424 protein-coding genes, 7 tRNA genes, 1 other RNA gene, 5 pseudogenes and 1 riboswitch (2 of these 438 running past the window's edge) are annotated in these 459,059 nt (G+C 56.5%); of the genes and pseudogenes, 186 read left to right on the plus strand and 251 right to left on the minus strand.

The annotated features are described in order from the left end of the window. The 4 genes from ACQG0T_RS17460 to ACQG0T_RS17475 all read right to left on the minus strand — a co-directional run. A protein-coding gene (locus ACQG0T_RS17460; RefSeq protein ID WP_014884903.1) for a head completion/stabilization protein crosses the window boundary here: on the minus strand, positions 1–44 show its 5' end (the start). 424 nt of this gene lie to the left of the window's left edge; the window shows 44 of its 468 coding nt (coding positions 1–44); its start codon is at positions 42–44; the stop codon falls past the left edge of the window. 98 nt (positions 45–142) lie between these two features. Next, positions 143–796, minus strand: a complete 654-nt coding sequence (gene gpM / locus ACQG0T_RS17465; RefSeq protein WP_032665783.1) for a phage terminase small subunit — start codon at positions 794–796, stop codon at positions 143–145. A gap of 3 nt (positions 797–799) precedes the next feature. After that, positions 800–1,948: a phage major capsid protein, P2 family gene (locus tag ACQG0T_RS17470; RefSeq protein WP_032678728.1), complete on the minus strand. Its 1,149-nt coding sequence runs from the start codon at positions 1,946–1,948 to the stop codon at positions 800–802. A gap of 15 nt (positions 1,949–1,963) precedes the next feature. After that, positions 1,964–2,791, minus strand: a complete 828-nt coding sequence (locus ACQG0T_RS17475) for a GPO family capsid scaffolding protein (RefSeq protein ID WP_032665781.1) — start codon at positions 2,789–2,791, stop codon at positions 1,964–1,966. Positions 2,792–2,940: 149 nt separating this feature from the next. Between ACQG0T_RS17475 and ACQG0T_RS17480 the strand changes: the two genes are divergently transcribed. Together ACQG0T_RS17480 and ACQG0T_RS17485 are read left to right on the plus strand one after the other, a co-directional pair. Beyond that, entirely contained in the window at positions 2,941–4,704 is a 1,764-nt protein-coding gene (locus tag ACQG0T_RS17480; RefSeq protein WP_271040425.1) for a terminase ATPase subunit family protein, read from the plus strand. Further along, positions 4,704–5,756 (plus strand): phage portal protein, encoded by a 1,053-nt coding sequence (locus ACQG0T_RS17485; protein WP_047726025.1) that lies wholly within the window; start codon positions 4,704–4,706, stop codon positions 5,754–5,756. The genes ACQG0T_RS17480 and ACQG0T_RS17485 overlap by 1 nt, the downstream gene beginning before the upstream one ends. A gap of 44 nt (positions 5,757–5,800) precedes the next feature. Here the strand turns inward: ACQG0T_RS17485 and ACQG0T_RS17490 are convergent, their stop codons facing one another. From ACQG0T_RS17490 to ACQG0T_RS17550, 13 genes are all read right to left on the minus strand, one after another. Continuing rightward, positions 5,801–6,139 (minus strand): STAS-like domain-containing protein, encoded by a 339-nt coding sequence (locus tag ACQG0T_RS17490; RefSeq protein WP_004205801.1) that lies wholly within the window; start codon positions 6,137–6,139, stop codon positions 5,801–5,803. After that, positions 6,139–7,206: a hypothetical protein gene (locus tag ACQG0T_RS17495; protein ID WP_229692514.1), complete on the minus strand. Its 1,068-nt coding sequence runs from the start codon at positions 7,204–7,206 to the stop codon at positions 6,139–6,141. The genes ACQG0T_RS17490 and ACQG0T_RS17495 overlap by 1 nt, the downstream gene beginning before the upstream one ends. A 220-nt stretch (positions 7,207–7,426) precedes the next feature. Then, a complete protein-coding gene (locus ACQG0T_RS17500; protein WP_096147830.1) occupies positions 7,427–8,104 on the minus strand; it encodes a hypothetical protein in 678 nt (225 codons plus the stop codon). Between the two features lie 333 nt (positions 8,105–8,437). Further along, the gene (locus tag ACQG0T_RS17505) at positions 8,438–8,626 is read right to left on the minus strand and encodes a hypothetical protein (protein ID WP_047726029.1); all 189 of its coding nucleotides are present in this window, start codon (positions 8,624–8,626) and stop codon (positions 8,438–8,440) included. 153 nt (positions 8,627–8,779) lie between these two features. Next, positions 8,780–11,134: a replication endonuclease gene (locus ACQG0T_RS17510; RefSeq protein ID WP_063948439.1), complete on the minus strand. Its 2,355-nt coding sequence runs from the start codon at positions 11,132–11,134 to the stop codon at positions 8,780–8,782. Further along, positions 11,131–11,961 carry a hypothetical protein gene (locus ACQG0T_RS17515; protein ID WP_237765263.1) on the minus strand — a complete coding sequence of 277 codons (831 nt, stop codon included), beginning with the start codon at positions 11,959–11,961 and terminating at the stop codon, positions 11,131–11,133. Before ACQG0T_RS17515 ends, ACQG0T_RS17510 begins: the two co-directional genes overlap by 4 nt. Further along, entirely contained in the window at positions 11,958–12,809 is an 852-nt protein-coding gene (locus ACQG0T_RS17520; protein ID WP_063948435.1) for a DNA adenine methylase, read from the minus strand. The genes ACQG0T_RS17515 and ACQG0T_RS17520 overlap by 4 nt, the downstream gene beginning before the upstream one ends. Further along, a complete protein-coding gene (locus ACQG0T_RS17525) occupies positions 12,806–13,033 on the minus strand; it encodes a TraR/DksA family transcriptional regulator (protein ID WP_048987514.1) in 228 nt (75 codons plus the stop codon). Before ACQG0T_RS17525 ends, ACQG0T_RS17520 begins: the two co-directional genes overlap by 4 nt. Then, on the minus strand, positions 13,033–13,260 hold the full coding sequence (locus ACQG0T_RS17530) for a DUF2732 family protein (RefSeq protein ID WP_039025453.1): 228 nt from the start codon (positions 13,258–13,260) through the stop codon (positions 13,033–13,035). The genes ACQG0T_RS17525 and ACQG0T_RS17530 overlap by 1 nt, the downstream gene beginning before the upstream one ends. A 67-nt stretch (positions 13,261–13,327) precedes the next feature. After that, a complete protein-coding gene (locus ACQG0T_RS17535) occupies positions 13,328–13,669 on the minus strand; it encodes a DUF5347 domain-containing protein (protein WP_032707289.1) in 342 nt (113 codons plus the stop codon). Next, a complete protein-coding gene (locus ACQG0T_RS17540) occupies positions 13,633–13,833 on the minus strand; it encodes a phage filamentation protein Fil family protein (protein WP_048987517.1) in 201 nt (66 codons plus the stop codon). Before ACQG0T_RS17540 ends, ACQG0T_RS17535 begins: the two co-directional genes overlap by 37 nt. Positions 13,834–13,840: 7 nt before the next feature. After that, positions 13,841–14,350, minus strand: coding sequence for a phage regulatory CII family protein (locus ACQG0T_RS17545; RefSeq protein WP_048987519.1), 510 nt, complete (start codon positions 14,348–14,350; stop codon positions 13,841–13,843). Between the two features lie 32 nt (positions 14,351–14,382). Continuing rightward, the gene (locus ACQG0T_RS17550) at positions 14,383–14,625 is read right to left on the minus strand and encodes a hypothetical protein (RefSeq protein WP_029463825.1); all 243 of its coding nucleotides are present in this window, start codon (positions 14,623–14,625) and stop codon (positions 14,383–14,385) included. A 119-nt stretch (positions 14,626–14,744) separates the two neighbouring features. Here ACQG0T_RS17550 and ACQG0T_RS17555 point away from each other — a divergent pair, with 119 nt between their 5' ends. The 5 genes and pseudogenes from ACQG0T_RS17555 to ACQG0T_RS17575 all read left to right on the plus strand — a co-directional run bounded on the left by ACQG0T_RS17555 (position 14,745) and on the right by ACQG0T_RS17575 (position 20,066). Then, complete coding sequence (locus ACQG0T_RS17555; RefSeq protein ID WP_014884925.1) at positions 14,745–15,377, plus strand: phage repressor protein CI; 633 nt, start codon at positions 14,745–14,747, stop codon at positions 15,375–15,377. A gap of 1 nt (position 15,378) precedes the next feature. After that, complete coding sequence (locus tag ACQG0T_RS17560) at positions 15,379–16,398, plus strand: site-specific integrase (RefSeq protein WP_063948431.1); 1,020 nt, start codon at positions 15,379–15,381, stop codon at positions 16,396–16,398. Positions 16,399–16,400: 2 nt separating this feature from the next. Next, the gene (locus ACQG0T_RS17565; RefSeq protein ID WP_271040426.1) at positions 16,401–17,678 is read left to right on the plus strand and encodes a hypothetical protein; all 1,278 of its coding nucleotides are present in this window, start codon (positions 16,401–16,403) and stop codon (positions 17,676–17,678) included. A 247-nt stretch (positions 17,679–17,925) separates the two neighbouring features. Continuing rightward, a pseudogene (locus ACQG0T_RS17570) lies at positions 17,926–18,873 on the plus strand (integrase arm-type DNA-binding domain-containing protein); the annotation flags it as partial. 72 nt (positions 18,874–18,945) lie between these two features. Then, a protein-coding gene (locus ACQG0T_RS17575) for an IS3-like element ISSen4 family transposase (RefSeq protein WP_096147877.1) occupies positions 18,946–20,066 on the plus strand; the annotation gives its coding sequence in 2 pieces (ribosomal slippage) (positions 18,946–19,204 and positions 19,204–20,066; 1,122 coding nt in all). On the opposite strand, the gene ACQG0T_RS17580 is transcribed toward ACQG0T_RS17575, so the two are convergent. Further along, positions 20,059–20,940, minus strand: coding sequence for an ATP-dependent nuclease (locus tag ACQG0T_RS17580; protein ID WP_271040427.1), 882 nt, complete (start codon positions 20,938–20,940; stop codon positions 20,059–20,061). The genes ACQG0T_RS17575 and ACQG0T_RS17580 overlap by 8 nt on opposite strands. Positions 20,941–20,982: 42 nt before the next feature. Between ACQG0T_RS17580 and fliE the strand changes: the two genes are divergently transcribed. Genes fliE through ACQG0T_RS17620 form a run of 8 tightly spaced genes read left to right on the plus strand, consistent with a single transcriptional unit; the run spans position 20,983 to position 27,780 of the window. After that, a complete protein-coding gene (gene fliE / locus ACQG0T_RS17585; RefSeq protein ID WP_426723856.1) occupies positions 20,983–21,156 on the plus strand; it encodes a flagellar hook-basal body complex protein FliE in 174 nt (57 codons plus the stop codon). Positions 21,157–21,171: 15 nt separating this feature from the next. After that, complete coding sequence (locus ACQG0T_RS17590; RefSeq protein ID WP_015571622.1) at positions 21,172–22,026, plus strand: CheR family methyltransferase; 855 nt, start codon at positions 21,172–21,174, stop codon at positions 22,024–22,026. After that, on the plus strand, positions 22,023–23,084 hold the full coding sequence (locus ACQG0T_RS17595; RefSeq protein WP_045333242.1) for a protein-glutamate methylesterase/protein-glutamine glutaminase: 1,062 nt from the start codon (positions 22,023–22,025) through the stop codon (positions 23,082–23,084). The genes ACQG0T_RS17590 and ACQG0T_RS17595 overlap by 4 nt, the downstream gene beginning before the upstream one ends. Further along, positions 23,074–23,460 (plus strand): chemotaxis response regulator CheY, encoded by a 387-nt coding sequence (gene cheY, locus ACQG0T_RS17600; RefSeq protein WP_015571623.1) that lies wholly within the window; start codon positions 23,074–23,076, stop codon positions 23,458–23,460. The genes ACQG0T_RS17595 and cheY overlap by 11 nt, the downstream gene beginning before the upstream one ends. A gap of 5 nt (positions 23,461–23,465) precedes the next feature. Next, a complete protein-coding gene (gene cheZ / locus ACQG0T_RS17605) occupies positions 23,466–24,107 on the plus strand; it encodes a protein phosphatase CheZ (RefSeq protein ID WP_015571624.1) in 642 nt (213 codons plus the stop codon). An 18-nt stretch (positions 24,108–24,125) separates the two neighbouring features. Then, positions 24,126–25,271 carry a flagellar biosynthesis protein FlhB gene (flhB, locus tag ACQG0T_RS17610; RefSeq protein WP_032649240.1) on the plus strand — a complete coding sequence of 382 codons (1,146 nt, stop codon included), beginning with the start codon at positions 24,126–24,128 and terminating at the stop codon, positions 25,269–25,271. Then, positions 25,271–27,364, plus strand: a complete 2,094-nt coding sequence (gene flhA / locus ACQG0T_RS17615) for a flagellar biosynthesis protein FlhA (RefSeq protein ID WP_426723857.1) — start codon at positions 25,271–25,273, stop codon at positions 27,362–27,364. Before flhB ends, flhA (ACQG0T_RS17615) begins: the two co-directional genes overlap by 1 nt. Further along, on the plus strand, positions 27,361–27,780 hold the full coding sequence (locus tag ACQG0T_RS17620) for a flagellar protein FlhE (RefSeq protein ID WP_369793900.1): 420 nt from the start codon (positions 27,361–27,363) through the stop codon (positions 27,778–27,780). The genes flhA (ACQG0T_RS17615) and ACQG0T_RS17620 overlap by 4 nt, the downstream gene beginning before the upstream one ends. Here ACQG0T_RS17620 and ACQG0T_RS17625 read toward each other — a convergent pair. The 5 genes from ACQG0T_RS17625 to ACQG0T_RS17645 form a co-directional block, all read right to left on the minus strand. After that, a complete protein-coding gene (locus tag ACQG0T_RS17625) occupies positions 27,777–29,147 on the minus strand; it encodes an amidase (protein WP_032649242.1) in 1,371 nt (456 codons plus the stop codon). The two genes, ACQG0T_RS17620 and ACQG0T_RS17625, sit on opposite strands and share 4 nt — an antisense overlap. Positions 29,148–29,200: 53 nt before the next feature. Then, entirely contained in the window at positions 29,201–30,496 is a 1,296-nt protein-coding gene (gene hisD, locus ACQG0T_RS17630) for a histidinol dehydrogenase (protein WP_271040430.1), read from the minus strand. Beyond that, positions 30,497–31,639, minus strand: a complete 1,143-nt coding sequence (locus tag ACQG0T_RS17635) for an ester cyclase (protein WP_015571629.1) — start codon at positions 31,637–31,639, stop codon at positions 30,497–30,499. A gap of 105 nt (positions 31,640–31,744) precedes the next feature. Next, positions 31,745–32,716, minus strand: coding sequence for a nuclear transport factor 2 family protein (locus tag ACQG0T_RS17640; protein ID WP_015571630.1), 972 nt, complete (start codon positions 32,714–32,716; stop codon positions 31,745–31,747). Then, on the minus strand, positions 32,713–33,783 hold the full coding sequence (locus ACQG0T_RS17645; RefSeq protein ID WP_003862277.1) for a LacI family DNA-binding transcriptional regulator: 1,071 nt from the start codon (positions 33,781–33,783) through the stop codon (positions 32,713–32,715). The genes ACQG0T_RS17640 and ACQG0T_RS17645 overlap by 4 nt, the downstream gene beginning before the upstream one ends. A 308-nt stretch (positions 33,784–34,091) precedes the next feature. On the opposite strand from ACQG0T_RS17645, the gene ACQG0T_RS17650 reads away from it, so the two are divergent. The 14 genes and pseudogenes from ACQG0T_RS17650 to ACQG0T_RS17715 all read left to right on the plus strand — a co-directional run bounded on the left by ACQG0T_RS17650 (position 34,092) and on the right by ACQG0T_RS17715 (position 58,278). Further along, positions 34,092–35,330, plus strand: coding sequence for an MFS transporter (locus ACQG0T_RS17650; protein WP_023295299.1), 1,239 nt, complete (start codon positions 34,092–34,094; stop codon positions 35,328–35,330). Positions 35,331–35,405: 75 nt separating this feature from the next. Continuing rightward, positions 35,406–36,728, plus strand: a complete 1,323-nt coding sequence (gene hisD, locus ACQG0T_RS17655; RefSeq protein ID WP_017692807.1) for a histidinol dehydrogenase — start codon at positions 35,406–35,408, stop codon at positions 36,726–36,728. Between the two features lie 3 nt (positions 36,729–36,731). Continuing rightward, positions 36,732–37,496, plus strand: a complete 765-nt coding sequence (locus ACQG0T_RS17660; RefSeq protein ID WP_023304287.1) for an SDR family NAD(P)-dependent oxidoreductase — start codon at positions 36,732–36,734, stop codon at positions 37,494–37,496. An 8-nt stretch (positions 37,497–37,504) separates the two neighbouring features. Next, complete coding sequence (locus ACQG0T_RS17665) at positions 37,505–38,248, plus strand: alpha/beta fold hydrolase (RefSeq protein ID WP_180242647.1); 744 nt, start codon at positions 37,505–37,507, stop codon at positions 38,246–38,248. Beyond that, on the plus strand, positions 38,230–39,021 hold the full coding sequence (locus ACQG0T_RS17670) for an HpcH/HpaI aldolase family protein (protein WP_023295301.1): 792 nt from the start codon (positions 38,230–38,232) through the stop codon (positions 39,019–39,021). The genes ACQG0T_RS17665 and ACQG0T_RS17670 overlap by 19 nt, the downstream gene beginning before the upstream one ends. Positions 39,022–39,032: 11 nt before the next feature. Continuing rightward, positions 39,033–40,208 carry a hypothetical protein gene (locus ACQG0T_RS17675; RefSeq protein WP_023295302.1) on the plus strand — a complete coding sequence of 392 codons (1,176 nt, stop codon included), beginning with the start codon at positions 39,033–39,035 and terminating at the stop codon, positions 40,206–40,208. A gap of 864 nt (positions 40,209–41,072) precedes the next feature. Continuing rightward, the gene (locus ACQG0T_RS17680; RefSeq protein WP_426723858.1) at positions 41,073–47,111 is read left to right on the plus strand and encodes an Ig-like domain-containing protein; all 6,039 of its coding nucleotides are present in this window, start codon (positions 41,073–41,075) and stop codon (positions 47,109–47,111) included. 15 nt (positions 47,112–47,126) lie between these two features. Continuing rightward, positions 47,127–52,112 (plus strand): annotated as a pseudogene (locus tag ACQG0T_RS17685) (BapA/Bap/LapF family large adhesin); the annotation flags it as partial. Between the two features lie 147 nt (positions 52,113–52,259). Then, positions 52,260–52,496 (plus strand): annotated as a pseudogene (locus tag ACQG0T_RS17690) (type I secretion C-terminal target domain-containing protein); the annotation flags it as partial. An 82-nt stretch (positions 52,497–52,578) separates the two neighbouring features. Further along, the gene (locus ACQG0T_RS17695; RefSeq protein WP_023295304.1) at positions 52,579–53,982 is read left to right on the plus strand and encodes a TolC family outer membrane protein; all 1,404 of its coding nucleotides are present in this window, start codon (positions 52,579–52,581) and stop codon (positions 53,980–53,982) included. Beyond that, a complete protein-coding gene (locus ACQG0T_RS17700; protein ID WP_017692801.1) occupies positions 53,979–56,171 on the plus strand; it encodes a type I secretion system permease/ATPase in 2,193 nt (730 codons plus the stop codon). The genes ACQG0T_RS17695 and ACQG0T_RS17700 overlap by 4 nt, the downstream gene beginning before the upstream one ends. Continuing rightward, positions 56,152–57,351, plus strand: coding sequence for an HlyD family efflux transporter periplasmic adaptor subunit (locus tag ACQG0T_RS17705; RefSeq protein ID WP_017382757.1), 1,200 nt, complete (start codon positions 56,152–56,154; stop codon positions 57,349–57,351). Before ACQG0T_RS17700 ends, ACQG0T_RS17705 begins: the two co-directional genes overlap by 20 nt. A 250-nt stretch (positions 57,352–57,601) precedes the next feature. Then, positions 57,602–57,902, plus strand: a pseudogene (locus ACQG0T_RS17710) (type II toxin-antitoxin system RelE/ParE family toxin). Between the two features lie 10 nt (positions 57,903–57,912). Continuing rightward, positions 57,913–58,278, plus strand: coding sequence for a HigA family addiction module antitoxin (locus ACQG0T_RS17715; protein WP_015571639.1), 366 nt, complete (start codon positions 57,913–57,915; stop codon positions 58,276–58,278). 26 nt (positions 58,279–58,304) lie between these two features. Here the strand turns inward: ACQG0T_RS17715 and ACQG0T_RS17720 are convergent, their stop codons facing one another. Both ACQG0T_RS17720 and ACQG0T_RS17725 read right to left on the minus strand, forming a co-directional pair. After that, positions 58,305–59,486: a PLP-dependent aminotransferase family protein gene (locus ACQG0T_RS17720; protein WP_271040431.1), complete on the minus strand. Its 1,182-nt coding sequence runs from the start codon at positions 59,484–59,486 to the stop codon at positions 58,305–58,307. A 20-nt stretch (positions 59,487–59,506) separates the two neighbouring features. Next, on the minus strand, positions 59,507–60,394 hold the full coding sequence (locus tag ACQG0T_RS17725; protein ID WP_015571641.1) for a LysR family transcriptional regulator: 888 nt from the start codon (positions 60,392–60,394) through the stop codon (positions 59,507–59,509). Positions 60,395–60,491: 97 nt separating this feature from the next. Between ACQG0T_RS17725 and ACQG0T_RS17730 the strand changes: the two genes are divergently transcribed. Continuing rightward, positions 60,492–61,094 carry a short chain dehydrogenase gene (locus ACQG0T_RS17730; RefSeq protein ID WP_017382759.1) on the plus strand — a complete coding sequence of 201 codons (603 nt, stop codon included), beginning with the start codon at positions 60,492–60,494 and terminating at the stop codon, positions 61,092–61,094. On the opposite strand, the pseudogene ACQG0T_RS17735 reads toward ACQG0T_RS17730, so the two are convergent. From ACQG0T_RS17735 to ACQG0T_RS17765, 7 genes and pseudogenes are all read right to left on the minus strand, one after another. Continuing rightward, positions 61,091–61,703: pseudogene (locus ACQG0T_RS17735) on the minus strand (class I SAM-dependent methyltransferase). The gene ACQG0T_RS17730 and the pseudogene ACQG0T_RS17735 sit on opposite strands and share 4 nt — an antisense overlap. 125 nt (positions 61,704–61,828) lie before the next feature. Then, positions 61,829–63,208 carry an amidohydrolase family protein gene (locus tag ACQG0T_RS17740; RefSeq protein WP_017692799.1) on the minus strand — a complete coding sequence of 460 codons (1,380 nt, stop codon included), beginning with the start codon at positions 63,206–63,208 and terminating at the stop codon, positions 61,829–61,831. Position 63,209: 1 nt separating this feature from the next. Next, the gene (locus tag ACQG0T_RS17745; protein ID WP_017692798.1) at positions 63,210–64,166 is read right to left on the minus strand and encodes a carbamate kinase family protein; all 957 of its coding nucleotides are present in this window, start codon (positions 64,164–64,166) and stop codon (positions 63,210–63,212) included. Next, positions 64,163–65,740, minus strand: coding sequence for a xanthine permease (locus ACQG0T_RS17750; protein ID WP_271040432.1), 1,578 nt, complete (start codon positions 65,738–65,740; stop codon positions 64,163–64,165). The genes ACQG0T_RS17745 and ACQG0T_RS17750 overlap by 4 nt, the downstream gene beginning before the upstream one ends. Before the next feature lie 11 nt (positions 65,741–65,751). Further along, entirely contained in the window at positions 65,752–67,167 is a 1,416-nt protein-coding gene (locus ACQG0T_RS17755; protein WP_023295309.1) for a DUF1116 domain-containing protein, read from the minus strand. Continuing rightward, positions 67,167–68,708, minus strand: coding sequence for an acyl-CoA synthetase FdrA (gene fdrA / locus ACQG0T_RS17760; protein ID WP_271040433.1), 1,542 nt, complete (start codon positions 68,706–68,708; stop codon positions 67,167–67,169). The genes ACQG0T_RS17755 and fdrA overlap by 1 nt, the downstream gene beginning before the upstream one ends. Positions 68,709–68,816: 108 nt before the next feature. Continuing rightward, positions 68,817–69,422, minus strand: coding sequence for an ankyrin repeat domain-containing protein (locus ACQG0T_RS17765; protein WP_015571649.1), 606 nt, complete (start codon positions 69,420–69,422; stop codon positions 68,817–68,819). A 320-nt stretch (positions 69,423–69,742) separates the two neighbouring features. Here ACQG0T_RS17765 and ACQG0T_RS17770 point away from each other — a divergent pair, with 320 nt between their 5' ends. Beyond that, complete coding sequence (locus tag ACQG0T_RS17770; protein WP_015571650.1) at positions 69,743–70,672, plus strand: LysR substrate-binding domain-containing protein; 930 nt, start codon at positions 69,743–69,745, stop codon at positions 70,670–70,672. Here the strand turns inward: ACQG0T_RS17770 and ACQG0T_RS17775 are convergent. Continuing rightward, entirely contained in the window at positions 70,669–70,827 is a 159-nt protein-coding gene (locus ACQG0T_RS17775; RefSeq protein WP_003862203.1) for a YqaE/Pmp3 family membrane protein, read from the minus strand. The two genes, ACQG0T_RS17770 and ACQG0T_RS17775, sit on opposite strands and share 4 nt — an antisense overlap. A gap of 342 nt (positions 70,828–71,169) precedes the next feature. Here ACQG0T_RS17775 and ACQG0T_RS17780 point away from each other — a divergent pair, with 342 nt between their 5' ends. Beyond that, on the plus strand, positions 71,170–71,349 hold the full coding sequence (locus tag ACQG0T_RS17780) for a hypothetical protein (protein ID WP_032669335.1): 180 nt from the start codon (positions 71,170–71,172) through the stop codon (positions 71,347–71,349). Positions 71,350–71,386: 37 nt separating this feature from the next. Here the strand turns inward: ACQG0T_RS17780 and stpA are convergent, their stop codons facing one another. Continuing rightward, positions 71,387–71,791: a DNA-binding protein StpA gene (gene stpA / locus ACQG0T_RS17785; RefSeq protein WP_252051868.1), complete on the minus strand. Its 405-nt coding sequence runs from the start codon at positions 71,789–71,791 to the stop codon at positions 71,387–71,389. Between the two features lie 496 nt (positions 71,792–72,287). On the opposite strand from stpA, the gene alaE reads away from it, so the two are divergent. Further along, on the plus strand, positions 72,288–72,737 hold the full coding sequence (gene alaE / locus ACQG0T_RS17790; protein WP_015571653.1) for an L-alanine exporter AlaE: 450 nt from the start codon (positions 72,288–72,290) through the stop codon (positions 72,735–72,737). Between the two features lie 32 nt (positions 72,738–72,769). Here the strand turns inward: alaE and ACQG0T_RS17795 are convergent, their stop codons facing one another. Beyond that, positions 72,770–73,114: a DUF2002 family protein gene (locus ACQG0T_RS17795; RefSeq protein WP_006811693.1), complete on the minus strand. Its 345-nt coding sequence runs from the start codon at positions 73,112–73,114 to the stop codon at positions 72,770–72,772. Positions 73,115–73,272: 158 nt separating this feature from the next. Between ACQG0T_RS17795 and ACQG0T_RS17800 the strand changes: the two genes are divergently transcribed. From ACQG0T_RS17800 to leuA, 13 genes are all read left to right on the plus strand, one after another. After that, positions 73,273–73,599 carry a DUF883 domain-containing protein gene (locus ACQG0T_RS17800; protein ID WP_017382769.1) on the plus strand — a complete coding sequence of 109 codons (327 nt, stop codon included), beginning with the start codon at positions 73,273–73,275 and terminating at the stop codon, positions 73,597–73,599. A gap of 243 nt (positions 73,600–73,842) precedes the next feature. After that, the gene (nrdH, locus tag ACQG0T_RS17805; RefSeq protein ID WP_017382770.1) at positions 73,843–74,082 is read left to right on the plus strand and encodes a glutaredoxin-like protein NrdH; all 240 of its coding nucleotides are present in this window, start codon (positions 73,843–73,845) and stop codon (positions 74,080–74,082) included. Next, the gene (gene nrdI / locus ACQG0T_RS17810; protein ID WP_015571656.1) at positions 74,079–74,489 is read left to right on the plus strand and encodes a class Ib ribonucleoside-diphosphate reductase assembly flavoprotein NrdI; all 411 of its coding nucleotides are present in this window, start codon (positions 74,079–74,081) and stop codon (positions 74,487–74,489) included. The genes nrdH and nrdI overlap by 4 nt, the downstream gene beginning before the upstream one ends. Further along, the gene (gene nrdE, locus ACQG0T_RS17815) at positions 74,462–76,606 is read left to right on the plus strand and encodes a class 1b ribonucleoside-diphosphate reductase subunit alpha (RefSeq protein ID WP_426723859.1); all 2,145 of its coding nucleotides are present in this window, start codon (positions 74,462–74,464) and stop codon (positions 76,604–76,606) included. Before nrdI ends, nrdE begins: the two co-directional genes overlap by 28 nt. Positions 76,607–76,615: 9 nt before the next feature. Then, the gene (gene nrdF / locus ACQG0T_RS17820) at positions 76,616–77,575 is read left to right on the plus strand and encodes a class 1b ribonucleoside-diphosphate reductase subunit beta (protein ID WP_017382773.1); all 960 of its coding nucleotides are present in this window, start codon (positions 76,616–76,618) and stop codon (positions 77,573–77,575) included. Between the two features lie 333 nt (positions 77,576–77,908). Then, entirely contained in the window at positions 77,909–79,111 is a 1,203-nt protein-coding gene (gene proV / locus ACQG0T_RS17825; protein WP_039269954.1) for a glycine betaine/L-proline ABC transporter ATP-binding protein ProV, read from the plus strand. Next, positions 79,104–80,168 (plus strand): glycine betaine/L-proline ABC transporter permease ProW, encoded by a 1,065-nt coding sequence (proW, locus tag ACQG0T_RS17830; RefSeq protein ID WP_015571659.1) that lies wholly within the window; start codon positions 79,104–79,106, stop codon positions 80,166–80,168. Before proV ends, proW begins: the two co-directional genes overlap by 8 nt. 9 nt (positions 80,169–80,177) lie before the next feature. Continuing rightward, positions 80,178–81,173 carry a glycine betaine/L-proline ABC transporter substrate-binding protein ProX gene (gene proX / locus ACQG0T_RS17835; RefSeq protein ID WP_017382774.1) on the plus strand — a complete coding sequence of 332 codons (996 nt, stop codon included), beginning with the start codon at positions 80,178–80,180 and terminating at the stop codon, positions 81,171–81,173. A 200-nt stretch (positions 81,174–81,373) separates the two neighbouring features. Beyond that, positions 81,374–82,558, plus strand: a complete 1,185-nt coding sequence (locus ACQG0T_RS17840; protein ID WP_023304299.1) for an MFS transporter — start codon at positions 81,374–81,376, stop codon at positions 82,556–82,558. A gap of 314 nt (positions 82,559–82,872) precedes the next feature. Continuing rightward, positions 82,873–83,403: a multidrug efflux transporter EmrAB transcriptional repressor EmrR gene (gene emrR / locus ACQG0T_RS17845; RefSeq protein WP_017694792.1), complete on the plus strand. Its 531-nt coding sequence runs from the start codon at positions 82,873–82,875 to the stop codon at positions 83,401–83,403. Positions 83,404–83,533: 130 nt separating this feature from the next. Beyond that, positions 83,534–84,706 carry a multidrug efflux MFS transporter periplasmic adaptor subunit EmrA gene (gene emrA, locus ACQG0T_RS17850; RefSeq protein WP_017382776.1) on the plus strand — a complete coding sequence of 391 codons (1,173 nt, stop codon included), beginning with the start codon at positions 83,534–83,536 and terminating at the stop codon, positions 84,704–84,706. 16 nt (positions 84,707–84,722) lie between these two features. After that, entirely contained in the window at positions 84,723–86,270 is a 1,548-nt protein-coding gene (emrB, locus tag ACQG0T_RS17855; RefSeq protein WP_252051866.1) for a multidrug efflux MFS transporter permease subunit EmrB, read from the plus strand. Positions 86,271–86,455: 185 nt separating this feature from the next. Next, a complete protein-coding gene (gene leuA, locus ACQG0T_RS17860) occupies positions 86,456–88,111 on the plus strand; it encodes a 2-isopropylmalate synthase (protein ID WP_017382777.1) in 1,656 nt (551 codons plus the stop codon). Here the strand turns inward: leuA and ACQG0T_RS17865 are convergent. The 18 genes from ACQG0T_RS17865 to mltB all read right to left on the minus strand — a co-directional run bounded on the left by ACQG0T_RS17865 (position 88,098) and on the right by mltB (position 102,474). Then, positions 88,098–88,862: an AraC family transcriptional regulator gene (locus ACQG0T_RS17865; protein ID WP_003862181.1), complete on the minus strand. Its 765-nt coding sequence runs from the start codon at positions 88,860–88,862 to the stop codon at positions 88,098–88,100. The genes leuA and ACQG0T_RS17865 overlap by 14 nt on opposite strands. Positions 88,863–88,915: 53 nt before the next feature. Further along, positions 88,916–89,431: an S-ribosylhomocysteine lyase gene (gene luxS, locus ACQG0T_RS17870; RefSeq protein ID WP_017382778.1), complete on the minus strand. Its 516-nt coding sequence runs from the start codon at positions 89,429–89,431 to the stop codon at positions 88,916–88,918. A gap of 151 nt (positions 89,432–89,582) precedes the next feature. Further along, positions 89,583–91,127, minus strand: coding sequence for a glutamate--cysteine ligase (gene gshA / locus ACQG0T_RS17875; protein WP_252051864.1), 1,545 nt, complete (start codon positions 91,125–91,127; stop codon positions 89,583–89,585). Between the two features lie 83 nt (positions 91,128–91,210). Continuing rightward, positions 91,211–91,639: a YqaA family protein gene (locus tag ACQG0T_RS17880; protein ID WP_017692791.1), complete on the minus strand. Its 429-nt coding sequence runs from the start codon at positions 91,637–91,639 to the stop codon at positions 91,211–91,213. Next, entirely contained in the window at positions 91,636–92,202 is a 567-nt protein-coding gene (yqaB, locus tag ACQG0T_RS17885) for a fructose-1-phosphate/6-phosphogluconate phosphatase (protein WP_015571665.1), read from the minus strand. The genes ACQG0T_RS17880 and yqaB overlap by 4 nt, the downstream gene beginning before the upstream one ends. Before the next feature lie 126 nt (positions 92,203–92,328). Further along, positions 92,329–92,405 (minus strand) — tRNA-Arg (locus ACQG0T_RS17890). Between the two features lie 64 nt (positions 92,406–92,469). After that, positions 92,470–92,546, minus strand: a tRNA-Arg gene (locus tag ACQG0T_RS17895). A gap of 64 nt (positions 92,547–92,610) precedes the next feature. Next, positions 92,611–92,687: transfer RNA gene (locus ACQG0T_RS17900), tRNA-Arg, on the minus strand. A gap of 4 nt (positions 92,688–92,691) precedes the next feature. Next, positions 92,692–92,784 (minus strand) — tRNA-Ser (locus tag ACQG0T_RS17905). Positions 92,785–93,126: 342 nt separating this feature from the next. Next, positions 93,127–93,312 carry a carbon storage regulator CsrA gene (gene csrA, locus ACQG0T_RS17910; RefSeq protein WP_000906486.1) on the minus strand — a complete coding sequence of 62 codons (186 nt, stop codon included), beginning with the start codon at positions 93,310–93,312 and terminating at the stop codon, positions 93,127–93,129. A 241-nt stretch (positions 93,313–93,553) separates the two neighbouring features. Beyond that, positions 93,554–96,181, minus strand: a complete 2,628-nt coding sequence (gene alaS / locus ACQG0T_RS17915) for an alanine--tRNA ligase (RefSeq protein ID WP_047365802.1) — start codon at positions 96,179–96,181, stop codon at positions 93,554–93,556. 131 nt (positions 96,182–96,312) lie between these two features. Beyond that, positions 96,313–96,813 (minus strand): recombination regulator RecX, encoded by a 501-nt coding sequence (gene recX / locus ACQG0T_RS17920; protein WP_017382782.1) that lies wholly within the window; start codon positions 96,811–96,813, stop codon positions 96,313–96,315. Between the two features lie 68 nt (positions 96,814–96,881). Continuing rightward, on the minus strand, positions 96,882–97,940 hold the full coding sequence (gene recA, locus ACQG0T_RS17925) for a recombinase RecA (RefSeq protein ID WP_015571667.1): 1,059 nt from the start codon (positions 97,938–97,940) through the stop codon (positions 96,882–96,884). A gap of 89 nt (positions 97,941–98,029) precedes the next feature. Beyond that, positions 98,030–98,527, minus strand: coding sequence for a nicotinamide-nucleotide amidase (gene pncC / locus ACQG0T_RS17930; RefSeq protein WP_003862172.1), 498 nt, complete (start codon positions 98,525–98,527; stop codon positions 98,030–98,032). A 130-nt stretch (positions 98,528–98,657) separates the two neighbouring features. After that, on the minus strand, positions 98,658–99,536 hold the full coding sequence (locus tag ACQG0T_RS17935; protein ID WP_022649141.1) for a metal ABC transporter substrate-binding protein: 879 nt from the start codon (positions 99,534–99,536) through the stop codon (positions 98,658–98,660). A gap of 14 nt (positions 99,537–99,550) precedes the next feature. Then, positions 99,551–100,411: a metal ABC transporter permease gene (locus ACQG0T_RS17940; RefSeq protein WP_271040435.1), complete on the minus strand. Its 861-nt coding sequence runs from the start codon at positions 100,409–100,411 to the stop codon at positions 99,551–99,553. Then, a complete protein-coding gene (locus ACQG0T_RS17945; protein ID WP_017382783.1) occupies positions 100,408–101,061 on the minus strand; it encodes a metal ABC transporter ATP-binding protein in 654 nt (217 codons plus the stop codon). Before ACQG0T_RS17945 ends, ACQG0T_RS17940 begins: the two co-directional genes overlap by 4 nt. A gap of 312 nt (positions 101,062–101,373) precedes the next feature. Further along, positions 101,374–102,474, minus strand: a complete 1,101-nt coding sequence (gene mltB / locus ACQG0T_RS17950) for a lytic murein transglycosylase B (protein ID WP_015571672.1) — start codon at positions 102,472–102,474, stop codon at positions 101,374–101,376. Positions 102,475–102,725: 251 nt separating this feature from the next. On the opposite strand from mltB, the gene srlA reads away from it, so the two are divergent. From srlA to gutQ, 7 genes are all read left to right on the plus strand, one after another. After that, positions 102,726–103,289, plus strand: coding sequence for a PTS glucitol/sorbitol transporter subunit IIC (srlA, locus tag ACQG0T_RS17955; protein ID WP_045344506.1), 564 nt, complete (start codon positions 102,726–102,728; stop codon positions 103,287–103,289). Further along, positions 103,286–104,245: a PTS glucitol/sorbitol transporter subunit IIB gene (gene srlE / locus ACQG0T_RS17960; RefSeq protein WP_045344505.1), complete on the plus strand. Its 960-nt coding sequence runs from the start codon at positions 103,286–103,288 to the stop codon at positions 104,243–104,245. Before srlA ends, srlE begins: the two co-directional genes overlap by 4 nt. Before the next feature lie 12 nt (positions 104,246–104,257). Further along, positions 104,258–104,620 carry a PTS glucitol/sorbitol transporter subunit IIA gene (gene srlB, locus ACQG0T_RS17965; RefSeq protein WP_017692786.1) on the plus strand — a complete coding sequence of 121 codons (363 nt, stop codon included), beginning with the start codon at positions 104,258–104,260 and terminating at the stop codon, positions 104,618–104,620. A gap of 14 nt (positions 104,621–104,634) precedes the next feature. Next, positions 104,635–105,414, plus strand: a complete 780-nt coding sequence (gene srlD / locus ACQG0T_RS17970) for a sorbitol-6-phosphate dehydrogenase (RefSeq protein ID WP_017382786.1) — start codon at positions 104,635–104,637, stop codon at positions 105,412–105,414. Between the two features lie 84 nt (positions 105,415–105,498). After that, positions 105,499–105,858, plus strand: a complete 360-nt coding sequence (gene gutM / locus ACQG0T_RS17975; protein WP_015571675.1) for a transcriptional regulator GutM — start codon at positions 105,499–105,501, stop codon at positions 105,856–105,858. 63 nt (positions 105,859–105,921) lie between these two features. Then, positions 105,922–106,695, plus strand: a complete 774-nt coding sequence (srlR, locus tag ACQG0T_RS17980) for a glucitol operon DNA-binding transcriptional repressor SrlR (protein WP_015571676.1) — start codon at positions 105,922–105,924, stop codon at positions 106,693–106,695. Further along, complete coding sequence (gene gutQ / locus ACQG0T_RS17985) at positions 106,688–107,653, plus strand: arabinose-5-phosphate isomerase GutQ (RefSeq protein WP_015571677.1); 966 nt, start codon at positions 106,688–106,690, stop codon at positions 107,651–107,653. The genes srlR and gutQ overlap by 8 nt, the downstream gene beginning before the upstream one ends. On the opposite strand, the gene norR is transcribed toward gutQ, so the two are convergent. After that, a complete protein-coding gene (norR, locus tag ACQG0T_RS17990) occupies positions 107,650–109,164 on the minus strand; it encodes a nitric oxide reductase transcriptional regulator NorR (RefSeq protein ID WP_017382788.1) in 1,515 nt (504 codons plus the stop codon). The genes gutQ and norR overlap by 4 nt on opposite strands. Positions 109,165–109,351: 187 nt before the next feature. Here norR and norV point away from each other — a divergent pair, with 187 nt between their 5' ends. Beyond that, positions 109,352–110,800 carry an anaerobic nitric oxide reductase flavorubredoxin gene (gene norV / locus ACQG0T_RS17995; RefSeq protein ID WP_015571679.1) on the plus strand — a complete coding sequence of 483 codons (1,449 nt, stop codon included), beginning with the start codon at positions 109,352–109,354 and terminating at the stop codon, positions 110,798–110,800. Continuing rightward, positions 110,797–111,930: an NADH:flavorubredoxin reductase NorW gene (gene norW, locus ACQG0T_RS18000; RefSeq protein WP_015571680.1), complete on the plus strand. Its 1,134-nt coding sequence runs from the start codon at positions 110,797–110,799 to the stop codon at positions 111,928–111,930. Before norV ends, norW begins: the two co-directional genes overlap by 4 nt. A 126-nt stretch (positions 111,931–112,056) precedes the next feature. Here norW and ACQG0T_RS18005 read toward each other — a convergent pair whose 3' ends face one another. The 4 genes from ACQG0T_RS18005 to ACQG0T_RS18020 all read right to left on the minus strand — a co-directional run bounded on the left by ACQG0T_RS18005 (position 112,057) and on the right by ACQG0T_RS18020 (position 117,020). Further along, positions 112,057–113,079 carry a HoxN/HupN/NixA family nickel/cobalt transporter gene (locus ACQG0T_RS18005; protein ID WP_033487574.1) on the minus strand — a complete coding sequence of 341 codons (1,023 nt, stop codon included), beginning with the start codon at positions 113,077–113,079 and terminating at the stop codon, positions 112,057–112,059. A gap of 1 nt (position 113,080) precedes the next feature. Further along, positions 113,081–115,297 carry a carbamoyltransferase HypF gene (gene hypF, locus ACQG0T_RS18010; RefSeq protein WP_110293106.1) on the minus strand — a complete coding sequence of 739 codons (2,217 nt, stop codon included), beginning with the start codon at positions 115,295–115,297 and terminating at the stop codon, positions 113,081–113,083. Positions 115,298–115,303: 6 nt separating this feature from the next. Beyond that, a complete protein-coding gene (gene hydN / locus ACQG0T_RS18015; RefSeq protein WP_017382793.1) occupies positions 115,304–115,849 on the minus strand; it encodes an electron transport protein HydN in 546 nt (181 codons plus the stop codon). Positions 115,850–115,982: 133 nt separating this feature from the next. After that, positions 115,983–117,020 carry a LacI family DNA-binding transcriptional regulator gene (locus tag ACQG0T_RS18020; RefSeq protein WP_323132051.1) on the minus strand — a complete coding sequence of 346 codons (1,038 nt, stop codon included), beginning with the start codon at positions 117,018–117,020 and terminating at the stop codon, positions 115,983–115,985. Positions 117,021–117,209: 189 nt separating this feature from the next. Here ACQG0T_RS18020 and ascF point away from each other — a divergent pair, with 189 nt between their 5' ends. Together ascF and ACQG0T_RS18030 are read left to right on the plus strand one after the other, a co-directional pair. Further along, a complete protein-coding gene (gene ascF / locus ACQG0T_RS18025; protein WP_271040437.1) occupies positions 117,210–118,661 on the plus strand; it encodes a PTS cellobiose/arbutin/salicin transporter subunit IIBC in 1,452 nt (483 codons plus the stop codon). Positions 118,662–118,679: 18 nt separating this feature from the next. Further along, on the plus strand, positions 118,680–120,104 hold the full coding sequence (locus tag ACQG0T_RS18030; RefSeq protein ID WP_252051862.1) for a 6-phospho-beta-glucosidase: 1,425 nt from the start codon (positions 118,680–118,682) through the stop codon (positions 120,102–120,104). Between the two features lie 81 nt (positions 120,105–120,185). On the opposite strand, the gene hycI is transcribed toward ACQG0T_RS18030, so the two are convergent. From hycI to hycA, 9 genes are all read right to left on the minus strand, one after another. Continuing rightward, positions 120,186–120,641 carry a hydrogenase maturation peptidase HycI gene (hycI, locus tag ACQG0T_RS18035; protein ID WP_063404462.1) on the minus strand — a complete coding sequence of 152 codons (456 nt, stop codon included), beginning with the start codon at positions 120,639–120,641 and terminating at the stop codon, positions 120,186–120,188. Next, the gene (locus ACQG0T_RS18040) at positions 120,634–121,044 is read right to left on the minus strand and encodes a formate hydrogenlyase maturation HycH family protein (RefSeq protein WP_017382798.1); all 411 of its coding nucleotides are present in this window, start codon (positions 121,042–121,044) and stop codon (positions 120,634–120,636) included. The genes hycI and ACQG0T_RS18040 overlap by 8 nt, the downstream gene beginning before the upstream one ends. Next, positions 121,041–121,808, minus strand: coding sequence for an NADH-quinone oxidoreductase subunit B family protein (locus ACQG0T_RS18045; RefSeq protein ID WP_015571688.1), 768 nt, complete (start codon positions 121,806–121,808; stop codon positions 121,041–121,043). Before ACQG0T_RS18045 ends, ACQG0T_RS18040 begins: the two co-directional genes overlap by 4 nt. Continuing rightward, on the minus strand, positions 121,808–122,350 hold the full coding sequence (locus tag ACQG0T_RS18050) for a formate hydrogenlyase complex iron-sulfur subunit (RefSeq protein ID WP_252051860.1): 543 nt from the start codon (positions 122,348–122,350) through the stop codon (positions 121,808–121,810). The genes ACQG0T_RS18045 and ACQG0T_RS18050 overlap by 1 nt, the downstream gene beginning before the upstream one ends. Before the next feature lie 9 nt (positions 122,351–122,359). Next, a complete protein-coding gene (gene hycE, locus ACQG0T_RS18055; RefSeq protein WP_047726650.1) occupies positions 122,360–124,069 on the minus strand; it encodes a formate hydrogenlyase subunit HycE in 1,710 nt (569 codons plus the stop codon). 15 nt (positions 124,070–124,084) lie between these two features. Beyond that, positions 124,085–125,008 carry a respiratory chain complex I subunit 1 family protein gene (locus ACQG0T_RS18060; RefSeq protein WP_045911270.1) on the minus strand — a complete coding sequence of 308 codons (924 nt, stop codon included), beginning with the start codon at positions 125,006–125,008 and terminating at the stop codon, positions 124,085–124,087. 1 nt (position 125,009) lies between these two features. Next, entirely contained in the window at positions 125,010–126,824 is a 1,815-nt protein-coding gene (hycC, locus tag ACQG0T_RS18065; protein WP_017692773.1) for a formate hydrogenlyase subunit 3, read from the minus strand. Beyond that, positions 126,821–127,429: a 4Fe-4S dicluster domain-containing protein gene (locus ACQG0T_RS18070; protein ID WP_017382803.1), complete on the minus strand. Its 609-nt coding sequence runs from the start codon at positions 127,427–127,429 to the stop codon at positions 126,821–126,823. The genes hycC and ACQG0T_RS18070 overlap by 4 nt, the downstream gene beginning before the upstream one ends. Before the next feature lie 73 nt (positions 127,430–127,502). Continuing rightward, a complete protein-coding gene (gene hycA / locus ACQG0T_RS18075) occupies positions 127,503–127,967 on the minus strand; it encodes a formate hydrogenlyase regulator HycA (RefSeq protein WP_017382804.1) in 465 nt (154 codons plus the stop codon). Between the two features lie 210 nt (positions 127,968–128,177). Here hycA and hypA point away from each other — a divergent pair, with 210 nt between their 5' ends. The 6 genes from hypA to flhA (ACQG0T_RS18105) all read left to right on the plus strand — a co-directional run bounded on the left by hypA (position 128,178) and on the right by flhA (ACQG0T_RS18105) (position 133,925). Beyond that, positions 128,178–128,528 carry a hydrogenase maturation nickel metallochaperone HypA gene (gene hypA, locus ACQG0T_RS18080; RefSeq protein WP_252051856.1) on the plus strand — a complete coding sequence of 117 codons (351 nt, stop codon included), beginning with the start codon at positions 128,178–128,180 and terminating at the stop codon, positions 128,526–128,528. Positions 128,529–128,531: 3 nt separating this feature from the next. Further along, positions 128,532–129,395, plus strand: coding sequence for a hydrogenase nickel incorporation protein HypB (hypB, locus tag ACQG0T_RS18085; RefSeq protein ID WP_017382805.1), 864 nt, complete (start codon positions 128,532–128,534; stop codon positions 129,393–129,395). Further along, entirely contained in the window at positions 129,386–129,658 is a 273-nt protein-coding gene (locus ACQG0T_RS18090) for a HypC/HybG/HupF family hydrogenase formation chaperone (RefSeq protein ID WP_015571696.1), read from the plus strand. Before hypB ends, ACQG0T_RS18090 begins: the two co-directional genes overlap by 10 nt. A gap of 3 nt (positions 129,659–129,661) precedes the next feature. Next, complete coding sequence (gene hypD, locus ACQG0T_RS18095) at positions 129,662–130,783, plus strand: hydrogenase formation protein HypD (protein WP_017692769.1); 1,122 nt, start codon at positions 129,662–129,664, stop codon at positions 130,781–130,783. Next, positions 130,780–131,790, plus strand: coding sequence for a hydrogenase expression/formation protein HypE (gene hypE / locus ACQG0T_RS18100; RefSeq protein ID WP_045907394.1), 1,011 nt, complete (start codon positions 130,780–130,782; stop codon positions 131,788–131,790). The genes hypD and hypE overlap by 4 nt, the downstream gene beginning before the upstream one ends. A gap of 62 nt (positions 131,791–131,852) precedes the next feature. Then, complete coding sequence (gene flhA / locus ACQG0T_RS18105; RefSeq protein WP_271040439.1) at positions 131,853–133,925, plus strand: formate hydrogenlyase transcriptional activator FlhA; 2,073 nt, start codon at positions 131,853–131,855, stop codon at positions 133,923–133,925. 61 nt (positions 133,926–133,986) lie between these two features. Here the strand turns inward: flhA (ACQG0T_RS18105) and ACQG0T_RS18110 are convergent, their stop codons facing one another. Then, the gene (locus tag ACQG0T_RS18110) at positions 133,987–134,331 is read right to left on the minus strand and encodes a nitrous oxide-stimulated promoter family protein (RefSeq protein ID WP_022649174.1); all 345 of its coding nucleotides are present in this window, start codon (positions 134,329–134,331) and stop codon (positions 133,987–133,989) included. A 175-nt stretch (positions 134,332–134,506) separates the two neighbouring features. On the opposite strand from ACQG0T_RS18110, the gene ACQG0T_RS18115 reads away from it, so the two are divergent. From ACQG0T_RS18115 to ACQG0T_RS18125, 3 genes are all read left to right on the plus strand, one after another. Beyond that, on the plus strand, positions 134,507–134,737 hold the full coding sequence (locus tag ACQG0T_RS18115) for a SymE family type I addiction module toxin (protein ID WP_017692767.1): 231 nt from the start codon (positions 134,507–134,509) through the stop codon (positions 134,735–134,737). A 113-nt stretch (positions 134,738–134,850) separates the two neighbouring features. After that, entirely contained in the window at positions 134,851–137,412 is a 2,562-nt protein-coding gene (mutS, locus tag ACQG0T_RS18120) for a DNA mismatch repair protein MutS (RefSeq protein WP_017692766.1), read from the plus strand. Positions 137,413–137,570: 158 nt separating this feature from the next. Continuing rightward, positions 137,571–138,728 (plus strand): DDE-type integrase/transposase/recombinase, encoded by a 1,158-nt coding sequence (locus tag ACQG0T_RS18125; RefSeq protein ID WP_023295456.1) that lies wholly within the window; start codon positions 137,571–137,573, stop codon positions 138,726–138,728. 122 nt (positions 138,729–138,850) lie between these two features. On the opposite strand, the gene ACQG0T_RS18130 is transcribed toward ACQG0T_RS18125, so the two are convergent. The 3 genes from ACQG0T_RS18130 to ACQG0T_RS18140 are packed head-to-tail and all read right to left on the minus strand — an operon-like array spanning position 138,851 to position 141,102. Further along, on the minus strand, positions 138,851–139,072 hold the full coding sequence (locus ACQG0T_RS18130) for a non-oxidative hydroxyarylic acid decarboxylases subunit D (protein ID WP_003862116.1): 222 nt from the start codon (positions 139,070–139,072) through the stop codon (positions 138,851–138,853). A gap of 10 nt (positions 139,073–139,082) precedes the next feature. Then, entirely contained in the window at positions 139,083–140,510 is a 1,428-nt protein-coding gene (locus ACQG0T_RS18135) for a non-oxidative hydroxyarylic acid decarboxylases subunit C (protein ID WP_015571702.1), read from the minus strand. After that, positions 140,500–141,102 carry a non-oxidative hydroxyarylic acid decarboxylases subunit B gene (locus ACQG0T_RS18140; RefSeq protein WP_017692764.1) on the minus strand — a complete coding sequence of 201 codons (603 nt, stop codon included), beginning with the start codon at positions 141,100–141,102 and terminating at the stop codon, positions 140,500–140,502. The genes ACQG0T_RS18135 and ACQG0T_RS18140 overlap by 11 nt, the downstream gene beginning before the upstream one ends. A 173-nt stretch (positions 141,103–141,275) precedes the next feature. On the opposite strand from ACQG0T_RS18140, the gene ACQG0T_RS18145 reads away from it, so the two are divergent. Then, entirely contained in the window at positions 141,276–141,683 is a 408-nt protein-coding gene (locus ACQG0T_RS18145) for a MarR family winged helix-turn-helix transcriptional regulator (RefSeq protein WP_015571704.1), read from the plus strand. On the opposite strand, the gene ACQG0T_RS18150 is transcribed toward ACQG0T_RS18145, so the two are convergent. Further along, positions 141,680–142,567: a LysR family transcriptional regulator gene (locus tag ACQG0T_RS18150; protein ID WP_023304325.1), complete on the minus strand. Its 888-nt coding sequence runs from the start codon at positions 142,565–142,567 to the stop codon at positions 141,680–141,682. The two genes, ACQG0T_RS18145 and ACQG0T_RS18150, sit on opposite strands and share 4 nt — an antisense overlap. Positions 142,568–142,676: 109 nt before the next feature. Between ACQG0T_RS18150 and ACQG0T_RS18155 the strand changes: the two genes are divergently transcribed. Then, complete coding sequence (locus ACQG0T_RS18155) at positions 142,677–143,879, plus strand: MFS transporter (RefSeq protein ID WP_032102895.1); 1,203 nt, start codon at positions 142,677–142,679, stop codon at positions 143,877–143,879. Further along, positions 143,876–144,253: a DUF4440 domain-containing protein gene (locus ACQG0T_RS18160; protein WP_252051547.1), complete on the plus strand. Its 378-nt coding sequence runs from the start codon at positions 143,876–143,878 to the stop codon at positions 144,251–144,253. Before ACQG0T_RS18155 ends, ACQG0T_RS18160 begins: the two co-directional genes overlap by 4 nt. A 50-nt stretch (positions 144,254–144,303) precedes the next feature. Here the strand turns inward: ACQG0T_RS18160 and rpoS are convergent, their stop codons facing one another. Continuing rightward, positions 144,304–145,296 carry an RNA polymerase sigma factor RpoS gene (gene rpoS, locus ACQG0T_RS18165; protein WP_013098493.1) on the minus strand — a complete coding sequence of 331 codons (993 nt, stop codon included), beginning with the start codon at positions 145,294–145,296 and terminating at the stop codon, positions 144,304–144,306. A gap of 59 nt (positions 145,297–145,355) precedes the next feature. Continuing rightward, a complete protein-coding gene (nlpD, locus tag ACQG0T_RS18170; protein ID WP_223259309.1) occupies positions 145,356–146,429 on the minus strand; it encodes a murein hydrolase activator NlpD in 1,074 nt (357 codons plus the stop codon). Between nlpD and ACQG0T_RS18175 the strand changes: the two genes are divergently transcribed. Continuing rightward, complete coding sequence (locus tag ACQG0T_RS18175) at positions 146,362–146,502, plus strand: peptidase (RefSeq protein ID WP_223230135.1); 141 nt, start codon at positions 146,362–146,364, stop codon at positions 146,500–146,502. The two genes, nlpD and ACQG0T_RS18175, sit on opposite strands and share 68 nt — an antisense overlap. A gap of 94 nt (positions 146,503–146,596) precedes the next feature. On the opposite strand, the gene ACQG0T_RS18180 is transcribed toward ACQG0T_RS18175, so the two are convergent. The 11 genes from ACQG0T_RS18180 to cysG form a co-directional block, all read right to left on the minus strand. Then, on the minus strand, positions 146,597–147,223 hold the full coding sequence (locus ACQG0T_RS18180) for a protein-L-isoaspartate(D-aspartate) O-methyltransferase (protein ID WP_015571709.1): 627 nt from the start codon (positions 147,221–147,223) through the stop codon (positions 146,597–146,599). Further along, the gene (surE, locus tag ACQG0T_RS18185; protein WP_271040440.1) at positions 147,217–147,978 is read right to left on the minus strand and encodes a 5'/3'-nucleotidase SurE; all 762 of its coding nucleotides are present in this window, start codon (positions 147,976–147,978) and stop codon (positions 147,217–147,219) included. The genes ACQG0T_RS18180 and surE overlap by 7 nt, the downstream gene beginning before the upstream one ends. Next, positions 147,959–149,008 carry a tRNA pseudouridine(13) synthase TruD gene (truD, locus tag ACQG0T_RS18190; RefSeq protein ID WP_032102897.1) on the minus strand — a complete coding sequence of 350 codons (1,050 nt, stop codon included), beginning with the start codon at positions 149,006–149,008 and terminating at the stop codon, positions 147,959–147,961. Before truD ends, surE begins: the two co-directional genes overlap by 20 nt. Next, the gene (gene ispF / locus ACQG0T_RS18195; RefSeq protein ID WP_015571711.1) at positions 149,005–149,484 is read right to left on the minus strand and encodes a 2-C-methyl-D-erythritol 2,4-cyclodiphosphate synthase; all 480 of its coding nucleotides are present in this window, start codon (positions 149,482–149,484) and stop codon (positions 149,005–149,007) included. The genes truD and ispF overlap by 4 nt, the downstream gene beginning before the upstream one ends. Beyond that, entirely contained in the window at positions 149,484–150,194 is a 711-nt protein-coding gene (gene ispD, locus ACQG0T_RS18200; protein WP_017382818.1) for a 2-C-methyl-D-erythritol 4-phosphate cytidylyltransferase, read from the minus strand. Before ispD ends, ispF begins: the two co-directional genes overlap by 1 nt. A gap of 19 nt (positions 150,195–150,213) precedes the next feature. Further along, positions 150,214–150,525 (minus strand): cell division protein FtsB, encoded by a 312-nt coding sequence (ftsB, locus tag ACQG0T_RS18205; RefSeq protein ID WP_003862095.1) that lies wholly within the window; start codon positions 150,523–150,525, stop codon positions 150,214–150,216. A gap of 79 nt (positions 150,526–150,604) precedes the next feature. Further along, positions 150,605–150,931, minus strand: coding sequence for a DUF3561 family protein (locus ACQG0T_RS18210; protein ID WP_023304328.1), 327 nt, complete (start codon positions 150,929–150,931; stop codon positions 150,605–150,607). A 58-nt stretch (positions 150,932–150,989) separates the two neighbouring features. Then, complete coding sequence (gene cysC, locus ACQG0T_RS18215) at positions 150,990–151,595, minus strand: adenylyl-sulfate kinase (RefSeq protein ID WP_015571713.1); 606 nt, start codon at positions 151,593–151,595, stop codon at positions 150,990–150,992. Beyond that, positions 151,595–153,019, minus strand: coding sequence for a sulfate adenylyltransferase subunit CysN (cysN, locus tag ACQG0T_RS18220; RefSeq protein ID WP_015571714.1), 1,425 nt, complete (start codon positions 153,017–153,019; stop codon positions 151,595–151,597). The genes cysC and cysN overlap by 1 nt, the downstream gene beginning before the upstream one ends. Before the next feature lie 9 nt (positions 153,020–153,028). Beyond that, positions 153,029–153,937, minus strand: coding sequence for a sulfate adenylyltransferase subunit CysD (gene cysD, locus ACQG0T_RS18225; RefSeq protein ID WP_006811770.1), 909 nt, complete (start codon positions 153,935–153,937; stop codon positions 153,029–153,031). A gap of 9 nt (positions 153,938–153,946) precedes the next feature. Next, on the minus strand, positions 153,947–155,305 hold the full coding sequence (gene cysG, locus ACQG0T_RS18230) for a siroheme synthase CysG (protein ID WP_023295340.1): 1,359 nt from the start codon (positions 155,303–155,305) through the stop codon (positions 153,947–153,949). A gap of 237 nt (positions 155,306–155,542) precedes the next feature. On the opposite strand from cysG, the gene ACQG0T_RS18235 reads away from it, so the two are divergent. After that, positions 155,543–156,586, plus strand: coding sequence for an aminopeptidase (locus tag ACQG0T_RS18235; protein ID WP_015571715.1), 1,044 nt, complete (start codon positions 155,543–155,545; stop codon positions 156,584–156,586). Between the two features lie 93 nt (positions 156,587–156,679). Here the strand turns inward: ACQG0T_RS18235 and cysH are convergent, their stop codons facing one another. The 3 genes from cysH to cysJ form a co-directional block, all read right to left on the minus strand. After that, the gene (cysH, locus tag ACQG0T_RS18240) at positions 156,680–157,414 is read right to left on the minus strand and encodes a phosphoadenosine phosphosulfate reductase (protein WP_017382820.1); all 735 of its coding nucleotides are present in this window, start codon (positions 157,412–157,414) and stop codon (positions 156,680–156,682) included. A 99-nt stretch (positions 157,415–157,513) separates the two neighbouring features. Further along, complete coding sequence (gene cysI, locus ACQG0T_RS18245) at positions 157,514–159,226, minus strand: assimilatory sulfite reductase (NADPH) hemoprotein subunit (RefSeq protein ID WP_063933091.1); 1,713 nt, start codon at positions 159,224–159,226, stop codon at positions 157,514–157,516. After that, positions 159,226–161,031 carry an NADPH-dependent assimilatory sulfite reductase flavoprotein subunit gene (cysJ, locus tag ACQG0T_RS18250; RefSeq protein ID WP_032654820.1) on the minus strand — a complete coding sequence of 602 codons (1,806 nt, stop codon included), beginning with the start codon at positions 161,029–161,031 and terminating at the stop codon, positions 159,226–159,228. Before cysJ ends, cysI begins: the two co-directional genes overlap by 1 nt. A 303-nt stretch (positions 161,032–161,334) precedes the next feature. On the opposite strand from cysJ, the gene queD reads away from it, so the two are divergent. Beyond that, positions 161,335–161,700, plus strand: coding sequence for a 6-carboxytetrahydropterin synthase QueD (gene queD / locus ACQG0T_RS18255; protein WP_006811776.1), 366 nt, complete (start codon positions 161,335–161,337; stop codon positions 161,698–161,700). Here queD and ACQG0T_RS18260 read toward each other — a convergent pair. Then, a complete protein-coding gene (locus tag ACQG0T_RS18260; RefSeq protein WP_252051552.1) occupies positions 161,685–164,039 on the minus strand; it encodes a helix-turn-helix domain-containing protein in 2,355 nt (784 codons plus the stop codon). The two genes, queD and ACQG0T_RS18260, sit on opposite strands and share 16 nt — an antisense overlap. 171 nt (positions 164,040–164,210) lie before the next feature. Here ACQG0T_RS18260 and ACQG0T_RS18265 point away from each other — a divergent pair, with 171 nt between their 5' ends. Continuing rightward, positions 164,211–165,380 carry a M20 aminoacylase family protein gene (locus tag ACQG0T_RS18265; protein WP_271040441.1) on the plus strand — a complete coding sequence of 390 codons (1,170 nt, stop codon included), beginning with the start codon at positions 164,211–164,213 and terminating at the stop codon, positions 165,378–165,380. Between the two features lie 27 nt (positions 165,381–165,407). Further along, positions 165,408–166,805, plus strand: a complete 1,398-nt coding sequence (locus ACQG0T_RS18270) for an MFS transporter (protein ID WP_017382823.1) — start codon at positions 165,408–165,410, stop codon at positions 166,803–166,805. Between the two features lie 17 nt (positions 166,806–166,822). Here ACQG0T_RS18270 and queE read toward each other — a convergent pair whose 3' ends face one another. The 3 genes from queE to ACQG0T_RS18285 are packed head-to-tail and all read right to left on the minus strand — an operon-like array spanning position 166,823 to position 169,815. Further along, positions 166,823–167,494, minus strand: coding sequence for a 7-carboxy-7-deazaguanine synthase QueE (gene queE, locus ACQG0T_RS18275; RefSeq protein WP_006811780.1), 672 nt, complete (start codon positions 167,492–167,494; stop codon positions 166,823–166,825). Positions 167,495–167,548: 54 nt separating this feature from the next. Further along, on the minus strand, positions 167,549–168,256 hold the full coding sequence (locus ACQG0T_RS18280) for an N-acetylmannosamine-6-phosphate 2-epimerase (RefSeq protein ID WP_040118042.1): 708 nt from the start codon (positions 168,254–168,256) through the stop codon (positions 167,549–167,551). Further along, on the minus strand, positions 168,256–169,815 hold the full coding sequence (locus ACQG0T_RS18285) for a maltose/glucose-specific PTS transporter subunit IIC (RefSeq protein ID WP_017382825.1): 1,560 nt from the start codon (positions 169,813–169,815) through the stop codon (positions 168,256–168,258). The genes ACQG0T_RS18280 and ACQG0T_RS18285 overlap by 1 nt, the downstream gene beginning before the upstream one ends. 166 nt (positions 169,816–169,981) lie before the next feature. Here ACQG0T_RS18285 and ACQG0T_RS18290 point away from each other — a divergent pair, with 166 nt between their 5' ends. Next, positions 169,982–170,806 carry a MurR/RpiR family transcriptional regulator gene (locus ACQG0T_RS18290; RefSeq protein WP_015571725.1) on the plus strand — a complete coding sequence of 275 codons (825 nt, stop codon included), beginning with the start codon at positions 169,982–169,984 and terminating at the stop codon, positions 170,804–170,806. A 52-nt stretch (positions 170,807–170,858) separates the two neighbouring features. Here ACQG0T_RS18290 and eno read toward each other — a convergent pair whose 3' ends face one another. From eno to rlmD, 5 genes are all read right to left on the minus strand, one after another. After that, on the minus strand, positions 170,859–172,157 hold the full coding sequence (eno, locus tag ACQG0T_RS18295; RefSeq protein ID WP_006811784.1) for a phosphopyruvate hydratase: 1,299 nt from the start codon (positions 172,155–172,157) through the stop codon (positions 170,859–170,861). 82 nt (positions 172,158–172,239) lie between these two features. Further along, the gene (gene pyrG / locus ACQG0T_RS18300) at positions 172,240–173,877 is read right to left on the minus strand and encodes a glutamine hydrolyzing CTP synthase (protein ID WP_003862718.1); all 1,638 of its coding nucleotides are present in this window, start codon (positions 173,875–173,877) and stop codon (positions 172,240–172,242) included. A 223-nt stretch (positions 173,878–174,100) separates the two neighbouring features. Then, a complete protein-coding gene (gene mazG, locus ACQG0T_RS18305; protein WP_017382826.1) occupies positions 174,101–174,892 on the minus strand; it encodes a nucleoside triphosphate pyrophosphohydrolase in 792 nt (263 codons plus the stop codon). A 67-nt stretch (positions 174,893–174,959) separates the two neighbouring features. After that, on the minus strand, positions 174,960–177,191 hold the full coding sequence (gene relA / locus ACQG0T_RS18310) for a GTP diphosphokinase (RefSeq protein ID WP_003862722.1): 2,232 nt from the start codon (positions 177,189–177,191) through the stop codon (positions 174,960–174,962). Positions 177,192–177,242: 51 nt separating this feature from the next. Continuing rightward, positions 177,243–178,541 carry a 23S rRNA (uracil(1939)-C(5))-methyltransferase RlmD gene (gene rlmD, locus ACQG0T_RS18315; RefSeq protein ID WP_045141980.1) on the minus strand — a complete coding sequence of 433 codons (1,299 nt, stop codon included), beginning with the start codon at positions 178,539–178,541 and terminating at the stop codon, positions 177,243–177,245. Positions 178,542–178,598: 57 nt separating this feature from the next. Between rlmD and barA the strand changes: the two genes are divergently transcribed. Then, entirely contained in the window at positions 178,599–181,358 is a 2,760-nt protein-coding gene (gene barA, locus ACQG0T_RS18320) for a two-component sensor histidine kinase BarA (RefSeq protein WP_003862726.1), read from the plus strand. A gap of 50 nt (positions 181,359–181,408) precedes the next feature. On the opposite strand, the gene ACQG0T_RS18325 is transcribed toward barA, so the two are convergent. The 8 genes from ACQG0T_RS18325 to syd all read right to left on the minus strand — a co-directional run bounded on the left by ACQG0T_RS18325 (position 181,409) and on the right by syd (position 189,743). Continuing rightward, entirely contained in the window at positions 181,409–182,554 is a 1,146-nt protein-coding gene (locus ACQG0T_RS18325) for a glycerate kinase (RefSeq protein WP_039269892.1), read from the minus strand. Positions 182,555–182,631: 77 nt separating this feature from the next. Continuing rightward, positions 182,632–183,969 carry a glucarate dehydratase gene (gene gudD, locus ACQG0T_RS18330; RefSeq protein WP_252051557.1) on the minus strand — a complete coding sequence of 446 codons (1,338 nt, stop codon included), beginning with the start codon at positions 183,967–183,969 and terminating at the stop codon, positions 182,632–182,634. A gap of 15 nt (positions 183,970–183,984) precedes the next feature. Next, positions 183,985–185,325: an enolase C-terminal domain-like protein gene (locus ACQG0T_RS18335; RefSeq protein ID WP_045142000.1), complete on the minus strand. Its 1,341-nt coding sequence runs from the start codon at positions 185,323–185,325 to the stop codon at positions 183,985–183,987. Then, complete coding sequence (gudP, locus tag ACQG0T_RS18340; RefSeq protein WP_003862734.1) at positions 185,325–186,680, minus strand: galactarate/glucarate/glycerate transporter GudP; 1,356 nt, start codon at positions 186,678–186,680, stop codon at positions 185,325–185,327. Before gudP ends, ACQG0T_RS18335 begins: the two co-directional genes overlap by 1 nt. Positions 186,681–186,988: 308 nt before the next feature. Beyond that, a complete protein-coding gene (locus ACQG0T_RS18345; protein WP_023295346.1) occupies positions 186,989–187,438 on the minus strand; it encodes a flavodoxin in 450 nt (149 codons plus the stop codon). A 15-nt stretch (positions 187,439–187,453) separates the two neighbouring features. Next, positions 187,454–188,239: a tRNA pseudouridine(65) synthase TruC gene (gene truC, locus ACQG0T_RS18350; RefSeq protein WP_023295347.1), complete on the minus strand. Its 786-nt coding sequence runs from the start codon at positions 188,237–188,239 to the stop codon at positions 187,454–187,456. Then, the gene (locus ACQG0T_RS18355; protein ID WP_017382834.1) at positions 188,236–188,565 is read right to left on the minus strand and encodes a YqcC family protein; all 330 of its coding nucleotides are present in this window, start codon (positions 188,563–188,565) and stop codon (positions 188,236–188,238) included. Before ACQG0T_RS18355 ends, truC begins: the two co-directional genes overlap by 4 nt. A 632-nt stretch (positions 188,566–189,197) precedes the next feature. Then, positions 189,198–189,743, minus strand: a complete 546-nt coding sequence (gene syd / locus ACQG0T_RS18360) for a SecY-interacting protein (RefSeq protein WP_017382836.1) — start codon at positions 189,741–189,743, stop codon at positions 189,198–189,200. A gap of 69 nt (positions 189,744–189,812) precedes the next feature. Here syd and queF point away from each other — a divergent pair, with 69 nt between their 5' ends. The 5 genes from queF to xni all read left to right on the plus strand — a co-directional run bounded on the left by queF (position 189,813) and on the right by xni (position 196,228). Further along, positions 189,813–190,655, plus strand: a complete 843-nt coding sequence (gene queF / locus ACQG0T_RS18365) for an NADPH-dependent 7-cyano-7-deazaguanine reductase QueF (RefSeq protein WP_015571734.1) — start codon at positions 189,813–189,815, stop codon at positions 190,653–190,655. A gap of 116 nt (positions 190,656–190,771) precedes the next feature. Continuing rightward, the gene (gene ppnN, locus ACQG0T_RS18370) at positions 190,772–192,136 is read left to right on the plus strand and encodes a nucleotide 5'-monophosphate nucleosidase PpnN (RefSeq protein ID WP_003862748.1); all 1,365 of its coding nucleotides are present in this window, start codon (positions 190,772–190,774) and stop codon (positions 192,134–192,136) included. Between the two features lie 504 nt (positions 192,137–192,640). Further along, on the plus strand, positions 192,641–193,930 hold the full coding sequence (locus tag ACQG0T_RS18375) for an HAAAP family serine/threonine permease (RefSeq protein ID WP_003862749.1): 1,290 nt from the start codon (positions 192,641–192,643) through the stop codon (positions 193,928–193,930). A 62-nt stretch (positions 193,931–193,992) separates the two neighbouring features. Then, positions 193,993–195,360 (plus strand): L-serine ammonia-lyase, encoded by a 1,368-nt coding sequence (locus tag ACQG0T_RS18380; protein ID WP_015571736.1) that lies wholly within the window; start codon positions 193,993–193,995, stop codon positions 195,358–195,360. A gap of 112 nt (positions 195,361–195,472) precedes the next feature. Further along, on the plus strand, positions 195,473–196,228 hold the full coding sequence (xni, locus tag ACQG0T_RS18385; protein WP_023295348.1) for a flap endonuclease Xni: 756 nt from the start codon (positions 195,473–195,475) through the stop codon (positions 196,226–196,228). Between the two features lie 57 nt (positions 196,229–196,285). Here xni and rlmM read toward each other — a convergent pair whose 3' ends face one another. The 4 genes from rlmM to ACQG0T_RS18405 all read right to left on the minus strand — a co-directional run bounded on the left by rlmM (position 196,286) and on the right by ACQG0T_RS18405 (position 199,309). Next, entirely contained in the window at positions 196,286–197,386 is a 1,101-nt protein-coding gene (gene rlmM, locus ACQG0T_RS18390; protein ID WP_003862754.1) for a 23S rRNA (cytidine(2498)-2'-O)-methyltransferase RlmM, read from the minus strand. After that, positions 197,379–197,774, minus strand: coding sequence for a DUF423 domain-containing protein (locus ACQG0T_RS18395; RefSeq protein ID WP_003862756.1), 396 nt, complete (start codon positions 197,772–197,774; stop codon positions 197,379–197,381). The genes rlmM and ACQG0T_RS18395 overlap by 8 nt, the downstream gene beginning before the upstream one ends. A 39-nt stretch (positions 197,775–197,813) precedes the next feature. Beyond that, positions 197,814–198,731, minus strand: coding sequence for a glycine cleavage system transcriptional regulator GcvA (gcvA, locus tag ACQG0T_RS18400; RefSeq protein WP_003862758.1), 918 nt, complete (start codon positions 198,729–198,731; stop codon positions 197,814–197,816). Positions 198,732–199,081: 350 nt separating this feature from the next. Continuing rightward, positions 199,082–199,309, minus strand: a complete 228-nt coding sequence (locus ACQG0T_RS18405) for a YgdI/YgdR family lipoprotein (protein WP_015571738.1) — start codon at positions 199,307–199,309, stop codon at positions 199,082–199,084. A 191-nt stretch (positions 199,310–199,500) separates the two neighbouring features. Between ACQG0T_RS18405 and csdA the strand changes: the two genes are divergently transcribed. Next, complete coding sequence (csdA, locus tag ACQG0T_RS18410; RefSeq protein ID WP_015571739.1) at positions 199,501–200,706, plus strand: cysteine desulfurase CsdA; 1,206 nt, start codon at positions 199,501–199,503, stop codon at positions 200,704–200,706. After that, positions 200,706–201,152, plus strand: a complete 447-nt coding sequence (gene csdE / locus ACQG0T_RS18415; protein ID WP_015571740.1) for a cysteine desulfurase sulfur acceptor subunit CsdE — start codon at positions 200,706–200,708, stop codon at positions 201,150–201,152. The genes csdA and csdE overlap by 1 nt, the downstream gene beginning before the upstream one ends. Here csdE and tcdA read toward each other — a convergent pair. After that, on the minus strand, positions 201,143–201,949 hold the full coding sequence (gene tcdA, locus ACQG0T_RS18420; RefSeq protein ID WP_006811804.1) for a tRNA cyclic N6-threonylcarbamoyladenosine(37) synthase TcdA: 807 nt from the start codon (positions 201,947–201,949) through the stop codon (positions 201,143–201,145). The two genes, csdE and tcdA, sit on opposite strands and share 10 nt — an antisense overlap. A 75-nt stretch (positions 201,950–202,024) precedes the next feature. Beyond that, positions 202,025–203,122 carry a murein transglycosylase A gene (gene mltA, locus ACQG0T_RS18425; RefSeq protein ID WP_015571742.1) on the minus strand — a complete coding sequence of 366 codons (1,098 nt, stop codon included), beginning with the start codon at positions 203,120–203,122 and terminating at the stop codon, positions 202,025–202,027. Between the two features lie 208 nt (positions 203,123–203,330). On the opposite strand from mltA, the gene ACQG0T_RS18430 reads away from it, so the two are divergent. After that, a tRNA-Met gene (locus tag ACQG0T_RS18430) sits at positions 203,331–203,407 on the plus strand. An 89-nt stretch (positions 203,408–203,496) separates the two neighbouring features. Here the strand turns inward: ACQG0T_RS18430 and amiC are convergent. Beyond that, positions 203,497–204,750, minus strand: coding sequence for an N-acetylmuramoyl-L-alanine amidase AmiC (gene amiC / locus ACQG0T_RS18435; protein ID WP_017382840.1), 1,254 nt, complete (start codon positions 204,748–204,750; stop codon positions 203,497–203,499). A 227-nt stretch (positions 204,751–204,977) separates the two neighbouring features. Here amiC and argA point away from each other — a divergent pair, with 227 nt between their 5' ends. Further along, complete coding sequence (gene argA / locus ACQG0T_RS18440) at positions 204,978–206,309, plus strand: amino-acid N-acetyltransferase (protein WP_271040442.1); 1,332 nt, start codon at positions 204,978–204,980, stop codon at positions 206,307–206,309. 29 nt (positions 206,310–206,338) lie between these two features. Here argA and recD read toward each other — a convergent pair whose 3' ends face one another. From recD to rppH, 12 genes are all read right to left on the minus strand, one after another. Further along, positions 206,339–208,162 (minus strand): exodeoxyribonuclease V subunit alpha, encoded by a 1,824-nt coding sequence (recD, locus tag ACQG0T_RS18445; protein WP_271040443.1) that lies wholly within the window; start codon positions 208,160–208,162, stop codon positions 206,339–206,341. Next, positions 208,159–211,701: an exodeoxyribonuclease V subunit beta gene (recB, locus tag ACQG0T_RS18450; protein WP_271040444.1), complete on the minus strand. Its 3,543-nt coding sequence runs from the start codon at positions 211,699–211,701 to the stop codon at positions 208,159–208,161. The genes recD and recB overlap by 4 nt, the downstream gene beginning before the upstream one ends. Then, the gene (gene ptrA, locus ACQG0T_RS18455; protein WP_032102913.1) at positions 211,698–214,580 is read right to left on the minus strand and encodes a pitrilysin; all 2,883 of its coding nucleotides are present in this window, start codon (positions 214,578–214,580) and stop codon (positions 211,698–211,700) included. Before ptrA ends, recB begins: the two co-directional genes overlap by 4 nt. 139 nt (positions 214,581–214,719) lie before the next feature. Then, complete coding sequence (recC, locus tag ACQG0T_RS18460; RefSeq protein ID WP_023295355.1) at positions 214,720–218,094, minus strand: exodeoxyribonuclease V subunit gamma; 3,375 nt, start codon at positions 218,092–218,094, stop codon at positions 214,720–214,722. A gap of 12 nt (positions 218,095–218,106) precedes the next feature. Next, complete coding sequence (locus ACQG0T_RS18465) at positions 218,107–218,430, minus strand: prepilin-type N-terminal cleavage/methylation domain-containing protein (RefSeq protein WP_023295356.1); 324 nt, start codon at positions 218,428–218,430, stop codon at positions 218,107–218,109. After that, positions 218,415–218,813: a DUF2509 family protein gene (locus ACQG0T_RS18470; protein WP_023295357.1), complete on the minus strand. Its 399-nt coding sequence runs from the start codon at positions 218,811–218,813 to the stop codon at positions 218,415–218,417. The genes ACQG0T_RS18465 and ACQG0T_RS18470 overlap by 16 nt, the downstream gene beginning before the upstream one ends. Further along, positions 218,810–219,370 carry a prepilin peptidase-dependent protein gene (locus ACQG0T_RS18475; RefSeq protein ID WP_015571748.1) on the minus strand — a complete coding sequence of 187 codons (561 nt, stop codon included), beginning with the start codon at positions 219,368–219,370 and terminating at the stop codon, positions 218,810–218,812. The genes ACQG0T_RS18470 and ACQG0T_RS18475 overlap by 4 nt, the downstream gene beginning before the upstream one ends. Continuing rightward, on the minus strand, positions 219,361–219,825 hold the full coding sequence (locus ACQG0T_RS18480; protein ID WP_017692737.1) for a prepilin peptidase-dependent protein: 465 nt from the start codon (positions 219,823–219,825) through the stop codon (positions 219,361–219,363). The genes ACQG0T_RS18475 and ACQG0T_RS18480 overlap by 10 nt, the downstream gene beginning before the upstream one ends. A 184-nt stretch (positions 219,826–220,009) precedes the next feature. Beyond that, on the minus strand, positions 220,010–220,804 hold the full coding sequence (thyA, locus tag ACQG0T_RS18485; RefSeq protein ID WP_015571751.1) for a thymidylate synthase: 795 nt from the start codon (positions 220,802–220,804) through the stop codon (positions 220,010–220,012). Between the two features lie 6 nt (positions 220,805–220,810). Then, positions 220,811–221,686: a prolipoprotein diacylglyceryl transferase gene (gene lgt, locus ACQG0T_RS18490; protein ID WP_003862787.1), complete on the minus strand. Its 876-nt coding sequence runs from the start codon at positions 221,684–221,686 to the stop codon at positions 220,811–220,813. A gap of 228 nt (positions 221,687–221,914) precedes the next feature. Beyond that, on the minus strand, positions 221,915–224,161 hold the full coding sequence (gene ptsP / locus ACQG0T_RS18495; RefSeq protein WP_015571752.1) for a phosphoenolpyruvate--protein phosphotransferase: 2,247 nt from the start codon (positions 224,159–224,161) through the stop codon (positions 221,915–221,917). A gap of 12 nt (positions 224,162–224,173) precedes the next feature. After that, on the minus strand, positions 224,174–224,704 hold the full coding sequence (gene rppH / locus ACQG0T_RS18500) for an RNA pyrophosphohydrolase (RefSeq protein WP_003862791.1): 531 nt from the start codon (positions 224,702–224,704) through the stop codon (positions 224,174–224,176). Between the two features lie 682 nt (positions 224,705–225,386). On the opposite strand from rppH, the gene mutH reads away from it, so the two are divergent. The 3 genes from mutH to ACQG0T_RS18515 all read left to right on the plus strand — a co-directional run bounded on the left by mutH (position 225,387) and on the right by ACQG0T_RS18515 (position 227,599). Continuing rightward, entirely contained in the window at positions 225,387–226,079 is a 693-nt protein-coding gene (gene mutH, locus ACQG0T_RS18505) for a DNA mismatch repair endonuclease MutH (protein ID WP_033487604.1), read from the plus strand. Positions 226,080–226,207: 128 nt separating this feature from the next. After that, positions 226,208–226,426, plus strand: coding sequence for a YgdI/YgdR family lipoprotein (locus ACQG0T_RS18510; protein ID WP_003862794.1), 219 nt, complete (start codon positions 226,208–226,210; stop codon positions 226,424–226,426). 132 nt (positions 226,427–226,558) lie between these two features. Further along, entirely contained in the window at positions 226,559–227,599 is a 1,041-nt protein-coding gene (locus ACQG0T_RS18515) for an NADP(H)-dependent aldo-keto reductase (protein WP_015571754.1), read from the plus strand. A 93-nt stretch (positions 227,600–227,692) separates the two neighbouring features. On the opposite strand, the gene lplT is transcribed toward ACQG0T_RS18515, so the two are convergent. After that, complete coding sequence (gene lplT / locus ACQG0T_RS18520) at positions 227,693–228,886, minus strand: lysophospholipid transporter LplT (RefSeq protein ID WP_252051571.1); 1,194 nt, start codon at positions 228,884–228,886, stop codon at positions 227,693–227,695. Then, positions 228,879–231,038 carry a bifunctional acyl-ACP--phospholipid O-acyltransferase/long-chain-fatty-acid--ACP ligase gene (gene aas, locus ACQG0T_RS18525; protein ID WP_252051573.1) on the minus strand — a complete coding sequence of 720 codons (2,160 nt, stop codon included), beginning with the start codon at positions 231,036–231,038 and terminating at the stop codon, positions 228,879–228,881. The genes lplT and aas overlap by 8 nt, the downstream gene beginning before the upstream one ends. 617 nt (positions 231,039–231,655) lie before the next feature. On the opposite strand from aas, the gene galR reads away from it, so the two are divergent. Continuing rightward, positions 231,656–232,678 carry an HTH-type transcriptional regulator GalR gene (gene galR, locus ACQG0T_RS18530; protein ID WP_252051575.1) on the plus strand — a complete coding sequence of 341 codons (1,023 nt, stop codon included), beginning with the start codon at positions 231,656–231,658 and terminating at the stop codon, positions 232,676–232,678. Here the strand turns inward: galR and ACQG0T_RS18535 are convergent. The 4 genes from ACQG0T_RS18535 to ACQG0T_RS18550 form a co-directional block, all read right to left on the minus strand. After that, positions 232,633–233,109 carry a GNAT family N-acetyltransferase gene (locus ACQG0T_RS18535; RefSeq protein WP_023314773.1) on the minus strand — a complete coding sequence of 159 codons (477 nt, stop codon included), beginning with the start codon at positions 233,107–233,109 and terminating at the stop codon, positions 232,633–232,635. The two genes, galR and ACQG0T_RS18535, sit on opposite strands and share 46 nt — an antisense overlap. Further along, positions 233,106–233,879, minus strand: coding sequence for a GntR family transcriptional regulator (locus ACQG0T_RS18540; protein WP_271040445.1), 774 nt, complete (start codon positions 233,877–233,879; stop codon positions 233,106–233,108). The genes ACQG0T_RS18535 and ACQG0T_RS18540 overlap by 4 nt, the downstream gene beginning before the upstream one ends. Before the next feature lie 78 nt (positions 233,880–233,957). Further along, positions 233,958–235,385: a glycoside hydrolase family 1 protein gene (locus tag ACQG0T_RS18545; protein ID WP_058686056.1), complete on the minus strand. Its 1,428-nt coding sequence runs from the start codon at positions 235,383–235,385 to the stop codon at positions 233,958–233,960. A 7-nt stretch (positions 235,386–235,392) separates the two neighbouring features. Continuing rightward, on the minus strand, positions 235,393–236,718 hold the full coding sequence (locus ACQG0T_RS18550) for a PTS sugar transporter subunit IIC (RefSeq protein WP_032649375.1): 1,326 nt from the start codon (positions 236,716–236,718) through the stop codon (positions 235,393–235,395). A gap of 299 nt (positions 236,719–237,017) precedes the next feature. Here ACQG0T_RS18550 and ACQG0T_RS18555 point away from each other — a divergent pair, with 299 nt between their 5' ends. After that, entirely contained in the window at positions 237,018–238,055 is a 1,038-nt protein-coding gene (locus ACQG0T_RS18555; RefSeq protein WP_003862814.1) for a LacI family DNA-binding transcriptional regulator, read from the plus strand. Here the strand turns inward: ACQG0T_RS18555 and lysA are convergent. Then, positions 238,025–239,287 carry a diaminopimelate decarboxylase gene (gene lysA / locus ACQG0T_RS18560; RefSeq protein WP_017692727.1) on the minus strand — a complete coding sequence of 421 codons (1,263 nt, stop codon included), beginning with the start codon at positions 239,285–239,287 and terminating at the stop codon, positions 238,025–238,027. The two genes, ACQG0T_RS18555 and lysA, sit on opposite strands and share 31 nt — an antisense overlap. 120 nt (positions 239,288–239,407) lie before the next feature. On the opposite strand from lysA, the gene ACQG0T_RS18565 reads away from it, so the two are divergent. Next, positions 239,408–240,334, plus strand: a complete 927-nt coding sequence (locus ACQG0T_RS18565; protein ID WP_017382857.1) for a LysR family transcriptional regulator — start codon at positions 239,408–239,410, stop codon at positions 240,332–240,334. Here ACQG0T_RS18565 and ACQG0T_RS18570 read toward each other — a convergent pair. Further along, positions 240,329–241,021, minus strand: coding sequence for an aspartate/glutamate racemase (locus ACQG0T_RS18570; protein ID WP_017382858.1), 693 nt, complete (start codon positions 241,019–241,021; stop codon positions 240,329–240,331). The two genes, ACQG0T_RS18565 and ACQG0T_RS18570, sit on opposite strands and share 6 nt — an antisense overlap. 135 nt (positions 241,022–241,156) lie before the next feature. Here ACQG0T_RS18570 and ACQG0T_RS18575 point away from each other — a divergent pair, with 135 nt between their 5' ends. Next, the gene (locus tag ACQG0T_RS18575) at positions 241,157–241,480 is read left to right on the plus strand and encodes a cupin domain-containing protein (RefSeq protein ID WP_271040446.1); all 324 of its coding nucleotides are present in this window, start codon (positions 241,157–241,159) and stop codon (positions 241,478–241,480) included. A 32-nt stretch (positions 241,481–241,512) separates the two neighbouring features. Here ACQG0T_RS18575 and wzz(fepE) read toward each other — a convergent pair whose 3' ends face one another. After that, positions 241,513–242,649, minus strand: a complete 1,137-nt coding sequence (wzz(fepE), locus tag ACQG0T_RS18580) for an LPS O-antigen length regulator Wzz(fepE) (protein WP_271040447.1) — start codon at positions 242,647–242,649, stop codon at positions 241,513–241,515. Between the two features lie 544 nt (positions 242,650–243,193). Between wzz(fepE) and ACQG0T_RS18585 the strand changes: the two genes are divergently transcribed. From ACQG0T_RS18585 to ACQG0T_RS18600, 4 genes are read left to right on the plus strand one after another with little or no spacing between them, the layout of a single operon-like run. Further along, entirely contained in the window at positions 243,194–244,084 is an 891-nt protein-coding gene (locus ACQG0T_RS18585) for a carbohydrate ABC transporter permease (protein WP_003862825.1), read from the plus strand. Next, positions 244,077–244,979 (plus strand): carbohydrate ABC transporter permease, encoded by a 903-nt coding sequence (locus ACQG0T_RS18590; protein WP_045344634.1) that lies wholly within the window; start codon positions 244,077–244,079, stop codon positions 244,977–244,979. The genes ACQG0T_RS18585 and ACQG0T_RS18590 overlap by 8 nt, the downstream gene beginning before the upstream one ends. A 12-nt stretch (positions 244,980–244,991) precedes the next feature. Further along, the gene (locus ACQG0T_RS18595; RefSeq protein WP_023295369.1) at positions 244,992–246,119 is read left to right on the plus strand and encodes an ABC transporter ATP-binding protein; all 1,128 of its coding nucleotides are present in this window, start codon (positions 244,992–244,994) and stop codon (positions 246,117–246,119) included. Positions 246,120–246,132: 13 nt separating this feature from the next. Beyond that, positions 246,133–247,419 (plus strand): ABC transporter substrate-binding protein, encoded by a 1,287-nt coding sequence (locus ACQG0T_RS18600; RefSeq protein WP_252051577.1) that lies wholly within the window; start codon positions 246,133–246,135, stop codon positions 247,417–247,419. A gap of 84 nt (positions 247,420–247,503) precedes the next feature. On the opposite strand, the gene araE is transcribed toward ACQG0T_RS18600, so the two are convergent. The 3 genes from araE to kduI all read right to left on the minus strand — a co-directional run bounded on the left by araE (position 247,504) and on the right by kduI (position 250,893). Next, a complete protein-coding gene (gene araE / locus ACQG0T_RS18605) occupies positions 247,504–248,919 on the minus strand; it encodes an arabinose-proton symporter AraE (protein ID WP_023295370.1) in 1,416 nt (471 codons plus the stop codon). 312 nt (positions 248,920–249,231) lie between these two features. Beyond that, positions 249,232–249,993, minus strand: a complete 762-nt coding sequence (gene kduD / locus ACQG0T_RS18610; protein ID WP_003862835.1) for a 2-dehydro-3-deoxy-D-gluconate 5-dehydrogenase KduD — start codon at positions 249,991–249,993, stop codon at positions 249,232–249,234. Between the two features lie 63 nt (positions 249,994–250,056). Then, positions 250,057–250,893, minus strand: a complete 837-nt coding sequence (gene kduI / locus ACQG0T_RS18615) for a 5-dehydro-4-deoxy-D-glucuronate isomerase (RefSeq protein ID WP_023304358.1) — start codon at positions 250,891–250,893, stop codon at positions 250,057–250,059. Positions 250,894–251,193: 300 nt separating this feature from the next. On the opposite strand from kduI, the gene ACQG0T_RS18620 reads away from it, so the two are divergent. Continuing rightward, a complete protein-coding gene (locus tag ACQG0T_RS18620; protein ID WP_047745242.1) occupies positions 251,194–252,369 on the plus strand; it encodes an oligogalacturonate lyase family protein in 1,176 nt (391 codons plus the stop codon). Between the two features lie 205 nt (positions 252,370–252,574). On the opposite strand, the gene ACQG0T_RS18625 is transcribed toward ACQG0T_RS18620, so the two are convergent. The 3 genes from ACQG0T_RS18625 to ACQG0T_RS18635 form a co-directional block, all read right to left on the minus strand. Further along, positions 252,575–253,258: an oligogalacturonate-specific porin KdgM family protein gene (locus tag ACQG0T_RS18625; RefSeq protein WP_023304360.1), complete on the minus strand. Its 684-nt coding sequence runs from the start codon at positions 253,256–253,258 to the stop codon at positions 252,575–252,577. 316 nt (positions 253,259–253,574) lie between these two features. Continuing rightward, positions 253,575–254,753 carry an acetyl-CoA C-acetyltransferase gene (locus ACQG0T_RS18630; protein ID WP_017692722.1) on the minus strand — a complete coding sequence of 393 codons (1,179 nt, stop codon included), beginning with the start codon at positions 254,751–254,753 and terminating at the stop codon, positions 253,575–253,577. Between the two features lie 92 nt (positions 254,754–254,845). Then, the gene (locus tag ACQG0T_RS18635; RefSeq protein WP_032649394.1) at positions 254,846–255,712 is read right to left on the minus strand and encodes a LysR family transcriptional regulator; all 867 of its coding nucleotides are present in this window, start codon (positions 255,710–255,712) and stop codon (positions 254,846–254,848) included. 101 nt (positions 255,713–255,813) lie between these two features. On the opposite strand from ACQG0T_RS18635, the gene ACQG0T_RS18640 reads away from it, so the two are divergent. Beyond that, positions 255,814–256,278 carry a multidrug/biocide efflux PACE transporter gene (locus tag ACQG0T_RS18640; protein ID WP_045344638.1) on the plus strand — a complete coding sequence of 155 codons (465 nt, stop codon included), beginning with the start codon at positions 255,814–255,816 and terminating at the stop codon, positions 256,276–256,278. 116 nt (positions 256,279–256,394) lie between these two features. Next, entirely contained in the window at positions 256,395–257,624 is a 1,230-nt protein-coding gene (locus tag ACQG0T_RS18645; protein WP_252051579.1) for an amino acid permease, read from the plus strand. Positions 257,625–257,657: 33 nt separating this feature from the next. Here ACQG0T_RS18645 and ACQG0T_RS18650 read toward each other — a convergent pair whose 3' ends face one another. Together ACQG0T_RS18650 and yjdI are read right to left on the minus strand one after the other, a co-directional pair. Beyond that, positions 257,658–257,930: a GNAT family N-acetyltransferase gene (locus tag ACQG0T_RS18650; protein WP_271040449.1), complete on the minus strand. Its 273-nt coding sequence runs from the start codon at positions 257,928–257,930 to the stop codon at positions 257,658–257,660. Positions 257,931–257,940: 10 nt separating this feature from the next. Beyond that, on the minus strand, positions 257,941–258,171 hold the full coding sequence (gene yjdI, locus ACQG0T_RS18655; RefSeq protein WP_015571774.1) for a 4Fe-4S mono-cluster protein YjdI: 231 nt from the start codon (positions 258,169–258,171) through the stop codon (positions 257,941–257,943). A 453-nt stretch (positions 258,172–258,624) separates the two neighbouring features. Between yjdI and ACQG0T_RS18660 the strand changes: the two genes are divergently transcribed. The 7 genes from ACQG0T_RS18660 to ACQG0T_RS18690 all read left to right on the plus strand — a co-directional run bounded on the left by ACQG0T_RS18660 (position 258,625) and on the right by ACQG0T_RS18690 (position 264,977). Next, positions 258,625–258,813 (plus strand): general stress protein, encoded by a 189-nt coding sequence (locus ACQG0T_RS18660; protein WP_015571775.1) that lies wholly within the window; start codon positions 258,625–258,627, stop codon positions 258,811–258,813. A 90-nt stretch (positions 258,814–258,903) separates the two neighbouring features. Continuing rightward, positions 258,904–259,401, plus strand: coding sequence for a ferritin-like domain-containing protein (locus ACQG0T_RS18665; protein WP_003862851.1), 498 nt, complete (start codon positions 258,904–258,906; stop codon positions 259,399–259,401). A gap of 61 nt (positions 259,402–259,462) precedes the next feature. Then, positions 259,463–259,969 carry a ferritin-like domain-containing protein gene (locus ACQG0T_RS18670; protein ID WP_017382870.1) on the plus strand — a complete coding sequence of 169 codons (507 nt, stop codon included), beginning with the start codon at positions 259,463–259,465 and terminating at the stop codon, positions 259,967–259,969. Positions 259,970–259,986: 17 nt separating this feature from the next. Next, positions 259,987–260,859 carry a manganese catalase family protein gene (locus tag ACQG0T_RS18675; RefSeq protein ID WP_015571777.1) on the plus strand — a complete coding sequence of 291 codons (873 nt, stop codon included), beginning with the start codon at positions 259,987–259,989 and terminating at the stop codon, positions 260,857–260,859. A 70-nt stretch (positions 260,860–260,929) separates the two neighbouring features. Continuing rightward, entirely contained in the window at positions 260,930–262,333 is a 1,404-nt protein-coding gene (locus tag ACQG0T_RS18680) for a cytochrome ubiquinol oxidase subunit I (RefSeq protein ID WP_059295437.1), read from the plus strand. After that, positions 262,333–263,343: a cytochrome d ubiquinol oxidase subunit II gene (cydB, locus tag ACQG0T_RS18685; protein WP_015571779.1), complete on the plus strand. Its 1,011-nt coding sequence runs from the start codon at positions 262,333–262,335 to the stop codon at positions 263,341–263,343. Before ACQG0T_RS18680 ends, cydB begins: the two co-directional genes overlap by 1 nt. An 8-nt stretch (positions 263,344–263,351) precedes the next feature. After that, positions 263,352–264,977 (plus strand): alpha-amylase family protein, encoded by a 1,626-nt coding sequence (locus tag ACQG0T_RS18690; RefSeq protein WP_426723860.1) that lies wholly within the window; start codon positions 263,352–263,354, stop codon positions 264,975–264,977. Here ACQG0T_RS18690 and ACQG0T_RS18695 read toward each other — a convergent pair whose 3' ends face one another. Genes ACQG0T_RS18695 through ACQG0T_RS18710 form a run of 4 tightly spaced genes read right to left on the minus strand, consistent with a single transcriptional unit; the run spans position 264,978 to position 267,470 of the window. Further along, positions 264,978–265,964, minus strand: a complete 987-nt coding sequence (locus tag ACQG0T_RS18695; protein ID WP_015571781.1) for an SDR family oxidoreductase — start codon at positions 265,962–265,964, stop codon at positions 264,978–264,980. 16 nt (positions 265,965–265,980) lie between these two features. Then, on the minus strand, positions 265,981–266,499 hold the full coding sequence (locus tag ACQG0T_RS18700; RefSeq protein ID WP_017382875.1) for a 2-oxo-tetronate isomerase: 519 nt from the start codon (positions 266,497–266,499) through the stop codon (positions 265,981–265,983). 11 nt (positions 266,500–266,510) lie between these two features. Then, positions 266,511–266,957 (minus strand): DUF421 domain-containing protein, encoded by a 447-nt coding sequence (locus ACQG0T_RS18705; protein ID WP_006811854.1) that lies wholly within the window; start codon positions 266,955–266,957, stop codon positions 266,511–266,513. A 9-nt stretch (positions 266,958–266,966) separates the two neighbouring features. Beyond that, complete coding sequence (locus tag ACQG0T_RS18710) at positions 266,967–267,470, minus strand: hypothetical protein (RefSeq protein ID WP_015571782.1); 504 nt, start codon at positions 267,468–267,470, stop codon at positions 266,967–266,969. Between the two features lie 139 nt (positions 267,471–267,609). Between ACQG0T_RS18710 and ACQG0T_RS18715 the strand changes: the two genes are divergently transcribed. After that, entirely contained in the window at positions 267,610–267,999 is a 390-nt protein-coding gene (locus ACQG0T_RS18715) for a YdeI family stress tolerance OB fold protein (protein ID WP_003862868.1), read from the plus strand. A 61-nt stretch (positions 268,000–268,060) separates the two neighbouring features. Continuing rightward, positions 268,061–268,945 carry an SDR family oxidoreductase gene (locus tag ACQG0T_RS18720; protein WP_032649406.1) on the plus strand — a complete coding sequence of 295 codons (885 nt, stop codon included), beginning with the start codon at positions 268,061–268,063 and terminating at the stop codon, positions 268,943–268,945. A gap of 102 nt (positions 268,946–269,047) precedes the next feature. Here the strand turns inward: ACQG0T_RS18720 and ACQG0T_RS18725 are convergent, their stop codons facing one another. Beyond that, positions 269,048–271,030, minus strand: a complete 1,983-nt coding sequence (locus ACQG0T_RS18725; RefSeq protein WP_040118063.1) for an alkyl/aryl-sulfatase — start codon at positions 271,028–271,030, stop codon at positions 269,048–269,050. Between the two features lie 171 nt (positions 271,031–271,201). Between ACQG0T_RS18725 and ACQG0T_RS18730 the strand changes: the two genes are divergently transcribed. Further along, complete coding sequence (locus ACQG0T_RS18730; RefSeq protein WP_039269849.1) at positions 271,202–271,600, plus strand: hypothetical protein; 399 nt, start codon at positions 271,202–271,204, stop codon at positions 271,598–271,600. Between the two features lie 59 nt (positions 271,601–271,659). Here the strand turns inward: ACQG0T_RS18730 and ACQG0T_RS18735 are convergent, their stop codons facing one another. The 5 genes from ACQG0T_RS18735 to ACQG0T_RS18755 all read right to left on the minus strand — a co-directional run bounded on the left by ACQG0T_RS18735 (position 271,660) and on the right by ACQG0T_RS18755 (position 275,533). Beyond that, positions 271,660–272,271: an outer membrane beta-barrel protein gene (locus ACQG0T_RS18735; RefSeq protein ID WP_023295375.1), complete on the minus strand. Its 612-nt coding sequence runs from the start codon at positions 272,269–272,271 to the stop codon at positions 271,660–271,662. Between the two features lie 100 nt (positions 272,272–272,371). Next, positions 272,372–273,001, minus strand: a complete 630-nt coding sequence (locus ACQG0T_RS18740) for a winged helix-turn-helix transcriptional regulator (RefSeq protein WP_040118064.1) — start codon at positions 272,999–273,001, stop codon at positions 272,372–272,374. A gap of 63 nt (positions 273,002–273,064) precedes the next feature. Further along, positions 273,065–274,240, minus strand: a complete 1,176-nt coding sequence (locus tag ACQG0T_RS18745; RefSeq protein ID WP_040118065.1) for an OmpP1/FadL family transporter — start codon at positions 274,238–274,240, stop codon at positions 273,065–273,067. Between the two features lie 222 nt (positions 274,241–274,462). Beyond that, positions 274,463–275,131, minus strand: coding sequence for an isochorismatase family protein (locus tag ACQG0T_RS18750; RefSeq protein WP_023295377.1), 669 nt, complete (start codon positions 275,129–275,131; stop codon positions 274,463–274,465). A gap of 258 nt (positions 275,132–275,389) precedes the next feature. Beyond that, positions 275,390–275,533 carry a hypothetical protein gene (locus ACQG0T_RS18755; RefSeq protein ID WP_032654893.1) on the minus strand — a complete coding sequence of 48 codons (144 nt, stop codon included), beginning with the start codon at positions 275,531–275,533 and terminating at the stop codon, positions 275,390–275,392. Between the two features lie 374 nt (positions 275,534–275,907). Between ACQG0T_RS18755 and ACQG0T_RS18760 the strand changes: the two genes are divergently transcribed. Both ACQG0T_RS18760 and ACQG0T_RS18765 read left to right on the plus strand, forming a co-directional pair. Beyond that, positions 275,908–276,090: a hypothetical protein gene (locus tag ACQG0T_RS18760; protein WP_072134569.1), complete on the plus strand. Its 183-nt coding sequence runs from the start codon at positions 275,908–275,910 to the stop codon at positions 276,088–276,090. Further along, on the plus strand, positions 276,068–276,493 hold the full coding sequence (locus ACQG0T_RS18765; protein ID WP_017382883.1) for a hypothetical protein: 426 nt from the start codon (positions 276,068–276,070) through the stop codon (positions 276,491–276,493). Before ACQG0T_RS18760 ends, ACQG0T_RS18765 begins: the two co-directional genes overlap by 23 nt. Positions 276,494–276,744: 251 nt before the next feature. Here the strand turns inward: ACQG0T_RS18765 and ACQG0T_RS18770 are convergent. Both ACQG0T_RS18770 and actS read right to left on the minus strand, forming a co-directional pair. Continuing rightward, positions 276,745–276,818: transfer RNA gene (locus ACQG0T_RS18770), tRNA-Gly, on the minus strand. 80 nt (positions 276,819–276,898) lie between these two features. Then, positions 276,899–277,639, minus strand: coding sequence for an amidase activator ActS (actS, locus tag ACQG0T_RS18775; RefSeq protein WP_022651807.1), 741 nt, complete (start codon positions 277,637–277,639; stop codon positions 276,899–276,901). Between the two features lie 163 nt (positions 277,640–277,802). Here actS and idi point away from each other — a divergent pair, with 163 nt between their 5' ends. Then, entirely contained in the window at positions 277,803–278,345 is a 543-nt protein-coding gene (gene idi / locus ACQG0T_RS18780) for an isopentenyl-diphosphate Delta-isomerase (protein ID WP_003863454.1), read from the plus strand. A gap of 48 nt (positions 278,346–278,393) precedes the next feature. On the opposite strand, the gene lysS is transcribed toward idi, so the two are convergent. The 5 genes from lysS to xerD form a co-directional block, all read right to left on the minus strand. Then, the gene (gene lysS, locus ACQG0T_RS18785) at positions 278,394–279,911 is read right to left on the minus strand and encodes a lysine--tRNA ligase (protein ID WP_003863452.1); all 1,518 of its coding nucleotides are present in this window, start codon (positions 279,909–279,911) and stop codon (positions 278,394–278,396) included. A gap of 9 nt (positions 279,912–279,920) precedes the next feature. Next, a protein-coding gene (prfB, locus tag ACQG0T_RS18790) for a peptide chain release factor 2 (RefSeq protein ID WP_096147815.1) occupies positions 279,921–281,019 on the minus strand; the annotation gives its coding sequence in 2 pieces (ribosomal slippage) (positions 279,921–280,943 and positions 280,945–281,019; 1,098 coding nt in all). Positions 281,020–281,109: 90 nt separating this feature from the next. After that, positions 281,110–282,843 (minus strand): single-stranded-DNA-specific exonuclease RecJ, encoded by a 1,734-nt coding sequence (recJ, locus tag ACQG0T_RS18795; RefSeq protein WP_032649421.1) that lies wholly within the window; start codon positions 282,841–282,843, stop codon positions 281,110–281,112. Positions 282,844–282,848: 5 nt separating this feature from the next. Continuing rightward, a complete protein-coding gene (dsbC, locus tag ACQG0T_RS18800; RefSeq protein WP_003863443.1) occupies positions 282,849–283,562 on the minus strand; it encodes a bifunctional protein-disulfide isomerase/oxidoreductase DsbC in 714 nt (237 codons plus the stop codon). A gap of 28 nt (positions 283,563–283,590) precedes the next feature. After that, positions 283,591–284,487, minus strand: a complete 897-nt coding sequence (gene xerD / locus ACQG0T_RS18805) for a site-specific tyrosine recombinase XerD (RefSeq protein ID WP_003863442.1) — start codon at positions 284,485–284,487, stop codon at positions 283,591–283,593. A 101-nt stretch (positions 284,488–284,588) separates the two neighbouring features. On the opposite strand from xerD, the gene fldB reads away from it, so the two are divergent. Continuing rightward, positions 284,589–285,110, plus strand: a complete 522-nt coding sequence (fldB, locus tag ACQG0T_RS18810) for a flavodoxin FldB (RefSeq protein WP_015571793.1) — start codon at positions 284,589–284,591, stop codon at positions 285,108–285,110. A gap of 1 nt (position 285,111) precedes the next feature. Here fldB and ACQG0T_RS18815 read toward each other — a convergent pair whose 3' ends face one another. Both ACQG0T_RS18815 and sdhE read right to left on the minus strand, forming a co-directional pair. Beyond that, the gene (locus ACQG0T_RS18815) at positions 285,112–285,522 is read right to left on the minus strand and encodes a protein YgfX (protein WP_017382887.1); all 411 of its coding nucleotides are present in this window, start codon (positions 285,520–285,522) and stop codon (positions 285,112–285,114) included. After that, complete coding sequence (gene sdhE, locus ACQG0T_RS18820) at positions 285,503–285,769, minus strand: FAD assembly factor SdhE (protein WP_003863437.1); 267 nt, start codon at positions 285,767–285,769, stop codon at positions 285,503–285,505. The genes ACQG0T_RS18815 and sdhE overlap by 20 nt, the downstream gene beginning before the upstream one ends. A gap of 294 nt (positions 285,770–286,063) precedes the next feature. On the opposite strand from sdhE, the gene ygfZ reads away from it, so the two are divergent. Continuing rightward, complete coding sequence (ygfZ, locus tag ACQG0T_RS18825) at positions 286,064–287,044, plus strand: tRNA-modifying protein YgfZ (protein ID WP_022649306.1); 981 nt, start codon at positions 286,064–286,066, stop codon at positions 287,042–287,044. 107 nt (positions 287,045–287,151) lie between these two features. Here the strand turns inward: ygfZ and trhA are convergent, their stop codons facing one another. After that, the gene (gene trhA, locus ACQG0T_RS18830) at positions 287,152–287,811 is read right to left on the minus strand and encodes a PAQR family membrane homeostasis protein TrhA (RefSeq protein ID WP_047050804.1); all 660 of its coding nucleotides are present in this window, start codon (positions 287,809–287,811) and stop codon (positions 287,152–287,154) included. Between the two features lie 266 nt (positions 287,812–288,077). Between trhA and ACQG0T_RS18835 the strand changes: the two genes are divergently transcribed. From ACQG0T_RS18835 to ACQG0T_RS18860, 6 genes are all read left to right on the plus strand, one after another. Continuing rightward, a complete protein-coding gene (locus tag ACQG0T_RS18835; RefSeq protein WP_047050802.1) occupies positions 288,078–288,809 on the plus strand; it encodes a MurR/RpiR family transcriptional regulator in 732 nt (243 codons plus the stop codon). 116 nt (positions 288,810–288,925) lie between these two features. Continuing rightward, positions 288,926–290,359, plus strand: coding sequence for a 6-phospho-beta-glucosidase (locus tag ACQG0T_RS18840; protein ID WP_032660252.1), 1,434 nt, complete (start codon positions 288,926–288,928; stop codon positions 290,357–290,359). Between the two features lie 124 nt (positions 290,360–290,483). Continuing rightward, positions 290,484–290,843 (plus strand): hypothetical protein, encoded by a 360-nt coding sequence (locus ACQG0T_RS18845; protein WP_022649310.1) that lies wholly within the window; start codon positions 290,484–290,486, stop codon positions 290,841–290,843. A 48-nt stretch (positions 290,844–290,891) separates the two neighbouring features. Further along, positions 290,892–292,901 (plus strand): protein-disulfide reductase DsbD family protein, encoded by a 2,010-nt coding sequence (locus ACQG0T_RS18850; RefSeq protein WP_059294894.1) that lies wholly within the window; start codon positions 290,892–290,894, stop codon positions 292,899–292,901. Between the two features lies 1 nt (position 292,902). Beyond that, positions 292,903–293,505 carry a DsbA family protein gene (locus ACQG0T_RS18855; protein WP_059294893.1) on the plus strand — a complete coding sequence of 201 codons (603 nt, stop codon included), beginning with the start codon at positions 292,903–292,905 and terminating at the stop codon, positions 293,503–293,505. After that, positions 293,495–293,995, plus strand: coding sequence for a protein disulfide oxidoreductase (locus tag ACQG0T_RS18860; RefSeq protein WP_059294892.1), 501 nt, complete (start codon positions 293,495–293,497; stop codon positions 293,993–293,995). The genes ACQG0T_RS18855 and ACQG0T_RS18860 overlap by 11 nt, the downstream gene beginning before the upstream one ends. A 2-nt stretch (positions 293,996–293,997) precedes the next feature. Here ACQG0T_RS18860 and ACQG0T_RS18865 read toward each other — a convergent pair whose 3' ends face one another. The 8 genes from ACQG0T_RS18865 to ACQG0T_RS18900 form a co-directional block, all read right to left on the minus strand. Further along, the gene (locus ACQG0T_RS18865; RefSeq protein WP_045333593.1) at positions 293,998–294,741 is read right to left on the minus strand and encodes an SDR family oxidoreductase; all 744 of its coding nucleotides are present in this window, start codon (positions 294,739–294,741) and stop codon (positions 293,998–294,000) included. Positions 294,742–294,811: 70 nt separating this feature from the next. After that, positions 294,812–297,685, minus strand: a complete 2,874-nt coding sequence (gcvP, locus tag ACQG0T_RS18870) for an aminomethyl-transferring glycine dehydrogenase (RefSeq protein ID WP_059294891.1) — start codon at positions 297,683–297,685, stop codon at positions 294,812–294,814. Positions 297,686–297,812: 127 nt separating this feature from the next. Then, on the minus strand, positions 297,813–298,202 hold the full coding sequence (gene gcvH / locus ACQG0T_RS18875) for a glycine cleavage system protein GcvH (RefSeq protein WP_006811885.1): 390 nt from the start codon (positions 298,200–298,202) through the stop codon (positions 297,813–297,815). A gap of 23 nt (positions 298,203–298,225) precedes the next feature. Next, positions 298,226–299,320, minus strand: a complete 1,095-nt coding sequence (gene gcvT / locus ACQG0T_RS18880; RefSeq protein WP_003860107.1) for a glycine cleavage system aminomethyltransferase GcvT — start codon at positions 299,318–299,320, stop codon at positions 298,226–298,228. A 397-nt stretch (positions 299,321–299,717) separates the two neighbouring features. Further along, positions 299,718–300,920: an FAD-dependent 2-octaprenylphenol hydroxylase gene (gene ubiI, locus ACQG0T_RS18885; protein ID WP_059294890.1), complete on the minus strand. Its 1,203-nt coding sequence runs from the start codon at positions 300,918–300,920 to the stop codon at positions 299,718–299,720. A gap of 12 nt (positions 300,921–300,932) precedes the next feature. Next, complete coding sequence (ubiH, locus tag ACQG0T_RS18890; RefSeq protein WP_059294889.1) at positions 300,933–302,111, minus strand: 2-octaprenyl-6-methoxyphenyl hydroxylase; 1,179 nt, start codon at positions 302,109–302,111, stop codon at positions 300,933–300,935. Beyond that, complete coding sequence (gene pepP, locus ACQG0T_RS18895) at positions 302,108–303,421, minus strand: Xaa-Pro aminopeptidase (RefSeq protein WP_114079300.1); 1,314 nt, start codon at positions 303,419–303,421, stop codon at positions 302,108–302,110. Before pepP ends, ubiH begins: the two co-directional genes overlap by 4 nt. Before the next feature lie 31 nt (positions 303,422–303,452). After that, a complete protein-coding gene (locus ACQG0T_RS18900) occupies positions 303,453–304,031 on the minus strand; it encodes a YecA family protein (RefSeq protein WP_072253007.1) in 579 nt (192 codons plus the stop codon). A gap of 167 nt (positions 304,032–304,198) precedes the next feature. Between ACQG0T_RS18900 and zapA the strand changes: the two genes are divergently transcribed. The 3 genes from zapA to ACQG0T_RS18915 all read left to right on the plus strand — a co-directional run bounded on the left by zapA (position 304,199) and on the right by ACQG0T_RS18915 (position 305,374). After that, on the plus strand, positions 304,199–304,528 hold the full coding sequence (gene zapA / locus ACQG0T_RS18905; protein WP_003860096.1) for a cell division protein ZapA: 330 nt from the start codon (positions 304,199–304,201) through the stop codon (positions 304,526–304,528). A gap of 41 nt (positions 304,529–304,569) precedes the next feature. After that, positions 304,570–304,753: non-coding RNA, 6S RNA (ssrS, locus tag ACQG0T_RS18910), on the plus strand. Between the two features lie 24 nt (positions 304,754–304,777). Further along, positions 304,778–305,374, plus strand: a complete 597-nt coding sequence (locus tag ACQG0T_RS18915) for a 5-formyltetrahydrofolate cyclo-ligase (RefSeq protein WP_017692706.1) — start codon at positions 304,778–304,780, stop codon at positions 305,372–305,374. 154 nt (positions 305,375–305,528) lie between these two features. Here ACQG0T_RS18915 and serA read toward each other — a convergent pair whose 3' ends face one another. Together serA and rpiA are read right to left on the minus strand one after the other, a co-directional pair. Next, positions 305,529–306,761, minus strand: coding sequence for a phosphoglycerate dehydrogenase (gene serA, locus ACQG0T_RS18920; protein WP_252051600.1), 1,233 nt, complete (start codon positions 306,759–306,761; stop codon positions 305,529–305,531). 266 nt (positions 306,762–307,027) lie between these two features. Continuing rightward, positions 307,028–307,687, minus strand: a complete 660-nt coding sequence (gene rpiA, locus ACQG0T_RS18925) for a ribose-5-phosphate isomerase RpiA (protein WP_003860091.1) — start codon at positions 307,685–307,687, stop codon at positions 307,028–307,030. 127 nt (positions 307,688–307,814) lie between these two features. On the opposite strand from rpiA, the gene argP reads away from it, so the two are divergent. After that, entirely contained in the window at positions 307,815–308,708 is an 894-nt protein-coding gene (gene argP, locus ACQG0T_RS18930) for a DNA-binding transcriptional regulator ArgP (protein WP_003860089.1), read from the plus strand. 42 nt (positions 308,709–308,750) lie between these two features. Here argP and ACQG0T_RS18935 read toward each other — a convergent pair whose 3' ends face one another. From ACQG0T_RS18935 to tkt, 13 genes are all read right to left on the minus strand, one after another. Then, positions 308,751–309,473 (minus strand): oxidative stress defense protein, encoded by a 723-nt coding sequence (locus ACQG0T_RS18935; RefSeq protein ID WP_032654935.1) that lies wholly within the window; start codon positions 309,471–309,473, stop codon positions 308,751–308,753. Positions 309,474–309,565: 92 nt separating this feature from the next. Beyond that, positions 309,566–310,201, minus strand: a complete 636-nt coding sequence (gene argO / locus ACQG0T_RS18940) for an arginine exporter ArgO (RefSeq protein WP_032682211.1) — start codon at positions 310,199–310,201, stop codon at positions 309,566–309,568. A gap of 148 nt (positions 310,202–310,349) precedes the next feature. Next, positions 310,350–311,204, minus strand: coding sequence for a small-conductance mechanosensitive channel MscS (gene mscS / locus ACQG0T_RS18945; RefSeq protein WP_023295393.1), 855 nt, complete (start codon positions 311,202–311,204; stop codon positions 310,350–310,352). A 187-nt stretch (positions 311,205–311,391) separates the two neighbouring features. Then, positions 311,392–312,471 (minus strand): class II fructose-bisphosphate aldolase, encoded by a 1,080-nt coding sequence (gene fbaA / locus ACQG0T_RS18950; protein WP_017692704.1) that lies wholly within the window; start codon positions 312,469–312,471, stop codon positions 311,392–311,394. A gap of 92 nt (positions 312,472–312,563) precedes the next feature. Then, positions 312,564–313,727 (minus strand): phosphoglycerate kinase, encoded by a 1,164-nt coding sequence (gene pgk / locus ACQG0T_RS18955; protein WP_271040451.1) that lies wholly within the window; start codon positions 313,725–313,727, stop codon positions 312,564–312,566. A gap of 49 nt (positions 313,728–313,776) precedes the next feature. Further along, positions 313,777–314,796 (minus strand): erythrose-4-phosphate dehydrogenase, encoded by a 1,020-nt coding sequence (gene epd / locus ACQG0T_RS18960; RefSeq protein ID WP_015571810.1) that lies wholly within the window; start codon positions 314,794–314,796, stop codon positions 313,777–313,779. Positions 314,797–315,089: 293 nt separating this feature from the next. Then, positions 315,090–315,800, minus strand: coding sequence for a nucleoside/nucleotide kinase family protein (locus tag ACQG0T_RS18965; protein WP_023295395.1), 711 nt, complete (start codon positions 315,798–315,800; stop codon positions 315,090–315,092). Then, positions 315,797–316,306: an MltR family transcriptional regulator gene (locus ACQG0T_RS18970; RefSeq protein ID WP_271040452.1), complete on the minus strand. Its 510-nt coding sequence runs from the start codon at positions 316,304–316,306 to the stop codon at positions 315,797–315,799. Before ACQG0T_RS18970 ends, ACQG0T_RS18965 begins: the two co-directional genes overlap by 4 nt. 15 nt (positions 316,307–316,321) lie before the next feature. Continuing rightward, a complete protein-coding gene (gene glpX / locus ACQG0T_RS18975; protein ID WP_023295396.1) occupies positions 316,322–317,293 on the minus strand; it encodes a class II fructose-bisphosphatase in 972 nt (323 codons plus the stop codon). Beyond that, positions 317,290–318,567: a zinc-binding dehydrogenase gene (locus ACQG0T_RS18980; protein WP_023295397.1), complete on the minus strand. Its 1,278-nt coding sequence runs from the start codon at positions 318,565–318,567 to the stop codon at positions 317,290–317,292. The genes glpX and ACQG0T_RS18980 overlap by 4 nt, the downstream gene beginning before the upstream one ends. Positions 318,568–318,590: 23 nt before the next feature. Next, positions 318,591–319,970, minus strand: a complete 1,380-nt coding sequence (locus ACQG0T_RS18985; RefSeq protein WP_023295398.1) for a PTS mannitol transporter subunit IICB — start codon at positions 319,968–319,970, stop codon at positions 318,591–318,593. A 27-nt stretch (positions 319,971–319,997) separates the two neighbouring features. Then, positions 319,998–320,441: a PTS mannitol transporter subunit IIA gene (gene cmtB / locus ACQG0T_RS18990; protein WP_023295399.1), complete on the minus strand. Its 444-nt coding sequence runs from the start codon at positions 320,439–320,441 to the stop codon at positions 319,998–320,000. 312 nt (positions 320,442–320,753) lie between these two features. Then, positions 320,754–322,745: a transketolase gene (gene tkt / locus ACQG0T_RS18995; RefSeq protein WP_023295400.1), complete on the minus strand. Its 1,992-nt coding sequence runs from the start codon at positions 322,743–322,745 to the stop codon at positions 320,754–320,756. A 272-nt stretch (positions 322,746–323,017) separates the two neighbouring features. On the opposite strand from tkt, the gene ACQG0T_RS19000 reads away from it, so the two are divergent. Together ACQG0T_RS19000 and ACQG0T_RS19005 are read left to right on the plus strand one after the other, a co-directional pair. Further along, the gene (locus ACQG0T_RS19000; protein ID WP_017382909.1) at positions 323,018–323,776 is read left to right on the plus strand and encodes a M48 family metallopeptidase; all 759 of its coding nucleotides are present in this window, start codon (positions 323,018–323,020) and stop codon (positions 323,774–323,776) included. Between the two features lie 210 nt (positions 323,777–323,986). Continuing rightward, positions 323,987–325,255, plus strand: a complete 1,269-nt coding sequence (locus tag ACQG0T_RS19005) for an OprD family outer membrane porin (protein WP_058689569.1) — start codon at positions 323,987–323,989, stop codon at positions 325,253–325,255. Between the two features lie 102 nt (positions 325,256–325,357). Here the strand turns inward: ACQG0T_RS19005 and ACQG0T_RS19010 are convergent, their stop codons facing one another. From ACQG0T_RS19010 to ACQG0T_RS19075, 14 genes are all read right to left on the minus strand, one after another. After that, the gene (locus tag ACQG0T_RS19010; RefSeq protein ID WP_271040453.1) at positions 325,358–326,998 is read right to left on the minus strand and encodes a thiamine pyrophosphate-binding protein; all 1,641 of its coding nucleotides are present in this window, start codon (positions 326,996–326,998) and stop codon (positions 325,358–325,360) included. 13 nt (positions 326,999–327,011) lie between these two features. Further along, positions 327,012–328,481: an aldehyde dehydrogenase gene (locus ACQG0T_RS19015; RefSeq protein ID WP_252051604.1), complete on the minus strand. Its 1,470-nt coding sequence runs from the start codon at positions 328,479–328,481 to the stop codon at positions 327,012–327,014. A gap of 9 nt (positions 328,482–328,490) precedes the next feature. Further along, positions 328,491–329,261, minus strand: coding sequence for an aspartate dehydrogenase (locus ACQG0T_RS19020; RefSeq protein ID WP_017692699.1), 771 nt, complete (start codon positions 329,259–329,261; stop codon positions 328,491–328,493). A gap of 9 nt (positions 329,262–329,270) precedes the next feature. Beyond that, positions 329,271–330,065, minus strand: coding sequence for an SDR family oxidoreductase (locus ACQG0T_RS19025; RefSeq protein ID WP_015571822.1), 795 nt, complete (start codon positions 330,063–330,065; stop codon positions 329,271–329,273). After that, positions 330,049–330,819 (minus strand): alpha/beta fold hydrolase, encoded by a 771-nt coding sequence (locus tag ACQG0T_RS19030; RefSeq protein WP_193127266.1) that lies wholly within the window; start codon positions 330,817–330,819, stop codon positions 330,049–330,051. The genes ACQG0T_RS19025 and ACQG0T_RS19030 overlap by 17 nt, the downstream gene beginning before the upstream one ends. A 10-nt stretch (positions 330,820–330,829) precedes the next feature. Beyond that, the gene (locus tag ACQG0T_RS19035; RefSeq protein WP_017382915.1) at positions 330,830–331,360 is read right to left on the minus strand and encodes a cupin domain-containing protein; all 531 of its coding nucleotides are present in this window, start codon (positions 331,358–331,360) and stop codon (positions 330,830–330,832) included. A 10-nt stretch (positions 331,361–331,370) separates the two neighbouring features. Further along, complete coding sequence (locus ACQG0T_RS19040) at positions 331,371–332,627, minus strand: MFS transporter (RefSeq protein WP_023314815.1); 1,257 nt, start codon at positions 332,625–332,627, stop codon at positions 331,371–331,373. 25 nt (positions 332,628–332,652) lie between these two features. Beyond that, the gene (locus ACQG0T_RS19045; RefSeq protein ID WP_271040454.1) at positions 332,653–333,840 is read right to left on the minus strand and encodes an NAD(P)/FAD-dependent oxidoreductase; all 1,188 of its coding nucleotides are present in this window, start codon (positions 333,838–333,840) and stop codon (positions 332,653–332,655) included. After that, complete coding sequence (locus ACQG0T_RS19050) at positions 333,837–334,763, minus strand: VOC family protein (protein ID WP_015571827.1); 927 nt, start codon at positions 334,761–334,763, stop codon at positions 333,837–333,839. Before ACQG0T_RS19050 ends, ACQG0T_RS19045 begins: the two co-directional genes overlap by 4 nt. A gap of 78 nt (positions 334,764–334,841) precedes the next feature. Further along, the gene (locus ACQG0T_RS19055) at positions 334,842–335,630 is read right to left on the minus strand and encodes an IclR family transcriptional regulator (protein WP_032103879.1); all 789 of its coding nucleotides are present in this window, start codon (positions 335,628–335,630) and stop codon (positions 334,842–334,844) included. Positions 335,631–335,642: 12 nt separating this feature from the next. Further along, on the minus strand, positions 335,643–336,392 hold the full coding sequence (locus ACQG0T_RS19060; protein WP_017382918.1) for an SDR family oxidoreductase: 750 nt from the start codon (positions 336,390–336,392) through the stop codon (positions 335,643–335,645). Next, positions 336,392–337,414: an aromatic ring-hydroxylating oxygenase subunit alpha gene (locus ACQG0T_RS19065; protein ID WP_017692695.1), complete on the minus strand. Its 1,023-nt coding sequence runs from the start codon at positions 337,412–337,414 to the stop codon at positions 336,392–336,394. The genes ACQG0T_RS19060 and ACQG0T_RS19065 overlap by 1 nt, the downstream gene beginning before the upstream one ends. Positions 337,415–337,424: 10 nt before the next feature. Next, positions 337,425–337,733, minus strand: coding sequence for a recombinase-like helix-turn-helix domain-containing protein (locus tag ACQG0T_RS19070; RefSeq protein ID WP_017382919.1), 309 nt, complete (start codon positions 337,731–337,733; stop codon positions 337,425–337,427). Beyond that, positions 337,730–338,053 (minus strand): Rieske (2Fe-2S) protein, encoded by a 324-nt coding sequence (locus ACQG0T_RS19075; protein WP_003860044.1) that lies wholly within the window; start codon positions 338,051–338,053, stop codon positions 337,730–337,732. Before ACQG0T_RS19075 ends, ACQG0T_RS19070 begins: the two co-directional genes overlap by 4 nt. A gap of 415 nt (positions 338,054–338,468) precedes the next feature. Here ACQG0T_RS19075 and ACQG0T_RS19080 point away from each other — a divergent pair, with 415 nt between their 5' ends. Next, a complete protein-coding gene (locus ACQG0T_RS19080; RefSeq protein WP_023295408.1) occupies positions 338,469–339,680 on the plus strand; it encodes an MFS transporter in 1,212 nt (403 codons plus the stop codon). Positions 339,681–339,683: 3 nt separating this feature from the next. Here the strand turns inward: ACQG0T_RS19080 and speB are convergent, their stop codons facing one another. The 4 genes from speB to ACQG0T_RS19100 all read right to left on the minus strand — a co-directional run bounded on the left by speB (position 339,684) and on the right by ACQG0T_RS19100 (position 343,242). After that, positions 339,684–340,604, minus strand: a complete 921-nt coding sequence (speB, locus tag ACQG0T_RS19085; protein ID WP_017382921.1) for an agmatinase — start codon at positions 340,602–340,604, stop codon at positions 339,684–339,686. 286 nt (positions 340,605–340,890) lie between these two features. Next, on the minus strand, positions 340,891–342,867 hold the full coding sequence (gene speA, locus ACQG0T_RS19090; RefSeq protein WP_017382922.1) for a biosynthetic arginine decarboxylase: 1,977 nt from the start codon (positions 342,865–342,867) through the stop codon (positions 340,891–340,893). 8 nt (positions 342,868–342,875) lie between these two features. Further along, positions 342,876–343,007, minus strand: coding sequence for an acid stress response protein YqgB (gene yqgB / locus ACQG0T_RS19095; RefSeq protein WP_057979949.1), 132 nt, complete (start codon positions 343,005–343,007; stop codon positions 342,876–342,878). Positions 343,008–343,101: 94 nt separating this feature from the next. Further along, positions 343,102–343,242: a hypothetical protein gene (locus tag ACQG0T_RS19100; RefSeq protein WP_418235904.1), complete on the minus strand. Its 141-nt coding sequence runs from the start codon at positions 343,240–343,242 to the stop codon at positions 343,102–343,104. 425 nt (positions 343,243–343,667) lie between these two features. Here ACQG0T_RS19100 and metK point away from each other — a divergent pair, with 425 nt between their 5' ends. The 8 genes from metK to ruvX all read left to right on the plus strand — a co-directional run bounded on the left by metK (position 343,668) and on the right by ruvX (position 350,807). Then, complete coding sequence (gene metK, locus ACQG0T_RS19105) at positions 343,668–344,822, plus strand: methionine adenosyltransferase (RefSeq protein ID WP_003860037.1); 1,155 nt, start codon at positions 343,668–343,670, stop codon at positions 344,820–344,822. A gap of 416 nt (positions 344,823–345,238) precedes the next feature. Continuing rightward, entirely contained in the window at positions 345,239–346,636 is a 1,398-nt protein-coding gene (gene galP, locus ACQG0T_RS19110) for a galactose/proton symporter (protein ID WP_015571832.1), read from the plus strand. Between the two features lie 58 nt (positions 346,637–346,694). Continuing rightward, a complete protein-coding gene (locus ACQG0T_RS19115; RefSeq protein ID WP_015571833.1) occupies positions 346,695–347,192 on the plus strand; it encodes a SprT family zinc-dependent metalloprotease in 498 nt (165 codons plus the stop codon). Positions 347,193–347,286: 94 nt separating this feature from the next. Continuing rightward, entirely contained in the window at positions 347,287–347,994 is a 708-nt protein-coding gene (gene endA / locus ACQG0T_RS19120; protein WP_003860034.1) for a deoxyribonuclease I, read from the plus strand. Between the two features lie 51 nt (positions 347,995–348,045). Next, positions 348,046–348,777, plus strand: a complete 732-nt coding sequence (rsmE, locus tag ACQG0T_RS19125) for a 16S rRNA (uracil(1498)-N(3))-methyltransferase (RefSeq protein WP_271040455.1) — start codon at positions 348,046–348,048, stop codon at positions 348,775–348,777. 31 nt (positions 348,778–348,808) lie between these two features. Continuing rightward, a complete protein-coding gene (gshB, locus tag ACQG0T_RS19130) occupies positions 348,809–349,756 on the plus strand; it encodes a glutathione synthase (protein ID WP_023295410.1) in 948 nt (315 codons plus the stop codon). Positions 349,757–349,830: 74 nt separating this feature from the next. Continuing rightward, positions 349,831–350,391 (plus strand): YqgE/AlgH family protein, encoded by a 561-nt coding sequence (locus ACQG0T_RS19135; RefSeq protein WP_006811924.1) that lies wholly within the window; start codon positions 349,831–349,833, stop codon positions 350,389–350,391. Further along, entirely contained in the window at positions 350,391–350,807 is a 417-nt protein-coding gene (gene ruvX / locus ACQG0T_RS19140) for a Holliday junction resolvase RuvX (protein ID WP_006811925.1), read from the plus strand. Before ACQG0T_RS19135 ends, ruvX begins: the two co-directional genes overlap by 1 nt. Before the next feature lie 9 nt (positions 350,808–350,816). Here ruvX and ACQG0T_RS19145 read toward each other — a convergent pair whose 3' ends face one another. Then, entirely contained in the window at positions 350,817–351,797 is a 981-nt protein-coding gene (locus ACQG0T_RS19145) for a type IV pilus twitching motility protein PilT (protein ID WP_023295411.1), read from the minus strand. A gap of 17 nt (positions 351,798–351,814) precedes the next feature. Between ACQG0T_RS19145 and ACQG0T_RS19150 the strand changes: the two genes are divergently transcribed. Genes ACQG0T_RS19150 through ACQG0T_RS19175 form a run of 6 tightly spaced genes read left to right on the plus strand, consistent with a single transcriptional unit; the run spans position 351,815 to position 355,554 of the window. After that, the gene (locus ACQG0T_RS19150; protein ID WP_015571837.1) at positions 351,815–352,516 is read left to right on the plus strand and encodes a YggS family pyridoxal phosphate-dependent enzyme; all 702 of its coding nucleotides are present in this window, start codon (positions 351,815–351,817) and stop codon (positions 352,514–352,516) included. A gap of 21 nt (positions 352,517–352,537) precedes the next feature. Continuing rightward, positions 352,538–353,104 carry a YggT family protein gene (locus tag ACQG0T_RS19155; protein ID WP_015571838.1) on the plus strand — a complete coding sequence of 189 codons (567 nt, stop codon included), beginning with the start codon at positions 352,538–352,540 and terminating at the stop codon, positions 353,102–353,104. Continuing rightward, positions 353,101–353,397 carry a DUF167 family protein YggU gene (gene yggU, locus ACQG0T_RS19160; RefSeq protein ID WP_003860023.1) on the plus strand — a complete coding sequence of 99 codons (297 nt, stop codon included), beginning with the start codon at positions 353,101–353,103 and terminating at the stop codon, positions 353,395–353,397. Before ACQG0T_RS19155 ends, yggU begins: the two co-directional genes overlap by 4 nt. 3 nt (positions 353,398–353,400) lie before the next feature. After that, entirely contained in the window at positions 353,401–353,994 is a 594-nt protein-coding gene (locus ACQG0T_RS19165) for an XTP/dITP diphosphatase (protein ID WP_023295413.1), read from the plus strand. Then, positions 353,987–355,135, plus strand: coding sequence for a radical SAM family heme chaperone HemW (gene hemW, locus ACQG0T_RS19170; RefSeq protein ID WP_017382926.1), 1,149 nt, complete (start codon positions 353,987–353,989; stop codon positions 355,133–355,135). Before ACQG0T_RS19165 ends, hemW begins: the two co-directional genes overlap by 8 nt. Before the next feature lie 56 nt (positions 355,136–355,191). Beyond that, positions 355,192–355,554, plus strand: coding sequence for an endonuclease domain-containing protein (locus ACQG0T_RS19175; RefSeq protein WP_023295414.1), 363 nt, complete (start codon positions 355,192–355,194; stop codon positions 355,552–355,554). Between the two features lie 159 nt (positions 355,555–355,713). Here ACQG0T_RS19175 and ACQG0T_RS19180 read toward each other — a convergent pair whose 3' ends face one another. The 3 genes from ACQG0T_RS19180 to trmB are packed head-to-tail and all read right to left on the minus strand — an operon-like array spanning position 355,714 to position 357,533. After that, positions 355,714–356,430, minus strand: a complete 717-nt coding sequence (locus tag ACQG0T_RS19180) for a DUF2884 domain-containing protein (protein WP_015571842.1) — start codon at positions 356,428–356,430, stop codon at positions 355,714–355,716. A gap of 57 nt (positions 356,431–356,487) precedes the next feature. Further along, a complete protein-coding gene (locus tag ACQG0T_RS19185) occupies positions 356,488–356,814 on the minus strand; it encodes a YggL family protein (RefSeq protein WP_003862421.1) in 327 nt (108 codons plus the stop codon). After that, the gene (gene trmB / locus ACQG0T_RS19190; RefSeq protein WP_015571843.1) at positions 356,814–357,533 is read right to left on the minus strand and encodes a tRNA (guanosine(46)-N7)-methyltransferase TrmB; all 720 of its coding nucleotides are present in this window, start codon (positions 357,531–357,533) and stop codon (positions 356,814–356,816) included. The genes ACQG0T_RS19185 and trmB overlap by 1 nt, the downstream gene beginning before the upstream one ends. Positions 357,534–357,677: 144 nt before the next feature. Here trmB and mutY point away from each other — a divergent pair, with 144 nt between their 5' ends. The 3 genes from mutY (at position 357,678) to mltC (ending at position 360,230) form a co-directional block, all read left to right on the plus strand. Then, positions 357,678–358,730: an A/G-specific adenine glycosylase gene (mutY, locus tag ACQG0T_RS19195; protein ID WP_169802915.1), complete on the plus strand. Its 1,053-nt coding sequence runs from the start codon at positions 357,678–357,680 to the stop codon at positions 358,728–358,730. A gap of 26 nt (positions 358,731–358,756) precedes the next feature. Next, positions 358,757–359,029, plus strand: coding sequence for an oxidative damage protection protein (locus ACQG0T_RS19200; protein WP_003862425.1), 273 nt, complete (start codon positions 358,757–358,759; stop codon positions 359,027–359,029). A gap of 124 nt (positions 359,030–359,153) precedes the next feature. Beyond that, entirely contained in the window at positions 359,154–360,230 is a 1,077-nt protein-coding gene (gene mltC / locus ACQG0T_RS19205) for a membrane-bound lytic murein transglycosylase MltC (protein ID WP_017382930.1), read from the plus strand. A 276-nt stretch (positions 360,231–360,506) separates the two neighbouring features. Here mltC and ACQG0T_RS19210 read toward each other — a convergent pair. Continuing rightward, positions 360,507–361,714, minus strand: a protein-coding gene (locus ACQG0T_RS19210) for an IS3 family transposase (RefSeq protein ID WP_087776199.1) whose coding sequence is annotated in 2 segments (ribosomal slippage) — positions 360,507–361,393 and positions 361,393–361,714 — 1,209 coding nt in all. Because the reading frame shifts where the segments join, the coding sequence is not laid out codon by codon here. Positions 361,715–361,864: 150 nt separating this feature from the next. Between ACQG0T_RS19210 and ACQG0T_RS19215 the strand changes: the two genes are divergently transcribed. After that, positions 361,865–363,121 (plus strand): nucleoside permease, encoded by a 1,257-nt coding sequence (locus ACQG0T_RS19215; protein WP_015571846.1) that lies wholly within the window; start codon positions 361,865–361,867, stop codon positions 363,119–363,121. 79 nt (positions 363,122–363,200) lie between these two features. On the opposite strand, the gene citG is transcribed toward ACQG0T_RS19215, so the two are convergent. Genes citG through ACQG0T_RS19255 form a run of 8 tightly spaced genes read right to left on the minus strand, consistent with a single transcriptional unit; the run spans position 363,201 to position 370,512 of the window. Further along, on the minus strand, positions 363,201–364,004 hold the full coding sequence (gene citG / locus ACQG0T_RS19220) for a triphosphoribosyl-dephospho-CoA synthase CitG (RefSeq protein ID WP_017382931.1): 804 nt from the start codon (positions 364,002–364,004) through the stop codon (positions 363,201–363,203). Continuing rightward, the gene (gene citX, locus ACQG0T_RS19225) at positions 363,982–364,521 is read right to left on the minus strand and encodes a citrate lyase holo-[acyl-carrier protein] synthase (protein ID WP_022651835.1); all 540 of its coding nucleotides are present in this window, start codon (positions 364,519–364,521) and stop codon (positions 363,982–363,984) included. Before citX ends, citG begins: the two co-directional genes overlap by 23 nt. Then, on the minus strand, positions 364,518–366,041 hold the full coding sequence (citF, locus tag ACQG0T_RS19230; protein WP_023295416.1) for a citrate lyase subunit alpha: 1,524 nt from the start codon (positions 366,039–366,041) through the stop codon (positions 364,518–364,520). Before citF ends, citX begins: the two co-directional genes overlap by 4 nt. A gap of 10 nt (positions 366,042–366,051) precedes the next feature. Next, the gene (gene citE, locus ACQG0T_RS19235; RefSeq protein WP_023295417.1) at positions 366,052–366,927 is read right to left on the minus strand and encodes a citrate (pro-3S)-lyase subunit beta; all 876 of its coding nucleotides are present in this window, start codon (positions 366,925–366,927) and stop codon (positions 366,052–366,054) included. Further along, on the minus strand, positions 366,924–367,217 hold the full coding sequence (gene citD, locus ACQG0T_RS19240; protein ID WP_023295418.1) for a citrate lyase acyl carrier protein: 294 nt from the start codon (positions 367,215–367,217) through the stop codon (positions 366,924–366,926). The genes citE and citD overlap by 4 nt, the downstream gene beginning before the upstream one ends. A gap of 16 nt (positions 367,218–367,233) precedes the next feature. Next, positions 367,234–368,256 (minus strand): [citrate (pro-3S)-lyase] ligase, encoded by a 1,023-nt coding sequence (gene citC / locus ACQG0T_RS19245; protein WP_023295419.1) that lies wholly within the window; start codon positions 368,254–368,256, stop codon positions 367,234–367,236. 13 nt (positions 368,257–368,269) lie between these two features. Then, a complete protein-coding gene (locus tag ACQG0T_RS19250) occupies positions 368,270–369,133 on the minus strand; it encodes a fumarylacetoacetate hydrolase family protein (protein ID WP_062938538.1) in 864 nt (287 codons plus the stop codon). Positions 369,134–369,150: 17 nt separating this feature from the next. Further along, the gene (locus ACQG0T_RS19255) at positions 369,151–370,512 is read right to left on the minus strand and encodes a 2-hydroxycarboxylate transporter family protein (RefSeq protein ID WP_015571852.1); all 1,362 of its coding nucleotides are present in this window, start codon (positions 370,510–370,512) and stop codon (positions 369,151–369,153) included. A 345-nt stretch (positions 370,513–370,857) separates the two neighbouring features. Here ACQG0T_RS19255 and ACQG0T_RS19260 point away from each other — a divergent pair, with 345 nt between their 5' ends. Together ACQG0T_RS19260 and ACQG0T_RS19265 are read left to right on the plus strand one after the other, a co-directional pair. Beyond that, on the plus strand, positions 370,858–372,495 hold the full coding sequence (locus tag ACQG0T_RS19260; RefSeq protein ID WP_015571853.1) for an ATP-binding protein: 1,638 nt from the start codon (positions 370,858–370,860) through the stop codon (positions 372,493–372,495). Then, positions 372,485–373,177 carry a response regulator gene (locus ACQG0T_RS19265; RefSeq protein ID WP_015571854.1) on the plus strand — a complete coding sequence of 231 codons (693 nt, stop codon included), beginning with the start codon at positions 372,485–372,487 and terminating at the stop codon, positions 373,175–373,177. Before ACQG0T_RS19260 ends, ACQG0T_RS19265 begins: the two co-directional genes overlap by 11 nt. Positions 373,178–373,253: 76 nt before the next feature. Here the strand turns inward: ACQG0T_RS19265 and ACQG0T_RS19270 are convergent, their stop codons facing one another. Beyond that, complete coding sequence (locus ACQG0T_RS19270; protein WP_196358999.1) at positions 373,254–375,392, minus strand: ornithine decarboxylase; 2,139 nt, start codon at positions 375,390–375,392, stop codon at positions 373,254–373,256. Between the two features lie 181 nt (positions 375,393–375,573). Between ACQG0T_RS19270 and ACQG0T_RS19275 the strand changes: the two genes are divergently transcribed. Both ACQG0T_RS19275 and ACQG0T_RS19280 read left to right on the plus strand, forming a co-directional pair. After that, entirely contained in the window at positions 375,574–376,287 is a 714-nt protein-coding gene (locus ACQG0T_RS19275; protein ID WP_271040456.1) for a DUF554 domain-containing protein, read from the plus strand. A gap of 95 nt (positions 376,288–376,382) precedes the next feature. After that, a tRNA-Phe gene (locus ACQG0T_RS19280) sits at positions 376,383–376,458 on the plus strand. Between the two features lie 76 nt (positions 376,459–376,534). On the opposite strand, the gene ACQG0T_RS19285 is transcribed toward ACQG0T_RS19280, so the two are convergent. Beyond that, a complete protein-coding gene (locus ACQG0T_RS19285) occupies positions 376,535–378,319 on the minus strand; it encodes a hybrid sensor histidine kinase/response regulator (protein WP_017382735.1) in 1,785 nt (594 codons plus the stop codon). Further along, positions 378,316–378,948: a LuxR C-terminal-related transcriptional regulator gene (locus tag ACQG0T_RS19290; RefSeq protein WP_271040457.1), complete on the minus strand. Its 633-nt coding sequence runs from the start codon at positions 378,946–378,948 to the stop codon at positions 378,316–378,318. Before ACQG0T_RS19290 ends, ACQG0T_RS19285 begins: the two co-directional genes overlap by 4 nt. Positions 378,949–379,123: 175 nt before the next feature. Between ACQG0T_RS19290 and ACQG0T_RS19295 the strand changes: the two genes are divergently transcribed. Both ACQG0T_RS19295 and ACQG0T_RS19300 read left to right on the plus strand, forming a co-directional pair. Further along, positions 379,124–379,438: a lipoprotein gene (locus tag ACQG0T_RS19295; RefSeq protein ID WP_251996688.1), complete on the plus strand. Its 315-nt coding sequence runs from the start codon at positions 379,124–379,126 to the stop codon at positions 379,436–379,438. 116 nt (positions 379,439–379,554) lie between these two features. Next, positions 379,555–382,572, plus strand: coding sequence for an autotransporter outer membrane beta-barrel domain-containing protein (locus ACQG0T_RS19300; RefSeq protein ID WP_252051613.1), 3,018 nt, complete (start codon positions 379,555–379,557; stop codon positions 382,570–382,572). Between the two features lie 61 nt (positions 382,573–382,633). Here ACQG0T_RS19300 and ACQG0T_RS19305 read toward each other — a convergent pair whose 3' ends face one another. Next, complete coding sequence (locus ACQG0T_RS19305; RefSeq protein WP_003862459.1) at positions 382,634–383,161, minus strand: helix-turn-helix transcriptional regulator; 528 nt, start codon at positions 383,159–383,161, stop codon at positions 382,634–382,636. Between the two features lie 668 nt (positions 383,162–383,829). Between ACQG0T_RS19305 and pgaA the strand changes: the two genes are divergently transcribed. The 4 genes from pgaA to pgaD are packed head-to-tail and all read left to right on the plus strand — an operon-like array spanning position 383,830 to position 389,969. Continuing rightward, entirely contained in the window at positions 383,830–386,268 is a 2,439-nt protein-coding gene (gene pgaA / locus ACQG0T_RS19310; RefSeq protein WP_252051615.1) for a poly-beta-1,6 N-acetyl-D-glucosamine export porin PgaA, read from the plus strand. Between the two features lie 8 nt (positions 386,269–386,276). Then, positions 386,277–388,214 (plus strand): poly-beta-1,6-N-acetyl-D-glucosamine N-deacetylase PgaB, encoded by a 1,938-nt coding sequence (pgaB, locus tag ACQG0T_RS19315; protein WP_252051617.1) that lies wholly within the window; start codon positions 386,277–386,279, stop codon positions 388,212–388,214. Next, positions 388,207–389,538 (plus strand): poly-beta-1,6-N-acetyl-D-glucosamine synthase, encoded by a 1,332-nt coding sequence (gene pgaC, locus ACQG0T_RS19320; RefSeq protein WP_015571860.1) that lies wholly within the window; start codon positions 388,207–388,209, stop codon positions 389,536–389,538. Before pgaB ends, pgaC begins: the two co-directional genes overlap by 8 nt. Further along, positions 389,535–389,969: a poly-beta-1,6-N-acetyl-D-glucosamine biosynthesis protein PgaD gene (gene pgaD, locus ACQG0T_RS19325; protein WP_271040458.1), complete on the plus strand. Its 435-nt coding sequence runs from the start codon at positions 389,535–389,537 to the stop codon at positions 389,967–389,969. The genes pgaC and pgaD overlap by 4 nt, the downstream gene beginning before the upstream one ends. Positions 389,970–390,021: 52 nt before the next feature. Here the strand turns inward: pgaD and gss are convergent, their stop codons facing one another. Next, positions 390,022–391,884 (minus strand): bifunctional glutathionylspermidine amidase/synthase, encoded by a 1,863-nt coding sequence (gss, locus tag ACQG0T_RS19330; protein ID WP_271040459.1) that lies wholly within the window; start codon positions 391,882–391,884, stop codon positions 390,022–390,024. Positions 391,885–392,067: 183 nt separating this feature from the next. Between gss and yghU the strand changes: the two genes are divergently transcribed. Both yghU and fucR read left to right on the plus strand, forming a co-directional pair. Beyond that, the gene (yghU, locus tag ACQG0T_RS19335; protein WP_003862465.1) at positions 392,068–392,934 is read left to right on the plus strand and encodes a glutathione-dependent disulfide-bond oxidoreductase; all 867 of its coding nucleotides are present in this window, start codon (positions 392,068–392,070) and stop codon (positions 392,932–392,934) included. Positions 392,935–393,010: 76 nt separating this feature from the next. Further along, positions 393,011–393,772, plus strand: a complete 762-nt coding sequence (fucR, locus tag ACQG0T_RS19340; protein WP_023304417.1) for an L-fucose operon activator — start codon at positions 393,011–393,013, stop codon at positions 393,770–393,772. Here the strand turns inward: fucR and ACQG0T_RS19345 are convergent. Beyond that, positions 393,762–395,309 carry a methyl-accepting chemotaxis protein gene (locus ACQG0T_RS19345; protein WP_015571864.1) on the minus strand — a complete coding sequence of 516 codons (1,548 nt, stop codon included), beginning with the start codon at positions 395,307–395,309 and terminating at the stop codon, positions 393,762–393,764. The two genes, fucR and ACQG0T_RS19345, sit on opposite strands and share 11 nt — an antisense overlap. 151 nt (positions 395,310–395,460) lie before the next feature. On the opposite strand from ACQG0T_RS19345, the gene ACQG0T_RS19350 reads away from it, so the two are divergent. Then, positions 395,461–396,501 carry an aldo/keto reductase gene (locus ACQG0T_RS19350; RefSeq protein WP_045343997.1) on the plus strand — a complete coding sequence of 347 codons (1,041 nt, stop codon included), beginning with the start codon at positions 395,461–395,463 and terminating at the stop codon, positions 396,499–396,501. 110 nt (positions 396,502–396,611) lie between these two features. Here ACQG0T_RS19350 and ACQG0T_RS19355 read toward each other — a convergent pair whose 3' ends face one another. Both ACQG0T_RS19355 and ACQG0T_RS19360 read right to left on the minus strand, forming a co-directional pair. Further along, positions 396,612–397,100 carry a TIGR00645 family protein gene (locus ACQG0T_RS19355; protein WP_006811956.1) on the minus strand — a complete coding sequence of 163 codons (489 nt, stop codon included), beginning with the start codon at positions 397,098–397,100 and terminating at the stop codon, positions 396,612–396,614. 43 nt (positions 397,101–397,143) lie between these two features. Continuing rightward, on the minus strand, positions 397,144–397,647 hold the full coding sequence (locus ACQG0T_RS19360) for an ESA_00282 family adhesion-associated protein (RefSeq protein WP_023295431.1): 504 nt from the start codon (positions 397,645–397,647) through the stop codon (positions 397,144–397,146). Positions 397,648–397,750: 103 nt separating this feature from the next. Between ACQG0T_RS19360 and ACQG0T_RS19365 the strand changes: the two genes are divergently transcribed. After that, positions 397,751–398,155, plus strand: a complete 405-nt coding sequence (locus ACQG0T_RS19365) for a hypothetical protein (protein ID WP_023304418.1) — start codon at positions 397,751–397,753, stop codon at positions 398,153–398,155. Further along, positions 398,136–398,582, plus strand: coding sequence for a hypothetical protein (locus ACQG0T_RS19370; protein WP_023304419.1), 447 nt, complete (start codon positions 398,136–398,138; stop codon positions 398,580–398,582). Before ACQG0T_RS19365 ends, ACQG0T_RS19370 begins: the two co-directional genes overlap by 20 nt. Positions 398,583–398,662: 80 nt before the next feature. Here the strand turns inward: ACQG0T_RS19370 and exbD are convergent, their stop codons facing one another. Next, positions 398,663–399,088 carry a TonB system transport protein ExbD gene (gene exbD, locus ACQG0T_RS19375; RefSeq protein ID WP_001251472.1) on the minus strand — a complete coding sequence of 142 codons (426 nt, stop codon included), beginning with the start codon at positions 399,086–399,088 and terminating at the stop codon, positions 398,663–398,665. Between the two features lie 4 nt (positions 399,089–399,092). Beyond that, complete coding sequence (exbB, locus tag ACQG0T_RS19380; RefSeq protein ID WP_003862482.1) at positions 399,093–399,824, minus strand: tol-pal system-associated acyl-CoA thioesterase; 732 nt, start codon at positions 399,822–399,824, stop codon at positions 399,093–399,095. Between the two features lie 251 nt (positions 399,825–400,075). Here exbB and metC point away from each other — a divergent pair, with 251 nt between their 5' ends. Both metC and yghB read left to right on the plus strand, forming a co-directional pair. Further along, complete coding sequence (gene metC / locus ACQG0T_RS19385) at positions 400,076–401,263, plus strand: cystathionine beta-lyase (protein ID WP_032655033.1); 1,188 nt, start codon at positions 400,076–400,078, stop codon at positions 401,261–401,263. Positions 401,264–401,405: 142 nt separating this feature from the next. Beyond that, the gene (gene yghB / locus ACQG0T_RS19390) at positions 401,406–402,065 is read left to right on the plus strand and encodes a DedA family general envelope maintenance protein YghB (protein WP_015571869.1); all 660 of its coding nucleotides are present in this window, start codon (positions 401,406–401,408) and stop codon (positions 402,063–402,065) included. A 45-nt stretch (positions 402,066–402,110) separates the two neighbouring features. Here the strand turns inward: yghB and ACQG0T_RS19395 are convergent, their stop codons facing one another. After that, positions 402,111–403,010 carry an AraC family transcriptional regulator gene (locus tag ACQG0T_RS19395; RefSeq protein WP_017382749.1) on the minus strand — a complete coding sequence of 300 codons (900 nt, stop codon included), beginning with the start codon at positions 403,008–403,010 and terminating at the stop codon, positions 402,111–402,113. A 195-nt stretch (positions 403,011–403,205) separates the two neighbouring features. Between ACQG0T_RS19395 and yqhD the strand changes: the two genes are divergently transcribed. Then, entirely contained in the window at positions 403,206–404,369 is a 1,164-nt protein-coding gene (gene yqhD / locus ACQG0T_RS19400; RefSeq protein WP_017692667.1) for an alcohol dehydrogenase, read from the plus strand. A 105-nt stretch (positions 404,370–404,474) separates the two neighbouring features. Next, positions 404,475–405,302: a 2,5-didehydrogluconate reductase DkgA gene (gene dkgA, locus ACQG0T_RS19405; protein ID WP_252051619.1), complete on the plus strand. Its 828-nt coding sequence runs from the start codon at positions 404,475–404,477 to the stop codon at positions 405,300–405,302. 86 nt (positions 405,303–405,388) lie between these two features. Here dkgA and ACQG0T_RS19410 read toward each other — a convergent pair whose 3' ends face one another. The 5 genes from ACQG0T_RS19410 to ACQG0T_RS19430 all read right to left on the minus strand — a co-directional run bounded on the left by ACQG0T_RS19410 (position 405,389) and on the right by ACQG0T_RS19430 (position 412,847). Continuing rightward, on the minus strand, positions 405,389–407,563 hold the full coding sequence (locus ACQG0T_RS19410; protein ID WP_017692666.1) for a YgiQ family radical SAM protein: 2,175 nt from the start codon (positions 407,561–407,563) through the stop codon (positions 405,389–405,391). A 130-nt stretch (positions 407,564–407,693) separates the two neighbouring features. Beyond that, complete coding sequence (gene ftsP, locus ACQG0T_RS19415; RefSeq protein WP_017692665.1) at positions 407,694–409,106, minus strand: cell division protein FtsP; 1,413 nt, start codon at positions 409,104–409,106, stop codon at positions 407,694–407,696. Positions 409,107–409,167: 61 nt separating this feature from the next. After that, positions 409,168–409,905, minus strand: a complete 738-nt coding sequence (gene plsC / locus ACQG0T_RS19420; protein WP_003862497.1) for a 1-acylglycerol-3-phosphate O-acyltransferase — start codon at positions 409,903–409,905, stop codon at positions 409,168–409,170. Between the two features lie 163 nt (positions 409,906–410,068). Beyond that, positions 410,069–412,327, minus strand: coding sequence for a DNA topoisomerase IV subunit A (gene parC / locus ACQG0T_RS19425; protein ID WP_015571873.1), 2,259 nt, complete (start codon positions 412,325–412,327; stop codon positions 410,069–410,071). Positions 412,328–412,445: 118 nt separating this feature from the next. Beyond that, positions 412,446–412,847 carry a YgiW/YdeI family stress tolerance OB fold protein gene (locus ACQG0T_RS19430; RefSeq protein WP_032103340.1) on the minus strand — a complete coding sequence of 134 codons (402 nt, stop codon included), beginning with the start codon at positions 412,845–412,847 and terminating at the stop codon, positions 412,446–412,448. A gap of 139 nt (positions 412,848–412,986) precedes the next feature. Between ACQG0T_RS19430 and qseB the strand changes: the two genes are divergently transcribed. The 5 genes from qseB (at position 412,987) to lysM (ending at position 416,617) form a co-directional block, all read left to right on the plus strand. Then, positions 412,987–413,646, plus strand: coding sequence for a quorum sensing response regulator transcription factor QseB (qseB, locus tag ACQG0T_RS19435; RefSeq protein WP_032103342.1), 660 nt, complete (start codon positions 412,987–412,989; stop codon positions 413,644–413,646). Next, positions 413,643–414,992, plus strand: coding sequence for a quorum sensing histidine kinase QseC (gene qseC / locus ACQG0T_RS19440; RefSeq protein WP_032103343.1), 1,350 nt, complete (start codon positions 413,643–413,645; stop codon positions 414,990–414,992). Before qseB ends, qseC begins: the two co-directional genes overlap by 4 nt. A gap of 104 nt (positions 414,993–415,096) precedes the next feature. Further along, positions 415,097–415,678 (plus strand): NAD(P)H-dependent oxidoreductase, encoded by a 582-nt coding sequence (locus tag ACQG0T_RS19445; RefSeq protein ID WP_015571876.1) that lies wholly within the window; start codon positions 415,097–415,099, stop codon positions 415,676–415,678. A 30-nt stretch (positions 415,679–415,708) separates the two neighbouring features. Beyond that, a complete protein-coding gene (locus ACQG0T_RS19450; RefSeq protein WP_015571877.1) occupies positions 415,709–416,023 on the plus strand; it encodes a putative quinol monooxygenase in 315 nt (104 codons plus the stop codon). Between the two features lie 153 nt (positions 416,024–416,176). Further along, a complete protein-coding gene (gene lysM, locus ACQG0T_RS19455) occupies positions 416,177–416,617 on the plus strand; it encodes a peptidoglycan-binding protein LysM (protein WP_014885249.1) in 441 nt (146 codons plus the stop codon). Positions 416,618–416,649: 32 nt separating this feature from the next. Here lysM and ACQG0T_RS19460 read toward each other — a convergent pair whose 3' ends face one another. The 3 genes from ACQG0T_RS19460 to ACQG0T_RS19470 are packed head-to-tail and all read right to left on the minus strand — an operon-like array spanning position 416,650 to position 420,977. After that, on the minus strand, positions 416,650–417,837 hold the full coding sequence (locus tag ACQG0T_RS19460; RefSeq protein WP_032103344.1) for a glycoside hydrolase family 88 protein: 1,188 nt from the start codon (positions 417,835–417,837) through the stop codon (positions 416,650–416,652). Between the two features lie 28 nt (positions 417,838–417,865). After that, positions 417,866–419,131 carry an oligosaccharide MFS transporter gene (locus tag ACQG0T_RS19465; protein ID WP_015571880.1) on the minus strand — a complete coding sequence of 422 codons (1,266 nt, stop codon included), beginning with the start codon at positions 419,129–419,131 and terminating at the stop codon, positions 417,866–417,868. Positions 419,132–419,162: 31 nt separating this feature from the next. After that, complete coding sequence (locus ACQG0T_RS19470) at positions 419,163–420,977, minus strand: DUF2264 domain-containing protein (RefSeq protein WP_426723861.1); 1,815 nt, start codon at positions 420,975–420,977, stop codon at positions 419,163–419,165. Between the two features lie 166 nt (positions 420,978–421,143). Between ACQG0T_RS19470 and ACQG0T_RS19475 the strand changes: the two genes are divergently transcribed. Next, positions 421,144–421,983 carry an AraC family transcriptional regulator gene (locus ACQG0T_RS19475; protein ID WP_023295450.1) on the plus strand — a complete coding sequence of 280 codons (840 nt, stop codon included), beginning with the start codon at positions 421,144–421,146 and terminating at the stop codon, positions 421,981–421,983. A gap of 41 nt (positions 421,984–422,024) precedes the next feature. Here ACQG0T_RS19475 and ACQG0T_RS19480 read toward each other — a convergent pair whose 3' ends face one another. The 5 genes from ACQG0T_RS19480 to ACQG0T_RS19500 are packed head-to-tail and all read right to left on the minus strand — an operon-like array spanning position 422,025 to position 426,686. Further along, positions 422,025–422,900 carry a MurR/RpiR family transcriptional regulator gene (locus ACQG0T_RS19480; RefSeq protein ID WP_015571883.1) on the minus strand — a complete coding sequence of 292 codons (876 nt, stop codon included), beginning with the start codon at positions 422,898–422,900 and terminating at the stop codon, positions 422,025–422,027. Then, the gene (locus tag ACQG0T_RS19485) at positions 422,897–423,847 is read right to left on the minus strand and encodes an iron-siderophore ABC transporter substrate-binding protein (protein ID WP_015571884.1); all 951 of its coding nucleotides are present in this window, start codon (positions 423,845–423,847) and stop codon (positions 422,897–422,899) included. The genes ACQG0T_RS19480 and ACQG0T_RS19485 overlap by 4 nt, the downstream gene beginning before the upstream one ends. Before the next feature lie 9 nt (positions 423,848–423,856). Continuing rightward, on the minus strand, positions 423,857–424,897 hold the full coding sequence (locus ACQG0T_RS19490; RefSeq protein WP_017692658.1) for a FecCD family ABC transporter permease: 1,041 nt from the start codon (positions 424,895–424,897) through the stop codon (positions 423,857–423,859). After that, complete coding sequence (locus ACQG0T_RS19495) at positions 424,894–425,877, minus strand: FecCD family ABC transporter permease (protein WP_040118116.1); 984 nt, start codon at positions 425,875–425,877, stop codon at positions 424,894–424,896. Before ACQG0T_RS19495 ends, ACQG0T_RS19490 begins: the two co-directional genes overlap by 4 nt. Further along, entirely contained in the window at positions 425,874–426,686 is an 813-nt protein-coding gene (locus ACQG0T_RS19500) for an ABC transporter ATP-binding protein (RefSeq protein ID WP_017384046.1), read from the minus strand. The genes ACQG0T_RS19495 and ACQG0T_RS19500 overlap by 4 nt, the downstream gene beginning before the upstream one ends. 385 nt (positions 426,687–427,071) lie before the next feature. Here ACQG0T_RS19500 and ACQG0T_RS19505 point away from each other — a divergent pair, with 385 nt between their 5' ends. Then, a complete protein-coding gene (locus ACQG0T_RS19505; RefSeq protein WP_252051625.1) occupies positions 427,072–429,201 on the plus strand; it encodes a TonB-dependent siderophore receptor in 2,130 nt (709 codons plus the stop codon). 85 nt (positions 429,202–429,286) lie between these two features. Here the strand turns inward: ACQG0T_RS19505 and parE are convergent, their stop codons facing one another. Genes parE through nudF form a run of 5 tightly spaced genes read right to left on the minus strand, consistent with a single transcriptional unit; the run spans position 429,287 to position 433,695 of the window. After that, the gene (parE, locus tag ACQG0T_RS19510) at positions 429,287–431,179 is read right to left on the minus strand and encodes a DNA topoisomerase IV subunit B (protein ID WP_017384044.1); all 1,893 of its coding nucleotides are present in this window, start codon (positions 431,177–431,179) and stop codon (positions 429,287–429,289) included. 28 nt (positions 431,180–431,207) lie between these two features. Then, on the minus strand, positions 431,208–431,789 hold the full coding sequence (gene yqiA / locus ACQG0T_RS19515) for an esterase YqiA (RefSeq protein WP_015571888.1): 582 nt from the start codon (positions 431,787–431,789) through the stop codon (positions 431,208–431,210). Continuing rightward, positions 431,789–432,616, minus strand: coding sequence for a 3',5'-cyclic-AMP phosphodiesterase (gene cpdA, locus ACQG0T_RS19520; protein ID WP_017384043.1), 828 nt, complete (start codon positions 432,614–432,616; stop codon positions 431,789–431,791). Before cpdA ends, yqiA begins: the two co-directional genes overlap by 1 nt. A 27-nt stretch (positions 432,617–432,643) precedes the next feature. Beyond that, positions 432,644–433,066 (minus strand): DUF1249 family protein, encoded by a 423-nt coding sequence (locus ACQG0T_RS19525; RefSeq protein WP_003862516.1) that lies wholly within the window; start codon positions 433,064–433,066, stop codon positions 432,644–432,646. Beyond that, positions 433,063–433,695: an ADP-ribose diphosphatase gene (gene nudF / locus ACQG0T_RS19530; RefSeq protein WP_017384042.1), complete on the minus strand. Its 633-nt coding sequence runs from the start codon at positions 433,693–433,695 to the stop codon at positions 433,063–433,065. Before nudF ends, ACQG0T_RS19525 begins: the two co-directional genes overlap by 4 nt. Positions 433,696–433,898: 203 nt before the next feature. On the opposite strand from nudF, the gene tolC reads away from it, so the two are divergent. The 4 genes from tolC (at position 433,899) to ACQG0T_RS19550 (ending at position 438,660) form a co-directional block, all read left to right on the plus strand. Continuing rightward, positions 433,899–435,377, plus strand: a complete 1,479-nt coding sequence (gene tolC / locus ACQG0T_RS19535; protein ID WP_017384041.1) for an outer membrane channel protein TolC — start codon at positions 433,899–433,901, stop codon at positions 435,375–435,377. A 194-nt stretch (positions 435,378–435,571) separates the two neighbouring features. Further along, positions 435,572–436,237, plus strand: a complete 666-nt coding sequence (locus ACQG0T_RS19540; RefSeq protein WP_003862522.1) for a DUF1190 family protein — start codon at positions 435,572–435,574, stop codon at positions 436,235–436,237. 2 nt (positions 436,238–436,239) lie between these two features. Next, complete coding sequence (locus ACQG0T_RS19545) at positions 436,240–437,400, plus strand: glutathionylspermidine synthase family protein (RefSeq protein WP_017384039.1); 1,161 nt, start codon at positions 436,240–436,242, stop codon at positions 437,398–437,400. Between the two features lie 102 nt (positions 437,401–437,502). Next, positions 437,503–438,660, plus strand: a complete 1,158-nt coding sequence (locus tag ACQG0T_RS19550; protein ID WP_271040396.1) for a DDE-type integrase/transposase/recombinase — start codon at positions 437,503–437,505, stop codon at positions 438,658–438,660. Positions 438,661–438,780: 120 nt separating this feature from the next. On the opposite strand, the gene ygiD is transcribed toward ACQG0T_RS19550, so the two are convergent. Beyond that, positions 438,781–439,569 (minus strand): 4,5-DOPA dioxygenase extradiol, encoded by a 789-nt coding sequence (ygiD, locus tag ACQG0T_RS19555; protein WP_017692656.1) that lies wholly within the window; start codon positions 439,567–439,569, stop codon positions 438,781–438,783. A 130-nt stretch (positions 439,570–439,699) separates the two neighbouring features. Between ygiD and zupT the strand changes: the two genes are divergently transcribed. The 5 genes from zupT (at position 439,700) to ACQG0T_RS19580 (ending at position 445,637) form a co-directional block, all read left to right on the plus strand. Further along, positions 439,700–440,473: a zinc transporter ZupT gene (gene zupT / locus ACQG0T_RS19560; protein ID WP_015571892.1), complete on the plus strand. Its 774-nt coding sequence runs from the start codon at positions 439,700–439,702 to the stop codon at positions 440,471–440,473. Positions 440,474–440,739: 266 nt separating this feature from the next. Beyond that, positions 440,740–441,300, plus strand: coding sequence for a fimbrial protein (locus ACQG0T_RS19565; protein WP_015571893.1), 561 nt, complete (start codon positions 440,740–440,742; stop codon positions 441,298–441,300). A 76-nt stretch (positions 441,301–441,376) separates the two neighbouring features. Beyond that, on the plus strand, positions 441,377–443,821 hold the full coding sequence (locus tag ACQG0T_RS19570) for a fimbria/pilus outer membrane usher protein (RefSeq protein WP_032103349.1): 2,445 nt from the start codon (positions 441,377–441,379) through the stop codon (positions 443,819–443,821). A 9-nt stretch (positions 443,822–443,830) separates the two neighbouring features. After that, entirely contained in the window at positions 443,831–444,592 is a 762-nt protein-coding gene (locus ACQG0T_RS19575; protein ID WP_023295458.1) for a fimbrial biogenesis chaperone, read from the plus strand. Then, positions 444,576–445,637, plus strand: a complete 1,062-nt coding sequence (locus tag ACQG0T_RS19580; RefSeq protein WP_017384036.1) for a fimbrial protein — start codon at positions 444,576–444,578, stop codon at positions 445,635–445,637. Before ACQG0T_RS19575 ends, ACQG0T_RS19580 begins: the two co-directional genes overlap by 17 nt. Positions 445,638–445,681: 44 nt before the next feature. Here the strand turns inward: ACQG0T_RS19580 and ribB are convergent, their stop codons facing one another. Next, on the minus strand, positions 445,682–446,335 hold the full coding sequence (ribB, locus tag ACQG0T_RS19585) for a 3,4-dihydroxy-2-butanone-4-phosphate synthase (protein WP_015571897.1): 654 nt from the start codon (positions 446,333–446,335) through the stop codon (positions 445,682–445,684). A gap of 105 nt (positions 446,336–446,440) precedes the next feature. Next, a riboswitch (FMN riboswitch) is annotated at positions 446,441–446,591 on the minus strand. Between the two features lie 120 nt (positions 446,592–446,711). Here ribB and ubiK point away from each other — a divergent pair. Further along, positions 446,712–447,008 carry a ubiquinone biosynthesis accessory factor UbiK gene (gene ubiK, locus ACQG0T_RS19590; protein WP_000566823.1) on the plus strand — a complete coding sequence of 99 codons (297 nt, stop codon included), beginning with the start codon at positions 446,712–446,714 and terminating at the stop codon, positions 447,006–447,008. A gap of 99 nt (positions 447,009–447,107) precedes the next feature. On the opposite strand, the gene hldE is transcribed toward ubiK, so the two are convergent. The 3 genes from hldE to ACQG0T_RS19605 are packed head-to-tail and all read right to left on the minus strand — an operon-like array spanning position 447,108 to position 452,757. After that, entirely contained in the window at positions 447,108–448,538 is a 1,431-nt protein-coding gene (gene hldE, locus ACQG0T_RS19595; RefSeq protein ID WP_015571898.1) for a bifunctional D-glycero-beta-D-manno-heptose-7-phosphate kinase/D-glycero-beta-D-manno-heptose 1-phosphate adenylyltransferase HldE, read from the minus strand. A 40-nt stretch (positions 448,539–448,578) separates the two neighbouring features. Further along, positions 448,579–451,434, minus strand: a complete 2,856-nt coding sequence (glnE, locus tag ACQG0T_RS19600; protein WP_023295459.1) for a bifunctional [glutamate--ammonia ligase]-adenylyl-L-tyrosine phosphorylase/[glutamate--ammonia-ligase] adenylyltransferase — start codon at positions 451,432–451,434, stop codon at positions 448,579–448,581. A 21-nt stretch (positions 451,435–451,455) separates the two neighbouring features. Further along, positions 451,456–452,757, minus strand: a complete 1,302-nt coding sequence (locus ACQG0T_RS19605; protein WP_271040461.1) for an inorganic triphosphatase — start codon at positions 452,755–452,757, stop codon at positions 451,456–451,458. A 237-nt stretch (positions 452,758–452,994) separates the two neighbouring features. Between ACQG0T_RS19605 and ACQG0T_RS19610 the strand changes: the two genes are divergently transcribed. Both ACQG0T_RS19610 and ACQG0T_RS19615 read left to right on the plus strand, forming a co-directional pair. Further along, complete coding sequence (locus ACQG0T_RS19610) at positions 452,995–453,615, plus strand: TIGR04211 family SH3 domain-containing protein (protein ID WP_001303390.1); 621 nt, start codon at positions 452,995–452,997, stop codon at positions 453,613–453,615. Positions 453,616–453,675: 60 nt separating this feature from the next. After that, positions 453,676–454,917, plus strand: coding sequence for a multifunctional CCA addition/repair protein (locus tag ACQG0T_RS19615; RefSeq protein ID WP_017384033.1), 1,242 nt, complete (start codon positions 453,676–453,678; stop codon positions 454,915–454,917). A 13-nt stretch (positions 454,918–454,930) separates the two neighbouring features. Here ACQG0T_RS19615 and bacA read toward each other — a convergent pair whose 3' ends face one another. Both bacA and folB read right to left on the minus strand, forming a co-directional pair. Then, the gene (gene bacA / locus ACQG0T_RS19620) at positions 454,931–455,752 is read right to left on the minus strand and encodes an undecaprenyl-diphosphate phosphatase (protein ID WP_003862545.1); all 822 of its coding nucleotides are present in this window, start codon (positions 455,750–455,752) and stop codon (positions 454,931–454,933) included. 106 nt (positions 455,753–455,858) lie between these two features. Next, the gene (gene folB / locus ACQG0T_RS19625) at positions 455,859–456,227 is read right to left on the minus strand and encodes a bifunctional dihydroneopterin aldolase/7,8-dihydroneopterin epimerase (RefSeq protein ID WP_015571902.1); all 369 of its coding nucleotides are present in this window, start codon (positions 456,225–456,227) and stop codon (positions 455,859–455,861) included. Positions 456,228–456,334: 107 nt separating this feature from the next. On the opposite strand from folB, the gene plsY reads away from it, so the two are divergent. The 3 genes from plsY to ACQG0T_RS19640 form a co-directional block, all read left to right on the plus strand. Then, a complete protein-coding gene (gene plsY, locus ACQG0T_RS19630; RefSeq protein ID WP_017384031.1) occupies positions 456,335–456,949 on the plus strand; it encodes a glycerol-3-phosphate 1-O-acyltransferase PlsY in 615 nt (204 codons plus the stop codon). Positions 456,950–457,041: 92 nt separating this feature from the next. Beyond that, on the plus strand, positions 457,042–458,508 hold the full coding sequence (locus ACQG0T_RS19635; RefSeq protein WP_040118127.1) for an MFS transporter: 1,467 nt from the start codon (positions 457,042–457,044) through the stop codon (positions 458,506–458,508). A 155-nt stretch (positions 458,509–458,663) separates the two neighbouring features. Then, on the plus strand, positions 458,664–459,059 hold the start of the coding sequence (locus tag ACQG0T_RS19640; RefSeq protein WP_015571905.1) for an urease accessory protein UreD. The gene runs 432 nt beyond the window's last position; only the first 396 of its 828 coding nucleotides appear in the window; it begins with the start codon at positions 458,664–458,666; its stop codon lies beyond the right edge, outside the window.

The following is a 459,059-nucleotide window of genomic DNA, read 5'->3' on the forward strand; positions in this document are numbered from 1 at the left end:
TCCTGGGTACTTTCCCCGGCCTGTTCCGGCGAAACGAATTGCATATTTCTGGCACTCCCAAATAGTTGGGCGGTGGACGGGGTTTTGACGCGGCATAAAGCCTGTCGCCACCCCGTGCCGCCCCGCGCGTTGGCACGATTCGTTAAGCCGACATTGCCTGTCGCAATCGGCTTTCAAGCTTGTTGATTTCGGTTTTGACGCCAGAACTGTTATCCAGCTGCAGGGCACGCTTCAGATGGTTAAGTGCTGCCACTGCCTGATCGTTATCCCGCAGCGCGTAGCCCATCGCCTTATGAAGTCGGGCGCGGGACTGATCCGGCATATCCTGACCTTCAACGATATCGAGCACCTGGGTAAGAATGGCGGCATTGAATGATTCACCGGCAGAAAAAGCGCGCATTGCCGCGTCGGCAAACTCTTCGGCAACAGCGGTCCCGCAGGTCCGGTTGAAGCGCTGCGGCAGGACCCATCCGTGTTTAATGGCATGACGGGCAATGTCCAGCGCGCCGGTATAGTCTCCGGCATCAATGCGCCAGATCATGACGTACATCGCCACGTCGTCCTGGCCTGACGCGTCAGCATCCAGCAAACCGGCAATCCATGAGGCATAAGCGGGAAGAAACTCACGTTTGAGCTGAGCCTTGCGCTCATTTGACTGGACGGTTTTAAGGCGCCTGCGGTGTTCTGTCAGCTGTAACAGCATCTGGTTATAACCCGTCATACTGGCTTTACTGCCGCCCTGCCGGGCGGCATCCTGTGCCTGTACATACTGAGTGTGAGCACGGAACGGATTCATTTATCACGCTCCGGCGCCAGTGCCGCCCGTATTCTGAGCATCAAGCGCGCCCTGCACTGCTGCAGCAACGATGGTCTGAATATTTTCAGCCGTCAGCGCCGCGCCCGGATTGCCGTCTGCCTGCGCTGGTAACATCTCGATGTTCTCAACCAGACAAACGCCATCGTAATCTTCGACAACATACGCCTCGTTAACGGATTCGTAGTTCTCCACGCGGTCACGCTTCGGATTGTCGATAACTGAACGACGACGGGTACCGGCTTGCCAGTAAATAGACAGGTTATCCAGACGGGTGATCAGCATGGCATTAGCCGGGAAGAACGGCGCGCGAACGGCCGGGAGGTTGCCGATACGCTTCTGGCTGATGATGAGATCGGCCGCCATCGCTTCGCTGTTTGGCTGGTCGCGGTTGACGATCGGGAAATATTTATCCGCCAGCAACTGGCGCCCGACGATAACCACAAGCTCCGTATCTTCCTGATACCACGGCGCGATTTTCTCATTCACGGCGCCCATAACCAGCGCGTCCAGATTCAGGAAATCGCCGCCTTTACCGACACGGATAGTCTGAGAAACCACCTCGCCCTCGGACACGATTTTGTCCAGAACCTGAACGGGTTTCTCCTGGCGGATTTTCTCCAGCCAGCCGATATTCACATCCTGCAGCAGCGGATAGGTCTTGCGGTCTGACGTTTTTTCACGTTTCACACCGTTGAAGCCGATCATGATGCGGTCAAGTGCCTGGCGAATAATGATGGCGTCACGGATGCGCGTCTGGAAGTCTTGGAATTTAGCCCACAAATCCAGTTTTGCATAAGGCAGCGCAGTATCAGAGTTAGTCTGGGTACACTTGTACCCTTCACCGTCGATGTAAGTCGGATCAACGGGTTCACGGTCTTTCTGGGTGGTATCAGTATTACCGGCGATACTGGCGCCAATCCCCAGCCCCAGACGCTCGCCGGACTGCTCATCAACCGGGATAATGTTGATTTTCTGAAGGAACGAGGAAGACTCCTGGATTTTCGTTTCCAGCGTCTGCGCAACGGACGGCTCTGCCGTATATTTTGAGGTGATACCGCTCACAGGCACGCCATTAAGTGTGGCGAGCTGCGTCAGATAGCCGTTGAATTTAAAACGCGTCTCTTTTTTCATTGTGCTTTTGCTCCATCAGCAATCGGTGGTTTGTTCTGCGCCGTTATTGCCGGTCGCATTAGGGCGGCGTTCGCTGCGGCTGTCCTGAGTGGAAAGCTGCTCACGCAGGGTGGAGAGTGCGTTGGTTGTCTCATCAACAACCTTCTGCATATCGCTCAGCTTGTTGCTGAAATCGGTTTGATGGGTGCTGACCTGCTCCGCCAGCGTCTGATGCTCACGCGCGATGGTTTCAACAGCCTGATTCACATCAGCAAAGCGGGCGTTATCATCGGCGCCTTTGCGGGACAGCAGCTCTTTCACGCGGGTAAACAGGCTGGTTTTTTCCGGCACGTCCTCAAACTCGATCAGCGTTTCAACAGCAGCGGTAAACAGGTTGTCTTTGTCCAGCTTGCGGCGCGCCAGGGGGTTATGTTCTGCGCTGGCACTGAACTGCAGCATTTCAGTGCCGAGGCTTGCCGGATCGTCAGTAATCGCCAGGCCAACCAGATAAGCGGAGCCGGTATCGGCAAAGCTGGTGTTAACTTCCATTGAGGTGAAAAGCTTCTGCCAGTTGCTGGTCATCGTGACCAGATCGTCAGTCGGGGCAATCCAGCCATACAGCGCCATTTTCCCGGATAATGCCCCTTCGGTGATTTCTTCCGCTTCCAGCTTTTCCACCATGCCAAAACGACGGAAAGGCCCATCAGGGGTGAAGCCCTTGATGTGTTCCATATTGATCAGCGCGGTGTATACCTGCGGGTTATAGCTCGCCGCCATCTGGGTGAGCCATTCACGCTCAATAACGCGCCCGTCAGTAGTGGCCCCTTCGACCCCAATACGAAAACGCTTAGATTTTTTTGCCATCGGTCCGGCTCCGGTTAGTTAGTTCGTAACACGTTCAGAGCCTTATGTTTGCGGTGATGGGCGCGTGTAAACAACGCGTTGGGCTTGTGCGAACTCCCACACAATGCGAAGCCGGGGAAAGTGCTGATTTGAGGCCGTATGTTTGTGCCATGACAACACTGACCCCCGCAGACCTCGATCCCCGTCGTCAGGCAATGCTGATGTACTTTCAGGGATACCGCGTAGCCCGCATTGCTGAAATGCTGGGCGAGAAAGTTGCAACCGTTCACAGCTGGAAAAAACGCGATAAGTGGGGCGAATATGGCCCACTGGATCAGATGCAGCTCACCACCGCCGCACGTTACTGCCAGCTCGTCATGAAGGAGCAGAAGGAAGGAAAGGATTTTAAAGAAATTGACCTGCTGGCGCGTCAGTCCGAACGACAGGCCAGGATCGGCAAATTTAACAATGGCGGGAATGAAGCAGACCTGAATCCGAACGTGGCGAACCGCAATAAAGGTCCGCGCAAGCCGCCGGAAAAAAACCTGTTTACCGACGAACAGATCGAAAAGCTGGAAGAGATTTTCCGCGCCGGTATGTTCGAGTACCAGCGCCACTGGTGGGACGCTGGTATCAAGCACCGTATCCGCAACCTCTTAAAGTCACGCCAGATCGGTGCAACCTACTATTTCGCCCGTGAAGCGTTGATAGACGCCCTGACCACGGGCCGAAATCAAATCTTTCTGTCAGCGAGTAAAGCTCAGGCACACGTTTTTAAACAGTACATCATCGACTTCGCAAAAGAGGTGGATGTTGAGCTGAAAGGCGATCCGATGGTGCTGCCTAACGGCGCCTGTCTTTACTTCCTCGGTACAAATGCCCGTACCGCGCAGAGCTATCACGGCAATCTGTATCTTGATGAGTATTTCTGGATACCGAAATTCCAGGAGCTGCGCAAGGTGGCCTCCGGTATGGCGCTGCACAAAAAATGGCGCCAGACCTATTTCTCTACCCCTTCCAGCCTAACGCACAGCGCCTACCCGTTCTGGTCTGGCGCCCTGTTCAATAAAGGGCGCCCGAAAGCCGACAGGGTAGAATTTGACCTTTCTCACAGTAGCCTGGCGCACGGCGTTTTATGCCCTGACGGCCAGTACCGCCAGATAGTCACCATTGAAGATGCCGTAAATGGCGGCTGTAACCTTTTCGACCTGGACCAGCTGCGCCTGGAGTACAGCCCGGACGAATACAACAACCTGCTGATGTGTCAGTTTGTTGACGACCTGGCGTCCGTGTTCCCGCTGGCGTTGCTGCAGTCCTGCATGGTTGACAGCTGGGATGTGTGGGACGATTTCGAACCGCTTTTACTGCGTCCGTTTGCATACCACCCTGTCTGGATCGGCTATGACCCGGCAAAAGGAACGCAGAACGGTGACAGCGCCGGTTGCGTTGTCATTGCGCCTCCCGTCGTCCCCGGCGGTAAATTCCGCATCCTTGAGCGTCACCAGTGGCGCGGGATGGACTTTCGCGCCCAGGCCTCAGCGATTGAGGAAATCACCAGACGCTACAGCGTGACCTACATCGGCATTGACTCGACCGGCGTTGGCGATGGTGTTTACAGAACGGTTAAGCAGTTCTTCCCTGCCGCGCGTGAGTTTGTCTACAACCCGACCGTAAAAAATGCTCTGGTGCTTAAAGCCTACGACATCATCAGCGGTCGCCGTCTGGAGTTTGACGCGGGGATGCTGGATATCGCGCAGTCCTTTATGTCCATTCGCCGTTCAACCACCGCCAGCGGCAACCGGCCAACCTACGAAGCAGCCCGCACAGAGGAAGCCAGCCACGCGGATTTAGCCTGGGCAACCATGCACGCACTTTATAACGAACCACTGGCAGGAGCTTCCGCCAGTACCAGCAACATCGTGGAGATTTTTTAATGGCTAACCGCAAAAACCGCAGCAAGTCACCGCGCGGCAAGACCGCCGCCGATACGGCCAACATGGTCAGCAATGCACATGCGGAGGCGTTTACGTTTGGCGATCCGATCCCCGTGATGGACCGCCGGGAGTTATTTGATTACCTGGAGTGCGTGCAGGTGGACCGCTGGTATGAACCACCGATCAGCATGGATGGCCTGGCGCGAACTTACCGCGCCGCCGTACATCACTCCAGCGCCATTCAGGTAAAACGCAATATTCTTACCAGTACCTTCATCCCTCACCGCTGGCTGTCTAAACAAGCCTTTTCCCGGTTCGCCCAGGACTTTCTGGTATTTGGTAACGCGTATCTTGAAAAACGCTTAAACCGGTTAGGCCAGATCATGGAGCTGCGTGCCTCGCTTGCCAAATACACCCGCCGTGGCATTGACCCGGACACTTACTGGTTTGCACAGTATGGCCACAACTCACAGCCATATCAGTTCGATGAGGGAAGCGTATTTCATCTGATGGAACCCGACGTTAACCAGGAGCTTTACGGGATGCCGGAATACCTATCTGCCATTCCTTCCGCCCTGCTGAATGAATCGGCCACACTCTTTCGCCGTAAGTATTACCTTAACGGTAGCCATGCTGGTTTCATCATGTACATGAGCGACCCTGCCGCCGATCAGAAAGACGTGGACAACATACGCGAAGCACTTAAAAAATCGAAAGGGCCGGGCAACTTCCGTAACCTGTTTATGTACAGCCCGAACGGTAAGAAAGACGGCATTCAGATCATCCCGCTGTCAGAAGTCGCAGCGAAAGATGAGTTTCTTAACATCAAGAATGTGAGCCGTGATGACATGCTGGCAGCTCACCGCGTACCGCCCCAACTGATGGGGATCATTCCGACGAATACTGGCGGATTTGGTGATGTCGAAAAAGCTGCGCGCGTGTTCGTACGCAATGAGCTGATGTCTTTACAGAAACGAATGATGGAAGTTAACGACTGGCTGGACGATGAAGTGATTAGTTTCGAACCATATATCTTAGATGCACGAGATTAGAACAAAAAAAGGCGCTCTTAAGAGCGCCTTTTTACATCTTTGCGTTAGCAAACAGCATACGCGCCATCAAATCCAACAGAATGCACCTTCTTTGATGCAACCTCATTACTACGACGTTGGATTACCTTTGCAATGCTTTTTAGAATTGAGGGGGATGCGTTTCTAACCTTTACCTGCTTCAGGACTTTGGTAGCACCAAATTTTACAACCAGCACACCAAAGATTTCATCAGAGTAAGATTCGGAAATTGAATAAACGCCGCTCAAATCCAGATCTACTGAGTTCCCCTCTTTGATAAAAACTTCAATCTTGTGTCGCTGGGGGATAGCCTGATTGCGCGAAGCCAGGTCACCCTCGGGTAACTTGTATGCGATTTTGTTCATTACTCTCCTCCTAACGCCCGCATGATTTCCATAAGCTGAGGGTCATTTTCTTCGTTATCGTTATCTACTGCCAGTTGATGAATCTTAAAGCGGCATGAAATCGCAACACCCAGCCAATCATTACGTAACTCAGTGTAGCTCACTTCATCACCAATTGCCTCTAAGCATACATTTCCTGTAGCCAGTTGCAATTCCCCATTGTATGTTTTTACCAATTTCATCAAGTGGTACAACCCAAGCCCTTGATGGTTATTCTCTTTTTCTTTTACAGCAACCCCATTACCAAACATACTTCCCCCCATAAAATCCTGAGGAAGCTGTTGCGCCCAATCATCCTGTAGATCGGCATGTTTTGAAGAATGCCCTTCCTGGATACACCATGCGATAGCATCACGATGAGTTTCAATACCCTGAATGCCTGCTCGCCGTAGCTCCCTCAGAAAGCCCAACCCGCAATCGGCTAAAGAAAACTCTAAGTAATGCTCTTGTCTATTCGTATGAGGGACTGCCGAGCGTTGTGCAAAGGAGAAGCCTGTCGATTTACCATGTGACCAGACGTTATCATGAAGCTCGCCTATCACATGAGTCAGGTCCGTAAGCCCCTTTGGGTAGTCTCGCGGATCACGCTCGGGGAAAGTTAACTGCCTTACGCAACTGTTAATGCTACTGGTTGCGGTATCAACAGCCTCAACATTCGTTAGAGCTGTAACTAAACTGTAATTTTTTCCAACATTAACACGCTCTTGCTGATACTGGTCCTGTCCCCATAACGCTCCCTGCAAATTTATGGCTCTCATGTAGTCAGGGCTGGATAAGGTACAGTTTTCCTCAGCAATCCGATGATGGTTTACGTAAGCGGCTAATACGGTAATAAATCCGGGGTGCCAGTGGTTGTTTGGCAAAAGTAACTTGTTCTCATCTTTCTGATGAAATGCAGCTGTGTGAACAATAGCGTCTTTTAATCCTAAACCCATTAGCCGAGCCTTTTTTGTCGATTTTTGCTCATCATATAACTTAGGTGTTTTCAGAGCAAAGCCAACTCTGAAACTAAGGTTAAAATCGCTCACATCCGACCATATCACCCAAAACCGCGCGCTCGTAGCCCCGCCACGCCTGCCCGCTTTATGTAGTAATTTTCATGCATCAGCATGAACAATGGAAAGGCCCGCCAGTTGTGGGGGGCCTGAGCAAAAACGATCCTTGAAAGATCATGCGATTTCATGCGGTATAGACATGCATGTTTAGAAGAGCCAACAAAAATCAGACTTACTAAACGCGCTCACCCATTCAGAAAGCAGCAGCTTTATCAAAACCAGAAATAACTGTATAAGAAATCGACGAATTGTCAGCTTTGTTTACTTTAAACTTGGCGCCTTTATAAGCAACTACATCACTACCCTTCGAATCTATCGAAAAATCAGTTGTGAATGCAGCACGAGCCATATCATTTGCAAACTCTCGATAGGTAAACTTCATGACCCCGCCAGCATTTCCATTGTATTCGATAGTTTTTACCAATGAATTACTTACCCGGCAGAGGCCATCAGGAACACGTTTGATAGATATTTCTGCGGCAGTATAAGAAGTACCATTTGGTGGCGAAACCTCGTTTTTGGCAGCGTCGTAACTAACATAATCAACATAGTTTCCAATCTGTCCATAAAGATTTTTTAACGCAACCGCCTGAGGATTGTGATAATTACGATATACGCCATTGCCAACGCTGCAATAGCTTCCAGCAGCAATTGAAGACAACGCGCCATTGCCTGCTCCAAGTTCTAGTACATCCGTTTTAAACCCTGTTGCAGACGTAATGATAGGATCGCCCATATAAGCTGTGGCACTTTGCCCAACAGGAGGCTTAACTACTTCAATAGAGGTGACATTTGGGTTAGGAGAACGTGGTACGCAGCCAGAGACTGCTAAAGCAAGAGATATTGATAACATTAAGTTATTAATTTTCATTTTTTTGCCCAATTTTTATTTTAACAAAAATAAGGTGACATCTGATTGACATCACCCTTCTCTGTTATCTAACTCTTTTTAAATTGCTAAAACAAGCCTCTACCCACATAGTCGTTGCAGCCAAATCTCCCTTACCCAGATATGCTGCATGATTATGATCACACTTTTGCCTTTATCCCTTAAAATGCCATTGGCTTTGATTTAGTGGATTCGTATGGCTGTTATGCGAAAAGGGTGAGAGTTTTGGTAATGATCGGATTTAAGTACTCTTAACAGCACCGGACAAATTTTCGTATATTTGTCGTTCATTACTTCAAGACGCACAATATTTCCCTAGTTGATTACGCCCGTTGTTCGGCTGTATTGATGATTGCGGATTTTCGCCATCAGCTCGTCGGTCAACTCAGAAACCCACTGGATTGCCAGCCGCTTTTCTTCTTCGTTGCAATCGCTTGCCGCTACCAACTTTATGAAAAAATCAATGCGCTGAAGTTTCAATGACTCCAAAAGATAATCCTGCATTTTCCCTCCTTCTATGGCCACTCACGCAAGATAACTGTATGTATAAACACTGTTTATATATACAGTATATTACCAGTTTCTAAATGTAAAATGCTTTTTGGCCTCCCAAAAGAAAGCCCTGAGATTGAACAAGCACGAAATAATCTTAAGATGTCAATAATATTGCCGCCATTTGTCATCCTCACGCAGCCGCCCGTTCTGGTAAAAGATGCGTAGCCCTCCCCCTGACGGAAGGCTGCCGCCGCGTAAAAGTAAATTCTCCTCGAACTCACTGCCATCGAATCCTCTGGACCTAAGCTCATACTCCAGTTGCAGGCGCTGCAGCTCAGAAATATCCTGCTTGTAAGTCTTTTTCGGTTTCGGTTTTACCAGCCTGAGCCTGGCGACCAGCTCCCGCCGCTCCTTTTTTCCCATTCCGTGCAGATAGTCCTGCAGCGCCTTTTCATCCAGGGGAGTAATATCCGGTACTTCCCTCCCTGAGTGGTTCAAATTTTCAACAGGGGGACAGTTATTGCCACGAGTCCAAGGGGCGCAAGCGCCCTGGTCGGCTGTCGCCTCCTGAAGGTCAACGGCTTTACGAACCATTTTCCACTTCACTGCATGAGTGCAGATCCGGCCCTCAATGATCGGGGACCAGATGCCATAAATACGAACACCGTGATCGCCGTAGGTGCTCGGTTCGTCGTTAAGCTCATAGGCAGTTCTGACAAGGTGATGTTTACGGGGAACTAGGACGCCGCCCTGTTTCATGATGTAGGTGGCAAAACAACCAGCATCCGCTGCGGCCAATACTGCATCCAGACGCGGGTTTTCCAGTACCGGCGCGCCTGCCTTCTTGTCACCCTGCGCCCTGGCAGCCTGACCGGCCAGCAGGCGCAGCTCACGGTATGCCTGGCGACCAGGAATACCAAAGAAGCGGAATTGCTGTACACGGTGCAGCGAAGCCCAGGCGTTTACGTTCTCAGCGTTATCGCGCAGCGATCTGCCCGTTTCTTTACTGATTTCCTGCGCAAGTCCGCGCCCGTCAATGTTTTTACTGATGTATTTGGCGATATAGCTGGTCGGTGTCCCCTTGCGCGGGTTAATAAGCTCAGACTTGAATCGCGGCCCGGTATTGGCGCCCAGCTCATCCCGGTCCTCACGAATGGCGAATTTACGCAGCAGCGCGGTGATGGATTTGCGGTCCTTTTTGCGCATGAAGCAAAGCAGGTGCCAGTGCACGGTGCCGTCATGGTGTGGCTCAGCAACGCGAACGCCATACCAGCGCAGCCCGGCTTTGTGCATAGCCTTACGGAAGGCGGCAAACATATTCACCAGGTAATCGCTGCTCTGGCGGACCGTGGCACTGGTCCATTTCGGGTTCGGCCTGCCGTTATTGAGCGTTGCGTGAAAGCGTGACGGACAGGTGATGGTATAGAACACGGCGCATTCACCACGCATTTCTGCGATCAGCTCCAGCCCCTTAACGCAGGCCATCATTTCGTTGCGCCGGTGCGCCGGATTGCTGCTGCTGGCGTTTACCACTTCTTCCATATCCAGCGTGTCACCTTCGGCGTTAACCAACTCATGCGAGCGGAAAAACTCCAGTGATTTGCGACGCTGTTCGCGTTTGTGGATCACAGCTTCATAGCTGACATACGGGGAAGCTTTTTTGTTAACCAGGCAGACAGCGCGCAACTGTTCTTCCCGCCATTCACACCGCATCTGCCACAGCTTGCGATACCACCAGTCCGCGCAAAGCATACGGGCAAGCGAGCCCGGAATAAGCTCGTATGGAACCGGCTTACGGCGGTGCTTTTTACGGCGTAGCTGCTCGAAAGCAGGCGGGATAACATCAAGGCGCATAGCCTCAGCGGCCACCCTTTCCCATGACCGGCGGATCTCTTCCGGCGTAACGTCTTCATCCATAAACAGCTCACCGCAGGCAGCATCCAGACACATGCTCATGTGTGCCGCCACCAGGGTTGACAACCGCTTAACCTGCTCCTGATTCATTTCGGGCAGGACCAGCAAGCCCTCCAGCCCGTCGTGGCTCGCCATAAAACGGAATGACGCAGAAATCTGGCTGGTACGCACGCGCTCGAGGCGTTCCAGGCACGGCCTGATAGTTTCACGCAGATAGCGGGAATATGCCTTCGGTTTGCCTAGGCCCTCGAAATATTTAATCCGTTCAAGAAGCGGTTTACTGATATGCGCCGGCTGGGCGCTCACGTCAGCAACGATGACCAGATCGTGATTGAATTGCTGCTGTTCGCGGGCCATTTTGGCGCGGCTTAGCCGCTGGTCCTGCTCCATTTCCCGCTGAACAGGATCACGGGATTCATTGAAGAAATAGCGATCCCAGACCTCATTACTCAGGACTTCGCGGCGCAGCTGTTCCTGCTCGTTATCCGCAGCATAGAGAGTAATCAGGTTTGAAAGCACGGATGAAGTGGCACGCTTATCTGTATCCAGATAAGGGTTAACCGCTTTCTTTTCAGCATTCCAGGAATAGCGGTAATTGCTCATGCGATCTCCAGTTCAAGCTGGAAAGGCTGCAACCCTTTTGAGGACCATTCAGAGATAGAGGGCGGCCGCACTGCCTCGATAGCGCCTTTAAGAATGGCGCAACGGTTTTTCAAAATTACGGCTTTGAGCTCTTTTTCGCTAAGGCCGCGTGAATACTCAGCCTCGCGGATAGCCCTGGTTAGTTCAGGATATTTAGAGTTGAATTTAGGAACATTGCAGGCCAGATTCGTGCTGTCAGCGGTGGCGAGTGGATAATTGCCCATCACACGCCCATCCAGCATACGCAGGCCATGAACTCTGGTTTGAAAGGTATATTTGCAGTAAATAGTTTCGAAAGCCTCCTGCATACGACGATGCCAGCGCTCTGTCCTGATAACCGCATATTCTCCAGATGACCCAAAACAAACCCGGGGCCATTCGCGGCAAAGCTCAACCAGACGATCTATAGATTCGTGCAGGTGCCAGACAGGAGCCGCCTTATCCCGAAACATGCGAGGAACCTGACGAATCAGTGCATCGTTATCACTTTCTCCCCCCTCCACAACGTCAGGGATCACGAAAAAAGCCACTTTAGGATGGTGGTAATAGCCAAGCAGCCACTCATAGAATTCGCACCAGTTAATAACCAGGCCCCGCATCCATGCTGAAAATGCTCCGTTATCAATACCCACTGCGGCGGCAAAATTGAGAGATGCTGCAATCTGGTCCGGGCGCACATATGAAACGAAAGCACCGGCTCCGCTCACCGCAATGCGATGAACATCACCGGCACTCCCCCAAACAGGCGTCCCGTGAAAATGATGGGCCCTGAGCTGCGCCCCTTTCACGCAGGCACCTTCCATACAACAGAGCAATCAGGGCCACCTGGATCGACGCTTACGCACATCTTTGGTTTAAGAACCGCAATGAGCTCGTCAGCTTTTTTCCCTTCGCCCGCGGCAACGCCAATGCTGCGTTTTGTGCTGATGCGGTGAAGGGTGAATTTTCGATAAAACGAACGAATCAGGCGGGTGTCGCTATTGGACACGATGATCGGATGGCCTTCTGATGACCGGCGCACCAGAATAGATGCCAAATCATACTGGTCATCATCAGAGAACCCGGCAGTGTGATAACCGCTAAAAGTACCGTCATAAGGCGGATCGCAGTAGACAACATCACCCGCCTGCAGCATTGCCAGCGTTTCGTCATAACTGGCGCAGATGAACGTCGCGCGCACAGCCTTTTCAGCAAATGCACGTATTTCATCGACAGGCAGATAAGGCTTTTTGTAATTACCATATGGAACATTGAAAAGACCGCGCTGGTTATAACGGCACAAACCGCGATAACAATGACGATTAAGGAAAAGGAAATAAGCTGCCTTTTCTATTGGCTCCAGGGGTACAGTGTTAAAAAACTGGCGGCATTTATAATAATCTTCTTCCGTGGTGAACTTGGAGAAAATACGCTCTGCCAAATGAATAAAGCTGTTAACGTCTTCTTTAATCACCTGATAAAGATTTATAAGGTCAGGGTTAATATCCGCAACAAGATAATAAGGATAGTCTGTTGCCATCATCACAGCGCAGGAACCTGCGAAAGGTTCAACCAGTCGAGGGCCATCTGGGAGGTGCTTTTTGAGTTCGGACATGATGGCGGTTTTGTTTCCCGCCCATTTCAGGATAGTGCTCATACAACGCCTCCGTTGTAGTGCTTGCCTTTAAGCTCTGCGATTTCCTGACAGGTCACACAGCACTGCACGCCCGGAATAGCGCGGCGGCGAGCTGGAGGGATCGGCGCATCGCATTCGATGCAAAGCACACGGGAAACGCCCGGCGCTCTGTTGCGGGCAGTGTGGATGTGGCGCTGGCGTTCTTCTTCAACGCGCTGTTGTACGAGGTCCATAGAGTCAGCCATTAGTGGAGCTCCTGAGATTCGTTTTCGTAGCGGGTTGCTTCGCAGCGCAGTAGTTCAGCTGCTTCAACACCGTTTAACCCTTTGTTGGTGATGTGGGTTGCCAGCGCCTCAAGGCGGATTGAAACTGCGAGCGCGCGGCCTTTGCGCTCCTCACGTTTGGCAATATCGATCACCGCCATAAGCGAATCGGTTTCGGCTACAAACATTTTTCGTAATTCTTTCTGCATTGTTCTCTCTCCTAAATTTGGGCAAAAGAATGCCCGGCGGGTTTACGCCATTAATTTCTGTTGTGGGTTAATTCGGCATGGTTAGCCGTTTGGGAAATAAGCTCACCACTGCACGAAAGTGATTCATTGCTTTAACCAGTTCCCGCTTTTCGTCAGTAGTCAGATCACTAATATTGACGCCGTGACGTTCTGCCGGAATTTTTGCCATAAAGAATATGGCAGCCAGTGCGCGCTCATTTTGTTTATGGTTTATATCGCGACGGTCGCGCATATCTTTAATGAACCTTTCAAGCTCTGGCTCAATATTCAGACCAAACACACTCGCCCTTAATTCAGCTATATGGTTCAGTCCTTCAAGCCGTTGACCCGGGCTTAGTGGAACAGTCGCAGAAGTACCTTCAATAGCCATGGTTTCACCTGTTTGGTAGTGGTCAGCCCTGCCAGTAGTTCTTCCTGAGAGCGGGACGGGTGCCAGCGCTTGCCATCTTTCCCGATAATCCAGCCATGGCCGCAGTGCATACCCTGGCTTTGTTTAACCAAAAGCGATGCGAATGAGGGTTCTTTATTAAGCATGAGCACCTCAGATCAGACCAAAAGACGCGCTGAGGCCCGTCACAGTATCAACAGCACTTGCCATTGCCGGGTTGTACTGCAGGCGCGCATGCATGGAAACAGCTGTAAGTGCCATTAAGCGAGTGACAGAATTGATGCTTTCGATAACCTGCCGACGTTCCGTTGTTGTCTGGTGTTCGCCAGAAACAGCGCTTGCTGCAACACGACCAATCTCTGCTGTAGCATTCAACACGTAATGAGGCATTTTCTCGCTGGCAACTTCGTTCAGCGGCACGCATGGCAAGCAATGGATTTGCGCCAGAAACCCATCAACCAGCGTGGAGTCCTCGGTGATATCCGTCAGCAGCCAAATTTCCGGCGCCGTAAGTTGATGCGGTTGTTCCGGGTTCAGTTTGTTGCGCAGTGTCTGGACATTCATGCCTGCTCGATCTGCAAGCTTCGCCATGTTGTGCCGCAGTGCGAAAGCGCGGCAGGCCTCATCAAAGTGTGGATGTTTGGAAATCTTATAATCAAACATGTGAGCCTCTTAGAAAGTTCTCATAATTGAACTTACTGACCAACAACAACGCGGAAGTTGGAATGACCAAGGGACTCACGAACCTGATCGGTTTTGTACATCAAGTAACGAAGACATACGCGCCCCTTATTTTTCTCTTTTTTGACCATGTATTTAGCCAATTGGCCATGGTGGATTTTTTGATAAACAGAGCCGCGAGAAATGCCTTCCCATTCCGCGAACTCTGCAGGTGTAGCCATCTCTTTTGGTACACGAATTGAAATATCGGTGCTCATAGTGCAGTATCTCTCAGTTAAGGTTTGGTTTATGTCGTTTTATCTTGTTTTATACGATTCAATACTTGAACAATCGAGATACTACGATCCAATATTTGATACGTCAATAGGATTAAGAAATGATACAGGTGAAAGCTGGCGAGAATACAGGGGGTAGAGAGGCTATCCATAGGTTAATGGCTGCCTATGATTTTAAATCCAGGCAGCAGCTATGCGATCACCTAGGCGCATCTAAAAGCACTATGGCTAACAGATACTTAAGAGACAGTTTCCCTGCAGAATGGGTGATCCAATGTGCTCTTGAAACGGGCGTTTCTTTACTCTGGCTTACCACAGGTCAAGGTGAACCCGGAACAAAAATTGATGATAAAAAAAGTATCAATTTCGTGAACTCCGGCAAGGTAAAACCTCTTTCTGAACTTGTATCTCCAGAGATCGACAAGGTTAATCTCATGGGAGGTTCGCTGGTTGAAGCCGGGAAGGCCATTATTGATAGCAGCCTGCTTCCATCTGATTCACGCGAGCTGCTTCTAGTAAATACCGCTGGCGATTCCTATTTAGTTGACCGTACCCAGGCACCACCAGTGAATGGGATGTGGTTGGTCGATATCGACGGGATAAAAAGCATTGTTAAGTTAACTCGTCTTCCGGGAAACAGATTAGTTGTGCATCAAGATGACTCTTCGTTTGAATGCAGCCTGGATGATATCGAGGTAGTTGGTCGCGCATTGAAAATCATTAAGAGTCTTTGATATGACGATCAGAAAGCAGCCGAATGGAAAATGGTTGTGCGAGTGCTACCCGAACGGGCGTGACGGCAAGCGTGTGCGTAAGCAATTTGCGACTAAAGGCGAGGCTGTAGCATTTGAAAACTTCACCATGGATGAAGTGAACAAAAAGCCGTGGCTGGGTGAAAAGGAAGATCGGCGGCATTTGTCAGAATTGATTGAGCAGTGGCACTCCCTTTATGGCCAGACGCTCGCAGACCCCAAGCGCCTCATGGCGAAATTGAAAATTATCTGCAATGGGCTGGGTGATCCCGTCGCTTCTGAGTTAACAGCCGGTGATTTTACCAAATATCGTGAAGCACGATTAAAAGGTGAGGTACGTAACGAAAACGGCGGGCTAATGTCGCCAGTGAAGCCCCGCACGGTTAACCTGGAACAGCGTAATTTATCATCCGTTTTTGGCACCCTGAAAAAGCTGGGCCACTGGTCAGCGCCTAACCCGCTCGCCGGGCTACCAACATTCAAAATCGCAGAAGGTGAATTGGCGTTCTTGGCCTCGGACGAAATTAAACGCCTTCTTGATGCCTGCGCTGATTCTCAAAGCCCTAGTCTATTGATGATCGCAAAGGTATGCCTAGCTACCGGTGCGCGGTGGAGTGAAGCCGAAAACCTTCAAGGCCATCAGTTATCAAAATACCGGATCACTTATACCAAAACCAAAGGCAAGAAAAACCGAACTGTACCGATATCTCAGGAACTGTATGACGAACTACCTAAAAACAGGGGGAAGCTGTTCACGCCATGCAGAAAAGCTTTTGAGCGCGCAGTGAAACGGGCGGGTATCGTTCTGCCAGAGGGACAATGTACTCATGTGCTGCGCCATACATTTGCTAGCCACTTTATGATGAACGGCGGAAACATTCTTGTCTTAAAGGATATATTGGGGCATACAGATATTAAAATGACGATGATATATGCACACTTTTCTCCAGAACACCTAGAAGATGCAGTAACAAAAAATCCATTAAATTCTTTAGGGTATTGATCATGCCATCTGAAATTCAACTATCTTTAGAACTAAATCAATTTTTTAAAAGCATCTACAGACATAGACATTTAAAACTCCCATTAACAAAAAAGGATGATCTTGTTACTGACTTCATAGCTAGATGTGATGTTTACAACTCACATTTAAGGGATTACGCCACACAAGAAAAAGATCAACTTGCAGAGTTGATCCCTGAAATTTTAGAAGTATCAATCGAAGTTCAATATTGTATTGCACTGACAATGACGTCTTTTCTTTCAGGAAACATTAAACTTGCATACGACACATTTGATAAAACCTTCTCAAACAGGAATATTTACAAACACCTTCGCAGAATCTCAATCCCGCTAAGTGACTTATGCAATGAGAAAAAACCTTTATTTAGAGTAAGAAAATCAGAGAAGCCCTTAGATAAACGTAAAGACTTATTTCACATACCATTTTCCATGAGGCACTTAGTCGGTGCACAAAGATATTCCGTGGCAGGTCTACCATGCTTATATTTGGGTACATCAATATATATTTATTGGCAGGAGATGGGTAAACCTGATTTGGGTAAGTTATTTATATCTTCATTTAAATCAAAAGATTCTAAGTCCCAGGTTTTAAATTTAGCTGCCGAATTCCTGTATCATAGAATGAGGAGCTCACCATACTCCGAAGATATATCCTTCAAGAATAATTCATTAAAGATTTCGTATTTAATACTATGGCCATTGATTGCGGCCTGCAATTATAAAAAATCTGACGAAAACTCAAACTTCATTCAAGAATATATCATTCCTAATCTACTAATGCAGTGGATTAGTACAAAAGATAGAATTCCAATCTCGGGGATCGCTTATCGTTCTACAAAATTCTCCAAATCGACTCAAAGCCCTCAAGCAGTAAATATTGTTCTTCCTCCAAAAGTTGATTACGCTCAAACTATCAAATACGACTTTTGCCCAACACTTTGTTCAATTTTTGACATTACACCTCCAGTATCATGGCAAATTCTAAAAACATTGAACTACTCTGTGGGGGGCGAAATGACGAGTGAACAATTAAAAGCCATTGATGTACTGAAGAAAAAAGAAGTGATGAGAATAAGGAATTTTGATGAAGACCTAGTAAGTCTTTACCCGCTGACAGACTTTTATAAACTTGAGATTTTCATCCATCGCTATATGAACTACGCAGAGCTACCGCCTGGAAAAGATGGCGACAAAATGGCGGCGGAACTGTCAAACAAGCTAAAACGTATAGATGACATGTCAAACCAACTCCCTGATTAACAATACAATTAATTGATATCACTGATCTTTATATAGTATGTAGAAATTTCGGACGCGGGTTCAACTCCCGCCAGCTCCACCAAATATTGATGTACTGAAGTTCAGTAAAGTCCACTAAGCCCGCACAGCATAAGCTCTGCGGGCTTTTTTACGTCTATTGTCGTCCAGTGAGAATTGCTGAGAACTATCACATATGGCACCCTGAATGGGACCCACTGAGAAGGGTCCAAAAACCGAGGGTCCCAAAATGGCAAAAATCGCTAAGAAGCTCACTGACACTGAAATCAAAAGCACCAAGCCAGCCGACAAAGAAATCAACTTGTTTGACGGAGATGGTTTGATACTACGAATCGCTCCCCTTTCGAAAGGAGGAAAGAAGAATTGGTATTTCAGGTATGCAGTGCCAGTGAGTAAAAAAAGAACCAAAATGAGCCTTGGGACCTATCCTCACCTTACACTGGCAAGAGCCAGAGCCTTACGAGATGAATACCTTTCCTTGCTTGCTAATGGCATTGATCCCCAAGTTCATAACAACGATAAAGCTAATGCCTTAAAGAATGCTACTGAACACACTCTCCAAGCCGTGGCAAGGAAATGGTTGGATGAGAAGGTTAAGACCTCTGGTATCTCACAAGACCATGCAGAAGACATCTGGCGAAGCCTGGAGAGAAATATATTTCCCGGCTTGGGTAAGGTTCCTATCAATGAGATCCGACCCAAACTCTTAAAGCAACATCTCGACCCTATTGAGCAACGAGGAGTCCTCGAAACCTTACGGCGAATCATTTCCCGATTAAATGAGATTTTTCGCTGGGCCGCGACTGAAGAACTTATCGAGTTCAATCCGGCTGACAACCTTGGGCAACGGTTCAGTAAGCCTAAAAAACAGAATATGCCAGCATTACCCCCTTCCGAGTTACCCCGCTTCCTAATGGTGTTAAACAATGCCTCAGTTCGTATGGAGACAAGATTGCTGATTGAATGGCAATTGCTGACCTGGGTTCGTCCAGGGGAAGCCGTTCGTGCGAGATGGGCCGATATAGATACTGACAACTCGATATGGAACATCCCGGCTGAGTTTATGAAAATGAAGAAGCCTCACAAAGTTCCACTAAGCAAAGAAGCTTTGCGAGTCTTGGATTCAATGAAAGCCATCAGTGGGCACAGAGAGTGGGTTTTCCCAAGTATCAAAGCTCTGACCTGCTCCCCGTTGATTAGTACACCCCGATGTTAGTAATGTCTTCATAAGCCACATGAGGACATCCCCATGAAGAAGCGTTTTTCCGACGAACAGATCATCAGTATTCTCCGCGAAGCCGAAGCTGGGGTACCCGCCCGTGAACTCTGCCGCAAGCATGCCATTTCCGATGCCACGTTTTACATCTGGCGTAAGAAGTATGGCGGTATGGAGGTGCCTGAAGTTAAGCGCCTGAAGTCGCTTGAGGAAGAGAACGCCAGACTCAAGAAGCTGCTTGCCGAAGCCATGCTGGATAAAGAGGCGCTTCAGGTGGCTCTTGGGCGAAAGTACTGACGACAGACCAGAAGCGGGAAGCCGTGATGTTGATGTGTGATGCGACCGGTCTGTCGCAACGTCGTGCCTGCAGGCTTACAGGTTTATCCCTGTCGACCTGCCGCTATGAGGCTCACCGTCCGGCTGCTGATGCGCATTTATCAGGGCGCATCACTGAGCTGGCACTGGAGCGCAGGCGTTTTGGCTACCGTCGTATTTGGCAGTTGCTGCGCCGTGAAGGGCTTCATGTTAATCATAAGCGCGTGTACCGGCTTTATCACCTCAGTGGCCTGGGCGTAAAACGCAGAAGACGTCGTAAAGGGCTGGCAACAGAACGTCTGCCGCTGCTCCGTCCGGCGGCGCCCAATCTGACCTGGTCGATGGATTTCGTCATGGACGCACTTTCCACCGGTCGCAGGATCAAGTGTCTTACCTGCGTCGATGATTTCACAAAGGAATGCCTGACGGTCACTGTTGCCTTTGGGATTTCAGGCGTTCAGGTCACGCGTATTCTGGACAGCATTGCACTGTTTCGAGGCTATCCGGCGACGATAAGAACTGACCAGGGGCCGGAGTTCACTTGCCGTGCACTGGATCAATGGGCCTTTGAGCATGGTGTTGAGTTGCGCTTAATCCAGCCGGGCAAGCCAACGCAGAACGGATTTATTGAGAGCTTTAACGGACGATTTCGCGATGAATGTTTGAATGAGCACTGGTTCAGCGATATCGTTCATGCCAGGAAAATTATTAATGACTGGCGGCAGGATTATAACGAATGCCGCCCGCACTCCACGCTGAATTATCAGACACCGTCTGAATTTGCAGCGGGCTGGAGAAAGGGTCATTCTGAGAATGAAGATTCCGACGTTACTAACTGAGTGTTGTATCTAATCGTGGGGGCAGGTCAACATCAGTAAATCCTTTTTGGCGTGATAATATATTCATTGATGATATTTTTGATACAGAACTAATTTGTGTTGAATGTGTAGAAACAAACACTTGCGTGTTTTTAAAATTGAAGTTATCGAAAAGGGTTTTTTGGATATGGTTATGAATATGTGCTTCGGGCTCTTCAATTAACAAGAAGTGAGTAATATGCTCTTCACTATCCCTTATTTCTTCATATTCATATAACTTTAAAGCAAGATAAATTAAGTTTGCTCCACCAAGACTCAGATCATCAATCTTTCCTGAGCCATTGTAATCCAGAGAATCTTCAACCACTAAGCCAAGTGATTGAATTAATTCTGTGAAATCTTCTGGGAGTTGTGAGGATACTAATATTTTAGGGGAATAAGTCGAACCTACTGTATTAAGTAACGAAGCAGATATCTTATTACTCAATCTCTCAATTTCAGGTATAGCTGAGATTTTACCATTGATCTCTTTAACATTTTCTACAATATCTTTTCTATCATCAATTTGTTTACTTTTTAAAGTAAGTAATTTATACAATGGATTCGTTTTATAATATTTAAGATCTGCAACTACATTCCTAAGTGCTTTGACATAAGTGCAAGCGACTTCGCTGCCTAAGGCAAAGTAAGGTGGCTTCTTAACCCCTAATACAGTAGCATCATCATCATTAGGATTTGAAAAGGAGTAACTATCAAAATCACCAACTACTTGTTTATAAATTTCGTCATTATTCAAATCAACCTTTGTTCTAACAAAAGCTACTGCTTCATATGTTTCTTTAGAAATAATATGGTTAGATACAAATTCTGTAAAAGAAGCGGATCTTGCTTCCACATTGTCATCTTCTAATGTTAATTCATACAACTTTTGTCGAATATGAAATTTTGGTCGATATATAAGACGCAGCAGTGGATGTCTGGCAGTAGCGATATTGGATTAAATGACGTAATGCTGGCAATGCAGAAGTCCTCAATTTCTTATAGCTTCGGTGTGCAAGCGCGCAATAAAATGCTCAGTGCCTACCAGGAAATCATGAATACCCCGGTATAAGGCCTCGCCCTGTCTATGAGTGAATTTAAAGACATTCCCGTGCGCTTATCGCCAAATAAGCTTACGTTATCCGATTCTGAATTACAGCGTATTGGGCAACTGATCTATCGCCGCGCCGGGATTGTAGTCAACGCACAAAAACGAGAGATGATTTTTAATCGTTTATCACGGCGGCTACGGGCGCTGGGGATTGACACATTTCTTGAGTACATCAGCATTCTGGAATCCCACAGCGAGCATCCGGAATGGCAGAACTTTGTCAACGCGCTGACAACCAATCTGACCTCTTTCTTTCGCGAAACCTACCACTTCCCGGTGCTCGCAGAACACGCCCGTCAGCGGCCCAACGGCTACCGCGTCTGGTGTACCGCCGCTTCCACCGGGGAAGAACCTTGCTCCATCGCCATGACGCTGGACGAGACTCTGGGGAGCGCGACGGGAGGGCCACGCGTCTGGGCCTCTGACATCGATACCGAGGTGCTGGCCAAAGCGGAGGCAGGGGTATACCGCATGTCCGACCTACACTCGCTGACCCTGGTGCAAAAACGCCACTATTTTTTGCGCGGCTCGGGTGAGAACAGCGATCGGGTGAAGGTAAAGCCAGAACTGCTGGCCGCTATTCACTATCAGCGGCTCAACTTGCTGGACAACAGCTGGCCGCTGCCCGGACCGTTTGACGCCATCTTTTGCCGCAACGTGATGATCTATTTCGATGCGCCGACGCAGAAGCGTCTGCTTGAGCGCTTTGCCCGCATGCTGAAGCCAGACGGCCTGCTGTTTGTTGGTCACTCTGAACATTTTAATCATCCGCACATTCCACTCAGGCTTCGCGGCCAGTCGGTGTATGAACTTACGGAGGCCTTACGGTGAAACGGATACGGGTGCTGACAGTTGATGATTCTGCGCTCATGCGCAACATCCTGAGCGCAGTGATCAATCAACAGCCAGATATGGAGATGGTCGGCACCGCGCCAGACCCGCTGATCGCACGCGAGATGATTAAGCAGTTGAACCCCGACGTGCTGACGCTGGATATCGACATGCCGAAAATGGATGGGCTGGAGTTTCTCTCCCGTTTGATGCGCCTTCGTCCAATGCCGGTGGTGATGATCTCCTCGATGACCACCCGAGGCTCGAAGGCGACAATGGCCGCGCTGGAACACGGCGCCGTCGATTTTTTGGCCAAACCCGATCAGCGTATCGCCGGAAATCTGGAACTGTGGGGTGTGCAGGTCGCAGAGAAGATCCGCATTGCCGCGAAGGCAAAACTGGGACGTCAGGCTGAAGTGGCCTCGCCGATACTGCGGGGCATTACCGTGGATCCGCAAAGCATTGTGGCGATTGGCTCCTCGACCGGCGGGACGGAGGCGCTGCGCCAGGTATTAACGCCGCTGCCAGCCAGCGTCCCCGGTATCGTCATCGCCCAGCATATGCCTGCTGGATTTACCCGCTCCTTCGCCCAGCGTCTTGATTCACTTTGCCAGATAAAGGTGCATGAAGCGGATGACGGCGAACCGGTACTTCCGGGTACGGCATTGATCGCCCCCGGCGATAAGCATATGGAGATCGTCCGTAACGGAAAAGGGTACGCCGTCAGGCTGACCGACGCGCCCCCCGTCAACCGTCATCGCCCGTCTGTAGACGTTCTCTTTAACTCCGTTGCACAGCTGGTGGGCGCACATGCCAGCGCCGCCATCCTTACCGGAATGGGAGCCGACGGCGCACGTGGGTTGCTGGCGTTGCGGGAGTCGGGCGCGTTTACCCTCGCTCAGAGCGAAGCGAGTTGCGTGGTGTTCGGTATGCCTCGCGAAGCGATTGCCCTTGGCGCTGCCCGAGAAATCGTCGATCTCAATAAAATTAGCCAGCGTCTGCTGGAAAGTTTCAGCCATAAACCACGACGTTCAGGAGAGAACACACATGTCGGATAAAAACCTGCGTTTTTTGGTGGTGGACGATTTTGCCACCATGAGACGTATCGTACGTAACCTGCTTCAGGATCTGGGCTATTCAAATATTGAAGAGGCGGAAGATGGCCAGGACGCGCTGAACAAGCTGCGCGCCGGTGAGTTTGATTTCGTTGTGAGCGACTGGAATATGCCCAACCTTGATGGCCTTGAGCTGCTGAAAACCATTCGCCTCGACCCGGCGATGTCAAAGCTGCCGGTACTGATGGTTACTGCGGAAGCAAAGCGCGAAAACATTATCGCCGCCGCGCAGGCGGGTGCCAACGGTTACATCGTTAAACCGTTTACTGCCGCCACGCTGGAAGAAAAGCTTGGCAAAATTTTTGAAAAACTCGGGTGAATACTATGACCACTCAGCCTGGCGAGATCGCGGAACCGCCAAAGGATCTCTTTTTGCGTATCGGTCAATTAACCCGGCTGCTGCGCGACAGTATGGCAAATCTTGGCCTGGAGCAGGCCATTAAAGAAGTCGCGGACGCGTTCCCCAACACGCGTGACCGTCTCAACTACGTTGTTGGCAAAACGTCTCAGGCCGCCGATCGCGCGCTGACGGCCGTCGAGGTGGCACGACCGCTCCAGGAAAGATTAGGTGAAAATGCCGGTAAGCTTACTGAACGGTGGGACGCCTGGTTTGAAGAGCCACAGCCGCTTGACGAGGCGCGAGAACTGGTGAAAGAGACACGTACCTTTCTGCTGGACGTGCCGGCCACCGCTCAGCAAACCAACCAACAGCTCACCGAAATAATGATGGCGCAAGACTTCCAGGATCTCACCGGCCAGGTGCTACAAAGCCTGATGCAGGTGATTCAGACCGTCGAAACCGAGCTGATCAGCGTGCTGGTTGAAAACATGCGCGAACGTGACGCGGGTATCGAACAGAGCGGTGACGCCCATCTCAAGAACGGCCCGCAGATTGATACCAGCGTCGCCGGGATTGTCGCCTCTCAGGAACAGGTGGATGACCTGCTGGAGTCGCTGGGCTTTTGATGACCCCAGGCCAACACTATGTCTGAAGAGAGCGAGAGCGACAAAACAGAAGACCCCACACCCCACCGAAAACAGAAAGCGCGGGAGGAAGGTCAGGTTCCGCGTTCGCGCGAGCTGACCACCCTTGCCATGCTTCTGGTGGGCTGGGGGCTTATCGTCGGCGCAGGTAGCCATCTGGCGACGCAGCTTGAATCTATTCTGCACAACGGGCTGACCTTTGATCGACTGCTGATCCGCGACCCGCAGAATATGTTACATCGTGCAGCCTCGCTGTTGAGCATGGCTTTTCTCGCCATTCTGCCCTTCGCCAGCGGGCTGTACGTGACCGCAATAACGGCACCGTCGATTATCGGCGGCCTGAACGCAAGCAGTAAGGCGCTAAAGGTTAATCTTAAAAAACTTAATCCCGTCACCGGTATCAAGCGTCTTTTCTCTGCCCAAATGGTATCAGAGATGATCAAAAGCATCCTCAAGGTGCTGTTGGCCGCCACGGGGGGAGGACTGTTTTTACTGCTCAATAAAAGCAGGTTCATCAATCTAATGTATGAACCGTTGGGCGGCGCGCTAAACGACATCAGCAACCTGCTGATTGGCTGCATGCTGTACGTGATTTTGTCACTGATCCCCATGGTGGCCTTCGACGTGATTTATCAGCTCTGGAGCAACTTTAAGAAGCTGAGAATGAGCCGCCAGGAGATAAAGGATGAATTTAAAAACCAGGAAGGTGACCCGCACATTAAGGGTCGCGTCAGGCAGATTCAGCGCCAGATGGCACAAAGCCGCATGATGGCCGAGGTGCCCACCGCCGATGTGGTCGTCAACAACCCGACCCACTATTCCGTGGCGCTGAAGTACCAGGAAGGCACCATGGGCGCACCGATCGTCGTCGCAAGCGGCAGTGGACTTATTGCCCTGCGCATCCGCGAGATGGCTGAAGAAAATCGGGTTCCGATGCTGGAAGCGCCACCGCTGGCGCGTGCGCTTTACCGGCACTGCGAGCCGGGTCAGCCGGTGCCCGGTGAATTATATAACGCTGTTGCCGAAGTCCTGGCCTGGGTATATAGCCTGCGCCGGTGGCGTAAAGGCTTTGGCTTGCGCCCAACAGAACCTAAAGATTTGCCGGTTCCCCCGGCGCTCGATTTTGCACAAGAGAGTAAAGAGTAATGGCTAATATCGCCACCAAATTACGTTTGCCCGGCATCAAGGAGACCCAGTGGCAGGTACTGGCCGGTCCAGTCCTGATCATGACGATCCTTGCGATGATGATCCTGCCGCTGCCAACCTTCGTGTTGGACTTGCTGTTTACCTTTAATATTGTACTGGCGATCATGATCCTTCTGGTCGCCATGTTTACCCAGAATACGCTGGAGTTTTCCGCCTTCCCGACGGTACTGCTCTTCTCAACGCTGCTTCGCCTGGCGCTAAACGTCGCCTCAACGCGCGTTATCCTGATGCACGGCCATAACGGCGCTGACGCCGCGGGCCAGGTCATCGAAGCTTTCGGCCACTTCCTGGTAGGCGGCAACTTTGCCATCGGCATCGTCGTTTTTATCATATTGATAATTATAAACTTTATGGTCATCACCAAGGGGGCCGGGCGTATTGCAGAAGTGGGTGCCCGCTTTACCCTTGACGGTATGCCCGGTAAACAAATGGCAATCGATGCCGACCTGAACGCCGGTCTGATCGGCGAGGAGGAGGCCAAACGCCGTCGAAAAGAGGTGACTCAGGAGGCAGATTTTTACGGCTCCATGGACGGTGCGAGCAAATTTGTGCGTGGCGATGCCATCGCAGGCCTGCTGATCATGGCAATAAACATTATCGGTGGCCTGATTATCGGCGTAATGCAGCATGATATGACCCTCAGCGCAGCGGGAGAAGCCTACACGCTGTTGACCATCGGTGACGGCCTGGTTGCGCAGATCCCTGGTCTTGTGATCTCCACCGCGGCAGGTGTCGTTGTAACGCGTGTGGTCAACGAGCAGGACGTAGGCGAGCAGATGGTCGGCCAGCTGTTTACCTCACCTCGCGTGCTTGCCCTCTCTGCGGCCGTAATTGGTTTGCTGGGGCTAATCCCAGGCATGCCCAATCTGGTCTTTTTACTCTTTACCTCCTCACTTTTAGGCATTGCATGGTGGCTGCGGGGCCAGGAAGGTAAGGCGAAAAAAACGGGCTCCGCCCCCTCCGCCCCTACCCGAGCTGAAGCCGACGTGGCGCAGGTTAATGAAGCGACATGGTCTGACGTGCAGATGGAAGATGTACTGGGGCTGGAGGTTGGCTATCGACTGATCCCTATGGTCGATCATGAACAGCAGGGCCAGCTGTTAACCCGCGTACGGGGTATTCGTAAGAAGTTCGCGCAGCAGATGGGCTTTCTGCCGCCAGCAGTTCATATTCGCGATAATCTCGACCTGCCGCCGACTCACTATCGTATTCTGCTAAAAGGGGTGACGATTGGTAAAGGCGAGGTCCAGCCCGATCGCTGGATGGCGATCGATCCAGGCTGTGCAGAGGGAGAAGTGCCCGGTACGCCCTGTAAAGAACCAACCTTTGGACTTCCCGCTCTATGGATCGATGAAGTCCATCGCGAGCTGGCGCAGACGCTGGGCTATACCGTAGTCGATCCATGTTCCGTCGTCGCTACGCACCTGAACCACCTTATCAGCACCCACACGGACGAACTTTTCGGTCGCCAGGAGGCGCAGCAGCTGCTTGACCAGCTCACCAAACAGTCGCCGAAGCTGATAGAGGATTTGATCCCCGGGGTAATCAGCCTGACCACGCTGCACAAAGTACTGCAAAATCTGCTCTCCGAGCGCGTGCCGATCCGCGATATGCGGACCATCATCGACACGCTGGCTGAGTATGCCACTCCTCAGTCTGACGCTGACGAGCTGACGGCCCGCGTGCGCGCTCGCCTCTCCCGGGCGATTACGCAGCAGTGGTTCCCTGGCGACGACGATATCCAAATAATCGGCCTTGATATGTCACTTGAGCAGTTGCTGGTACAGGCAACCCAGAGCGGAAGCGCTATCGAGCCGGGAATTGCCGAGAATTTAATGAAACAGACCGAGCAGGCGTTGCAGCATCAGGAAGCGCTGGGTGCGCCGCCGGCTCTGCTGGTGAACCCGGCGCTGCGTTTGATGCTGTCCCGCTATCTTCGTCGCATCTTCCCTCAGCTTGCAGTGCTCTCCAGCCAGGAGATAAACACTCAGCGCAACGTGAGAATGACGTATCTCATTGGAGGTAAATCGTGATAAGAGCCGCCTTGCTTGTTCTGCTGCTTGTGCCACCGGCGTTTGCTGCGGACGGTTCATGGAGCAGCCATAGTTTTGGCGGCACGCTGTCGCGCGGCAAGCAGGTACTGAAAAGTCGTCCAGTTCAGCCCGCCGCGCCCCTTCCGAAAGGGGTTACGCCGACGCATCTGCTGTGGAAGATTACACCGGACGGCCCCACGCCGCCGGGCTTTCGCATTCGCGTCTGTAGCAGCCTGCGCTGTCTGATGCTCAGGGAACTGGCGGGCGAAATCCCGTTGCCAGCGGGTTTCCCGGCCGCGGGCCCCTTTCGCTTTGAGTATCAGTCGGTAGCGCGCGGCGAAATGACGCCGCCGCTGACAATACTGAAAAATGAAATCACAATAAGGTATCGCGGCAAGGGGCCATCGGCGCCTTAAGAGAGGTTCTGACAAACGGTACCGCTCTGGCGATATCCTGCCTTAAACCTCAGCACCTCATTTATCCCGCCCAGCGCCCCCTCACATGCCAGCGCCAGCGTCATCAGCATCGTCTCATCCTCCTGCGCCGATAACATCTCCATCCCTACCGGCAGCCCGATACGGCTTACGCCACAGGGCAACGTAATGGCAGGCAGGCCGCTGATGGCGGCCAGTTCCGGCGCGCAGCCTGGCGGCATCTTCGCCATACTTTCTGGTAATCGTTGTACGGTGGGATACACAAATCCGTCGATGCGCTGCACCTCCGCCACCTGGCAAAGGTTCTGCCGCAACAGGCGCTGAAAGCGACGCCCCGCCAGCCAGAGCGGGGTTTTCAGCGTGTTACTCGCCAGCATCTGATGTAGAAACGGCGCAAACTCTGGCAGGAAAGCGCCGGAGTCCACAATGCTTGTCAGTCCGGAGGGAGCGCCAGGCTGTTTGCTAAGCCAGTCGTCAATCGCCACGCGAAATTCATACAGACTGAGGCAGGTGGCCTGCCTCACCTCTTCAAGGAAGGGGAGTGAAACCTCCACCAGCGTCGCTCCGGCACGGCGCAACGTGTGCAGCGCCGACTGCCAGACCTCCAGCTGTACCTCATCCTCTCCCTGTAACGCGGTCACCATGCCAAAGCGAACGCCTTTCAGCGAACGCACAGGAAGCGCAACCGGCGGCAGGCCATGGATCACCGCATGCAGCAAGGCGGCATCCTCAACGCTATGTACCATTGGCCCAACGGTATCTTTGCTGGGCGAGAGCGGCGCCACGCCGTCCAGCTGTGAACGGCGAAAGGCAGGCCGTAGCCCCACCAGCCCGGTATAGCTACAGGGAATGCGGATAGAGCCGCCGGTATCGGTACCCAATGCGCCATCCGCCATTCCAGCCGCCACCGCCGCGGCGCATCCTCCGCTGGAACCTCCGGCGGTGAGTGTCGGGCAAAGTGGATTCGCCACATCACCCCCCAGCGAGCTACGCGAGCGCACATCGAACGCGAACTCGGACATATTGGCCCTGGCAAGAATAATCGCCCCCGCTCTGCGCAATCGCTGCACGACCCGAGCATCCGCTGTCGCGTTAAGTGAGGCCAGCGCACGGCAGCCAAGGGTGATCGGCATCGGCGCGCAGGCAATATTATCTTTGACGATCAGCGGCACGCCGTGCAGGGGGCCGATCGGCTCTCCACGCCGACGCTGCTGCTGATGCTGTTCCGCCTGAGACATGGCGTCAGGGTTAACCCCGAGGATCGCGTTGAGCGCCCGGTGCTGCTGTATGACGTCGAGACGGCGGGCAATTTCCTCCGGACAGTCGTCTGGCGGTATCAGGCGCTTCATAGTCTCAGGCTCCCCGTGCTGAAAACCGGGCAGAAGGCTGCCCGGGATACGTTTTAGTCCCGCATGCCGGTAGTAATGGCATCAATGTCCTGCGGACGCAGACGAATTTCCGCCGCCCGTCGGTGCCCCTGCATCCCTTCGGTACGGCTCTGGCGGATCGCCGGTTCTGCGATTGCCGGGATACCCTGCTCGTCAATCCACTGATGGGTACAGATTTTGACGTATGCCCCTACCCACAGACCGCCGGTATAGCGTGCCGCCGCCATCGTCGGTAACGTATGGTTGGTGCCGCAGCATTTATCGGAGAACACCACGCTGGCGTTCTGGCCAATAAACAGCGAGCCATAGTTGCGGATCTTCGCTGCCGTCGCGTGCGGATCGCGGGTATGCACCTGCAAATGCTCCGTCGCCATATGGTCAGCAAACGCAATCAGCTGCGCTTCATCTTCGCAGAGCACAATCTCACCCTGCCGGCGCCACGCCTCGCCCGCCGTGGCGGCCGTTGGCAGGCTGGCAAGCTGACGCTCAACCTCCGCCAGGGTACGCTCAGCGATATCCCGGCTGGTTGTCGCCAGCCCGACGCGGGTATGAATATCGTGTTCTGCCTGCGCCAGCATATCGGCGGCCAGAATGCGCGGATCGGCGCTGTCGTCGACGATAGTGAAAATCTCGCTCGGCCCGGCGAGGGCATCAATGCCGACTCGACCAAACACCTGGCGTTTCGCTTCGTTAACGAAGGCGTTGCCTGGCCCAACGATTTTGTCCACCGACGGAATACTCTCCGTTCCCCAGGCCATAGCCGCAATGGCCTGCGCGCCGCCAACTTTGAAAATGCGGTGCGCGCCCGCCAGATGGCAAACTGCAATCATCGCCGGATGGGCGCCCGGGGGCAGACAGGCGATAATCTGTTCACAGCCCGCCACCGTCGCAGGAACAATCGACATCACGGGTGCGGAGAGAATCGGATACCGTCCGCCCGGCACGTAGCAGCCCACCGTCTGCACCGGGATGATCCGGTGACCGAGATGCACGCCAGGCAGCGTCTCTACCTCCAGCGGCAGCATGGTCGCCAGCTGCGCCTGCGCAAAACGACGCACCTGATTAATGGCAAACTCACTGTCGCGGCGCGTCTGGGCATCCATCCCCTCCAGTGCTTCGGCAATCTCCTGCTCGCTCACCTCAAACTGCGCCGGTACGACATGATCAAACTGCTGCGAAAAGGCTCTTAGCGCCGTATCGCCCTCGGCTTTCACGCGCTCGATAATGGCGCTGACCTTCTCCGTCAGGGAACGATCGGCCTGCGCATCCTGCCCCTGCGGGCGCTTAATCCAGCTCACCTGATTTAACATTTACGCGTCCTCCATCTGGCCGAGTTTGATCTGCGCCAGCAGCGCCAGATGGTCATAAACCACCCACTCATCAACAATTTTTCCGTTGACGATGTGGTAGTGCGACATGCCCATCACGAACAGTCGTTCTCCGGTCGGCTTGCCGAGTTCGCCGTAACCCAGGTGATGTCCTTCGATAATCCAGCGTACGGCCACTTTGACGCCGCCTTCATCGCACGGGTTGGAACAAATATGCTGCGGCAGCCACGCGCCGTCAGGGATCATCCCCACCAGCGCCAGCGTCTGATGGGTTACCGCCGCGGTGCCGTACAGCTCTTTCATCAGCGGACCGTGCCACTGTACGTTAGGCGCATACACTTCTTTGATCTTGCCAAACATCCGGCGGTTGTAGATCTCATGCAGCCAGCGCAGGCACTGCTCCTCCGTATCGGTGTGCGCAATGGAAACATCGCACTCCATCTCCGGCGGATATTGCCCCAGCATGCGGCCGTTTTCGCCGATGTCCATCACGCGGAAGCCTTTATCGAACTGCTCCTTTGCCATATTAAATGCGATTTGATCGGTATTCAGGCCAAGCTGTTTCATCAGTGACATATTGTCGCTGACCACCCACTCCCGATAAATTTTATTCTCGTGGATCATGCAATCCGCCACGGTACGCGTCACAAACGTACGGTTCGTCGGCTTACCTAAATGGCTGTGCTGGGTATGCCGCCCGCTTCCCGTCACCAGGTGAGAGGTATAAAAACCGTCAACATCATTTCCGTTCCAGATAACCTGGGTTGCCATTCCGCGCCGTTCCGGGAAGGCAATTAAGCGTTGCAGCGTATCCTGTACCACCTGTTCGCGGTTATAGAGTGTCCCCAGCGCGTTATACAGCACGCAGTTATGGGTATAGTGAGAATAAATTAAGCCAACATCGCGCTCGTCCCATATTTTATGGGTGCAGCGAACGATATAATCGACAATATCGGTATAGCAGTCATCAAAGCCGCGTAATGATTGCACGCGCGGTCTTTTTTCCGGTACCAGATCGACAAAATCACGACGCTCCACCTGTAATACAGGTTCCTCTTTCAGCGATTTCACGCTGCTTTTTTCGGGTACGGCTGGTGCTTTATTTGTTGCTTCGGTGGAAGACATATAAACTCCTGCTCTGTTTTCAGACAATAAGAACCCGCACCCGTAAGTGAGGGTGAATTAAACACGGTTATTTTTTGCAGCCGGAATAAGGGGGCTGCCGCCCCATTAATTAAATATTTGCGACCAAATCGCTAATTCATCGATCCCCAGATATTCACGGAAAATTAAACCATCACGTAATTCAAGCTGGCTGATACCGGTAATTGATATGGGTTTACGGGTCGGCGCACCAAATTTGCCGTAACCGTCATGCCAGGTTAACAACGACCAGCGCAATGAAAGTCGAATCGGCTCATTAGGATCTTTACGCACAATCAGGTGATGAAGCTGCGTTTCGCTGTCGGCAAATGAAGCGCGATAACCGGAAAGCTGTGCGCCAATTTCCTGTTCGCCGGTGCAGAGGCAGTGCCCCGGCGCGTACAGCGTCGCCGCCGGGTGATAGAGACCGGGCACCACGCCGCTGTTACCGCCCGCCCACATCGTTAAGTAGCGCTCAACGACCCCGGCCAGCGCCCCTTCCACGTCGTCGCCCTCAGGCCCACCCGCCCAGCGGGCGTCCAGCGTCTCAGCAGACACAGATTCCAGCCCAAGCTGCTGGCGCATGGTCGCCAGGTTAAAAGCAAAGTCGCGGACATCCAGCCCCAGTTGCGCCACAATCGCAGCACGATCCTGAAGCAGCCACTCCTGGCGTACGGCACCATCAACACAAATGCGATCGGCCCAGGTGCGGACCCAGACATTTTTCCCGGTCGGCGGGCCAAAAAATCCCTCCCCCTGGTGCTGAATGCGGGCTACGGTACGCTGCGCCGCATAGTACTCGTCCCCCGGGTTCTGGCTGCACAGAATATCCTCCGTCAGCACCGCTCGCTGCGGGAAGCTGTGCATCGCCTCAAGCGTCAGGCGCATAAACTGGGAAAGCTCATGCAGCTGTTTTTCGGGGGTAGTGAAAACCACCGGCGTGGCGTAAAAATCCGCCAGCTGGCCGATATCTTTCTGCTCCCACACCACGTGCGTCAGCGTCAAAATGAACTGCTGGATAGAGTCGAATTGAGGGCTGAAGCCCCGCAATCTGGTCATGTGCGCTCCTTAGACTGGAATAGCGTTAAACCATTGGTTTCGATAACGCCGCTGCGTGGGCGACGCGCCGAGTGGCGTATCACCAGCGTACCGGGCACCGTAATCTGTTCAGGCTCTATGGTTCCGCTGTCAATTTGCTTCATTAACAGTTCCACCGTGGCATCCACCATCGCGCCGACCGGCTGCGACGCCGAGGTCAACGCATAAGAGGGCCAGCCGGAAGGGCCGATGTCGTCATAGCCGACAACGGAGACCTCCTCCGGAATGCGCAAACCAAACTCATAGCGCGCCACATCCATTACCGTGACGGCCATATGATCGTTGGCGACAAAGACCGCATCCGGCGCTGGCGACGTCGAAAACAGGGTATAGGCTGCCCGGGTGGTTTGCTGAGCGTCGTAATTCCCGTGCACCACCCGGACATCGGTGATGCCATGTTCTTCCAGCGTGGAAATGAACCCGCGCTGGCGGGCGATATTGACCGGGGAATCGGCCACGCCGCCCACGTAGGCAAAACGCTTGTGCTCCCCCGCCAGCAGAAACTCGGCAATCTGCCGCGCGGCCGCTTCGTTATTACTGTTGACGCTGGAGGCCATGCCACTCTCTTCGCTGCGGTTAAACAGCACTACTGGGATCCCGGCGGCAAGGCACTCCTCGGATAACTCCAGCGACAGCGTCACCGAGGCCAGCACAATGCCATCCACCCGGTACTGCATAATCTGGTCAAAAATACGGTCTACGTTACCTTCCCGATCGCCAACGAACAGCAGCAGGTGATAGTTCAGCGTATCCAGCTTTTGCGCCAGCGCCTCCAGCACCTGCGAGTAAAAGGGGTTATCAAAGTAAGAAATGACGACACCGATAATGCGCGAACGAGCCGTGTTGAGCGAACGGGCGATCGCATTCGGGCGATAGCCCAGCTCGCGCGCTGCCTTCAGCACTTTTTCACGCGTTGCCGGTGAAATGCTGGCCCCCGGCGTGAACGTTCGCGACACCGCAGATTGCGATACCCCCGCCAGCTGAGCGACCTGTTGGGATGTGACTGCTGCAAAAGTCTTACGTTTCATTACCCCTGATTCCTTATCAACGTCCTGCCCATTTGCACGTGCTTCAAACGCCTCAGCAAGTGGGTGTTTTTTATACTTACACCACCTTTGCATGCGTATGCAACACAAAAAATTAAAATTCTCACAACAAGATCGAGATCACTTTACAAATGTGAAACCTTTTCGTAACTTCAAATCTTGAATACGTATGCAAAGAGTTTTCATACCGTCAATGGTACCGGAGAGAACAGGAGTCGCCCAAAGGATTGAACCGGTAAACGTCGTCCCTGACTGGTTATAACCCATTAATTCTTAAGAGGTTCAAAACCATGTTTCAAGCACTGTTACGCCGTCGGGAAGCCCGGCTCTTTTTCATCATCAGCATCCTGTTCTTTATCTGCATTCATAGCATTGATGCATTCCTGGCCCCCATGATGATCAACCAGGGCATTGAGCCACAGATCATGGGCATCATCATGGGCGCGTCCGGTCTGGCAACCCTTCTGATACGCTTCCCGTTAGGCATTATTTCCGACGTGGTTAAAAGCCGCAGGATCTTCATCCAGATTGGCCTGCTGCTGCCAATTATCGCCTGGCCGATTGCCTGGCTTGAACCCAACGCCATTACGCTGTATCTGGCGAAAGCGGCAGACGGTGTCACGGCGGCGACCTGGGTACTGTACAACATCCTGTTCATGCGTTACTTCGGTCGCAACGAAGCGCCTGCCGCCGTCGCGCTGCTGGCGCTGGCAGGGCCCATCGGCGTGTTTCTCGGTAACTGTATTGGCGCGGTGCTGATTCACTATTTCGCCAATAACATCGCCTTTTTTGTCTCCTGCATCTCCGCCCTGGTGGCGTTATTCCTGACGACCCGCATTCAGGACGTGCACGACCCGGTTCAGGCCCCCACGCTTAAAGCCTGCATTACCGGCGCGCGCCAGCAGCTGGCCGACCGTTCCGTCTGGCTGATTGGCATCCTGGCGACCGTCGTCATTCTGGTGCCCTTCGCCACCCGCGACACGCTGACGCCGGTCTATGCCGAGCAGCTTGGCGCCCGGGCGGGGATCCTCGCGCTGCTGGGTAACATTCACCTTCTTTTTTACGGGCTGGCCATCGCCCTGTGCAGCTCGGTGTTTTATCAGCGCCTTGGGCTGGTAAAAACCGCCGTGCTCGGCATCGTTTTACAGGTGATTTCCACTTTCGGCATTCCCTTTACCAGCAATATCTATGTGATTTACCTGTGGCAGGCGCTGGCGGGGTTCTCGTTCGGTATGGCCTTTGCCGCATTCATGTCGCTAAGCGTAGTGAATACCTCGTCTGATGAACAATCCACGCGAATGGGACTATTCCAGACCATTTATTCCTGCGGCATGTTTGTCGGGCCGGTAATGATGGGCGTAATGATGCAACATATTAACCTGTCGTCCGGTTATATATTGATTGCCGCCCTTTCCGTTGTGGCCGCTATTGCCACGCCGCTGTCCGCTCGATGGGTATATGCCCGTAAAACGCAAACCTCAGCCCAATTATTAAAAAACGGTGCGTACGCTGCCGCGCCGGATCAATAACCCTTTCTGAAGTAAACACCCTTTCCCGGCTCGCCGGGAGGACAACTGACATCTGAAAAAGGTAAGGAGAAGCGAGTGTCCTGGAAATTAAAAACCGGTAAATCTACCGAAGAGCGCCAGCAAGCCAACCAGCAAATAAGAGAAACGGTTGAACAAATACTTGCGGATATTGAAAAACGCGGAAATAAAGCCATTCGCGAATTATCCATTAAATTCGATCGTTATGACCGTCAGGATTATCGTCTGACGTCCGCGGAGATTGACCGCTGCATAAAACAGTTAAGCCGCCAGGATATTCAGGATATTGAATTTGCCCAACAGCAGGTGGCGAATTTTGCCCGCGCGCAGAAAGAATGTCTGCGGGACCTGGAAATTGAAACACGTCCCGGGGTGATCCTCGGGCATAAAAATATTCCGATTAACGCCGTAGGATGTTACGTGCCTGGCGGAAAATATCCCCTGCTCGCCTCCGCGCACATGTCGATCATCACTGCCAGCGTGGCGGGGTGTTCAAGAATCATCAGCTGTGCCCCGCCGTTTAACGGTCAGCCCGCCCCGGCGATTGTCGCGGCGCAAAAAATGGCTGGCGCAACGGAAATCTATGCCCTTGGCGGCATTCAGGCGATAGGCGCCATGGCGCTGGGCACGGACTCGCTGGCACCGGTCGACATGCTGGTCGGGCCCGGTAACGCCTTCGTTGCGGAGGCCAAACGCCAGCTGTTCGGCCGGGTAGGTATCGATCTGTTTGCCGGTCCGACGGAAACGCTGGTGATTGCCGATGACACTGTTGACGCGGAAATGTGCGCCACGGACCTGCTGGGCCAGGCCGAACACGGCGTCACCACCCCTGCCATCCTGCTGACGAACTCGCTTCAACTTGCCAAAGAGACGCTCAGCGAAGTGGAACGGCTGCTGGAAAAGCTCCCTACCGCCGACATTGCCCGCCAGTCGTGGCAGGACTACGGGGAAATCATCGTCTGCGACAGCCACGAAGAGATGCTGCTGGAGGCAGATCGTATCGCTTCCGAACATGTTCAGGTGATGACCGACCGGGACGACTGGTTCCTGGCTAACCTGACCAATTACGGCGCGCTGTTCCTTGGACCGCGTACTAACGTGGCCTACGGCGATAAGGTGATCGGCACCAACCACACCCTGCCCACGCAGAAAGCCGCACGTTATACCGGCGGCCTGTGGGTGGGCAAGTTCATGAAAACCTGCACCTTCCAGAAAGTCCTCAGCGACGAAGCCACTGCCGAAATCGGCAGCTATTGTTCCCGTCTGTCGCTGCTGGAAGGGTTCGCCGGACATGCCGAGCAGGCCAATATTCGCGTGCGCCGTTATGGCCAGACGGAAGTTCCCTACGCCACACCGGCCCCGGTCAGGGAAAAGGTGTAAGCCATGACGCTTTTGCAAACGCCCTCTTTCACCCTGCACGGCAAACGCGCGCTGGTGACCGGCGGGTCAAGAGGGATTGGCTTCGCCGCCGCCGTCGCCCTCGCACAGGCGGGAGCAGAGGTATGGATCGCCGCCCGGGGCCGCGAGGCGCTGGCGCATGCCACAGGTCTGGCAGCGGAACACAGTCTCGCATTTCACCCGCTGGAACTGGATATTACCGACACTCAGGAGGTGGCGCGTGTGCTGGCGACGTTGCCCACGCCCGACATTCTGGTGAACAGTGCCGGGCTGGCCCGCCACCAGCCGTTTCTTGAGGTGAACGAGGAAAATTTCGATGCGGTGATGGCGCTTAACCTGCGCGCCACCTTTTTTATCAGCCAGCATGTGGCGCGCAGAATGCGGGCGGACGGTAAGGGGGGATCAATTATTCACATCTCATCGCAAATGGGACACGTTGGTGGCCCCGAGCGTAGCGTGTACTGTGCCTCCAAATTCGCGCTTGAAGGGTTAACCCGAACGATGGCGCTGGAGCTGGGCGATGCGGGGATCCGTGTCAATACGCTGTGCCCGACCTTCATTGAAACCGACCTGACGCGTTCGTCGCTCGCCGACCCGGCATTTCGCCGCTATGTGCTGGACAACATCAAACTGCGCCGGCCAGGCAGGCTGGAGGACATTATGGGGCCGGTGGTGTTCCTCGCCTCTGAAGCCGCCGGGCTGATCACCGGCAGCGCCCTGATGGTTGACGGCGGCTGGACGGCTACGTGAGGGATGCAATGGAATATCCGCTTCTGGACAATACCGATCTGCCGCTGGTGCTGCTTGGTGGCACGCTCTGTAACGCCCGGCTCTGGCAGCCCGTCATTGAACGGCTGAACGTCTCAGCGGTGCTGTGCATCACGCTGACGGGCGCAGAGTCCGCGCCGCAGGCGTCACGGCGGTTGTTAAAGGTTCTGCCACCGCGCTTTCTGCTGGCGGGCTTTTCGCTCGGCGCGATTGTCGCGCTGCAAATGGCCGCCGACGCGCCAGAAAGAGTGAACGGGCTGACGCTGATTTCCGTTAATCCGTTGCCCGTTGCGCCAGACACCCTCGCTTCACGCCGGGAAGCGGTACACACCGCACAGGCGCGGGGCCTGGCCGACTGGCTGGTCTCCTCGCTATGGCAGAGCTATGTCGCCCCGTCACGTCTGTCCGATCGGATCCTGCAAGAGACTATTTGCCGAATGGCGCAAGAGTGCGGCATTGAGACCTTTGAGGAGCAAACGGAAATGGCCATTCACCGGCAGGACAACCGGGCTGCGTTTAACGCCCTCTCCTGCCCCACATTACTTCTAAACGGCGCGCAGGACGTTATCAGCACGCCTCATCATCATCAGCTACTGGCAGCAGGCAACGCGAACGTGACCAGGCATACGGTGGAGGCTGGCGGGCATTTTATTCCGCTGGAAACCCCGGATGAGATCGCGCCGCTGCTGCGTCAGTGGATAACGGAGTGCATACAGTGCGCAAAAACAGTTTAAAGACCGCATTTCTGGAAAATACCCCGATCGTTAACGGCTGGCTGGCGATCCCGTCCGGGTATAGCGCGGAAATTATGGGCCATCAGGGTTACGACGCCGTCACCGTCGATTTGCAGCACGGCATGATTGATTTTGCCAGCGCGTTGTCGATGCTACAGGCGCTATCGAGCACGCCTGCCGTGCCGCTGGTGAGGGTGGCAGATAACGATCCGGCGCAAATCATGCGCGTATTAGACGCCGGCGCGTATGGCGTAATCTGTCCGATGATCTCCAGCGCGGAACAGGCTCGCCGTTTTGTCGCTGCCTGTCGCTATCCACCGCTGGGTGTTCGCTCCTTTGGTCCGGCCAGAGGTCTACTCTACGGCGGCAGTGATTATCCACAGCACGCTAACGACGAGATCCTGACGCTGGCAATGATCGAAACCCGCGAAGGGCTGGCGGATCTTGACGCCATCCTTGATACCGAAGGGCTGGACGGTGTGTTTATTGGCCCCAACGATCTCTCGCTGACGCTGACCGGCAGCGCCAGCGCCGAATCCCAACATCCCGAAATGCTTGCTGCTATTGAGCGGGTGATTCACTGCTGCCGCCAGCAGCAGAAGATTGCCGGTATTTTCTGTACTTCCGGCGCGGCCGCCGCAGCGCGTATTGCGCAGGGTTTCCAGTTTGTTACCCCAGCAAACGACGTTATGCAGCTGGGTCGCGCCTCACGTGAAGCAATTGCTCTCGCCCGCGGCAACGCCATCCCTACCACCGGTGCATCCGGTTATTAAAAGGAGAAATGATGAAAACTATCCATCTTACCCAGAGCCAGGCACGAACACGGTTAATCGCCCCCGACGATATGGTTTCCTGCAATCTTGCCTTTATTGATTGCAAGCTGCCCGGTTCGCATCTCAAACAAAACTATTCCTTCATCGGCCCGGGTGTAACTCAGTCCAGCGAGCAGATTGTTAATATCCCCGAGCCGCACGGCTTTAACATTGGCGCGGCGGCTATGCCGAAAGGGGTAACCAATAACCTGCATCTGCATTTCACCGCAGAAGTGTTCCTGATCCATGAAGGGACATGGCGTTTTCGCTGGGGCGCCAACGGCGAGCATGAAGCGGAATTTAGCGCGCCCACCATCCTCTCAATACCGACCTGGATCTTCCGCGGTTTCACCAACGTCAGTAAAGAAGATACCTGCGGCATGGTATTTACCGTGCTCGGCGGGGACAACACGGGCGGCATCATCTGGCACCCGTCAGTGCTGGCGGCCGCCAGCGAGTACGGTATGTATCTCAGCAAGGATAATATGCTGATTGCGCAGGAGGCAGGTGAACCAACGCCCGATCCCGCCACGCTGCTGACGCCGCTGTCAGAGCAATATATTGCCGGTCTGCGTGACTACAGCGTTGAGGAGATGCGCCAGCGTGCGGTAACCGGCGATGATCGCTGCTGGTCAGCGCAGGGACTGCTGGACTCGGTGCTGCCGGGACACGGCGGCGAAATTGCGCCGGTTATCGGTTTCGGCATTTCACAGGATCGGGATTCCGCTCCCGCTATCCTGAGCCCGCACGGTTTTTCCGTCGAATGGCTGCGGCTTGCTGACGACCACATTGTCGGTCGCCATCTCTGCCCGGATATTCAGGTGATCATGGTCTTTAAAGGCCAGCTGGAGGTGACCTGGAACGAGGCGGGTAAGGAAGTCAGCATTATCGCCCCGGAACGTTCGGTGATCTCCATTCCGGCAAACAGCTGGCGCCGCTACCGCGCGGTTGATGGCAATGTGGAGTTTATTCTGACGACCCGGGGCGATCAGCGTAAGCGCCTGTACTGGGACGAAGCGATCCTGCACCAGGCGAGAGAACACAATCGCTGTCTCGATCCTGATGGCTACGTGGCGGATGCCGACATCCTGCCAGCCACGGCCCGTCGGGCCGGAGAAAAAGTAGAAAAAGTGCCAGCAGCTAACTGATTTTTACGGCAAAGTGGCGCAAAATAGGGGGGCAGGGATCGCCTGCACCATCATCAATAATGATGCACATAAAACGGATTGCATGATAAACATGGATGGAAAATCAAATGTACAGACCCATAGTCGTTATCCTCTTTATTCTTCTGACGCTCGCCGCACTGATTGAAATGGGGATTATCTCTTTCGGCTAAACCTCCCCCCTCAGAAAGGCCACATTTGCGGCCTTTTTATTTATGAAATATGTGAAGTCGACAGTTTATTTTTATGCGTAGCAGAATCCAAACCCAAACCGAAAATATATTTTATTAATGCGATTCTTTGAAATATATCATACAGCAGATGATTCACCCTAACTTAAATCATAATTAAGCAGTCATTAATATTCGCTGGAATTATAAATAAAGCCTGTGTATTCAGTATTATCCCCCTATCATCTCTTCCACTACCTAATCCCGACCGCCTGTACGCCAACGCCTCTGTGGCGCGGTCCGCATAGCCAACAAAATATATTCGCGCTATCAATTAATTTTCTCTGCAATCACAGTGCAGGGTTTACAGACACTTAATTTGCACATTCAGATATTTATAGCTATATCATTTTTACAGCAAAATAAATAATACCTGCACAAATAATAAGGCTTATAAAACACGAAAATATAAATAAATAACAGTTTCTCATGTAAATAATTAGCTTCGCCCTGATGTTGCCACATTGATTGCTGGCGGATCTCGGTCGCTCTAAAGAAAGCAACGGTAAATACTGTTTTATTCACAGTATTTTCGCCGGGAGCGCCCTCATCCCTTCAGAAAATATGGCCACGTCTGACACGCCGTAAACAATAACTCTGCTGGAGTAATAACTGTATGAGCCAAATATCTGTTATATCGAAACTAACTGGCGTGGAAACGACCACGGAAGGGACACAGATAACACTCGATCACTCCTCAATCGTTAAACTTAACGTGGATCGCGCCGACATCTCAGGTTACTCCCGCAGCGGAAACGATCTGGTGATTACCCTCCACTCGGGCGAAGTGATTACCCTCAAGAATTTCTACGTCACCGACGCGCAGGGCGTGAGCCAGCTGGTGCTTGAGGAGAGCGACGGTGCGCTGTGGTGGATTGAAGATCCAACCGGTGCCGCCACCTATGAATCCATCGCCTCCACGGACGCCCTACTGGCGGCGTCAGGGAGTGATACCGGCGGCGCCGCAGCGTGGCCCTGGGTGCTGGGTGGCCTGGCCGTCGCCGGTGGGATTGCCATTGCGGCAGGAACCGGCGGTGGAGGTGGCGGGGATGACGATAACAACAGCCCGAATCCCGGCAATCCGGGAAATCCTTCCGAGCCAGATACCACGCCTCCGGATGCCCCCACCAATCTACAGGTCTCACCTGACGGCAAAACCGTCACCGGTACCGCTGAGCCAGGCAGCACGATTACCCTGAAAGATGCCGATGGCAACACCATCGGAACGGGCAAAGCGGGCAGCGACGGGAAATTTACGATTGATCTGGGCACGCCGCTCACCAACGGGGAACAGATCACCGCCACCGCCACCGATCCGTCCGGCAATACCAGCCAGGGCGGTCAGGTCACGGCACCGGATCTCACCGCACCGGACGCCCCGGCCAATCTGGAGGTCTCCCCTGACGGCAAAACCGTCACCGGTACCGCTGAGCCGGGCAGCACCGTTACCCTGAAAGATGCCGATGGCAACACCATCGGAACGGGCAAAGCGGGCAGCGACGGGAAATTTACGATTGATCTCGGTACGCCGCTTACCAACGGAGAACAGATCACCGCCACCGCCACCGATCCGTCCGGCAATACCAGCCCGGGCGTTCAGGTCACGGCACCGGATTTAACCGCGCCGGATGCACCCGAGATTGTCACCGTCAATGATAACGTGGGCGCCGAAACAGGCCCGCTGAGCAACGGACAACGCACGGACGATGCGCGTCCGACGTTCAGCGGCATCAGTGAAGCCGGCACCGTCATTACCTTCTATGACAACGGGAAACCGATTGGCACCGCCACAGCCGATGCCACCGGGAAATGGAGCTTTACCCCGTCGACCAACCTGTCTGAAGGCAACCACGCCATTACCACCACCGCGACCGATGCCGCAGGCAATACCAGCCCGGCGTCCACGGCGGTAACCTTCGTGGTCGATACCGTCGCGCCTGGCGCGCCAGCGATCGTCAGCATCACCGATGATGTTGCGCCTGGCACCGGCACGCTCGGGAGTGGAAGCAGCACCAACGACCCGCGGCCACAGCTCACCGGCACGGCGGAAGCGGGCTCGACGGTCACCATCTATGATAACGGCATTGCCATTGGCACAGCGGTTGTGGGCAGTAACGGAAGCTGGAGCTTTACGCCGTCGGTGAATCTGAGCGAAGGCAGCCACCAGCTTACCGTGCGCGCCACCGACGTCGCCGGTAACACTGGCCCGGCCTCGCCGGTCTTTACCGTCACGGTAGATGTCACCGCGCCGCAAACGCCTTCCGGATTTATCATTAACGACGACACGGGCGTACTGAAAGGGGCGATCGGTGCCGGGCAATTTACCGATGCCTCAGAGCCGCGCCTGACGGGCAGAGGCGAACCGGGCAGCACGATCACGGTTTACGATAACGGCGTTGTTATCGGCACCACCACCGTTCTGCCGAACGGTACCTGGAGCATCACGCCGACGAGTCCACTGGCAGAAGGCACACACTCGATTACCCTGCGGGAAACCGATGCGGCAGGCAACCAGAGCGGTCTGTCTCAGCCGATCAACTTTACCGTCGATCTTACGCCGCCAGACATGCCGGTTGCGACGCTCAACTCCGCAGGCACCCAGATCACCGGTACCGCCGAGCCGGGCAGTAAAATCGTCATCACCAACAATGCCGGGCTGCAAATCGGGACCGCCACTGCCGACAGCAACGGCAACTATGTCGCCAACCTGAACCCTGCGCAGACCAACGGTGAGATTATCTCCGTGGTCGCCTCCGATGCCGCAGGCAACCAGAGCTCACCGGCGCTGGTTAACGCAGCGGATATCACCCCGCCTGCCGCACCGGGCAACCTGGTGGTGGCGGAAGACGGGGCCAGCGTCAGCGGAACCGCCGAGCCAAACAGCACAATCATCATTAAAGCGCCGGACGGTACGATCATCGGCCAGGCCACCGCCGGTCCGGACGGCACATTTACCATCCCGATTTCGCCAGCCCAGACCAACGGCGAAGCCCTTGAAGTGACGGCCACCGACGGCAGCGGTAACACCAGCCCGTCTGGCTTTGCCGACGCGCCAGACAGCACCCCACCGCTGGCGCCGGAAAACGTGGTGATCTCTGCCGACGGCACCACCGTAACCGGTACAGCCGAGCCGGGCAGTACCGTCACCATTCGTGAAAATGGCGTGAAGGTCGGGGAAGCGGTCGCCGACGATCAGGGGAATTTCAGCGTAGATCTGATCCCGCCGAAAGCCAACGGCGAAGCCCTGACCGCCGATGCCACTGATACCGCCGGAAACACCGGTCCGACCGCGCCGTTTGACGCGCCGGACATCACCGCGGCACAAACCCCGGTCATCACGGGCGTGGTGGATGATGCCCCCGGCGTCACCGGTCCTGTCAGCCAGAACGGTCTCACCAACGACAGCACGCCTACCATCAACGGAACGGGCGAGCCTGGCACCACCATCACCCTCTACAGCGGTACTACCGAAATTGGCACCGCAGTCGTGTCGGCGAACGGTCAGTGGTCCATCACGCTGGAAACCGCGCTACCGGACGGCGGGCACGTACTGACGGCGACGGCGGTTGACGCCAACAATAACCTCAGCGGGACATCGAATACCTGGAGCATCACGGTGGATACCGCCGCCCCGGGCGCGCCGGCCATTACGCAGGTCATTGATGACGTACCGGGCCGCACGGGTGCGCTCGACACCAATGAAACCACCAACGATACGCTCCCGACGCTGAACGGTACCGGTGAGCCGGGCTCCACCGTGACGATCCGTCTGGACGGACAGGATATTGGTACTGCCGTTGTCAACAGCGGTGGCGCATGGACCTTCACGCCTACTACCCCATTAGTGAACGGGCAGCATACGTTCACCGTCGTCGCGAGCGATGCGGCGGGCAACGCCAGCGCACCATCAGCCGGCTTTACCTTTACCGTCGATACGACTCCGCCACCGGCGGCCACCATTGACATCGTTTCCGATAACGTGGGGCCCGTGCAGCTTCCGCTTAACAGCGGGGACACCACCGACGACACGCTGCCGCAGTTGCAGGGAACCGCACCGGACGGCACCACCATCACGATCTATGACGGAACCACCCTGCTCGGCACGGCCGTGCTCGACGGCAGCGGCGGCTGGAGCTTCACGCCAACCACGCCGCTGACGGACGGCCCGCACTCGCTGACGGTCCACGCAACGGATGAGGCGGGTAACACCACCATTTCGCCGCCGTTTGAACTGGCGATCGACACCACCGCGCCTGCAACGCCGGATATTCCTGAGATCACCGTCAACCCGGACGGCGGCACGCCGGGGACGGCCCTGAATCCTGGGGAGACCACTCGGGATACCACGCCAACCCTGAGCGGCTCGGGCACGCCGGGCGATACCGTCAACATTTACGATGGCGACACCAAAATTGGTGAAGCCGAGATCGATGGCGACGGTAACTGGAGCTGGACACCCACCACTCCGCTGCCTGACGGCACCTACGATCTCTCCCTGACGGTGACCAACCAGGACAGCGCCGGGAACGAAAGCGCGCCGTCCACGCCGGTGACCATTACCATTGATACCGACGCGCCTGCCCAGCCGGGAACCCCAACGGTGACAGACAGCGTAAGCCAGATCACCGGTCCCGTGCTGGATGGCGAATCCACCAACGATCCGCGTCCGGTCCTGAGCGGCACCGGTACGCCGAATGACGTCATTACCATCTATGACCAGGTGGGTACAGGCGAGCCGCAGGCCGTGGGCAGCGTTACGGTGGACGGTAACGGTAACTGGAGCTGGCGTCCTGAGAACAACATTGGCGAAGGGACGCACGAATACACGGCGACCGCCACCGATGAAGCCGGGAACGAATCTGTGCCATCAGCCGGTATCACGATAACGGTCGATACCCTCGCCCCGGACACCCCTGTTATCAGCGACATCGCCGGCGCGCAGAACGGCGGGTCCACTAACGACACCACACCGACCCTGAGCGGAACCGGCACCACCGGCGAGACGGTGATCATCTACAACAACGGCGTGGAAGTGGATCGCGTTGAAGTCGTCAATGGCGGATGGTCCTATACCCTGCCGACGCAGACCGACGGCCCGCTGAATATCACCGTCGCCGCGGTGGACGATGCCGGTAACGTTAGCCCGGTAAGCCCGGTCTTTACGGTGGAGGTTGATACGCAGGCGCCAACCGTGCCGCAAATTGACGCCGTCTCTGACAGCCAGCTGACCAACAGCGTGCTTTACACCCGCGACGGTACGCCAACCCTCACCGGGATTGGCGAGCCGGGTTCGAGCGTCACCGTCTCCGTTGATGGTGTCGCCTCGCCGGTGGTCGTGGAGGTTCAGCCGAACGGGACATGGTCCTGGACCGCCGACCCTGCGCTGACCGAGGGGCCGCATACCTTCTCCGTGGCCGCGAGTGACGCGGCGGGAAATACCTCCGCCAGCTCCGGCGATCTCAGCGTGACGGTGGATACCCTGCCACCTGCAACGCCAACGAATATCGCCATTGCCGCGGAGGGCACCCCGCTGACCGGGACGGCAGATGACGGAACCACGGTGACGGTTCGTGACGCCAACGGCAATATCATCGGGACCGGGGTCGCGACGGGAGGCTCCTTCACCATCGCCCTATCCCCGGCCCAGTTGGATGCCGCGACGCTGACGCTCACCGCCACGGACCCCGCAGGCAATCTCAGCCCGTCAACCACCTTTGACGTGCCGGACTCTCCGCTCGAGCTGCCTGCGGTACCGGTGATTACGGCGATCAACGATGACGCCGATCCCGTCACGGGTGATGTGAAAGATAAAACCACCAATGACGTCACGCCTACCCTTACCGGCACCGCCGATCCGGGCAGCGTGATCGCCATTTATCAGGATGGGGCGCTGGTTCCGCTGACGAACGTTGTTGCGGATGATAACGGCAACTGGAGCTACACGCCGCTGTTGCCGCTGACGGAAGGGCCACACACCTTTGCCGTGACCGCCACGAATACCACCACCGGCGAGACCAGCGGGCAGTCGCCGATCGCGACCGTCACCGTCGACCTTACCGCCCCGACAGCGCCAGCCATCGGTGCGGTGACTGATGACGTAGGTCCGATAACCGGCCCAATCGCCGACGGGCAGAGTACCAACGACAACCGTCCTACCCTGACCGGGACAGGCACGGCCGGGGACACCATTACCGTGTACAATAACGGCGACCCGCTGGGCACCGTTGTTGTCGGTCCGACCGGCACCTGGAGCTACACGCCGCCTGCGCTGGACGACGGCAGCCACACCCTGACCGTGACCGCCACCGACCCGGCAGGCAATGAGAGCACCCCGTCGGCCGGGATCACCATTGTGGTCGACACCGTCTCCACCACGCCGGTGATTACCAGCGTGACGGATAACGCAGGCAATGCGGCAACGCCTGTCCCAAGCGGCGATCCAACCAACGACACCACGCCAACCCTGACCGGTACCGCCGAGCCGAACAGCGTCGTCGCCATTTTTGATGGCGCCACGCAGATTGGTACGGTGGCGGCAGACGGTACCGGCGCCTGGACATTTACCCCTGAAACCGCCCTCGGAGAAGGAACGCATGACTTTACGGTCAGAGCGACGGATCCGCAGGGCAACGTCAGCCAGCCGTCCGGCGTCTAGAGCATCAATATCGATCTGACGGCGCCACAGGTGCCGACGATCGATACGGTCAGCGACAACGCTCCGGGTGGCGTAACCGGCCCGCTTACCGCCGGGCAGGTCACCAATGACACCACGCCAACCCTGAGCGGCACCGGCCAGGCGGGTACCACCATTCACGTTCTGAATAACGGCGTGGAGATTGGTACCACTACGGTCGACGGCAACGGTAACTGGACCTTTACGCCGGACCCGGTTCTGACGGACGGGACGTATAACCTGCGCGTCAACGCCAGCGATGATGTCGGAAACGTCTCCGCCAACTCGCCAGTATTCGCCTTTACGGTGGATACCACTGGCCCTGCGGCCCCGGTGGTTACCACGGTGATAGACGATGTCAGCCCGGGAACGGGAATCATCGCCAGCAACGGTTCCACCAACGACACCCGTCCAACCTTCAACGGTACGGGGGAAGTGGGCGCAACGGTGCACGTTATTGTCGATGATGTGGAAATCGGCACGGCGGTCGTCAACGCCCAGGGTAACTGGACCTTCACGCCGACCACCGCGCTGGGTGAAGGGCCGCATACCATTACCTTCAACGCCACCGATGCCGCAGGCAATACCGGGGTCACCTCGCCACCGTTCAACCTGACGGTGGATACGTCGGTGCCCGACGCACCGGTCTTTACCCCTGCCACCGACAATGCCGGTCCCGTGCTGGGCCCGGTCGCCTCGGGACAAAGCACAGACGACACCACGCCAACGCTGAACGGCACCGCGGCAGCCAACGCGACCATCACCATCTATGAGAATGGTCAGCAGGTGGGCACCGCCGTGGCTGATGCCAACGGCGTATGGAGCTTCACCACCGGCACGCTGGCAAACGGCAGCCACACCTGGACCGCCACGGCAACCGATGCCGCGGGCAACGTCAGTCCTGCCTCACCAGGCTTTACGCTGGTTGTGGATACGACTGCGCCTGCCGCGCCGGTTATCACCCAGGCGATTGACGATGTTGGCACCATCACCGGGGCGATTGGCTCCGGCCAGACCACGAACGATCCTCTCCCGCGTCTGGTGGGAACCAGCGAACCGCTGGCCACCGTGAATATCTACGAGGGCACGACGCTGGTGGGCACCGGTACTGCCGATGCTAACGGCAACTGGACCGTGGATATCACCGTGCCGCTGGGCACCGGGTCACACACCTTTACCGCAGAAGCAACGGATCAGGCGGGGAACACCGGCGCGCCGTCCGCCGACTTCAGCCTGACCATTGACACCACGCCGCCAGCGCTACCGGTGCTGACCAGCATCACCGACGACGTCGGTAATGCTGCGACGCCTGTCGCCAACGGCGGGTTAACCAACGATGCACGTCCAACGCTCACCGATACGGCAGAAGCCGGCGCGACGGTAACCATCTATGACAATGGGGTACAGATTGGCACCGCGGTCGCCACCGGCGGCGCGTGGAGCTTTACGCCGTCCACCCCGCTGGCTGACGGGCCGCATAATCTGACCTTCTCCGCCACCGACGCCGTGGGCAACGCCAGCGCGCAAACCGGGGGTTACACCATCAATGTGGATGCCACCGCCCCTGTCGCACCGGCAATCACCTCGATTGTGGATGATGTGGGAACCGTCACCGGCCCTGTCACCGGCACCAACCCAACCAACGACACCCGTCCGACCTTAAACGGTACGGCGGAAGCCAATGCCACCGTACGTATTTACGACGGCACGACGCTGGTGGGAACCGTCACTGCCGATGCCAACGGCAACTGGACGCTGCCGCAAACCAGCACCACGCTGACCGAAGGCGCGCATAACTTCACCGCCACCGCCACCGATGCCGCGGGCAATACCAGCGCGCCATCGCCGATTATCACGATCAACGTTGACCTGACGCCGCCACCAGCCCCAACCGGGCTGGCGGTGATCACCAACGGGACGCAGGTTACCGGTACGGCGGAAGCAGGAAGTACCGTCACCATTACCAGCAGCACCGGAACCGTGCTTGGAACGGCCGTCGCGGACGGCAGCGGAAACTTCAGCGCCACCCTCACCCCTCCACAGACCGGCGGGGAGTCACTGATTGTCTTTGCTACCGATAAGGCCGGTAACGCAGGTATCACCACCTCCGTGATTGCCCCGATCACCACGATCCCGAACGCGCCGGTTATCGCTAACATCGACGATAACGTTGGCACGGTGACGGGCAACCTGACCAACGGGAAAACCACCGATGACACCACGCCAACCCTGAGCGGCACGGCGCAGCCAAACGCGACTATCACCCTCTATAACAACGGGGTGCTGATGGGCACGGTCACCGCAAATGCCAGCGGCAACTGGAGCTTCACCACGCCGGTGCTGAGCGAAGGGCCGCATGCCTTCACCGCCACGGCGAGCAACGGCTCGGGCACCAGCCCGATTTCCACCTCGACCACCGTCATTGTCGATCTCACTGCGCCAACGGCCCCGACCGGGACCTTCAACGCAGACGGCAGTGTACTGACCGGTAGCGCCGAAGCGGGCAGTACCGTCACCATCCGTCTGGCGGATAACTCAACGGTCACCGCCACGGCAGACAGCAACGGCTCCTGGAGCTACACCTTCCTCAATAAACAGACGGAAGGCCAGACGCTGCAAATCACCGCCACCGACGCGGCAGGCAACGTCTCGCTGCCCGGCTCAGCCCTTGCGCCGGTGGTGCCGCTCTCAGCCAGCACCAACGTTGAAGAGCTGGCGCTGACAACCACCGCAACGGTGACCAACTCGCAGTACAGCGACTATGGTTTCCTGCTGGTGGGCGCCGTAGGTAACGTGCTGACGCTGCTCGGCAACGACACCGCGCAGGTAGGTTTCACCGTCGGCAGCGGCGGCAGTGCGGATATTGCCGTGAACGCCAACGCCACGGGGGCCGTACTCTCCCTGCTCAATACCCTTGAGCTGATGGTACAGCGCTTTGACGCCGCCAACAACACCTGGACCACCGTGGTCGACACCGGACAGCCGCAGTTCGCTGACCTGCTGACCCTCGGTGCGACGGGGGTGTCGCTGAACCTGACCGGCCTGGCGGATGGTCAGTATCGCGTCCTGAGCTACAACACTAACCTGCTGGCAACCGGCTCTTACACCAGCCTCGATGTGGCGGTGAAAGAGACCAGCGCAGGCACCGTGTCCGGCGAGACCAGCGTTGTCGGGAACGTCATCACCGACGTGGATCCAACCGCAGGCAGCGACAACGCCCCGGCGGGCACCACCGTCACCGCGGTCACCAACGCCCAGGGCACCACCACCAGCGTCACGGCTGACGGCACGGTGATTCAGGGGCAGTACGGCACGCTGACCATCAACCTGGACGGCAGCTATACCTATAACCTGACCAACACCAGCGCCGCCGTCATTGGGCGCACGGAGAACTTTACCTACACCATCACCCACAACGGCACCAGCGCCTCGGCAAATCTGGTGCTGTCGCTGGGCGAAGGCACCAGCAGCAGCGGTATCGTGGCCGTGGACGATACCGCCTCGCTGACCTTCGATACCACCGTGGAGGCGATTAACAACGGCACCTCGTCGCAGGGCGGCTTTACCCTGGTGGGGATCAACCTTGGCAATACGCTGGGGCTGAACCTGCTGGACGATCTGGCCAACCCGATCATCTATAACGTGGAAGAAGGCACCACCCGCACCATGACCGTTCAGGCGTCCGTGGGCGGCGTGGCGCTGGCCTCGGTGTTCGACCTCTACATCTATAAGTTCAACAATGCGACGCAGACCTTCGAGCAGATGCGCGTTGAACCCGGCTGGCTGCGCGCGCCGCTGCTGGGCGGCACCTCCTCGCAGCTGACGCTGAATCTGCCCGCCGGTGAGTACCTGTTCCTGCTCAATACGGCGGCGGGGATCACCGCGCTGACGGCCTACACGCTGAACGTCTTGCAGGATCATGTCTACAGCGTGGCAAGCGTGAGCGAGAGCACCACCGGGGATGTGCTGGCGGATGATATTGCGCCAGCGGGTACCGTGGTCTCCGACGTTAACGGCGTGGCGGTGAACAGCAGCGGTCTGACGGAGATCACCGGCGAGTACGGTACGCTGCGGATCAACGCGGCCGGGGAGTACACCTACACCCTGGACAGCGGGGTCGGCGCGGACCATATCAGCACGCCGGATACCTTCGTCTACACCATCACCGCGCCTGACGGCTCGAAAGACACGGCATCGCTGAACATCACCCCAACCGCGCGCCCAATGGATGCGGTAAACGATGTCAGCACCGCGATGGACGTGACGTCGGTGCACCATACGTCAACCTATACGGATACCACCGTCGGCACCGCCAGCTGGACTACCGCCCTGTTGGGGTCAACGCAGGGCAGCGGAAGCGGGACCTTCGTGGTGGATGCAAACACCGCGCTGCATAACGCCTCGCTGCACTTTAACGTGGCCTCGCTGCTGGCACTGGGCGGGCTGACGGTGAACTGGTCAATCACTGACGGGACGAATGTGATTCGCAGCGGCTCCTTCAGCGGAGGCTCACTGCTGGGCGGCAGCATCGACGTTCCGCTGACCGGGCTGGATCTCAACGCCGGGACCTATACGCTGAACTTTACCGGCAGCGTACCGGGGCTGAGCGTGGGGAACATCACCATTACCCCAAGCGTAAACGGCACGACCTACTCCCTGTCGCAATTCGACGCGACGGGCACCCACACCGTTGACGGCAATATCTTCGACGGCACCGGCTCCGCAGGGGCAATGGACCAGCTGCACTCGGTTGATACCCGCGTGAGCATCACCGGCTTCGACGGCGTGACCACCACGCTCGATCCGTACACCGGCAGCACGATGTCCAACATCACGGGCCACTACGGGACGCTGGCGATTGCCGCTGACGGCAGTTACACCTATACCCTCAACCCGGGGATCTCGCTCTCTACCATTACCAGCAAGGAGGTCTTTAACTACACCCTGACCGACGCCAGCGGCACCACGGATACCGCGTCGCTGACCATTGACATGGCGCCGAAGTTTGTCAGTTCGGAGCATAACGATGTGATTAGCGGCACGGCCTACGGCGACACGCTGATTTATCAGGTGTTGAACAATACGGCGGGTAACGCTACCGCAGGTAACAGCACGGGCGACCACTGGACGAACTTCTCCCTCACGCAGGGAGACAAGATCGACATTGGCGATCTGCTGGTGGGCTGGAACGGTAGTGCGTCGACGCTGGGGAACTATGTGTCTGTTTCACAAAGCGGTAACAATACTGTGATCTCCATCGACCGTGACGGCACGGGAGCCGCCTACACTAAATCTGCGCTCGTTACGCTGGACAACGTTCAGACCACCTACGACGAGCTTGTAAACCAGCAACACATCATTACCTGATAGCACCTGCAAGAAATGACCCGGGCGCGCACAGCGCCCGGGCATAAACAAAAAAGCAGTACTTTTTTATTAGGGACAAGACATGGGAAAGAAGATGCCTTACTGGTGGCTCTCGTGCTGCCTGATATCTGTGCCCGCTATCGCGGCAAACCCTGCGGCGATGATTAATACCGGACAATTAAGCGAAACGCAGGAACTCCCCTCTTTAAATGGTCGCGTGGCGCCCGTAGCCAGCAAAGCCGCCCCCGGCACGCTACAGCTGAATGAAGCGGTTAACCGCGCCGTGACCTGGCATCCGGCCATCAGTGAAGCCGTCGGCAAACTTTATCAGCAGAGCGAAAATGTGGACGTCGCCAAATCGAAATATTATCCGCAAATTAACGCCGGCATGGATAACGGTTATAGCCACGACGGTGACGATAATGGCTTTACCCCTTCGCTGGTGCTTTCTCTTTCGCAAATGCTTTACGACTTCGGCAAAGTCGCAAGCCAGGTACGCGCGGAAAACGCGGGCGTCGCCCAGCAGCAGGCCAACGTGCTGGTGAGCATCGACACCATCGCCCACGATACCGCCATCGCCATGGTGCAGGTGCAGACCTGGCAGCAGATGGTCGAGACCGCCAAAGAACAGCTGGATGCCCTGTCCTCCATCGGCACCCTGACGAAACAACGTAATGATGAAGGCGCAACGTCACTCTCTGACGTGGTGCAGACCGACGCCCGCATCGAAGGGGCGCGTGCGCAGCTGATGCAGTATCAGGCCAGCCTCGACAGCTCGCGCGCCACGCTGATGAGCCTGCTGGGCTGGGACAGCCTGAACGCGGTCAGCAATGACTTTCCGCAGAGCCTGGCCCGCAGCTGCGACATCGCCGAGCCGGACGATCGTCTGGTGCCCTCGGTATTAGCGGCCTGGGCGCAGGCCAACGTCGCGCAGGCTAATCTCGACTATGCCAACGCGCAAATGACCCCTACCGTTTCGCTGGAGCCGGAAGTTCGTCACTACCTGAACGACCGCTACGCCGGCAACGAAACGCGGGACCGCACCCAGTACTCCGCGTGGGTAAAAGTGCAGATGCCGCTCTATCAGGGCGGCGGCCTCACCGCCCGGCGTAACGCTGCCGGACACGCGGTGGAATCCGCCCAGTCCACCATCCAGCGCACCCGTCTTGAGGTGCGGCAAAAACTGCTGGAAGCGCGCAGCCAGGTGATGAGCCTGATGAGCACGCTTCAGATCCAGGGCCGTCAGGAAGCGCTCAGCGCCCGCACCCGCGAGCTGTATCAGCAGCAGTATCTCGATCTTGGTTCCCGCCCGCTGCTCGACGTGCTCAACGCCGAGCAGGAGGTGTATCAGGCGCGCTTTACCCAACAGCAAACCGCCGGACAGCTGCATCAGCTTCAGCTCAACTGTCTGTACAACACCGGGCGCCTGCGTCACGCGTTCGATCTTGAAAACCGCACCATCCAGACCGTGGAGATCCAGCCATGAAGCAACGCGATATTCCGCAGGGTGAAAATATGACGGATGAGGCGCTGGAGCAGTGGGCGCAGGCGTTTGGCTATGTGGCGACGCGCTATCGCGTTGCCTGTTCGCCAGGCTCGCTGATCGCCGGCGCGCCGTGGCTGAAAGGCAAACCGATGGTGCCCGCGCTGACGCAGCTCGCCCGTGAAGCCGGGCTGACATTCCAGCTGCTGACGGCCGATCAGCACGCTATCAACAGCTGGCGTCTGCCGGTGGTGGTGGAGCTGAACGACGGTAAAATCGGCGTGATCGACAATTTCGACGGCGAGGATACGCTTGAGGTCAGCTTTTTCGACGACAGCACGCACACCAACCGCCTGTCGATGAGCGCGATGCTGCCTGCCATCCGCCACGTCATCGCCCTGCGTCCGCTGGCGGCGCTGAAGGACAGCCGCGTGGATGCCTATATCTCAAAATACCGCCCGGACTGGCTCTACCGGCTGGTGATGCGCGACCTTCGCCCTTACAGCTGGGTAATGCTGGCGGCACTGTTCATTAACGTGCTCTCCCTCTCGGGCATCGTCTTTTCCATGCAGGTGTATGACCGGGTGATCCCCGCCCAGTCCTATCCGACGCTCTATGTGCTGACCATCGGGGTGCTGATCGCCACGCTGTTTGGCTTTGTGCTGCGCGTGGCGCGCGGACACATTATGGATCTGCTGGGTAAACGCTCGGATCTGCGCGTCTCGGATCGGGTGTTCGGCCACGCGCTGCGGCTGCGCCACAGCGCCATTCCGCGATCCACCGGCAGCTTTATCTCCCAGTTGCGCGAGCTGGAGCAGATCCGCGAGATGGTCACCTCCTCCACCATCTCCACCATCGTCGATCTGCCGTTTTTTATCCTGTTTGTGATTGTGCTGGCGATCATCGCCCCGCAGCTGGCGTGGATCGCCCCGGTGGCGGCGGTGATCATGGTCCTGCCTGGCCTGCTGCTGCAAAAGAAGCTGGCGGAGCTGGCGAAGCAGTCGGCGCATGAATCGACCCTGCGCAACGCGGTGCTGGTGGAGAGCGTGCAGGGGCTGGAGGACATCAAGCTGATGCAGGCGGAGAACCGCTTTTTGCAGCAGTGGAACAGCTATATCCAGATCACCGCCGAATCCGGTCTGCGCACTCGCGAGCTGACGCAGAACCTGATCAGCTGGGGGATGACCATTCAGAGCCTGGTGTATGCCGGGGTGATCGTGGTGGGCGCGCCGATGGTGATCGACGGCACCTTAACCACCGGTTCAGTGGTGGCCGCCTCAATGCTCGCCTCACGGATGATCGCCCCGATGGCGACGCTGTGCGGCGTGCTGGCCCGCTGGCAGCAGGTAAAGGCGGCCAAAGAGGGGCTGGACAGCATTATGCAGCTGCCGACCGAGAATCAGCGCGAAGAGACGCCGATCCGTCAGGACGTGCTGCGCGGACATTACCTGTTCGAGCAGGCGCAGTTCCGCTATCACCCGGAAGATCCGCGCATGGCGCTGCGCATTAACCGTCTGGAGATCAAAGCGGGCGAGAAAGTGGCGATCCTCGGGCGCAACGGCGCGGGCAAATCAACCCTGTTGCAGGCGATGGCGGGCGGGATGGATCTGGCGGGCGGTGAACTGCGGCTCGACAACCTCAGCCTGCCGCATCTGGACGTGGCTGACGTGCGGCGAAACGTCGGCTTTATGACCCAGAACGCCCGGCTGTTTTACGGCACCCTGCGCGAGAACATCACGCTCGGCATGCCGCGCGCCACCGATAAAGAGATCTTCGAGGTGCTGGAGATGTGCGGCGCGGCCAGCTTTGTGCAGAAGCTGCCGAAGGGGCTGGATTACCCGATTATGGAGAACGGTGTCGGGCTGTCCGGCGGGCAGCGGCAGTCCATCCTGCTGGCACGGATGCTACTGCGCGATCCGAATATCGTGCTGATGGATGAACCGACCGCTTCCCTTGATGAGCATACCGAGCGGGAATTTATTCAGCGCCTCGGAGCGTGGCTTGGCAACCGCACGCTGATTGTCGCGACCCACCGCGTGCCGGTGCTGGAGCTGGTGGAGCGCGTGGTGGTACTCAAAGATGGCATGCTGGTGATGGACGCGCCAAAAGCCCAGGCGCTGAACAACAGCCGTATGCAGCAACAGCAGCAGGCAACCGGACGGGAGTGGAAAAATGAAAATCAGTCAGCGTGACGTTGCCGCAGTAGAAGATCTGGATAACGCGCTCGACTCAGAAAGCGGTTATACCGGTGCCCGGCGCATTGTTTTCTTCTCCCTGCTGATGTTTGTGGTGCTTGGCGTCTGGGCGTGGTTCGGGGTGCTGGACGAAGTCTCAACCGGGACCGGGAAAGTGATCCCCAGCTCACGCGAGCAGGTTTTGCAGTCGCTGGATGGGGGCATCCTCACCGAGCTGAACGTGCACGAAGGGGATCAGGTGCAGGCCGGACAGGTGCTGGCGCGGCTGGATCCTACCCGCTCGGAATCCAACGTCGGCGAAAGCGCGGCGCGTTACCGGGCATCGCTGGCCTCCAGCGCGCGTCTGTATGCCGAGGTGAACGATCTGCCGCTTAAATTCCCGCCGTCCCTGGCGAAATGGACCGACCTGACCGCCGCTGAAACGCGGCTCTACAACTCGCGCCGCGCCCAGCTTGAGGATACCCAGCGGGAGTTGCGCGCCGCGTTAGATCTCGCGAACAAAGAGCTGGCGATCACCCAGCGGCTGGTGAAAACCGGGGCCGCCAGCCACGTGGAAGTGCTGCGCCTGCAACGGCAGAAAAGCGACCTGGAGCTGAAGCTCACCGACGTACGTTCCCAGTATTACGTGCAGGCCCGTGAAGCGCTGTCGAAGGCCAACGCCGAGGTGGATATGGTGTCAGCGATCCTGAAAGGCCGCGAGGATTCCGTTACCCGTCTGACGGTGAAGTCTCCGGTGCGCGGGATCGTGAAAAACATCAAAGTGACAACGATTGGCGGTGTGATCCCGCCCAACGGTGAGCTGATGGAAATTGTGCCGGTGGACGATCACCTGCTGATTGAAACCCGCCTCTCGCCGCGGGATATCGCCTTTATCCACCCTAATCAGGAGGCGCTGGTGAAAATCACCGCCTACGATTACGCGATTTACGGTGGGCTACACGGGGTGGTGGAGACCATTTCGCCGGACACTATTCAGGACGAAGCGAAGCCGGAGGTGTTCTATTACCGGGTGTTTATCCGTACCAGCCAGGATTATCTGGTGAATAAGGCGGGCAGGCATTTCTCGATCGTGCCGGGGATGATAGCGACGGTGGATATTAAGACCGGGGAGAAAACGGTGCTGGATTATATGATCAAACCGTTTAACCGGGCGAAGGAGGCGCTGAGGGAGCGGTAGTCAAACGCCGGGTGGCGGCTGCGCCTTACCCGGCCTACATTCTCGCAGGCCCGCGCAAGCGCAGCGCCGCCGGGCATTAATCCGCACGCAAGACGTGGAATCCGCCTCGAAGAATTAACCTTTAGTCATGCATCACACTTCCCTTCAGCCATGACCAGGGTAATATTACTCGCAGACAAAACGCACTTGTGCACAGTGCAGGAGTGCATTACTATCCACTCAGCTTCAAGGACTGGAGCTTACCAGCATTATGATTAATCATTTTCGGGATCAATGGCTTGAGGATTTTTTTCTCTACGGGAGATCGAGCAATGTTATTCCTTTGAATCTGGAAACAGCGCTTGCAAGAAAGCTCGACATCATCAATGCGGCCATGTCGCACCTGGATTTACGATCGCCACCGGGCAATATGTATGAAGCATTGAGTCCTCCGTTGAAGGGATATTCCTCTATCCGGGTAAACAGACAATACAGGCTTGTATTTCGCTGGTCAGAGGGAAAAGCAGACGATCTCTATCCTCTCTCCACACAAGTACACGCAACACAAGTGAGGCATCACCTATGACACTTCAACAGGCACTCCGCAAACCCACCACGCCGGGCGAGGTGTTGCAGTATGAGTATCTTGAACCGCTCAATCTGAAAATCAACGATCTGGCAGAGATGCTAAATGTACACCGCAATACCGTAAGCGCGTTGGTCAATAACAATCGCAAACTTACTGCCGATATGGCGATCAAACTGGCAAAAGCCTTTAATACCACTATTGAATTTTGGCTGAACTTACAGCTAAACGTTGATATCTGGGAAGCGCAATCTAACTCCCGCACGCAGGAGGAGTTAAGCCGGATAAAAACCGTTGCGGAAGTCATGGCGAAGCGAAAATCCGGCAAGCCAGACGTTACCCTGCACGGGAACAGCGCATAACGGCATCTGCCATTATGCGCATCCTGTTACAGGGAAATTTTGAGGCGTCGAACCGCTTCTTTAAGCTGCTCATCCGTTGGGGTAACGAAAGACATGCGCAGCGTGGTATGGTCCGGCTCGTTGCAGTAGAAGAACTCACCCGGCACAAACACGACGCCGTTGCTCAACGTTTTTTCCAGCCATTTCGTCGTATTGATGCCGTTGTTCATTTTCGCCCACAGGAACATGCCGCCCTTTGGCTTGTGGAACGACATCACATCGCCCAGCTCCGCTTCCAGTTCCGTTGCAAAGGTCTGGTATTTCTGGCGATAGGCTTCGCGGATCATTTTAATCTGATTCGCCAGACGACCGGTTTTCAGATACTCGTACGTCATCAGCTGCGACAGCGTGCTGGTGTGCAGATCGGTGGTTTGCTTGAGGTTCACCACCGCGCGCTTCAGCCACTCCGGCACCAGCACCCAGCCCACGCGGGTGCCCGGCGCGAGGATTTTAGAGAAGGTGGAGGTGTACACCACGTTATCCTCATTGCCGATATCTTTGGCATGAGCAATCAGCGGGCGGAACGCTTCGTCGGTGTAGTTGATCTCGCTGTACGGGTCGTCTTCGATAATCACGAAGTCATAGCGCTTCGATAATTCCACCAGCTGTTTACGACGCGCTTCGGAGAGCGTCACGCCGCCCGGGTTACCAAAGGTTGGCACGATATAAACCGCTTTGATGGTTTTGGTGGCTACCAGCGCTTCAAGTTCATCCACTTTCATGCCGTCGCCGTCGGTGCCAACGGATTCAAAATTCGCCTGCGCCAGGCCAAAGACCTGCAACGCGGCGAGGTAGGTAGGCCGCTCCACGACGACCGTATCGCCCGGGTTAATTAACGCCCGCGCCAGCACGTCAAGCGATTGTTGCGAGCCGGAAGTAATGACCACGTCATCGGCTTTACAGGCGATGCCGCGACCTTCACAGATGCGTTGGATCTCTTCGCGCAGCCCCGGGACGCCTTCCGTCAGGCCATACTGGAACGCTTCGCCAAAATGCTGAGACAGCACGGCATCAGCAGCGATTTTTAAACCCTCATGATCGAACAGGTCCGAATTTGGAATACCGCCATCCAGCGAAATCACGCCTGCCATTTTGCTATGTTTTAATAATTCACGGATGGCAGAGGATTGCAGGCCCTGCGCGCTGCTGGCGAGTTTGTTTGCAGACATTCTTTACTTACCTTCTTTTTTTATATTGTGCCCAATCTTAGCAGAATATGGGCAATAAATTCCGTTAGCTTAGGCAGCGGCCGCAAATCCTGACGCCACAGTAAATGCACCGGCCTCGGCGCGGGCGTAAACGCTTCCAGAACCCGAACCAGCCTGCCGCTCGCCAGCTCTTCCGCCACCAGCACTTCCGGTTGCAGCAGGAGTCCCGCCCCGGCTCGCGCCGCCATGCGTAAGCCGTAGCCGTCATTGCATCGTAAGACGGCATCACGCTTCCAGCGCACTTCGCCTTCCACTCCCGGCAGCCGCCACTCGTTACGCGCCGTCCAGACCGTGTGCGACAGGCACAGGTGATCCACCAGATCGGCTGGCGTTTGCGGCGTACCGTGACGCGCCAGATAATCCGGCGCGGCGCAGATCACCATGTTGTAGGGACACAGATATTTCGCCACCAGATCCTCATTACGGATCTCACCGATACGAATGGCCAGATCGACCCCTTCCTCTACCAGATCCACCATTCGGTTGGTGAGATCCAGTTCGATGCGCACTTCCGGGTAACGCTGCAAAAACGTGGCCGTCAGAGGCGCGATAACGCAGCCGCCAAACGAGGTAGGCGCCGTCACGCGCAGGGTGCCGGCGGGCGTGGCTCGCAGACGCTCAACCGCGTTTTCAGCAATCGAGACCTGCTCCAGCACGCGCCTGGCCTCTTCGAAATAAACGCGTCCGGCATCCGTCAGGCTCTGGCGACGGGTGTTGCGCTCCAGCAGCCGCGTACCGAGCTGCGATTCCAGCTGCGCAATATACTTCCCGACCATTACCGCCGACATCTCCAGCCGGGCCGCCGCGCCGGTAAAGCTGCCGCTTTCCACCACCGCGATGAACGTCTCCATGCCGCGAAGCTTATCCATATTACGAACCTCTGGTTAGCAATCTTCTAACATCAGCCCAGTTTATCTGAATTTTTATTTATTAAAGAATGAAGGCTCACAACATAAGGAGTCTTCTATGAAAATCGTCATTATTGGTGCCAGCGGTACCGTCGGTCGTGCTGTGACAGAAGAGCTAAGCCGTCGCCACGAGGTGATCCGCGTGGGTCGCACGCAGGGCGATCATCAGGTGGATATCACCTCGCAGGCGAGCGTGCAGGCGCTGTTCAAAAAGATCGGTCCGGTGGATGCGATTGTCTCCGCCAGCGGAGGGTTGCACTTCGGCCCGCTCTCAACCATGACCGACGGCGAGTTCAACCAGGGTTTGCAGGATAAGCTGCTGGGGCAGGTTCGTCTGGCGCTGACCGGCCAGCACTACCTGAACGAAGGTGGCTCGATTACGCTGATAAGCGGGATTGTGGCGCACGAGCCGATTGCCCAGGGCGTGAATGCCACCACGGTTAACGCCGCGCTGGAAGGGTTTGTGCGCGCCGCGGCCTGTGAACTGCCGCGCGGTATTCGCATTAATCTGATCAGCCCGACGGTGCTGACCGAATCCGCCGAAGCGTACGACGGCTTCTTCCCGGGCTTTGAAAGCGTTCCCGCCGCGACCGTTGCGCAGGCTTACCGCCGCAGCGTCGAAGGGGTGCAGAGCGGGCGGGTGTATAAAGTCGGTTATTAAGCCTTACGGGCGGCGATCAGCACCAGCATCGGGCGCTCTGCCTCTTCTGCCAGCGCGGGCCAGGCGTCAATTTGCGCCTGCGTTGGTCCCCACTCATTGACTTCGCTTATTGTTAATCCGGCCTTGATCAGCGCGTTAAGCGTGGTGCCCAGCGTACGGTGGTATTTAATCACCCCTTCTGCCAGCCCTGACGGGAGGCGCAGGTGTAAATCGGGTGCTCCATTGAGAAGACCAGGCAACCGCCGGGTTTAAGCGCGCGCTGAACGTGGGCGAACAACGTGTCCAGTTCCGGCAGGTAGTGCAGCGCCAGCGAGCTGTAGACCAGATCGAGGCTGTTCTCGTTGAGCTTGAGAGACTCCAGATCGCTACGCTGATAGTGAATCTGTGGATCGGCGGTGAGCTCCACTGCGCGGGCGAGCATCTTTTCGGAGATATCCACGCCCGTGACGTCAGACGCGCCCAGCTCACGCGCCGCGCGGCAGAACCAACCATAGCCGCAGCCGAGATCGATAACCGATTTGCCGGTTAAATCCGGCAGCATCGCCCTGAGCGCGGAAGCTGAGCGTAGCCTTCGAAAAACGCCGGATTGTCGTAGATGTTTTGTGCCATGGCAGATCCCTCTTTAAGAATGTGCATAGCAGTATACTGCATTGTCGGGTGGCGGCTTCGCCTTACCCGACCTACAAAATCTCCGAACCGTAGGCCGGGTAAGCGCAGCGCCACCCGGCACCACATTAGCCCACAGAGCCCCAGACCAGATTCCCCTTGTGGAAGGTCGCGGTACGCGGAGAGATGCGTGCCACGGCCTCGGCGGAACAGGAGGCATCCACCAGCACAAAGCTGGCGTCATCCTGCGCTTTCGGCCACGCGCGCTCGCCTTTGTCGTTCAGCGGCAGCACGTCGCCGGTGGCGATGCCCAGCGCGCGCGAAAGCGTCTGCTCATTCGGGCGAATATAGAGCTGGGCGTAGAGGTTGGCTTTTTCCAGCATGTCCCCCAGACCGTACGGCGACCAGTGGTCGATCACGCTGTCGGTACCGGTCATGACAAACACGCCTTTATCACGCAGCTGCTTCAGCGGCATGTGCAGAGTGCCAATCGGCACGGTGGAGGCGATGGTCACCTGTTGTGCCGCCATGCGGGTGGCGATCTCATCCACCTCTTGCTCGTTAAGCGTCGCCAGGGCGAAGGCGTGGCTGATGGTCAGCTTCCCCTTCAGCGCCGGCGTTTTCTCCACGGTTTCGACCATGTAGTTCACCGCCGCCACGCCCGCCGGGCTGGTTTCATGCAGGTGAATGTCCACCCCTTTGTCATAATCCAGCGCAATCTGGAACATGGTGTCGAGGGATTTCTCCATCGCGCCGTCGACGTTGGTCGGGTCCAGCCCGCCCACGTAATGCGCCCCCGCCTGCATCGCCTCGCGCATCAGCTTTTCAGAATGAGACAGCAACAGGCCGTGCTGCGGGAAGGCAACGATTTCGCAGTCAAAGCCTGCGCCCCGGCGCGCCAGTACCGCCTGCAAATTTTCCAGATTTTTCAGGCCGGAAACCGGCTCTATGTTGCAGTGGCTGCGGGCGATGGTGGACCCTTTGGACTGGAGCAGGTCGATCAGCTTTTCGGCGCGTTCTTGCGTGTAGGGCTGTAACTCCGGCAGCAGCTTCTGCTCCAGGCGGATCATGTCCTGAATGGTGGTGCCCGCCGGACGGTTCAGGGAGCGCCACGGGCCGCCGTAGAAGGTTTTATCCAGATGGATGTGCATGTCGCGCATCGCCGGGAGCATCAGCTTTTTGCCCGCGTCGAAGTGCGGCAGGGTCGCGTCCGCGTGGCTGTTGTTGTCGCGCAGGGCGACGATTTTCCCGTCTTTGATTTCCAGCGTTTTCAGCTCGGTGCGGGTACTTGTCGCCACGCTGCCGTCGAAGTTAAACCCGGCTTCCAGCAGCACGTTGTCGAGATAGTAATGTTTTGCGGTGATGTTCATCGGTTTACCCGTCTCGCAGGTTGCCTTTGCTGAATCGGCAGCATACGCGACGGAACCCGTGGCGCCAAACAGCGCGCAGGCGGTAACCATTTTGCCGCTCTGGCTGATAAACTCGCGGCGGCTTTTATTCTCACTCATCTTATCTTCCTTCATTAACAATGTGGGTACCCGTTTCACCGCGCAGCGCCGCGGGCAGGCAGTCCGGCGAGGTAATGATCACCCGCCTGCCGCCATGGCGTAAAAATTCCAGCGAGGCGACGATTTTCGGCAACATGCTGCCCGCCGGAAAATGCCCTTCTTCCATGTAGCGCGTCATCTGCGCCACGTTCACAGTGCTCAGCGCCTGTTGATTCGGCTTGCCGAAGTGGATGCACACTTTCTCCACGCCGGTGGTGATCACCAGCACGTCGGCGCGGATCTCGCGCGCCAGCAGCGCGGTGGAGAGATCTTTATCTATCACCGCGTCCACGCTCTGGTAATCGCCCTGTTCACTGCGCACCACAGGAATGCCTCCGCCGCCCGCGCCGATCACCACAAATCCTTTCTGCGTCAGCGCCTTGATGGCATCCGACTCAACGATGCGCCGCGGCTGCGGTGAAGCCACCACGCGGCGATAGCCCCGGCCTGAATCCTCAACAAAATGCCAGTCCGGGTGCGCAAGTTGCAGTTCGTCGCGCTGCGCCTCGCTGAAGAACGCGCCGATGGGTTTTGTCGGGTGCGTAAAGCCAGGATCGTTTTTATCCACCTCCACCTGGGTGACGACCGTGACCGCTTTTTGTTCCCCGCGCGCCGCCAGGCGGTTGTTGAGCGCCTGCTGGATCAGGTAGCCGATCCCGCCCTGGGTATCTGCCACGCAGTTTGCCAGCGGGGTCAGCGGCAGCCCTTCCCGCTCGTGGGCGATTTCGGCGCGGCGCAGATCCAGCCCCACCTGCGGGCCATTGCCGTGGGTGAGCACGATGTCATAGTCCGAGGCCAGCATTTCGAGCACCGACTCAGCCACCGCTTTGACCGCCTGCGCCTGATGCTCAATCGACTGGCTGGCGTTGTCTTTGATAATGCTGTTGCCGCCGATGGCGACGACCATAAGCTCTTTCATTTTGTTTCCTTTAGAAGGTGCGTTCTGGTGCCCTCATCCCGGCCCTCTCCCACAGGGAGAGGGGGATTAACAGAGGTATCCAGCACATGCTTCACCACAAACATCCCGCCCATCATCAGGTAGGCCGTGACGAACATCAGGGAACTGCCCTCGGCAAAGCCCACCACCGGCGCGTGGATCACCCCAAACAGCGCCAGCAGCGCTCCACCGGCCGCCGCGACGGCCCCACGCAGCGGTTTGTTGATAATGGCGAAGATGGCGATACAGCCCCAGAGCATGCTGGCGAGCGGTGCGCCGTTGCCGAGATGCATCAGGCCTTCGTAGTAGATCCCCTTGCTGTGCAGCACGTCGGTGCCGATTTTCGCCGCGCTGGTCCCCGCCGCGCTCATCACGCTGTTCATCATGGTCAGCGCCCAGTTGGCGATCCACGGGAACAGGCAGATGAAGATGACGGGTACCTCCACTTTCGGGGTCTCCCTCACCACCTGGTTGGCGGTGACGACGCCGATAAACACCAGAATCGGCACGATGGCGGTCATCGGTATGATGGCGAGCATAAAGGCCCCCAGCCCGAACAGCGGCACGATGAACATGGTCACGCCGGACGCCAGGGTGTAGCCGATGCTGGCGCCCATCGCTTTCCAGCCAGGATGGCCGACGTAGACCGTGACCGGGAACGGATTGCCCATCAGGCAGCCGAGCATCGAGGCCAGACCGTTCGCCAGCATTACCTTGCGGGTCGGGTATTCATCCCCCGCCGCGTGGGCGCTTTCGATGTTCTCCAGGTCAAAGATGTAGTTCGCCAGCCCCAGCGGTACGGCGGACGCCAGATACGGCAGCGCGTGCGGCAGTCCTTGCATGAAGCTGTCCACGTGCACTTCTGGCGGGTTAAAGCCGAATGATGACATGGACGCTTTAATGGCATCCGGGCTTTGCAGGCCGGAGATCCACGCAAGCAGAGTACCGGCAATTAACAGCAGCAGGCCGGTCGGGATTTTGGCAAAAATCGGCTTTTTACCGAACCAGTTAATGAAGATCAGCAGCAGGACGATAAACGACACGGTCGGCGCTTCGAACGCCTGCAACATCGGGTTCATCGCCAGCAGCAGGCCAAGACCGGACAGGCACGACAGCAGCACGGTACGCGGGATCATCTTGCGGATGGTTTCCCCCAGGAAGGAACCGCCCGCGAGGATCATCGCTTCCACAAAGCACCACACCAGGCCAATCTGAATCGCGAAATCCGCATCGCCGGTTTGCTGGTAAACCGGCATTAAGACCAGGAAGGTCACGGTAAAAATCGACGGCGCGCTTGGGCCGGACGGCAGCGCGGTGACGTCCGTTCGTCCGGTGGCGCGCGCCATTTGCAGGCCAAACCACGTATAGCAAAGACTCGCCACCAGCACCGCCAGCCCGAAGGCTGGCGCGATGCGTCCATAAACAATCTCCTTCGGGATGCCGACGACAAAAATGAGCAGCCCCATCATGGTCAGCAAATTGGTCAGGTTGTTGGTCATCAACCCGAAATAAGCTGCCCAGTCACCTCTTTTCCACTCCAGTTTCATGTTTTTCATGGATGCATACCTTATAGAACGTAGCGATCGCGGAAGGTTAACAGCGCCTTTTCAAAACAGCTAAACGGCGGGTGAACAATGCCCGCCCCAATCATGCCGATCCCGGCGTCCTTGTGGGCAATGGCGGTATTAATGACCGGCAGAATGCCGCTGCCCGCGACCTTCATGATGTCGATGGCGGTCGGGATGCCCATAAACGACAGCAGCGGAATGGTGACGTTCGGGTTTTCGCCGAGGGTGATTTCGCGCATCTGGCGAGAAAAATCGATGGCTTCCTCCACCGTGCCTCCCACCAGCGCAACGATGGCCGGGGCCGTCGCCATTGCAAAGCCGCCGATGCCGTAGGTTTCGGTAATCGCGCTGTCGCCGATATCCAGCCCGGAGTCTTCCGGCTTATAGCCCGCGAACATCGGGCCGATCACCTGCTGCGCCGGGCCGGTGAACCACTGCCCCGGCAGGCCGGAAACGCGCAGGCCGAACTCGTAGCCGTTGCGCGCCATGGTGGTGACGACGGTGCTGTACTCAATGCCGTGGGCGGCATCCAGCGCGGCCTTACACATCGCCATCCACGTCGGACCGGAGAAGTAGTCGCTGCTGGCGACAAACTCGAACACTTCACGCTGCTGCGCCACCGGATAGCCCGCCTGGATCAGCCCCGGCGTCAGCGCCTGAATAAGCAGCGTGGTGCCCGCGTTGTTGCGGTTGTGGCACTCGTCGCCCATGTGCAGCGCCTGGGCCAGCATCAGGCGCAGGTCGATTTCGCCGATAATCTTCATCGCGTCGCGCAGCATCGGGCCGAGCACGTCGCGCATCCAGTTCAGGCGCTCGATCACGCTCTGGTCGTTAGCCCCCATGCGCAGGATCTTCGCCATCTGCTCGCTGAGGTTGGTGAAGGCGCGGTTGCCGTAGGTTTTGTTCTCAACGATGTGCATAAACATCGACGCGGAGGTGACGCCCGCCATCGAGCCCACGCAGTCATGCTCGTGGCAAGGCGAGAACGTAATATCTCCGGAGGCGGCGATCCTTGCCGCATCGTCCAGATCTTTCGCCAGCCCTTCAAACACCAGCGCGCCGGTAACCGCGCCTTTCATTGCCCCGCACATGTTCTCCCAGGAGACGGGCGGACCGGCGTGCAGAATGGTGGTGCGGGTCATGCCCGGCACCACGTTGATGGCCTGGTCATAGCCCACCAGCACCGGATGGGACTGAATAATCCGCTCAAGGGCAATTTTGTTCGCGGCGGCAATTTTCTCCGCCAGCGGTTTTTCCGCCAGCCGATCCAGCGCGTCCACCACCTGCATATTGCCCTGCCCCGGCGGCGTCCAGTCGAGCTGGGTCACGGGAACGTGCTGTTTTTTGAGGTCGTCGCTGAACATCGCAATCCCGACGTTAATCACGTTCAGCGGCTGGTTGAATAAAGTCGTCATTATGCTCTCTCCCCTTTGCAGACAAATTCGCGTGCCAGTAATCCGGTATTGGTGCTGCTGCTGGCCCAGATGACGCCTGCGTCAGTCAGCAGCTGGCACTGCTGCGCCAACGACTGCGGATCCTGATCGGTGCCGAGCACGTAGCCGAGAATTTCCAGCGGACGGTTGTCGGCTTTCGCGATCGCCTGTGCCTCTTTGATCGCCTCGATCATCACCCCAACCGGATCGTCATGCGCGCCAAAGCCAAGCACGAAATCCATCACGATCACCCCCACCTGCGGATCGCGCGCCTCCTGTAGCAGGCGGCTGATGCGGTTGGTCGGGTCGATCATCGGGTGTGGCTTGCCGTTGGTGAAGTCGTCGTCACCGAAATCAAGGAAGGTGTGGGCCTGGCTGACGCTGATATCTTTCAGACGCCTGGCCGGATCCGGCTGGATGTTGCTGTAAACATCGTCAAATTTCTCCAGCGCGGCAAACATCGCTTCGTCGCACAGGGTGCCGCCGCAGAACAGGCCGCGAATGTACTTCTGTTGCGGCGTCAGGCGGGCGCGTACCTCTTCGATCAGCGGCCAGTTGAGCGGATGTAAATCCAGGTCGTCTTTTTTAATGCCGGTAAGCAGCACCGCTTTCAGGGCCGCCTCCTTAGTGCCACGAGCAAACTGTAAACCGTCTTCATCGGCTGGCGGTTCGTTGCTGCCCAGGAAGCACACAACCACAGGCTTGCGGCAGGCGCGTGCCCGGGCCAGTACTTTCTCAGCCACCGCGGGTGCAGGCGGTTTGGAGATGAGCGCTATCACCCGGGTCGCGTCGTCCGCCTCCAGCATGTCGATGGCATCGAGCATCATCAGGCCGCCGATCTTCTCGCTGAGATCGCGTCCGCCGGTGCCAATCAGCTGCGACACGCCGCCGCCGAACTCGTGAATGCGCACGCTCAGCTCCTGGCTGCCGGTGCCGGAGGCACCAACGATGCCAATCTGCCCGCGACGCACCGCATTGGCGAAGCACAGCCCCGCGCCGTTGATAATGGCGGTGCCGCAGTCTGGCCCCATCATCAGCAGACCCTTTTCATGCGCCAGCTGCTTCAGCGCCAGCTCGTCGTCGAGCGATACGTTATCGGAGAACAGCATCACGTTAAGATCGTTTTCCAGCGCCTGGCGCGCTTCCCGTGCGGCGAAGGTGCCGTTGACGGAAATCACCGCAAGGTTGCTGTCCGGACGATGGGTTTTGGCGCTGGCAATCGTCGCGTAGCGTGCTTCATGGGAGCCAGTGCGCTCTTTACGCGTGAATAACGCTTCAATGGCGGCGAGGGTTTCCTCATTCGCCGCGTCGCCTTTAATAACGATCATCAGGTCGCCGTTTTTCGCGTCCGCTAATTCCGGCGTTAATAGCCCGAGGTTTTTTAATACCCCTTTGTTCATTTCCGTCGCCATCGCCACAAACGCCTGCTCGACGCCCGGCAATTTATTGGCTTTGGTGGAAACCGACATTAAGGAAACCGAATCGAAATACGTATTCTTTTTTATGACGATTTTGGTTGGCATTATTTTCACCTGTTTAAGATAAAAGGGGGCCGCCGTCGTGCTAAATGCACGTCGGTAACAATGCGTTTATTGATTAACGGCCAGCCAGGGGAAGGCTGACCGAATGCACTATGCGCCTGCCGCCAGCAGCAGGTCTGCGATCGCGTTGAAGCCTTTTTCCCGCGCCAGTTCGAGCGGGGTTTTGCCGTATTTATCGGTCATGTGCGGGTTCGCGCCGTGATCGAGCAGCAGCTTCACAATTTCCTGCTGCTTTGCGCCGCCGTCGTTTAATACGATGGCCTCCAGCAGCGGCGTCCAGCCGACAAAATTGGTGTGGTTGACGTTGATGTCGGTTTTTTCCAGCAGCTCACGCACGATTTCAACGTGCCCTTTTTCACTGGCAGGGGTAATGCCCACGCCGCCAAAGCGCGTCAGACGATCGAGATCCGGATTTGCCGGAAGGACAATGCGCAGCAGGGTTAAATCATTGGTCAGGCAGCCGATCAGGAAGGGGTTAAAACAGGTCTGGTCCTGTTTATCAATATCCGCCCCGGCGGCAATTAAAAACTCCACACAGGCGTAATGCTTTTTCAGGCTGGCAATAATAATGGCGGTTCTTTTCTGGCGGTTGGTCGCGTTAATATCAACGCCTTTCTCCAGGCAGGCTTTTAGCGCGTCGATATTGCCCTCTTCTGCCGCTAGCAGAAATTCTGTAACCAGTGCAGTTGCAGACATATTCAGACTCCCTATGTTTCACTTCTGATGACCTGAGAATAGCAACAGCCTGGTCATAAAAGAATCCGCTTAAAAATGATTCATCGACACGCAATTCATTGTTGAGTTAAATTCAACGGTCCGGGAGAAATGTGCGTCTGTGCAACCTTTTTCTTATGTTTTACCGCTTTTACGCGCTTCAGGCTGCATTATCCTTATGGCTGAAAAAGCCTTACACAGCGCGGTTCTACGTAAAAATCCAGAACTGTGATCGACATCAACTATGATGTAACGCCGCTGTTAAAATATGTTCAAAACTGATGGTCACCAGGAGCCATAATATGAATTCCATCTTTACCGAAGAGAATTTGCTGGCCTTCACCACCGCGGCACGTTTTGGCAGTTTTAGCAAAGCGGCTGCCGAGCTGGGCGTAACCACCTCCGCCATCAGTTACACCATCAAACGCATGGAGACCGGACTGGACGTGGTGCTGTTTGTACGCAACACGCGCAGCATTGAGCTGACCGAATCCGGTTTTTATTTTTATCGTAAAGCGACCGACCTGCTGAATGACTTTCATGCCATCAAGCGCGGGATTGATACCATTTCTCAGGGCATTGAGACGCGGGTGCGCATCTGCATAAACCAGCTTTTGTATACGCCACGCCATACCGCGCGTTTGCTCCAGGTGCTGAAAAAACAGTTTCCCACCTGCCAGATCACGGTGACGACCGAGGTGTATAACGGCGTCTGGGATTCCATCATTAATAATCAGGCCAATATCGCCATTGGCGCGCCGGATACGCTGCTGGACGGCGGCGGCATTGATTACACCGAGATAGGGGCGATCCGCTGGGTATTTGCCATCGCGCCCACGCATCCGCTGGCGTTCGCCCCGGAGCCCATTTCCGAAAGTCAGCTGCGTCTGTATCCCAATATCATGGTCGAGGACACCGCGCATACCATCAACAAGAAGGTGGGCTGGCTGCTTCACGGTCAGGAGGCGATTCTGGTGCCGGACTTCAACACGAAATGCCAGTGTCAGATCCTGGGGGAAGGTATTGGCTTTTTACCGGAATATATGACGCGTGAGGCGGTGGAGGACGGGCTGCTGGTAACGCGGCGGATCAATAATCCACGTCAGGATTCGCGCATGCTGCTCGCCACGCAGCATGCGGCGACCGGTCAGGTCACGCGCTGGATCAAACAGCAGTTTGGCCCGGAAGGCGTGCTGACCCGGATCTACAGTGACTTACTGTGGCGTACCTAGCTCTTCGTCTGAACCCAAAACGCGTGGATAAGACCGGGGAAGTAGCCCAGGATGGTCAGAAGGATATTCAGAATAAACGCCCAGCCCAGCCCCTTGCCAAGCAGCACGCCCAGCGGCGGGAGAATAATCGTAAAAACAACGCGCCAAAAACCCATAAAAAACTCCGTGCAAGCTAACCAATTGAAAATTATAAAAGACACTTCTCTAAGCGTAGCCAGTTTACGGTTAACTGCCATGCGTCTCTCGCGCTTTTACCTGCCTTTACCCTCTTTACACTGGCTTAAACCCCCGCCTTAAATGCTCTACTGTTCTGAAATTGACCGTAAGGAAACGCAATGTCTCTTCCTCTTATTTCGCCGCAGCAGGCAAACGCGCTGATTGTTGAAAGTGATGCCGTGGAACCGACGTACCTGATAAGGAGTATCTGAAAGATTAGGCTGTACCCCGCCCCCGGACGTGGGCTATGGTGAAGATCATGACAATGATGAGGAGGTGCTATGTTTTCTGTCGGTGATTATGTCCAACCGCGTCAGGGCGGTCCGAAACTGAAAGTGCTCGAAGTGAATGGTGAAAACATTGTGGCTGTGCAGGCCAGCAATGAGCAGGGCGAGAAATATCACCTGAAATCGGCGGACGTGGTTCTGTACTCCGAAGACGGTGACTTTGGCGTCTGCTAAGTCAATAATCGGGCGGAATACACCGCCCGAATAATCATCAGATCAGGAAATCGTCCAGCGATTTACCGTTTGCCAGTGCGGTTGCAATTGGCTTTGGCGTACGCCCCTGGCCAGTCCAGGTTTTTTCTTCACCGTTCGCGTCAATAAAACGATATTTCGCCGCACGCGCTTTACGTTTTTTCGTCGGCTGACCCGCCTGCGCCAGATCACTGCCTAACAGATCGCTCGGAGAAATACCGTCAGCTTTCATCAGTTCCAGCAGAGCATTAATTTTATCCTGCTGTTCAGCGCGTTGACGCTCTAATTCAGCCTGCTCGCTGCGTTTTTCTTCAGTGACAATCCGGAATTTTTCCAGCACTTCTTCCAGAACACCCATGGATAATTCACGTGCCAGCGCCCGGAGGGTACGAATATTATTAAGATTCTGTAACGTTAAAGCCATAATAATGAAAAACCTTTCTTCGTGTGTATAACATAAATCAAGCAACAGAATAATTGATTTTTGTTCTGATATCTACCCACCCTGACGTTTTGACATTATTGTAAATGTTTTAGAATACCCCGTTAATATAACCCCGAAATATATGTCTGTTTTAATGCGTAATATACCGCCCTTCCCCAGGCCAAAAACCCCTGTTTAAAACAGTTCAAAAAACCGCCTCCACTCTCCCACACAACAGAGGTTTCACACGCGCACTGATAAACTAATCCATTGATTTATTTTAATAAAATATGGACAAGGAGAGAAAATAACGAAGCGCGCAAAAAACGCACAACTTTAGAGAATTTTATGGCTAAAGCGCCAGTAAATAAAAATTAATCACTACTTGTTAGTTAAAAGCCAGAGAGATACGCTATACACTCATAACAAACCAACCTAAAGCACTAAAGGCCGCAGGTAAAACGCCACTTTTTTGTCCTGTTCGAGGAGTTCAGACATGTTCTCACCGCAGTCTCGCCTGCGCCATGCGGTAGCGGATACGTTCGCGATGGTCGTTTACTGTTCCGTCGTGAATATGCTGATTGAAATTTTCCTGTCGGGAATGTCCTTTGAGCAATCCCTCTCGTCGCGCCTGGTGGCCATTCCGGTGAATATCATGATTGCCTGGCCGTACGGCCTGTATCGCGATGCAGTGATGCGTTTAGCCCGGCGTATTAGCCCGGCGGGTTGGGTAAAAAACCTGGCGGACGTGCTGGCTTACGTGACGTTCCAGTCCCCGGTATATGTGGTTATTTTGCTGACGGTGGGCGCAGACTGGCATCAAATCGCCGCTGCGGTAAGTTCAAATATCGTGGTATCTATGCTGATGGGTGCGGTGTACGGTTACTTTCTTGACTACTGCCGCCGCCTGTTTAAAGTCAGTCCTTATAGCCAGGCAAAAGCGTAAGGTAAGGCGACTGGCTCAGGCCAGTCGCAGAGTTATTGTACGTCGCCAAACAGCCCTTTCAGGAACCGCTCCAGCGCCATACGCGAGCTGAAACCGTGCGGAATACCATAATGTTCATGCGTCTCGCCGCCTAAATAGAGCGGAAATTGCTGATAATGATCGCAGGTTTTAATATCCGAGGCGGGCTCAGCAAATGACAGGCTTCTGTCTTTGAGTGTCGGGTGAATAATGAGAGCAGTACGCCCCATTCTGGCTTCACGGTTGACGTAAACATAATTCTCACCACGGCGATATCCGTACGCTTTTGATGTTACCTCATCCATGGTGAACCCTTCTTTTTCAAGAACGCGCGCCACCTCATCGGGTCGTAAATACATATCTTTTCCTCATTATCATTCCTGCCCGGCAACCTTACAGTATTCAGCATTAGCAGGGCTTTCAGAATATTCCATAAACTGCCCGATAAGCCGTGACTCGCTTCAGATATTACATTTCTGGACTAAACTAAACGGGAACACAAATTATGGAGGATCGTATGTTTAACAGACCGAACCGAAACGATATTAATGACGACACACAGGATATTCGTAACGATGTCAGCCAATTAGCGGACACGCTGGAAGCCGTATTGAAATCCTGGGGCTCTGACGCGAAGGACGAAGCAGATGCCGCGAAACGTAAGGCTCAGTCTCTGCTGCGTGAAACGCGGGCAAGGATGAATGGCCGCTCACGTACCACTCAGGCGGCCTGCGACATGGCCAGCTGCGCCACCACCTTCGTACGTGAAAAACCACTTTGTACGCTGGGAACGGTCGCGGCGGTCGGGATTTTTGTCGGCGCCCTGCTTAGCCTGCGTAAGTAAGCGCGCGTTCTCAGCCCCGGTCGCCTCAGGCGCCGGGGCTTTTCTTTGCCTGACAGCCTGAAAAACCCGCACAGCCCGCCCTGCCCCGCCAGGCTCATCGTTGGGGCCTTATTAATCTGTATTTCCCATATCTTGTGTGGTTGAAACTTATCGCAACTACATCTAGTATTCCCTTTAGAAAGACACACACAACATGACGCGTTTACTCGCGCCGTTCTCTCATTCTAAATGGAAATACGAATCATGAGCATTATTATTTACACTCGTAACGATTGTGTTCAGTGCCACGCCACGAAACGGGCGATGGAGAGCCGCGGCGTGGCATTTGAGATGGTCAATATTGATCAGGTACCCGACGCGGCAGACACCCTGCGGGCGCAGGGTTTCCGTCAGCTTCCGGTTGTCGTTGCCGGCGACACCAGCTGGTCTGGCTTCCGTCCGGACATGATCAACCGCCTTGCCGCTCAGGGCGTCAGTGCATGAGCACGCTGGTCTACTTTTCCAGCAGCTCGGAAAACACGCTTCGGTTTATGGAGCGTCTCGGGCTGCCCGCGATACGCATTCCGCTGAACGAGCGGGAGCGTATTCAGGTAGACGAACCCTACATTCTGGTGGTGCCCAGCTATGGCGGTGGCGGCACCGCAGGGGCTGTGCCTCGTCAGGTGATCCGCTTTCTGAACGATCCCCATAACCGGCAGCTGATTCGCGGCGTGATCGCCGCAGGCAATCGCAACTTCGGCGAGGCCTTTGCTCGCGCCGGGGATGTCATCTCTCAAAAATGCGGCGTGCCGTATCTCTATCGTTTTGAACTGATGGGGACACAGCAGGACGTAGAGAACGTGCGTAAAGGAGTGAACGAATTTTGGCAACGACAACCGCAGAACGCGTGATTCAGGCGACGCCGGATTACCACGCATTAAACGCCATGCTAAACCTCTATGACCGCGAGGGGCGCATTCAGTTTGGCAAAGATCATGAGGCGGTGGACGCCTTTTTTGCCGCTCATGTACGCCCGAACAGCGTCGTCTTTGGCAGCCAGCAGGAACGTCTCGACTGGCTGGTAAAAGAGGGTTATTACGAAGAGCGTGTCCTCACCCGCTACGACCGCGCCTTCGTGGTGGCATTGTTCGAACGGGCGCACGCCAGCGGTTTTCGCTTCCAGACGTTTCTCGGCGCGTGGAAGTATTACACCAGCTATACCCTGAAAACCTTTGACGGCAAACGCTATTTAGAAAGCTTTGAAGATCGGGTGGTGATGGTGGCGCTGACGCTGGCGCAGGGCGATGAAGCGCTGGCTGAAAGACTCACGGAGGAGATCCTCTCCGGTCGCTTCCAGCCCGCCACGCCAACGTTCCTTAACTGTGGGAAAGCCCAGCGCGGCGAACTGGTCTCCTGCTTCCTGCTGCGTATTGAAGACAATATGGAGTCGATTGGCCGTGCGGTGAATTCGGCGCTACAGCTTTCGAAACGCGGCGGCGGCGTGGCGTTTCTGCTCTCGAACCTGCGGGAAGCGGGCGCGCCGATTAAGCGCATCGAAAACCAGTCTTCCGGCGTCATCCCGGTGATGAAGATGCTGGAAGATGCCTTCTCATACGCCAACCAGCTCGGCGCTCGTCAGGGCGCGGGCGCGGTTTATCTGCACGCGCACCACCCGGACATTCTGCGTTTTCTGGATACCAAACGTGAAAACGCCGACGAAAAGATCCGCATCAAAACCCTGTCGCTTGGCGTGGTGATCCCGGATATCACGTTTAAGCTGGCTAAAGAGAATGCCGACATGGCGCTCTTCTCACCGTATGACGTTGAGCGGATTTACGGCAAAGCCTTTGGCGACGTGGCGATAAGCGAGCTGTACGACGAGCTGGTGGCCGACGATCGCATTCGCAAAAAAACCATCAACGCCCGCGATTTCTTCCAGACGCTGGCTGAAATTCAGTTTGAGTCCGGCTATCCGTACATCATGTACGAGGACACGGTGAACCGCGCTAACCCGATTGCCGGGCGCATCAACATGAGCAATCTGTGCTCGGAGATTTTGCAGGTCAACAGCGCGTCCAGCTACGACGAAAACCTCGACTACGCGGACGTGGGCAAGGATATCTCCTGTAACCTCGGGTCGCTGAATATTGTCCATACCATGGATTCACCCGATTTTGGCCGCACGGTAGAGACCGCCATTCGCGGGCTGACGGCGGTATCGGACATGAGCCACATCCGCAGCGTACCGTCCATTGAGGCGGGCAACGCCGCGTCGCATGCCATCGGCCTTGGGCAGATGAACCTGCACGGCTATCTGGCGCGGGAGGGCATCGCCTACGGCAGCCCGGAAGGGCTGGATTTCACCAACCTTTATTTCTACACCATCACCTGGCATGCGCTGCATACCTCGATGATGCTGGCGCGCGAACGCCACCAGCGGTTCGCAGGCTTTGAGCAGTCCCGCTACGCCAGCGGAGAGTATTTCAGCCAGTATCTGGAAGGCGACTGGCAGCCGAAAACCGAAAAAGTACGCGCGCTGTTTGCCCGCGCTGGCATCACCCTGCCGACGCGTGAGATGTGGCAACAGCTGCGTGAAGAGGTGATGCGCTACGGCATTTATAACCAGAACCTTCAGGCGGTGCCGCCAACCGGCTCCATTTCCTATATCAATCACGCCACGTCGAGCATCCACCCCATCGTGTCGAAGATTGAAATCCGTAAGGAAGGCAAAACCGGGCGTGTCTACTACCCTGCCCCGTTTATGACCAACGAGAATCTGGCGCTGTACCAGGACGCCTATGAGATTGGCCCGGAAAAGATCATTGATACCTACGCCGAGGCGACTAAACATGTGGATCAGGGGCTGTCGCTGACGCTCTTCTTCCCGGACACCGCCACCACGCGGGATATCAACAAAGCGCAGATCTACGCGTGGAAGAAAGGCATCAAAACGCTGTACTACATTCGCCTGCGCCAGCTCGCGCTGGAAGGCACCGAAATTGAAGGCTGCGTGTCCTGCGCGCTGTAAGGAGAAAGGATGAAACTGTCACGCGTAAGTGCCGTTAACTGGAACAAAATTCAGGATGATAAAGACCTGGAGGTCTGGAACCGCCTGACCAGCAACTTCTGGCTGCCGGAAAAGGTCCCGCTCTCCAACGATATTCCGGCCTGGCAAACCCTGAGCCATGCCGAGCAGCAGCTGACAATCCGCGTCTTTACCGGCCTGACGCTGCTGGACACCATTCAGAATACCGTGGGTGCGCCCGCGCTGATGAGTGATGCGCTGACCCCGCACGAAGAGGCGGTAATGTCGAACATCAGCTTTATGGAGGCGGTGCATGCCCGCTCCTACAGCTCGATTTTCTCCACCCTGTGCCAGACCAGAGACGTGGACGCGGCCTACGCCTGGAGTGAAGAGAGCGCGTCATTGCAGCGCAAGGCAGATCTGGTGCTGGAATATTACCGGGCCGACGAGCCGCTGAAGAAGAAGATCGCCAGCGTGTTCCTGGAATCTTTCCTCTTCTATTCCGGCTTCTGGCTGCCTATGTACTGGTCGAGCCGGGGCAAGCTCACCAACACCGCCGATTTGATTCGCCTCATCATCCGCGATGAAGCGGTACACGGGTATTACATCGGCTATAAGTATCAGAAAGGGCTGGAGAAAGTCAGCGCGGAAAAACGCGAGGAACTCAAAGGTTTTGCCCTCGATTTACTGATGGATCTGTATGACAACGAGCTGAGCTATACCGAAGAGCTGTACGCCGGAACGGGCTGGGAAGAGGACGTAAAAGCCTTCCTCTGCTATAACGCCAACAAGGCGCTGATGAACCTGGGCTACGAAGCGTTATTCCCACCAGAAATGGCGGAGGTGAACCCGGCGATCCTCGCGGCGCTGTCGCCCAACGCCGATGAAAACCACGACTTCTTTTCCGGGTCCGGCTCGTCGTACGTGATGGGTAAAGCGGTGGAAACGCAAGACGAGGACTGGGATTTTTAATGAATGAATTAACGTTCATTAATTAACTCTGCATTTCATTATTTCCAGCCGAATATTCCACGACGTACTACACTGTAATTTCCCCGTCATATTCGCCTGAATCACACCGATTCAGGCGAAATTCTCCCATGCAACAGCAAAAAATTGAGAAAAATTCAAACCGCCCTCAGCCCTTTATTCATGGGAAATTCAGCCGTTTCGCTTGCGGCAAAATTCCGGCCTCAGGCCGGTCCAGGGTTGTCTCAGATTCTGAGTATGTTAGGGTAATGCCAGTTAACTATTTACCATGGTAATCATATCGACATAAACAAATAACAGGACACTCTCTATTGCATGGCAATTAAATTAGAAGTGAAAAATCTTTATAAAGTATTTGGCGAGCACCCGCAGCGCGCATTCAAATATATTGAGAAAGGCCTTACGAAAGAGCAAATTCTGGAAAAAACCGGGCTATCGCTTGGCGTTAAAGACGCCAGTCTGGCCATTGAAGAAGGCGAGATTTTTGTCATCATGGGATTATCCGGTTCGGGTAAATCCACTATGGTTCGCCTTCTCAATCGCCTGATTGAACCCACCCGCGGACAGGTGCTGATAGACGGCGTGGATATCGCCAGAATATCAGACGCCGAACTCCGTGAGGTGCGCAGAAAGAAAATTGCGATGGTGTTTCAGTCATTTGCACTGATGCCGCACATGACGGTACTCGATAATACCGCCTTTGGCATGGAGTTAGCCGGCACGCCCGCTCAGGAACGTCAGGAAAAAGCCCTTGATGCACTGCGTCAGGTCGGGCTGGAAAATTATGCTCATGCGTATCCGGATGAACTCTCCGGCGGTATGCGTCAGCGTGTGGGATTAGCGCGCGCATTAGCGATTAATCCGGACATCTTATTAATGGACGAAGCCTTCTCGGCGCTCGATCCCTTAATTCGCACCGAGATGCAGGATGAGCTGGTAAAATTACAGGCCAAACATCAGCGCACCATTGTTTTTATTTCTCACGATCTGGATGAAGCCATGCGTATTGGCGACCGTATCGCCATTATGCAAAATGGTGAAGTGGTGCAGGTCGGCACACCGGATGAAATTCTCAATAATCCGGCGAATGATTATGTGCGCACCTTCTTCCGCGGCGTGGATATTAGCCACGTATTCAGTGCGAAAGATATTGCCCGTCGAACACCAAACGGCATTATTCGTAAAACGCCAGGTTTTGGCCCGCGCTCCGCGCTGAAGCTGTTGCAGGACGAAGACCGTGAATACGGTTATCTGGTTGAACGCGGCAATAAATTTGTCGGCGTGGTCTCCATCGACTCTCTGAAAACCGCCCTGAGCGAAAACCAGGGAATCGATGCGGCGTTGATTGACGCTCCGCTTGCCGTGGACGCCGAAACGCCGCTCAGCGAGTTGCTCTCTCACGTGGGTCAGGCGCCGTGCGCCGTGCCGGTCGTCGGTGAAGAACAACAGTACGTTGGCATCATCTCAAAACGGATGCTGCTACAGGCTTTAGATCGCGAGGGGACAAACAATGGCTGATCAATCAAACCCATGGGGCACCACTGAAGCAGCGGACAGCGCGGCGCAATCTGCCGATGCGTGGGGGTCGACGCCTGCGCCTGCCGATGGCGGCGGCGCGGCAGACTGGCTCAACAGCGCACCAGCGCCTGCCCCAGAGCATTTCAATATTATGGATCCGTTCCACAAGACGCTGATCCCGCTGGATAGCTGGGTAACGGAGGGGATCGACTGGGTCGTTACCCACTTCCGTCCGGTGTTCCAGGGGATCCGCATCCCGGTGGATTACATCCTGAACGGCTTCCAGCAGCTGATGCTGGGCATGCCCGCGCCGGTGGCGATTATCCTGTTCTCGCTGATCGCATGGCAGTTCGGCAGCGCGGGTATGGGGATCGCCACGCTCATCTCCCTGATTGCCATCGGCGCGATTGGCGCGTGGTCTCAGGCGATGATCACCCTGGCGCTGGTGCTGACCGCCCTGCTGTTCTGCGTGGTGATCGGCCTGCCGATGGGGATCTGGCTGGCGCGCAGCCCCAGGGCCGCGAAGATTATCCGCCCGCTGCTGGATGCGATGCAGACCACGCCAGCGTTCGTTTACCTGGTGCCTATCGTGATGCTGTTCGGCATCGGTAACGTACCGGGGGTGGTCGTGACCATTATCTTCGCCCTGCCACCGATTATTCGCCTGACCATTCTGGGCATTAACCAGGTGCCTGCGGATCTGATAGAGGCATCGCGCTCGTTCGGCGCCAGCCCGCGTCAGATGCTGTTTAAGGTTCAGCTTCCGCTGGCGATGCCGACCATTATGGCAGGTGTTAACCAGACGCTGATGCTGGCGCTGTCGATGGTGGTGATCGCCTCGATGATTGCCGTTGGCGGGTTAGGTCAGATGGTACTTCGCGGCATTGGCCGTCTCGATATGGGGCTGGCGACCGTCGGCGGCGTCGGGATTGTGATCCTCGCCATCATTCTTGACCGCCTGACCCAGGCTGTCGGTCGTGATTCACGTAGTCGCGGCAACCGTCGCTGGTACACCACCGGCCCTGTCGGGTTACTCACCCGCCCATTTACAAAATAAGGAACAACGATGCGACATAACGTACTTTTTGCCACAGCGTTTGCGACCCTTGTCTCCACCAGCGCAGTTGCCGCTGACCTGCCGGGCAAAGGCATTACCGTGCAGCCGGTGCAGAGCACCATTTCGGAAGAGTCCTTCCAGACCCAGATTGTCAGCCGTGCGCTGGAGAAACTGGGCTATACGGTGAATACCGCCAGCGAAGTGGATTACAACGTGGGCTATACCTCCATTGCCTCCGGTGACGCCACCTTTACCGCCGTGAACTGGCAGCCGCTGCACGACGACATGTATGCCGCCGCAGGCGGTGACAAGAAATTCTACCGCGAAGGCACCTTTGTGACCGGCGCTGCGCAGGGATATCTGATCGACAAGAAAACCGCCGATAAATATCACATCACCAATATTGAACAGCTGAAAGATCCGAAGATCGCAAAACTGTTTGATACCAACGGTGACGGTAAAGCCGACATGATGGGCTGTTCGCCGGGCTGGGGCTGTGAAGCGGTGATTAACCACCAGAACAAAGCCTTCGATCTGGCGAAGACCGTCGACGTGAGCCACGGCAATTACTCTGCGATGATGGCCGACACCATCGCCCGCTTTAAAGAAGGCAAGCCGGTGATCTACTACACCTGGACGCCGTACTGGGTGAGCGACGTGCTGAAGCCGGGCAAAGACGTGGTGTGGTTGCAGGTGCCCTTCTCCTCCCTGCCAGGCGAGCAGAAAGATATCGATACCAAACTGCCAAACGGCATGAACTATGGCTTCCCGGTGAACACCATGCATATTGTGGCGAACAAAGCCTGGGCCGAGAAAAACCCGGCGGCGGCGAAGCTGTTCTCGGTGATGAAACTGCCGCTGGCAGACATTAACGCCCAGAACGCGATGATGCACGCGGGTAAATCATCCGAAGCTGATATCAAAGGCCACGTGGATGGCTGGATCAAAGCCCACCAGCAGCAGTTCGATGGCTGGGTGAAAGAGGCGCTTGAGGCGCAGAAGTAAAAAACACAACCCTTACCCCTCACCCTAACCCTCTCCCCAAAGGGGAGAGGGGACTTTATACATCCTCTCCCCTTTGGGGAGAGGGCCGGGGTGAGGGGCTTAACCGCACAATCCACCACGTAACAATTCCCCAACATTCACCATCATTGGTTATTATGTTTCCGGAAAAATAATCACTTAACTCACGATTCCTGAAACTAATGACAAAAACAACTCAAGGGCTTAGCCCCGCACTCATCCTTTTAATGTCCGTGGCAACGGGTCTGGCCGTCGCCAGCAACTATTACGCACAACCACTGCTCGACACCATCGCACGCGCCTTCGATCTTTCAGCCAGCTCCGCCGGGTTTATTGTCACCGCCGCACAGCTCGGCTATGCGGCCGGGCTGCTGTTCCTGGTGCCATTAGGCGATATGTTTGAGCGCCGGATGCTTATCGTCTCCATGACGCTGCTGGCGGCGGGCGGGATGTTGATCACCGCCAGCAGCCAGTCGTTAACGATGATGATTATCGGCACCGCGCTGACGGGGCTGTTCTCGGTGGTGGCGCAAATTCTGGTTCCCCTCGCCGCGACGCTGGCTTCCCCGGAAAAACGCGGCAAAGTGGTCGGCACTATCATGAGCGGCCTGCTGCTGGGCATCCTGCTGGCGCGAACCGTTGCCGGGCTGCTGGCGAGCCTCGGCGGCTGGCGCACCGTTTACTGGGTGGCGAGCGTGCTGATGGTTATCATGGCGCTGGCCCTGTGGCGCGGCCTGCCAAGGGTGAAGCAGGAAAATCACCTGAACTATCCGCAGCTCCTCGCCTCCGTTTTCAGCCTCTTTACCCGGGATAAACTCCTGCGCACGCGCGCCATTCTGGGGTGTCTCACCTTCGCTAACTTCAGCATCTTATGGACGTCGATGGCGTTTCTGCTCGCCGCGCCGCCGTTTAACTACTCAGAAGGCGTGATTGGCCTGTTCGGGCTGGCAGGCGCGGCTGGCGCACTGGGCGCGCGCCCGGCGGGTGGGCTGGCCGACAAAGGCAAATCTCATATGACCACCTCCGCAGGGCTGGTTTTACTCCTGCTCTCCTGGGCGGCCATCTGGTACGGACACGTCTCTGTGCTGGCGCTGATTGTCGGTATTCTGGTGCTCGACCTCACCGTGCAGGGTGTACATATCACCAACCAGACCGTGATTTACCGCGTGAAGCCGGATGCCCGTAACCGTCTGACGGCCGGGTACATGACCAGCTACTTTATCGGCGGCGCGGCGGGTTCGCTAATCTCAGCCTCCGCCTGGCAGCATGCGGGCTGGACGGGCGTATGCGCCATCGGCGCCATCGTCGCGGCGATAAATCTGCTGGTATGGTGGCGCGGCTATCACCGTCAGGAAGCAATTCACTAAGTTTTACATTGCTTTGGGCCCCCTGGGGTGTAAAGGGGGCCTGCATCTGTTAAGGTAACGGTAATCATTTATCCCAGAAATTTTACTGTGGGTGACATATTTACTACCGGCATGAATAGTTCAGACCCCTGTCCTCACATCCCCTCTTTCGCGGGTACACACCCCACGCTCTCTGTGCTCACCGGGTCACGGATTTACCCGGCGCTTTCTGATGGTGACATACGTTTGGCGGATATAACCGCACAAATAATTCATTTACATTATTTGTCACTGTCGTTACTATATCGGCTGTAATTAATGAGGTTATGCCCAAAATGGATAGTTCGTTTACGCCCATTGAACAAATGCTTAAGTTCCGCGCCAGTCGTCATGAGGATTTCCCGTATCAGGAAATCCTGCTGACCCGCCTGTGCATGCACATGCAGGGTAAGCTGCTGGAAAATCGTAACAAGATGCTGAAAGCGCAGGGGATTAACGAGACGTTGTTTATGGCGTTAATTACGCTGGAGTCTCAGGAAAATCACAGCATTCAGCCGTCGGAACTGAGCTGTGCGCTGGGGTCATCCCGTACCAATGCGACCCGTATCGCGGATGAACTGGAAAAGCGCGGCTGGATTGAACGCCGTGAAAGCGATAACGATCGCCGCTGCCTGCATCTGCAACTGACCGAGAAAGGTCACGAATTCTTGCGCGAAGTGCTGCCACCGCAGCACAACTGCCTGCACCAGCTCTGGTCTGCCCTCAGCACCGCCGAGCGCGACCAGCTTGAGCACATTACTCGCAAGCTGCTCACCCGTCTGGACCAGATGGATGAAGACGGCGTCATCCTTGAGGCGCTGCGCTAACGCGACGATCCGCTCAACATTCCAGATTGCTAAAAAGAAAAACTGACAGGCCAGCACGTGAAACTGCTGGCCTTTCTGACAACAGGTCGGCTCAGCCGATGTGAAAATAAAAAGATCGTGGAGAACAACAATGAGCGCAAATGCGGAGAACACCCTCCCGCAGCAACCGGCCAACAAAAAGGGCAAACGTAAGAGCGCCCTTATTCTGCTGACCTTGCTCTTTATTATTATTGCCGTGGCATATGGGATCTATTGGTTTTTAGTCTTGCGTCATGTTGAAGAGACAGACGATGCATACGTGGCAGGGAATCAGGTTCAAATCATGGCCCAGGTGTCAGGCAGCGTGACGAAAGTCTGGGCTGATAACACCGACTTTGTGAAAAAAGGCGATGTGCTGGTCACGCTCGACCCGACCGACGCCCAACAGGCGTTTGAAAAAGCACAGACGGCGCTGGCCTCCAGCGTTCGCCAGACCCGCCAGCTGATGATCAACAGCAAGCAGCTTCAGGCCAATATCGACGTGCAGAAAACGGCCCTGGCTCAGGCGCAGAGCGACCTCAATCGTCGTGTTCCTCTCGGCACCGCCAACCTGATTGGCCGTGAAGAGTTGCAGCACGCCCGCGACGCGGTGGCCAGCGCACAGGCGCAACTGGACGTGGCGATCCAACAGTACAACGCTAATCAGGCGATGGTGCTGGGTACCTCTCTGGAAAACCAGCCAGCGGTGAAACAGGCGGCGACCGAAGTGCGTAACGCATGGCTTGCCCTGCAACGTACCAAAATCGTCAGCCCGATGACCGGCTACGTTTCCCGTCGTTCCGTACAGCCAGGGGCGCAGATTAGCACCACCACGCCGCTGATGGCGGTCGTTCCGGCAAACAATCTGTGGGTCGATGCGAACTTCAAAGAGACCCAGCTGGCGCATATGCGTATCGGCCAGACCGCGACCGTGGTCAGCGATATTTACGGCGATGACGTCAAGTACACCGGAAAAGTGGTCGGTCTGGACATGGGGACCGGCAGCGCGTTCAGCCTGCTGCCTGCACAGAACGCCACCGGCAACTGGATCAAAGTGGTACAGCGCTTGCCTGTGCGTATCGAGCTGGATCCTAAGCAGCTGGCAGACCATCCGCTGCGAATTGGCCTTTCCACGCTGGTGACGGTCGATACCGCCAACCGCGACGGTCAGATCCTCGCAAGCCAGGTGCGCAGTACGCCAGCTTATGAAAGTAACGCCCGTGAAATTAGCCTCGATCCGGTCAATAAGCTGATCGATGACATCGTGAAGGCAAACGCCGGTTAAGCCGAAGGTGAGCGTTATGCAACAGCAAAAGCCGCAAAAACCGCTGGAGGGGGCGCAGCTGGTCATTATGACCATTGCGCTGTCGCTGGCGACATTCATGCAGGTGCTGGACTCCACCATCGCAAACGTGGCGATCCCTACGATCGCCGGGAACCTTGGCTCATCGCTGAGCCAGGGGACCTGGGTCATTACCTCGTTCGGGGTGGCGAACGCCATCTCCATTCCCATCACCGGCTGGCTGGCGAAGCGCGTCGGTGAAGTGAAGCTGTTCCTCTGGTCGACGATCCTGTTCGTGCTGGCCTCCTGGGCCTGCGGCATGTCCAGCAGCCTGACGATGCTGATTTTCTTCCGCGTCATCCAGGGGATTGTCGCCGGGCCGTTGATTCCGCTGTCGCAGAGTTTGCTGCTGAACAACTATCCGCCCGCCAAGCGCTCCATCGCGCTCGCGCTGTGGTCGATGACGGTGATCGTCGCCCCAATTTGCGGGCCAATCCTCGGCGGCTATATCAGCGATAACTATCACTGGGGCTGGATCTTCTTCATCAACGTGCCCATCGGTGCGCTGGTGGTGCTGATGACGCTACAGTCTCTGCGTGGTCGCGAAACGCGGACCGAACAGCGGCGGATCGACGGCATCGGGCTGGCACTGCTGGTTGTCGGCATCGGCAGCCTGCAAATCATGCTCGACCGCGGCAAAGAGCTGGACTGGTTTGCCTCTACGGAAATCATTGTGCTGACGGTGGTCGCCGTGGTGGCCATCAGCTTCCTGATTGTCTGGGAGCTGACGGACGATAATCCGATAGTCGACCTCTCGCTGTTTAAATCGCGAAACTTCACCATCGGCTGCCTCTGTATCAGTCTCGCCTATATGCTCTACTTCGGCGCGATTGTTCTGCTGCCGCAGCTGTTGCAGGAGGTGTACGGCTATACCGCAACCTGGGCGGGGCTGGCCTCCGCGCCGGTGGGGTTAATTCCGGTTCTGCTGTCGCCGATTATTGGCCGTTTCGCCCATAAGCTCGACATGCGCAGGCTGGTGACGTTCAGCTTCATCATGTACGCCGTGTGCTTCTACTGGCGCGCGTATACGTTTGAACCGGGAATGGACTTTGGCGCCTCCGCGTGGCCGCAGTTTATTCAGGGCTTCGCCGTAGCGTGCTTCTTTATGCCGCTGACCACCATTACGCTTTCCGGCTTACCGCCTGAGCGGATGGCGGCGGCATCGAGCCTGTCGAACTTCACCCGTACGCTGGCGGGCTCCATCGGGACTTCGATCACCACCACGCTGTGGACCAACCGGGAATCGATGCACCATGCTCAACTCACCGAAGCGGTGCACCCGTTCAACCCTAACGCTCAGCAGATGTATAGCCAGCTTGAGGGGATGGGGATGACGGAGCAGCAGGCGTCCGGCTGGCTTGCCCAGCAGATCACCAACCAGGGGCTGATTATCTCGGCAAACGAGATTTTCTGGATATCGGCGGGGATCTTCATCGTCCTGCTGGGGCTGGTGTGGTTTGCCAAACCACCGTTTGGGGCCGGTAGCGGGGGCGGTGGGGCGCACTAGCCCTGTGCACGGGTTGCCGGGTGGCGGCTACGCCTTACCCGGCCTACGATCGTAGGCCCGGTAAGCGCAGCGCCACCGGGCAACAATCGCCCCCCTTGTCCAAAACGCGACAGCGATTGTCAGTTCCGATAAAGCAGCGCGCCTGAAATCGATTCACGATAGTGAAAAGACAACAGGAGTGCACCATGCTGAACACACCCGCCGAAAAATACCAGCCTTACCCCACCCTTTCGTTGCCCGACCGCCGCTGGCCGGAGCAGATTATCACCCGCGCCCCGCGCTGGCTCTCGACCGACTTACGCGACGGTAACCAGGCGCTGGCCGAGCCGATGGACAGCGCGCGCAAGCTGCAATTCTGGGATCTGCTGCTGAGCTGCGGGTTTAAAGAAATCGAAGTCGCCTTCCCGTCCGCCTCGCAGACGGACTTCAATTTTGTGCGTCAGCTGATTGAGGAGAACCGCATCCCGGATGACGTCACCATTCAGGTGTTAACGCAGGCGCGGGACGATCTTATCCGTCGCACTTTCGACTCCCTGCGCGGCGCGAAGCAGGCCACCGTTCACCTGTATAACGCCACCGCCCCGCTGTTCCGCCGTCTGGTATTCGGCATGGAGAAAGCGCAAATCGTCGAGCTGGCGACGCGCGCGACGCGCCTGATTCGTCAGCTGTGTGAAGAGAACCCTGACACCCGCTGGCAGTACGAGTACTCCCCGGAAACCTTCTGCTTTACCGAACCGGAGTTTGCGCTGGAGATTTGTGAAGCCGTGGCGGAGATCTGGCAGCCGTGCGCGGCGCGTCCGATGATCGTCAACCTGCCCGCTACCGTCGAGGTGAGCACGCCGAACGTCTATGCCGACCAGATCGAGTATTTCTGCCGCCACTTCAGCCGCCGCAGTGACGTCTGTATCAGCGTGCACCCGCATAACGATCGCGGTACCGGCGTCGCCAGCGCAGAGCTGGCCGTCATGGCCGGGGCTGACCGCGTGGAGGGCTGCCTGTTTGGTAACGGTGAGCGCACGGGCAACGTCTGCCTGGTGACGCTGGCGATGAACCTCTACAGCCAGGGCATTAGCCCGAATCTGGATTTCAGTGATATGAATCGGGTGGTTGAAACGGTAGAAACCTGCAACCAGCTGCCCGTCCATCCGCGCCATCCGTGGGCGGGTCGTCTGGCTTACACCGCCTTCTCCGGCTCGCACCAGGATGCCATCAAGAAAGGTTTCGATGCCCGTAAGCCTGGCGAACGCTGGGAGATGCCCTATCTGCCCGTCGACCCGCAGGATATTGGCTGTACCTATGAAGCGGTGATCCGCGTGAACAGCCAGTCAGGAAAAAGCGGAAGCGCCTGGCTTATTGAGCAAAACCACGGCCTGAAATTGCCTCGCGCCCTGCAACAGGATTTTAGCCAGCACGTGCAGCAGGAAACGGATAACCATGGAAAAGAGATGACGCAGAATGCGCTCTGGCAGCTGTTCCGCGCCCGCTACGGCCTGGTGGCGAGCCCGCCATTAGCGCTGCAATCGTACCGCAGCGACAGCCAGCAGGACGGCCAGCTGCGGCTGACGGCAAGCGTCGCCACGCAAGGGGGCACCCGCCAGCTGGAAGGCCAGGGAAACGGTTTGCTCTCCGCCGCCGCTCACGGCTTAAGCCGCTGGATCAACGCACCGTTTGTGATCAAGGATTATCACGAACATACGTTAGGCGAACGCAGCGACAGCCGCTCGGTGGCCTATATCCGCTGCCTATTCCAGGATGGGACCAGCCGCTGGGGCGTGGGCATCGACAGCGACGTGGCACGCGCGTCGATTCAGGCGCTTTTTAACGCAGTCAGTCGTTCCTGAAGTAATCGCTGGGTGAGAGACCCATCACCCGACGAAACATTGCCGTAAAGGCGCTGTGGCTGCCATACCCCAGATCCAGCGCCACGCGTAATACCGGCTGGCCCTGCGCCAGCCGCACCAAGGCTTCCAGCAGTCGCGCCCTTCTCACCCACTCGCCGTAGCTCAGGCCTGTCTGCTGCTGAAAATGACGGTTCAGCGTGCGTTCGCTCATCCCCACAATACCTGCGGCCTGGGCGCTGCTCCAGCTTTCTCCCGGGGCCATTCGAATCTGCTGGCAGAGGTGGCGCAGCGCTTCGCTTTCCGGCTCGGGCAGGTGAAACGGCAGTACCGGCATGAGGCGAATTTCATCGAGGATCAGCTCATAAACACGTTCATCGCGGCTTCCGGGTGCGTAAGATTCAGGAAGCGTAAGGGAGGTCAGGATCAGCTCGCGCAGCAGGGGCGAGATCTGCACGATCTGGCAGGTCGCCGGGAGATCGGCGCGCGCCAGCGGGTCGATAAACAGCGTGCGGGCAGCAACGTTGCCGGTGATGCGCAAGGCGTGCTGCGTACCCGCAGGTAGCCAGACGCCGCGACCGGGCGGCACCACCCAGCAGCCGGATGCGGTATCGACCCGCACGACGCCGGTGAGGCTGTGCAGGAGCTGCGCGCAGTCGTGCTGATGCCACGGCTCGCTGTCGCCATGAGCATAATCATGCGAAAACGGCACAAGCGGGCGATGGGTAAAGGAGAAGGTGGTGGTTGTCGTCATCAGGATTGTAGGCCCGGTCAGCGAAGCGCCACCGGGCATCCACAGGCACGATACTAAATGTGCAGTTCCTGAAGTTTTTCTTTTGGCAGGGCCAGCTCGTCATTGCTGTTTACACGAACATCACGTTCGATGATATGACGGGCAATCTCCTGAGCTTCTTCCAGAGAGTGCATCTGGTAAGTGCCGCACTGGTAAACGTTCAGCTCAGGGATCTGGTTCTGCTCTTTCACCTTCAGCACGTCTTCCATCGCCGCTTTCCACGCATCCGCGACGCGTTTCTCATCAGGCTGACCAATCAGGCTCATGTAGAAACCGGTGCGGCAGCCCATCGGAGAGATATCGATGATCTCCACGCCGTTGCCGTTCAGGTGGTCGCGCATGAATCCGGCGAACAGGTGTTCCAGCGTGTGAATGCCTTTCTCTGGCATCACTTCTTTATTAGGCACGCAGAAGCGCAGGTCGAAAACGGTGATCGTGTCGCCGTGCGGCGTGTTCATGGTCTTCGCCACGCGGACTGCTGGTGCTTCCATACGGGTATGGTCGACAGTAAAGCTATCTAATAACGGCATACGTCCCCTCCGATAGTGATTTTTTTAAAATAAACTGAACTCTTCTACAGAATGCGCGTCTGAGTATATGAAAGACGCGCATTTGTTATCATCATCCCTGAATTCAGAGATGTATATTTTGGCCACAGCGATGTGGCCTTTTTCTTTTGGTTCAGGCCTGCTTCGCCAGAAACGCCTCAAACGACTCCGTATCCGCCGCTTCGACCTCTTTCTGACGCACAACGGACGCATCACGCTCTGCCACAAAATCCGCTTCGCTCAGGATCTCTAACGGCTCCTGCATCAGCATCTCACGGTACTCCGCTGAGAGTGAACGCCCTGTGCCACCAATTCCCTGCTCAATCATAGAACGCAGAATACGTGCTGAGAATGTCAGTTCCGGGTTATCAAAGCTTTCAACCAGTTCGTCGCAGACCTTCTGGTAAGCTTCGCCGCCGTACACGCTGTCCAGCGTCTGGGCTACGCGCTTCAGGTCATGGAACAGATCCTTCCCTACCTTAGACAGTGGGAACTGAGCCGTTTCACAGCCAATACCTAACGTCAGACCCGGCTTGCGCCCTTCCAGAATCACGCGATTCCAGTTGGCACGGGTACACAGCAGTTCGTCGGAACTCATTTCCGGCGCATCCGCCAGTACGCACCAGACCATAAACAGGTCAAGGAAGCGAACCTGCTGTTCGTCAACGCCAATCGGTGAGAACGGGTTGATATCCAGCGAGCGCACTTCAATGTATTCGATCCCGCCGCGCTGTAGCGCATCCGACGGTGTTTCACCGCTGCGCGTCACGCGCTTCGGACGAATCGGCGCATACAGTTCATTTTCAATCTGCAACACGTTAGTGTTAATTTGCAGGCGCTTACCGTCTTTTTCGAGGCCGATTTTTTCGTACTCTTCCGACGGGGTTTTTATCGCCCGCTTCAAGCCTGCCACATATTCGTGCAGATCGTTAAACGTAATTCCGAGATTACTTTGCGATTTATTGGTATAGCCAAGGTCGCTCAGGCGCAGGGAGGTCGCGTACGGCAGGTAATACATACCACATTCGGTCTTCTCGAACGGCAGCGTGGTCGGTTTCCCTTGCAGGAATGATGAACAGATGGCCGGGGACGCGCCGAACAGATACGGAATAACCCAGCCAAAACGGTAGTAGTTGCGGATCAGGCGGAAGTAGCCCGCGGAGATCGCTTCTTTATCCGTTTCACCGCACTTCGCCTGCCAGAACGCCATCGGCAGCGAAAAGTTGTAGTGCACGCCAGAGATCGTCTGCATCAGTGCGCCGTAGCGATTTTTCAGTCCTTCGCGATACAGCGTTTTCAGCCGACCAATATTCGAGGTGCCGTACTGCGCCAGCTCGATATCCTGCCCCTGCTCGATATAGCACGGCATGCTGAGCGGCCACATACGCTCGTCGCCGAGGTTGCGGGCGGTGAAGCGATGCACGTCGCGCATGATCGTCAGCATATGATCAATATCACCGTCTACTGGCGTGATGAACTCCAGCAGCGCTTCGGCGAAATCGGTTGTGATCCATTTATGTGTCAGCGCCGAGCCTAACGCCTTCGGGTGTCCCGTAGTCGCTAAGCTACCATCCGCATTTACGCGCAGCGTTTCGCGCTCAAGCCCACGCTGAATACCCTTCAGTGCCTGAGGGTGATTTTCCAGCCAGGCCATCGCCTGTGATACGTCCGGGATCAATTTGACCTCCCGCCTGTCAAAAAATTGTCACTCAGCATAATTGTAATGGTTGACGATTGAAGGTCGCGAATTCATTCCACCAATTAGTGCCACCACGTCATACCCTGTAGTGTTACCCATGCCAGTAAAACATAGCGTAACGCCTTGCCAAGGCACAAAAAAAAGAGCACCGGTCCCCAGGAAATGCGCATCCATCCCGCCAGCAGACACAGTAAATCGCCTATTACAGGCATCCAGCTTAATAACAGCGTGGCAGCGCCATAGCGTTTTAGCCAGCCCACTGCCTTTTCCTGCCAGCGAGATTTTTCGCGTAGCGGAAAGAAACGTCCAAGAATAACGTTAGTCAGCCCTCCAAGGCTATTACCCATTGTTGCTATTAAGACCAGCAACCAGGGCTGACTTACGCCGGACAACAGCATCGCCACCAGCACCACTTCCGAATTCCCCGGTAAGAGGGTGGAGCTTAAAAAACTGCTGGCGAATAATGAAGCGAGTGACAGCGCGTCACTCACAGTAAGCGAACGTCCACCGCCGCCATTCCGGCATCACGCGCGGCCTGAATGCCAAAATCAGCATCTTCAAACACCACGCATTTTGCAGGTGGAACACCCATTAATTCTGCACAGAGCAGGAAGGTATCCGGTGCGGGTTTGTGATGTTTAACATGATCGGCGGCAACGACGGCAGAAAAATAGTGGCGCAGGCCAAGGTGGTTGAGTAGCGCTTCAGCAATCGCGCTCTCGCTGCCCGTACCGACAGACATAGGACGACGCCCGTGCCACTCCTTGACGACGTCAATGAGTGGTAAAGGCTGCACGGTGTCTAACAGTATGGCTTTTACCGCGTCGGTTTTTTCACGCGCGAGCTGATGCGGGTCGAGATCGGCCTGATTCAGCTCAATCACGGCCTGTGCGATACGCCAGGTGGGCGATCCATTGAGGGCAATCATCGCCTGTAAATCGAAACGCATACCGTAACGGCCCAGGACTTCGGTCCAGGCCTGACGATGCGTGGGTTCGGTATCCAGGAGGGTGCCGTCCATGTCGAAGATCAAACCGTCATACTGTGCGTACATCGTGCTCTCGCTAAACGATTAACAAAGCATTACTTTATCGTAAAAGGGGATTTTTGTCGCTGATTGCGAAGTGATAACAATGAGAGTGATTAAGAACTAAACATCGAAGGGGATCACAAGAAGAGATGGTGCATCCGGGAGGATTCGAACCTCCGACCGCTCGGTTCGTAGCCGAGTACTCTATCCAGCTGAGCTACGGATGCATCGGGATTTACTGCTGTACTTCTCGATACTCATATCACTTCAAAAGCAATATGAAGTAAAAAATGGTGCATCCGGGAGGATTCGAACCTCCGACCGCTCGGTTCGTAGCCGAGTACTCTATCCAGCTGAGCTACGGATGCATCGGGATTTACTACTGTACTGCTCGATATTCATATCACTTCGAAAGCAATATGAAGTAATAGATGGTGCATCCGGGAGGATTCGAACCTCCGACCGCTCGGTTCGTAGCCGAGTACTCTATCCAGCTGAGCTACGGATGCAAAATGGCGGTGAGGCGGGGATTCGAACCCCGGATGCAGCTTTTGACCGCATACTCCCTTAGCAGGGGAGCGCCTTCAGCCTCTCGGCCACCTCACCACACAACGCCTCTTTCGAGTGCTTCGAGCAACTCGTTAAGAGCTTCTCGTCGCTGCGTGGCGCATATATTACTTTCTGGGACTTATAAGTCAAACAATTTTCCACATGCTTTTTTCGTTTGCACAATTCGCACCCAATTCGCATGTAAAAGCCGCAAAGAGAGTGTTTTATAAGCGGATTTTGCAGGCATCTTCACAGAATTGTGTTGAGAGAAGCGCGTCTTTTGGATGAGATAAGATTATGAGAGTGGTCAAAAACGAAGCGTTTGAAATAGAACGGTAACTTTATGCAGGAAAAATAGCAGGAGGGTTGCGTCTCGCCCGACAGCGAGACGCGACAATATCAGTAACTGGACTGCTGGGATTTTTCAGCCTGGATACGCTGGTAGATCTCTTCACGGTGGACAGATACTTCTTTAGGAGCGTTAACACCAATACGTACCTGGTTACCCTTTACCCCTAAAACTGTCACGGTGACCTCATCCCCAATCATGAGGGTCTCACCAACTCGACGAGTCAGAATCAGCATTCTTTGCTCCTTGAAAGATTAAAAGAGTCGGGTCTCTTGTATCCCGGCATTATCCATCATATAACGCCAAAAAGTAAGCGATGACAAACACGTAAAGTGTAAGCAGTCACGGCATCACATTCTGTTAAACGTAAGTTTAGCCGATATACACAAACTCAACCTGACTTTATCGTTATCGATAGCGCAGTGAGCAAGACGCCATAACGTTACCGCTATGGCGTCTGCTTGTGCTTTGTAGTTATTACAGTTTCGCGCTTACCCAGCTTTCAACGCTGGCTAATGCCGCGGGAAGTGCCGCCGCATCCGTACCACCGGCTTGCGCCATGTCCGGACGACCGCCACCTTTGCCACCCACCTGCTGGGCGACCATGCCAATCAGTTCCCCTGCTTTAACACGATCCGTCACATCCTTAGAGACGCCCGCAATCAGAGAAACCTTACCCTCTGCGACCGTTGCCAGCACGATAACCGTCGAACCAAGCTGGTTCTTCAGATCGTCGACCATGGTACGCAGCATCTTAGGCTCAACGCCCGCCAGATCGCTGACCAGCAGTTTGACGCCCTTAATGTCTACCGCTTTGCTGGAGAGGTTTGCGCTCTCCTGCGCCGCAGCCTGTTCTTTCAGCTGCTGGAGTTCTTTTTCCAGCTGACGGGTACGATCCAGCGCGACACGCACTTTTTCGCCCAGGTTCTGACTATCGCCTTTCAGCAACTGCGCGATCTCGTGCAGCTGGTCGCTCTGCGCATGCAGGCTGGCAATTGCGCCTTCCCCGGTCACCGCCTCAATACGGCGCACGCCTGCCGCCGTCCCCGACTCGGAAACGATGCGGAACAAGCCGATGTCACCGGTGCGGGATGCGTGAGTACCGCCACACAGTTCGGTAGAGAAGTCGCCCATGCTCAGCACGCGAACGCGGTCGTCATATTTCTCGCCAAACAGCGCCATCGCACCTTTCTTCTTCGCTGCCTCGAGATCCATGATGTGGGTTTCGATTGGCAGGTTACGACGGATCTGGGCATTCACCAGGTCTTCCACCGCACGAATTTCAGACGGCTTCATCGCTTCAAAATGCGAGAAGTCGAAACGCAGCACTTTGTCATTAACCAGAGAACCTTTCTGTGCAACGTGCGTACCCAGCACTTCGCGCAGGGCTGCGTGCATCAGGTGGGTTGCCGAGTGGTTCAGACGAATGCGCGCGCGGCGAGCTTCGTCAACGTTGGCCTGAACGCCCTCGCCCACTTTCAGAGAGCCGGAAACCAGTTTGCCCTGGTGACCAATTGCCTGACCGTATTTCTGGGTATCGCTTACGCTGAAACTGAAGCCATTGCCTTTCAGTTCGCCTTTATCGCCAACCTGGCCGCCCGATTCCGCATAGAACGGCGTTTTATCCAGGATAACAACCGCTTCCTGGCCCGCGCTAATGCTGTCTACGGCTTTACCGTCAACAAACAGCGCGGTCACGTTGCTGGTCAGGGCCAGCTCTTCGTAGCCTTTAAATTCAGACGCGCTATCAACACGGATCATCGCATTGTAGTCCGCGCCAAAACCGCTGGATTCACGCGCACGACGACGCTGCTCTTCCATTGCGGCTTCAAAGCCTGCTTCGTCAACTTTGATGTTGCGCTCGCGGCAAACGTCCGCGGTCAGGTCAACCGGGAAGCCATAGGTGTCGTACAGGCGGAAAGCGGTTTCGCCATCCAGCGTGTCGCCCTTGAGTTTCGCCAGCTCGTCGTCCAGCAGCGCCAGACCGCGCTCCAGCGTACGGGCAAACTGCTCTTCTTCGGTTTTCAGAACCTGTTCAACCTGCGCCTGCTGGCGTTTCAGCTCGTCACCGGCAGAGCCCATCACGCCAATCAGTGGCCCAACGAGTTTATAGAAGAAGGTGTCCTTCGCGCCCAGCATGTTGCCATGGCGGATCGCACGACGAATGATACGACGCAGCACATAGCCACGGTTTTCATTCGACGGGGTAACGCCGTCAGCAATCAGGAACGCACAGGAACGAATATGGTCTGCGATAACGCGCAGTGATTTGTTGCTCAGATCGGTTGCGCCCGTTACCTCAGCAACGGCTTTGATCAGGGTGCTGAACAGGTCAATCTCATAGTTGGAGTTAACGTGTTGCAGAACGGCCGCGATACGCTCAAGGCCCATACCGGTATCTACGGACGGTTTTGGCAGCGGCTCCATGGTGCCGTCGGCCTGACGGTTGAACTGCATGAAGACGATGTTCCAGATCTCAATGTAGCGATCGCCATCTTCTTCCGCGCTTCCCGGAGGGCCACCCCAGATGTGGTCGCCATGATCGTAGAAGATCTCGGTGCACGGACCGCAAGGGCCGGTGTCGCCCATCTGCCAGAAGTTATCAGACGCGTAAGGCGCGCCTTTGTTGTCACCGATACGGATGATACGTTCGCGCGGGATACCCACTTCTTTTTCCCAGATGTCGAACGCTTCGTCATCGGTCTCATACACGGTCACCCACAGACGCTCTTTCGGCAGATTGAACCAGTTTTCACCGGTCAGCAGTTCCCACGCGTATTGAATGGCGTCGTGTTTGAAATAGTCGCCGAAGCTGAAGTTACCCAGCATTTCGAAGAAGGTGTGGTGGCGCGCGGTGTAACCGACGTTTTCCAGATCGTTGTGTTTACCGCCCGCACGCACGCAACGCTGTGAGGTTGTGGCGCGGGAATAATTACGCTTGTCGAGACCAAGGAACACATCCTTGAACTGGTTCATCCCGGCGTTGGTAAACAGCAGAGTCGGGTCATTGTTCGGTACCAGGGAGCTGCTGGCAACAACCTGGTGTCCCTTACTATGGAAAAAATCGAGAAACGCCTGACGGATCTCAGCGGTGCTCTTGCTCATAATTATCCTGAAATCAAGCTAACGAAATGTCGCAGCAGATCTGTATCTGTAAACAGTTGGACGGACCAGCTACTGGAAAAAGTGGGAATAAGATAAGTTTTCTTTAGTGGGAAGTAAAATCCCGCATGCGTTCAATCGGTAAAATTACGCCAGATATCCTGAATATCTTCCATCAGGAAGCCGCGGTAGAGCAAAAAGCGCTGGATTTTAACTTTTTCTGAAAATTCACGCGGCAGCGGCTCACCGTACTTTCGTACCGCCTGCTCACGCGCCAGTTCGCACCAGTCAATTTCACTTTCGCGCATGGCTTTTTCAATCGATTCACGAGCTACCCCTTTCTGGTTCAGCTCCTGGCGGATACGCGCTGGCCCATAGCCTTTACGACCACGGCTGGCAAGAAAGCGAGCGGCAAAACGGCCGTCATCCAGATAGTGATGCTCGTAGCACCAGGCAACCACGCGGTCATAATCTTCCGCGGTGGCATCAATATCTTCCGGACCGTTTTTGCTCATGACGGGCGCTGACAGTTTCCGCCGCAGCTCCTGTTCGCTATGGTCACGCACGGCAAGAATACGCACGGCCCGATCCAGCAAGCGTGAGTAGGCTGGTCGGCGTGATGTCGGTTCACTCATAAAAAACCTGTCGATTCAGAAATGCAAAAAGGGCCGCATCAGCAGCCCTTCATTTTTATCCGAGAGGATTAAAAGTCTTCGTTGGTTTCTTCAGCATCCGCGCCGTCGACCACGAAATCAGGTTTAGAGTCCTGGTTGTTCAGCAGGAGTTCACGCACCTTCTTCTCAATCTCTTTCGCCGCCGCCGGGTTCTCTTTCAGCCAGGAGATAGCATTCGCTTTACCCTGACCAATCTTGTCACCGTTGTAGCTGTACCATGCGCCCGCTTTTTCAATCAGCTTCTCTTTCACGCCCAGGTCAACCAGCTCGCCGAGGAAGTTGATACCTTCGCCGTAGAGGATCTGGAACTCAGCCTGTTTGAACGGTGCTGCGATTTTGTTCTTCACAACCTTCACGCGGGTTTCGCTACCGACTACGTTATCCCCTTCTTTCACCGCACCGATACGGCGGATATCCAGACGGACAGAAGCGTAGAATTTCAGAGCGTTACCGCCGGTGGTGGTTTCCGGGTTACCGAACATTACACCAATTTTCATACGGATCTGGTTGATGAAGATCAGCAGCGTATTGGACTGCTTCAGGTTACCCGCCAGCTTACGCATCGCCTGGCTCATCATACGTGCCGCGAGGCCCATGTGAGAGTCACCGATTTCACCTTCAATTTCCGCTTTTGGCGTCAGCGCCGCAACGGAGTCGACGATGATCACGTCAACCGCGCCTGAGCGCGCCAGCGCGTCACAAATTTCCAGTGCCTGCTCGCCGGTGTCCGGCTGGGAGCACAGCAGGTTGTCGATATCAACGCCCAGTTTACGGGCATAGACCGGGTCCAGCGCGTGCTCGGCATCGATAAACGCACAGGTTTTACCTTCGCGCTGTGCCGCCGCAACAACCTGCAACGTCAGGGTAGTTTTACCCGAGGATTCCGGACCGTAGATTTCTACGATACGGCCCATCGGCAAACCGCCAGCGCCCAGTGCGATATCAAGAGAAAGCGAACCAGTGGAGATAGTTTCCACATCCATGGAACGGTCTTCACCCAGGCGCATGATGGAGCCTTTACCGAATTGCTTTTCGATCTGGCCCAGTGCTGCCGCCAACGCTTTCTGTTTGTTTTCGTCGATAGCCATTATTACTCCTGTCATGCCGGGAGAAGCAACTGCGCTTCACCATGGACTTCTGTTCTGTTGAGGCAATTATACTGTATAGTCATACAGTATCAAGTATTTTGTAGAAATTGTTGCCAGAGCGTTTTTAACGCGTATTCCGTTGCCTGACGACGCACGCTTTCGCGGTCGCCGCTGAAGCATTCCCGGCGGGTGATCCCTTCGCCTTTTGAGGTGGCAAAGCCAAACCAGACGGTGCCGACAGGCTTCACGTCGCTGCCGCCGTCCGGCCCCGCGATACCGCTGATGGAGATAGCGTAATCTGCGCGCGCCTCTTTCAGCGCGCCAATCGCCATCTCGATCACCACCGGCTCGCTGACCGCGCCATGCTGCTCAAGCGTGGCTTCACGCACGCCGATCATCTGCGCTTTCGCCTCGTTACTGTAGGTCACAAAGCCGCGTTCAAACCAGGCGGAACTGCCAGCAATATCGGTAATTGCTTTCGCCACCCAGCCGCCGGTGCAGGATTCTGCGGTCGTGAGAGTCGCGCCGCGCTGTTTCAGCGCCAGCCCCACCACTTCGCTTAGCTGCATCAATTCATGGTCAGTCATTCTCGCTCCAGGCCTTAGAAAAACATGCAGCACAAGATAGCACTTTCTCATCAAATATGGGGATGCGCGTCGGGTTTTACGAGGGGGCTTCAGAAAAAAGCCGATGCGGACGCATCGGCCAGAGAGACGCTTATTTCATGCTGTTAGCGAGGGTGTCCACATTGTGGCGAAACGCCTTGACGTAGGTGTCCGCCACGCCGCCCTTCGCGGACAGCGCTTCCGGGTAAAGTTCACCACCCGGCTGGGCGCCCGTGGCGGTCGCAATCTGCTTCACCAGGCGTGGGTCAAGCTGGTTTTCCATAAACCAGGTTTTCACGCCGTCAGCTTTAATCTGATTGATGATCTCCGCTACCTGCGCCGCGCTGGCTTCACTCTCAGACGACAGCCCCTGCGGCGCCATAAACGTCACGCCGTAGGCGCGGCTGAAATAGCCGAAGGCGTCGTGGCTGGTCAGCACTTTGCGCTTCGCCTGTGGGATGTCGCTGAAACGCTTTTTAGCCCAACCGTCCAGCTGAGAGAGCTGCGCAATATAGGGTTTACCGGTAGCTTCAAGCGCCGCCGTATCTTCAGGATCGGCCTTCACCAGCCCTGAGAGAATATTTTGCGCATACAGCGCGCCGTTCGCCGCGCTGTTCCACGCGTGCGGATCGGTCACGGTTTTACCGTCCTCTTCCAGCGTGTGCGTTTTCACGCCGTCCGAAGCAACCACCAGTTGGCCTTTGAATCCGGAGGCTTTCACCAGACGGTCGAGCCAGCCCTCCAGCCCCAGCCCATTGACCACCACCACGTCAGCTTTACTCAGCGCCGCGCTGTCTTTGGGCGAAGGTTCGAAAGTATGGGGATCACCGTCCGGCCCCACCAGCGTCGTCACCTTCACACGATCGCCGCCAACCTGCTGCGTGATGTCTCCCAGGATGGAAAAGCTGGTCACCACATTAAGCGTTTTCGCCATTACGCCGTGCGTCATCATGCCGAGCGCGAGCGCCACGGCTAATCCTGTACGTTTCATTGTTTCCCCTTGCGTTAAAAAAGCGCCCGCAGGCTATCCGCCAGCCTGCTGCGCGTGCCAAATAAAACTGAAATAAAGAACAATGCGCTGGCGGTCAGCACAATGGAGGGCCCGGCGGGCAGACTCACTGCCCAGGAAAGGCTTAAGCCCAGCCACGCGCAAAAAATACCGCTGATACCCGCCATCAAAAGTAACCCTGGCAATGTGCGCACCCAGCAGCGTGCCGCCACGGCGGGTAACATCATCAGCCCGACGGCCATCAGCGTGCCGAGCACCTGAAAACCGGCTACCAGGTTGAGCACCAGCAGCGCCAGAAACAGACCGTGTAACATCCCGGGCAGCCAGCGCGCGTTCACCTGCAACCACGCGGTATCAAACGCTTCGCTGACCAGCCCCCGATAAAAAATCGCCAGCGTGAGGAGCGTGAACATGCAAGCGCCCGTCACGAACAGGGCTGACGCGCTATCCACGGCGAGAATGGAGCCAAACAGAAGATGAAGCAGATCGACATTTGAACCACGCAGCGACACCAGCGTGACGCCCAGCGCCAGCGAGCCCAGGTAAAACCCCGCGAAGCTGGCATCCTCTTTAAGCGGCGTGCGGCGGCTGACCAGCCCGGCCACCAGCGCAACGGCGATCCCGGCAATAAACCCGCCAACAGTCATTGCCAGCAGCGACATCCCGCTGAGCAGATAGCCCACCGCGACACCCGGCAAAATGGCGTGAGAAAGGGCGTCCCCCATCAGGCTCATCCGACGCAGTTGAAGAAATACGCCCAGCGCAGTGGTGCTGACGGAGAGCGCCAGGCAAACCACCAGCGCGCGCCGCATAAAGCCGTACTCAATAAACGGCTGGAAGAAGAGATGCCAGATCATGCCACCCTCACCCGCTCGGTTTTCCAGTGCGGCGTATCAGCGTCCAGCCGCAGCGTTTGTGGGAAGTGGCGCGAGACGCGTTCGCTGTCGTGCAGTACCGCCAGCAGGGTCTGCCCCTGCATATACATCTCCAGCATCAGATCCATCAGCACGTTGCAGGTCGCTTCATCGACGCCGGTGAAAGGCTCATCCAGCATCACCAGCGGCGCCTGCTGCACCAAAACGCGGGCAAACAGCATGCGCTGAAACTGGCCGCCGGAAAGTTCATCTATGGTAGAGAACGCCATGGACTCCAGCCCCACGCGCTCCAGCGCGCCGGCAATGCGCATGCGGGTATCCCGACGAAAACCGGCAAACAGTGAGATTGCTGGCCAGCAGCCCATACTCACCACGTCCTGCACGGTCAGAGGAAATTGCGCCTCCAGCGCGTGACGCTGCGCCAGCCAGCCCACCACCGGACGTCTCCCCTGCCAGCGAAACGTACCGCTGACGGGCGGAATAAAGCCGGCGAGCGTTTTCAGCAGCGTGGATTTGCCGCAGCCGTTGGCCCCGACGATAGCGGTCATGCTCCCGCGTTCAATCACGCCGGACAGCGCGCGCGTAACGGGCTGGCGATCGTAACCCGCCACCAGGTCGTTCATCACGATCATGGCAACGCCACCGCCCAGCGCACGGCCAGGCCGAGAAACAGAATGATCACCAGCGCCAGCAGCAGCCGAACCGGGGATGAGAGAGAAAACAGGGACATGGAAATCTCAATTCAAAAATAATGTTATAACATAACAATAATGAAAGTCGATTAAGATGTAAACGGTGGGAGTGAAATGGGAGTGTGGCGAAATGTTTCTGCAAAATTCCCCTCTCCCGTGGGAGAGGGTCAGGGTGAGGGCATCAGGCCGCACCGTGCATGCAGCCATGCCGGGTGGCGGCGTTGCCTTACCCGGCCTACCCGTCAGGGTAACTTACTGGCTAAACGGTGACGCTGCCGGCACACGCGCCTGAGACACCGCCAGCCCCAGCTGCCACACCGCCATCGCATAGTGCGTGCTGTGGTTGTAGCGGGTAATGGTGTAGAAGTTCGGCAGCCCGAACCAGTACTGATAACCGGTTCCGACATCCAGGCGCAGCAGGCTCACCTGGTCAACATTGCCCAGCGGCTGCGACGGCGTTAAGCCTGCCGCTGCCAGCTGCGCCACGCTGTATTTGGTTTTAAATCCGTTTTCCAGACCAAACGCCTCGCCGTTCGCCTGCACCGCCACCTGGCCGCCCGGCGTCCAGCCATGCGCTTTGAAGTAATTGGCCACGCTGCCAATGGCGTCTTCGGGATCCCACAGGTTGATGTGACCATCCCCGTTAAAATCTACCGCGTACTGCTTATAGGAGGACGGCATAAACTGGCCGTAGCCCATTGCCCCGGCGAACGACCCTTTCAGATCGAGCGGATCGTCCTGTTCGTCTCGCGCCATCAGCAGGAAGGTTTCCAGCTCGGAAGAGAAATACTCGGCGCGGCGCGGGTAGTTGAAGGAGAGCGTCGCCAGCGCATCAAGGATGCGGGTTTTACCCATAATGCGTCCCCAGCGGGTCTCGACCCCAATAATACCGACGATGATCTCCGGCGGCACGCCATAGACCTGCCACGCACGGTTCAGGGCGTCTTCATACTGATTCCAGAACACCACGCCATTCTGCACGTTGTCCGGGGTAATAAACTGTTTGCGATAGCGCAGCCACGCGCCGTTTGGCCCGGTCGGCACCTGGGCTGTCGGCGCCTGCCTGTCCATCAGGCGCAGCACGTAGTCCAGACGCTTCGCCTGAGACAAAATGGCATGCAGCTGCTGGCGGTCAAAACCGTGCTTGCTCACCATTTTATCGATGAACTGTTCGGCCGCAGGGTTATTCGCGAAGTCGCCGCCCATCTGCATCATATTGTGCTGCGGCTCCAGCAGGAATCCTCCGGAAGGCGCGCCCGCCGTTGGCTGAGCGGCTTCGGTCTTGGGTTTGCTACTACAGGCGGACAGGAGAATAAGCGCAGGCAACAGCGCTGCATAACGACGCTTGAACATGTGGCATCCATTTAACGAGTTCGGTAAGAACCCAGTATGGTAAAGCATCCCCAACTCCTCAAGGAAGCGGTACGCCCCCCCTCAGCGCAAATCCGCGCTTTTTTCCACCAAAAATTATTCACCTCACCAATAAACTTTCAAAATAATACATTTTTCTTTCATTGTGAGATCTGATTAACACTTTAAAACCTTTCAAAGTGATTATTATTAGCCGCAGATAGACAAAAACAAACGCCCTACAGGAGAGAAGAATGATAGAAACCATCACCCACGGCGCCGAGTGGTTCATCGGGCTGTTTCAGAAAGGCGGCGAGGTATTCACCGGCATGGTGACCGGGATCCTGCCCCTGCTGATCAGCCTGCTGGTGATCATGAACGCCCTGATTAACTTTATCGGCCAGCAGCGTATTGAACGCTTCGCCCAGCGCTGTGCCGGCAATCCGCTGTCCCGCTACCTGATCCTGCCCTTCATCGGCACCTTTGTGTTCTGCAACCCGATGACCTTAAGCCTCGGCCGCTTTATGCCAGAGAAGTACAAGCCGAGTTATTACGCCGCCGCCTCCTACAGCTGCCATTCAATGAACGGCCTGTTCCCGCACATTAACCCCGGCGAGCTGTTTGTTTACCTCGGGATTGCCAGCGGTCTCACTACGCTGGGACTGCCGCTCGGCCCGCTGGCGGTGAGCTATCTGCTGGTCGGCCTGGTCACCAACTTCTTCCGCGGCTGGGTGACGGACCTCACCACCGCCATTTTTGAGAAAAAAATGGGCATCCAGCTTGATGAGAAAGTCCATCTTTCAGGAGCCACAGCATGAACCGGATCCGCATAGAGAAAGGCACGGGCGGCTGGGGCGGCCCGCTGGAGTTCGACGCCACCGAAGGCAAAAAGATCGTCTACATCACCGCGGGCACGCGCCCGGCGATCGTCGACAGGCTGCGCGAGCTGACCGGCTGGGAAGCGGTCGACGGCTTCAAGGAAGGCGAGCCGCCGGAAGCGGAAATCGGCGTGGCGGTAATCGACTGCGGCGGCACGCTGCGCTGCGGCATCTACCCGAAGCGCCGCATTCCGACGGTGAATATTCACTCCACGGGCAAATCAGGCCCGCTGGCGCAGTACATCCTTGAGGACATTTATGTCTCGGGCGTGAAGGAGGACAACATCACGCTGGTGAATGGCACACCCGCGCCGCAAAAAGCAGCCCCGCGCGACTACGACACCAGCAAAAAAATCACCGAGCAGAGCGACGGCCTGCTGGCGAAGGTCGGGATGGGGATGGGGTCCGCCGTGGCGGTTCTGTTTCAGTCCGGGCGCGACACCATCGACACGGTGCTGAAAACCATTCTGCCGTTTATGGCGTTCGTCTCGGCGCTGATCGGCATCATCATGGCCTCCGGCCTCGGCGACTGGATTGCCCACGGCCTCGCCCCGCTCGCCAGCCACCCGCTCGGCCTGGTGACGCTGGCGCTGATCTGCTCCTTCCCGCTGCTGTCGCCGTTTCTTGGCCCGGGCGCGGTGATTGCCCAGGTCATCGGCGTGCTGATTGGCGTGCAGATTGGTCTGGGGAATATTCCCCCGCACCTCGCCCTGCCCGCCCTGTTTGCCATTAACGCTCAGGCGGCGTGCGACTTCATCCCCGTCGGGCTGTCGCTGGCGGAAGCGCGCCAGGAGACCGTGCGCGTGGGCGTCCCCTCCGTGCTGGTGAGCCGCTTCCTGACGGGCGCGCCAACGGTGCTAATTGCCTGGTTTGTCTCCGGCTTTATTTATCAATAAGAGGTTCCTGCCATGACCGTGATTTACCAGACCACCATTACCCGCATCGGCCAGAGCGCGGCCGATGCGCTGAGCGACCAGATGCTGATCACCTTCCGCGAAGGCGCCCCGGCAGATATCGAAGAGTTTTGCTTTATCCACTGCCACGGCGAGTTAAACGGCGAGCTGAAGGCCGGTGGCCAGCTGGAGCTGGGCAAGGCGCGCTATGCCGTAACCGCCGTCGGTGACGTCGCCGAGCAAAACCTGCGCGAGCTGGGGCACATCACCTTGCGTTTCGACGGCCAGCCGCGGGCGGAGTATCCCGGCACGGTTCACGTTGAGGGGCCGGTTCCGCAGGCTGTCACCCCAGGCTGCACGTTAAAATTTATTTCGTAATAAAGGAGAGACACATGAGTCAGGTTGCCGTTGTCATTGGTGGGGGACAAACCTTAGGCGAGTTCCTCTGCCATGGGCTTGCCGCAGAGGGCTACCGCGTGGCGGTCGTGGATATTCAGAGTGAGAAAGCCGCCCGCGTAGCGGACGCCATCAACACCGAATTTGGCGAAGGGATGGCGTATGGATTTGGCGCCGACGCCACCAGCGAGCAGAGCGTGATGGCGCTGGCCCGCGGCGTGGATGAGATTTTTGGTCGCACCGATCTGCTGGTCTACAGCGCGGGGATTGCGAAAGCGGCCTTTATCAGCGATTTCGAACTGGGGGATTTTGATCGCTCGTTGCAGGTGAATCTGGTGGGCTATTTCCTCTGCGCCCGCGAATTTTCCCGTCTGATGATCCGCGACGGTATTCAGGGTCGCATCATTCAGATCAACTCAAAATCGGGGAAAGTGGGCAGCAAGCACAACTCCGGCTACAGCGCGGCGAAGTTTGGCGGCGTCGGGCTGACGCAGTCTCTGGCGCTGGATCTGGCCGAATACGGCATAACCGTGCACGCGCTGATGCTGGGTAATCTGCTGAAATCCCCGATGTTCCAGTCCCTGCTGCCGCAGTATGCCGCCAAACTTGGCATCAAAGCAGAGGACGTCGAACAGTACTACATCGACAAAGTGCCGCTGAAGCGCGGGTGCGATTATCAGGACGTGCTGAACATGCTGCTGTTTTACGCCAGCCCGAAAGCCTCGTACTGCACCGGGCAGTCGATTAACGTTACCGGTGGGCAGGTGATGTTCTGAGTTCATTCCCCGGTGGCGCTGCGCTTACCGGGGTTACAATCCCCGTAGGCCGGGTAAGACGCACCCGGCAGTTAAGGAGCCGATATGGTCACTGCACTCATCACCGTCGCCGCCCTCGCCTGGCTTTGCCAGATGGCGTTTGGCGGCTGGCAAATCCGTCAGTTTAACCGCGCCTTTGATGCCCTGTGTCAGAAGGGACGCGTGGGCGTCGGGCGTTCCGGGGGACGCTTCAAACCGCGGGTTGTCGTCGCTGTTGCGCTGGATGAAAACAATATGGTTTGCGATTCCCTCATCATGCGCGGCGTAACGGTGTTTGCCCGTCCGACCAAAATCCAGGCGATCGACGGCATTTCGCTGCATGAATTACAACCTGATGTGATCTTCCCCCATGATTCACTCTGTCAGAATGCACTATCATTAGCGCTTAATCTGAAACATGGATAATTTCGTTGTGAAAGTTATAAACTTGCGGAATTATCATTTCGCAACGTAAGGAACGAAGCGCCTATGAAACCACGTCAGCGGCAGGCGGCCATACTTGAGCATCTGCAAAAGCAGGGAAAGTGCTCGGTAGAGGATCTGGCCCACTACTTTGACACCACCGGCACGACAATACGCAAGGACCTGGTGTTGCTCGAAAACTCCGGCGCCGTCATTCGTACCTACGGCGGCGTGGTGCTCAATAAAGACGAAGCCGACCCGCCTATCGACCACAAAACGCTGATCAATACTCACCAGAAAGCGCTGATTGCCGAAGCCGCCGTCAAATTTATCCAGGACGGCGATTCCATTATCCTCGACGCAGGCAGTACCGTCCTACAGATGATCCCGCTGCTCAGCCGCTTTAATAACATCACCGTGATGACCAACAGCCTGCACATCGTCAATGCCCTGTCAGAGTTCGACAGCGAGCAGACCATCCTGATGCCCGGTGGCACCTTCCGTAAAAAATCCGCGTCGTTTCACGGGCAGCTGGCGGAGAATGCCTTCGACCACTTCAGCTTCGATAAGCTGTTTATGGGCACGGACGGCATCGACCTCAACGCGGGCGTGACCACCTTCAACGAGGTGTTCAGCGTCAGCAAAGCGATGTGCAACGCCGCGCGGGAAGTGATTTTGATGGCGGACTCGTCGAAATTTGGCCGTAAAAGCCCCAACATTGTCTGTAGCCTTGAAAGCGTCGATAAGCTGATTACCGACGCAGGTATCGATCCGGCATTTAAAAAAGCGCTGGAAGCGAAGGGCATCGACGTGATCGTAACCGGAGAGAAAAATGAGTGATTTTCTGTTAAACGCAGGCCGTCAGACCCTGCTGCTGGAGCTACAGGAAGCCAGCCGCCTGCCGGAACGTCTGGGTGAGGATTTTGTTCGTGCAGCCAACACCATTATCCACTGCGAGGGCAAAGTGATCGTGGCGGGTATCGGTAAATCCGGTCATATCGGCAAGAAGATTGCCGCGACGCTTGCCAGCACCGGCACCCCGGCGTTCTTCGTGCATCCTGCCGAAGCGCTGCACGGCGATCTGGGGATGATCGAAAGCCGCGACGTGATGCTGTTTATCTCCTACTCCGGTTCAGCCAAAGAGCTGGATCTCATCATCCCTCGCCTGCAAGAAAAATCGGTGGCCCTGTTAGCGATGACCGGCAAATCCCGTTCGCCGCTGGCGCTGGCCGCGAAAGCAACGCTGGATATTTCCGTTGAGCGCGAAGCCTGTCCGATGCACCTGGCACCGACCTCCAGCACCGTCAACACGCTGATGATGGGTGACGCCCTGGCGATGGCGGTGATGCAGGCGCGCGGTTTTAATGAGGAAGATTTCGCCCGTTCCCATCCTGCGGGCGCGCTTGGGGCTCGTCTGCTCAACAAAGTTCACCACCTGATGCGCACGGACGATGCCATTCCTCAGGTCAAACTCGACACCAGCGTGATGGACGCCATGCTGGAGCTGAGCCGCACCGGGCTGGGGCTGGTTGCGGTATGCGACAATGACCGCCAGGTGAAGGGCGTCTTCACCGACGGCGACCTGCGCCGCTGGCTGGTGGGCGGCGGCAAGCTGGAGGCGCGGGTATCCGAAGCAATGACCCAGGGCGGGCTGACGCTGAATGCCGACAGCCGCGCGATTGAAGCCAAAGAGGTGCTGATGAAGCGCAAAATCACCGCCGCGCCGGTGGTGGACGAGCACGGCAGGCTGTGCGGCGCGATCAACCTGCAAGACTTCTACCAGGCGGGGATTATTTAACCCTTCAGCCCCAGACGTTTCGCCAGCCTGTGAAGGTTGGCGACGTCCATCTCCAGCGCCCGCGCGCACGCCGCCCAGCTGCGGTTATTCTGCTCCAGCGCGCGGGCGATCATCTGACGCTGGAACGCATCCGTCGCCTCGCGCAGGTTTTCGTTCACGCTCTCAGGTATCACCGGCTTCACGGGCGGCATCGTTTCCTCATGCAGCGCGAAATGGCGCGCATGAATAACCACTTCATCCCCCGAACGCGTTGCCCGCGCCAGCACCACCGCGCGGTGGATCGCATGTTCCAGTTCACGCACGTTACCCGGCCAGCCGTAGCTCAGCAGGTGCGTCCTCGCGCCGGGACTTAGCACCACGCGGGAAAGCCCCATTTTGAGCCGACACTGTTCGCAGAAAAAGCCCGCCAGCAGAACCACATCCTCGCCCCGCTCGCGCAGCGGCGGCACCGTGAGCGGGAACACGCTCAGACGGTGGAACAGATCGGCGCGGAAATTCCCCGCCAGCACCTCTTCGCGCAGATCGCGGTTCGTCGCCGCCAGCACGCGCACATCCACGCGTAAGCTGCGATCGTCTCCCACGCGTTGAATATCGCCATACTGCAACACCCGCAGCAGTTTGGCCTGAAGCGAAAGGGAGAGTTCGCCAATTTCATCGAGGAACAGCGTGCCGTTATCAGCCATTTCGAACTTGCCGCTGCGGTTGCTGATCGCCCCGGTAAAGGCCCCTTTGACGTGTCCGAACAGCTCGCTTTCCGCCACGCTTTCCGGCAACGCCGCGCAGTTGAGATAGACCAGCGGATTCACCGCACGGGGCGAGGCTTCGTGGATCGCTTTTGCCACCAGCTCTTTACCGGTGCCGGTCTCCCCGAAGATCAGCACGTTCAAATCAGACGCGGCGACAATCTCAATCTCTTTTTTGAGCTGCGCCATGCCCGGCGAAAGGCCGATCATTTCGGTGTGCGCCACCTGCTCAAACGCCGTCGGGCTACCCGGAAGAATATTCTGGCTCTCCAGCTGTTCTATCAGCAGGGCGTTGTTCAGCGCCCCGGCCGCCAGCGCGGCAATCAGCCGTAGCTCTTCATCGCTGAAGGTATCGAACTGATCAGGCGACATGCCGTCGAGGGTTAACGCGCCAATCAGGTTCTGCCCGGCAAACAGCGGCAGGCCGATACAGGCGTGCACCTTCAGGCTCTCCTGTCCGGGGATCAGGCCGTCGTAAGGATCGGGCAGATCGCTGTCTGCCGGGAAACGCACCACGTCACCCGCACGGGCGATGGTTTCCAGACGCGGGTGGCCCTCCAGGGTAAAGCGCCGCCCGAGTACGTCCTTCGCCAGACCGTCGATAGCCAGCGGAATAAACTGCCGCCCTTCGTAACGCAGCAGCGCCGACGCATCGCAATCCAGCACGTGGCGCAACGTGGAGATCAGCCGCTGAAAGCGGTCCTGATGACCAATACCGGTTTGCAGTTCTATGGCGATCTTCGCCAGCACATCTACGGAAAAGCTCATCTCTGCCTCACTGTCATTTTGACAATGCATAGTGTCATATTGACAATTTTTAAGATAGTCAAAATGACTACCCATTAGGGAGCATCAAAATATAAATACATTATTTTCAATGAGTTAAAAAGTTGGCACGCAACTTGATATATGACAGTCATCTTATTTGAAAACGCCGTATTAAGTTGAGGTTGCTATGTCTATTCTGGTTAAAAATAACATTCATTGGGTGGGTCAACGTGACTGGGAAGTACGTGATTTTCACGGGACGGAATACAAAACGCTGCGCGGCAGCAGCTACAACAGCTATCTCATTCGTGAAGGTAAAAACGTCCTGATCGATACCGTCGATCACAAATTCAGCCGCGAGTTCGTGCAGAACCTGCGCAGCGAAATCGATCTGAATGACATCGACTACATCATCATCAACCACGCGGAAGAGGATCACGCCGGGGCGCTGACCGAGCTGATGTCCCACATTCCGGATACCCCGATCTACTGCACCACCAACGCCATTGACTCCATCAACGGCCACCACCACCATCCGGAGTGGAACTTCCACACCGTGAAAACCGGCGACACGCTGGATATCGGCAATGGCAAACAGCTGATCTTCGTGGAAACCCCAATGCTGCACTGGCCGGACAGCATGATGACCTACATGACCGGTGACGCGGTGCTGTTCAGTAACGACGCCTTCGGCCAGCACTACTGCGACGAACGTCTGTTCAACGACGAAGTGGATCAGACCGAGCTGTTCGAACAGTGCCAGCGCTACTACGCCAACATCCTGACCCCGTTCAGCCGTCTGGTCACGCCAAAAATCACCGAGATCCTCGGCTTCAACCTGCCGGTGGATATGATTGCCACCTCCCACGGCGTGGTATGGCGTGAAAATCCAACCCAGATTGTCGAATTGTACCTGAAGTGGGCGGCGGACTATCAGGAAGATCGCATCACCATCTTCTACGACACCATGTCCAACAACACCCGCATGATGGCGGACGCCATTGCCCAGGGCATCAACGAAGTTGACCCGAACGTGGCGGTGAAAATCTTCAACGTGGCGCGCAGCGATAAGAATGAGGTATTGACCAACGTCTTCCGCTCCAAAGGCGTGCTGGTGGGTACCTCCACCATGAATAACGTGATGATGCCGAAAATTGCCGGACTGGTAGAAGAGATGACCGGCCTGCGCTTTCGTAACAAACGCGCCAGCGCCTTTGGTTCACACGGCTGGAGCGGCGGCGCGGTAGACCGTCTCTCCACCCGTTTACAGGATGCTGGTTTTGAGATGTCCCTGAGCCTGAAGGCGAAATGGCGTCCGGATCTCGACGCGCTGGAAATCTGTCGTCAGCACGGTCGCGACATTGCCCGCCAGTGGGCGCTTGCGCCGCTGCCGGAAACCGCACCCGCCGCGGCGGTTACGCCGAAAGCTGTAGCAGAAGCCGCTCCTGCCGCTGCCGACCTCGGCCCTTGCATGCAGTGCAGCGTCTGCCAGTGGATTTACGATCCTGAGCTGGGCGAGCCGTTGCAGGATGTCGCGCCGGGTACGCCGTGGAGCGAGGTGCCGGACAACTTCCTCTGCCCGGAATGTTCCCTCGGGAAAGACGTCTTTGATGAACTGGCAACGGAGGCAAAATGAGCCACGGCATCGTCATTATCGGCTCGGGCTTTGCCGCCCGCCAGCTGGTGAAAAATATCCGCAAACAGGATGCTAACGTGCCGCTGACGGTGATCGCCGCCGACAGCATGGATGAGTACAACAAGCCTGATTTAAGCCACGTCATTAGCCAGAATCAGCGCGCCGACGATCTCACCCGCCAGACGGCGGGGGAGTTCGCAGAACAGTTTAACCTGCGTCTGTTTCCGTACACCTGGGTCACCGATATCGACGCCGACGCCCACGTGGTGAACGCGAAAGATAAAACCTGGCAGTACGACAAACTGGTGCTGGCGACGGGGGCATCGGCGTTTGTGCCGCCGGTTGAGGGCCGCGAGCTGATGGTCACGCTCAACAGCCAGCAGGAGTATCAGGCCAGCGAGACCCTGTTACGCGACGCCACGCGGGTGATGATTGTCGGCGGCGGGCTGATTGGCACCGAGCTGGCGATGGACTTCTGCCGGGCGGGAAAATCCGTTACCCTGGTTGACCACGCGGCCAGCATTCTGTCAGCGCTGATGCCAGCAGAAGTAAGCAGTCGCTTACAGCATCGTCTGACCGACATGGGCGTGCATCTGCTGCTGAAATCGCAGTTACAGAGCCTGAGCAAAACCGAAACCGGCATTTGTGCGACGCTCGACCGCAACCGCAGCGTTGAAGTGGATGTGGTTATTGCGGCGACGGGGTTGCGCCCGGAAACCGCGCTGGCGCACCGCGCGGGCGCAGAGATCAATCGCGGCGTGAAGGTGGACAGCTACCTGCAAACCACCCAGCCGGACATTTATGCCCTGGGCGACTGCGCGGAAATTAACGGCCAGGTGCTGCCGTTCCTGCAACCGATTCAGTTAAGCGCCATGTTCCTGGCGAAAAACCTGCTCGGCGGCAACGCCCCGGTGAAATTACCCGCCATGCTGGTGAAGGTAAAAACGCCGGAACTACCGCTGCATCTCGCAGGTGAAACGCAGCGTCAGGATCTGGACTGGGAGATTGTCCTTTCGCCTCAGGGCATGGTGGCGCGCGGCACCGATACCGACGGTCAGATGCGCGCCTTTGTCGTCAGCGAAGACAGAATGAAGGAGGCCTTCGCGCTGCTGAAATCGCTACCAGCTTAACCCTCGTCATGCCGGGTGTCGCTCCGCTTACCCGGCCTACAGTACTGCCACGCTTACTTAACCTTTGGATTTTGTTGTCCACCGCCCCGATGTCCCGGGGCTTTTTTTATCGCTACACTTTCAGCGTCAGGAGCGCACCACCAGCGCGTCATAACCGCGCCAGCGATAGTTCGCCATCGAGATCAGCCAGCAGGCGACAAACAGCCCGACCACCACAAATCCGGCGTCGCCCAGGTTATCGTTCACCGCGCCAATCAGATCCCACACGCCGCCGCTGAGGGCGAACTTGTCCATCAGCAGACCCAGCGCTTCCAGGCCGCCGATAAACAGCGCCACCACCACCGAAGTGCCGGTGATGGTCATGTTGTAGTAGAGCTTGCGCTGCGGCTTGTTAAACGCCCAGCCGTAGGCACCCACCATCAGCAGGTTATCGAGCGTATCCACCAGCGCCATGCCGCTGGCGAAGAGCGCCGGGAAGATCATGATCGACCACACCGACATCCCGCTGGAGGCGCTGGCGGCGGAGATCCCCAGCACGCCGATTTCGGTGGCGGTGTCGAACCCCAGGCCGAACAGGAAACCGACCAGGTACATCTGCCAGCTTTTATTGACGAGGCGGAAGGTTTTGCCGAACAGCCAGTTCATGACGCCGCCCTGTGCAGGCAGCGTGATGTCGCCCTGCACGGGATTGCCGTGTTTCAGCGCCTGAAAACTGCGCCAGACGCCGCGCAGGATCACCATATTCACCAGCGCCATCGCCAGCAGGAAGGTGGCGGAGACGGCGGTGCCAATCAGGCTGCCGGTTTCGTGGAACCATGCCATGTTTTTCTGAAACGCCGTGGCGGTAGCGGCGATAGCAATGGAGGCCAGCACCACGATGGTGGAGTGTCCGAGGGAAAACCATGCGCCCACGCCGGACGGGCGCTTGCCCTGCTGCATCATTTTACGCGTCACGGTATCAATCGCGGCGATATGGTCGGCATCCACCGCATGACGCAGTCCGTAACACCAGGCCAGCAGGCTGGCGGCCATCAGCGCCGTACTGCCGCTAAAGGTGTGCCACGCCAGCCCCCAGGCCAGCAGGTTAGCCATCCCGAGAGCCAGCAGCAGGCACGCTGCACGAGGTTCATTGCGTAAAAGTCGTAACATTTTAAATCCCTTGTGAACATGATCGGGCGGCAGCAACCACCGCCTGCCCGAAGGAGATCGCTCCGTCGCCTGCGGGCAGGCGCGAAGGAAAAAGAAGCGTGAAATCAGAAAGGTAATGACGAAGGCGCGCGCGCAGCAGGCGGTTGTGAAGGACGCCTCCGCTGAAACACACCGTCGTGAGCGACCGTCGGCGGGCATGCGTTGCCGCCAGTACGCTCAGCCCTTTTGCCAGCGCATCGTGAAAAGCCCAGGCGCGCTCGCCGGGCTCCGCCCGCCAGGTAAGCCACTGTTGCCAGAACAGCGCAAGGTTATCCGTCTGGAGCGTCACCGGATGATCAACCCCTGCGCAGCGTTCGGCCAGCGCCTCCAGCCGGCACGCGGCTTCGCCCTCATAGCGTTGCGTTTCAATACCCAACGCACAGGCCACAGCGTCGAACAGACGACCACAGGAGGAGGCCCGCGGCGCATTGATACCGCGCGACACAGCCGTTGCCAGCAGCGGCCAGTTTTGACGCTGTACCACCTCAGTTTCCGGGTACTGCTGCCAGTCAGGTACGAACGCCAGACAGTGGGCGAGCAAATTGCGCCACGGCTGTTTTGCCGCCAGATCGCCCCCCGGCAGCGCAACGGCTGGCAGACCGCCCAGCCGTTCGCAGTCGCGATAGTTCACCCGCAGGCACTCGCCGCCCCACAGCGCGCCGTTCTCGCCCATGCCGATCCCGTCCAGGGTCAGGGCAATAACATCCCCGCCGTCGAGCGGCCAGCCATTCTCCGCCAGACACGCTGCCGCATGCGCATGATGATGCAGCACGGTCTCAACGGGCAGCGCCTGCGCCCGGGCCCACAGTCGGGCGTGATAACCCGGATGGGCATCGCACACCACGCGCTCAGGCTGAAAGGCGTAGATGTCCTGCATCGTCGAGAGCGCACTGCGCCACTGCACCTCTACCCCCTCGTCGCTCAGATCGCCAAAATGCTGGCTCAGCACCGCCTGGTTGCCACGCACCAGGCTGAAGGTGTTTTTCATCTCCGCGCCGGTGCATAACATGGGCGGGATGTCGCGGAATCCGGCGGGCAATGTGATGGCATCCGGCACAAAACCGCGTGCGCGACGCAGCATCGTGCCCTCCTGGTCCATCACTGAATCATCCATCCGTTGCAGGATGTCGCGGTTGTGCAGCAGGAAGCCGTCAGCGATGTCACTGAGTTCTTCCAGCGCCTGCTGGTTGCTTATGGCGGGTGGATGGCCGCTGAGGTTGCCGGAGGTCATCACCAGCGGGCGCTGGCAGTCCAGCATCAGCAAATGCTGGAGCGGGTTCGCAGGCAGCATCACGCCGACCGTATCCAGCCCCGGCGCAATCTCCTCAGGAAACGCAGGAAGGCAGGCTTTTGGCGTCAGCACAATCGGCGCAACGGGTGAACGTAACAGCGTCTGGATGGCCTCCGGCAGATCGTCCGCATGCGGGATCATCACCGCCAGCGGCCTGGTCGGGCGCTGCTTGCGTGCCCGTAATTTCCGAACCGCCTGCGGGTTAAGCGCGTCGCAGACCAGGTGAAAACCGCCCAGCCCTTTGACCGCCACAATCCCGCCGCCTTCCAGCATCGCCACCGCCGCGCTTAACGCCGATTCGCGGGTGGCAGCAGCCTCCCCGGCTCGCCACTCCAGCTGCGGTCCGCAATCCGGGCAGGCCACCGGCTGGGCGTGAAAACGCCGGTCAGCCGGGTTGAGGTACTCCGTTTCACAGGGCACACAGAGCGGGAATGGCGCCATTGACGTGGCCGGGCGGTCATAGGGCATGGCGCGGATAATGGTAAACCGCGGCCCGCAGTGGGTGCAGTTGATAAACGGGTAGCGGTAGCGACGTTCGCGGGGATCGCGCATCTCCGCCAGGCATGCGGGACAGGTGGCGGCATCCGGGACGATTTGCGTGTCCATCGCCCCGCTCTCGCTGTGGCGGATGACAAACTCGTCCGGCAGCGTCGTCCAGCTGAACGGCTGCGTTTCAATGCGATCGATGCGCGCCAGCGGTGGGCAGTCCTGGCGCAGTCTCGCGGTAAAGTCACCCCCACTGCCCGCGAGACGCACCAGGACACCCTCTCCGTCGTTGCAGACGTCGCCTGCCAGCCCCAGCTGGTGCGCAAGCTGCCAGACGAAGGGACGAAATCCTACCCCCTGCACCTTGCCGCGCACCCGAAGCTGTACGCCGTTAACGCGCATCGCAATTTAAAACAGCAGCGATGACGAGGTGTCGAACGCCGCGCGGCGGCGTTTTTCGGCACTCATCTGTTCGAGCTTGTCGCGATCGACGCAGACCAGCGCATGCGTCGGACAGGCTTCCATACACGCCGGACCGGCATCGCGGTGGTAGCAGAGGTCACATTTATTGGCTTCGGCTTTCTCCGCGCGTACGCTCAGCCCGATACCGCTGTTGCGCACCACCGGGCGAACCACCACCTCCATCGCGCCATACGGACACGCCACCACACAGGTTTTGCACCCGATGCAGCGCTCCTGCATCACATGCACGAAGCCTTTCTCGCGCTTAATCGCCCCGTTCGGACAGACGTTGGCGCACGGCGCATCTTCGCACTGGCGACAGATAGCGGCGGTAGAAATATTCACGCCTTTAATGACGTGGATGCGCGGCAGGAAGGTATCAGGGGTGAGAGAGGCGCAATCCTGCTCTGCCTGATGGGACACCACGCACGCCACTTCACAGGTACGGCAACCAATGCATTTGCTGGCATCGGCCATAATAAAACGGTTCATCTGCTTCTCCGGCATAACTGTTATGCGCGAAGCTATTCATAAACCGTGCCAATATTTAATGCATTGATTTTTTAGGGAAATTTAAAAGAGAAGGATCTGTCATCGTCATTAGTGACGATGACAGATGTCGACGTCAGCGATGCGGGCCGTCAATGACGGAGTCGCGCAGGATAAGCTCGCCGGAGAAGGTTTGCTGAGGCTTAAACTCACCGCCGTCGAGCATGAAAATCATACGGCTGATGGTCTCCTGAATCATCTCCGTTACTGGAATACGCACGCTGGAGAGGGACGGCACGATATAGGGCGCGATTGCCACATCGTCAAAGCCGATGACGGACACTGCGCCCGGCGTGGCGACGCCGCTCTCGTGCAGCTGCCTGATGGCGCCAATCGCCATGTCGTCGTTACTCGCCACCAGCGCGGTAAACGTTTCGCCGCGGGTGAGCAACTGAGAGACCGCCGCCGCGCCGCTGGCCGGGTTCCACTTCCCTTCGGCGATCAGCGCGTCGCGAACTGCAATCCCGTGCTGCGCCAGCGCGTCCTTGTAGCCGGAAAGACGCTCCACCCCGGTGGGGGAATCCAGCGAACCGGTGATAAACGCAATCTCCCGGTGGCCTTTCTCAATCAGCTGCGATACCGCGTCCTGACACGACGCTTTATGATCGGACCAGACGCTGTGACTGCTGTTTTTCCGCAAACGGCGGTTGAGCACCATGATCGGCTGCTCGCATTTCTCAATGATCTCGTCCAGCGCTTCCACGCTCAGAAAACGCGGATAGATGATTACCGCGTCGCAGCGCATGTCGAGCAGGTACTGGATCGCCTCGCGCTCCTCTTCGGCGCTGTGCTTGCCGTCCGCCAGGATCAGCTGACGCCCCTTCTCTTCCGTCATCCGCGCGGCGTTAAACAGCAGCTCGCTAAAGTAGACCCCATGGTACAGGGTGTTCGTCACCACCAGCCCCAGGGTCTGGGTGCGTTTGGTCGCCAGGTTTCGCGCCAGCAGATTGGGGCGATACCCGCTCTCTTCGATGGCCTGAAACACGCGGTCTTTCGTCTCCTGGCTGACGTAACCGTTCCCCGACAGTACCCGGGAGACCGTCGCTTTTGATACGCCTGCCCGCTTCGCCACTTCCAGCATCGTGGTCATATTATTATTCCGTCTGAACCTGATGGGCGCAGTGTACTGCACCGCAGAAAAATTGTCGCAGCGGCGTTATCACGCTTTTTACGGCCACGAGTGATCGTCATCACGAAACGAAAAAATGCATAAAAAGTGGTCTTGTTTCATTAAAAGAAACTCATGATGATTGTGTGAAACCGGTTTCCTACACTTCTCACAACGATAACAGGATCACATCCGATGGCAAAAAATTACGCTGCGCTGGCGACCGACGTCGTTAGCGCGCTGGGCGGCAAAGAGAACATCGTCGCCGTCACCCACTGTATGACGCGACTGCGCTTCGTCCTGAAAGACGAAAGCCTCACCGACGCCGCACGCCTGAAAAGCATCAGCGGCGTGCTCGGCGTGGTGCGCAACGACAACCAGTGTCAGGTGATCATCGGCAACACCGTGTCCCAGGCATACCGTGAAGTGGTGAGCCTGCTGCCCGCTAACCTGCAACCTGCCGTAGCGGAAGGTCCACAGAAGCTCACGCTGCGCCGGATTGGCGCCGGGATCCTCGACGCGCTGATCGGCACCATGTCTCCGCTGATCCCGGCGATCATCGGCGGGTCGATGGTCAAGCTGCTGGCGATGATCCTTGAGATGACCGGCGTGCTGGGCAAAGGCGACCCGACGCTGACGATCCTGACCGTTATCGGCGATGGCGCGTTCTTCTTCCTGCCGCTGATGGTGGCGGCGTCCGCGGCGGTGAAGTTCAAAACCAACATGTCGCTGGCGATTGCCATCGCGGGCGTGCTGGTTCACCCGAGCTTTATCGAGCTGATGGCCAAGGCCGCGCAGGGTGAGCACGTTGAGTTCGCCTTCATTCCGGTGACGGCGGTGAAATACACCTACACCGTTATCCCGGCGCTGGTGATGACCTGGTGCCTGTCCTATATCGAACGCTGGGTGGATCGCATTACCCCGGCGGTGACCAAAAACTTCCTTAAGCCGATGCTGATCGTGCTGATTGCCGCCCCGCTCGCCATCGTACTGATTGGCCCGCTCGGGATCTGGATCGGCAGCGCCATCTCCGCGCTGGTCTACACCATTCACGGCTATCTGGGCTGGCTCTCCGTTGCCATTATAGGCGCGCTGTGGCCGCTGCTGGTGATGACCGGGATGCACCGCGTGTTTACGCCGACCATCATCCAGACCATTGCCGAAACGGGCAAAGAAGGGATGGTGATGCCGTCGGAAATCGGCGCCAACCTGTCGCTCGGCGGTTCGTCGCTGGCGGTGGCGTGGAAAACCAAAAACCCGGAGCTACGCCAGACGGCGCTGGCCGCGGCGGCCTCCGCCATCATGGCGGGGATCTCTGAACCGGCCCTGTACGGCGTGGCGGTACGCCTGAAGCGTCCGCTGATTGCGAGCCTGATCAGCGGCTTTATCTGCGGCGCGGTGGCGGGCATGGCCGGTCTTGCCAGCCACTCGATGGCGGCGCCGGGGCTGTTTACCAGCGTGCAGTTCTTCGACCCAGCCAACCCGATGACCATCGTCTGGGTGTTTGGCGTGATGGGTCTGGCGGTGGTGCTGTCGTTTGTGCTGACCCTGCTGTTAGGGTTTGAGGATATCCCGGTAGAAGACGAAGCCGAAAAAGCACGCGCCCTGCAAACCGCACCGGTACAGAACAAAGCAGCAGAAGCATAAACTGAAAGCGAGGTAAGAATGTCTGTTTTTCCACAAGGATTTTTATGGGGCGGCGCGCTTGCCGCCAACCAGAGTGAAGGTGCTTACCGTGAAGGCGGCAAAGGACTGACGACGGTCGACATGATCCCCCACGGCGCAAACCGTCTGGCGGTAAAAGTCGGCAAGGAAAAACGGTTTTCGTTGCGGGACGACGAATTCTACCCGAGCCACGAGGCGATTGATTTTTACCATCGCTACAAAGAAGACATCGCCCTGATGGCGGAGATGGGCTTTACGGTGTTCCGCACCTCGATTGCCTGGAGCCGCCTCTACCCGAACGGCGACGAACCGCTGCCGAATCAGGAGGGCATTGCCTTCTACCGCGCGGTGTTCGAGGAGTGCAAAAAGTACAACATCGAGCCGCTGGTGACGCTCTGCCACTTCGACGTGCCGATGCACCTGGTCACGGAGTACGGCTCCTGGCGCAACCGTAAGATGGTGGATTTCTTCGCCCGCTACGCCCGCACCTGCTTCGAGGCGTTTAACGGGCTGGTGAAATACTGGCTGACCTTCAACGAAATCAACATCATGCTGCACAGTCCGTTCTCCGGCGCGGGGCTGGTGTTTGAGGAAGGTGAAAACGAAGACCAGGTGAAATACCAGGCCGCGCACCACGAGCTGGTGGCGAGCGCGCTGGCGACCAAAATCGCCCACGAGGTGAACCCGGAAAACCAGGTTGGCTGCATGCTGGCGGGCGGCAATTTCTACCCGTACTCCTGCAAGCCGGAAGACGTGTGGATGGCGCTGGAGAAAGACCGCGAGAACCTGTTCTTTATCGACGTGCAGGCGCGCGGCAGCTATCCGGCCTACTCCGCCCGCGTGTTCCGCGAGAAAGGCGTGGTGATTGTCAAAGACCCCGGCGACGATGAACTGCTGAAAAACACCGTCGACTTTGTCTCGTTCAGCTATTACGCCTCGCGCTGTGCGTCGGCGGACATGAACGCGGGCAACACCAGCGCGGCGAACATCGTGAAGTCCCTGCGTAACCCGCACATTCAGGTGAGCGAATGGGGCTGGGGCATTGACCCGCTCGGCCTGCGCATCACCATGAACATGATGTACGACCGCTACCAGAAGCCGCTGTTCCTGGTGGAAAACGGCCTTGGAGCGAAGGACGTCATTGATGAAAACGGCGAGATCAACGACGACTACCGCATCAGCTACCTGCGCGAGCACATCCGCGCGATGGGCGACGCGATTGAGGACGGCGTACCGCTGCTGGGCTACACCACCTGGGGCTGCATTGACCTTGTCTCGGCCTCAACGGGGGAAATGAGCAAGCGCTACGGGTTTGTGTACGTCGACCGGGACGACGCCGGGAACGGCACGCTGGACCGCAAGCGCAAGAAATCGTTCTGGTGGTATAAGAAGGTGATTGCGAGTAACGGGGGGGATCTGGCGTAGCCTGTTTTGCCGGGTGGCGGCTTCGCCTTACCCGGCCTACGGTTTTGTAGGCCCGGTAAGCGCAGCGCCACCGGGCGCTGCTCAGAGCTGAGGAAATCCTCCATCCCCAACCCACCCGGCTAGCCGTGAATAGACCACGTCCACCGCCTCTTTCACCGGCTGCGTCATCGGGTAATAGAACCCGACAATGTCCGGCTGAATCCCCAGAAACAGCACCTCACCCACGTCGTCTTTAATCTGATCGACCAGGTAGTTCAGCGGCATATTGTGCGTCGTCATCATAAACATTTCGGCGATGTCGTCCGGGTCAATCAGGCGGATCTCACCGGGGTTGAGCCCCATATCGGTGGCATCAACGATTAACAGCCTGTCCGGGCGCAGCTCGCGAATGGCCACCACGTCGTTTTCCGGCGCGCTGCCGCCGTCAATCACCACCCAGCTGCCCGGCGGGTTTGCGGCGCACAGTTCCGCCAGCAGCGGACCCGCGCCGTCGTCGCCCATCATGCTGTTGCCGACACACAGTAAAACGTCAGTCACGTAATCTCCTCACCATCAGGTAGATGGCGCTCTCCTGATGAATATCGTGCAGCATGCTAAGCAGCGTTTTGCTCCACGCCTGCTGCTCGGGGGTTTGCCTGCTCAGCGCCTCGTCAAAGGCGTTGGCGAGCATCGCAATGTGGTTGGCGTCGATCACGATCTCGCCGTATTTCGGCACGCCCTCCATCTTGCGCCGCGCCGTGCTGCCCTCCTCCAGCGTGGCGATCCACGCCAGGTAATCGGCCCACGGGCAGCTCAGCGCCGCCTCCAGGCAGTCGATCACCCCGAGGTGATGCCCAATCGCCAGGCTGTAATAGACCACCTGCTGCGCCGCAGCCGGCGTGGCATCGTTCTCATCAATAAACTTACGGCTCAGCTGGCTGAACACCACCGTTTCACTCATCGGATACGCGCCTCATCCACGATGCTGTTCAGGTTCGCCACGATCTCATTGAGTCGCGGATCGTTTTCCGCCTCCAGCCAGCGCGCCACCTGATGGTCGCCCTGGCTCAGCAGGCGCAGATAATCGTCGGCAATCTGGCGGCCATAGCGATAGCCCGCCAGTTTCCGCGCCTTGCGGTCAACCTTCACCCGCAGCGGCTGCACCATATCCGGGTGCAGGATAGTGGCTGGCTGGTTGTCCAGCTCGCCCGGCTCGCGGGCGTGGATTTTCTGCTCCAGCAGGCCGAGCGCCATGGCAAAACCGTACAGCGTCGCGGCGGGCGTCGGCGGGCAGCCCGGAATGTAGACGTCCACCGGTACGATTTTGTCGGTGCCGCCCCAGACGCAGTACAGGTCGTGGAAGATGCCGCCGCTGTTGCCGCAGGCACCGTACGAGATGCAGATTTTCGGGTCCGGCGCGGACTGCCAGGCGCGCAGCGCGGGGGATCGCATGGCGCGGGTGACGGCCCCGGTAAACAGCAGAATGTCCGCATGGCGCGGAGACGGCACCACTTTGATGCCGAAGCGCTCGGCGTCAAACAGCGGTGACAGCGTGGCGAAGATCTCGATCTCGCAGCCGTTGCAGCCGCCGCAGTCCACGCGGTAGACGTAGGCCGAGCGTTTGATTTTTTTCAGCAGCGATGCCTTCATGCTGGCGATGGATTCGTCCACCGTCATCGGCACAGGAATGCCGTTAGCATCGCGCGGGCCGAGTAAGTTTTCCATCAGCTGGCCTCTCTCATATGGCGGGTGATATCAATACGGTCGGACGGCAGCAGGCACTTCTGACGCTTGCACTCCGGGCAGGTTTCGAAGTTTTCGCGGTGATGCTCCGCGCGGACGTCGCCGTTGTGCTTCAGCAGCGCGATGGCGTAGTCGATCTCTTTTTGTACGGCGAAGGGACGATTGCAGACGCGGCAGTTGCACAGCGCAAAGCGCGACTGCTGGAGGAAGTCCTCTTTTTTCCACACCGCCAGCTCGTACTCCTGAGACAGGCGAATGGCGACCGTCGGGCAGACCTCCTCGCAGCGGCCGCAGAAGATGCAGCGCCCGAGGTTAAACTGCCAGGCCAGCTCGCCGGTTTTCAGGTCCGTTTCCACCGTTAAGGCATTCGACGGGCAGGCGTTGACGCAGGCCGCGCAGCCGATGCACTGCTGTGGGTTGTGCTCCGGCTTGCCGCGAAAGTTTTTATCCACCGGGATCGGCTCCAGCGGATAACTGCTGGTCTGCGCGCCGGTTTTGATCACTTTTTTGATAAAGGTAAACATGGCGAATCCTTATTTCAGCGGCGAGTTCTTACGCTCGATGCTGTAGCGCTCAAGCTCTTTGTACGGCACCACCTGGCTTTTCTTCTTGCGCACGTCCACGACGGTCATGCGATCGGTGCAGGAGTAGCACGGGTCGAGGCTGCCGATGATCAGCGGCGCGTCAGAGACGGTGTTGCCGCGCAGCATGTAGCGCAGGGTTGGCCAGTTGGCGTAGGTCGCCGCACGACAGCGCCAGCGGTAGAGCTTCTGGTTGTCGCCGGTCATGCTCCAGTGGATGTCGTCCCCGCGCGGCGCTTCGGCAAAGCCGAGGGCAAAGCGGTTTGGAATGTAGGTGAAGCCCTCCACCATCAGCGGGCCGCCCGGCAGGTTATCGAGGCCAAAGTCGATCATGTTCAGCGCAGTGAATACCTCGTTGATGCGCACCTTCAGGCGGGAGATGACGTCGCAGCCCTGCTCGCTGTGCACGGTCATCGGCAGCAGGCCGTAGCCGACGAACGGGTGATCGGCGCGGGTATCGCGGGCGTGGCCGCTGGCGCGCACCATCGGACCAACGTTACTGAAGTCGCGGGCGATTTCCGGGTCAAGACGACCGATGCCGACGGTGCGCTGCTCGATGTTGGGCGTGCTGAGCAGCATATCCACCAGCTCCTGCACGTCCCGACGCATCTGCTGCGCCAGCTGGCGGGTCTGGATCATGTCGTCCTTCAGCAGGTCGCGGCGGATCCCGCCGATCAGGTTCAGACCGTAGGTTTTACGCGCCCCGGTGAGGATCTCCGCCATCTTCATTGATGCCTCGCGCACGCGGAAGAACTGCATAAACCCGGAGTCAAAGCCGACGAAGTGGCAGGCCAGGCCGAGGTTGAGCAGGTGTGAGTGCAGGCGCTCTACCTCAAGCAGAATGGCGCGGATCATCTGCGCGCGTTCCGGCACCACGATCCCCATGCCGTTTTCCACCGAGGTGGTGTAGGCGGTGCTGTGGGCAAAGCCGCAGATGCCGCACACGCGGTCAGAGAGGAACGTGACTTCGTTGTAGCCCATGCGGGTCTCCGCCAGCTTCTCCATGCCGCGGTGGACATAGAACAGGCGGTAGTCGGCGTCGATAATGTTCTCGCCGTCGACGAACAGGCGGAAGTGGCCCGGTTCGTCGGAGGTGACGTGCAGCGGGCCAATCGGCACTACGTTATTCTTCTTGCTGCCCAGCTCGTTGATGAACTCGTAGGTTTCGCTGTCGGTGGTCGGGGCCGGGCGCTGGCGGTAGTCCATGCTGTCCTTGCGCAGCGGATAGAGTTCGTCCGGCCAGTCGTCCGGCAGCACCAGACGGCGCTCGTCAGGCAGGCCAACCGGCACCAGACCATACATATCGCGCACTTCGCGCTCGCCCCAGACCGCGGCAGGCACGCGCGGCGTGACGGAGGGGTATTCCGGTTTAGCCGGATCGACCTCTACGCGCACGGTGAGCCAGCACTTCTCCCCCTGCTCCATCGACATCACGTAGTACACCGCATAGTTGCCACACAGCTGACGCTCGTCGTTGCCGAACAGCACTGACAGCCAGCCGCCCTGCTGGTAGTAGAGAAACTCCACCACTTCCGGCAGATAGTTCACCTTAATGGTGACGGTGATCTGGTCTTTGGTTTGCCAGGACTCCTCGAGCACCACGCCCGGGAAAGCCTGATGCAATGCGGCGAGATACTGCTGACCTTTCTTTTCTTCAGACATAAACACTCTCTTTAATCACGCCACCAGCAAGGAGACGAACGCTAAAAATGCAAAACCAAAACCGGCCCAGGTGATGCGTGACGTTTCGACAAAACGCAGGCGCGCCATGCTGTTTTCAAACAGGGCAATCACCAGCACGCCGATAAGCAGCTTGAGCACAGCCACCACCACGGCCAGCAGCAGGCCGCCCGCAGAGAAGTGCGTCATCTGCCCCCACGGGAAGAAAACGCCGACGAACATCTGCAACACCACTAGTTGCTTGAGGCTGATGCCCCACTTCAGCACCGCAAAGCCATAGCCGCTGTACTCGGTGAGCGGCCCCTCCTGTAATTCCTGCTCCGCTTCCGCGAGATCGAACGGCAGCTTGCCCATCTCGATAAAGGTGGCGAACGCGCAGGCGCAGAGCGCCAGCACCAGCGGGAGCGAACGTGAAACCGGCCAGTGGTAAACGGTGTCGGTGATGAAACTGATGTGGGTCGAGCCTGCAACCTGCGCGGCGACCCACAGCCCCAGCAGCAGAATTGGCTCAACCAGCACGCCGAGCATCGCTTCGCGGCTGGCGCCGATACCCGTAAACGGGCTGCCGGTATCCAGACCCGCAATCGCAAAGAAGAAACGCGCGATGGCGAAGAGGTAGATCAGCGTAATCAGATCGCCCAGCACCGGCAGCGGCGAAGCCACCGTCACCACCGGCAGCGCGGTGGCGATGGTCAGCATCACGCCGACCATCACGAACGGCGTCAGGCGGAACACCCAGCCTGCGGCATCCGGCGCGACGCTCTGACGGGAGAGCAGTTTGAAGAGATCGCGGTACTCCTGGAGCACGCCAGGTCCGCGACGATTGTGCAGCCGGGCGCGCGCCACGCGCGTGATGCCCGACAGCAGCGGCGCGACGGCGAACAGCACCAGCGCCTGAAGAATTGCCAGTAACAGACTCATGTCAGGCTCCTCGTGAAATGACAATCACCACCAGCACCGCCAGCTCGATCAGCGCCAGGCGGCGGAACAGCACGGGCACGGCGGCACCCTGCCAGCCCGGCACCCAGCCCACCGGGTTCAGCCAGTGGCGCAGCTTCAGCACGGCGGCAAAGTTTTCCTTCACCGGCATGGCGAAACCGTGGGCGGTGATGACCATCGACTGCTCGTGTTCGTAGCCGCAGGCCCACGCCGCGCCGCGCGAGCGGGAGGCGAGACGGTCGCGTCTGAAGAACAGCATCAGCACGAACGGCAGGAGCGGCGCGGCAATCAGCAGCAGCGCCATCATCGGCTGGGAAACGACGGTATGCGCCGTGACCAGCGGCAGCGGAATGGCGTGGCCCAGCAGCGGCAGCAGCCACGGCGCGGCAACCCCGCCCGCGATGCAGCACAGCGCCAGTGCGACCACGCTGGTGGCCATCAGTACCGGGGCGCAACAGGCGTTTTCCGCTTCGCGGGTGCGCGGCGCGCCCAGGAAGGTGACGCCGTAAACCTTCGCCATACACATCACCGCCAGCGCGCCGGTGATCGCCAGGCCCACCGCCAGCAGCGGGCCGAGTAAACGCCCGATAAACGCCTCGCTCTGGCCGAGGGCGAAGAAGGACTGATAAATCACCCACTCGCCGGCAAAGCCGTTCAGCGGCGGCAGCGCAGCCATCGCCATCAGCCCGACCAGCATCGCCAGCGAAATGACGGGCATTTTTTTGCCAATCCCGCCGAGCTTTTCAATATCGCGGTGCCCGGTGCGGAACCAGACGCTGCCCGCACCGAGGAACAGGGTGCTTTTAAACAGACTGTGGTTGATAAGGTGATACAGACCGCCAATAAACCCGGCGGCAATCAGCGCCGGCTGGTTGAGCGCCAGCCCGGTGACGCCCGCGCCCATGCCGAGCAGGATAATCCCGATGTTCTCCAGGGTGTGGTACGCCAGCAGACGCTGGATGTTGTGCTCCATCAGCGCGTACAGCCCGCCGACGAACGCGGTGATCATCCCCGCAATCAGCAGCGCCACGCCCCACCACAGCGGCGGCTGACCGCCCGACAGGGTTATCGTCAGGATGCCGAACAGACCGACCTTCATCACCACGGTGGAGAACAGCGCAGCGGCCGGGGCTGAGGCATTGGCATGCGCCTGCGGCACCCAGCCGTGCAGCGGGATAATCCCGGCCAGCAGGCCAAAACCGACTACGCCCAACAGCCAGACGTCGTTGCCCAGCGGCTGACCGTTAAGCGCGGCAAAATCCAGCGTGCCGAAACGCTGCCACACCAGCCAGCAGGCCAGCGCCAGCAGCAGCGTACCGAGACGTCCGAGCGCAAACCACAGCTTTCCGGAGGCGCTGCATCCGGTCAGGAACACGCCGCACAGGGCCATGATTTCTGCCATCACCACCAGCGCGCCGAGGTTGCTGGCGATAACGGTACAGACCGCGGCGGCCATCAACAGGTTAACCAGCAGGCCGTTGGCTTTGCTGTGCTGATGTCGGTGCCAGTCGATATTAAACAGGCTGATAAACAGTCCGCACAGGCCAAAGGTTATCAGCCAGATGGCGTTCAGCGGCGTAAGCTCAACGGCGTGGTGAATCAGCGGGATGAGGGTGTCGACGGACTGGCCGTCGATCAGGACAACCCCGCCCGCCGCCAGCGTCATCAGGCTGCCGACCGCCCCGCCGATACCGGCGATCACCCCGCTCAGCGTTTTATGGAAGGAGAGAAGCAGCGCCAGGACAGCGGCGGCGGCAAACCAGGCCACACCGCTGGTCATCATAACTATCGCGTTCATTTCGCCCCCTCGTTAAGCGCCCGCAGCAGCGAAAGATCGCCGACGTCGGTATTGATGGTCAGCTCGCGCTTGCGTTTGCTGGTGCGAGCGATGTCGCGGATGTTGACCAGGACCAGCGCCCGGGTCGGGCAGGTCCGCACGCAGGCCGGACCCTGCTCATCGAAGCTGCACAGATCGCACTTCACCGCAACGGCGCGAATGCCCGGCACCCAGTCCAGCAGCGTACTCACGCGTGCCGGAGCCGGTGGCGCAGGCGGCGCTTTCGCAGTATTAGCATTCGCCGGAATATGCAGCGGACGGCTGCCTGAAAACTCAATGGCGCCGAACGGACAGGCGATGCCGCACAGCTTGCAGCTCACGCACAGGCTTTCGTTCAGCTGTACCGCGCCGTCAACGCGGGTGATGGCATTGACAGGACAGACGCCCGCGCACGGGGCGTCTTCACAGTGGTGACAGAGCTGCGGGGCAGACTCTTTCTCATTACGCATGACGCGCAGGCGCGGCATGGACTGTAGCCCGTGCAGGCGGTGCGTTTCCGAGCACGCCGCCTCACAGGTCCGACAGCCAATACAGACCGTCGAGTCAGCAATTACAAAACGGTTCACCGGGTCATCCTCTGGTGATGGTCATTTTTGACGAAAAAAAACTGTCTTATCGACACTTCTCGACACTCGTTTTTCAGGCCACGTTCGCGGAGGATTTTCCGTCGATCAGCTGTTTCAGGTTGACTGGCCTGTCATGCTCAACGGCGGCGTAGAGGCCGTTGTAAACCGGCGCGATTTTCTCCAGATAGTGCTCCAGCACCTGCTGGCGATCGCGGTTGCTGACGTGACCGTCCACCATGCCGTCCGCCATCAGCTGCGCCCGGGCGATGCAGTGCCTGTCGCCCTCTTTCGTCTCGACGTAGTACTCAATCGTGTGGCTGTTGAAGGTCTCCGCCAGGGTGACGTAAATCGTAAAGTGGCCGAACAGGACAAAACGCATATCCCCCTGCGCCGCACAGCTCATGGCGTGATGCAGATGGGCCTTCGACAGCGTGATCCCCTGGATCAGTGAATTGCAGTACAGGTGCCATTGCTCCTGGAGCTGCTGATGACGTTGCGCGATGTAATCCGCTTTTTCGCTAATTTCCCAAATAGTCATAAAAGGTATCCGGTTAATGGAGTTAGCGGCTGTTAAGCAGATTTCGTGCCACTTTTTAATTTATTGATTTAAATGGATTTTAAAGAGATGTGCACTGTCACCGCCGCAGTGTCGACGTGTCATTTCGACAGCGTTGACATCGTCACGCCGTAACGCAAATCAAGCTGGCACCGTTATTGCATTGAAGGGGCAATTCATTAAGGAGGCGTCATGCACGAAATCACCCTCTGCCAGCGGGCACTGGAACTTATCGAACAGCAGGCAGTGCAAAACCACGCGAAACGCGTCACCGGCGTCTGGCTGAAGGTCGGGGCGTTTTCCTGCGTCGAGACCAGCGCCCTCACCTTCTGTTTTGAGCTGGTGTGCCGCGGCACGCTGGCGGAAGGGTGCGAGCTGCATATCGACGAGCAGCAGGCGGAGTGCTGGTGCGAGCAGTGTCAGGAGTACGTCACGCTGCTGTCATCGAAGGTACAGCGCTGTCCGCAGTGCCAGAGCAGCGGGCTGCGCATCGTGGCGGATGACGGTATGCAGATCCAACGCCTCGAAATCGAGAAGGAGTAATGTATGTGTAGTACCTGCGGTTGCGCTGAAGGCAACCTGTATATAGAAGGGGATGAACACCGTCCCCACTCCGCGTTTCGCTCCGCGCCCTTTTCTCCTGCCCCGCGTCCCGCGGCGGCCCTGACCGGCATCACCTTTGCCCCGCAGCGTTCCGACGCGGGCGACCTCCATTACGGCCACGGCGAAGCGGGTACGCACGCGCCGGGCATCAGCCAGCGCCAGATGCTGGAGGTGGAGATCAACGTGCTGGACAAGAATAACCAGCTCGCCGCCCGCAATCGCGCCCGCTTTGCCGCGCGCGAACAGCTGGTGCTGAACCTGGTCTCCAGCCCCGGCTCCGGTAAAACCACGCTGCTGACCGAAACCCTTAAACGTCTGAACGAACACGTCTCCTGCGCCGTAATCGAAGGCGACCAGCAAACGGTAAACGACGCCGCGCGCATCCGCGAAACCGGTACGCCTGCGATTCAGGTCAACACCGGGAAAGGGTGCCACCTGGACGCGCAGATGATTGCCGACGCCGCCCCGCGCCTGCCGCTGGCGGATAACGGTATCCTGTTTATTGAAAACGTCGGCAACCTGGTCTGCCCGGCAAGCTTCGACCTCGGCGAGCGGCATAAAGTGGCGGTGCTCTCCGTGACCGAAGGAGAAGACAAGCCGCTGAAATATCCGCATATGTTTGCCGCCGCCTCCCTCATGCTGCTGAACAAGGTCGACCTGCTGCCGTACCTGAATTTCGACGTGGATAAGTGCCTGGCTTACGCCCGGGAAGTGAACCCGGACATTGAGATCCTGCTGCTTTCCGCCACGCGCGGCGACGGGATGGACGCCTGGCTGAACTGGCTGGAGAACGAACGATGTGCATAGGCGTCCCCGGACAAATTCATTCCCTCGACGGCAATCAGGCCAAAGTGGAGGTCTGCGGCATCCTGCGCGATGTCGACCTGACGCTGGTAGGCAGCCACGATGAGACCGGCGCAACGCGTCTCGGCCAGTGGGTGCTGGTTCACGTGGGTTTTGCCATGAGCGTGATTAATGAGGAAGAAGCCCGCGACACGCTGGATGCGCTACAGAATATGTTTGACGTCGAGCCGGACGTGGGCGCCCTGCTGTATGGCGAGGAGCGATAACACATGCGTTACGTTGATGAATATCGCGCGCCGGAGCAGGTGTTGCAGCTTATCGATCGCCTGAAAACCCGCGCCTCGCTGCTGGACTACACGAAAGAAAAACCGCTGCGGATCATGGAGGTGTGCGGCGGACACACCCACGCCATCTTTAAATTTGGCCTCGACCAGCTGCTGCCGGAGAACATCGAGTTTATCCACGGCCCCGGCTGCCCGGTGTGCGTGCTGCCGATGGGGCGCATCGACAGCTGTATCGACATCGCCAGCCGCCCCGGTGTGATTTTTTGCACCTTTGGCGACGCCATGCGTGTTCCGGGAAAAAATGGCTCGCTGCTCCAGGCGAAGGCGCGCGGCGCGGACGTGCGGATCGTCTACTCACCGATGGATGCCCTGACGCTGGCGATGGCTAATCCTGAGCGTAAGGTCGTCTTTTTCGGGCTGGGTTTTGAAACCACCATGCCCGCCACCGCCATTACCCTCCAGCAGGCGAAAGCCCGCAACGTCACTAACTTTTACTTTTTCTGCCAGCACATCACGCTTATTCCCACGCTGCGCAGCCTGCTTGAAGCGCCGGATAACGGTATCGACGCGTTTCTGGCGCCGGGCCACGTCAGCATGGTGATCGGCACAGAAGCCTACGGTTTTATCGCTGAACAGTACAATCGTCCGTTAGTGGTGGCTGGTTTCGAGCCACTTGATCTACTGCAAGGCGTGACCATGCTGGTTGAGCAGAAAATAGCGGCCCTGAGTGCGGTGGAAAATCAGTATCGTCGCGTGGTGCCCGATGCAGGTAACAGACGGGCACAGCAGGCCATAGCCGACGTGTTTAGCGTCGAAGGCGACAGCGAGTGGCGCGGACTGGGGCTGATTGCCGAATCCGGCGTACACCTGACGCCCGCGTATCGCGCCTTCGACGCCGAAGCGCATTTCCGCCCGCAGCCGCAGCAGGTGTGCGACGATCCCCGCGCCCGCTGTGGCGACGTACTCACCGGCAAATGCAAACCTCATCACTGCCCGTTATTTGGCAACGCCTGTAACCCGCAAACCGCGTTTGGCGCGCTGATGGTCTCTTCCGAAGGGGCATGCGCCGCGTGGTATCACTATCGCAACCAGGAGTGTGAAGCATGAACACGGTGGAAATGGCGCACGGAAGCGGTGGACAGGCGATGCAGCAGCTGATTAACCGGCTGTTTATGGAAGCCTTTAATAACCCCTGGCTCGCCGAGCAGGAAGATCAGGCGCGTATTGACCTCGCGGCCCTGACCGCCCACGGTGACAGGCTGGCGTTCTCTACCGACAGCTACGTGATTGACCCGCTGTTCTTCCCGGGAGGCGATATCGGCAAGCTCGCCGTCTGCGGCACGGCAAACGACGTCGCCGTCAGCGGCGCGATCCCCCGCTACCTCTCCTGCGGGTTTATCCTCGAAGAAGGGTTACCAATGGAGACGCTCACGGCGGTGGTCAACAGCATGGCGCACACCGCCCGCGAGGCGGGGATCGCCATCGTCACCGGGGATACCAAGGTGGTGCAGCGCGGCGCGGCGGATAAGCTCTTCATCAACACAGCCGGGATGGGCGCGATCCCTGCCGACATTCACTGGGGCGCGCAGCAGCTTTGCGCAGGCGACGTGCTGATTGTCAGCGGCACGCTGGGCTGCCACGGGGCAACCATCCTGAACCTGCGCGAAGGCCTGGGGCTGGATGGCGAGCTGCGCAGTGACTGCGCGGTACTCACGCCGCTGATCCAGACGCTGCGCGACATGCCGGGCGTAAAAGCCCTGCGCGACGCCACGCGGGGCGGCGTGAATGCCGTGGTGCACGAGTTCGCGGCAAGCTGCGGCTGCGGGATTGAGCTGACCGAGCGCGGCCTGCCCGTTAAGCCCGCCGTGCGCGGGCTGTGCGAGCTACTAGGTCTAGACCCGCTTAACTTTGCCAATGAGGGCAAGCTGGTGATCGGCGTGGAACGCGCGGCGGCGGAAGCCGTACTTGCACAGCTGCGCACGCATCCTTTAGGGAAAGACGCGGCCATCATCGGCGACGTGGTTGAGCGCAAAGGGGTGCGCCTGACCGGGCTTTACGGCGTGAAGCGCACGCTGGATCTGCCGCACGCTGAACCGTTACCCCGAATTTGCTAGACCGCGCCAAAAGCGGTCAGCGCTGAATTTCTCTTTTTGCCAGTTTCTATTGGAAAGCAACAATGCCGTATACACCGATGAGCGATCTTGGACAGCAGGGCCTGTTTGACATCACGCGCACACTTTTACAACAGCCCGATCTCGGCGCGCTGAGCGATGCCCTGACGCGGCTGGTCAGGCAATCAGCGCTGGCGGACAGCGCCGCCATTGTGCTCTGGCATAGCGCAACCCACCGCGCGAGCTATTTCTCAACGCGTGATAACGGCAAAATCTTCGAATATGAAGATGAAACGTTTCTGGCCCACGGTCCGGTGCGGCGTATCCTCTCCCGCCCGGAAGCGCTGCACTGCAATTTTGACCAGTTTCGCCAGGCCTGGCCGAAGCTGGCAGAGAGCAATCTTTACTACCCGTTCGGCCACTACAGCATGCTGCCGCTGGCGGTGGAAGGGCAAATTTTTGGCGGCTGCGAGTTTATCCGCGATACCGACCAGCCCTGGAGCGAGGCGGAGTACGAACGCCTGCACACCTTTACCCAGATTGTGGCCGTTGTCGCGGAGCAGATCCAAAGCCGCGTCACCAATAACGTGGACTACGACCTGCTGAGCCGCGAGCGCGATAACTTCCGCATTCTGGTTGCCATCACCAACGCCGTGCTCTCCCGCCTGGACATGGATGAGTTGGTCAGCGAAGTGTCAAAAGAGATCCATCACTATTTTAAAATCGATGCCATCAGCATTGCGCTACGCGGCAACCGGAAAGGCAAGCTGAACATCTACTCCACCCACTACCTTGATGAAGCCAACCCGGCGCACGAGCAGAGCGAAGTGGATGAAGCGGGAACGCTGTCCGAGCGGGTATTTAAAAGCAAAGAGATCCTGCTGCTCAATCTCAATGAACAGGATCCGGTAGCCCCCTACGAGCGGATGTTGTTCAACACCTGGGGCAACAAGATCCAGACCCTGTGCCTGCTGCCGCTGATGTCCGGCAACACCATGCTCGGCGTGCTTAAACTGGCGCAGTGCGATGAGGCCGTATTTACCACCGCCAACCTGAAGCTGCTGCGCCAGATCGCCGAGCGTATCTCCATTGCGCTGGATAACGCCCTCGCCTATCAGGAGATCCACCGCCTGAAGGAGAGGCTGGTGGACGAAAACCTGGCGCTGACCGAGCAGCTCAACAACGTGGACAGCGAGTTTGGCGAAATCATCGGGCGCAGCGATGCCATGTACAGCGTCCTTAAGCAGGTGGAAATGGTGGCGCAGAGCGACAGCACGGTGCTGATCCTCGGTGAAACCGGTACCGGGAAAGAGCTGATTGCCCGGGCGATCCACAATCTGAGCAACCGCAATAGCCGCCGGATGGTGAAGATGAACTGCGCGGCGATGCCTGCGGGCTTACTGGAAAGCGACCTGTTCGGCCACGAGCGCGGCGCCTTTACCGGCGCCAGCAGCCAGCGGCTGGGCCGTTTTGAACTGGCGGATAAAAGCTCGTTGTTCCTCGACGAAGTGGGCGATATGCCGCTGGAGCTTCAGCCCAAGCTGCTGCGCGTTTTGCAGGAGCAGGAGTTCGAGCGCCTCGGCAGCAACAAGCTGATCCAGACCGACGTGCGTCTGATTGCCGCCACCAACCGCGATCTGAAAAAAATGGTCGCCGACCGCGAGTTTCGCAGCGATCTTTACTATCGCCTGAACGTCTTCCCGATCTGCCTGCCGCCGCTTCGCGAGCGCCCGGAAGATATTCCGCTGCTGGTGAAAGCCTTTACCGCGAAGATTGCCCGCCGGATGGGGCGAAATATCGACAGTATTCCTGCCGAAACGCTACGCACCCTCTCGGCGATGGAGTGGCCGGGGAACGTGCGCGAGCTGGAAAACGTCATTGAGCGCGCGGTCCTGCTGACGCGCGGGAACGTGCTCCAGCTCTCCCTGCCAGAGGTTACTCTCTCTGAAACGACCGTGACCGCAACCGAGCTTGCGAAAGAGGGAGAAGATGAATATCAGCTCATTATGCGAGTGCTGAAGGAGACCAACGGCGTGGTAGCCGGACCGAAAGGTGCGGCGCAACGGCTGGGGCTGAAGCGTACCACCCTGCTCTCGCGCATGAAGCGTCTGGGAATCGATAAAGAGAGCCTGAATTAACCCGTCATTCCGGCGACGTCGCCCTGCGCGTAATTTGTCGCCCACTGCGGCGCGGAGCCGGTTATTTTTTGGGCCGATACTTTTCGGGTAATTCCGGAACCGGACGGCGATCGTCGATCAGATGACGGATGGTCAGAATCGGATGGCGCCATAACATACGTGGCCCTGCCCAGCGCATCACCTGCTTCATCTCTTCCCGTCGGGCGGGTTGATAACAGTGCACAGGGCACTGTTTGCAGGCAGGTTTTTCCTCACCAAACACGCATTTATCCAGCCGCTTATCGGCATAAGCCTTGAGCGCCGAATAGTGCCCCTCTTCTTTTATGGCGTGCGGACACCTGTTTTCGTACAGGGCGATCATTCTGGCGATCGTCTTTTTTTCTCGTGAAATACGTTTACCGGACATAACGTCGTCCTCAACAATAAAGTGCATTTATAATACCCTTTTATCCGCACATTTTCAGTCATTGCATTCCATTTTCTGAAGCGCCCTTCCAGAATTACCCCGCCCCCCGCTGCGTTTTACTGGTATTTTATACAGGCATAAATAACCACCTTTGACCGCATTCACCGGAGAGCTTATGCAAGAGATCGCGATCGCCAAACCCTATCGTCACTTGAAAGTGGGTTACTTCAGAAAACGTCATGAAGACCGTAAAACGAAAATTCCAAAACGCTACAGCGTACACGCAGCGCTGAGCCTGAAAGGCGACTGGCTTGAGCAAGCGGGATTTACCACCAACTCGCAGGTTCGGGTGGGCGTCGAGCACGGGAAAATCATCATTGAATTAATGGTGGAAGATGCCTCGTAAAGTCGTGACTTTTTTCTGCGCCGCACCTTTTTTTCATGCGACAATAGAAGGAACAATCGGCCATTGAGCCGCTCAAAGCGTAATATTTTCAAAGAAATGGATATCATAACTCCATGAGCACAATCGACAATTTCGACGCGCATACGCCAATGATGCAGCAGTACCTGAAGCTGAAGGCACAGCATCCGGAAATTTTGCTGTTTTACCGTATGGGCGATTTTTACGAGCTTTTTTATGACGATGCGAAACGTGCGTCTCAGCTGCTCGACATTTCCCTGACGAAACGTGGCGCGTCGGCAGGCGAGCCCATCCCGATGGCAGGTATCCCGCATCACGCGGTTGAAAACTATCTGGCGAAGCTGGTGAACCAGGGTGAGTCTGTCGCTATCTGCGAACAAATTGGCGACCCGGCGACGTCGAAAGGCCCCGTTGAGCGCAAAGTCGTACGCATCGTGACGCCGGGAACCATCAGTGATGAGGCCCTGCTTCAGGAGCGCCAGGATAACCTGCTGGCGGCGATCTGGCAGGACGGTAAAGGGTTTGGCTACGCCACGCTGGATATCAGCTCCGGTCGTTTTCGCCTGAGTGAACCGGCTGACCGTGAAACCATGGCGGCTGAACTACAGCGCACCAATCCGGCAGAACTGCTTTATGCAGAGGATTTCGCCGAGACGGCGCTGATTGAAGGTCGCCGCGGCCTGCGTCGTCGTCCACTGTGGGAGTTCGAAATTGATACCGCGCGCCAGCAGCTGAACCTGCAATTTGGCACGCGAGATTTGATTGGCTTTGGCGTAGAAAACGCCCCGCGCGGACTGTGTGCCGCAGGCTGCCTGTTGCAGTACGTTAAGGATACGCAGCGTACCGCCCTGCCCCATATCCGTTCCATTACCATGGAGCGTCAGCAGGACAGCATCATCATGGATGCCGCCACGCGCCGCAACCTGGAGATCACTCAGAACCTCGCTGGCGGCATGGAAAATACGCTGGCGTCGGTTCTCGACAGCACGGTTACCCCCATGGGCAGCCGTATGCTCAAACGCTGGCTGCATATGCCGATCCGCAATACCGACACGCTGATCGGTCGCCAGCAAACCATTGCCGCATTGCAGGATCGTTACACCGACTTGCAGCCGGTGCTGCGTCAGGTGGGTGATCTTGAGCGTATCCTGGCGCGCCTGGCACTGCGCACCGCGCGTCCACGCGATCTCGCCCGTATGCGCCACGCGTTCCAGCAGTTGCCGGAACTGCGCGCCCAGCTGGGAGAGATCGACAGCGCGCCAGTGCAGAAGCTGCGCGAAACCATGGGCGAATTTACCGAGCTTCGCGAACTGCTGGAACGCGCCATCATTGATGCGCCGCCTGTTCTGGTGCGGGATGGCGGGGTTATTGCTCCAGGTTATAACGAAGAGCTGGACGAATGGCGTGCGCTGGCCGATGGCGCGACGGATTATCTGGATAAGCTGGAAATCCGCGAGCGTGAACGTCTGGGGCTCGACACCCTGAAAGTCGGCTACAACGCGGTACACGGTTACTATATCCAGATCAGCCGTGGGCAGAGCCACCTGGCACCGATTCACTACGTTCGCCGCCAGACGCTGAAAAATGCCGAGCGCTACATTATTCCCGAGCTGAAAGAGTACGAAGACAAAGTGCTCACGTCGAAAGGTAAAGCGCTGGCGCTGGAGAAACAGCTGTATGACGAGCTGTTCGACATCCTGATGCCGCACCTGGCTGACCTGCAACTGAGCGCCGCTGCGCTGGCCGAGCTGGATGTCCTGGTAAACCTGGCCGAGCGCGCCGATACGCTGAATTACACCTGTCCGACCTTTACTGACAAACCCGGCATTCGCATTACCGAAGGCCGCCACCCGGTGGTTGAGCAGGTGCTGAACGAACCGTTTATTGCCAACCCGTTGAACCTGTCACCGCAGCGAAGAATGCTGATCATTACCGGCCCCAACATGGGCGGTAAAAGCACCTATATGCGCCAGACAGCCCTTATCGCGCTGCTCGCCTACATCGGCAGCTACGTTCCGGCGCAGAAAGTTGAGATTGGCCCTATCGACCGTATCTTCACCCGTGTGGGTGCGGCGGACGATCTGGCGAGCGGTCGCTCTACCTTTATGGTCGAGATGACCGAAACCGCCAACATTCTGCATAACGCGACAGAGAACAGTCTGGTGTTGATGGACGAAGTAGGACGCGGTACCTCCACCTATGACGGCCTGTCCCTGGCCTGGGCGTGCGCGGAAAGTCTGGCAAATAAAATCAAGGCGCTGACGCTGTTCGCAACGCACTATTTCGAACTGACACAGCTGCCAGAGAAAATGGAAGGCGTGGCTAACGTCCACCTTGATGCGCTTGAGCACGGCGACACCATCGCCTTTATGCACACGGTGCAGGACGGCGCGGCAAGCAAGAGTTATGGCCTGGCCGTCGCGGCGCTGGCGGGCGTGCCAAAAGAGGTGATCAAGCGCGCGCGTCAGAAACTGCGTGAACTGGAAAGTTTGTCACCGAATGCGGCGGCGACGCAGATAGATGGTACGCAGATGTCACTGCTGGCGGTCCCGGAAGAGACCTCTCCGGCCGTGGAAGCGCTGGAAAATCTCGACCCGGATTCCCTGACGCCGCGACAGGCGCTGGAGTGGATTTATCGGTTGAAGAGTCTGGTTTAGTTCTCTGCGGTCTTTTTTGCCGGGTGGCGGCTTCGCCTTACCCGGCCTACAAAACCCGTAGGCCCGGTAAGCGTAGGGTATGAACCGGAAACATGGGTAACACTTTAGACCGGATACATGGGTAACAGTTATAACTGGCATAGAAGAGGAGACTCGCTATGCCCTGGACTGAGACCCGACCTATGCAACGCCTTGATTTTATCCGTGCCTGCCATGCAGGTACGGATTCTTTTTCAGCCCTCTGCCGTCTTTTCGGCATCAGCCGAAAAACCGGTTACAAATGGCTTCAGCGTTTTGACCCCTCTGACCTGTCATCTCTCTCTGACCGGTCGCGTGCTCCGCACTCCCACTCCCGGACCGTTCCTGATGATATCGCCGGGCAGCTTACGGCCCTGAGGCAGAAACACCCTGACTGGGGCCCCAAAAAACTGCGGATGTGGCTGCTCAATCATCACGTCGATTTTACCGTCCCTGCTGCCAGCACTATCGGCGATATCCTCAAGCGTGAAGGCCTGGTTCCCGATAAAAAGCGAAAACGCAGAACCCCGGGCAATCGCCAGCCCCTGACCATCATCAGTGAGAACAATCAGGTCTGGAGCGCTGATTTTAAAGGCAAGTTCAGGCTGCTGAGCCGGAAATACTGTCATCCCTTCACCCTGACCGACAATCACAGCCGGTATCTTCTAAGCTGCCGGGGAACGGACCGGGAGAGCGAGCCCTTCGTCAGGCAGTGCCTGACGGATGCGTTCCTGGAGTACGGTCTGCCGGAAGTCCTGAGAACGGATAATGGTCAGCCTTTCGCAGGAACAGGTATCGCCGGGTTAAGTCGCCTTGCCGTCTGGCTGATAAAGCTGGGCATCAGACCGGAACGAATCAGAAAGGGGCATCCGGAAGAAAACGGCCGTCATGAGCGAATGCATCGTTCGCTGAAAAGTGCAGTAAAACAGGGCAACACCTTTATGACGATGGAAGAACAACAGCGGTGGTTCAGTGACTACCGGGAAGAGTTTAACTACGAAAGGCCGCATGAAGCCCTGGCGGGTGCAACGCCCGGAACGGTCTGGCAGCCCTCAGGCCGGCACTGGGATGGCAGGGTTCCTGAATATGCTTATCCGGAAGGCGGTACGGTCTACAGGGTGAAATCAAGGGGGACACTCTATATGGGTAAAAAGGGGACGGTGTTCCTGAGTGAAGCGCTGACTGATGAGTACATCATGCTGGAAGAACAGGATGATGGCCTGGAGGCCATCATCTTTAACGGAATAACGCTTGCGTACTACGACCGAAAAACCCAGAGTGTGCTTCGGATAGACTGAAAAGTGTTACCTATGTTCCCGGTCTGATCTGTCACCTATGTATCCGGTCATACAGCAGCGCCACCGGGCAAAGGACCGCACAATATTATCGCCCGGTAAGCGCAGCCGCCACCGGGCTTTTTTTACAGCAGCGGCGGGATCGTCGGCACCTGCGGCGCCTCATCGATATCCTTCTGCGTCATGCGGAACGCTTCCGGGTAATGCTCGCGGCTGGTACGGCGCAGCGGTTCGGTATCGCGCCAGGTATACAGACAGTGCTGACACTGGTATACCGTCCAGACACCTTTCACCGGTGATGTTGCCATCACTTCAATATGTTCATCGGCACAACGTGGACAAATCATTTTTTCCTCCTTATTGACGTGCCGCCAGCATCGCGGTCAGTTTTTCGGCCCAGGCTTTGGTTTCAGGGAGATCCTGTACCGGCTGGCTGTAGTGACCACGGTTGTCCGGGGCAACAGGGGTGGTGGCATCAATGATCAGCTTGTCAGTGATCCCCGCCGGGCTGGAGCCAGGGTCAAGCTCGAGCACAGACATATTCGGTAGCTGCACCAGATCGCCTGCCGGATTGACCTTCGATGACAGCGCCCACATCACCTGCGGCAGGTTAAACGGATCGACATCTTCATCCACCATAATCACCATCTTCACGTAACCCAGACCGTGTGGCGTGGTCATGGCGCGGAGCCCGACCGCACGGGCAAAACCGCCGTAACGCTTTTTAGTGGAGATAATCGCCAGCAGACCGTGGGTGTACATGGCGTTTACCGCCTGCACTTCCGGGAATTCAGCCTTCAGCTGCTGATAGAGCGGTACGCAGGTGGCGGGCCCCATCAGATAATCAATCTCGGTCCACGGCATGCCCAGGTAGAGAGATTCGAAAATCGGTTTAGTGCGGTAAGAAACTTTGTCGATACGCACAACCGTCATGTTGCGCCCGCCGGAGTAGTGACCGGTAAACTCACCGAAGGGCCCTTCAATTTCACGTTTCCGGCCTTCAATCACCCCTTCCAGGATCACTTCCGACCCCCACGGCACATCGAAACCGGTCAGCGGAGCCGTCGCAATCGGATACGGGCTTTCACGTAGCGCACCGGCCATCTCATACTCGGATTGATCGTATTTCAGCGGCGTGGCGCCCATCAGGGTAATGATCGGATCGTTACCCAGCGTAATGGCAATTGGCAGGTCTTCGCCGCGCTCTTCTGCCTTATGCAGATGCAACGCAATATCGTGCATCGGCACCGGTTGCAGGCCGAGCTTACGCTTGCCCTTCACTTCCATACGATAGATCCCGACGTTCTGCTTGCCGAAGTGATCGGGGTCGAGCGGATCGCGGGAGACAACGCATGCTTTATCGAGATAAAAGCCCCCGTCACCGTCGTTCAGGCGGAACAGCGGCAGAATGTCGAACAGGTTAATGTCTTCCCCGTCCACCGTGTTCTGCGCCCAGGCCGGGTTTGCACGACGCTCTGGCGCGACGGGAAATTTGTCCCAGCGACGAATAAACTCGTCGATCTGTTTTTTCACCGGGGTATTCGCCGGCAGCCCCATCGAAATAGCGTGGTTTTGCCACGAGCCGATAGTGTTCATCACCACACGGGCATCGGTGAAACCGCGAATATTATCGAACCACAGCGCAGGCGCGCCATCGCCAATGCGCCCGGTAGCGTTGGCGGCCGCCGCTAAATCCGGCTCAGCGTTTACCTCTTCCTCAATTTTCAGCAGCTGCCCTTGCTCATCGAGCGCCTGCAAGAAGCTTCTCAAATCATCAAATGCCATCTTTATTCTCCTGTGAAAAATGTTTCGCTGCCTGCAAACCTTCCCAGCGTCGGGCTTTTTTATGCTCCAGACCGAACTGGTCGAGAACGCGGGTCACGATATGATGGGTAATGTCATCGGCGGTTTGCGGGTGGTTGTAGTACGCAGGCATAGGCGGCACCATCGCCACGCCCATGCGGGAAAGGGCAAGCATGTTCTCGAGATGGATGGTGCTGAGCGGCGTCTCACGGGGAACCAGCACCAGCTTGCGTCCCTCTTTCAGCACCACGTCTGCCGCACGCCCTACCAGCCCTTCGGCGTAGCCCGCGCGGATACCCGCAAGCGTTTTCATGCTGCACGGGATGACGATCATGCCGTCGGTGCGAAACGAGCCGGAGGAGATGGTGGCAGCCTGATCGGCCGGGCTATGGACGACATCCGCCAGGGCAGCAACGTCATGCGCAGTGAAGGGCGTTTCCAGCTCAATCGTGGTTTTTGCCCACTTCGACATCACCAGATGCGTTTCCACCTCCGGCATTTCCCGCAGCGCCTGCAACAACGCCACGCCTAATGGCGCACCCGTTGCGCCCGTCATTCCCACAATCAATCTCATTCAGCACCTCAATAAGTTTGTTCGTATACGAACATATTAATTAAACTACGCCTTGATCCTGCTGCTGACAAGATCGTTCGCATACGATCACACTAATCGCTAAAAAACTCTCGCGTTAAAATTCAGCCCGAGAGCGGCTATCATAGAGGGAGTATTTTTCCGTCGGAGTGTCCATGGAGTTAAGACAAGAAGCTTTCCACCTGCTACGTCAGCTTTTTCAACAGCATACCGCCCAGTGGCAGCACGCATTGCCCGAACTGACAAAGCCACAGTATGCGGTGATGCGGTCAATTGCTGAAAATCCTGGCATTGAGCAGGTTGCCCTGACTGAAGTCGCGGTGAGCACCAAAGCGACGCTGGCAGAAATGCTGAGCCGCATGGAAGCACGCGGCCTGGTCAGGCGCGAGCACGATCCGGCGGACAAGCGCCGTCGGTTTGTCTTTCTGACGGCCGAAGGTGAGGCCCTGCTTGAGAGCAGTAAACCGATTGGAAATGAGGTGGATGAGGCGTTTTTAGGGCGCCTTAACGGCGCGGAACGAGAGCAATTTTCAGCGCTCATTAAAAAGATGATGCAGGATTAAGTAACCCTGACGCGCATAAAATCAATAAATGTTCGCACTTTCGCGGGCACATGCCGGGCATCAGGATAAACGGCATAGATGCCCTGCTGAGCGAACGTGTACGCCGGTAACAGCGAGACCAGTTCCCCTGCATCCAGTGCGTTTCGCACCAGCCACTCCGGCAGCAGCGCCACTCCACATCCCGCGAGGGCAAAAGCCATCAGCGCCTGGGCGCTGTCTGCATACAGGCGCGGCGCTTTCTTGATCTCAAAGGAAACCGGCTGCCCATCAACGCCTCTCATCTGCCAGCGCAGCGGCGAGGTTAAACGCTCGTGAATGATCCAGTCCGCTTCCGCCAGCTGCTCCAGCGAGTTAACCGGATGGTTTGCCAGCCAGCCTGGCGTTGCCACGGGCAGGATGGTGAAGGAGGTCATCAACGCGGCGTGGTAGCGCGAATCTGCAAGCGTGCCGAGCCGGATAGCGACATCGAAGCGCTCGGCGATAAGATCGGCATGCAAAGAGGACGAGACATGCCGCACGCGGAGGTCCGGGTGCAGCTGGCTAAATTCAGCCAGCAAAGGCACCACCACCTGCGAGCCATATTCGGGCGTGGTGGTGATCCGCAGTTCTCCCGTCAGCCCGGCGTGGTTGGCGCGAACATCATCCTGCAATCGCTCTGCATCCCGTAACAGCATCACGCTTCGTTGATGAAAGAGCTTCCCCGCTTCGGTCAGCGTCAGGCGTCGGGTGGTTCGCAGCAACAGGGTGACGCCCAGCTCCTCTTCAAGCTGACGAATATGAAAGCTGACCACCGCTTTTGTCAGCCCCATCGCCTCCGCCGCGGCGGTGAAACTGCCGGTGTCCGCTACGGCGATAAACATCGCCGTACGCTGTAAATTAAGCATCGCTTGCCTGGTTAACTGTCAAAATAATGTTGACAGTATATCGTGCTTTGTCGCGTTTATCCGTAACGCGCGGGCCGATACGATACGCCACCTCACCGGAGGAACTTCCATGACGTATCGCAGCAAAATCGCCGTCGTCTTTCTGCTCGGCTTTTTCCTTGATTTGATAAACATGTTTATTGCCAGTATCGCCTTTCCGGCGATGGCTCGTGCTTTCAATACCACACCTTCCGCGCTTGCCTGGGTAAGTAACGGATACATTGCCGGGCTGACGCTAGTCATCCCTTTCAGCAGTATCCTGACGCGCCGCGTCGGGCCGAAGCGCGTTATCCTGCTCTCACTGCTTCTCTTTAGCGCGGCCTCCGTTGCGGCGGGTCTCTCATCTTCGCTGGAAAGTCTGATTGCCTGGCGAGTCGTACAGGGCGCCGGAGGGGGTTTACTGATCCCGGTTGGTCAGGCGCTGACCTGGCAACAATTTAAGCCTCATGAGCGGGCCAGACTCTCCTCGGCGGTGATGCTGGTCGCACTGCTTGCCCCCGCGTGCTCACCGGCTGTGGGCGGTATGCTGGTTCAGACATTCAGCTGGCGCTGGATATTTTTTGCCACCCTGCCCGTCGCCATTGTCACCTTTGCTTTGGCCTGCGCGTGGCTTAAAACAGAACCGTCGCCGATAAACACCACCAGGACAGTAAACCTGTCTTTGCTGACGGATCCGCTGTTGCGCTTATCCATGCTTATCTATGTGTGCGTACCCGGCATTTTTATCGGCGTGAACGTAACGGGCATGTATTACCTCCAGAGCGAGGCCAATATGACACCCGCCGCAACGGGCATGCTTATGCTGCCGTGGTCTGTGGCTTCGTTTTTGGCTATCACCGCGACAGGACGCTATTTCAACCGTATCGGCCCCCGGCCGCTGGTGGTCATCGGTTGCCTTTTGCAGGCGACGGGCATTCTGCTTTTAGTTAACGTCGGCCCGGCAATGCTGCTACCTGCCGTTGCGTTTGCGCTGATGGGCGCGGGGGGAAGCCTTTGCAGCAGTACGGCTCAGAGCAGCGCGTTTTTGACGATGCGACCGGAAGATATGCCCGATGCCAGCGCGCTATGGAATCTGAATCGTCAGTTGAGCTTTTTTGCGGGCGCTCTGCTGCTGGCGCAGGCGCTGAGCTTCATGCAGGATTATCTCGCGCCGCTGGCCGCCTGGCACGGGATGTTTGTTTTTGCCGCAGTCATCACCCTGCTGCCCGTACTGTACGTCTACCGTCTTAACAACACGCAGTTACTTGCGCAACTGCAACAGGAGCAACCATGACCCATTTCGAACAAGAGATCCTCAACATTCACGTCGCCCTTGAAAACTGGTTAGGGGCAGGCGAAGGCGATCGGGACGCCCTGCTCGCCCGTTTCCGTCCGGATTTTCTGATGGTTCCCCCGAGTGGCAACCCTTTAGATCATCACGCGCTTGCCCAATTTTTATATGCGCAGCGGGGAACCCGCCCCGGGCTCAGGATCGACATTGATGCGTTAACAACGCTTCAGGCATGGGACAACGGCGCGGTGCTCCATTACCGGGAGACGCAAACCCGGCCAGGCCAGCTCGTCAATGTGCGCTGGTCAACCGCGGTGCTTAATCAGGAAGGGGATAACATCACCTGGCGTTTGCTGCACGAAACGGCGCAGCCGTAAGGCATAAAAAAGGCCCGTCTCACGACGGGCCTTTTCTGACGAATGGTTGCTTACTCGCGGAACAGCGCTTCGATATTCAGACCTTGCCCTTGCAGGATTTCACGCAGGCGGCGTAGGCCTTCAACCTGAATCTGACGAACACGTTCACGGGTCAGACCAATCTCACGGCCGACGTCTTCCAGTGTCGCAGCTTCATACCCCAGTAAACCGAAACGACGTGCCAGCACTTCACGCTGTTTGGCGTTCAGTTCGAACAGCCATTTGACGATGCTCTGTTTCATGTCATCGTCCTGCGTGGTGTCTTCCGGGCCGTTGTCTTTTTCATCGGCCAGGATGTCCAGCAGCGCTTTTTCGGAGTCGCCACCCAGCGGGGTGTCAACCGAGGTAATGCGCTCGTTGAGACGCAGCATACGGCTTACGTCATCAACCGGTTTGTCGAGTTGCTCTGCAATCTCTTCCGCACTTGGCTCGTGGTCCAGTTTATGGGACAACTCGCGCGCGGTACGCAGATAAACATTCAACTCTTTGACGATGTGGATCGGCAGTCGAATCGTACGGGTCTGGTTCATAATAGCCCGTTCGATGGTCTGACGAATCCACCAGGTCGCGTAGGTTGAGAAACGGAACCCGCGTTCCGGGTCAAACTTCTCAACTGCGCGGATGAGACCTAAGTTGCCCTCTTCAATCAGATCCAGCAGAGCCAGACCACGATTGCCGTAACGGCGGGCAATTTTCACGACCAGTCGCAGGTTACTTTCGATCATGCGACGACGCGAGGCAACATCACCACGCAAAGCACGACGTGCGAAATAGACTTCTTCTTCGGCCGTTAGCAGTGGGGAGTAACCAATCTCCCCAAGGTAAAGCTGAGTCGCGTCCAGCACACGCTGTGTGGCACCCTGCGATAACAGCTCTTCTTCAGCCAAATCGTTATCACTGGGTTCCTCTTCTACTAAGGCTTTTTCGTCAAAAGCCTCTGCTCCGTTCTCATCAAATTCCGCGTCTTCATTTAAATCATGAACTTTCAGCGTATTCTGACTCATAAGGTGGCTCCTACCCGTGATCCCTGGACGAGACACCCTGGCTGGCATGCCCCGTCAATTTATCGCTGCGGTAAATATTGCAGCGGGTTTACGGATTTCCCCTTGTAACGAATTTCAAAATGCAAGCGTGTAGAACTGGTTCCGGTGCTACCCATGGTAGCGATTTTTTGCCCCGCCTTAACTTCTTGTTGTTCCCGGACCAGCATAGTGTCGTTATGGGCGTAGGCACTCAGGTAATCATCATTATGTTTGATGATAATAAGATTACCGTAACCGCGCAGTGCGTTACCGGCATAGACAACGCGCCCGTCTGCGGTCGCGATGATTGCCTGTCCTTTACTGCCTGCGATATCGATCCCTTTGTTGCCCCCCTCAGAGGTAGCGAAGTTCTCGATAATCTTGCCGTCAGTTGGCCAGCGCCAGGTGGTGATTGACGAGCTGGCATTCTGACTGCTTGCAGTCGGTACAGTAGAGCTAACCACAGGTGCCGTAGTCGGTGCTGTGACAACAGTCGCAGTACCTTTATTATTCGGCAACATTTTGTTAGCACTCTGATCACCTGAATCCTCAGAATACGTAATTACAGGTTGTGAAGCAACCACCGTGGTGGTTTTTTGTGCAGGGGTGACGCTGTTATTTTGCGCAGTTACGTCGGCCGCTGAAACGGTGTTGCCTGGCGTAAGCGGTGTCCCCGTCGCGTTGCCAACCTGAAGCGTTTGCCCGACTTCCAGAGCGTACGGGGCCTGGACGTTGTTTCGCTGTGCCAGATCGCGGAAATCGTTCCCGGTGATCCAGGCAATATAGAACAGCGTATCGCCGCGCTTCACGGTATAGGTGCTGCCGCCGGTATAGCTACCTTTCGGAATGTTCCCATACTTGCGGTTATACACTATGCGGCCATTTTCGGTCTGAACAGGCTGATCCACTGGCTGAATCTGCGAAGGCTGCGTAACTGGACGCTGAACCGGCTGGATCTGCGGAGTTTGCTGCGCCGTGGACGTGCCCATTTTAGGCGGAGGGGTAATCAACATTCCGCTGGACGTATTACCCGAGCCGCTGGTTCCATTGACGGAACTGACGGGCGCAGGTGCATTGTCAGAACTTGTACAGCCTGCCAGCCAGAGCGAAACCAGTGATAATGCCGCAACACGGCTGATGGTGAATTTTGGGCTTCCCGCGCTCATTTATCCCCCAGGAATGTGTTAACTACCAGTGACTTAAAAATAACCGTGATGGCACGAACCTATCGCGCCACACCATACGCTGAATTTGCCTCAATAACCCTGGAAAAATCCGAGTCTCAGGCCAGCTCGCCCTTAACCAGGGGCACAAAGCGCACGGCTTCCACGGTATCGATAATAAACTCGCCGCCGCGTCGACGAACGCGCTTTAAAAGCTGCTGCTCATCGCCGACGGGCAAAACTAGAATGCCGCCCTCGTCCAGCTGCGAGAGAAGTGCAGCGGGAATTTCAGGTGGCGCGGCCGTGACTATTATGGCGTCAAACGGGGCGCGAGCCTGCCAACCCTGCCATCCATCGCCGTGGCGTGTCGATACATTATGTAAATCAAGCTGTTTCAGGCGACGGCGCGCCTGCCACTGCAAGCCTTTAATCCGTTCCACGGAACAGACATGGTGCACAAGGTGGGCCAGGATCGCGGTCTGATACCCTGAACCGGTGCCAATTTCCAGCACCCGGGAGTCTGGCGTTAACTCCAGAAGCTCCGTCATACGCGCCACCATGTAAGGCTGCGAAATCGTCTGGCCTTGCCCGATGGGCAGCGCCACGTTTTCCCACGCTTTGTGTTCAAACGCCTCATCTACAAACTTCTCACGGGGAACCTGGGCAAGCGCATCCAGCACCTGCTCGTTGGCGATCCCCTGTGCGCGTAATTGTTCCAGAAGAGTTTGTACACGTTTACTTACCATTGCGCGTTCACTCCGACCCGATCTAACCAGTCCGACACCACATCATGCGCGCTATAAGCGGTTAAATCTACGTGCAACGGCGTAACGGAAACGTAACCCTCATCCACCGCAGCGAAGTCGGTGTCTGGCCCGGCATCGCATTTATCTCCCGGCGGGCCGATCCAGTACAGGGTATTGCCGCGCGGATCCTGCTGGGGAATAACCTGATCGGCCGGATGGCGACTGCCGCAGCGCGTCACGCGGATCCCTTTGATCTCGTCCAGCGGGAGATCCGGCACGTTAATATTGAGGATACATCCGGTACGCAGCGGCTCGCGGCCAAGCGCACGGAGAATAGAGCAGGTTACCGCGGCGGCAGTGTCATAGTGGGTGTGGCCGTTTAACGAGACCGCCAGCGCCGGGAACCCCAGGTGACGCCCCTCCATCGCCGCGGCCACGGTGCCGGAGTAAATCACATCATCGCCAAGATTCGGCCCGGCATTGATGCCGGAGACCACAACATCCGGCCGCGGGCGCATCAGCGCATTTACGCCCAGAAACACGCAGTCGGTCGGCGTCCCCATCTGGACGGCAATATCGCCATTCTCAAAGGTAAAGGTTCGAAGTGAAGACTCCAGCGTCAATGAGTTAGACGCGCCACTGCGGTTACGATCGGGAGCCACGACCTGCACATCCGCAAATTCGCGGAGGTGTTTCGCCAGCGTCTGAATACCTGGCGCATGGATCCCGTCATCGTTACTCAGCAATATTCGCATAATCACCCGACGTGTTGATAAGTTCCCTGACAACACTGGTGGCAAAGCTACCTGCCGGCAGCCAGAAGCGTAACTCGACGGTTACGTCATCCCACCAGTTCCAGCTCAGCTGTTGCGGGTAGAGGAGCATCGCACGGCGCGCCGCCTCGACTTTTTCCCGCACCAGCAATGATTGTAATTCTGGCGCATCCGCCACCGCTGACTGCTCAGCGGCCAGCGCCTCGCCCTGAGTTCCCCAGTCGCCTGAGCCCGGCAAGGCGGCGGTAATCATCAGCGATTTAGCGTCCACGCGCGACTGGGCATCGGCCATCTCATCGGCCGTTGCCACAAACCAGCTTCCGCGTCCCGCTAATTGTAGCGCATCGCCGACAACAACTTGATTCGCGTCCGGTTTTTTCAGCCGTTCGCTCACAATCTGATTAAACAACGCACTGCGGGCTGCCGACAACCAAAAACTGCGTTTATTCCTGTCGCGCACCGGCGCGCTGCTTTGCGCCCAGCGCAGCGCGCCCAGCAGGTTGCTGCCACCAATGCCAAAGCGCTGTGCGCCAAAATAGTTTGGCACGCCGCGTTCGGTAATGGCCTTCAGGCGTTTTTCAACGTCATCGCGGTCGGTCACTTCACGCAGCACCAGCGTGAAATCGTTGCCTTTCAACGCTCCCGGACGCAATTTGCGTTTGTGGCGGGCATACTCCAGTACCTTACAGCCCTCAAGCTCAAATTTGCTTAAATCGGGCATGGCATTGCCGGGCACGCGGGCGCAAAGCCACTGTTCGGTCACGGCATGCTTATCCTTTTGACCGGCAAAGCTCACATCGCGGGCGTGAATTTTGAGGAATTTTGCCAGCGCGTCCGCCACGAAGCGGGTGTTGCAGCCGTTTTTCAGAATGCGCACCAGGATGTGCTCGCCTTCGCCATCCGGCTCAAAACCCAGATCTTCCACTACCACGAAATCTTCAGGGTTGGCTTTCAGCAGACCCTTGCCCTGCGGTTTACCGTGCAGATACGTCAGGTTGTCGAAATCCGTCATTTGACCGCCTTCACCAGCAGCGCCACGGCTTCACAGGCAATGCCTTCGCCACGACCGGTAAAGCCCAGCTTCTCCGTGGTGGTCGCTTTGACGTTGACGTCGTCCATATGGCAGCCCAGATCTTCAGCGATAAACACGCGCATCTGAGGGATGTGCGGCAGCATCTTCGGTGCCTGAGCAATGATCGTCACATCAACGTTGCCGAGGGTGTAGCCTTTGGCCTGAATACGACGCCAGGCTTCGCGCAGCAGTTCGCGGCTGTCTGCGCCTTTAAAAGCAGGATCGGTGTCCGGGAACAGTTTGCCAATGTCGCCCAACGCGGCGGCACCCAGCAGCGCGTCGGTCAGCGCATGCAGCGCCACGTCGCCATCAGAATGCGCCAGCAAACCTTTTTCGTATGGAATACGCACGCCGCCAATGATAATTGGGCCAACGCCGCCAAAGGCGTGTACATCAAAACCGTGTCCAATACGCATTATGCCTTCTCCTGAGGGGTCGTACGGGTAAGATAAAATTCCGCGAGCTGTAAGTCTTCCGGGCGCGTCACTTTAATATTATCAGCGCGCCCTTCAACAAGCGTTGGGTGGAAACCGCAATACTCCAGCGCCGAGGCTTCGTCCGTAATGGTCGCACCTTCTTTGAGCGCACGCGTTAAGCAGTCGTGGAGTAATTGGCGGGGAAAAAATTGTGGCGTCAGCGCGTGCCATAAATCCACGCGCTCGACGGTGTGGGCAATCGCCGGTTTACCCGGTTCGGCACGCTTCATGGTGTCACGCACAGGGGCGGCCAGAATGCCGCCCACGTTACTGGTTTCACTCAGGGCCAGCAGACGTGACAGATCGTCGTGATGCAGACAGGGACGCGCGGCATCGTGCACCAGCACCCACTGCGCGTTCCCGGCAGCCTGAATGCCCGCCAGAACAGAGTCGGCCCGCTCGGCGCCGCCGTCAACAACGGTAATCTGAGGATGATGTGCCAGCGGGAGTTGCGCAAAACGCGCATCGCCGGGGCTGATGGCAATAACCACGCGTTTCACCCGGGCATGCGCCAGCAGCGCTGCCACGGCGTGCTCGAGGATCGTTTTATCACCAATTGAGAGGTACTGCTTGGGACACTCTGTCTGCATGCGCCGGCCAAAACCTGCGGCCGGCACCACGGCACAGACGTCCGAAAAAGTTGCTGCCATGTCGTAATCCTGGGCCTGATTATCGATTGTTTTGTGCGGAGCCCTGATTGCGTTTAGACGCATCCGGAACCAGGCGATAAAACGTTTCGCCCGGCTTAGTCATACTGAGTTCATTGCGTGCGCGCTCCTCAATCGCCTCCTGGCCGCCATTGAGGTCATCAATTTCAGCAAAAAGTTGATCGTTACGCGCTTTAAGTTTGGCGTTTGTCGCCTGCTGTGCCGCGACGTCATCGCTCACCCGGCTGTAGTCGTGCAGTCCGTTTTTGCCGAACCACAGCGAATATTGCAGCCAGACCAGCAAAGCCAGCAACAGCAGCGTTAGTTTACCCATCCTGCCCCCTGAAAAAACGGCATCATCATCCCATAACTTTCCGCTGGACTCTACTGCGGGGTTTTAATTATGCCGTAAGTTAGCCCATCAGCCATAAAAACAGCAGGCCAAAGATGACCACAACGGTGGCGATAGTGATGAACGTACTATACAGGAGCTTGCCGTTGAAAAGGGAGTGCAGCGCCACGCCCACAACCACCGCAACGGGCATCAGCGCCAGAAAGAAAGGCCAGGTATAGAGGAAGAAAAAGAGGGTGTTACCACCGTAGATCAAAAACGGGATACCCAGCGCCAGTAACCACGACACGAAGCCGACTATCGCCCCAGGGAAGGACCAGGTCGTCTCGTCGTCGGTCGTTAACGGTTCCGACCCGGTGGTAATCATGTAGTTTTCACTGTTGCGCATAGCTAATCCTGTGACCGTGACTCATCGCTCGGGAAGACAGCTCCCGAACGATACCGTCTCAGGATCTGATAATATCGTCCCGTCTGAGCAGGTCTAATAATTGGCTTACTAAATTTGTTACCAATTGTTGGCCTTCCAGATGAATCTCAGGGGATTCAGGCGCTTCGTAAACCGAGTCAATGCCGGTGAAGTTTCGCAGCTCTCCCGCGCGGGCTTTTTTGTACAGCCCTTTTGGATCGCGCGCTTCGCAGATTGCCAGCGGGGTATCCACAAACACTTCAATAAAGCGATTCTGCCCCACGCGCTCACGCACCATCTGACGTTCGGCGCGGTGCGGTGAGATAAACGCCGTTAGCACCACCAGCCCGGCATCCGCCATCAGGCTGGCGACTTCCCCTACCCGACGAATGTTCTCTTTACGGTCTTCATCGCTGAACCCTAAATCGCTGCACAGGCCGTGACGCACGTTGTCGCCGTCCAGCAGGTAGGTGCTCACCCCCTGCTGATGCAGCGCCTCTTCCAGTGCGCCTGCCACCGTGGATTTACCGGAGCCAGACAGCCCGGTAAACCACAGCACAACCCCACGGTGACCGTGGAGCTGTTCGCGCTGGGCAACGGTGACCGGATGAGGATGCCAGACGACGTTCTCATCATGGGCGGCCATCACTTGCCTCCCAGCAGATCGCGTGCGCCCCAGTGCGGGAAGTGCTTACGCACCAGCGCATTCAGTTCCAGCTCGAAGGCGCTGAACTCAGACGTCACGCTCGCCTGTGCGTCAGGCTCGCGCACCATCCCGGCACCGACGGTGACGTTGGTCAGGCGGTCAATGAAGATCAGCCCGCCCGTCACCGGATTCTGCTGATACGGATCCAGCACCAGCGGCTCGTCGAAGGTCATATCCACCAGACCTATGCCGTTCAGCGGCAGCTCGCTCACGTCACGGTGGGTCAGGTTGTTGATGTCCACCTGGAACTGAATGCCGTCCACGCGGGCGCGGGTTTTCTTGCCGGCGATTTTAATGTCATAGCTCTGGCCTGCGGTCAGCGGCTGTTCGGCCATCCACACCACGTCTACGGATGCGCCCTGCACTGCCGCCAGCGTTTCCTGCGCGTCGACCAGCAGGTCGCCGCGGCTGATATCAATTTCGTCTTTCAGTACCAGGGTTACCGCTTCACCTGCCCCGGCTTCGTCCAGATCGCCATCAAAGGTGACGATACGGGCGATGGTCGATTCCACGCCTGATGGCAGCACCTTGACGCGCTGACCCACCTTCACGGAGCCTGAAGCGAGAGTACCGGAGAAGCCGCGGAAATCGAGGTTCGGACGGTTCACGTACTGCACCGGGAAGCGCATCGGCTGGGTATCGACCACGCGCTGAATTTCAACGGTTTCCAGCACTTCCAGCAGCGTCGGGCCGCTGTACCACGGCATGTTCGCGCTCTGAGAGGCGACGTTATCCCCTTCCAGCGCCGACAGCGGCACAAAGCGAATATCGAGGTTGCCCGGCAGCTGTTCAGCAAAGGTCAGGTAGCTCTGGCGGATCTCGTCGAAACGCGCTTCGCTGTAGTCCACCAGATCCATTTTGTTCACTGCCACCACCAGGTGTTTGATCCCAAGCAGCGTAGAGATAAAGCTGTGACGACGAGTCTGATCCAGCACACCTTTACGGGCGTCGATCAGCAGGATCGCCAGGTCACAGGTGGACGCGCCGGTCGCCATGTTACGGGTGTACTGCTCGTGCCCCGGGGTGTCGGCGATAATAAATTTGCGCTTTTCGGTAGAGAAGTAGCGATAGGCGACATCAATGGTAATGCCCTGCTCGCGCTCCGCCTGCAAGCCGTCCACCAGCAGCGCCAGATCGAGTTTTTCGCCCTGGGTGCCGTGGCGTTTACTGTCGTTGTGCAGGGAAGAGAGCTGATCTTCGTAGATCTGGCGCGTGTCGTGCAGCAGACGACCAATCAGGGTACTTTTCCCGTCATCCACGCTGCCGCAGGTCAGGAAACGCAGCAGGCTTTTGTACTGTTGGGCGTGCAGATAAGCTTCTACGCCGCCTTCATCGGCAATTTGTTGGGCAATAGTCGTATTCATGGCGGCTCCTTAGAAATAACCCTGACGTTTCTTCAGCTCCATGGAGCCTGCCTGGTCGCGGTCAATCACGCGGCCCTGTCGCTCACTGGTGGTCGACACCAGCATCTCCTCGATGATCTCGGGCAGCGTCTGCGCACTGGATTCCACCGCGCCGGTCAACGGCCAGCAGCCGAGAGTACGGAAACGGACCATCTGTTTTTTGATCACTTCGCCCGGCTGTAAATCAATGCGATCGTCGTCGATCATCATCAGCATGCCGTCGCGCTCCAGCACCGGGCGCTCGGCCGCCAGATACAGCGGAACGATCTCAATATTTTCCAGATAGATGTACTGCCAGATATCCAGCTCGGTCCAGTTGGAGAGCGGGAAGACGCGAATGCTTTCGCCCTTGTTGATCTGGCCGTTGTAGTTGTGCCATAGCTCCGGACGCTGGTTTTTCGGGTCCCAGCGGTGGAAGCGGTCGCGGAAGGAGTAGATACGCTCTTTGGCGCGGGATTTCTCTTCGTCACGGCGCGCGCCGCCGAAGGCCGCATCAAAACCGTATTTGTTAAGCGCCTGCTTCAGCCCTTCGGTTTTCATGATGTCGGTATGCTTGGCGCTGCCGTGCACGAACGGGTTGATACCCATCGCCACCCCTTCCGGGTTTTTGTGCACCAGCAGCTCGCAGCCGTAGGCTTTGGCGGTACGGTCACGAAACTCGTACATCTCGCGGAATTTCCAGCCGGTATCCACGTGCAGCAGCGGGAACGGCAGCGTACCCGGATAAAACGCTTTACGCGCCAGGTGCAGCATGACGCTGGAATCTTTACCGATGGAGTACATCATCACCGGGTTAGAAAACTCGGCGGCCACTTCGCGGATAATGTGGATACTTTCCGCTTCGAGCTGCCGCAGGTGAGTAAGTCGTTTTTGGTCCATAACCGTTCCTTAAGCCAAATTTATAACAGAAGCGCCAAAGCCTTCTGTGTCGGTTGTGTGTTGGAACCAGGCGAGCGTGCTGTGCAGCTGCACCACTTCTCCCACCACAATCAGGGCGGGCATTGGGGCGTCTTTCGCCAGGGTTGCAAGGTCTTGTAAGGTGCCGATTGCGACATGCTGATCGACGCGTGTCCCGCGGGAGATCACCGCTACCGGCGTCGTCGCATCGCGACCGTGCTGAATAAGCTGTTCACTGATGTCTGCCGCTTTCATCGTGCCCATATAAATCGCCAGCGTTTGTCGGCTCTGGGCGAGATGCGACCAGTCAAACGGCGTGCTGTCGGCTTTATAGTGCCCGGTCACAAAGGTCACGCTCTGGGCGTAATCGCGATGGGTCAGCGGAATACCGGCGTAGGCCGTGACGGCAGACGCCGCCGTAATGCCGGGAACCACCTGGAACGGGACGCCCGCTTCGGCTGCCGCCTGCAACTCCTCGCCACCACGACCGAAGATAAACGGGTCGCCCCCTTTCAGGCGCACCACGGTCTTGCCCGCTTTCGCAGCGGCAATCAGCATCTGGTTGGTGTCGTGCTGGGGCACGGAGTGCTCGCCGGCACGTTTGCCGACGCAAATTTGCTCCGCGTCACGGCGGATCAGCTCGCGAATACCGTCGGTGACCAGGTGGTCATAGAACACGATATCCGCATCCTGAAGAACCTGGAGGCCACGCAGCGTGAGCAGCCCGGCATCGCCCGGCCCGGCGCCCACCAGAATGATCTCTCCGCCCGTACTGCCGGGGTTATCCAGTTCGTCTTCGAGAATTTGTTGCGCCGCCGTCTCGTTACCGGCCTGCATCAGGCTGGCAAAGCGGCCGCGAAACACACGCTCCCAGAAGCGACGGCGTTCCGTCACGCTGGTCAGACGCGTTTTCAAATGGTTGCGCCAGTAGCTGGCCTTCTCCGCCATGCGTCCGAGGCTGGTCGGCAGCAGCGCTTCGATTTTTTCTCTCAGCACGCGCGCCAGCACCGGGGCGGTGCCGCCGGAGGAGATCGCCACCAGCAGCGGCGAGCGGTCGACAATCGACGGGAAGATAAATGAACATAACGGCTGGTCGTCTACCACGTTCACCAGACGGTGACGGGCCTGAGCTGCGTCGGAGATGCGGCGGTTGAGCGGCCGATCTTCGGTTGCCGCAATCACCAGCACCACGCTGTCGATCTGAGACTCTTCAAAATCCGCCTCTGCAACGATCTGCACCTGCGCCCCGGCGCGTTGCAGGAAGGCGATTTTGCGATCGGCAATTTCACCCGTCCCGACAACCAGTACCGGTCGGTCTTTTAAGGCAGCAAAAAGGGGGAGATAGTCCACAGGCAACAACTCACTAACAACCACGAATAAAGGGACTATAGGGGGCGGCTTAGATCGAATGAAATTACGAATTGGAATGAGTAGTTACTCAATGGAATAACGCCGTGGAAAAGCAAATATCAAAAAGTGCTTAACACGCGAAATTTCGGGCATTTAGGAGCAATTCAAATTGTGTCTACCCGATCACAGTTTCATACTATGCGGGTTAAAATTTTGCTCTGTTTTTAAGGACTCACTATGTTTTCCGCAATGCGCCACCGATTCGTTGCCCTGGCGCTCGGCGTTTGCTTTATCCTTCCGGCTCAGGCAAAAAATCAATCTTACGGTGAAATAGCCAGTATGCAGGCGCGGCATATTGCGACGGTCTTTCCGGGCCGTATGACCGGAACCCCAGCCGAGATGCTCTCGGCAGACTATATCCGTCAGCAATTTGCGGATATGGGCTATGAGAGCGACATTCGCGCTTTCCATAGCCGCTACATCTATACCACACGCAATAAAACGCAGAACTGGCATAACGTAACCGGCAGCACGGTCATTGCGGCGCACGAAGGAAAGGCGGCTGAGCAGATTATTATTATGGCGCACCTTGATACCTACACGCCGTTGAGCGACGCCGATGTCGATAATAACCTCGGCGGGCTGACGCTTCAGGGACTGGATGACAATGCGGCGGGTCTGGGCGTGATGCTTGAGCTGGCCGAACGCCTGAAGAATATTCCGACGAAATACAGCATTCGCTTTGTTGCGACCAGCGGCGAAGAAGAAGGAAAACTCGGCGCTGAGAATCTCCTTAAGCGCATGAGCGCTGAGGAGAAGAAAAATACGTTGCTGGTGATTAACCTCGATAATCTGATCGTGGGGGATAAGCTCTATTTTAATAGCGGACAGAGCACGCCGAGCAGCGTACGTAAACTCACCCGCGACCGCGCGCTGGCGCTTGCCCGCACGCATGGCGTCTATGCCGCAACAAATCCGGGCGGTAACCCGCAGTATCCTAAAGGCACAGGCTGCTGTAATGACGGTGAAGTGTTTGATAAGGCGGGCATTCCGGTGCTGTACGTCGAGGCGACGAACTGGGCGCTGGGCAAAAAAGATGGCTATCAGCAGCGCAGCAAATCGAAAGCCTTTCCGGACGGGACCAGCTGGCATGATGTGCGGCTGGATAATCAGCAGCACATTGATAAAGCGCTGCCGCAGCGGATTGAGCACCGCAGCCGGGATGTCGTGAAGGTGATGCTGCCGCTGGTGAAGGAGCTGGCGAAAGCGGGGAAAGCCTGAGGCAATTAAGCCCGGCGGCGCTGCGCTTACCGGGCCTACAACGGCACGAAACGTAGGCCCGGTAAGGCGTAGCCGCCACCGGGCGAAAAAACATTACCCTTCGTGCAGCCCGCACTCGCGCTTCAGCCCAAAGAATCGCGTCTCTTCTTCCGCCATTCCCGGTTCCCATTTACGCGTGGTATGGGTGTCGCCTACCGACAGGTAGCCTTGATCCCACAGCGGATGGTACTTCAGCCCGTGCTTTTGCAGATACTGGTACACCGTGCGGTTATCCCAGTCGATGATCGGCAGCACTTTGAACACGCCGCGCTGCACCGCCAGCACCGGCAGCGTTGCCCGGCTCCCGGACTGCTCGCGGCGCAGGCCCGCGAACCAGGTCTGAGCGTTCAGCTCTTTCAGCGCCCGGTTCATCGGCTCGACCTTGTTGATCTCATTGTATTTCTCAATGCCCTCAACGCCCTGTTCCCACAGCTTGCCGTAGCGCGCCTCCTGCCAGGCCGCGCTTTCCGTCGCGCGGTAAACTTTGAGGTTCAGCTTGAGCTTGTCCGTCAGCTCGTCAATAAACTGGTAGGTCTCCGGGAACAGATAGCCGGTATCGGTGAGGATCACCGGAATGTCCGGGCGGATCCGATTCACCAGGTGCAGGCTGACCGCCGCCTGGATGCCAAAGCTTGACGACAGCACATAGTCACCCGGCAGGTTTTCCAGCGCCCACGCCACGCGCCCTTCGGCGTCGAGTTTTTCCAGCTGGGCGTTGGTTTCTGCCAGGGCCAGAATGCGTTCGACTTTTGGCAGGTCATTAAGGGCGTTTAGATCGAGTACGGACATAAGAACCTCGTTTGCCTGTTTTGCCGGGCGGCACTGCGTTTGCCCGGCCTACAAAACCCGTAGGCCCGGTAAGCGAAGCGCCACCGGGCAAAGGATGCGTTACTCCCAGAAATCCCTTGCGGGATCGAGCACCGGGCGAATGATGCCCGCACGCACCGTAAAGTCGCCGAAGCCTTCACCCGCTTCGCGCTCTTTCGCCCAGCGCCCGACAAGCTCGTCGATGGAATCAAGAATTTCCGGTTCCGTAATATTTTCACGGTACATACGCGGAATGCGCGTCCCCATACGGTTGCCGCCAAGGTGCACGTTGTAACGACCCGGCGCTTTGCCCACCAGACCCAGCTCGGCCAGCATCGCGCGACCGCAGCCGTTCGGGCAGCCGGTGACGCGCATAACAATATGCTCGTCCGGAATACCGTGCTTTTCCAGAATCGCTTCCACTTTATCAGTGAAGGACGGCAGGAAACGCTCGGCTTCGGCCATCGCCAGCGGGCAGGTCGGGAACGACACGCAGGCCATCGAGTTTTCACGCTGCGGTTTAACCGCATTCATCAACCCATGATCGCGCGCCAGCTTCTCGATCTTCGCCTTCTGGCTTTCCGGCACGCCGGCAATAATCAGGTTCTGGTTGGCGGTAATGCGGAACTCGCCTTTATGGATCTTAGCAATTTCCAGCAGACCGGTTTTCAGCGGGCGGCCCGGATAATCCAGAATACGACCGTTTTCAATAAACAGCGTCAGGTGCCATTTATTATCGATACCTTTCACCCAGCCAATGCGATCGCCGCGACCGGTGAATTCGTAAGGGCGGATCGGCTCAAACTTGATCCCCGCGCGACGCTCCACTTCTTCTTTGAACGTCTCGACGCCCACGCGCTCCAGGGTGTATTTGGTTTTCGCGTTTTTACGGTCGGTACGGTTGCCCCAGTCGCGCTGGGTAGTAACCACCGCCTCAGCCACGGCCAGCGTGTGCTCCAGCGGCAGGAAGCCGAACTCGCTCGCGGTGCGGGCGTAGGTTTTCTTGTTCCCATGCTCGATGGACAAACCGCCGCCCACCAGCAGGTTAAAGCCGACCAGCTTGCCATTTTCGGCAATCGCCACGAAGTTCATGTCGTTGGCGTGCAGGTCGATATCGTTCTGCGGCGGGATAACCACCGTGGTCTTGAATTTGCGCGGCAGGTAAGTCTGACCGAGGATCGGCTCTTCGTCCGTGGTCGCGACTTTCTCCTGATCGAGCCAGATCTCCGCATAGGCACGCGTGCGTGGCAGCAGGTGCTCGGAGATCTTCTTCGCCCACTCGTACGCTTCGGCGTGCAGCTCGGACTCATACGGGTTCGAGGTGCAAAGCACGTTACGGTTCATGTCGTTGGCGGTCGCCAGCGCGTCCAGCCCCACGGAGTGCAGCATCTGGTGCACCGGCTTGACGTTCTTCTTCAGAATGCCGTGGAACTGGAAGGTCTGACGGTTAGTCAGACGGATGCTGCCGTAAATCGTGTTTTCACCGGCAAACTTGTCGATCGCCTGCCACTGTTTGGTGGTGATGATGCCACCCGGCAGGCGGCAGCGCAGCAGCATCGCATGACGCGGCTCCAGCTTCTGTTCGGCACGTTCGGCGCGGATATCGCGGTCGTCCTGCTGGTACATACCGTGGAAACGGATCAGCAGGAAGTTGTCGCCTTTGAAACCGCCGGTCAGGCCGTCATTTAAATCTTCGGCAATGGTACCGCGCAGGTAGTTGCTCTCTACCTTCATGCGCTCGGCATCAGTCAGTTTGCCTTCGACCACCAGTGGGCCAGGATGTTTTTCGCTCATTAGTAGACATCTCGCTGATAACGGCGCTCTACGCGCAGCTCACTTAAAAATTCATCCGCCGTTTCGGCATCCATACCGCCGAATTCGGCAATCACTTCCAGCAGTGCCTGCTCAACGTCTTTCGCCATGCGATTGGCGTCGCCGCAGACATAAATGTGGGCGCCGTCATTGATCCAGCGCCACAGCTCTGCGCCCTGTTCGCGCAGTTTGTCTTGTACGTATACTTTTTCTTTCTGATCGCGGGACCAGGCCAGATCGATGCGGGTCAGCACGCCCTCTTTGACGTAGCGCTGCCATTCAACCTGGTAGAGGAAATCTTCAGTAAAATGCGGGTTGCCGAAGAACAGCCAGTTTTTACCCGGCGCCTCGTCCGCTGCACGCTGCTGCATAAAGGCGCGGAACGGTGCGATGCCGGTGCCCGGGCCAATCATGATCACCGGCGTTTCCGGGTTCGCCGGCAGGCGGAAGTTGTCGTTGTGTTCGATAAAGACGCGCACCTCGCCCTCTTCTTCCACGCGGTCGGCCAGGAAGCCCGACGCCCCACCCGCCCGCGCGCGGCCTTCGATGTCGTAACGCACCACGCCAACGGTGATGTGGACTTCGTTTTCCACTTCCGCCTGTGAAGAGGCGATGGAGTAAAGACGCGGCGTCAGCGGACGCAGCAGGCCGATCAGCGCGTCGGCATCCAGCTGTGCCGGGGAGAAACGCACCATGTCGACAATCGGCGTCGTCGCGGCGTAATGCTGTAACTTCGTCTTGTCCCCCACCAGCGGCAGAAGGGACTCGCTGCGCGTTAAGGTGGCGAAGTTTTCAACGATGTTGGCGGTGTTCACCGTCAGCTCGAAATGCCACTGAAGCGCCTCAGAGAGCGGTAAGGTTTTACCTTCCACCTGGACCGGCTCCGTGCCTTTCAGCCACAGCAGCTCGACCAGCTCTTTCACCAGCGCCGGATCGTTCTGATACCAGACGCCCAGCGCATCGCCAGGCTGATAACGCAGGCCGGAGTCACCGAGATCGATTTCGATATGGCGCACGTCTTTTTCCGAATCACGGCCCGTGATTTTCTGGTTTACCGACAGGCTCGCCGTCAGCGGCGCCTCTTTCGTGTAAGGGCTGGTGTGGATTTCGTTGACGGTGCCCGCTGCGGTAACGGCGGCTTGCGCTGGCGTCTCTTTCGGGACGCGGGCCTTCAGCACCTCAACGATGCGCGTCCGCCATTCGGCGGCGGCGGCCTGGTATTCGACATCAGCGTCTACGCGATCCAGCAGGCGCTCTGCACCCAGCTCCGCCAGCTTGCTGTCGAAGTCTTTACCGGACTGGCAGAAAAATTCATAGGACGTATCACCGAGGCCGAAGACGGCAAAGGCGGTGCCCTCCAGCCTGGGCGCTTTTTTCGAGAACAGGAACTTATGCAGCGCGACGGCTTCTTCCGCAGGCTCACCTTCCCCCTGCGTTGAGGCCACCACCACCAGCAGTTTTTCTGACGCGATCTGTTTGAATTTATAATCCCCGGCGTTGACCAGGTTGACGTTCAGCTTCGCGGCGAGCAGGTCATCACGCAGCGCTTCGGCCACACGACGGGCATTACCCGTTTGCGAAGCGGAGATAAGCGTGATGGCAGGAATTTCAACGGCCGTTGGCGGGACGCCAGCCACAGCACCCGGCTGCTGATTGAGCATTCCCCAGAAATAGCCGGAGACCCAGGCGAGCTGGGTGGGTGAAAAATCGGAAGTCGCGGCCTGGAGGCGCGCCAGTTGCTCCGGGTTAAGGGGAAGCAAATTTGAAGGTGGGGCCTGTGTTGTCATGCGTCGTTATGTTCCAGTAGCAAAGCGGACTTTAAGCGAATAAATCCAAACTGAAGATAAGGTTAACGGCGGGGATAATAACAATTAAAGAAGGGATGGAAATAATAAATAACCAAATGGACTAACCTGTTTTAGTTATCGTTCTTAACGATAAAAGCGATTAAATAACTATCTGAAATAAAACAATAAAGGCCGATAAACACCATGAATACGAGGCGGTGACCGTTCAGAGCCGTTTTAGTTAATGATAAAAATTGTGCTTTCCGGTACTATGCGGCGGTTTTTTCCGCATTCCTGAGAGCTATGATGTCCACCACACTGTTTAAAGATTTCACCTTCGAAGCCGCACACCACCTTCCACACGTTCCTGCCGGGCACAAATGTGGCCGCCTGCATGGACACTCGTTTATGGTGCGTCTTGAAATCACCGGTGAAGTCGATCCCCATACGGGCTGGATCATGGACTTTGCCGAACTGAAGGCTGCGTTTAAGCCAACCTACGATCGTCTCGATCACTACTATCTGAATGATATTCCGGGCCTTGAAAACCCGACCAGCGAAGTGCTGGCGAAATGGATTTGGGATCAGATGAAACCGCTGGTCCCGCTGCTGAGCGCGGTGATGATCAAAGAGACCTGCACGGCAGGCTGCGTCTACCGCGGGGAGTGAATCTCCTCCGTTGCGGTCTCACGAGGCACGAGCGGCGTAAACTCGTAGAGCACCAGTGCATTACTCTCCAGTGATTCACTCAGTTGCCAGCCGTCATAAAGGCGTTCATCGCGTACGGAAAGCGTTGGACGCGCTTTATGCGCTATCCAGCGCCACATCTCTTCATCAGGGCCGCTTTCGCTGCCAACCCCTTCAAGTAACGGATAGAGCGCGCCGTTGTGCTGATCAAACAGATGACATTTAATTCGCCATTTACCGCGCATTCCCTTCAGGTGTAAATGATACTGCTGGCGAAAACGCTGGATGAATGCTTCTTCACTGGAAAGGAGCGGATTAAAAACCACCACATTACGCAGCAACAGCTGATAACCATTGCGATGGCGCGTAAGCAGGACACGCTTATCATTGACCAGCACCTCGCCCCGCAGACGTTGCCAGAGCCAGAGTACCCAATAAACCGGACGCGGCAGACCATGGTTATACTGTAGCGCCAGGCTTGAGGTATCGATGGTGTTGTTCGCACGAGCTTCTCCCTGAAGGCCCGAATTGAGCCAGAATCCCGCCAGCCAGACCTGCTCCGAAAGCCCGAGCAGGTTCTGCATCAGCAGCGCCCCACGAAAAAACCAGCCGTTTGTCGCCCGCGTGTTGCCGGTGAGGGTATTCCAGGAGAGAAGCCAGACGGGAAGCGAACATTTACGCAAGCGAAGGGCAGCGAGGATCTGGCGGACCTTCAGTATCGGATAATTTTCCGTTGAAGAGAGAGGGGTTGCCTCCAGCTGCGCGGGATCGAGAAGTTCATTAGCATCGGCAGAACAGGCAAGAAAATCGGCCTGCATCAGGATGGCTGAACTGAATAGGGTATCGTCGCTTACGCCCGCGCTGACGGGGGCAAATCGGTGCCATAAACCAAACTTTGCCTGCGGAAGATAAGTTCGTATTGCCTTTTGCTGGGCCAGCCAGACCTGCTCCCGGGTCTCCTCACTCGCCTGTGTTGACCAGTGCATGACGAAGTGCCAGCCCGCGGTGATCTCTGGCGAAAAATGATTAACCGACTGTTGTAAAAAACGGGTAAGAAGATCGCGACGTGTCGTTACGCCGGTGTGCAGTAGCACCGTCCACTGCTTTTTTGCCAGCCAGGTGAAGAGCTGATGCAGATTGTACCAGCAGGCGTAGCCCGCCATCTGGGGGTCATCCCACCCGGTGGCAAACAGACGACTGCTGAGAAAAGGTTCGGCGATATCAATCCCCTCAATGGGAATGGCCTCATTTATTGCCTCCAGATTTTGTCGAACGTCCTCACGCAGCAAATCGTCGAGCTCACGCAGGGTAATGACCACCCGCATACGGCGCAGCGAGGCAGAAAGAGGATTAAGCTGCTCAAGATCCAGGCTCTGCTCCTGCTGCGGATGAACGATGAGCGGCGAGGCTCCCCAACCGCGCGCCACCGGTTCATTGAGCAGGCTAAACAGCTTGTCCACGGCGACCGGATAGCGCTGCTCACGCCTGTCCGTCCGAATACGTGCCGCCTCCGGGTGCTGGCGCCGGGCCTTACGAAACTCACCCGGAGACATATTGTGAACACGCCTGAACCGATCGCTCATCATACGCGTGCTGGCGAAACCCTGCTCAAGCGCAATCTGGTGCAGCGGTCGGTTCGTCAGCCGGAGAGCGTCGGCCGCCTTTTCCAGCCGCAGGTGGGTGATATACTGCATGAAACTGATCCCCACCTCCTTGCGAAAGAGACGAGAGAGCCAGGCTTCAGAGACATATTCACTCGCGGCGATTTCCGCAAGCGTAATACGGCGGGAATAACTGGCATTGATCCGCTCTATCACCCGGGCGATGCGTTTGCTGTGCGCTGATGAAAGTTCCCGGGACAGCATACGGGCGGGCTGTTGAAAGCGGCTGGTCAGCAACAGCAATATCTCGCTCAGCCAGCGGTACGCCTCCAGCCGGTAGCGGTGCGGGTCGTTGATGAGGGTGACCACAAGAAGCTGGCGCAGCAGATCGCGAAGCGCATCGCATTGGGGCCAGACGCCTCCGGCTTCTGCCGGTACAGCATAATCATGGGCAAAAAAATCATTGCAGAGCTGGACGACCCAGCGCCCGGAAAGGGTTACGCGCAGGGTGACATTTGCCGTTTCGCTCGTGAACTGCCAGCGCCGATGACGGTTGATGATAGCAAGGGTATTGGCCTCCAGGATGTCACGTCCCACATCGGTGTTCAGCTCTGCCCGCCCTTCCAGCACCCAGAGCAACGTTAGCGTATCGCCTTCATCCTCCACGCAGTGGCGAATGTCCTGAATCTCTATCCAAAATTCATCTCCCCGTTGCGCCATCTTACCCCTCACCAAAGACAAAAAATGACCTGATCTTTTTTGTCATAACTGAATTGTATGAAAAACAATCAAAATAAAGCCGTCGCTTTACAACAAAAAAATGCATTTTCAGGCGGGACGATCGTCATAGACTCGAAATTATCATCGTTTGGCAGAAAAAGGATAACAAAAATGACACATCCAATTATCGAAGCTCTGCGTGGCAACGAAGCCCGGTTCACTGAATTACGTCGCTATTTTCATCAGCATCCTGAAATTGGTTTTGAGGAGCACAACACGAGCGATCGCGTTGCAGCGCTGCTTCAGGAATGGGGATATGAGGTTCATCGCAGCCTGGCGAAAACCGGTGTGGTCGGCACACTGAAGGTGGGTAACGGGCATAAACGCCTGGGCCTGCGCGCCGATATGGATGCGCTGCCAATGCAGGAAAACAACGGCAAGGCGTGGAGCAGTACCGTTGAGGGTAAATTCCACGGCTGCGGTCATGACGGCCACACCACAACGCTCCTGTATGCAGCGGAGTACCTGGCACGCACCCGCAATTTTAACGGCACGCTGCACCTTATTTTTCAGCCCGCGGAAGAACTTCTGTATGGCGGACGCGTTATGGTAGAGGACGGTTTGTTTGACCTGTTCCCCTGCGACCACATCTTTGGCCTGCACAATATGCCGTCACAGCCCCTCGGAAAAATTGGTCTGCGCGATGGCGCCATGATGGCCTCTTCCGACACCCTTCATATTGAGGTTAACGGCGTAGGTGGTCACGGCGCGGTGCCAGAACATACCGTTGACGCCACCCTGGTTGCCTGCCATATCACTATCGCGTTGCAGTCGATTGTTTCGCGCAACATTACCCCCTTCCAGCCTGCCGTCGTTACCGTAGGCAGCATTCAGGCCGGGCACGCTCCCAACATTATCAACGACAAAGTATTGATGAAACTTACCGTGCGCACGCTGGATGAACGCGTGCGGCAAACCGTGTTACAGCGTATCCATGATATCGCCGTTGCACAGGCGGAAAGTTTCAATGCGACGGCCACCATTCGACACATTAACGGCAGCCCGGTGCTGAAAAACAATCCGCAAGCCAACGAGATGGTGCGCAGCGTCGCCACCGATCTGTTCGGTCAGGATGCCGTCGCGGAGGTCAATGCGTTTATGGGCAGCGAGGACTTTGCTTTCATGCTCGAGAAAAATCCCAATGGATGCTATTTCACGCTTGGCGCCGGGGATGAGCCTGACCGCTGCATGGTACATAACCCGGGCTACGACTTTAACGACAACATTCTCCTCACCGGCGCGGCGCTGTGGGCCGCACTGACCGAACACTATCTGCGCTGATTCGCACCTTCCCGGGAGGGCTGCACTATGAGTACCGTTTCCCTGACAGGCGCATCCGCCTACGCCGGTAACGATCGGCTGCTGGCGGGTATCGTCATGAGCGTTCTGACATTCTGGCTGTTTGCCCAGTCGGTTATCAACGTGGTTCCGGCCATGCAGAATAGCCTCGATATTGCCCTCGAAACCCTTACGCTGGCCGTCAGCCTGAGCGCGTTGTTCAGCGGCTGTTTTGTCGTCGCCTGCGGTGGGTTTGCCGATAAGTTTGGGCGCATGCGCCTGACCATGATTGGCCTGATCCTGAGCATGATCGGGAGTGGTCTGCTGTTCATTTCATGGGAGCCCGTCCTGTTTCTGTTGGGACGAGCGATACAGGGGCTATCAGCGGCCTGCATTATGCCCGCCACGCTGGCGCTGATTAAAACCTGGTATGAAGGTAAAGCACGCCAGCGCGCAATCAGTTTCTGGGTTATCGGTTCATGGGGCGGGAGTGGCCTGAGCTCGTTTGTGGGAGGCGCCATCGCCACCACGCTGGGCTGGCGCTGGATTTTTATTCTGTCGATGGTGGTGGCTCTGGTCGCGCTATTGCTTATCCGCGCCACGCCGGAAAGCCGCAGCCCTGATGCGTGTCGACACAAACTGGATATCAGCGGCCTGGTGAGTTTTGTCCTTATGCTGGTGCTGTTCAATCTGTTTATCAGCAAAGGACACAGCTGGGGCTGGAGCAGCAGTTTATCGCTTCTTGTACTGTGTGGAGCCGTGATTGCACTGATGTGCTTTATCGTTACCGGGCGGCGGAAAGGCGATGCGGCGCTGATCGATTTCGCCCTGTTTAAAAACCGGGCCTATAGCGCCTCGGTATTCTCAAATTTCCTGCTCAACGGCTGCATTGGCACCATGATGATCGCCAGCATCTGGTTGCAGCAAGGCCATCATCTGTCACCGCTACAGACAGGCATGATGACGCTGGGGTATCTGGTTACCGTACTGGCGATGATCCGGGTGGGTGAAAAACTGCTTCAGCGCTATGGCGCCAGGCTGCCGATGATGACCGGCCCGCTGCTGACCGCAACAGGTATTTCGCTGATTTCATGCACCTTCTTAAGCAAAGAGGTCTACATTGTTACCGTTTTTCTGAGCAATATTTTATTCGGGCTGGGGCTCGGATGTTACGCCACGCCCTCAACGGACACGGCGGTAATGAATGCCCCTGAAAACAAAGTGGGGGTGGCTTCTGGGATCTATAAGATGGGCAGTTCCCTGGGCGGCGCAATGGGTATCGCGGTCACCGCATCGCTGTACGCGCTATGGCTGCCGATGGGAACGGCCAGTGCCGCGCAGTATGCCTTGCTTTTCAACAGTGCGATTTGCCTTGGGTCGGCAGTCGTGACCTGGGCTTTACTGCCAACAACAAAAGCCCCGCGTTAAGCGGGGCCACAAAAGTATCAGGCAATGTTCAGATATTTGTGCGTCTGCATCGACAGCCGCCAGTTGCGGGCGATACAGGTTTCAATGCACAGACGGGTCGCATCGTCTTTCTGGCTGATAGGCTGTAGCGCGATCACGCGCTGCTTTTCGTCCGTCAGCGTCGCCAGCAGTTCATCCAGCGCTTCGATGTCACGCACGCGCCCCACCGGATGTTTGATCTCATCAGCTCGCTCAAGCGCCTGCGACAGTACGTCATACCCACCACGCATATTCACTTTTGGTGAAACCGTGACCCACGTTGAATGGGAGCAGCGCACTTCATGGGTGCCGCTGGTTTCGATCTGACAGCTATAGCCGTTCTTCTCGAGCAGTTCGGTGAGCGGCATCAGATCGTGAATGCAGGGTTCCCCGCCGGTGATCACCACGTGCCGCGCCGTCCAGCCCTGACGACCAATAATGGCAAGCAGATCTTCTGCGCTACCCGCGCCCCATTTATCGCTCTCTTTGGTTTTCGCCAGAATGCTGAACAGCGATACTTCCCGATCTGCGAGCTTATCCCACGTATGTTTGGTATCACACCAGGCGCAGCCAACCGGGCATCCCTGTAAACGAATAAAGATAGCGGGAACGCCGGTAAAGTAACCCTCGCCTTGCAGGGTCTGGAACATCTCGTTAATCGGGTACTGCATAGTCAACTCTGTTAAGGGGATAAACGATAAGTATCGCAGATCCCCGTCAGATGATCATGCTCCATCGGTGCTTTGCGCGCCAATTGCCGCCATAAACCGTTCCGTAATTTGCTGCGGTCGGGTGATCGCCCCGCCGACGACAACCGTGTGCGCCCCCAGCGCCAGACACCTGGCCGCGCGTTCAGGCGTATCCACGTTACCTTCGGCAATCACGGGGATCGTGACGGCAGACAGCACCTCTTTCAAAAACGCGCAGTCATTTTCCGGTAGCGAATGGCCCGCGGTCTCCGTCGTATAACCGTAAAGGGTGGTTCCGACGCAATCAAACCCCAGCGCCTGCGCGGTCACGGCCTCCTGCACGGTGGCAATATCCGCCATCAGCAGCAGCGAAGGGTAACGGGCGCGGATCTGCGCGATCAGCTTGTCCAGCGATCCGCCACCGGGCCGTTTCCGGGCGGTCGCATCCAGCGCAACGATCTCCGGGCCGACCGCCATCAACTCATCCACTTCTTTGAGCGTTGCGGTGATGAACACCTCGCTGTCCGGATAGTCTCGTTTGATGATGCCGATTACCGGCAGTGAGACCAGCCCTTTGATAGCCTCAATATCCACCACGCTATTGGCGCGGATCGCAGCGGCACCGCCCTGGGCCGCCGCCAGCGCCATTCGCGACATAATAAACGGGCTGTGCAGCGGTTCGTTTTCCAGCGCCTGGCAGGAGACGACCAGTTTTCCTTTCAGGTTATCCAGTACAGTTTTCATTACGATAAGATCTCTTCTACTTCGTTTTTGATAATGGTGACGTGCGGGCCATAGATGACCTGGACCCCGTTGCCGCGGACGATTACGCCGCGGGCGCCGGTCGCTTTCAGTGCAGATTCATTGACTTTGCTACCGTCTTTCACCGTGACGCGAAGGCGCGTGGCGCAGCAGTCAACGTCATCCAGATTGTCTTTTCCTCCCAGCCCGGCGATCACCGCCGCGGCGCGCTCGCTTTGCGGCAGGGTAGCCTCGTCAGCCAACGCCTCCTTTTCACGGCCCGGCGTGGCAAAATCAAAACGTTTGATCAGATAGCGGAAGGTACAGTAGTAAAGGAAGAACCACGGTACGCCCACCAGCGGGACGAACATCCAGTTAGTTTTCGCTTCTCCCTGCAAAATGCCGAACAGCACGAAATCAATAAACCCGCCGGAGAATGTTTGTCCGATGGTGATGTGCAGCATGTGCGCGAGCATGAACGCCAGCCCGTCAAACAGCGCATGAATGACGTACAGCACCGGGGCAATAAACAGGAATGAGAATTCTATGGGCTCGGTAATTCCCGTCAGGAATGAGGTTAACGCCGCAGAGAGCAGCAGCCCGGCAACCCGCTTTTTGTTCTCCGGCCTGGCCGTGTGGTACATCGCAAGGCAGGCGCCGAGCAGACCAAACATCATGGTAATAAAGCGCCCGGACATGAAGCGCGACGTGCCCTCATAGAAATGCTGCGTGTTCGGGTCGGCGAGCTGGGCGAAGAAGATCCGCTGCGTGCCCTCAACCAGGTGACCGTTAACAATTTCACTGCCGCCAAGCGCGGTGGTCCAGAACGGAAGATAGAAGATGTGGTGCAAACCAAACGGGCCAAGCATGCGCAGGATGAAGCCGTACAGCAAAGTCCCCAGATAGCCGGTGGCATCCACCAGCCCGCCGAGGCCAAAGATCAGCTTCTGAAAATGCGGCCAGACCACGGTCATCAGCGCGCCGACGAGTATCGCCGCCAGTGAGCTGATAATGGGAACGAAGCGTGAGCCGCCAAAAAAGCCCAGGAATTGCGGAAGCGCGATTTTATTAAATCGATGATGCAGTGCGCAGGTCACCAGCCCAATAACTACCCCACCAAACACGCCCGTTTCAAGCGTCTGAATACCCAGCGTCATGCCCTGCCCTACGGCGCCCGGGTTCTCATGCGCCAGTTTTCCGGTCAGGATCAGCAGCGCATTGATAGTGGCATTCATCACCAGATAAGCGAGCAACGCCGCCAGCCCTGCCGTGCCTTTATCATTTTTCGCCAGCCCAACGGCGACCCCAACAGCAAACAGTACCGACAGGTTTGCAAACACAATCGAGCCAGCGCTGCTCATGATGGTAAAGATGGCCTGTAGCCAGCCAACGTCTAAAAATGGATACGCGGTAAGCGTATTCGGATTCGATAGCGCCCCGCCGATCCCCAGCAACAGACCTGCTGCGGGCAGTATGGCGATGGGTAACATAAAGGATTTGCCGAAGCGCTGCGCTTTTTCAAACCATCCGCCGGAAGACGCTCCGCTGAACATTTGCATCATTTTTTTATCCCCCTGGTTATTGATGAAAATTTTTACCACATATATTTTTAATTGTGAAAATTACCACCAAAAACCAGGACACCGATCATACTTTTTCGAAATGACTGGCATCTCTCCCCCGCTTTCCGCCACACTAGTTAGCAGAGAAACGCATTAAGGATCTAGCATGTCGGACCATGAAAACCTGCTGCTGAAGCTACGCCAGGAGGCTTCCGGGTACAGCCCAACGCAACAAAAACTGGGGGAATTTGTCCTCAACGATCCTGCCAGGGTGCTCTACCTGACGATCACCGAGCTGGCGCGTGAAAGCGGCACCAGCGAGGCCAGCGTCACACGCCTTTGCCGCACGCTGGGCTGTAAGGGATATAACGAATTTAAAATGGCGCTTGCGCTGGATATTCAGCAGGGTTTGCCAGAGCGTCAGGCAGGAGATGCAATAGATAACGTGGTGGATGAGTCTGTCCAGGCGCTGCAAGATACCGCAAAACTCCTCGACCGGGCACAGCTTGAACAGGCGACACTGGCCCTGCATCAGGCGCAGTCAGTGCAAATTTACGGGGTGGCGGCCAGCGCAATTCTGGGGGAGTATTTGCATTACAAGCTGCTGCGACTCGGCAAACCTGCACAGCTGTTTAGCGATATGCATCGCGCCGCCATGAATGCGACGACGCTCTCGAAAGAGACGCTGGTGGTGGCCATCTCAAGTTCCGGCTCTACACGGGATCTGCTTCACGTGGTGAAACTTGCCCGCAAGCGCGGCGTTAAGGTACTGGCGCTCAGCAATACGCCTCGCAGCCCGCTGGCCTCCCTGAGCGATTTGCAGCTGGTTGCAGCCAAGCCAGAGGGACCGCTGAGCGCGGGTGCGCTCAACGCCAAGGTTGGCGTGATGCTGCTGGTTGAACTGCTAACCACTTCCCTTATTGCAGTAGACAGCCATTACGGTGACGTCAGCCAGCAAACGGCAAGCGCCACGTTGCCGCTTCTGCTATAGAAAACAAAAAACCCGCCGAAGCGGGTTTTTTCATAAGAACGAAGGTTCAGGCTTATGCCTGGCCTTTGATCTCTTTACGACCGTTGTAAGGTGCTTTTTCGCCCAGCGCTTCTTCGATACGAATCAGCTGGTTGTATTTAGCAACACGGTCAGAACGGCTCATAGAACCGGTTTTGATCTGGCCAGCAGCGGTACCAACAGCCAGGTCAGCGATGGTAGCATCTTCAGTTTCGCCAGAACGGTGAGAGATAACCGCGGTGTAGCCAGCGTCTTTCGCCATTTTGATCGCAGCCAGCGTTTCGGTCAGAGAACCGATCTGGTTGAATTTGATCAGGATGGAGTTAACGATGCCTTTCTCGATGCCTTCTTTCAGGATCTTGGTGTTGGTTACGAACAGATCGTCACCAACCAGCTGGATTTTGTCGCCCAGTACTTTGGTCTGGTATGCGAAACCATCCCAGTCAGACTCGTCCAGACCGTCTTCGATAGACACGATTGGGTACTGTTTGGTCAGGTCTTCCAGGAAGTGGGTGAACTCTTCAGAGGTGAACGCTTTGTTGCCTTCGCCAGCCAGAACGTATTTACCGTCTTTGTAGAATTCAGATGCTGCACAGTCCATCGCCAGGGTGATGTCTTTGCCCAGCTCGTAGCCTGCTGCTTTAACCGCTTCAGCGATAACAGCCAGTGCTTCTGCGTTAGAACCCAGGTTTGGCGCGTAGCCGCCTTCGTCACCAACAGCCGTGTTCATACCTTTAGCTTTCAGAACTTTAGCCAGGTTGTGGAACACTTCAGAACCCATACGTACCGCTTCTTTCAGGGTTTTCGCGCCAACTGGCTGAATCATGAATTCCTGAATATCAACGTTGTTGTCTGCGTGCTCACCACCGTTGATGATGTTCATCATTGGTACAGGCATGGAGTATTTGCCTGGGGTGCCGTTCAGTTCAGCGATGTGCTCGAACAGTGGCATGCCTTTAGCTGCCGCTGCCGCTTTGGCGTTCGCCAGGGAAACGGCCAGGATTGCGTTCGCACCGAAGTTAGATTTGTTTTCAGTACCGTCCAGATCGATCATGATCTTGTCGATGCCAGCCTGATCTTTAGCATCTTTGCCAACGATAGCCTGAGCAATAGGACCGTTAACAGCGCCAACCGCTTTCAGTACGCCTTTGCCCATGAAACGGGATTTGTCGCCATCACGCAGTTCCAGCGCTTCGCGGGAACCTGTAGAAGCACCTGATGGAGCCGCTGCCATACCGACGAAACCACCTTCCAGATGAACTTCAGCTTCAACGGTCGGGTTACCACGGGAGTCGATGATTTCACGACCGATGACTTTAACGATTTTGGACATTAGATTTTCCTCAGTACAAGTTAAACTAAAACTCCAGACAAACAACGCGTACCAAAGGTACGCGTTGCCGTTCTAACTTTTTTTACTTCGCCTGACGCTTCTGGTACTCGCTGGCGGCTTTCACGAAGCCTGCAAACAGCGGATGCCCGTCACGCGGCGTTGAAGTAAATTCCGGGTGGAATTGGCAGGCCACGAACCACGGATGGTTAGGCACTTCGATGATCTCGACTAACTGATCATCCCCGGAACGGCCCGCAACACGCAGACCCGCAGCTTCAATTTGTTTCAACAACATGTTGTTGACTTCATAGCGGTGACGATGGCGCTCGGTGATGACCGGCTCGCCGTACAGCTTGCGTACCACGCTATCGTCGGACAGCTGGCAGGCCTGTGCGCCAAGACGCATGGTGCCACCCAGATCGCTCTTCTCGGTACGGACTTCGACGTTACCGTCTTCGTCGCGCCATTCCGTAATCAGCGCCACAACAGGGTACTTACAGTCTGGCACAAATTCCGTAGAGTTCGCGTTTTCCATTCCCGCTACGTTGCGCGCAAATTCAATCAGCGCAACCTGCATACCCAGGCAGATACCGAGGTATGGAATATTGTTTTCACGCGCATAGCGTGCAGTGGCGATCTTGCCTTCAACACCACGGTAGCCGAAGCCGCCAGGGATGAGGATAGCATCCAGATCTTTAAGAATTTCAACGCCGCGCGTCTCTACATCCTGTGAATCAATCAGCTTGATGTTCACAGAGACGCGATTCTTCAGACCACCGTGTTTCAGCGCTTCGATAACTGACTTGTAGGCATCCGGCAGTTCGATGTACTTGCCGACCATACCGATAGTCACTTCGCCGCCCGGATTGGCTTCTTCGTAAATCACCTGCTCCCATTCAGACAGGTTAGCTTCCGGACAGTTCAAGCTGAATCGTTTACAAATATAATCGTCCAGACCCTGTGATTTCAACAGGCCCGGGATTTTATAAATGGAATCGACATCTTTCATTGAAATAACGGCTTTTTCAGGCACGTTACAGAACAATGCAATTTTCGCGCGTTCGTTCGCCGGAATGGCGCGATCGGAACGGCAAACCAGGATGTCAGGCTGAATACCGATGGAGAGCAGCTCTTTAACAGAGTGCTGAGTCGGTTTGGTTTTCACTTCACCTGCTGCTGCCATGTAAGGCACCAGCGTCAGGTGCATGAACAGCGCGTGCTCACGACCAATATCTACCGCCAGCTGACGAATCGCTTCGAGGAACGGCAGGGATTCGATATCCCCTACGGTACCGCCGATTTCAACCAGCACAACGTCATGCCCTTCGCCACCGGCAAGGACACGCTCTTTAATGGCGTTAGTGATGTGTGGGATGACCTGCACGGTCGCGCCCAGGTAGTCACCACGGCGCTCTTTACGCAGAACGTCAGAGTAGATACGGCCAGTCGTAAAGTTGTTACGACGGGTCATTTTGGTACGGATGAAACGCTCGTAGTGGCCAAGATCCAGATCGGTTTCAGCGCCGTCTTCAGTAACGAACACTTCCCCGTGTTGGGTTGGGCTCATGGTGCCAGGATCGACGTTGATGTACGGATCCAGTTTCATCATGGTCACATTGAGGCCACGGGCTTCAAGAATGGCTGCGAGGGAGGCTGCGGCAATGCCTTTACCCAGAGAGGATACGACCCCGCCGGTCACAAAAATATAGTTCGTTGTCATGCTGAACCTGAGAAGTTAGGGTGAAACGATGGAATAACCAGGACGGGAAAGTAGTATACCCGAACACGACGAGCGCCACAAACTTTCATTCTCCGTCTCCACTCCAGGCCATGACAAACATAAGGAGTGAGAAAATAGCCCCTTTTGGGTAAATGTTTTTGACGCAAATCAAGCGCTTGTCATTTAAAAAATCACACAAATTGCGCTTGATCGCAAAATCTCGTTAGAGATCATGTTCCTGGCGTTTTACTTCCTGCCAGACTTCTTCCATCGCGTCGAGGTCAATCCCGCTCATTTCCAGGCCGCGCGAGGCCACAATCCGCTCAACTTCGCGAAAGCGTCGTTCGAATTTAATGTTCGCTTTTTGCAGGGCGGTTTCCGCTTTTACACCGAGGTGGCGCGAAAGGTTGACGGTCGCAAACAGCAGATCGCCCATCTCCTCTTCCAGCTTTGCTTCATCCACAACGGCCTGCTGCGCTTCATGCATCACTTCGTCGATCTCTTCGTGCACTTTTTCCAGCACCGGGCCGAGAGAGTTCCAGTCAAACCCTACCGCCGAGCAGCGCTTTTGAATTTTGTGCGCGCGCATCAGCGCGGGAAGGTTCAGGGGAATGTCGTCCAGCGCCGAGTGCTGGGATTTTTCAGCGCGTTCGGCGCTTTTTATCTGCTCCCAGCGCGCCAGCACTTCCGCACTGTTGCCTGCGGAGGCATCGCCAAAAATATGCGGATGACGACGCTCCAGCTTGTCGCTGATAGCGGCGCAGATATCGTCAAAGTTAAAGCGCCCCTCTTCCTGCGCCATCTGCGCGTAGAACACCACCTGGAACAGCAGGTCGCCCAGCTCACCGCGCAGGTCGTCGAAATCTTCGCGCGAAATCGCGTCCAGCACTTCGTAGGTCTCTTCCAGCGTGTAAGGCGCAATGGTGGCGAAAGTCTGCTCTTTATCCCACGGGCAGCCGTTTTCCGGATCGCGCAGGCGTTTCATGATGCCAAGCAGGCGGTCGATTTGAGTCATAACAGATTCCATTAAATGCCTGAGCCGGGTGGCGGCGTTGCCTTACCCGGCCTACAGAAGAGGATGTTTAGCCGCCGTGCAGACGACGCGCGTCAATCACATCCGGCACCTGGTTCAGTTTGCCGAGTACGCGGCCCAGCACCTGAAGGTTATAGATTTCGATAGTCATATCGATGGTGGCAAGCTGCTCGCGGGTATCGCTGCGGCTGGCAACGCCCAGCACGTTGACCTTCTCGTTGGCGAGAATGGTGGTGATGTCGCGCAGCAGGCCGCTGCGGTCGTTGGCAGTGACGCGCACCACCAGCGAGTAACCCGCCGAGTAGCTCTCCCCCCAGACGGCTTCCACGATACGTTCCGGCGCATGCGATTGCAGCTCTGCAAGCTGATCGCAGTCGGAGCGGTGAATCGAGATCCCACGCCCCTGGGTGATAAAGCCGACAATATCGTCTCCCGGGATCGGCTGGCAGCAGCGGGCAATATGGTGCATGAGGTTACCCACTCCTTCAACCACCACGCGGCCATTGTCCTTGCTGCGCTGCTGCGGAGCGTAGGTTTTCTGCTGGAGTTGTTTCAGCGCTGCCGCATCCTGCTCCGCTGCGCTTGGCTTGTTGAACTGCGCTTGCAGGAAGTTCACCATCTGGTTCAGGCGGATATCGCCGCCACCAATCGCCGCTAACAGTTCGTCGAGCTCGTTGAAGTTGTAGCGCGGCAGCAGGAATTTCTCCGCCTCTTTCAGGCTTATCCCGATATGTTCCAGCTCGTCGTCCAGGATCTGACGACCGGCAAGGATGTTCTTGTCACGATCCTGCTTGCGGAACCAGGCGTGGATTTTAGAGCGCCCACGGCTGGTGGTAACGTAACCGAGGTTCGGATTCAGCCAGTCGCGGCTTGGGTTTGGCTGCTTCTGGGTGATGATTTCAATCTGATCGCCCATCTGGAGCTGGTAGGTAAACGGTACGATACGTCCGCCGATCTTCGCCCCGATGCAACGGTGTCCCACATCGCTGTGGATGTGGTAGGCGAAATCGAGCGGCGTGGAGCCTGCCGGCAAATCAACAACATCCCCTTTCGGGGTAAAGACGTAGACGCGATCGTCGAAGACCTGACTGCGCACTTCGTCGAGCATTTCGCCGGAGTCGGCCATCTCTTCCTGCCACGCAATCAGCTTACGCAGCCAGGCGATACGGTCCTCGTGACCGGAGCGACCGCCGCCGGAGGTACCCTCTTTGTATTTCCAGTGCGCCGCCACGCCCAGCTCGGCGTCTTCGTGCATCTGTTTGGTACGGATCTGAATTTCCACCGTTTTGCCGCCAGGGCCGAGCACCACGGTATGAATAGACTGATAGCCGTTTGGTTTGGGGTTGGCGACGTAGTCATCGAACTCATCCGGCAGATGGCGGAAGTGAGTATGCACTATCCCCAGCGCGGCATAGCAGTCCTGGAGACGCTCCGCCACGATACGTACGGCGCGCACGTCAAACAGCTCGTCAAAGGCGAGATGTTTCTTCTGCATTTTGCGCCAGATGCTGTAGATGTGCTTTGGACGCCCGTAGACCTCGGCGCGCACATTCTCCTCTTTCATCGACTGGCGCAGCCCGCTGACAAATTCCTCGATATAGTGCTCGCGGTCAATGCGGCGTTCGTGCAGCAATTTTGCAATGCGTTTGTATTCCGCCGGATGCAGGTAGCGGAAGCAGTAATCTTCCAGCTCCCACTTCAGTTGCCCGATACCGAGACGGTTCGCCAGCGGCGCATAGATATTCGTACACTCTTTAGCGGCCAGGACGCGCTCGTCTTCCGGCGCATCCTTCACTTCACGCAGATGGGCAACCCGTTCGGCCAGCTTGATCACCACGCAGCGGAAATCATCTACCATCGCCAGCAGCATGCGACGGACGTTATCCACCTGCTCGGAAGAGACAGAGTCCGTTTGCGCGGCTTTAAGCTGACGAATGGCTGCCATGTCACGCACGCCGTGGATAAGCGCCACGACGGACTGGCCGACGCTTTCACGCAGGACGTCTTCCGTCACCACGTCGGCGTCCGCCAGGGGGAACAGCAGTGCGGCCTGTAGCGTTTCGATATCCATGTTCAGCATGGAGAGAATTTCAACCATCTCCACGCCGCGCCACAACAGCAGTTCAGCGTCCGGATGCCCCTGCGTTGTGCGTAAACAATAGGCCCAGGTTTCGGTTAAGCGTTCACACGACTGCTGGCTGGAAATCCCCAGACTTGCGATCCATTTTTGAGGGTCAAACTCACCAGCTTTATTTAAATGTGCACTTCTTACCGCAACCATCGTCCTCTCCTTTAGGGACAAGGGCCTGTCGAAGTCGACAAGCCAAACTCATTAGATGTGCTCGAACAACACCATCGATTCCAGATGACCAGTGTGCGGGAACATGTCCAGCATTGCCAGACGTCGAATCTGGTAACCCCCGCTCAATAATGCTTCGCTGTCACGGGCAAGCGTCGCCGGGTTACAGGAAACATAGACCACGCGTTCAGGCGCGAGTTTAATTATATGCTGCATCACGCCCGGCGCACCTGCGCGCGCCGGGTCGAGCAGGATCTTATCAAAGCCCTGCTTAGCCCACGGTTGCTGAGTAACATCATCCTCAAGATTTTGATGAAAGAATGTCACATTTTGCAAGCCGTTCTGTTGGGCGTTTTCCTGGCCTTTCACCACCAGCGCCTCAACGCCTTCCACCCCGACCACGCTTGCTGCTTTGCGGGCCAGCGGCAGGGTAAAGTTCCCCATACCGCAGAACAGATCGAGCACCCGATCGGTGGGCTGTACGTCCAGCCACGCCAGCGCGTTCGCTACCATCTGCTGGTTCACGCCGTCGTTGACCTGGATAAAATCCCGCGGGCTGAACGTTAAGCGTAGCCCGTCTGACGCATACCAGGGCGCTTCTCCGCTGACCTGCTCAAGTATCTCGCTTTGCGGCGCGAGGAAAAGCGCAAGCTCATGAGAATGCGAAAAGCGTTCCAGTTTTTCGCGATCTGCCTTTGACAGCGGCGCGGTGTGGCGCAGTACCATCAGCGGGCCACTGTTGGCCAGCACCAGTTCGACATGGCCCAGCGAACGCACGCCATCCAGCGATGCAAGACAGTGGTGCACGTCCGGGAGCAACGCCTCAAGATGGGGCGCCAAAACAGGGCACTGCGTGACAGAGACGATATCGCTGGAGCCGGCTTTGCGAAAACCCATCTCCAGCCGCTCGGTTTTGGACTGGTAGCTGAGGCTCAGGCGAGCGCGGCGACGGTAGCCCCAGGGCCGATCGGCAATGATGTCATTCACGTCGTGTCCGACCAGGCGGGCCAGCGCGCTGCTTTTACTTTTTTGCTGTAATTCTGTGCTGGCATGCTGTTGCTGGCAGCCACCGCAGACGCCAAAATGGGGGCAGCGAGGCATCACGCGCTCCGGGCTATCATTAAGACGGCGCTTGACCTGACCGCGCGCATACTGACGTTTTTCTTCCGTCAGCGTAATATCTGCGCGTTCTCCTGGCAGCAAACCTGTGATAAACAGTGTCTTACCCTTGTGACGCGCCACCCCCTGTCCAAAAGGATCGAGGTCCGTGGCTTCAACAGTTATGATCTGACGCGTCGTCACGCGTCGTTTTGCAGAGTAGAATTGCGCCATCGCCGAGATTGTTCTCAAATAAACATAATTAGCCTGATTGTCCCATAACGGAACTCCATGACCAACTACAGCCTGCGCGCGCGCATGATGATTTTGATCCTCGCTCCTACCGTTCTCATCGGTTTGCTGCTGAGCATTTTCTTTGTGGTGCATCGCTATAACGATTTGCAGAGACAGCTTGAAGATGCCGGGGCCAGCATTATCGAACCGCTGGCCGTCTCCAGCGAGTACGGTATGAACCTGCAAAACCGTGAATCCATTGGTCAGTTAATCAGCGTGCTGCACCGCCGTCATTCAGAGATCGTGCGCGCCATTTCCGTTTACGATGAGCATAACCGTCTGTTCGTCACCTCGAATTTCCATCTGGATCCCACGTCGCTGAAAATCCCGGATGGTACCCCCTTCCCGCGTCACCTTACGGTGTTGCGGCGCGGCGATATCATGATCCTGCGCACGCCGATTATCTCCGAAAGCTATTCACCCGATGAATCCGCCCAGTCCGATGCGAAGTCCAGCAATAATATGCTGGGATATGTGGCGCTGGAGCTGGATCTTAAGTCGGTACGGCTCCAGCAGTACAAAGAAATATTCATCTCCGGCGTGATGATGCTGTTCTGTATCGGCATCGCGCTGATCTTCGGCTGGCGACTGATGCGCGACGTCACGGGGCCTATCCGCAACATGGTGAATACCGTTGACCGGATCCGCCGGGGTCAGCTCGACAGCCGCGTGGAAGGCTTTATGCTCGGCGAGCTGGATATGCTGAAAAATGGCATCAACTCAATGGCGATGTCGCTGGCGGCTTATCACGAAGAGATGCAGCACAACGTTGACCAGGCCACCTCTGACCTGCGCGAAACGCTGGAGCAGATGGAGATCCAGAACGTGGAGCTGGATCTGGCGAAAAAACGTGCGCAGGAGGCGGCACGTATTAAGTCTGAGTTCCTGGCGAACATGTCGCACGAGCTGCGCACGCCGCTGAACGGGGTGATTGGCTTCACCCGTCTGACGCTCAAAAGCGAGCTGAACCCGACCCAGCGTGACCATCTGCATACCATTGAACGCTCAGCCAACAACCTGCTGACCATTATTAACGACGTACTGGACTTCTCGAAGCTGGAAGCGGGCAAGCTGATTCTGGAGAGTATTCCCTTCCCGCTGCGCAGCACGCTGGATGACGTGGTCACGCTTCTTGCCCACTCATCGCATGATAAGGGTCTGGAACTGACGCTCAATATTAAAAATGATGTGCCGGATAACGTCATTGGCGACCCGCTGCGCCTGCAACAGGTCATTACCAATCTGGTGGGCAACGCGATTAAGTTCACCGAGAGCGGCAACATCGACATTCTGGTCGAAAAAAGGGCGCTCAGTAATAACAAAGTCCAGATTGAAGTGCAGATCCGGGATACCGGCATCGGTATTCCCGAGCGCGATCAGACGCGTCTGTTCCAGGCTTTCCGCCAGGCCGATGCGAGCATTTCCCGTCGTCACGGCGGAACGGGCCTGGGGCTGGTGATCACCCAAAAGCTGGTGAAAGAGATGGGAGGCGATATCTCCTTCCACAGCCAGCCTAACCGGGGCTCAACCTTCTGGTTCCATATCAACCTTGATCTTAACCCGAACGTGCAGACCGACGGCCCGGTCACCGGCTGCCTGAAAGGGATGCGTCTGGCCTATGTGGAACCGAACGCCGCAGCGGCGCAGTGTACGCTGGATGTATTAAGCAGCACGCCGCTGGAGGTCATCTACAGCCCGACCTTCTCCGCGCTGGCGAACGATCATTACGATATCCTGTTGTTGGGGATTCCGGTGACGTTTACCGGAGAACTGACCATGCAGCAGGAACGCCTGGCGAAGGCGGCCTCAATGACGGACTACCTGCTGCTGGCGCTGCCGTGCCACGCCCAAATCAACGCCGAAGAGCTGAAAAACGACGGAGCGGCGGCGTGTCTGCTGAAACCCCTCACCGCCACACGGCTGTTACCTGCGTTGACCGAATATTGCCGTCTGACGCATCAGTCCCTGCCGCTGGAAAACGACGAACATAAGCTGCCGATGACGGTGATGGCCGTGGACGATAACCCGGCGAACCTGAAGCTGATTGGCGTGCTGCTTGAGGATCAGGTTCAGCATGTTGAGCTGTGTACCAGCGGCGCCGAAGCCGTGGAACAAGCCAAACAGATGCAGTTCGACCTGATCCTGATGGATATTCAGATGCCGGGCATGGATGGCATCCGTGCCTGCGAGTTGATTCGCCAGCTTCCGCACCAGCAGCAGACGCCGGTGATTGCCGTGACGGCGCACGCGATGGCGGGGCAAAAGGAGAAACTGCTGGGTGCGGGCATGAACGATTATCTGGCGAAACCGATCGACGAAGAGAAGCTGCACAGCCTGCTGCTGCGCTACAAGCCGGGGCACATTGGCGGGACATACACCATCACAGCTGAATCGCCGGAGATCAGCGTTAACCAGAATGCCACGTTTGACTGGCAACTGGCGCTGCGCCAGGCGGCGGGTAAACCGGATCTGGCCCGCGATATGCTGCAAATGCTGGTGGACTTCCTGCCTGAGATCCGTAACAAGGTTGAAGAACAGCTGGTGGGTGAAAACCCCGAAGGACTGCTGGAAGCCATTCATAAACTGCACGGCAGCTGCGGCTACAGCGGCGTACCGCGGTTGAAAAATCTCTGCCAGTTGCTTGAACAGCAGCTCCGCGCGGGTACGCCAGAATCCGATCTCGAACCGGAGTTCCTGGAGCTGCTGGACGAGATGGACAACGTGACGCGGGAAGCAATGAAGGTGTTGGGGAGCTAAGACCAAAGCCCGGTGGCGCTTCGCTTACCGGGCCTACAGGAGCACGAACGTTAACGCGACATCCCCTGCCCCATCTTTATCACCGCCGCAATATTCCTTGCGGCCAACTGTACATTCTGTTGCGCATTTTCCAGCGCATCCTCCAGCGAGCAGATGGTGTAGATCACGCTGAATACGGCATCCAGTCCATGCTCATGCACCACGCCAACATCCGCCGTCAGGCTGCCGGCAATGCCGATAACTGGCTTGTTATAGCGTTTCGCGACTCTCGCCACGCCAACGGGCACTTTGCCGTGGATCGTCTGGCTGTCGATACGCCCTTCGCCCGTGATCACCAGATCGGCGTCCGCGACCTGTTCATCAAGATGCAGGGCATCGGTGACAATCTCAATCCCCTGACGGAGCTGTGCGCCGCAAAATGCATACAGCGCCGCCCCCATTCCGCCAGCCGCACCGCCGCCCGCCAGGTTTAAGACGTCAATATCCAGATCCCGGGCGATAATTTTTGCGTAATGCGCCAGCGCGTTGTCCAGCGTCCTGACCATCTCCGGCGTCGCCCCTTTCTGCGGACCAAATACCGCAGAAGCGCCAGCTTCGCCGATCAGGGGGTTGGTCACATCGCAGGCCACTTCAATTCGACAGTCTGCCAGCCGCTTATCCAGCCCGCTAAGATCGATATGTGCAAGGCTTGCCAGTTCGCCGCCGCCCGGCCCTACGGGCTGCGCTTTCGCATCCAGCAGTTTTACGCCCAGCGCCTGCACCATGCCTGCGCCACCGTCATTGGTCGCGCTGCCTCCAATGCCAATAATGATATGCTTAACGCCCGCATCCAGCGCATGACGGATCAGTTCCCCGGTTCCCCAGGAGGTGGTGATTAACGGGTTACGCTTTGCGGGAGCAACAAGCTCCAGACCGCTCGCTGCCGCCATCTCGATAAAGGCGCTTTTCCCGTCTCCGGATAACCCGAAAAACCCTTCCACGCGTTCACCCAAAGGCCCGGTAACGGGAACATGGACAAGACGCCCATGCGTGGCTGCCACCATCGCTTCCACCGTCCCTTCGCCACCATCGGCAACCGGTAATTTGACATAGTCCGCTGACGGGAAAATGTCGCGAAAACCGACCTCTATCGCTGTCGCCACCTCCAGCGCGCTCAAGCTTTCCTTATACGAGTCCGGAGCGATAACAATTTTCATAAGCCATCCTTACGCATGTTAGTTACGTTAAGCATACACCACGTAAGGGACCACCCATGGGAGCGGTCCCAATGCACTTATCGTACCATGCACGGACGTTTATTGTCGAATGTCCACTCTGGGATCAGGTATTGCATCGCCAGCGCGTCATCACGCGCCCCCAGGCCGTGTTTCTGGTACAGCTCATGCGCTTTCATGACCTGGTCCATATCCAGCTCTACGCCCAGACCCGGCGTAGCAGGAACCTGTACCATACCGCCTTTGATTTCAAACGGCTGTTTGGTCAGGCGCTGGTTGCCCTCCTGCCAGATCCAGTGGGTGTCGATGGCGGTAATGTTGCCCGGCGCGGCAGCCGCCACGTGGGTGAACATCGCCAGCGAGATGTCGAAGTGGTTGTTGGAGTGCGAGCCCCAGGTCAGGCCGAACTCATGGCACATCTGCGCCACGCGAACCGAGCCCTGCATCGTCCAGAAGTGCGGGTCTGCCAGCGGAATGTCCACCGATTGCAGCGAGAGCGTGTGCCCCATCTGACGCCAGTCGGTCGCGATCATGTTGGTGGCGGTTGGCAGCCCGGTGGCGCGACGGAACTCCGCCATCACTTCACGTCCGGAGAACCCCTGCTCTGCACCGCACGGATCTTCCGCATAGGCCAGCACGCCTTTAAGCTGCTTACCGATTTTTATCGCCTCATCAAGCGACCAGGCACCGTTCGGATCCAGCGTGACGCGCGCCTGCGGGAAGCGCTTCGCCAGCGCGGCGATCGCCTCTGCTTCTTTTTCACCCGCCAGTACACCGCCTTTCAGCTTGAAGTCATTAAAGCCATATTTTTCATACGCGGCTTCCGCCAGGCGCACCACCGCGTCCGGGGTCATCGCTTCATCGTGACGCACACGATACCAGTCGCATTTTTCGTCCGGCTGGCTCTGGTACGGCAGCGGGGTGAGTTTGCGGTTGCCGATAAAGAACAGGTAGCCGAGCATTTCCACTTCGCTGCGCTGTTGGCCGTCGCCCAGCAGGGAGGCGACATTGACGCCAAGATGCTGGCCCAGCAGATCCAGCATCGCGGCTTCAATGCCCGTGACCACATGGATAGTGGTGCGCAGATCAAACGTTTGCAGACCACGGCCACCCGCATCACGATCGGCAAAGGTCGTACGCACGCGAGTCAGCACATTTTTGTACTCGCCCAGCGTTTTACCCACCACCAGCGGAATGGCGTCCTCCAGCGTTTTACGGATCTTCTCCCCGCCCGGGATTTCACCGACACCGGTATGCCCTGAGTTGTCCTTGATCACCACAATATTACGGGTGAAGAACGGCGAATGGGCGCCGCTCAGGTTCATCAGCATGCTGTCATGTCCCGCGACAGGAATGATCTGCATGGAGGTGACTACAGGGGTAGAAAATGTGCTCATCGTTCGATCCTTTTATCAGTGACGTCCAAATACAGGGCGCTTACGGTCAAATGTCCAGCCGGGGATAAGGTACTGCATCGGGCCTGCGTCGTTGCGCGCGCCGCCCGGCAGTTTTTTATACGCTTCATGCGCCTTGTGGATCTGATCCCAGTCAAGCTCCACGCCCAGCCCCGGCGCATCCGGTACGGCAATTGTGCCGTTTTTGATTTCAAGTGGATTTTTGGTCAGGCGCGCTTCGCCTTCCTGCCAGATCCAGTGCGTATCGATGGCGGTCGGGTTGCCCGGCGCCGCCGCGCCAACGTGGGTAAACATCGCCAGCGAAATGTCGAAATGGTTATTGGAGTGGCAGCCCCAGGTGAGCCCCCAGTCATCGCACAGCTGCGCCACGCGCACCGCGCCGGAAAGGGTCCAGAAGTGCGGGTCCGCCAGCGGTATGTCCACCGCATTCAGCATCACCGCATGACCCATTTCACGCCAGTTGGTGGCGATCATGTTGGTCGCAACCGGCAGCCCGGTAGCGCGGCGGAATTCGGCCATCACCTCGCGGCCAGAAAATCCCTGCTCGGCGCCGCACGGATCTTCCGCGTAGGTCAGCACGTCGCCCAGCCCTTTGCACAGCGCGATAGCTTCATCCAGTAGCCAGGCGCCGTTCGGATCGACGGTGATGCGTGCCTCCGGGAAGCCTTTTTTCAACGCGCGCACGCTGTCAATCTCCTGCTCGCCGGGCAGAACGCCGCCTTTCAGCTTGAAGTCTTTGAAGCCGTAGCGATCCTGCGCCGCCTCTGCAAGGCGTACCACCGCCTCGCCAGAGAGCGCCTCCTGATGACGCAGGTGATACCACTCGTGGCTGCCCGGCGAGCGTTCCAGATACGGCAGATCGGTTTTCGTCCGGTCGCCAACGTAGAAAAGATAGCCCAGCACCGTTACCGCATTACGCTGTTTGCCTGGCCCCAGCAGTTCGCAGACCGGCACGTTCAGCGCCTTGCCCAGTAAATCGAGGAGGGCCGCCTCTAGCGCCGCCACCGCGTTAACGCGCAGTTCAAACGTCCAGGCGCCTTTGCCGAAGGTATCAAAATCCGCCGACTGGTTGCCTTTATGCACCCGCTGAACCACCTTGTTCAGGCGGGCGACCTCCTGCCCAACCACCTGCGGGATGGCGTCGACCAGCGTCTGGTAAATCACCTCTCCGCCAGGCGCTTCCCCGACGCCGGTATTCCCTGCGCTGTCGGTCAGCACCACAATGTTGCGGGTGAACCAGGCGTTATGCGCGCCACCAATGTTGAGCAGCATGCTGTCCTGCCCCGCCACCGGAATGACCTTCATCTCCGTCACGATCGGGCTTGATTGCGTTGTCATCATCCGCGCTCCCCAACAGGTTTCAGTTCGATTCGTTTGATGTCACCCACCAGCACCAGATAACTGAGCACCGCCACCAGCGCATGGACGCCTACATAAATCAGCGCGCCGTTGAAGGAGCCAGTGGTGCCCACGATGTAACCGATAGCGATTGGGGTGACAATGCCGGAAATGTTGCCAAACATGTTGAACAGACCACCGCTCAGGCCGCTGATCTCTTTCGGCGCGGTATCTGCCATCACCGCCCAGCCCAGTGCGCCAATGCCTTTACCGAAGAAGGCCATCGCCATAAAGCCGATAATCATCCACTCCGCGCTGACGTAGTTACAGAACACCATGGTCATGGAGAGCAGCATGCCGAGTACGATTGGCGTTTTACGCGCAATATTCAGCGAACCGGTACGACGCATCAGCCAGTCGGAGATGACCCCGCCAAGCACCCCGCCCACGAAGCCACAGATGGCCGGCACGGAGGCGACAAACCCCGCCTTCAGAATCGACATCCCGCGCGCCTGCACCAGGTAAACCGGGAACCAGGTGATAAAGAAGTAGGTTAAGGCGTTAATGCAGTACTGGCCGAGATAGATACCGATCATCATCCGTGAGCCGACGAGCTGTTTGATCTGCCCCCATTTCTGGCTGAACGGAACTTTAGCTTTCTGGGTTTTCTGATCCATGTTGATCAGCGCCCCACCTTCAGCAATGTAGTCCAGCTCTTTCTTGTTCACGCCCGGATGCTGGTTTGGTTCGTGGATCACTTTCAGCCAGATGAAGCTGATGACGATCCCCAGCCCGCCCATGAAGAAGAAGACGTGCGACCAGCCCACTTCGTGCGTCAGCCAGCCCATGATTGGCGCGAAAATAACCGTCGCAAAGTATTGCGCCGAGTTAAAGATGGCTACCGCCGTTCCCCTCTCCTGCGCCGGGAACCAGGCGGCCACAATACGGCTGTTGCCAGGGAATGATGGCGCTTCCGCTAAGCCCACCAGGAAGCGGAGGGTAAAGAGCGCAATGATAATGCCGAAGCCGCTGAAGATATCCACGAAGCCCTGTAACAGGGTAAACATCGACCAGATGAAAATGGACCAGAAATAGACCCGTTTTGAACCAAAGCGGTCCAGCAGCCAGCCGCCAGGGATTTGGCCGATTACGTAGGCCCATGAAAATGCGGAGAAAACATAACCCATACCTACCGGATCAAGTCCGATGTCCTTTGCCATCTCAGAGCCGGCAATGGATAACGTGGCACGGTCGCCGTAGTTGAAAGAGGTGACGATAAACAGCATCACCACTATCCAGTAGCGGGCGTTGGTGCGCTTCTCAGCGCTGCTCGCCGCGTGGCTTAATGTACTCATTGTTGCACTCCTGAAACATAGCTTTCGCCTGGTTCATTCTGTACAGCACCTGTAGGGTAATCAGAATGAGAGATTTGTGTTTGGTTTTGGTACGGCCAGAAGCCGTTTTATAGTGACGGGAAAAGTATATGAAGGAGTGCCTCTTCACCTCACCGTGCAAAAACACAGTATTGAAGGGCGTGAGGGAGGTTGTTTAGGGCATAAGCCCAGAGGAGTGGAAGGTGGTTCACGGAAATGGCGTTTGGGGCGGGGTGTAATGCCGGGTGGCGGCTACGCCTGACCCGGCCTGGCGTTTGTATAGTACAGGGTTAGTTCAGGAGCGTTGCCCAGTGTTCAACCCAGGGATTTGACTCGCTTTCTGGCTCAGGGTGTTCACCCGCATCAATCAGCAACATCTCTCCGACGCGCTGAGCGCTCTGTTCCTGCAACAGCGCGTCGAACTGTTTACCGCCGCCGCAGAAATTAGCGTAAGAGCTATCGCCGAGGGCGATGATGCCATAGTGAACATCTGGCTGATAGCCAAGCTGGTCTTTAATGCCCTGGAAAAGCGGGACGATGCTGTCCGGCAGATCGCCCTGCCCGGTGGTGGAGGTCACCACCAGAATGTATTTATCTTTATACTTTTCCCAGTCCGCCAGCTCCGGATCTTCATAGACCGTTGCTTTATGGCCCTGGTTTACAAGGATTGCTTCCGCTTCCTCCGCCACCAGCAGCGAGTTGCCGTACATCGTGCCGACAAAAATGCCTACTTCAGCCATGCTTTGCTCCCGTAATTATTGCGCTTGCTGTTCATCCTGAACGTTGCCTGCGGCAAACTCAACCCTTTCATTTTCGGGGAGTTGTCCCAGCCAGCCAAACTGTGACAGCGCCTGCATCCAGACCTCGTCCAGCCCTGCGCGAATAGTCAGCGGTTCGCCGGTAAACGGGTGCGTCAGGCGTAGCTCGCTGGCGTGCAGCATCAGCCGGTTACAGCCAAAGTGCTCGGCCGCGCTGCGGTTCTGGCGCAGATCGCCGTGCTTGCTGTCGCCGATAATCGGGTGGCGCAAATGTGCAAGGTGGCGGCGAAGCTGGTGCTTGCGCCCGGTTTTGGGCAAAAGCTCAACCAGACTGTATCGCGTGGTCGGAAATTTGCTGGTCGCCACCGGCAGTTCTGTGGTCGCCATACCGCGATAGTCGGTCACCGCAGGCTGCGGGCCTTTATCTTCGCGGGCAAATTTATCGGCGATTTTATCCAGTTCCTCCACCAGCGGATAATCAAGCGTGGCGGAATCCGTCAGCCAGCCACGCACGATGGCGTGGTAGCGCTTTTGCATCTGGTGGTGCTCAAACTGCTGCGAAAGCAGTCGACCCGCCTCACTGGAAAGCCCCATCAGCAGAACGCCAGAGGTTGGCCGATCCAGACGATGGGCAGTAAAGACGTGCTGACCGATCTGATCGCGCACGGTTTGCATGACCACGACTTTCTCATCGCGATCGAGCCAGCTACGGTGCACCAGCCAGCCGGACGGTTTATTCACCGCCACTAACCACTCATCCTGATAAAGGATCTCAAGCGTCATGCATCGTCACCGGCGAAAAGCGCATCGAGCTTTTCCAGCTCCACCAGCATCATGGCACGCGCCGGGTGGGTCGCTTCCAGCGCCATTTCGTAATAGGGAGAGACGGCAAAAGACGCGGGCAACGCGTGACCACCTTCCAGCAGCGCGTGCATACGCGGAATTAAGACCCACTGGAGCCACTCGAACGGGGCCAGCGTATCCAGACAAAACGGTTGGGTGCTGGCGAACGCGTCTGGCTGCGGCGCGTTATCCTGCCACAGCTGATGCTGGCGCATAAGGGCTTCGATGGCGTGCAACTGCGCACGAACGTTGTCATGATGCGACATATATACCTCAACTGAAAAACGGAATGGCGCGAAGCATAGCATTGCGGAAGACAGAAATAAAAAAAGGGAGCACTGTAAAAACAGTGCTCCCGGTTCGTTTCGCAGCATTCCAGCTACAATACGTGCTCCCTGCTCATCCGTGACAACTTTTCCTGATGCCCGAAGGCCTGGTCATCCCTTTACCTTTTGCTTCCTGCTCACATCGTCCTGATGTGTAGGTTTCATCCTGAAACGTCCTGGCCATCCTGACCCACCGACCATCCTGACCGGCTCTCGTTCTCCTTCCTGGAGGTGTCCCTTACGCATCCTGCGTGATCCACTTTGCTTCATCCTGAAGCCTTCCTGCGGCGTCATCCTGACGTGTCCCTGGTAAGAAACGCCATCATCCTGATGTTCGTTTCTCGTGTCGGCATCCTGTCGACACAGATAGAATCCGCTATTCTGCTTCGTCTTACAACCCACCTTGTAAGCAATGTAAGCCAGGCGAAACGGGGGATTTCCTTTCAGAAAAACACTAACCTGTTGAAAGAAAAGTTAATATTAATCTGAAATTCCTAAGGCAACGCTAACTGTTTCGGCGATGTCTCACAGAGCGTGTAAGAGATCTCTCACACGTCCAGTAGCATCATGGATTACAGAAGCGGCTCAATTTGGGTAAGAAAATCCGCAAGTGAAGGCGCGAGAACGTCGCGATTGCGGGTGCCGAGCGTCTCTTTGATGACCTCGCCAGACAGGTTGCAGACAGAAATGACGTCCAGTTCACTGTCGAGCGTCGCAATAAAAAGAGTCGGAGAGAGCTTAAGGCGTTTTTGCGTGACCAGGTGACCAATGAGGTTTTCCTGAACGCGTTGCAGATCGTCTTCGCTCCAGGTTTGCAGCAGCGTCAGCGGCTGTCCTGCAATACATGCAGTCATATCCCCGGCAAACTGCGTGGTATAAAATGCATGAAGCGCAGGTTGTATCACAAGGTCCATCGCGCGTTCAACCGCATTTACATTCTGCTCGCCCGTGAACGGTTTCGGTTGCCAGATAACGTAATCATCCTGCGAAGCGATAATGCACGGTGACGGCACGCCATATAAGTCAGTACTTTGCGGCCACGTCCCCCGCTTTTCATGCCAGGCATCGCAATAGCGGGTCGTGAAGGACGTCAGGGCATTTGCAGTTTCGATATCCACCGATTTCTCTCTTCTTGTAAGACAGGATAAACTCAGCCCATAAGTGTACCTGTAAAGTGGCTATGAAACATGTCTTACGAAAATCATCAGGCGTTAACGGGCTTAACGCTGGGTAAATCGACCGATTACCGCGACACCTACGATGCAAGCCTGTTGCAGGGCGTGCCGCGCAGTCTGAACCGCGATCCGCTCGGGCTGCACGCTGACGCGCTGCCGTTTGTCGGCGGCGACATCTGGACGCTGTACGAACTCTCCTGGCTGAATGCGCGCGGTCTGCCGCAGGTGGCCGTGGGCCACGTCGAGCTGGATTACGCCAGCGTAAACCTGGTCGAATCCAAGAGCTTTAAGCTCTATCTCAACAGCTTTAACCAGACCAAATTCAACAGCTGGGACGAGGTGCAACAGACGCTTGAACGTGATTTAAGCGCGTGCGCGCAGGGGAACGTAACCGTCTCGTTATACCGTCTGCATGAGCTGGAAGGACAGCCTGTCGCCCATTTCCACGGCACCTGCATCGACGATCAGGACATTGAGGTGGAAAGCTATGAATTTAGCACCGACTACCTGGAAAATGCGGCGGGCGGAAAAGTGGTCAACGAGACGCTGGTCAGCCATCTGCTGAAATCCAACTGCCTTATCACCCATCAGCCGGACTGGGGCTCGGTACAGATCCAGTACCGCGGCCCGCAGATTGACCGTGAAAAGCTGCTGCGTTACCTGGTGTCATTCCGTCATCACAACGAATTCCACGAGCAGTGCGTGGAGCGCATCTTCAACGACATCCAGCGTTTCTGCCAGCCCGAAAAGCTGAGCGTTTACGCCCGCTACACCCGTCGCGGCGGCCTGGATATCAATCCGTGGCGCACCAATACCGATTTTGTGCCTGCCACCGGACGGCTGGTGCGCCAGTAAGATAAATATTTTCACAATATGCGGGCGGTATTCCGCCCGAAGTGTTGTGAAACGTCATAAGCCAGGGCTATTGTAATCAACAGGGAAAGACGATAATCGTCCCATAAGGAGCTCACTTGATTACACATATTAGCCCGCTTGGCTCTATGGATATGTTGTCGCAGCTGGAAGTGGACATGCTTAAACGCACCGCCAGTAGCGACCTTTATCAACTGTTTCGTAACTGTTCACTTGCCGTACTGAACTCCGGAAGCCTGACCGACAACAGTAAAGAGCTGCTGTCCCGCTTCGAAAGTTTTGATATCAACGTGCTGCGCCGCGAGCGCGGGGTGAAGCTGGAAGTGATCAACCCGCCGGAAGACGCTTTTGTCGACGGGCGTATTATTCGCTCACTTCAGGCCAACCTGTTTGCCGTGCTGCGCGACATTCTGTTTGTTAACGGACAGATCAGCAACGCCGGACGTTTCCAGCATCTTGACCTGGAAAGTTCCGTTCATATCACCAACCTGGTCTTCTCCATTCTGCGTAACGCCCGCGCCCTGCACGTGGGCGAAGCGCCGAACATGGTCGTCTGCTGGGGTGGTCACTCTATTAACGAAACCGAATACCTGTATGCCCGCCGCGTGGGGACGCAGCTCGGCCTGCGCGAACTGAATATCTGTACCGGTTGCGGTCCTGGCGCGATGGAAGCACCAATGAAAGGCGCGGCAGTAGGTCACGCGCAGCAACGCTATAAAGAAGGCCGTTTTATCGGCATGACCGAGCCGTCGATCATCGCCGCTGAGCCGCCTAACCCGCTGGTTAACGAACTGATTATTATGCCGGATATCGAAAAACGTCTTGAGGCGTTTGTCCGTATCGCGCACGGCATTATTATCTTCCCGGGCGGCGTAGGTACGGCGGAAGAGCTGCTTTATCTGCTCGGGATCCTGATGAACCCGGCCAACAAAGATCAGGTTCTGCCGCTGATCCTGACCGGCCCGAAAGAGAGCGCCGACTACTTCCGCGTGCTGGACGAGTTTATCGTGCATACGCTGGGCGAAGACGCGCGCCGTCACTACCGCATTATTATTGACGATGCCGCAGAAGTGGCCCGTCAGATGAAAAAAGCAATGCCGCTGGTGAAAGAGAATCGTCGTGATACCGGGGATGCCTACAGCTTTAACTGGTCCATCCGTATCGCACCGGATCTTCAGATCCCCTTCGAGCCGTCGCATGAGAACATGGCGAACCTCAAACTCTATCCGGATCAGCCGGTGGAAGTGCTGGCTGCCGACCTGCGTCGCGCCTTCTCTGGCATCGTGGCGGGGAACGTGAAAGAGGTGGGGATACGCGCAATTGAAGAGTTTGGCCCGTATAAGATCCACGGTGATCCGGAGATGATGCGCCGCATGGATGATATGTTGCAGGGCTTTGTCGCTCAGCACCGCATGAAGCTTCCAGGCTCTGCCTATATTCCGTGTTACGAAATCATCAAGTAAAGCGACATTCCTCTCCTCTCAAGCCGGATCGTCATCCGGCTTTTTTATTCGTGTTGCAATTCATAGCGATCTTCAATGTTATTAACAAATCTGACGCCTGCGCAAACGATTACCTCGTTTTTGAAACCGTAAATAATCAGTCTTAATCGAAATTACCCGCCAGAAAATCCTAAAATCCCATTTCTTTACAGCGAAAGACACCTATCTCGCGGGTCGACCTTTTCGAAAACATGTCGTTAATGGTAGCCTTCGCGCCCGTAAATTCTCTTTGATGTTTTTTTAACAGATAAATGGTCTAAAGATACCCACATCACAAGTGGATTATTGCATTTGGGATCGCGATCACTGATAGATTCATAACTAGAATGTATCTTTCCGCCCGCCAATAGTTACGGGCAAAAATTATTAAAAAACCGTCACTGAACGAATTTCATATTACCGTCAGGCGCTTTTTCATCGGATTTGACTAAAAACCTGACAATTTGCTTCCTCCAGGAGATACAGATGGAAACCACTCAAACCAGCACCGTTGCTTCGATTGAATCCCGAAGCGGTTGGCGCAAAACGGATACCATGTGGATGCTTGGCCTGTACGGCACAGCAATCGGCGCTGGTGTACTGTTCCTTCCTATCAACGCAGGTGTCGGCGGTATGATCCCGCTGATCATCATGGCCCTCATCGCCTTCCCGATGACCTTCTTTGCGCACCGAGGCCTGACCCGCTTCGTGCTGTCCGGTAAAAACCCGGGCGAAGACATCACTGAAGTCGTCGAAGAACACTTCGGCGTCGGCGCAGGTAAGCTGATTACCCTGCTCTACTTCTTCGCGATTTACCCGATTCTGCTGGTGTACAGCGTTGCTATCACCAACACCGTAGAAAGCTTTATGATGCACCAGCTTCAGATGACCCCGCCGCCGCGTGCGATTCTGTCCCTGATCCTGATCGTTGGTATGATGACCATCGTGCGCTTCGGCGAGCAGATGATTGTGAAAGCGATGAGCGTGCTGGTGTTCCCGTTTGTTGCGGCTCTGATGGTGCTGGCTCTGTACCTGATCCCACAGTGGAACGGCGCTGCGCTGGAAACCCTGTCTCTGAGCAGCGCATCCACGACCGGCAACGGTCTGCTGCTGACCCTGTGGCTGGCGATCCCGGTTATGGTGTTCTCCTTCAACCACTCGCCAATCATCTCTTCCTTCGCAGTAGCGAAGCGTGAAGAGTACGGCAATGGCGCAGAGAAGAAGTGCTCCAGCATCCTGGCTCGCGCGCACATCATGATGGTACTGACCGTAATGTTCTTCGTGTTCAGCTGCGTGCTGAGCCTCTCCCCGGCGGATCTGGCGGCGGCGAAAGAGCAGAACATCTCTATTCTGTCTTACCTGGCAAACCACTTTAACGCACCGCTGATTGCGTGGATGGCGCCGATCATCGCAATTATAGCCATCACCAAATCCTTCCTGGGCCACTACCTGGGCGCACGTGAAGGCTTCAACGGCATGGTGATTAAATCTCTGCGTGGTAAAGGCAAGACCATTGAAATCAACCGTCTGAACAAAATCACTGCGCTGTTCATGCTGGTGACCACCTGGGCGGTAGCCACCCTGAACCCAAGCATTCTGGGCATGATTGAAACCCTGGGCGGCCCAATTATCGCGATGATCCTGTTCCTGATGCCGATGTACGCGATTCAGAAAGTGCCTGCGATGCGTAAATACAGCGGCCATATCAGCAACGTGTTCGTTGTTGTGATGGGCCTGATTGCCATCTCCGCTATTTTCTACTCGCTGTTCAGCTAATACCTCCTGCGCCGTCTGCGGACGGCGCACTTCTCCCCTCTGACTGAAGCAATGGACGCATCATGATTAGCGTATTCGATATCTTCAAAATCGGTATTGGTCCTTCTAGCTCTCACACCGTCGGACCAATGAAAGCCGGTAAACAATTCACGGATGACTTGATTGCACGCGGCATTTTGCACGACATCACCCGCGTGGTTGTCGATGTATATGGTTCCCTTTCCCTGACCGGTAAAGGCCACCATACCGATATTGCCATTATCATGGGGCTGGCGGGTAATCTGCCGGATACCGTTGATATTGATGCAATACCTGGCTTTATCCAGGACGTGAACACCCACGGTCGTTTGCTGCTGGCGAACGGCGAGCATGAGGTTGAATTCCCGGTTGATCACTGCATGAATTTCCATGCGGATAACCTGTCGCTGCACGAGAATGGCATGCGCATTACCGCGCTGGCCGGCGACAAAGCGGTTTACAGCCAGACGTATTACTCCATCGGCGGCGGGTTTATCGTCGACGAGGACCATTTTGGTCAAAGCACCAATTCTGCCGTTGATGTGCCGTACCCTTACAAAAACGCGGCCGACTTACAGCGTCACTGCCAGGAGACAGGGCTTTCTCTCTCCGGCCTGATGATGAAAAACGAGCTGGCCCTGCACAGCAAAGAGGAGCTGGAACAGCACTTCGCTAACGTCTGGGAAGTGATGCGCAGCGGCATTGAGCGCGGGATCACCACCGAAGGCGTGCTGCCGGGTAAACTGCGTGTTCCGCGTCGTGCGGCTGCGCTGCGCCGCATGCTGGTCAGCACCGACAAAACCACCACCGACCCGATGGCCGTCGTCGACTGGATCAACATGTTCGCGCTGGCGGTGAACGAAGAGAACGCCGCGGGTGGCCGCGTCGTCACCGCGCCAACCAACGGGGCGTGCGGAATTGTTCCGGCGGTTCTGGCGTATTACGACAAGTTTATCCGTGAAGTGAATGCAAACTCACTCGCGCGGTATATGCTGGTCGCCAGTGCGATTGGCTCACTGTACAAGATGAACGCCTCGATTTCCGGCGCGGAAGTGGGCTGTCAGGGTGAAGTGGGCGTCGCCTGCTCTATGGCGGCGGCGGGTCTGGCCGAATTACTGGGCGCAAGTCCTGCGCAGGTTTGTATTGCGGCGGAAATCGGCATGGAACATAACCTGGGGCTGACCTGCGATCCGGTCGGCGGACAGGTCCAGGTGCCATGCATCGAGCGTAACGCCATCGCCTCTGTGAAAGCGGTGAACGCGGCCCGTATGGCGCTGCGTCGTACCAGCGAACCGCGCGTCTGCCTCGACAAGGTTATCGAAACCATGTACGAAACCGGTAAAGATATGAACGCCAAATACCGCGAAACTTCCCGCGGTGGCCTGGCGATGAAGATCGTCACCTGCGATTAAGCCTCTCAGGAAGCCTCGTTTTGCGAGGCTTCTTCCTGTTTTCGCCACCATTCATAGTTTCATGCTGCGCTCAGTGTTACCCTTCACCTATCAGACAGAAGGGAGATTATCTGTGGCCGTTCATTTGCTTATCGTCGATGCACTTAACCTGATTCGCCGTATTCATGCGGTACAGGGCACCCCCTGCAAGGACACCTGTTTACACGCGCTGGAGCAGCTCATTCGCCATAGCGAACCCACCCACGCTGTTGCCGTATTCGACGATGAAGCACGCAATACCGGCTGGCGGCACCAGCGCCTGCCGGACTACAAAGCCGGACGTGCGCCGATGCCGGACGATCTGCACGCAGAAATGCCCGCTATCCGCGCGGCCTTTGAGCAGCGCGGCGTTCCGTGCTGGGGCGCCCACGGTAATGAGGCTGACGATTTAGCCGCAACGCTGGCGGTTAAAGTCGCGAGCGCCGGGCATCAGGCGACTATCGTTTCAACCGACAAAGGCTACTGCCAGCTGCTCTCTCCAACGATCCGCATCCGGGACTACTTTCAAAAACGCTGGCTGGACGCGCCATTCATTGCCAGCGAGTTTGGCGTATCGCCTGAGCAACTGCCGGATTACTGGGGGCTGGCGGGGATCAGCAGCTCTAAAGTGCCGGGTGTCGCCGGTATTGGACCCAAAAGCGCCGCACAGCTGCTGACGGAGTTTCAGAGTCTGGAAGGAATTTACGCCAGGCTTGATGAAGTGCCGGAAAAATGGCGCAAAAAGCTGGAGGCGCATAAAGAGATGGCGTTTATCTGCCGGGAGGTGGCGACGCTACAGACGGATTTACAGCTGGACGGGAATTTACAGCAGTTAAGGTTAGAACGTTAAAACAACTACACGATTTTGTAGGCCCGGTAAGCGCAGCGCCACCGGGCGTTACAAACGTTATCGCTCGTCGCGACGCCCACCCACTGCCGCCCACCAGCGACGGATATGGACCGTCACTTCTTCGCGGTCGTGATAAAGCTGACGCGCCTGGATTTCCGCGTTAATCCCGTGTTCGTCCAGCTGCTGCTGAATATAGGCCAGGTTCTGCGACACCTCTTCGTAGCGCTTTTTCATCGGCAGCTTGAGGTTGAAAATCGTCTCACGACACCAGCCGTTCACCAGCCAGGAGGCCATCAGCGCCGCGACTTTCGCCGGTTTTTCTACCATGTCGCACACCATCCAGGAGATGTTGTTGCGGTTCGGGCGATAGCGGAAGCCGTCCTCACGCAGCCAGGTGACCTGCCCGGTATCCATCAGGCTTTGCGCCATCGGGCCGTTATCCACAGACGAAACCCACATATTGCGTTTCACCAGCTGATAGGTCCAGCCGCCCGGGCACGCGCCAAGGTCGACGGCATACATGCCGTTTGCCAGACGTTCGTCCCACTCGTCCGCCGGGATAAAGACGTGAAACGCCTCTTCCAGCTTCAGGGTTGAACGGCTCGGCGCATCTGCCGGGAAGCGCAGACGCGGGATCCCCATAAAGAACGGCGAATTATTGGTGGTATACGAGTAGCCGGCGTAGCAACATCCTGGCGCAATAAAGAAGATATGCACGACCGGGCGCTTTGGCGTTTCGTAGTTTGTCAGCACACCCGCATCACGCAGCGCCGCGCGCAGCGGCACGGTGAACTTACGGCAGAACTTCATCAGCTCTTTGCTTTCGTTGGTGTCGGCCACTTCCACGCGCAAATCGCCGCCCTTCTCCACCACACCCTGCAACAGGCCAACAATCGGCGTGATGCGATCTTCCGGCGGAAGATCTTTCAGCAGTTCGCCCGCGACAAACATCTGACGGGCGAAAATCAATGAGCTGAACGGCAGTTCGCGCGCCAGCTTGTCGGCATCATCAGGCTGATAGCATTCAAATACCACATAGCCCGCGTTCTCTTTGACGCGAGCGAATCCGAAGACTTCACGCTTCGCCGCTTTATCGGTGATTTCCGCGGCGCACTCTTTCTCAAACCCCGGGCGACAATATAAAACAACCTTATTCATGAACAACGCCCTTGCGTTTCAGACGGATAGCTCCGATAAACATTAACACCCAACCCGCCAGGAAGCTGACGCCGCCGACAGGTGTAACAAACGCCCACAGGCGTAAATGCGACAGCGCCAGACAGTAAAGACTGCCGCTGAACAGTACGGTACCCAGCGCCAGAAAGACGCTGCTCCAGTAAAACCAGATGCTGATGCGGCGCTGCATCGCCACCGCCAGCCCAAAAATCGCCAGCGTGTGGAACGCCTGATATTCAAGGCCGGTCTGGATCCAGCCCATCTCCACAACGCCCAGAGATTTGCTTAAGACATGCGCGCCAAACGCGCCCAGAGCTACAAAAATAAAGCCACTCACCGCGGCGAAAATCAGCATGAATCGGCTGGTCATGTTTAAGTCCTGAATTGATGCGTGCCCGGCACACAAACGTTATTGTTCATACCTGAAGCGGAATTTTTCTTGCTCGCTTGCCGCTTTCGCCAGTATCCACTGCCGGAAAGCGGCTATTTTACCCAGTTCTGCCTGACTGTCATGACAAACCAGATAAAATGCATTCTTGCTGACCAGTACATCGTTAAATGGGCAAACCAGACGGCCTGCCTCAATTTCGGACTGCGCCATAACGTTGTTTGCCAACGCCACGCCCTGCCCGTGAATGGCAGCCTGTAGCACCATCGCGCTGTGGCTAAAAATGGGCCCCTGCTGCACGTTTATATGATTAAGACCTAACTGGCGGGTATAAGTTTGCCAGTCGCGACGCGAAGCATCGTGCAAAAGCGTATGTTGCGCCAGATCGGCGGGCGTTTTGAGCGCTTTATCCCCCGTCAGCAGCAGCGGTGAACAGACCGGCAACAGATATTCTGCGTATAATTTTTCCACACGCAAGCCCGGCCAGTTACCGCGACCGTAAAAAATCGCCACGTCCACATCATCTGCCAGCTTGTCTTCCTGACGGTCCACCGCCTGGATTCGGACATCGATTCCCGGATAAGTTGAGTTAAAGCTTGAGAGTCGCGGCACCAGCCACTGAATGGCAAAACTGGGCAATAAACTCACAGTCAGAGCGCCTTTTGCGCTCCGGGCCTGAAGCTTGCGAGTGGCTTCCGTCAGCTGGGAAAAAATCTCTTTAATATCCTGAAAATAGCTCTGCCCCTCTTCGGTCAACAGCAACGAACGGTTGCGTCGACGGAACAGCTTAAGCCCCAGAAAATCCTCCAGAGACTTGATTTGATGACTTACTGCGGCCTGTGTCACAAAAAGCTCATCGGCTGCGCGGGTGAAGCTGAGGTGGCGTGCTGCTGCATCAAAAACACGTAATGCATTTAGGGGTGGCAATCGCTTGGACATGGTTATCTGGCTTAGATGTTAACGAAATTTAACATATAGGAAACAACGTTTAACCTATTAGTTTTTTTTATCTGAGCCATTATAATTTGTCCGTTGAGGAACTACCAGCAAATACCTATAGTGGCGGCACTTCCTGAGCCGGAACGAAAAGCTTTTTTTGGAATGCGTGTTCTGAAGGGCTTTTGGCTTACGGTTGTGATGTTGTGTTGTTGTGTTTGCAATTGGTCTGCGATTCAGACCACGGTAGCAACGCTACCAATTTTTCACTTCCTGTACATTTACCCTGTCTGTCCATAGTGATTAATGTAGCACCGCCAACTTGCGGTGCTTTTTTTTCGCTTATCTACCTGTTAATGCTCGATTTCCTTCATCTCTTTCACGTCACTGCGGTTGATCTGCTGTTTGTTCCCGTTAGCATCTTTGTAAGAAATCATCCCGGTATCATTATCGGTTGTCGGTTTCCCTTCAGAGACGATAGATCGACCATCGTTGGTATGCATTACGTAGTTATTACCAGAACAGGCGCTCAGGGCAAAGGTCAACGCACAGGCAGAAATGATTGCAGCTGTCTTTTTCATGATTATCTCCTTTAGCAATTAATGCTATTCAAACCTCGATTTATAACAGGCTAAAACATCCGCCTAACACTATTTAGCATAACCTGCTTTTTCAGACTCGCCAGGATAAGCAGACAAATCTGATAGATATCAACTTCCTTGCCCTGCCGATGAATTTGCGCGACGATCGTAGAATCGATATGAGGAATTCCATGAACGCTTTCAGTCCTGCGCAGTTTCGCGCACAGTTTCCTGCGCTGGCCGATGCCGGCATTTATCTTGATAGCGCCGCCACGGCCCTTAAACCGCAGGCGGTGATTGAGGCAACCCGCCAGTTTTACAGCCTGAGCGCCGGGAACGTGCACCGCAGCCAGTATGCCGACGCGCAGCGCTTAACGGCGCAATACGAAGCCGCACGGGATCAGGTCGCGCGCCTGATCAATGCTGACAGCGGTAAGAACATCGTCTGGACGCGGGGCACCACCGAGGCCATTAACATGGTGGCGCAATGTTACGCGCGTCCGCTGTTGCAGCCCGGGGATGAGATCATCGTCAGCGAGGCGGAACACCACGCCAACCTGGTACCCTGGCTGATGGTGGCCGAACAAACCGGGGCACAGGTTGTAAAGCTCCCGTTGGGTGCGGACTTCCTGCCTGACGTGGCGCGTCTGCCTGAGCTGATTACGCCGCGCAGCCGTATTCTGGCGCTGGGGCAGATGTCCAACGTCACCGGCGGCTGCCCGGATCTGGCGCGTGCCATTGAGATTGCCCATGCCAGCGGCGTGGTGGTGATGGTCGACGGTGCGCAGGGTGTGGTGCATTTTCCGGCTGACGTTCAGGCGCTGGATATCGACTTCTATGCCTTCTCAGGACACAAATTGTACGGGCCAACCGGTATCGGCGCGCTGTACGGCAAAGCTGAACTGCTGGCCCGGATGACGCCGTGGCTCGGCGGCGGCAAGATGATTACCGAAGTCACCTTCGACGGTTTTAAAACGCAGGATGTACCCTACCGCCTGGAAGCCGGTACCCCAAACGTGGCCGGGGTTATCGGTCTGAGCGCAGCGCTCGAATGGCTGGCAGAAACGGACGTGGTTCAGGCTGAAAGCTGGAGCCGGGGTCTGGCGACGCTGGCGGAAGAAGAACTGAAAAAACGTCCGGGTTTTCGTTCGTTCCGCGTCCAGGACTCCAGCCTGCTCGCCTTTGATTTCGCGGGCGTGCACCATAGCGACATGGTGACGTTGCTTGCCGGATACGGCATTGCCCTGCGTGCCGGACAGCACTGCGCCCAGCCGCTGCTGGCGGCCATTGGCGTGAGCGGTACCCTGCGCGCCTCGTTTGCACCGTACAATACAAAAAGCGACGTCGATGCGCTGGTTTCCGCCGTCGACCGCGCCCTGGAATTACTGGTGGATTAATGACAAGTTCAGCTTTAGCCGGGCACCCGTTCGGCACCGTTATTACTGAAGAGACGTTAAAACAGACCTTCGTCCCGCTCACGCAGTGGGAAGATAAATATCGTCAGCTGATCCTGCTGGGTAAACAGTTGCCCACGCTGTCAGACGAGCTGAAATCACAGGCGAAGGAGATCGCAGGCTGCGAGAACCGCGTCTGGCTTGGGTTTAGCGTATCCGGAGAGAAACTGCATTTCTTCGGCGACAGCGAGGGACGCATTGTTCGCGGTCTGCTGGCGGTGCTGTTGACCGCAATCGAAGGGAAAAGCGCCGCAGAGCTGCTGGCGCATTCTCCGCTGGCGCTGTTTGATGAGCTGGGACTTCGCGCGCAGCTTAGCGCCTCGCGCGGTCAGGGACTGATTGCGCTAAACGACGCGGTACTGGATGCCGCCCATCAGGCTCAGGCCTGACGTTCCGCCTTCGCCATCATCTTCTTCAGGGCGTGAGAGACCGCCACAAAGCCGAAGGAGGCGGTCACCATGGTGGCCGCTCCAAACCCTGAGGCACAATCCATCCGCTTTGGCCCTTCCGCCGTGCTTTTCATTGCACAGACCGAACCATCCGCCTGCGGATAAACCAGCGCTTCTGTCGAGAACACACAGTCCACGCCCAGCTTGCCTTTGCTATTTTTCACCACGTTGAAGTCGCTTTTTAAGCGCTCGCGCAGCTTAGCGGCCAGCGGATCCTGAATGGTCTTCGCCAGATCCGCCACCTGGATCTGCGTCGGATCAATTTGTCCACCCGCGCCGCCCGTTGTCACCAGCGGCACCTTGTAACGACGACAGTAAGCGATCAGCGCCGCTTTTGGCCGCACGCTGTCGATGGCATCAATCACATAGCTGTAGCCTTTGCTCATGTACTCCGCGACGTTATCTGCCGTCACAAAGTCGTCGATCACCGTCACCCTACACTCCGGGTTGATGAGACGAATACGCTCCGCCATCACCTCGGACTTCGCCAGACCGACGTTATCACGCAGGGCGTGGATCTGACGGTTAGTGTTAGTGACGCAGACATCATCCATATCAATCAACGTAATTGCGCCAATGCCGGTTCTCGCCAGCGCTTCTGCCGCCCACGAACCCACACCACCAATGCCCACCACGCAGACATGCGCATCCGCGAACAGTTGCAGGGCTTTTTCACCATATAACCGTGCCGTGCCGCCGAAACGCTGGCGCCAGGCATCGCTGATTACCACAGACATAAAACCTCAGATGTAAAAAGGGTGAGGTATTCCTCACCCTGAACCGTAATCCGTCTTGCCCTCAGAATACCACAATCAGCCGCTGAATACGTTTCCGGTACCCGGCGCTGCCTTCAGCACCCACACGCGTCCGTAGTGGTTATACCAGCCTGCACGATGGCCGGCATCCGGGCCGATGCCCTGATAAATGTCGAAGTGCTGGCCTTTGATCGCCCCACCCACGTCCAGCGCCACCATCAGGCGTAATTCATACTTGCCGTTGAATTTGCCGTTGTTGTCGAGGAGTGGAACTTCCGCCAGCAGCGTAGTACCTGCCGGGATAATCGAACGATCCGATGCCACAGAAGCGCGGCCAATCAGCGGGACGGCGCTCGCCCCTTTCACCGGCGCAAAGTTCTGCGGTTTGAAGAAGACAAACGACGGGTTCTGCTCAAGCAGCTCACGCACTTCCGCTTCGCTGTGTTTTTCGCCCCACTCGCGGATCGCCTGCATCGACATATCTTCTCGTTTCACTTCGCCACGGTCGATGAGCACCTTACCGATGCTGCGATAGGCATGGCCATTTTTCCCGGCGTAGCTAAAGAAGTTCAGCGGCGAGCCGTCGCCAAAATCAATATAGCCGCTGCCCTGCACGTCCATAATGAAGTTGTCCATCAGCGAGTTGCTGTAGGCCAGCACGTAATTTTCGCTCAGCGCGCCAGCGTAGATCTCGGCGCGGGACGGCAGACGACCGCGTTTCGGCGGCATACGGTAAATGGGATACTGGAACTCGCCCTGGCGTGTGTGTCGCGCCTGGACAACCGGAGTGTAGTAACCGGTAAACTGGACGTTACCGTAGTTATCCGCCCCCTCCATCTGCCAGGCATCGATACCAAACTGGCGCATATTGCGGGTATCACCGCCTGCACGCAGCCAGTCCTGGACGGCGCTATAGACGTTGTTCTGCGAACCGTATAAACGCGGAGAAGCAGTGCGGATCTGGTAGACCTGCTCGGAGAAGTCTCCGGCATTGATCGGAGCGCCCACGGCGTCTGGCTGGTTAACTAAAGAGAAAGGCTGGGATAACTTCCCGTCTTTATACTGTTGACCGCGATCGGTCGGTTTGGAAGAGCAGGCCGCAAGAATCGCCACCATTGCGCCTGTCATCAGATACTTCGCCCAACGTCCTTTCATTATATCTCGTCTTTTAGTTGCCCAATTCCGCGAGATGAAGATAACAAACCCACCGTGTTAATGAAATGCAATCGCCTTCCCTTTGGCAAATTCTGCACAAAAAATAGTCCAAAGTGGCTTTTGCCGTTCATTTTGCATACAAAATAATGAATTATGTGAAAAAGGGGTTGCATCACAAACCTATCCGAGTATAGTGCGCTTCCACGGACGCGGGGTGGAGCAGCCTGGTAGCTCGTCGGGCTCATAACCCGAAGGTCGTCGGTTCAAATCCGGCCCCCGCAACCAACACTTCTTAAAACAATAAACACCCTGAAGGGTGTTTTTTTGTATCTGGCGTTTGTGAAAATGCCGGGCGTGATACCCGGCTTAATGCCCTACCCCCGCCGCGCCAGCGTTTCCCCGTCTGAGAAGTAGGCCCGGATCCCCGCCAGAATCGACTCCGCCACTTCCTGCTGGAATTTAGCCGTCTTGAGCTTACGTTCCTCTTCCACGTTACTGATAAACGCGGTTTCGACCAGAATGGATGGAATATCTGGCGCTTTCAGGACCGCAAATCCGGCCTGCTCGACGCTGTTTTTGTGCAGCTTGTTGACCCGGCCCAACTTACCCAGCACCGCTTTACCAAACTTCAGGCTGTCGGTAATGGTCAGCGACTGCACCATATCAAACATCGTATGGTCGACGTAACGGTCGCCACTTTTGCTCACGCCACCAATTAAATCCGAGGCGTTCTGCGTGTCCGCCAGGTATCTCGCGGCGGTACTGGTCGCCCCTTTCGTTGACAGGGCAAACACTGAAGATCCACTCGGCTGGCGGCTGGTGAAGGCATCCGCGTGAATAGAGACAAACAGATCCGCGCGCTGCTTTTGCGCTTTTGCCACGCGGACCTTCAGCGGGATAAAGACATCTTCGTTGCGCGTCATGTAGGCGCGCATATTGCCCTCTTTGTCGATCAACGCCTTCAGACGACGGGCAATTTGCAGCACCACATCTTTTTCGCGGGTGCGATATTTCCCGACGGCGCCGGAATCTTCTCCGCCGTGGCCAGGATCGAGCATGATCACAATCGGGCGATCGCGCCCCGCCTTACCCGGCTGTGGGCCACTTTGCGCTGGCGGAACCTGGCTGTCGAGATCGCCTTTGTTGTAATCCTCAAGTAATGCCAGGAGCGGATCCTGAATATCCGTCGCATTCGCCGGATAGAGATCCATCACCAGACGCTCCTTAAAGGCGGCTACAGGCGCAAGGGCAAAGAGCTGAGGTTTCACGTTCTGCTTCAGCTCAAACACCATGCGCACGGTTTGCGGATCGAACTGCCCGACGCGCGCCGATTTAATAAACGGATCGTCGCCACGGATCTGAGCTGCCATGCCTTTAAGCACGGAGTTGAGATTCACACCTTCGAGATCAACCACCACACGTTCAGGATTGCTGAGGGCAAATTGCTTGTATTTCAGCACGCGATTGGACTCGACCGTCACGCGCGTATAGGTCGACGACGGCCAGACGCGCACCGCGACTACCTGGCTTGTGGCGGCAAGACCCACCTGGCTGACGCTAAGCAACCACATCGCCCCGGCCCCTTTTAACAGGCGGCGGCGGCTTATTGCTGAATTGGATCCCGACATGCTTCTCCCGAGCAAGAAATCTGATTAATGAACAAAACGCCCAAATTGACCGAAAACTTTAACGAATGACGCATAAACTGTCATCTATAAAAGGGTAAACAATCATACGTTAACGCACGGATTACTTATTATTTTCTGTGGGTCGCAGAAAATTTAGGCTTGCACACGCGGCCACAATCGAATAAAAATACAGAAATTACGAATAAACATTCACTAAGGGTTGTGTCATGGTTAAGGAACGCAGAACCGAACTGGTCCAGGGATTCCGCCATTCTGTTCCCTATATCAACACCCATCGGGGAAAAACGTTTGTCATCATGCTTGGCGGCGAAGCCATTGAGCATGAAAACTTTTCCAGCATCGTCAATGATATCGGCCTGCTGCACAGCCTCGGCATCCGTCTGGTGGTGGTGTATGGCGCACGTCCGCAAATCGAAGCCAACCTGGCCGCCCATCACCATGAGCCGATCTACCACAAACACACGCGCGTGACGGATGCGAAAACCCTCGAGCTGGTCAAACAGGCGGCGGGTCTGTTGCAGCTCGATATCACCGCCCGCCTGTCGATGAGCCTGAATAATACGCCGTTGCAGGGCGCGCACATCAACGTGGTGAGCGGCAACTTTATCATCGCTCAGCCGCTCGGCGTGGACGATGGCGTGGATTACTGCCACAGCGGCCGCATCCGCCGTATTGATGAAGAAGCCATTCACCGCCAGTTAGATAATGGCGCGATCGTCCTGATGGGACCCGTTGCCGTCTCCGTAACGGGTGAAAGTTTTAATCTGACCTCAGAAGAGATTGCCACCCAGCTGGCCATCAAGCTGAAAGCGGAAAAAATGATCGGCTTTTGCTCCTCACAGGGTGTTGTGAACGATGAGGGCGTGATTGTGCCAGAACTTTTTCCGAATGAAGCCCAGGCGCGCGTCGAAGCGCTGGAAGCAGAAGGCGATTACTATTCCGGTACCGTGCGTTTTCTGCGCGGCGCCGTTAAAGCGTGCCGTAGCGGGGTGCGCCGCAGCCACCTGATCAGCTATCAGGAAGACGGCGCGCTGTTGCAGGAGCTGTTCTCCCGTGACGGGATCGGTACGCAGATCGTCATGGAGAGCGCCGAGCAGATCCGCCGTGCCACCATCAACGATATCGGCGGCATTCTGGAGCTGATCCGTCCGCTGGAACAACAGGGCATTCTGGTTCGCCGATCCCGTGAGCAGCTGGAGATGGAGATCGACAAGTTCACCATCATTCAGCGGGATAACCTGACCATTGCCTGTGCGGCGCTTTATCCGTTCCCGGAAGAGCAGATTGGCGAAATGGCGTGCGTCGCCGTGCATCCTGATTACCGTAGCTCCTCACGGGGGGAGCTGCTGCTTGAACGCGTGGCGGCACAGGCGCGCCAGATGGGTCTGAGCAAGCTGTTCGTGCTTACCACGCGCAGCATTCACTGGTTCCAGGAGCGCGGCTTCACGCCGGTGGATATTGATTCCCTGCCGGAAAGTAAGAAAGAGATGTACAACTCCCAGCGCCGCTCGAAGGTGTTAATGGCGGACCTGGGATAACAGTCACCCTCTCCTGCTGGAGAGGGCGTTCACTCAACAGATTCAAATATCGCGCTTAATCCGCTTCTGCGCTCAGTACGGGTGGCAATCGCCTGACTCAACACGCGCTCATCCGCATACAGTGAAAGACGCTGGCGCGCACGGGTAATGGCGGTGTAGACCAGCTCGCGGGTCACAACCGGCGACAGCTGTGTCGGCAGGATCAGCGCCGCATGGTTGAACTCGGAGCCCTGAGATTTATGTACCGTCATCGCCCATGCCGTTTCATGCTCTGGCAGGCGGCTGGGCTGGACGGACTTCACGCTACCGTCCGGTAGCTGGAACCAGACGCGCAGACCGTTACCGCGATAGAGCGCAATGCCGATATCCCCGTTGAACAGCCCCAGCGCACTGTCGTTGCGGGAGATCATCACTGGCCGGCCCTCATACCATCGCGAATGCAGCTGACGGTTAATTTTGCGTTTCTGCACCAGCAGCTGCTCCAGCCTGTCGTTCAGGCCCGCGACGCCAAACGGCCCTTCCCGCAATGCGCACAGAAGCTGGTATTCGCCAAATGCGGCGATGACCTGCCCGGGCTGACTGCGCTGCTGCACGCAGCTCAGAAAATGCTGGTATCCCTGGAGAGCCTCCTCAAGCATAGCCTGATACTCTTCCCCGCTTTGCAGCGATTTCTTTTCAATGTCAGTGAAGGAACCGTCAAACACCGTGCGCGTGGCGTGCCTGTCGCCACGGTTGACCGCCGCAGCCAGTTGGCCGATGCCGGAGTCGCTACCGAAACGGTAGCTTTTTTGCAGCAGGCACAGGCTGTCACGCAGTGCGCCCGCGATCGGCGTGTGATCGGGTTCAAGCGAGCAACCGGTCAGACGGGCGAGCTCCTGCGCCCGCGCGGCGGTATAACCGTAACTGGCGTAGGTACAGATATCTCCCAGCACCGCCCCGGCTTCTACAGAGGCGAGCTGGTCGCGATCGCCCAGGAAAACCACGCGCGCATGGGGTGGTAGCGCATCGATCAGGCGCGACATCATGGTCAGGTCGATCATGGAGGCTTCATCCACCACCAGCACGTCCAGATGCAGCGGATTGCCCGCATGGTAGCGCAGCCGCTGGCTACCCGGCTGCGCGCCGAGCAGACGGTGCAGAGTACTTGCTTCACCCGGGAAAAGCGCAAGCTGCTCCTGGGTGAGCGGCAGCCGTTGCATCGCACCGCCCAGTGATTCGGTCAGACGCGCCGCGGCCTTCCCGGTGGGCGCCGCCAGACGAATACGGCATCGCTGCTCGCCTGAAAGCTGTATCAGGGCTGCCAGCAGCTTTGCGACGGTCGTTGTTTTCCCGGTTCCCGGGCCGCCGGATATCACCGAGATCCGCCGCGTCAGGGCGACGGCTGCCGCCACTTTCTGCCAGTCTGTGGCCTCACCGGAGTCAAACAGCCTGTCCAGCGTCTGGCGAAGCTGTGCTTCGTCGCAGGGAAGCGGCGCATTGGTCTCACTAAAGAAACGCGCTACCGTCAGTTCGTTTCGCCACAGGCGGTTCAGGTATAAGCGCTCCCCCGTCAGGATCAGCGGTGCCTGGTTGTCTCCCGGCCCGACGGCTGACGATTCACGCAAGATTTTCTGCCAGTCCACCTTATCTCCCAGCAGCGCAAAGCAGGACTGGAGGACAGGCGGCATTTTCTCGTCAACCACCAGACGCGAGAGCGGCAGACACACATGCCCCTCTCCGGCATCTTTACTCAACAGGGCAGCGGCAAGCATCACGGCGGGCTGGTCAGCGGCAATCATCATGGCAAACTGCACGTCCAGCTGACGCAGCACGCGTTGCTCTACCGCATCCAGCAATAAGTCCTGCATCGTCATGCCATCTCCTCCGTGTTTGCTGCAAACAGGTTATCCATTTTATTAATCAATTCCGCATCCGGACGAGTGCTGAAGATCCCGGAGCGCGGATCGGCAGCATCAACCCCGCGCAGGAACAGATAGATGACACCGCCAAAATGATCGTCGTAGCGATAATCCGCAATACGGTGGCGCAAATAGCGGTGCAGCGCCAGGGTATAGAGCTGATATTGCAGATCGTAGCGATGCATTTGCATGGCTGCCGCCATCGCCTGCTGGGTATAGGCTTCGCTGTTCTCGCCCAGCCAGTTCGATTTGTAATCCAGCAGGTAGTACCGTCCTTCGTGACGGAAGACCAGGTCGATAAACCCTTTCAGCATGCCCTGCACCTGACGGAAGTTCAGCGGCGGGCAACCGGCTGACAGCGGATCGTACTGACGGATGAGCGCATCGAGCGCGTCGGCCTTAAGCGGGCCTGCGACGGGCAGATAAAACTCCATCTCAACCTGCTTATTTTTAGCCGTTAACTGGCGAAGAGAGAAGCCCTGCGTCGTCAGCGGCGCCTGCAAAATGGCGTTGATCCAGTCAGTGAGAACGGGCTGCCAGTGCGCGTCATAGCCTCCGCTCTGCAACATCTTCAGCACCCACTCCTCACTGACAGGCTGGGTGAAATCAAGCTCTTCAAAGAGGCTGTGCAAAAAGGTGCCCGGCGACGCGCCGCGTGGGAACTGATGTGGAGTTAACGTCGGTTCAACCGGAACATCGCCCACCCCTGCGGCATCCACGTCCAGCTTCGGCATGAGATCCTGCGCAATACTTTGCCCGTGCTGTTGCAGGCCAGAATAGCTGGTGACGCGCCAGTCGTCGGCAAGCACCCGTGTGATCTGGCGCGCGTTAAGATCGGTCGCGGGCTCTTGCGCCATTTCCCAGCGGCTGTTGTCTGGCAGAGAAGGGATATGGAGGGCGATATCGTCTCCGCAAAGCGACTCAATACAGAGGCGCAACCCCGCCGCATCTTTCGGCTCACCACGCTGAATAAGCCGCCCTAAGGCGCTTAAATGGAAATCGCTCTCCCCTGTTTTCTCCCCGCGACGGCGGAAAACCGGCGCGACGCCCAGGCTGCAATGCCAGACAGAACGGGTCAGCGCCACGTAAAGCAGGCGCAAATCCTCCGCCAGACGCTCCGCTTCCGCCAGCTCAACGCTGGTTTCCGCCTTGCTGAGATCGAGCACCGCATCGAAAGTCTCGCGATCATGATAATAGGCCTGATCCTGAACGCGGTAGTTAGCGATAAAGGGCAGCCAGACCAGCGGATACTCGAGACCTTTCGATTTGTGAATGGTGACGATTTGCACCAGATGCTTATCGCTCTCAAGACGCATCTGCTGGCTTGAGGCGTTACTGTTTGGATCCGCGATTTGCTGCGCCAGCCAGCGCACGAGGGCATGTTCACTTTCAAGCTGGGTGCCGGCTTCCTGCAACAGTTCGCTGATGTGTAAAATATCGGTAAGACGCCTTTCACCGCCGGATGACGCCAGCATATTTTCGGCAATCTGACGCCGCGTCATCAATTCGCGCAGCATCGCCATGACGCCGCGTTTTTGCCAGCGTTCACGGTAATGGACAAACTCTTCCACCACCGTATCCCATGCGTTTTCGTCATGGTTGAGCTCATCAATATCGCGCGCGTTCAACCCCAGCATAGAGCTGGCCAGCGCGCTTCGAAGCGTATTTTCGCGCTCCGGGGCCAGCACCGCCTGAAGCAGCCAGAGCATTTCCTGGGCTTCCAGCGTGTCGAACACGCTGTCGCGGTTAGAGAGATACACTGACGGAATATCCAGCAACGTTAGCGCATCGCGGATTAGCGCCGCTTCCTGACGACTGCGCACCAGCACGGTAATATCAGAGGCTTTAACAGGATTTGCCTGTTCCCCCTGCCAAAGCAGCGCCTCGCCGCGCGCGCCTGCGCTCAGCCAGTCACGGATTTGCGCGGCGCAGTGCTGGGCCATCGCCGCCTGATAGTCGGCAACCCCATAGCCTTCCCCTTCCAGCAGCCAGAAGGTCATGGCGGGTTGCACCGCGCTACTGACTTCGAAGCGCAGGGATGCGTTTTTTGGGGCGGATTTCACCGGCAGGAAAGGGATTTCATTGAACATGAACGCCGTCTCCATACGGCTGAACAGCGCATTGACGCTCTCAACCATCCCCGGAGCGGAACGCCAGTTAGTGTCTAACGTGTAATGCGCGACAACTTCACTACGGGCTTTCATATAGGTGAAGATATCTGCCCCACGGAAGGCGTAAATCGCCTGTTTAGGGTCGCCTATCAACAACAGGGCAGTGTCGGGCTGCTGTCGCCAGATGCGGCGAAAAATGCGGTACTGCTGAGGGTCGGTGTCCTGAAATTCGTCAATCATCGCCACCGGAAAACGTGTACGGATCGCGCTGGCGAGCGCTTCACCATTCTCGCTGGACAGCGCCTCGTCCAGGCGGCTCAGCATGTCATCAAACCCCAGCTCGCCCCGGCGACGTTTTTCGCGCGCGACGGCCTGGCGGATCTCCGTCATGGCGCGTGTGATCATCAGGTCATTGAGCGTTAATGGCTCCGCAAGCAGCGCATCAATCGCCACAAACAGGGAATGCTCAGGCACAATGCCGTCGGCTTTGGTTCGCTCGGTCAAAAAGCGCTGCGAAAATTTTTCCAGTGCGTCCGGAAGCTGGTAGCCCCGCGTCTCCTCCTGGGACCAGACGCTGATCTTTTCGATCCACTTCCCCTGGTTCCCACGGTTGAACTTGCGTCTGTCGATGCCTGAGTTTTCGATGATTGCATCAATTTCACCAACCGACTCATTCCACTTCTGCTTAAGCGCCGCAATTTTGGCGACGATCTTTTCATGGCGCGAGGCCAGCGTTTCATCGGCAGGCGGCGGAGATTTAATGACCGGCGCTTCGCCTTGCAGGTAACGGTCGATGGCGCGAAGAAGCTCTTCCGGACCTTTCCACAGGGCGTGAACCGCTTCGGCAATGTCGCGCTGCAATGGATAACAGTGACGACGCCAGAAATCCGCACAGGCCTGATAGCGAAGCTCGGATTCATCTTCAATAAGCTGCTGCTCAAAGAGCATGCCGGATTCAAACGCATTCAGGCTTAACATGCGCTGACAAAAACCGTGAATGGTGAAGACGGACGCTTCATCCATTTGCCGCTCGGCAAGCAGCAGCCATTGCGCAGCCTGTTGTTTATCCGCAATCTCGTCCAGCAGGCTCGCGTAGAGGGGGTTATCCGTCGTCTGACGCAGACAGGCGATGCGCAGCTCATGAATGTTGCTGCGAATACGGCCACGCAGCTCGGCAGTGGCCGCTTCGGTGAAGGTTACCACCAGCAGCTCTTCCACGCTTAACGGGCGCGAAAAAGCGGCATTGCCGCCGAGCCCCAACAGCAGACGCAGATAGAGCGCGGCGATGGTATAGGTTTTTCCCGTTCCCGCTGAGGCTTCAATCAGTCGCTCACCCTGTAGAGGTAAACTTAGGGGATCAAGCGGCTCAGCGGTATGGGTCATTCTTTCTTACTCCAGGGCATAGTTTGTTGCAGCGCGCTGACGCTCTTCCAGACGGTCCACTCTTTTGATTTTACGTAGTCCGTTTTCCCGTTCTGGCTGCCAGAAACCTGAGACAGGATGGCCATACCCTGCGGTTTTACTACCGCCTGATGGAAGAAATCGGCAACCTTTTGTGGCGTCAGCTGTTTTATTTCGGCCACTATTTTATCACGCGAATCAAATTTCATATTACCGCGATCAAAATCTTTGCTCAGCTGCGAGGCCTCTTCACCCAGCGTCTGCGGCGGCTGCATCACCTGGGCGATAACCGCCTGCTGGATCTGGGCAAACTCTTCCGGCTTCATGGCGCGCAGTTTTGCTTCCGCCTGCGGGAAGAACGCCTGATAACGCTGCCACAGGTAAGCGGGTTGCTTGTCGCTGCTTTGCAGAAGGAAGCCCAGCCCCCACTGACGGCCCACATTCATAGAGAAAGCGAATACCGCATAGCCCAGCTGCTCTTCGGTGCGCAGCTGGTTGTAAAACCACGGCTGAATAATTTGACCGAGCACCGCACTCTGGGCAGAGCTGGTAAATTCGTCATAACCGACAGGGACAAACACCGCGGCCAGCGCGGAATCCGTGCTGCTTCCCGCTTTTTCGAAGATCACGTTCTGCTTTTTCTCTACCAGCACATCCTGGTTACGGCACCACTCATCGCCTTTTGAACCCAGTTGCGCACGGACGTTTTGCGCCAGCGTTTTAGCCTGATGTTCGCTCATATTCCCTACAACCAGGAACTCCGGACGGGTATTGGTTTTCAGCGCATCACGGTAAGCCAGCACCTCTTTTAAGGTGACTGAGGGCAATAACGCGCGGCGATCTTCGCGCTGGAAGTACGGAATTTGCGACAGCATCTGTGCTGGCATAATCGCCTGATCGTAGGCTTTACCCTTCTCGGCAGAATCCATCATCTGGGCATACCAGGACTTAGCCTGCTCGAGCTGTTCTTCCGTAGGCGTATAGCTGAAATAACCGTCCAGCAGCGCCTGGAACAGCTGCGGCAAACGCTGGGTATAGCCGTTGGCATTCACCATCAGGCCGTTATTGGCGTTGGTGGAGAAACTGATACCACCAACGGCAGCCTGGTTGCTGAGCTGATCGAGAGCAATACCGGCCAGATAATCGTTAAGCGCAAACAGCACCTGGTTTCTGGCGCTGTCCATTGCTTTGGGGTTACGCAGCACCACGCTAACATCCGCTTTTGGCTCGTCGGCGAAATAGCGGCTTGGGGTGTAGACCACGCGCAGCGTCGGCTCATCAACAATCAGCTCCGGGTGCGGATACGCCTTTGCGGGTTTGATCAGCGAGAAATCGTCCGGGATGTAGGGGTTAAGTTCCGGTAACGTCAGCGCAATTTCCCCCGCCTTTTCCTGCCAGCCCGCGAAGGTCTGTTCGCTGATTTTTTCAACCTGATACGGGGCATCAACGAAGTAGGCCATTTTGTTATGCGGTTCGTTCGGGCTGATATACCAGACCCGAGCATTCTGCGGAGTCATCATCGCCAGACGCGCTTTGAGCGCTCCGGCGTCATACTGGTCGGCAATATTTACCGCATCCAGCGTATGTTCCACCGGCACGCGGATCATGGTATCTGCCAGCCACTCAACGTAGTCCATATCACGCGTGATAGAGGGATAGCGGAAATCGAGATCCAGCACGTGCGCCAGCTCGTCAAAGTAGCGTTTATCGACCCCTTTGTCGCGCAGCAGAGAGAGGTAACTGAAAATGGCCGCAACGACGTCGTCCCGGTGAGCCAGCCCTTTATCGGTCAGCGTCGCGGAGATGGCCAGCACGCCGCTATTCCCATTTACAACGGGATCGGAGTCAGCGCGAATACCTTCCACCAGCCCCTGCTTTTGCAGCCAGTCGGAGAGCGTACCCGGGCTGCGGTTGCCGATAAGATACGTCACCAGCTCGTCGGTTTTGCTGCGGAACTGCGCCGTGTTGTTATCAATACGGAATTCAACGCGTAACACCTTGCGCGGCAAGGCCGGCACATAGTGAATAACAATGCCTTTTTGCGCGTCCGTGACAACCGGCACGTTAATCTGCGGCAGATCGATATTTTTATTTGGCACCCTGCCGTAGGTCTGCGCGGCCATGTTTGCCAGCGTCGGCAACGGTTTATTGCTGTAGATAACCGCTTTCATCAGATTGGCGGAATAGTATTTTTCACGAAACGCATGCAGCGCATCGAGCACCGGGCTACCGGGCTTGTCGCTCAGTGTTTCAAGGTTGCCGCCTGAGAAGCGCGAACCCGGGTGCGCCGGATTGATGGTTTCAGCGCTAACCTGCGCCATGCGCATACCGTCTCGCGTGCGCGCCATCGTCAGTTCGGCGTTCACGGCATTACGTTCACGGTCAGCGTATTTTTTATCCAGCAGCGGTGCGGCGATGGCATCCGCCAGACGGTCCACCGCCCCATCAAGCGCATCATTTTCCACTTCCAGGTAAAACGCGGTGCGATACGGCGCGGTACTGGCGTTGTGGCTGCCGCCATGCATTTTCAGAAATTCGGACAGGCTGTCAGGCTGTGGGTATTTTTTAGAGCCCATCAGCGTCATGTGCTCAAGGTAGTGCGCCAGTCCAGGATGGGCGTCAGGATCTTCCAGCGAACCCACCGGCACAACCAGCGCGGAGAGCGATTTCACCGCCTGAGGATCGGAAACCAGCAGCACGGTCATCCCGTTATCAAGACGAATCGCCTGATACTCACGGGTGTCCTTATCGCTCTTACGGATTGTTTCCTTGACAGGTTGCCAACCGGAATCGGCCTGAGTGACGGGAGCCCAAAGGGCGATAAACAAAACAAACGCTTTGAACAAGGTGCTGCCTGGCATTACGACCTCTTTATCACGGCTACATCATTAACAACGTGCGTGCTGGACACGCCAGCATCTCTTTCTTTGGGTACATCAGTCCGTGATAAGAGGTGCATCATAAATGAACACCTCATACTGCGCAATTTTTATACAGCGCTCAGGACTGATTAAATTTGAACAACGGTAACAGGTAGCGTTGCGCCTCCTGGGTGATAATGTCGAAATATTCTGGCTCCAGCGTTCGCCATAAACGTTGATACCAGACATCGTCACCTTCGCCACGTACCATCATGTTCCCTTCGTAGGCCTGCAAAAACTTGCTGCGCGCTTTCTGGAGCGAAGCCTCATCCGTTAACATGGCATCATTCTGCGCGTCGTAACAGGCTTTTATCCACGCCCCCCCACTTTCAGGCAGCAAAAGCAGAGGTTTGTTCATGCCCTGACGGTAACCTTCAATATAAAGCGACAGATACGTCAACGCCTGCTCAGGCTCCATCGGCGGGAAACGCCATTCGCCGTCCTTACGTACAAACAACCGGCTTTCACCTTCGTGACCACTCGCACTGTAGACAAGATGTTCGAGCCAGAGTTGCAGGCCATGTGAAACGCTGAGCCTGGATGGCCGCCAGCGCAGCAGCCCGTCAGACTGCACGTGCGTGAGCCAGCCGCTGAGGTGCATACCGTTACAATCGAGATCGATTTCAATGCTGCTCGCCGGCTGCCGACACGCGATAACGCGGTCAGCAAGCGCTCGCATCTCCTCGCACTGGGCATCCCAGACGATTTCGCCGAATGCACCATACGGAAGTAATCCCGACGCCCTGTAACGTCGGAACAGTTTACTGGCGTCTTCTTCGTCAACCAGCGCATTCAGAAGCTGGGAATTAAGCTTAAAACGCTCCAGCCCATCAAGAATAAACGGTTCCGCATCGGGGATTTCGCTCTCTTCAGAGCGGAAATTCACCTGCAAGCGTTGCTGGAAAAAAGCCCGGACCGGGTGCGCCCAAAAACGCTGTAGCTGCTCAAACGAGAGGGTATCTATGACGCGCGGTTCGAGCGTCTGAATAAAATCGGTTTGCGGCGTCCCCGCTTTCTTCGCTGCGGGAAGCCACTCGCGGGCGTAGCTTTGCAGTTCATCAGGAACGTAATTGACAGGATCAAACGGCATACGGCTATGGTGACAGGTGATATGCGCTATCACCCGACGTTCGCTTTCGTCGCAGTTGCAGGCTTCATCCCCCGGCAGATAGTGGCTCTGTCCGATGTAATCCACCAGCTCCTGCACCAGCACAGACGGGAAACGCTCGCTGTTGTCCTGAATTGAACGACCGATATAGCTGATATACAGCCTGCTTTGCGCAGACATCAGCGCCTCAAGAAAGAGATAACGGTCATCATCGCGGCGGCTGCGGTCGCCCCGCTTCGGTTGTGCGCTCATGAGATCAAAACCCAGAGGTGGAAGCGCACGCGGATAAATACCGTCGTTCATGCCAAGCAGACAGACCACTTTGAACGGGATTGAACGCATTGGCATCAGGGTACAAATATTCACCGGCCCCGCAAGGAAGCGCTGGCTGATGCGCTCCTGATCGAGACGTTGCGTCAGCTCATCACGCAGAAGCGAAAGAGGAACCGCCTCGTGATAGTGCGAATTAACCCCCTCATCAACGATGGCCTGCCACTGCTTCTCGATAAGCGCCATGGCGGCTTCAGTTTCGCTGTCCGGCAGAAAGAAATCATTCAGCATTTCGCGGCAAATCGGCAGCCACTCTTCGAGCGGGCGGGGCTGCATCAACGCACGGCGCCAGCGGTTGAGCTGCATAAGCAGCGAGGCTAAGTGACCAACCAGTTCCGCGATCAACCCACTGGATTCATCGTACGGCAGCACGTCATTCCATTCGCCGTGGATGCTCTCCATCGCATACCCCAGCAGCATGCGCGTCAGGCCAAACTGCCAGGTATGCTGGCCGGTCGCAGGCAGTTCGAACTCCTGGACGTTATCATCGTCGATACCCCAGCGGACACCAGATTCGTTGACCCACTGGCGCAGATAGCGCAACCCCTCTTCGTTAATGTTGAAACGTGCGGCCAGAACTGGCACATCCAGCAGTGCCAGCACATCCTCAGAGATAAACCGGCTATCAGGCAGCAAAAGCAGGCTGAGAAAGGCCTGTAGCGCCGGGTGTGACTGACGAGCGCGACGGTCAGAGATTGCGTAGGGCAGATAGCGGTCGCCCGTTGCGCTGCCAAATACCGCCTGAATAAACGGGCTGTAGCTGTCGATATCCGCCACCATCACCACGATATCGCGCGGTGTCAGGGTTGGATCGTCCTGTAACATGGCCAGCAGGCGGTCATGAAGAATTTCAACTTCACGCTGTGGGCTGTGGCAAACGTGGATCGCGATACTGCGATCGTCAGGATCCAGTTTTCGCTTCTTGTCGCTTCGCGCAAACTCTTCGGCAGTGATCCCGGCAACGGCACGGTTTTCCAAATCCAGAATATCAAGCTGAATATTGTGCAGCAGGCTGTCCGGCGTAATATCCGCAAACGCATCCACATCCCCTTCTCCCGAAGAGGTGATATCTGAAAGCAGATAAATATAGTCGCGTCCGAGCTTGCCCCACGAGGCAAGCAGCGGGTTCGGCAGGTTCTGAATCCCTTCTTCATCAAAAAGCTGCGCCGCGTTTTCACTGTCTTTAAACAGCGGCACGGCGCGCTCTTCAAAGAGGCGCTTTCTCTGGCGGGTGACCAGCCGTGAAAGCCAGCGCGGATCCTGAATATCCCCCCAATAGTGTCGACACGGGTTGGTAAAGAGGATATGGATATCAGCGTGCTTACCGAGCGCTTTTAGCGCGTTCAGGTAGACAGGCGGCAGCGCGGAGATACCGCAAATGAACACGCGTGACGGCAAACGGGCTGGCCGTTCTGCGCTGTTCTCAAGTATTGAGATAAAGCGATCGTACAGGTTAGCACGGTGCCACTTAGGCTGACCGAGTTTCCCGGTATGCTCGACCAGCGCTTTCCAGAGCGGCGCCTGCCAGATTTGCGCTTCCGGTAACCCATCGACTAATTCTCCCGCTTCCCAGCGAATCAGCCATTCTGCACGGTAAACCAGATACTGGTCATAAAGGTCGGCAGTACGTGAGGCAAGCTGGAAAAGTTTACGCTTGTCGGTGTCGTCATTCAGGTAGTGGCGCAGCATGGCAAACTCATCATGCGCCAGCATGTCCGGCAGCAGCGTCATCAGTTTCCAGGCCATACTTTGTTTGTTGAAGGCGCTCTGCTCAGGAATATCCGGCAGGACGCGAACAAACATCTCCCAGATAAAGCTCGCGGGCAGCGGAAAATCGATGTTCGCCGCAATGCCAAATTTCTGCGAAAGGGACATTTGCAGCCACTGCGCCATACCGGTGCTCTGCACCAGCACCATTTCTGGCTCAAACGGATCGTCAAGACGCTCTTGCTCAACGATATACTCCATCAGTGCTTCCAGCACATCCAGACTATTTGAGTGGTAAACCCTTAGCATAAACGCTCCCGACTAGCGGCTAACCGGGCAATGCAGACGCGTCAACGCGCCCTGCCGCCCCATAGGAGAAATAAGTGTGACCGTGATGCTGACACATCCGGACTGTGTTGTCTGCCCCCGACTGACCTGCCAGCCCGGCGGGAGCGTTAATGTTGAGATCTGCGACTGATTCCACGCATGATGCCATAGCTGACGATACTGGCTAAGCGCCGCATACCGGGCTGCCAGCGCGCGATGATAGCCGGATAACGCCATCACAACCACAACCAGCAACATCATTGCCAGCAAAACCTCAACCATGCTAAATCCTTTTTGTCTGCTCAGGGTAACTGACATAGCGTACTTTCCTTAAGGGGGCAGAAATCACTCCAGCCGTGGGCGGAAAAGCGTATCTGCCCCTCCGAGATGTCCCCGCCTCGCCATAGCAATAGATTGTCATTGCCGGCAATAAGCAACACACGCGCCCCAAACAGCCTTATACAGACCCGCAAACGTTGTGTCTGTTTGCACTGAACCTCTGGCTGTAAAGCCCATTCCTGAACGCGCCCCCACTCCAGTGCAGATTGCACGGTAGCCTGCTGGCGAACAGACAAACTCTCGCCACTTACCAGCGTGCTAAAGGTTTGCAGCTGCTGATTTAATCCGGTGAGGATCAGCGTGCCGAGCACCAGTAATAGCAGGACCAGCGCCAGCGATGACATGCCCCGCTGACGATTCACAGATTAAACCCCGTTACGGTATGGCGAGCCGAAAAGGGTGCGGCCAGTTCACCTTTGCGGCGGGCACGCAGCTCGATACTGATGACCGGCGCAAAGCCATCATGATCGGTTTTAGTGACCATAAATTGCTCTATCAGGACCCGATCCGGGTCGGTGAGCTTATCCCATCCCTTACCGTCACAGGATGTGGCGCCCCGCAGCGTTTCAAGCGATCCGGACTCAAGCCGGAATCCCGTACTGTCGTTTTCTGATGCGGTGCTATCCCACTGGCCGTTGCTGTTCGCATCCCATAGCACAATCGCACATCGTCCTTGCCTGCCGATGATCATCCCCTGCCCCTGGCAATGCCCTGCACAATATCCTGCCCTCTGAAACTGTTTACCGATCGCGAACAGACGTTGCCAGACCTCATCCTCCAGCTCCTGCTGTCCAGATTGCAGTAAAACACCCCGCTGTAGCCCCGGTAAAAAACGTGACGTGCTGAGTAACAGAATGCTGCTTATCGTCATCGCAATAAGCACTTCCAGCAGGGAAAACCCTTTTCGATTTACTGGCATGCACCTTCTCCTGCGGCATTACACAGCCTGATACGTCCGCCATTTGAGACAATAACCCACCACCCACCAGCGCGGCTCTGCACGCGGATATGTCCGGCCCATGCGGTATCCCTTAAACCGTAAAATCCCAGCGCAGGGGTTATGTCGCTTATCGTGACCTCGGGCCACATCGGCTTCATCACGAACGGTCCGCCGCTGTCACAACCGGTCACCGCTGAACTGGCCAGACAGTTCTTTTCACCGTCGTTATACAGCGCGATCCTGTGCTCGCTGTTGTGACGGTTGGCGTCATTGCGCAAAAACACCAGGTAATCCCGCACCTGGCAGGCAGTTTGCCAAAGCCGCTGCCGCTGCTGCCAGCTGTCCCAGCCATAGAGCCCTGTGGCGCTGAGGATCACTGTCAGCGAAACGGCGATAAGGGTTTCGATAAGCGTAAAGCCTTGTTCGTTTTTCATGGCGGGAGTGTGGCGGAATAGCAGAAACGGTACGAGCGTCAAACCAGAACTTTACGAGCCGCTTTCCGGAGATTTTCACCCGTTGCAACGCGTTGCATCATCTCTGGAAACAGGCTCGAAAAACAAAACGGGCGTGAAAAAAAACCGGCGCTAAAGAGCACCGGTTGTGTCAGGATTTGCCGTATCAGATGGCGACAGGAGCTTTAATGCCGGGATGCGGGTCGTAACCCTCAATCTCGAAATCATCAAAACGGTAATCGAAGATCGATTCCGGTTTACGTTTGATCACCAGCTTCGGCAATGCACGCGGTTCGCGCGTCAGCTGGAGATGCGTCTGTTCCATATGATTGCTGTAGAGGTGGGTATCACCGCCCGTCCAGACAAAATCGCCCACTTCAAGATCGCACTGCTGCGCCATCATGTGCACCAACAGCGCGTAGCTGGCGATGTTAAACGGCAAGCCGAGGAACACGTCGCAGGAGCGTTGATAGAGCTGGCAGGAGAGCTTGCCGTCCGCCACATAGAACTGGAAAAACGCGTGGCAAGGCGCCAGCGCCATTTTATCCAGTTCCCCCACGTTCCAGGCAGAGACAATGATACGGCGCGAGTCCGGGTCATTTTTCAGCTGGTTCATGACGGTCGTGATCTGGTCAATATGGCGGCCGTCCGGGGTAGGCCAGGCGCGCCATTGCTTGCCGTAGACCGGCCCCAGGTCGCCGTTCTCATCTGCCCACTCGTCCCAGATGGAGACATTGTTTTCATGCAGATAAGCAACGTTGGTATCGCCTTGCAGGAACCAGAGCAGTTCATGAATGATCGAGCGCAGATGGCAGCGCTTCGTTGTCACCAGAGGAAAGCCTTCTTGCAGATTGAAGCGCATCTGGTGGCCAAAAATGGAGAGCGTACCGGTGCCGGTACGATCGTTTTTCGGCGTGCCCTCGTCGAGCACTTTTTTCATCAATTCAAGATACTGTTTCATGATTCCTCAGGAAAGTTGTTGCTGTGGACGACGACGATACGCCCAAATCATCATAATGGCACCCGCGACAATCATCGGGATGGAGAGGATCTGCCCCATGCTGATGTACTGTACCCATTCACCGGTAAACTGCGCATCCGGCTGGCGGAAGAACTCGACGATGATACGAAACGCGCCGTAGCCAATCAGGAACAGACCAGAGACAGCCCCCATTGGGCGCGGTTTGCGGATATACAGATTCAGGATGATGAACAGCACCACGCCTTCCAGCGCCAGCTCATAGAGCTGTGACATATGGCGCGGCAGAACGCCGTAGGTATCGAAAATAGACTGCCACTCAGGATGCGAAGGCAGCAGCGCGATGTCCTCCGCGCGGGAACCCGGGAACAGCATGGTAAACGGCACGCTCGGATCGACACGTCCCCACAGTTCACCGTTGATGAAGTTGCCCAAACGCCCTGCGCCCAGCCCAAACGGGATTAACGGCGCAATAAAATCAGCCACCTGGAAGAAGTTGCGTTTGGTGCGTCTGGCGAAGATCACCATGACCAGGATCACACCAATCAGCCCGCCGTGGAAAGACATGCCACCGTCCCAGACGCGGAACAGATAGAGCGGGTCGTTCAGGAATACCGGGAAATTATAGAACAGGACATAACCGATGCGACCGCCCAGGAACACGCCGAGGAAGCCGGCATAAAGCAGGTTTTCCACTTCGTTCTTCGTCCAGCCGCTGCCTGGACGACTGGCGCGACGGCCAGCAAGCCACATGGCAAAGACGAAGCCCACCAGGTACATCAGACCGTACCAGTGCAGCGCTACAGGTCCTATTGAGAAAATAACCGGATCGAATTCCGGAAAATGCAGATAACCACTGTTCATCTGTCACCACAAGATGTTGTTATTCCGCTGAAAGTGGACAGCGGGTGAATTGCATTCCCGCCGTTGGCAGGTGCTCCAAAGTTGCGAATCATAGCATAAGGCAGGCGTGGAGGATGCGCCTGAGATGTAAAAGATGTGTATAGGGTTTCATGCGCGCTGTTCCCCCTCACCCCATCCCTCTCCCTCAAGGGAGAGGGGGGCGTCCGAGCCGTCATTATTTTGTGGGGATCAGCGGCCGCCGCGGATCAAACCGCCCATGCCGCGTCGCTCCATAAACGCAGCCACCTGATGGCGCACTTCGGCTGCCAGCTGTGCTTCCAGGCTACGCGCGGCCAGTTCGCGCGCCTCATCTTGTTCGATGTGACGTAACAGGTATTTCACACGCGCAACGGAACGTCCGTTCATTGACAGGTGACGGAAACCGAGACCAATCAGGATCGCCACGCACATCGGATCGCCGGCCATTTCACCGCACAGGCGCAGGTCGATATTATGCTGCTCGGCTTCGCGGGCGATCATCGCCAGGGCACGAAGCATCGCCGGATGCAGGCTGTCGTAGATGCTGGCAACGCGCGTATTGTTGCGATCGACCGCCAGAATGTATTGCGTTAAGTCGTTGGTGCCAACGGAGATAAAATCAACGCGGGTCGCCAGCTGCGGCAACATAAAGACCATCGAAGGCACTTCAAGCATCACGCCAATACGGGGTTTAGGGATCGCATAGCCGATCATCTCTTCCACTTCGCGCCCTGCACGTTCTATCAACCGCCGCGCTTCGTCGATCTCGTCAATACTGGTGACCATCGGCAGCAAAATGCTGAGATTCCCCGTGGCCGCGTTGGCACGCAGCATCGCACGAACCTGGATAAGGAAGATTTCCGGCTGATCGAGGGTTATGCGGATCCCACGCCAGCCGAGGCAGGGATTCTCTTCACTGATGGGCATATAGGGCAGTTGCTTATCCGCGCCGACGTCCAGGGTGCGCAACGTGACGGGTTTATCGTTAAACATCTGCAACATGCCCTGATACTGCGCCACCTGCTCCTCTTCTGACGGGAAGCCGCTTTGCAGCATAAACGGTATTTCGGTGCGGTAGAGGCCGATGCCATCGATGCGGCTGCCGAGCTTCTCTTCATGCTCAGGGCTTAAGCCAGCATTGAGCATCACCTTCACCCGCTCACCGCTCTTGAGCTGCGCGGGCAGGTTGACGTCATCCTCCGCCAGCTTGCTTAATTCATTCTCTTCGCTGATAAGACGCTGGTACTCCTGAAGGAGAACCGGCTCAGGATCCACCAGCAACTCACCGCGGTATCCGTCCACCACCAGCGTACGGCGGTGCAGTACGGAGGGCTGAATATCCGCCCCCATCACGGTCGGAATACCGAGCGCGCGCACCATAATGGCGGCATGGGAGTTAGCTGCGCCATCGCGCACCACCACGCCCGCCAGCCTGTCCTGCGGTAATTCCGCCAGCGTCGTCGCCGAGAGTTCATCGGCCACCAGTACAAACCGGCTCGGCCAGGCATTCGCCCCCTGAATAGTATCATCAAGGTGGAACAGCAGACGTTGCCCAAGCGCGCGTAAATCGCCGGCGCGCTCTTTCAGATAACCGTCAGTCAGCACCGCAAACTGCTCGGCAAATTTTTCAATGACCTTTTTAACCGCCCACTCTGCCACCGAACCTTTATCGACCTCGGCAAATAACTCACGACGCAAACGCGCATCGGAAAGCAGGTGTGAGTAGAGGTCGAAAATGGCCGCCGTCTCTTTTTGCGCGCCAGCGGCAAAGCGTTTGCTGTAGCGACGAAACTCATTCGCCGCCTCTTCCAGCGCAGCGGTAAGCCGTTCGCGCTCAAGCGCTTCATCCAGCGTCGAGGCTTCATAGACCTGCTCCATCAGGGGGAGCGTGGCATCCATCCAGCCTTCGGCAATCGCGACGCCCGGCGAGGCCGGAAGCGCGCGGATGCGGGTATGACGATACTGCCCAAAAAGGGCTGCCAGCTGAGACTGGGAGAGGATCGCAGCCATCTGCGTTGCCAGCGTGACGAGGAAAGACTCCTCGCTTTCGTCGTACTGCCGCAACTCTCGTTGCTGGACAACAAGCACGCCAAGCAGTTGACGGCGCTGAATAATCGGCACGCCAAGGAAAGCGCGGAACCGCTCCTCTTTGACGGAAGGGATATATTTGAAGCTGGGATGTTTTTGCGCATCGGCAAGGTTGATTGGCTCCGCCAGTCGCCCGACCAGGCCAACAATACCTTCATCAAACGCGAGCGTGACGGTGCGTCCCCGTGGTTTTTTTAAACCGCGGGTTGCCATCAGGTAGTAGCAACGTCGGTCATGGTCGGCCAGGTAGACCGAACAGACCTCGGTTTCCATCGCAAGACAGATGTCCGTCACCAGAATATTCAGCGCCTCGTTGAGGCGAGGCGCACTGGCAACCTTTTCAACTATTTCTCGCAAGCGGGTGAGCATGATTTGCGTAGCTTAACCTCTTTTACGTCGCCAGGCAGGTGCGCTCTGTGGCTTCGGAGGCGTCTCCTGAAGCTGCATCACGACACTTGCGAACTCTTTCATCACCCTACGATATACATCGCGCTTAAATGACACGACCTGACGAACCGGATACCAGTAGCTTACCCAGCGCCAGCCATCAAACTCTGGCGTGCTGCTGGTTTGCATATTGATATCTGAATCGTTGCCCACCAACTGCAAAAGAAACCACTTCTGTTTCTGGCCGATACAAACCGGCTTTGTGTCCCAACGCACCAAACGTTTCGGTAACTTGTAACGCAACCAGTTGCGGGTCGAAGCCAGGATGCGAACATCTTTTCGGCTTAAACCAACCTCTTCAAACAGCTCCCGGTACATCGCTTGTTCTGGGGACTCTCCGGGATTGATCCCGCCTTGCGGGAACTGCCAGGAGTGCTGACCATATCGCCGGGCCCACATCACCTGGCCCTGACGATTACAAATTACTATTCCTACGTTTGGGCGGTAGCCATCGTCATCAATCACCGGACTACCCCAAACTAAATCTGATATATGAATGATTGTTTCACACTACAGGGAGGCGGTAAACCACTCTCTTACAGGCCTGCAACCTAATAACATTTGAATAACTCACAATTTAGTGCGGAGTTATAAACAGATGCGGGCGACAGAGACCATTTTTATTCACCTTTTCTGTGGATATAGTTGTGAAGAAGTGCGGAATTACCGATGAACAACCTTGTAGCCCGACGAGCCGCCAATTTACCCGCTTATAATAAATCATTTAAATTCATATGATTATATTGAAATTAAGGGTATCCAGGGCGATAAACGTGACGATCATCACATCAAAGATCCTCCTGCTGATGAAAGATCGAACAGCGTCGGTTTTATCCACAGTTTGTGCCAATAAGTTAGGCACAATTTGTGTGAAAATTCGATTTTCATCGCACGTCAAGGCTGTAAATTGAAACAGTAGTGGCAGTTATTCCCAGTTATCCCATTTTTCTGTGGATAACATGGTGTAAGATCCTGTTTATTGTCAGTGACCAGAATTGCACAACCTGTTTTTTAGCCGCCGCGGGACGGATTGTATTCTAAAAAAGATGATATAAATCATCCACATGGAATAGGTGCACAGAAAAAGGTAAACTCTGTCCACAAGGGATAAAATATCAGCTCATTTTTTAATCAAAAGGTCGTTAGCATGCAATCTCTCGCCCCACTGCTCTCTCCTCCCGTCAGTGAAGCCCAGTTGCTCCAGCAGGCACAACGCCTGGCAGGCTATTCACTGGGCGAGCTGGCCGTGATGGCGGGGTTGACGATACCTAACGATCTAAAGCGTGATAAGGGCTGGATCGGCGTGTTGCTGGAACGCTGGCTGGGCGCAAGCGCGGGCAGTAAACCCGAGCAGGATTTTGCGGCGCTGGGGGTGGAACTGAAGACGATCCCCATCGATAGCCAGGGACGGCCGCTGGAAACCACCTTTGTCTGCGTTGCGCCGCTCACAGGTAACAGCGGAGTGACCTGGGAAACCAGCCACGTCAGGCATAAGCTGAAGCGGGTGTTGTGGGTACCCGTTGAGGGCGACAGGCAGATCCCGCTGGCTGAGCGTCGCGTTGGCGCCCCGCTGCTCTGGAGCCCGAATGAAGAAGAGGAGAGACAGCTTTCCCAGGACTGGGAAGAGCTGATGGACATGATTGTGCTGGGACAGGTTGAGCGTATCACCGCCCGGCATGGCGAAGTGCTGCAACTTCGTCCCAAAGCCGCCAACAGCAAAGCGCTCACTGAAGCGGTAGGCGCACAGGGCGAACCGATCCTGACGCTGCCGCGCGGTTTCTATCTTAAAAAGAATTTCACCGGGGCGCTGCTGGCACGCCACTTCCTGTTGAAAACATAGTTTTTTACCAATTTTGCGCTCCGGCTAACATAATCTCCTCCTTTTTAAGATTTCCCCCCTTTCACCTGTCGTAATATCAGGTTATTACTACACTATGATTTGATACGAGCCAGGTGAGGATGAGAACGATGAAAAAATGGGCAGTAATTATCTCAGCAGTCGGTTTAGCGTTTGCGGTATCGGGTTGCAGCAGCGACTATGTCATGTCAACGAAAGATGGTCGTATGATCCTGACCGATGGCAAACCCGAAGTCGACGACGATACCGGTCTGGTGAGTTACCGCGATCGCGAAGGCAATCAAATGCAGATTAATCGCGACGAAGTCTCCCAGATCATCGAGCGTTAAACAGATAAAGGTCAGTAGCTTGCTGGCCTTTTTGATTTTTTCCTTCCCCTTTTGCCTTCCCTCTGCCATGTTTATATTCCTTTGTCGGGAGGTTCCTGACGCAGTCTGTATGTCAAAAAAAGGAAACCGGCTATGCATTATCACCGTATCCCCCACAGCGCTCTGGAGATCAGCCAACTGGGGTTGGGCACCATGACATTTGGTGAACAAAACAGCGAAGCCGATGCCCATGCACAACTCGATTACGCCGTCAGCCAGGGCATTAACCTGATTGACGTGGCGGAGATGTACCCCGTTCCTCCCCGCCCGGAAACACAAGGTCTTACTGAAACGTATGTCGGCAACTGGCTGGCGAAACGCGGCAATCGCGAAAAGCTGGTCATCGCCTCCAAAGTCAGCGGCCCTTCCCGTAATAACGATGCCGGGATCCGCCCTAACCAGATCCTCGATCGCAAGAATATCCGTGCCGCGCTGGATGCCAGCCTTAAGCGCCTGCAAACCGACTATCTCGATCTTTATCAGGTGCACTGGCCGCAGCGTCCGACGAACTGCTTCGGTAAGCTTGGCTACACCTGGAACGAAAGTGCTCCGGCCGTTACCCTGCTGGAAACGCTGGAAGCGCTCACGGAGTGCCAGCGGGCGGGTAAGATCCGCTACATCGGCGTTTCCAACGAGACGGCGTTTGGCGTGATGCGCTATCTGCATCTGGCCGATAAACACGATCTGCCGCGCATCGTGACCATTCAGAACCCGTACAGCCTGCTGAACCGCAGTTATGAAGTGGGTCTGGCGGAGGTGACGCAGTACGAAGAGGTGGAGCTGCTCGCCTACTCCTGTCTGGGCTTCGGTACCCTGACGGGCAAATACCTGAACGGCGCGAAACCGGCTGGCGCGCGTAACACGCTTTTCAGCCGCTTCACCCGCTATAGCGGCGAGCAGACGCAAAAAGCCGTTGCGGCCTACGTGGATATCGCGAAACGCCACGGACTCGATCCGGCGCAGATGGCGCTGGCCTTCGTGCGTCGTCAGCCGTTTGTGGCGAGTACCCTGCTCGGCGCAACGACGATGGATCAGTTGAAAACCAATATTGAGAGTTTCCATCTGAACCTGAGTGAAGAGGTATTAGCGGAGATTGAAGCGGTGCATCAGGTTTATACCTACCCGGCACCGTAATAAAAGCAAAACGGCAACGTGCGTTGCCGTTTTTAGGGTTTTCACCCTCTCCCCGTGGGAGAGGGCCGGGGTGAGGGCATCAGGCCGCACAATTCAACGACGACGCTGCCAGACCCACAGCCCGCTAATCGCCAGCGCGAACAGCGCGCCGAATCCTACCCCGATTGCCACGACCGGCGCACCTGCTTTTACCGCCAGCGAGTAAATCCCCAGCATCAGTAACATCGCCATGTTTTCACCAAGGTTTTGCACCGCAATGGCGTTACCCGCCCCAACGGTCTGCTTGCCGCGCTCCTGCAACAGCGCGTTTAGCGGCACCACAAAGAAACCGCCTAAAATGCCGATCAGCAACAGCAGGGCATAGGCAGGCAATAGGGCATGTTGCAGGGAGAAGAACAGAACGCCGACGCCAATCAGGATCCCCGCAGGCATGCAGCGCGCGACGGTTTCCAGCGTCACCAGTTTTGCCGCAGCCCCGGCCCCGACAACAATCCCGACGGCGACCATGGCATTCAGATAAGTCGGCGTGGCGTTGTCAGTAATGCCCAGCGCCACCGGCACCCACAGCACCAGCAGGAAACGCAGCGTAACGCCGGCCCCCCAGAACATGCTGGTGCCCATCAGCGAGAAGCGTGTTTCACCGTTACGCCACAGTACGCGGCAGGCGTTGAAGAAGCTACCGGTCATTGGCCCGAAGCGCCAGGATTGCCCCGGACGCGCCACGGCCAGTTTGGGGATAAACAGGTTGGCGATCACCGCGCCACCGTACATCAGGGCGCAGATGCCAAGCGCGGCGAGCACATGCCAGTCTGCCAGTACGCCACCCGCCACCGAACCCAGCAGAATAGCCGCAATGGTGGAGGACTCCATCAGGCCGTTGGCCTTCACCAGCTTATCACCGGTGGTGAGCTCACCCAGAATACCGTACTTCGCCGGGGAGTAGGCTGCCGCACCAATGCCCACCAGCGTGTAGCCGACAAACGGGTTGATACCAAAGCAGATACTTGCCGCGCCCAGAAGCTTAAGGCTGTTGGCAAACATCATGACACGACCTTTCGGGAAGCTGTCCGCCAACTGGCCGACAAACGGCGCAAATACGATGTAAGCACCCACAAACACCATCTGTAGGATCGGCTGGCTCCAGTCGGGATAAAACTCAGCTTTCAGCAATGCCAGCGTGGCAAACAGCAACGCGTTATCGCCGAACGCGGAAAGAAACTGGGCGGCGATAACCGCCATCATGCCTTTCGACCAGATTGAAGTGTTAGTGTGCACTGACTCACGCATTTTGCTGTTCTGCCTCTTCAACCATGCCCTTCAGGGTCACGAAATCGGGTTTACCGCTGCCCAGCACCGGTAACTGTTTGAGGTAACGAATATCGCGGGGGACCGCCAGCTCGGGGATACCGTGTTCGCGTGCATACCTGAGCAGCGCATCACGCTTCAGTTCACCGTCTGTCGTGAAGAGCACCAGCGCCTCGCCTTTACTGGCATCACTTTTCACCACGGTCGCATGCATTTTCTCCGCCGAGACTGCGGTCGCCAGCGTTTCGACCATTTCAAGAGAGACCATTTCCCCGGCGATTTTGGCGAAGCGTTTTGCACGTCCCTGGATCTGCACGAAGCCCTGATCGTCGAAGCGCACGATATCGCCCGTGTCGTACCAGCCCGTTTCAACCTCGCCATTGACGTTCTCGGCCGTCGGCGCCTCAAGCACGCCCGGGTTTTCCACACGCAGATAGCCGTTCATGACGTTCGGCCCTTTCAGTTGAAGACGTCCGCCGTCTTCAATACCCGGCACCGCCAGCAGACGTGCGTCCAGCCCCGGCAGAATGCGGCCAACCGTTCCCGGTTTTGCCGCCATCGGAACGTTGATGGAGACCACCGGCGCGCACTCCGTCACGCCATAGCCTTCCAGAATGCGCAGGCCAAACTTGTCCTGCCAGATCTGGCGCGTGCTGTCCTGGAGTTTTTCCGCGCCCGCCACCACGTAGCGTACGCGGAAGAAATCATACGGGTTGGCGAAGCGCGCGTAGTTACCGAGGAAGGTGGACGTCCCGAACAGCACCGTGCAGTTACGGTCATAAACCAGTTCCGGCACAATGCGGTAGTGCAGCGGGCTTGGGTAGAGGAACACCTCGGCACCGGTCAGCAGCGGCGTAAAGAGACCCACGGTCAGACCAAAGGAGTGGAACAGCGGCAGCGCCGACATAAAGCGATCGTTGGCGGTAAAGTCAGCAATAGTTTTAATCTGTTCGACGTTCGCCAGAATGCTTTTGTGGCTGTGAACCACACCTTTCGGGTTACCTTCAGAGCCAGAGGTAAAGAGGATAATGGCATCATCTTCCGGCTGCTGCTTAACCTGCGCCAGACGCGGCATCAGCAGGTGCGCGAAAATCCACAGCTTGTCGGCGGTCGTGACGTCTGCTTTCAGATCTTCCAGGAACACCCAGCGCACCTGCGTCAGCTGTTCCGGCAGGTGCCACAGCTTGCCTTTATCCAGGAACTGGCGGGAGGTAAAGATGGTGTTGATTTGTGCTGCGGTAATCGCGCTGGAGAGCCCTTTCACGCCCGCCGTGTAGTTCATCATCGCCGGAATGCGGCCCCGGGAGGTGGCACCAAAGATTACCGCCGCGCTGATACCCGCGTTTGGCAGCATCAGGCCGATCTTTTCGCCCTGTTTGCTGTACTTTTCCAGAATACGCCCGACAAACAGCGTTTTGGTCAACAGCTTACGGTAGGTATCTGGCGTAAAACTGATGTCTTCGATGCAGTTTTTCTTCGCACCGTAGCGATACTGCGCCGACAGCAACGATTCATACAGCGTTTCGCGCGGGCGAACGGCCATGCGCGCTTCCATCATAATCTGGTGCAGCATTTCCCCGGCGATTTTACGGCGGTCGCGCGCACGCGGCGCCTCGGGCATCGGCAGTGACGTCGGCGGTAATATATGCAGGGTAATTTTCGGGAACAGACGCTGCTTCACCAGCCCTTTCAGACGGCTGAAAAAGGTCAGCTCAGCCCCGTCGATGCGTAGCGGCACGACGGTGGCCTGAGACTTCGCCGCGACAAAACCGGCCCCGTCGTAAATTTTCATCAGGGAGCCCGTCACTGAAATACGCCCTTCCGGGAAGATAACCACCGGGCGCCCCTGCCCAATCAGACGCACCAGATGCTTAATCATCATCGGTTTGGTTGGGTCGAGCGGGACAAAATCAATCAGCGGTTTGAGCCAGCGCATGTACCATTTTTCACTGATGGAGCTGTACACCGCGAAGACGGGCCGCACGGGCAAAAACAGCGCCAGCAATACGCCATCAAGAAAAGAGACGTGATTCGGTGTGATAAGCACACGCTCGCCATAGAGTGCCTGCGTATCGCCAGTCACGCGGATGCGAAACAGGACACGAAACAGTGTGCGGAAGAACCCAAAAAGCATTTCAACTCCCTTTGCCAGCCAGTGTGAAAGGTATAAATGGTGGCAGATTACACGAGAAGTAGTGAGGGAGCGATAGCAAAAACAGAGGCGAAAAAAAACCTGCGCATCCGCGCAGGCTGGTGCAAGAGAAGAGTACGAAAACGTACCAGGAATTCTCACCAATCAATACCTCTGGGATCTTGATTGTGGCCTCCGGCGACAGGCTTCGCCAGCGGGAAAACGCAAGGGAATGAGCCGAAGTGCAACCAGGTGTGAATATTCTCTTTTGCTGTTACAGGTTGAACTTACAGGCAAAAAAAAACCTGCGTAAAACGCAGGTTGGTGTAAATCGTGTTAATCAACCGAAGTTGATTCCACCTATCAATACCTCTGGGATCTCGACTCTAGCAATTCACTACGCATCGTTGCTAACGGACAATCGCAACAGCCTGAGGCAAAGTGTAACTAAAGGTTCAGATTGACATTATTCAGACATGACTGGCCGTGTAACGATTACACCGCGAGGGATGTTCTGCTTCACGTTTGCAGAGGACGCTTACCCGCTCCCCTTGAATGCGCGCCGCTTTTCCGCAACACTAGTTAGTGTGTAAACGCTTACCCCTATAAGAAGGTATTGAATGGCGACAATTAAGGATGTGGCTCGTCTGGCCGGTGTTTCCGTCGCGACCGTCTCCCGCGTGATCAACAACTCCCCTAAAGCGAGTGATGCATCGCGCCAGGCCGTGCAGGACGCCATGGAAAACCTGAATTATCACCCTAACGCCAACGCGCGCGCCCTTGCCCAGCAGTCGACAGAAACCATCGGGCTGGTGGTCGGAGATGTATCCGATCCGTTTTTCGGTGCAATGGTCAAAGCCGTAGAACAAGTCTCTTATCACACCGGAAATTTCCTGCTGATTGGTAATGGCTACCACAATGAACAGAAAGAGCGCCAGGCCATTGAGCAGCTGATCCGTCATCGCTGTGCGGCGCTGGTGGTCCATGCAAAAATGATCCCCGACGCCGAACTGATCCATCTGATGAAACAGATGCCGGGGATGGTGATTATCAACCGTATTATTCCCGGTTTTGAAACCCGCTGCGTGGCGCTCGACGACCGTTACGGCGCATGGCTCGCAACCCGTCACCTGATCCAGCAGGGCCATACCCGCATTGGTTATCTGTGCTCCAACCACCCAATTTCCGATGCGGAAGATCGCCTTCAGGGCTATTACGACGCGCTGCGCGAAGCCGGTCTGCCGTGCAACGATCGTCTTGTGGCGTACGGAGAACCGGATGAGAGTGGCGGCGAGCAGGCGATGACGGAGCTGCTGGGCCGCGGGCGGAATTTCACCGCCGTGGCCAGCTATAACGACTCCATGGCCGCCGGCGCAATGGGCGTGCTGAATGATAACGGGATTGACGTCCCGGCAGAAATTTCGCTGATTGGCTTTGATGATGTGCTGGTATCGCGCTACGTGCGCCCTCGCCTGACCACCGTGCGCTACCCGATTGTGACCATGGCAACGCAGGCGGCAGAACTGGCATTAGCGCTGGCCGAGCATCGCCCGCCACCGGAAATTATCCACCTGTTCAGCCCAACCTTAGTGCGCCGTCACTCGGTGGTATCGCCCGCGGAAGCCGTGAGCGAACAGCGATAGAGATGGACGGTTTTATCCGGGTATTCCAGCGCATCGCCGATGTAGTGCCAGCCGTAACGTTCGTAGAAGTCGCGGCAGGCAGACCAGAGATGCAGCTCGTGATACCCGGCGCGTCGCGCGTAGCCGATAACATGCTGCTGAAGTTTTCCCGCCAGCCCGTTTCCCCGGGCGGCTTCATCGACATACAGCGCAGCCAGCCAGGGGTGGAGATCCTGCCGGGAAATTAAATCGCAACGCCATAACCCAACGGTGCCCAGCAGCTGGTCATCCTCAACGGCAATAAAGGTGAGCGGTAACTCGCCCGGCATGAGGCTGTGCTCGACAATGCTCTGGAAAAAGGCACGCGGCATACCTTCACCAAACGCGTTCCAGATCCAGTCGATCACCTGCTGTGTAAACTGCGGCGCAGCGTGAAGCGGCAGTATATTCACACCAGCTTCCCCTGGAAAAGGGGGACCGATTCAAAGAGATAGCCGTCAAAATCGGGCGCGTCTTCGTCTGACAGCTCAAGCAGGCTCTTTTTGACGTTTTCAAGATGCTGGAACATCGCCTGCCACGCCCCCATCACGTCGCGGCGGCGGAGCGCAGCGAGAATGGTTTGCCTGTCGCCGAGCCATTTCAGCCGCCAGGCGCGGCTGGCGATGTGGCCGTTGAACTGCTGCCACAGCGGGCTGCTGTCCATGTGATGCCAGACGCTTTCAACGGTCGCCAGCAGCATCTGGTTTTGTGTGGCCCCCGCCAGCACCAGGTGGAACATTTTGTTGTTGTCCTGGCTGCGATCGTCGGCGGCAATCGCCCGTTGCTCCTGCTCGATGATGCGGCGCAGGTTGTCGATATCCGCCCGCGTCGCCATTTTTGCGGCAAAGGCGGCAATGTTGCTTTCAAGCAGCTGGCGCGCCTGAAGAATTTCAAACGGACCCACGTCACTGTTCAGAAAACGTTCTTCCTCGTTTTCATGCTCCTCCGGAATGCGCATCACGTACACGCCAGACCCCTGGCGAATATCCACCGTCCCCTGTAGCTCAAGCATCAGCAGCGCCTCGCGCACGATAGTGCGGCTCACGCCATACGTCTCGGCGATGTTGCGCTCCGGCGGCAGACGCGATCCCATGGGATAATGCCCCTGGATAATCTGCGCCCGTAAATCCTCGCCAATCTCCTGGTACTGTTTTTTTTCCGGCAGGATGACAGCCTTATCCACGTTTTCACCTGTGTTTTTCAGTTAATGCGCGGGCCGGATGTCCTCCCGGCCAGTTTGTGCGCTATTTTACCAGAAGGCTTACTTCCATTCATCGTCAACCCTGAGCGTCAGCACACGCTCATCGCGCAGCTGGCGGAACCAGGACGCTGATTTCTTTGCCCGCCGTGCGCGATGGTTTTCAAGGTCGATCTCAATAAGCCCGTAGCGGTTTTTAAACGCGTTCATCGGGGAGACGTTGTCGGTGAACGCCCACAGCATATAGCCGTGGCAGTTAGCCCCCGCCTCCCGCGCCAGCAGCGTGTAATAAAGATGTTCGCTGATAAACGCGATGCGGTACGCATCATCGATAATCCCGTCGCGATTGCGAAACTGCGCTTCATTCTCCACGCCCATCCCGCTTTCCGCTACAAACCAGTCAATGTTGCGATAGTCGTTTTTAATCCGCATCGCCATGTCGTAAATAATGCGCGGGAAGATCTCCCAGCCGCGGGAGGTGTTCATCCTCCGCCCCGGCAGCTCGAACGGCTCGTAGTAGTAGGCCGGATGGAACGGCGTCTCCGGGTGCCAGGCGCGGGATGGCGCTTTGACGCGGTGCGGGTAATAGAGGTTGATCCCTAGCTCGTCAACGGTGTTGTCGGCAATCAGCGCCAGCTCGTCAGCCGTGTAGTCCCACTGCACCTGATGCTGCGCCAGCAGGGTAAAGAGCGCCTGCGGATAGCGCCCGTGCACCAGCGGGTCAAGAAAGACGCGGTTATAGAACAGATCGTACATCTCTGCCGCCCGCACGTCATGCGGCGCGCGCGAGCGCGGATAGGTCACTTCCGGGTTAAGAATACAGCCCACCGAGCCGTCATACCCTTTCTCGCGAAACAGCTTCACCACTTTCGCCGTCGCCAGCACCTTATGGTGGTTCCACTGCATCCAGGTGCTGGTGTTCTGCTCATAGGGCCAGCGCAGCGCGTCGAGGTAGACGCGCGTCTGGACCACAATCGGCTCGTTGAAGGTAAACCAGCGGGTGACTTTGCCGTGAAAGCGCTCAAACACCTTTTCCGCATAGCGAACGAACAGCTCGACGACGTGCTTCGACGCCCAGCCGCCGTAGGTCTCCAGCAGCACGCCCGGCAATTCGTAGTGTTCCAGGCAGATCATCGGCTCAATGCCCTGACGGTGCATTTCATCGAACAGCGCGTCGTAATAGGCGGCGTACTCTTCATCTACGGTGGCGTTTTCATAGTCGGTCAAAAAGCGCGACCAGTTGATCGAGGTGCGATAGTGCGTCAGTCCCGCCTGCTTCATCAGCGCCACGTCTTCGCGAAAGCGATTGATAAAGTCGGTTGCCACCGCCGGGCCGTAGCCGTTGTGCCAGACGTGACGATCGTTCTTGTACCAGAGATCGATCCACGAATCCTGCCCCGGCTTTTTGCCGCTCCAGCCCTCGGTCTGCCAGGCCGATGCCGCCGCGCCCAGCATAAAATCTGGCGGTATGGTTATCTGTTTTATGCTCATCCTGTCCTCATGCGTTATCGGTGGCTTGTTGCAGTGCGGCCTGATCTGCGCGGCGTGAGGCAATTTTCACAAACGGCAGATAGATGATCACCGCAGTCACGATGCAGATAAACTGGGTGATCACCGCCCCCATGGAGCCCGCGGTTGACAGCCAGGCGTTGATCAGCGGCGGCGTGGTCCAGGGCACCATCACCACGGCTTTCCCGGCAAATCCGGTCACGGTGGCAAAGTAGCCAATCGAGCCCGTCACCAGCGGCGTGATGATGAACGGGATAGCCAGGATCGGGTTGAGCATGACTGGCATCCCGAAGATCACCGGCTCGTTGATGTTAAAAATACCCGGCCCGATGGAGAGCTTAGCGATCTCCTTCATCTCTTTACGTTTTGTGGCAATCATGACGGCTATCAGCAGGCCGATGGTCAGGCCGGAGCCGCCGATGCTCATATACACATCCCAGAACGGCATGGTGATGATGTTTGGCACCTCTTTGCCCTGCTCGAACGCGCTCATGTTGACAGTGATCGCCCCCAGCAGCAGCGGCTCGCGGATCGGCTTGATCATCTGGTTGCCGTGAATACCAATCACCCAGAACAGCTGGGCGACAAACATCAGCAGCAGGATCCCCGGCAGGCTTTGCACCACGCGCTCCAGCGGCTGTTGCACCACCTGGTAAACCGCGTCGTAGAGATACATTCCGGTAACCCGATGAAACACGAAGCCAAAAGTCGCAATGGCGGTGGTGGTGATAATGGCCGGGATCAGCGCAGAGAACGACGCGGCGACGTTCGGCGGCACCGTGTCTGGCATCCTGATTTTCAGCCCCTTGCGGTTTTCCAGCCAGCAGTAAATCTCCACTGACAGGATGGCGATAAACATGCCGAGGAACAGGCTGCGGGTATCCGAGAACTGGCGCAGCAGCACGTCTTTCACCACGTGCATCTCGCCGTCCACCAGCATTTCCACCGTGGTCGGCGTCACGCAGATAAAGCAGATCACCGCCAGCAGGCCGGGGAACAGGGACTTAATGCCGTTAATACGCCCCAGCTCAATGCCGATTAAAAACACCGCGCCGATGTTGAGAAAGTTGAGCGTGGCATAGTTCAGCGCACTGGTGATCGGCTTTAACGCCGCCAGAAACGACAGCGACTGAAAGCTCGCCAGGCCGTTTTTCGGATCCAGCACCATATTGGAGATCAGTACCGAGAACGCCCCCACAATGATGACCGGCATTAAGGTAATAAACGCAGACTTGATCGCCTGGATATAGCGATAGCTGTTGAAGGTGGTGGCAAAACTGCCCAGAGCGTCGATCAGTTTTTCCTGAAATGCCATAGGGTAATACCTCAGTAAAAGGGCTTTTATTGAATAAGAGGGACAGCCGGATACTATTGGCATGCCAAAAATAGCGTCCACAGGCGCTTTGTTCTGTGATTAAGCTCTCAATGAGGTAAGAGGTATTCCAGATTGCGATTTATCACCATTTTGGCATGCCAATGACAGGCATTTATCCCGCGGGCGAGGATCGTTACCGAAAAGCGTGATCGTTATGGGGTTTTGCCCTTCCCACGTCGCTTATGCGCCGGATGGTCTGTGTTAAACTGCAAACCATTACGTGGAAACAGGAATTTCGAATGGCAACAATGCTGGATGTCTCACTGCGTGCGGGCGTGTCGAAGGCCACCGTTTCGCGCGTGCTGAACGGCACAGGTCAGGTTAAAGAGAGCACGCGTCAGCAGGTATTTCGCGCGATGGAGGAGCTGGGCTATCGTCCGAACTTTCTCGCGCGTTCGCTGGCTAACCAGACCAGCAACAGCATTGGTCTGGTCGTCTCGACGTTCGACGGTTTTTACTTTGGTCGTTTGCTACAGCAGGCGTCACGGCAGACCGAAAAGCACGGAAAACAGCTGATTGTTACCGACGGTCACGACGCCCCTGAACAGGAAGAACAGGCGGTGCAGATGCTCGCCGATCGCAAGTGCGACGCCATCGTGCTGTATACGCGTTACATGAGCGAAAAGACGATCCTGAAGCTGATCAACAGCGTGCAGACGCCGCTGGTGATCATTAACCGTGAAGTGAGCCAGGCGGCGGATCGCTGCGTCTTCTTTGAACAGCAGGACGCAGCCTTCAAAGCGGTGGATTACCTGATAAGCCAGGGCCACCGGGAGATCGCCTGTATCACCGTCCCGATCCACACGCCAACGGGTAAAGCGCGACTGATGGGCTACCGTAAGGCGCTGGAGAAGCACGGTATTCGTCTCGACGAGCGGCGGATTAAATACGGCGATGCAGGCATGACGCGGGGTTACGAGCTGTGCAAGGAGCTGATTGCGGAAAAGACATCGTTCAGCGCCCTGTTTGCCTGTAACGATGATATGGCCCTGGGCGCCTCCAAAGCATTACACCAGGCCGGGCTGAAGATCCCGCAGGATATTTCGCTGTTTGGTTTTGACGATGCCCCCAGCGCAAAGTGGCTGGAGCCTGCCCTGTCGTCGGTGTATCTGCCGATCGACAACATGATCGTCACGGCGATCGACCAGGCGATCCGGCTGGCAAAAAACCAGCCGGTTGAAGCGATCCCGCCGTTCACCGGCACCCTGGTGTTACGCGATTCGGTGACGACGGGGCCCTGGTTTAATCAGACCAGCTCTAACGCCAGCAGCTCCTGAATGGTCTGGCGACGGCGAATCAGCCGCGCCACGCCGTTATCAAACAATACTTCCGGCAGCAGCGGGCGGCTATTGTAGTTGGAAGACATAGACGCCCCGTACGCGCCAGTATCATGCAGCACCAGATAATCTCCCGGTTTTACCTCTGGCAGCGAACGGGTTTCGACTTTCCCGCCTTCCTGCTGAGTAAAGACGTCACCGGATTCACACAGCGGGCCAGCAACAACGGTCTCGATGCGCGGGGCGTTGACCAGATCGCGGCCATCGGCGGCAAGCGCGGTGATGTGATGATAGCTGCCGTACATGGACGGGCGCATCAGATCGTTGAAGCCAGCATCAATCAGCACAAAGTGACGGCTTCCCATCTCCTTCACGCTCCGCACCTGCGCCACCAGCACGCCAGCTTCGGCGACCAGGAAACGACCCGGCTCAATCTCCAGCTTCACCGCATGACCCAGATGGGCGGCGATGCTGTCACGCGCGGCGCTCCACAGGCCGTAATAGTGATCCGTGTCGATCGCCTCTTCCCCTTCGCGGTAAGGAATCGAAAGCCCTCCCCCGGCGGAGATCGCCTCCAGATCCTGACCAAAATCGATAACCTGACGCACCATGGCGCCACAGACCTGTTCAAGATGGCCATAATCCACGCCGGACCCGATATGCATGTGAATGCCCACCAGCTTGAGGTTGTAGCGTTGTAAAACCTCCAGCGCCGCAGGCATATCGGCATACCAGATCCCGTGCTTGCTGTTTTCGCCCCCGGTGTTGGTTTTCTGACTGTGACCGTGACCAAAGCCCGGGTTGATGCGCAGCCAGACGCGATGGCCAGGAGAGACCTGCCCAAGCTGTTCCAGCATATCCACCGAACCGGCATTGACCGGGATTTGCAGCTCATGCACGCGCGCCAGCGTGGCGTCGTCAATCAGGTCAGCGGTGAAGACGATCGCGTCGCTGTCGGCTTTCGGATCAAACCCGGCCGCCAGCGCACGTTCGATTTCACCCAGCGATACGGAGTCAACCTTCACGCCCTGCTCGCGCATCAGGCGCAGAATATGAATATTGGAGCAGGCCTTCTGCGCAAAACGCACCACGTCAAACTGATGCAGCGCGGCGATCTTCTCGCGGACAATCTGCGCATCGTAGACCCACACCGGGCAGCCGAATTCGGCAGGCAAGCGCAGCAGGTTATCGGCGTTTAAATCGGTCTCAGTCTGGTTGAGTGGGCGTGGCATGGTCGTCTCCGGAAATCTGTTTTTTATCATTACGCCATAGCCTGAAGAGAATAAAAAATATCGTTTTATCTTGAGTCTATGCAAAAATGATATGGACTACGCTCAGCCATCAGGTGCCCTATGCCCGCCGTTAACCTACGCCATATCGAGATTTTTCATGCGGTAATGACCACCGGCAATCTCACTGAAGCCGCGCACATGCTGCACACCTCGCAGCCGACGGTCAGCCGCGAGCTGGCGCGTTTTGAGAAAGTGCTGGGGCTGAAGCTGTTTGAACGCGCCCGCGGCAGGCTGCATCCAACGGTGCAGGGTTTACGCCTGTTTGAGGAGGTTCAGCGCTCCTGGTACGGGCTGGACAGGATCGTGAGCGCGGCAGAGAGCCTGAGGGAGTTCCGCCAGGGCGAGCTGTCCATCGTCTGCCTGCCGGTCTTTTCCCAGTCATTCCTGCCAGTACTGTTACAGCCGTTTCTGGCCCGCTATCCGGAGGTCAGTCTGACCATCGTGCCGCAGGAGTCGCCGCTGCTGGAGGAGTGGCTTTCGGCCCAGCGCCACGATCTGGGTCTGACCGAAACCCTCGTCACGCCAGCGGGAACGGAACGCACGGAGCTGCTGTCGCTGGATGAGGTCTGCGTGCTACCTGCCAGCCACCCGCTTGCCCACAAAGCGGAGCTGACGCCGGCGGATTTTCACGGTGAGAACTATATCAGCCTGTCGCAGACCGACAGCTACCGGCAGCTTCTGGATGGCCTGTTTGCCGAACATCAGGTGAAGCGGCGGATGGTGATGGAAACGCACAGTGCGGCGTCTATTTGTGCGATGGTGCGCGCGGGCGTGGGTATTTCGGTGGTGAACCCGCTCACGGCCATGGACTACGCCAGCAGCGGCGTGGTTCTGCGCCGTTTTAGCGTTTCCGTTCCCTTTACCGTGAGCCTGATCCGCCCGCTGCACCGGCCCGCCTCAGCGCTGGTTGATGCCTTTAGTGAACACCTGATTGCGCACGCGCGTCAGGTGGCGCTTCGCTTACCTGACCTGCAAAAACCACTATGACAGCATGAACTCCACCGCATCCGCGGCATGGATGGCGGCAGTATCGAAGACCGGTATCGGGCTTTGGTCTGCCGGCACCAGCAGGCCAATTTCGGTACAGCCGAAGATAACCCCTTCCGCCCCCTGCTGCGCCAGTTTCTCAATCACGCTGACGTACCATGCGCGCGACGTTTCGCTGAAGGTGCCCAGACACAGCTCATCAAAAATAATCTGGTTAATGCGCGCCCGGTCAGCCTCTTCAGGGATCAGGCTTTCAATCCCGAACTGGCTGTTCAGCCGCCCGCGGTAAAAATCCTGCTCCATGGTGTAGCGCGTCCCCAGCAGCGCCACGCGCGTCATGCCGGCGGCACGTATGGCACGCCCGGTGGCATCCGCGATATGTAAGAACGGCAGCGAACAGCGGTCTTCAATGTGCGACGCCACCTTATGCATGGTATTGGTACACAGCAGAATACCCTGCGCGCCCGCACGCTCCAGCCCAAGCGCGGCGTCCGCCAGCATCTGCCCCGCTTTGTCCCACTCCCCGCTCGACTGGCAGGCTTCTATTTCATGGAAATCCACGCTGTGCAGCAGCAGGCTGGCCGAATGCAGACCGCCCAGACGCTGTTTGACGCCTTCATTAATCAGGCGGTAGTACGGGATCGTTGATTCCCAGCTCATGCCCCCTAACAGACCGATCGTTTTCATCTTTCCTCCTGTGCGTTTCACCCAGTGAAGCAAACTTGTGATCGCCTTTCCAGTTATTTGGCTAAACGTTTCCTTTTCGCCGCGGGTGCGATAAGTTAAATGAAACAATGTTTCATTACATAACAGGGCGAAAATATGTTTATTTTCCATAAAGAGACCACGCTTGAGGATCTGGGCAACGGCGTGACGCGTCGTATTCTGGCGCACGACGGCAGGATGATGGCGGTGGAAGTGAATTTCGAGCAAGGCGCGATTGGCCCGATGCATAACCATCCGCATGAGCAGCTCACCTACGTTCTCTCGGGGGAATTTGAGTTCACCATTGACGAGGAGAAGCATGTGGTGATGGCGGGCGACACCCTCTATAAAGCGCCGCACGTGATGCACGGCTGCGTTTGCCTGAAACCCGGCACCCTGCTGGATACCTTTACGCCGGTTCGCGAAGATTTCCTGAAATAAAAAAGGCGCTCAGTTGAGCGCCTTTTTTGATGTTATTCCGTAACCGGCTCAGGAAGTTGTTCCGGCAGCGGGTTGCGGGTGCTCATTGCCTCGCGCAGCAGCACGCTGCCACAGGCGAACAGTCCACCCAGAATACACGCCAGCAGCACGATCAGGGCTTTGCCCGGGCCATCTTTTTTCACCGGCATAGAAGGTGAAAGCTGGTATTTGAACGGCTCCAGGCTCACATCTTCGAAGGAAAGTTTTTGCAGCTGTGCCAGATAGTATTCGCGGTTCTGGAAATCGGCGTTCAGCTCAGAAACGTCCTTCAGATTTTTTTCAATCTGCAATTTCTGCGCAATCCCGTCCGCACCGAGGGCGACGGAATAATCCGGATCGTCTTTCACCGCCTGTCCATTGCTGTAGACCGGCTTTTTGATCCCTGCCGCGTTCGCCACTTCCAGCGAGTAGTTCAGGCGTTGCAGGTTGGTATTATGGATATTTGTCAGACGGACCCGATCCAGCTCCAGCTGCTGCTGAACCGTTTTGGTTCTCAGGATCAGCTGATCGCGAATGTTTTGCATGGTCTCCTGCTCGACGATGCGGGAGATGTACTGAATGTAACCATTCAACACTTTCTGCGCGTCCTCTGCCGTTGGGGCAGTGAAGCTTAACGTCCAGGAGAGGTACGGTGCTTTATCGGCATTTTTTTCCTGCGTGTTATCAACGGCTTTCATCTTTTCGGCAATATTGACCACCGCGCGGTGCAGCTCCAGCGGGTCAACCTGAGCGCCATCGAGCTGAGCCATCACGTAAGGTGAGCTCTTCATGTACTCTTCAAGCAGAGACTGGGACTGAAACTTTTTAACAAACAGATTAAACACATCCGCAAGGGTAATTTTCACGTCGACATCAAGCACCTGGAGCGCCACCATCATCTGGCGTAGCGAACTCCACTGCGTCTGTTCCGCGGGCGTAATGACCGCTTTACTGGTCCATTTTTGCGGTATCAGAAAGGCGATTGCCAGGCCGACCAGTGCAAATGCAAAGACAATGGTGATGATGCGTTTTTTTGCTGCCAGCAGGACGTCCAGCAGACCCAGAAGATCTATTTCTTTAGCGCTGACCGCCGGGGGAGCATAGTGAGGAAAGTTGAGATCCGTATGTTTTTTGAAATCCATCGCTGACATAACTGTTCTTCTTTTAAGGATGCAGTGAAATTCTGCCTGACTGGTTCCGGTGTAACAAATCATACAAGAATGTAAGAATTATCTGAATGACGAATTGGTACATCTGTAGACCTGCTATCAGATCTGGTAGTTAGCCACGCTGCGTGACTATTCTTATTCCCGCTCCCTTTTTGCTTCGTTATCTCTTCCTCATGGCCGGCGGCAAAGCTTCGTGAAAAGTCAAAAATGCCACCTCCCTCACTATATTGAAACAGCGTTTCGACGCCGATCACATTTCCACCATTAAGCGAATGACGCAGAAATAAATCGCAATAATATAAAATAAAACGATGTTTTAGTATCCAAGAACGCCGGTTCAGCTCTTTTGAAACCAGAAGCGCTTACAGCACAAAGAAAGACAAAAAAGCGTTAAAAAACAAACGTAGATTTCGCCTTTTCCAGACGTTGCACCCTGAATTTCAGCTCTCATGCCGCGCATCGCAGGCCTGGGAAAATGTAACAAAGCAGATTTCGTATTAAACCATTGATTGCCAGGTAGGTATGTATGAATGAAAACAAGTTGCTGGGGCTCGCATGGATATCACCCTACATCATCGGGCTGATACTCTTTACGGCATTCCCCTTCGTCTCATCGTTTTTCCTCAGCTTTACGGATTACGATTTGATGAGTCCGCCGGTGTTTAACGGCATTGAAAACTATCGCTACATGTTTACCGAAGACACGCTCTTCTGGAAATCCATGGGCGTGACCTTTGCCTATGTATTTTTAACCATCCCGTTAAAACTCGCCTTTGCATTAGGAATTGCCTTTGTCCTGAACTTTAAATTACGCGGCATCGGCTTTTTCCGAACGGCCTACTATATTCCGTCGATCCTCGGCAGCTCCGTCGCCATTGCCGTATTGTGGCGCGCCTTATTTGCCATTGATGGTCTGCTGAACAGCTTTATCGGTGTATTTGGCTTTGATCCGGTGAACTGGCTGGGCGAGCCGTCGCTGGCGCTGATGTCCGTTACCCTGCTACGTGTCTGGCAGTTCGGTTCCGCGATGGTCATCTTCCTGGCCGCGCTGCAAAACGTTCCGCAGTCCCAGTATGAAGCGGCAATGATCGATGGCGCATCGAAATGGCAGATGTTCATGAAGGTGACCGTGCCGCTGATTACGCCGGTGATCTTCTTCAACTTCATCATGCAGACCACGCAGGCGTTCCAGGAATTTACCGGGCCGTACGTCATTACCGGCGGCGGGCCAACCTATTCGACCTATCTGTTCTCGCTCTACATCTACGACACCGCGTTCAAGTATTTCGATATGGGCTATGGCGCGGCGCTGGCGTGGATCCTGTTCCTGGTGGTGGCCGTCTTCGCCGGTATCGCCTTTAAGTCGTCGAAATACTGGGTGTTTTACTCCGCCGATAAAGGAGGCAAAAATGGCTGATATTCAACAACTCTCCACGGCAAGAAGCGTCGCCGAACGCGAAGTGGCCCGCACGCTGCGCAGAGAGAAAATCAACGCCTCCGTTCGCTATGTGATCCTGCTGGCTGTCGGCCTGCTGATGCTTTACCCGCTGGTGTGGATGTTCTCCGCGTCGTTCAAACCGAACCACGAGATCTTCACCACCCTGAGCCTGTGGCCAGCCCACGCCACCTGGGATGGTTTCGTAAACGGCTGGAAAACCGGCACCGAGTACAACTTCGGCCATTACATGCTGAATACCTTTAAGTATGTGATCCCGAAAGTGATCCTGACCATTATCTCCTCCACCATCGTGGCGTACGGCTTTGCCCGCTTCGAGATCCCGTGGAAGAAGTTCTGGTTCGCTACGCTCATCACCACCATGCTGCTGCCCAGCACCGTGCTGCTGATCCCGCAGTACCTGATGTTCCGTGAAATGGGCATGCTCAACAGCTATATGCCGCTGTACCTGCCGCTGGCCTTCGCCACTCAGGGGTTCTTCGTCTTCATGCTGATCCAGTTCCTGCGCGGCGTCCCGCGTGACATGGAAGAGGCGGCGCAGATAGACGGCTGTAACTCCATTCAGGTGCTGTGGTACGTGGTGGTGCCGATCCTGAAACCGGCCATTATCTCCGTCGCCCTGTTCCAGTTCATGTGGTCCATGAACGACTTTATCGGGCCGCTGATTTACGTCTACAGCGTGGATAAATACCCCATCGCACTGGCGCTGAAAATGTCCATCGACGTCACCGAAGGCGCGCCGTGGAACGAAATTCTGGCAATGGCGAGCATCTCCATTCTGCCATCCATCATTGTCTTCTTCCTGGCACAGCGCTACTTCGTACAGGGCGTCACCAGCAGCGGAATTAAAGGTTAAGAGGGAAATACCATGGCTGAAGTTATTTTCAACAAGCTGGAAAAGGTCTACTCCAACGGCTTTAAAGCGGTACACGCTATCGATCTTAAAATTGCTGAAGGGGAATTCATGGTGATCGTCGGCCCATCCGGCTGCGCCAAATCCACGACCCTGCGCATGCTGGCGGGGCTGGAAACCATCAGCGGCGGCGAGGTGCGCATCGGCGACAAGATCGTGAACAACCTCGCGCCGAAAGAGCGCGGTATTGCAATGGTGTTCCAGAACTACGCCCTCTATCCGCACATGACGGTGCGCGAGAATCTGGCCTTTGGTCTCAAGCTGAGCAAACTGCCGAAAGATCAGATTGAGTCTCAGGTGAATGAAGCCGCCAAAATTCTTGAGCTGGAAGAGCTGCTCGACCGCCTGCCGCGCCAGCTTTCCGGCGGCCAGGCGCAGCGCGTGGCGGTAGGCCGTGCGATTGTGAAAAAGCCGGATGTGTTCCTGTTCGATGAGCCGCTTTCAAACCTCGACGCCAAACTGCGCGCTTCGATGCGTATCCGTATTTCTGACCTGCACAAGCAGTTGAAGAAGTCAGGAAAACCGGCGACCACCGTTTACGTGACCCACGACCAGACCGAAGCGATGACCATGGGCGACCGCATCTGCGTGATGAAGCTCGGCCATATCATGCAGGTGGACACGCCGGACAACCTCTACCACAAGCCGAAGAACATGTTCGTGGCGGGCTTTATCGGCGCGCCGGAGATGAATATACGCAAAAGCGTGCTGGTCGAAAAAGCGGGCCAGCTGCACATCGCCATTGGCGATGAAACCATGCCGCTGAACGCGGAGAAGCAGGAGAAAGTCGCGGCTTACGCGGGTCAGGAGATCTTCTACGGCGTGCGCCCGGAATTTGTGTCGCTCTCTGATGAGCCCTTCCCGAATGGCGGCTGTAGCGGGGAGATGGTGCGCGTGGAGAACATGGGCCACGAATTCTTTGTGTACCTGAAGGTCGCGGACTACGAACTGACCGCCCGAATCCCGTCCGATGAAGCTAAGCCAATGATTGATAAAGGGCTTCATCGTAAGGTGTATTTCACGTTTGAGATGAACAAGTGTCATATTTTTGACGCAAAAACTGAACAGAACCTCTCTCTCTGATGGAGTGATAAAAATGAAAAAAGTGCTTTTAAGCGCAGCAATCTCCGCGACCCTGGGCCTTACCGCTTTGCCATCGATGGCGCAGAATGTGGATTTACGGATGTCCTGGTGGGGCGGCAATGGCCGTCACCAGGTCACTCTGAAAGCGCTGGAAGAGTTCCATAAGCAGAACCCGGACATCAACGTAAAAGCGGAATACACCGGCTGGGACGGTCACCTCTCCCGTCTGACCACCCAGATTGCGGGCGGCACCGAGCCGGACGTGATGCAGACGAACTGGAACTGGCTGCCGATCTTCTCCAAAACCGGTGATGGCTTCTACGATCTGAACAAGATGAAGGACGTGATCGACCTGTCGCAGTTCGATCCCAAAGAGCTACAAACCACCACCGTGAACGGCAAGCTGAACGGCATTCCGATCTCGGTGACGGCGCGCGTGTTCTACTTCAATGACGAAACCTGGAAAAAAGCGGGTATTGCGTACCCGAAAACCTGGGACGAGCTGATGGCGGCCGGTAAAACCTTCGAGAGCAAGCTCGGCAAGCAATACTACCCGGTGATCCTGGAGCACCAGGATACGCTGGCGCTGCTGAATTCGTACATGATCCAGAAGTACAACATTCCTGCGGTGGATGAGAAAACCAAAAAGTTCAGCTACACAAAGGAACAGTGGGTGGAGTTTTTCCAGACCTACAAAAAGCTGATCGACAGCCACGTCATGCCGGACACCAAATACTATGCCTCGTTCGGTAAGAGCAACATGTATGAGATGAAGCCGTGGATCCAGGGTGAATGGGGCGGCACCTACATGTGGAACTCCACCATCAACAAATATTCCGACAACCTGAAGCCACCGGCGAAACTGGAGCTCGGCAGCTACCCAATGCTGCCGGGCGCCACCGACGCGGGTCTGTTCTTCAAACCGGCGCAGATGCTGTCGATTGGTAAGACAACCAAAAACCCGGAAGCGGCAGCGAAGCTGATTAACTTCCTGCTCAACAGCAAAGAAGGGGTTGATACGCTGGGTCTTGAGCGCGGCGTGCCGTTGAGCAAAGTGGCGGTGCAGTATCTGACCGAAGACGGCACCATTAAGGAGGACGATCCATCCGTGGCGGGCCTGCGCCTGGCGCAGTCGCTGCTGGCGAAACTCACCGTCTCGCCATACTTTGACGACCCACAGATTGTGGCGCAGTTCGGTACCTCTTTGCAGTATATCGACTACGGGCAGAAAACCGTGGAAGAGACGGCCGCTGACTTCCAGCGTCAGGCGGAGCGTATTTTGAGACGTGCGATGCGGTAAACACAAAGCCGGGTGGCGGCTACGCCTTACCCGGCCTACAGGCTATCGTAGACCCGGTAAGCGAAGCGCCACCGGGCAATGACATTACACGCCGATATTACGTAGTTTCTCCCCTCTCATCAGCTTGCGTTCAATATGCTCCAGGGTCACGCCTTTGGTTTCCGGAATCAGCCAGAAGGTCACGCCGATAAACGCCACGTTCAGCACCGTATAGAGCCAGAAGGTGCCTGCCGCGCCAATCGCATCCAGCAGCGTCAGGAAGGTCGCGCCAATGATCATGTTCGACACCCAGTTGGTGGTGGTGGAACAGGTGATACCAAAGTCACGGCATTTCAGCGGCTGAATTTCAGAGCACAGGATCCACACCACCGGCGCGGCGCTCATCGCGTAACCGGCGATGCACATCATGGTCATGCCGACGGAGAGCCAGGAGAGGCCGCTTGACGCCGTGCCGTTATCGAACTGCATCAGGCAGTAGCCGAGTATTAAGGTGCCGAGCGCCATCACGCTAAAGCCAATTTTCAGGGCCGGTTTACGTCCGGCCTTATCAACGGTGAACACCGCGATAAAGGTGGCGAACATAAAGGTCAGCCCTACCACCAGCGTGGCGATCATCTGCTGTTCGGTGGTGGTAAAACCGGCCATTTTAAAGATGCGTGGGGCGTAATACATGATGATGTTCATCCCCGTGAACTGCTGCATCGCCTGTAACAGCATGCCGAGGAACACCGCGCGGCGCACGTTGCGGTTTGCCTTAAACAGCGACCAGCCGCCCTGCTTCAGCTTCAGGCTCTCGCGGATTTCGTTCAGCTCTTCACGCGCTTTTTCAGACGTGTCGCGCAGCATTCGCAGCACCTCTTCCGCCTCCACGTGACGCCCTTTTTGCGCCAGCCAGCGCGGGCTGTTCGGCAGGAAAATGACTAACACAATCAGCAGCACCGCAGGCAGCGCCAACACGCCAAGCATTGCCCGCCAGTTGCCGCTGTAGCTGAAGTATGTATCCGACAGGAACGCCAGCACGATCCCGAGCGTCACCATCAGCTGGTACATGCTGATCATCTTCCCGCGCACGTTTTCGCTCGCCATTTCGGAGAGGTAAAGCGGCGCGGTGTAGGACGCGATACCCACCGCCACGCCCAGCAGCACGCGGGAGAGCAGCAGCACCTCAACGTTGATGGCAAACGCCGAGCCAATGGAACCGGCAACAAACAGGATCGCCCCAACCATCAGGCTGTATTTGCGCCCGAGACGGAACGACAGCCAGCCATTAAACAGTGCGCCGATGGCCGCACCCAGCATCATGCTGCTCACCACCCACTCTTGCAGGCGGTTGCTTAACGTAAAGTGGTCGGTAATAAAGGGCAGTGCGCCAGCGATAACGCCGATATCCAGACCAAACAGTAAACCGGCTACGGCGGCCGCAACAGAAACAAACTGGTTCATGCGTCGGGTATCGCGCAGCGCAGCGGGCATAAGGGTAGAGTCATTTACAGATGTCATAGTTTCCTGCCTCAACAGCGAAATTCGTTAAGTGAAATTACGAGATACCGGAAGAAAGTGTCAGGCCGGAACTGGTGAAGATATGGATTATTTCGCTACGACATACCGATCTGTGATGGACATTACAATTTCAAATCAGGGTGGTTTAACCTTATTTTTTATTAATTAGTTAATATTTAAGCAATAAATGTGTGACACCTGTCATTCATTCCTTTTCAGTATGGATTTTTCATCTTTAAGGATATGGATAAAGCCAATTTTGGCGCAAAAAAAACCTCCACCCGAGGGCAGAGGTTCTTTATTCGGGGTGAATTATCGTGCCAGCCAGCCGCCGTCAACGGCAACGGTGTAGCCGTTAATATAATCCGAAGCCGGGGACGCCAGGAACACAACCGGGCCCATCAGATCGCTCGGCAGACCCCAGCGACCCGCTGGAATACGCTCCAGGATTGCCGCGCTGCGCTCTTCATCCGCACGCAGCTGCTGGGTATTGTTGGTGGCCATGTAGCCCGGCGCAATCGCGTTGACGTTGATGTTGTGCTGCGCCCACTCGTTCGCCAGCAGACGGGTCACGCCCATCACGGCACTCTTCGATGCGGTGTAAGACGGCACGCGGATGCCGCCCTGGAAAGAGAGCATGGAGGCAATATTGATGATCTTGCCCCCTTTCCCCTGGGCGATGAAGTGCTTCGCAGCCGCCTGGGACATAAAGAACACGCTCTTGATGTTCAGATTCATCACGTCGTCCCAGTCCGTTTCGCTGAAGTTAATCGCGTCTTCACGACGGATCAGGCCGGCGTTGTTGACCAGAATATCGATATGCCCAAACTCCGCCACCGCGCGATCCAGCAGCTCAGGGATCGCATCGATTTTGCGCAGGTCCGCGGTCAGGCTCAGGAAACGGCGGCCCAGTGCGGTAACGCGCTCGATGGTTTCCGTTGGCTCAACGATGTTAATCCCGACGATATCGCAGCCCGCTTCAGCCAGACCTAACGCCATACCCTGCCCCAGCCCGGTGTCACAACCGGAAACCACAGCCACTTTACCTTGCAGAGAAAATGCATCCAGAATCATGTTTATTCCTTAATCGTTCAGCGCCTGTCAGCAACAGGCAGATATATACTTAACTGCCTGCGACTAGCGCAGATCCTTAACAGCGACGTGGTCCATGTCATCGAAGACCTGGTTTTCACCGACCATACCCCAGATAAAGGTATAGGCTTTCGTTCCCACGCCAGAGTGGATGGACCAGCTCGGCGAAATGACCGCCTGCTCGTTGTGCATAACGATATGGCGCGTCTCCTGCGGCTGTCCCATCATGTGGAACACGCAGGCGTCTTCATCCATGTTGAAATAGAAGTAGACCTCCATGCGGCGCTCGTGGGTATGGCACGGCATGGTGTTCCACAGGTTGCCCGGCGCAAGTTCGGTCAGCCCCATGCTGAGCTGACAGGTTTCCAGCACATCCGGAACAAAGTATTTGTTGATGGTGCGACGGTTGCTGGTGAGGTTATCGCCAAGGGTCACCGGGGCAACATCCGCTGGCGTGACTTTTTTGGTGGGGTAAGTCGTATGAGCCGGGGCGCAGTTGTAGTAAAACTTCGCCGGTTTGCTGCCATCAATGCTGGCGAACACCACTTCTTTCGCCCCTTTGCCGACGTACAGCGCGTCGCGGTGACCAATTTCGTAGCACTGGCCATCAACGGTAATGGTGCCCGGCCCGCCGATGTTAATCACGCCCAGTTCACGGCGTTCGAGGAAGTAGCTCACGCCCAGCTGTTTGCCCACTTCACCGCCCACGGAGACGGTTTTCGCCACCGGCATAATCCCGCCCACAATAATGCGGTCAATATGGCTGTAGAGCATGGTGTACTTGTCGGCTTCGAACACTTGCTCAACTAAAAACTCACTGCGCAGCCCCTGAGTATCCAGCGTTTTAGCGTGCGCACTGTGGATGCTTTGTCTGACGTCCACGTAAACCTCCAGAATTGATCGTGCCCGAAGGCAAAGATAATTAACGAAACAACGTTCCGTTTTCGTGATGAACACATATTATCCCCTGACCACGGGGTTTTCAATTGAATTTAAAACAACGTTTCATTTTTTCTGCTTGTTTATGCCAGAAATGGTGTTTCGATCACGATAAATCTTTAAGACCCTCAATCTGGTTAATGAAACTGAGAAAGTGCGCTGTCAGTCACACATAATGAAACAACGTTTTGATAATTTATCACCTAGTTTTCAACCTACATTACGCGTTCAAAGGAGTGCATTATGGCTAAAGGTATGCGGGTCAAGCTGAACTATGAGGTCAGCCGCGATCCGGATACAGGCGTGGAAGTCACCCGCCTGACCCCACCGGAAGTAACCTGTCATCGCAACTACTTTTATCAGAAGTGCTTCTTTAACGATGGCAGCCACCTGCTGTTCGCCGGGGAGTTCGACGGTCACTGGAACTATTACCTGTTGGATCTGAAAAACGCCGAAGCGGTACAGTTGACCGAAGGCGCGGGCGATAACACCTTTGGCGGGTTTCTCTCTCCGGACGATAAATCCCTCTACTATGTGAAGAACGATCGCACCCTGCTGGAGGTGGATTTACAGACGCTGGCAGAGCGCGAAGTGTACCGCGTACCGGAAGAGTGGGTCGGCTACGGCACCTGGGTCGCGAACAGCGACTGCACCAAACTGGTGGGTATTGAGATTGCCAGACGTGACTGGACGCCACTCAACGACTGGAAAATTTTCCACGACTTCTTCCACAAAGGGCCGCACTGCCGCCTGCTGCGCGTTGATCTGAAAACGGGTGAAAGCACCACCATTCATGACGAGAAGATCTGGCTGGGACATCCGATATATCGCCCGTTCGATGACAATACCGTGGCCTTCTGTCATGAAGGGCCGCACGACCTGGTCGACGCCCGCATGTGGCTGGTGAACGAAGATGGCAGCAACGTGCGGAAAGTGAAAACGCACGCGGAAGGTGAAAGCTGTACACATGAATTTTGGGTGCCGGACGGGTCCGCGCTGATCTACGTTTCTTACCTGAAAGGTCAGCAAGGGCGCACCATCTCCCGCTTCAACCCGGACACCGGCGTGAATGAAGCGGTAATGAATATGCCCGCCTGTTCGCACCTGATGAGCAACGTCGACGGCACCCTGCTGGTTGGCGACGGCTCCGGTACGCCTGTCGATGTGAAAGACACCGGCGGCTACACCATTGATAACGATCCTTATCTGTATGCCTTTGACGTGGCGAAGAAAGCCTGTTACCGCATCGCCCGTCATGACACCTCATGGGCTACGGTGGCGAACAGCCGCCAGGTAACCCACCCGCATCCGTCCTTCACGCCGGACGAAAAAGCGGTGCTGTACAGTTCCGATAAAGACGGCAAACCGGCCCTCTATATCGCGAAACTCCCCGAGCAACCTGAAATGTTGCATGTCTGATTTGAGTTAGTGTTTCTGTAACTGGCCTTGCCCTCCGATTCGGAGGGCTTTTTTTTGGGTGATTGCGCGGCGCTTTTTGCCGGGTGGCGCTTCGCTTACCCGGCCTACGAAACGACGGATTGGAAGGAAGGTGTAGGTCGGATAAGAAGGTGTAGGCCGGGTAAGCGAAGCGCCACCCGGCGGTTTTAGCGAAGAAGATAAATTATCAGAAGGAGTACGCCACGCCTAAACGGAAACGGGTCTGGCGTTCGTCCGTGTCTTTAACCCCCACGTTGCCCACCTCCACATACGGCGCCCAGTTTTTATCCCATTTGTAGGCCAGCTTGGCGTTATATTCGTTGGAATAATCTTTATTGTTATTTCGGGCCACGCCTTCAGAACTTTTCGCGTAAACATAGTTCAGCTCGGTACGCCAGTCACCTAATACCCAACCGACCCACGCATCGCCACGGTTAACTTTATCATCGTCCTTATTTGAGCTTGACGGGTAGCGGGTATATTCGTAACGGTAACGCGCAGCCACGTAGAAGCCATTATCGAAGCTATATTGCACATGCAGATTCGGTTTATAAATGGTGCGACTGTCTGTGCTTTCAATCGTAAACGCAGGGGTCAGGGCAATATTGTCTGTCGCTTTCCAGCGCCAGCTAATCTGATCTTCGTGACCGTTCCCCACTACATCCGCGAATGGCTGATCTGCCTTGTCCCCCCCTGATTTCCACTTCGCCTCGACTGAAAAACCGAAGCCATTATCAAAGCGGTGCGAGACGGCAACACGGTCGGCATTCGAGCCGCTGTCAATATATTCGTGACGCAGATCGATGGTAACGGCGCTAGCCGCAAAAGAGGCACTAATAAGGGAAGCAAGGAGCAGAGATTTCTTAAACATGAAAAAACCCTCAATTAAAATAACGTTTCGTTTTTATGAAACTTGAGTTTATTTTTTATGCACCGTTATTTTAGTGACAAGGATCGAAATTATTTGTTTCATTTTTTTTGGCAAAGATTGACGTGAACCCCATCAACAAAAAAAGGGTATTAACCGTAAATTTCAGGCGTGAGATCACATTAAGCACTTCACAAAGCAAATAATTAACCGCGCAATAATTATTGCGGGCTTCAGAAAGAACGCATAAGTGTTAAAAAAGGATTCTGCGGACACAAAAAAACCTCCCGTGGGAGGTTTCTGTGCGCAGAGGGAGAAATTACCGTTCGATAGCCAGGGCCACCCCCTGCCCCCCGCCAATACAGAGCGTTGCGATCCCTTTTCGGGCGTTACGCTTTTTCATTTCGTGGACCAGCGACACCAGAATGCGGCAGCCGGAGGCGCCAATGGGATGGCCCAGCGCGATGGCTCCGCCGTTGACGTTGACCCGCAGCGGATCCCATTCCAGCATTTTCCCGACCGAGATCGCCTGTGCAGCAAAAGCTTCGTTGACCTCAATCAGATCCACATCGTTCAACTCCCAGCCCGCCCGCTCCAGGCAGCGGCGCGTGGCATAGACCGGGGCGATCCCCATTAACGCGGGATCAACGCCCACGCTGGCAAACGCTTTGATCCGCGCCAGCACCGGCAGCGCCAGCTCCTGGGCTTTGCTTTCACTCATCATCATCACCGCCGCCGCACCGTCGTTAATGGATGAGGCGTTGCCTGCCGTTACGGAACCGAGCGTTTCAAAGGCCGGATCGAGTTTTGCCAGCCCTTCTGCGCTGGCATCGGTGCGCGGCTGCTCGTCGGTATCGACGATGAGCGCTTCACCGTTCTGGCGCTGGGTACTGACCGGGACAATTTCATCGCGAAAACGCCCGGAGTCGATCGCTGCACGCGCTTTTTGCTGTGAGCTGAGGGCATATGCATCCTGAAGCTCGCGGCTGATACCGTATTCCCGCGCCAGGTTTTCCGCCGTTACGCCCATATGGTAGTCGTTGAAGGCGTCCCACAGCCCGTCGTGAACCAGGCTGTCAAGCAGCTGACTATTCCCGAGCTGCGCGCCGGTCCGGCTGTCGGTCAGGACATGCGGGGCGCGGCTCATATTCTCCTGCCCGCCGGCAATGACCACGTCCGCTTCACCGCACTGGATGGCCTGCGTCGCAAGATGGAGCGCTTTCAAACCTGAACCACAGACGTCGTTGATGGTAATTGCCGAAACGGTATTAGGCAGGCCGCCCTTCAGCGCCGCCTGGCGCGCAGGGTTTTGTCCCGCGCCAGCGGTCAGCACCTGGCCCAGGATCACCTCATCAATTTCATGTGCGGCAACCCCGCTGCGTTCCACCAGCGCTCTTACCACCACGCTGCCAAGATCAACCGCAGAGTGACGCGCAAGCGCTCCCTGAAAACAGCCGATAGCCGTACGTAACGCACCCACTATAACGACATCTTTCATCACGACCTCTGTGCAAAATGACATGACGATAGTAGAGGATTGTTATCAACAATTGACGCAAATGTTTAAAATTAGTGAGTTTAGTCACAGGATTATCGTGCGTCCTGCAAGTACTGGCGCAGCCAGCTTCCGGCGACGCCGGGCGGGGTTCGTTTGTTCCATACCAGATCGATGGCAATCGACCTCGGCCAGCCCGGCACGTTCAGCTGCACCAGCGATTTCGACGCGGCAAATTCGTCGACCAGCGCGCAGGGTAACGCGCACCAGCCAAAGCCCTGTACCGCCATGCTCAGCAGTAACAGGTAATTCGGCGCAGACCAGACCGGCCCGCGCGAAAGGGGCGCTTCCCGTTCAAGATAGGTGCTCAACCGCAGCTCGCGCCAGCCATGCAGCTCGTCCGCCTGCGTCTCATGTTGCCCTGCCAGAGGATGTCCGGCAGAAACGTAGATGGCCATCCGCGTCTGCATAGGCAGACGGGTCGCGCCAATATCGGTCGGGTAGCTGTCGCGCGCTTCCGTCAGGCCAATTTGCGCCCGCTCCTTTTGCAGCAGATCGATCACGTCCTCCTCTTCTCCAATCAGGCACTCAAATTCCGTGTGCGGAAAACGCTGGTCGAACTGGCTCATCATCTGTTCCAGCACGGCCGGGTTAAGCGTATCGGAGAGAACAAAGGTAAAACGCGCCTCCGTTTGCGCGGTTAAAGATACGGCCAGCTCATCCAGGCGCGCGCTGGCGGCGAGTATCGACTGGACATAGCCCAGCACCTGTTCACCCTGGGCGGTTAATACCGGGTGACGCGCCGAGCGATCGAACAGCTCAAAGCCAAGGTCAGCTTCAAGGTTGGCAATGGAGGTGCTGATGGTGGACTGGCTTTTACGCAGCCGCCGTGCCGCAGCAGAAAACGAACCTGCGGCGACAGTTTCAACAAACGCGGTCAGTGCTTCGGGAGAGTAACGCATGATGTATCTACTTTATCGATGGATACCATCTTTTATATATCACCTTAAACGATAAGAATAGGCCGCATCAACGCCCATACTGGCGTCAATATGAGGTAAATATGCAACATCAGGATGCACTCCAACGTAAATTGCCGGAGCGGATCTTCCATGCCGTCTGTTTTGAAGGCATTGCTACGGCGATCCTCGCCCCGACGGCCGCGTGGCTAATGCAGCGCTCGGTGGTTGAAATGGGGGGTCTCACCATTATTCTGGCGACCACGGCAATGCTCTGGAACATTATCTATAACTTTGGCTTCGACCGTTTCTGGCCCGTCCAGCGGGTGAAGCGCACGGCGAAAGTGCGCGCCCTGCATGCCCTGGGTTTTGAATGCGGCTTTATTGTGATTGGCGTAACCATCGTTGCCGCCGTGCTGGGCGTGACGCTGCTCCAGGCTTTTACCCTGGAATTTGGTTTCTTTCTGTTCTTCCTGCCGTACACCATGCTCTACAACTGGGCGTACGACACCCTGCGGGAGAAAATCATCAAGCGCCGCCAGCAACGACGCGCCCTGGCAAGCGAATAACCTTCCGGCCGGAGACCTGCTCCGGCCCACCCCCTGCGAAGCAACGGCGACCTCAACGCATAATTATGGTAAATTGCACTCCTTTTTGTTCGTTTTATAGTTGATACGTTGCTCTAATGTCGAAAATTTGGTCAAAAGAAGAGACTCTCTGGAGTTTCGCCCTCTACGGCACTGCCGTGGGCGCAGGAACCCTGTTCTTGCCCATTCAGCTCGGCTCTGCTGGCGCGATTGTCCTGCTGATCACCGCCCTTGTGGCGTATCCCTTAACCTACTGGCCGCATAAAGCGCTGGCGCAATTTATTCTGTCGTCGAAGACGAAAGGCAACGAAGGGATCACCGGTGCCGTTTCGCATTACTACGGCAAAAAGATCGGCAACCTGATCACCACACTCTATTTTGTGGCCTTCTTTGTGGTAGTTCTGATTTACGCGGTGGCGATAACCAACTCACTCACTGAACAGCTGGCGAAACGGATGACGGTGGATACCGGCATGCGGATGCTGGTGAGCTTTGGCGTAGTGCTGATTTTGAATCTGATCTTCCTGATGGGGCGGCACATCACCATTAAGGTGATGGGTTTCCTTGTCTTTCCGCTGATCGCCTATTTCCTGTTTGTCTCGCTGTATCTGACGGGCAGCTGGCAGCCGTCGCTGCTGACCAGCCAGATGGCCTTCGACCAGCATACGCTGCACCAGGTGTGGATTTCGATCCCGGTGATGGTTTTCGCTTTTAGCCATACTCCGATCATCTCGACCTTCGCCGTAGACCGTCGCGAGAAATGTGGTGAAGAGGCGATGGGTAAATGCAAAAAAATCATGAAAGTGGCGTACCTGATCATCTGCCTCAGCGTGCTGTTCTTTGTGTTCAGCTGCCTGCTTTCGATTCCACCGTCGTATATCGTGGCGGCAAAAGAGGAAGGGGTGACGATCCTGTCCGCGCTGTCGATGATGCCATCGTCCCCGGCATGGCTGGGCATTTCCGGCATTATCGTGGCGATTATTGCGATGTCGAAATCGTTCCTCGGCACCTATTTTGGCGTGATTGAAGGGGCAACGGAAATTGTGAAATCGTCGCTGAATCAGGTGGGTGTGAAGAAAAGCCGCGCCTTTAACCGCGCGATTTCGATTCTCGGCGTGTCGCTGATTACCTTTGCGGTCTGCTGCATCAACCCGAATGCGATCTCAATGATTTATGCCATCAGCGGTCCGCTTATCGCCATGATCCTGTTCATCATGCCGACGCTGTCGACGTACCTGATCCCGTCATTAAAACCGTACCGCTCCATCGGTAACCTGCTGACGCTGATTGTGGGTGTGCTGTGTGTGTCGGTGATGTTTGTGGGTTGAGTATGCTGCCCGGCGCAATGCCGGGCATCTGTTTTACGCCCGAATATCGTCATACTCCCGCGTATTATCAAACTCATGCTTCGCAAATGGACACAGCGGGATAATTTTACGATTCTCACCGCGAATCTTCTCTACCACCTTCGCCACCAGCTGTTTACCCACACCCTGCCCTTTCAGGCTCGGATCCACATCGGTGTGCTCAATGATGCTCAGATGCTCGCCGGTCGGGACAAAGACGATCTCCGCTACCTGATTGCCTTCGGCGTCGTTGACGTAAAACTTGTTATGGCCTTCAAGAATTTCCATGGTTCCTCGCTTATTTTTGGCGGTACTTCAGCGCACCGCTCGGGCAGGTATCAATTACGCGCATAACCGTTTCTGCATCTACTTCATCCGGCGCGATCCATGGTTTACGCTTCAGATCGAACAGCTTCGCGCTGCCGCGCACGCAGTTGCCCGAGTGTTTGCAGATCCCGGTGTTGAAGTAGACATCGATTTTCTCACCGGTATAGGCCCGGTACCCCGCATCCAGTAGCTCCTGATCCATGACATTGCCTCTGTAATTATTGTGGTGACAAAAGAAGCATACCCTCACCCGATCCGCCTGACCACGTCAAAAACGAGGTTTAGCCACACTCTTTTCAGCGCATGACTTCTTCACGTTCATAGGATTATTCCGAATACAAGAACACCCGTTGCGAAGATATATTTTTGCGCTGTGTCAATTCTTGTAATAATTCACGCCACGTTCACATTAGGATTATTAGCTAAGCGCAATCTTAACCTCCGGATTTATTTTCATCTAACTGATGGATTTCCCATCCGTTTTTAAAACTCGTAACGAAGCGGTATTTCTTCACTCCCTGCAAAATTACCGCAAAACAACCCAGACAAGAAATTTGACTCTTCTCACATAACGACTAATGTTAATTTCTGAACGACAACTGATACGAATTACTTATCGTATCTCCTGACATAAACGCAACATGAGGGTTGATATATGGCAGAGCAACATCGTGGTGGTTCCGGTAATTTCGCTGAAGACCGTGAAAAGGCATCAGAAGCTGGACGTAAAGGCGGCCAGCACAGCGGCGGTAATTTCAAAAACGATCCGCAACGCGCATCTGAAGCGGGTAAGAAAGGGGGTCAGAGTAGTCATGGCGGAGGCCGTAAATCTGATAACTCCTGATCTTATTTAAAGCTCTTATAAATATACCGAGAGCATGCTGCGGGCCCGTCGGCTCGCAGTACCTTCCCTTTATTTCACTGGAGCGAAAATATGAATATGAAAACTGTTGAAGATGTATTTATTCACCTGTTATCCGACACCTACAGCGCTGAGAAGCAGCTGACCCGCGCGCTAAGCAAATTAGCTCGCGCCGCATCCAGCGAGAAGCTGAGTGCCGCGTTCACGGCTCACCTCGAAGAGACGCAGGGACAGATCGAACGTATCGATCAGATTATTGAGCAGGAATCCGGCCTCAAACTGAAGCGCATGAAATGCGTTGCGATGGAAGGCTTAATTGAAGAAGCCAACGAAGTTATTGAGAGCACTGAGAAAAATGAAGTGCGTGACGCTGCATTAATTGCCGCAGCTCAGAAAGTTGAACATTACGAAATTGCCAGCTACGGCACCCTGGCCACCCTGGCTGAACAATTAGGCTATAAAAAAGCCGTTAAACTTCTTGCCGAAACGCTGGAAGAAGAAAAAGAAACCGATCTCAAATTAACCGATCTGGCTGTCGGTAATATTAATCAAAAAGCCCAGAAAGGATAATTAATATCTGATGAGCATCAGCACCAAAAATTAACCAGAAAATAAATCACAGGAGTTAATTATGAATCATGTAGAACACTACCATGATTGGCTACGCGATGCCCATGCGATGGAAAAGCAAGCCGAATCCATGCTGGAATCAATGGCCAGCCGTATTGATAATTATCCCGACTTACGTGCACGAATTGAACAACACGTTAATGAGACTAAACACCAAATTACCGTGCTGGAAGAAATTCTCGACCGCAATGATATTTCCCGTTCGGTCATAAAAGATTCCATGAGTAAAATGGCGGCGCTCGGCCAGTCCATTGGCGGCATGTTCCCTTCCGACGAAATTGTTAAAGGCTCTATCAGCGGCTACGTTTTTGAGCAGTTTGAAATTGCCTGCTACACCTCTCTGCTGGCTGCGGCCAAACAAGCGGGCGATACCGCCTCCATTCCAGCCCTTGAATCCATTCTGGAAGAAGAGCGCCAGATGGCAGACTGGCTGCTCCAGCATATTCCACAGACGACGGAACAGTTCCTGCTGCGCTCCGACGCGGATGGCGTTGAAGCTAAAAAATAACGAAATAGGGAGAATGTATGTTTCGACACGTAAAACAGCTGCAATACACGGTACGCGTAGCCGAACCGAATCCGGGCCTGGCCAATCTTCTGCTTGAGCAGTTTGGCGGGCCACAAGGCGAACTTGCCGCGGCATGTCGTTACTTTACGCAAGGATTGAGCGACGACGATCCCGGTCGTAAAGATATGCTGATGGATATCGCGACCGAGGAGTTAAGTCACCTGGAAATTATCGGCACCCTGGTGGGTATGCTCAATAAGGGTGCGAAAGGCGAACTGGCGGAAGGCGTTGAAAATGAAGCGGAACTGTACCGCTCCATGACCGAGAACGGCAACGACAGTCATATCACCTCCCTGCTCTACGGCGGCGGTACTCCGCTTACTAACTCCGCAGGCGTACCGTGGACGGCGGCGTACGTGGATACCATTGGCGAACCGACCGCGGATCTGCGCTCTAACATAGCGGCCGAGGCGCGCGCCAAAATTATCTACGAACGGCTTATTAACGTAACGGACGATCCGGGTGTTAAAGATGCGCTGGCGTTTTTAATGACGCGTGAGGCAGCACACCAGCTCTCGTTTGAGAAGGCGCTTCAGTCGATCCGTAACAATTTCCCACCGGGTAAATTGCCGCCAATCGAAGAGTACACCAACAAGTACTACAATATGTCTGAGGGGGGAGAAGTTCGCGGCAGCTGGAACAGCGATAAGCACTTCGACTACGTGGAATCTCCTCAGCCAGCGGTCGATGGCGGTGACGGCGGCGCAAGCGTAACGCTCACTACAGAGCAGGAAACGCTGGTCAAAGCGATGTGCGCACGCACGAAATCCGACCCCAATGCCGATCCGCTTACCGGTGCCGAGCTTGGTGCAGGTAAGAAAAAACCGTAACCGGTTTTGCCAGGCAGCCTGAGGCTGTCTGGCAATGCCTTGTGCGCTATCAGTTCCAGAGGTACGGAGCATGTTCGAGCTTGATGCGTTTCATCTGGCCAGGATACAGTTCGCCTTTACCGTCTCTTTTCATATTCTCTTCCCGGCGATCACCATCGGGCTTGCGAGCTATCTGGTGGTTCTCGAAGGCATGTGGCTTCGCACCAAAAATGATGTCTGGCGCTCGCTATACCATTTCTGGCTGAAAATTTTCGCCGTCAACTTTGGTATGGGAGTGGTTTCCGGGCTGGTCATGGCTTACCAGTTTGGGACTAACTGGAGCGGCTTTTCCCAGTTCGCAGGCAGCATAACCGGCCCTCTGCTCACCTATGAAGTCTTAACCGCCTTCTTCCTGGAAGCTGGTTTCTTAGGCGTGATGCTGTTCGGCTGGAACAAGGTCGGCCCCGGCCTGCACTTCTTTGCCACCTGCATGGTGGCGCTGGGCACGCTGATGTCCACCTTCTGGATCCTCGCCTCTAACAGCTGGATGCACACCCCGCAGGGCTTCAGTATTCAGAACGGTCAGGTCATTCCCGAAGACTGGCTGGCCATTATCTTTAACCCCTCATTCCCTTACCGCCTGATCCATATGTCCATCGCCGCCTTCCTGTGCAGCGCCTTGTTTGTGGGCGCATCCGGGGCATGGCATCTGCTGCGCGGTAACGATACGCCCGCTATTCGCACAATGTTCTCCATGTCCATGTGGATGGCGCTGCTGGTCGCGCCCATTCAGGCCGTGGTTGGGGATATGCACGGCCTGAATACGCTTGAGCACCAGCCTGCCAAAATCGCCGCGATTGAAGGCCACTGGGAAAACCCGCCCGGCGAGGCCACCCCGCTGCTGTTGTTTGGCGTACCGGATATGGAAGAGGAGCGCACCAAATACGGGCTTGAAATTCCCGCGCTCGGCAGCCTGATCCTGACGCACAGCCTGGATAAACAGGTCCCTGCGCTGAAGGATTTCCCGAAAGAGGACCGCCCTAACTCGCTCATCGTCTTCTGGTCCTTCCGCATTATGGTCGGCATGGGGCTGCTGATGATTACCCTTGGCGTGCTGAGCGTCTGGCTGCGCTATCGCCGTCGACTCTATCACTCGCGGCCATTCCACTGGTTTGCCCTCTGTATGGGGCCTGCCGGACTGCTCGCGCTGCTCGCCGGGTGGGTCACCACCGAAGTGGGCCGCCAGCCGTGGGTCGTTTACGGCTATCTGCGCACGATAGATGCGGTGTCTCTGCACAGCACGTTGCAGATGAGCATCAGCCTGCTGGCCTTTATCGTGGTCTACTGTTCGGTGTTTGGCGTGGGTTATGTGTATCTCGCCCGGTTGATTAAGAAAGGTCCGCAGCCTGTGGGCACGCTAACGTCTAATACGTCGGGCACCCCTGCCCGTCCGCTGTCCGCCGCCGAGTCTGTTCCGGAAGAGGAGAAGATCTGATGGGCGTCGATATCCCGGTCATCTGGTTTGCCATTATTGTCTTCGCCACGCTGATGTACATCATCATGGACGGTTTCGATCTCGGTATCGGCATGCTGTTCAGCTTTGTGGGCGATGCCAAAGAGCGCGACGTGATGGTGAACAGCGTCGCCCCGGTCTGGGACGGAAATGAAACCTGGCTGGTCCTCGGCGGCGCAGGGTTGTTCGGCGCGTTTCCGCTGGCCTACGCGGTAATAATCGATGCCCTGACCATCCCGCTGACGGCCATGCTGATCGGGCTTATTTTCCGCGGCGTGGCGTTTGAGTTTCGCTTTAAGGCGACCCCTTCCCACCGCAAATTCTGGGACTACTCCTTTGCCGGCGGTTCCCTGCTGGCAACCTTCAGCCAGGGGATCGTGGTTGGCGCGATGATCAACGGCTTTGACGTGGAAGGGCGTCGCTTTGTGGGCTCCTCGCTGGACTGGTTCACCCCGTTTAACCTGTTCTGCGGGCTGGGCTTAATTGTCGCCTATACCCTGCTGGCTACTACGTGGCTGATCATGAAAAGCGAAGGCGCGCTGCAAAACCGGATGCGCGAGCTGACTCGCCACGTTCTGCTGGCGCTGATCGCCGTTATTGCGGTGGTAAGTATCTGGACCCCGCTCGGCTGGCAGTTTGTCGCCGAGCGCTGGTTTACTCTGCCCAACTTCTTCTGGTTCCTGCCGGTTCCGGTTCTGGTGGCGGTATTCAGCCTGTGGATCTGGCGGCTGACGCGCAATCCCGACAGCCATGCCCGTCCGTTCCTGTTAACGCTGGGCCTGATCTTCCTCGGCTTTAGCGGCCTGGGTATCAGCCTGTGGCCACACATTATTCCGCCGCACATCACCCTGTGGGAAGCCGCCGCGCCGCCTGCCAGCCAGCTGTTTATGCTGATTGGTACGCTGTTAATCATCCCGGTGATCCTGGTTTATACCGCCTGGAGCTACTACGTCTTCCGGGGCAAAGTGTCTGATACCGAAGGTTATCATTAAGGATTGCTATGGCAGGCTGGCATACACGCGCCATTATTTACCAGATTGATACCGCCCTGTTTTACGATCTTAACGGCGATGGCTGTGGCGACATCGCCGGAATCACCGCGAAGCTGCGCTACATCCGCCGGATGGGCGCGACGGTTATCTGGATCACCCCGTTTTACCTCACGCCTTTTCTCGATGAAGGCTATGACGTGAGCGACCATTTGCAGGTCGATCCCCGCTTCGGCAAGCTCAACGATATCATCGCCTTTATTGAACAGGCGCGGGAGCTGGGGATGCAGGTCATTATTGAGCTGCTGATCCAGCATACCTCGGATGCGCATCCCTGGTTTCAACAGGCCCGCCGCAACCCCCAGTCACCCTACCGTGACTATTACCTGTGGTCCGACACCGACAACGACGATACGCCGCCGATGTTCCCCGGCGTGGAGAAGAGCATCTGGACATGGGACGACGAGGCGGAGCAATACTACCGGCATATGTTTTATCACCACGAGCCGGATCTCAATCTGGCCTCCCCTGCGGTGCTAAAGGAGATTGAGAACATCATCATCTTCTGGCTAAAGCTCGGGGTGTCGGGCTTTCGCCTGGATGCGGCATCGCACCTGACAAAACAGGCCGGACGTGGGGATGAAAAACGCGGCCTGTGGATCCTGGAACATCTGCGCCGTCTTATCGGGCAGCGTAACCCGGACGCGATCCTGCTCGGCGAAGTCGACGTGGAGGTCGAGGCCTACAAAGATTATTTTGGTCAGAACGACCGGCTCAACCTGGTGCTGAATTTCTGGCTCAATAAGTACTTTTACGTCAGCCTGGCAGAGAAGAGCGCACGACCGCTGCGCAACGCGGTGAAGAAGATGATTGTGCCGCCGGACTCCTGCTGCTTCGCCAACTGGCTGCGCAATCATGATGAGCTGGATCTGGAAGGGATAGGAAAAAAAGCGAAGCAGACCGTCATCGATACCTTTGCCCCTGATGAAGAGATGAGTGTGTATCAGCGAGGTATCCGCCGCCGTCTGGCGCCGATGCTTAATGGCGATCGAAAGCGGCTGGCCTTTTGCCATGCGGTCTTGTTTTCGCTACCGGGCGTACCGGTCATGCGCTACGGGGATGAGATTGGCATGGGGGATGATTTGGATCTGGAGGAGCGTTACGCCGTACGCACCCCGATGCAGTGGGCCGGATCGCAAGGCGGCGGTTTCTCAGATGCCGACCCGGAAACTTTTGTCGCCCCGATGATTGACCACGGCCCGTACCGCTATCAAAAAATCAACGTGGCGGATTCGCTGTTGCACCGCAACTCACTCCTGCACTGCATTATCGATATCGCCAATACGCGCTCGGAGTTCCCTGAGATCGGCGTCGCGCCGTTTCGTCTTATTAATATCGACAGCGATGCGGTACTGGGGATCTATTACGAAACCGACACGCGCAGCATTCTGACCTTCGTTAACTTCAGCGATAAGCCCGTTAATTTTACCGCCAGAGGGATCCGGCATGCGACCTGGACCGCCTGCCTGGCGGACAAACGCTACGACGACGCGCTGGTGTGCGGCAAAACCGTCGCGCTTAACCTCAGCGGCTATGGCTACCGCTGGTTCTGGACCGATCATACCGCACTGCGCTGATTATCGTCTCCGCGAGAGCAGCAGACGGGCCACGATCGCGCCCGTGACGGCAAGGGAGCCGAGCAGCACTTTCCCCGGCATGCCGGAGGTGACGCTGATAGCGCGCTCTTTTGCTTCGTCGGTGAAGTGCCCGTGGATTTTATGCAGGTCGTTAACCGGCTGATCCAGATAGTCCTGACGGTCATCCGCATTTAACGTATCGGTCATCTGCCCTTCCCAGGCCTTTTTAACCATCAGCCGATCCAGAAAGCCGGGGAAAAGAAATTGCCCGACAATCGACTGGACGGTGCTGCTGCCCACCCACAGTTCCCGCACCGGTTTCTGCGCCACCTTAAAAATAGCGCTGGCAGCTACTTCCGGCTGAAAAACGGGAGGAACCGGGCGCATCGCCCAGGCAAATTTATTCCTCGCCCACTCGAACTGCGGCGTATTGAGGCCCGGCATCTGTACCATTGCGATCTGCACCCGGCTGTTTTCATGCATCAGTTCGGTGCGCACGGCATCGGTAAATCCGCGGATTGCGGCTTTCGCCCCGCAGTAGGCTGACTGCAAGGGAATGGAACGGTAGGCCAGCGCGGAGCCAACCTGAATAATCGTTCCGCGATCGCGTGGGGTCATTAACTCCAGCGCGGCGCGGGTGCCGTTAACATAGCCCAGATAGGTCACCTCGGTGACGCGGCGAAACTCCTCCGGGGACATGGTGCGAAACGGCGCCAGCATCCCGCCCATAGCGTTATTCACCCAGACATCGATGGCCCCAAGCCGGTATTCAATCTCGTTAGCAGCATCGGTCACCGCCTTGCTGTCGGCCACGTCGGCCTGAACGGCACGGGCGTTGATCCCAAAACGGCGCAACTCCTCTTCTGTGGAGCGCAGGCTCTGCTCGTCGCGGGCAATGATGCCCACATCGTAGCCCGCTTTGGCAAAGTGCAGCGCCGTGGCTTTCCCCACGCCCGCCGTACCGCCGGTAATAACGATCACAGCCATAGCCTTTCCCCTTGTTTCAGACGTTATCCCAGCCGGAGAGTATTTCGATCAGTTCAGACAGGGAATAACGCACCGCTTTATCCACCACATCCTGACATTCACCGGAAAACAGCACGGTGCGGGTTTCCGTCTTTCCGCGAATATTCCAGCCGAAGCAGACCGTACCGGCTGCGGTGCCATCGTCTCCGCCTTCCGGTCCCGCATAGCCGCTGATGGCAAGGCCGATATCCGCCTCGGCAATTTCGCGAATTTTAGCGGCCATCTCGGTCACCGTTTGTTCACTGACGGCGGTGAAGCGCTCAATGGTTTCGTGCCGCACGCCGAGGATCCTCTCCTTCGCCGCATCGCTGAACACCACCATGCCAACGTCATAAAATTCCGCCGTGTTCTCTTCGGCACAAAGCGCAACCGCGAGATTGCCGCCGGTACAGGACTCTGCGGTGGTTAACCGCAAACCTCTGTCCGTAAGCTGAGTGGCGAGCTTTTTCGTCAGCTCGCTGATGGTGCTGTTGCTGTCGTGAATAAGGTTGCTCATCGCGTTGCCCCTTAATTTTCGTCAGGAATAATAGAAATATGACCATTACGCTCAAGAATAGCGTATTTAATCTCCTTCAATTCTGTAATACCGTGATTCTGGCGGGCTGATACCAATATGTCATCACAGGATACATCGACCTTTTTCAGTTTATCGGCAAGGGGAACACCGTTCTCCACCAATATCACCGGCGTGCCATCAAGAATATTCTCAACAGTGGAAAAATATTTTTTCAGTAGGCCAAAAATAATATCCACAACCACCAGCGTCGTTATTGTAATCATTGCTCCGGTGACGGAGAAATCTTCGCCAAGCAGCGCCTGTTGTGTCGCCTCGCTGATAATTAAGAGCAAAATAAGGTCAAAACTGGTCATTTGTAGCAGAGCGCGTCGCCCGGCAACTTTAAACACAATGACCAGAAACAGGTAAATTGCCAGGGCACGAAAAACCATGTCCATATTCGACTCCTAGGGGTAAATAAACTGCCAGAAATGGATATCTGGCTCGTTGTTTACGCGGATACTGTTTGTCCACTTCCCTGCTTTTGAAGGCGTGATGAATAACAAAACGGTAAATTTATCGGTCTGTTGTAAACGATCGTAGACGAGAAACAGGGTATTCCCCCGGCTGTACATGCTGTCCGGCTGTGGCCAGACGCTGCCGGGCTCATATGCGTCGCTGCTTTCGCTGGTCATGCTGAGGGTATATTTCCCCTCAGACGTCACCGGAAACGTCAGTGCCATCCGCGATTCGGTCTGGCGGCGACCGAAGCGCTCATAGCTCAGGGTCAGGGATTTTGCTTCGTTTGTTTTCTCCACGTCGCTGACCGCGCCGCTGGAAAACAGGCCGGCTATCGCGGCCACGATAATAGCTAACAGCACAATAAAACCCACCTGGCGAAATGCATACTCAAACGTCAGTAAACGGCTACTCTCTTTTATCCCAGGCACTTTTTCATTTTTTGGTTCCATGGCTGTGGTCACCGTTTCGCTTAATTGCCGAAATTTATGATTTTCCTGTGCAAATGCTTTTAAGACTTATCACATTTGCCACATAAAGGAATAGCAACAATACTTAATAAGTCAAGACATCCAAAATGAAGGATATCAGATGAAATTATCAGTGATTTCAGCCTTGTTAATATTAATTATCCCTACTGCATGGGCAGATAATAACGGCGGGTTACAAAAGGGTGACGCGCCGCCACCGCCGCATGCGCTGGACAGCGGTTATCGTGGTACCGATGATGCGCGCATTATGACCATTACTCAGGCGAAAGAGATGCATGATGGTGCCTCTATTTCATTGCGCGGCAATCTTATTGATGGCAATGGCGATAAATACGTATTCCAGGATAAAACCGGGAAAATCGACGTTATTATCCCGAAAGCCGTATTTGACGACAGAACCGTGGAACCTGACAACATGATCAGTATTAGCGGCTCGCTCGATAAAAAATCATCCCCACCCGTAGTGCGGGTCAGCCACTTGCAAAAATAATTCAGCGAAGCGTTAACGCTGTAACTATCCATCAAATCTCACCCCTAACAAGGAGTTAGCTATGAGTGATAATGAACAACGTACGAACGCTTACCCAACGCCACCTTTCCCGGAGCAGCCCCAGACGCCACCGGGTCTGGCCTCTGAGATGGAACCCGTACCCGACCACGGCGAGAAGAGCTACAAAGGGCATGGTCGTCTTGCCGGTAAGAAGGCGCTAATTACCGGGGGCGATTCCGGCATAGGACGCGCGGTAGCCATTGCCTATGCCCGCGAAGGGGCAGATGTCGCGATTAACTATTTGCCGGAAGAGGAAGAAGACGCAGCGGAAGTCATCGCCCTGATTAAAGCGGAAGGACGGAATGCCGTCGCGCTTCCGGGCGATGTGCGGGACGAAACTTTTTGTCAGAACCTGGTGGAGCAGGCCGTCTCAAAACTGGGCGGGCTGGATATCCTGGTGAATAACGCAGGCCGCCAGCAGTACCGTGAATCGCTGGAAGAACTGACCACGGAAGATTTTGACGCGACCTTTAAGACCAACGTCTATGCGCCTTTCTGGATCACAAAGGCGGCGTTGCGCCATATGAAAGCCCCTGCTTCCATCATTAACACCTCCTCCGTTCAGGCGGTTAAACCGAGCGCCGTACTGCTTGACTATGCGCAGACCAAAGCCTGTCTCGCGGTGTTCACTAAAGCGCTGGCGAAACAGCTGGGACCGAAGGGGATCCGCGTGAACGCGGTAGCGCCGGGACCTTACTGGACCGTGCTTCAGCCCAGCGGTGGGCAGCCACAGGAAAAAGTGAAACATTTTGGCGAGAGTACCCCTCTGGGACGCCCGGGACAGCCCGTGGAGATCGCACCGCTGTATGTCACCCTGGCCTCGGATGAGTGTTCATACACCTCCGGGCAGGTGTGGTGTTCAGACGGCGGGGATGGCGTCATCTAGCGCTCAAGGCGCGCAGAGTGTAGGCCGGGTAAGGCGAAGCTGCCACCCGGCAAATTGTTGCAGGCGAAAGCTAAAGGGCTGCGAAAGCAGCCTTTTTTACGTTTAAGGGGTGACGACAGGAAACCAGAAGCTGAAGCTCTCCATACAGCGCAGCATTTCGTTTACCTTCGCGGCATTGCCGACGATCGTCACCTCTCCTGCCTGTTGCGCCTTTTTCAACGTGGTCTCTTTGAGGATGATTTTATTCAGCGTTTCGCGGCTGAGCGTGATGGTTGCATCCGGATCTTCTGCCTGAGCGTTGGCGATATGGTTCAGCACGCCATTCTCCAGCTCCAGCTTGTACCTGCCGCCCTCGCGACCCAGATCAACGTTAAAAATCCCTCTGGCATTCGCAGCTCTGACGCCGTTAAGGTGAACGCCGAAGTAGTCAAAAATCATCTCAGTCGACATGGCACGAACCGCATCCGGGCTGGCGGTATTGGGCGTCGGCATCCTCTTCACGCCGTTACGCAACGCCTGCGCACCGGTGAGGTAGGCGTTACGCCAGGGTCCTGACTCGGCCTGGTATCCCAGCTGTTCAACCGCGTCCGCTTCCAGTTCGCGCGCCGCCTTATTATTTGGATCGGCAAAAACGACTTTACTCACTACCTGCGCCACCCAGCGGTAATTTCCCCGGGCATAATCAACCCGGGCTTTTTCAAGGATCGCGCGGGCTCCGCCCATGTAATCGACATATTTTTTCGCTGCCTCGACCGGAGGCAGTTCATTGAGCGTCGCCGGATTTCCGTCGAACCAGCCAAGATAGTAGACATAGGTGGCTTTGACATTGTTACTTACCGAGCCGTAATAGCCACGGCCTGCCCAGGATTTTGCCAGCCCGTAAGGCAGGGCGAAATTAGCGGCTATCTCATCCCTCGTCAGCCCTTTATTCGCCAGCCTCAGCGTCTGGTCGTTGATATAGCGGTAGATATCACGCTGGCTTTTCATCAGCTTCACCACTTTCTTATTACCCCATGTGGGCCAGTGGTGCTGCGCGATAATAATTTCCGCTTTATCCCCCCAACGATCGAGGGCGTTATTGATGTATTTTGACCATGCCAGCGGATCGTGTATCTTCGCCCCGCGCAGCGAGTAAGTATTGTGCAGGGTGTGAGTGACGTTCTCTGCTGCTTCAATCAGCTTTTTCTCTTCCACATACCAGAGCATTTCAGACGGCGCTTCCGACCCCGGCGCCAGCATAAAATCATAGGTGAGACCGTCGATGATCTCTTTCTGCCCGTCTTCGGTAATGGCGTGAGTGGGCGCGATAAGCGTGACCGTCCCGGCTGAGGTGGTCGTCCCCAGACCCGCCCCTACCTGACCTTTTACATTGGCCTTTAACAGGTTTCCGTAGATATAACTGGCACGGCGGCTCATGGCATTTCCGGCCATGATATTTTCCGATACCGCCTCTTCCATAAAACCTGCTGGAGCATAGACTTTCACTTTGCCGGTTATCACTCCCGCTTCATCGACTACGCCACGCACGCCGCCATAATGATCGACATGACTATGGGTATAAATAACGGCAACAACCGGGCGTTTGCCACGATGTTGAACGTAAAGATCCATGCCCGCTTTGGCCGTTTCCGCAGACACCAGCGGATCGATAACCGTGATCCCCTCTTTGCCCTCTATAATCGTCATATTCGACAGATCGAGGTTACGGATCTGGTAGACGCCTTCCGTGACCTCAAACAGACCGCCAATATTATTCAGCTGCGCCTGACGCCACAGGCTCGGGTTGACGGTATCCGGCGCTTTTTGCCCTTCTTTGATAAAAGCGTATTTCTGGGGGTTCCAGATAACGGCGCCTTTTTCGCCTTTAATCACCGCGGGTGGCAGCGGGGCAATAAAGCCTTTGTGCGCATTTCGGAAATCGGTCTTATCAAAGAAGGGCAGTTGACCATAAAGTGCATCATTCATCTCTTTCGTATGGGCAGTGGCTCCCTTCCCTTCCTTTTGTGCCAGGACAGGCAATGAGGTCAACGACACTAATAGCAGACCAGCAACGGCCATCGCACTAACGAGAGTTTTAAATTTCATACTTCCTCGAGGAGTTATATTCACGCTGGCGGTATATGGGGGGAAAGGAGGCTATCACCAGGCTTATCTTTAACCTATGGAAATAACGTTTATAAATAAATTAGTTTATTCTTTCGTCGCTGCGTCCTTAAGGGATAATGCTGAGTCCAGTTATTTCCCCGGAGTGATTCGATGAAGAGCCTGCCGTTCTTTTTCGCTGTATTAACCATCAGCACATTATCAGCCTGTAGTTCTCCCCAACCAGACAATGTTGAAAAAATTAATCATCTGCAAATTCCACTGGTGTTGCCGGGGGAAAAACCGCCGCAGGCACAGATATCGCATATCGCGTCTCTTTATCAGGAAAATAAACAGCAGATCGAGACCTTAACGCGCAGCGTAAAATCACAGTATCTACAGGACACCACCGCAAAAGAAATTTTTGTTGCGGACAGTGACGTTCAACGCGTCTATGCCTCGCTGACCAAACTGGAACAGTTAGATATGGTTAATCAGCAATACCTGAAAGATAATAATGTCACGGGCCTGCAAAATATTCATATCATTCTTGAACCGTTATTCACCAGCTGAAAATAAAAAACCCGGCAACATAAGCAGCCGGGTTTTTATTAATGGGCATATCACGGGCATCAGTCGTACTGACCAAAGCGATAGCTAAGCCCTGCGGTGACGGAACTCAGGTCGCTGCTCACGCCGATCTGGTTAACATTGCCCACGTTGCTTACCCACTGATATTCCAGGCGGCCCGCCCAGTTTTTATTGAAAGCGTATTCAGTACCCACGGCTGCAAGCGGGCGCACACCGGTTTCAAAACGATTGTGACCACTTACATCGGATTCAGCGCGATAGCCCATTGCGCCGGCACGGCCGTAAATATCCCAGTCACTGGTCAGGGCATAACTGGCCTTCAGAGACATTTGCAGCCCCTGCGTCTTCATTTGCGCCCCGGCGCCATGCTGACCTTTAATCTGCATGTTACCTAAATAATCATAACCACCTTCTACCGCAAGCCATGGGGTAATCTGATAACCCGTATAAACACCCCCGCCGACATTATCATGGTTAAAATCGAAGTGATCGGAATGCGTGTTCTCAAACGCTTTTGAACCCATATTGGTATCAAAATAGTGAGACCAGCCGAATTTCGCCCCGCTATACCAGGTGCCCGCATCAGCGGCGGCGAACGCGGAAGTGGCGGTAAATGCATTAGCCATAATCAATGCGATAACTGTCTTTTTCATAAATATACCGTTTACTTGATAATGTTAAATCTGAGAAAGCAAACGATATAGAAAATTAACGGTAGCGTTAATTGCATTTCTGTTTAATTTTAAACTTCCGCTAGAATGACTCGGGTAAATGTCTGACCTCAAGCAGATATCCACCGCGCTTAAAGGCGATATATTCCCCCTGCTTAAGGGCAGATAATACATTGAGTATACTGCTGCGAGAGAGCAGCGTACGATCCTGGATATATTCCAGAATCGTGGTACGCAAACGCGTCTCTTCCGGGAGCAAAATCATTTCCTGAAGGTGGTTACGAATAACGGAATAGGTACGCTGCTGGAGTACCTGGGCATCACGGAATATTAAATAGGCCGTATGGTATGAGAGCAGCGCGGCGACATCCTCCCAGACGCCCTCGGCACGAAACAACTTAGCCGCCTTGTCCGCATCGAGACGTAAAATAGTCGACTCTCTTTCAGCACGGAGAAGGTGCCCCTGCGTAGGCTGGATCATCTCTGCAATACCAAACAAATGCGGCTCGTAAACGGTCACTACCACCAGTCCATCCGAAGCCCGCAGCAGGGACAGCTCTCCTTCCAGAAAGAGGTACATCTGCTGTTTCCCCTTCCGTAACCAGGTGAGTCGCTTACGCGGAACAACGTGCACTTTCTCCGCTATCGGCTCAAGGATGGCGGTCAGTCTTTCGATGGATTTTTCGGGTCGAACAGGCGGTAAAATATGCATGGTACAACCTTCTGACATTCAATATCTGCCATTATAGACCATATATTTTAAGCGGTTAGCCGATCAAAACTGATAGCTGTAGTTGACGCTGGCAAACCAAAGATAAGGATGATCGTAACTTCCGGCAAACGCCGTCGGGGATTTCACATGCGACGACTGCATATGAAGATACGACACGGCAATACCAATATTGCTGGCCGGGGTGATCTGATACTGGGCTCCCGTGCCAAATCGCCACTCATCCCCGGTGGGTAAAGTTAAGGCCACATCACTCTGACTCTCATACGGCGAGCTGTCGAACGCCACACCGATATTCAGTCGCCACTGAGGTGTTGGACGATACTGCACGCCCACCGCGCCGTGCCACGTATCCTTCAGGCGGCTGACGTTGTTCAGTTGCCGATCCCCAACGACGATTTGCGGGGCACCGAACTGGCTCCAGTCCTGCCAGCCGAGATCGCCCATAACCGACCACCGAGGGTTAATATCATGCACAAGACTGAGCATGATTTGCTGCGGCGCGCTGATTTGTGCCGACACCGGGAGGTCGTAGGTGCCGTTCTGTAGACGCGCGTTGCCGTCAATATTGAAGCTGTAGTCCGTTTCGCTGTTCCAGGTAATACCGGCTCGGGTCTGGTCAGTTAGCTGCATCAGCAGCCCAAGCCGATAGCTCATGGCTAGGTCTTCATCGCGTCGCCGGTAGTCATCATCGTTAACGCTGCGAGTCAGCGAGAAGTAACCGTAGTTAACGTTGGCGGACGCGCCAATCGAAAGACGGTCGTTAAGCTTATAGGCCAGCGAGGGGCTGAGCGTCATTGCGACCATAGTACTCTTTTTAATTAGCCTGTCGCCCGCCCAGCTGCCATAGTCGATCCCCAGACCGTAATTACCGTAAAGCCCGATCCCGGCATAAAGATCATCGTTTATCTTCTGGCTATAAAAGGCGCTGGCATTCGGGATGGTTTTCATCACGTCGCCGGGGCTTTGATGGGCATCGTTATCCAGCTGGTTATCGATGGAGCCATCCATAACCTGTAACCCACCGGTGACCATATGATCCGGCAGGCGCGTCATGCCAGCAGGGTTGGTCATGATTGTCGAGGCGTCCTGCGCACGAGCCGCCTGCCCTGCTCCGGCAAGCGCGGTATCTTCGGTGCCGGCTTCATAAAAATAGAGGGCGCTGGCATGGGCACTGGAGGCGGCAAATAAGCCCGCGCACAGGAGGAGTCGTGTTTTCATCTGCGATCCGGGAAATAAAAAATTTGCCGACAGATATAACAGGGGCGCCTGATGACGTAAAAAGGAAGAGGGTTTAATTTTAAATTATGCGTGGTTCAGCCCCTCTTAATATCTCTGACAATTCAGCGACGTCCGGAATACGACGCCGCTACGTCCTGCACCTGTAATACGCTCAGGTACAGGACGATAAAATCCAGGAATTTTGGTCAGGTTTATCCGGCCTTACTTATAATGCTCCAGATTGGTTTCCGGGCCCGTTCTGGCAATTTCCTGAGCTTTGCCGAAACTTTCAATCAGGCACTTATATTCCGGACAGACATGCTCTGCCAGGATCTCAGCAAAGCGAGAACCTTCCGCGCGGTTCCAGGTTCTCATTAATTCAGCGACAATGGCAAACGTATCGGTAGGGATCGCCCCCGCCTGAGCCACGCGCGCGATGGTGGTATCGGTCGCGATTTTGGACCAGTTCCCCGAGGCATCCACAACACAGTAAACCTTATACCCCTCCTGGACAGCGCTAACCGCAGGGAACGCCATGCAGACGCTGGTGAGCGTGCCGGCAATAATCAGGGTCTTTCTGCCCGTCTTTTCCACTTCCTTCACAAACGCCGGATTATCCCAGGTATTAATCTGCCCGGTGCGTGGAACATACACGGCATGGGGTGCATATTTGTGAATTTCCGGGATGAGCGGGCCATTGGGACCGTCAGGAACAGAGGCCGTGGTGATCACCGGGATATTTAAAAGCGTGGCAACTTTGGCTATCGCTGTCACATAATTACGAAGGTCTGGTACAGGCACATCACGTACCGTGTTGAATAAGCCACTCTGATGGTCGATGAGTAAAATTACAGCGTCATCAGTATCAATCATACCGTTTGTAGCAGCCATATTTCTTTCCTCATGATTTCTTTTACATTGCCGTCAACTCTCCCGGCTCCGCGATTTTACATGCACATGGTCAGGGTATAATGCATTGATAAATCATAATGAATAGTAGTCCGATCCGGTCTGAATACCGCATCATTTCAGGACAATTTCTGGCACGGTACGCTGAGCCATCGACGCTGACGGAAGCCCTCGTGAGGAGAAGAAATCTTTACAATGCCGTTACGCGGCCATTCGTATTCGTTCGGCTGAAGGCAAGCGTTACTCACTACTGGGATCGCCCTTATCCTCCCGCATGGATTCGATAAACTCCCGTTGCTCCTCTGTGAGTTCAAGCTCATTCAGCAAGCGATCTAACTCTTCTTCAGGTGATTCCTTTTGGTTCTTTCTCTTCCCGGTAGCCATACTCACCCTTGAGTTATTAGGATTAATCTCAGGGTATCCAGGGTGCAGGAAATGTGCAACTTAGCGTGTTATGCCGACAACCGATCATAACAATGAACGAAAGGGGGAAGCAGGTACGCCAGTACAGGAAAGACTGATAGGGGTATTCCTGTTCCGGCGATGAAAGATAGCCAATTGAAAGCCTTGCCAGATTACATACGGGCTTTGCAATAATCGAGAGGGTGCAATGCCTACCTTCCCTTTAATTTAACTTAACTCAAATTTAATCACATTTAAATTAATGATTTTGTTAGATTTAATCGTTTATTGCCCTCTCACATATAGGTACACTTTCTCTATGGTTTTTTTTATAACAGCATGAGGAAAAAGTGAAAATGGCTATTCCAGCTTACCTATGGCTTAAAGATGACGGTGGCGCAGGATGGGCGCAAAGCCGCGCAGGAACAACGGATCCGGCTTTTGGTGATTGGTTTGGCTCAACGCCTTACGGTGATGATCCTAACGACCAGTACTGGATAAGAGCGGGTATCGACTATGCAAAACGCACAGGTTTTTAAGAAGCGGTATCTACTTCTGATCCTGTTGGCTGTTGTCGCCTATGGGATATACAACTTGCTGCACTTCTCACCACTTGAGCAAGTGATTATTAAGAAGGCGAAAGTTAACAATCTGGCTAATCTTTACATCACAGAAGCGAGTGCAGGAGCCACCACAGGCTTTTCCTACCGTTTCTATCTCTATGATGTAACCAAAGATGATAAAGCGTTTATGGCGAGTCTGGAGAACGATCACCAGCCTTTCATGATCACCACGGACAAAGATGCATTGAAGAAGGTCGAGAATAATGCGATCTACCTTTCCGTGAAGGGAACCATTTACACCTTTCACAGCCCTGCGGATTATCTGGCAGGTGGCTCGATCTACTCCGTCCCTGTCTATTTAACCGCATCACCATACTAAAAACATAGCCAGCTGCCACGCTGGCTCTTTCTCTTCTGGTTTTAGACAACAGAAACCATTAAGCCCCTTAGAGGTTAGAAGACAAGCGAAGCACAGCGATTTCATAAGACTGTCAGAGGGTTACCTGCATTTCGTGTGCAGGGAGGACGTCAATGCTCTACAGGACATAACGCCTAAACAAGTTAGTCAGCGCTACTGAGCAACCTACTGAAATAAAGAAAGTTTTTGAACGGTTCTACTTGGGGAAATTCTGGAGCGGGCGAAGGGAATCGAACCCTCGTATAGAGCTTGGGAAGCTCTCGTTCTACCATTGAACTACGCCCGCTTTGAGGTGCGTAAGGCATTATAGACCTTACGCCTCTTCATACAAGCCTTTACTCCACTAAGTGGCGATTAAATAATCACTTAGCACTTCGGCTTACTGCCCTGCGCCGGAAGATAACGCTGCGGATCGATGGCCGTGGCCTTATAGCGGATCTGGAAGTGCAGCTTAACCGTATCCGTCCCGGTACTGCCCATGGTCGCAATCTTCTGCCCCGCCTTCACGTTCTGGCCGTTATTGACCAGCATCGTGTCGTTATGCGCATACGCCGTAATGTAGTCCTCACCATGCTTAATCATGATCAGGTTACCGTATCCACGAAGCTGGTTACCGACATAGACCACCTTCCCGGCCCCTGAAGCGTAAACCGGTGTGCCGCGTGCGGCAGCGATATCAATACCTTTATTGCCACCTTCCGAGAGCGAGTACGGCGCAACCACTTTTCCGCTTGCAGGCCAGATCCAGCAGCGCTGACCGACCGGCGGCCAGGATGATTTAGGCACCTGATAGGATGGCGTGACTTTGGCTGTTTTACGCGTTGAGGACTTTTTCCCTGAGGAGGAACCGCCGTTAACCTTGAGCTTCTGCCCTACCTCAATAGTATACGGTGGAGAGATATTATTCAGGCGCGCCAGCTCCTTCACGCTGGTTCCCGTGGCGCGTGAGATGCGGTAGAGCGTGTCCCCGCGCTTAACGGTATAGACTGCACCGGAATAACTGCCCATATCCGAAGATTTACTCCCCGAGCATCCTGCTACAAGTAGCGTCAGCGTCAGGCAGAAAACGGCAATGATCGGGTTTCTCGTCAGGCTTCCTGCAAACAAAACAGCTCCTCGGTCAGCGTGAATGGCGCACTATGATAGCAGCCCAAACTGATGCGGGTCATGCCCTTTTCCGCTCTGTGGGCCAAACCGTTCGCATAAGAATGCAGTATAATAATTCCGCTGATGGTGCTGAACCATTAAGCATTTTGGCACTGGAGCATCAATGAGTATTCAAGAACACGTTATTTTGGTAAATGACCAGGGAAAGGTGATTGGCACTCAGGAGAAGTACGCCGCGCACACGTCACACACCCCGCTACACCTGGCCTTCTCTTCATGGCTGTTTAACGCTAATGGAGAATGTCTGATCACCCGGCGCGCATTAAGTAAAAAAGCCTGGCCCGGCGTATGGACCAACTCCGTTTGCGGTCATCCACAGGCCGACGAAGCGACAGAGCAGGCGATTATCCGCCGCTGTCGCTTTGAAGTCGGCGCCGAAATCACAGACATCACCCCCATTGCCCCGGAGTTCCGCTACCGTGAAGCCGACCCGTCAGGGATCGTTGAAAACGAAATCTGCCCGGTCTATGCCGCCCGCGTAACGAATACCCTCGCAATCAATGACGATGAAGTGATGGAGTATCAGTGGGTGGAGCTGGACGCGCTATTCCGCGCGCTGGACGCCACACCGTGGGCATTTAGCCCGTGGATGGTGCAGGAAGCGAACACCGCGCGTGAAAAACTCAGCGCCTTCGCGGCGCAATAAAAAAGCCCCGGCGATAAACGCACGGGGCTTTTTTTACCTCTTAACGGCTTATTTCACCGGACGCATCGCCGGGAACAGGATCACGTCGCGGATGGTGTGGCTGTTGGTGAACAGCATCACCATACGGTCGATACCAATACCCAGGCCAGCCGTCGGCGGCAGACCGTGCTCCAGCGCGGTCACGTAGTCTTCGTCGAAGAACATCGCTTCGTCGTCGCCTGCCGCTTTCGCGTTAACCTGATCCTGGAAGCGCTGCGCCTGATCTTCTGCATCGTTCAGCTCGCTAAAGCCGTTACCGATTTCGCGGCCACCGATGAAGAATTCGAAGCGGTCAGTGATTTCCGGGTTCTCGTCATTACGACGCGCCAGGGGAGACACCTCCGCCGGGTATTCAGTGATGAAGGTCGGCTGAATCAGATGCGCTTCGGCCACTTCTTCGAAGATCTCGGTCACGATACGACCCAGGCCCCAGCTCTTCTCAACCTTAATACCGATGCTTTCAGCGATCGCTTTCGCAGAGTCGAAGTTATCCAGATCCGCCATGTTGGTTTCCGGACGGTATTTCTTGATCGCTTCGCGCATGGTCAGTTTTTCGAACGGCTTGCCGAAGTCGAACACCTCTTCACCGTAAGGCACCTGGGTGGTGCCCAGAATGTCCTGCGCCAGGGTGCGGAACAGGGATTCGGTCAGCTCGATCAGATCTTTGTAATCCGCATACGCCATATAGAGTTCCATCATGGTGAACTCTGGGTTATGACGTACGGAGATACCTTCGTTACGGAAGTTACGGTTGATCTCAAACACACGGTCGAAACCGCCGACCACCAGACGCTTCAGATACAGTTCCGGCGCGATACGCAGGTACATGTCCAGGTCCAGGGCGTTGTGATGGGTGATGAACGGACGGGCGGAGGCACCGCCTGGGATCACCTGCATCATCGGGGTTTCTACTTCCATAAAGTCGCGGTTAACCATGAACTGGCGAATACCGGCCATGATCTGGGAGCGAATTTTGAAGGTCTTACGGGATTCATCGTTAGAGATGAGATCCAGGTAACGCTGACGATAGCGCGCTTCCTGATCCTGCAAACCGTGGAACTTGTCCGGCAGCGGGCGCAGGGCTTTGGTCAGCAGACGCAGTTCGGTGCAGTGGATAGACAGTTCACCGGTCTTGGTTTTGAACAGTTTACCTTTAGCGCCCAGGATATCGCCGAGGTCCCACTTTTTGAACTGCTCGTTGTAGATGCCTTCCGGCAGGTCGTCACGAGAGACGTACAGCTGAATGCGGCCGCCAACGTCCTGTAAGGTCACGAAGGACGCTTTACCCATGATACGACGGGTCATCATGCGGCCCGCCACGGACACTTCAACGTTCAGCGCTTCCAGCTCTTCGTTCTCTTTACCGTCGAAGTCTGCGTGCAGTTGGTCTGAGGTATGGTCACGACGAAAATCGTTCGGGAACGGCACGCCCTGCTCGCGCAGCGCTGCCAGCTTCTCGCGGCGGGTTTTCAGTTCGTTGTTAAGATCGACTACCGCGTCAGCGCCCTGTGCTTGTTGTTCAGACATGTTGGTTCCTCATAACCCTGCTTTCAAACTTGCTTCGATAAATTGGTCCAGGCTGCCGTCCAGCACCGCCTGCGTGTTGCGGGTTTCAACCCCGGTACGCAGGTCTTTGATGCGGGAGTCATCAAGGACGTAAGAACGGATCTGGCTGCCCCAGCCGATATCGGACTTGTTGTCTTCCATCGCCTGCTTCTCAGCATTTTTCTTCTGCATCTCCAGCTCATAAAGCTTCGCTTTCATCTGCTTCATGGCCTGGTCTTTGTTCTTATGCTGGGAACGGTCGTTCTGGCACTGTGTTACCAGCCCGGTTGGAATGTGGGTAATACGCACCGCAGATTCCGTACGGTTAACGTGCTGACCACCCGCGCCGGATGCGCGGTAAACGTCGATACGCAGGTCCGCCGGGTTGATGTCGATATCGATATCTTCATCCACTTCCGGGTAGACAAACGCGGAGCTGAAGGAGGTGTGACGACGGCCGCCGGAATCGAACGGGCTCTTACGCACCAGGCGGTGAACGCCGGTTTCAGTACGCAGCCAGCCGTAGGCGTAATCGCCAATAATCTTGATGGTAACGGATTTGATACCCGCCACTTCACCTTCGGACTCTTCGATAATCTCGGTTTTGAAACCGCGCGCTTCCGCCCAGCGCAGGTACATGCGCATCAGCATGCTCGCCCAGTCCTGCGCTTCGGTACCGCCAGAACCTGCCTGAATATCGAGATAGCAGTCAGCGCTATCGTATTCGCCGGAGAACATGCGACGGAATTCCAGCTGCGCCAGCTTCTCTTCCAGCACGTCGAGCTCTGCCACGGCTTCGTTAAAGGTTTCTTCGTCGTCGGCTTCGACAGCCAGCTCCAGCAGCCCAGAAACATCTTCCAGACCCTGCGCCATTTGATCCAGCGTATCTACGATGGCTTCGAGGGAGGAACGCTCTTTACCCAGCGCCTGAGCGCGCTCAGGTTCGTTCCAGACGTCCGGCTGTTCCAGCTCGGCGTTTACTTCTTCGAGACGCTCTTTCTTGGCATCGTAGTCAAAGATACCCCCTAAGAACGTCAGAGCGCTCCGTGAGGTCCTGAATGCGGTTTTTTACCGGATTAATTTCAAACATGGTCTGTTTTCTTTTATGAGCTTGTCAAAATGCGGTGATAAGAGCGGGATTGTACCGAATCCACGCCCTTTTTTATAGAGATTACTGACGCTAAATTGGCCAGATATTGTCGATGATGATCTGAAGGGAGCGGTTACCGCGGAACTCGTTAATATCCAGCTTATAGGCCAGCTCAACCTCGCGCACGCCGTTGTCCGGCCAGATGGAGGTATCAACGTTAAAGGCGATGCCATCGAGCAGCGGTCCGCCGCCGACCGGTTCCACCATCACTTTGAGATGGCGTTCGCCCACGATGCGCTGTTGCAGCAAACGAAAACGTCCGTCGAAAAGCGGTTCCGGGAACATCTGCCCCCACGGGCCGGCATCGCGCAGCATCTGCGCCACCTCCATGGTCATTTCAGCCGGTGAAAGCTCACCGTCAGAAACCACTTCACCCTGCAACAGAGCCGGATCGATCCACTCGGTGACCAGTTCGCCAAACAGACGCTGGAATTCGTCGAACTTCGCCTCTTCCAGCGACAGGCCTGCCGCCATCGCGTGACCGCCGAACTTAATCATCAGGTTCGGATGCAGCGTATCCAGACGCTCCAGCGCATCGCGCATATGCAGACCCTGAATGGAACGACCGGAGCCTTTCAGCGTGCCGTCCCCGGCGGGGGCGAACGCGATCACCGGGCGGTGGAAACGCTCTTTAATGCGCGACGCCAGAATGCCCACCACGCCCTGGTGCCATTCGGGGTGATACATCGCCAGCCCGCCCGGCAGGGTATCGCCGCTGCGCTCCAGCTTTTCGCACAGGGTCAGCGCTTCGGCCTGCATGCCCTGCTCAATCTCTTTACGGGTCTGGTTGAGTGCGTCCAGCTCACTGGCCAGCACGCGCGCTTCGCCGATGTTGTCGCACAGCAGCAGCGCAACGCCAACCGACATATCATCCAGCCGCCCCGCCGCGTTCAGGCGCGGGCCGAGGGCAAAGCCTAAATCGCTTGCCGCAAGCTTCAGCGGATCGCGGTTGGCAATTTCCAGCAGCGCCTTAATCCCCGGACGGCATTTACCTGCCCGAATGCGGCTTAAGCCCTGCCAGGTGAGAATACGGTTATTGGTATCGAGCGGCACCACGTCCGCCACGGTTCCCAGCGCCACCAGATCGAGATACTCCGCGAGGTTCGGCACGGCAATCCCGCGCGATTCGAACCAGCCCTTATCTCGCAGCAACGTGCGTAACGCCAGCATCAGATAAAACGCCACCCCTACTCCGGCCAGCGATTTCGACGGGAAATCGCAGTCGCGCAGGTTCGGGTTAATGATGGCTTCGGCGGCAGGCAGAGTTTCGCCTGGCAGGTGGTGATCGGTGACCAGTACCGGGATCCCCAGCGCATGGGCATGATCGACCCCCGCATGAGAAGAGATCCCGTTATCCACGGTCATGATCATCTGTGCGCCACGGGCGTGGGCCTGATCGACCACTTCCGGGCTGAGGCCGTAGCCGTCTTCAAACCGGTTCGGCACCAGGTAAGTCACGTTATCACAGCCCAGCGCACGCAGGCTGAGCACGCTCAACGCGGTACTGGTTGCGCCGTCGGCATCGAAATCGCCCACCACGACAATCCGCGTGCCTTCCCGGAACGCGTCGTAGAGCATTTCAGTCGCTTTTTCGATGCCATTCAGCGCTTGCCAGGGCAGCATGCCTTTGACGCTGCGCTCAAGATCGCTTGCCGTACGCACGCCACGGCTGGCGTACAGCCGCTTTAACAGCAGCGGAAGCGTGTCTGGTAAATCCGCGGTTTCACCCGCATCGCGGCGGCGCAGTTTTATCGGGGCTTTCACGCGAATTATTTACCACCCATCTGTTTCTGGTGCTCGTCGAGGAACGCCTTCATCTCTTTTGGCCCCTGGTAGCCCGGCACCACGTAGCCGTTACTCAGCACAATGGCTGGCGTACCGCTCACGCCAAACTGTACGCCCAGCGCGTAGTGGTTAGCGATGTCGATATCGCAGGACGCGGGCTTCACGCCTTTGCCGTTCATCGCGTCATCAAAGGCCTTGTTGCGGTCTTTCGCACACCAGATCGCTTTCATATCCTGCTCAGGCTGGCTCTGCACGCCGGCGCGTGGGAAAGCCAGGTAACGCACGGTAATGCCCAGCGCGTTGTAGTCTTTCATCTCTTCATGCAGCTTGTGGCAGTAGCCGCAGGTGATGTCGGTGAAGACGGTAATAACGTGCTTTTCCTGCGCCGCTTTGTAGACAATCATCTCTTTTTCGAGCGCGTTCAGGTTTTTCATCAGCAGCTGGTTGGTGACGTTCACCGGCTGCGCGCCGCTCACGTCGTACATAGGCCCCTGAATGATGTGCTTGCCGTCTTCGGTCACGTACAGCACGCCGCTGTTGGTCAGCACCGTTTTCATGCCAGCCACTGGCGCTGGCTGGATCTCGCTGCTGGCGACGCCGAGTTTCGTCAGAGACTGTTTAATGGCGGCATCGTCCGCATGGGCAAAACCGGAAACCGAAGCTGCCAGCAGGGTGAACAGCGCTAAAGACTTTTTCATATTTGTTCCTGTAACAATTCGTCGGCACTCACGCGCGAGGGTGGTGCTGTTGGTGTAGCTGCCGCAGGCGTTCCGTCGCGACATGGGTGTATATTTGCGTCGTTGAAAGATCGCTGTGTCCAAGCAACATCTGCACCACGCGTAAATCAGCGCCGTGGTTTAACAGATGCGTCGCGAAGGCGTGACGCAAAACGTGCGGCGACAGCTTCTCACTGTCAATACCCGCCAGTGTGGCGTAATGTTTAATGCGATGCCAGAACGTTTGTCGCGTCATCTGCTGCGCGCGCTGGCTCGGGAACAATACATCTATGGAGACGCCGTTCAGCAGCCACGGACGCCCGTGTTCCAGATACGTCTCCAGCCAGTAGACCGCCTCTTCACCCAGCGGCACCAGCCGTTCTTTGTTCCCTTTACCGATAACGCGCACCACGCCCTGACGCAGGCTGATATCGCTCATCGTCAGGCCCACCAGCTCGGAAACGCGCAAGCCCGTGGCATACAATAGTTCAAGCATGGCTTTATCGCGTAACTCCAGCGGAAGGTCAACTGCGGGCGACTGTAATAATCTCTCAACTTGTGCTTCGCTGAGATCTTTTGGCAGCCGCTGAGGCAGTTTAGGCGATGCCAGCAGTGCGCTGGGGTCATCCGCGCGGATCTTCTCGCGGTACAGGTGCTGGAAGAGGCGGCGCATGGCGCTCAGCAGACGTGCAGAGCTGGTGGCTTTGTACCCCCCTTCCATCCGCTCAGCCAGTAACCCTTGCAGGTCATCGCTTTGCGCGCTTTCAAGCGTCAGCCCACGATGTGCCAGCCACTCGACCAGCAGCGTGAGATCCCGACGATAGGCGCTGAGCGTATTTTCAGCGAGGTTTTTCTCCAGCCACAGCGCGTCGAGAAACTGTTCGATGAGTGCGAGATCCTTTTCCACATCAGCCCCTTTGGTTCTGCAATCTGGCCATTATGCCTGATTGCCATCGGTTTCTGGTACACTACGCGCAAAGTCATAGCAAGAATTGAGATAGTTACGCGATGAATATTGGTCTGTTCTATGGTTCCAGCACCTGCTACACCGAAATGGCGGCGGAGAAAATTCGTGACATCATTGGCCCGGAACTGGTGACGTTGCATAACCTGAAAGATGACGCGGTCGCCTTGATGGAGCAGTACGATGTGCTGATTCTGGGTATCCCTACCTGGGACTTTGGTGAGATTCAGGAAGACTGGGAAGCTATCTGGGATCAGCTCGATTCAGTCAATTTTGAAGGCAAAATCATTGCGATGTACGGCATGGGCGACCAGCTGGGCTACGGGGAGTGGTTCCTTGATGCACTCGGCATGCTGCACGACAAACTGGCGCCAAAGGGCGCGACCTTTATCGGCTACTGGCCTACGGAAGGCTATGAGTTCACCAGTCAAAAACCGATTATTGCCGACGGCCAGCTGTTTGTCGGGCTCGCGCTGGATGAAACCAACCAGTACGATCTTAGCGACGAGCGCCTCCAGAGCTGGTGCGAGCAGATTCTGGGTGAGATGGCCGAGCAGTTCAGCTGATTTACTCCTGCGTCGGCTGTTGCACGATCAACCGGCGCAGATCTCGCCACTCCGCGGGATCCATACTGTCTGCGGCCAGCCACAGGTGCTGGCGACGGTTATCCTCGACCCGACGCAGCCGTAGCATCATCCCGGTATTAAGCATCCACGGCGTCCCCATCATCTCCCACTCTTTTCCCTGCCAGCGCAGGCGAGAATCCATCAGCAGCTTAATTTCACCCTGACGGGCGTTGATTCGACGCTGGCTGCGCACGCTGTCAAACACCACAAACGACAGCAATAGCAACCACAGAGGGGTATAGCTAAGCGGCCACGGCACCAATAACACCAGTGCCGCCACCAGCCCGTGGAGCAGTAAGGACATCCACTGTGAGCGCCACGAGACGCGAAGATCAGATTGCCACAGGACCACGTTCCTGATTCCGTGTTTGAATTAATTGCACCATCCGTTGCAACTCGGTGTCGGCGGGCTTGCCGTGATTCATCAGCCAGTTGAATAAATCCGGATCGTCAGACTCAAGCAGACGGACAAACAGGCGCTTATCGTCATCGCTTAAGCTGTCGTACTCATACTCGAAGAAAGGCATGATGGAGATATCAAGTTCACGCATGCCGCGACGGCACGCCCAGTGAATACGGGCCTTGTTGTTAATATCCATGTTCTGTTTCCTGCATTACGTTTGGCACAGTCGGTATCCCGTTTGGTATTCATTATTGCTCTCCGGGAACACCTGCTAGTGTAACGTGTTTTTGACCGTTTCTTTACTGGAATATTGCGAACCTCGAGCAGGCTCCCTGAATAATCCTTATAAAGACAGCGGATTACACTATTTTGCGTAGCGCCACGCATAACCGCGTAATGGCACGAATGGCCTGCTGAAAGCGCTTGCATTGAATACAGTCTCTTTTACCATTAGGTATTATCAAAGCGTTAAGCAATTCAGGACATCACTATGGCATTTACACCATTTTCTCCTCGCCAGCCCGCCGCCTCTGCGCGTCTGCCGCTGACGCTGATTACTCTTGATGACTGGGCACTGGCGACACTGACCGGTGCGGACAGTGAAAAATACCTGCAAGGCCAGGTCACGGCGGACGTGGCGCAGTTGACTGAGCACCAGCATCTGCTGGCCGCGCATTGCGATCCAAAAGGCAAAATGTGGAGCAACCTGCGTCTGTTCCGCCGTCAGGACGGATTCGCCTTTATTGAGCGCCGCAGCCTGCGTGACGCCCAGCTTAAAGAGCTGAAAAAATACGCGGTCTTTTCTAAAGTCACCATCGCCCCGGACGATGAACACGTTCTGCTGGGGGTCGCGGGTTTCCAGGCGCGCGCAGCGCTGAAAAACCTGTTTGCCGAGCTGCCGGATGCGGAAAAACAGCTGGTCAGCGAGGGAGCAACCTCCATTCTGTGGTTCGAACACCCGGCGGAGCGCTTCCTGCTGGTAACCGACGAAGCAACGGCGGAACGCGTCACTGACGCCCTGCGCGGTGAAGCACAGCTCAACAACAGCCAGCAGTGGCTGGCGCTGAACATCGAAGCGGGTCTGCCGGTCATTGACGCGGCAAACAGCGCGCAGTTTATCCCGCAGGCGACAAACATCCAGGCGCTGGGTGGTATCAGCTTTAAGAAGGGCTGCTACACCGGTCAGGAAATGGTGGCGCGTGCGAAATTCCGCGGCGCGAACAAACGCGCCCTGTGGACGCTGGCTGGTCACGCCAGCCGTGTGCCGGAAGCGGGTGAAGATCTTGAGATGAAGATGGGCGAAAACTGGCGCCGTACCGGCACCGTGTTAGCCGCCGTCCAGCTCGATGATGGCCGCCTGCTGGTGCAGGTTGTCATGAATAATGATATGGAGCCCGACAGCGTGTTCCGCGTGCGGGATGATGCAAATACGCTCAGCATTGAGCCGCTGCCGTATTCACTGGAAGATTGATGCTATATCGCCCGGTGGGGCTGCGCTTACCGGGCCTACGGTGTTGAGATCCCTCTCCCTGTGGAGAGGGTCGGGGTGAGGGCATCAGACCGCACCTTACAAAAAAACTACACCTGCCCTACATACAGATAAATTGCCAGGAAGTGACACACGCTGCCGCCCAGCACAAACCCGTGCCAGATGGCATGGTTATAAGGGATACGCTTGCAGACGTAGAAAATCACGCCCAGCGAGTAGACCACCCCGCCCACCGCCAGAAGCGTCACGCCCCCCACCGCCAGCTTAACGGCTAACTGATACACCACAATCAGCGACAGCCAGCCCATTGTCAGATAGGTAACCAGCGACAACACTTTAAAGCGGTGCGCAATGGTCAGCTTAAACAGGATCCCCAGCAGCGCCAGGCTCCAGATCACAATCATCAGGCCACGCGACAGCGGCGAGTTGAGCCCCACCAGCAAAAACGGCGTGTAGGTGCCTGCAATAAGAAGATAGATAGCGCAGTGGTCAAATTTCTTGAGCCATATCTTCGCCCGTTGATGCGGGATCGCGTGATACAGCGTTGAGGCCAGGAAAAGCAGGATCATACTCCCGCCATACAGGCTGTAACTGGTAATGGCCATCGCGCTGGCGTTGGTATCCACTGCCTGTACCAGCAATAACACTAAGCCGACAATCCCAAAAACCAGGCCAATGCCGTGGCTTATACTGTTGGCTACTTCCTCAGCCAGCGAATATCCCTGTGCGATTAATGGTCTGCTCACCATACTTAACTCCGGAAAAACAAAAGATGATTATTCATCGCCACTCTATGCTAACTGAGAATGATTCCAGTGAACACCTGTTAGCTAAAATAAATCCACATTCAAAATTTATCCTTATAAATCAGAATAATGTAATAGCAATCCACCGCACAGGTGTAAATGATTTCATTAACATCTGAGTAATCAAGGAGATAAATCCGTCTCCCGCCCTTCGTCATCATGGTATGCTTCAGGAATAGTGTCCGACAGCGAGTTTAGCCATTGTGAGTATGTTCAGCCATTCCGCCATTGCCAGCCTCAACAATCTGGAAATGATGGTCTACAACTATGTCATTAAGAACCGCGATAAAGTGATGTACATGACCATCCGCGAGCTGGCGGATGCGGCGGGCGTTTCCACTACCACTATCCTGCGCTTCTGCCGAAAGCTCAACTGCGAAGGCTACTCGGAATTTCGGGTGCGCTTTAAACTCTATCTGGAGCAGAACGAGCCGCAGCAGGCGAATTTTGGTGCCAGTGAAATTATCAGCTTCTTTAAAAGCGTAAATAACGAAGAGTTTGATGCGCTATTAGATAACGCGGTCGATATTATTTTATCATCTGAACGAATTATTTTTGTCGGTGCGGGCACCTCCGGATCGCTGGCAAAATATGGCGCACGTTTCTTTTCAAATATCGGGAAATTCAGCAACCATATCGACGATCCTTATTTCCCGGTCACTAACGACATGGCTAAAAATGCGCTGGCTATTGTACTCTCCGTCTCCGGCGAAACCGAGGAGATCCTGCGCTTCGCCAGCCAGTTCAGCCTGCACCACTGCAAGGTGCTCTCCGTCACCAGCCACGAACATTCTCGTCTCGCGAAACTGGCGGACTTTAACCTCTCCTGGCATGTCCCGCAAACGCGCATTGGCGGCGTTTACGATATCACCACGCAAATTCCCGTCATCTATATTCTGGAATCATTAGGCCGGAAACTGGCGAAGAAATTAACAGAATAAAACATCCTGTTTTTTTGATGTGACAAATTACAATTTCCGCAAATTGTTATATCGTGACATTTAATTCCGCTTTGCTAGACTCGAAATCAATAAGTCCTGAATTGAGAATAGCAAAGATGAAAAAACTCACCTTACCGAAAGATTTTTTATGGGGCGGCGCGGTGGCGGCGCACCAGGTTGAAGGCGGCTGGAACAAAGGCGGCAAAGGGCCAAGCATCTGCGACGTGCTCACCGGCGGCGCACACGGCGTTCCGCGAGAAATCACGCAGGAAGTGATTGAAGGCAAATATTACCCGAACCACGAAGCCGTCGACTTCTACGGCCATTACAAAGAAGACATCAGGCTGTTTGCCGAGATGGGCTTCAAATGTTTCCGTACCTCCATCGCCTGGACGCGCATCTTCCCGAAAGGCGACGAAACTCAGCCAAACGAAGAGGGGCTGAAGTTTTACGACGACATGTTCGATGAACTGCTGAAGTACAACATCGAGCCGGTTATCACCCTCTCCCACTTTGAAATGCCGCTGCACCTCGTTCAGGAATATGGCGGATGGACCAACCGTAAAGTGGTCGATTTCTTTGTGCGTTTCTCGGAAGTGGTATTTGAGCGCTACAAAAATAAGGTCAAATACTGGATGACCTTCAACGAAATCAACAACCAGCGCAACTGGCGTGCGCCGCTGTTCGGCTACTGCTGCTCTGGCGTGGTCTATACCGAGCACGACAACCCGGAAGAGACCATGTACCAGGTGCTGCATCACCAGTTCGTGGCCAGCGCGCTGGCGGTGAAAGCCGCACGCCGCATTAACCCGGAGATGAAAGTCGGCTGCATGCTGGCGATGGTCGCGCTCTATCCGTACTCCTGCAAGCCAGAAGATGTGATGTTCGCTCAGGAATCCATGCGCGAGCGCTACGTCTTTACCGACGTGCAGCTGCGCGGCTACTACCCGACTTACGTGCTGAACGAGTGGGAACGCCGTGGCTTCTCCATCAAAATGGAAGCGGGCGACGAGCAGATCCTGCGTGAGGGCACCTGCGACTACTTAGGTTTCAGCTACTACATGACCAACGCGGTCAAAGCGGAAGGCGGCACCGGTGACGCCATTTCCGGCTTCGAGGGCAGCGTGCCGAACCCACACGTCAAGGCGTCCGACTGGGGCTGGCAGATTGATCCGGTAGGCCTGCGCTATTCGCTGTGTGAACTGTACGAGCGTTATCAGAAGCCGCTGTTTATCGTGGAAAATGGTTTCGGCGCCTACGACACTGTGGAAGAGGACGGCAGCATCAACGATGACTATCGCATCGACTACCTGCGCGCCCACGTGGAAGAAATGATGAAGGCGGTGACCTGGGATGGGGTGGATCTGATGGGCTACACGCCGTGGGGCTGCATCGACTGCGTCTCCTTCACCACCGGCCAGTACAGTAAGCGCTACGGCTTTATCTACGTCAACAAGCACGACGACGGTACCGGCGACATGTCCCGCTCCCGTAAGAAGAGCTTTGAGTGGTATAAAACCGTCATTGCCAGCAACGGCGAAACGCTGTAATGGCTCGCCCTCTCTGCAAGCGGAGAGGGCAAACCGCTTATCTTCCAGACACTTCTTTACAGCTTTTGCGTTGCCAAAATATGTTCGCCCGATAATATAGGCGTCCTGAATATTTGAGGCGAACATGATCAAGCGACAACGCAACGCTATCCTGCTTGTAGCCCTGGCCTGCCTGGTGGTGCTGATATGCACCGCCCAGCGGATGGCCGGGATGCACGCGCTTGTCATGAACGTCACCGCCACGAGCCAGTCTGTCCAGCAGGGGCAGGAGAGTGCCGACGCACCGGTAACCCCGTGTGAGCTTAGCGCCAAGTCGCTGATGTCGGTCCCGCCTGTTTTGTTTGAAGGCGCCCTGATCGCCGTCACCCTGCTGCTGGCGTTGCTGGCAGCCAGCCCGCCGCGCCGCGAACGGCAGTGGCCTCCCCGCGTTATCTCCCCGCCCCGGTTAAGGGTGCATCTGCGATTATGCGTCTTCCGTGAATGAGTCTTCGCCTGTTACTTCAGGTTAATTCATCATTTACGGAGAAAATTTATGTTTACTGTATTCAGGCGACTGCTGGTCTGCCTGCTTTGGCTATGGCTGCCCCTCAGCCAGGCTGCCGACAGCGGCTGGCTGCGCGCCGCCGATAATCAGCACGCCAGCGTCAGGCTGCGTGCGCAACCCGAAAACACTGGCGAAACCCGCCTGCTGCTGGACGTCGCCCTGCAAAAAGGCTGGAAAACCTACTGGCGCTCGCCGGGCGAAGGCGGCGTCGCACCAGCGATTAAATGGCATCAGCCCGTCGAGGCGATCTGGCGCTGGCCTGTGCCGCAGCGTTTCGATGTCGCGGGCATCACCACGCAGGGCTACCACGGCGATGTCAGCTTTCCCATCACCCTGCGGGGCGACGTCCCGAAGATCCTGAGCGGCGTGCTGACGCTCTCCACCTGTAGCAACGTCTGTATTCTTACCGACTACCCGTTTTCGCTGAACATGACCGCATCCGCAGGCGCCGGTTTTGATTACGATTTCAGTCGGGCCATGGGCACCCTTCCGCTCAGCGGCGGGTTGACCTCAACGCTTAACGCCACCTATGCCCCCGGCAAGCTGACCGTAACGGCGCAGCGTGACGCAGGCTGGCAGGCGCCGTCCCTGTTTATCGACGGTATGGATGATGTTGATTTCGGCAAACCGGCCCTCACCGTGCGCGGTGATTCGCTGGTCGCCACCGTACCCGTGACGGACAGCTGGGGCGAGGCCGCGCCTAACCTCAACGGCAAAACCCTGTCGCTGGTTCTGGCCGATAGCGGACAGGCGCAGGAGTCCAGCCTGAGCATTCAGCCGGGGAACGCCGCGCCGACGCTCTCGTTAGGCTGGGTGCTGCTGATGGCGCTGGCGGGCGGTCTGATCCTTAACGTCATGCCCTGCGTACTGCCCGTGCTGGCCATGAAGCTGGGCACGCTGATGCAAACCGAACGGCAGGCACGGGGTCAGGTACGCCGACAGTTTCTTGCGTCGGTAGCCGGGATCGTGATCTCGTTCCTCGCGCTGGCGCTGATGATGACGGTATTACGCTTAGGCAATCAGGCGCTCGGCTGGGGGATCCAGTTCCAGAACCCGTGGTTTATTGGTGCGATGGCGCTGGTGATGGTGCTTTTCAGCGCCAGCCTGCTGGGGTTGTTTGAAATCCGTCTCCCTTCCGGCGCCAGCACCTTCCTCGCCACGCGCGGCGGCAACGGGCTTGCGGGTCATTTCTGGCAAGGCGCGTTTGCCACGCTGCTGGCGACACCCTGCACCGCGCCGTTCCTGGGTACGGCGGTCTCGGTCGCGCTGGCGGCGCCGCTTCCCCTGCTGTGGGGGATCTTCCTGGCGATGGGTATCGGCATGAGCCTGCCGTGGCTGCTGGTGGCGGCCTGGCCGGGGCTGGCCCAGCGCTTGCCGCGTCCGGGACGCTGGATGAACGTCGTACGCGTAGTGCTGGGGATGATGATGCTCGGCTCATCGCTGTGGCTGCTGAGCCTGCTGACGGTGCACATTGGCAGCCTGCCCGTCATCACGCTGGGCGTGCTCCTGATCCTTACGCTGCTGCTGGTCACCGCCTGGCGCTACCGCTGGCAAACGGCACTGCGCGCCGGGGTATTAGCTGTAGTGGTGGCCGGGGCGGTCGCGTTTGTATCCGGTTCCGGCGGCGAGGGTTCCCGCCGCGATCGTATTCACTGGCAGCCGCTCAGCGAGCAGGCCATTGCCCGCGCACTGGCGGAGAACAAACGGGTGTTCGTCGACGTGACCGCCGACTGGTGCGTGACCTGTAAAGCCAATAAATACAACGTGCTGCTGCGCGACGACGTGCAGGAGGCGCTCTCCGCCCCGGACGTTGTCGCCCTGCGTGGCGACTGGAGCCGCCCCTCAGATACCATTAGCCAGTTCTTAACCACGCGCGGCAGCGCCGCCGTGCCGTTTAACCAGATCTACGGACCGGGATTACCGCAGGGCCAGGTGCTGCCTGCATTGTTAAGCCGCGAAGCGGTGCTGAGCACCCTGTCCGATGCAAAAGGAAAATAACATGAGAGCCTTCGTTGCCTTACTTCTGCTGTCGTTATCAACGTTCGGTTTCGCCGCACCTTCTGATGACGCTTCCAGCGACCAGCTGGCAAAACTGCTGTTTAACGACCCCAACAGCCCGCGAACCGGCGCGACATCGCCGAAGCTGACCATCGTCTCCTTCACGGACTACAACTGCCCGTATTGCAAGCAGTTCGACCCAATGCTTGAGAAAATCGTGCAGGAAAATCCCGACGTGCAGCTCATCGTCAAACTGCTGCCGTTCAAGGGACAAAGCTCGGTAAATGCCGCGAAAGCGGCGCTCTCAACGTGGCAGCAGGCGCCGGATAAATTCTGGGCGCTGCACCAGCGGCTGATGATGAAAAAGGGCTATCACGATGACGCCAGCATCGCCGCCGCGAAGGTCAAGACCGGAACGGACAGCATTAAAACGGATGATAAAACCATGGACAGCCTAAAGATGAACCTCATCCTGGCGCAGGTGCTGAATATTCAGGGTACCCCGGCGACCATTATCGGCGACCAGATGGTGGCGGGCGCAATCCCGTATGACGACCTGGAGGAGCTGGTCAAAAAACAGCTGGCAAACGCCCGTGGCAAGTAAGCTTCCGCGCCTGCTGCGCGAGCTGGGCGTGTGGCTGCTGATTGGCGTAGCCGTGAGCCTGGCGGTGGATTATTTCCGCCAGCCCGCACTGCCGCAGAATTTCTCCGCGACGGCACTGCACACCCTCGACGGTCAGCCCGTCAATCTTATCGCCATGAGTAAGGAGCGGCCGCTGCTGGTCTACGTCTGGGCGACATGGTGCGGCGTCTGCCGCTATACCACGCCGTCGGTGGCGGCGCTTGCCGCGGACGGGGGTAACGTGATGTCGGTTGCGCTGCGCTCGGGCGATAACGCGACGCTCGAAACATGGATGAGGAAGAAGAAAGCGACGATGCCCACGGTCAACGACGCCAGCGGAGAACTGGCGCGTGAGTGGGATGTTAAGGTGACGCCAACGCTGGTGGTGATCTCTCACGGCGAGGTGAAGTCGATCACCACCGGCTGGACCAGCGGCTGGGGAATGCGCCTGCGGCTGTGGCTGGCGTCGTAGCGTTACTTCCCGCCAGCCAGCTCCAGGAAGCTACCGGTGACATAGGAGGCTTTGTCGCTCAGCAGCCAGGCAATGGCCTGGGCGACCTCCTCCGGCTGACCGCCACGCTGCATCGGTAACATCGACTTCACCCGATCCACACGCCCCGGCTCGCCGCCGGAGGCGTGAATATCGGTATAAATCAGGCCTGGCCGCACGCAGTTAACGCGAATGCCCTGCGCCGCCACCTCCAGCGCGAGGCCGGTAGTCAGGGAATCCACCGCCCCTTTTGAGGCGGCATAATCCACATATTCCCCCGGCGCGCCCAGTCGTGAGGCCGCTGAGGAGACATTCACAATCGCGCCGCCCTTGCCGCCGTGTTTATGCGACATGCGCTTCACCGCTTCACGGCAGCAGAGAAAATAGCCGGTGACGTTGGTAGCCAGCACGCGGTTAATACGTTCAGCAGAGAGGTTTTCGATAGTGGATTGTTCAAACAAAATCCCGGCGTTGTTCACCAGCGCGGCGAGCGGCTCACCTTCGCGATCGATGCTGTCGAACATCGCCATCACCTGCGCTTCATCGCTGATGTCCGCGCGTACGGCAAAGGCTTTACCGCCCGCGTCCACGATCTGATTAATGACGTCCGTCGCGGCTTTGATGTTGTGATGAAAATTCACCGCAACGGTGTAGCCTTCGCTTGCCAGCTGTAGCGCGGTGGCTTTACCAATACCCCGGCTGGCGCCGGTGACCAGTGCAATTGCCATTCTTTTCTCCCAATAAAAAAGCCGGGTAGCGGCTTCGCCTTACCCGGCCTACGTTACTACAGGAACAACGTTACTGGTATTCGCTCATCGGTACGCAGGAGCAGAACAGGTTACGGTCGCCGTAAACATCATCAAGACGTTTCACGGTTGGCCAGTATTTGTTTGCCACACCTGCCGGGAAGACAGCCAGCTCGCGGGTATAACCGTGGTTCCACTCTGCCACCAGTTCGTTCTGGGTATGCGGCGCGTTCACCAGCGGGTTATCTTCCAGCGTCCACTCCCCGCCTTTCACGCGGTCGATTTCGCTGCGGATAGCCAGCATGGCGTCGATAAAGCGATCAAGCTCCACCTTGCTTTCAGATTCGGTCGGCTCAACCATCAGCGTTCCCGCAACCGGGAAGGACATGGTTGGCGCGTGGAAGCCGTAGTCGATCAGGCGCTTGGCAATATCCAGCTCGCTGATACCCGTCTCTTCTTTCAGAGGACGAATATCGAGGATGCATTCGTGCGCCACGCGACCGTCGCGACCGGTATAGAGCACCGGATAGGCGTCCTTCAGACGCGTTGCGATGTAGTTGGCGTTGAGGATCGCCACCTGGCTGGCCTGCTTCAGCCCTTCCGCGCCCATCATGCGGATGTACATCCAGCTGATTGGCAGGATAGAGGCGCTGCCGAACGGTGCCGCGGAGACCGCGCTCTGGCGGGTCAGCATGCCTTCAATCTGCACCACGCTGTGGCCTGGCACAAACGGCGCCAGGTGCGCTTTCACGCCGATTGGGCCCATACCCGGGCCGCCACCGCCGTGCGGAATGCAGAACGTTTTATGCAGGTTCAGGTGCGACACATCCGCGCCAATAAAGCCCGGAGAGGTGATGCCCACCTGGGCGTTCATGTTTGCGCCGTCGAGGTAAACCTGGCCGCCGAACTGATGCACCACTTCACACACTTCACGGATAGTTTCTTCGTACACGCCGTGGGTGGACGGGTAGGTCACCATGATGCAGGAGAGTTTGTCGCCCGCCTGCTCGGCTTTGGCGCGCAGGTCGGCCAGATCGATGTTGCCGTTTTTGTCGCACGCCACAACCACCACTTCCATTCCTGCCATCTGGGCAGAAGCCGGGTTGGTACCGTGGGCAGAGCTTGGGATCAGACAGATATCACGGTGGCCTTCATTGCGGCTTTCGTGATAGTGACGGATCGCCAGCAGACCAGCGTATTCACCCTGCGCACCGGAGTTCGGCTGCATGCAGAGCGCGTCGTACCCGGTCAGCTTCACCAGCCAGTCGGAGAGCTGGTTGATCATCATGTGATACCCTTCCGCCTGCTCAGCCGGGCAGAACGGGTGCAGCTCAGAGAATTCAGGCCAGGTAATTGGGATCATCTCAGCCGCGGCGTTCAGCTTCATGGTGCAGGAGCCCAGCGGGATCATCGCCTGGTTTAGCGCCAGATCTTTACGTTCCAGAGAGTGCATGTAACGCATCATCTCGGTTTCGCTGTGATAGCGGTTGAACACCGGGTGAGTCAGGATCGCGTCGTCGCGCAGCATGCTTTCCTGAATGGAGCGGCTGTCGAGCGCAACCTCTTTGTCGAGCGTATCAACGTTCAGACCGTGTGCGTCACCCAGCAATACGTTGAACAGGGTCAGGATATCGTCACGGGTGGTGCTTTCGTCCAGCGTAATGCCGACCGCATTGTGAATGTCGCTGCGCAGGTTGATTTGCGCTGCCTCGGCGCGCGCCAGCACGGCCGCTTTGTCTGCCACCTCGACGCACAGGGTGTCGAAGTAGTGTGCATGACGCAGTCTGAGACCTTTCTGTTGCAGACCGCAGGCCAGGATATCGGCCAGACGGTGGATGCGGCTGGCAATACGTTTCAGGCCAGCCGGACCGTGGAACACCGCGTACAGGCTGGCAATGTTAGCCAGCAGCACCTGCGAGGTACAGATGTTGGAGTTCGCTTTCTCGCGGCGGATATGCTGCTCGCGGGTCTGCATCGCCATGCGCAGCGCGGTGTTACCGGCGGCATCTTTCGATACGCCGATAATACGGCCTGGCATGGAACGTTTAAATTCATCTTTCGCGCCAAAGAACGCCGCGTGCGGGCCGCCGTAGCCCATCGGCACGCCGAAACGCTGAGCTGAGCCGAAGACAATATCCGCGCCCTGTTTGCCTGGCGCCGTCAGCAGCACCAGCGCCATAAAATCAGCGGCGACGCTAACAATAACCTTACGGGATTTCAGCTCGGCGATCAGTGCGCCGTAGTCGTGCACTTCCCCGGTGGTGCCCACCTGCTGCAACAGCACGCCGAAGACGTCCTGGTGATCCAGCACTTTTTCAGCGTCGTCGACAATCACCTCAAAGCCGAAGGTTTCCGCACGGGTGCGCACCACGTCCAGCGTCTGGGGATGCACGTCCGCCGCGACGAAGAAGCGGTTGGCGTTTTTCAGCTTGCTCACGCGCTTCGCCATCGCCATCGCTTCGGCGGCGGCGGTGGCTTCATCCAGCAGCGAGGCAGAGGCGATATCCATACCGGTCAGATCCAGCGTCACCTGCTGGAAATTCAGCAGCGCTTCCAGACGGCCCTGGGAGACTTCTGGCTGATATGGGGTGTAAGCGGTGTACCAGCCCGGGTTTTCCAGCATATTACGCAGGATCACCGGCGGTAACTGCACGTTGGTGTAGCCCATGCCAATGTAAGACTTATAGCGCTTGTTAAGGCCGGCGATGGCCTTCAGCTCCGCCAGCGCGGCGAACTCCGTCGTGGACTCGCCTACCTGCGGCGGCGTAGCAAGCTGGATGTCTTTTGGCACGATCTGGCCGATCAGTGCGTTTAATGAATCCGCGCCAACTGTCTTCAGCATCTCCAGCTGTTGCTGAGCATCCGGCCCAATGTGACGTTCAATGAAAGCGCCACGGTTTTCAAGCTGGCTTAAAGTCTGTGTCATGAGCGATGGTTCCTGAAACGTGCAGTGAATCGTAGTTATCTGTAACGCTGTTGCCCGGTGGCGCTAACGCTTACCGGGCCTACGTTGACCTGTAGGCCGGATAAGCGCAGCGCCATCCGGCACAACGTTATTCGTCTTCCAGTAGTGCTTCGTACGCGGTCGCATCCAGCAGCGCGGCAACCTGCGCTTCGTCGCTGGCTTTGATCTTGAAGATCCAGCCGCCTTCATACGGTTCGCTGTTGACCAGCTCCGGGGAGTCGCTCAGCGCGTCGTTCACGGCAACAATTTCACCGCTCACCGGGGCGTAGATGTCAGAGGCCGCTTTAACGGATTCCGCTACCGCACAGTCGTCGCCTGCGCTCACGGTTGCGCCCACTTCCGGCAGGTCAACAAACACCATGTCGCCCAGCAGCTCCTGCGCGTGCTCGGTGATCCCAACGGTGTAAGTGCCGTCCGCCTCTTTGCGCAGCCACTCGTGTTCTTTGCTGTATTTCAGTTCTGCTGGCACATTGCTCATTGAAGTTCTCCTGATAAAAATAGTTAGGCGACCGGCTTACCGGCGCGAACAAAAATCGGTTTGGTCACGTTGACCGGCATTTCGCGGTTGCGGATCTGCACCACCGCCGTTTCGCCAATCCCCGCCGGCACGCGTGCCAGGGCAATACTGTAGCCGAGCGTCGGGGAGAACGTTCCGCTGGTGATCACGCCTTCGCGATGATTGCCATCGGCATCGGTGAAGCGCACCGGCAGCTCGCCGCGCAGAACGCCTTTTTCTTTCATCACCAGGCCGACCAGCTGTTCAGTGCCCTTCTCGCGCTGCATCTCCAGCGCTTCACGACCAATAAAATCACGGTCAGCCGGTTCCCAGGCGATGGTCCAGCCCATATTGGCCGCCAGCGGAGAGACGCCTTCGTCCATCTCCTGACCGTAGAGGTTCATCCCCGCTTCCAGACGCAGCGTATCGCGCGCGCCCAGGCCCGCAGGCTTCACGCCCGCCTCCACCAGCGCACGCCAGAAATCAGCGGCCTTCTCGTTTGGCATCGCAATTTCGTAGCCCGCTTCACCGGTGTAGCCGGTGGTGGCGATAAACAGATCCCCCGCCTGCACGCCGAAGAATGGCTTCATGCCTTCGGTGGCTTTGCGCTGCTCGTCGCTGAACAGAGACGCGGCTTTCGCCTGCGCGTTTGGCCCCTGCACCGCAATCAGCGAAAGATCGTCACGAACGGTGATGTCTATGGCGTAAGGTTCAGCGTGTTGGGAAATCCAGGAGAGGTCTTTTTCGCGGGTGGCGGAGTTTACAACGAGGCGGAAGAAATCTTCGGTGAAGTAGTAGACGATGAGGTCGTCAATCACGCCGCCCGAGGCATTCAGCATGCCGGTATAGAGCGCTTTGCCCGGCGTCTTCAGTTTGGCGACGTCATTTGCCAGCAGATAACGCAAAAACTCCCGGGTGCGGCTACCGCGCAGGTCGACAATCGTCATATGAGACACGTCGAACATACCGGCATCGGTGCGCACCGCGTGGTGCTCATCAATCTGCGAGCCGTAGTGCAGCGGCATCATCCAGCCGTGGAAGTCCACCATGCGGGCGCCGCACAACACGTGCTGTTCGTACAAAGGAGTCTGTTGAGCCATCTTTTCCTCGTTGAAAAATTCACCGTGAAACCCGGTGTCGGCCTCGCGATCGGGGGCCGACGCAAACGTTCTCTTTTACCTGAACTTACCACCGAAACCGGCGGTTAACCATAAGGTAAAACAGGTCATCACATTAGCTTATGACCAAAAATCGCTGAAAAGCCTACAGAGTTATTCACTGGGAAAATGCGATTAAACCCGCATAAAATTAACAATGATCTAACAGGATTTAGCAGATGGTGATATTTCGTGCGGAAAAACGGGCCGAATTTCCGTAACATAAAAATAGTAAGATTAGATTTTCTAATGCGAAAAATGACGTGAAATTAGATTATTTCAAACGAGGAAATTTCCCCGGCGCGGAGGCCGGGAAAATAAAGTGTGACGGGGATCGAGATTAACGTAACCAGTCGGGAAGATCGTTGAGGCCCATTGCCTGACGAAGAAGCTGCGGTTTTACGCCGGGAAGAGTGTCGGCCAGTTTGAGGCCAATATCGCGCAGCAGTTTTTTCGCCGGGTTCGCTCCGGCAAACAGCTCGCGGAAGCCCTGCATACCCGCCAGCATCATCGCCGCACTGTGTTTGCGGCTGCGCTCGTAGCGACGCAGATACAGATGCTGACCAATATCTTTGCCTTCCCGATGCAGACGACGCAGCTCTTCAACCAGCTCAGCCGCGTCCATAAAGCCGAGGTTCACCCCCTGCCCGGCCAGCGGATGAATGGTATGCGCCGCATCCCCCACCAGCGCCAGACGGTGCGCGGCAAACTGACGCGCGTAGCGACCGGTTAACGGAAACGTCTGGCGTTCGCTTTCAAGCGTGCACAGGCCCAGACGGTTATCAAACGCCACGCATAGCGCCTGACTGAAGGCATCCGGCGTCGCCTCCTGCATCTGCTGCGCTTTCTCCGGCTCTAAGGACCAGACGATGGAGCAGAGATGCGGATCGGCAAGCGGCAGGAAGGCCAGAATGCCGTCGTTGTGGAAAATCTGGCGCGCCACGCAGCCGTGCGGCTCTTCGGTGCGGATTGTGGCCACCAACGCGTGATGGCGGTAATCCCAGAAGGTCAGCGGAATATCCGCTTTGTTACGCAGCCAGGAATTGGCGCCGTCGGCACCCACCACCAGACGCGCGGTCAGCATGTCGCCACTTTCAAGAGTGATAAACGCGTCGTTTTCGCCCCACGCCACCTGCTGAAGTTTCGCCGGTGCGATCAGCGTGACGTCGCTGCACTGCTGCGCTTTCTGCCACAACGCGTGGTGGATCACCGCGTTTTCAACGATGTGTCCAAGGTGGCTGTAGCCCATGCTTTCATCGTCAAACGCGATACGGCCGAAGCTGTCTTTATCCCACACTTCCATGCCATGGTAACAGCTGGCACGCAGCGCCACGATTTCAGACCAGACGCCAAGGTGCGTCAGTAGCTTTTCGCTGGCGGCATTGATCGCCGAAACACGCAGCTCCGGCGGTGCATCCTGCGCCACAGGCTGCGGCGCTTTTTGCTCAAGCACGGCCACGCGCAGGCCGCTGCCCTGTAAACCACAGGCCAGCGCCAGTCCTACCATTCCGCCGCCCACAATGGCGACATCAACATTTTGCACGGTCAATACTCCTTAACGCGCGACCCAACCCAGGGTCCGCTGCGCCAGCACGTCACGTGCCGGAATGAACAGTTCCATCGCCATCAGCCCAAGGTTGCGACCCGCAACCAGCGGTGCCCAGCGATTGGCAAACAGGTGGACTAAACCGTCGGTGACGCCAATGGTCGCCGCTTTGTCCGCCTGGCGTCGTTTCTGGTAATGGCTCAGCACTGAGTATGCGCCACAATCCTGTTGTTCGCTCCACGTCCGGGCCAGTAGCTCGGCCAGGCTCATCACGTCACGGAGGCCAAGGTTGAAGCCTTGCCCGGCGATGGGGTGCAGCGTCTGCGCGGCGTTGCCGACCAGAGCGACACGATGGGAGACAGTCTGCGATGCGGTCGTCAGCGCGAGCGGATAGGCCACGCGTTTTCCGGCGTGGGTGATGCGCCCAAGCCGCCAGCCGAAGGCCTTTTGCAGCTCGGAACAAAAACGTTCGTCGGACCAGGAGAGAACCTCATCGGCCCGATCCTGCGCATGGCACCATACCAGCGAGCAGCGCCCGTTCGACATCGGCAGCATGGCCAGCGGGCCGTGCTCCGTGAAGCGCTCAAATGCCCTGCCGTTATGCGCGCCAGCCGTGGAGACGTTAGCGATGACCGCCGCCTGCCCATAAGGTTCAGTGCGCCATTCGACGCCGCACTGCGTGGCGATCGCGGAGCGTGAACCATCCGCCGCCACCAGCAGTTGCCCCTCCAGCGTGGTGCCGTTGTCCAGCGTCACGCTGACGGCCTCGTCACGGCGGCTGAAGCTGGCGACGCGCGCCGGACAGTGCAGCGTGACGCCAGGCGCGTCCTGTAACAGACGGAACAGCCGCAGCCCTACGTCATGCAGCTCGACAACCTGCCCCAGCGCCTCGATCCGGTAATCGTGGGCATCCAGCGTCACAAACCCGGCATGCCCGCGATCGCTGACGTGAACGGTGCCGATCGCCGTCGCGCAATCCGCTATCGCCTGCCAGATCCCAATACGCGCAAGCTGCTGACAGGTTCCCTGCGCCAGCGCGATAGCGCGGGCGTCGAAACCGGGATGATCGGCCGCCTGCGGCGCGACCGCCTCGACGAGATGCACCGGAAGCTGGCCCTGGGTTAACTGCGAAATAGCCAGCGCCAGAGTAGCGCCGGTCATGCCTCCGCCAACGATGATTACGCTCATTCGCGTGCCGCCGCCATCAGCGCCTCGATGTCGTCGGCTTTTTTAACCACGGTCGCGGTCAGGTTTTCGTTACCGGTTTCGGTGATGACGATGTCATCTTCAATACGAATGCCGATCCCGCGGTACTGTTCCGGCACGTCGGCATCCGGCGCGATGTACAGCCCCGGCTCAACGGTCAGCACCATGCCAGGCTCCAGCACGCGCGAACGTTCCGGACCGTATGCCCCGACGTCATGCACATCCAGCCCCAGCCAGTGGCTCAGGCCGTGCATAAAGTACGGACGATGGGCGTTTTCGGTTATAAGGGTGTCCACATCGCCTTTCAGAATGCCGAGCTTCACCAGCCCGGTAATCATGATGCGCACCACCTCGCCCGTAACCTCCTGGATGGAGGTGCCAGGGCGGAACAGCGTCAGCGCGGTCTCCAGAGACTCAAGCACAATGTCATAGATTTCACGCTGCGCGGAGGTGAATTTACCGTTCACCGGGAAGGTACGGGTGATGTCGCCCGCGTAACCCTGATATTCACAGCCGGCGTCAATCAGTACCAGATCGCCGTCGCGCAGTTCACTTTCGTTTTCGGTGTAGTGCAGAATGCAGCCGTTTTCCCCGCCGCCTACGATGGTGTTATAGGACGGGAAGCGCGCGCCGTGACGGTTAAATTCATGGTGAATTTCCCCTTCAAGCTGGTACTCGAACATACCGGGACGGCACTTTTCCATGGCGCGGGTATGCGCCAGGGCGCTGATTTCGCCCGCGCGGCGCATCACGTTCAGCTCTTCTTCAGACTTAAACAGGCGCATCTCATGCACCATCGGTCGCCAGTCCGTCAGGGTGGCGGGTGCAGACAAATTCTGACGTGAGCCTTTACGCAGCTTATCCAGCGCGGTGAAAACAATGTCATCCGCATACGCGTATTCGCCCTGCGCGTGATAGAGCACGTCCAGGCCGTTCAGCAGTTGGTAGAGCTGCTGGTTGATTTCGCTGTAGGCCAGCGCGCGGTCCACGCCCAGTTTTTCCGGCGCCGCCTCCTGCCCTAAGCGGCGGCCAAACCAGATTTCCGCGGTCAGATCGCGCACGCGGTTGAAAATCACGCTGTGGTTGTGGGTGTCATTGCTTTTAATCAGCACCAGTACCGCTTCCGGCTCGTTAAACCCGGTGAAGTACCAGAAATCACTGCTCTGGCGATAGGGGTATTCGCTGTCGGCGCTGCGCGTCACTTCCGGCGCGGCGAAAATCAGGGCAGCGCTTCCCGGCTGCATTTTTGCCAGCAGCGCCTGACGACGGCGAGAATACTCTTGACTGGAGATAACCATGACACCCTCCTGTGCGTTATTTTTCTTAGTGTAATGTTGGCTTGCGAACTTCCGGCGCGGTCGGCTGCGAGCGCGTAAAGTGGTCATGGCACAGCAGAGACGCCACGCGCACGTACTCGATAATCTCTTCGAGAGACATTTCCAGCTCTTCCTGGTCTTCGTCTTCATCGTAGCCGAGCTGGGCGATATTACGCAGATCGTCGATCGCTTCACCCGCTTCGCCGGTCACTTTATCCAGTTTAGGCTGGGTTACGCCCAGGCCAAGAAGATAGTGGTTTACCCAACCCGCGAGCGCATCGGCGCGATCGAACACGCTGACATCGTCGCCTTCAGGCAGATAAAGCTGAAAAAGAAAGCCATCGTCTTCCAGGGAATCGCTGGTTGCGGCGTGCATTTTACGCAGCGCTTCCGCCAGTTCGTGGCCAAACGCCAGCCCTTCGTTGGTGAGGTCGTGGATCAGCGGCTGCCATGAGCTGTCGCTGTTTCCGCCGCACAGTATGCCGCTGATCAGACCGTGCATTTCGGCAGGGGTCAGACCGACTCCCTGCTGGTTCAGTAACTGGTTTAAATCCTTGTAACCAGGCATTTCGTTCTGTATAGACATACGCATTCGTCATCAAAGGGAGGATATTCATGATATGCTACCACTTTGGACCCTGGTGATACCAGAAAAGGGCTTGTATCTTCACATCAGGGTAGCTATAGTGTCGCCCCTTCGCAGCCCCCGGGGCAGTATGCGAAGGCAGCGCAGTCAATCAGCAGGAAGGTGGCATGTCTGCACAACCCGTCGATCTCCAGATTTTTGGCCGTTCACTGCGAGTGAATTGTCCGCCTGAACAAAGGGATGCCTTGAATCAGGCTGCGGACGATTTGAATCAGCGGTTGCAAGATCTAAAAGAACGCACTAGAGTCACAAATACTGAGCAGCTGGTTTTCATCGCCGCGTTGAACATCAGCTATGAACTGACTCAGGAAAAAGCGAAGACCCGCGATTACGCGGCAAGCATGGAGCAGCGCATTAAAATGCTCCAGCAGACCATAGAACAGGCATTGCTTGATCAAGGTCGCAGTCCCGAAAGACCGGGACCAAAGTTTGAATAACACTTCTCAGTTGACTATGGTAGAGTAACTGTGAAGACAAAATTTCTCTGAGATGTTCGCAAGCGGGCCAGTCCCCTGAGCCGATATTTCATACCACAAGAATGTGGCGCTCCATGGTTGGTGAGCATGCTCGGTTCGTCCGAGAAGCCTTAAAACTATGACGACACATTCACCTTGAACCAAGGGTTCAAGGGTTACAGCCTGCGGCGGCATCTCGGAGATTCCCTCTCTTTTCTTCTACCGACTACCATGACTCAACTCCCTGAAGTTTCTGCTTCACGCCAGGACATCCGTCAGCTTATTCGCCAGCGTCGTCGCGCCCTAAGCGCCGAGCAACAGGCACAGTTTGCCCAGCAGGCCGCCGCCCGCATGATGGCCTATCCGCCTGTGGTGATGGCAAACACCGTCGCGCTGTTTCTCTCGTTTGATGGTGAGCTGGATACCCAACCGCTTATCGACCAGCTCTGGCGCGCCGGGAAAAAAGTTTACCTGCCGGTTCTGCATCCCTTTAGCCCGGGCAATCTGCTGTTTCTGCACTACCATCCGCACAGCGAGCTGGTGGTGAATCGTCTGAAAATCACCGAACCCAAACTCGACGTGCGCGACGTGCTCCCGCTTTCCGGGCTGGATGTGCTGATTACGCCGCTGGTGGCGTTTGACGAGCAGGGCCAGCGATTGGGCATGGGCGGGGGATTCTATGACAGGACGCTACAAAACTGGCAGCAGTACGGATTGCAGCCGGTGGGGTATGCGCATGATTGCCAGGGCGTGGAGGCATTACCCGTAGAGAAATGGGATGTGCCGTTGCCGGCGGTGGTGACGCCCAGTAAAACCTGGACCTGGTAGAACAAAGCCGGGTGGCGGCTACGCCTTACCCGGCCTACATAAATCCTCGAACATTGCAGGTCGGGTAAGCGTAAGCGCCACCCGACACACAAACCGCACGACAACTGTAGGTCGGGTAAGGCGCAGCCACCACCCGACGCCACAAACTGCACCATCAGTACAACAGGCGCGCGCGAATCGTCCCCGGAATGGCCTTCATGCTCTGCAATGCTTTCTCGGCGATGTCTTCATCCGCTTCGATATCAATCACCACATAACCCATCTGCGAGTTAGTTTGCAGATACTGCGCGGCAATGTTAACACCCTGCTCAGCAAAAATCTGGTTGATGGCGGTCAGCACGCCAGGACGGTTTTCGTGGATGTGCAGCAGACGACGCCCACCGTGCAGCGGCAGAGACACCTCCGGGAAGTTCACCGCAGAGAGCGTTGAACCGTTGTCGGAATATTTGCTCAGCTTACCCGCCACTTCCAGGCCGATATTCTCCTGCGCTTCCTGAGTAGAACCGCCGATATGCGGCGTCAGGATCACGTTGTCGAACTCGCACAGCGGAGAGGTGAACGGATCGCTGTTGGTGGCCGGTTCCGTCGGGAATACGTCAATCGCCGCACCCGCCAGATGCTTACGCTTCAGCGCGTCGCACAGCGCAGGAATGTCAACCACAGTGCCGCGCGCGGCGTTGATCAGCAGAGAGCCCGGCTTCATCAGCGCCAGCTCTTCCGCCCCCATCATGTTTTTGGTGGACGCATTTTCCGGCACGTGCAGACTGACCACGTCACTCATATTCAGCAGATCAGAGAGATGCTGCACCTGCGTCGCGTTACCCAGCGGCAGCTTGCTTTCGATATCGTAGAAAAACACGTGCATGCCGAGGGATTCCGCCAGAATACCGAGCTGCGTACCGATGTGGCCGTAACCGATAATCCCAAGCTTTTTACCACGCGCTTCGTAGGAGCCCGCAGCCAGCTTATTCCACACGCCGCGGTGTGCTTTGGCGTTAGCTTCCGGAATGCCGCGAAGGAGCAGCAGCAGCTCGCCAATCACCAGCTCCGCCACGGAACGGGTGTTAGAGAACGGCGCGTTAAAGACCGGGATACCACGTTTTGCGGCGGCATTCAGATCAACCTGATTGGTGCCGATGCAGAAACAGCCAATCGCCACCAGCTTTTCCGCCGCAGCAATAACGTCTTCAGTCAGTTGGGTACGGGATCGCAGGCCAATGAAATGGGCATCACGGATGGACGCTTTCAGCTCTTCAGTGTCCAGCGAGCCTTTGTGAAATTCGATGTTGGTGTAGCCTGCTGCGCGAAGGCTATCGAGCGCTTTCTGGTGCACGCCTTCAACCAGCAGGAATTTAATCTTGTCTTTCTCCAGTGATACCTTTGCCATTTACCCGACCCTGTTTTTATCTGAACTGATGTTGTGCTGGATATAAATCCCGTGCAGCCAACATATCAAAAAAAACTATTGCAGCAATATGAACGTTTGCGTCGGCACTCTGAAGAAAAGTCATACAGAGCAAAATGGCAGAGGAAAATGCTGCGGAATATTACGAACGCGGCAGGATCGGCAAAAGAGGCGGAAAAACGTGACACAAGTCACCGAATTTAGCTTTTCAAAAATTTTTTAGCGGGGGGAGCGTTCCCCCCGTCAGATCATTTTACGATGGTTTTTACACCGTCAGCCGTGCCGATCAGCGCCACATCCGCGCCACGGTTGGCAAATAACCCTACGGTAACGACGCCTGGAATGCCGTTGATCGCATTTTCCAGCGCAATGGCATCGAGGATCTCAAGGCCGTGAACGTCGAGGATCACGTTGCCGTTGTCGGTCACCACACCCTGACGGTATTCCGGACGACCGCCCAGCTTCACCAGTTGACGTGCCACGGCGCTGCGCGCCATCGGGATCACTTCGACCGGCAGCGGGAAATTCCCCAGAATGTCGACCTGCTTGGAGGCGTCCGCGATGCAGATGAACTTATCCGCAACGGAGGCAATGATCTTCTCGCGCGTCAGCGCCGCGCCGCCGCCTTTGATCATCTGCATATGGCCGTTGATTTCATCCGCGCCATCAACGTAAATGCCCAGACGGTCCACTTCGTTGAGGTCGAAAACGGTGATGCCGAGGCTTTTCAGCTTTTCCGTGGAAGCATCGGAGCTGGAAACCGCGCCCTCGATCTGCCCCTTCATCGTGCCCAGCGCATCGATAAAGTGCGCCGCCGTCGACCCCGTACCAACACCGACAATGGTACCCGGCTGTACGTACTGGAGAGCGGCCCATCCTACTGCTTTTTTCAGTTCATCCTGCGTCATGATCGTTTTGCCTGTGGTGTGAAAACTCAGGGCGCATTATAGAACACGTCGAATGGATTTCGTCTGCCACGAAGGGAAAATTGTGTCATAGTGCAGATTAAGCAAAATTAAGGAGTCAGCCAGAGCAATGAAACGTCCGGACTACAGAACACTACAGGCACTTGATGCAGTTATTCGTGAACGCGGTTTTGAGCGCGCGGCGCAAAAGCTGTGCATCACCCAGTCCGCCGTATCACAGCGTATCAAACAGCTTGAAAACATGTTCGGGCAGCCGCTGCTGGTGCGTACCGTACCGCCGCGTCCGACGGAGCAAGGACAAAAGCTCCTCGCCCTGCTGCGGCAGGTTGAACTGCTGGAAGATGAGTGGCTGGGCGATGAACAGACCGGCTCCACGCCGCTGCTGCTGTCGCTGGCGGTGAACGCCGACAGTCTGGCAACCTGGCTGCTGCCGGCCCTTGCGCCGGTGCTGGCCGACTCCCCTATCCGCCTGAATCTCCAGGTTGAAGACGAGACCCGCACTCAGGAACGCCTGCGCCGTGGCGAAGTGGTTGGTGCGGTCAGTATTCAGCCTCAGGCGTTGCCAAGCTGTCTGGTGGATCAGCTGGGCGCGCTGGATTACCTGTTTGTCGGTTCAAAAGCTTTTGCCGAGCGCTACTTCCCGAACGGTGTGACCCGCGCCGCGCTGCTGAAAGCGCCTGCCGTCGCTTTCGACCATCTGGACGATATGCATCAGGCTTTCCTGCAACAAAACTTCGATCTGCCGCCGGGCAGCGTACCGTGTCATATCGTTAACTCGTCCGAAGCCTTCGTACAGCTCGCGCGTCAGGGAACCACCTGCTGCATGATCCCGCATTTGCAGATTGAGAAAGAGTTGAAAAGCGGTGAGCTGATTGATTTAACCCCGGGGCTGTATCAGCGCCGGATGCTGTACTGGCACCGTTTTGCGCCGGAAAGCCGCATGATGCGCAACGTCACTGACGCGCTGCTGGCGTTTGGGCATAAGGTGTTAAGACAGGATTGAAAAACTAGCCGGGTGGCGGCTTCGCCTTACCCGGCCTACGGGTTACTGAGCGGGCTTTTCAGTCGGCTCCAGCTGGAACACCACATCAACCTGATCGTCGAACTGAATGGTTGGCTGCTCGTAGGTTTCCTGAGCAGAAACCGGCGCGGCGTCCGCCTTCATCATCCGAACCATCGGGCTTGGCTGGTAGTTTGAAACGTGGTAGCGCACGCTGTAAACCGGACCGAGCTTGGTCTTGAAGCCGGATGCCAGCTGCTGCGCCTGATGAATGGCATCATCAATCGCCGCTTTACGCGCTTCGTCTTTATATTTCTCCGGTTGCGCAACGCCCAGCGAGACGGAACGAATTTCGTTCAGCCCAGCCTTCAGCGCACCATCCAGCAATCCGTTGAGCTTATCAAGCTGGCGTACAGTCACTTCCACAGTACGCACGGCGCGATAGCCTTTCAGGATGCTTTTGCCGTTCTGGTAGTCGTAATCCGGTTGGGTACGCAGGTTCGCAGAGCTGATGTCTTTTTTCGCGACACCGTTCTGTTCCAGGAAAGAGAGGTATTGCGCAACACGATCGTCTGCCTGTTTCTTGGCGGAAGCAGCATCTTTCGCCGCCACGTTCACTTCAATTGCCAGGGTTGCAACATCCGGTACCGCATCCACGCTTGCCGTGCCTGAAGTGACAATGTGCGGGCCGTTTGGCAGTTCATTCGCCTGCACCGACACCGTACCTAAACTTACTAATGCCGCCAGGGCCATCACCTTAAACTTCACTGTCATTCCTCCATGTTGCGAAGAGTGCCCTGTTAACAGGGCTCATGCCAGCAAGCTTAGCGGGTCTTGTTCAGATGTCCATAAGACAACGCTTAGTTGAACAGTCCCTGTACGTGATGAATCCCCTCTTTCGCCAGCTGGAAGGCAATAAACCACATCACCAGCCCCACCAGCGTGTTAATGATGCGCTGCGCTCTGGCAGTCCGCAGCCGTGGTGCCAGCCACGCCGCCAGGATCGCAAGACCGAAGAACCAGAGGAAGGAGGCGCTGACCGTACCGAGCGCAAACCAGCGCTTGGGCTCAACGTCCAGCTGTCCACCCAGGCTGCCGAGCACCACAAAGGTATCAAGGTAGACGTGCGGGTTAAGCCACGTCACGGCGAGCATGGTGACGATAATCTTCCAGCGCCCCTGCTTCATCACTTCGGCGCTCGCCAGCTCAAGATTGCTGCTCATGGCCGTTTTCAGGGCGCCAAACCCGTACCACAGCAGAAACGCTACGCCGCCCCAGGTAACCAGCGCCAGCAGCCACGGCGACTGCATCAGCAAGGCGCTGCCGCCAAAAATCCCGGCGCAAATCAGTAGCAAATCGCTCACCGCGCACAGCAGGGCAATCATCAGATGATACTGGCGGCGAATGCCCTGGTTCATCACAAACGCATTTTGTGGACCAAGGGGAAGGATCATGGCCGCGCCTAACGCAAGCCCCTGAAAATAATAAGATAACATGACGTAATTCTTGCAGAGTTGTCCTGGAGGCAGACTATACTGCGGGAACGGCATTAGAGGAAATTGATAATATTAATTGGGGATTAGCCGGGCTAATAAAAGAAAAGCCCGGTGTCGCTGACGCTTACCGGGCCTACGTTAAAGCAAATTATTCGGCTGCTTTCTCGCGTTTGAGATTTACGTCCATCTGCGGATAAGGGAAGCTGATACCGTTAGCATCGAAATCACGCTTGATGCGCTCCAGCACATCCCAGTAAACGTTTTGCAGATCGCTGCTTTTGCTCCAGATGCGCACCACAAAATTAATGGATGACGCACCCAGCTCGTTCAGACGAACGGTCTGCTCGCGGTCCTTCAGAATACGATCGTCAGAGGCAATGATGTTGGCGATCAGCGACTTCACCTGATCGATATCGGAGTCGTACGCCACGCTGATGATCAGCTCGTTACGACGCACCGGCTCGCGGGAGAAGTTAATGATATTGCCCGCAATGATTTTCCCGTTCGGGACTACCACAATGCGACCATCCACGGTACGCAGGGTCGTAGAGAAAATCTGTACCTGCAACACGGTACCGGCAATACCGCCCAGATCCACATACTCACCGGAACGGAACGGACGGAAGGTCACCAGCAGTACGCCCGCCGCCAGGTTCGACAGCGAACCCTGCAATGCCAGACCAATGGCCAGACCGGCAGCACCGAGCACAGCGATGACGGATGCGGTCTGCACGCCGACACGCCCCAGCGCCGCAATCAGCGTAAAGGCGATGATGCCGTAACGGACCAGCGCGGAGAGGAAATCGGCGACTGTGGCATCAATGTGTCGTGCGACCATCACCCGGTTGACAGCGTTCGATACGATACGCGCCACGATCATCCCGACAATGATGATGGCAATAGCGGCAACAATATTCACGGCGTAGCTCAGCAGTAGCGCCTGGTTGCGCACCAGCCAGTTACCCGCGTTATTGATGCTGTCTACAACATCAAGTTGTTCCATTTATTCTTCCTTTTGCTAAACCAAAACACAAAATCTGTCCCTTAAGGGGACAGGCAGGTCAGTAAAGGGTAAACAAAAAGAGCGGGTAATGCCAAACAGATCACAAAATTGGGTATTGCAGGATATTGAAAAAGCATAAAAAAAGGCCCGCATATGCGGACCTTCTTGACGCTATGAACAGCTCAAATTACAGAACGTCAACCGCGTTCAGTTCTTTGAATGCCTGCTCCAGACGAGTAATCATAGAAGTCTGGGCAGCGCGCAGCCATACGCGTGGATCGTAGTATTTCTTGTTCGGCTGGTCTTCGCCTTTCGGGTTGCCCAGCTGACCTTGCAGGTAAGCTTCGTTGGTTTTGTAGTATTGCAGGATACCGTCCCAGGTTGCCCATTGGGTGTCGGTATCGATGTTCATTTTCACTACGCCGTAGCTTACGGAATCTTTGATTTCCTGAGCAGAAGAACCGGAACCGCCGTGGAAGACGAAGTTCAGGCTGTTGTGCGGCAGGTTGTGTTTCTTAGACACGTATTCCTGAGAATCACGCAGGATGGTCGGGGTCAGAACCACGTTACCTGGTTTGTATACGCCGTGTACGTTACCGAAGGACGCTGCGATGGTGAAGCGTGGGCTGATTTTGCTCAGCTCGGTGTAAGCGTAATCAACGTCTTCTGGCTGAGTGTACAGAGCAGAAGCGTCCATGTGGCTGTTGTCCACACCGTCTTCTTCACCGCCGGTGCAACCCAGTTCGATTTCCAGGGTCATGCCCATTTTGGACATACGCGCCAGATACTTAGAGCAGATCTCGATGTTTTCTTCCAGAGACTCTTCGGACAGGTCGATCATGTGAGAAGAGAACAGTGGCTTACCGGTTGCTGCGAAGTGTTTTTCACCTGCGTCCAGCAGACCGTCGATCCATGGCAGCAGTTTTTTCGCGCAGTGGTCAGTGTGCAGGATAACCGGAACACCGTAGTGCTCAGCCATCTGGTGAACGTGATGTGCGCCAGAGATAGCACCCAGGATAGCAGCGCCCTGAGGAACGTCAGTTTTCACGCCTTTACCTGCGATAAACGCAGCGCCGCCGTTAGAGAACTGAACGATAACCGGTGCTTTAACTTTTGCAGCGGTTTCCAGTACGGCGTTGATGGAGTCGGTACCTACGCAGTTAACTGCTGGCAGTGCGAAGTTGTTTTCTTTAGCTACCTGGAACACTTTCTGTACGTCATCACCAGTGATAACGCCAGGTTTTACGAAATCAAAAATTTTAGACATGTTGCTTAGTCCTGTATCTTCGGCCGTTAGAAAAGGTGCGAGCTCTGATAAGCGCGCTGAAAATTGGGCAGGTTTCCCTGCCCCTGAATGGCTTACTTCTTAGCGCGCTCTTCGAGCATTGCTACTGCTGGCAGGACTTTACCTTCCACGAATTCGAGGAATGCGCCGCCACCAGTGGAGATGTAGGAGATCTTGTCAGCGATACCGAACAGATCGATAGCTGCCAGGGTGTCACCACCGCCTGCGATAGAGAACGCTTCGCTGTCTGCGATAGCGTTAGCCACGATCTCAGTGCCTTTGCGGAAGTTCGGGAATTCGAACACGCCGACAGGACCGTTCCACAGGATAGTTTTTGCGTTTTTCAGGATTTCAGCCAGTTTCTGTGCAGAAACGTCGCCCAGGTCCAGAATTTGCTCTTCATCTTTGATGTCGTAAACAGACTTCAGGGTTGCAGTAGCAGTTTCGGAGAACTCGGTAGCTACACGAACGTCAGTTGGAACCGGGATATCACAGGTGCTCAGCAGACGTTTGGCTTCGTCAACCAGATCCGCTTCGTACAGGGATTTACCCACGTTGTGGCCTTGCGCAGCAACGAAGGTGTTCGCGATACCACCGCCAACGATCAGCTGGTCAGCGATTTTGGACAGGGAATCCAGTACGGTCAGTTTGGTAGACACTTTAGAACCACCAACGATAGCGACCATTGGACGAGCAGGTTCTTTCAGAGCTTTACCCAGCGCTTCCAGTTCGTCAGCCAGCAGCGGACCTGCACAGGCGACGTCTGCGAATTTACCGATACCGTGGGTAGATGCCTGCGCACGGTGAGCCGTACCGAATGCATCCATCACGAATACGTCGCACAGCGCAGCGTATTTTTTGGACAGGGTTTCGTCGTCTTTCTTTTCGCCTTTGTTGAAGCGAACGTTTTCCAGAACAACCAGCTCACCTTCGGCAACTTCCACGCCGTCCAGGTAATCTTTCACCAGGCGAACCGGGCTGGACAGTTTGTCTTTCAGGTAATTAACAACCGGCAGCAGAGAGAACTCTTCGTTGTACTCGCCTTCAGTTGGACGGCCCAGGTGGGAGGTGACCATCACTTTAGCGCCCTGCTTCAGAGCCAGTTCAATGGTTGGCAGAGATGCACGGATACGCGCGTCGCTGGTCACTTTGCCATCTTTAACCGGTACGTTCAGATCGGCACGGATGAAAACGCGTTTACCTGCCAGATCCAGATCGGTCATCTTAATTACAGACATGGTGAATCCTCTCGTTGATTCTTAAAGTTTTGCAAGCGCAAGGTGCGCTCTACCTGAAACCTTTTGCGGCCATGGCTAACGTGGTGTCGAGCATTCGGTTAGCAAAGCCCCATTCGTTATCACACCAGACCAGCGTCTTGATAAGGTGCGCACCACTGACTCGCGTCTGCGTGCCATCCACGATGGCGCTGTGCGGGTCGTGGTTAAAATCTACTGAGACCAACGGTAATTCCGTATAGTCAACTATACCATGAAATGCTCCCTGTGCCGCTTTTTGCAGCAACAGGTTGACTTCACAGGCTTTTACCGGTTTTTTCACCGTCACGCTAAGATCGATTGCGGTGACGTTTATCGTCGGCACGCGCACGGCAATCGCTTCGAAACGGTCGTTAAACTGCGGGAAAATACGGGTGATCCCGGCAGCCAGTTTCGTATCCACCGGAATGATGGACTGGCTCGCCGCGCGAGTGCGCCGTAAATCCGGATGGTAGGCGTCGATGACCTGCTGATCGTGCATGGCGGAGTGAATCGTGGTCACGGTGCCGGATTCAATGCCATACGCATCGTCTAACAGTTTAATGACCGGAATAATGCAGTTGGTGGTGCAGGAGGCGTTGGAGACAATGCGGTGTTCAGCTTGCAGCTCGTGCTGGTTGACGCCAAACACGACGGTGGCGTCGAGGTCGTTACTGCCGGGATGGGAGAACAGCACTTTTTTCGCGCCAGCATTCAGATGCGCTTCGCCATGTTCACGGTTACCGTACACGCCGGTACAGTCCAGCACCACATCCACACCCAGTTCGCGCCAGGGCAGCCCTTCAATACTGTTCTCATGCAGCACGCGGATGGCATCGTCACCGACGAACAGCTGTTCCCTTTCCTGGCGAACGTCCCAGGCAAAGCGACCGTGGCTGGTGTCATATTTCAACAAATGCGCCATGCCCGCAGCATCCGCCAGTTCATTGATTGCCACCACGGTGATTTCCGCACGACGCCCGGATTCATATAAAGCACGAACCACGTTGCGTCCGATGCGACCGAAGCCATTAATCGCTACGCGTACGGTCATAGATCTCCTGCAAAGCTATCCCTGAGTTTGAGGTGGCTGAAAGAGTAATCCAGCGACGCCCGAAGGGGAATCCTTGCTGTCACAAACTGCGATTGATTGGTCAATTGTCGAACATTTAATCGACTGAAACGCTTCAGCAAGAATAAGCGAATCGGGGAATAAAAGGAATCTCTGTCCAGATTAAGAGCGATTTTATCTGATCTCCATCACATTTTTCCGGAATAATCCCTTTTCCTCCCGCCACGTAAAAACGCGGCGGGTCGACCGGAGCCCCTACTGAAAGCCGCTGAGGATCAGACGAGTCGGTATTCGCCATTTGCCGACATCATCAGTTCAACATTGGCAGGACGGCTGTGACGCAAAACACGCTCCACGTTTGGCCCGTCGGTGCGCGCATAAAACGCGTCGGCGTCGGCCTGAGAGAGTCCGCCGGCCAGCTTACGTCCAACCAGGCGCTTACGTAAGGCTTCGGCGGGGGCGCGAATAAACAATGAAAAATCACAGTATCCCGTCAGCGTTCGCCATCGTTCGTCATCGAGCAGCAGCCAGTTACCCTCAACAATCACGACAGGGGCCGTTACCACGATTGCATCTTCGACAGGGTCGTGCGTTTGCCGGTCATACTGCGGCCAGGTACCGTCGCCCTCTTTTATCTGCCGCAGATGTTGCGCCAGCCTGTCGACATCAAAGGTCTCCGGGGCGCCTTTGTACGCGCGCAGGTTATGCGCTTCCAGCCAGACGTTGTAGTGATGAAATCCATCCATCGGCAACGTCTGAATCGGAGCGAGCCCCTCCATCTGACGAGAGAGGAATTCCCAGAAGGCGGTCAGCGTGGACTTGCCCGTACCGGGCGGGGCGCTGAGAAAAACAATCGTACGTCTGCTGGCGCTGGCGAAATGCCGTTTCGCCAGTTGCCGCAGCAAAGGCTTATGAACATTTTCAATTTCGTCGTCAGGATAATGTGCTTCTACATATAGCCCATTGACCGTTAGCCCAATTTTCACGGCGTAAGTTCCTTTAAAATTGTCGTTACCGCCAGGGTGAGCGCCGTCTTGATCATTGCGGTAAAGCGCACCTCAGACCATGCGGCAAAGTCAGCAAATTTCATCGACTCCAGCGCGCTGAATAACGTCGCGTTACGGGTGATGCAATTAACGTTGCTGATAAAATCCCAGGTGATGTCATCGGCGAAGCCAGGGATCGTATCCTGCTCGTTCAGATACTGATAAAACTGCGAAAAATGCGTTATGTCGGCGTAGAGCCATTTTTTCATTTTCCCCAGCGCATAGATCAGGCGTAACGCCACATCGATGTCATCAAGCGGCCCACTCCGGGCGAGTAACGGCTTCACTGCATATTCCACGATCTCTTCATCGTTATCGACAAACAGCGACGGCAGAAAACATTTAATGCCCTGGAGTAAAAAAGACTGTGCCGTCGTCATAAATGCGAGGAGGTTATTCTGAGCATCCAGTTGCTCAAGCACATCGTCTTCTGTCAGTGTCGTCATTTGTATCTCGATAAATCACCGTGAATGCAGAGAGTCTATTATATTACACGTTCGATCTGCGCCGCCGATCAGTAAAGTTTGCGTGCGCACACCCTTCGCAACCTGTTGAATACCTTTAACCAGTTCGCCGCCCGTCACGCCCGTCGCGCTGAACAGAATGTCATTGCCCTTTACCAGTTCGCTAAGGGTATAGATACGATTGACTTCCACCTTCATCTCCGCACAGCGACGGTGCTCCTGCACGGCGACCCTACGGTTCTCAGGACTCTCCCCTTTCGCTTCACAAAAATCGATCAGCTCAGCCTGCATATCGCCACCCAGCGCTTTCACCGCGCAGGCGGAGATCACCCCTTCCGGCGCGCCGCCTGTGGTGTACATCAGATCATAGGGATTATCCTGTAAGCAGGTCAGAACGCTGGCGGCGACGTCGCCATCGGGCAGCGCAAACACTTTCACGCCCAGTTGCGTCGCCTCGGCAATTGCATTTTGCAGGCGCGGTTTGTCCAGCGTCACCATCCGCAGATGCTCCAGCGGCTTGCCCAGCGCCCGGGCAACGTTGCGAAGGTTTTCTGCCAGCGGGAGATCGAGGCTGATTGCCCCAGCTGCCGCTGCGTTAACCACCAGTTTTTTCATGTACATATCAGGGGCATGAAACAGGCGGCCCTCAGGCGCAAACGCCATCACAGCCAGCGCATTGCTTTGCCCCATCGCCACCATGCGGGTGCCCTCGATGGGATCGACGGCAATATCCACCGCCGGGCCGATGCCGCTTCCGACCTCCTCGCCAATCCACAGCATTGGCGCATGGTCGATCTCACCTTCGCCGATAACGATACGCCCGCGCATCGCTATCGCGTTTAGCGCCTCGCGCATGGCGGTTACCGCCAGCCCGTCGATTCGGTTTTTATCGCCGCACCCGGTTTGCGGCCAGGCGGCCAACGCCGCCTGTTCCGTAACGCGAAAGAGCGGCCATGCCAGAGACATCATGCCGCCGCCTCCCCAATATCCACACCAAACTGCGCCAGCAGATAGCGCTCTGCTTTTTCATTCCAGATGCCGTGCGTCTCTTCCACAAGCCTTGCCAGCTCCCGGAAAAGCGGATCGGTTTTGCCCTTTTCGGCAAAATCGGCAATGGCCGTTAACGGCATGGTGACACCGTTATAGATAAGCTTCTTGCCTCCAGGAATGTCCGGAAGATTGAGTACCGTATGCGGCACCGCATCAAGGCCGCCGATGTGGGTCACCATAAACGACGGCTGGAGCTGGCCCGTCGCACTCAGCGCAATCGCCTCTTTCATGTCCTCCGTCGAGCCGCCGGAGGTGCCCACCACATGGGTACTGTTGTAATGGACGTTGTAAAAATTAAACGGCACCTTGAAATTGCTGTCCGTTGGTCCGGCGAAGAAATTCAGGCACCCGTCCTCGGCGAGAAGATCGTCTGCCAGTTCAATGACCGCCGGAACCGCGGCATAGACAAACACGTCGTCAAAGCCTGCATTGTCAGTTAATGCGCGTAACGTAGCGGCAGGGTTCTCCAGTTCGGAGGTATTGACATAGATAAGCTCAATACCCTTTTGTGCCGCCAGCTCAACCGGCAGGAGTTTTTCCGCCTGCGCAAGGCGAGCCTCATCGATATCCACCACCACAACGCGCGACGGCTGAATCCCGCCGTTAATCGCATAATCAATAGCGCCAATTCCCATCGGCCCGGCGCAGGCCAGAAGCGCAATATTACCTCCCGGTTTCACGCCCATCCGGTGCTCATAGACATATTGCGTCGTATGATAATTGGCGTTATACGCGCCGATAATGCAGCACATGGGTTCCGCCAGCGAAGCCGCCGCAAAATAGGAGCCGTGATAAGGTAAAACGCAGCCCAGATTAATTGCGACTTCTGGAATAATCATATACGTCGCATTGCCGCCAAAATATTCATAGCTGTAGCCAGCAGAATAACCGGTCGGTAATCCCATTGCCGGTTGTAAAACAAAGCGCTGACCTTTTTTATATTTTTCGGTCAGATTTTTCCCGACCTCAACAATCACCCCGGCGCATTCATGTCCGGTGATGACCGGATGATTTTCCAGATCGTCCGGCACACGTTTATGTTCACTGCCTAATTTCGCTGCCTTCCAGGTTGATAAACAAACGCTGTCAGAAATTACGCTCACCAGCAGTTCATTGTCGCTTATTTCGGGCAGTTCAAATTCACGGATACGAACATCCTGCTTGCCATAAATGGCAGCCACTTTCGTTTTCATAATGACTCCAGAAACCAGATAGATTAATTCGCCGTTAAATGCTTAAAGAGATCGTCAAGCTGCGGATCGCCGAGATAGTTTTTTATCAGCACTAACGGTTTGTCACTGACCCGTTTAGCACGCCCCTCCAGGCTGGCATGGGTAACAATAATGTCCGCATCGTCAGGCACATTTTCGATGGCGTAATGTTTTACGTCGATATCTCGCCCGGCCTTTTCCAGACGCTTGCGGAATGTCGTCGCGCCCATAGCGCTGGAGCCCATTCCGGCATCGCAGACAAAAGCGATGCGCTTAATATCCCGATAAGAAAACTTGCCTTCCTGCTTCATGGCTTTTACGGCGTTGGCAGAATCATTGAAAGTATCTTCCGTTTCAGCTTCATGGCTTTTATCCATTTTTAAGATCAGGGAGGTGACTGCAAAAGAGACCAGAGTGCCTGCCGTTACGCCAGCAATCGTTGCGAGAAAAGCACCCTTAGGTGTTAACGCGAGATAGGCGAAAATCGAACCCGGACTTGGGCCAGCTACCAGACCACCGCCCAACATATTAAATATCCACGTTCCGCTCATGCCGCCAGCAATCATCGCAATCAGCGTCAGCGGTTTCATCAGTACGTAAGGGAAATAGAGCTCATGAATGCCGCCCAGGAAGTGAATAATCATCGCGCCAGGGGCTGATTTCTTTGCCATCCCTTTGCCAAAAAAAGTAAAAGCCAGCAGCAGACCTAATCCCGGCCCGGGGTTGGAGGCCACCATAAAGAAGATGGATTTACCCGTTTCGGAAGCCTGCTGCATTCCCAGCGGATAATAAACACCCTGATCGATAGCGTTATTTAAAAACAGGATTTTTGCCGGTTCGTTAATCAGCGACAGCAGCGGCAAATAGCCCGCATGCACCAGTGCTTCAATACATTCTTTGATAAAGTTATTGGCAATTAACACCGCAGGGCCGATCACTTCAAATCCCAGCAGGCAGAGGAGCATGCCCGCAATACCCAGCGAGAAGTTGTTGATGACCATCTCAAAACCAGCGGGAATGCGTTTATCCAGCAGCCGATCGATGTGCTTAATCACCAGACCGCCAAGTGGCCCCATGATCATTGAGCCGAGGAACATAGGAATATCCGCGCCGATAATCACGCCGATAGTGCCGATCCCCCCCATCACCGCCCCACGTTTGCCGCCAACCAGGTGTCCACCGGTAGAGCCAATCATCACCGGCAATAAATAGGTGATCATCGGACCGACAATTTTGGCAAAATGCTCATTTGGCATCCAGCCGGTTGGAATAAATAATGCGGTAATAAATCCCCAGGCAATAAAAGCGCCAATATTCGGGATGACCATTGCAGTCAAAAAGCCCCCAAAAGCCTGGACCTTTGCACGAGCAGACTTGTGTTCCATAATAATGTCCTGTAAAGGAGAGAATAATTATGCGCGAGCGATAATATCCGCCAACTGCTTTTCTGACTTAGCGGTTAACAACGCCGACAGTTTATCTTCTTCACATAATAATTCGCTTAATGCCTGGATAGCGCCGATATGTGAATCCGCATCCGCCGCCGATAAACCAATGAGTAATTTCACGGGCTCATCGTCGTCGGCAAACTGCACTTCCTGTTTAAGAAGTGTTAATGACATACCTGTTTTTAAGGCACCGCACTCCGGACGGGCATGAGGCATCGCTACACCCGGAGCGAGAATGTAATAAGGACCATTAGTGAGCGTCGAGGTTTTAATTGCTTCAATATAACCAGCGTTAATATAATGATTTTGCAGCAAAGACGACATGGACAAATCAATGGCTTCCTGCCAGTCCTTTGCTGCGGATTTTATTGATATTGAGGATTCAGGGAAATAATCAATTAACCGCATATATCATCCTTATTTTATTTTTAGGGTACAACGTATCGCTAAAAACAAAATACGCCTGCGGTAAAATGAAATCAAACGGGGAGAAAATGGCGAGCGTGTCAGAACGCATTTTAATAAAACGAATGAAAACATATCGTTAAAAACAAGAAATAAAAAAGCAAGTCTATATATGTGATATTCATTGCAAATTACACATATTATGACTTTACGTATTTGTGATGGGAATCACCAAATATATGTTGTTAACACAAAAAAATACCATCGAAATAAAAACGGGCCGCCTTAGCGACCCGTTTTGCCTCACTGGGAGAGTTACAGCAGTTCTTTCGCCTTAGCGACAACGTTCTCAACGGTGAAGCCGAACTCTTCAAACAGCTGTTCAGCCGGCGCAGACTCACCGAACGTGGTCATACCGACGATAGCACCGTTCAGGCCCACGTATTTGAACCAGTAGTCAGCGATACCCGCCTCCACCGCCACGCGAGCGGAGACCGCTTTAGGCAGTACGGATTCGCGGTACGCGGCATCCTGCTTGTCGAACGTATCGGTAGATGGCATAGAAACCACACGCGCTTTCACGCCTTCAGCAGTCAGTTTTTCCCATGCGGCAACGGCCAGTTCAACTTCAGAACCGGTAGCGATGAAGATCAGCTCAGGCTGGCCTGCGCAATCTTTCAGCACGTAACCACCGCGCGCGATGTTTGCCAGCTGCTCTGGGGTACGCTCCTGCTGCGCCAGGTTCTGACGGGAGAGGATCAGTGCGGTCGGGCCATCATGACGCTCAACGCCGTATTTCCACGCCACCGCAGATTCAACCTGGTCACATGGACGCCATGTGCTCATGTTCGGGGTCACGCGCAGGGAAGCCACCTGCTCTACTGGCTGGTGGGTAGGACCGTCTTCGCCCAGACCGATGGAGTCGTGGGTGTAGACCATCACCTGACGCTGTTTCATCAGCGCAGCCATACGCACGGCGTTACGTGCATATTCCACAAACATCAGGAAGGTAGAGGTGTACGGCAGGAAGCCACCGTGCAGAGCGATACCGTTGGCAATCGCGGTCATCCCGAATTCACGTACACCGTAATGGATGTAGTTACCGGCAGTGTCTTCGTTGATTGGCTTAGATCCGGACCACAGGGTCAGGTTTGATGGCGCCAGGTCAGCGGAGCCGCCGAGGAATTCTGGAAGCAGAGGGCCAAACGCTTCGATCGCATTCTGAGATGCTTTACGGCTGGCGATCTTGGCTGGGTTCGCCTGCAACTTCGCGATGAACTCGTTCGCTTTCGCGTCGAAGTCAGACGGCATGTCGCCTTTCATACGACGGGTGAATTCAGCCGCTTCCTGAGGGAAGGCTTTCGCGTATGCCGCGAACTTCTCGTTCCAGGCCGCTTCTTTCGCCTGGCCCACTTCTTTTGCATCCCACTGAGCGTAGATCTCAGATGGGATTTCGAATGCAGGGTGTTTCCAGCCCAGAGCTTCACGGGTCAGTGCGATTTCCGCGTCGCCCAGCGGCGCGCCGTGGGAGTCGTGCGTACCCGCTTTGTTCGGCGAACCGAAGCCGATGATGGTTTTGCACATCAGCAGAGACGGTTTGTCCGTCACAGCGCGCGCTTCTTCTACTGCACGTTTAATCGAGTCAGCATCGTGGCCATCAACGCCGCGCACAACGTGCCAGCCGTAGGCTTCGAAACGTGCGGCGGTGTCGTCAGTGAACCAGCCTTCAACATGACCGTCGATGGAGATGCCGTTGTCGTCGTAGAACGCAACCAGTTTACCCAGCTTCAGGGTGCCTGCCAGGGAGCACACTTCGTGAGAAATGCCCTCCATCATGCAGCCGTCGCCCAGGAAGGCGTAGGTGAAGTGGTCAACGATGTCGTGGCCAGGACGGTTAAACTGCGCCGCCAGGGTCTTCTCTGCAATCGCCATCCCTACGGCGTTAGCGATGCCCTGACCCAGCGGACCGGTAGTGGTTTCAACGCCAGCGGTGTAGCCCACTTCCGGGTGACCTGGAGTTTTGGAGTGCAGCTGACGGAAGTTTTTCAGCTCTTCGATTGGCAGATCGTAGCCAGTGAGGTGCAGCAGGCTGTAGATCAGCATAGAGCCGTGGCCGTTAGACAGCACGAAACGGTCGCGGTCTGCCCATGCCGGGTTCTGCGGGTTGTGGTTAAGGAAATCACGCCACAGGACTTCGGCGATGTCAGCCATGCCCATAGGGGCGCCCGGGTGGCCGGATTTGGCTTTCTGTACTGCGTCCATGCTCAGCGCACGAATAGCATTAGCAAGCTCTTTACGTGAGGACATTTTAACTCCAGATCGGACTGTTAAAGGCCATGCCCTTGACGACAGCGCGTTTTGGGCTACGCCGGAAAAAAGTGCCAACAATGTAACCCAAGCCGCAGGGCATGTACATGGACCATTCTTTTGCAGCTTAAGAAATCTCTGGATCATGCTCGCATGTTGCGCAATCTGCTCGCCCGCCTCTGTCGATATTCCTTATACTTAGCCCGACACCGGCTTCGTTGACGGTGCATTTTTCGGAATTAATTCAGATTAACGAGTACGGAAGCAACATCATGAAAATGCGTGCAATCGGGCTGGCTGTGGGAACAACGCTCCTGCTAAGCGGCTGTCAGAATATGGATTCTAACGGCCTGATGACCTCAGGCGCAGAAGCTTTTCAGGCCTACTCATTGAGCGATGCGCAGGTGAAAGCGCTGAGCGACGAGGCCTGTAAGGATATGGATGGAAAAGCTACGCTTGCCCCGGCAAACAGCACCTACACGCAGCGTCTGAACAAGATTGCTTCCGCGCTGGGCGACAACATTAACGGTCAGCCGGTGAACTACAAGGTGTATATGGCGAAAGACGTCAACGCCTTTGCGATGGCGAACGGCTGTATCCGCGTTTACAGCGGCCTGATGGACATGATGACCGACAACGAAGTGGAAGCGGTGATCGGCCATGAAATGGGTCACGTTGCACTGGGTCACGTGAAGAAAGGGATGCAGGTTGCGCTGGGCACCAATGCCGTGCGCGCAGCGGCGGCCTCTGCGGGCGGCATCGTCGGCAGCCTGTCCCAGTCGCAGCTGGGCGACGTGGGCGAAAAACTGGTGAACTCGCAGTTCTCCCAGCGTCAGGAGTCGGAAGCGGATGACTACTCTTACGATCTGTTGCGCAAACGCGGCATCAATCCATCGGGTTTAGCTACCAGCTTCGAAAAACTGGCGAAACTGGAGGAGGGCCGTCAAAGCTCCATGTTTGACGATCACCCGGCTTCGGAAGAGCGTGCGCAGCATATTCGCGACCGTATGGCGGCAGACGGAATTAAATAATTTCAGAAGGAGGCAGTTTTGCCTCCTTTTTATTTCGCATGAATTGTTAACTTAAAAGCACGTATCGATAACACCCCTGAAAGCCCCGCCAAATCTACCCTGCCACTCTGAAATGTCTGGTCACATAATTATTGCAAAGGTTACTTTTTCCGGTAATTATCTCTTCCGCAGTTATTCAAATTAATATATCCAGACAGAGACGTTCCCTCCGTGAAAAAAGAATTATCATTAATTGCTTTAAGTTTATTTGCCGCATTACCTGCCGCCGCAAGCCAGCAATCCGACAGCAAGGGTTTTATTGACGACAGCCATCTGGATCTGTTTTTACGCAATGCGTATATCAGCCGCGACTACCATCAGGGCCAGCAGGACAAAGCCGAATGGGGTCAGGGGATCATCGCCACGTTTGCATCCGGCTATACCGAAGGGCTGGTGGGCTTCGGCGTGGACGGTATCGCGCAGTATGGCGTGCGTCTGGACGGTGGCCGCGGCAAGAGCGGCGCGGGCGGCATCGACTTCTTTAAGCAGGAAGACGACGGCCGGGCAAAATCCGATCTGGCAAAGTTTGGCGCAACCGCCAAAATGCGCATCTCCAATACCGTACTGAGCTACGGGAATCAGCGCCCTGAGCTGCCCATCGTGAATGCCGACAGCTCCCGCCTGCTGTTTGAAAGCTACACCGGCACCATGCTAACCTCGAAAGAGATCGACGGTCTGGAAGTCAACGCCGGTTACTTCACCGACGAGCAGCGTAAAAGCGATGACCGCCACGACAGCGGACTGAAGAGCCTCTCCTTCGGCGGTGCGAGCTATCAGTTTAACGACCAGTTCAGCGGCGCGCTGTACGCCTCTCATAACGAAGAGGTGATGAACAAGCAGTACCTGGGCATGAACTTCAAACAGCCGTTCAGTACCGGGCAGCAGCTGGTGCTCGACTTCAACGGCTATAACTCCCGTCTCGACCAGCATTACGCGGACAGCCTCGACACGGGCCGCAGCAACACCATCTGGAGCCTGGCGGCGAGCTATATCTGGGACATTCACACGTTCAAAGTGGCGTACCAGCAGAGCAGCGGCAGTACCGGCTACAACTACGGCGGCTATCGCGACAAAGGCGGCGTGGGTGACGGCGGTAACACCATCTGGCTGGCGAACTCCTACTGGTCTGATTTCAACGGCGAAGATGAACGTTCCTGGCAGGCATCCTACGGTCTGGACTTTGGCGGCCTTGGTTTACCGGGCCTGAGCTGGACCACCGCCTACGTGCGCGGCGATAACATCAAAACCTCTGAAACCAGCAATGGCAAAGAGCACGAGTGGTTTAACCAGATCCAGTACCAGGTGCAGGATGGCCCGGCGAAAGATCTGAAGCTGAAGCTGCGCTACTCCGTACTGCGCGTCTCCAGCAACGCCAGCGAGTACAACGTGGGCGGGGACGAGATCCGCGCTTACGTGGAATACCCGTTTAACGTGTTCTGATTTACCCCCTCACCCTAACCCTCTCCCAAAGGGAGAGGGAACGCTGTCACCCTCTCCCTTTGGGAGAGGGCTGGGGTGAGGGCTTCAGACCGCACTGCACTTCTAGTAAAGCGTCTTCTGCGGCGGCCCCGCAAACTTAAGGGCGCCAATCTGCCCCATCCGCACTTCCACAACCGACGGCCCCGGCATCGCCAGCGCCTCCGTCATCACCGCATCAAAATCCTCTGCCCGCTCAACGCTCCACGCCTGAAGGCCAATCGCCTGCGCCAGCAGGGTAAAGTCCGGCGTATGCAGCGCGTTATAATACTGACGCCCGCCGAAATACTTATCCTGAATACCGCGCATCACCCCGTAGCCGCCGTCGTTCATGACCAGCAGCGTCACGTTGGCTTTCTCCTGCGCCAGCGTCGCCAGCTCGCCTAAATTGAGGCTCAGGCCGCCGTCGCCCACCAGCCCCACCACCTTGCGCTGCGGGTTGGCAATCGCGGTGCCGATCGCCATCGGCAGCCCCATACCAATCGCCCCGGCGAGGGAGTGAATGTTCATCATCGGACCGTTAGCCCTGAACAGGCGGCTACCCCACAGGCTGCCGGACACGGTGATATCGCGCACCAGCAGGCCATCTTTCGGCAGCGCTTTCTCGATGGCATCGTTGAGCTTCGCGTAGGCGCCGCACTGCTCGCGCAGCCCCTGTTCGGCTTGCTCAACCGCCTGCTGCACCTGCGTATCCCACTGTGCGTTGCCCCACTCGCGGCCCTGAATTTTGTCTGCAAGCGCGCCAAGCACCGCTGAACAATCGGCTATCAACGTGCTATCCATCAGGTAGTTACGGCTTGCTGCCGCCGGGTCGATATCGATCTGCACCCGCGGGGAAGGCAGCTCAAGCGTCCAGGAACGGGTTTCGTTGCTGCGCAGGCGAGAACCGGCCACCAGCGTAAAATCGCACTGCGCGATCAGCGCCTCCACCGACGGCGAGTTGTGAAACGCCCGCAGGCTGGCGCGGTGGCTGTCCGGCAGCACGCCGCGCGCATGGGTGCTGGAAATCACGGTGATGCCCGCATCCGCCAGCGTTTTCACCGCCTCAGCGCTGCCCAGCGCCCCGCCCCCCAGCCACAGCAGCGGCTGTTTCGCCTGTTTGAGCTGCGCCCACAGCGCGTCAACCATTCCGGTATCCACGGCTGGAACCGATGCCGGTTTAACCGGTTTAGTCACCAGCGACAGCGGAATTTTGGCGCCCTGAATATCAATCGGGATTTCCACCGAGACCGGTCCGCACGGCGGGGTCTGCGCGTCCTGGATAGCTTTATGCAGAATCGCTATCGCCTGATTCGCATTGCTGATGCGGTACGCCCGTTTTGAGCTGGCCTTCAGGAAGGTCAGCTGGTCACGGGTTTCATGGATAAACCCGGTGTCGGCGTCCAGCCAGGCTTTCTCAACCTGCCCGGTTAAATGCAGCAGCGGCGTGCAGGCATTCATGGCTTCCACCAGCGCGCCTACCGCATTACCCGCCCCCGCGCCGGTGCTGGTCAGCGCCACGCCGAGGTCGGAAAAGCGCCCGTGGGCATCGGCCATGGTGACGGAACCGGCTTCACCGCGCGCGGGCACAAAGCGGATATTGCCCCGCTGCCCAACCGCATCCGCGATCGGCAGGTTGTGAATAGAGATGACGCCGTAGATGGCCTCAACCTGATACTGCTCCAGCGTTCTGGCGATGGCGTCGCCGACGGTTATCATTTCGCTCATTGCTCACCCTTTCTCAGTCGCACCAGTGGTTGACGCTGTTACCCGTCGCCAGATAAATGCTCTTTTGTTGCATCCAGGCTTTCAGCCCCTGAATACCCTTCTCGCGGCCCAGACCGCTCTCTTTAAAGCCCCCGAACGGGGTCGAAATCGCAAAGACTTTGTAGGTGTTGATCCACACCGTGCCTGCCTCCAGCTGCTCGCTGAGACGCAGGGCGCGCCCGGTATCGCGCGTCCAGATCCCCGCCGCCAGGCCGTAAACCGAGTCGTTCGCCTCGCGGATAAGCGTGGCTTCATCGGCAAACGACATCGCCACCAGCACCGGGCCGAAGATCTCCTCCTGACAGGCGCGGGCGCTGTTGCTCAGCCCTTCGATAATCGTGGGCTGGAAAAAGCTGCCGTTTGCCAGAGCGGGATCGGCGGGGATCTCGCCGCCGCACAGCACGCGGCCCCCTTCACGCTTCGCCAGTTCGACGTACTCGATCACGCTCTGGCGATGTTTTTCGCCGATCAGCGGTCCGACATGCACGCCGTCGGTAAACGGGTGTCCGACGCGCAGCCCGCGAGTTAATTCCAGCAGCCTCGCCATCAGCGGGGCGTAAATGCTCTCGTGGATAAACAGCCGCGATCCGGCGATACACGCCTGCCCCGCCGAGCTGAAAATGCCATAGCAGATCCCGCGCGCGGCCTGTTCGATATCAGCATCCTCCAGCACGATGGTCGGCGATTTGCCGCCCAGCTCCAGCGAGGCCGGGATCAGTTTTTCCGCCGCCACGTGCGCCAGATGGCGGCCCGTGGTGGTTCCACCGGTAAAGGAGATTTTGCGCACGCGAGGATGGCGCGCCAGCGCATCGCCAATCACCGAGCCTTTGCCCGGCAGCACGCTCAGCAGCCCGGCGGGCAGCCCGGCCTGTTCAAAAATCCGCGCCAGCTCCAGCGCCATCAGCGGCGTGGCTTCGGCCGGCTTGAGGATCACCGCGTTTCCGGCGGCAATCGCCGGTGCGACCTTCTGCATTTCGCTGGCAATCGGCGAGTTCCACGGCGTGATGGCCGCCACCACGCCAAGGGGCTCGTAGCGGCTCAGCGTCAGCAGATCCGGCTGGCGCGGCGTGGGCAGTTCCCCTTCCAGCAGCTCGCAGGCGGCGGCAAAGTAGCGCGCCGTTCCAGCCGCGCTCATCACCAGCCCGCGCGCTTCCGCCAGCGGCTTGCCGTTATCACGGCTCTGCATCTGCGCCAGCGCGTCGATGCGGGATTCAATGAGATCGGCAACCTTATGCAGGATCTTCGCGCGCATATGCGGCAGGCTGTTACGCCATGCGGGATCGCGCCAGGCGCGCTCTCCGGCGTCTACCGCCTCCTCCAGGTCATCCAGACTGGCGGCGTTCAGCGTCGCGTTGATCGACCCGTCTGCCGGGAAGTGGCTCTGCATCGGGTTGCCGCCGCCGTGTCGCCACTGGCCGCCGATAAAAATCTTCAGATCGTCCATCGTCTCTCCTCAGCTCAGGGCCAGCTCGCGGCAGGCGCGCACCGCGCTCAGTGCCGCCAGGGTGGAGGTTTTAGGATTAGAAGCCAGCGGCAGTCCGCTCAGCTCCAGATGAAACTCGCCGAACAATCCTTCCACATGGAGCGTGTGGGTGTTACGTTTCGTTGCCGGGTCAACCATCAGCTGCACGCGGGTGTCGTCCATCCCGACGCCGCCGAGCGCCACGGTCGCCGCCACGTTGGCGTTCGCCGGGAACAGCCGCGCCGCCTCGCGGGCGCTGCCTTCAAAAAAGACCTTTGCCTCTGACACCGCATTCAGATCGATAAGCTGCTCGGCATAGCTGCCGCGCCAGCTGGCCGGGCTTTTGCGCGACTGATAGGTAACGCGCTCAAGGCCGCCCTCTTTCGCCGCCGCCAGCCCGTCGATACCGGCCACCGCACCGGAAAGCAGGGTCATTTTTCCGCCCGCAGCAAGCAGACGCTGCTCCAGCGCGCTGTCCGCCAGCGCGCCGGTGGAAATGACGGCCAGATGCCAGCCGCGACGCAGGATCTCTTCCCCGTACTGGGCCACCGCCTGCTGGCTGGCGCATTCCAGCACCAGATCCGGCGTTTGTGCGCACGCCATCGGCGACGTCAGCGCCTCAACCGCATCGCCAAACTGGTCGTGAATGGCGGCATGGTGAGACGCGCGCGCCACGATCCAGCCGATAGCCACGCCGGCGGGCAGGCGCTCAATCACCGCCTGCGCCATGGCGCCAAAACCAATCAACATTACCTTTTTCATGATGTGTCCTTACAAATGGCGGCAGAAGCCGCCGGAAACGTCCAGCGCCGCGCCGGTGGTAAACGAGGCCAGCGGCGAAGCGAGGAACAGCAGCGCCTGCGCGGGCTCCTGCGGCTTGCCGAGGCGCGCCATCGGAATGCCGCGCTTGCGCGCGATATCCGCCGTCCACTCCGGCCAGCTCTGGCTTTTGTCCGCCCGGTTTTCAAAGCGGCGCTGCCACTGGCCGGATTCCACCATGCCGAGCAGAATGGAATTGACGCGAATACCTTTGCCCACCAGCTCTTTCGACAGCGTCAGCGTCATGTTCAGCAGCGCGGCACGAGCGGCAGAGGTGGCGATCATGTGCTCCTCCGGCTGTAGCGCCAGCAGGGAGTTCACGCAGGTAACAGAGGCAATGTCGGACTGCTCCAGCAGAGGCTGAAACGCCTGCACCGGGTTAATCACCCCGAACAGTTTGAGTTCGGCTTCGTGCAGCCACGCCTCGCGCGGGGTGTCATGGAAGTGCGCCACGTAGCCCTGCCCGGCGTTGTTGATCAGCATATCCGCCGCGCCAAAGCGCGCCTGCACCGCATCCGCAAAGGCCTGAACTTCGTCGGCGTTCAGCACGTCGCAGCGGTAAGCGAAAATCTCCCCGTGGGGAAATTCGTTTTGCAGCGTCGCATGGGCGCTGGCGAGCCGGTCCGGGTCACGGCCGCAGAAGGCGACTTTCGCCCCTTCACCCAGCAGCAGGCGCAGCGTTTCAAAGCCAATGCCGGAAGAACCGCCGGTAACGACCGCTACGCGCCCGTCAATTTGTGCATTCATCGCGCACCTCTTCGTTAATGCGTAAAAGCTGTTGGTTGAAAAACGCGTCGTTATCGAGATAGCTGGCGTGCCCGGCCTGCGGAATGGCGATAAACGGCATGCCGTAGCGCAGCGCCAGACCCTGAATCAGTTCCGGCTGGGTGATGGCATCCTGCTCGCCGCACCAGACTTCAAACGTGCCGGAGTAGCGTTTAAGCCAGCCGTGAATGTCGTCATGTGCCAGCATCCACGCGGCAGCGAGGTAGCCTTCCGGGCGCAGCGCCCGCATGCCCGCCGCGACGGTGGCGATATCTTCCGCGCGCGCGCCGGAGCGCAGCAGCTTCGCGGCGCGGGTCTGGGCGAGGATGTCGCCCCCCAGCGCCATCTGCTGCTCGCGGTTGCGCCAGACCTGCTCCCGCTGCTCCGGCGCGGCATTGCCGTACCCCTGCGCGGCGTCGGCCAGCACCAGATGAATGACGCGATCCGGGAACTTTGCCGCAAAGGCGCTGGCCACCAGCGCCCCCAGGGAATGGCCGACCAGCACTGCCTGCCAGACACCAACGCGATCCAGCATGGCCGCCAGCGCGTCGGCGTAATCCCCCGCGTTTGCCCGCGCTACGGCCAGCATCGGGCTTTCGCCGTAACCGGGCATGTCCCACGCCAGCACGCGAAAACCGTTCTGCGCCATCTGCTTGTGCCAGGAAGCGGCGCCGGAGCTGATCCCGTGCAGCAGCATCAGCGGAATGCCGCTTCCCTGTTCACGAAAACCCGTCATCATGCCCCCCTTAGTTCCGCTTCACTTTGGAAAGCGGATGGTCGGACGGATAGGTTGGGATTTCCGGCTTGTTGGTCCCCAGCATGACGCACATCAGCGCTTCTTCTTCGCCGTGGTTAAACAGGCCGCGATAGATGCCCGGCGGAACGGAGATCAGGTCACGTTCACGCAGCACGGTTTCGGTGTAGTTGTCGCCGTCCTGGATCATCAGCGTGATCTGCCCCTTGAGCATGAAGAACACCTCTTCCACGTCGTCGTGCAGGTGCAGCGGCCCTTCGCACTTCGACGGCAGCACCATGGTGGAGAAGGTAAAATGGTCCGCCTGCACGGTGTTGGTGTCGTTCGCCACGCCGGTTGCGCCGGTGCCGATGTAGCGCATCTGCGCCCGGCGGTATTTCGGGTCAAAATCGGCCTGGAACTTCAGCGCGTTCCAGTCGTATTTACGGCCTTCGAAGCGCGCGATACGCGACTCCACCCACTCTTCCATCGTCAGATGGTCAGGTTTGATGCCCGTTTTGTTGGTTACGGTTGAATCAGTCATGACACTCTCCTCAGTAACGTCTCAGCAGCGGCAGTAACAGGACGCAGCCCACCGCCGCCATTACCGCCAGAAAAATCAGCCCGGAATCCATGCTGTGGGTGAAGGCGATAAGCGCGCCCATCACCGCCGGCGACAGCGCGCCCGCAAAGTTTCCCAGCCCGTTGAAGATGCCGCCCGCCGTGGCGCTCACCCGGGGATGGGTGGCCTTCGCCAGCAGGGCGAAAATGTTGGGTGCGCCGGTGCCCCACATGAAGGTGCTGAAGCTCATCGCCGCAATGATGGCGAGCGGGGTATCGAGGTGCATCACCGCCGCCAGCCCCACTGCCGCCCCCGCCATCGAGATAAAGCAGGCCGCCGCGCGCTTATCGACCCTGTCCGAGAGCCACGCGCCAATCACTTCCCCCGCCAGCATGGCGATGAACGGCATCGACGACAGCCAGCCTGCATGCTCCAGATGAATGCCTTTGCCTTTGATCAGGTAGCCCGGCAGCCAGCCGTTGATGCCCCACAGGTAGGTCAGGAAAGCGATGTTAAAGATGCAGATGATCCAGAAGTGCGGGCTGACAAACAGCTCGCGCCGCGCCGCGCGCCGCTCGTCCCGGGACGCCTGCGAGGTGCCGGGTTTTGCCTCCAGGCGGATCCCGCGCAGACCAATGCGCACAAAGATAAGCACCGGCACGGTAAGCATGGCCATCACAAAGAAAGTGCTCTGCCAGCCGAAGGTGTTCAGCAGCCAGAGGGAAAGCGGGAAACCAATCGCCGCGCCAACCGGGGTGCCCAGCAGCCACAGCATGGTGGCGCGCGCCTGCAAATGCTGCGGGAAGTTGTGACGCACGATGGCGAAAGCCAGCGGGAACAGCGGTCCTTCCGCCACGCCCAGCAGAATACGCAGGACGATCATCAGCGTGTAGTTATGGGTAAAGCCCATCGCCACCATCAGCACGCACCACACCGCCATCATCCCGGTGAGCAGGCGCAGCGGCGCGATTTTGTCGCCTAAACCGCTTAAAAACACCGATGAGAAGCCATAACTCAGCAGGAAAGCGCTCATCAAAATGCCGAGACGCGTGGTGTCGAAATCAATGCCCATCGCCTGCTGAAAATGGGTATCCGAAAAGAGCGCCGCGATGCTGATTTTGTCGAAAAACGCCAGCAGCACGCAGGCCAGCAGCGACAGCGGGATGGCCCAGCGCACCGCTTTTTCGGGCGTGCGGGTCCCCTCACCGCTCGCCTCAACCGGCGCGGTGTTAGTCTCTAGTGTGGTCATCTCTCCCCCTACGGGTGCGGGTTAGCTATCGCAGTGACATCAGTGAAAAGGTCGGGTCGGCGAGCGGCACGTCGGACAGATCCCGCCCCGCCGCCATCCAGCGCTTCGCCAGCTTGACGGTACGCGCATCGTCGAACGCCACCAGCTGCGTCAGCCTCCCGTTGTCGTCCAGCGAGAAGTACAGCGCCTCTTCACGCACGACCGTTCTGCTGCCTGGCTGCGGAATACCGAGGATCTGAATATTGTGCTGATATTGATCCGACCACAGCCACGGCGCGTCGTCGTAACCTGGCGCATCGGGGTTGAGCATCGCTTTCGCCGTCGCCGCAGCCTGATTCTGGGCGAAGGCCCAGGACTGGATGCACAGCCCGTAGTGATGGTGCTGGGCGACATCTCCTGCGGCAAAGATGAACGGATCCGACGTGCGTCCCTGGGCATCAACCACGATCCCGCGCCCGGTTTTCAGCCCCGCATCGCGCGCCAGCTCCAGATTGAGATCGACGCCGATCCCGACCACGACTGCATCAAAGGTTTCACGCTGGCCGTCGCAGTGGATGACCGGCAGGCCGCCGTCGTCCTCCAGCTCCAGCGTACCGCAGCCGGTACGGATATCCACGCCCCGCTCGCGGTGAAGGGCCTCTAAGCGCTGCGATACTTCGCCGCTCACCGAGCGCATGCAGAGCGCGGGCTGCTGCTCGAACAGGGTGACCGCCACGCCGCTTTTCCGCGCCGAGGCAGCAATCTCCAGTCCGATCCAGCCGCCGCCGACGATCGCCAGTTTTTTACTTTCCGCCAGACGACTTTTCAGGCGCTGCGCGTCCTGCCAGTGGCGCAGGGTATAGACCTGCGGATGGCTGGCCCACGCCTGCGAAGGCAGGCGCGCCCGACCGCCGGTAGCGATTAAAAGGATGTTGTAACTAAGATGCTCGCCGTTGCTAAGAACGACTTTTTTCTCATCGCGATCGACAGATTCAGCGCGCAGCGGCCGGTACCAGGCCAGGTTCAGCGCCTGCTGCACCTCGTCGCTAAACAGCCTTGGGAGCGCCGCGTCCGGCTCCAGCAAAGACGCTTTTGACAGCGGCGGGCGCTCGTAGAAATCCCACTCTTCTTCCGCTACCACGCAAATCTCGCCGTCGAAACCCTCATCGCGCAGGGTTTTCGCCGCCCAGCCGCCCGCCTGGCCGCCGCCGATAATGACAATGCGCGACGTCATACCGCCTCCGGCTTTTTCTGCTGGCGGCGTGTGTCATGGTCAATCCCGCCTTCCACCGCCCACTCGGTAAAGGAGACCAGGGAATGCTCCAGCTCACGCGGCTGCCAGTTTTCCGTCAGATAATCATCGTTGGTGTAATACTCAAACGCCCCGCCGGTCGGGCTGTTGACGTACCAGAAGTACGCCGACGACACCGGATGACGGCCCGGCCCGATAAAGGTGCTCCAGTCATGTTTATTCATCGCGATACCGCCGCCGATCACCTCGTGGATGTCGCGCACGGTGAAGGCCACGTGGTTGAGGCCGCGCTTGCGGTTCGGCAGTTGCAGCAGGAACAGGTTGTGATGGCCGCCGCGCACGCCGCAGCGCAGGAACACGGCGCGGTTGATATAGCGGTCCGAGACCTGGAAGCCGAGCACCTCGCGGTAGAATTTCTCCACTGCCGCCAGCTCTTCCACGAAGAACACCACATGCCCCACGTTGATCGGCTGGGCGCGATCGTAAACCGGGCTGGGGGTGTCGATACGGCGGGCATCGCCCCACTGGTTAATCGGCTCGACGTTCAGTTCCACGTCAGTTTGCTGGGTCACCTGCACGCGCAGCGTCATGCCGTTCGGGTCCAGGCACTCCAGCGCGTCGCCCACTTCACGAAAACCTGGCTGTTGCGCCAGCTTCGGGCGCAGCGCGTCCAGATCTGACTGGCTGGCAACCGCCCAGGTCATGCGGCGCAGGGTGTTACCCGCTTCAAACGCGGGCGGCAGGTCGGGGCTGTCGATCGGGTTAAGCTCCACGCGCGCGCCGCTCAGGGTGGTGAAACGCTGGCCGCTGGCATCGCCCGTCAGGCCAAAATCACGCATAAATTTGGCGCAGTGCGTCAGGTCTTCCACACCAAATTCCAGCTTTTCAATTCCGGTTACACTCATCGTTCGTTGCCTCATCTGGCCCAGATTGGGCGTAAAACATGCCCGACGCAGTCAAGCGCCTGACGTTAACTCACTGATTTAACTGGCCTGTGACAAATACCCTAAGAAGCCAGAAATTTTATCCGCCGCGAGGCGAACCTCGTTTTGCAGGCGCTCGCGGTCGCTCTGCGGGATCTCCTCCGACGGCACCAGAATGCTGACCACCGCCGCCACGCGGCCGCTTCGGTCATACACCGGGTAGACGATGGAGGAGATGCCGTGGCGGAAGAAGGATTCGCCGATGACATACCCGCAGGCTTTGTCCTGCTGCACCATCTGCCACAGGGCTTCACGGTCGTAAAGCTGCCCCGGCGTGTTGCCCGGCAGACGCTCATGCGGGAACAGCTGTTCGAAATCAGCGCGGGAAATATCGGTCAACAGCATGCGGCCGAGCGAGGTGCAGTGCACCGGCAGGCGGGTACCAATGCTGACCTGGTTGATGCGCGACCCGGCGGCGCTGACGCGGGCGATGTAGATAATGTCGCGCCCGTCGCGGATCGCCAGATGGCTGCTGCACTGGCTCACGTCGCGCAATTGCTCGATCACCGGCTGGCCGACCTGCGCCACGTCCAGCGAGGCGATGTACTCAAAGCCAAGACGCAGCACGTTCATGCCCAGCGAAAAGGTATTGGTGCGCGTGTTGCGCTCCAGAAATCCCATGTACTCCAGCGTCTGGACCACGCGATAGGCGGTAGCCTTCGGCATATCCACCAGCCGGTGCAGTTCGGCAAAGGTCAGATCGCGATGCTGCTCGCCAAAGGCCAACAGCAGCTGTAAACCGCGCTCCAGCCCCGGCACCAGATACTTCACTTCCTGATCGTTTGCCATCATCGCCCTACCTTAGTTAAAGACAAAACCGCCGTTGACCGGGATCAGCTGTCCGGTGATAAACCTCGACAGATCGCTTAACAGCCAGACCACGCTGCCGGTGACATCTTCCGGCTGCTGCGCGCCGGTTAACGCGCGTCCGTTTTCGTAGAGCTGATGCCGTTCGGCGGGGACATATTCCGTCGCCTCGACGCGGGTTAGCCCCGGTGCGATGGCGTTGATCCGGATACGTTTTTCCCCCAGTTCGCGCGCCATAGAACGGGTCATGGCAATCACGGCCCCCTTGCTGGCGACGTAGGCCATCAGGCGCGGCGCGCCCCACAGCGCGGTGTCGGACGCGACGTTCACAATGCCTGCCCCTTCGCGCAGCAGCGGCACGGCGGCGCGCGTCACCAGCCAGGTGCCTTTGACATTGACGCTCATCACCCGATCCCAGAGATCCGGATCGTAATCAAGCATGTTTTTGCCGCCCACGCCCGTTGCCATCGCCGCGTTGTTGACCAGGCCGTCAATCTGCCCTTGCTCGCCAATGGCGCTGAACACCTGGTCGATAGAGTGCTGATCGGCCAGATCGATAACGTGCGATTCGATCGCATAGCCCTGCTCGCGCAGCCGGTGGGCACTCTCGGCCAGCTCGCCTTTGAGGATGTCGCACATCACCACCGCCGCGCCCTGCTCCGCGCAGGCCTGGGCAAAGTGGTAGCCCAGCCCGCGCGCGGCGCCGGTCACCACGATGCGCTTGCCGCTTAGCAGCCCATTCATCAGGCGGCTCCCTGCTGTGCTTCACGCATCGCCAGCTGCTCTTTGGCGGCCTTTTGCATCATGCGGCGCAGGCGCGAGAGGCCAACGTCGTGCTGATACAGGTATTCATGATCGCGCGCGTTTGGCGCCAGGCTTTCCAGCACCACACGGTCCTGCTCCAGCACTTCCCAGTGCAGTTTTTCCAGACGGTTGCGGTACATGAAGCGCCACATATCGCGCTGCCAGCCCTGCACGCGGCGGATGCGCCAGAAGAAGACGCGGCAGTTGTCGTTATCTTCCGGCACCACCATGCCGACGATAAAGAAGTGGCCGCCCGGTCCGAAGCGCTTCTTGTAAGGAATAGAGAGGCGCATCCAGCAGGTGCCGCTGTTGCCCAGCTCCACCCAGTCAAAATTGACGCCGCTCTGCCCTTTCTTCTCGAAAATAAAACCGGTTTTAGTCGGCTGGAGCACCATGTCGGCCTTGCGATCCCCTTCCGCCATCGAGTGCGACGAGGAGTGCAGATAGGTGCCGTGCATCGGGTCCATCACGTTTTCCAGCGCGTACTGGTAATTGCATTTCCACGCGGCGGTGCAGAGGAAGTTGCTGAAGTTTTCCGTGTCGGCGAGTTCATCCGGGAAGGTCAGTTCGTCCGGCTGCTGGTCCGCGGTGACGCCAAACCAGAGGAAGATGGCGCCGTGCGCCTCCTGCACGTTATAGCTGCGCACGCACTGCTGGCCGACCAGCGGGCATTTGTCCACGGCGGGCACGTCTTTCACCTCGCCGTTGCCCGCCACCTCAACGCCGTGATACCAGCAGGCAATGCGGTCCCCGAGGTTCCAGCCCATCGACAGGCGCGCACCGCGATGCGGACAGCGGTCCTCCAGCGCCTGAACCTGGCCATCTTTATTGCGCCAGACCACAATCTGCTCGCCCAGGCGGGTGATGCCCACCGGCGCAGACTGCACTTCCCAGCTCGCCAGCACCGGATACCAGAGGCCGCGCAGGCCTTTATCCAGATAATGTTGTACGGTCGTCGTCATCGCGTTGCCCTCAGTAGCCGTTAACCTGTAAGAATGCCTGGAAGCTGGCGTCGCTCCACGGCTCGCCCTGCTGGTCGTGCATACGCACCGCGTTCAGCCCGCTTACCAGCTCCGGCAAAGTTTCAACGCCCTGCTCGAAGAGATCTTCCAGCGTCGCAATCAGCTTCACTTCCCAGCTTTCCGGCTCGCGGCTGCGGGTCTGCCAGATCAGGTTGGTGTAATCACCCGGCTTATGAATGGCGCCATTACCGCCCTCTGCCGGCGGGGTAAACTGGCGGCTTTCCGGCAGCGCCGGGTTGTAGTTCAGCGTGTCGCTCATGCCACGGTCTCCTCAACGAAGGTAATCTGAATCTGGTTTTCAAAAACCCGAACCGGGTAACGATTGAGGTTGCGACCACCGGGGCCGTGCAGACACTGGCCGGTTTTGACGTCGAACACCGCCTCGTGCAGCGGGCATTCCACCTTGCCGTCTTCCACGAAGCCCTGACTCAGCAGGGCATAGGCGTGCGGGCATACGTCCTCCAGCGCGTAATATTCACCGTCGATCAGGTAAACGCCGATCTCTTTACCGTCGACGTTGCCGCTAAAAGGGAAATCTTCCTGTACTTGCTCTGCGTCACATACGCCTATCCAGCTCATCACGATCCTCCAGGCTTTTGTTTCATATATGAAACTCTGTTTCTTATTTAATACGGTCAATATAAAAGCGATGAATGTTTCGTCAAGCGACAATGTGACGAATTTGTTAATCGATCGGCAATTAATTAACTAAGTGTGCAAGGGATCACGAAAAAATGCAGCGATATGAAATTTTCATTATTGCAGCGTGAGAAATACGTTTTTTTAATGGTCTCTTATTTTCAATAAAAGATATTGACTTCTTTTCTTTTTACTCTCTAAAAATAAATGAACGTCACCTCTTTCGCGTTTCACCTGTGAAACGAATTTTTAATTTATCTTTAATAAACAAAGAGTTTCACAGGTGAATCATTTTAGCCCCGTGACAATCACATTGATGAAAAATATAAGTTACAAAAAACGTAAGGCGGACATGATGACGGCAAGATGGCAAGGCACGATTGCGCTTTTATTACTCATTATTATTTCCTACGTCGATCGGGTAAATATCTCGGTAATGATTTTAAACCCGGAATTTGCCGAACATTTTCAGTTAAATGAAAACAGAATGTTACAGGGCCTGCTCATGACCTGCTTTCTTCTGGGTTATGGATTTTCCGCTTTATTATTAACGCCGGTTATTGAAAGCAAACTTCATTATCGGCAGGGATTATTAAGCAGCATTGCGATTTGGGCCGCGGTCTGCGCGGCTTCACCTTTGCTCGGCTCGCTGACGGGAATGCTCTTCGCCCGCGTGATTCTGGGGATCGCGGAGGGACCGCTTTTTTCACTGAAAACGCGCTTTATCAGCGATAACTTTAGCGCGCAAGAGATCGGCAAACCCAACGCCGTGACCGCGCTGGGCGTCTCGCTCGGGCTGGCCGTGGGCTTTCCGCTGGTGACCTGGCTGATGTCGCATCTGGGCTGGGCCGGATCGTTTTATGCACTGGCGGCAATCAACCTTCTCCTCGGCGGCGGCTTAATCTGGCGTTTTCTGCCCGCGCCGCGCAAGCTCCCGACCGCGAAAAAGCCGGGGTTTGTTCACACCTTCACGTTGGCCTGGCAGACGCCGCTGCTGGGCTGGATCATGGTGGTTGAAATCGCCACCCTGAGCTATCTCTGGGGGAGCAGCGCCTGGTTACCCGCGTGGCTGCGTGACGAGCACCACTTCTCGCTGCATGCCACGGGCTGGCTTGCGGCGATCCCCTTCCTGCTCAGTCTGGGGTCAAAGTTTCTGGGTGGCGTGCTGCTCGATAAAATGCGTCCGGAACAGGCACCGGTACTGTTTGTGGTGGGCGGTACGTTGACGGCACTCTCCGTGATCGCACTGATGCTCAGCCATCAGCCCGCATGGCTGGCGCTCTTTATGCTGTCTGCCAACGTGTTCTGGGGGCTTCAGGGAGCGGCTATTCCTGCGGTAATCCAGCATCACGCCGCCCGGGACGCCGTGGGCAGCGCTTACGGCATAATCAATGGGATCGGCAATATCTGCGCGGCGTTTATTCCGCTGCTGATGGGGATGGTGATGAGATCGGTGGGGTCGGTCAGTTCAGGCTTTTCGGTGCTGGTCGTCTCGCAGGTTGTCACCCTGCTTGCCGGGGGAATGTTGCTGCTGCGCATGCGGCGCGCAGCAGCAATCAGCGCGTAAGGCTTATTCGCCTTTTTTCGCCGCCTGGATGTAGAGCATTTCCAGCGCCAGGGTCGCCGCGGCCAGCGCGGTGATCTCGGACTGGTCATAGGCCGGAGCCACTTCCACCACGTCCATCCCGACGATGTTCAGATCCTTCAGGCCGCGCACCAGCTTGATGGCGCGGTCTGATGTCAGGCCGCCGATCACCGGCGTACCGGTACCCGGTGCGAATGCCGGATCCAGGCAGTCGATATCGAAGGTCAGATAGACAGGCATGTCGCCGACGATCTGCTTAACCTGAGCCAGAATATCGTCCACGCCGCGATCGTTCACCTGGCCCGCGTCGAGTACGGTGAAGCCGTTGTCTTTGTCGAACTCGGTGCGGATGCCGATCTGCACGGAGTGGTTTGGATCGATCAGGCCTTCTTTCGGCGCGGTATAGAACATGGTGCCGTGGTCGAATTCACAGCCGTTCGCGTAGGTGTCGGTGTGCGCATCGAAGTGCACCAGCGCCATTTTGCCGAAGTGCTTCGCGTGGGCGCGCAGCAGCGGCAGGGTCACGAAGTGGTCACCGCCGAAGGAGAGCATGCGTTTACCGGCCGCCAGCAGCTTCTCGGCGTGCGCCTGCAATTTTTCGCTCATCTCACGCGCGTCGCCGAAGGCGTACACCAGATCGCCGCAGTCCACCACGTTCAGGCGCTCGCGCATGTCGAAGTTCCACGGGAAGCGGTTGTGCTCCCAGGCCAGGTTGGTGGAAACCTGACGGATCGCCGCCGGGCCATGACGTCCCCCCGCGCGACCGGACGTTGCCATGTCGAACGGTACGCCGGTGATCACCCAGTCCGCATCGCTGTCGTACGGCTGGAAGTTCATCGGAAGGCGTAAAAAACCAAACGCGTTAGATACCAGAGAGTTATCGTACTGATGACCTAAAGTGCTCATGTCCTGACCTCTTATAAAGTCGATACATTAAAAACAGATGAAAAAAAATCCCCTCCGCGTCGTTAAACCCGACGAGGAAGGGATTGATTCGTAAATCGCATATTGGGGCGAATTATCGCCGTTAATTCATACGGGTTCAAGTGAGTATAGCATTCTGCCGGATGGCGGCTTCGCCTTCTCCGGCGTACATTCGTAGGCCCGGTAAGCGCAGCGCCACCGGGCATCGGCGGCACAGCGGCCTGATGCCCTCACCCCGCCCCTCTCCCACAGGGAGAGGGGGGTTTTCTTACTCGTCTTCCAGATACGTATACCCGTACAGACCCGCTTCAAACTCTTCCAGGAACTGCTGCTGCAAGGCATCGTCCAGACCGGTGTTTTTCACCTGATCGCGGAACTGGGTGAGCAGTTTTTTCGGATCCAGTTGAACGTATTCGAGCATGTCCGCCACGGTGTCCCCTTCGTCGGACAGCTCAACCTCCACGCTGCCGTCAGGGAAGACAAACACGTCAACCGCTTCGGTATCACCGAACAGGTTGTGCATGTTGCCGAGGATCTCCTGATACGCCCCCACCATAAAGAAGCCCAGCATTGGCGGGTTCTCCGGATCGTACTCCGGCATTGGCATCGTCGTTGCGATACCGTCGCCGTCGACGTAGTGGTCGATTGCGCCGTCGGAGTCACAGGTGATGTCCAGCAGCACGGCGCGGCGTTCCGGGGCGTGGTTCAGCCCTTCCAGCGGCAGAACCGGGAACAGCTGGTCGATACCCCAGGCATCCGGCATCGACTGGAACAGGGAGAAGTTGACGTACATTTTGTCCGCCATACGCTCCTGCAACTCGTCGATAATCGGACGGTGCGCGCGGTTGCTCGGGTCGAGCTGTTTCTGCACTTCGTGGCACATATTCAGATAGAGCTGCTCGGCCCACGCGCGCTCTTGCAGGCTGAAGGTGCCTGACGAGTAGCCGACGTGAATATCGTGCAGGTCCATCTGGCTGTCGTGCAGCCATTCGCGCAGGGAACGACGCGTGCCCGGCTCGTGCATCTCCTGCCAGGTTTCCCACATGCTTTGCAGGGAACGTGGGGCATCGTCTGCCGGAGGCGTGGCTTCGGTGATTTCGCTACGCTCAACGCCGATGATGTTAGAGACCAGCACCGTATGGTGCGCGGTGACCGCGCGGCCGGATTCGGTGATCACCGTCGGGTGCGGCAGGCCGTGCTCTTCGCAGGCATCGCCAATCGCCCATATGATGTTGTTGGCATATTCGTTCAGGCCATAGTTTACCGAGCAGTCAGACTGCGAGCGGGTCCCTTCGTAGTCCACGCCCAGGCCGCCGCCCACGTCAAAGCACTGAATATTCACGCCGAGCTTATGCAGCTCAACGTAGAAACGCGCCGATTCGCGCACGCCCGTGGCGATGTCGCGAATATTCGCCATCTGCGAGCCGAGGTGGAAGTGCAGCAGTTGAATGCTGTCGAGACGACCGCGTTCGCGCAGAATTTCCACCAGCTGAAGCACCTGGTTCGCCGCGAGGCCGAACTTGGATTTTTCACCGCCGGAGGACTGCCACTTACCGGAACCCTGCGATGCCAGACGCGCACGCACGCCAAGGCGTGGGATCACGTTCAGACGCTCGGCCTCTTCCAGCACGATCGCGATTTCGGTCATCTTCTCGATCACCAGATAGACCTTGTGGCCCATCTTCTCGCCAATCAGCGCCAGACGAATGTATTCGCGGTCTTTATAGCCGTTACAGACGATCACCGACCGGGTCATGCCCGCGTGCGCCAGAACCGCCATCAGCTCCGCTTTAGAGCCTGCTTCCAGGCCCAGCGGCTCGCCGGAGTGGATCAGGGACTCAATCACGCGACGGTGCTGATTGACCTTGATCGGGTAAACGAGGAAATAGTCGCCGTTATAACCATACGATTCCCGCGCGCGTTTGAACGCGGCATTAATAGAACGCAGGCGATGTTGCAGGATCTGCGGGAAGCAGAACAGTGCAGGCAAGCGCTGACCCTGCGCTTCACGGGTTTTCACCAGTTTAGCGAGATCCACGCGCGCTTCCGGGACGTCCGGATCCGGGCAGACACTGATGTGGCCCAGCTCGTTAACGTCGTAGTAGTTATTGCCCCACCAGGCAATATTGTAAGTGCGCAGCATCTTGCTGGCTTCCTGGGAGCTCATCGCAACCTCCTGCATAGAACGTAGTACACCCTGTTCGCCTGCTGACGAAGGCGAAAGCGAAGACATGTCGTCAGACATAGCGAACCTCAACTCTTTGTATTAAGTGTAAAACAGTTGACTACTATCGCAGCGTTATACGGCGATAACAACCCATTAACGGCTCCATTTCCCAGCAGAGTATGCTGAAATCCAGACCGTGCGACCGGTTTCTTATTCATATCATTGTAAAACACGTATCCGAACTCTGTATGACAAGGTTCGGCGAAACCACGAGAAAACTCCTGTATTAACAAGAGCGCCCTTGTTCAGTTTTCACAAAGCGTGACCGGCTCTGGAATCCTGAGAAGCACCGAGATGGGTATAACATCGGCAGGTGTTTAGACCAGAAGTGCGGGTGGGAATCAAATGCGCGCCAGAACGGCTGCGCTGAATGAGCGGAAAACGATGGTTCATTATCTCGTATCACCTCCACGGCCGCCTCTGCTGAAACGGACCACAAGCCAAAGCTAAAAGTTCACTGCTTAACCCGGCTGGAAGTGGCGACACGATGTGTTCATCGAGCGCTTATTTTATATGAGCCGCGCGCCGCGTTTTATACCGAGAAGGTCGCTAAAAAGCAAAACAAAAATGCGCATGTTGCCAGCGTCGTCAGGAAAAATTTCCAGCAGCGTTTTCAACACAGTGAGAGGTGAGTCAAAAAAAACTGGAAATCGGGTGAAGAAGTGACCTAAAATAGACGTCCAGATGTTAATCCATCCATACCGATTAACACTCAGACTGCCAGTGTCAAAATCCTGTAGGCCTTGGTAGAATTATCTCCTATGGCTATTCCACACAGCAGCTTGAGCTAACCAAATTCCTCTTAGGTGAAATAAAACATGGCAAAACACCTGTTTACGTCCGAGTCCGTATCAGAAGGACATCCTGATAAAATTGCTGACCAAATCTCCGATGCGGTGCTGGATGCGATCCTCGCGCAGGATCCAAAGGCGCGCGTAGCGTGTGAAACCTATGTCAAAACCGGCATGGTTCTGGTTGGCGGTGAGATCACCACCAGCGCATGGGTTGATATCGAAGAGATCACCCGTAACACGGTGCGTGAGATTGGCTATGTACATTCTGATATGGGCTTTGATGCCAACTCCTGCGCCGTACTGAGCGCGATTGGCAAACAGTCTCCGGATATCAACCAGGGCGTTGACCGTGCCGATCCGCTGGAACAGGGCGCGGGTGACCAGGGCCTGATGTTCGGCTACGCAACCAACGAAACCGACGTGCTGATGCCAGCGCCGGTAACCTACGCCCATCGTCTGGTGCAGCGTCAGGCTGAAGTGCGTAAAAACGGCACCCTGCCGTGGCTGCGTCCGGATGCGAAAAGCCAGGTGACCTTCCAGTATGACGACGGGAAAATCGTCGGTATCGATGCAGTGGTTCTTTCCACGCAGCATGCGGAAGAGATTGACCAGAAATCCCTGCAAGAAGCGGTGATGGAAGAGATCATCAAGCCGGTTCTGCCAACTGAATGGCTGAGCTCTGCGACCAAATTCTTCATCAACCCAACCGGACGCTTTGTTATCGGCGGCCCAATGGGTGACTGCGGTCTGACCGGTCGTAAAATCATCGTAGATACCTACGGCGGCATGGCACGTCACGGCGGCGGCGCATTCTCCGGTAAAGATCCGTCTAAAGTTGACCGTTCTGCGGCGTACGCTGCACGTTATGTGGCGAAAAACATCGTTGCTGCCGGTCTGGCTGACCGCTGTGAGATCCAGGTTTCCTACGCCATCGGCGTGGCTGAGCCAACCTCCATCATGGTGGAAACCTTCGGTACTGAAAAAGTGCCTTCTGAACAGCTGACCCTGCTGGTGCGTGAGTTCTTCGACCTGCGTCCATACGGTCTGATTCAGATGCTGGATCTGCTGCACCCAATCTACCAGGAAACCGCAGCGTACGGTCACTTTGGCCGCGAACATTTCCCATGGGAAAAAACCGACAAAGCCGCCCTGCTGCGTGATGCTGCCGGTCTGAAGTAATCGACTGCCAGTAGCTTAAACAGGCCAGCCGTTGTGCTGGCCTTTTTTATGTCGGGTGGCGGCTATGCCTTACCCGACTTACGAGTAGTGAGTTTTTGTAGGCCGGGTAAGGCGCAGCCGCCACCCGGCAATGTTTGGAACCGTTTACACCTCACTCTCTATACCCCGCTTTCAGAATATTCTCTTTGCATGATCGCATTTCTTCTGCTGTTACATTCCCTTTCAGTTAAGTCTGAAATTTGTGCAAACGCGATGCACATCAATTAATTTACCTCTATATTTTCAAAGCTTTAATTATTTTTACGGTTACAAGCCAGTGTAACCGATTACACCGTTGTGATTTGACTCACATATTTTTATGAGCCGCTCACCTACTCTTAATATCGTAAAAACTGATAACCCAACTGGAGGGCATAATGCCTGACAATAATAAACAGGGGCGTACGTCCAATAAGGCAATGACGTTCTTCGTCTGCTTCCTCGCCGCTCTGGCAGGATTACTCTTTGGCCTGGATATTGGCGTAATTGCCGGTGCATTACCTTTCATCACCGATGAGTTCCAGATTAGCGCACACACTCAGGAATGGGTGGTTAGCTCCATGATGTTCGGTGCCGCCGTCGGCGCGGTCGGCAGCGGCTGGCTCTCCTTTAAGCTCGGGCGTAAAAAAAGCCTGATGATCGGCGCGATCCTGTTCGTTGCCGGCTCACTGTTCTCTGCCGCTGCGCCTAACGTTGAAGTGCTGATCATCTCCCGCGTGCTGCTCGGTCTGGCAGTGGGCGTGGCGTCTTATACTGCCCCGCTGTACCTGTCTGAAATCGCGCCGGAAAAAATCCGCGGCAGCATGATTTCCATGTATCAGCTGATGATCACCATCGGTATTCTGGGGGCTTATCTCTCGGATACCGCATTCAGCTACAGCGGCGCATGGCGCTGGATGCTGGGCGTAATCATCATTCCTGCCATCCTGCTGCTGATTGGCGTTTTCTTCCTGCCAGACAGCCCGCGCTGGTTTGCCGCCAAACGCCGCTTCCATGATGCCGAACGCGTGCTCTTACGCCTGCGTGATACCAGCGCCGAAGCCAAAAACGAGCTGGAAGAGATCCGCGAAAGCCTGAAGGTCAAACAGTCCGGCTGGGCGCTGTTCAAAGAGAACAGCAACTTCCGCCGCGCGGTGTTCCTCGGTGTGCTGTTACAGATCATGCAACAGTTCACCGGGATGAACGTCATCATGTATTACGCGCCGAAAATCTTCGAACTGGCGGGCTACACCAACACCACCGAGCAGATGTGGGGCACCGTGATCGTCGGCCTGACCAACGTGCTGGCGACCTTTATCGCTATCGGTCTGGTGGACCGCTGGGGACGTAAGCCAACCCTGACGCTGGGCTTCCTGGTGATGGCCGTCGGGATGGGCGTGCTGGGTACCATGATGCACATGGGCATTCATTCCCCAACGGCACAGTACTTCGCCGTGGCGATGCTGCTGATGTTTATCATTGGGTTTGCGATGAGCGCCGGTCCGCTGATTTGGGTGCTGTGCTCTGAGATCCAGCCGCTGAAAGGGCGTGATTTTGGTATCACCTGTTCTACCGCAACCAACTGGATTGCCAACATGATCGTCGGCGCAACGTTCCTGACCATGCTCAATACCCTGGGTAACGCCAATACCTTCTGGGTCTACGCCGGTCTGAACCTGTTCTTTATCGTTCTCACTATCTGGCTGGTTCCTGAAACCAAACATGTTTCACTGGAACACATTGAACGTAACCTGATGAAAGGTCGTCCTCTGCGCGAAATCGGCGCACACGACTGATCCTCCTGCGGGAGGCGCCTCTTGCGCCTCCCCGCTTCCCGCTTTATGCTCTGCCCCTATGAAAGCTCCCCGTCTCCCCATCGCCATTCAGCAAGCCGTCATGCGCAGCCTGCGGGAAAAACTCGCCCAGGCCAACCTGAAGCTCGGCCGCAATTATCCTGAACCGAAGCTGGTCTATCAGCAGCGTGGTACCGCGGCAGGCACCGCCTGGCTGGAATCGTATGAGATCCGCCTGAATCCGGTGCTGATGATGGAAAACCAGCAGGCGTTTATCGACGAAGTCGTCCCGCACGAACTGGCGCACCTGCTGGTGTGGAAACACTTTGGCCGCGTCGCGCCGCACGGCAAAGAGTGGAAATGGATGATGGAGGCGGTGCTCGGGGTTCCGGCTCGCCGCACCCATCAGTTCGAGCTGGAATCGGTACGCCGCAATACCTTCCCCTACCGCTGCCAGTGTCAGCAGCACCAGCTTACCGTCCGCCGCCATAACCGCGTGGTGCGCGGCGAGGCGACCTATCGCTGCGTTAAATGCGGCGAACCGCTGGTTGCGGAATAATCAACTGAACTTTCAGGAACTTTCCTGATCTGACTGATTGCATACGGGAACAACATTCGTTACGTTGCGGGCTCGTTTTGACACGGAGTGTAAGATGTCCCGTAATGTTTCTCTCGCGGTCGCTTTTCTGGCGACAGCGCTCTCCGGCCATGCTCTGGCCGACGGTATTCACAGTTTCTCTCAGGCAAAAACCGCGGGCGTAAAGATTAACGCCGACGTACCGGGTGATTTCTACTGCGGCTGTAAAATTAACTGGCAGGGTAAGAAAGGGGTCGTGGATCTGGGATCCTGCGGCTATAAGGTGCGCAAGAACGAGAATCGCGCCAGCCGAATCGAATGGGAACACGTTGTTCCGGCCTGGCAGTTTGGCCACCAGCGCCAGTGCTGGCAGGACGGTGGACGTAAAAATTGCGCCAAAGATCCGGTCTACCGCCAGATGGAAAGCGATATGCACAACCTGCAACCCGCCGTGGGTGAGGTCAATGGCGACCGCGGAAACTTCATGTACAGCCAGTGGAACGGTGGCGAAGGCCAGTACGGTCAGTGCGCCATGAAGGTCGATTTCAAAGAGAAAGTCGCCGAACCGCCTGCCCGCGCGCGCGGCAGCATCGCCCGCACTTATTTCTATATGCGCGACCGCTACGATCTCAATCTTTCCCGCCAGCAGACGCAGCTCTTCAATGCCTGGGACAAGCTCTACCCGGTAACGGACTGGGAATGCCAGCGCGACGAACGTATCGCCAAAGTCCAGGGGAATCATAACCCTTACGTCCAGCGGGCTTGCCAGGCGCAAAAGAGCTAACCTACACTACGGCAATTCGCTTATATCGCATGACACATGGAATTTCTGACTATGCGCATCCCTCGCATCTATCACCCTGAACTGATTACCCCAGGCGGCGAAATCGCCCTGTCTGATGATGCCGCAAACCATGTAGGTCGCGTGCTGCGCATGGGGGCAGGCCAGGCGATTCAGCTCTTTGACGGCTCTAATCAGGTTTTCGACGCTGAAATTACGCGCGCCGATAAAAAAAGCGTGCACGTGAAGGTGCTGCGTGGCGACGTGGACGACCGGGAATCCCCGCTGCACATTCACCTGGGCCAGGTGATGTCGCGTGGGGAAAAGATGGAGTTCACCATTCAGAAATCCATTGAACTGGGTGTAAGCCTCATTACGCCACTTTTTTCTGAGCGCTGCGGCGTTAAACTGGATGCGGAACGTCTGAACAAAAAGATCCAGCAGTGGCAAAAAATTGCCATTGCGGCCTGCGAACAGAGCGGCCGCAACCGTATCCCTGAGATCCGCCCGGCGATGGATCTGGAGGACTGGTGTGCAGAAGAGGAAAGCGGGCTTAAGCTCAATCTTCATCCGCGCGCCAGCGTCAGCATCAATACGCTGCCGCTGCCCGTTGAGCGTGTACGCCTGCTGATTGGCCCGGAAGGCGGCCTGTCGGCTGACGAAATTGCCATGACGGCGCGTTACCAGTTTACTGATATTCTGTTGGGACCTCGCGTTCTGCGCACTGAGACAACGGCACTCACCGCCATTACCGCGCTACAGGTGCGATTTGGCGATCTGGGTTGAAGCAAAGCCTGACCCATAACCGGAGAAGAAGATGATTAAGCTCGGCATCGTGATGGACCCCATCGCAAACATTAACATCAAGAAAGACTCCAGCTTCGCTATGCTGCTGGAAGCGCAGCGTCGCGGCTATGAACTCCACTATATGGAGATGAACGATCTTTACCTGATCAACGGTGAAGCCCGCGCACGCACCCGCATCGTTAACGTCGAGCAGAACTACGAAAAATGGTACGAATTCGGTACCGAGCAGGATATTGCCCTGGCCGACCTTAACGTGATCCTGATGCGTAAAGATCCGCCGTTCGACACCGAATACATTTACGCCACCTATATCCTTGAGCGTGCCGAAGAGAAAGGAACGCTGATCGTCAACAAGCCGCAGAGCCTGCGCGACTGCAACGAGAAGCTCTATACCGCATGGTTCTCTGACCTGACGCCGGAAACGCTCGTCACCCGCAGCAAAACGCAGCTGAAAGCATTCTGGCAGAAGCACGGCGACATCATCATGAAGCCGCTGGACGGCATGGGTGGCGCGTCGATCTTCCGCGTGAAAGAGGGCGATCCGAACATTGGCGTGATTGCCGAAACGCTGACCGAGCTGGGAACCCGCTACTGCATGGCGCAGAACTATCTGCCGGCCATTAAAGACGGCGACAAGCGTGTGCTGGTCGTAGACGGCGAGCCGGTGCCTTACTGCCTGGCGCGTATCCCGCAGGGAGGGGAAACCCGTGGCAACCTGGCGGCTGGCGGCCGTGGCGAACCGCGTCCGTTAAGCGAAAGCGACTGGGAAATTGCCCGCCGCGTCGGCCCTACGCTGAAAGCCAAAGGCCTGATCTTCGTCGGCCTCGATATCATCGGCGATCGCCTGACCGAAGTGAACGTCACCAGCCCGACCTGCATTCGTGAAATCGAAGCGGAATTCCCGATCTCGATCACCGGAATGCTGATGGACGCTATCGAAAAACGTTTACAGAAATAACCTGTGACAGCGCCTGTGTTTATCCCCATACTGGGCGCTGTCGCTTTTTAAACCAGGAAACAGTACCTCTGACAATGAATTTACAGCATCACTTTCTTATTGCCATGCCTGCTCTCCAGGATCCGATTTTCCGCCGCTCCGTGGTCTATATTTGCGAATACAACGAAGACGGCGCGATGGGGATTATCATCAATAAGCCGCTGGAAAACCTCCAGGTGGAAGGCATTCTGGACAAGTTGAAAATCCCTGCTGAAGCGCGGCTGCCGGAAATCCGTCTCGATAAACCGGTGATGCTCGGCGGCCCGCTTGCAGAAGATCGTGGCTTTATCCTGCATACCCCGCCGGTTTTCTCGTCCAGCATTCGTATCTCCGATAACACCGTCGTCACCACCTCTCGCGACGTGCTTGAAACGTTGGGCACTGCCAGTCAGCCTTCTGAGGTGCTGGTTGCGCTCGGCTACGCCTCCTGGGAAAAAGGGCAGCTGGAACAAGAAATTCTGGACAACGCCTGGCTGACAGCCCCTGCGGATATGAATATCCTGTTTAAAACCCCTATCGCCGATCGCTGGCGTGACGCGGCAAAACTGATTGGCATTGATATTCTGACCATGCCTGGCGTTGCGGGGCACGCGTAATGAGCGGCACCCTTCTCGCCTTCGACTTCGGCACCAAAAGCATCGGCGTCGCTGTGGGTCAACGGATCACCGGCACCGCCCGCCCGCTCACGGCGCTGAAAGCTAACGACGGCACGCCGGACTGGAACCTTATTGAGCGCTTGCTCAAAGAGTGGCAGCCGGACGACGTGATTGTCGGCCTGCCGCTAAACATGGACGGCACCGAGCAACCGCTTACCGCCCGCGCGCGCAAGTTCGCGAACAAAATCCATGGCCGCTTTGGCGTCTCCGTTAAGCTGCACGATGAACGTTTGAGCACCGTCGAGGCACGCGCTGGCCTGTTCGAGCACGGTGGCTTCCGGGCGTTGAACAAAGGCAGCGTGGATTCAGCTTCAGCCGTCATTATTCTCGAAAGCTATTTCGAACAGGGTTACTGAGCGCCGGGGCTACAGCCGCCCCTGCGCCCGTCGCTCCGCCAGACTCTGCTCAAAGTTCTGCATTCCCGCCTGCTGCCCCGTTTGAATAATGCCCGGCAGTTGCCAGGTTTTGCCTTCGCGGATCAGGTTTGCCGCCGCCGAGGTATTCACCAGTAGCTCATACAGCGCCACGCGCCCGCCCTGGACATCCTGACGTAGCTTCTGCGCCAGGACCGCACGCAGGCTTCCCGCCAGCTGATTACGCACCGGATCTTTCTCCTGCGCTGGAAAGGTGTCGACCAGGCGCTCGATCGCCTGCGCCGCGCCGCGCGTATGCAGCGTGGCTAACACCAGATGGCCGGTTTCCGCCGCCGTCAGCGCCAGGCGTATCGTCTCGCTGTCGCGCAGCTCACCAAGCAGAATCACATCCGGATCTTCACGCAGCGCGCTGCGCAGCGCCTCGGCAAAGGACGGGCTGTGCTGGCCTATCTCCCGCTGCTGGATCAGGCAACGTTCGCTCTGGAACATAAACTCCACCGGATCTTCCAGGGTCAGAATATGCCCGTCCGTCTGGTGATTGAGGAAATCGACCATCGCGGCCAGGGTGGTCGATTTCCCGCTGCCGGTGGCGCCGGTGACCAGAATCAGGCCATTGTCATTGGACAGCAGCTCCGGGATCGCTCGCGGCACACCTAACGCAGAGAGCTGCGGGCACGTCAGCGGCAACAGCCGCAGCGCAATCGAAACGCCGTGCATATGGTTAAACGCACTGCCGCGCAGCCGCTGACGGCCTGCGAGGGTAACGGCAAAATCCACCTGCCCGTTTGCCCACCATGCGCCCTGCTGTTCGTCGTTGAGCCACGCTTTTAATAACGCCTCCACATCCGGGGGCGGAAACGGCGCAGGTTCAAGACGGCCTGACCTGCGCCAGCGCGGTGGCGAATCACTGCACAGGTGTAGATCGGAGACGTTATGCTTTACACTAAGGGCCACAATTTCTTCCACATCCATAGACTACTCCTCGGAAAATGAACGACATTGCGCATAACCTGGCACAGGTCCGGGACAAAATCTCAGCCGCGGCAACGCGTTGCGGCCGTGCTCCAGAAGAAATTACGTTGCTTGCAGTCAGCAAAACTAAGCCTGCGAGCGCCATCGCAGAAGCGATAGCCGCCGGTCATCGTGCCTTTGGTGAAAACTATGTGCAGGAAGGCGTGGATAAAATTCGTGCTTTCCGGGAACGGGGAAATACAGACCTGCAATGGCACTTTATCGGTCCGCTACAGTCGAACAAAAGCCGTCTGGTAGCAGAGCACTTTGACTGGTGCCACACCATCGATCGTCTGCGCATCGCTACCCGTCTTAGCGACCAGCGCCCGGCGGAGATGCCAGCGCTTAACGTGCTGATTCAAATCAACATCAGCGATGAAAACAGCAAGTCCGGCATTACGCTGGGCGAACTGGATGCGCTGGCGGCGGACGTGGCGGCGCTGCCGCGCTTAACCCTGCGCGGGCTGATGGCTATCCCGGCGCCAGAGTCAAGTTATGAAAGGCAGTTTGCCGTGGCACAGCAAATGGCTGTAGCATTTGAGGCGCTTAAGGCGCGCTATGACACGGTAGACACGCTTTCTCTGGGCATGTCGGACGATATGGAAGCCGCCATCGCGGCAGGCAGCACCATGGTGCGCATCGGCACGGCAATTTTCGGTGCGCGCGATTACCCCCAATAATAAGGAAACCTGAGGAACGCCATGAAGACGTTGACTTTCCTGCTTTCAACGGTCATTGAACTGTATACGATGGCGCTGCTGTTGCGCGTCTGGATGCAGTGGGCCCGTTGTGATTTTTACAATCCATTCTCACAATTTATCGTGAAAATCACGCAGCCCGTTGTGGGGCCGCTTCGCCGCGTCATTCCGGCAATGGGGCCAATTGACAGTTCATCTCTGCTGATGGCGTTTATTCTGAGCGTTATCAAAGCGATCGTGCTGTTTATGGTCATCACTTTCCAGCCGATTATCTGGATTTCAGCCGTTCTGATCCTGGTTAAAACCGTCGGCTCGCTGATCTTCTGGGTCCTGCTGGTGATGGCGATCATGAGCTGGGTAAGCCGGGGCCGTAGCCCGGTGGAGTACGCGTTGATTCAGCTGACTGAACCGTTGCTGCGTCCGATTCGTAGCCTGCTGCCTGCAATGGGCGGAATCGACTTCTCCCCGATGCTTCTCGTTCTGCTGCTGTACGTGCTGAATATGGGTATCGCGGAACTGTTACAGGCGACGGGTAATATGCTGCTGCCGGGGCTGTGGATGGCGTTATGAGTGCAGTTAGCCCCTGCGCCGACGGGCTGGTTTTACGGCTGTACATTCAGCCGAAAGCCAGCCGCGACAGTATTGTTGGGCTGCATGGCGACGAGCTAAAAGTCGCCATCACTGCCCCGCCGGTTGACGGCCAGGCGAATGCGCATCTGACCAAATATCTGGCTAAACAGTTTCGCGTCGCTAAAAGCCAGGTCATCATTGAGAAAGGTGAACTTGGCCGGCATAAACAGGTAAAAATCCTTAACCCGCAATCTATCCCGACGGAAGTCGCGGCTCTGACAGAACAGGACTAAACCATGCAGAAAGTTGTTCTCGCCACCGGTAACGCCGGTAAAGTGCGCGAGCTGGCCTCGCTATTAAATGATTTTGGGCTGGACGTGGTCGCTCAGACCGAGCTGGGCGTGGACTCCGCCGAAGAGACCGGCCTGACGTTTATCGAAAACGCCATTCTGAAAGCGCGCCATGCGGCGCAGATCACCGGCCTGCCCGCGATTGCTGATGACTCCGGTCTGGCCGTGGATTTTCTGGGCGGTGCGCCGGGGATTTACTCCGCCCGCTATTCCGGGGTGGACGCCACCGACCAGCAGAATCTGGAAAAGCTGCTTGTGGCCCTGAAAGACGTCCCTGACGAACAGCGTACCGCGCAGTTCCACTGCGTGCTGGTCTACATGCGTCACGCGGAAGATCCCACGCCGATTGTCTGTCACGGCAGCTGGCCGGGCGTGATCACCCTTGAAGCGGCGGGCAACGGCGGCTTTGGTTACGACCCAATTTTCTTTGTCCCGACCGAGGGAAAAACCGCTGCGGAACTCACCCGCGAAGAGAAAAGCGCGATCTCCCACCGTGGACGCGCCCTGAAACTGTTACTGGAAGCACTGCGTAATGGCTAATTTGCCGCCTCTGAGTCTTTATATTCACATCCCATGGTGCGTGCAGAAATGCCCGTACTGCGATTTCAACTCGCACGCGCTGAAGGGCGAAGTGCCGCACGATGATTACGTCGCGCATCTGCTGGCCGATCTGGATGCCGATGTATCGTACGCACAGGGACGTGAAGTGAAGACCATTTTTATTGGTGGCGGTACACCGAGCCTGCTTTCAGGCCCGGCGATGCAGACGCTGCTGGATGGCGTGCGCGCACGCCTGAACCTGGCAGTGGATGCTGAAATTACGATGGAAGCCAACCCCGGTACCGTTGAGGCCGACCGTTTTGTCGAGTATCAGCGTGCGGGCGTGAACCGTATCTCTATCGGCGTGCAGAGCTTTAGCGAGCCAAAGCTGAAGCGTCTGGGGCGTATCCACGGCCCGGAAGAGGCAAAGCGCGCGGCAAACCTGGCAACGGGGCTTGGGCTGCGCAGCTTTAACCTCGACCTGATGCATGGCCTGCCGGATCAGTCGCTCGAAGAAGCGCTGGACGATTTGCGTCAGGCGATTGAACTGAATCCGCCGCATCTGTCGTGGTATCAGCTGACCATTGAGCCTAACACCCTGTTTGGTTCCCGTCCTCCGGTGCTGCCGGACGATGACGCGCTGTGGGATATCTTCGAGCAGGGCCACCAGCTTTTGACCGCGGCGGGGTATCAGCAATACGAAACGTCGGCGTATGCGAAGCCGGGCTATCAGTGTCAGCACAATCTGAACTACTGGCGTTTTGGTGATTATCTGGGAATTGGCTGCGGCGCACATGGCAAAGTGACCTTCCCGGACGGACGCATTCTGCGTACCGCCAAAACGCGTCACCCGCGCGGGTATATGGAAGGCCGCTACCTGGAGCGTCAGCACGACGTCGAGGCGGCGGATAAGCCGTTTGAGTTCTTTATGAACCGCTTCCGTCTGCTGGAAGCCGCACCGCGCGCGGAATTTACGCGTTATACCGGGCTGCCGGAGTCAGTGATTCGTCCGCAGATTGACGAGGCGCTGGCGCAGGGGTATCTGACCGAGTGTGATGAGTCCTGGCAGATCACCGAGCACGGCAAGCTGTTCTTAAACTCCCTTCTTGAGCTGTTCCTCGCTGAAAATCCTGAAGGCTGATTCAGAATTTTACATCCCGTTCTGCTGGCTGAGGGAAAGGCTGGCAGAGTGTGGGGATGGAAATTACTCGTTCTTATGCAAAACAGCTCAGACGCGAGCTGACACAGGAAGAAAGGCGGCTTTGGTATTTACTGCGCAGCCGCCGTTTCGAAAATTATAAATTTCGCCGACAGCACCCGGTAGGTCACTACATTCTGGATTTCGCCTGTTGCGCGGCTCGGCTGGCCGTTGAGCTAGATGGCGGACAACATGATGAAAAGCTGGAATACGATCGACAAAGGACATTGTGGTTAAACCATAAGGGCTGGCACGTTATTCGATTCTGGAACAACGAACTCTGGAATAACGAAGAGGCGGTGTTAGAAAGGATCCTTGAAACGCTGCAAGCGCTGCAACCCTCACCCCGGCCCTCTCCCTGAAAGGGAGAGGGGGCAAACCATCCCCTCGCCCCTTTAGGAAAAGGGTTAATGTGAGGGCGCAAACTATTCCCTCGCCCCTTTAGGGAAAGGGTTAAAGTGAGGGAGCAAACTATTCCCTCGCCCCTTTGGGGAGAGGGTTAGGGTGAGGGGCTAAGTGAATTACTTCAGCGTCCCCACCAGCGCCTTCCGGCTGTCTTCCAGCGACACCACGCGTTTACACACGTCTTTGCCGAACTGCTGGAAATCGGCTTCCTGATTCTTCCACTCGTTCTGAATCGAGGTTTGCAGTCCGCCCAGGCTACCCAGTACACCCTGCAACGGATTACCGCCACCCTTCAGCACCGCTTTGGCGCCCATCTCGTTGATGCTGTCCTGGAGAATGCCGCCCATCGCCTGGTTCACCAGCTGCTGACCGTCGGCACGCACCTGATCGATCGCCTTATAGTGGAACGTCAGGCCATCAGAGCGCGTCTCGATAATACGGTTCATCTGCTCTTTCAGCTGTTTATCCAGCTTCGTCAGGCGGGTGCGCATATTGCTGCTCTCCCCCACCTCTTTGGTGATGATTTTATCCAGCGCCACGCGGCTCTTTTCAACGCGGGTCAGCGCGCCATCGTTGATCCAGGGCAGCGCGGTACGCAACTCGGCCTGGTAGTCCATCGCCTGCTCGCGCTGGGCGGCCGTCAGGTTTTGCGGTTTGCCGTTAAAGGTCACGTTGCCATCCGGCGTAATCACCAGATTGCCATTCTCGCCCTTAACCTGCACGGTTTGCGGACTCAGCACCACGTCATCACGCGGGGTGACGCTACATTTATACTCCGCATGGGCGGTGGTTCCGATTGCCAGTAAAGCAACAGCCAGCAACGTTTTGCGCATCTTTAACACTCCCTCAGACAAAATGGGCCAGCTAATGCTGGCCCCGTTCTTGCTTTATTAGTCCCACCAAACGTCGAAAAGTTCGCTAACGCGGACATCTTCCAGTTTGTGGTCTTCAAGCCATTTGCGTACCAGCGCCTGATGCTCTTCGGTGCATTTCCCCACTTCCTGGGTGCAAATCAGACCTTCCCACGCCAGATAGCCGCTACCGTCGAAGGCCAGCTTGTTTGGCTCGATCACCTCGTTGATGAACGCATCAACGTCCTGATCGATCTGCTCAACGCTGGTGCCTTCCGGGAAGCGCCAGGCAACGGAGAAGCCCACTTCCTGGAATTCTTCGATGTGCATCTTTTTACGCAGACGACGGCTACGATTCTTTGCCATTATTTCACCCTCTCGAACATTAAGTCCCATACGCCGTGACCAAGACGATGGCCACGTTGTTCAAATTTTGTCACCGGACGTGAATCTGGACGCGGTACGTAGTCGTTGCTTTCAGACTGATTTTTATACCCGTCCAGGGACGACATCACTTCCAGCATATGTTCCGCATAAGGTTCCCAGTCGGTCGCCATGTGGAAGACGCCGCCCAGCTTAAGCTTGCTTTTCACCAGCTCGGCAAACGGTGCCTGAACGATACGGCGTTTATTATGACGCGCTTTGTGCCATGGGTCAGGGAAAAAGAGCTGAACCATGTTCAAAGAATTGTCAGGAATCATTTTGTGCAGCACTTCCACCGCGTCGTGACACATGACGCGCAGGTTCTCAACGCCCTCTTCGTGGGCCGTTGCCAGGCACGCGCCGACGCCCGGCGAGTGTACTTCGATACCGAGGAAGTTCTGCTCCGGGCGCGCTTTTGCCATGGTCACCAGCGAGGTGCCCATGCCAAAACCAATCTCCAGCGTCACTGGCGCGTCGCGGCCAAACAGGTCGGTGAAGTCGAGCGGTTGCTCGCTGAACTCAACGCCCATCACCGGCCAGTAGTTGTCCAGCGCGTGTTGCTGCCCTTTTGTCAGGCGCCCCTGACGGCGGACAAAGCTGCGAATACGGCGCAGCGGGCGACCGTTTTCATCAAATTCCGGTGAAATGACGTCGTTTTTCATAAAAGAGTTGTCTGCTTGTGAGAATGTTCGGGAAACGGGCATTATCCAAAGTTAAGGCTTCTATGCAAGCATGGGAAAGATCCGGTTTACAGCAGATTGACGCTGTGCTGCAATCTGCGTCCCTGATTAAGCGAATCGATGACCATGCAAGCCTCTCAATTTTCAGCCCAGGTGCTGGACTGGTACGACAAATACGGGCGTAAAACCCTGCCCTGGCAAATTGAAAAAACGCCGTACAAAGTATGGCTCTCCGAGGTGATGTTGCAACAAACGCAGGTCGCGACGGTCATTCCTTACTTCGAGCGTTTTATGGCGCGCTTCCCGACAATCACCGATCTGGCCAACGCGCCGCTGGACGAGGTACTGCACCTGTGGACAGGCCTCGGCTATTACGCCCGCGCGCGCAACCTGCACAAAGCCGCACAGCAGGTCGCCACCCGCCACAACGGTAAATTCCCGGAGACCTTTGACGAGGTGGCGGATTTGCCCGGCGTCGGGCGTTCAACCGCAGGCGCAATCCTCTCCCTCTCTTTAGGCAAACATTTCCCTATTCTCGACGGCAACGTCAAGCGCGTGCTCGCACGCTGCTACGCCATAGATGGCTGGCCGGGCAAGAAAGAGGTTGAGAAACGCCTGTGGGAGATCAGTGAAGCGGTCACTCCGGCGAAAGGGGTGGAGCGTTTTAACCAGGCGATGATGGATCTGGGCGCGATGGTCTGCACCCGTTCAAAACCGAAGTGCGAACTTTGCCCGGTAAACAACCTCTGCGTGGCGTATGCGAACCACACCTGGGCGCAGTATCCGGGGAAAAAACCGAAGCAGACGCTGCCTGAACGCACCGGGTACATGCTGCTGATGCAGCATGGCGACGAGGTGTTTCTCGCTCAGCGCCCGCCGAGTGGCCTGTGGGGTGGTCTATACTGCTTCCCACAGTTTGAGGATGAAGCCTCGCTTCGGGCATGGCTTGAACAGCGCGGCATTGCGGCCGATACCCTGACGCAACTCAACGCGTTCCGTCATACCTTCAGCCATTTCCATCTGGATATTGTGCCGATGTGGCTTCCCGTGTCCTCATTCACGTCGTGCATGGATGAAGGCAACGCTCTCTGGTATAACTTAGCGCAACCGCCATCAGTCGGGCTGGCGGCTCCCGTGGAGCGCCTGTTACAGCAATTACGTGTCGGTGCAATGGTTTAGCATCGGCAAGACAAAGAGGAATGAGTATGGCCAGAACCATTTTTTGTACTTTCCTACAGCGCGACGCTGAAGGCCAGGATTTCCAGCTCTACCCGGGCGACCTGGGTAAGCGCATTTACAACGAGATCTCCAAAGAAGCCTGGGGACAGTGGCAGAAGAAGCAGACCATGCTGATCAACGAGAAAAAGCTCAGCATGATGAACCCGGAACACCGCAAACTGCTGGAGCAGGAGATGGTGAACTTCCTGTTCGAGGGTAAAGACGTCCATATCGAAGGCTATACGCCACCGGAAAAATAATACTCTGCGGCTGCTGCCCGGCGGCGCTGCGCTTGCACGGGCCTACGGTTTTGTAGGCCGGGTAAGCGCAGCGCCACCCGGCAACAGCAACCCCAAAGCAAACACAACACGCACTCCCGGAATGATGAAAAAACTTTTAGCGCTAGCCCTTGTTGCGCCGTTGCTTGTGTCTTGTTCTTCCAAAAAAGGCGATGAATACAACGAAGCCTGGGTAAAGGACACCAACGGTTTTGACATTTTGATGGGGCAGTTTGCCCACAACATCGAGAACATATGGGGATTTAACGAAGTTCTTATTGCCGGACCGAAGGACTACGTTAAGTACACTGACGCCTATCAGACCCGTAGCCACATCAACTTCGATGACGGTACGATTACGGTTGAAACCATCGCAGGGACTGAACCTGCGGCGCATTTACGTCAGGCCATCATCAAAACCCTGCTGATGGGCGACGATCCGGGGTCTATCGACCTCTACTCTGATGCCGATGACATCACCATCTCCAAAGAGCCGTTTCTGTATGGCCAGGTCGTTGACCAGACCGGTCAGCCGATCCGCTGGGAAGGCCGCGCCACGAAATTTGCCGACTACCTGCTGCAAACGCGCCTGAAAAGCCGCACCAACGGCCTGAAAGTGATCTACAGCGTCACGATCAACCTGGTGCCGAACCACCTCGACAAGCGTGCGCATAAGTATCTGGGCATGGTGCGTCAGGCGTCGCGTAAGTATGGCGTGGATGAGTCGCTGATCCTGGCGATTATGCAGACCGAGTCCTCGTTCAACCCCTACGCGGTAAGCCGTTCCGACGCGCTGGGGCTGATGCAGGTTGTACAGCACAGCGCCGGTAAAGACGTGTTCCGCGCACAGGGGAAATCCGGCACACCGAGCCGCAGCTACCTGTTCGATCCGCAAAGCAACATTGATACCGGTACGGCCTATCTGGCGATGCTGAACAATGTCTACCTGGGCGGGATTGATAACCCAACCTCACGCCGCTATGCGGTGATCACCGCCTATAACGGTGGCGCGGGCAGCGTGCTGCGCGTCTTCTCAAATGACAAAGTGCAGGCCGCGAACATCATCAACAGCATGGCGCCGGGGGATGTCTACTCAACCCTCACCACCCGCCACCCGTCTGCGGAATCACGCCGCTATCTGTATAAGGTGAATACGGCGCAGAAGAACTACCGTCGCCGCTAGAAAACTACCCCTCACCCTGCCCTCTCCCAGAGGGAGAGGGTATTCAAGTTCCCTCTCCCTCTGGGAGAGGGTTAGGGTGAGGGGACATCAGACCGCACCCATCTCATCCCACCCATACGAAAATGCTATTTGCATCACAATCCAGACTGCAAATTAATGTGGATTGCATTTTTTTGCGGGAGGTAACAAAACATATCGTTGCCAACTGATAGAATTGCATCAAATAACAACCCTGAATGTGATCTTGACCCGCCATTTCCGGACAGCTTTTGTATCTTAAGTTAACGATGCCCGCTGCCGCCGGTATTCTCTCGGAGAGTGATATCCCAGCGCACTATGCGGGTGATTTTCATTGTAATGCGTGAACGCCGCTGCAAGGTTTCGCAGGGCTGTTCTCACATCCGGTTTCGGCATGAACGCGATATAGTCTTCCTTCATCGTCTTCACGAACCGTTCGGCCATGCCATTGCTCTGCGGGCTGCTCACCGCTGTTGTACATGGCTCCAGATTCAGCTCTTTGGCGAACCTCCGCGTTTCATGCGCGGTATATGCTGAACCGTTGTCCGTCAGCCACTGCACCGCTGTGTCGGGCAGCCTGTCGCCGAAGCGCTTTTCCACCGACCTCAGCATCACATCCTGCACGGTCGAACTGTCATAGCCTCCCGTGCTTGCTGCCCAGTCTATGGCCTCACGGTCGCAGCAGTCCAGCGCGAACGTTACCCGCAGTTTTTCGCCGTTGTCGCAGCCGAACTCGAAGCCATCTGAACACCAGCGCATATCGCTTTCTGCCACCGCTATCTTGCCCTTATGTTCACGCTTCGGTCGCTCTGGTTTGTGATGCAACAACAACAGGTTATGCTCGCTCATTATCCTGTAAAGCCGTTTGGCATTCACAGGTGGCTGTCCCTCTGTGCGACGTTGCTTGCGCAGGATGCCCCACACGCGTCGATAACCATAACTCGGCATATCGCTGATAATGTTGAGGATAGCCGACAGTATTTCTGCGTCTGCTTCTTCATTACGCCGGTTACAGCGCCTGTCCTGCCAGTCGGCAGAACGGTTAATCCGCAGTGACAGTTGCGCACGCGACACGCCCATGGTCCGGCTGACCATGGCTATTCCCCGTCCTTTGGCAACAAGGGCGCGTGCGCTATCCATTTTCGCGACTGACCGTACTCCACGGCTTCTTTCAGGATCTCAACTTCCATCGTCTTCTTGCCCAGAAGGCGCTGAAGCTCCCGGACCTGCTTCAGAGCAGCAGTAAGCTCAGAAGCAGGAACGACTTCCTCTCCAGCCGCAACGGCGGTGAGGCTGCCTTCCTGATATTGCTTCTTCCACTTAAACAGCAGGCTGGGCTGGATACCATGCAGGCGGGCGACATGGGAGACATTCATACCCGGCTCCATCGTCTGCTGGATAATGGCGATCTTCTCCTGAGGAGTTTTACGTTTACGGACTTCTTGCCCTAACAGGATCCCGGTCATCTCAAAATTGGTGTTAGTGTTAGACATATATTCAAGCCTATCTCTTATCTGGAGATACAGCTACTGTCTGGTGTTTCAGGGGGCTACATCATAACAACCCTGAATGTTCCCAAAACAACATATCTCCCGCTCACTTGTGAGGAAAGTAACATGAACCTTAAGCTGCAGCTTAAAATCTTGTCGTTTCTGCAGTTCTGCCTGTGGGGTAGCTGGCTGACTACACTCGGCTCCTATATGTTTGTGACGCTCAAGTTCGATGGTGCGTCGATCGGTGCCGTTTACAGCTCGCTGGGTATTGCGGCTGTCTTCATGCCAACGCTGCTCGGTATCGTGGCGGATAAATGGCTAAGCGCGAAATGGCTGTATATGCTTTGCCACCTGGTGGGTGCGGGGACGCTGTTTATGGCGGCCGAAGTGACCACGCCGGGGGCGATGTTCATGGTGATCCTGCTTAACTCGCTGGCCTATATGCCAACGCTTGGCCTGATCAACACCATCTCCTACTATCGCCTGAAATCTGCCGGTCTGGATATCGTCACCGACTTCCCGCCAATCCGTATCTGGGGCACCATCGGCTTTATCATGGCGATGTGGGGCGTGAGCTTCGCGGGCTTCGAGCTGAGCCATATGCAGCTCTACATCGGCGCGGCGCTCTCCGTACTGCTGGCGCTGTTCACCCTGACACTGCCCACCATTCCGGTATCTAATCAGCAGAAAAACCAGAGCTGGAGCACCATGCTTGGCCTGGACGCCTTCGCACTGTTTAAAAACAAGCGCATGGCGATCTTCTTTATCTTCTCCATGCTGCTGGGCGCGGAACTGCAAATCACCAACATGTTCGGTAATACCTTCCTGCACAGCTTCGATAACGATCCGCTGTTTGCCGGGAGCTTTATCGTCGAACACGCGTCGGTGATGATGTCCATCTCGCAGATCTCCGAGACGCTGTTCATCCTGACTATCCCGTTCTTCCTGAGCCGCTACGGTATCAAGAACGTCATGCTGATCAGTATCGCCGCCTGGATGTTGCGCTTCGGTCTGTTCGCCTATGGCGACCCAAGCGCGTTCGGCACCGTGCTGCTGGTTCTGTCGATGATTGTTTACGGCTGTGCCTTCGACTTCTTCAACATCTCCGGCTCGGTGTTTGTGGAAAAAGAGGTGAAACCTGAAATCCGCGCCAGTGCGCAGGGCATGTTCCTGATGATGACCAACGGCTTCGGCTGTATTCTGGGCGGCGTGGTGAGCGGCAAAGTGGTTGAGATGTATACCACTAACGGCATCACCAACTGGCAACCAGTGTGGCTGATCTTCGCCGGGTACTCGCTGGTGCTGTTCTTCGCGTTCATCGCGCTGTTCAAGTACAAGCACGTGCGCGAGCCGCACGGTGCACAGCCGATCGCGCATTGATTGTTGTGCCCGGTGGCGCTGCGCTTACCGGGCCTGGAAAACCAGACCGTAGGCCGGGTAAGGCGTAGCCGCCACCCGGCTATTTTATTCCAGAAAGCACCCACCCCACCGACAGCAAATCCGCGCTGCCGCCCGGGCTCAGGTTGCGTTCAATCAATGCCTTATCCATCTTCAGCAACGCCTCGCAGTCCCAGCCGTTAGCCAGCAGTTCCCGCGCATAGCCCTGAACGTAGCGCAGCCCCTCAATGCCGCCGCGCGAAACGAGATTGCTGTCCTGATTTACCGCCATCAGGCGCAACAGCAGGCCGTGAAGCGACTGACCGTTCCACGCATCCAAAGCCTTACGCACCGTGGCAAAGCCGCTTTCTGCCTCGCCACGCGCGCCGGTTAAACCGTACAGCTGAAACTGCCGCTCCCCCGCCGTTGCCTGCCCGCTGCGCCCGGCCAGCTCCCTCGCCACCAGCCCACGACAGATGTTACTTACCTCACAACAGAGGCTATCCGCAGAGATATTTTTCACACGCCCGGCGGCGAAGCAGAGCAAACCGAGGGCAAAAATACCGCCCTTGTGGGTATTTACCCCGCCCGTGGCGGCGTACATTGCCTGCTCGCAGGCCATTCCCATTGGGCGAAGAATCCGCAACTGCCGATCGGCAGGTTTGGCCGCATGTGCTTCACCCAGTTCCGCAAACCGGGCAAACCACGGCGTAATCGCCATAATGCTGCGGACAAACAAGGCATGGTCCATATCGCGATGGGAGCCGTTATTGAGCCTGTCCACCAGCCCCGGTTTTGGCGTCAGCTCCAGCTCCTGCCACAGCGCATCTGCGGCAAGCGCAGGGAGATCAACCGGGCGCGGTTCAGTCGCGAGCAAACCAGTCATCGATCATCTTCTCCACGCGGGAAACCACCTGCTCAGCGGGGTGATTGCGCGAACGGGAACAGGCATGAGCGGGCTCGTCACAGATCAGGCAGCGTCTGAGATTCGCCCCCAGCGACTGACGCCCGACGTGGCCGTTTTCAGGGCAGATCACATCCAGATCCCACAGCCTGCCGAGTGGGTGCGTCTGCTCCAGTTCTGCACAGTGCGCCTTAATTTCCGCCGCCGGATGCGCGATGCACCACAAGGCTTCAGGTCCGGTGGGTAGCCACAGCACCTTACGGTCCAGCACCTGCCAGCGGTTTTCCCACAGCAGCTGGTCGCACATTTGCAGCGCCACGCCCATGGTGTTGCGATAGCGAAGGCTGTCTTTGATTTCCCCGGGCGTAACCAGCGTGAGGGAGATCACCGGTTGTTGATAGTGCGCAAGCATGTCAGCCTGGCGCGCTGCGCGGCGCTCTTTCGCCGCCAGCAGTTCGTCCAGGCTGACACCCGTCCGCACGGGTGTCGCAATAGTCACACTTCCTCCTTTACCTGTCGAACGGTGTCGATCACGCTGCCGTCGCGGTAGCGGATCACCCCGACGATTTTGTCGGTGAACTCAATCGGTTTCGGTACGCCTGTCAACGAAATCGCTCGCTCATACAGCGCGTTGATATCTACAACCTTCAGCCCTGCTTCCATAAGTCGTTCGCGGATCTCCGGGCGCGCCGGGTTGACCGCAATACCGTGGTCGGTGACCAGCACGTCAATGCTCTCCCCCGGCGTGAGGCGGGTGGTAACGCGCTTCACGACGGTCGGGATGCGGCTTCGCAGCAGCGGCGCGACCACAATGGTCAGGTTGGCTGCCGCCGCCACGTCGCAGTGTCCGCCGGATGCGCCACGCATCACGCCATCGGAGCCGGTGATGACATTGACGTTAAAGTCGACGTCGATTTCCAGGGCGCTGAGGATCACCACGTCGAGCTGGTCGCAGCTTGCCGCCTTGCTGCCGGGGTTGGCGTAGACGTTGGTGGAGATCTCCACGTGGTTCGGGTTGCGCGCCAGCGAGGCCGCTGCCTGGCCGTCAAAGCACTGGGTGTCGAGCAGCTTTTCGATGAGCCCCTTCTCGTGCAGATCCACCAGGCTGCCGGTGATGCCGCCAAGGGCGAAGCGCGCCTTCACGCCGCCGCGCTCCATCTTCTCTTCCATAAAACGGGTGCAGGCGGTGGCCGCTGCACCGGAGCCGGTCTGCATCGAGAAGCCTGGTTTGAAATAGCCAGAGTGTTCAATCACGTCCGCCGCATAGCGGGCGATCATCAGCTCGCGCGGGTTGCTGGTGACGCGCGCCGCGCCGACGCTGATTTTCGCCGGGTCGCCCACGCTCTCCACCTGCACGATGTAGTCCACCTGATCCTGCACCAGGCTGGCGGGCATATTGGGGAATGGCACCAGCGCTTCGGTCAGCAGCACCACCTTACGGGCAAAGTGCGCATCCACCATGGCGTAGCCCAGCGAACCGCAGCACGATTTTCCGTGCGTGCCGTTGGCGTTGCCAAACTCATCGCTGCACGGCACGCCAAGAAATGCCACGTCGATGCTCAGTTCGCCGTCCTGGAGCAGCTTCACGCGCCCGCCGTGGGAGTGAATTTGTACCGGCTCGTCCATTAGCCCGTGGGAGATGGCATCCGCCAGCCTGCCGCGCATGCCGGAGGTGTAAATCCGGGTGATGACGCCACTCTCGATATGCTCGATCAGCGCGTCATTGCAGGTCATCAGCGAGCTGGAAGCCAGGGTCAGATTTTTGAAGCCCATCCGCGCCAGCAGCGCCACGACGGTGTTGATCACCCGGTCGCCTTCGCGAAAGGCATGGTGGAAGGAGATGGTCATCCCGTCCTGCAAGCCGCTGCGCTTAACCGCCTCTTCAATAGAGGCGCAGAGCTTGCGGCTGTGCTTCGCCTCGCTGTCCGCCAGCCACGGCGTCGCGCTGTGGGCGGTATCAAAGGGTTTCAGATCCCGCAGATGGGGGAAATTTACATGGAGAAGTTCTGTCTGATTCATTATGTCATCCTTACCGACGCACGCCAGAGGCCGCCGCGCGCTCCAGCACCACCTGCGCGTGGTTAATAATCGGTGCATCCACCATTTTGCCGTTGAGCGACACCACGCCCAGGCCGTTACGCTCTCCCTCTTCTGCCGCCTCAATCACCCTTTTGGCATGATCCACCTCTTCCTGAGTCGGGGCGTAGGCGTTGTGCAGCAGGTCTATCTGGCGCGGGTTAATCAGCGATTTGCCGTTGAAGCCCATCTTGCGGATCAGGTCGACCTCGCGCAGGAACCCGGCTTCGTCGTTAACGTCGGACCACACCACGTCGAAGGCGTCGATACCGGCGGCGCGTGCGGCGTGCAGCACGGCGCAGCGGGCATAGAACAGCTCGGTGCCGTCGCCGCGCTCGGTCTGCATGTCCATCACGTAGTCAAAGGCGGCCAGCGCAATGCCGATCAGGCGCGGGGAGCTGCGGGCAATCGCCACGGCGTTGATAACGCCAATGGCCGATTCAATCGCCGCCATCACGCGGGTGGAACCCACTTCGCGCCCGCACTCCTGCTCAATGCGATCGAGGTGGCCTTCCAGCTCGTAGATGTCGTCCGGCGTGTCGGTTTTCGGCAGACGAATAACGTCCACGCCCGCGCGCACGGCGGCCTCCAGATCCAGCAGGCCAAACGGCGTGTTCAGCGGGTTAATGCGCACCACGGTTTCGATATCCTGATACATCGGATGCTGCAACGCGTGGAACACCAGCATGCGTGCGGTGTCTTTCTCGCGCAGGGCCACGGCGTCCTCAAGGTCAAACATGATGGAGTCGGGGCGGTAGATAAAGGCGGTAGAGAGCATGGCGGCATTGGCGCCTGGCAGGAACAGCATACTGCGGCGGAGTTTGCTCATTTCAGCGCCCCCCAGTTGATGACCTGTTCATCGGCGGCACGCAGAAGCGCGCTTTGCAGGCGAGCGCGGATCACACAGTCCAGCGCCCCTTTGTCTTCAATAATGATTAATCCCTGGTGCACGTTCATGGCGCGCAATGTGTCGTTGACCACCTGGCGTATTTGCTCGCCAAACTGCTTAATCACTTCACTGTGGATGACAATCTCCAGCTCACCGTGAGCGGGGGCGATTTTCACCATCAGGTCGCTGGACTCCTGCGTTCCGGCCAGCGCCTCCCTTACAATATTCATGATAAATTCCTGATAGTTATGCGACTTCCGCACTCGCACGATAATGTGCTTCGAGGTGCGCGAAGGTGGAGTCCGGGACAATCTCCCGGATCCGGGAAAACTGCTGTGTCTTGAGTAAACGGCGCACTTCCGAGGCCGAAATGGCGTTGCCGGTGGCTTTGATGCGCGGCATCTCCACCACGTCGATGTGCGAGGCCAGCAGGTCGTGCAGCGTCTGGTTGTATTGCCGCGTGATGTCGCAGAACGGCTCCGAGCCGATGAAGCGGTGCGTGATGCCCAGCGCCGGGGCGATATAGTCCCGGAAGATCAGCACGTCGATCTCGCTCCACGCCTGCTGCACTTTGCCGGTCTCCTTCAGGAAGTAGGCCGGGAAGGTGGCGCGGGAGATGATGTACTGCGAGCCTTCATGCACCACCACGTTCGGCAGATGCGCCACGCCCGCACGCACCATCTCAATGCGCGCGCTGAACGGGAAGAACGAGGCGTCTTCACGCACCACAAACAGATGCAGGGCATCGCACTGCGTCGCCGCCTGCTCCACCAGATGACGATGGCCGAGGGTGAAGGGATTGGCGTTCATCACGATCGCGCCCGTTTTTTCCCCACACCGGCGCTTCGCGCGCAGGGATCGGCAGTAGCGCGCGATCCCCTGCGGAGTGTTCTCCATTAGCACCGCGTTGTTCCCGCTCTGGGCAATCGGCCAGAAACCGCTGCGGCCAAAGCGCTCCTTATTGCATGGACGGGTGCAGAGGAAGAGGTGAAAATGGCCGCGCTCCAGCGCCGCGTTTTCCACCTCTGCAAGCAGACGCGCGCTGAGGTTTTCCCCACGAAGCTGCTCGTTGACCGCCACGCATTTGATGACGTTGGCAGCCAGCCCGGCGCAACCCACCAGCTGCGCGCCGGACCAGGCTTCGACAAACAGCGTGATGTCGTTGTCCAGGCCAAGGCCGCTGTCTGCCAGCAGGTAGCGGATCTGGCTTAAGCGTTCTGGGTGTTTCGCCACAACGGTGTGCCGAAAATCAATGGGTTGCGATTGCATGCTGCCGCCTTACTCAGTGCGCTGCCGCGAGCCCGACGGCTGGCGCTTCCACGATCACGTTGCTCAGATGACCGATATGCTCGATCTCCACCTCAATGCGATCCCCCTCCTTCATAAACAGCGGCGGGTTGCGCTTTTTACCCACGCCACCAGGCGAGCCGGTGATGATCACGTCGCCCGGGCTGAGACGGGTGAAGGTGCTGATGTACTCGATCAGCTCCGCCACCTTGTGGATCATGCTGCTGGTGTTGTCTTCCTGCACCATGCGGCCGTTCAGCCAGGTGCGGATCGCCAGGCTGTGCGGGTCCGGGATCTCATCCGCCGTCGCCATCCACGGGCCGAACGCCCCGGTCTGGCGCCAGTTTTTCCCGGCGGTGAACCAGGTGTGCTGCCAGTCGCGGGCGGAGCCGTCCATGTAACAGCTGTAGCCCGCCACGTGGCGCAGGGCGTCGTCGCGGCTGATGTTCTCCCCGCCTTTGCCGATGATCACCGCCAGCTCGCCTTCGTAGTCGAACTCGCTGGAGTGGCGCGGCTTCAGCACCGGCTCGTTGTGGCCGGTCTGTGAATCCGGGAAGCGGACAAACAGCGTCGGGGCCGGGTTGTGCTGGTCAAACTCCTTGCGCTTGTCGGCATAGTTCATGCCCACGCAGAGGATTTTTTCCGGCTGGACAATCACCGGTAAGAAGGTGATGGCGTTCAGCGGTACATCCACCGCGTCGTTCAGAAAACGGGTGGCCTGCGCCAGCCCGTTCCCCTGCAACAGCGCTTTAAGGTCGCCATAGCGGTTGCCCAGGCGGCGGCCCAAATCAATCACGCCTTCGGCCTGTACGATGCCGTAGCTGCGTTTTCCCTGGTATAAAAAGCTTGCGAGTTTCATTGTTCTTTCCTGAAAACTTAAACGAGGAAGTTGCCCAGAATCAGCAGTGAGACAGAGACGTTAATCGCGCCGCCGATACGGGTAGCAATCTGGGCGAATGGCATCAGGCTCATGCGGTTGCCTGCGGTCAGGATCGCCACGTCACCGGTGCCACCCTGCCCGCTCTGACAGCAGGAGACGATGGCGACATCAATCGGGTGCATACCAATCTTTTTGCCAACGAAGAATCCGGTCGCCACCAGCGCGGAAACGGTGCTGACAATCACCAGCAGGTTGCTGACGGTGAACGCCGCCACCAGTTCATGCCATGGGGTAATCGCCACGCCGACAGCGAAGAGGATTGGGTAGGTCACGGAGGTCTGGAAGAATTTGTACACCACCTGGGAACCCTCCAGCAGACGCGGAGAGGCGCCGTTGCAGAGCTTCACCAGCACCGCCATAAACAACATGCCCACCGGCGCTGGCAGACCAATCAGCTTGTGACCGAGCATGCCCAGCATGTACAGCAGCACCGCCAGCAGCGCGCCCGAGGCGATTGTCGTCACGTCCGCTTTGCCGGAGAACGCAGGTTGGGAAACAGTGGCATCAGCGTTGGCGCGATTCGGCATCAGCTGGCCTTCACCGGTCAGGTGCGGGTAGCGTTTACCGAGCTGGTTGAGGCAACCGGAGATAATGATCGCCGTCAGGCCGCCGAGCATCACCATCGGCAGCACGCGGCCGAGCGCCACGCCCTGATCCATATGCAGCAGGGTGGCATAGCCGATAGAGAGCGGGATCGCCCCTTCCCCGACGCCGCCCGCCATGATCGGCAGAATGATAAAGAAGAAGATCTGGAACGGCTCGAGGCCCAGCGCCAGCCCAACACCCATGCCGACAATCATGCCGACGATTTCACCGCACAGCATCGGGAAGAAGATGCGCAGGAAGCCCTGGATCAGCACGGTGCGGTTCATACTCATGATGCTGCCGACGATAATGCAGCAGATATAGAGGTAGAGAATATTGGTGGATTTATAGAATTTGGTCGTGGACTCAACCACCACGTCCGGCAGCAGGCCGTAATAGACCAGCGCGGAAGGGATAAAGGTGGCGCAAATTGCCGCCGCACCGAGCTTGCCGACAATCGGCAGGCGTTTGCCGAACTCACCGCAGGCAAAGCCGAAGAAGGCCAGCGTGGCCACCATGACCACAATGTCGCTCGGCAGTTTTCCGCCCAGGCAATCAATCGCAATCAGCGCGCCCGCCAGAACGAACAGCGGCAGAGGAATAATGCCGATTTTCCAGGTATCCATAATATGCCACCAGCGCTCTTTGAGCGATGGCCGCTGAATATCAATCGGGTCGTGGGTAACAGAGAATGAATCGTCAGTTGTGCTCATAATAAGCCCCTTAGTTATTTTGTGCGTTCAGCTTAGAGTCACAAAGGCTTACTTTATGTGAGGGATGGCATATTAAAAGCGAAGTTTTAATGGACGCTATGGTTTTAATGGTTTCTTTTATTTAATGTGATTTACGCCTTATTTATTGCCGTGGTTTTTATGGTTTCTTTTCTTAACTGAACAAAGAAATAACATTTATTCATTTAACCTTAAGAGGATGAGACTTTCGGAAAAATCTTTTACAGGCTGCGCTGTGCAAGGGATCACAAGTTTTCGGCAAAGCGGGCATCCTGGCCTTAAAAGATGATATATTCAGCCGACCTGTTGATATCTCGCGTGATAGTTATGAAAGTATCGTTTCAGATCAAGCTGTTTATTTCTCTGGTCGCCTTTTTCTCAGTGCTGTTCGCATTACTGGGCGGATATTATTATGTCGATGTCGGCAGGCAGCTTTATCAGGAAATGAGCGCGCGCGCAAAAATACAGGCCGAAGAAATTGCGCTTATTCCTACCCTGCGAAAAGAAGTCGAACAAAAGGATATCCTGGGTATCCATGACTTTATGCAGAAAATAGCCGCCCGCAGCGACGCCAGTTTTATTGTGATTGGTGACAATAAGGGGCTGCATCTTTTCCACTCCGTGTTTGCCGACCGGGTAGGCAAAACGCTGGTTGGCGGAGATAACGACGAGGTATTACACGGCAAAAGCACCATCACCATCCGCAAGGGCGGGTTAGGCATTTCGCTGCGCAGCAAAGCGCCCATTTTTAATGATGCCGGGCAGGTGGTGGGGATTGTTTCGGTAGGCTATCTCACGAGCTATCTGGACACCATCACCGTCAGCAAGGTGGTTAATATCCTGATTGCCGCCGTGCTGCTGCTTATCGCCCTGTTTATTTTCTCCTGGTTCTTCACCCGCAGCATCAAGAAGCAGATATTCTCTCTGGAGCCGCGCGAAATCGGCCTGCTGGTGCGCCAGCAAAAGGCGATGATGGAATCCATTTATGAAGGGGTGATTGCCATCGACGACGATCTCCGCATTGAGGTGATTAACCAGGCGGCGCGTAAATTATTAGGCTTACGCCAGCCCGCCCGCGAACTGCGGGGTCAGCTCATCAGCCAGGTGATCGCGCCCGTTCCGTTCTTCAACGCGCAAACCATGCTTGCGAAAGACACCCACGATGAGATCTGTCGCTTTAACGATCTCACAGTTATTGCCAGCCGGGTGCGGATCATGCTGGAAGATGCGTTGCAGGGCTGGGTGATCACCTTTCGCGATCGCAACGAGATCGACTCGCTCAGCGCCCAGCTCAGCCAGGTGAAGCGCTACGTTGATAACCTGCGCATCATGCGCCATGAACAGCTGAACCGCATGACTACGCTGTCCGGCCTGCTGCATATGGGCCGTTATGACGAAGCGATTCGCTACATACAGGCGCAGTCGGAACACGCTCAGGAGCTGCTGGACTTTATCTCGTCCCGCTTTAGCTCTCCGACGCTGTGTGGTTTGCTGCTTGGAAAGGCCGCCCGCGCGCGTGAAAAAGGCGTTGAGCTGAGTTTCGACCCGGCCTGCCGGGTGGATAAACCGTTCCTGCCGCTGCTCGAATCGGAACTTATCTCGATCATCGGGAACTTGCTGGATAACGCCATTGAAGCGACCCAGCGTGCACCGCTCCCGCATGCCCCGGTGGACGTGCTGATAAAGCTGAACGAGCAGGAACTGATTATTGAAGTCGCCGACCAGGGCGTCGGCATCACACCGGAGATCCGCGACCGGATCTTTGAGCGCGGCATCACCACCAAAACGCGCGGCGATCATGGTATTGGCCTGTATCTGATTGAAAGCTATGTCACACAGGCTGGCGGTGCAATTGAAGTTGCCGATAACACCCCACGCGGTGCCATTTTCTCACTGTTTATTCCCGCCACGGGAACGGCCCGGCACCCCGTACAGGAACTGGAAGATACCGACTATGCAACATGAACTTATCGACGTACTGATTGTTGAAGACGAGAACGAACTGGCGCAACTGCACGCGGAGCTTATCGGTAAACATCCGCGCCTGAGGCTGGTGGGGATTGCCGCGTCGCTGGCCGACGCGCAGGTACAACTGGAGAGCAAACAGCCGAAGCTGATGCTGCTGGATAACTACCTGCCGGACGGCAAAGGCATCACCCTTATCAGCAACCCGATGCTCACCCGCGCCAACTGCTCGGTGATTTTCATCACCGCCGCCAGCGATATGGACACCTGTAGCCAGGCAATTCGTAACGGCGCGTTCGACTACATCCTCAAGCCGGTTTCCTGGAAGCGCCTGAGCCAGTCGCTGGAACGTTTTGTGCAGTTTGCCGAACAGCAGCGCGTCTGGAAGATCGTCGACCAGCAGAACGTCGATTCACTCTATCAGTTGCAGGCGAAAAACTATCGCCTGGACAACGGCAGCAAAGGGATAGAGGAGAACACGCTGGCGCGGGTGCAAATGCTGTTTAACAACAAGGCGGCGCACTGTTTTACGGTGGATGAGGTGGTGAGCGAGACGGGCCTGAGTAAAACCACCACCCGGCGCTATCTGGAACACTGCGTGGAGGTGGGTTTTCTGACAGTGGAGATGCTGTACGGGAAGATTGGGCATCCGAGAAGGATGTACCGCCGCGCAGAAGCCTGACGCAGTATTGTAGGCCCGGTAAGCTTGCGCCACCGGGCAACTCGCCGGGTGGCGCTAACGCTTACCCGGCCTACGTTCAGACATTCAATACGTATCCATACAGCCGCTTAATCCCGTCCGCATCTTTCTCGCTGTAAACGCCCTGCAACTCTGGCGAGAAACCCGGCAGCATATTAATGCCCTCTTCCAGCGCCAGGAAATAGCGCTGTACTGCTCCACCCCAGACTTCCCCGGGCACCACACACAGCACGCCCGGCGGGTATGGCAGCGCACCTTCGGCGGCAATGCGTCCTTCGGCGTCACGAATACGCACCAGTTCGACGTTCCCGCGAATGTACTCCTGGTTGGCATCCTGCGGGTTCATCACCACGGCAGGCAGGCTCTCCTGACGGAACATCGCCTTCTGTAAATCCTTCACGTTAAAGCTGACGTAGAGATCGTGCATCTCCTGGCACAGCTGACGGATCGTGTAGTCGCGGTAACGCACCGGGTATTTCTGACAGATGGTCGGAAGCACATCCGCGAGCGGCGTATCGTCTTCAATATGCTGTTCAAACTGCCCCAGCATCGCCACCAGCTGCATCAGCTTCTCCGCGCTCTCGGCTGGCGTCAGCAGGAACAGGATGGAGTTGAGATCGCACTTCTCCGGCACAATGCCGTTTTCGCGCAGGTAGTGGGCGAGAATGGTCGCCGGAATGCCGAAATCGGTATAGTGACCTGTTTCAGCATCAATGCCCGGCGTGGTCAGCAGCAGCTTGCACGGATCGACGAAATACTGCTCGCGGGCATAGCCTTCAAAACCGTGCCATTTTGCACCCGGTTCAAAACTAAAGAAGCGACGCTCGCTGGCGATAGCCTGTGTGGGGTGATCCTGCCATGGCCGCCCCGCCACCACCGGCGGGATAAACGGTTTGATCATATTGCAGTTGGCGATGATGGCCTTGCGTGCTTCAATGCCCAGCTCGACGCACTCCGCCCACAGCCTGCGTCCGCTCTCGCCCTCGTGGATCTTGGCGTTCACGTCCAGCGCAGCAAACAGCGGGTAAAACGGGCTGGTGGAGGCATGCAGCATGAACGCATTGTTCAACCGCTTGTGCGGGCAGAAGCGCGACTGACCGCGAATATGGTTATCCTTTTTATGGATCTGCGACGTTTGCGAGAACCCGGCCTGCTGCTTGTGGACCGACTGGGTCACGAAAATTCCCGGATCGTTCTCGTTCAGTTCCAGCAGAAGCGGAGACGTTTCCGCCATCATCGGGATAAATTGCTCGTAGCCGACCCAGGCGGAGTCAAAGAGGATGTAGTCGCAAAGGTGACCGATCTTGTCGATCACCTGACGGGCGTTGTAGATCGTGCCATCGTAGGTGCCGAGCTGAATGATCGCCAGACGGAACGGGCGCGCCTCGGTGGCTTTCTGCGGCGCGACGTCACGGATCAGTTCCCGCAGCCAGGCCTCATCAAAGCAGTGCTCATCAATCCCGCCGATAAAACCAAACGGATTACGGGCTGCCTCAAGATAGACAGGCGTTGCCCCGGCCTGGATCAGCGCTCCATGATGGTTGGACTTGTGGTTGTTACGATCGAACAGCACCAGATCGCCACGGGTCAGCAGCGCATTGGTCACCACTTTATTGGCCGCCGACGTGCCGTTCAGCACGAAGTAGGTTTTATCCGCGTTGAACACTTTCGCCGCGAACTTTTGCGCGTGCTTGGCGGAGCCTTCGTGGATCAGCAGATCGCCCAGCTTAACGTCGGCGTTGCACATGTCGGCGCGAAAAACGTTCTCACCGAAGAAATCATAGAACTGCCGCCCCGCCGGGTGTTTTTTGAAAAAGGCACCGTGCTGGTGACCCGGACAGGCAAAGGTGCTGTTTCCCATCGCCACATACTGGCTCAGGGTGTCAAAAAAGGGTGGCAGCAGGTTCTCTTCATACCGGCAGGCGGCAGATTCCAGTTCCAGCAATTCCTGTGCTTTACCCGAGATGATCGCCGTGACACCCTCTGGCACCTCTCCTGGCTCTGTTGAGAACAAAAATACCGGTAACTGAAAGCCCGTACGCTTCAGCAATGCGAGAATGCCGCTGTAGCTTTCAACAACCGTAATGACGACTGCCGCCACATCGGTGAAATCGGTGTTATCCAGCATAACTTTTTCGCGATGCGTAGAAACTTTGGATACCAGCTCACGGCTGACGGCAATTTTCATGGTTTTCATAAGCGCAAACACCCTCACCGAACGGTGAGACAGGAAGGAGAAAATTCGCGCAATCATGTCACCTTTTATTTTCAGGTGCAAGAAGGAATCAGTATGCGTTACGCCTCCCAAAGCTAAGCGTAATCAGGGACGAACGTGCCATAATCATGCAATGCCAGTGCTTAAATAACAGGAGTTAAACGTGGTAATTGGACCCTTTATCAATGCGGGAGCCGTATTGCTGGGCGTTGTACTTGGGGCAGTATTAAGTCAGCGCCTGCCGGAGCGTATTCGCGTCTCCATGCCTTCTATTTTTGGCCTGGCGTCGTTAGGGATTGGTATCCTTTTAGTGGTGAAATGCGCCAACCTGCCGGTGATGGTACTGGCGACGCTGCTCGGCGCGCTCATCGGCGAGTTTTGCTATCTGGAAAAAGGTATTAATCACGCGGTAGGCAAAGCCAAAAATCTGATTGCCCGACCAGGCAAGGCAAAGCACGGCACGCACGAGTCGTTTATTCAGAACTACGTTGCGATCATTATTCTGTTCTGCGCCAGCGGCACGGGGATATTCGGTTCGATGCAGGAAGGGATGACCGGCGATCCCAGCATATTGATTGCGAAAGCGTTTCTGGATTTCTTTACTGCCACCATTTTTGCCACCACCCTAGGCATCGCCGTCGCCGCGATTTGTGTGCCGATGTTGCTTATTCAGCTGGCGCTGGCCACCTGCGCCACGCTGATCCTGCCGCTGACAACGCCAGCGATGATGGCTGACTTTACCGCCGTCGGCGGTCTGTTGCTGCTGGCGACAGGGCTGCGCATCTGTGGCATTAAGATGTTTGCAGTGGTGAATATGCTCCCCGCCCTGCTACTCGCGATGCCGCTTTCCGCGCTCTGGACGCACTTTTTCGCTTAAGTTTGCGACGAAATGGTGAGAGAGTGTGCAGTCTGCACCGAAAGCAACAAATTTCGTTGACGCCGGAGGGAGGATCGGGTTTAATGCGCCCCGTTGCCCGGATAGCTCAGTCGGTAGAGCAGGGGATTGAAAATCCCCGTGTCCTTGGTTCGATTCCGAGTCCGGGCACCAAATTTATATTAACGGACCTCCACGGAGGTCCGTTTTTGCATTCTGAACCCGCCAGAATCGACACTTCTGCATTCCCTTAATGACATCCCGACCACTGCGTCAGCAGCGCATGCAGTTTAGCCGGCTCCAGAGGCTTGCGGAGCACCAGGTATCCCTCCTGCTCCGCCTCCAGCAGAACCGGTGAATTAAATTCGCCGCTGACTATCGCGCCGCTCATATCCGGCAGACGTTCAAAAAGCGCTTTCAGGATGTCGAAGCCGCTTTCGCCCGATCGCAGGCGCTGGTCGCACAGCACGGCGAACGGCGTAAAGCCGTCGTCGATTATGGCAAACGCTTCTTCAGCGGAGGCCGCACAGCGTACGTCGATTCCCCAGACGCTCATCAGGCTCTCCCAGGCAGACGTCACCAGCGGGTCGTCATCAACGACCAGGCAGGAACCGTGCAGCGGCGCATAGCGTACCGGCGTGGCGGTGTTGTCAGCGGCGGGCGGGGTGTCCAGCACGCTATCTTCGCCAGCATATTGGATAAAGCGCATCCAGAAGCGCGAGCCTTTCCCTTCAATAGATTGCATCCCGTATTTCACCTTCATGAGCTTGGCACAACGGGCAACGACGGCCAGTCCCAGCCCGTGCCCGGCGCTGTCGATCTTCCATGCCAGCTCGGGGCGGTAGTAAGGTGAGAAGATTTTGCCCTTCTCTTCATCGGCGATACCGACTCCCGTGTCCCACACCTCCACCATACACTCGTCACCGCGCGGTCGGATGGCGACCAGCACCCCGCCCTGGAGCGTGTAGCGAAGGGCGTTTTGAATCAGGTTAATCAGGGACTGTCGCACCAGCAGCGGATCGCCCATCACGTCGATACGGCGTTTAGGCCGCCGGATGCACAGCCTAAGCGCGCGGCTGTTGGCCTCTTCACGAAACAGCGTGATGACCGAGTCGAGCAGAGCACCGATATCCACTTTGGTCGGGGCAGAGAGGACATTCCCGGATTCTATTTTGCTCAGATCGAGCAGAGAATTGAGCATTAAATGCACCGAGCGAACGCTCTGCTGAAGGTCAAGGAGTTGCGGCGTCAGGCTGTCGTCCCGGTTTCGGTGGAGGATGGCTTCGATCAGAAAGCCCATTGCGTGTACGGGCTGGCGCAGATCGTGACTGGCGGTGGTCAGAAACTGATTTTTATCCAGCAATGCCTGCTCCGCGTCCTCTTTGGCCTGACGAAACTGTTCCGCAAGGCGTGAGCTTTTTTCCTCTAGCAGCGCTTGCTGAATAAAGAACGCATGGGAAGTTAACGCATGGCGGTAAATCGCGAAGCCGTAAAGCAGATTCAGCATGAGCACGATGAACATCAACTCATCCAGCCGCCAGATAATACCGAGGTTCAGCACCCCCCAGGAGGCGAAGAAAAAACGCGTAAAGGTACTAATGACAGGCGTCAGATGCGTCGCATTGGCGGCGACGATGGCGGCAATGCTGATATTAAGTAACAGGAAAAAGTCAAAATTCTGCGTCTGTGGCGTAATTAAATAGAGAGATGAAATTCCCAGCCCGTGAATAAAGGCAATATTATTAATACGCGGAAGCCAGCGTCGCAGAACGTCCCTTTCACCGTTTTCTTTCGCTTCACGCTGATAGCGTCGGTGCAATATTCGTATCGCCACGGCACATAGCAGATAAATAATTATCCAGATAATCGTTGGGCCGAGTTCGTCCCCAAGCATATAAATCCAGATGGCGAAAGGAATACCAACAAAGGGCACCGCGCTAAAGCTAAATACCAGCCGCAGAAAGGTGTTGTTTAGCAAACGGATCTGCGCCGGAGCAGAGATACCATCATTTTGTAAGCTCTGAAAAAACCTCATTCCGACGGTTCCTGTTTGCCATGCAGAAGTGTGATGGCTTCGACCCGGCTGTTAACGCCTATCTTTTTCAATATATTGCTGATGTGTTCTTTGACCGTGGGCTCAGAAATTGAAAGCTGGGCGGCGATGCGTTTATTTGGCAGGCCGCGCATAATCATATTTAACACGTCTATTTGTCGCGGCGTGAAGTTAAATTTACTTAACTTCTCATTATTCGTCTTAACGGAAATTTCGTTTCCCTCAGGAAACCAGGTCTGATTATCAGTGAGTGCAAAAACGGCCCGCGAGAACATCTCAGGTGGCTCGCTTTTCAATACAAAACCGTGCCCCCCGGCGGCATTAACTTTGCGCCAGATATCATTATTGTCATCCCCGCTGACCACCAGGAGTCGTACCTGTGGGTAAAGTTGTTTAACTTCTTTGAGTAATTTCAGGGCCGTTCCGGAAGAGAGCCAAAAATCGATTACCAGCAAACGTGGCGGGCCATGATCTCTAATTTGGCGGTAGCAATCATCCTCATTCGTCACCACACACGCCTGCTTAAAATGGCAATGTGTAATCAGAAAATTGGCGATGCCGCTTGCTACCAATGGATGGTCATCAACGACTAACGCATAATTCTGTCCCAAAGGAGCCTCCTTTTACCTTCGCATATCTTAGAGTACAGATGAATTATTATCTACCCACCCTACTTTAGGAGGGTTTTTTCGATTAGGAAAGAGAAATATATTATTCGCTGATTTGGGTAAAAGAAAACATAAATACAATCAGTGAAATTAACTGGTTGGATATCAAGGATAATTTATGAAAAAACCACTAATCGTTTTAACCGTTACGTTGATGCTAGCCGGTTGTTCCACGTTGAAAACCGATCAGGCTATTCCACTCCTACAGGCGGAGACCGCTAAAATGCTGGGACTGGGCTCATCGGATGAAATAACTGTATCCAACGTTAACGGCGCCCAGCCGGACGCACTGGGAGGACAAAAACTCTCTTATCGCGCCACGACAGAAAAAGGGCGTATTTTCGATTGTTCATCGATGATGATGCCGGGAATTTTAGGATCTGCACCGACTCTGAGCGCGCCAACCTGTACACCAATTGTCACACATAAATAATTAGCACCGCATTAAAAGGCGTACTGAAATAACGCCTTTTACGTTATCTGACGTATCTGAGTTTTCATATAAAAACGATGTTCCTGACATCATGCTAATGAGTACGGAGATAGCCCGTGAATAACTCTACATCACATTCTTTAGCGGTTAAGACACCGCTTTCCAGACTTTACCTCGCTCTATTTTCCGCGCCGCTGTTACTTTTTTTACCTGCCGATGTCGCGCGTGCAGCCGATGCCTTTTTTGATGGCGAGTCGCGTATTACCGAAACGCTGGGTTACACCGGAGATGTTTATGTTGGACGTAACCAACGCGGAAACCTGCTGATCGATAATGGCAAAATCACCGCCTATAACATCAATATCGGTCGGCTGTTCGACGGCCAGATTTATGAAAGCGTGGTCACGGTCCGTGGGCCAGACGCTGAGCTTAACGCGGTGAACGATCGGTACGTCCTTCGCGGCGACCTGAATCTTGGCCTCGGCACCCTGCGAGTCGAAGAGGGCGCGCTTGCGAGCGCGAAGGAGATCGTTGTCGGCACCACCCGCGGCTACGACAGCCACCTTCTCGCCACGGGTGCCGGCTCTCGTGTGACCAGTAATTTTCTTAGCGTAGGCACCGATCTGGGCGCACGCTCCACGCTTGCGATTGAAGACGGCGCGGCGCTCAGCACCGCCTACGATGCGCGCATCGGCAACGGTACCGGACCGGGTGAAACCGACACGCTGAGCCCAAAAGCCACCGTCACGGGGAGCGGCTCACAGTGGAACGTTGGCCGTACGTTGACGCTTTATGGCGACCTGGACGTGCTGAACGGCGGAACGGTTAACGTTGGCGGCGTGCAGGTGGCGGGCGTCTCCGGGGCAGGGAAAACCGCCGAGCTGGTTATTGCGGGCAAGGACTCGCGCTTTACCAGCGGCAGCAGCGTGAGCGTGGGCGATTATGGCAATGGCGTGCTGTCTGTGATTGACGGCGGTTCATTTTCCGCTGGCAGCAATGCGCTGATCGTGGGGACATCGGGTTCCGGCTCGAACCGGGGTGCGCTCATCATCGGCAGCCGCGGCAATATGGACACCGGCACGGGTTTAACTGAGCCAACGCTTGGCACGGCGGGCGGCGCAGGTACCCTCGATGCGAAGACGGCAATCAGCCTGCGTGGCGGACTGTTCGGCAGCTATGTCTACTTCAACCATACCGACGGAAATTACCTCTTCAGCAACACGATGAGCGGTGAAGGTGATGTGATCAACACCTCCGGGCAGACGACGCTGAACGGCGATCTTTCCGCACTCAAGGCGAACGTAACCGCGCGGGGCGGTAAAGTCATTATTGCCAGCAATATTAATACCCAGCCAGAAGACGATATCTTTGACGTCCAGACCCTTAGCGCGGAGAACGGCGGCACGCTGATCCTCAATGCGACGGCGGGTTCAGACGTCAGCAACGGGGTGGGTTACAGCAGCGCCGCGTCAATCAAGTCCGGCGGCACGCTGGGCGGCAACGGGACGCTGGGCCAGACCGAGATCCTGTCCGGCGGACATATCTCGCCCGGCGACGGCAATATCGGTACGTTGACGCTGAAACGCTATCTGAACTTTATCGGCGAATCCTTCTATGACGTGGATATCGCAGGAGATGGCCGCAGCGACCAGCTACTGGTATCGGGCAAAACTACCATCAGCAATCAGGCTAAGGTACAGATCACCGCGCTGGATCCGCAAACCAGCTATAAAACGGGCCAAAGCTACCGCATTTTGACCTCCGACGGGGGAATCGACGGTGAGTTCGCCGGAGCGATCTCCAAATCCGCATTCCTCGACGTGGCGCTTAAGCAAAGCACCAACGCCGTCGATCTGACCATCGCGCAGAAAGAGACCAGTGGCGAGAATCCTGGAGGTGAAAACCCCGGAGGCGAAAATCCTGGCGGTGAGAATCCTGGTGGTGAAAACCCCGGAGGTGAAAACCCGGGCGGTGAGAATCCTGGCGGTGAAAACCCGGGCAGCGGCAAGCCGGGCATTTTCCAGACCGTGGCCCAAAGCAGCAACCAGTGGAATACCGCTGGCGCGCTCTCCACGCTGACGCAAAGCGGCCCGTCGCTGGCGCTGTATAACTCGCTGCTTCTGTTGAGCGCACCGGAAGCGCGCGAGGCGTTCAACCAGCTCTCTGGCGAAGTTTATCCGTCAATGCAGTCCAACCTGATCGCTGGCAGCACGCAGGTGTTTAACGTGTTAAACCAGCGGATGCAGCGCGCGTTTGATAACGACAGCCTGCCGATACCACCGTTAGCCATGTCGCTGGTGCAGCAGCCGGAGCCGCAAAACAATGGCGTCTGGGGCCAGACCTTCAGCTCCTGGAGCCGAAACAGCGGCGACGGTAACGTGGGCAAGCTGGACGGCAACACCACCGGCTTCCTGCTGGGGGCAGATCGCAAACTGGCGGACCATAACGTGCGTGTCGGCGGCTACTTCGGCTACAGCCGGGGTGATTATGACGTCGACAGCCGTCGCTCCTCAACGGATACCGACAACTATCACCTTGGTCTGTATGCGGCGGGTCAACAGGATGCGTTCTCCCTTCGCGGCGCGCTGGGTTACACCTGGCACAAGATCGAAGGCGAGCGCAATGTTGATTTCAGCGGCTTCTCGGATCGGCTGAAGTCAGATTACGACGCGAACTCCCTGCTGGCGTTCACCGAAGCGGGCTACCGTTTCGGCCAGCCAGACAGGAATATTGAGCCGTTCGTCAATTTATCGTACATCCGGCTGCATACCGACAGCTTCAGGGAAGACGGCGGTGCCGCTGCGCTGAGCGTCCGTAACGAAACGATGAACACCTTCTATACGACACTCGGGTTGCGCGGTGTGACCGAGTTGCCGAAGCACGTTAACCTCTACGGTTCGTTGGGCTGGCAGCACGCCTATGGCGATAAGAATACCTCTTCGCGCATGGCGTTTGCGGGCAGCGACGCGTTCATTACTCAGGGACAGGCCGTGGATGAGGATGTGATGGTCGGTGATATCGGCGTGAGTGTACAGCTGTCGCGTGCTGCGACGCTGGATGTGGGTTACCAGGGACAATATGGTGCGGATACCCGCGTCAACTCTGTTAACGCCAATCTGCGTTGGTCGTTCTGAATTATTTCCATTAAAAGAACCCGCCCTCGTGGCGGGTTTCTGCTTTTGGCTTCTGACTAAGCTAGGGATCGTTCCCAACCGCGTCCAGCAGTTTGTTTTTAAAGATAAACAAACACGCCTCGTTGAAGTTACCTGCTCCTAACCGCTCCGACAGCACCGTTCGCTTGCGATAGAGGCTTTTAACCGACATATTCAGCTTATCTGCAATCTCTTCCATTGACCTCCCTGCCTTCAGCAACCTGATCATTATCGCTTCGTGTCGACTCAGCCGTAAGTTAAGCAGCCATTTGGTTGTCAGACGCCTGCCTTTCATATCAAGCACCAGATTGAATAACGACGCCATATCCGGAGCCGTAAGCGACGTGTTCATAAACAGCTTCATACTGAGAAGATCCTCCTCTCGAGGACGCATATCCAGCATAACGCAGCAGATCGTTTTTCTCGTTCTGGCCGGATGGCGTATCAGGTAATCATATAAACGGAGCGGCGTACGGCTATCAATCAGTACAGTATATTCATTTGCGTCGGTATCAAATATGTTTCTGTCTATCGAACTGAGGCAAATTATATCCGGGAAAAATAGCCGCATCCCCCTGACAAGGAAACAATCCTGAGTCACTAACACTATTGAAGTCGCCACTAACCATCCCTTTTAGATTAAAGCAAGCCCGCCTCTTAAGAAACAAGAACGCTTTCGTTTATAGCGCTTTACATTTACGGCAAATGTTTTCTGGCTTTGATCATCCCTCAATATGACATTGGTGAGCTAGACTTTTTGCAGACTATCACTCAATGTCTGTCGTTAATTATAAATAAAAAAGAATTTCAGAAAAGTCACTTCTCTGAACATTAAGAATTTTTGTCATGAAACTTCCCAAACATGTACCAGAAAGTACTTTAATTAACTCAGCAGAACTTCATTTCGAATATAACAAAACAGGAAGCAGAGAAAGAAAAATCATTTAACATCAATCAGTTAAAAAGAACAATCCTGCACTGAATTATCTAAAAAACTTACTTCTTCCAGAATTATCCCAAAACCTCTCAGCCGCTTTTCAACTTATTTATCCCCCAACATATCGGGTGTACATTAAGCCCAATCAGACCACTGAGATGAGGGCTCATAATTACCTTTAAGTAAGTACCCCATAACGTGGCATCATTCAGATTTAATGTTCTCCTTTATGCCCTTTAACACAGAGTTAAAAGGCGGCCGTGTTATGCAATGGATTCACGATAAACAAATGGCAAATAGATATGGAAAGATCGCTTAGCTTCACTACGTTATTCTTTTATCGCACCACAATATTATTGCTCCTGCTTTTACTCTTTCCTGTTCTGGTTCAGGCTGATGAATCCGTTTATGAGCATCAGATACAACAGGCACGTAACGGTAATTACGCTCTGTTTCTTGATTACCTACAGCGCTATGAGCAACAGCATGCTTTAACACCCGGACAGGTTGCGGACTGGTTACAGGTAGCCTCCTGGGCAGGACGCGATGATGAGGTTATCCGGGTCTGGCAGCGTTATGGTATTTATATGCCGCTGCCCGCTCGCGCCATCGCTGCCGTCGCCCAGTCCAGAAGAAACCAAAAAGCCTGGCCATCCGCCTTATCGCTGTGGAAAGAGGCGCTCAGCCTTGCGCCGGATAACGACGATTACCGCATCGGCTATGTTAAGACCCTGGCCGATGCCCGCAGAGATCGCCTCGCGCTTTCGGAAGCCCGGCAGCTGGTTAAGGACGCTCCTTCTCCCGCGCACCTTGAGACGCTCTCCTATGTCTGGATGCGCCAGGGAAAAAACGGGGACCGGCTGCTGGCGGACATGCGCGCGCTGAACGCCGCACCCGGGAATAATGCCCTTCTTCGCGAGACGATCGATGCGTTAACGGAAAACCGGGTAAGCACGCCCGCACTCTGGCTGTCGCAAAGTGTGGCGATGTCTCCCGCGGAGCGCCGCCGCCTTGAGCGTAACGCCGCGGCTGAAAGGGTACGCCTGGCGGATGTGCCTGGCAGAACGGAGAAAGAGCGCCTGCGGCTGGCACAAAACGCATTAGATCGTTACCAGGCCCTGCTTTCTCGCTGGCAAAACGACCCGCAGGCGGCTGAAGACGTCATCCTTGCCCGTATCGATCGGCTTGGCGCCCTGTATGCGAAGGGTGATTACCGGCAGGTCATTAGCGAATACGAGTCGCTGACGGCCGCACAGCATCCGGTGCCGGACTGGGCCATCGGCTGGGTGATCTCTGCATATTTGCAGGAGAAAAATGCCGTCGCCGCCTTCTCGCTTGTGCAACGCTATCCACACTACGCCTCCGATCCGCAGGATGAGGAGCATGCGCTTTTCTACGCCTGGCTGGATACGGGGCAGTATCAGACCGCCCGCCGCTACGTTGAGCGCGAGACCCGCAGCGTTCCCTGGACCCGCTACGATTTCGGATCCCCGACCGCTCAGCCGAACGATCGGTGGCTCACCGGACAGTCTCTCAAACTTAACTATTTGCTGGCGACCAACGCCCTGCCGGAGGCCGAAAAGCTGTCGTATCGTCTGGCGTCAACGGCGCCGGGAAATCAGGGATTACAGATTGATTATGCCGCCCTGCTTCAGGCCAGAGGCCTGCCGCGCGCGGCCGAGCAAAAGCTTAAACAAGCAGAGGCGCTTGAACCCGCGAATCTGGAGCTTGAAAAACAGCAGGCTTACGTCGCAATGGACCTTCAGGAGTGGCGTCAGATGGATTTACTGGCTGATGACGTGATTGCTCGCGCCCCCGCCGATCGCAGCGCCCGTCGCCTGGACAGGCTCAGAGCGGTCCACCACATGTCTGAGCTGCGTCTGAACGCGGGTAAAGGATTGCACTCAGATAACCCCGTCAGCGGTAGCCACGACATGAGCTGGGACGCCACGCTCTATGGCCCGCCCGTGGCGGATAACTGGCGGCTGTTTGCCGGCGCCCGCTATGCCCAGGGGAATTTCGACGAAGGTAAAGGCATCAGCCGCCACCTGTTGGGCGGCGTTGAGTGGCGCCCCCGTGACCTCACGCTCGAAGCCGAGCTCTCCAGCAACCGCTATCACGGCACAAACAGGCCGGGCGCACGGCTCTCAACAACCTACAGCCTGAGTGATAACTGGCAGGTCAGCGGTAACCTCGAACACTTGTCACGTGCGACACCCTTACGGGCATTACGCAATGGGATCAGCGCCAACCGGGGTGAAGGTGGGGTGCGCTGGTATCAAAACGAGCGACGTGAATACCAGTTCAACGCCGCCGTCAGCCGCTTCTCGGACCACAACCGCCGTCAGGAATACACCCTCTCTGGGAAAGAGCGTCTCTGGCAGACCCCGACCCTGACGCTGGATCTCGAACCGGGGATCGCCGCCAGTAAAAACAGCCTGCGGAATACGCTCTATTACAACCCGGCACGGGATCTGTCCGTGACGGCTGCCCTGTCCGTTGACCATGAGATGTACCGCCACTACGACACCCTCTGGAGCCAGCAGTTCGTGGCAGGAGGGGGCAGCTACTGGCAGAAAAATCAGTCCGCGGGTGCCGTTACCCTGCTGGGTTACGGGCAACGCATCCAGTGGAACAACGTTGTCGATACTGGCGTGATGCTGAACTGGGATAAGCGCCCTTACGACGGCAAACGCGAGAGCAATCTCTCCGTCACGTTAGATGCGACTTTACGCTTTTAAGGATGAATATGCTGAACACACGTTTTTCTGTAAGCCTGATCGTCATCGGCTGGCTCTGCCTCAGCGCGAGCCTCTGCGCGCAGCCGCTCTCCTTTATGGCCCCTGAAAAGAGGCCGCAGCTGGAGGCCAGCAAACCCTGGCCGGAGAATCAGTTTCTGGTCCTGGCCTACCACGACGTTGAAGATGATGCCGCCGATCAGCGCTACCTCTCCGTTCGCACCAGCGCGTTAAACGAGCAGATAAGCTGGCTTTTGCACAACGGCTATCACGCCATCAGCGTGCAGGACATTCTGGATGCGCATGAAGGGAAAAAAGCGCTGCCGCCGAAAGCCGTTTTGCTCAGCTTTGACGACGGCTACAGCAGCTTTTACACCCGGGTCTGGCCTCTGCTTCAGGCCTGGAACGTTCCTGCGCTGTGGGCGCCGGTGGGCAGTTGGGTGGATACGCCGGCAAATCAAAAAGTTAACTTCGGCGGTCTGATGACGCCCCGCGATCGCTTTGCCACCTGGGATATGGTTCGCGAGCTCAGCCAGTCCCCGCTGATTGAGATTGGCTCGCATACCTGGGCCTCGCATTACGGCATTCCGGCCAACCCGCAGGGAAGCCGTGAACCCGCCATCGCCAACCGTTTTTTCGATAACGCGACGGGGCATTACGAAACCGATGAACACTTCAACCAGCGGATCGCCGCAGACGTACGCAAAGTCACCGATAAAATCACCCAGGTGACGGGAAAAGCGCCGCGTGCCTGGGTGTGGCCCTATGGGGCTGCCAACGGTACGTCGCTCGCTATCGCCCAGAAACAGGGCTATCAGTTGGCCTTTACCCTGGAAGACGGGCTGGGAAACGTGCGCGACCTCGGCAACATCCCGCGCCTGCTGATCGCTGGAAATCCGTCGATAAAAACCTTTGCCAACACGGTTAGCCGCGTTCAGGAGTTTGACCCGGTGCGCGTCATGCATGTCGATCTCGATTACGTCTACGATCCCGATCCGGCCCAGCAGACGAAAAACATCAACAAACTCGTCCAGCGGGTCTACGACATGAAAATCAGCCATGTGTTTCTCCAGGCGTTTTCGGATCCGCGGGGCGACGGCAGGATCGATGCGCTCTATTTCCCCAACCGTCGGCTCCCGGTCCGGGCCGATCTCTTTAATTTTGTCGCCTGGCAGCTACAAACCCGCGCGGGAGTGAAAGTCTTCGCGTGGATGCCGGTTCTCTCTTTCGATCTCAGTCCAGCCTTGCCGCGCGTGCAGCGCCGGGATCGTCAAACGGGAGAGTTGACCGTGGCCGCCGAGCCCTATATCAGGCTCTCCCCCTGGAGTCCGCAGGTTCGCCAGCAGGTGACGGAGATCTATGAAGATCTGGCCCGCTATGCCAGCTTCAATGGCATCTTATTTCATGACGACGCGGTGCTGACGGACGTTGACGATGCCGGACAGGACACGACCCGACAGAAGAGTCAGCGACTTATCGGCTTTACCCGCACCCTGAGCCAGGCGGTGAAAAACATCCGTGGCCCGCAGATCAAAACCGCGCGGAACATGTTCGCGCTGCCCATTATCGAGCCGGAAAGCGAGACATGGTTTGCGCAAAATCTCGATGATTTTCTGGCGGCCTACGACTGGACGGTGCCGATGGCAATGCCACTGATGGAGTCCGTCCCGGCAGAAGAGAGCAATGCCTGGCTGACGCGTTTAGTCAAAGCCGTCGCCGCACGCCCCGGCGCGCTGAATAAAACGATTTTTGAGCTACAGGCCAGGGACTGGGCACAGAAACCGCAGCGTGCCGTAGCCGATGAACGTCTGATGGAGTGGATGCGGGTGCTCCAGCTGAACGGCATCAAAAATTACGGTTATTACCCCGACGACTTCCTCAACAACCAACCTGATATTTCACGTATCAGACCTGAATTTTCTTCGTACTGGTATCCTGACAATGACTGATCGCATTATCGCCTTCTCTATTTTGTGTCTGGTATTCGGGTTGCCGTTAGGCGTAGCCGCGCTGTTTACCGGCGAACTGATTCTGGACTTTGTCTTTTTCTGGCCGCTTTTTATGTCCGTGCTCTGGGTAACCGGCGGCCTCTATTTCTGGTTTCAGCTTGAACGGCACTGGTCGTGGGATAACGCAACACCCGCCCCCGCCTTAGCCGGTGAGCCGTTAATCTCGATTCTTATTCCCTGCTTCAATGAGGAACGCAACGCACGGGAGACCATTAGCGCCGCGCTGGGTCAGCGGTACTGGAATGTGGAAGTTATCGCCATCAATGACGGTTCTTCTGATAACACGGCGGAGGTACTGCAACAGCTGGCGCGAGAGCAACCGCGCCTGCGGGTGATTAATCTCGCGGAGAACCAGGGGAAAGCCGTGGCGCTCAAGGCCGGCGCTGCGGCGGCCCGGGGCGATTTGCTGGTCTGCATTGACGGCGACGCCCTGCTCGACCGCGACACCGCGGCGTATCTGGTGGCACCGCTGATTCAGTATCCCCACGTTGGGGCCGTCACCGGGAATCCGCGTATTCGCACGCGCTCAACGCTGATTGGCCGCATTCAGGTGGGCGAGTTTTCTTCCATTATTGGCCTTATCAAGCGAACGCAGCGGATCTATGGCCGGGTCTTTACCGTCTCCGGCGTCATCGCCGCCTTTCGCCGACAGGCGCTGGCGGATGTCGGGTACTGGAGCCCGGACATGATCACAGAGGATATCGACATAAGCTGGAAGCTTCAGCTTCGCCACTGGGATATCTTTTTCGAGCCGCGGGCACTGTGCTGGATCCTGATGCCGGAGACGCTAAAGGGGCTGTGGAAACAGCGTCTGCGCTGGGCGCAGGGGGGGGCAGAGGTGTTTCTGGTTAACCTGCGCAAGATGGCCCGCTGGGAGCATCATCGCATGTGGCCCCTGTTTCTTGAGTACGCGCTATCAACGCTGTGGGCGTTTGCCTATGGGGCGACCGTGGTGTTGTTCATTCTCAGCCATATTATCCCTCTTCCCGCGAACCTGGCCGTTGCGAGCCTGTTTCCACCGGCGTTTACCGGGCTGCTGCTGGGCGTGATGTGCCTGCTGCAATTCCTCGTCAGTTTGTATATCGAGCGGCGCTACGAGCGGAAAGTGGCAGGCTCGCTGTTCTGGGTAATCTGGTTCCCGATGGTGTACTGGATGATTGGCCTGTTTACCACCCTTGTGGCATTTCCGAAAGTCATGCTTAAACGTAAACGCGCCCGCGCGCGCTGGATCAGTCCGGACCGGGGTAAAGGGAGCATTCAATGAACGAGAATACGTTAATTTTGACTGAACATCGGCTGGCACCGCGTCTTTTCGATGCCGCATTAACGCTGATAGCCTGGGGAGGATTCCTGTTTTTCCTTTACGCCAGGCTGTGGATGCAGTTAACCGAGGAGGGCGATCACCGCTGGAGCGTGATTATCGCCTCTTTTAATACGGTGCTGGTCTATCTGCTGATTGCCGCGTTCAACGGCTGGCTGCTGATCCTGTGGTATCAGTACAATCGCCGCCGCGCGCATGTGAGGCGGCGTCATCCGGAAATGTTGCGCTATGACGAGCTTGCCCAAAGTTTTAACGTCACGCCGCAAATTATGTCCGAGATGAGCCAGTACAACCTGCTGACGGTTTACCATGACCAGATTGGCCGGATCATTGATTTGAAGATCAGCGAGCAGCAGGAAGAGGAAGAGCAGTAATGAAACGCCCCCGCATCATGCCCTGCGGGGGCGTTTTTATAACAGGGAGACGCTATTTATCTTTCACCACAATCAGCGGTTCAATATCGCTCTCTTTCTTCACCACCAGCGAGTCATCCCCGCGCAGACAGGTTCCGCCATAGTTCCCGCCCACGGTAAAAGTGCAGACCTGAATGTATCTGCCGTCAACTTTCGGCAGGCACCATAGCTGCTGGTAGATGTTTTTACGGTCGACAAACTTGCCGCTGGACTGGTCCAGCAGTTCGTCCTGGGCGCCGATCAGATCGATATTGCTCCCGCAGCGTCCGGCGATCGGTTTAACGGCATAACCGGTCCGTTTGAGCAGATCGTTGACCTCAAAATCGGTATCCAGCAGGTAACGGTGGTTCGGGAACAGCTGCCACAGCACCGGCAGGATCGCCTTGTTACCTGGGATCACCGTCCACAGCGGTTCAAAGACCAGCACTTCCGGGCGCAGCAGGACGTCAATCAGGCGCACTTCACCTTGCGGGTGACCGGTGCGGATAGGCACGGCGGCGTACTCGGTTTCGCTCACCTCGCGGATCTGCTCAATCGCCGTTTCCCACGCCCAGGTTTTCCATACGCAGTTGACGTGACGGCCTTCATCATCAATCAGTTGCCCGGCGGCATCCCAGCTCAGCGCCCCCAGTCCGTGCAGGATTTTGGTTTCAAACCCGGCCTGGATCAGCGAGCGCTGAATAAAGAGCGCGTGGTAATCCTCTTCGATATCGTTGTCCTGCATGATATGGACAAACGGCCGCGCGTGGCTGTGCTTCCATGCGCCGGTCAGCTCCTCCAGCAGCCCTTCCGCCGGATTGTGGCCGGTGCCGCGATAGCCGTTTTTCACCCACTCTTCAAGAATGAGCCCGCCCTCGGTATGGCAGGAGGCGGAATCCGCGTTGTACTCGTAAACCTTGATGCCGCGTTCATCCATGCAGAAATCCATACGACCGGTGATCATATGGTGACGACGCCACTGCCAGGAGAGGCGCAGACGCGGCCAGAGAATTTTCGGGATGTCGAAAAGCGCGAGTAAGCTGTCGTCTTTCAGCACCTTGTCGGTGGCATGAAGGTACATCAGATGCAGTTCGTTGGTGGCTTTGATCAGCTCCTGCTCGGCGCTTTCGGTAATGGTGAAGTACTGGCAGGGATCGTTGTTGATAACGTGGCCATTGGCGCGAACGTACGCCTGTTGCAGGGCGTCGTTTTCATTGAGCCATTTTCCGTCGAACTGACGGTTGTTCTTCAATCGCGCGCCGCTGATTTTCAGCAGTTCACCGTCGATCTCCGGCTGAGGAATACTGTGTTCCGTCTCCTCCGTCTGGATCATCCAGCCGAGGATCTCGGTATCGTTGAACGTGTCATGAAGCGTATAGCAACCGTCCTCCACGCTCAGACGCAGCTCGCGCGTCCACTGCTGCCCCATCGGCAGCGGGGAGTGAATAACGTTCTGCTCGGCAATGCGCACTCTGTCATCCAGCAGCTGGGTAATAACGGCGACGTGGCCGGTCTCATGAAACTCACCGCCCTTTTGCCAGATGAGCAGCGCACCGGCCTGCGGCGCGCGTTTTGAGCCATTGGCAAAGGCCTGTAGCGGCAGAATATTGTCGTTTACCACCTGGCGCAAAAAACGCAGGGAGAAGATCTCCCACGCCATCCCGACGTCGGTAAAGACAAACCCGTGATTGAGAAACAGGAAACGGCGCGCAAATTCAACGCACTGCCATTTATGACCCATGTATTCGTTGCCGATATAGCTGCGGAATTCCGCGTCTTCCGGGTAGTGACGCGGATCGAGACTGCCGTAGTTTGAAGAGTAAATCGCCACGCCACCCGGCGCATAACCTAATAACGTCCCGAAGGGTGCGTCCCTGCTTAACGTTCCTTTACGCATGTGTCCAACCTAAAACAGGCAGGCGGCAATTTTTTTGTGGGGTTGTCGTCGTCTGCACGTTGTAATTAACTGACAGAGGTGGCGTTATCATACACCCGCCCTGCCCATTACGCTCGCATCGTTAAACGGTTCCTGCATCTCCTGCTACACTGCCTCAACACAACACCAAAAAGGCAGGCCAACATGTCAGATAACACCTATCAGCCACCGAAAGTGTGGGAATGGAAACAGAATAACGGCGGCGCGTTCGCCAATATCAACCGTCCCGTCTCGGGCGCGACGCACGAGAAAGAGCTACCTGTGGGCGCGCACCCGCTCCAGCTGTACTCTCTCGGTACGCCGAATGGACAGAAAGTGACCATCATGCTGGAAGAGCTGCTGGCGCTGGGCGTGACGGGCGCGGAATACGACGCATGGTTAATCCGCATTGGTGAGGGCGATCAGTTCTCCAGCGGTTTTGTCGACGTGAACCCGAACTCGAAGATCCCGGCGCTGCGTGACCACTCTACCACCCCGCCGACGCGCGTCTTCGAATCCGGCAATATCCTGCTCTATCTGGCCGAGAAATTTGGTCACTTCCTGCCAAAAGATCCGGCAGGACGAACGGAAACCCTGAACTGGCTGTTCTGGTTACAGGGCGCGGCCCCGTTCCTCGGCGGCGGTTTTGGCCACTTCTATAACTACGCACCGGTGAAGATTGAGTACGCTATCGATCGCTTCACCATGGAAGCTAAACGCCTGTTCGACGTGCTGGACAAACAGCTGGCGCGCGGTCGTTACGTAGCGGGTGAGGAATATACCATTGCGGATATGGCAGTCTGGCCATGGTTTGGCTGCGTGGCGCTGGGCAGCGTGTATAACGCCGCCGAGTTCCTGGATGCCGGGAAGTACACCAACGTGCAGCGCTGGGCAAAAGATGTGGCGAATCGTCCGGCCGTTAAACGCGGGCGCATTGTTAACCGTACCAACGGCGAGCTGAACGAGCAGTTACATGAGCGTCATTCAGCAAGCGACTTCGATACCCAGACGGAAGATAAACGTCAGGGTTGATCCATGACCGGGCGGTTCGCCGCCCTTCTTCCGCGATGAGAAAAATGCGTCAGCACGCGTGCGCAAGGAGCCTCGTATGTCAGACCAGACGCTAAAAGCGACCCGACAGCAGAGTCTTATCACCTTGCTGAGTCAAAGCGACTGGCTGACTACCGATGTGCTGGCTGAAAAGCTCTCCGTCAGCAAAGAGACCATCCGCCGGGATCTGAAGTCGTTGCAGCAGCAGGGGAAGCTTCTGCGCCAGCACGGGCGCGCGCGTCTGATTCATCCGGACAGCCGCGACAGCGGTGAACCCTTTGGCGCACGCCTGAAAAGCCATTATGCCGACAAAGCCGATATTGCCCGCCACGCGCTGGGCTGGATCAGCGAAGGGATGACCATCGCCCTCGACGCCAGCTCAACCTGCTTTCATCTGGCGCGCCAGTTGCCGGACATCGACCTCACCGTATTTACCAACAGTCTGCCTATCTGCCACGAGATGGCAAAGCGCGAGCGGATCACGCTTATCTGCTCCGGCGGAACGCTTGAGCGTAAGTATCGCTGCTATGTTAACCCGGCGCTGGTGACGCAGCTAAAAGGGCTGGAGATCGATCTGTTCATCTTCTCGTGTGAAGGGGTCGATGAGCATGGCGTCCTTTGGGATCCGTCCGAGCACAACGCGGGCTTTAAGGCGCTGCTGTTAAACCGCGCCAGCCAGTCGCTGCTGCTGATCGACAAAAGTAAATTTATGCGGGCAAGTGAAGTGAAAATTGGTCAGCTGTCGCAGGTGACACAGATTATTCAGAGCGATAAACGTCAGGCCGCCAGAGACGGCCTGACACGAGAGGTTACGCGGTGAGACGGAATTTCTGCACTGAGCGCTGGAGTTCTTCGGTCTGCCGTTCAAGTGCGGCGGCGGCGGCGGAAACCTGCTCCACCAGCGAGGCGTTCTGCTGGGTCACGCCGTCCATCTGCGTGATGGCAACGCCGACCTGAGAAATACCTTTGCTCTGCTCCTCTGACGCGGTGGCGATCTGCTTCATAATGACGGTCACTTCCGTCACGTCGCGCAGGATCGCTTCCATCGTGGTGCCAGTATCGTTCACCAGCTGCGCCCCCTGCTCCACGCGGGCAACGGAATCTGCAATCAGCCCTTCGATCTCTTTTGCCGCATTCGCGCTGCGGCTGGCCAGATTACGCACCTCACCCGCCACGACCGCAAAGCCCCGCCCCTGCTCCCCGGCCCGGGCCGCTTCCACCGCGGCGTTCAGCGCCAGAATATTGGTCTGGAAGGCGATGCTGTTGATGACGGTAGTGATTTCAGCGATTTTTTTCGAGCTGTCCGAAATGCCGCTCATGGTTGTGACCACATCTTCCACCAGCGAGCCGCCGCGGCTGGCCGTACTGGAGGCGACATCCGCAAGCTGGCTGGCCTGGCGCGCGCTTTCGGCGTTCAGCTTCACCGTCGCGGTTAGCTGCTCCATGCTGGCCGCGGTCTCTTCCAGCGCGGCGGCCTGCTCTTCGGTACGCGAAGAGAGATCGTTATTCCCGCTGGAGATCTCCGTTGCCCCGCGCCAGATATTCTCGCTGCCGGAACGAATCGTGCTGACCGCTTCCCGCAGGCTGTCCTGCATGGCGCTCAGCAGCGGCACCAGTTGCCCCACGCAGTTGCGGCCAAAGGATTCAATCGGCTGGCTGAGATCGCCCTGCGCAATCTGGCGGAACTGCTGACGGATACGATCCAGCGGTTTTACCAGTATCGCCACCAGGTAGCGGTCGGTGAACAGCAGGATCAACAGACCCACGATCGTGGCGGTGATAATCACCGTCCGGGTCATGCTGGTGAGGCCGTCGACCACCACGCGCGTGCTGTCGAGCGCCTTCGCCGCGGTGTTGTTAAAGTTCTCAGCCGCTGACCCGAATGCACGGCTTAGCGGCGGCGTGACGTTGTTGGCATGCTGACGATAGCCTTCGAGCGTCGCCTGCTTCGCCTGCGCCATCTGCGGCGTCACGCCACGATCGAGCAGCGCCTGCCAGGTGGAAATCACCTGCGCAGACACCTTTTCATCCATCGGGCCCGGAGAGATAGCTTTCATCTCTGCCAGCTTTTTACTCATGTTATCCAGCGCCTGCTGAGCAGGAGCCAGGTCCGGCGTGCCGCCCGCCGCTTTAACTTCCATCGCCCGGCTCAGGCGGGTGACGAAACGGAAATACTGATCGTTGCCCTGGCTCAGCACCGTCATTTGCCGGACCAGCTGGCGGTCAACGTCATTACCATCAGAAACACGAGACAGAGACCAGGTGCTGTAAAGCCCCACGCCTGCCCACATGACACAAAAGATCCCCAGTATCGTCAGCATGACGAAACGGATGGTGAAATTACGAAGCATCTTCATTGAGTATTCCTTGCCGTGAGGGTGAATTCGCCCAGAGGCGAGTACTACCCTCTTTATCGGCAGATACCGCAGAAAATATACTTTTTTGTTATCGAGTCGGCATAGAATGAAAACGTTGTTTCGAAAATTCACCGACAAGAAAGGAGACATCATGTCCTGGCACCCTTACACCGGCCGATACGAAAACATGCAGTACCGATACTGCGGCAAAAGCGGCCTGCGCTTACCGGCACTGTCGCTAGGCCTGTGGCACAGCTTCGGTCACGTTCAGCCGCTCGATTCCCAGCGCTCGCTGCTGCGTAAGGCCTTCGATCTCGGTATTACCCACTTTGACCTTGCCAACAACTACGGCCCCCCACCGGGCAGCGCTGAAGAGAATTTTGGCCGTCTGCTGCGGGAGGATTTTGCCGGGTATCGTGACGAGCTGATCATCTCCACCAAAGCGGGCTACGACATGTGGCCAGGGCCGTATGGTTCGGGCGGTTCACGTAAATACCTGCTCGCCAGCCTCGACCAGAGCCTGAAACGCATGGGTGTGGAGTATGTGGATATTTTCTATTCTCACCGCGTAGACGAAAACACGCCGATGGAAGAGACCGCCTCCGCGCTGGCGCACGCGGTGCAGAGCGGAAAAGCGCTGTACGTCGGCATTTCGTCCTACTCCACGGAACGCACGGCGGTAATGGCCGAATTGCTGCGCGAGTGGAAGATCCCGCTTTTGATCCACCAGCCGTCTTACAACCTGCTTAACCGCTGGGTCGACAAGACCGGCCTGCTGGACGCGCTGGAGAAAAACGGAACGGGCTGTATCGCCTTTACCCCGCTGGCACAGGGCCTGCTGACCGGAAAATACCTGAACGGTATTCCGGACGGTTCACGTATGCAACGCGAAGGGAAAAAAGTGCGCGGCCTGACGGAGAAAATGCTGACGGAAGCCAACCTGAGCAGCCTTCGTTTGCTGAACGAGATGGCGCACGCGCGCGGGCAGACGATGGCGCAGATGGCGCTAAGCTGGCTGTTGAAAGATGAGCGTGTAACGTCGGTGCTGATTGGCGCGAGCCGCCCGGAGCAGCTGGAAGAGAACGTTCAGGCGCTGAATAACCTGCGCTTTAGCGAAGATGAACTGACGCGGATTGACCAGCACGTTGCGGATGGTGAGCTGAATTTGTGGCAGGCGTCGTCGGATAAATAGTGCAGTCCGATGCTTTCGCCCCTCACCCTAACCCTCTCCCCAGAGGGGAGAGGGAACATGAACACCCTCTCCCCTCTGGGGAGAGGGTTAGGGTGAGGGGCGTGGTGGATTTATTTCTTACTGATCTTATCCAGATACCCCATCACAAACGCCGACAGCACAAACGTCAGGTGGATAATCACATACCACATCAGCTTATTATCCGGGACGTTTTTCGCGTCCATAAAGACGCGTAACAGGTGTATAGACGAAATCGCCACAATCGACGCCGCGACTTTATTCTTCAGCGATGAGGCATCCATTTTTCCCAGCCAGTTGAGCTTTTCTTTGTGCTCGGCGATATCAAGCTGAGAGACGAAATTCTCATAACCGGAGAACATCACCATCACCAGTAACCCCCCCACCAGCGTCATATCCACCAGCGACAGCAGAACCAGAATCAAATCGGCTTCTGCCACGGAGAAAATGTTTGGCAGGACGTGAAATATCTCCTGGAAGAACTTGATCGTCAGGGCGACCAACGCCAGGGAGAGACCAAAATAGACGGGTGCGAGCAGCCAGCGAGAGGCATACATTGCGTTTTCAAAGAAGCGTTCCATAAAATCCTGTCTGCAAACGAAACCAGCGCTTAGTATATCTCAACTATACCTCGTTGGGATCCACATCCGGACGCGCATACTCCGGCCAGACCAGCGCGACCAGTTCCGGGTAGGCTTCCAGGCTAAACTCGCGAAAACACTGGCGCAGATTTAATACGTCTAAATCGGAGTACGACACCTTCTCGCCATTCAGACAGCGTTTTTTGATATTGTCGTAATATTTATAAACCGCCGAATTAAGGTCGCTACAACGGCGCTGCGCGTCGAACAGGCCGGGCGTATCATTAATTTCAGCCATTTTCATTCGCTTAATTGTCGCATGGAGAAAATCGATATATTCGTGATTTACCCGCCAGTACCAGACCGGCGTCACGGCGTTCATCAATACGGAGAAATGATCTTCCCCCTCCTCTTTCGACATCAATTCAGGCTGCGGCGGTTCACTGACGTCTTTTGACGCTTTCGTTTTATTTAACTCTTGCATCAATAAAAGCACGCCAGCGGTCAGTAATAGTAACGTTATGACCGTAAAGAAAATGCTGTTCATGGGTAGGCTCCATTTTTTTTGATTTTAAAATTGCCTCATGTTATTGTCAACGAATCTCACCCTTTTTCCATCCCCACCTTTTTTGAAATTAAAGGAAATTAAAATGCTGCCCGACAATCTTGTCCCGGCAAAGTACCACATTACGCCTGTGGAACAGCCTTCGACGGAAGCAGATAAAGAGGCGAATTTCACTCAAGGAAAAAGAAAACTCTCCGACTATGAAGCCGACATATTAATTGGTGTTTCACGCACCGGCAAATCCCGTAATATGGTGCTGGAAGAGCACGATCGCCATTTAAAAGAGCGTTTATTTCGCGCCATCAAGATTGAAGCCTTAGTTCATCTACTAAATGATTTACAGGCCGAAGGGGAAATAGATGCCCAGACGCTAAGTCAAATAATGACCGAGAAAACGCAGCAAATAAATGAGGCCGGCAATGAAATTTGGCTTAATTTAATTACGCGTGAAAAAAACAATCCCATTTTTTATGACCTGGGGGAAGATTAACGTGAATGATGACAGCGGTAATAACGTTTATTTGACTTTAGATGATAAGAAAAGCGATGAATTTATCTTAAAGCAGAATCTCGACGCCCTGAAAAAGATAAAAAATGACGAGATGACGCGAATTACGCAGGATTTGGTTTCGATTCCGGCCACGCTGGTGCGCCTGAAATGGCAGAATCGTCGGGAGATTTACGCCTTGCAGGCCAAGGAGGAGATTTACGGCGCTGTGATGAACGCCATTATTGAACAGCGCCCTGAGCTTAAAGAGAAGATCCTCGGGCGACTGGAGGCGAACTATCAGTACCTGCTGGCACGCGAGACAGCCACCCTGCGCCTGACCCGTAAACTCTCGGAAGGTCATTACCGAACTTCAAACGTGACCTGTGTAGCGCTTGATGAAGAGGCGCCGACGGCGCCTTCAGTGTGAGTCAACAATGATTGTTGCGGAATGCAGGCCGGGTAAGGCGACGCCGCCACCCGGCAGGGAAGGCTGCAAAAGCCTTCGCTTTACTTCGCGGCCGCTTTCTCTTCGCCGACCAGACCAATCTTCAGGTATCCCGCCTGATGCAGCGTGTCCATTACCTTCATCATGGTTTCATAATCGACGGTTTTATCCGCGCGGAAGAAGACGGTGGTGTCTTTCTTGCCGCCGGTCAGCTGGTCCAGCGCCGGAATAACCGAGGCATCCGTCACCGGGTCGTTGCCCAGGAACATGGACTTATCGGCCTTCACGGACAGGTAGATAGGTTTTTCCGGACGCGGCTGCGGCTGGCTGGAGGACGCAGGCAGATTCACCTTCACGTCCACCGTCGCCAGCGGTGCGGCAACCATAAAGATAATCAGCAGAACCAGCATGACGTCGATAAACGGCGTCACGTTGATCTCATGCATTTCACCGTTATCGTCCAGATTTTCATTAAGACGCATTGCCATACAATCAACCTACGCGCAGTTTGGACGCCGCATGTACCGGTTTAACGGCGCTGGCGTTCAGGTCCAGATCGCGGCTTTGCAGCAGCAGAACCTGCGCGGCAACGTCACCCAGTGTGGCTTTGTAACTGCCAATCATGCGCGCGAAGATGTTATAGATAACAACCGCCGGGATAGCGGCAACCAGACCGATAGCCGTGGCCAGCAGCGCTTCTGCGATACCCGGCGCGACGACCGCAAGGTTAGTGGTCTGCGTCTGGGCGATACCGATAAAGCTGTTCATGATGCCCCAGACGGTACCGAACAGGCCGACGAACGGGGAGATGGCGCCGATAGTCGCCAGGTAGCCGTTACCGCGGCCCATATGACGACCCACGGCCGCAACGCGACGCTCCAGACGGAAGCCGGTACGCTCTTTAATGCCTTCGTTATCTTCACTGCCTGCGGAGAGTTCCAGCTCGTTCTGCGCTTCGTTCACTAACAGGGTAGTCAGGCTTTTCGCATGGAAGGATGAGGTGATATCAGAAGCCTGATCCAGAGAGCGGGCTTCCGCCAGCTGCTTCTGCTCACGCTTGAGGCGGCGTTTTTGTGAAAGAAGTTCGGCGCTCTTGCTGAAGAAGATAGCCCAGGTGATCACGGACGCCAGAATCAGGCCGATCATCACAATCTTAACTACGATGTCAGCATGTTGATACATGCCCCAAACGGAGAGATCCGTCTGCATCAAATTATTACCCACTCTGTATCTCCAGGACGCAAATCACAAAATCTGAACGTAATAATATCAAAACGTCGTCGAATTGATAGTAGTTCTCATTAGTATTTACATAGTGCCGTAATTTTCGCTCACTTTCCTTGCGCTTACGCAGTAAAAATTTCTTATGCGAATTTTTGATAATATTTTCTGCTTATTCGATAAGCATCCGGATGCACATTCTGACAATCGTGGTAGTCTGGACGTCCAGACGTATAAAAATAGGGTTAGCGAACATGACTAAAAAGCAGCTTGAGACCACGCTGGTGCAGGCAGGACGCAGTAAGAAATACACGCAGGGCTCGGTCAACAGCGTGATCCAGCGCGCCTCCTCGCTGGTGTTTGATACCGTTGAAGATAAAAAAATCGCTACGCGTAATCGCGCGAAGGGCGGGCTGTTTTACGGTCGTCGTGGCACGTTAACCCATTTCTCGTTGCAGGAAGCCATGTGCGAACTGGAGGGCGGCGCGGGCTGCGCGCTGTTCCCGTGCGGCGCGGCGGCGGTCGCCAATACCATTCTGGCGTTTGTGGAACAGGGTGACCACGTCCTGATGACCAATACCGCCTACGAGCCAAGCCAGGACTTCTGCACCAAAATACTCAGCAAGCTCGGCGTCACCACCAGCTGGTTCGATCCGCTGATTGGGTCCGGTATTGCCGGGCTTATTCAGCCCAACACGCGCGTTGTGTTCCTGGAATCTCCCGGCTCCATCACCATGGAAGTGCATGATGTTCCGGCTATCGTGAAGGCGGTGCGCAGCATAGCGCCGGAAGCGATCATCATGATCGACAACACCTGGGCGGCAGGTGTGCTGTTTAAAGCCCTGGAATTTGACATCGATATCTCCATTCAGGCGGCGACCAAATACCTGATTGGCCATTCCGACGGCATGATCGGTACGGCGGTGTCTAACGCCCGCTGCTGGGATCAATTGCGTGAAAACGCCTACCTGATGGGCCAGATGGTGGATGCCGATACCGCCTACATGACCAGCCGGGGCATCCGTACGCTCGGTGTGCGTTTGCGTCAGCATCACGAAAGCAGCCTGCAAATTGCACAGTGGCTGGCGCTGCATCCGCAGGTGGAGCGCGTTAACCATCCGGCGCTGCCGGGCAGCAAGGGCCACGAATACTGGCAACGTGACTTTACGGGCAGCAGCGGGTTGTTCTCATTTGTTCTTAAAAAGCGCCTGAATGACGCCGAACTGGCAAGCTATCTGGATAACTTTACCCTCTTCAGCATGGCCTATTCATGGGGTGGGTTTGAATCGCTGATCCTGCCCAACCAGCCGGAGCAGATTGCGGCCCTGCGCCCGGGCGGCGAGGTGGACTTCGAGGGGACCTTAATCCGCCTGCATATTGGGCTGGAAAATGTGGACGATTTAATTGCGGATTTATCGGCAGGATTTGAGCGCATCGTGTAAAGTGCTGGCTGAAATGTACTCCCCGGACGCTATTCTGAACACCGCAAGCAGAAAAGTCTGTATGAGATGCGCCTGCGATCAACCCCGACAGGCAAAATTGGGAGTACAATAGCGTTATATCTGCTGTTCCACAGGAAAGTCCATGGCTGTTATTCAAAATATCATCACGGCGCTCTGGCAACACGATTTTGCCGCGCTGGCTGACCCGCATGTCGTCGGGATTGTCTATTTCGTGATGTTCGCGACGCTGTTTCTGGAAAATGGATTACTGCCAGCCTCATTTTTACCCGGTGACAGCCTGCTCCTGCTCGCAGGGGCGTTAATCGGCAAGGGCGTGATGGACTTCGCACCGACAATGGTGATCCTCACCTCTGCGGCCAGTCTCGGCTGTTGGCTGAGCTACCTGCAAGGGCGCTGGCTTGGAAACACTCGCGTGGTGAAAGGCTGGCTGGCGCAGCTGCCGCATAAATATCACCAGCGCGCGACCTGCATGTTTGACCGTCACGGCCTGCTGGCGTTACTTGCCGGGCGTTTTCTGGCGTTTGTTCGTACCCTGTTGCCTACCATGGCGGGTATTTCAGGCCTCTCTAACCGCCGCTTCCAGTTCTTCAACTGGCTGAGCGCCCTGCTCTGGGTAGGCGTGGTCACCACGCTCGGCTACGCGCTGAATATGATCCCCTTTGTTAAGCGCCATGAAGACCAGGTGATGACCTTCCTGATGATCCTGCCGATTTTCCTGCTGGTTGCAGGGCTGGTGGGTACCATTGCGGTGGTGATTAAGAAAAAGTATTGCAGCGCATAAATAAAAGCCGGGTGGCGCTACCGCTTACCCGGCCTCCGTTTCCCCTCAGGCTCCCTGCATGGTTCTTATACGTGACGCATCTTCCCCCGGCGTGACGCCGAAGTAGCGCTTAAACTCCCGACTAAACTGCGACGCGCTTTCATACCCGACCCGCATCGCCGCGGCGCTGGCCTTCATGCCATCGTGGATCATCAGCATCCGCGCCTTATGCAGACGGTAGGTTTTGAGGTACTGCAACGGCGACGTGCTGGTGACGGATTTAAAGTTATGGTGAAACGCCGAGACGCTCATATTGGCTTCCGCCGCCAGCTGGTCAACGCTGAGGTTTTCCGTGTACTGGCTCTCGATGCGCTTCAGCACGCGGCTAATCAGGCTGAAGTGCGTTTGCCGGCTTACCAGCGCCAGCAGCGCCCCGCCGCCCGGTCCCAGCAGCACATGGTAAAGAATTTCGCGGATAATCTGCTTTCCGAGAATACGCGCATCCAGCGGCCTTTCCATCACGTCTAACAGGCGTTCAATCGCGCAGAGAATTTCCTCCGACAGGGTCGCGGAGTTGATACCGCTTGCCGCCATTGACGGCCGGAAAAGTTCGTCCTCCCCAATCTCCATCAGCAGCTCCTGCAACTGGAGGATGTCGACGTTGACGCGGATCCCGGCCAGCGGTACCTCCTCTGTCGCGAAAGTTTCACATTCGAAGGGTAAAGGTACTGTCAGAAGCAGATATTCATTGGTGTCGTAACGGAACACGCGCTCATTGATATAGCCAATCTTATGGCCAGAAAAGAGAAACACGATGCCGGGCTGATACATCACCGGGGTGCGCGTCCCGGGCTGGGTACCGTACAGCAATCGGATATCCGGCAGCAGCTCAGCCGAATCATTTCCGTTATCTATCAGTCTTTTAATCTGCGACGTTAGCTGGCGGCAGATGGCATCACGGTTCATTTTCAGTTACTCCGGGTACGGTTTCCGACGCTGACAGTGTGCGCATTTTCTTCCCGTTTCTCCAGCGCGCTGTAGAAATGGGCAAGACATCGGCAGGAATGTGCATTGAGAGGATAGCGCCTGCCCGCCACAATGAGCAGCATCAGGTTGCCTTCTGCGCCACCACGATTTTTTACCCACTACAGGGAACAAGCCATGAACAACTTTAATCTTCATACCCCAACCCGCATTCTGTTTGGTAAAAACGCTATCGCTGACCTGCGCGCGCAAATCCCGACGGACGCCCGCGTCCTGATTACCTACGGCGGCGGCAGCGTGAAAAAAACCGGCGTACTGGATCAGGTGTACAGCGCTCTGGAAGGTCTGGACGTGCGCGAGTTCGGCGGTATCGAGCCTAACCCGTCTTATGAAACGCTGATGAACGCGGTAAAAATCGCCCGTGAGGAGCAAATTACCTTCCTGCTGGCGGTGGGCGGCGGTTCCGTGCTGGACGGCACCAAATTCATCGCGGCGGCGGCCCATTACGCTGACGACATCGACCCGTGGCATATTCTGGAAACGGGCGGCAGCGACATCAGCAGTGCGATCCCGATGGGCTCCGTGCTGACGCTGCCGGCCACCGGATCAGAGTCCAACAAAGGCGCGGTCATCTCTCGTAAAACCACCGGTGACAAGCAGGCCTTTATGAACGAACACGTTCAGCCCGTGTTCGCGATCCTCGATCCGGTTTACACCTATACCCTGCCTGCGCGTCAGGTGGCGAACGGCGTGGTCGACGCCTTTGTTCACACCGTTGAGCAGTACGTTACTTACCCGGTAAACGCCAAAATTCAGGATCGTTTCGCGGAAGGCATTCTGCTGACGCTGATTGAAGAAGGTCCAAAAGCGCTGAAAGAGCCTGAAAATTACGACGTGCGTGCCAACGTGATGTGGGCTGCCACCCAGGCGCTGAACGGCCTGATCGGCGCAGGCGTGCCGCAGGACTGGGCTACCCATATGCTCGGCCACGAGCTGACGGCGATGCACGGCCTGGATCACGCCCAGACGCTGGCGGTGGTTCTGCCTGCGCTGTGGAACGAAAAACGTGACGCTAAACGCGCCAAACTGCTCCAGTACGCCGAACGCGTGTGGAACATCACCGACGGTTCCGACGATGCGCGTATCGATGCCGCGATTGAAGCCACCCGTCACTTCTTTGAAAGCCTGGGCGTGCCAACGCGTCTCTCTGGCTACGGCCTGGACGGCAGCTCCATCCCTGCCCTGCTGGCGAAACTGGAAGCACACGGTATGACGCAGATCGGCGAGCATGGCGACATCACCCTGGACGTCAGCCGTCGTATTTACGAAGCGGCACGCTAAGCGTTTTTAGGATCCTGACTTTCGTTTTTTGACATTTCGTCCAGACTTAATGCACATCACATCGTCGGAGGTTCCCTCCGGCGATGAGCACCTGAAGGAGGAAAAATGGCAAACCAAACCGTAATCAAGCTACAGGACGGCAACGTGATGCCCCAGCTGGGGCTAGGTGTATGGAAAGCCGGTAACGACGAGGTCGTCTCCGCCATTCATAAAGCCCTTGAAGTCGGCTATCGGTCCATCGATACCGCCGCCGCCTATAAAAACGAGGACGGCGTGGGAAAAGCGCTTGCCAGCGCCGGCGTTCCCCGGGATGAGCTTTTCATCACCACCAAGCTGTGGAACGACGATCAAAAGCGTCCCCGCGAAGCGTTGCAGGATAGTCTGGAGAAACTCCAGCTCGATTTCGTCGATCTTTATCTCATGCACTGGCCGGTACCGGCTATCGACCATTACGTTGATGCCTGGAAAGGGATGATTGAACTGCAAAAAGAGGGGCTGATAAAAAGCATCGGCGTCTGTAATTTCCAGGTTCATCATCTGCAACGCCTGATTGATGAAACGGGCGTCGCGCCGGTGATTAACCAGATTGAGCTGCATCCGCTGATGCAGCAGCGCCAGCTTCATTCATGGAACGCCACGCACAAGATCCAGACCGAATCCTGGAGCCCGCTGGCCCAGGGCGGCGAAGGGGTGTTTGACCAGAAAATCATCCGTGAACTGGCGGATAAGTACGGTAAAACCCCGGCGCAGATCGTCATTCGCTGGCATCTGGATAGCGGTCTGGTGGTGATCCCGAAATCGGTCACGCCATCGCGTATCGCCGAGAACTTCGACGTCTGGGATTTCCGCCTGGATAAAGACGAGCTGGGTGAAATTGCGAAGCTGGATCAGGGCAAGCGGCTTGGGCCGGACCCGGATCAGTTTGGCGGGTGATCCCCTCAACCTGCCCTCTCCCCGGAGGGGAGAGGGTTAGACCTGTAGGCCCGGTAAGCGCAGCGCCACCGGGCATTGTTACAGGTTTAACCGGTCTTACGTTTTACGTTCTTCTTCGTTCCCGCAACACCGTTCGAACGCTGATGCGCAATAGGCGTGTGCTTGGTCAGCGCCGGGCGCGTGTTGCGGTTCTGGCGGCGCGCTTCGCGCATCTCTTCCAGCGTTGGCGCTGGCACCAGGCAATCACGACGCGAGCCGATCAGGTGCTTTTTCCCCATCTCTTCCAGCGCCTGACGGATCAGCGGCCAGTTTTTCGGATCGTGATAGCGCAGCAGCGCTTTATGCAGACGGCGCTGTTTATCCCCTTTCGGCACCACCACGTCTTCGCTCTTATAACCAATCTTACTCAGCGGGTTTTTGCCGGTGTAATACATGGTCGTCGAGTTGGCGAGCGGCGACGGGTAGAAGTTCTGCACCTGATCCAGACGGAATCGACGCTGCTTCAGCCACAGCGCCAGGTTCACCATGTCTTCATCACGGGTGCCGGGGTGTGCGGAGATGAAATATGGGATCAGATACTGCTCTTTTCCCGCCTGTTTTGAATAGGTATCAAACAGCTGTTTAAAGCGGTCATAGCTGCCCATGCCCGGCTTCATCATTTTGGACAGCGGGCCTTCTTCGGTGTGCTCCGGGGCGATCTTCAGATAACCGCCAACGTGGTGCGTCGCCAGCTCTTTGATGTAGCGCGGATCTTCCACCGCAATGTCGTAACGCACGCCGGAGGCGATCAGGATCTTCTTGATGCCTTTCAGGTCACGGGCGCGACGGTAAAGATTGATAGTCGGCTCGTGGTTGGTGTCCATATGCTCGCAAATGCTCGGATAGACGCAGGAGAGACGACGGCAGGTCTGCTCGGCGCGCGGCGATTTACAGCGCAGCATGTACATGTTGGCCGTTGGACCACCCAGATCGGAGATCACGCCGGTAAAGCCCGGCACCGTGTCGCGAATCGCTTCGATCTCGTTAACAATCGACTCTTCGGAACGGCTCTGAATAATACGGCCTTCGTGTTCGGTGATCGAACAGAATGAGCACCCGCCGAAGCAGCCGCGCATGATGTTGATTGAGAAACGGATCATCTCGTAAGCCGGAATACGGCTGTTGCCATATGACGGATGCGGCACACGCTTGTACGGCAGAGCAAAGACGCTGTCCATCTCTTCGGTAGAGAGCGGGATCGCCGGTGGGTTAACCCAGATATAGCGCTCGCCGTGCTTTTGCATCAGCGCTCGCGCGCAGCCGGGGTTGGTTTCATGGTGTAAGATGCGCGATGCGTGGGCGTAGAGTACTTTATCGCTTTTTACTTTTTCGTAAGACGGCAGCAGCACATAGGTTTTTTCCCACGGCTTCGGACGCGGCGGCTGCACCACCACGGCCTTTGCTTCCGCTTTCTTCGGCTCAACCGGTTTGTTATCCGCGCACGGCAGATCGTCACCGTACGGATGTGGGATAGGGTCGATTTTGCCCGGCATATCGATAATGCGGGAATCCACCCCGCTCCAGCCCGGCAGCGCCTCTTTCACCATGATCGCGGTGTTGCGCACGTCGCGGATCTCGCTGACCGGTTCACCCTGCGCCAGGCGATGCGCCACCTCCACCAGCGGACGCTCGCCGTTGCCGAAGATCAGCATGTCGGCTTTCGAATCCACCAGCACCGAACGGCGCACGGTATCAGACCAGTAGTCGTAGTGTGCGGTGCGGCGCAGGCTCGCCTCGATGCCGCCCAGGATCACCGGCACGTCTTTCCATGCTTCTTTGCATCGCTGGGTGTAGACGAGGGTCGCGCGATCGGGACGTTTACCCGCCACGTTGTCAGCCGTGTAAGCGTCGTCATGGCGCAGCTTACGGTCGGCGGTATAGCGGTTGATCATCGAGTCCATGTTGCCCGCGGTCACGCCGAAGAACAGGTTAGGCTTGCCCAGACGCATAAAGTCGTCTTTGCTGTTCCAGTCAGGCTGGGAGATGATCCCCACGCGGAAGCCCTGGGCTTCAAGCATACGGCCACAGATCGCCATGCCAAAGCTCGGGTGATCGACATACGCATCGCCCGTCACCAGAATGATATCGCAGCTGTCCCAGCCCAGTTGATCCATCTCTTCCCGGGACATCGGCAGGAACGGCGCCGGTCCAAAGCAGGCTGCCCAGTACTGGGGCCAGGAGAAGAGGTCGCGATCCGGCTGGATCAGGGAAATAGCGCTCATAATGCTTCCGAAGAAAAAATAGACAAAAGGAGCGGGATTATACGCTGGTTTACCGGGGGAAATGAAGGGGTATTGTGCGGGCTGTTGCCCTCACCCCAACCCTCTCCCACAGGGAGAGGGAGAAAGCGTTTTATGGTGCCGGATTCACCAGCATCTGCCCTACCGATCCCCTGTCCATCATCTCCAGCGTCTGGCTGTGGAACAGGAACGGGAAGTGCGGCCAGGAAGGCTGACCGTAGTAGACGAGCAGTTCGACCTGGCCATCCACCCAGACGGTATCTTTCCAGCCCCTGTCTTCCGGGAACGGCATCGCCCCGTTGACGTTGCGGATCAGGAATGACACCCCTTCAATATGGAACGACTGCGGCATCTCCGAGCGGACGGTCCAGCGCTCCCATGTTCCCTGTTGGGCGGTGATATCAATGCGGTTTACGTCCCACAGCGAACCGTTGATGCCCGGATCGTCGCCAAGGCTGATATCGCGACTGCGTACTGCCGGGCCGGTCACAATCTCCTGCGGCAGCAGGCGCATCGGCAGGCTGTCGGTCACCAGCGGCAACAGGCCGGTCGGGCGCAGCGTCAGCACCAGCGTGGAGACCAGAACGCTCGACGGTTCAAAGAAGCCACGAATACGGTCAACAATGCTTGCCGCTTCGCCGCAGGTCACGGACACTTCATCCCCGTTGGTCATATCCACGAGGATCTCACGACGTTCGCCCGGTGCCAGCGCCAGCTGTTTTACCGACACCGGCGCAGGTAATAACCCCTGATCGCCTGAAATCACGTGCAGCGCGCGGCCGTCGCTCATCTGCAACTGGTAGCGGCGCGAGTTAGAGGCATTCAGCAGACGCAGGCGCACCCAGCCACGAGACACTTCGACATACGGGCTTTGCGCGCCGTTAACCAGCAGCGTATCGCCCACAAAACCACCGCTGCCCGGCTCGCTGTACTCCGGCGTGCCGAAGTTATCCAGCCGCTTGTCCTGAATAATGATCGGGAAATCATCGACGCCGTAGTGATTCGGGATCGGCAGCGTTTTGCTGACCTCATCTTCAATCAGCCACATTCCGGCCAGGCCGTTGTAGACCTGCTGGGCGGTGCGGTTCGGGGTGTTGGCGTGATACCACAATGTCGCCGCGCTCTGACGAATCGGGAGGACGGGCGCCCAGTCGGCATTCGGCGACATCATGCGTGCCGCGCCGCCAATCAGCGGCCCCGGCACCTGCAAACCACTGACGGTCATCGCGACATTTTCCGTCGTACGGTTACTGTAGATGAGCTTAACGTCATCGCCATTCCACACGCGAATGGTCGGCCCGAGGTAGCGTCCGTTAATGCCCCATACCTGCGCGCGCGTTCCCTGGGTAAAGGACCAGTGGCTACGCTGAAGCGTGAGGAATAGCGGCTGCCCGCGACGGGATTCAATCAACGGCGGAATAGGCAGCGGCTGTTGCTGCCCGGCGGCGCTGGCTGTCCGCGGCATCGCACCCGCACAAAGGGCGATACCCGAAGCCTGAATAAACTGACGCCGACTGAGTGACATATAAGCTCCATCTGAAACGACTAACAACGCGGGAATTCGTTTTCCCTTACACGACACCGGGTCAAATCTTACCGGCGGCTTCTCGCTCTGCAACTTCTTTATCGAGCTGCGCAATATGCTGAGCCATCAGCTCGCGGCAGTGCGTGGCCAGCTCGCGCACCTGGTCTTTACCGTATTTTGAGGTATCTACCGGCGGCAGCATTTCGACAATGACCAGTCCGTTATTCAGACGGTTAAGATTAATCTTATTCGATGTATTGGAAACACACACGGGAATAATTGGAACGCCTGCCGCAATTGCAGCATGAAACGCGCCGGTCTTAAACGGCAGCAGGCCGCGACCACGGCTGCGCGTCCCTTCCGGGAACATCCAGATGGAAATCCGGCGCTTTTTAAACTGATCCACCACTTCCGCAATGGTGCCATGCGCTTTGGCGCGGTTGTTACGGTCAATCAGTAAGTTACCGGTGAGCCAGTACAGCTGACCGAAAAACGGGATCCACAGCAGGCTTTTTTTACCCACGGTTACGGTCGGCGGAAGAACAATATTTGAGGCCGTCACCATATCGTAGTTGTTCTGATGGTTAGCGATATAGATGGCGTTACCGAAATTCTCCGCCCCTTCAGGCAGACGCTTTTCAACCTTCAGGCCAAATAGCGGCGCAAGACGACCAAACATGTGGCCAAACGTCGCGACATGCTTTGGGTTACGCGGGCTGAACAGGCAATAAATCGATCCGAAAATACAGACCAGAATGCAATAAATAACGGTAAGAATGAGACGAACAATGTATAGCATAGCGACCTCTGAAGCCCTGACAGCTGACAATTATACTTCACCTGTGGCCAGGTAAGGACTTTATTACGAGCGCGTATTGTTAATCGCAACGCACGAATTAACAACGTTTTTACGGGAAATTTTATGGTAATTCCCCCTCCGGAAAGAGGGGGGATGAAACAGGTTACTCTTCGCTGTCGTCCGCTTTGCTGCGCGCCGGCGAGTCGATCTCCACGCGGTCAATTCGCTGGAGGCCGCGCATCAGTGAGCCGCGACGTCCACGCTCACCCACCACCTTCTGCAACTCTTCCGGACGCAGTTTGATTTTACGCTTGCCGACATGAATGGTCAGGGTGCTCTGCGGCGGCAGCAGGAAGAGATGCGCGAGGCCATCGACGCCTTTTGCCGCTTCCGCTGACGGGATACTGATGATCTTGTTGCCCTTCCCTTTCGACAGCTCCGGCAGATCGCTGACCGGGAACATCAGCATGCGTCCGGCAGCGGTGATCGCCAGCAGCATGTCGCTTTCGTTCTCGATGATCAGCGGCGGCATGACGTGTGCGTTATCCGGCAGGCTAATCAGCGCCTTACCAGCACGGTTACGCGACACCAGATCGTTGAAGGTACAGATAAAGCCGTAGCCCGCATCAGACGCCATCAGCAGTTTTTGATCGTCGGCCTCCATCAGCATATGGTCCACCGTGGCGCCCGGCGGCAGCGTCAGCTTGCCAGTTAGCGGTTCGCCCTGGCCGCGCGCAGACGGCAGCGTGATCGGGTCGATGGCGTAGCTGCGGCCCGTGGAGTCGATGAACGCCACCGGCTGGTTACTCTTGCCCTTCACCGCCGCCTTGAAGCTGTCACCGGATTTGTAGCTCAGACCCGGCGCGTCGATATCGTGGCCTTTGGCGCTACGTACCCAGCCGCTCTGGGAAAGCACGATGGTCACCGGCTCGGAAGGCAGCATGTCGTGCTCGTTCATCGCCTTCGCCTCTTCGCGCTCGTGCAGCGGAGAACGACGGTCGTCGCCAAAGGCGTCGGCATCGGCCTGCAACTCTTTCTTCAGCAGGGTGTTCATCTTGCGCTCGGATGCCAGAATCGCCTGAAGCTGATCGCGCTCTTTTTCCAGCTCGTTCTGCTCGCCGCGGATCTTCATCTCTTCCAGTCTGGCGAGATGGCGCAATTTCAGTTCGAGGATCGCTTCGGCCTGGGTTTCGCTGATGCCAAAGCGCGACATCAGGGCAGGCTTAGGTTCGTCCTCGGTACGAATGATCTCGATCACTTCGTCAATGTTGAGGAACGCCACCAGCAAACCTTCGAGGATATGCAGGCGCTTAAGCACTTTTTCCAGACGATGGTTCAGACGACGGCGCACCGTATCGCGGCGGAAGGCCAGCCATTCGGTGAGGATCTCCAGCAGGTTTTTCACCGCCGGACGACCGTCCAGACCAATCATGTTCAGGTTGATGCGGTAGCTTTTTTCCAGATCGGTAGTGGCGAACAGGTGGTTCATCACCTGCTCCATGTCCACGCGGTTAGAGCGCGGCACGATCACCAGACGGGTCGGGTTTTCGTGGTCCGATTCGTCGCGCAGGTCGTCCACCATCGGCAGCTTTTTATTGCGCATCTGGGAGGCGATCTGCTCCAGCACCTTCGCACCGGACACCTGGTGCGGCAGCGCGGTGATCACCACTGCCCCGTCTTCTTTGGTCCACACCGCGCGCATGCGCACGGAGCCGCGACCGTTCTGGTAGATTTTGCGGATTTCCGCGCGCGAGGTGATGATCTCGGCTTCGGTCGGGTAGTCCGGCCCCTGCACGATATCCAGCAGATCGTCCAGAGAGGTTTTCGGCTGCTCAATCAGGGTGATGGCGGCTTTTGCCACTTCACGCAGGTTGTGCGGCGGAATGTCCGTCGCCATGCCCACGGCGATACCGGTCGTGCCGTTCAGCAGGATGTTCGGCAGACGCGCAGGCAGCATCTTCGGCTCCTGCATCGTACCGTCGAAGTTTGGCACCCAGTCGACCGTCCCCTGCCCCAGCTCGCCCAACAGCACTTCGGCATATTTAGACAGGCGGGATTCGGTATAACGCATTGCCGCGAAGGATTTCGGATCGTCCGGCGCCCCCCAGTTCCCCTGGCCATCCACCAGCGGATAGCGATAAGAGAACGGCTGGGCCATCAGCACCATCGCTTCATAGCAGGCACTGTCGCCGTGCGGATGGTATTTACCCAGCACGTCGCCGACGGTACGGGCGGATTTCTTAAACTTGGCGGTAGCATTCAGTCCCAGTTCGGACATCGCATAGACGATGCGGCGCTGAACGGGCTTCAGGCCATCCCCGATAAACGGCAACGCCCTGTCCATGATGACGTACATGGAGTAGTTCAGGTAGGCGTTTTCCGTGAATTCATGTAGCGCGAGGCGCTCTGCCATATCGCTCATTACGTGTGATTCCTCAACTCAGAAACCGATGGGTTTCAGGCAATATTGCCGCAGATACTACCTCATCTGGCGAGTTGAGTCACAAAGAAAAAGGGCCGCATAAGCGGCCCTTTCCGGGTTATTTGTTCAGCTTGATAACCTGCTTCACGTCGATTTCAAACTCGTTCCAGTCTTTATCGATTTTACCCTGGAGTTCGACTTTATCCTGCGGGCTGACGGTCACGCCGTTCCAGCGCTTGTGGTCGATCTCCACCACCACCGTGCCGCTCTCATCGCGGAAGGTGTAACGGTCATCGGACAGGCGCTCGGTAATGTTCCCGCGCAGCTTCACCCAGGCATCGTCCTTCAGGTCTTTCACTTTAGCCGCGGGGGTGAGGTTGGCGTTGTTATCGACAAAGCCACCCTGCTGGGTTTGCGTCTGGTTCTGTGTCGCAGATGGGCCAGAGAAACCACCCTGTGCAGCAAAGACAGGGGCCGTGGTCATCATCATGATGGCAGCAATTGCAGCGAATTTTTTCATCTTTATCTCTCCCTTTAATGTCGTTTCACAATCCATTAAACAGGGTAAACCTTAACAACTTCTTAAGGGGAAAATTTATTTATTTTTACTGTACAGCAGGCGCTTGCAGAAGGTTTACTGACGGCATCAAGGAGGAAATATGCGCATTTTACTGGTAGAAGACGACAGGCTCATCGGCGACGGCATCAAAGCGGGCTTAAGCAAAATGGGCTTTAACGTGGACTGGTTTACCGACGGTAAAACCGGGCAGTCGGCCCTGTACACCGCGCCGTATGATGCCGTGGTGCTGGACCTGACGCTGCCAGAAATCGACGGGCTTGAGATCCTGCGCGCCTGGCGCGAAAGCGGTAAGAGCGAACCGGTGCTGATCCTGACCGCGCGGGATGCGCTGAATCAGCGCGTCGAAGGGTTACGACTGGGGGCGGATGATTACCTGTGTAAGCCGTTCGCGCTGATTGAAGTGGCGGCCCGCCTTGAAGCGCTGGTGCGCCGCAGTCACGGGCAGGCGCGCAGCGAGCTGCGTCACGGCAAGGTCACGCTCGATCCGGCAAGCCTTGTCGCCACGCTGGAGGGCGAAACGCTGGTGCTCAAACCCAAAGAGTTCGCCCTGCTGGAGCTGCTGATGCGCAACGCGGGCCGCGTGCTGCCGCGCAAGACCATCGAGGAGAAACTCTACAACTGGGATGATGACGTCTCCAGCAACGCCGTCGAAGTCCACGTTCATCATTTACGCCGCAAGCTCGGCAGCGAATTTATCCGCACCGTGCACGGCATCGGTTATACCCTGGGTGACGCATGAAACTGACCCTACGCCTGAGCCTGAAGCTGCGCCTGACGCTCCTCTTTTTGTTGCTGTCCCTGGCGGCCTGGTTTGCCGCAAGCGTGGTGGCCTGGCACCAGACGACCGACAAGCTCGATAAGCTGTTCGATACCCAGCAGATGCTGTTTGCCAAACGGCTGCTGACGATGGACGTGGACGAACTCCGCGCCCCGGAACGCATGCGCGAGGTACCGAAAAAAGCCAAACACGGCCATCTGGACGACGATGCGCTGGCCTTCGCAATCTTCACCGCCGACGGCAGCATGGTGCTTAACGACGGCGAAAACGGGCGCGACATACCTTACCTCTACCGCCGGGACGGGTTTGATGACGGTCGCTTGCAGGATGACAACGACGAATGGCGTTTCCTGTGGCTGACTTCTCCGGACGGGAAATACCGCGTGGTGGTTGGCCAGGAGTGGGAGTACCGACAGGATATGGCGCTGGACGTGGTCAGCTCGCAGCTGACGCCGTGGCTGGTGGCGCTGCCCGTAATGCTACTGTTGCTGATTGTTCTGCTGAGCCGGGAACTGAAACCGCTGAAAAAACTGGCGCAGACCCTGCGCTCGCGCTCGCCGGATGCGACCGATACGCTGCCCACCCACGGCGTGCCGACGGAGGTTCGCCCGCTGCTTGATGCGCTTAACCATCTTTTCGCCCGTACGCAGGAGATGATGGCCCGCGAGCGCCGCTTCACCTCGGATGCCGCCCATGAGTTGCGCAGCCCGCTGGCCGCGCTGAAGGTGCAAACCGACGTGGCGCAGCTTTCCTTTGACGATCCCGGGGCGCAGTCTAAAGCGCTGGGGCAGCTGCATGCGGGCATCGACCGCGCCTCCCGGCTGGTGGACCAGCTTCTCACCCTGTCGCGCCTGGATTCACTGGATAATCTTGATGACGTCGAACCCGTGATGATGGCCGATTTGCTGCAATCCGCGGTGCTGGATATCTGGCATCCGGCGCAGCAGGCGGGCATTGATATTCGGCTCAACGTCAACGCGCCCGAGGTGATGCGTCACGGACAGCCGCTACTGCTGAGCCTTCTGGCGCGTAACCTGCTGGACAACGCCGTTCGTTACAGCCCGCGCGGCAGCGTGGTGGACGTGACGCTGCATACCCAAAGCTTTACCGTGCGCGACAACGGCCCGGGCATTTCTTCCGATGCGCTGGCGCGTCTCGGCGAGCGCTTTTATCGTCCACCGGGCCAGGACGCCACCGGCAGCGGTCTGGGGTTGTCTATCGTCAAGCGTATCGCGACGTTACATGGGATGAGCGTCTCGCTGGGCAATGCGCCGGAAGGGGGCTTTGAGGTGACCGTCAGCTGGTAGCCATTATTGCGCTGAGCGCAAAAGACTTTGCACATTTTGCTTATTTTTCCGCTCCGTCCTCGCGCGTAGAATACCCGGCATACTCTCAGCATCGAGGACAAATAATGAGCAATATTCTGATTATCAACGGCGCGAAAGAATTTGCGCACTCTAAAGGCCAGCTCAATGACACCCTGACCGAGGTCGCGGATGGTTTCCTGCGCGACGCCGGACATGATGTTAAGGTCGTGCGCGCGGACAGCGATTACGACGTGAAGGCCGAAGTGCAGAACTTCCTGTGGGCCGACGTGGTTATCTGGCAGATGCCGGGCTGGTGGATGGGCGCACCGTGGACCGTGAAAAAATACATGGACGATGTGTTTACCGAAGGTCACGGTTCGCTGTATGCCAGCGACGGCCGCACCCGCTCAGACGCGTCTAAAAAATACGGTTCCGGCGGCCTGATTCAGGGCAAGAAATACATGCTCTCCCTGACATGGAATGCCCCGCTAGAAGCGTTCACTGAGCAAGATCAGTTCTTCGAAGGCGTGGGCGTAGACGGCGCGTATCTGCCGTTCCACAAGGCGAATCAGTTCCTGGGTATGGAGCCGCTGCCGACCTTTATCGTCAACGACGTGATTAAAATGCCGGACGTCCCGCGCTATATCGCAGAATATCGCAAGCATCTCGCGGAAATTTTTGCTTAACTGGTAGCCTGGAATTAGAAGGAGTTAATTATGCTTACCGTTATTGCTGAAATCCGTACGCGTCCTGGCCAACATCACCGCCAGGCGGTACTGGATGAGTTCGCGAAGATCATCCCGACCGTACTGAAAGAAGAAGGCTGCCACGGCTACGCGCCGATGGTGGACGCCGCCACCAGCGCAAGCTTCCAGGCGACCGCGCCAGACTCCATCATCATGGTTGAGCAGTGGGAAACCGTCGCGCACCTTGAAGCGCATTTGCAGACTCCGCACATGAAAGCGTGGAGTGAGGCGGTAAAAGGTGACGTGCTGGATACCCATATCCGAATTCTGGAGCAAGGGGTTTAAGGTTCGTGGAATTTGCCGGGTGGCACTGCGTTTACCCGGCCTACAAAACCTGACTCGTAGGCCCGGTAAGCGCTAGCGCCACCGGGCTTTTTGTATCATCTTAATACTTAACTGCTATGCTTATTCTGACTTCATTGTTAACAGGAGGATGGAATGGGTCTTTTTAACTTCGTGAAAGAAGCAGGCGAAAAGCTGTGGGATAACCTGACCGATCATAAAGGTCAGGGCGACAAAATCACCGAGCACCTCAAGAAACTCAACATTCCCGGTTCCGATAAGGTTCAGGTTAACGTCACTGACGGCAAGGCCAGCGTGACGGGCGACGGGCTGACGCAGGAGCAGAAAGAAAAAATCCAGGTCGCCGTCGGCAACATCGCGGGCGTCAGCGAAGTGGAGAACAATATCACCGCGACAGATGCCAAAGATGAAGCCACCTACTATACGGTGAAATCCGGCGATACCCTGAGCGCAATCTCTAAAACCGTGTACGGCGATGCCAACCAGTACAATAAGATTTTTGAGGCTAACCGTCCAATGCTCTCCAGCCCGGATAAGATCTATCCCGGTCAGACGCTGCGTATTCCGAAAGCGTGATCGATAAGTCGGGGGTTACCCCCCGACTGTTTTTACCAGTACAGTTTCCAGCTCTGCGTAAAACGCACCAGTGCCTCAACGTAGAAGTAATCGCCCCAGCTCGCGCACTCATCCACGCCTTTATTGCTCGCCAGGTGATACACCGAGTGCTTAAGCAGCCCGTTGCCCTTCTCTTCTTTGCCCATCAGATAGTGCTTTGTCAGCGAGGACATAATCCCTTTCGCCCATTCGAGGTAACGTTCGCGATCCGGATCTGTGACCGGCAGATGTTTCACCAGCTCCAGCAGTCCACACACCGCAATTGCCGCCGAGGAAGAATCACGCAGTGCGTCGGTGCCCACCAGCGCCAGATCCCAGTGGCAGACGTAGTCTTCCGGCAGGCGATTGAGGAAGTAGTTTGCCAGCCGTTTTGACAGGGCGATCATCGTTTCGTCGCCGGTATAGATATAGCTCAGCAGGAAACCGTAAATGCCCCAAGCCTGCCCGCGCGACCAGCAGGAGTCGTCGGCGTAGCCCTGCTGGGTGTTGCCGTAGCGCGGTGCGCCGGTTGCCACATCCATATAGTAGGTGTGGAAGGTGGAGGCATCGTCACGAATGAGGTATGTCGCGGCCTGCATGACGTGCGCTTTTGCGGCGTCGGCAAAGCGCGGATCGCCCGTCTGCTCCGTTGCCCAGTAGAGCAGCGGCAGGTTCATGTTGCAGTCGATGATCATCCGCCCGGCCTGCTCCGGATCGGAGAGATCGCCCCACGCCTGGATGATTTTCGCCTTCTCGTGGAAGCGTTCCAGCAGGGCTTCCGCCGCCAGCAGCGAGAAGCCGCGCGCCTCGCGGTTTCCGGTCAGCCGCCACGCGGCTACGCAGGAGAGCGTGTAGAGGAAGCCTAAATCGTGGGTGTTGGTGTCGTTGCGCCCGGCGATGCGCAGGCCAAACGAGCGCACGTGTTTTTCCGCCATCGCGCGGAATTTTTCCTCGCCGCTCATCTCCCATGCCAGCCACAGCTGCCCGGTCCAGAAGCTGGTGGTCCACTCCACGTTGTCAGTCAGCGGATAAAAACCGTTCTGGCAGGTTTCCGCCGGGAATTTGTCGCCGAACTCCGTTAAATGACGGCTAATCAGGTCGAGAACGTGGCTGCGCGCCGAATTCAGTTCATCGCTGAATGCGCGGGAGTCAACGGGCGCAGCGATAACAGGCAGACGTTCTTCTTTGATACGACTTAACATATTTCGGTTCCTTCTTTGACGGCGTAATTTATCGAGTTGACGTTTCTGCTACGTTCAGCGCACGAGCCCCGCGCCATTTGCTCTGACAGGCGGATAACGTAAAAGCAGAAATAAGGGTAAAGGTCAGCGCCGTTGCGCCCATGATGATATAGGTGTGCTCAAAGCCAATACGGTCATACATATAGCCGGCAGGGGAAGAGACCACCACGTTGCCAACGTAGAGCATCGCCTGATAGCCGAGTAAATACATGGTGGCATTGACGCGCTTGTCGAAATGCTCGGCGATATATTTAAATACCGACACCAGCAGGAGACAAATTTCCAGACCGTACAGCGGCTTAAGCACTGAAATTAACAGGTGTGAATCACACATGCCGGAAATAATCAGACGCGCCCCAACCACCAGCCCGACAATTAACAGCCCGCGTTTGGCGCCAATAAAGTTCACAAACAGCGGGACCACCATATACATGACAAATTCCATGCCCGACTGTACGGTCCCGAGATAGCCGAATACGGCGTTGCCCTCATGAATATCATCGAAGAAGGTGACGAAATAGCGCGAGAATTGCTGCTCAGCGATAAACATCATCCACGCCACGCCCGCCACGTACAGGCAGAAGGCCCAGAATTTGCGGTTACGCAGCAGGGCGTAAACGTCGGACGGGGCAATTTTCTCTTTCGTCAGCACCTCGCCTGCGTGAGCGGAGTTAGTGTTCACTTTCAGGCTCAGCAGGACAATCAGCATCACCACCGACGCCACGCTGCCGAGAATAAAGTTATACGCCGGTGAGAGGTTGAACAGCAGGCCGGAGAAAGATGACGCCACCGCCCAGCCGAGCGATCCCCACATACGGATCTGCCCGAACTCCATGCCATTCAAACGGCTAAAGCGGTCGGAATAGGATTCACACGCCGCCACGCCCGCGTACCAGGCAAAGCTTAAATAGAGCGCGCCGATAATAATCCCCAGCAGGGTATTAGACATTAACAGCGGCTGGTAAACATAAATAAAGAATGGCGCCATCAGGGCCGACATGATCACCACAAAATAGAGCAGATATTTGCTCATGCCGATCTTATCGAGAATATAGCCGTAGATCGGCTTGAGAATAACGGAGAATATCCCGTTCACCGCAAAGACGGTTCCAATCACCGATCCGCTCAGGTTGGCTTTCTGACCGAGCCAGATCGCCAGCAGACCAATACTGGCAGACCAGGTAAAGAAATAGAGAAAGATAAAGCTGCTGATTTTGTAATATTCAGTTCTGTTGGTTGTCGATGTGCTTTTCATATCATCCTCGCCGGGGTGTAGGGCCAGATTTTTATAATGTGAACGACAGCTTACGTTCGCTTCCGGGTTCGCTAATCACGACCTGGTTATGGGTTATATTCAGCTGCGGCGTCGCCGCAGCGGGCTGTTTTCCGCCAGCCAGAACGGCGCAACAGAGCCAGCTTTCCCCTTGCGGGAGGTCAGCTTTTAACAGCGGAATGGAGGCGCACTCCGCAAACATAATGCTGCTGTTCGGCGGCGTGACGATGCTGTCTGGCTGGCGCTGAATGATCGGCGAAAGATCGACAATGACGCTGCTGCCGTTTTCAGCCAACAGATAACAACCGCGTTCGCGCACCTGATGGGCGGTTTTCATCACCGCAAAGCCGCCCTCGACGGTTTGCAGAGTGCGCGCGCTGTTGATACGGTGCAGGCGCAGGTGCCACTCCCCGAACGGGATCTGCCAGGTCGCAATCTGCACGTCGCGCCACGGCGACCAGCGCGAGAAAATGTAATTTTCATCCACCCGAACCTCGTCGCACTCGCGACGACCGCGGAAATAGTCATCTCCGTCCGCCAGCAGCAGCATGGAATCGCAGGCGGCATGCTTCAGGCCAAAACGCCCGCGCTCAAGGGTGAATCCGAAGCGGCTGGAGTAGGCAAATTTGGTGTATTTCGCTTCGGTGTTGACGTAGTTGTTCAGCTCCAGCTGACCGGCGGTGAGCATGACGACGTGCTGCGAATCTTTCGAATGCATCAGGATCTGCTGCGCATGCGGAATCACATGTTTTTCAGCAAGCGCGGGCAGCGGTTGTTCTTCCGCCTGCCAGAACGGGTGTGCTTCCGGCAGCGCCAGGATCAGATAGGTTTTCAGCGCCCAGTACGGTGAACCGGGGGAGTTGTAATCCTCGCACATCGCCAGGTTCGGATACGCAAACCCCAGGGTAAGAATACCGTCGCGATCGACAATCGACTGCTGCTGCCACCAGCGCAGATGCCGCAGCACAATGCCCTTCACGATGCCCGGGGTGAAGACGTCCAGTTGAGAAAAGGCCACCGCGCTCCAGAAGGCAACCATGGCAAAGCGGTAGGTCAGGCTGCGGCCAAACGGCACCGAGGCGCCATCGGCGGCGGACCAGTAGATAAAGTCTTCCGCGAACAGACGCGAGCGCTCGCGCAGCACCTTCGCCCTCGCCTCGTCGTCACTCAGCGTGGCGTAAATCAGGCCGTAGAAATGGAAAGCCATGGAGATGTAGTAATCTTTCGGGCGGCCGGGACCGTCGGAATACCAGCCGTCGCCGAGGTAGTAGGCGTCCATCAGCGCAAAGCGGTGGTCAATGGCGGCCCGATCGTACGGCAGGCCGGTGCGCTTAAAGCCGAGCTGGACCATAATGGCAAAATAGTTCCAGTTGCTGTCCGGCATCTGCGCGTCGGTGATTTGGTTGAGCCACGCGTGCAGGTTCATCACCTCGCGCCCGGTTAAGTGCGCGGTGAGTTTATCCCCCAGCAGAGCGAGCCCCAGACCGTAGGCCGCCATCTCCACCAGACGTTGATCGTACGGGCCGGTTTCACCCCAGTAGCCGCTGCTTTGCGGGTCGGTACCAAGCTTAATGGCAGTAAGGTACTTCTCGCTGAACGGCGTGCTTTCGCCAGATGCCATCAGCGGAAACAGCCCCCACAGCGCGCGAGAAAGTCCCTCCATCTGCGCAATATCCGCTGTGTAATGGGCGCAGGTGTCGCCCAGCGGGAATCGTGAACGGTTCGCCGGAAATTGCGTGTCCAGCGCCTGTAAAAGTGCATTCAACGACGCCACTACCTCCTGGCGTGAAGACAACGGATTTGATTTTTCTTTGTTTGCCGCCCACATCGGTTCGCCCTCGTAATCAACTGCGGCAAAGCATAGTGAATCCGCAAGGGGCAGAAATGTTAGCCATGTCACAGGCATGAACGATGAATAAACCTCCAGTTGAGAAAATTTAAAAAGGTGGTTTATAAAGACGATCAGACGGGAAAAAGTTGAGTTTTATTGCACTATGCGCGACACGCCGACATCCGACCTTCTGGAACTGATCGCCCTGAATGATACCGTGGCCTCGTTCAGCCGCCTGTTTGCCAATACGGTGCGCTACCATCACTGGCATCAGTGTCTGGAGATCCTCTATGTGGAAGAGGGCTTTGGCGTGGCGATTGTCGATAATCGTCACTACACCATGCGCCCCGGACGACTGTTTTTCTTCCCGCCTTTTACGCTGCACAAGGTCATGGTGGACGAACAGGCGGAGGCAATTTACCGCCGCACCATTATTCATCTCGACCAGCACGCGGTGCTGAAGATCCTGCGGGATTTTCCCCAGACCCGGCAGCGCCTGGAGCGGCTGTCACGCCGTGGCGGCGAAGCGTGGGTCGCCGATTTAGCCCACTGTCACCACCATATCGACCATCTGTTTAGCTGCTATAAACCGCCGATGAACGGCGAGAGCATCGCCAGCCTGCTGATCGGCCTGTTCGCGATGCTCCCCGACGATCGCGACGGTGAGCCGGGCAACAGCCAGGGGATCGCCAGCCAGGTAATGTTCTGGCTCGACGAGCATTATCAGGAGAAATTTCGTCTGGATGCGCTGGCCGAAGAGCTGGGTAAATCACGCAGTTACGTATCGCGAAGATTCCATGCGGAAACGGGCGAAAAAATTCACGACTACCTGAACACGCTAAGGTTGCGTAAGGCGTGCGAGTGTTTACTCCACACGGATTCGAGCGTGCGTGACATTGCCGCACAGGCGGGATTTTCCGACGTGACGTGGTTTATCAGCGCATTTAAAAAGGGGATTGGCGAGACGCCGTTGCAGTACAGGAAGAACCATCGTGCGGTTTGACGCCCTCACCCCCGCCCTCTCCCACGGGGAGAGGGGGAAGATCAACCGCTCTTCTTCCCCGGCTTTAATCCGCGGTGTAACTCGTTGATGCGCTTCATCGACTTGATGGTGCGCTGCGGCTCAGTGGAGGCGACGGACAGAATAATCATCTCCAGGCACAGCAGCACCGTGCCGTGCAGCGGGATTTTGCCCTTCTCGCCGCCGCGCGGGACGTGGATCACTACGCTTGCCTCTTTGCTAAAGCGCGAGTCCGTGGCGTTGGTCAGCAAAATGGTGGGAATACCCAGGCGCTTCGCTTCGCGCAGCGTGGTCTGCCCCTCCCGGTGCGCGGATTTTTGCGCCATCATTACCAGCACGTCACCGCGCTGTAGGGCAATCAGCTGTTCGGCGAGGCCAATACCGGTGCGGTTGAGCGGGATCGCAGGCAGGCCTATACGGCTAAACAGTCGCGAGGTGTACTCGGCCAGAATGCCGGATGCGCCAATGCCAAAAATAGCGACCTGTCTCGCCTGCGCCAGCAGCGACACGGCCTGCGCCATCGCGTAGCGGTTGCCCGGTTCGGACAACACCGCGCAGGTGTGCTGATGGCCTTCCAGCACAAAATCGATGCTCGCGTCGACGTCGCTGGTAAGCGTGTTTACCGTGGTGGACATCTTCTCGCTGGAGGTGACCACCGGGCCAAACCACTGCTCCAGGGTCTGCTTGAGATCCCGCAGCCCGCCAAACCCAAGCGCCTGAATGGCACGCACCACGGTGGCGTCCGAGGTGTGTAGCACAGCGGCAATCTCCATTGCCGTCTGCTCCATAACCGCTTCACGATTTTCATTGATATAGCTCGCCACCTGCAGCAGACGCGGCGTCAGCTGGTGCGCCCGCGAGCGGAGGCGGTCGCCGTAGACATCAATTTTTCGGATCATCGTGCGGCCTCCGGCAGCGGACGGCCCGCTATCTGCGACTGCACCTGCGCGGCCATCAGCCCCAGCGAGGCAAATGAATTTGAGATCGCTTCCTCGCGGGAGATGAGCACGTAATGCCCGGTTCGGCAGGCGTTGAGAAACTGACACCAGCCCGGCATCACCGCATCCATCGCCGCCAGCTCGTCCTGCGGTTTTCCGCCAGTGTCCCCGCGCCAGGTGGCAAAGACAAAATCAGCATCCAGCTCCGGCAGGCGCTCGGCGCTGACGTCGATGCGCCCGCCCTCCGGGATGCTCTCAATCAGCGGCGGGAACCTGAACCCTGCGTCGCGCAGCACGCGCCCAAGCGAGTGGTAGCTGTGCATGGCGTTGATTTTGCCCTGATTGGCCTGAATCACCGAGACGGTCAGTTTGCTCGTATCGATGGTCGCCTTTAGCGCCTCGATCTGCTCCTGATAGCGACGCTCCAGAATCTTCAGCCGCGCCTCTGTCCCGGTAAGCTGCGCCAGCTTGCGGTAGATCTCCGGCGCACCGCCGTCGAGGTGATCGATACTCACCGTCGGGGCAATTTTTTCCAGCTGTTCGACCGGCGTGTTGCGGGTCGGCTCGGTGATGATAAGATCCGGCTTCGCCGCGGCGATGGCTTCAATATCGATATCCGCGGTGCCGATGAATGTGATGTCGGAATTATCAAAATCGATGCCCGTCAGCATACCGCTGGAACGCAGAAAATGGCTGCCGTCCGGTCGGGTGCGGCCATGGCTGGCAACCGGCGGTACGCCAAGCTCGATCAGCGGAATGGTGATATCCAGGTCGTGCAGGGACACAATCCGCTTCGGGTTAACCGGCACCACCACGTTGCGGTTCAGGTCGTCAGTAAACGTCTGCGTTGGCTCTGCGGCTCCTACAGCAAAACCCACCAGCACCAGCATTGCAAAAAATACGCGCATTTTTATCCCCTAAAATCGATCCCGACGCTGCCAGAGCAGCAGCAGGAAAAACGGTCCGCCAATCAGTGAAATGACAATTCCCGCCGGCAGCTGCAACGGGAGAAATGCCAGCCGCCCGACGTTATCCGCCAGCAGCACCAGCAGCGCGCCCAGTACGGCACTTCCCGTCAGCAGTGCCGTTTGCCCTCCGCGCAGCAGCAGGCGCGCCATGTGCGGAGCAATCAGCCCGACAAAGCCGATACTCCCCACGCAGGAGACGCAGGCCGCGGTGAGCACCACGGGGGCAAACACGCGCAGCAGAGCGAGGCGTGAAGTCCGCACGCCCAGCCCCGTCGCAGTGTGGTTGCCGAGCAAGGCTACGTCTGCGGCGCGTGCGGTAAAGAGCAGCAGCGCAAACGCCGGCACCGTCCAGGCAGCAGCGATGCTGACCAGCGTCCAGCTTGCCGCATGCAGGCTCCCCGCCAGCCACAGCATCGCCGTCTGGACGTCGCGCACGTCGGCGGTCGTCATAAAGACCCCCATCGCGGCGGCAAACGCCCATGACACGCCGATGCCGATCAGGATGAATCGCGGGCGCGAGATATCACGCGCCAGCGCCACTACCAGCAGCGCGGTCAGCAACCCACCGGCCATGCCGATAAGTGGACGCCAGTACGGCCCCAATCCCGGAAACTGAAAAATCAGCAGCAGCACCGCCGCGCTACAGCCCTCTTTCACGCCGATAAGACCGGGGTCAGCAAGGCCGTTGCGGGTAATGGACTGCATGGCCGCCCCCGCCATGCCGAGCATCGCGCCGCACAGCACCGCCATCAGCAGGCGCGGCAGGCGGATATCCATCACAATGTAATGCGCATCCGCCGTCAGACGTTCAGGATAAAACAGCGCACGTCCGATGGCGGAAGCAGGAATGGGCAGCGAACCGTGCGTCAGGCCAAAACTTAGCAGCAGGAGAGCGGCAAGCGATAATACGGCCAGATACAGCAGCGCCCTCGGGCGAACCAGCGCCGAGAAGGAGAAAAATCGTACTGCCCTCAATCCAGCCCGGTTCATTTGAACATCCTTGACGCCATAAGGATAAAGACCGGCGCGCCGACTAGCGCAGTCATCACGCCGGTTGCCAGCTCATACGGCGTAAACAGCGTACGGGCGGCGATATCCGCCATCAGCAGAACCAGCGCCCCGCAGAGGGCTGAAAGCGGCACCATCACGCGCAGGTCCACCGATACCAGACGGCGAATCAGCTGCGGCACCACGAGTCCGATAAACCCGATCGGTCCGGCAACTGAAACCGCCGCGCCGCACAGCAGGGCGATGGCCAGCAGCGCGAGCAGGCGCGTTTTCAGCAGCGACACGCCAAGCCCCTGCGCCATTCTCTCGCCCAGCGCCAGCATGTTCAGCGACGGCGACAGCCAGAGCGCCAGCGCAAAACCCACGGCAGCGGCCCCCGCGGCGCTAGCGATCGTCTCGCCGATGACTCCCGCCACATCCCCCGCAAGCCAGGTCCGCATGGCCAGCAGCGTCTGTTCATCCAGAATCAACACCGTGGCGGTTATCGATGAGGCAAATGCCGACATTGCCACGCCGCACAGCGTGACCTTCATCGGCGTGAGACCGGTACGCCCGGATGAGGAGAACGTTAGCACCAGCAAAAAGAGCGCGGCGGCGCCAGCTGCGGCTATCAGAGGGCGGCCAAACGGCAGCGACAGCCCGAGGGCACTCGTCAGCACCACCGCCAGCGCCGCCCCTGCATTCAGCCCCAGGATATGCGGCTCGCCGAGCGGGTTGCGGATCACTGATTGCAGCAGCACGCCCGCGATGCCGAGCGCCGCGCCCGCCACCAGGGCGGCGCACAGCCGCATCAAGCGCAGCCTGACGATCACGCTATGCTCAAAATTGCGCGGGTCGAAGTGGAAAAATGCGTCTACTACCGTCCGGGGGGCGATAACGCGCGCCCCGATGCTCAGGTGCGCAATCGCGCCTGCCAGAAGCAGCAGCGTAAAGAGAATAAAGGCCACAGATGTGCGCATCATGGTTTGTCGTCAGCCTGACGGAACGGCATAAAGAACGGCTTGCCGGTCAGCGGGTTAACCGACATATGCACGTCGACGTCAAACACCGCTTTGATCAGCTCCGGCGTGCAGGCGTCGCCCTCATGCAGTACCCCCTCAACCTTTCCCTGACGTAAAAAGACCAGCGAATCACCGTAATTCACGGCGAAGTTGAGATCGTGCAGAACCACCACCACGGTGCGCCCGTGCCGGCGCGTCAGCGTGTGCAGCAGTTCGAGGATCTCCACCTGGTAGCGAAGATCGAGGTACGTCGTGGGTTCATCCAGCAGGATATAGGGCGTTTGCTGCGCCAGCACCATAGCGATCCAGCAGCGCTGGCGCTGGCCGCCGGACAGGCTTTCAACCAGATGATGGGCAAACTCTGCCGTTCCGGTCAGGCGTAACGCCTCTTCCACGGCCCGCTCGTCTTCCTCGCTCCACTGGCGCATCACGTTCTGCCAGGGGAAACGTCCGCGCGAGACCAGCTCAAATACGGTTAACCCTTCTGGAAGCAGCGGAGACTGCGGCAGGATCCCGAGCTGGCGGGCGACCGCTTTGGTTGGCTGCGAGTGGATGGCTTTGCCGTCCAGCACCGCGCTGCCGCCGAGCGGCTGAAGCAGCCGTGCGAGGGTACTTAACAGCGTCGATTTTCCGCAGCCGTTTGCGCCCACCAGAACAGTCATTTTCTGCTGGGGGATCGCAAGGGAGATATCATCAACGATGATTTTTTTCTGGTAACCCGCGGAGAGGTTCTCAAGAACCAGTCCCGGCTTTTTGATGTAGTGAGCCACGTGAACGCCAACGTAAGAAAAAAAAACCAACAAATAAAAATAAAACTCATTCTCTTTTGTGAGTTTGCCGCCGCTCCATGTAGTAGTCAAGCGAAGATACACCCTGTAAACCCCAGGGATAATTGAGCATCACCACACAAACTAAAATTCATTTTTATTAATTATTTTCAATATCTTAAACCAGAAAAAGATGCGTATTAGTCAGAGAGAAACCTCTGTAGCGAAATTTTTATTTATTCCATTTACTACTACATGCCCTCATGCTTGAATGATTCTCAATTACAAGTCCGATGCCGTAGAGGCTAACGGACAGAGCGTAAGGGCAATGACTCACACATTCTTCCGCGAGCATTTCATCGCAGGATATTTTGGGAAAACAGATGTAATGGCTAAGTTCACACCTTCATTCGCCGGGGTAAAAGGGCGCGCGCTCTTTTCACTCCTGTTCATGGCGCCTCTGGTGCACGCAGCAGCAAAAGACGGTGAGACGCTTACCGTCACTGCCGATCCTTACGCTTCCACCGACGCCACCAGCGGCTATCAGCCCCTGAACACCTCCACCGCCACGCTGACCAACATGCCGATGCTGGACATCCCGCAGGTGGTCAATACCGTCAGCGATAAAGTGCTGGAAGACCAAAACGCGACCACGCTAGACGAGGCGCTGTATAACGTCAGCAACGTGGTGCAGACCAACACCCTGGGTGGCACGCAGGATGCCTTCGTGCGCCGTGGCTTCGGCGCAAACCGCGATGGCTCGATCATGACCAACGGCCTGCGCACCGTGCTGCCGCGCAGCTTCAATGCCGCAACCGAGCGCGTGGAGGTGCTAAAAGGCCCGGCCTCGACCCTTTACGGTATTCTCGACCCCGGCGGCCTGATTAACGTGGTGACCAAACGCCCGGAGAAAACCTTCGGCGGCTCGATTTCTGCCACATCAACCAGCTTTGGCGGCGGTAGCGGACAGTTTGACGTCACCGGTCCAATTGAAGGTACGCGTCTGGCCTATCGCCTGACGGGGGAGTATCAGGACGAGGATTACTGGCGTAATTTCGGCACCGAACGCAGCACCTTTATCGCCCCGTCTTTGACCTGGTTCGGCGATGATGCCACCGTGACCGTGCTCTATTCGCATCGCGACTATAAAACGCCGTTCGATCGCGGAACGATCTTCGATCTCAACACCAAAAAGGCCGTCGACGTCGATCGCAAAACCCGCTTTGATGAGCCATTTAACGTGACCGACGGTCAGTCCGACCTCGCTCAGCTTAACGCGGAGTATCGGCTCAACAGCCAGTGGACCGCGAAGTTCGACTACAGCTACAGCCAGGATAAGTACAGCGATAACCAGGCTCGCGTGATGGCCTACGATTCAAAAACCGGCAACCTGACCCGCCGCGTGGATGCGACCCAGGGTTCGACCCAGCGTATGCACACAACGCGGGCAGATTTGCAGGGGAACGTGGACATCGCGGGCTTTTACAATGAGATACTGACCGGCGTGTCGTATGAAAATTACGATCTGCTGCGCACGGACATGATCCGTTGTAAGAACGTTAAGGATTTCGATATTTACAACCCGAGCTACGGCAGCCTCGGCAAGTGCACCACCGTCTCGGCAGCCGACAGCGATCAAACCATCAAGCAGGAGAGCTACTCCGCCTACGCGCAGGACGCGCTGTACCTGACCGATAAATGGATCGCCGTTGCCGGACTGCGCTACCAGTATTACACCCAGTACGCGGGCAAAGGCCGTTCGTTTAACGTCAACACCGACAGCCGCGACGACCAGTGGACGCCGAAGCTGGGCCTGGTATACAAGCTCACGCCGGCAGTCTCCCTGTTTGCCAACTATTCCCAGACGTTTATGCCGCAGTCGTCCATTGCGAGCTACATCGGCGACCTGCCGCCGGAAACGTCGAACGCGTATGAAATAGGCGCTAAATTCGACCTGTTCGACGGCATTACCGCCAACATCGCGCTGTTTGATATCCACAAGCGCAACGTGCTGTACACCGAGAGCGTCGGTGATGAAACCGTCGCCAAAACCGCGGGCCGCGTGCGCTCGCAGGGTGTCGAAGTGGATCTCGCCGGATCGCTGACCGAGAACACCAACATTATCGCCAGCTACGGCTATACCGATGCGAAGGTGCTGGAAGACCCGGACTACGCGGGCAAACCGCTGCCGAACGTACCGCGCCATACCGGCTCCCTGTTCCTGACGTACGATATTCACAATGCGTTTGCCGGGAATACGCTGACAATTGGCGGCGGCGGGCACGGCGTAAGCCGCCGCTCAGCGACTAACGGTGCGGATTATTATCTGCCGGGCTATTTCGTGGCGGATGCATTTGCGGCGTACAAAATGAAGCTGCAATATCCGGTGACGCTACAGGTGAACGTGAAGAATCTGTTCGATAAGACCTACTACACGTCGTCGATTGCGACCAACAACCTGGGCAACCAGATTGGCGACCCGCGTGAAGTGCAGTTTACGGTGAAGATGGAGTTTTGACGTAAAAAAGCCCGGTGGCGCTAACGCTTACCGGGCCTACGATCCTAACCCCCTCCCTGTGGGAGAGGGTTAGGGTGAGGGGACATCAGGCCTCAATATCCGCCATATCGCCTTTCTCCTGAAGCCAGTTACGTCGGTCTTCAGAACGTTTCTTGGCCAGCAGCATATCCATCACGGCGTTGGTTTGCTGTTCGTCTTCATCGCTGATGGTCAGCTGCACCAGACGGCGGGTGTTCGGATCCAGGGTGGTTTCACGCAGCTGCATCGGGTTCATCTCGCCCAGCCCTTTAAAGCGCTGAACGTTCGGTTTGCCCTTCTTGCGTTTGAGCTGCTCCAGCACGCCCGCTTTCTCTTCTTCCGTCAGCGCATAGTAGACTTCTTTGCCAAGGTCGATACGGTACAGCGGCGGCAGCGCCACGTGGACGTGACCGTTTTTCACCAGCGTGCGGAAGTGCTTCACGAACAGCGCACAGAGCAGCGTGGCGATGTGCAGACCATCGGAGTCCGCATCCGCGAGGATACAGATCTTGCCGTAGCGCAGCTGGCTCAGATCGTCGCTGTCCGGATCGATGCCGATCGCCACGGAGATGTCGTGTACTTCCTGCGAGGCCAGCACTTCATCAGACGAGACCTCCCAGGTGTTGAGGATCTTACCCTTGAGCGGCATGATCGCCTGATATTCACGATCGCGCGCCTGCTTGGCCGATCCGCCTGCCGAGTCCCCTTCCACCAGGAACAGCTCGGTGCGGTTGAGATCCTGGGCGGTACAGTCCGCCAGCTTGCCCGGCAGCGCGGGGCCGCTGGTCAGCTTTTTACGCACCACTTTCTTCGCCGCGCGCAGGCGACGCTGGGCGCTGGAGATGGCCATTTCAGCCAGCATTTCTGCGGCCTGAACGTTCTGGTTCAGCCACAGGGTAAACGCATCTTTCACCACGCCGGAGACGAACGCCGCACACTGGCGTGACGACAGGCGCTCTTTAGTCTGACCGGCAAACTGCGGATCCTGCATCTTCACGGAGAGCACGTAGGCGCAGCGGTCCCAGATATCTTCTGCGGAAAGCTTCACGCCGCGCGGCAGAATGTTGCGGTATTCGCAGAACTCGCGCATCGCATCCAGCAGCCCCTGACGCAGGCCGTTGACGTGCGTCCCGCCGAGCAGCGTTGGGATCAGGTTGACGTAGCTTTCCGTCAGCAGCTCACCGCCTTCCGGCAGCCACAGCAGCGCCCAGTCCACCGCTTCGGTGTCACCTTCGAAATTCCCGACGAACGGTTTTTCCGGCAGGGTCGGCAGGCCGTTAACCGCTTCGCACAGGTAGTCGTTCAGACCCTTTTCGTAGCGCCAGCTCTGTTCGGTGTTGTTTACGTGATCTTTAAAGGTGATTTCCACGCCCGGGCACAGCACCGCTTTGGCTTTCAGCAGGTGCGTCAGGCGAGAAACGGAAAAGCGTGGGCTGTCGAAGAAGCTTTCGTCAGGCCAGAAATGGACGCTGGTGCCGGTGTTGCGTTTACCGCACGTCCCGACGACCTGCAAATCCTGCACTTTTTCGCCGTTTTCAAACGCGATGTTATACACCTGGCCATCGCGACGAACGTTCACTTCCACGCGCTTTGACAGGGCGTTAACCACGGAGATCCCCACGCCGTGCAAGCCGCCGGAGAACTGGTAGTTTTTGTTGGAGAACTTACCGCCCGCGTGCAGACGACAGAGGATCAGCTCAACGGCTGGAACACCCTCTTCCGGGTGGATATCTACCGGCATGCCGCGGCCGTCGTCGATAACTTCCAGCGACTGATCGGCGTGCAGGATAACGTCCACGCGTCTGGCATGGCCTGCCAGCGCTTCGTCCACACTGTTATCAATTACTTCCTGGCCCAGGTGGTTTGGGCGCGTCGTATCGGTGTACATCCCCGGGCGGCGGCGAACCGGCTCAAGCCCGGTGAGTACCTCAATGGCATCAGCGTTATAGGTTTGCGTCATGATTTAAGCTAGCAATTCGCATTGATTGTCAGTGGCTGTGCAGTCCAAGAAAATCGACAATCTGGGTGAAATGATCTTCAAAGCCCGTGAAAGCATGGTTACCGCCCTCTTCTACAGTCTGGCGGCAGGATGCGTAATACGCCACTGCCTGGCGGTAATCCAGCACTTCATCTCCCGTCTGTTGCAGCAGCCAGATAAGATCGGGCGCTTCAAGCGGGTCGACCTGCATAACTTTGAGATCGTAAATATGGCGTGACTCTAGCACATATTGTTGGCCGGTGTAGGGGTTCTCGTTTTCGCCAAGAAAGTCCCTTAACAGCTCAAATGGCCGGACCGCCGGGTTGACGACGACAGCGGGTAACATAAAGCACTGCGACAGCCAGGTGGCGTAGTAGCCGCCGAGCGACGACCCGACAACGCCAAACGATTCGCCGCCGTGTTCAAGCACGATCGATTCCAGCATCTCTGCCGCATCCGCTGGATAAGGGGGCAACTGCGGAATAATCATCTCCACGTGGGGATGATTCGCGCTTAGCCACTGGCGAAGCTGCGTCGCTTTCGCCGATCGCGGTGAGCTGTTAAACCCATGCAGATAGAGAAGCGTCGACATCAATAGCCTTCCGAAGCGGTATCCGGGCGGAATTGAGCCCCGGTCAGACGGCAAACTTCGGTGGTCAGCGAGCCATCGGCATGCAGCTCCAGCCAGCGCCAGCCCGGTGCGATGGTATCCAGCGTAAAGTTGGCGCAGTGCGGCTTAAACTGCACGCAGGTAGAGGGCGTCGCGAGCAGGCGGCGACCATTCCAGTCGAGATCCTGTTCCTGGTGAATGTGCCCGCACAGCAAATTTTTCACGCGCGGAAATTTCGCCAGTACGCCGTCCAGCGCCGCAGAGTTGCGTAAGCTGTGCTGATCGAGCCAGCTACAGCCCGCCGGCAGCGGGTGATGATGCAGCAACAGCAGCGTATTGCGATTCGGTTCGGCGGCCAGTTTTGTCTCCAGCCAGTCAAGCTGATAGTCGCTCAACTCACCGTGCGGAACGCCAAACACCTGACTGTCGAGGAGCAGAATTTGCCACTGGTCCCCCGCAAAGACACATTTTGCCGGTGAAATCCCCGCATCCTGAAGCGAACTGTACATAGCGGGTTGAAAATCGTGATTGCCCGGTAGCCAGACGCAAGGCACGCTAAAGCTCGCAATCCCTTCAGCAAAATGCTGATAGGCTGCGGAGGATTGATCCTGCGCCAGATCGCCCGTCGCGACGATCAGATCGCATGGCCGCTTTTCAGCATGGATCGCGTCAAGAACCGCCTGATAACTCTCCCAGGTGTTCACGCCCAGAAGCGTCTCATGCTTTTCGGCAAAAAGGTGGGTGTCGGTGATTTGTAATATCCTGACTGGCGCCCCACCAGCAACAGTCAGGTTCAACAGGCTTTCCAAATGGTGTCCTTAGGTAGGTTTATGACGCTAACAAACCGGAATCGCCATTGCTCCATGTGCTAAACAATATCTTAGCCAGTCGGCTAAAAACTGGTTAATTTGATGCTTTTCGTCGCGTTGATGCAACTTTTTATTCGGGTAATCATACCGCGCTTTAAAGCGAAAGATCTGCTGGCTTGAACACACTTCAGCGACCATCGCGTCATGATAAAGACGTACCGTCATCGACGGCAGGCTCCAGTAGCTGATGCTCGGCGCCGTTTGCTCAATCTCCACCAGCGTAGTGTAGCGCGTTGATTCTGTTATCGTTAACCGATACTGCGCGTTGCTCACCTGATAGCTCACCGTTTCGCCGGGCGCGTCGTTTCGCGGCAGCAGGCGGCGCAGCTGGGCGAAATTGGTTTCGCACAGGCGCATCATTTCTGGGAAGTCAGGTGTATAACGCTTCATTTTTTCCACTCGTGTCGTAATGTCTGATAATGCAGCTGTAGCCATTGCAGGGCGATGACAGACGCTGCGTTGTCGATTTTCCCCTCTTCTACCCACTGGTAAGCCTGCTCCCGACTCACCACATGAACCCGAATATCTTCGTTTTCATCTGCCAGACCGTGGATCCCTTCCGCTGTCTTGGCGTCCACTTCGCCCACCATAATAGATGAACGTTCCGTTGTCCCACCCGGGCTTGCCAGGTAGCTCAACACCGGTTTCGTCCGGCCGATCGCCAGGCCCGCCTCTTCCAGCGCCTCACGGCGAGCGACGTCTTCGACCGACTCACCTTCTTCGATCATCCCGGCCACCATCTCCAGCAACCACGGCGTATCGCTGGTATCATAAGCCGCAATACGCACCTGTTCGACCAGCACCACTTCATCACGCACTGGGTCATAGGGTAGCAACACAGCCGCATGCCCGCGCTCAAAAATTTCGCGTTTGATTTCACCGCTCATCTCACCGTTAAACAGACGATGCCTGAAACGGTAAAGTTCCATTGAAAAAAAACCGCTATAAAGCGTTTCTCGTGCAATAATTTCTACATCGTTTTTGGCGAAGGTGACAGGCACGTTTTCTGGTTTTTGCATCGGTCGAGTCCTGGTAGCAATGGTGATGAAATTGTGAATTTCAAGGCTGTTTGGCTGCCGTTTGTATGGCTATATGGTAGATTGGAGCAAATTACCGCCAGATGGCACGTTACGCCAACCTTTTGGTGTGGATGATTCTGTTAGAATCGGCAATTATTTTTAATTAGATCAGCGCTAATACTGCTTCACAACAAGGAATGCAAATGAAGAAATTGCTCCCCATCCTTATCGGCCTGAGCCTGACGGGCTTCAGTGCAATGAGCCAGGCAGAAAACCTGTTACAGGTCTACCAGCAGGCACGTCTGGGCAACCCTGATTTACGTAAATCAGCGGCCGATCGTGATGCTGCGTTTGAAAAGATTAACGAAGCACGTAGTCCACTGCTGCCGCAGTTAGGCTTAGGTGCAGATTATACCTACACTAACGGTTTTCGCGATAACAATGGCATCGATTCGAATGCCACCAGCGCCTCTTTACAGCTTACACAAACCCTGTTCGACATGTCCAAATGGCGGGAACTGAGCTTGCAGGAAAAGAGCGCCGGCATTCAGGATGTCACCTATCAAACCGATCAGCAGACGCTGATCCTGAATACCGCGACCGCCTATTTCCAGGTTCTGAGCGCGATTGACGCCCTCTCCTACACCGAAGCGCAGAAACAGGCGGTTTACCGTCAGTTAGATCAAACCACCCAGCGTTTTAACGTGGGCCTGGTCGCCATTACTGACGTGCAGAACGCCCGTTCACAGTACGATACCGTACTGGCTAACGAAGTGACCGCACGTAACAACCTCGACAACGCCCTGGAAGCACTGCGTCAGGTCACCGGTAACTACTATCCTGAGCTGGCCTCTCTGAACGTGGACAGTTTCAAAACGGACAAACCGCAGGCGGTTAACGCCCTGCTGAAAGAAGCGGAAAACCGCAACCTGACCTTGTTGCAGGCACGCCTGAGCCAGGATCTGGCGCGCGAGCAGATCCGTCTTGCACAGGATGGTCACCTGCCAACTCTGAGCCTGAGCGCCTCTACCGGCGTATCGGACACCAGCTACAGCGGGTCTAAAACGACCTCTCAGGCCTATGACGACAGCAACGTTGGCCAGAACAAAGTGGGTCTCAGCTTCTCTCTGCCGCTGTACCAGGGCGGGATGGTTAACTCTCAGGTGAAACAGGCGCAGTACAACTTTGTGGGCGCCAGCGAGCAGCTGGAAAGCGCACACCGCAACGTGGTGCAGACCGTGCGTTCTTCCTACAACAACGTAAATGCCTCTATCAGCAGCATCAACGCCTATAAACAGGCCGTCGTCTCTGCCCAGAGCTCACTGGATGCGAACGAAGCGGGTTACTCCGTAGGTACGCGTACCATCGTGGACGTGTTAGACGCAACGACCACGCTGTATAACGCGAAACAGCAGCTCTCCAGCGCACGTTATCAGTATCTGATTAACCAGCTGAACATCAAGCAGGCGCTGGGTACGCTGAACGAGCAGGATCTGCAAATGCTGAACAGCACGCTTGGCAAACCGGTCCCTACGTCGCCTGACAGCGTCGCGCCGGAAAATCCACAGCAGGATGCCGCCGTTGATAATTTCACCCCTAACAGCAGCGCCCCGCTTGCGCAGCCAGCGGCAGCGCGTAGCACCGCACCTGCCAGCAGCGGTACGAATCCGTTCCGTCATTAAGCCTTGCCCGATGGCGCTGAGCTTATCGGGCCTACTTAATCGTAGGCCGGGTAAGCACAGCGCCACCCGGCGCAAAATCACACCTGAACGTAAGCCAACGTAAAGATCCCCCGCATTTCGCCCCTCTTCGCTTCATTTTCAACCACTCATCCTCTATCCTGAGCGTTATTACCACTGGGTCCTGGAAGACAAATATGAAACGGACAAAAACGATGAATCACGCGTCGTTCCGCAAAAGCTGGAACGCACGCCACCTGACACCTGTCGCGCTGGCGGTCACCGCCGTCTTTATGCTGGCAGGCTGTGAGCAAAACGACGAAACGGTTTCGCTGTATCAAAACGCCGACGACTGCGCGAGCGCAACCGGTAAAGCCGCTGAGTGTACGACGGCCTATAACAACGCCCTCAAAGAAGCGGAACGTACCGCGCCGAAATATGCCTCTCGCGAAGACTGTGTAGCCGAATTCGGTGAAGGCCAGTGCCAGCAGGCACCTGCTCAGGCGGGTATGGCACCGGAAAACCAGGCGCAGGCACAGTCCAGCGGCAGCTTCTGGATGCCGCTGATGGCGGGTTATATGATGGGCCGTTTGATGAGCGGCGGTGCGGGCTACCAGCAGCAGCCGCTGTTTAGCTCCAAAAACCCGAACAGCCCGGCCTACGGTAAATACACCGATGCCACCGGCAAGGGTTACGGTGCTGCAACGCCAGGCCGTACGATGACCGTACCGAAAACCGCAATGGCGCCGAAACCAGCCACCACCAGCACCATTACCCGTGGCGGCTTTGGTGAGTCTGTTGCCAAACAAACCACCATGCAGCGTAGTGCGACCGGCTCCTCAACTCGCTCAATGGGCGGCTGATCATGGAACGAGTCAGTATTGTTGAGCGCCCGGACTGGCGCGAAAAAGCCACCGAATACGGTTTCAACTTTCACACCATGTACGGCGAGCCGTACTGGTGTGAAGATGCTTACTATAAGCTCACGCTCGCTCAGGTCGAAAAGCTTGAAGAGGTAACCGCAGAGCTGCACCAGATGTGCCTGAAGGTAGTAGAAAAAGTCATCGACAGCGATGAGCTGATGACCAAATTCCGCATTCCGAAGCACACCTGGAGTTTTGTTCGTCAGTCCTGGAAAACGAACCAGCCTTCGCTCTACTCTCGCCTCGATCTGGCATGGGATGGCGTGGGTGAACCGAAGCTTTTAGAAAACAACGCGGATACACCAACCTCTCTGTACGAAGCCGCGTTCTTCCAGTGGATCTGGCTGGAAGATCAGGCGAATGCCGGAAACTTGCCCGAAGGCAGCGACCAGTTCAACAGCCTTCAGGAAAAGCTGATTGAGCGTTTCGTCGAACTGCGTGAACAGCACGGTTTCAACCTGTTGCACCTCGCCTGCTGCCGCGATACCGAAGAAGATCGCGGTACGGTTCAGTATTTGCAGGACTGCGCAGCCGAAGCGGAAGTGGCGACGGAATTCCTCTATATCGAAGATATCGGTTTAGGTGAAAAAGGTCAGTTTACGGACATGCAGGATCAGGTCATCAGCAACCTGTTCAAGCTCTATCCGTGGGAATACATGCTGCGGGAAATGTTCTCTACCAAACTGGAAGACGCCGGCGTGCGCTGGCTGGAACCGGCCTGGAAGAGCATTATCTCCAATAAAGCCCTGCTGCCGATGCTGTGGGAGATGTTCCCGAATCACCCGAACCTGCTGCCTGCTTACTTTGCTGAAGATGATTTCCCACCGATGGAGAAATACGTCGTTAAGCCAATCTTCTCCCGTGAAGGGGCAAACGTCTCGATTATCGAAAACGGTAAAACGCTGGAAGCGGTTGAAGGGCCGTACGGTGAAGAAGGGATGATCGTCCAGGCGTTTTATCAACTGCCGAAGTTTGGCGACAGCTATACGTTGATCGGCAGCTGGCTTATTAACGATCAGCCTGCCGGGATTGGCATTCGCGAAGATCGCGCGCTGATTACGCAGGATCTGTCGCGTTTCTACCCGCATATTTTCGTCGAGTAAGACTTGCCCGGTGGCGCTACGGTATGAACCGGAAACATGGGTAACACTTTAGACCGGATACATGGGTAACAGTTATAACTGGCATAGAAGAGGAGACTCGCTATGCCCTGGACTGAGACCCGACCTATGCAACGCCTTGATTTTATCCGTGCCTGCCATGCAGGTACGGATTCTTTTTCAGCCCTCTGCCGTCTCTTCGGCATCAGCCGAAAAACCGGTTACAAATGGCTTCATCGTTTTGACCCCTCTGACCTGTCATCTCTCTCTGACCGGTCGCGTGCTCCGCACTCCCACTCCCGTACAGTTCCTGATGATATCGCCGGGCAGCTTACGGCCCTGAGGCAGAAACACCCTGACTGGGGCCCCAAAAAACTGCGGATGTGGCTGCTCAATCATCACGTCGATTTTACCGTCCCCGCTGCCAGCACTATCGGCGATATCCTCAAGCGTGAAGGCCTGGTTCCGGATAAAAAGCGAAAACGCAGAACCCCGGGCAATCGCCAGCCCCTGACCATCATCAGTGAGAACAATCAGGTCTGGAGCGCTGATTTTAAAGGCAAGTTCAGGCTGCTGAGCCGGAAATACTGTCATCCCTTCACCCTGACCGACAATCACAGCCGGTATCTTCTGAGCTGCCGGGGAACGGACCGGGAGAGCGAGCCCTTCGTCAGGCAGTGCCTGACGGATGCGTTCCTGGAGTACGGTCTGCCGGAAGTCCTGAGAACGGATAATGGACAGCCTTTCGCAGGAACAGGTATCGCCGGGTTAAGTCGCCTTGCAGTCTGGCTGATAAAGCTGGGCATCAGACCGGAACGTATCAGAAAGGGGCATCCGGAAGAAAACGGCCGTCATGAGAGAATGCACCGTTCGCTGAAAAGTGCAGTAAAACAGGGCAACACCTTTATGACGATGGAAGAACAACAGCGGTGGTTCAGTGACTACCGGGAAGAGTTTAACTACGAAAGGCCGCATGAAGCCCTGGCGGGTGCAACGCCCGGAACGGTATGGCAGCCCTCAGGCCGACACTGGGATGGCAGGGTTCCTGAATATGCTTATCCGGAAGGAGGTACGGTCTACAGGGTGAAATCAAGGGGGACACTCTATATGGGGAAAAAGGGGACGGTGTTCCTGAGTGAAGCGCTGACTGATGAGTACATCATGCTGGAAGAACAGGATGATGGCCTTGAGGCCATCATCTTTAACGGAATAACGCTTGCGTACTACGACCGAAAAACCCAGAGTGTGCTCCGGATAGACTGAAAAGTGTTACCTATGTTCCCGGTCTGATCTGTCACCTATGTATCCGGTCATACACTACGCTTACCGGGCCTACGCTCAATATGTAGGTCGGGTAAGGCGAAGCCGCCACCCGACATGTTTTTACCCCACCTGCACCGACAGCATACTCAAGCTCCCCATCTCAATACCGTCGACCGGGATTGTAATAACCTCCTGACCATCCCACGCGCCTAGTACATACAGCAATGGCAAGAAGTGTTCCGGCGTCGGGTTAGAGAGCGAACCGCCGTCGTGATCCAGATAGTTCACCAAAGGGTGTCGTTCGGCCGGCCCTTGCCAGGTCAGGTTGTCTTTTACATAGTCATTAAAGGCTGTTGCCCAGGGGTACGGCGTATTTTCACCGTGCCAGCGTACCGTACGCAGATTGTGTACCACGTTGCCACTGGCAATCAGCATGATGCCCTCATCACGAAGCGAAGCCAGCTTACGCCCCATCTCCATGTGCCAGGCAGCCGGTTTGGTGCTGTCGATACTCAGTTGCACCATCGGGATATCGGCATCCGGATACATTTTGATCAACACCCCCCATGAGCCGTGGTCAAAGCCCCAGGCTTCTTTGTCCAGCGCAACCGGAACAGGGGCGAGCAGATCAACGAGCCGCTGCGCCAGCTCGGGGGAGCCCGGAGCAGGATAATGCGTGTCATACAGCGCCTGCGGAAAGCCGCCAAAATCATGAATCGTTTTTGGCGCTTCCATGGCCGTCACACCGGTACCCCGGGTAAACCAGTGCGCAGAGACCACCACAATTGCCTTCGGACGCGGTAACGTCTCACCCAGTTGACGCCAGGCGCGGGTATAGACGTTATCTTCCAGGACGTTCATTGGGCTGCCATGGCCTAAAAACAGTGCTGGCATACGAGAAGAAGACATGGTGATATCCTTAGAGGAGGTGGCAATGTGATGGGCCTACATTACGCGCATTCAGGTGAAGATGAACGCAGATAACCGTGAAGATCATCATCAGGAAATTTGAATGTCAGATATCGCTTAAGGAGAATGCATGTCAGTACCGTTGATTTTGACCTTACTCGCGGGCGCCGCAACCTTTATCGGTGCGTTCCTCGGGGTACTCGGGCAAAAACCCTCTAATCGCCTTCTGGCCTTCTCGCTGGGTTTCGCCGCCGGGATCATGCTGCTTATCTCGCTGATGGAGATGCTGCCCGCCGCGCTTCACACCGAAGGTATGTCGCCTGTTCTGGGCTATGGCATGTTTATCATTGGACTGCTGGGTTATTTTGCGCTTGACCGTATTCTTCCTCACGCGCACCCGCAGGATTTAATGCAAAAAAGCGTTACCCCCATCCCGGGCAATATCAAACGCACGGCCATTCTGCTGACGCTGGGTATCAGCCTGCATAACTTTCCGGAAGGTATCGCCACCTATGTCACGGCCAGCAGCAACCTGGAAATGGGTTTTGGTGTGGCGCTGGCCGTGGCTTTGCACAATATTCCTGAAGGACTTGCCGTTGCCGGGCCCGTTTATGCCGCCACGGGTTCAAAACGTACGGCTGTCTTTTGGGCGGGTATCTCCGGGATGGCTGAAATTCTCGGCGGCGTGCTGGCGTGGCTGATCCTCGGTAGCCTCGTCTCCCCGATTGTGATGGCTGCGATTATGGCTGCCGTGGCCGGGATTATGGTCGCGCTCTCTGTCGATGAGCTGATGCCGCTGGCGAAAGAGATCGATCCCAACAATAACCCCAGCTACGGCGTACTGTGTGGAATGTCAGTGATGGGGATGAGTCTGGTACTGCTGCAAACGGCCGGTATTGGCTAAGAATTTATGCCTCCGTTTTATACGGAGGCTATATATTATTCAAAAAAACAATCCTATATATTTCACCTATAATAACCTGAAAAATATAGTCCTGTTAAAATCCCGAAAAACCACGCCTCTTAAGATAGCCTGCAAATATTAATTAAAACCATCTAAAAATATATTTAAGTCATGTTAATCGCGTCTCCCCACCCCAATTCGTATACTTCGCGAGTATTCTGAAATTAATATTCACATTATGAATCACTCTGAAAAAGGATATTTTCATGTATATGGGTAAAAAACTACTGTTAGCGACGGCTATGGCAGTCATTGTATCGGGTGCTGCTTTTGCAGATGATCAAGGCTCAGGAAAAATCACATTCAAAGGTATTGTTATTGACGCACCGTGCAGTATCGCACCAGACAGCGTTGATAAAGAAGTCGATCTGGGTGAAGTGACCACGGCTGTTATCAACGCCAACAAAAAATCTACCCCGGTACCGGTCGATATCAATCTGGAAAACTGCCAGCTTGACGATCCGGCAGACGAGACCGACACGCCAATTACCAAAGTGGATGTGACCTTTACCAGCGCAGCGACAGACGCGGCGGATACCAGCCTGATGAGCAACACCTATGCAAGCGGTGCGCAGAACGTGGGGGTGCGTCTGCTGGATAACGCGGAGTCTGCTATCACGCTGGGAGAGGCCAACGAGGTTGAGTTGCTGGCGGGTTCAACCACCCAGACGCTGCATTTCAAAGCGGTTATGGAAGTCCCTACAGGTAAAACTGCGACGGCAGGCCAGGTTGAAGCCACGGCTAACTACGTCCTGATGTACAAATAATTCTGTTACGTCACGGCACCAGCCGACTGGTAATTCATACCGGTCGGCACTCTCTATTTACTCGAGTAACAGGATGATGACATACAAATTACAATGGATAATCATCATTGCGTCCCTGTTAATGACGAAAGTTGCCTCTGCCACCGAGTTTAATATAAACGCCATCGATAAAGATCAGCGCGGCAGCGTCGATTTATCACTGTTTAAAGATCAAATATCGGTTACGCCGGGAAGCTATTTCGTTACGGTTGCCGTCAATGATATTCCGCTGGCAAATGGCTGGCAGCTTCGCTGGCGAGAAATAAATAACGCCGTTCAGGTCTGTATTCCCCCCGAGCTGGTCGATACCTTTGCGTTGCAGGATGACGTTCGCCACGCTTTGCCTGAGAAAGAGGGATGCGTTGATTTCTCCGCCAGACCCGACATCCGATTTACTTTTGAGCAAGGCAGCCAGACCCTGAAAGTGACCATCCCCCAGGCGTGGCTGCAATACCGTGCGGTTGACTGGATGCCGCCATCCACCTGGGACATCGGCGTGCCGGGCGTACTGCTGGATTACAATCTTTTTGCCAGCCATTATCAGCCCAATAGCGGCAGCAACAATGACAACGCCAATACCTATGGCACCGCCGGCGCGAACATGGGCGCGTGGCGGCTACGCAGCGATTACCAGTACACGCAAAGCCATACTGACGCAGGCTCGGAGCATAATGGACGTTTTTCACGCGTGTATATGTTCCGCCCTCTGCCCTCGATCGGTGCGAAACTGACGTTGGGTGAAACGGATTTCCAGTCCGCAATTTTTGACGCCTTTACCTACACCGGTGCATCGCTAATCAGCGATGAACGTATGCTGCCATGGTCGCTGCGCGGCTATGCCCCGCAGATTACCGGGATAGCGCAAACCAACGCCACGGTAACCGTAAGCCTTGCCAATCGCGTGATTTACCAGAGTAAAGTGCCGCCAGGTCCTTTTGTTATTCAGGATCTTAACCAGTCGGTTCAGGGCACGCTGGACGTCAAAGTCACGGAAGAGGATGGACGCGTCAGCACCTTCCAGGTCTCGGCCGAATCCGTACCATTTTTAACGCGCAAGGGTCAGGTGCGCTACAAGCTCGCGGCGGGTAAAGCGCGCCAGGGCGCCTCCCATGACGTTGAAGATAACGCCTTCATGAGCGGCGAATTTTCCTGGGGCATGCTGTCGCACACCTCCCTGTATGGCGGTACGCTGGCCGATGGCGACCGCTATCGTTCCGTCGCTGCCGGAATCGGCCAGAATATGGCCTGGCTGGGGGCGCTCTCTTTTGACGTCACGCAGGCCACCAGCCAGCTGCCACACCAGCGCAGCCAGACGGGTTACAGCTATCGCATTAACTACAGCAAGCGTTTCGATACCACCGGCAGTCAGCTTACGCTCGCCAGCTACCGCTACTCAGATCCACAGTTTTTGAGCTACGCCCGCTACCTTGATTATGACGACGGTGACCGCCAGTCGGAAAAACAAACCCTGAGCGTGACGGCAAGCCAGTACATTTCGGCGTTATCCCTGAACCTGTACGTCAATATGCTGCGTCAGACATGGTGGAATGATTCACCCTCCACGACCGGCAGTATCACGGCGGGCTACAACTTTGATATGGGCCGCTGGAAGAACCTTGGCGTAACCCTGTCCTGGAGTAAAACGCATTACGATGAGAAAGACGAAAGTGACGATACTCAGTTCTATCTCTCGCTCAGCGTACCGCTCGATCCCGATCATCGACTTAACTATGACCTGCGTAACCGCGACACGCTGAGCCATAACGTGTCGTGGTACGACACGTCGGATCGCAATAACACCTGGGGCGTTTCCGCGGGCGCGGAGAGCGGGAAGCCAGACTCCGGGGCGCAGTTCAGCGGGAATTATCAGCATTATTCTGCGTACGGCGATCTTAATCTCTCCGGCAGCTATAAAGCTGACGAATATAACTCCCTCAGCGCAAGCTGGAGCGGTTCCTTCACCTCAACGGTGAAAGGCGCCGCGCTGCACCGGCGCAGCTACGGTAATGAACCCCGCGTAATGGTCAGCACCGACGGGGTAGGCAATATCCCGCTGAACATGTCGCGAGATGAGACCAACCGTTTTGGCATCGGCGTTTTACCGTCATTCTCCAGCTATTCCCCCTCCAGCGTGCAGATCAATATGAACAACCTTCCGGATGGCGTGGACGTGGACAACCGCGTCGTGACCTCAACCTGGACTGAGGGGGCCATTGGTTTTCGTCAGATTGCCACGCGTGCAGGTCGGGACGTGGCAGGTGTTCTGCGGATGTCATCAGGAACGCCACCGCTCGGGGCGATTGTTCGCCTGGAAGCAAACGATTTGCAGGTTGGGATGGTGGCCGATGAAGGCCACGTCTGGCTCGGCGCCGTTGAGCCAGAACAGCAGTTTCGCGTGACATGGGGCGACAACCAACAGTGTCGCTTCTCGTTACCTTCTCACTTAGAAAACAGTATGCAGTTGATACTGCCGTGTCAGTAAGAAATCATCATGAAATTAACGCCGATTAAAAGCCTGTGCCTGATGCTAATCAGCACAGCATTTACCACCCATGCGGCCATTAATCTGGACCGCACGCGCATTGTTTTTCCAGAAAGCGACAAGGCCAGCAGCCTGAAAGTGGACAACCAGAGCAAGGCGCTGCCTTATCTGGCGCTCTCCTGGATTGAAGATGAAAAGGGGCATAAAGAAGATGCGCACTTTATGGCGCTTCCCCCCATTCAACGTATCGAAGCGGGCGCCTCGTCGCAGGTAAGAATTGTTAAACAAGCCGCCACCCGCCAGTTGCCAAAAGACAGGGAATCGCTGTTTTATTTCAACCTGCGTGAAGTACCGCCAAAAAGCATCAGCGCCAGCGAGGAGCGCAGCGTGATGCAGGTTGCCATGCAGAGCCGAATCAAGCTGTTCTGGCGTCCGGAAGCGATTAGCAAAAAATCCGGCGAACTGGCTGAAATGCGCATGGAAATTACCGCCAGCGCGAAAGGACTCACGGTCCACAACCCTACGCCGTACTACATCACGCTGGCGTGGCTGAGCAAAAATGCCAAAACCATGCTGCCGGGTTTTGACAGTCTGATGATTGCGCCTTTCGCCACGGCAACCGCCTCTACCGGTGATTACCACGGTAGTTATTACAGCATCGGCTATATCGACGATTACGGCGCCCTAAAAAAAGTCGACGTGCAGTGCACCGGAACGGCGCTATGTAAACTTACCGAACGGAAAATCGATAAAGATGCAAAAGCTCGCTAGTTTCCTGTTTACACTGCTGCTTTCAGCGCTGCCTTTGAAAGATGCGCTGGCGCTTAACTGCTATCTGGGTGGATCTGGCGGCCCCGTCGAGGAGACAAAAACGATCACCCCTTTTGCGATACCCAGCAACGCTCAGGTTGGTCAAAAAATATGGGAGTCTGATGACATTAAAATTCCGGTGACGTGTGATAACAACGTCACGAGCAATTTTGAGCCGGAAGATGTCTTTGCATGGGTGAACCCTTATCCTGCCGCAACCGATCCCTATTATGAACTGGGCGTCACCTATGAAGGCATAGATTACGATGCCACGGGCCAGCCCAACGGCGTGGATACCCGCCAGTGCCTGGACAACGATAACATCACCATTTACACCGCGGATCAAATCCGCCAGATGGGTTGGGAGAATCGCATCTGCTCCGGCAATCCGGATGATATCCATATTTCACGCACGTTCGTCGCCCGATTACGACTTTTCGTGCGAATTAAGGCTATGCCGCCACATGGTTATATCAGTTCGCTCAGCGATTACATCGTTGTGCAGTTTGACGGTAAGGGTGGCGTTAATCAGATGGCCGACGCGAAGAACCTCAAGTATCACATCAACGGACTGCAAAACATTACGGTGCTTGATTGTGGAGCGACGTTTAGCATTTTCCCTGAAAATCAGGAGATCGACTTCGGCGCCTTCAGCGCGCGCGACATTGTGAATCAGCAGACGCGTATGCGCACGTTTTCAATACGAACCACCAAAGTGCAGGATGCCCAGTGCTCGGACGGATTTAAGATGGACTCGTCGTTTTACACAACCGAAACGCTTAGCGCAGACGACACCGCAGTACTGATAGGGAATGGGTTAAAGCTGCGTATTCTTAACGGAACGGAGCCTTACACCTTTAACCAGTACAAGGAGTACGCCGATTTTACGGGCGATAAGATGAATGTTGAGCAAAACTACACGGCTGAACTTTCACGGGAGGAAGGGAAAGCGATTCAGTCCGGGCCGTTTGAAACCGTGGTACTGTTCAAAATTAACTACCACTAGAAACAACAAAGCCGGGTTTCCCCGGCTTTTTCACATCAGCATGTTCAGCTGGCTTTGCGCTCGTGCGCGCGGCGGTACTCAACCAGATCTTCAATCGTCACCACTGGCATATTGTGCAGACGCGCAAAGGTGATGCACTCCGGCGCGCGCGCCATGGTGCCATCATCGTTGGTCAGTTCGCACAGCACGCCTGCGGGTTTGAAGCCAGCCAGCGTCACCAGATCGATGGTCGCTTCGGTATGACCACCACGGGTCAGCACGCCGCCCGGCTGCGCGCGCAGCGGGAAGACGTGACCAGGGCGGTGCAGATCGGATGGTTTCGCACCATCAGCAATCGCTGCACGCACGGTAGTCAGGCGGTCAGCCGCCGACACACCGGTGGTTACGCCATGCGCTGCTTCAATGGTCACGGTGAAGCCGGTACCAAAGGCGCTGGTGTTGTTTTCAACCATCATCGGCAGATCAAGCTGCTTGCGACGGTCTTCGGTGATGCACAGGCATACGATGCCGCTACCGTGACGGATGGTCAGCGCCATCTGCTCAACGGTCATGTTCTCGGCGGCAAAAATCATGTCGCCTTCGTTTTCACGGTTTTCATCATCAAGCACCATCACACCGCGGCCTTCGCGCAGTGCATCCAGTGCATGTTCAACACGTTGAGTTGAAGTGCCAAAAGAGGAAAGTAGCGTCTGATTCATGGTAAAAAAACCTCATTAACTTTATGGTTACCAGAATCAGGGCAGTCTTAGGAGCGCCGTACTAGCGGCAAAAAAATAACGTGAGCGGGCCATGCCCGACTGGATCGTTACTCTCTCCCATCCGGACTCTAACCGTCGGCCCCGGAATTACACCGGATCTGCTGACCTTTGAGAATTCACCCAAAGCGCTCGCGGGCTTTCAGCGTTAAGCTGATTTACCGCCGGTGGGGAATTTCGCCCCGCCCTGAGAATAAGCGAGATAACTATAACGCTATTGATTACCCTGGGCAATGCATAAGCTTCAAACAATTTTGTTTAACCCACGGCATGACGCGCTACAATAGGCACTAACACCTTTTCATCAAGGGAAACGACAATGATTGACCCAAAGAAAATTGAGCAGATCGCGCGTCAGGTTCATGAGTCCATGCCGAAAGGTATTCGTGAGTTTGGTGATGACGTTGAGAAGAAAATCCGCCAGACGTTGCAGGCACAGTTGGTTCGCCTTGATTTAGTCAGCCGCGAAGAGTTTGATGTGCAGACTCAGGTGCTGCTGCGCACCCGCGAGAAACTGGCGCTGCTGGAACAGCGTCTGAGCGAGCTGGAGAGCCGCAATGCGCCGGAAGAAGTGAAGCCAGCGCCAGCTATTCCACCGGTGGATGACCAGGCATAAGTGCGGCCTGCTGTGCCCGGTGGCGGCTACATGAACGCGTAGGTCGGGTAAGGCGCAGCCGCCACCCGACATAAAAAAACGGGCCTGTTGGCCCGTTTTTTACTGACTGTCTTTCTGGATCTTCTTAATGATGTTGGTGGTTGAACACCCGTCCTCAAAGTTGAGCACCATCACTTCACCACCATTTGCCCAGACCTCTTCGCTACCTGCGATTTGCTCTGGTTTGTAATCACCGCCCTTCACCAGCAGGTCAGGCAGAATTCCGGCAATCAGGCGCTGCGGGGTGTCTTCTTCAAATGAGACCACCCAGTCCACCGCTTCCAGCGCGCCGAGCACGATCATGCGCTGCTCCAGCGGGTTCACCGGACGCGTTTCACCCTTCAGACGTTTGGTTGAGGCATCACTGTTGACCGCCACAATCAGGCGATCGCCCAGCTTACGCGCATTCGCCAGATACGAGACATGACCCGCATGCAGGATGTCGAACACGCCGTTAGTCATCACCACTTTTTCACCGCGTTTGCGCGCGGCAGCAACGGCCACTTTCAGCTCGTCTTCGGTCATGACGCCAAAGCCGGTATCCGCACGCCCACGCACCGCGTTTTCCAGCTCGATTGGCGAAACGGTGGAGGTCCCGAGTTTACCAACGACCACGCCCGCCGCGGCGTTCGCGAAGTAGCACGCTTCTTCCAGGGAGTTACCCGCCGCCAGCGTCGCCGCCAGCACGCCAATCACCGTATCACCGGCACCGGTCACGTCGTACACTTCCTGCGCCTGGGTTGGCATATGCAGCGGCGCCTTGCCCGGTTGCAGCAGCGTCATGCCCTGCTCGGAACGGGTCACCAGCAGCGCAGACAGCTCGAAATCAGCGATGATTTTCATGCCGCGCTCAACCAGCTCTTCTTCAGTTTTGCACTTGCCCGCCACCGCTTCGAATTCAGAGAGGTTTGGCGTCAGCAGGGTTGCGCCGCGATAGCGCTCGAAATCGGTGCCTTTCGGATCGATCAGCACCGGTACGCTGGCTTTACGCGCCAGCTGGATCATGGTCTGCACGCTCGCCAGCGCGCCTTTGGCATAATCAGACAGCACCAGCGCGCCGATATTACCCAGCGCCTGGCTAATACGCTCGTGTAGCGGCTCAGGATCAACGCCTTCGAATCCTTCTTCGAAATCGAGGCGGATCAGCTGCTGATTACGCGACAGGACGCGAAGCTTGGTGATGGTTGGGTGGGTCGGAACAGAAACGAAGTCGCACTTCACGTTCACGTCCGCCAGCGACTGACTCAGGGCACGCGCCGCATCGTCAATGCCGGTCAGGCCCACCAGACGCGAATGCGCGCCCAGCGAGGCTATGTTCATCGCCACGTTTGCCGCGCCGCCTGGACGCTCTTCAATGGTGTCGACCTTAACTACCGGCACCGGCGCTTCCGGAGAGATACGGCTGGTCGGCCCATACCAGTAGCGATCCAGCATCACATCACCGACAACCATAACTCCAGCACGTTCAAACTCTGGCAGTGTTACTTTCATTCCTGACTCCAGAAAGATTCACAATTTGCGCGCGATAATATCACACTTGTTTTGTTACGCACGGTTCCACCAGCCACTTCTGCCAGCTTGTGGTCACCTGCGCGCGTTCATCGGCGAAACAGTCCAGCGCCACATGGCCCGGCTGTTCCTGTAAGGCCAGATGGTGCAACTCATCACGCAGCGTGGTGTAGGCGCGGGTTAATGCCTGCGCCTCCTGCTCATCCATAATGTCGTTCTGTGCCAGCAGTTCCAGTATGCGCACGTTATCCGACCAGCGGGTCAGCTTCGGCTTATCGTGCGCGTGCAGCAGCACCAGGTACTGAGTGATAAACTCGATATCGGTAATGCCGCCTTCATCGGCTTTAATATCAAAGCGATCGCGATGTTTGTTGCCAAGGTGCGCGCGCATCTTCTCCCGCATTTCCCGCACTTCGGTTTGCAGCGTACTGCCCTCGCGCGGGGTCGTCATGACCGCCTTGCGGATCGCATCGAACTGCGTTTTGAGCTGCGGATCGCCGTATACCACGCGGGCGCGCACCAGCGCCTGATGCTCCCACGTCCAGGCTTCGTTCTTCTGATAGTCGGCGAAAGCCTCCGTCGAGGTGACCAGCATGCCTGCCGCGCCGGACGGGCGCAGACGCGCATCCACTTCATACAGAATGCCGGATGAGGTGCGGGTGCTGAACAGGTGCATAATGCGCTGGGCCAGACGCAGGTAGAACTGCCGCCCGTCAATCTCACGTTCGCCGTCGGTCATGACGTCTGCCGGACAGTCGTGGAGGAAAATCAGATCCAGATCGGAGCTGTAGCCCAGCTCCCAGCCGCCCAGCTTGCCGTAACCCACCACCGCAAAACCGCGGCCTTCGCGCTCTGCAAGGTGTTTCGGCTGCCCGTAGCGGGCCACCATCTGCACCCACGCCTGATGGACAACCGCGTCGATGATCGCTTCCGCCAGCCAGGTTAAGTGATCGCTCACTTTCATTACCGGCAGGGTACCGGCGATATCTGCCGCCGCCACGCGCAGCATCTGCGCCTGCTTAAACTGACGAAGCGCCTCAAGCTGTTGCTCTTCGTCCTCTTCCGGTACGCGCAGCAGATACTGACGCAGCTCGTCGCGGTAGGCATCCGTCGCCGTCGGCTGATACAGCGTATTCGGGTCGAGCAGTTCGTCCAGCAGCAGCGGATAACGCGCCAGCTTGTTCGCCACCATCGGCGAGGCGGCGCAGAGAGAAATCAGGTGCTTCAGCGCGCCGGGAAACTCGCTTAACAGTTCAAGGTAAGTGGTACGCGTGACGATCCCGCTCAGCAGCGGCATCATGCGCGACAGCGGCACCGGCGCATCCTCGCGGGAGCAGACATCGCTCAGCAGATGCGGCATCAGATGATCCAGCACCTGACGACCACGTGGGCCAATGGCGCGTTTGTTCAGTTCGAAGCGGAAATCGGCAATCAGCGCCACCACGCGATGGCGGGCATCGTCGCTTAAGTGCGCCAGCACCGGCGTGGTGTCATCTTCCTGGAGCGCGTCCTGCCACAGCTCGCGCCAGTGCTCGGAGAGCGCATCGTCCTGCGATTCACTTTCGTCGTCGCCGATCAGATCGTTAAAGATGCGGCGCACGCCCGCCATTTGCGCTTCCAGCCGTTCCGTCAGCGCCGCCCAGTCATCCACCCGCATCCCCCAGGCCAGACGCGCCCGGTTCAGCTCGTCGCCCGGTAACGTCTGGGTCTGTTCGTCGTTGATACTTTGCAGCAAATTTTCCAGACGACGCAGGAAGAGATAAGAGTCACGCAGCGTTTGCGCATCGCCTTCCGGCAGCAGATGCAGCTGCTCGATAGCGCTCAGCGTCGGCAGCAGCGAGCGGGATTGCAGAGAAGGTTCACGCCCGCCGCGTATCAGCTGGAAGACCTGGACGATAAATTCGATCTCACGAATACCGCCCGCGCCGAGCTTGATGTTGTCCTTCAGGCCACGGCGACGCACCTCGCGGGCAATCATCCCTTTCATATTTCGCAGGGACTGGATCACGCTGAAGTCGATGTAGCGGCGGAACACAAACGGGCGCAGCATGGCGCGCAGCTCGTTGGCCCAGGCATCGTCGCTGTCACCCATGATCCGCGCTTTGACCATCGCGTAACGCTCCCAGTCGCGACCCTGCTCCTGGTAATAATCTTCCAGCGCGGCAAAGCTCAGCACCAGCGGACCGCTGTCGCCAAACGGACGCAAACGCATATCCACGCGGTAGACAAAACCATCCTGGGTGGGCTGATCCAGTGCCTTAATCAGCCGCTGCCCCAGGCGAGTAAAGAACTGGGCGTTGTCCAGCTCGCGACGACCGCCGCGCGTGGAGCCGTTCTCCGGCCAGGCAAAAATCAGATCGATGTCTGAGGAGAAATTAAGCTCGCAGCCGCCCAGCTTGCCCATCCCCAGAATCAACAGCGGTTGCGGAACCCCGGCTTCGCTGCACGGCGTGCCCCACTCTTTACAGCAGGCGGCGTAGAGCCAGTCCCGCGCGGCGACAATCAACGTCTGCGCCAGCTCGCTCAACTGCTGCAAGGTACTCTCTTCGCTCACCAGCTCCAGCGCCTGCGCCCAGGCAATGCGTACCATCACCCGGCGGCGGAACTGACGCAGTACGCGCATCAGCGTGGCTTCGTCTGCCACCTCTGCCAGCGCGGTTTGCAGCCAGCCAGCATAATGCCGCCACTCGTCAGCCTGCGGCGGCGCGCTTTCCAGCTCTGCCAGCCAGTCCGGGTTGGCGCTGACGCTCTCCTGCACAAAATCACTGAACGTGAGCACGCTTTTCGCCTGCTCGCTTAACGATGACGCGGGTAACGACTCAGGCAGGCGTTCGCAAACGGTCTGCCAGTGCTGCTGTAACTGCGAAGAAAGCGGCATATCAGGGGTTCCTTGCCAGAATTAACGTTTTCCGCTGTGCAGCCAGTACGGATCCTGCGAAATGGCCTCGTTGCGGAAATGCTCGATTTCGATCTGCTGACGGGTCTCGATGGCATGCTTCAGCCCCTGCCAGTTCTCCAGCCAGGCCTGCGCCTTCACGCCCTCATACGCACCTGACAGCAGCAACATGCTGTCAATGTTACGCGCCAGGCGGGGAAGCTGATCGCCATACTGGTCGCCCAGCGGATGCGCAAAGGTGGTTCTCAGCTCGGCCGCGTGACGGGAGAGGTGGATATCCGCAAAACGTTTGAAGTTTTCCGCAATTTTGGTCTGCCCTTTCGCATCGAGGAACGTGCGCCAGCCGCGCGTCACCAGAAACTCGGTCAGCGCCAGTTTCGCGCCGGCGTTTTGCGGGCTGTAGATCGCCGTTTGTGCCGACACGTCGGAAAGCATCAGCGTTTCGGTTTGAGTGAGCAAATCACGTAAGTGAGTGCTGGCTTTACGCGGTACAATGCCGCCAAAGAGCGTCAGGGTATGACGCACCAGCCCCATAGCGGCCAGCACCTGTTTTTTGGCATTTTTCACGTTACGCGCCCACAGCTCCTCGTGGTACTGCCACTGAGAGAGCGCCAGCTCCAGCGCCGCTTCCATGCCCTGCTCAACGGAGGCTTTCGGCACAACGCGCAGAATCGGGGTTTCTCGCAGCACGCGCGGCGCATTCCCGGCGGCCAGGTGATAGCCGCGTGCCGCTTTACTCAGGCTGCCCTGACGCAGGCCAGGCTGGTTCACCAGCTTGTGCGCCAGCTTCAGCACATCACTCGCCTCGCCTTCCAGCAGTTCGAGTTCCAATTCGCAGATCGGCTCCTGCTCTTCACCCGCCTTAATTTCACCCCGATCGAACGCGATCTCAATGCGGCTCTTGCCTTCCGACACCAGCCATTTTTCGCGCCAGAAATCGGTGCTGAACAGCGGTTGCGCCTCTGCCGACAGCGTTGCGGGCAGCGTCCCTTCCGGCCACACTTCCGCCGGAAAACGATCCAGCTCAAGTTCTGGCTTACTGATGTCGATATTGTATTCCGGACGCTGGTGCAAACCGCCCACCACGCGACCGGCGATTTTCATCGTCATCTCGTAGCGCCCGTTCGCACCCCGGATGCGCAGGCCCATATCGTGGTTGCGCAGCCAGTTGTCCGGCGTTTCGTAATAGATGTTGAGCAGCTGTACGGGTTCATGGTGCTCGCCGGACAGCGTATTCAGATGCTGGCGGAGCGCGTCAGCGCTGTCATTTTCGACGATAAACTTTAATTCGATCTCTTGTGCCATAGCCTTGTACTTTTGCGTGCGTCACAGACGCGTCGATGAAGGCGAACTTCCTCGCCATTTGTTTGTCAGTACATAGTATTTTGCGCCAAATTGCCACGCAATGAGCAATTTGACGGGCGTAAAAGTTTAAAGCGGTGGAAATCATGACACAGATGATTCCGATTGATGATGAATCCTTTGCGTAGCGACACTGATACCACTACTATCGTTCCACTTTTTATGAAAATAACGACTGATATGCTTAAATTACGCCTGATTGGACTTACTTTACTCGCTTTTAGCGCCGCAACCGCGGTCCACGCTGAAGAGAAACGTTACGTTTCTGATGAACTGAATACCTGGGTACGCAGCGGCCCTGGAGACAATTATCGCCTCGTGGGTACGGTAAATGCCGGCGAGGAAGTGACTCTGCTGCAAACCAATGCAGACACCAATTACGGTCAGGTTCGTGACAGCTCTGGCCGCACCTCATGGATCCCGCTGAAAGAGCTGAGCACGGTGCCAAGCCTGCGCACCCGCGTGCCGGATCTGGAAAATCAGGTGAAAACCCTGACCGATAAGCTGAACAACATTGACGGCACCTGGAACCAGCGCACCGCAGAGATGCAGCAGAAAGTGGCGCAAAGCGACAGCGTGATCGCCGGTCTGAAAGACGAAAATCAGAAGCTGAAAAATGAGCTGATCGTCGCGCAGAAGAAAGTGAACGCCGCGAATCTACAGCTGGATGACAAACAACGCACCATCATCATGCAGTGGTTTATGTATGGCGGCGGAGTGCTGGGCGTCGGTCTGGTGCTGGGTCTGGTGCTTCCTCACCTTATCCCAAGCCGTAAACGTAAAGACCGCTGGATGAACTAACTCGTCTTCTCTGCCACACTTACGTATCATCTTGCGAAAAGAGAAAACGGGAGTGTTGGCGTGAAGAGTTATCTGGTCGGTGGTGCGGTACGTGATGCGTTATTAGGTCTGCCGGTCAAAGATAAAGACTGGGTCGTGGTCGGTGCCACGCCCGAAGCGATGATTGACGCGGGCTACCAGCAGGTAGGCCGCGATTTTCCTGTGTTCCTCCATCCGAAAAGCCGGGAAGAGTACGCCCTGGCGCGTACCGAACGGAAATCCGGTTCCGGTTATACCGGCTTCACCTGCTATGCCGCGCCGGATGTGACGCTGGAGCAGGACTTACTGCGCCGCGATCTCACCATTAATGCCCTGGCGCAGGACGAAAAAGGCCATATTATCGATGTCTACGGCGGCCAGAACGATCTGCGTGACCGTCTTTTACGCCATATCTCCCCCGCCTTTTCTGAAGATCCGCTTCGCGTACTGCGCGTGGCGCGTTTTGCCGCCCGTTATGCCCATCTCAGCTTCCGCATCGCCGACGAGACGATGGCGCTGATGACGGCCATGACCGACGCGGGCGAGCTGGAACATCTGACGCCAGAACGCGTCTGGAAAGAGACCGAAAACGCCCTGACTACCCGCAATCCACAGGTCTTTTTCCAGGTTCTGCGCGACTGCGGGGCGCTGAAAGTGCTGTTCCCGGAAATAGATGCGCTGTTTGGCGTGCCCGCCCCGGCGAAATGGCACCCGGAAATTGATACCGGCATTCACACCCTGATGACGCTGAGCATGGCCGCCATGCTCAGCCCGGAGGTGGACGTGCGCTTTTCTACCCTCTGCCATGACCTCGGCAAAGGGTTAACGCCAAAGGAGTTGTGGCCACGCCACCACGGGCACGGTCCGGCTGGCGTGAAGCTGGTTGAAGGGCTTTGTCAGCGCCTGCGCGTGCCGAATGACATTCGCGATCTGGCAAAACTGGTGGCCGAGTTTCACGACCTGATCCACACCTTCCCGATCCTGAAACCCGCTACCATCGTCAGGCTGTTTGATAACATCGACGCCTGGCGCAAACCGCAGCGCGTGGAGCAAATTGCGCTGACCAGCGAAGCCGACGTGCGCGGCCGCACCGGGTTTGAAGCGTCCGATTATCCGCAGGGTCGTTTGCTGCGTGAGGCGTGGGACGTAGCGAAAGCGGTGCCAACGAAAGAGGTGGTGGAGGCAGGGTTTAAAGGCCCGGCGATCCGCGAAGAGCTGACGAAACGGCGGATTGATGCGGTTGCAGCGTGGAAGGAAAAACGTTGCCCTCAGCCGAAAGACTGAGGGCGGTCGGTCATCAGAAGAAGACCACGTACACGGCAGCCGCGACGATAAAGCGGTAGATCGCGAACGGAATAAACGAAATACGCTTAATCAGTTGCAGGAAGGTTTTGATGGCGATCAACGCCACAATAAAGGCGGTGATAAAGCCCACGGCGAACATCGGAATGTCGCCCACGGTCAGGAAGCCGATGCTTTTGTAGAGATCCAGCGCGGTGGCACCCATCATCATCGGCACCGCCAGCAGGAACGAGAACTCAGACGCCGCGTAACGGCTCACGCCCATCAGCATCCCGCCGGAAATGGTTGCCCCTGAACGGGAGAAGCCCGGCCACAGCGCCAGACACTGGAAGCAGCCAATCATAAACGCCTGGCGATACGTCATATCGTCCAGACCTTCCGCACGCGGGGTTTTTGGCTTCAGCACTTCGGCGGCAATCAGCAGGAAGCCGCCGACAACCAGCGCGTACATCACGTTAATCGGGTTGAAGAGCGATTTAATGGTGTCGTGGAACACCAGCCCCAGCACCACCGCCGGGATCATCCCGAGCAGAATATGAATCAGCGTCAGGCGCCCTTTGCCCTCTCCTTCACGCTGCGGCAAACGCCCGAAGTGGATACCGATCAGACCAAACAGACGTCGCCAGAACATCACGACCACCGCCAGGATAGAGCCCAGTTGGATCACCACCTCAAACGTCTTTGCGGTATCGCCTTCAAAGCCCAGGAGATGGCCAACGATAATCATATGGCCCGTACTGGACACCGGCAAAAACTCCGTCAATCCTTCGACCACACCCAGTATTGCCGCCACCAGCAGCGAGTGCATATCGCTCATCTATAAACCCCTAAAAAGATATAAAAAAACGGTGTCCCACGCGGACAACCGTGAAAGATACAGCTTTAAGACCGATATAACCTAAAATGGTTTAGCTATTATGACGTTAAATCTTTCCTTTCAGATTTGTGCCACGCTCGATAATCACGCCCACATTGGCGGCGCGCGCCACCGCTCCCGGCTTGCTTAGCTTAATGCGCACCCATGGGGAGTTAAATTTGCTCAGCAGCAGGTCTGCTACCTCTTCCGCCACACGTTCTACCAGCGCAAAACGTTGCCCTTCCACATGGGCGATGACCGTTTCACTGATGTCGGCGTAGCTCAGACAGTCATTCACATCATCGCTTTTTGCTGACTTGCGGTTGTCCCAGCCCATTTCGATATCGAACACCAGTTTCTGCTCGATGGTCTGTTCCCAGTCGTAAACACCAATTGTGGTGATTACCGAAAGTTGCTCTATAAATACAATATCCATCACGACCTGCCTGCTTTTTGGCTAAACCGGATACCACTTCCGGCGAATTATGCGTATTATCCACAGATGCTGAGAATACAGATACATTTTCAAAACGGAACAGCGTTATGAGTGCAATCGCGCCTGGAATGATTATCCTCGCCTACCTTTGCGGCTCAATCTCCAGCGCCATTCTGGTCTGCCGCATCGCCGGGTTGCCTGACCCGCGTGAAAGTGGTTCCGGGAATCCGGGGGCGACCAATGTACTACGAATTGGCGGCAAGGGAGCAGCCGTAGCGGTTTTGATTTTTGATGTTCTGAAAGGAATGCTTCCCGTCTGGGGCGCGTATGCGCTCGGCGTCACACCCTTCTGGCTGGGGCTGATTGCCATCGCCGCCTGCGTCGGCCACATCTGGCCCGTTTTCTTTGGTTTTAAAGGCGGTAAAGGCGTTGCCACCGCGTTTGGCGCGATTGCGCCGATCGGCTGGGATCTCACCGGCGTGATGGCGGGCACCTGGCTGCTGACCATTCTGCTGAGCGGTTATTCGTCGCTGGGCGCCATCGTCAGCGCACTGATCGCCCCGTTTTATGTCTGGTGGTTTAAACCGCAGTTTACCTTCCCGGTGTCGATGCTCTCGTGTCTGATCCTGTTGCGCCACCACGACAACATTCAGCGCCTGTGGCGGCGTAAGGAAACGAAGATCTGGACGAAGCTCAGGCGTAAAAAGAAAGACGCTCAGTAAACCGTTCGTTATGCCTTATAACCAAATGTGATTTTTGTCACCTTCTGCCTGTGGTAACTGTTAGAGACACAACACAACCACACAAAAAGAAAATGGCAGAAATCACAGATTCAACTCCCCTTCCAACGGCAGGAAATACCCCGGATGGCGACATCAAGTGGGTACGTAGCGCATCGGACGTTTCACGTCTCGTTAATGACGGCTCTCAGGGCCGGGCCAATGCCCGCATCGTGGTCGGTATCGCGCTCGGGGGAATTTTCCTCGATGCCTACGATCTCGGCGCGCTGGCATTCGGCATCAAAGACATCACCCGCGAATTTAACCTGACGCCCGCCGGTACCGGCATGGTGGCCTCGGCGATTACCTTTGGCGCGATTGTCGGGGCGCTGCTCGGCGGCTATCTTACGGATAAAATCGGGCGCTACCGCGTCTTTATGGCCGACATGGTGTTCTTTGTCGTTGCCGCTATCGCCTGTGCGCTGGCCCCTAACGAATATGTGCTGGCGGGCGCGCGCTTTGTGATGGGTCTTGGCGTTGGGATCGACCTTCCCGTCGCGATGGCGTTTCTCAGCGAGTTCGCCAGGCTGAAAGGCCCGGGGAATAAAGCCTCCAGCGTCGCAATGTGGTGCCCCACCTGGTACGCGGCCATCAGCATCTCTTATCTTCTGGTGCTCTTCTTTTACGCCGTGCTGCCGGAAAGCCACAGCGACTGGCTCTGGCGTCTGATCCTTGGCTTTGGCGCGGTGCCCGCGCTGGTGATTATCGCCATCCGCAGCCGCTATATGAGCGAATCCCCGGTCTGGGCGGCGAATCAGGGCAATCTGAAGGAGGCGGCGTCCATCCTGCGGCAGTCTTACAATATTAATGCCCACGTACCGCAGGATGCGCTCGACCAGCCCGCGCCTGTCGTGAACAAGGCAAAATGGTCGAACTACCTGAACCTGTTCCGCGGTATCTATCTGCGGCGTACCACGCTCGCCACGCTGCTGTCAGTGGTCTCCTCGTTCGCCTATAACGCCGTAGCCTTTGGCCTGCCGGTGATCATCTCCAGCTTCTTTGTGCAGTCGATGCTGACCACCATTCTGATCTCGCTGGCGCTTAACCTGCTGTTCGCATTTGTCGGCGGGCTGCTGGCGGTGCGCTATGTTCCGCGCTTCGGCGCATGGCGGATGTCACTGGCGGGTTATGCGTGCCAGCTTGCGGCACTGCTCGGCCTGGCGCTGATTGGCCGCCCTGACGGGGCTACGGAAGGCGTGGTCGCCGTCGCGATGCTGGCGCTGTTCCTGTTTGGTCAGGGTTTTGGTCCAGGTGCGCACACCATGACGTTTGCCTCCCTGAGCTACCCGACCTCGCTGCGCGGCGTGGGCGTGGGGCTTAACCAGACGCTGATGCGCAGCAGTTCAACGCTGTCACTGTTTCTGTTCCCGCTGCTGGTCGCCTCGCTGGATACCGCCGTGTTCTGGGTGATTGCGCTGGCGCCGTTTATCGGTCTGGCGTCGCTGCTGGCGATCCGCTGGGAGCCGTCGGGGTATGATGTGGATGCAGAGGATTATCGCTAGCCTTTCTTGCCGGGTGGCGCTGCGCTTACCCGGCCTACATTACTGAAACCGGCTCACATGAGCCGTTTTTTTATCCATAAGCGACTCATATGACAGCCTTCATTTCCGCCAGGGCATACTGAAACGTACCCCGATAGTGTGGAAATGGAAGCACCATGTTAGCAACTCAGGTCACTGATAATTCATACAAAGGCTGGCAGGCCTCGCTTGCCCTCCAGTTTTGTCATACCCCTGAGAAAACCCTCCTCCATTCCGCGCGTCACAGCGGGCCGCTCACCGTTCAGCGTCCGTTTTATCCCGAAGGGGAAACCTGCCACCTTTACCTGCTGCACCCGCCAGGCGGAATTGTGGGCGGAGATACGCTGGATATTTCCGTGCGGCTCGACGCCAAAAGCCATGCCCTCATTACCATGCCCGGCGCCAGCAAGTTCTATCGCAGCAACGGCCCGCTGGCCTGCCTCAGTCAGCATTTTTACCTCGACGAAGAGGCCACGCTGGAGTGGCTGCCGCAGGACACCATTATTTTCCCCGGCGCTAACGCCGCGCTGCGT

It is taken from the genome of Enterobacter cloacae complex sp. 302F9 (assembly GCF_050030335.1).
Classification (GTDB): domain Bacteria; phylum Pseudomonadota; class Gammaproteobacteria; order Enterobacterales; family Enterobacteriaceae; genus Enterobacter; species Enterobacter hormaechei_C.

What these genes read in the sequence shown, in the direction of transcription:
- ACQG0T_RS19025 (WP_015571822.1), bottom strand. Translation starts at nt 330,065, where the DNA reads ATGAATGCACAAATTGACGGGCGCGTAGCGGTCGTTACCGGCGGTTCT.
- gcvT (WP_003860107.1), bottom strand. Translation starts at nt 299,320, where the DNA reads ATGGCTCAACAGACTCCTTTGTACGAACAGCACGTGTTGTGCGGCGCC.
- recC (WP_023295355.1), bottom strand. Translation starts at nt 218,094, where the DNA reads ATGCTAAGGGTTTACCACTCAAATAGTCTGGATGTGCTGGAAGCACTG.
- ACQG0T_RS18475 (WP_015571748.1), bottom strand. Translation starts at nt 219,370, where the DNA reads ATGCCAGTAAATCGAAAAGGGTTTTCCCTGCTGGAAGTGCTTATTGCG.
- mltC (WP_017382930.1), top strand. Translation starts at nt 359,154, where the DNA reads ATGAAAAAACTTTTAGCGCTAGCCCTTGTTGCGCCGTTGCTTGTGTCT.
- ACQG0T_RS19580 (WP_017384036.1), top strand. Translation starts at nt 444,576, where the DNA reads ATGCAAAAGCTCGCTAGTTTCCTGTTTACACTGCTGCTTTCAGCGCTG.
- ACQG0T_RS18325 (WP_039269892.1), bottom strand. Translation starts at nt 182,554, where the DNA reads ATGAAAATTGTTATCGCTCCGGACTCGTATAAGGAAAGCTTGAGCGCG.
- lysA (WP_017692727.1), bottom strand. Translation starts at nt 239,287, where the DNA reads ATGCCACGCCCACTCAACCAGACTGAGACCGATTTAAACGCCGATAAC.
- leuA (WP_017382777.1), top strand. Translation starts at nt 86,456, where the DNA reads ATGCTGAACACACCCGCCGAAAAATACCAGCCTTACCCCACCCTTTCG.
- ACQG0T_RS19445 (WP_015571876.1), top strand. Translation starts at nt 415,097, where the DNA reads ATGAGCAATATTCTGATTATCAACGGCGCGAAAGAATTTGCGCACTCT.
- ACQG0T_RS18735 (WP_023295375.1), bottom strand. Translation starts at nt 272,271, where the DNA reads ATGAAAAAGACAGTTATCGCATTGATTATGGCTAATGCATTTACCGCC.
- norR (WP_017382788.1), bottom strand. Translation starts at nt 109,164, where the DNA reads ATGAGCTTTTCCGTAGATGTGCTGGCGAAGATCGCCATAGAACTGCAA.
- exbD (WP_001251472.1), bottom strand. Translation starts at nt 399,088, where the DNA reads ATGGCAATGCGTCTTAATGAAAATCTGGACGATAACGGTGAAATGCAT.
- ACQG0T_RS18260 (WP_252051552.1), bottom strand. Translation starts at nt 164,039, where the DNA reads ATGGCGCAACGGGGAGATGAATTTTGGATAGAGATTCAGGACATTCGC.
- ACQG0T_RS18270 (WP_017382823.1), top strand. Translation starts at nt 165,408, where the DNA reads ATGAGTACCGTTTCCCTGACAGGCGCATCCGCCTACGCCGGTAACGAT.
- nrdI (WP_015571656.1), top strand. Translation starts at nt 74,079, where the DNA reads ATGAGCACGCTGGTCTACTTTTCCAGCAGCTCGGAAAACACGCTTCGG.
- mutH (WP_033487604.1), top strand. Translation starts at nt 225,387, where the DNA reads ATGCAATCTCTCGCCCCACTGCTCTCTCCTCCCGTCAGTGAAGCCCAG.
- fliE (WP_426723856.1), top strand. Translation starts at nt 20,983, where the DNA reads ATGAAATTTTGGTCGATATATAAGACGCAGCAGTGGATGTCTGGCAGT.
- ACQG0T_RS18565 (WP_017382857.1), top strand. Translation starts at nt 239,408, where the DNA reads ATGCCCGCCGTTAACCTACGCCATATCGAGATTTTTCATGCGGTAATG.
- yggU (WP_003860023.1), top strand. Translation starts at nt 353,101, where the DNA reads ATGAGTGCAGTTAGCCCCTGCGCCGACGGGCTGGTTTTACGGCTGTAC.
- yqhD (WP_017692667.1), top strand. Translation starts at nt 403,206, where the DNA reads ATGAACAACTTTAATCTTCATACCCCAACCCGCATTCTGTTTGGTAAA.
- pgaA (WP_252051615.1), top strand. Translation starts at nt 383,830, where the DNA reads ATGGAAAGATCGCTTAGCTTCACTACGTTATTCTTTTATCGCACCACA.
- ACQG0T_RS19490 (WP_017692658.1), bottom strand. Translation starts at nt 424,897, where the DNA reads ATGAACCGGGCTGGATTGAGGGCAGTACGATTTTTCTCCTTCTCGGCG.
- queF (WP_015571734.1), top strand. Translation starts at nt 189,813, where the DNA reads ATGTCTTACGAAAATCATCAGGCGTTAACGGGCTTAACGCTGGGTAAA.
- yghB (WP_015571869.1), top strand. Translation starts at nt 401,406, where the DNA reads ATGGCTGTTATTCAAAATATCATCACGGCGCTCTGGCAACACGATTTT.
- nrdH (WP_017382770.1), top strand. Translation starts at nt 73,843, where the DNA reads ATGAGCATTATTATTTACACTCGTAACGATTGTGTTCAGTGCCACGCC.
- mutS (WP_017692766.1), top strand. Translation starts at nt 134,851, where the DNA reads ATGAGCACAATCGACAATTTCGACGCGCATACGCCAATGATGCAGCAG.
- ACQG0T_RS19075 (WP_003860044.1), bottom strand. Translation starts at nt 338,053, where the DNA reads ATGAGCTGGATAGGCGTATGTGACGCAGAGCAAGTACAGGAAGATTTC.
- galR (WP_252051575.1), top strand. Translation starts at nt 231,656, where the DNA reads ATGGCGACAATTAAGGATGTGGCTCGTCTGGCCGGTGTTTCCGTCGCG.
- ACQG0T_RS19430 (WP_032103340.1), bottom strand. Translation starts at nt 412,847, where the DNA reads ATGAAAAAATTCGCTGCAATTGCTGCCATCATGATGATGACCACGGCC.
- ACQG0T_RS17650 (WP_023295299.1), top strand. Translation starts at nt 34,092, where the DNA reads ATGTTTCAAGCACTGTTACGCCGTCGGGAAGCCCGGCTCTTTTTCATC.
- barA (WP_003862726.1), top strand. Translation starts at nt 178,599, where the DNA reads ATGACCAACTACAGCCTGCGCGCGCGCATGATGATTTTGATCCTCGCT.
- ACQG0T_RS17660 (WP_023304287.1), top strand. Translation starts at nt 36,732, where the DNA reads ATGACGCTTTTGCAAACGCCCTCTTTCACCCTGCACGGCAAACGCGCG.
- truC (WP_023295347.1), bottom strand. Translation starts at nt 188,239, where the DNA reads ATGACGCTTGAGATCCTTTATCAGGATGAGTGGTTAGTGGCGGTGAAT.
- ACQG0T_RS18405 (WP_015571738.1), bottom strand. Translation starts at nt 199,309, where the DNA reads ATGAAAAAGACAGCTGCAATCATTTCTGCCTGTGCGTTGACCTTTGCC.
- gudD (WP_252051557.1), bottom strand. Translation starts at nt 183,969, where the DNA reads ATGAGCACATTTTCTACCCCTGTAGTCACCTCCATGCAGATCATTCCT.
- ACQG0T_RS17635 (WP_015571629.1), bottom strand. Translation starts at nt 31,639, where the DNA reads ATGTCTTCCACCGAAGCAACAAATAAAGCACCAGCCGTACCCGAAAAA.
- ACQG0T_RS19215 (WP_015571846.1), top strand. Translation starts at nt 361,865, where the DNA reads ATGAACCTTAAGCTGCAGCTTAAAATCTTGTCGTTTCTGCAGTTCTGC.
- ACQG0T_RS17725 (WP_015571641.1), bottom strand. Translation starts at nt 60,394, where the DNA reads ATGGATAAGCTTCGCGGCATGGAGACGTTCATCGCGGTGGTGGAAAGC.
- cysD (WP_006811770.1), bottom strand. Translation starts at nt 153,937, where the DNA reads ATGGACCAAAAACGACTTACTCACCTGCGGCAGCTCGAAGCGGAAAGT.
- ACQG0T_RS18855 (WP_059294893.1), top strand. Translation starts at nt 292,903, where the DNA reads ATGAGAGCCTTCGTTGCCTTACTTCTGCTGTCGTTATCAACGTTCGGT.
- ygiD (WP_017692656.1), bottom strand. Translation starts at nt 439,569, where the DNA reads ATGTCTTCTTCTCGTATGCCAGCACTGTTTTTAGGCCATGGCAGCCCA.
- ACQG0T_RS17840 (WP_023304299.1), top strand. Translation starts at nt 81,374, where the DNA reads ATGACAAAAACAACTCAAGGGCTTAGCCCCGCACTCATCCTTTTAATG.
- ACQG0T_RS19250 (WP_062938538.1), bottom strand. Translation starts at nt 369,133, where the DNA reads ATGAAACTCGCAAGCTTTTTATACCAGGGAAAACGCAGCTACGGCATC.
- ACQG0T_RS19565 (WP_015571893.1), top strand. Translation starts at nt 440,740, where the DNA reads ATGTATATGGGTAAAAAACTACTGTTAGCGACGGCTATGGCAGTCATT.
- ACQG0T_RS17625 (WP_032649242.1), bottom strand. Translation starts at nt 29,147, where the DNA reads ATGAAGCGCCTGATACCGCCAGACGACTGTCCGGAGGAAATTGCCCGC.
- lysS (WP_003863452.1), bottom strand. Translation starts at nt 279,911, where the DNA reads ATGTCTGAACAACAAGCACAGGGCGCTGACGCGGTAGTCGATCTTAAC.
- luxS (WP_017382778.1), bottom strand. Translation starts at nt 89,431, where the DNA reads ATGCCGTTATTAGATAGCTTTACTGTCGACCATACCCGTATGGAAGCA.
- ACQG0T_RS17530 (WP_039025453.1), bottom strand. Translation starts at nt 13,260, where the DNA reads ATGCAGAAAGAATTACGAAAAATGTTTGTAGCCGAAACCGATTCGCTT.
- flhA (WP_426723857.1), top strand. Translation starts at nt 25,271, where the DNA reads ATGGCTAATATCGCCACCAAATTACGTTTGCCCGGCATCAAGGAGACC.
- ACQG0T_RS19040 (WP_023314815.1), bottom strand. Translation starts at nt 332,627, where the DNA reads ATGACCACACTAGAGACTAACACCGCGCCGGTTGAGGCGAGCGGTGAG.
- ACQG0T_RS18845 (WP_022649310.1), top strand. Translation starts at nt 290,484, where the DNA reads ATGATCAAGCGACAACGCAACGCTATCCTGCTTGTAGCCCTGGCCTGC.
- ACQG0T_RS17555 (WP_014884925.1), top strand. Translation starts at nt 14,745, where the DNA reads ATGATACAGGTGAAAGCTGGCGAGAATACAGGGGGTAGAGAGGCTATC.
- tkt (WP_023295400.1), bottom strand. Translation starts at nt 322,745, where the DNA reads ATGTCCTCACGTAAAGAGCTTGCTAATGCTATTCGTGCGCTGAGCATG.
- ACQG0T_RS18690 (WP_426723860.1), top strand. Translation starts at nt 263,352, where the DNA reads ATGGCAGGCTGGCATACACGCGCCATTATTTACCAGATTGATACCGCC.
- ACQG0T_RS19010 (WP_271040453.1), bottom strand. Translation starts at nt 326,998, where the DNA reads ATGAGCGAAATGATAACCGTCGGCGACGCCATCGCCAGAACGCTGGAG.
- qseC (WP_032103343.1), top strand. Translation starts at nt 413,643, where the DNA reads ATGAAACTGACCCTACGCCTGAGCCTGAAGCTGCGCCTGACGCTCCTC.
- ACQG0T_RS18550 (WP_032649375.1), bottom strand. Translation starts at nt 236,718, where the DNA reads ATGGCATTTCAGGAAAAACTGATCGACGCTCTGGGCAGTTTTGCCACC.
- ACQG0T_RS18060 (WP_045911270.1), bottom strand. Translation starts at nt 125,008, where the DNA reads ATGAGTCTGTTACTGGCAATTCTTCAGGCGCTGGTGCTGTTCGCCGTC.
- ACQG0T_RS17560 (WP_063948431.1), top strand. Translation starts at nt 15,379, where the DNA reads ATGACGATCAGAAAGCAGCCGAATGGAAAATGGTTGTGCGAGTGCTAC.
- ACQG0T_RS17550 (WP_029463825.1), bottom strand. Translation starts at nt 14,625, where the DNA reads ATGAGCACCGATATTTCAATTCGTGTACCAAAAGAGATGGCTACACCT.
- ACQG0T_RS18110 (WP_022649174.1), bottom strand. Translation starts at nt 134,331, where the DNA reads ATGTCCGGTAAACGTATTTCACGAGAAAAAAAGACGATCGCCAGAATG.
- ACQG0T_RS18915 (WP_017692706.1), top strand. Translation starts at nt 304,778, where the DNA reads ATGACTCAACTCCCTGAAGTTTCTGCTTCACGCCAGGACATCCGTCAG.
- ACQG0T_RS17680 (WP_426723858.1), top strand. Translation starts at nt 41,073, where the DNA reads ATGAGCCAAATATCTGTTATATCGAAACTAACTGGCGTGGAAACGACC.
- ACQG0T_RS18155 (WP_032102895.1), top strand. Translation starts at nt 142,677, where the DNA reads ATGACGTATCGCAGCAAAATCGCCGTCGTCTTTCTGCTCGGCTTTTTC.
- ACQG0T_RS19260 (WP_015571853.1), top strand. Translation starts at nt 370,858, where the DNA reads ATGAAAGTATCGTTTCAGATCAAGCTGTTTATTTCTCTGGTCGCCTTT.
- ACQG0T_RS17745 (WP_017692798.1), bottom strand. Translation starts at nt 64,166, where the DNA reads ATGAAAGAGCTTATGGTCGTCGCCATCGGCGGCAACAGCATTATCAAA.
- recD (WP_271040443.1), bottom strand. Translation starts at nt 208,162, where the DNA reads ATGACGATGCAGGACTTATTGCTGGATGCGGTAGAGCAACGCGTGCTG.
- gpM (WP_032665783.1), bottom strand. Translation starts at nt 796, where the DNA reads ATGAATCCGTTCCGTGCTCACACTCAGTATGTACAGGCACAGGATGCC.
- proW (WP_015571659.1), top strand. Translation starts at nt 79,104, where the DNA reads ATGGCTGATCAATCAAACCCATGGGGCACCACTGAAGCAGCGGACAGC.
- ACQG0T_RS18160 (WP_252051547.1), top strand. Translation starts at nt 143,876, where the DNA reads ATGACCCATTTCGAACAAGAGATCCTCAACATTCACGTCGCCCTTGAA.
- kduD (WP_003862835.1), bottom strand. Translation starts at nt 249,993, where the DNA reads ATGATTCTGGATGCATTTTCTCTGCAAGGTAAAGTGGCTGTGGTTTCC.
- csdE (WP_015571740.1), top strand. Translation starts at nt 200,706, where the DNA reads ATGACAAGTTCAGCTTTAGCCGGGCACCCGTTCGGCACCGTTATTACT.
- ACQG0T_RS18865 (WP_045333593.1), bottom strand. Translation starts at nt 294,741, where the DNA reads ATGGCAATTGCACTGGTCACCGGCGCCAGCCGGGGTATTGGTAAAGCC.
- ACQG0T_RS19015 (WP_252051604.1), bottom strand. Translation starts at nt 328,481, where the DNA reads ATGGACGATCTGAAGATTTTTATCGGCGGCCAGTGGCGACACGGCGGC.
- ACQG0T_RS18710 (WP_015571782.1), bottom strand. Translation starts at nt 267,470, where the DNA reads ATGGAACCAAAAAATGAAAAAGTGCCTGGGATAAAAGAGAGTAGCCGT.
- ACQG0T_RS19070 (WP_017382919.1), bottom strand. Translation starts at nt 337,733, where the DNA reads ATGAGCGACACGCTGAACTACAACCCGGCGCTGCCGGAAAGCCGCCAG.
- ACQG0T_RS18680 (WP_059295437.1), top strand. Translation starts at nt 260,930, where the DNA reads ATGTTCGAGCTTGATGCGTTTCATCTGGCCAGGATACAGTTCGCCTTT.
- hypA (WP_252051856.1), top strand. Translation starts at nt 128,178, where the DNA reads ATGCACGAAATCACCCTCTGCCAGCGGGCACTGGAACTTATCGAACAG.
- ACQG0T_RS18645 (WP_252051579.1), top strand. Translation starts at nt 256,395, where the DNA reads ATGTCGAAAATTTGGTCAAAAGAAGAGACTCTCTGGAGTTTCGCCCTC.
- cysI (WP_063933091.1), bottom strand. Translation starts at nt 159,226, where the DNA reads ATGAGCGAAAAACATCCTGGCCCACTGGTGGTCGAAGGCAAACTGACT.
- ACQG0T_RS18355 (WP_017382834.1), bottom strand. Translation starts at nt 188,565, where the DNA reads ATGTCGCATCATGACAACGTTCGTGCGCAGTTGCACGCCATCGAAGCC.
- ACQG0T_RS17590 (WP_015571622.1), top strand. Translation starts at nt 21,172, where the DNA reads ATGAGTGAATTTAAAGACATTCCCGTGCGCTTATCGCCAAATAAGCTT.
- cysJ (WP_032654820.1), bottom strand. Translation starts at nt 161,031, where the DNA reads ATGACAACACAGGCCCCACCTTCAAATTTGCTTCCCCTTAACCCGGAG.
- ACQG0T_RS18900 (WP_072253007.1), bottom strand. Translation starts at nt 304,031, where the DNA reads ATGTCTATACAGAACGAAATGCCTGGTTACAAGGATTTAAACCAGTTA.
- ACQG0T_RS18135 (WP_015571702.1), bottom strand. Translation starts at nt 140,510, where the DNA reads ATGGCATTTGATGATTTGAGAAGCTTCTTGCAGGCGCTCGATGAGCAA.
- pyrG (WP_003862718.1), bottom strand. Translation starts at nt 173,877, where the DNA reads ATGACAACGAACTATATTTTTGTGACCGGCGGGGTCGTATCCTCTCTG.
- ptsP (WP_015571752.1), bottom strand. Translation starts at nt 224,161, where the DNA reads ATGCTCACCCGCTTGCGAGAAATAGTTGAAAAGGTTGCCAGTGCGCCT.
- qseB (WP_032103342.1), top strand. Translation starts at nt 412,987, where the DNA reads ATGCGCATTTTACTGGTAGAAGACGACAGGCTCATCGGCGACGGCATC.
- gcvP (WP_059294891.1), bottom strand. Translation starts at nt 297,685, where the DNA reads ATGACACAGACTTTAAGCCAGCTTGAAAACCGTGGCGCTTTCATTGAA.
- ACQG0T_RS18985 (WP_023295398.1), bottom strand. Translation starts at nt 319,970, where the DNA reads ATGGAACACAAGTCTGCTCGTGCAAAGGTCCAGGCTTTTGGGGGCTTT.
- ACQG0T_RS18030 (WP_252051862.1), top strand. Translation starts at nt 118,680, where the DNA reads ATGTCTGTTTTTCCACAAGGATTTTTATGGGGCGGCGCGCTTGCCGCC.
- flhB (WP_032649240.1), top strand. Translation starts at nt 24,126, where the DNA reads ATGTCTGAAGAGAGCGAGAGCGACAAAACAGAAGACCCCACACCCCAC.
- ftsP (WP_017692665.1), bottom strand. Translation starts at nt 409,106, where the DNA reads ATGTCACTCAGTCGGCGTCAGTTTATTCAGGCTTCGGGTATCGCCCTT.
- ACQG0T_RS19180 (WP_015571842.1), bottom strand. Translation starts at nt 356,430, where the DNA reads ATGCGCAAAACGTTGCTGGCTGTTGCTTTACTGGCAATCGGAACCACC.
- ACQG0T_RS19505 (WP_252051625.1), top strand. Translation starts at nt 427,072, where the DNA reads ATGGCTAAGTTCACACCTTCATTCGCCGGGGTAAAAGGGCGCGCGCTC.
- gudP (WP_003862734.1), bottom strand. Translation starts at nt 186,680, where the DNA reads ATGAGTACATTAAGCCACGCGGCGAGCAGCGCTGAGAAGCGCACCAAC.
- plsY (WP_017384031.1), top strand. Translation starts at nt 456,335, where the DNA reads ATGAGTGCAATCGCGCCTGGAATGATTATCCTCGCCTACCTTTGCGGC.
- srlR (WP_015571676.1), top strand. Translation starts at nt 105,922, where the DNA reads ATGAAACCACGTCAGCGGCAGGCGGCCATACTTGAGCATCTGCAAAAG.
- ACQG0T_RS18050 (WP_252051860.1), bottom strand. Translation starts at nt 122,350, where the DNA reads ATGTTTACCTTTATCAAAAAAGTGATCAAAACCGGCGCGCAGACCAGC.
- ribB (WP_015571897.1), bottom strand. Translation starts at nt 446,335, where the DNA reads ATGAATCAGACGCTACTTTCCTCTTTTGGCACTTCAACTCAACGTGTT.
- ACQG0T_RS17540 (WP_048987517.1), bottom strand. Translation starts at nt 13,833, where the DNA reads ATGCTTAATAAAGAACCCTCATTCGCATCGCTTTTGGTTAAACAAAGC.
- ACQG0T_RS19265 (WP_015571854.1), top strand. Translation starts at nt 372,485, where the DNA reads ATGCAACATGAACTTATCGACGTACTGATTGTTGAAGACGAGAACGAA.
- ACQG0T_RS18545 (WP_058686056.1), bottom strand. Translation starts at nt 235,385, where the DNA reads ATGAGCATAAAACAGATAACCATACCGCCAGATTTTATGCTGGGCGCG.
- ACQG0T_RS19175 (WP_023295414.1), top strand. Translation starts at nt 355,192, where the DNA reads ATGGAAATTACTCGTTCTTATGCAAAACAGCTCAGACGCGAGCTGACA.
- srlA (WP_045344506.1), top strand. Translation starts at nt 102,726, where the DNA reads ATGATAGAAACCATCACCCACGGCGCCGAGTGGTTCATCGGGCTGTTT.
- ACQG0T_RS18740 (WP_040118064.1), bottom strand. Translation starts at nt 273,001, where the DNA reads ATGCATATTTTACCGCCTGTTCGACCCGAAAAATCCATCGAAAGACTG.
- ACQG0T_RS17545 (WP_048987519.1), bottom strand. Translation starts at nt 14,350, where the DNA reads ATGTTTGATTATAAGATTTCCAAACATCCACACTTTGATGAGGCCTGC.
- citD (WP_023295418.1), bottom strand. Translation starts at nt 367,217, where the DNA reads ATGAATATTGTAAGGGAGGCGCTGGCCGGAACGCAGGAGTCCAGCGAC.
- ACQG0T_RS18265 (WP_271040441.1), top strand. Translation starts at nt 164,211, where the DNA reads ATGACACATCCAATTATCGAAGCTCTGCGTGGCAACGAAGCCCGGTTC.
- ACQG0T_RS19055 (WP_032103879.1), bottom strand. Translation starts at nt 335,630, where the DNA reads ATGGCAAACGATCAGGAAGTGAAGTATCTGGTGCCGGGGCTGGAGCGC.
- cysH (WP_017382820.1), bottom strand. Translation starts at nt 157,414, where the DNA reads ATGTCCGTACTCGATCTAAACGCCCTTAATGACCTGCCAAAAGTCGAA.
- ACQG0T_RS19545 (WP_017384039.1), top strand. Translation starts at nt 436,240, where the DNA reads ATGGAACGAGTCAGTATTGTTGAGCGCCCGGACTGGCGCGAAAAAGCC.
- ACQG0T_RS17490 (WP_004205801.1), bottom strand. Translation starts at nt 6,139, where the DNA reads ATGAACAAAATCGCATACAAGTTACCCGAGGGTGACCTGGCTTCGCGC.
- ACQG0T_RS17780 (WP_032669335.1), top strand. Translation starts at nt 71,170, where the DNA reads ATGTTTTCTGTCGGTGATTATGTCCAACCGCGTCAGGGCGGTCCGAAA.
- argP (WP_003860089.1), top strand. Translation starts at nt 307,815, where the DNA reads ATGAAACGTCCGGACTACAGAACACTACAGGCACTTGATGCAGTTATT.
- ACQG0T_RS19635 (WP_040118127.1), top strand. Translation starts at nt 457,042, where the DNA reads ATGGCAGAAATCACAGATTCAACTCCCCTTCCAACGGCAGGAAATACC.
- ACQG0T_RS18675 (WP_015571777.1), top strand. Translation starts at nt 259,987, where the DNA reads ATGTTTCGACACGTAAAACAGCTGCAATACACGGTACGCGTAGCCGAA.
- fdrA (WP_271040433.1), bottom strand. Translation starts at nt 68,708, where the DNA reads ATGCCAACCAAAATCGTCATAAAAAAGAATACGTATTTCGATTCGGTT.
- cheY (WP_015571623.1), top strand. Translation starts at nt 23,074, where the DNA reads ATGTCGGATAAAAACCTGCGTTTTTTGGTGGTGGACGATTTTGCCACC.
- ACQG0T_RS17715 (WP_015571639.1), top strand. Translation starts at nt 57,913, where the DNA reads ATGACACTTCAACAGGCACTCCGCAAACCCACCACGCCGGGCGAGGTG.
- gss (WP_271040459.1), bottom strand. Translation starts at nt 391,884, where the DNA reads ATGCGTAAAGGAACGTTAAGCAGGGACGCACCCTTCGGGACGTTATTA.
- hldE (WP_015571898.1), bottom strand. Translation starts at nt 448,538, where the DNA reads ATGAAAGTAACACTGCCAGAGTTTGAACGTGCTGGAGTTATGGTTGTC.
- ACQG0T_RS19475 (WP_023295450.1), top strand. Translation starts at nt 421,144, where the DNA reads ATGCGCGACACGCCGACATCCGACCTTCTGGAACTGATCGCCCTGAAT.
- mscS (WP_023295393.1), bottom strand. Translation starts at nt 311,204, where the DNA reads ATGGAACAACTTGATGTTGTAGACAGCATCAATAACGCGGGTAACTGG.
- ACQG0T_RS19145 (WP_023295411.1), bottom strand. Translation starts at nt 351,797, where the DNA reads ATGGATGTGGAAGAAATTGTGGCCCTTAGTGTAAAGCATAACGTCTCC.
- yghU (WP_003862465.1), top strand. Translation starts at nt 392,068, where the DNA reads ATGTCAGATAACACCTATCAGCCACCGAAAGTGTGGGAATGGAAACAG.
- ACQG0T_RS19495 (WP_040118116.1), bottom strand. Translation starts at nt 425,877, where the DNA reads ATGATGCGCACATCTGTGGCCTTTATTCTCTTTACGCTGCTGCTTCTG.
- ACQG0T_RS18745 (WP_040118065.1), bottom strand. Translation starts at nt 274,240, where the DNA reads ATGAAAACACGACTCCTCCTGTGCGCGGGCTTATTTGCCGCCTCCAGT.
- gcvH (WP_006811885.1), bottom strand. Translation starts at nt 298,202, where the DNA reads ATGAGCAATGTGCCAGCAGAACTGAAATACAGCAAAGAACACGAGTGG.
- rlmD (WP_045141980.1), bottom strand. Translation starts at nt 178,541, where the DNA reads ATGGCGCAATTCTACTCTGCAAAACGACGCGTGACGACGCGTCAGATC.
- plsC (WP_003862497.1), bottom strand. Translation starts at nt 409,905, where the DNA reads ATGCTATACATTGTTCGTCTCATTCTTACCGTTATTTATTGCATTCTG.
- nrdF (WP_017382773.1), top strand. Translation starts at nt 76,616, where the DNA reads ATGAAACTGTCACGCGTAAGTGCCGTTAACTGGAACAAAATTCAGGAT.
- aas (WP_252051573.1), bottom strand. Translation starts at nt 231,038, where the DNA reads ATGCTTTTTGGGTTCTTCCGCACACTGTTTCGTGTCCTGTTTCGCATC.
- hemW (WP_017382926.1), top strand. Translation starts at nt 353,987, where the DNA reads ATGGCTAATTTGCCGCCTCTGAGTCTTTATATTCACATCCCATGGTGC.
- ACQG0T_RS17480 (WP_271040425.1), top strand. Translation starts at nt 2,941, where the DNA reads ATGACAACACTGACCCCCGCAGACCTCGATCCCCGTCGTCAGGCAATG.
- dsbC (WP_003863443.1), bottom strand. Translation starts at nt 283,562, where the DNA reads ATGAAAAAGTCTTTAGCGCTGTTCACCCTGCTGGCAGCTTCGGTTTCC.
- ACQG0T_RS18395 (WP_003862756.1), bottom strand. Translation starts at nt 197,774, where the DNA reads ATGACCAGCCGATTCATGCTGATTTTCGCCGCGGTGAGTGGCTTTATT.
- ACQG0T_RS18595 (WP_023295369.1), top strand. Translation starts at nt 244,992, where the DNA reads ATGGCTGAAGTTATTTTCAACAAGCTGGAAAAGGTCTACTCCAACGGC.
- gutQ (WP_015571677.1), top strand. Translation starts at nt 106,688, where the DNA reads ATGAGTGATTTTCTGTTAAACGCAGGCCGTCAGACCCTGCTGCTGGAG.
- alaE (WP_015571653.1), top strand. Translation starts at nt 72,288, where the DNA reads ATGTTCTCACCGCAGTCTCGCCTGCGCCATGCGGTAGCGGATACGTTC.
- ACQG0T_RS17940 (WP_271040435.1), bottom strand. Translation starts at nt 100,411, where the DNA reads ATGATCTGGCATCTCTTCTTCCAGCCGTTTATTGAGTACGGCTTTATG.
- ACQG0T_RS18720 (WP_032649406.1), top strand. Translation starts at nt 268,061, where the DNA reads ATGAGTGATAATGAACAACGTACGAACGCTTACCCAACGCCACCTTTC.
- ACQG0T_RS18715 (WP_003862868.1), top strand. Translation starts at nt 267,610, where the DNA reads ATGAAATTATCAGTGATTTCAGCCTTGTTAATATTAATTATCCCTACT.
- ACQG0T_RS17665 (WP_180242647.1), top strand. Translation starts at nt 37,505, where the DNA reads ATGGAATATCCGCTTCTGGACAATACCGATCTGCCGCTGGTGCTGCTT.
- ACQG0T_RS17720 (WP_271040431.1), bottom strand. Translation starts at nt 59,486, where the DNA reads ATGTCTGCAAACAAACTCGCCAGCAGCGCGCAGGGCCTGCAATCCTCT.
- ACQG0T_RS19460 (WP_032103344.1), bottom strand. Translation starts at nt 417,837, where the DNA reads ATGTTAAGTCGTATCAAAGAAGAACGTCTGCCTGTTATCGCTGCGCCC.
- rpiA (WP_003860091.1), bottom strand. Translation starts at nt 307,687, where the DNA reads ATGACGCAGGATGAACTGAAAAAAGCAGTAGGATGGGCCGCTCTCCAG.
- ACQG0T_RS17505 (WP_047726029.1), bottom strand. Translation starts at nt 8,626, where the DNA reads ATGCAGGATTATCTTTTGGAGTCATTGAAACTTCAGCGCATTGATTTT.
- ACQG0T_RS17935 (WP_022649141.1), bottom strand. Translation starts at nt 99,536, where the DNA reads ATGAAACGTACAGGATTAGCCGTGGCGCTCGCGCTCGGCATGATGACG.
- ACQG0T_RS18115 (WP_017692767.1), top strand. Translation starts at nt 134,507, where the DNA reads ATGCAAGAGATCGCGATCGCCAAACCCTATCGTCACTTGAAAGTGGGT.
- tolC (WP_017384041.1), top strand. Translation starts at nt 433,899, where the DNA reads ATGAAGAAATTGCTCCCCATCCTTATCGGCCTGAGCCTGACGGGCTTC.
- ubiK (WP_000566823.1), top strand. Translation starts at nt 446,712, where the DNA reads ATGATTGACCCAAAGAAAATTGAGCAGATCGCGCGTCAGGTTCATGAG.
- ACQG0T_RS18755 (WP_032654893.1), bottom strand. Translation starts at nt 275,533, where the DNA reads ATGGCTACCGGGAAGAGAAAGAACCAAAAGGAATCACCTGAAGAAGAG.
- emrB (WP_252051866.1), top strand. Translation starts at nt 84,723, where the DNA reads ATGCAACAGCAAAAGCCGCAAAAACCGCTGGAGGGGGCGCAGCTGGTC.
- ACQG0T_RS18585 (WP_003862825.1), top strand. Translation starts at nt 243,194, where the DNA reads ATGAATGAAAACAAGTTGCTGGGGCTCGCATGGATATCACCCTACATC.
- gshB (WP_023295410.1), top strand. Translation starts at nt 348,809, where the DNA reads ATGATTAAGCTCGGCATCGTGATGGACCCCATCGCAAACATTAACATC.
- ACQG0T_RS19035 (WP_017382915.1), bottom strand. Translation starts at nt 331,360, where the DNA reads ATGACTGATTCAACCGTAACCAACAAAACGGGCATCAAACCTGACCAT.
- ACQG0T_RS18090 (WP_015571696.1), top strand. Translation starts at nt 129,386, where the DNA reads ATGTGCATAGGCGTCCCCGGACAAATTCATTCCCTCGACGGCAATCAG.
- proV (WP_039269954.1), top strand. Translation starts at nt 77,909, where the DNA reads ATGGCAATTAAATTAGAAGTGAAAAATCTTTATAAAGTATTTGGCGAG.
- epd (WP_015571810.1), bottom strand. Translation starts at nt 314,796, where the DNA reads ATGACCGTACGCGTAGCGATTAATGGCTTCGGTCGCATCGGACGCAAC.
- ACQG0T_RS18235 (WP_015571715.1), top strand. Translation starts at nt 155,543, where the DNA reads ATGTTTTCCGCAATGCGCCACCGATTCGTTGCCCTGGCGCTCGGCGTT.
- emrR (WP_017694792.1), top strand. Translation starts at nt 82,873, where the DNA reads ATGGATAGTTCGTTTACGCCCATTGAACAAATGCTTAAGTTCCGCGCC.
- mltA (WP_015571742.1), bottom strand. Translation starts at nt 203,122, where the DNA reads ATGAAAGGACGTTGGGCGAAGTATCTGATGACAGGCGCAATGGTGGCG.
- mazG (WP_017382826.1), bottom strand. Translation starts at nt 174,892, where the DNA reads ATGACTCAAATCGACCGCCTGCTTGGCATCATGAAACGCCTGCGCGAT.
- lplT (WP_252051571.1), bottom strand. Translation starts at nt 228,886, where the DNA reads ATGCGTGAGTCAGTGCACACTAACACTTCAATCTGGTCGAAAGGCATG.
- ispD (WP_017382818.1), bottom strand. Translation starts at nt 150,194, where the DNA reads ATGGCAGCAACTTTTTCGGACGTCTGTGCCGTGGTGCCGGCCGCAGGT.
- ACQG0T_RS17675 (WP_023295302.1), top strand. Translation starts at nt 39,033, where the DNA reads ATGAAAACTATCCATCTTACCCAGAGCCAGGCACGAACACGGTTAATC.
- zupT (WP_015571892.1), top strand. Translation starts at nt 439,700, where the DNA reads ATGTCAGTACCGTTGATTTTGACCTTACTCGCGGGCGCCGCAACCTTT.
- ACQG0T_RS18630 (WP_017692722.1), bottom strand. Translation starts at nt 254,753, where the DNA reads ATGAAAGATGTCGTTATAGTGGGTGCGTTACGTACGGCTATCGGCTGT.
- rsmE (WP_271040455.1), top strand. Translation starts at nt 348,046, where the DNA reads ATGCGCATCCCTCGCATCTATCACCCTGAACTGATTACCCCAGGCGGC.
- speA (WP_017382922.1), bottom strand. Translation starts at nt 342,867, where the DNA reads ATGTCTGACGACATGTCTTCGCTTTCGCCTTCGTCAGCAGGCGAACAG.
- ACQG0T_RS19000 (WP_017382909.1), top strand. Translation starts at nt 323,018, where the DNA reads ATGAAAATGCGTGCAATCGGGCTGGCTGTGGGAACAACGCTCCTGCTA.
- ACQG0T_RS18555 (WP_003862814.1), top strand. Translation starts at nt 237,018, where the DNA reads ATGGCAACAATGCTGGATGTCTCACTGCGTGCGGGCGTGTCGAAGGCC.
- ACQG0T_RS17535 (WP_032707289.1), bottom strand. Translation starts at nt 13,669, where the DNA reads ATGGCTATTGAAGGTACTTCTGCGACTGTTCCACTAAGCCCGGGTCAA.
- argA (WP_271040442.1), top strand. Translation starts at nt 204,978, where the DNA reads ATGGTTAAGGAACGCAGAACCGAACTGGTCCAGGGATTCCGCCATTCT.
- gcvA (WP_003862758.1), bottom strand. Translation starts at nt 198,731, where the DNA reads ATGTCCAAGCGATTGCCACCCCTAAATGCATTACGTGTTTTTGATGCA.
- ACQG0T_RS18335 (WP_045142000.1), bottom strand. Translation starts at nt 185,325, where the DNA reads ATGACAACGCAATCAAGCCCGATCGTGACGGAGATGAAGGTCATTCCG.
- speB (WP_017382921.1), bottom strand. Translation starts at nt 340,604, where the DNA reads ATGAGCACTTTAGGTCATCAGTACGATAACTCTCTGGTATCTAACGCG.
- ACQG0T_RS17700 (WP_017692801.1), top strand. Translation starts at nt 53,979, where the DNA reads ATGAAGCAACGCGATATTCCGCAGGGTGAAAATATGACGGATGAGGCG.
- ACQG0T_RS19150 (WP_015571837.1), top strand. Translation starts at nt 351,815, where the DNA reads ATGAACGACATTGCGCATAACCTGGCACAGGTCCGGGACAAAATCTCA.
- folB (WP_015571902.1), bottom strand. Translation starts at nt 456,227, where the DNA reads ATGGATATTGTATTTATAGAGCAACTTTCGGTAATCACCACAATTGGT.
- ACQG0T_RS18835 (WP_047050802.1), top strand. Translation starts at nt 288,078, where the DNA reads ATGTTCAGCCATTCCGCCATTGCCAGCCTCAACAATCTGGAAATGATG.
- ACQG0T_RS18840 (WP_032660252.1), top strand. Translation starts at nt 288,926, where the DNA reads ATGAAAAAACTCACCTTACCGAAAGATTTTTTATGGGGCGGCGCGGTG.
- fbaA (WP_017692704.1), bottom strand. Translation starts at nt 312,471, where the DNA reads ATGTCTAAAATTTTTGATTTCGTAAAACCTGGCGTTATCACTGGTGAT.
- ACQG0T_RS17525 (WP_048987514.1), bottom strand. Translation starts at nt 13,033, where the DNA reads ATGGCTGACTCTATGGACCTCGTACAACAGCGCGTTGAAGAAGAACGC.
- yqiA (WP_015571888.1), bottom strand. Translation starts at nt 431,789, where the DNA reads ATGTCGACGCTTCTCTATCTGCATGGGTTTAACAGCTCACCGCGATCG.
- ACQG0T_RS18640 (WP_045344638.1), top strand. Translation starts at nt 255,814, where the DNA reads ATGCAACATCAGGATGCACTCCAACGTAAATTGCCGGAGCGGATCTTC.
- pgaD (WP_271040458.1), top strand. Translation starts at nt 389,535, where the DNA reads ATGAACGAGAATACGTTAATTTTGACTGAACATCGGCTGGCACCGCGT.
- ACQG0T_RS19100 (WP_418235904.1), bottom strand. Translation starts at nt 343,242, where the DNA reads ATGAACCATCGTTTTCCGCTCATTCAGCGCAGCCGTTCTGGCGCGCAT.
- ACQG0T_RS19345 (WP_015571864.1), bottom strand. Translation starts at nt 395,309, where the DNA reads ATGAAGATGCTTCGTAATTTCACCATCCGTTTCGTCATGCTGACGATA.
- queD (WP_006811776.1), top strand. Translation starts at nt 161,335, where the DNA reads ATGATGTCCACCACACTGTTTAAAGATTTCACCTTCGAAGCCGCACAC.
- alaS (WP_047365802.1), bottom strand. Translation starts at nt 96,181, where the DNA reads ATGAGCAAGAGCACCGCTGAGATCCGTCAGGCGTTTCTCGATTTTTTC.
- emrA (WP_017382776.1), top strand. Translation starts at nt 83,534, where the DNA reads ATGAGCGCAAATGCGGAGAACACCCTCCCGCAGCAACCGGCCAACAAA.
- ACQG0T_RS18570 (WP_017382858.1), bottom strand. Translation starts at nt 241,021, where the DNA reads ATGAAAACGATCGGTCTGTTAGGGGGCATGAGCTGGGAATCAACGATC.
- galP (WP_015571832.1), top strand. Translation starts at nt 345,239, where the DNA reads ATGCCTGACAATAATAAACAGGGGCGTACGTCCAATAAGGCAATGACG.
- ACQG0T_RS17775 (WP_003862203.1), bottom strand. Translation starts at nt 70,827, where the DNA reads ATGGGTTTTTGGCGCGTTGTTTTTACGATTATTCTCCCGCCGCTGGGC.
- tcdA (WP_006811804.1), bottom strand. Translation starts at nt 201,949, where the DNA reads ATGTCTGTGGTAATCAGCGATGCCTGGCGCCAGCGTTTCGGCGGCACG.
- ACQG0T_RS19360 (WP_023295431.1), bottom strand. Translation starts at nt 397,647, where the DNA reads ATGAACAGCATTTTCTTTACGGTCATAACGTTACTATTACTGACCGCT.
- ACQG0T_RS17800 (WP_017382769.1), top strand. Translation starts at nt 73,273, where the DNA reads ATGTTTAACAGACCGAACCGAAACGATATTAATGACGACACACAGGAT.
- ACQG0T_RS19470 (WP_426723861.1), bottom strand. Translation starts at nt 420,977, where the DNA reads ATGTGGGCGGCAAACAAAGAAAAATCAAATCCGTTGTCTTCACGCCAG.
- ACQG0T_RS18730 (WP_039269849.1), top strand. Translation starts at nt 271,202, where the DNA reads ATGAAGAGCCTGCCGTTCTTTTTCGCTGTATTAACCATCAGCACATTA.
- ACQG0T_RS19060 (WP_017382918.1), bottom strand. Translation starts at nt 336,392, where the DNA reads ATGAATGGGCTGCTAAGCGGCAAGCGCATCGTGGTGACCGGCGCCGCG.
- ACQG0T_RS17755 (WP_023295309.1), bottom strand. Translation starts at nt 67,167, where the DNA reads ATGACGACTTTATTCAACCAGCCGCTGAACGTGATTAACGTCGGGATT.
- ACQG0T_RS17730 (WP_017382759.1), top strand. Translation starts at nt 60,492, where the DNA reads ATGAAAATCGTCATTATTGGTGCCAGCGGTACCGTCGGTCGTGCTGTG.
- pgaB (WP_252051617.1), top strand. Translation starts at nt 386,277, where the DNA reads ATGCTGAACACACGTTTTTCTGTAAGCCTGATCGTCATCGGCTGGCTC.
- ACQG0T_RS18480 (WP_017692737.1), bottom strand. Translation starts at nt 219,825, where the DNA reads ATGAAAAACGAACAAGGCTTTACGCTTATCGAAACCCTTATCGCCGTT.
- ftsB (WP_003862095.1), bottom strand. Translation starts at nt 150,525, where the DNA reads ATGGGTAAACTAACGCTGCTGTTGCTGGCTTTGCTGGTCTGGCTGCAA.
- ACQG0T_RS19355 (WP_006811956.1), bottom strand. Translation starts at nt 397,100, where the DNA reads ATGGAACGCTTCTTTGAAAACGCAATGTATGCCTCTCGCTGGCTGCTC.
- ACQG0T_RS18670 (WP_017382870.1), top strand. Translation starts at nt 259,463, where the DNA reads ATGAATCATGTAGAACACTACCATGATTGGCTACGCGATGCCCATGCG.
- hypB (WP_017382805.1), top strand. Translation starts at nt 128,532, where the DNA reads ATGTGTAGTACCTGCGGTTGCGCTGAAGGCAACCTGTATATAGAAGGG.
- ispF (WP_015571711.1), bottom strand. Translation starts at nt 149,484, where the DNA reads ATGCGTATTGGACACGGTTTTGATGTACACGCCTTTGGCGGCGTTGGC.
- ACQG0T_RS18660 (WP_015571775.1), top strand. Translation starts at nt 258,625, where the DNA reads ATGGCAGAGCAACATCGTGGTGGTTCCGGTAATTTCGCTGAAGACCGT.
- thyA (WP_015571751.1), bottom strand. Translation starts at nt 220,804, where the DNA reads ATGAAACAGTATCTTGAATTGATGAAAAAAGTGCTCGACGAGGGCACG.
- rlmM (WP_003862754.1), bottom strand. Translation starts at nt 197,386, where the DNA reads ATGAATAAGGTTGTTTTATATTGTCGCCCGGGGTTTGAGAAAGAGTGC.
- ACQG0T_RS17705 (WP_017382757.1), top strand. Translation starts at nt 56,152, where the DNA reads ATGAAAATCAGTCAGCGTGACGTTGCCGCAGTAGAAGATCTGGATAAC.
- hypE (WP_045907394.1), top strand. Translation starts at nt 130,780, where the DNA reads ATGAACACGGTGGAAATGGCGCACGGAAGCGGTGGACAGGCGATGCAG.
- ACQG0T_RS17750 (WP_271040432.1), bottom strand. Translation starts at nt 65,740, where the DNA reads ATGAAAAACATGAAACTGGAGTGGAAAAGAGGTGACTGGGCAGCTTAT.
- ACQG0T_RS18180 (WP_015571709.1), bottom strand. Translation starts at nt 147,223, where the DNA reads ATGGTAAGTAAACGTGTACAAACTCTTCTGGAACAATTACGCGCACAG.
- hisD (WP_271040430.1), bottom strand. Translation starts at nt 30,496, where the DNA reads ATGTTAAATCAGGTGAGCTGGATTAAGCGCCCGCAGGGGCAGGATGCG.
- ACQG0T_RS19570 (WP_032103349.1), top strand. Translation starts at nt 441,377, where the DNA reads ATGACATACAAATTACAATGGATAATCATCATTGCGTCCCTGTTAATG.
- pgaC (WP_015571860.1), top strand. Translation starts at nt 388,207, where the DNA reads ATGACTGATCGCATTATCGCCTTCTCTATTTTGTGTCTGGTATTCGGG.
- ACQG0T_RS18765 (WP_017382883.1), top strand. Translation starts at nt 276,068, where the DNA reads ATGCAAAACGCACAGGTTTTTAAGAAGCGGTATCTACTTCTGATCCTG.
- rpoS (WP_013098493.1), bottom strand. Translation starts at nt 145,296, where the DNA reads ATGAGTCAGAATACGCTGAAAGTTCATGATTTAAATGAAGACGCGGAA.
- ACQG0T_RS19370 (WP_023304419.1), top strand. Translation starts at nt 398,136, where the DNA reads ATGACCTGGGGGAAGATTAACGTGAATGATGACAGCGGTAATAACGTT.
- fldB (WP_015571793.1), top strand. Translation starts at nt 284,589, where the DNA reads ATGAATATTGGTCTGTTCTATGGTTCCAGCACCTGCTACACCGAAATG.
- truD (WP_032102897.1), bottom strand. Translation starts at nt 149,008, where the DNA reads ATGACGGATTTCGACAACCTGACGTATCTGCACGGTAAACCGCAGGGC.
- ACQG0T_RS17645 (WP_003862277.1), bottom strand. Translation starts at nt 33,783, where the DNA reads ATGAAACGTAAGACTTTTGCAGCAGTCACATCCCAACAGGTCGCTCAG.
- ACQG0T_RS17500 (WP_096147830.1), bottom strand. Translation starts at nt 8,104, where the DNA reads ATGAAAATTAATAACTTAATGTTATCAATATCTCTTGCTTTAGCAGTC.
- ACQG0T_RS19115 (WP_015571833.1), top strand. Translation starts at nt 346,695, where the DNA reads ATGAAAGCTCCCCGTCTCCCCATCGCCATTCAGCAAGCCGTCATGCGC.
- lgt (WP_003862787.1), bottom strand. Translation starts at nt 221,686, where the DNA reads ATGAACAGTGGTTATCTGCATTTTCCGGAATTCGATCCGGTTATTTTC.
- metK (WP_003860037.1), top strand. Translation starts at nt 343,668, where the DNA reads ATGGCAAAACACCTGTTTACGTCCGAGTCCGTATCAGAAGGACATCCT.
- ACQG0T_RS19605 (WP_271040461.1), bottom strand. Translation starts at nt 452,757, where the DNA reads ATGGCACAAGAGATCGAATTAAAGTTTATCGTCGAAAATGACAGCGCT.
- ACQG0T_RS19200 (WP_003862425.1), top strand. Translation starts at nt 358,757, where the DNA reads ATGGCCAGAACCATTTTTTGTACTTTCCTACAGCGCGACGCTGAAGGC.
- ACQG0T_RS17770 (WP_015571650.1), top strand. Translation starts at nt 69,743, where the DNA reads ATGAATTCCATCTTTACCGAAGAGAATTTGCTGGCCTTCACCACCGCG.
- srlB (WP_017692786.1), top strand. Translation starts at nt 104,258, where the DNA reads ATGACCGTGATTTACCAGACCACCATTACCCGCATCGGCCAGAGCGCG.
- lysM (WP_014885249.1), top strand. Translation starts at nt 416,177, where the DNA reads ATGGGTCTTTTTAACTTCGTGAAAGAAGCAGGCGAAAAGCTGTGGGAT.
- trmB (WP_015571843.1), bottom strand. Translation starts at nt 357,533, where the DNA reads ATGAAAAACGACGTCATTTCACCGGAATTTGATGAAAACGGTCGCCCG.
- serA (WP_252051600.1), bottom strand. Translation starts at nt 306,761, where the DNA reads ATGGCAAAGGTATCACTGGAGAAAGACAAGATTAAATTCCTGCTGGTT.
- ACQG0T_RS18145 (WP_015571704.1), top strand. Translation starts at nt 141,276, where the DNA reads ATGGAGTTAAGACAAGAAGCTTTCCACCTGCTACGTCAGCTTTTTCAA.
- ACQG0T_RS19185 (WP_003862421.1), bottom strand. Translation starts at nt 356,814, where the DNA reads ATGGCAAAGAATCGTAGCCGTCGTCTGCGTAAAAAGATGCACATCGAA.
- ACQG0T_RS19255 (WP_015571852.1), bottom strand. Translation starts at nt 370,512, where the DNA reads ATGAGCACAACTGACGATTCATTCTCTGTTACCCACGACCCGATTGAT.
- csdA (WP_015571739.1), top strand. Translation starts at nt 199,501, where the DNA reads ATGAACGCTTTCAGTCCTGCGCAGTTTCGCGCACAGTTTCCTGCGCTG.
- ACQG0T_RS18600 (WP_252051577.1), top strand. Translation starts at nt 246,133, where the DNA reads ATGAAAAAAGTGCTTTTAAGCGCAGCAATCTCCGCGACCCTGGGCCTT.
- ascF (WP_271040437.1), top strand. Translation starts at nt 117,210, where the DNA reads ATGGCAAAAAATTACGCTGCGCTGGCGACCGACGTCGTTAGCGCGCTG.
- ACQG0T_RS18345 (WP_023295346.1), bottom strand. Translation starts at nt 187,438, where the DNA reads ATGGCTGAAGTAGGCATTTTTGTCGGCACGATGTACGGCAACTCGCTG.
- glpX (WP_023295396.1), bottom strand. Translation starts at nt 317,293, where the DNA reads ATGATGTCTCTGGCATGGCCGCTCTTTCGCGTTACGGAACAGGCGGCG.
- citC (WP_023295419.1), bottom strand. Translation starts at nt 368,256, where the DNA reads ATGCAATCGCAACCCATTGATTTTCGGCACACCGTTGTGGCGAAACAC.
- ACQG0T_RS19365 (WP_023304418.1), top strand. Translation starts at nt 397,751, where the DNA reads ATGCTGCCCGACAATCTTGTCCCGGCAAAGTACCACATTACGCCTGTG.
- trhA (WP_047050804.1), bottom strand. Translation starts at nt 287,811, where the DNA reads ATGGTGAGCAGACCATTAATCGCACAGGGATATTCGCTGGCTGAGGAA.
- zapA (WP_003860096.1), top strand. Translation starts at nt 304,199, where the DNA reads ATGTCTGCACAACCCGTCGATCTCCAGATTTTTGGCCGTTCACTGCGA.
- ACQG0T_RS19410 (WP_017692666.1), bottom strand. Translation starts at nt 407,563, where the DNA reads ATGAGCGCTATTTCCCTGATCCAGCCGGATCGCGACCTCTTCTCCTGG.
- queE (WP_006811780.1), bottom strand. Translation starts at nt 167,494, where the DNA reads ATGCAGTACCCGATTAACGAGATGTTCCAGACCCTGCAAGGCGAGGGT.
- ACQG0T_RS18760 (WP_072134569.1), top strand. Translation starts at nt 275,908, where the DNA reads ATGGCTATTCCAGCTTACCTATGGCTTAAAGATGACGGTGGCGCAGGA.
- endA (WP_003860034.1), top strand. Translation starts at nt 347,287, where the DNA reads ATGTCCCGTAATGTTTCTCTCGCGGTCGCTTTTCTGGCGACAGCGCTC.
- ACQG0T_RS17470 (WP_032678728.1), bottom strand. Translation starts at nt 1,948, where the DNA reads ATGAAAAAAGAGACGCGTTTTAAATTCAACGGCTATCTGACGCAGCTC.
- cheZ (WP_015571624.1), top strand. Translation starts at nt 23,466, where the DNA reads ATGACCACTCAGCCTGGCGAGATCGCGGAACCGCCAAAGGATCTCTTT.
- idi (WP_003863454.1), top strand. Translation starts at nt 277,803, where the DNA reads ATGAGTATTCAAGAACACGTTATTTTGGTAAATGACCAGGGAAAGGTG.
- ACQG0T_RS18750 (WP_023295377.1), bottom strand. Translation starts at nt 275,131, where the DNA reads ATGGCTGCTACAAACGGTATGATTGATACTGATGACGCTGTAATTTTA.
- ACQG0T_RS17765 (WP_015571649.1), bottom strand. Translation starts at nt 69,422, where the DNA reads ATGTCTGCAACTGCACTGGTTACAGAATTTCTGCTAGCGGCAGAAGAG.
- ACQG0T_RS19465 (WP_015571880.1), bottom strand. Translation starts at nt 419,131, where the DNA reads ATGAAAAGCACATCGACAACCAACAGAACTGAATATTACAAAATCAGC.
- ACQG0T_RS19270 (WP_196358999.1), bottom strand. Translation starts at nt 375,392, where the DNA reads ATGAAAACCATGAAAATTGCCGTCAGCCGTGAGCTGGTATCCAAAGTT.
- ACQG0T_RS19540 (WP_003862522.1), top strand. Translation starts at nt 435,572, where the DNA reads ATGAAACGGACAAAAACGATGAATCACGCGTCGTTCCGCAAAAGCTGG.
- pncC (WP_003862172.1), bottom strand. Translation starts at nt 98,527, where the DNA reads ATGACTGACCATGAATTGATGCAGCTAAGCGAAGTGGTGGGGCTGGCG.
- ACQG0T_RS18280 (WP_040118042.1), bottom strand. Translation starts at nt 168,256, where the DNA reads ATGAAAACTGTACTGGATAACCTGAAAGGAAAACTGGTCGTCTCCTGC.
- hycC (WP_017692773.1), bottom strand. Translation starts at nt 126,824, where the DNA reads ATGAACGCGATAGTTATGATGACCAGCGGTGTGGCCTGGTTTGCCGCC.
- ACQG0T_RS19295 (WP_251996688.1), top strand. Translation starts at nt 379,124, where the DNA reads ATGAAAAAACCACTAATCGTTTTAACCGTTACGTTGATGCTAGCCGGT.
- argO (WP_032682211.1), bottom strand. Translation starts at nt 310,201, where the DNA reads ATGTTATCTTATTATTTTCAGGGGCTTGCGTTAGGCGCGGCCATGATC.
- ACQG0T_RS18045 (WP_015571688.1), bottom strand. Translation starts at nt 121,808, where the DNA reads ATGGAAAACTTACTCGGCCCGCGCGATGCTAACGGCATTCCTGTGCCG.
- recX (WP_017382782.1), bottom strand. Translation starts at nt 96,813, where the DNA reads ATGAGTGAACCGACATCACGCCGACCAGCCTACTCACGCTTGCTGGAT.
- ACQG0T_RS18150 (WP_023304325.1), bottom strand. Translation starts at nt 142,567, where the DNA reads ATGCTTAATTTACAGCGTACGGCGATGTTTATCGCCGTAGCGGACACC.
- proX (WP_017382774.1), top strand. Translation starts at nt 80,178, where the DNA reads ATGCGACATAACGTACTTTTTGCCACAGCGTTTGCGACCCTTGTCTCC.
- sdhE (WP_003863437.1), bottom strand. Translation starts at nt 285,769, where the DNA reads ATGGATATTAACAACAAGGCCCGTATTCACTGGGCGTGCCGTCGCGGC.
- surE (WP_271040440.1), bottom strand. Translation starts at nt 147,978, where the DNA reads ATGCGAATATTGCTGAGTAACGATGACGGGATCCATGCGCCAGGTATT.
- metC (WP_032655033.1), top strand. Translation starts at nt 400,076, where the DNA reads ATGACTAAAAAGCAGCTTGAGACCACGCTGGTGCAGGCAGGACGCAGT.
- ACQG0T_RS18375 (WP_003862749.1), top strand. Translation starts at nt 192,641, where the DNA reads ATGGAAACCACTCAAACCAGCACCGTTGCTTCGATTGAATCCCGAAGC.
- cmtB (WP_023295399.1), bottom strand. Translation starts at nt 320,441, where the DNA reads ATGCGGTTAATTGATTATTTCCCTGAATCCTCAATATCAATAAAATCC.
- ACQG0T_RS18465 (WP_023295356.1), bottom strand. Translation starts at nt 218,430, where the DNA reads ATGTCAGTTACCCTGAGCAGACAAAAAGGATTTAGCATGGTTGAGGTT.
- citE (WP_023295417.1), bottom strand. Translation starts at nt 366,927, where the DNA reads ATGAGCAAACTCCGCCGCAGTATGCTGTTCCTGCCAGGCGCCAATGCC.
- ACQG0T_RS19575 (WP_023295458.1), top strand. Translation starts at nt 443,831, where the DNA reads ATGAAATTAACGCCGATTAAAAGCCTGTGCCTGATGCTAATCAGCACA.
- ACQG0T_RS17520 (WP_063948435.1), bottom strand. Translation starts at nt 12,809, where the DNA reads ATGAGCACTATCCTGAAATGGGCGGGAAACAAAACCGCCATCATGTCC.
- ACQG0T_RS18635 (WP_032649394.1), bottom strand. Translation starts at nt 255,712, where the DNA reads ATGCGTTACTCTCCCGAAGCACTGACCGCGTTTGTTGAAACTGTCGCC.
- ACQG0T_RS18285 (WP_017382825.1), bottom strand. Translation starts at nt 169,815, where the DNA reads ATGATGCAAATGTTCAGCGGAGCGTCTTCCGGCGGATGGTTTGAAAAA.
- ACQG0T_RS18575 (WP_271040446.1), top strand. Translation starts at nt 241,157, where the DNA reads ATGTTTATTTTCCATAAAGAGACCACGCTTGAGGATCTGGGCAACGGC.
- nudF (WP_017384042.1), bottom strand. Translation starts at nt 433,695, where the DNA reads ATGCAAAAACCAGAAAACGTGCCTGTCACCTTCGCCAAAAACGATGTA.
- ACQG0T_RS19020 (WP_017692699.1), bottom strand. Translation starts at nt 329,261, where the DNA reads ATGAAAAAGGTAATGTTGATTGGTTTTGGCGCCATGGCGCAGGCGGTG.
- ACQG0T_RS18210 (WP_023304328.1), bottom strand. Translation starts at nt 150,931, where the DNA reads ATGCGCAACAGTGAAAACTACATGATTACCACCGGGTCGGAACCGTTA.
- ACQG0T_RS18695 (WP_015571781.1), bottom strand. Translation starts at nt 265,964, where the DNA reads ATGGCTGTGATCGTTATTACCGGCGGTACGGCGGGCGTGGGGAAAGCC.
- hydN (WP_017382793.1), bottom strand. Translation starts at nt 115,849, where the DNA reads ATGAACCGTTTTATTATGGCCGATGCCAGCAAATGCATTGGTTGCCGT.
- cysN (WP_015571714.1), bottom strand. Translation starts at nt 153,019, where the DNA reads ATGAATACGACTATTGCCCAACAAATTGCCGATGAAGGCGGCGTAGAA.
- ACQG0T_RS19030 (WP_193127266.1), bottom strand. Translation starts at nt 330,819, where the DNA reads ATGACGGGTTTTCGTGAACAGGGAAGCGGCATTCCGCTGATGCTGCTG.
- ruvX (WP_006811925.1), top strand. Translation starts at nt 350,391, where the DNA reads ATGAGCGGCACCCTTCTCGCCTTCGACTTCGGCACCAAAAGCATCGGC.
- yjdI (WP_015571774.1), bottom strand. Translation starts at nt 258,171, where the DNA reads ATGGATCAGGAGCTACTGGATGCGGGGTACCGGGCCTATACCGGTGAG.
- ACQG0T_RS17565 (WP_271040426.1), top strand. Translation starts at nt 16,401, where the DNA reads ATGCCATCTGAAATTCAACTATCTTTAGAACTAAATCAATTTTTTAAA.
- ACQG0T_RS17795 (WP_006811693.1), bottom strand. Translation starts at nt 73,114, where the DNA reads ATGTATTTACGACCCGATGAGGTGGCGCGCGTTCTTGAAAAAGAAGGG.
- ACQG0T_RS18700 (WP_017382875.1), bottom strand. Translation starts at nt 266,499, where the DNA reads ATGAGCAACCTTATTCACGACAGCAACAGCACCATCAGCGAGCTGACG.
- ACQG0T_RS18590 (WP_045344634.1), top strand. Translation starts at nt 244,077, where the DNA reads ATGGCTGATATTCAACAACTCTCCACGGCAAGAAGCGTCGCCGAACGC.
- ACQG0T_RS17485 (WP_047726025.1), top strand. Translation starts at nt 4,704, where the DNA reads ATGGCTAACCGCAAAAACCGCAGCAAGTCACCGCGCGGCAAGACCGCC.
- gutM (WP_015571675.1), top strand. Translation starts at nt 105,499, where the DNA reads ATGGTCACTGCACTCATCACCGTCGCCGCCCTCGCCTGGCTTTGCCAG.
- ACQG0T_RS17695 (WP_023295304.1), top strand. Translation starts at nt 52,579, where the DNA reads ATGGGAAAGAAGATGCCTTACTGGTGGCTCTCGTGCTGCCTGATATCT.
- ACQG0T_RS17475 (WP_032665781.1), bottom strand. Translation starts at nt 2,791, where the DNA reads ATGGCAAAAAAATCTAAGCGTTTTCGTATTGGGGTCGAAGGGGCCACT.
- parE (WP_017384044.1), bottom strand. Translation starts at nt 431,179, where the DNA reads ATGACGCAAACCTATAACGCTGATGCCATTGAGGTACTCACCGGGCTT.
- cysC (WP_015571713.1), bottom strand. Translation starts at nt 151,595, where the DNA reads ATGGCCGCCCATGATGAGAACGTCGTCTGGCATCCTCATCCGGTCACC.
- dkgA (WP_252051619.1), top strand. Translation starts at nt 404,475, where the DNA reads ATGGCAAACCAAACCGTAATCAAGCTACAGGACGGCAACGTGATGCCC.
- mltB (WP_015571672.1), bottom strand. Translation starts at nt 102,474, where the DNA reads ATGTTCAAGCGTCGTTATGCAGCGCTGTTGCCTGCGCTTATTCTCCTG.
- ACQG0T_RS19135 (WP_006811924.1), top strand. Translation starts at nt 349,831, where the DNA reads ATGAATTTACAGCATCACTTTCTTATTGCCATGCCTGCTCTCCAGGAT.
- csrA (WP_000906486.1), bottom strand. Translation starts at nt 93,312, where the DNA reads ATGCTGATTCTGACTCGTCGAGTTGGTGAGACCCTCATGATTGGGGAT.
- ACQG0T_RS19485 (WP_015571884.1), bottom strand. Translation starts at nt 423,847, where the DNA reads ATGCGCGTATTTTTTGCAATGCTGGTGCTGGTGGGTTTTGCTGTAGGA.
- ACQG0T_RS19610 (WP_001303390.1), top strand. Translation starts at nt 452,995, where the DNA reads ATGCTTAAATTACGCCTGATTGGACTTACTTTACTCGCTTTTAGCGCC.
- ACQG0T_RS19550 (WP_271040396.1), top strand. Translation starts at nt 437,503, where the DNA reads ATGCCCTGGACTGAGACCCGACCTATGCAACGCCTTGATTTTATCCGT.
- recA (WP_015571667.1), bottom strand. Translation starts at nt 97,940, where the DNA reads ATGGCTATCGACGAAAACAAACAGAAAGCGTTGGCGGCAGCACTGGGC.
- mutY (WP_169802915.1), top strand. Translation starts at nt 357,678, where the DNA reads ATGCAAGCCTCTCAATTTTCAGCCCAGGTGCTGGACTGGTACGACAAA.
- glnE (WP_023295459.1), bottom strand. Translation starts at nt 451,434, where the DNA reads ATGCCGCTTTCTTCGCAGTTACAGCAGCACTGGCAGACCGTTTGCGAA.
- parC (WP_015571873.1), bottom strand. Translation starts at nt 412,327, where the DNA reads ATGAGCGATATGGCAGAGCGCCTCGCGCTACATGAATTCACGGAAAAC.
- hycA (WP_017382804.1), bottom strand. Translation starts at nt 127,967, where the DNA reads ATGACTATTTGGGAAATTAGCGAAAAAGCGGATTACATCGCGCAACGT.
- srlE (WP_045344505.1), top strand. Translation starts at nt 103,286, where the DNA reads ATGAACCGGATCCGCATAGAGAAAGGCACGGGCGGCTGGGGCGGCCCG.
- ACQG0T_RS19285 (WP_017382735.1), bottom strand. Translation starts at nt 378,319, where the DNA reads ATGAGGTTTTTTCAGAGCTTACAAAATGATGGTATCTCTGCTCCGGCG.
- ubiH (WP_059294889.1), bottom strand. Translation starts at nt 302,111, where the DNA reads ATGAGCGTAATCATCGTTGGCGGAGGCATGACCGGCGCTACTCTGGCG.
- ACQG0T_RS19305 (WP_003862459.1), bottom strand. Translation starts at nt 383,161, where the DNA reads ATGCGGCTATTTTTCCCGGATATAATTTGCCTCAGTTCGATAGACAGA.
- ACQG0T_RS18005 (WP_033487574.1), bottom strand. Translation starts at nt 113,079, where the DNA reads ATGTTACGACTTTTACGCAATGAACCTCGTGCAGCGTGCCTGCTGCTG.
- ACQG0T_RS18620 (WP_047745242.1), top strand. Translation starts at nt 251,194, where the DNA reads ATGGCTAAAGGTATGCGGGTCAAGCTGAACTATGAGGTCAGCCGCGAT.
- ACQG0T_RS19155 (WP_015571838.1), top strand. Translation starts at nt 352,538, where the DNA reads ATGAAGACGTTGACTTTCCTGCTTTCAACGGTCATTGAACTGTATACG.
- ACQG0T_RS18625 (WP_023304360.1), bottom strand. Translation starts at nt 253,258, where the DNA reads ATGTTTAAGAAATCTCTGCTCCTTGCTTCCCTTATTAGTGCCTCTTTT.
- citG (WP_017382931.1), bottom strand. Translation starts at nt 364,004, where the DNA reads ATGACTGGTTTGCTCGCGACTGAACCGCGCCCGGTTGATCTCCCTGCG.
- ACQG0T_RS17640 (WP_015571630.1), bottom strand. Translation starts at nt 32,716, where the DNA reads ATGACCAGATTGCGGGGCTTCAGCCCTCAATTCGACTCTATCCAGCAG.
- cydB (WP_015571779.1), top strand. Translation starts at nt 262,333, where the DNA reads ATGGGCGTCGATATCCCGGTCATCTGGTTTGCCATTATTGTCTTCGCC.
- ACQG0T_RS19480 (WP_015571883.1), bottom strand. Translation starts at nt 422,900, where the DNA reads ATGATCCGAAAAATTGATGTCTACGGCGACCGCCTCCGCTCGCGGGCG.
- norW (WP_015571680.1), top strand. Translation starts at nt 110,797, where the DNA reads ATGAGCCACGGCATCGTCATTATCGGCTCGGGCTTTGCCGCCCGCCAG.
- pgk (WP_271040451.1), bottom strand. Translation starts at nt 313,727, where the DNA reads ATGTCTGTAATTAAGATGACCGATCTGGATCTGGCAGGTAAACGCGTT.
- ACQG0T_RS18725 (WP_040118063.1), bottom strand. Translation starts at nt 271,030, where the DNA reads ATGAAATTTAAAACTCTCGTTAGTGCGATGGCCGTTGCTGGTCTGCTA.
- fucR (WP_023304417.1), top strand. Translation starts at nt 393,011, where the DNA reads ATGTCAGACCAGACGCTAAAAGCGACCCGACAGCAGAGTCTTATCACC.
- ACQG0T_RS18705 (WP_006811854.1), bottom strand. Translation starts at nt 266,957, where the DNA reads ATGGACATGGTTTTTCGTGCCCTGGCAATTTACCTGTTTCTGGTCATT.
- ACQG0T_RS19080 (WP_023295408.1), top strand. Translation starts at nt 338,469, where the DNA reads ATGACGGCAAGATGGCAAGGCACGATTGCGCTTTTATTACTCATTATT.
- ACQG0T_RS19165 (WP_023295413.1), top strand. Translation starts at nt 353,401, where the DNA reads ATGCAGAAAGTTGTTCTCGCCACCGGTAACGCCGGTAAAGTGCGCGAG.
- ACQG0T_RS18040 (WP_017382798.1), bottom strand. Translation starts at nt 121,044, where the DNA reads ATGAGTGAAACGGTGGTGTTCAGCCAGCTGAGCCGTAAGTTTATTGAT.
- citF (WP_023295416.1), bottom strand. Translation starts at nt 366,041, where the DNA reads ATGAATCAGACAGAACTTCTCCATGTAAATTTCCCCCATCTGCGGGAT.
- ACQG0T_RS18650 (WP_271040449.1), bottom strand. Translation starts at nt 257,930, where the DNA reads ATGGAAATTCTTGAAGGCCATAACAAGTTTTACGTCAACGACGCCGAA.
- ACQG0T_RS19350 (WP_045343997.1), top strand. Translation starts at nt 395,461, where the DNA reads ATGTCCTGGCACCCTTACACCGGCCGATACGAAAACATGCAGTACCGA.
- ACQG0T_RS17510 (WP_063948439.1), bottom strand. Translation starts at nt 11,134, where the DNA reads ATGAGCAATTACCGCTATTCCTGGAATGCTGAAAAGAAAGCGGTTAAC.
- recB (WP_271040444.1), bottom strand. Translation starts at nt 211,701, where the DNA reads ATGACCCATACCGCTGAGCCGCTTGATCCCCTAAGTTTACCTCTACAG.
- ACQG0T_RS19065 (WP_017692695.1), bottom strand. Translation starts at nt 337,414, where the DNA reads ATGACGACGACCGTACAACATTATCTGGATAAAGGCCTGCGCGGCCTC.
- hypF (WP_110293106.1), bottom strand. Translation starts at nt 115,297, where the DNA reads ATGCGCGTTAACGGCGTACAGCTTCGGGTGCGCGGCAAGGTGCAGGGG.
- norV (WP_015571679.1), top strand. Translation starts at nt 109,352, where the DNA reads ATGTCTATTCTGGTTAAAAATAACATTCATTGGGTGGGTCAACGTGAC.
- ACQG0T_RS18970 (WP_271040452.1), bottom strand. Translation starts at nt 316,306, where the DNA reads ATGACGACACTGACAGAAGACGATGTGCTTGAGCAACTGGATGCTCAG.
- ACQG0T_RS18515 (WP_015571754.1), top strand. Translation starts at nt 226,559, where the DNA reads ATGCATTATCACCGTATCCCCCACAGCGCTCTGGAGATCAGCCAACTG.
- ACQG0T_RS17945 (WP_017382783.1), bottom strand. Translation starts at nt 101,061, where the DNA reads ATGATCGTGATGAACGACCTGGTGGCGGGTTACGATCGCCAGCCCGTT.
- ACQG0T_RS18380 (WP_015571736.1), top strand. Translation starts at nt 193,993, where the DNA reads ATGATTAGCGTATTCGATATCTTCAAAATCGGTATTGGTCCTTCTAGC.
- ACQG0T_RS18850 (WP_059294894.1), top strand. Translation starts at nt 290,892, where the DNA reads ATGTTTACTGTATTCAGGCGACTGCTGGTCTGCCTGCTTTGGCTATGG.
- hypD (WP_017692769.1), top strand. Translation starts at nt 129,662, where the DNA reads ATGCGTTACGTTGATGAATATCGCGCGCCGGAGCAGGTGTTGCAGCTT.
- eno (WP_006811784.1), bottom strand. Translation starts at nt 172,157, where the DNA reads ATGTCCAAAATCGTTAAAGTCATCGGTCGTGAAATCATCGACTCCCGT.
- amiC (WP_017382840.1), bottom strand. Translation starts at nt 204,750, where the DNA reads ATGTCGGGATCCAATTCAGCAATAAGCCGCCGCCGCCTGTTAAAAGGG.
- ACQG0T_RS19525 (WP_003862516.1), bottom strand. Translation starts at nt 433,066, where the DNA reads ATGAAGCGTTATACACCTGACTTCCCAGAAATGATGCGCCTGTGCGAA.
- bacA (WP_003862545.1), bottom strand. Translation starts at nt 455,752, where the DNA reads ATGAGCGATATGCACTCGCTGCTGGTGGCGGCAATACTGGGTGTGGTC.
- stpA (WP_252051868.1), bottom strand. Translation starts at nt 71,791, where the DNA reads ATGGCTTTAACGTTACAGAATCTTAATAATATTCGTACCCTCCGGGCG.
- hycE (WP_047726650.1), bottom strand. Translation starts at nt 124,069, where the DNA reads ATGTCTGAAGAAAAGAAAGGTCAGCAGTATCTCGCCGCATTGCATCAG.
- ACQG0T_RS18290 (WP_015571725.1), top strand. Translation starts at nt 169,982, where the DNA reads ATGTCGGACCATGAAAACCTGCTGCTGAAGCTACGCCAGGAGGCTTCC.
- ACQG0T_RS18130 (WP_003862116.1), bottom strand. Translation starts at nt 139,072, where the DNA reads ATGATTTGTCCACGTTGTGCCGATGAACATATTGAAGTGATGGCAACA.
- araE (WP_023295370.1), bottom strand. Translation starts at nt 248,919, where the DNA reads ATGACATCTGTAAATGACTCTACCCTTATGCCCGCTGCGCTGCGCGAT.
- ptrA (WP_032102913.1), bottom strand. Translation starts at nt 214,580, where the DNA reads ATGCCAGGCAGCACCTTGTTCAAAGCGTTTGTTTTGTTTATCGCCCTT.
- flhA (WP_271040439.1), top strand. Translation starts at nt 131,853, where the DNA reads ATGCCGTATACACCGATGAGCGATCTTGGACAGCAGGGCCTGTTTGAC.
- ygfZ (WP_022649306.1), top strand. Translation starts at nt 286,064, where the DNA reads ATGGCATTTACACCATTTTCTCCTCGCCAGCCCGCCGCCTCTGCGCGT.
- ACQG0T_RS19395 (WP_017382749.1), bottom strand. Translation starts at nt 403,010, where the DNA reads ATGAACCGTGATGCCATCTGCCGCCAGCTAACGTCGCAGATTAAAAGA.
- yqaB (WP_015571665.1), bottom strand. Translation starts at nt 92,202, where the DNA reads ATGTACGCACAGTATGACGGTTTGATCTTCGACATGGACGGCACCCTC.
- ACQG0T_RS19450 (WP_015571877.1), top strand. Translation starts at nt 415,709, where the DNA reads ATGCTTACCGTTATTGCTGAAATCCGTACGCGTCCTGGCCAACATCAC.
- ACQG0T_RS18140 (WP_017692764.1), bottom strand. Translation starts at nt 141,102, where the DNA reads ATGAGATTGATTGTGGGAATGACGGGCGCAACGGGTGCGCCATTAGGC.
- ACQG0T_RS18980 (WP_023295397.1), bottom strand. Translation starts at nt 318,567, where the DNA reads ATGAAAACGAAAGTGGCTGCCATTTATGGCAAGCAGGATGTTCGTATC.
- ACQG0T_RS19050 (WP_015571827.1), bottom strand. Translation starts at nt 334,763, where the DNA reads ATGAGTGTAACCGGAATTGAAAAGCTGGAATTTGGTGTGGAAGACCTG.
- ACQG0T_RS19045 (WP_271040454.1), bottom strand. Translation starts at nt 333,840, where the DNA reads ATGACGTCGCGCATTGTCATTATCGGCGGCGGCCAGGCGGGCGGCTGG.
- yqgB (WP_057979949.1), bottom strand. Translation starts at nt 343,007, where the DNA reads ATGAATAAGAAACCGGTCGCACGGTCTGGATTTCAGCATACTCTGCTG.
- relA (WP_003862722.1), bottom strand. Translation starts at nt 177,191, where the DNA reads ATGGTTGCGGTAAGAAGTGCACATTTAAATAAAGCTGGTGAGTTTGAC.
- ACQG0T_RS18510 (WP_003862794.1), top strand. Translation starts at nt 226,208, where the DNA reads ATGAAAAAATGGGCAGTAATTATCTCAGCAGTCGGTTTAGCGTTTGCG.
- srlD (WP_017382786.1), top strand. Translation starts at nt 104,635, where the DNA reads ATGAGTCAGGTTGCCGTTGTCATTGGTGGGGGACAAACCTTAGGCGAG.
- ACQG0T_RS18665 (WP_003862851.1), top strand. Translation starts at nt 258,904, where the DNA reads ATGAATATGAAAACTGTTGAAGATGTATTTATTCACCTGTTATCCGAC.
- ACQG0T_RS18125 (WP_023295456.1), top strand. Translation starts at nt 137,571, where the DNA reads ATGCCCTGGACTGAGACCCGACCTATGCAACGCCTTGATTTTATCCGT.
- ACQG0T_RS17865 (WP_003862181.1), bottom strand. Translation starts at nt 88,862, where the DNA reads ATGACGACAACCACCACCTTCTCCTTTACCCATCGCCCGCTTGTGCCG.
- ACQG0T_RS17740 (WP_017692799.1), bottom strand. Translation starts at nt 63,208, where the DNA reads ATGAGTGAGAATAAAAGCCGCCGCGAGTTTATCAGCCAGAGCGGCAAA.